This window comes from Amycolatopsis xylanica (assembly GCF_900107045.1).
GTDB classification, from domain to species: domain Bacteria; phylum Actinomycetota; class Actinomycetes; order Mycobacteriales; family Pseudonocardiaceae; genus Amycolatopsis; species Amycolatopsis xylanica.
On record NZ_FNON01000002.1, the window covers coordinates 567,143 to 1,014,631 of the forward strand.

General features: G+C 67.9%; 444 protein-coding genes, 2 tRNA genes and 2 pseudogenes (2 of these 448 only partly in view). 224 read left to right on the plus strand and 224 right to left on the minus strand.

Features of this window, described 5'->3' with window-relative positions:
* A protein-coding gene (locus BLV57_RS10400; RefSeq protein WP_091288424.1) for an SAM-dependent methyltransferase crosses the window boundary here: on the plus strand, positions 1-806 show its 3' portion. 16 nt of this gene lie to the left of the window's left edge; the window shows 806 of its 822 coding nt (coding positions 17-822); the start codon falls outside the window, past its left edge; it ends in the stop codon at positions 804-806.
* On the opposite strand, the gene BLV57_RS10405 is transcribed toward BLV57_RS10400, so the two are convergent.
* The 8 genes from BLV57_RS10405 to BLV57_RS10440 all read right to left on the minus strand — a co-directional run bounded on the left by BLV57_RS10405 (position 787) and on the right by BLV57_RS10440 (position 9,187).
* Positions 787-1,659, minus strand: a complete 873-nt coding sequence (locus BLV57_RS10405) for a UbiA family prenyltransferase (protein ID WP_176968561.1) — start codon at positions 1,657-1,659, stop codon at positions 787-789. The genes BLV57_RS10400 and BLV57_RS10405 overlap by 20 nt on opposite strands.
* Positions 1,647-2,825 carry a cytochrome P450 gene (locus BLV57_RS10410; protein WP_342741169.1) on the minus strand — a complete coding sequence of 393 codons (1,179 nt, stop codon included), beginning with the start codon at positions 2,823-2,825 and terminating at the stop codon, positions 1,647-1,649. The genes BLV57_RS10405 and BLV57_RS10410 overlap by 13 nt, the downstream gene beginning before the upstream one ends.
* Before the next feature lie 41 nt (positions 2,826-2,866).
* Positions 2,867-4,309, minus strand: coding sequence for a prenyltransferase/squalene oxidase repeat-containing protein (locus BLV57_RS10415; RefSeq protein ID WP_091288427.1), 1,443 nt, complete (start codon positions 4,307-4,309; stop codon positions 2,867-2,869).
* Positions 4,310-4,558: 249 nt separating this feature from the next.
* Entirely contained in the window at positions 4,559-4,861 is a 303-nt protein-coding gene (locus BLV57_RS10420; RefSeq protein WP_091288428.1) for a ribbon-helix-helix protein, CopG family, read from the minus strand.
* The gene (locus tag BLV57_RS10425; protein WP_091288429.1) at positions 4,858-5,163 is read right to left on the minus strand and encodes a hypothetical protein; all 306 of its coding nucleotides are present in this window, start codon (positions 5,161-5,163) and stop codon (positions 4,858-4,860) included. Before BLV57_RS10425 ends, BLV57_RS10420 begins: the two co-directional genes overlap by 4 nt.
* Positions 5,164-5,227: 64 nt before the next feature.
* Positions 5,228-8,008 carry a sensor domain-containing protein gene (locus BLV57_RS10430; RefSeq protein WP_091288430.1) on the minus strand — a complete coding sequence of 927 codons (2,781 nt, stop codon included), beginning with the start codon at positions 8,006-8,008 and terminating at the stop codon, positions 5,228-5,230.
* A 94-nt stretch (positions 8,009-8,102) separates the two neighbouring features.
* Positions 8,103-8,303, minus strand: coding sequence for a type II toxin-antitoxin system antitoxin (locus BLV57_RS10435; protein WP_091288431.1), 201 nt, complete (start codon positions 8,301-8,303; stop codon positions 8,103-8,105).
* Complete coding sequence (locus BLV57_RS10440; protein ID WP_091288432.1) at positions 8,300-9,187, minus strand: SPFH domain-containing protein; 888 nt, start codon at positions 9,185-9,187, stop codon at positions 8,300-8,302. Before BLV57_RS10440 ends, BLV57_RS10435 begins: the two co-directional genes overlap by 4 nt.
* A gap of 102 nt (positions 9,188-9,289) precedes the next feature.
* On the opposite strand from BLV57_RS10440, the gene BLV57_RS43195 reads away from it, so the two are divergent.
* The gene (locus tag BLV57_RS43195; protein WP_176968562.1) at positions 9,290-9,565 is read left to right on the plus strand and encodes a hypothetical protein; all 276 of its coding nucleotides are present in this window, start codon (positions 9,290-9,292) and stop codon (positions 9,563-9,565) included.
* A gap of 206 nt (positions 9,566-9,771) precedes the next feature.
* A complete protein-coding gene (locus tag BLV57_RS10450; RefSeq protein ID WP_091288433.1) occupies positions 9,772-10,281 on the plus strand; it encodes a hypothetical protein in 510 nt (169 codons plus the stop codon).
* Between the two features lie 65 nt (positions 10,282-10,346).
* Here the strand turns inward: BLV57_RS10450 and BLV57_RS10455 are convergent, their stop codons facing one another.
* The 4 genes from BLV57_RS10455 to lanKC form a co-directional block, all read right to left on the minus strand.
* On the minus strand, positions 10,347-12,089 hold the full coding sequence (locus BLV57_RS10455) for an ABC transporter ATP-binding protein (protein ID WP_091288434.1): 1,743 nt from the start codon (positions 12,087-12,089) through the stop codon (positions 10,347-10,349).
* Entirely contained in the window at positions 12,086-13,753 is a 1,668-nt protein-coding gene (locus tag BLV57_RS10460; protein ID WP_091288435.1) for an ABC transporter ATP-binding protein, read from the minus strand. The genes BLV57_RS10455 and BLV57_RS10460 overlap by 4 nt, the downstream gene beginning before the upstream one ends.
* A 110-nt stretch (positions 13,754-13,863) precedes the next feature.
* Complete coding sequence (locus BLV57_RS10465; RefSeq protein WP_091288436.1) at positions 13,864-14,013, minus strand: SapB/AmfS family lanthipeptide; 150 nt, start codon at positions 14,011-14,013, stop codon at positions 13,864-13,866.
* 37 nt (positions 14,014-14,050) lie between these two features.
* Entirely contained in the window at positions 14,051-16,606 is a 2,556-nt protein-coding gene (lanKC, locus tag BLV57_RS10470; RefSeq protein WP_091288437.1) for a class III lanthionine synthetase LanKC, read from the minus strand.
* A gap of 454 nt (positions 16,607-17,060) precedes the next feature.
* Here lanKC and BLV57_RS10475 point away from each other — a divergent pair, with 454 nt between their 5' ends.
* The 4 genes from BLV57_RS10475 (at position 17,061) to BLV57_RS10490 (ending at position 18,607) form a co-directional block, all read left to right on the plus strand.
* On the plus strand, positions 17,061-17,417 hold the full coding sequence (locus BLV57_RS10475) for a hypothetical protein (protein WP_091288438.1): 357 nt from the start codon (positions 17,061-17,063) through the stop codon (positions 17,415-17,417).
* Complete coding sequence (locus BLV57_RS10480; RefSeq protein WP_091288439.1) at positions 17,410-17,808, plus strand: hypothetical protein; 399 nt, start codon at positions 17,410-17,412, stop codon at positions 17,806-17,808. Before BLV57_RS10475 ends, BLV57_RS10480 begins: the two co-directional genes overlap by 8 nt.
* 23 nt (positions 17,809-17,831) lie before the next feature.
* A tRNA-Lys gene (locus BLV57_RS10485) sits at positions 17,832-17,904 on the plus strand.
* 274 nt (positions 17,905-18,178) lie between these two features.
* Positions 18,179-18,607: a hypothetical protein gene (locus BLV57_RS10490; protein WP_091288440.1), complete on the plus strand. Its 429-nt coding sequence runs from the start codon at positions 18,179-18,181 to the stop codon at positions 18,605-18,607.
* A gap of 7 nt (positions 18,608-18,614) precedes the next feature.
* Here BLV57_RS10490 and BLV57_RS10495 read toward each other — a convergent pair whose 3' ends face one another.
* Entirely contained in the window at positions 18,615-19,073 is a 459-nt protein-coding gene (locus BLV57_RS10495; RefSeq protein WP_091288441.1) for a MarR family winged helix-turn-helix transcriptional regulator, read from the minus strand.
* A 75-nt stretch (positions 19,074-19,148) separates the two neighbouring features.
* Between BLV57_RS10495 and BLV57_RS10500 the strand changes: the two genes are divergently transcribed.
* On the plus strand, positions 19,149-21,143 hold the full coding sequence (locus BLV57_RS10500) for an MMPL family transporter (RefSeq protein ID WP_245757250.1): 1,995 nt from the start codon (positions 19,149-19,151) through the stop codon (positions 21,141-21,143).
* Between the two features lie 32 nt (positions 21,144-21,175).
* On the opposite strand, the gene BLV57_RS10505 is transcribed toward BLV57_RS10500, so the two are convergent.
* Positions 21,176-21,748 (minus strand): erythromycin esterase family protein, encoded by a 573-nt coding sequence (locus tag BLV57_RS10505; protein ID WP_091288443.1) that lies wholly within the window; start codon positions 21,746-21,748, stop codon positions 21,176-21,178.
* An 88-nt stretch (positions 21,749-21,836) separates the two neighbouring features.
* On the opposite strand from BLV57_RS10505, the gene BLV57_RS10510 reads away from it, so the two are divergent.
* The gene (locus BLV57_RS10510) at positions 21,837-22,529 is read left to right on the plus strand and encodes a TioE family transcriptional regulator (RefSeq protein WP_245757251.1); all 693 of its coding nucleotides are present in this window, start codon (positions 21,837-21,839) and stop codon (positions 22,527-22,529) included.
* Here BLV57_RS10510 and pip read toward each other — a convergent pair.
* A complete protein-coding gene (pip, locus tag BLV57_RS10515; protein WP_091288444.1) occupies positions 22,516-23,457 on the minus strand; it encodes a prolyl aminopeptidase in 942 nt (313 codons plus the stop codon). The genes BLV57_RS10510 and pip overlap by 14 nt on opposite strands.
* Before the next feature lie 39 nt (positions 23,458-23,496).
* Positions 23,497-25,197 (minus strand): hypothetical protein, encoded by a 1,701-nt coding sequence (locus BLV57_RS10520; RefSeq protein ID WP_245757252.1) that lies wholly within the window; start codon positions 25,195-25,197, stop codon positions 23,497-23,499.
* Between the two features lie 213 nt (positions 25,198-25,410).
* Between BLV57_RS10520 and BLV57_RS10525 the strand changes: the two genes are divergently transcribed.
* The gene (locus BLV57_RS10525) at positions 25,411-26,103 is read left to right on the plus strand and encodes a hypothetical protein (RefSeq protein ID WP_091288446.1); all 693 of its coding nucleotides are present in this window, start codon (positions 25,411-25,413) and stop codon (positions 26,101-26,103) included.
* On the opposite strand, the gene BLV57_RS10530 is transcribed toward BLV57_RS10525, so the two are convergent.
* Positions 26,087-27,007, minus strand: coding sequence for a MerR family transcriptional regulator (locus BLV57_RS10530; protein ID WP_245757253.1), 921 nt, complete (start codon positions 27,005-27,007; stop codon positions 26,087-26,089). The genes BLV57_RS10525 and BLV57_RS10530 overlap by 17 nt on opposite strands.
* 62 nt (positions 27,008-27,069) lie before the next feature.
* Between BLV57_RS10530 and BLV57_RS10535 the strand changes: the two genes are divergently transcribed.
* The 3 genes from BLV57_RS10535 to BLV57_RS10545 all read left to right on the plus strand — a co-directional run bounded on the left by BLV57_RS10535 (position 27,070) and on the right by BLV57_RS10545 (position 29,276).
* A complete protein-coding gene (locus tag BLV57_RS10535; RefSeq protein ID WP_091288448.1) occupies positions 27,070-27,822 on the plus strand; it encodes a maleylpyruvate isomerase family mycothiol-dependent enzyme in 753 nt (250 codons plus the stop codon).
* A 196-nt stretch (positions 27,823-28,018) separates the two neighbouring features.
* Positions 28,019-28,339 (plus strand): Hsp20/alpha crystallin family protein, encoded by a 321-nt coding sequence (locus BLV57_RS10540; protein ID WP_245757254.1) that lies wholly within the window; start codon positions 28,019-28,021, stop codon positions 28,337-28,339.
* A 70-nt stretch (positions 28,340-28,409) separates the two neighbouring features.
* The gene (locus BLV57_RS10545) at positions 28,410-29,276 is read left to right on the plus strand and encodes an exodeoxyribonuclease III (protein WP_091288450.1); all 867 of its coding nucleotides are present in this window, start codon (positions 28,410-28,412) and stop codon (positions 29,274-29,276) included.
* A gap of 302 nt (positions 29,277-29,578) precedes the next feature.
* On the opposite strand, the gene BLV57_RS10550 is transcribed toward BLV57_RS10545, so the two are convergent.
* From BLV57_RS10550 to BLV57_RS10565, 4 genes are read right to left on the minus strand one after another with little or no spacing between them, the layout of a single operon-like run.
* Positions 29,579-30,544: a TAXI family TRAP transporter solute-binding subunit gene (locus BLV57_RS10550; protein ID WP_091288451.1), complete on the minus strand. Its 966-nt coding sequence runs from the start codon at positions 30,542-30,544 to the stop codon at positions 29,579-29,581.
* Entirely contained in the window at positions 30,465-32,516 is a 2,052-nt protein-coding gene (locus BLV57_RS10555) for a TRAP transporter permease (protein ID WP_091288452.1), read from the minus strand. The genes BLV57_RS10550 and BLV57_RS10555 overlap by 80 nt, the downstream gene beginning before the upstream one ends.
* Positions 32,517-32,553: 37 nt before the next feature.
* On the minus strand, positions 32,554-33,258 hold the full coding sequence (locus tag BLV57_RS10560) for a hypothetical protein (protein WP_091288453.1): 705 nt from the start codon (positions 33,256-33,258) through the stop codon (positions 32,554-32,556).
* Positions 33,255-33,761, minus strand: a complete 507-nt coding sequence (locus BLV57_RS10565; protein ID WP_091288454.1) for a SigE family RNA polymerase sigma factor — start codon at positions 33,759-33,761, stop codon at positions 33,255-33,257. The genes BLV57_RS10560 and BLV57_RS10565 overlap by 4 nt, the downstream gene beginning before the upstream one ends.
* 118 nt (positions 33,762-33,879) lie before the next feature.
* On the opposite strand from BLV57_RS10565, the gene BLV57_RS10570 reads away from it, so the two are divergent.
* The gene (locus tag BLV57_RS10570; protein ID WP_091288455.1) at positions 33,880-34,521 is read left to right on the plus strand and encodes a hypothetical protein; all 642 of its coding nucleotides are present in this window, start codon (positions 33,880-33,882) and stop codon (positions 34,519-34,521) included.
* Between the two features lie 29 nt (positions 34,522-34,550).
* Here BLV57_RS10570 and BLV57_RS10575 read toward each other — a convergent pair whose 3' ends face one another.
* A complete protein-coding gene (locus BLV57_RS10575) occupies positions 34,551-34,874 on the minus strand; it encodes an ester cyclase (RefSeq protein ID WP_218134719.1) in 324 nt (107 codons plus the stop codon).
* Positions 34,875-34,968: 94 nt separating this feature from the next.
* The gene (locus tag BLV57_RS10580) at positions 34,969-36,798 is read right to left on the minus strand and encodes a glycoside hydrolase family 9 protein (RefSeq protein ID WP_091288456.1); all 1,830 of its coding nucleotides are present in this window, start codon (positions 36,796-36,798) and stop codon (positions 34,969-34,971) included.
* 198 nt (positions 36,799-36,996) lie between these two features.
* On the opposite strand from BLV57_RS10580, the gene BLV57_RS10585 reads away from it, so the two are divergent.
* A complete protein-coding gene (locus tag BLV57_RS10585; protein WP_091288457.1) occupies positions 36,997-38,892 on the plus strand; it encodes an elongation factor G in 1,896 nt (631 codons plus the stop codon).
* Between the two features lie 17 nt (positions 38,893-38,909).
* Complete coding sequence (locus BLV57_RS10590) at positions 38,910-39,845, plus strand: LLM class flavin-dependent oxidoreductase (RefSeq protein WP_091288458.1); 936 nt, start codon at positions 38,910-38,912, stop codon at positions 39,843-39,845.
* A 71-nt stretch (positions 39,846-39,916) separates the two neighbouring features.
* Here the strand turns inward: BLV57_RS10590 and BLV57_RS10595 are convergent, their stop codons facing one another.
* From BLV57_RS10595 to BLV57_RS10605, 3 genes are all read right to left on the minus strand, one after another.
* Positions 39,917-40,342 carry a hypothetical protein gene (locus tag BLV57_RS10595; RefSeq protein WP_091288459.1) on the minus strand — a complete coding sequence of 142 codons (426 nt, stop codon included), beginning with the start codon at positions 40,340-40,342 and terminating at the stop codon, positions 39,917-39,919.
* Between the two features lie 68 nt (positions 40,343-40,410).
* Entirely contained in the window at positions 40,411-41,529 is a 1,119-nt protein-coding gene (locus BLV57_RS10600; protein WP_245757255.1) for a CU044_5270 family protein, read from the minus strand.
* The gene (locus BLV57_RS10605; protein ID WP_091288460.1) at positions 41,522-42,115 is read right to left on the minus strand and encodes an RNA polymerase sigma factor; all 594 of its coding nucleotides are present in this window, start codon (positions 42,113-42,115) and stop codon (positions 41,522-41,524) included. Before BLV57_RS10605 ends, BLV57_RS10600 begins: the two co-directional genes overlap by 8 nt.
* Positions 42,116-42,229: 114 nt before the next feature.
* Here BLV57_RS10605 and BLV57_RS10610 point away from each other — a divergent pair, with 114 nt between their 5' ends.
* Positions 42,230-43,132, plus strand: a complete 903-nt coding sequence (locus BLV57_RS10610) for a serine hydrolase (RefSeq protein ID WP_143047025.1) — start codon at positions 42,230-42,232, stop codon at positions 43,130-43,132.
* A gap of 69 nt (positions 43,133-43,201) precedes the next feature.
* On the plus strand, positions 43,202-44,395 hold the full coding sequence (locus BLV57_RS10615; protein WP_091288462.1) for an FAD-dependent monooxygenase: 1,194 nt from the start codon (positions 43,202-43,204) through the stop codon (positions 44,393-44,395).
* Here BLV57_RS10615 and BLV57_RS10620 read toward each other — a convergent pair.
* Positions 44,389-45,552, minus strand: coding sequence for an alpha/beta hydrolase (locus BLV57_RS10620; protein ID WP_245757302.1), 1,164 nt, complete (start codon positions 45,550-45,552; stop codon positions 44,389-44,391). The two genes, BLV57_RS10615 and BLV57_RS10620, sit on opposite strands and share 7 nt — an antisense overlap.
* 259 nt (positions 45,553-45,811) lie before the next feature.
* On the opposite strand from BLV57_RS10620, the gene BLV57_RS10625 reads away from it, so the two are divergent.
* Positions 45,812-46,657: an SAM-dependent methyltransferase gene (locus tag BLV57_RS10625; RefSeq protein WP_091288464.1), complete on the plus strand. Its 846-nt coding sequence runs from the start codon at positions 45,812-45,814 to the stop codon at positions 46,655-46,657.
* A 111-nt stretch (positions 46,658-46,768) separates the two neighbouring features.
* Here BLV57_RS10625 and BLV57_RS10630 read toward each other — a convergent pair whose 3' ends face one another.
* Positions 46,769-47,698 (minus strand): patatin-like phospholipase family protein, encoded by a 930-nt coding sequence (locus tag BLV57_RS10630; RefSeq protein ID WP_091288465.1) that lies wholly within the window; start codon positions 47,696-47,698, stop codon positions 46,769-46,771.
* Between the two features lie 71 nt (positions 47,699-47,769).
* On the opposite strand from BLV57_RS10630, the gene BLV57_RS10635 reads away from it, so the two are divergent.
* Both BLV57_RS10635 and BLV57_RS10640 read left to right on the plus strand, forming a co-directional pair.
* Positions 47,770-48,309 carry a PadR family transcriptional regulator gene (locus BLV57_RS10635; RefSeq protein ID WP_091288466.1) on the plus strand — a complete coding sequence of 180 codons (540 nt, stop codon included), beginning with the start codon at positions 47,770-47,772 and terminating at the stop codon, positions 48,307-48,309.
* Positions 48,306-50,324 carry an NADPH-dependent 2,4-dienoyl-CoA reductase gene (locus tag BLV57_RS10640; protein ID WP_091288467.1) on the plus strand — a complete coding sequence of 673 codons (2,019 nt, stop codon included), beginning with the start codon at positions 48,306-48,308 and terminating at the stop codon, positions 50,322-50,324. The genes BLV57_RS10635 and BLV57_RS10640 overlap by 4 nt, the downstream gene beginning before the upstream one ends.
* Here the strand turns inward: BLV57_RS10640 and BLV57_RS10645 are convergent.
* Positions 50,307-52,883, minus strand: a complete 2,577-nt coding sequence (locus BLV57_RS10645; RefSeq protein ID WP_091288468.1) for a tetratricopeptide repeat protein — start codon at positions 52,881-52,883, stop codon at positions 50,307-50,309. The genes BLV57_RS10640 and BLV57_RS10645 overlap by 18 nt on opposite strands.
* A 164-nt stretch (positions 52,884-53,047) precedes the next feature.
* Between BLV57_RS10645 and BLV57_RS10650 the strand changes: the two genes are divergently transcribed.
* A complete protein-coding gene (locus tag BLV57_RS10650; protein ID WP_091288469.1) occupies positions 53,048-53,422 on the plus strand; it encodes a VOC family protein in 375 nt (124 codons plus the stop codon).
* Positions 53,423-53,465: 43 nt separating this feature from the next.
* Positions 53,466-53,936, plus strand: a complete 471-nt coding sequence (locus BLV57_RS10655; protein WP_091288470.1) for a heme-degrading domain-containing protein — start codon at positions 53,466-53,468, stop codon at positions 53,934-53,936.
* Positions 53,937-54,014: 78 nt separating this feature from the next.
* On the opposite strand, the gene BLV57_RS10660 is transcribed toward BLV57_RS10655, so the two are convergent.
* The 5 genes from BLV57_RS10660 to BLV57_RS10680 all read right to left on the minus strand — a co-directional run bounded on the left by BLV57_RS10660 (position 54,015) and on the right by BLV57_RS10680 (position 59,118).
* Positions 54,015-54,980 (minus strand): YncE family protein, encoded by a 966-nt coding sequence (locus BLV57_RS10660; protein WP_143047026.1) that lies wholly within the window; start codon positions 54,978-54,980, stop codon positions 54,015-54,017.
* A gap of 105 nt (positions 54,981-55,085) precedes the next feature.
* A complete protein-coding gene (locus BLV57_RS10665; RefSeq protein WP_091288472.1) occupies positions 55,086-55,925 on the minus strand; it encodes an ABC transporter permease in 840 nt (279 codons plus the stop codon).
* Positions 55,922-56,830, minus strand: a complete 909-nt coding sequence (locus BLV57_RS10670) for an ABC transporter permease (protein WP_245757256.1) — start codon at positions 56,828-56,830, stop codon at positions 55,922-55,924. The genes BLV57_RS10665 and BLV57_RS10670 overlap by 4 nt, the downstream gene beginning before the upstream one ends.
* Entirely contained in the window at positions 56,827-57,885 is a 1,059-nt protein-coding gene (locus BLV57_RS10675; RefSeq protein ID WP_091288473.1) for an ABC transporter ATP-binding protein, read from the minus strand. The genes BLV57_RS10670 and BLV57_RS10675 overlap by 4 nt, the downstream gene beginning before the upstream one ends.
* A gap of 6 nt (positions 57,886-57,891) precedes the next feature.
* Positions 57,892-59,118 carry an extracellular solute-binding protein gene (locus tag BLV57_RS10680; protein ID WP_091288474.1) on the minus strand — a complete coding sequence of 409 codons (1,227 nt, stop codon included), beginning with the start codon at positions 59,116-59,118 and terminating at the stop codon, positions 57,892-57,894.
* Between the two features lie 61 nt (positions 59,119-59,179).
* Between BLV57_RS10680 and BLV57_RS10685 the strand changes: the two genes are divergently transcribed.
* Complete coding sequence (locus BLV57_RS10685) at positions 59,180-59,875, plus strand: GntR family transcriptional regulator (RefSeq protein WP_091288475.1); 696 nt, start codon at positions 59,180-59,182, stop codon at positions 59,873-59,875.
* Entirely contained in the window at positions 59,872-60,780 is a 909-nt protein-coding gene (locus tag BLV57_RS10690; protein WP_091288476.1) for a dihydrodipicolinate synthase family protein, read from the plus strand. The genes BLV57_RS10685 and BLV57_RS10690 overlap by 4 nt, the downstream gene beginning before the upstream one ends.
* On the opposite strand, the gene BLV57_RS10695 is transcribed toward BLV57_RS10690, so the two are convergent.
* From BLV57_RS10695 to BLV57_RS10705, 3 genes are all read right to left on the minus strand, one after another.
* Positions 60,760-61,695 carry an alpha/beta fold hydrolase gene (locus BLV57_RS10695; RefSeq protein ID WP_091288477.1) on the minus strand — a complete coding sequence of 312 codons (936 nt, stop codon included), beginning with the start codon at positions 61,693-61,695 and terminating at the stop codon, positions 60,760-60,762. The genes BLV57_RS10690 and BLV57_RS10695 overlap by 21 nt on opposite strands.
* A gap of 72 nt (positions 61,696-61,767) precedes the next feature.
* Positions 61,768-62,628, minus strand: a complete 861-nt coding sequence (locus tag BLV57_RS10700) for a 3-hydroxybutyryl-CoA dehydrogenase (RefSeq protein WP_091288478.1) — start codon at positions 62,626-62,628, stop codon at positions 61,768-61,770.
* Positions 62,629-62,716: 88 nt separating this feature from the next.
* Positions 62,717-62,908, minus strand: a complete 192-nt coding sequence (locus BLV57_RS10705) for a DUF3073 domain-containing protein (RefSeq protein WP_091288479.1) — start codon at positions 62,906-62,908, stop codon at positions 62,717-62,719.
* 209 nt (positions 62,909-63,117) lie between these two features.
* Between BLV57_RS10705 and BLV57_RS10710 the strand changes: the two genes are divergently transcribed.
* Positions 63,118-64,011, plus strand: coding sequence for a DUF8083 family protein (locus tag BLV57_RS10710; protein WP_091288480.1), 894 nt, complete (start codon positions 63,118-63,120; stop codon positions 64,009-64,011).
* A 108-nt stretch (positions 64,012-64,119) separates the two neighbouring features.
* Here the strand turns inward: BLV57_RS10710 and BLV57_RS10715 are convergent, their stop codons facing one another.
* Genes BLV57_RS10715 through ygfZ form a run of 3 tightly spaced genes read right to left on the minus strand, consistent with a single transcriptional unit; the run spans position 64,120 to position 66,817 of the window.
* Positions 64,120-65,091 (minus strand): asparaginase, encoded by a 972-nt coding sequence (locus BLV57_RS10715; RefSeq protein WP_091288481.1) that lies wholly within the window; start codon positions 65,089-65,091, stop codon positions 64,120-64,122.
* A complete protein-coding gene (locus BLV57_RS10720) occupies positions 65,091-65,663 on the minus strand; it encodes an RsiG family protein (RefSeq protein WP_091288482.1) in 573 nt (190 codons plus the stop codon). The genes BLV57_RS10715 and BLV57_RS10720 overlap by 1 nt, the downstream gene beginning before the upstream one ends.
* Positions 65,664-65,695: 32 nt before the next feature.
* A complete protein-coding gene (gene ygfZ / locus BLV57_RS10725) occupies positions 65,696-66,817 on the minus strand; it encodes a CAF17-like 4Fe-4S cluster assembly/insertion protein YgfZ (protein WP_091288483.1) in 1,122 nt (373 codons plus the stop codon).
* Between the two features lie 39 nt (positions 66,818-66,856).
* Here ygfZ and BLV57_RS10730 point away from each other — a divergent pair, with 39 nt between their 5' ends.
* Complete coding sequence (locus tag BLV57_RS10730; RefSeq protein WP_091288484.1) at positions 66,857-67,702, plus strand: aminodeoxychorismate lyase; 846 nt, start codon at positions 66,857-66,859, stop codon at positions 67,700-67,702.
* Here the strand turns inward: BLV57_RS10730 and BLV57_RS10735 are convergent.
* From BLV57_RS10735 to BLV57_RS10775, 9 genes are all read right to left on the minus strand, one after another.
* Complete coding sequence (locus BLV57_RS10735; protein WP_091289078.1) at positions 67,699-68,109, minus strand: hypothetical protein; 411 nt, start codon at positions 68,107-68,109, stop codon at positions 67,699-67,701. The two genes, BLV57_RS10730 and BLV57_RS10735, sit on opposite strands and share 4 nt — an antisense overlap.
* A 5-nt stretch (positions 68,110-68,114) precedes the next feature.
* Entirely contained in the window at positions 68,115-68,951 is an 837-nt protein-coding gene (locus tag BLV57_RS10740) for a 5-oxoprolinase subunit C family protein (protein WP_245757257.1), read from the minus strand.
* Entirely contained in the window at positions 68,948-69,553 is a 606-nt protein-coding gene (gene pxpB, locus BLV57_RS10745) for a 5-oxoprolinase subunit PxpB (RefSeq protein ID WP_091288485.1), read from the minus strand. Before pxpB ends, BLV57_RS10740 begins: the two co-directional genes overlap by 4 nt.
* Before the next feature lie 9 nt (positions 69,554-69,562).
* On the minus strand, positions 69,563-70,177 hold the full coding sequence (locus BLV57_RS10750; protein WP_091288486.1) for a heme-binding beta-barrel domain-containing protein: 615 nt from the start codon (positions 70,175-70,177) through the stop codon (positions 69,563-69,565).
* Between the two features lie 257 nt (positions 70,178-70,434).
* Entirely contained in the window at positions 70,435-70,743 is a 309-nt protein-coding gene (locus BLV57_RS10755; RefSeq protein ID WP_091288487.1) for a DUF1416 domain-containing protein, read from the minus strand.
* Positions 70,743-71,579 (minus strand): sulfurtransferase, encoded by an 837-nt coding sequence (locus BLV57_RS10760; RefSeq protein ID WP_091288488.1) that lies wholly within the window; start codon positions 71,577-71,579, stop codon positions 70,743-70,745. The genes BLV57_RS10755 and BLV57_RS10760 overlap by 1 nt, the downstream gene beginning before the upstream one ends.
* A 31-nt stretch (positions 71,580-71,610) precedes the next feature.
* Positions 71,611-72,045: a DUF4395 domain-containing protein gene (locus BLV57_RS10765; protein WP_091288489.1), complete on the minus strand. Its 435-nt coding sequence runs from the start codon at positions 72,043-72,045 to the stop codon at positions 71,611-71,613.
* Between the two features lie 197 nt (positions 72,046-72,242).
* Positions 72,243-72,683, minus strand: a complete 441-nt coding sequence (locus tag BLV57_RS10770) for a TlpA family protein disulfide reductase (protein ID WP_091288490.1) — start codon at positions 72,681-72,683, stop codon at positions 72,243-72,245.
* Positions 72,684-73,580 (minus strand): LmeA family phospholipid-binding protein, encoded by an 897-nt coding sequence (locus tag BLV57_RS10775; protein WP_091288491.1) that lies wholly within the window; start codon positions 73,578-73,580, stop codon positions 72,684-72,686. It lies immediately after the preceding gene.
* 162 nt (positions 73,581-73,742) lie between these two features.
* Between BLV57_RS10775 and BLV57_RS10780 the strand changes: the two genes are divergently transcribed.
* Complete coding sequence (locus BLV57_RS10780; protein ID WP_091288492.1) at positions 73,743-74,489, plus strand: winged helix-turn-helix transcriptional regulator; 747 nt, start codon at positions 73,743-73,745, stop codon at positions 74,487-74,489.
* A gap of 50 nt (positions 74,490-74,539) precedes the next feature.
* Here the strand turns inward: BLV57_RS10780 and BLV57_RS10785 are convergent, their stop codons facing one another.
* The gene (locus BLV57_RS10785; protein WP_091288493.1) at positions 74,540-74,932 is read right to left on the minus strand and encodes a hypothetical protein; all 393 of its coding nucleotides are present in this window, start codon (positions 74,930-74,932) and stop codon (positions 74,540-74,542) included.
* Positions 74,933-74,962: 30 nt separating this feature from the next.
* Here BLV57_RS10785 and mshD point away from each other — a divergent pair, with 30 nt between their 5' ends.
* The 5 genes from mshD (at position 74,963) to pstB (ending at position 79,964) form a co-directional block, all read left to right on the plus strand.
* Positions 74,963-75,829, plus strand: coding sequence for a mycothiol synthase (gene mshD / locus BLV57_RS10790; protein WP_091288494.1), 867 nt, complete (start codon positions 74,963-74,965; stop codon positions 75,827-75,829).
* Positions 75,830-76,047: 218 nt separating this feature from the next.
* The gene (gene pstS, locus BLV57_RS10795) at positions 76,048-77,178 is read left to right on the plus strand and encodes a phosphate ABC transporter substrate-binding protein PstS (RefSeq protein WP_091288495.1); all 1,131 of its coding nucleotides are present in this window, start codon (positions 76,048-76,050) and stop codon (positions 77,176-77,178) included.
* A 28-nt stretch (positions 77,179-77,206) separates the two neighbouring features.
* Positions 77,207-78,268: a phosphate ABC transporter permease subunit PstC gene (pstC, locus tag BLV57_RS10800; RefSeq protein ID WP_091288496.1), complete on the plus strand. Its 1,062-nt coding sequence runs from the start codon at positions 77,207-77,209 to the stop codon at positions 78,266-78,268.
* Position 78,269: 1 nt separating this feature from the next.
* Positions 78,270-79,184, plus strand: coding sequence for a phosphate ABC transporter permease PstA (pstA, locus tag BLV57_RS10805; protein ID WP_091288497.1), 915 nt, complete (start codon positions 78,270-78,272; stop codon positions 79,182-79,184).
* Between the two features lie 3 nt (positions 79,185-79,187).
* Positions 79,188-79,964 carry a phosphate ABC transporter ATP-binding protein PstB gene (gene pstB / locus BLV57_RS10810; RefSeq protein ID WP_091288498.1) on the plus strand — a complete coding sequence of 259 codons (777 nt, stop codon included), beginning with the start codon at positions 79,188-79,190 and terminating at the stop codon, positions 79,962-79,964.
* Between the two features lie 62 nt (positions 79,965-80,026).
* Here the strand turns inward: pstB and phoU are convergent, their stop codons facing one another.
* From phoU to dusB, 6 genes are all read right to left on the minus strand, one after another.
* Positions 80,027-80,692 (minus strand): phosphate signaling complex protein PhoU, encoded by a 666-nt coding sequence (gene phoU / locus BLV57_RS10815; protein ID WP_091288499.1) that lies wholly within the window; start codon positions 80,690-80,692, stop codon positions 80,027-80,029.
* A gap of 94 nt (positions 80,693-80,786) precedes the next feature.
* Positions 80,787-82,178 (minus strand): LCP family protein, encoded by a 1,392-nt coding sequence (locus BLV57_RS10820; RefSeq protein ID WP_245757303.1) that lies wholly within the window; start codon positions 82,176-82,178, stop codon positions 80,787-80,789.
* A 713-nt stretch (positions 82,179-82,891) separates the two neighbouring features.
* Positions 82,892-83,590, minus strand: a complete 699-nt coding sequence (locus tag BLV57_RS10825) for a GGDEF domain-containing protein (protein ID WP_245757259.1) — start codon at positions 83,588-83,590, stop codon at positions 82,892-82,894.
* A 110-nt stretch (positions 83,591-83,700) separates the two neighbouring features.
* Complete coding sequence (gene idi / locus BLV57_RS10830) at positions 83,701-84,255, minus strand: isopentenyl-diphosphate Delta-isomerase (RefSeq protein ID WP_091288502.1); 555 nt, start codon at positions 84,253-84,255, stop codon at positions 83,701-83,703.
* Between the two features lie 52 nt (positions 84,256-84,307).
* A complete protein-coding gene (locus BLV57_RS10835; RefSeq protein WP_091288503.1) occupies positions 84,308-84,622 on the minus strand; it encodes a hypothetical protein in 315 nt (104 codons plus the stop codon).
* Positions 84,623-84,705: 83 nt separating this feature from the next.
* The gene (gene dusB / locus BLV57_RS10840; RefSeq protein WP_091288504.1) at positions 84,706-85,851 is read right to left on the minus strand and encodes a tRNA dihydrouridine synthase DusB; all 1,146 of its coding nucleotides are present in this window, start codon (positions 85,849-85,851) and stop codon (positions 84,706-84,708) included.
* A gap of 143 nt (positions 85,852-85,994) precedes the next feature.
* Between dusB and BLV57_RS10845 the strand changes: the two genes are divergently transcribed.
* Both BLV57_RS10845 and BLV57_RS10850 read left to right on the plus strand, forming a co-directional pair.
* Entirely contained in the window at positions 85,995-86,396 is a 402-nt protein-coding gene (locus tag BLV57_RS10845) for a DUF6069 family protein (protein WP_143047027.1), read from the plus strand.
* 27 nt (positions 86,397-86,423) lie between these two features.
* Entirely contained in the window at positions 86,424-86,783 is a 360-nt protein-coding gene (locus BLV57_RS10850; protein ID WP_091288506.1) for a hypothetical protein, read from the plus strand.
* Positions 86,784-86,842: 59 nt separating this feature from the next.
* On the opposite strand, the gene BLV57_RS10855 is transcribed toward BLV57_RS10850, so the two are convergent.
* Positions 86,843-87,349: an O-acetyl-ADP-ribose deacetylase gene (locus tag BLV57_RS10855; RefSeq protein ID WP_091288507.1), complete on the minus strand. Its 507-nt coding sequence runs from the start codon at positions 87,347-87,349 to the stop codon at positions 86,843-86,845.
* Positions 87,350-87,526: 177 nt separating this feature from the next.
* Here BLV57_RS10855 and BLV57_RS10860 point away from each other — a divergent pair, with 177 nt between their 5' ends.
* From BLV57_RS10860 to BLV57_RS10880, 5 genes are all read left to right on the plus strand, one after another.
* Positions 87,527-87,847, plus strand: a complete 321-nt coding sequence (locus tag BLV57_RS10860) for a hypothetical protein (protein WP_091289079.1) — start codon at positions 87,527-87,529, stop codon at positions 87,845-87,847.
* Positions 87,844-88,236, plus strand: coding sequence for a PIN domain-containing protein (locus tag BLV57_RS10865; RefSeq protein WP_091288508.1), 393 nt, complete (start codon positions 87,844-87,846; stop codon positions 88,234-88,236). The genes BLV57_RS10860 and BLV57_RS10865 overlap by 4 nt, the downstream gene beginning before the upstream one ends.
* Positions 88,237-88,251: 15 nt before the next feature.
* Positions 88,252-88,827: a ferredoxin gene (locus BLV57_RS10870; protein WP_218134723.1), complete on the plus strand. Its 576-nt coding sequence runs from the start codon at positions 88,252-88,254 to the stop codon at positions 88,825-88,827.
* Between the two features lie 39 nt (positions 88,828-88,866).
* Positions 88,867-89,325 carry a hypothetical protein gene (locus BLV57_RS43200; RefSeq protein WP_091288509.1) on the plus strand — a complete coding sequence of 153 codons (459 nt, stop codon included), beginning with the start codon at positions 88,867-88,869 and terminating at the stop codon, positions 89,323-89,325.
* A 74-nt stretch (positions 89,326-89,399) separates the two neighbouring features.
* Entirely contained in the window at positions 89,400-91,238 is a 1,839-nt protein-coding gene (locus tag BLV57_RS10880) for a DUF2339 domain-containing protein (protein ID WP_091288510.1), read from the plus strand.
* A 50-nt stretch (positions 91,239-91,288) separates the two neighbouring features.
* On the opposite strand, the gene BLV57_RS10885 is transcribed toward BLV57_RS10880, so the two are convergent.
* Entirely contained in the window at positions 91,289-91,855 is a 567-nt protein-coding gene (locus BLV57_RS10885; protein WP_091288511.1) for a superoxide dismutase, read from the minus strand.
* A 75-nt stretch (positions 91,856-91,930) separates the two neighbouring features.
* Between BLV57_RS10885 and BLV57_RS10890 the strand changes: the two genes are divergently transcribed.
* The 3 genes from BLV57_RS10890 to BLV57_RS10900 are packed head-to-tail and all read left to right on the plus strand — an operon-like array spanning position 91,931 to position 95,124.
* Positions 91,931-92,833: a DMT family transporter gene (locus BLV57_RS10890; RefSeq protein ID WP_091288512.1), complete on the plus strand. Its 903-nt coding sequence runs from the start codon at positions 91,931-91,933 to the stop codon at positions 92,831-92,833.
* Entirely contained in the window at positions 92,830-93,279 is a 450-nt protein-coding gene (locus BLV57_RS10895; RefSeq protein ID WP_091288513.1) for a DUF6328 family protein, read from the plus strand. Before BLV57_RS10890 ends, BLV57_RS10895 begins: the two co-directional genes overlap by 4 nt.
* 51 nt (positions 93,280-93,330) lie before the next feature.
* A complete protein-coding gene (locus BLV57_RS10900) occupies positions 93,331-95,124 on the plus strand; it encodes a LamG-like jellyroll fold domain-containing protein (RefSeq protein ID WP_091288514.1) in 1,794 nt (597 codons plus the stop codon).
* A gap of 350 nt (positions 95,125-95,474) precedes the next feature.
* Here the strand turns inward: BLV57_RS10900 and BLV57_RS10905 are convergent, their stop codons facing one another.
* Complete coding sequence (locus tag BLV57_RS10905; RefSeq protein ID WP_091288515.1) at positions 95,475-97,076, minus strand: non-ribosomal peptide synthetase; 1,602 nt, start codon at positions 97,074-97,076, stop codon at positions 95,475-95,477.
* Positions 97,073-98,233 carry an NAD(P)/FAD-dependent oxidoreductase gene (locus tag BLV57_RS10910; RefSeq protein WP_091288516.1) on the minus strand — a complete coding sequence of 387 codons (1,161 nt, stop codon included), beginning with the start codon at positions 98,231-98,233 and terminating at the stop codon, positions 97,073-97,075. The genes BLV57_RS10905 and BLV57_RS10910 overlap by 4 nt, the downstream gene beginning before the upstream one ends.
* Positions 98,234-98,320: 87 nt before the next feature.
* Here BLV57_RS10910 and BLV57_RS10915 point away from each other — a divergent pair, with 87 nt between their 5' ends.
* Together BLV57_RS10915 and BLV57_RS10920 are read left to right on the plus strand one after the other, a co-directional pair.
* Complete coding sequence (locus BLV57_RS10915; protein WP_091288517.1) at positions 98,321-99,079, plus strand: hypothetical protein; 759 nt, start codon at positions 98,321-98,323, stop codon at positions 99,077-99,079.
* 74 nt (positions 99,080-99,153) lie between these two features.
* Positions 99,154-101,277: a helicase domain-containing protein gene (locus tag BLV57_RS10920; protein WP_091288518.1), complete on the plus strand. Its 2,124-nt coding sequence runs from the start codon at positions 99,154-99,156 to the stop codon at positions 101,275-101,277.
* A 61-nt stretch (positions 101,278-101,338) separates the two neighbouring features.
* On the opposite strand, the gene BLV57_RS10925 is transcribed toward BLV57_RS10920, so the two are convergent.
* On the minus strand, positions 101,339-101,827 hold the full coding sequence (locus BLV57_RS10925; RefSeq protein WP_091288519.1) for an Lrp/AsnC family transcriptional regulator: 489 nt from the start codon (positions 101,825-101,827) through the stop codon (positions 101,339-101,341).
* Positions 101,828-102,176: 349 nt separating this feature from the next.
* On the opposite strand from BLV57_RS10925, the gene BLV57_RS10930 reads away from it, so the two are divergent.
* The 3 genes from BLV57_RS10930 to BLV57_RS10940 all read left to right on the plus strand — a co-directional run bounded on the left by BLV57_RS10930 (position 102,177) and on the right by BLV57_RS10940 (position 106,682).
* On the plus strand, positions 102,177-103,625 hold the full coding sequence (locus tag BLV57_RS10930) for an NAD(P)/FAD-dependent oxidoreductase (RefSeq protein ID WP_091288520.1): 1,449 nt from the start codon (positions 102,177-102,179) through the stop codon (positions 103,623-103,625).
* Between the two features lie 98 nt (positions 103,626-103,723).
* Positions 103,724-105,148, plus strand: coding sequence for a gamma-aminobutyraldehyde dehydrogenase (locus BLV57_RS10935; protein ID WP_091288521.1), 1,425 nt, complete (start codon positions 103,724-103,726; stop codon positions 105,146-105,148).
* Positions 105,141-106,682, plus strand: a complete 1,542-nt coding sequence (locus BLV57_RS10940) for an APC family permease (RefSeq protein ID WP_091288522.1) — start codon at positions 105,141-105,143, stop codon at positions 106,680-106,682. Before BLV57_RS10935 ends, BLV57_RS10940 begins: the two co-directional genes overlap by 8 nt.
* Positions 106,683-106,725: 43 nt before the next feature.
* On the opposite strand, the gene BLV57_RS10945 is transcribed toward BLV57_RS10940, so the two are convergent.
* Entirely contained in the window at positions 106,726-108,294 is a 1,569-nt protein-coding gene (locus tag BLV57_RS10945; protein WP_091288523.1) for a GMC family oxidoreductase, read from the minus strand.
* 142 nt (positions 108,295-108,436) lie between these two features.
* On the opposite strand from BLV57_RS10945, the gene BLV57_RS10950 reads away from it, so the two are divergent.
* From BLV57_RS10950 to purQ, 3 genes are read left to right on the plus strand one after another with little or no spacing between them, the layout of a single operon-like run.
* Positions 108,437-108,832, plus strand: coding sequence for a L,D-transpeptidase (locus BLV57_RS10950; protein ID WP_245757260.1), 396 nt, complete (start codon positions 108,437-108,439; stop codon positions 108,830-108,832).
* The gene (gene purS, locus BLV57_RS10955) at positions 108,832-109,071 is read left to right on the plus strand and encodes a phosphoribosylformylglycinamidine synthase subunit PurS (RefSeq protein WP_091289081.1); all 240 of its coding nucleotides are present in this window, start codon (positions 108,832-108,834) and stop codon (positions 109,069-109,071) included. The genes BLV57_RS10950 and purS overlap by 1 nt, the downstream gene beginning before the upstream one ends.
* Positions 109,068-109,745 (plus strand): phosphoribosylformylglycinamidine synthase subunit PurQ, encoded by a 678-nt coding sequence (gene purQ, locus BLV57_RS10960; RefSeq protein WP_091288525.1) that lies wholly within the window; start codon positions 109,068-109,070, stop codon positions 109,743-109,745. The genes purS and purQ overlap by 4 nt, the downstream gene beginning before the upstream one ends.
* Here the strand turns inward: purQ and BLV57_RS10965 are convergent.
* Genes BLV57_RS10965 through BLV57_RS10975 form a run of 3 tightly spaced genes read right to left on the minus strand, consistent with a single transcriptional unit; the run spans position 109,712 to position 114,002 of the window.
* Positions 109,712-110,584 carry an alpha/beta fold hydrolase gene (locus BLV57_RS10965; RefSeq protein ID WP_091288526.1) on the minus strand — a complete coding sequence of 291 codons (873 nt, stop codon included), beginning with the start codon at positions 110,582-110,584 and terminating at the stop codon, positions 109,712-109,714. The genes purQ and BLV57_RS10965 overlap by 34 nt on opposite strands.
* Positions 110,585-110,643: 59 nt before the next feature.
* A complete protein-coding gene (locus BLV57_RS10970; protein WP_091288527.1) occupies positions 110,644-112,374 on the minus strand; it encodes an ABC transporter ATP-binding protein in 1,731 nt (576 codons plus the stop codon).
* Positions 112,371-114,002 carry an ABC transporter ATP-binding protein gene (locus BLV57_RS10975; protein WP_091288528.1) on the minus strand — a complete coding sequence of 544 codons (1,632 nt, stop codon included), beginning with the start codon at positions 114,000-114,002 and terminating at the stop codon, positions 112,371-112,373. Before BLV57_RS10975 ends, BLV57_RS10970 begins: the two co-directional genes overlap by 4 nt.
* Positions 114,003-114,072: 70 nt before the next feature.
* On the opposite strand from BLV57_RS10975, the gene purL reads away from it, so the two are divergent.
* Positions 114,073-116,283, plus strand: coding sequence for a phosphoribosylformylglycinamidine synthase subunit PurL (gene purL / locus BLV57_RS10980; RefSeq protein ID WP_091289082.1), 2,211 nt, complete (start codon positions 114,073-114,075; stop codon positions 116,281-116,283).
* 76 nt (positions 116,284-116,359) lie between these two features.
* On the opposite strand, the gene BLV57_RS10985 is transcribed toward purL, so the two are convergent.
* From BLV57_RS10985 to BLV57_RS11025, 9 genes are all read right to left on the minus strand, one after another.
* Complete coding sequence (locus BLV57_RS10985) at positions 116,360-117,469, minus strand: pentapeptide repeat-containing protein (protein ID WP_091289083.1); 1,110 nt, start codon at positions 117,467-117,469, stop codon at positions 116,360-116,362.
* 56 nt (positions 117,470-117,525) lie between these two features.
* Positions 117,526-118,227, minus strand: a complete 702-nt coding sequence (locus tag BLV57_RS10990; RefSeq protein ID WP_091288529.1) for a hypothetical protein — start codon at positions 118,225-118,227, stop codon at positions 117,526-117,528.
* A 54-nt stretch (positions 118,228-118,281) separates the two neighbouring features.
* Positions 118,282-119,070: a hypothetical protein gene (locus tag BLV57_RS10995; RefSeq protein WP_091288530.1), complete on the minus strand. Its 789-nt coding sequence runs from the start codon at positions 119,068-119,070 to the stop codon at positions 118,282-118,284.
* Positions 119,071-119,126: 56 nt separating this feature from the next.
* Positions 119,127-119,627, minus strand: coding sequence for a hypothetical protein (locus BLV57_RS11000; RefSeq protein WP_091288531.1), 501 nt, complete (start codon positions 119,625-119,627; stop codon positions 119,127-119,129).
* A gap of 30 nt (positions 119,628-119,657) precedes the next feature.
* Positions 119,658-120,689, minus strand: coding sequence for a hypothetical protein (locus BLV57_RS44230; protein WP_176968563.1), 1,032 nt, complete (start codon positions 120,687-120,689; stop codon positions 119,658-119,660).
* A 21-nt stretch (positions 120,690-120,710) separates the two neighbouring features.
* Positions 120,711-121,685 (minus strand): hypothetical protein, encoded by a 975-nt coding sequence (locus BLV57_RS11010; protein WP_091288532.1) that lies wholly within the window; start codon positions 121,683-121,685, stop codon positions 120,711-120,713.
* A 114-nt stretch (positions 121,686-121,799) separates the two neighbouring features.
* Positions 121,800-122,669 (minus strand): lysozyme, encoded by an 870-nt coding sequence (locus tag BLV57_RS11015; protein ID WP_091288533.1) that lies wholly within the window; start codon positions 122,667-122,669, stop codon positions 121,800-121,802.
* Positions 122,670-122,846: 177 nt separating this feature from the next.
* Positions 122,847-123,653 (minus strand): lysozyme, encoded by an 807-nt coding sequence (locus BLV57_RS11020; RefSeq protein WP_091288534.1) that lies wholly within the window; start codon positions 123,651-123,653, stop codon positions 122,847-122,849.
* A gap of 68 nt (positions 123,654-123,721) precedes the next feature.
* Complete coding sequence (locus BLV57_RS11025) at positions 123,722-124,324, minus strand: type VII secretion system-associated protein (RefSeq protein ID WP_091288535.1); 603 nt, start codon at positions 124,322-124,324, stop codon at positions 123,722-123,724.
* 63 nt (positions 124,325-124,387) lie between these two features.
* Here BLV57_RS11025 and BLV57_RS11030 point away from each other — a divergent pair, with 63 nt between their 5' ends.
* A complete protein-coding gene (locus BLV57_RS11030) occupies positions 124,388-124,774 on the plus strand; it encodes a sterol carrier family protein (RefSeq protein WP_091288536.1) in 387 nt (128 codons plus the stop codon).
* A gap of 89 nt (positions 124,775-124,863) precedes the next feature.
* On the opposite strand, the gene BLV57_RS11035 is transcribed toward BLV57_RS11030, so the two are convergent.
* Positions 124,864-125,700, minus strand: a complete 837-nt coding sequence (locus BLV57_RS11035) for an SAM-dependent methyltransferase (RefSeq protein WP_091288537.1) — start codon at positions 125,698-125,700, stop codon at positions 124,864-124,866.
* A gap of 165 nt (positions 125,701-125,865) precedes the next feature.
* Between BLV57_RS11035 and BLV57_RS11040 the strand changes: the two genes are divergently transcribed.
* The 7 genes from BLV57_RS11040 (at position 125,866) to arfB (ending at position 131,430) form a co-directional block, all read left to right on the plus strand.
* Positions 125,866-126,744, plus strand: a complete 879-nt coding sequence (locus BLV57_RS11040; RefSeq protein WP_091288538.1) for a helix-turn-helix domain-containing protein — start codon at positions 125,866-125,868, stop codon at positions 126,742-126,744.
* 229 nt (positions 126,745-126,973) lie between these two features.
* The gene (locus BLV57_RS11045; protein ID WP_091288539.1) at positions 126,974-127,207 is read left to right on the plus strand and encodes a DUF397 domain-containing protein; all 234 of its coding nucleotides are present in this window, start codon (positions 126,974-126,976) and stop codon (positions 127,205-127,207) included.
* Complete coding sequence (locus tag BLV57_RS11050; RefSeq protein WP_091288540.1) at positions 127,191-127,553, plus strand: hypothetical protein; 363 nt, start codon at positions 127,191-127,193, stop codon at positions 127,551-127,553. Before BLV57_RS11045 ends, BLV57_RS11050 begins: the two co-directional genes overlap by 17 nt.
* Positions 127,554-127,674: 121 nt before the next feature.
* The gene (gene purF, locus BLV57_RS11055; protein ID WP_091288541.1) at positions 127,675-129,213 is read left to right on the plus strand and encodes an amidophosphoribosyltransferase; all 1,539 of its coding nucleotides are present in this window, start codon (positions 127,675-127,677) and stop codon (positions 129,211-129,213) included.
* Between the two features lie 28 nt (positions 129,214-129,241).
* Positions 129,242-130,312 (plus strand): phosphoribosylformylglycinamidine cyclo-ligase, encoded by a 1,071-nt coding sequence (gene purM, locus BLV57_RS11060; protein WP_091288542.1) that lies wholly within the window; start codon positions 129,242-129,244, stop codon positions 130,310-130,312.
* Between the two features lie 37 nt (positions 130,313-130,349).
* The gene (locus tag BLV57_RS11065) at positions 130,350-130,988 is read left to right on the plus strand and encodes a hypothetical protein (RefSeq protein WP_091288543.1); all 639 of its coding nucleotides are present in this window, start codon (positions 130,350-130,352) and stop codon (positions 130,986-130,988) included.
* A 25-nt stretch (positions 130,989-131,013) separates the two neighbouring features.
* A complete protein-coding gene (arfB, locus tag BLV57_RS11070; protein ID WP_091288544.1) occupies positions 131,014-131,430 on the plus strand; it encodes an alternative ribosome rescue aminoacyl-tRNA hydrolase ArfB in 417 nt (138 codons plus the stop codon).
* A 206-nt stretch (positions 131,431-131,636) separates the two neighbouring features.
* Here the strand turns inward: arfB and infA are convergent, their stop codons facing one another.
* From infA to BLV57_RS11095, 5 genes are all read right to left on the minus strand, one after another.
* Positions 131,637-131,858: a translation initiation factor IF-1 gene (infA, locus tag BLV57_RS11075; RefSeq protein WP_091288545.1), complete on the minus strand. Its 222-nt coding sequence runs from the start codon at positions 131,856-131,858 to the stop codon at positions 131,637-131,639.
* A 183-nt stretch (positions 131,859-132,041) separates the two neighbouring features.
* Entirely contained in the window at positions 132,042-132,545 is a 504-nt protein-coding gene (locus BLV57_RS11080; protein WP_281244404.1) for a DinB family protein, read from the minus strand.
* Positions 132,546-132,606: 61 nt separating this feature from the next.
* Entirely contained in the window at positions 132,607-133,359 is a 753-nt protein-coding gene (locus tag BLV57_RS11085; protein WP_091288546.1) for a GNAT family N-acetyltransferase, read from the minus strand.
* A gap of 158 nt (positions 133,360-133,517) precedes the next feature.
* On the minus strand, positions 133,518-134,171 hold the full coding sequence (locus BLV57_RS11090) for a VanZ family protein (protein WP_091288547.1): 654 nt from the start codon (positions 134,169-134,171) through the stop codon (positions 133,518-133,520).
* 238 nt (positions 134,172-134,409) lie between these two features.
* Positions 134,410-135,303, minus strand: a complete 894-nt coding sequence (locus BLV57_RS11095) for a Gfo/Idh/MocA family protein (RefSeq protein ID WP_091288548.1) — start codon at positions 135,301-135,303, stop codon at positions 134,410-134,412.
* A 96-nt stretch (positions 135,304-135,399) separates the two neighbouring features.
* On the opposite strand from BLV57_RS11095, the gene BLV57_RS11100 reads away from it, so the two are divergent.
* From BLV57_RS11100 to lysA, 3 genes are all read left to right on the plus strand, one after another.
* Positions 135,400-136,725: a prenyltransferase/squalene oxidase repeat-containing protein gene (locus BLV57_RS11100; protein ID WP_091288549.1), complete on the plus strand. Its 1,326-nt coding sequence runs from the start codon at positions 135,400-135,402 to the stop codon at positions 136,723-136,725.
* Positions 136,722-137,447 (plus strand): LPXTG cell wall anchor domain-containing protein, encoded by a 726-nt coding sequence (locus BLV57_RS11105; protein ID WP_091288550.1) that lies wholly within the window; start codon positions 136,722-136,724, stop codon positions 137,445-137,447. The genes BLV57_RS11100 and BLV57_RS11105 overlap by 4 nt, the downstream gene beginning before the upstream one ends.
* A gap of 112 nt (positions 137,448-137,559) precedes the next feature.
* Positions 137,560-138,846 carry a diaminopimelate decarboxylase gene (gene lysA, locus BLV57_RS11110; protein WP_091288551.1) on the plus strand — a complete coding sequence of 429 codons (1,287 nt, stop codon included), beginning with the start codon at positions 137,560-137,562 and terminating at the stop codon, positions 138,844-138,846.
* A 1-nt stretch (position 138,847) separates the two neighbouring features.
* Here the strand turns inward: lysA and BLV57_RS11115 are convergent, their stop codons facing one another.
* Positions 138,848-140,347: an aldehyde dehydrogenase family protein gene (locus BLV57_RS11115; protein WP_091288552.1), complete on the minus strand. Its 1,500-nt coding sequence runs from the start codon at positions 140,345-140,347 to the stop codon at positions 138,848-138,850.
* Between the two features lie 33 nt (positions 140,348-140,380).
* Positions 140,381-141,508 (minus strand): MFS transporter, encoded by a 1,128-nt coding sequence (locus tag BLV57_RS11120; RefSeq protein WP_245757261.1) that lies wholly within the window; start codon positions 141,506-141,508, stop codon positions 140,381-140,383.
* A gap of 237 nt (positions 141,509-141,745) precedes the next feature.
* Here BLV57_RS11120 and BLV57_RS11125 point away from each other — a divergent pair, with 237 nt between their 5' ends.
* Positions 141,746-142,675, plus strand: coding sequence for an ArsR/SmtB family transcription factor (locus BLV57_RS11125; protein ID WP_091288553.1), 930 nt, complete (start codon positions 141,746-141,748; stop codon positions 142,673-142,675).
* Between the two features lie 21 nt (positions 142,676-142,696).
* A complete protein-coding gene (locus BLV57_RS11130; protein WP_091288554.1) occupies positions 142,697-143,332 on the plus strand; it encodes an MBL fold metallo-hydrolase in 636 nt (211 codons plus the stop codon).
* Here BLV57_RS11130 and BLV57_RS11135 read toward each other — a convergent pair.
* The 3 genes from BLV57_RS11135 to BLV57_RS11145 are packed head-to-tail and all read right to left on the minus strand — an operon-like array spanning position 143,304 to position 145,439.
* Positions 143,304-144,020 (minus strand): DUF2334 domain-containing protein, encoded by a 717-nt coding sequence (locus BLV57_RS11135; RefSeq protein ID WP_176968564.1) that lies wholly within the window; start codon positions 144,018-144,020, stop codon positions 143,304-143,306. The two genes, BLV57_RS11130 and BLV57_RS11135, sit on opposite strands and share 29 nt — an antisense overlap.
* A gap of 37 nt (positions 144,021-144,057) precedes the next feature.
* A complete protein-coding gene (locus BLV57_RS11140; protein WP_091288555.1) occupies positions 144,058-144,558 on the minus strand; it encodes an NADPH-dependent FMN reductase in 501 nt (166 codons plus the stop codon).
* Positions 144,555-145,439, minus strand: coding sequence for a phosphoribosylaminoimidazolesuccinocarboxamide synthase (locus tag BLV57_RS11145; protein WP_091288556.1), 885 nt, complete (start codon positions 145,437-145,439; stop codon positions 144,555-144,557). The genes BLV57_RS11140 and BLV57_RS11145 overlap by 4 nt, the downstream gene beginning before the upstream one ends.
* Positions 145,440-145,474: 35 nt before the next feature.
* Between BLV57_RS11145 and BLV57_RS11150 the strand changes: the two genes are divergently transcribed.
* Positions 145,475-146,272 carry an SAM hydrolase/SAM-dependent halogenase family protein gene (locus BLV57_RS11150; protein WP_281244406.1) on the plus strand — a complete coding sequence of 266 codons (798 nt, stop codon included), beginning with the start codon at positions 145,475-145,477 and terminating at the stop codon, positions 146,270-146,272.
* On the opposite strand, the gene BLV57_RS11155 is transcribed toward BLV57_RS11150, so the two are convergent.
* The 10 genes from BLV57_RS11155 to BLV57_RS11200 form a co-directional block, all read right to left on the minus strand.
* Entirely contained in the window at positions 146,155-147,042 is an 888-nt protein-coding gene (locus BLV57_RS11155; protein ID WP_176968565.1) for an MOSC domain-containing protein, read from the minus strand. The genes BLV57_RS11150 and BLV57_RS11155 overlap by 118 nt on opposite strands.
* A 57-nt stretch (positions 147,043-147,099) precedes the next feature.
* Positions 147,100-147,840 (minus strand): amino acid ABC transporter ATP-binding protein, encoded by a 741-nt coding sequence (locus BLV57_RS11160; protein ID WP_091288557.1) that lies wholly within the window; start codon positions 147,838-147,840, stop codon positions 147,100-147,102.
* Entirely contained in the window at positions 147,837-148,601 is a 765-nt protein-coding gene (locus tag BLV57_RS11165) for an amino acid ABC transporter permease (RefSeq protein ID WP_091288558.1), read from the minus strand. The genes BLV57_RS11160 and BLV57_RS11165 overlap by 4 nt, the downstream gene beginning before the upstream one ends.
* Positions 148,598-149,374, minus strand: coding sequence for an ABC transporter substrate-binding protein (locus BLV57_RS11170; protein ID WP_091288559.1), 777 nt, complete (start codon positions 149,372-149,374; stop codon positions 148,598-148,600). Before BLV57_RS11170 ends, BLV57_RS11165 begins: the two co-directional genes overlap by 4 nt.
* A gap of 9 nt (positions 149,375-149,383) precedes the next feature.
* Complete coding sequence (locus BLV57_RS11175) at positions 149,384-150,148, minus strand: ABC transporter substrate-binding protein (protein ID WP_091288560.1); 765 nt, start codon at positions 150,146-150,148, stop codon at positions 149,384-149,386.
* Between the two features lie 4 nt (positions 150,149-150,152).
* Entirely contained in the window at positions 150,153-150,965 is an 813-nt protein-coding gene (locus BLV57_RS11180) for a substrate-binding periplasmic protein (protein WP_091288561.1), read from the minus strand.
* 136 nt (positions 150,966-151,101) lie between these two features.
* Complete coding sequence (purB, locus tag BLV57_RS11185) at positions 151,102-152,526, minus strand: adenylosuccinate lyase (protein ID WP_091288562.1); 1,425 nt, start codon at positions 152,524-152,526, stop codon at positions 151,102-151,104.
* Positions 152,527-152,539: 13 nt separating this feature from the next.
* Positions 152,540-153,133: a TetR/AcrR family transcriptional regulator gene (locus tag BLV57_RS11190; protein WP_091288563.1), complete on the minus strand. Its 594-nt coding sequence runs from the start codon at positions 153,131-153,133 to the stop codon at positions 152,540-152,542.
* Positions 153,134-153,144: 11 nt separating this feature from the next.
* Positions 153,145-153,852 (minus strand): hypothetical protein, encoded by a 708-nt coding sequence (locus BLV57_RS42800; RefSeq protein WP_143047031.1) that lies wholly within the window; start codon positions 153,850-153,852, stop codon positions 153,145-153,147.
* Complete coding sequence (locus BLV57_RS11200; protein WP_091288565.1) at positions 153,845-154,354, minus strand: SigE family RNA polymerase sigma factor; 510 nt, start codon at positions 154,352-154,354, stop codon at positions 153,845-153,847. The genes BLV57_RS42800 and BLV57_RS11200 overlap by 8 nt, the downstream gene beginning before the upstream one ends.
* A 114-nt stretch (positions 154,355-154,468) precedes the next feature.
* Between BLV57_RS11200 and BLV57_RS11205 the strand changes: the two genes are divergently transcribed.
* From BLV57_RS11205 to BLV57_RS11215, 3 genes are all read left to right on the plus strand, one after another.
* Complete coding sequence (locus BLV57_RS11205; protein WP_091288566.1) at positions 154,469-155,500, plus strand: threonine aldolase family protein; 1,032 nt, start codon at positions 154,469-154,471, stop codon at positions 155,498-155,500.
* A complete protein-coding gene (locus tag BLV57_RS11210) occupies positions 155,497-156,075 on the plus strand; it encodes an HAD family hydrolase (protein ID WP_091288567.1) in 579 nt (192 codons plus the stop codon). The genes BLV57_RS11205 and BLV57_RS11210 overlap by 4 nt, the downstream gene beginning before the upstream one ends.
* A 102-nt stretch (positions 156,076-156,177) precedes the next feature.
* Positions 156,178-156,981 carry an SAM-dependent methyltransferase gene (locus BLV57_RS11215; RefSeq protein WP_425425979.1) on the plus strand — a complete coding sequence of 268 codons (804 nt, stop codon included), beginning with the start codon at positions 156,178-156,180 and terminating at the stop codon, positions 156,979-156,981.
* Here BLV57_RS11215 and BLV57_RS43205 read toward each other — a convergent pair.
* Together BLV57_RS43205 and BLV57_RS11220 are read right to left on the minus strand one after the other, a co-directional pair.
* Positions 156,978-157,151 (minus strand): hypothetical protein, encoded by a 174-nt coding sequence (locus tag BLV57_RS43205; protein ID WP_176968566.1) that lies wholly within the window; start codon positions 157,149-157,151, stop codon positions 156,978-156,980. The two genes, BLV57_RS11215 and BLV57_RS43205, sit on opposite strands and share 4 nt — an antisense overlap.
* 260 nt (positions 157,152-157,411) lie before the next feature.
* Positions 157,412-158,596 carry a pyridoxal phosphate-dependent aminotransferase gene (locus BLV57_RS11220; protein WP_091288569.1) on the minus strand — a complete coding sequence of 395 codons (1,185 nt, stop codon included), beginning with the start codon at positions 158,594-158,596 and terminating at the stop codon, positions 157,412-157,414.
* 46 nt (positions 158,597-158,642) lie between these two features.
* On the opposite strand from BLV57_RS11220, the gene BLV57_RS11225 reads away from it, so the two are divergent.
* A complete protein-coding gene (locus BLV57_RS11225; RefSeq protein WP_245757262.1) occupies positions 158,643-159,146 on the plus strand; it encodes a L,D-transpeptidase in 504 nt (167 codons plus the stop codon).
* A 271-nt stretch (positions 159,147-159,417) separates the two neighbouring features.
* On the opposite strand, the gene BLV57_RS11230 is transcribed toward BLV57_RS11225, so the two are convergent.
* From BLV57_RS11230 to purD, 7 genes are all read right to left on the minus strand, one after another.
* Positions 159,418-160,491 (minus strand): transglycosylase SLT domain-containing protein, encoded by a 1,074-nt coding sequence (locus tag BLV57_RS11230; protein WP_091288570.1) that lies wholly within the window; start codon positions 160,489-160,491, stop codon positions 159,418-159,420.
* A 39-nt stretch (positions 160,492-160,530) separates the two neighbouring features.
* Entirely contained in the window at positions 160,531-160,854 is a 324-nt protein-coding gene (locus tag BLV57_RS11235) for a hypothetical protein (RefSeq protein WP_091288571.1), read from the minus strand.
* Between the two features lie 143 nt (positions 160,855-160,997).
* On the minus strand, positions 160,998-161,771 hold the full coding sequence (locus tag BLV57_RS11240) for an ESX secretion-associated protein EspG (RefSeq protein ID WP_091288572.1): 774 nt from the start codon (positions 161,769-161,771) through the stop codon (positions 160,998-161,000).
* Positions 161,772-163,292 (minus strand): hypothetical protein, encoded by a 1,521-nt coding sequence (locus BLV57_RS11245; RefSeq protein ID WP_091288573.1) that lies wholly within the window; start codon positions 163,290-163,292, stop codon positions 161,772-161,774.
* Positions 163,292-163,840, minus strand: coding sequence for a DUF3558 domain-containing protein (locus BLV57_RS11250; protein WP_245757263.1), 549 nt, complete (start codon positions 163,838-163,840; stop codon positions 163,292-163,294). Before BLV57_RS11250 ends, BLV57_RS11245 begins: the two co-directional genes overlap by 1 nt.
* Positions 163,824-164,210, minus strand: a complete 387-nt coding sequence (locus BLV57_RS11255; protein WP_091288574.1) for a PE domain-containing protein — start codon at positions 164,208-164,210, stop codon at positions 163,824-163,826. The genes BLV57_RS11250 and BLV57_RS11255 overlap by 17 nt, the downstream gene beginning before the upstream one ends.
* An 83-nt stretch (positions 164,211-164,293) precedes the next feature.
* The gene (gene purD, locus BLV57_RS11260) at positions 164,294-165,556 is read right to left on the minus strand and encodes a phosphoribosylamine--glycine ligase (protein WP_091289090.1); all 1,263 of its coding nucleotides are present in this window, start codon (positions 165,554-165,556) and stop codon (positions 164,294-164,296) included.
* 146 nt (positions 165,557-165,702) lie between these two features.
* On the opposite strand from purD, the gene BLV57_RS11265 reads away from it, so the two are divergent.
* Positions 165,703-166,818, plus strand: coding sequence for a glycerophosphodiester phosphodiesterase (locus tag BLV57_RS11265; protein WP_091288575.1), 1,116 nt, complete (start codon positions 165,703-165,705; stop codon positions 166,816-166,818).
* Positions 166,819-166,837: 19 nt separating this feature from the next.
* The gene (locus BLV57_RS11270) at positions 166,838-167,794 is read left to right on the plus strand and encodes a serine hydrolase domain-containing protein (RefSeq protein ID WP_091288576.1); all 957 of its coding nucleotides are present in this window, start codon (positions 166,838-166,840) and stop codon (positions 167,792-167,794) included.
* A 12-nt stretch (positions 167,795-167,806) separates the two neighbouring features.
* Here the strand turns inward: BLV57_RS11270 and BLV57_RS11275 are convergent, their stop codons facing one another.
* Positions 167,807-168,307 carry a hypothetical protein gene (locus BLV57_RS11275; RefSeq protein ID WP_091288577.1) on the minus strand — a complete coding sequence of 167 codons (501 nt, stop codon included), beginning with the start codon at positions 168,305-168,307 and terminating at the stop codon, positions 167,807-167,809.
* Between the two features lie 203 nt (positions 168,308-168,510).
* On the opposite strand from BLV57_RS11275, the gene BLV57_RS11280 reads away from it, so the two are divergent.
* Positions 168,511-170,043, plus strand: a complete 1,533-nt coding sequence (locus BLV57_RS11280) for an amino acid permease (RefSeq protein WP_091288578.1) — start codon at positions 168,511-168,513, stop codon at positions 170,041-170,043.
* Complete coding sequence (locus BLV57_RS11285; RefSeq protein ID WP_091288579.1) at positions 170,040-171,230, plus strand: HAD family hydrolase; 1,191 nt, start codon at positions 170,040-170,042, stop codon at positions 171,228-171,230. Before BLV57_RS11280 ends, BLV57_RS11285 begins: the two co-directional genes overlap by 4 nt.
* A 22-nt stretch (positions 171,231-171,252) precedes the next feature.
* On the opposite strand, the gene BLV57_RS11290 is transcribed toward BLV57_RS11285, so the two are convergent.
* The 3 genes from BLV57_RS11290 to BLV57_RS11300 form a co-directional block, all read right to left on the minus strand.
* Positions 171,253-171,690, minus strand: coding sequence for a pyridoxamine 5'-phosphate oxidase family protein (locus BLV57_RS11290; RefSeq protein WP_091288580.1), 438 nt, complete (start codon positions 171,688-171,690; stop codon positions 171,253-171,255).
* A 77-nt stretch (positions 171,691-171,767) separates the two neighbouring features.
* Positions 171,768-172,427, minus strand: a complete 660-nt coding sequence (locus tag BLV57_RS11295) for a response regulator (protein WP_091288581.1) — start codon at positions 172,425-172,427, stop codon at positions 171,768-171,770.
* The gene (locus BLV57_RS11300) at positions 172,424-173,596 is read right to left on the minus strand and encodes a GAF domain-containing sensor histidine kinase (protein WP_176968567.1); all 1,173 of its coding nucleotides are present in this window, start codon (positions 173,594-173,596) and stop codon (positions 172,424-172,426) included. The genes BLV57_RS11295 and BLV57_RS11300 overlap by 4 nt, the downstream gene beginning before the upstream one ends.
* A 144-nt stretch (positions 173,597-173,740) precedes the next feature.
* Here BLV57_RS11300 and BLV57_RS11305 point away from each other — a divergent pair, with 144 nt between their 5' ends.
* Positions 173,741-174,118: a hypothetical protein gene (locus tag BLV57_RS11305; RefSeq protein ID WP_091288583.1), complete on the plus strand. Its 378-nt coding sequence runs from the start codon at positions 173,741-173,743 to the stop codon at positions 174,116-174,118.
* Between the two features lie 206 nt (positions 174,119-174,324).
* Here the strand turns inward: BLV57_RS11305 and BLV57_RS11310 are convergent, their stop codons facing one another.
* Entirely contained in the window at positions 174,325-175,524 is a 1,200-nt protein-coding gene (locus BLV57_RS11310) for an MFS transporter (RefSeq protein ID WP_091288584.1), read from the minus strand.
* A gap of 147 nt (positions 175,525-175,671) precedes the next feature.
* Here BLV57_RS11310 and BLV57_RS11315 point away from each other — a divergent pair, with 147 nt between their 5' ends.
* The 5 genes from BLV57_RS11315 to BLV57_RS11335 all read left to right on the plus strand — a co-directional run bounded on the left by BLV57_RS11315 (position 175,672) and on the right by BLV57_RS11335 (position 179,182).
* Entirely contained in the window at positions 175,672-177,288 is a 1,617-nt protein-coding gene (locus BLV57_RS11315; RefSeq protein WP_091288585.1) for a Na+/H+ antiporter, read from the plus strand.
* A 190-nt stretch (positions 177,289-177,478) separates the two neighbouring features.
* Positions 177,479-177,928, plus strand: a complete 450-nt coding sequence (locus BLV57_RS11320; protein WP_091288586.1) for an LEA/WHy family protein — start codon at positions 177,479-177,481, stop codon at positions 177,926-177,928.
* Positions 177,928-178,320 carry a hypothetical protein gene (locus BLV57_RS11325; RefSeq protein WP_091288587.1) on the plus strand — a complete coding sequence of 131 codons (393 nt, stop codon included), beginning with the start codon at positions 177,928-177,930 and terminating at the stop codon, positions 178,318-178,320. Before BLV57_RS11320 ends, BLV57_RS11325 begins: the two co-directional genes overlap by 1 nt.
* The gene (locus tag BLV57_RS11330) at positions 178,317-178,808 is read left to right on the plus strand and encodes a hypothetical protein (protein WP_245757264.1); all 492 of its coding nucleotides are present in this window, start codon (positions 178,317-178,319) and stop codon (positions 178,806-178,808) included. Before BLV57_RS11325 ends, BLV57_RS11330 begins: the two co-directional genes overlap by 4 nt.
* Complete coding sequence (locus BLV57_RS11335; protein WP_091288588.1) at positions 178,805-179,182, plus strand: hypothetical protein; 378 nt, start codon at positions 178,805-178,807, stop codon at positions 179,180-179,182. Before BLV57_RS11330 ends, BLV57_RS11335 begins: the two co-directional genes overlap by 4 nt.
* Here BLV57_RS11335 and BLV57_RS11340 read toward each other — a convergent pair.
* The 3 genes from BLV57_RS11340 to BLV57_RS11350 are packed head-to-tail and all read right to left on the minus strand — an operon-like array spanning position 179,169 to position 182,424.
* Positions 179,169-180,101 (minus strand): TIGR03564 family F420-dependent LLM class oxidoreductase, encoded by a 933-nt coding sequence (locus tag BLV57_RS11340; protein WP_091288589.1) that lies wholly within the window; start codon positions 180,099-180,101, stop codon positions 179,169-179,171. The genes BLV57_RS11335 and BLV57_RS11340 overlap by 14 nt on opposite strands.
* Positions 180,102-180,135: 34 nt before the next feature.
* Positions 180,136-181,077, minus strand: a complete 942-nt coding sequence (locus BLV57_RS11345; protein ID WP_091288590.1) for an LLM class F420-dependent oxidoreductase — start codon at positions 181,075-181,077, stop codon at positions 180,136-180,138.
* A 60-nt stretch (positions 181,078-181,137) separates the two neighbouring features.
* Positions 181,138-182,424: an adenylosuccinate synthase gene (locus tag BLV57_RS11350; RefSeq protein WP_091288591.1), complete on the minus strand. Its 1,287-nt coding sequence runs from the start codon at positions 182,422-182,424 to the stop codon at positions 181,138-181,140.
* Between the two features lie 49 nt (positions 182,425-182,473).
* Here BLV57_RS11350 and BLV57_RS11355 point away from each other — a divergent pair, with 49 nt between their 5' ends.
* The 4 genes from BLV57_RS11355 to BLV57_RS11370 all read left to right on the plus strand — a co-directional run bounded on the left by BLV57_RS11355 (position 182,474) and on the right by BLV57_RS11370 (position 185,122).
* Positions 182,474-183,154 carry a hypothetical protein gene (locus BLV57_RS11355; RefSeq protein ID WP_245757265.1) on the plus strand — a complete coding sequence of 227 codons (681 nt, stop codon included), beginning with the start codon at positions 182,474-182,476 and terminating at the stop codon, positions 183,152-183,154.
* 90 nt (positions 183,155-183,244) lie between these two features.
* Positions 183,245-183,883 (plus strand): HNH endonuclease family protein, encoded by a 639-nt coding sequence (locus BLV57_RS11360; RefSeq protein ID WP_091288592.1) that lies wholly within the window; start codon positions 183,245-183,247, stop codon positions 183,881-183,883.
* Positions 183,884-183,968: 85 nt separating this feature from the next.
* Complete coding sequence (locus BLV57_RS11365; protein ID WP_091288593.1) at positions 183,969-184,670, plus strand: helix-turn-helix transcriptional regulator; 702 nt, start codon at positions 183,969-183,971, stop codon at positions 184,668-184,670.
* Between the two features lie 74 nt (positions 184,671-184,744).
* Positions 184,745-185,122 carry a VOC family protein gene (locus tag BLV57_RS11370; RefSeq protein WP_091288594.1) on the plus strand — a complete coding sequence of 126 codons (378 nt, stop codon included), beginning with the start codon at positions 184,745-184,747 and terminating at the stop codon, positions 185,120-185,122.
* Here BLV57_RS11370 and BLV57_RS11375 read toward each other — a convergent pair.
* Positions 185,103-186,968 carry an FAD/NAD(P)-binding protein gene (locus BLV57_RS11375; RefSeq protein ID WP_245757266.1) on the minus strand — a complete coding sequence of 622 codons (1,866 nt, stop codon included), beginning with the start codon at positions 186,966-186,968 and terminating at the stop codon, positions 185,103-185,105. The two genes, BLV57_RS11370 and BLV57_RS11375, sit on opposite strands and share 20 nt — an antisense overlap.
* 96 nt (positions 186,969-187,064) lie before the next feature.
* Between BLV57_RS11375 and BLV57_RS11380 the strand changes: the two genes are divergently transcribed.
* Together BLV57_RS11380 and BLV57_RS11385 are read left to right on the plus strand one after the other, a co-directional pair.
* On the plus strand, positions 187,065-187,517 hold the full coding sequence (locus BLV57_RS11380; protein WP_218134724.1) for a GNAT family N-acetyltransferase: 453 nt from the start codon (positions 187,065-187,067) through the stop codon (positions 187,515-187,517).
* A gap of 7 nt (positions 187,518-187,524) precedes the next feature.
* Positions 187,525-188,289 (plus strand): hypothetical protein, encoded by a 765-nt coding sequence (locus BLV57_RS11385; protein ID WP_091288595.1) that lies wholly within the window; start codon positions 187,525-187,527, stop codon positions 188,287-188,289.
* Here BLV57_RS11385 and BLV57_RS11390 read toward each other — a convergent pair.
* On the minus strand, positions 188,270-188,908 hold the full coding sequence (locus BLV57_RS11390; RefSeq protein WP_091288596.1) for a TetR/AcrR family transcriptional regulator: 639 nt from the start codon (positions 188,906-188,908) through the stop codon (positions 188,270-188,272). The genes BLV57_RS11385 and BLV57_RS11390 overlap by 20 nt on opposite strands.
* Before the next feature lie 77 nt (positions 188,909-188,985).
* Between BLV57_RS11390 and BLV57_RS11395 the strand changes: the two genes are divergently transcribed.
* Positions 188,986-190,194, plus strand: a complete 1,209-nt coding sequence (locus tag BLV57_RS11395; protein ID WP_091288597.1) for an alpha/beta fold hydrolase — start codon at positions 188,986-188,988, stop codon at positions 190,192-190,194.
* A 117-nt stretch (positions 190,195-190,311) separates the two neighbouring features.
* Here the strand turns inward: BLV57_RS11395 and BLV57_RS11400 are convergent, their stop codons facing one another.
* On the minus strand, positions 190,312-190,722 hold the full coding sequence (locus BLV57_RS11400) for a DUF3151 domain-containing protein (protein ID WP_091288598.1): 411 nt from the start codon (positions 190,720-190,722) through the stop codon (positions 190,312-190,314).
* A 221-nt stretch (positions 190,723-190,943) separates the two neighbouring features.
* Between BLV57_RS11400 and BLV57_RS11405 the strand changes: the two genes are divergently transcribed.
* Entirely contained in the window at positions 190,944-192,131 is a 1,188-nt protein-coding gene (locus tag BLV57_RS11405; RefSeq protein ID WP_176968568.1) for a hypothetical protein, read from the plus strand.
* Between the two features lie 97 nt (positions 192,132-192,228).
* Here the strand turns inward: BLV57_RS11405 and fbaA are convergent, their stop codons facing one another.
* Entirely contained in the window at positions 192,229-193,254 is a 1,026-nt protein-coding gene (fbaA, locus tag BLV57_RS11410; protein WP_091288600.1) for a class II fructose-bisphosphate aldolase, read from the minus strand.
* 123 nt (positions 193,255-193,377) lie between these two features.
* Here fbaA and BLV57_RS11415 point away from each other — a divergent pair, with 123 nt between their 5' ends.
* Together BLV57_RS11415 and BLV57_RS11420 are read left to right on the plus strand one after the other, a co-directional pair.
* A complete protein-coding gene (locus BLV57_RS11415; protein ID WP_091289096.1) occupies positions 193,378-193,629 on the plus strand; it encodes a type II toxin-antitoxin system Phd/YefM family antitoxin in 252 nt (83 codons plus the stop codon).
* Positions 193,622-194,026, plus strand: a complete 405-nt coding sequence (locus tag BLV57_RS11420; RefSeq protein ID WP_342741172.1) for a type II toxin-antitoxin system VapC family toxin — start codon at positions 193,622-193,624, stop codon at positions 194,024-194,026. Before BLV57_RS11415 ends, BLV57_RS11420 begins: the two co-directional genes overlap by 8 nt.
* On the opposite strand, the gene BLV57_RS11425 is transcribed toward BLV57_RS11420, so the two are convergent.
* Entirely contained in the window at positions 194,013-194,843 is an 831-nt protein-coding gene (locus BLV57_RS11425) for an LLM class F420-dependent oxidoreductase (RefSeq protein WP_091288601.1), read from the minus strand. The genes BLV57_RS11420 and BLV57_RS11425 overlap by 14 nt on opposite strands.
* Before the next feature lie 50 nt (positions 194,844-194,893).
* On the opposite strand from BLV57_RS11425, the gene BLV57_RS11430 reads away from it, so the two are divergent.
* Positions 194,894-195,796 (plus strand): aldo/keto reductase, encoded by a 903-nt coding sequence (locus BLV57_RS11430; protein WP_091288602.1) that lies wholly within the window; start codon positions 194,894-194,896, stop codon positions 195,794-195,796.
* 66 nt (positions 195,797-195,862) lie between these two features.
* Positions 195,863-196,753, plus strand: a complete 891-nt coding sequence (locus tag BLV57_RS11435) for an SDR family oxidoreductase (protein WP_091288603.1) — start codon at positions 195,863-195,865, stop codon at positions 196,751-196,753.
* 13 nt (positions 196,754-196,766) lie between these two features.
* Here BLV57_RS11435 and BLV57_RS11440 read toward each other — a convergent pair whose 3' ends face one another.
* The gene (locus BLV57_RS11440) at positions 196,767-197,045 is read right to left on the minus strand and encodes a hypothetical protein (RefSeq protein ID WP_143047032.1); all 279 of its coding nucleotides are present in this window, start codon (positions 197,043-197,045) and stop codon (positions 196,767-196,769) included.
* 337 nt (positions 197,046-197,382) lie between these two features.
* On the opposite strand from BLV57_RS11440, the gene BLV57_RS11445 reads away from it, so the two are divergent.
* From BLV57_RS11445 to BLV57_RS11455, 3 genes are all read left to right on the plus strand, one after another.
* Complete coding sequence (locus BLV57_RS11445; protein WP_091288605.1) at positions 197,383-197,856, plus strand: pyridoxamine 5'-phosphate oxidase family protein; 474 nt, start codon at positions 197,383-197,385, stop codon at positions 197,854-197,856.
* A 64-nt stretch (positions 197,857-197,920) separates the two neighbouring features.
* Complete coding sequence (locus BLV57_RS11450) at positions 197,921-198,775, plus strand: metal-dependent hydrolase (protein ID WP_091288606.1); 855 nt, start codon at positions 197,921-197,923, stop codon at positions 198,773-198,775.
* Positions 198,775-199,752, plus strand: coding sequence for a PDR/VanB family oxidoreductase (locus BLV57_RS11455; RefSeq protein WP_091288607.1), 978 nt, complete (start codon positions 198,775-198,777; stop codon positions 199,750-199,752). Before BLV57_RS11450 ends, BLV57_RS11455 begins: the two co-directional genes overlap by 1 nt.
* On the opposite strand, the gene mftR is transcribed toward BLV57_RS11455, so the two are convergent.
* Complete coding sequence (gene mftR / locus BLV57_RS11460; RefSeq protein WP_245757268.1) at positions 199,749-200,354, minus strand: mycofactocin system transcriptional regulator; 606 nt, start codon at positions 200,352-200,354, stop codon at positions 199,749-199,751. The genes BLV57_RS11455 and mftR overlap by 4 nt on opposite strands.
* Before the next feature lie 82 nt (positions 200,355-200,436).
* Here mftR and mftA point away from each other — a divergent pair, with 82 nt between their 5' ends.
* Genes mftA through mftF form a run of 12 tightly spaced genes read left to right on the plus strand, consistent with a single transcriptional unit; the run spans position 200,437 to position 212,074 of the window.
* Complete coding sequence (mftA, locus tag BLV57_RS11465) at positions 200,437-200,532, plus strand: mycofactocin precursor MftA (protein WP_091288609.1); 96 nt, start codon at positions 200,437-200,439, stop codon at positions 200,530-200,532.
* An 8-nt stretch (positions 200,533-200,540) separates the two neighbouring features.
* On the plus strand, positions 200,541-200,804 hold the full coding sequence (gene mftB, locus BLV57_RS11470) for a mycofactocin biosynthesis chaperone MftB (protein WP_091288610.1): 264 nt from the start codon (positions 200,541-200,543) through the stop codon (positions 200,802-200,804).
* Positions 200,801-201,976 (plus strand): mycofactocin radical SAM maturase, encoded by a 1,176-nt coding sequence (gene mftC / locus BLV57_RS11475; protein ID WP_091288611.1) that lies wholly within the window; start codon positions 200,801-200,803, stop codon positions 201,974-201,976. The genes mftB and mftC overlap by 4 nt, the downstream gene beginning before the upstream one ends.
* Before the next feature lie 2 nt (positions 201,977-201,978).
* The gene (locus BLV57_RS11480) at positions 201,979-203,868 is read left to right on the plus strand and encodes a mycofactocin system FadH/OYE family oxidoreductase 1 (RefSeq protein WP_091288612.1); all 1,890 of its coding nucleotides are present in this window, start codon (positions 201,979-201,981) and stop codon (positions 203,866-203,868) included.
* Positions 203,865-205,826 carry a mycofactocin system FadH/OYE family oxidoreductase 2 gene (locus BLV57_RS11485; protein WP_091288613.1) on the plus strand — a complete coding sequence of 654 codons (1,962 nt, stop codon included), beginning with the start codon at positions 203,865-203,867 and terminating at the stop codon, positions 205,824-205,826. The genes BLV57_RS11480 and BLV57_RS11485 overlap by 4 nt, the downstream gene beginning before the upstream one ends.
* Positions 205,823-206,869 carry a mycofactocin-associated electron transfer flavoprotein alpha subunit gene (locus BLV57_RS11490; RefSeq protein ID WP_245757269.1) on the plus strand — a complete coding sequence of 349 codons (1,047 nt, stop codon included), beginning with the start codon at positions 205,823-205,825 and terminating at the stop codon, positions 206,867-206,869. The genes BLV57_RS11485 and BLV57_RS11490 overlap by 4 nt, the downstream gene beginning before the upstream one ends.
* Entirely contained in the window at positions 206,862-208,202 is a 1,341-nt protein-coding gene (locus tag BLV57_RS11495) for an FAD-dependent oxidoreductase (RefSeq protein WP_091288614.1), read from the plus strand. Before BLV57_RS11490 ends, BLV57_RS11495 begins: the two co-directional genes overlap by 8 nt.
* Before the next feature lie 8 nt (positions 208,203-208,210).
* Positions 208,211-208,501: a ferredoxin family protein gene (locus tag BLV57_RS11500; RefSeq protein WP_091288615.1), complete on the plus strand. Its 291-nt coding sequence runs from the start codon at positions 208,211-208,213 to the stop codon at positions 208,499-208,501.
* A gap of 3 nt (positions 208,502-208,504) precedes the next feature.
* Complete coding sequence (locus BLV57_RS11505; RefSeq protein WP_091288616.1) at positions 208,505-209,284, plus strand: mycofactocin-associated electron transfer flavoprotein beta subunit; 780 nt, start codon at positions 208,505-208,507, stop codon at positions 209,282-209,284.
* Positions 209,281-209,919: a mycofactocin biosynthesis peptidyl-dipeptidase MftE gene (mftE, locus tag BLV57_RS11510; RefSeq protein ID WP_091288617.1), complete on the plus strand. Its 639-nt coding sequence runs from the start codon at positions 209,281-209,283 to the stop codon at positions 209,917-209,919. Before BLV57_RS11505 ends, mftE begins: the two co-directional genes overlap by 4 nt.
* Positions 209,916-210,692: a mycofactocin-coupled SDR family oxidoreductase gene (locus BLV57_RS11515; protein WP_091288618.1), complete on the plus strand. Its 777-nt coding sequence runs from the start codon at positions 209,916-209,918 to the stop codon at positions 210,690-210,692. The genes mftE and BLV57_RS11515 overlap by 4 nt, the downstream gene beginning before the upstream one ends.
* Entirely contained in the window at positions 210,689-212,074 is a 1,386-nt protein-coding gene (mftF, locus tag BLV57_RS11520) for a mycofactocin biosynthesis glycosyltransferase MftF (protein ID WP_091288619.1), read from the plus strand. Before BLV57_RS11515 ends, mftF begins: the two co-directional genes overlap by 4 nt.
* Here mftF and BLV57_RS11525 read toward each other — a convergent pair.
* Complete coding sequence (locus tag BLV57_RS11525) at positions 212,040-212,318, minus strand: YciI family protein (RefSeq protein WP_091288620.1); 279 nt, start codon at positions 212,316-212,318, stop codon at positions 212,040-212,042. The two genes, mftF and BLV57_RS11525, sit on opposite strands and share 35 nt — an antisense overlap.
* 154 nt (positions 212,319-212,472) lie before the next feature.
* Here BLV57_RS11525 and BLV57_RS11530 point away from each other — a divergent pair, with 154 nt between their 5' ends.
* The 4 genes from BLV57_RS11530 (at position 212,473) to BLV57_RS11545 (ending at position 215,349) form a co-directional block, all read left to right on the plus strand.
* Entirely contained in the window at positions 212,473-213,051 is a 579-nt protein-coding gene (locus tag BLV57_RS11530) for a SigE family RNA polymerase sigma factor (RefSeq protein ID WP_176968569.1), read from the plus strand.
* 92 nt (positions 213,052-213,143) lie between these two features.
* On the plus strand, positions 213,144-214,295 hold the full coding sequence (gene nagA, locus BLV57_RS11535; RefSeq protein WP_091288622.1) for an N-acetylglucosamine-6-phosphate deacetylase: 1,152 nt from the start codon (positions 213,144-213,146) through the stop codon (positions 214,293-214,295).
* Entirely contained in the window at positions 214,292-214,615 is a 324-nt protein-coding gene (locus BLV57_RS11540; RefSeq protein WP_091288623.1) for a hypothetical protein, read from the plus strand. The genes nagA and BLV57_RS11540 overlap by 4 nt, the downstream gene beginning before the upstream one ends.
* Before the next feature lie 35 nt (positions 214,616-214,650).
* The gene (locus tag BLV57_RS11545) at positions 214,651-215,349 is read left to right on the plus strand and encodes a DedA family protein (RefSeq protein ID WP_091288624.1); all 699 of its coding nucleotides are present in this window, start codon (positions 214,651-214,653) and stop codon (positions 215,347-215,349) included.
* Between the two features lie 308 nt (positions 215,350-215,657).
* Here the strand turns inward: BLV57_RS11545 and BLV57_RS11550 are convergent, their stop codons facing one another.
* Positions 215,658-217,046, minus strand: a complete 1,389-nt coding sequence (locus BLV57_RS11550; RefSeq protein WP_091288625.1) for an FAD-binding oxidoreductase — start codon at positions 217,044-217,046, stop codon at positions 215,658-215,660.
* A 36-nt stretch (positions 217,047-217,082) separates the two neighbouring features.
* Between BLV57_RS11550 and BLV57_RS11555 the strand changes: the two genes are divergently transcribed.
* Together BLV57_RS11555 and BLV57_RS11560 are read left to right on the plus strand one after the other, a co-directional pair.
* Positions 217,083-218,126, plus strand: coding sequence for a glycosyltransferase family 2 protein (locus tag BLV57_RS11555; RefSeq protein WP_245757270.1), 1,044 nt, complete (start codon positions 217,083-217,085; stop codon positions 218,124-218,126).
* Positions 218,123-219,712, plus strand: coding sequence for an alkaline phosphatase family protein (locus tag BLV57_RS11560; RefSeq protein WP_091288627.1), 1,590 nt, complete (start codon positions 218,123-218,125; stop codon positions 219,710-219,712). Before BLV57_RS11555 ends, BLV57_RS11560 begins: the two co-directional genes overlap by 4 nt.
* Here the strand turns inward: BLV57_RS11560 and BLV57_RS11565 are convergent.
* On the minus strand, positions 219,675-220,100 hold the full coding sequence (locus BLV57_RS11565; RefSeq protein ID WP_091288628.1) for a PPOX class F420-dependent oxidoreductase: 426 nt from the start codon (positions 220,098-220,100) through the stop codon (positions 219,675-219,677). The genes BLV57_RS11560 and BLV57_RS11565 overlap by 38 nt on opposite strands.
* Positions 220,101-220,107: 7 nt before the next feature.
* Positions 220,108-220,269: a DUF397 domain-containing protein gene (locus BLV57_RS11570; RefSeq protein ID WP_091288629.1), complete on the minus strand. Its 162-nt coding sequence runs from the start codon at positions 220,267-220,269 to the stop codon at positions 220,108-220,110.
* Positions 220,270-220,471: 202 nt separating this feature from the next.
* On the opposite strand from BLV57_RS11570, the gene BLV57_RS11575 reads away from it, so the two are divergent.
* The 4 genes from BLV57_RS11575 to BLV57_RS11590 all read left to right on the plus strand — a co-directional run bounded on the left by BLV57_RS11575 (position 220,472) and on the right by BLV57_RS11590 (position 225,159).
* A complete protein-coding gene (locus BLV57_RS11575) occupies positions 220,472-220,969 on the plus strand; it encodes a MarR family winged helix-turn-helix transcriptional regulator (protein ID WP_091288630.1) in 498 nt (165 codons plus the stop codon).
* Positions 220,966-223,497, plus strand: coding sequence for an MFS transporter (locus BLV57_RS11580; protein WP_091288631.1), 2,532 nt, complete (start codon positions 220,966-220,968; stop codon positions 223,495-223,497). The genes BLV57_RS11575 and BLV57_RS11580 overlap by 4 nt, the downstream gene beginning before the upstream one ends.
* Complete coding sequence (locus tag BLV57_RS11585) at positions 223,494-224,321, plus strand: YceI family protein (RefSeq protein ID WP_091288632.1); 828 nt, start codon at positions 223,494-223,496, stop codon at positions 224,319-224,321. Before BLV57_RS11580 ends, BLV57_RS11585 begins: the two co-directional genes overlap by 4 nt.
* A gap of 172 nt (positions 224,322-224,493) precedes the next feature.
* Complete coding sequence (locus BLV57_RS11590) at positions 224,494-225,159, plus strand: DedA family protein (RefSeq protein WP_091288633.1); 666 nt, start codon at positions 224,494-224,496, stop codon at positions 225,157-225,159.
* On the opposite strand, the gene BLV57_RS11595 is transcribed toward BLV57_RS11590, so the two are convergent.
* From BLV57_RS11595 to BLV57_RS11630, 8 genes are all read right to left on the minus strand, one after another.
* A complete protein-coding gene (locus BLV57_RS11595; protein ID WP_091289098.1) occupies positions 225,156-225,569 on the minus strand; it encodes a VOC family protein in 414 nt (137 codons plus the stop codon). The genes BLV57_RS11590 and BLV57_RS11595 overlap by 4 nt on opposite strands.
* Positions 225,570-225,821: 252 nt before the next feature.
* Positions 225,822-226,865 carry an isopenicillin N synthase family dioxygenase gene (locus BLV57_RS11600; RefSeq protein WP_091288634.1) on the minus strand — a complete coding sequence of 348 codons (1,044 nt, stop codon included), beginning with the start codon at positions 226,863-226,865 and terminating at the stop codon, positions 225,822-225,824.
* 71 nt (positions 226,866-226,936) lie between these two features.
* On the minus strand, positions 226,937-227,683 hold the full coding sequence (locus tag BLV57_RS11605; RefSeq protein WP_091288635.1) for an SDR family oxidoreductase: 747 nt from the start codon (positions 227,681-227,683) through the stop codon (positions 226,937-226,939).
* Positions 227,680-228,315, minus strand: a complete 636-nt coding sequence (locus BLV57_RS11610) for a nucleoside/nucleotide kinase family protein (protein ID WP_091288636.1) — start codon at positions 228,313-228,315, stop codon at positions 227,680-227,682. The genes BLV57_RS11605 and BLV57_RS11610 overlap by 4 nt, the downstream gene beginning before the upstream one ends.
* Positions 228,312-229,154, minus strand: a complete 843-nt coding sequence (locus tag BLV57_RS11615; protein ID WP_091288637.1) for a PfkB family carbohydrate kinase — start codon at positions 229,152-229,154, stop codon at positions 228,312-228,314. Before BLV57_RS11615 ends, BLV57_RS11610 begins: the two co-directional genes overlap by 4 nt.
* Complete coding sequence (locus BLV57_RS11620; RefSeq protein WP_091288638.1) at positions 229,151-229,942, minus strand: ATP-binding cassette domain-containing protein; 792 nt, start codon at positions 229,940-229,942, stop codon at positions 229,151-229,153. The genes BLV57_RS11615 and BLV57_RS11620 overlap by 4 nt, the downstream gene beginning before the upstream one ends.
* Positions 229,939-230,910, minus strand: a complete 972-nt coding sequence (locus BLV57_RS11625; RefSeq protein ID WP_091288639.1) for an ABC transporter permease — start codon at positions 230,908-230,910, stop codon at positions 229,939-229,941. Before BLV57_RS11625 ends, BLV57_RS11620 begins: the two co-directional genes overlap by 4 nt.
* Positions 230,907-231,920 carry a substrate-binding domain-containing protein gene (locus BLV57_RS11630; protein WP_091288640.1) on the minus strand — a complete coding sequence of 338 codons (1,014 nt, stop codon included), beginning with the start codon at positions 231,918-231,920 and terminating at the stop codon, positions 230,907-230,909. The genes BLV57_RS11625 and BLV57_RS11630 overlap by 4 nt, the downstream gene beginning before the upstream one ends.
* Before the next feature lie 117 nt (positions 231,921-232,037).
* Between BLV57_RS11630 and BLV57_RS11635 the strand changes: the two genes are divergently transcribed.
* Both BLV57_RS11635 and BLV57_RS11640 read left to right on the plus strand, forming a co-directional pair.
* Entirely contained in the window at positions 232,038-233,072 is a 1,035-nt protein-coding gene (locus BLV57_RS11635) for a LacI family DNA-binding transcriptional regulator (RefSeq protein WP_091288641.1), read from the plus strand.
* Positions 233,073-233,160: 88 nt separating this feature from the next.
* Positions 233,161-234,027, plus strand: coding sequence for a LacI family DNA-binding transcriptional regulator (locus tag BLV57_RS11640; RefSeq protein ID WP_091288642.1), 867 nt, complete (start codon positions 233,161-233,163; stop codon positions 234,025-234,027).
* A 368-nt stretch (positions 234,028-234,395) separates the two neighbouring features.
* Here the strand turns inward: BLV57_RS11640 and BLV57_RS11645 are convergent, their stop codons facing one another.
* A complete protein-coding gene (locus BLV57_RS11645; protein WP_091288643.1) occupies positions 234,396-235,364 on the minus strand; it encodes a glycoside hydrolase family 76 protein in 969 nt (322 codons plus the stop codon).
* A 49-nt stretch (positions 235,365-235,413) separates the two neighbouring features.
* Between BLV57_RS11645 and BLV57_RS11650 the strand changes: the two genes are divergently transcribed.
* Positions 235,414-237,564, plus strand: a complete 2,151-nt coding sequence (locus BLV57_RS11650; RefSeq protein WP_091288644.1) for a molybdopterin oxidoreductase family protein — start codon at positions 235,414-235,416, stop codon at positions 237,562-237,564.
* Positions 237,565-237,630: 66 nt separating this feature from the next.
* Here the strand turns inward: BLV57_RS11650 and BLV57_RS11655 are convergent, their stop codons facing one another.
* The 6 genes from BLV57_RS11655 to BLV57_RS11680 form a co-directional block, all read right to left on the minus strand.
* Positions 237,631-238,290, minus strand: coding sequence for a TrmH family RNA methyltransferase (locus BLV57_RS11655; RefSeq protein ID WP_091288645.1), 660 nt, complete (start codon positions 238,288-238,290; stop codon positions 237,631-237,633).
* Positions 238,291-238,304: 14 nt separating this feature from the next.
* Positions 238,305-238,694: a DUF2784 domain-containing protein gene (locus BLV57_RS11660; RefSeq protein ID WP_091288646.1), complete on the minus strand. Its 390-nt coding sequence runs from the start codon at positions 238,692-238,694 to the stop codon at positions 238,305-238,307.
* A 399-nt stretch (positions 238,695-239,093) separates the two neighbouring features.
* Positions 239,094-239,654, minus strand: a complete 561-nt coding sequence (pyrE, locus tag BLV57_RS11665; protein ID WP_091288647.1) for an orotate phosphoribosyltransferase — start codon at positions 239,652-239,654, stop codon at positions 239,094-239,096.
* A gap of 25 nt (positions 239,655-239,679) precedes the next feature.
* Complete coding sequence (locus tag BLV57_RS11670) at positions 239,680-242,133, minus strand: ABC transporter permease (RefSeq protein WP_091288648.1); 2,454 nt, start codon at positions 242,131-242,133, stop codon at positions 239,680-239,682.
* Positions 242,133-242,867: an ABC transporter ATP-binding protein gene (locus BLV57_RS11675; protein WP_091288649.1), complete on the minus strand. Its 735-nt coding sequence runs from the start codon at positions 242,865-242,867 to the stop codon at positions 242,133-242,135. Before BLV57_RS11675 ends, BLV57_RS11670 begins: the two co-directional genes overlap by 1 nt.
* Positions 242,868-243,044: 177 nt before the next feature.
* Positions 243,045-243,809 (minus strand): SDR family NAD(P)-dependent oxidoreductase, encoded by a 765-nt coding sequence (locus BLV57_RS11680; protein ID WP_091288650.1) that lies wholly within the window; start codon positions 243,807-243,809, stop codon positions 243,045-243,047.
* A 66-nt stretch (positions 243,810-243,875) separates the two neighbouring features.
* On the opposite strand from BLV57_RS11680, the gene BLV57_RS11685 reads away from it, so the two are divergent.
* Positions 243,876-244,934 carry a hypothetical protein gene (locus BLV57_RS11685; RefSeq protein WP_091288651.1) on the plus strand — a complete coding sequence of 353 codons (1,059 nt, stop codon included), beginning with the start codon at positions 243,876-243,878 and terminating at the stop codon, positions 244,932-244,934.
* A 78-nt stretch (positions 244,935-245,012) separates the two neighbouring features.
* Here the strand turns inward: BLV57_RS11685 and BLV57_RS11690 are convergent, their stop codons facing one another.
* The 4 genes from BLV57_RS11690 to BLV57_RS11705 form a co-directional block, all read right to left on the minus strand.
* Positions 245,013-245,759, minus strand: a complete 747-nt coding sequence (locus BLV57_RS11690) for a type III secretion system chaperone family protein (RefSeq protein ID WP_091288652.1) — start codon at positions 245,757-245,759, stop codon at positions 245,013-245,015.
* A 70-nt stretch (positions 245,760-245,829) separates the two neighbouring features.
* A complete protein-coding gene (gene clpB / locus BLV57_RS11695; RefSeq protein ID WP_091288653.1) occupies positions 245,830-248,430 on the minus strand; it encodes an ATP-dependent chaperone ClpB in 2,601 nt (866 codons plus the stop codon).
* A gap of 64 nt (positions 248,431-248,494) precedes the next feature.
* Positions 248,495-249,667: an MFS transporter gene (locus tag BLV57_RS11700; RefSeq protein WP_091288654.1), complete on the minus strand. Its 1,173-nt coding sequence runs from the start codon at positions 249,665-249,667 to the stop codon at positions 248,495-248,497.
* Positions 249,668-249,715: 48 nt separating this feature from the next.
* Entirely contained in the window at positions 249,716-250,198 is a 483-nt protein-coding gene (locus BLV57_RS11705) for a MarR family winged helix-turn-helix transcriptional regulator (protein WP_091288655.1), read from the minus strand.
* 176 nt (positions 250,199-250,374) lie between these two features.
* On the opposite strand from BLV57_RS11705, the gene BLV57_RS11710 reads away from it, so the two are divergent.
* The 4 genes from BLV57_RS11710 to BLV57_RS11725 all read left to right on the plus strand — a co-directional run bounded on the left by BLV57_RS11710 (position 250,375) and on the right by BLV57_RS11725 (position 254,607).
* On the plus strand, positions 250,375-251,550 hold the full coding sequence (locus tag BLV57_RS11710; RefSeq protein ID WP_091288656.1) for a globin domain-containing protein: 1,176 nt from the start codon (positions 250,375-250,377) through the stop codon (positions 251,548-251,550).
* A 9-nt stretch (positions 251,551-251,559) separates the two neighbouring features.
* The gene (locus BLV57_RS11715) at positions 251,560-252,261 is read left to right on the plus strand and encodes a dienelactone hydrolase family protein (RefSeq protein ID WP_091288657.1); all 702 of its coding nucleotides are present in this window, start codon (positions 251,560-251,562) and stop codon (positions 252,259-252,261) included.
* Positions 252,262-252,766: 505 nt separating this feature from the next.
* Positions 252,767-253,897: a globin domain-containing protein gene (locus BLV57_RS11720; protein WP_091288658.1), complete on the plus strand. Its 1,131-nt coding sequence runs from the start codon at positions 252,767-252,769 to the stop codon at positions 253,895-253,897.
* Positions 253,898-253,926: 29 nt separating this feature from the next.
* Positions 253,927-254,607, plus strand: coding sequence for a dienelactone hydrolase family protein (locus tag BLV57_RS11725; RefSeq protein WP_091288659.1), 681 nt, complete (start codon positions 253,927-253,929; stop codon positions 254,605-254,607).
* Positions 254,608-254,674: 67 nt separating this feature from the next.
* On the opposite strand, the gene BLV57_RS11730 is transcribed toward BLV57_RS11725, so the two are convergent.
* From BLV57_RS11730 to BLV57_RS11760, 7 genes are all read right to left on the minus strand, one after another.
* On the minus strand, positions 254,675-255,100 hold the full coding sequence (locus BLV57_RS11730) for a heat shock protein transcriptional repressor HspR (protein ID WP_091288660.1): 426 nt from the start codon (positions 255,098-255,100) through the stop codon (positions 254,675-254,677).
* Positions 255,100-256,275 carry a molecular chaperone DnaJ gene (gene dnaJ, locus BLV57_RS11735; protein WP_091288661.1) on the minus strand — a complete coding sequence of 392 codons (1,176 nt, stop codon included), beginning with the start codon at positions 256,273-256,275 and terminating at the stop codon, positions 255,100-255,102. The genes BLV57_RS11730 and dnaJ overlap by 1 nt, the downstream gene beginning before the upstream one ends.
* A gap of 26 nt (positions 256,276-256,301) precedes the next feature.
* Positions 256,302-256,994: a nucleotide exchange factor GrpE gene (gene grpE, locus BLV57_RS11740; protein ID WP_091288662.1), complete on the minus strand. Its 693-nt coding sequence runs from the start codon at positions 256,992-256,994 to the stop codon at positions 256,302-256,304.
* Entirely contained in the window at positions 256,991-258,859 is a 1,869-nt protein-coding gene (dnaK, locus tag BLV57_RS11745; RefSeq protein ID WP_091288663.1) for a molecular chaperone DnaK, read from the minus strand. Before dnaK ends, grpE (BLV57_RS11740) begins: the two co-directional genes overlap by 4 nt.
* Before the next feature lie 161 nt (positions 258,860-259,020).
* Positions 259,021-260,397, minus strand: coding sequence for an alpha/beta hydrolase (locus tag BLV57_RS11750; protein WP_091288664.1), 1,377 nt, complete (start codon positions 260,395-260,397; stop codon positions 259,021-259,023).
* Positions 260,394-261,047, minus strand: a complete 654-nt coding sequence (locus tag BLV57_RS11755) for a DUF4097 family beta strand repeat-containing protein (RefSeq protein WP_143047033.1) — start codon at positions 261,045-261,047, stop codon at positions 260,394-260,396. The genes BLV57_RS11750 and BLV57_RS11755 overlap by 4 nt, the downstream gene beginning before the upstream one ends.
* Before the next feature lie 24 nt (positions 261,048-261,071).
* Positions 261,072-261,842 (minus strand): DUF4097 family beta strand repeat-containing protein, encoded by a 771-nt coding sequence (locus BLV57_RS11760; RefSeq protein WP_091288666.1) that lies wholly within the window; start codon positions 261,840-261,842, stop codon positions 261,072-261,074.
* 144 nt (positions 261,843-261,986) lie between these two features.
* On the opposite strand from BLV57_RS11760, the gene BLV57_RS11765 reads away from it, so the two are divergent.
* Both BLV57_RS11765 and BLV57_RS11770 read left to right on the plus strand, forming a co-directional pair.
* Positions 261,987-262,502, plus strand: coding sequence for a YbhB/YbcL family Raf kinase inhibitor-like protein (locus tag BLV57_RS11765; RefSeq protein WP_091288667.1), 516 nt, complete (start codon positions 261,987-261,989; stop codon positions 262,500-262,502).
* Between the two features lie 63 nt (positions 262,503-262,565).
* Complete coding sequence (locus BLV57_RS11770) at positions 262,566-263,369, plus strand: IclR family transcriptional regulator (protein WP_091288668.1); 804 nt, start codon at positions 262,566-262,568, stop codon at positions 263,367-263,369.
* On the opposite strand, the gene BLV57_RS11775 is transcribed toward BLV57_RS11770, so the two are convergent.
* The 3 genes from BLV57_RS11775 to BLV57_RS11785 are packed head-to-tail and all read right to left on the minus strand — an operon-like array spanning position 263,356 to position 264,689.
* Entirely contained in the window at positions 263,356-263,766 is a 411-nt protein-coding gene (locus BLV57_RS11775; RefSeq protein WP_091288669.1) for a GNAT family N-acetyltransferase, read from the minus strand. The two genes, BLV57_RS11770 and BLV57_RS11775, sit on opposite strands and share 14 nt — an antisense overlap.
* Before the next feature lie 42 nt (positions 263,767-263,808).
* Complete coding sequence (locus BLV57_RS11780; protein ID WP_091288670.1) at positions 263,809-264,369, minus strand: TetR/AcrR family transcriptional regulator; 561 nt, start codon at positions 264,367-264,369, stop codon at positions 263,809-263,811.
* A complete protein-coding gene (locus BLV57_RS11785) occupies positions 264,366-264,689 on the minus strand; it encodes a DMT family transporter (RefSeq protein WP_091289099.1) in 324 nt (107 codons plus the stop codon). The genes BLV57_RS11780 and BLV57_RS11785 overlap by 4 nt, the downstream gene beginning before the upstream one ends.
* 146 nt (positions 264,690-264,835) lie before the next feature.
* On the opposite strand from BLV57_RS11785, the gene BLV57_RS11790 reads away from it, so the two are divergent.
* The 4 genes from BLV57_RS11790 to BLV57_RS11805 all read left to right on the plus strand — a co-directional run bounded on the left by BLV57_RS11790 (position 264,836) and on the right by BLV57_RS11805 (position 270,583).
* Entirely contained in the window at positions 264,836-267,043 is a 2,208-nt protein-coding gene (locus BLV57_RS11790; protein ID WP_091288671.1) for a (Fe-S)-binding protein, read from the plus strand.
* 192 nt (positions 267,044-267,235) lie between these two features.
* Complete coding sequence (locus BLV57_RS11795) at positions 267,236-268,870, plus strand: NPCBM/NEW2 domain-containing protein (RefSeq protein ID WP_218134728.1); 1,635 nt, start codon at positions 267,236-267,238, stop codon at positions 268,868-268,870.
* A gap of 107 nt (positions 268,871-268,977) precedes the next feature.
* On the plus strand, positions 268,978-269,571 hold the full coding sequence (locus BLV57_RS11800; protein WP_245757273.1) for a DUF742 domain-containing protein: 594 nt from the start codon (positions 268,978-268,980) through the stop codon (positions 269,569-269,571).
* A gap of 16 nt (positions 269,572-269,587) precedes the next feature.
* On the plus strand, positions 269,588-270,583 hold the full coding sequence (locus BLV57_RS11805) for a cation diffusion facilitator family transporter (protein WP_091288673.1): 996 nt from the start codon (positions 269,588-269,590) through the stop codon (positions 270,581-270,583).
* On the opposite strand, the gene BLV57_RS11810 is transcribed toward BLV57_RS11805, so the two are convergent.
* Positions 270,577-271,338, minus strand: a complete 762-nt coding sequence (locus BLV57_RS11810) for a CAP domain-containing protein (protein WP_245757274.1) — start codon at positions 271,336-271,338, stop codon at positions 270,577-270,579. The two genes, BLV57_RS11805 and BLV57_RS11810, sit on opposite strands and share 7 nt — an antisense overlap.
* Positions 271,339-271,446: 108 nt before the next feature.
* Positions 271,447-271,938, minus strand: coding sequence for a MarR family winged helix-turn-helix transcriptional regulator (locus BLV57_RS11815; RefSeq protein WP_091288674.1), 492 nt, complete (start codon positions 271,936-271,938; stop codon positions 271,447-271,449).
* Between the two features lie 73 nt (positions 271,939-272,011).
* Between BLV57_RS11815 and BLV57_RS11820 the strand changes: the two genes are divergently transcribed.
* Together BLV57_RS11820 and BLV57_RS11825 are read left to right on the plus strand one after the other, a co-directional pair.
* Positions 272,012-273,196 carry an FAD-dependent oxidoreductase gene (locus tag BLV57_RS11820; RefSeq protein ID WP_091288675.1) on the plus strand — a complete coding sequence of 395 codons (1,185 nt, stop codon included), beginning with the start codon at positions 272,012-272,014 and terminating at the stop codon, positions 273,194-273,196.
* 70 nt (positions 273,197-273,266) lie between these two features.
* Positions 273,267-274,163: a CE1 family esterase gene (locus BLV57_RS11825; protein ID WP_091288676.1), complete on the plus strand. Its 897-nt coding sequence runs from the start codon at positions 273,267-273,269 to the stop codon at positions 274,161-274,163.
* Positions 274,164-274,176: 13 nt separating this feature from the next.
* Here BLV57_RS11825 and dcd read toward each other — a convergent pair whose 3' ends face one another.
* A complete protein-coding gene (gene dcd, locus BLV57_RS11830) occupies positions 274,177-274,758 on the minus strand; it encodes a dCTP deaminase (protein WP_091288677.1) in 582 nt (193 codons plus the stop codon).
* 14 nt (positions 274,759-274,772) lie between these two features.
* A complete protein-coding gene (locus BLV57_RS11835) occupies positions 274,773-275,972 on the minus strand; it encodes an oxygenase MpaB family protein (protein WP_091288678.1) in 1,200 nt (399 codons plus the stop codon).
* Between the two features lie 122 nt (positions 275,973-276,094).
* Here BLV57_RS11835 and BLV57_RS11840 point away from each other — a divergent pair.
* Positions 276,095-276,168, plus strand: a tRNA-Gly gene (locus BLV57_RS11840).
* An 861-nt stretch (positions 276,169-277,029) separates the two neighbouring features.
* Here the strand turns inward: BLV57_RS11840 and BLV57_RS43925 are convergent.
* The 4 genes and pseudogenes from BLV57_RS43925 to BLV57_RS11855 all read right to left on the minus strand — a co-directional run.
* Positions 277,030-277,577: pseudogene (locus tag BLV57_RS43925) on the minus strand (hypothetical protein); the annotation flags it as partial.
* Between the two features lie 205 nt (positions 277,578-277,782).
* A complete protein-coding gene (locus BLV57_RS42805) occupies positions 277,783-278,604 on the minus strand; it encodes a HEPN domain-containing protein (RefSeq protein ID WP_143047034.1) in 822 nt (273 codons plus the stop codon).
* Between the two features lie 231 nt (positions 278,605-278,835).
* Positions 278,836-280,092 (minus strand): DUF262 domain-containing protein, encoded by a 1,257-nt coding sequence (locus tag BLV57_RS11850; RefSeq protein ID WP_218134729.1) that lies wholly within the window; start codon positions 280,090-280,092, stop codon positions 278,836-278,838.
* Between the two features lie 112 nt (positions 280,093-280,204).
* Entirely contained in the window at positions 280,205-281,326 is a 1,122-nt protein-coding gene (locus BLV57_RS11855) for a DNA methyltransferase (protein WP_218134731.1), read from the minus strand.
* Positions 281,327-281,646: 320 nt separating this feature from the next.
* On the opposite strand from BLV57_RS11855, the gene BLV57_RS42810 reads away from it, so the two are divergent.
* Together BLV57_RS42810 and BLV57_RS11865 are read left to right on the plus strand one after the other, a co-directional pair.
* Positions 281,647-282,060, plus strand: a complete 414-nt coding sequence (locus BLV57_RS42810) for a hypothetical protein (RefSeq protein WP_143047035.1) — start codon at positions 281,647-281,649, stop codon at positions 282,058-282,060.
* Between the two features lie 40 nt (positions 282,061-282,100).
* Positions 282,101-282,895, plus strand: a complete 795-nt coding sequence (locus BLV57_RS11865) for an inositol monophosphatase family protein (protein ID WP_091288683.1) — start codon at positions 282,101-282,103, stop codon at positions 282,893-282,895.
* Positions 282,896-282,947: 52 nt separating this feature from the next.
* Here the strand turns inward: BLV57_RS11865 and BLV57_RS11870 are convergent, their stop codons facing one another.
* A complete protein-coding gene (locus BLV57_RS11870; RefSeq protein ID WP_245757276.1) occupies positions 282,948-283,541 on the minus strand; it encodes a dihydrofolate reductase family protein in 594 nt (197 codons plus the stop codon).
* A gap of 67 nt (positions 283,542-283,608) precedes the next feature.
* On the opposite strand from BLV57_RS11870, the gene BLV57_RS11875 reads away from it, so the two are divergent.
* The 4 genes from BLV57_RS11875 to BLV57_RS11890 all read left to right on the plus strand — a co-directional run bounded on the left by BLV57_RS11875 (position 283,609) and on the right by BLV57_RS11890 (position 286,348).
* The gene (locus tag BLV57_RS11875) at positions 283,609-284,178 is read left to right on the plus strand and encodes a TetR/AcrR family transcriptional regulator (RefSeq protein WP_091288684.1); all 570 of its coding nucleotides are present in this window, start codon (positions 283,609-283,611) and stop codon (positions 284,176-284,178) included.
* 33 nt (positions 284,179-284,211) lie between these two features.
* Entirely contained in the window at positions 284,212-284,985 is a 774-nt protein-coding gene (locus tag BLV57_RS11880) for an arylamine N-acetyltransferase family protein (protein ID WP_091288685.1), read from the plus strand.
* 165 nt (positions 284,986-285,150) lie between these two features.
* The gene (locus tag BLV57_RS11885) at positions 285,151-285,954 is read left to right on the plus strand and encodes an alpha/beta hydrolase family protein (protein ID WP_245757277.1); all 804 of its coding nucleotides are present in this window, start codon (positions 285,151-285,153) and stop codon (positions 285,952-285,954) included.
* 10 nt (positions 285,955-285,964) lie between these two features.
* Complete coding sequence (locus tag BLV57_RS11890; protein WP_091289103.1) at positions 285,965-286,348, plus strand: nitroreductase family deazaflavin-dependent oxidoreductase; 384 nt, start codon at positions 285,965-285,967, stop codon at positions 286,346-286,348.
* Between the two features lie 63 nt (positions 286,349-286,411).
* Here the strand turns inward: BLV57_RS11890 and BLV57_RS11895 are convergent, their stop codons facing one another.
* The 3 genes from BLV57_RS11895 to BLV57_RS11905 all read right to left on the minus strand — a co-directional run bounded on the left by BLV57_RS11895 (position 286,412) and on the right by BLV57_RS11905 (position 289,373).
* Positions 286,412-286,747 carry an MmcQ/YjbR family DNA-binding protein gene (locus BLV57_RS11895; protein ID WP_091288687.1) on the minus strand — a complete coding sequence of 112 codons (336 nt, stop codon included), beginning with the start codon at positions 286,745-286,747 and terminating at the stop codon, positions 286,412-286,414.
* Positions 286,748-286,785: 38 nt separating this feature from the next.
* Positions 286,786-288,483 carry a bifunctional metallophosphatase/5'-nucleotidase gene (locus BLV57_RS11900; protein WP_091288688.1) on the minus strand — a complete coding sequence of 566 codons (1,698 nt, stop codon included), beginning with the start codon at positions 288,481-288,483 and terminating at the stop codon, positions 286,786-286,788.
* A 104-nt stretch (positions 288,484-288,587) separates the two neighbouring features.
* Positions 288,588-289,373 (minus strand): alpha/beta fold hydrolase, encoded by a 786-nt coding sequence (locus tag BLV57_RS11905; protein ID WP_091288689.1) that lies wholly within the window; start codon positions 289,371-289,373, stop codon positions 288,588-288,590.
* Between the two features lie 154 nt (positions 289,374-289,527).
* Here BLV57_RS11905 and BLV57_RS11910 point away from each other — a divergent pair, with 154 nt between their 5' ends.
* From BLV57_RS11910 to BLV57_RS11935, 6 genes are all read left to right on the plus strand, one after another.
* Positions 289,528-290,172: a VanZ family protein gene (locus tag BLV57_RS11910; RefSeq protein ID WP_091288690.1), complete on the plus strand. Its 645-nt coding sequence runs from the start codon at positions 289,528-289,530 to the stop codon at positions 290,170-290,172.
* A 205-nt stretch (positions 290,173-290,377) separates the two neighbouring features.
* The gene (mug, locus tag BLV57_RS11915; RefSeq protein WP_091288691.1) at positions 290,378-290,923 is read left to right on the plus strand and encodes a G/U mismatch-specific DNA glycosylase; all 546 of its coding nucleotides are present in this window, start codon (positions 290,378-290,380) and stop codon (positions 290,921-290,923) included.
* Positions 290,924-291,160: 237 nt separating this feature from the next.
* The gene (locus tag BLV57_RS11920) at positions 291,161-291,916 is read left to right on the plus strand and encodes a response regulator transcription factor (RefSeq protein ID WP_091288692.1); all 756 of its coding nucleotides are present in this window, start codon (positions 291,161-291,163) and stop codon (positions 291,914-291,916) included.
* Between the two features lie 170 nt (positions 291,917-292,086).
* Complete coding sequence (locus BLV57_RS11925; RefSeq protein WP_091288693.1) at positions 292,087-293,931, plus strand: acyl-CoA dehydrogenase; 1,845 nt, start codon at positions 292,087-292,089, stop codon at positions 293,929-293,931.
* 121 nt (positions 293,932-294,052) lie between these two features.
* Positions 294,053-294,328: a GlsB/YeaQ/YmgE family stress response membrane protein gene (locus tag BLV57_RS11930; RefSeq protein WP_091288694.1), complete on the plus strand. Its 276-nt coding sequence runs from the start codon at positions 294,053-294,055 to the stop codon at positions 294,326-294,328.
* 224 nt (positions 294,329-294,552) lie between these two features.
* Entirely contained in the window at positions 294,553-294,843 is a 291-nt protein-coding gene (locus tag BLV57_RS11935; RefSeq protein ID WP_091288695.1) for a GlsB/YeaQ/YmgE family stress response membrane protein, read from the plus strand.
* Between the two features lie 65 nt (positions 294,844-294,908).
* Here the strand turns inward: BLV57_RS11935 and BLV57_RS11940 are convergent, their stop codons facing one another.
* The 5 genes from BLV57_RS11940 to BLV57_RS11960 all read right to left on the minus strand — a co-directional run bounded on the left by BLV57_RS11940 (position 294,909) and on the right by BLV57_RS11960 (position 299,967).
* Entirely contained in the window at positions 294,909-296,675 is a 1,767-nt protein-coding gene (locus BLV57_RS11940; protein WP_245757278.1) for a VanW family protein, read from the minus strand.
* A gap of 10 nt (positions 296,676-296,685) precedes the next feature.
* Positions 296,686-297,018 carry a GroES family chaperonin gene (locus tag BLV57_RS11945; protein WP_091288697.1) on the minus strand — a complete coding sequence of 111 codons (333 nt, stop codon included), beginning with the start codon at positions 297,016-297,018 and terminating at the stop codon, positions 296,686-296,688.
* Between the two features lie 9 nt (positions 297,019-297,027).
* A complete protein-coding gene (locus BLV57_RS11950; protein WP_091288698.1) occupies positions 297,028-298,851 on the minus strand; it encodes an NHL domain-containing thioredoxin family protein in 1,824 nt (607 codons plus the stop codon).
* 250 nt (positions 298,852-299,101) lie between these two features.
* Positions 299,102-299,434, minus strand: coding sequence for a hypothetical protein (locus BLV57_RS43210; RefSeq protein ID WP_176968570.1), 333 nt, complete (start codon positions 299,432-299,434; stop codon positions 299,102-299,104).
* A 71-nt stretch (positions 299,435-299,505) separates the two neighbouring features.
* Positions 299,506-299,967: an SRPBCC family protein gene (locus tag BLV57_RS11960; RefSeq protein WP_091288700.1), complete on the minus strand. Its 462-nt coding sequence runs from the start codon at positions 299,965-299,967 to the stop codon at positions 299,506-299,508.
* A gap of 149 nt (positions 299,968-300,116) precedes the next feature.
* On the opposite strand from BLV57_RS11960, the gene BLV57_RS11965 reads away from it, so the two are divergent.
* Positions 300,117-300,533, plus strand: coding sequence for a hypothetical protein (locus tag BLV57_RS11965; protein ID WP_091288701.1), 417 nt, complete (start codon positions 300,117-300,119; stop codon positions 300,531-300,533).
* Positions 300,534-300,576: 43 nt separating this feature from the next.
* Here BLV57_RS11965 and BLV57_RS11970 read toward each other — a convergent pair whose 3' ends face one another.
* From BLV57_RS11970 to BLV57_RS11985, 4 genes are read right to left on the minus strand one after another with little or no spacing between them, the layout of a single operon-like run.
* On the minus strand, positions 300,577-302,892 hold the full coding sequence (locus BLV57_RS11970) for an oxidoreductase (protein ID WP_091288702.1): 2,316 nt from the start codon (positions 302,890-302,892) through the stop codon (positions 300,577-300,579).
* Between the two features lie 55 nt (positions 302,893-302,947).
* Positions 302,948-303,724, minus strand: a complete 777-nt coding sequence (locus tag BLV57_RS11975) for an amino acid ABC transporter ATP-binding protein (protein ID WP_091288703.1) — start codon at positions 303,722-303,724, stop codon at positions 302,948-302,950.
* Positions 303,721-304,677: an amino acid ABC transporter permease gene (locus tag BLV57_RS11980; protein ID WP_091288704.1), complete on the minus strand. Its 957-nt coding sequence runs from the start codon at positions 304,675-304,677 to the stop codon at positions 303,721-303,723. Before BLV57_RS11980 ends, BLV57_RS11975 begins: the two co-directional genes overlap by 4 nt.
* Before the next feature lie 24 nt (positions 304,678-304,701).
* Positions 304,702-305,640 (minus strand): ABC transporter substrate-binding protein, encoded by a 939-nt coding sequence (locus BLV57_RS11985; RefSeq protein ID WP_245757279.1) that lies wholly within the window; start codon positions 305,638-305,640, stop codon positions 304,702-304,704.
* 156 nt (positions 305,641-305,796) lie between these two features.
* On the opposite strand from BLV57_RS11985, the gene BLV57_RS11990 reads away from it, so the two are divergent.
* Genes BLV57_RS11990 through BLV57_RS12000 form a run of 3 tightly spaced genes read left to right on the plus strand, consistent with a single transcriptional unit; the run spans position 305,797 to position 309,239 of the window.
* Positions 305,797-307,440 carry a circularly permuted type 2 ATP-grasp protein gene (locus BLV57_RS11990; protein WP_091288705.1) on the plus strand — a complete coding sequence of 548 codons (1,644 nt, stop codon included), beginning with the start codon at positions 305,797-305,799 and terminating at the stop codon, positions 307,438-307,440.
* Positions 307,441-307,452: 12 nt separating this feature from the next.
* Positions 307,453-308,400, plus strand: a complete 948-nt coding sequence (locus BLV57_RS11995) for an alpha-E domain-containing protein (protein ID WP_091288706.1) — start codon at positions 307,453-307,455, stop codon at positions 308,398-308,400.
* A complete protein-coding gene (locus BLV57_RS12000; RefSeq protein ID WP_091288707.1) occupies positions 308,397-309,239 on the plus strand; it encodes a transglutaminase family protein in 843 nt (280 codons plus the stop codon). Before BLV57_RS11995 ends, BLV57_RS12000 begins: the two co-directional genes overlap by 4 nt.
* A gap of 175 nt (positions 309,240-309,414) precedes the next feature.
* Here BLV57_RS12000 and BLV57_RS12005 read toward each other — a convergent pair whose 3' ends face one another.
* The 3 genes from BLV57_RS12005 to BLV57_RS12015 form a co-directional block, all read right to left on the minus strand.
* On the minus strand, positions 309,415-311,616 hold the full coding sequence (locus BLV57_RS12005; RefSeq protein ID WP_091288708.1) for a penicillin acylase family protein: 2,202 nt from the start codon (positions 311,614-311,616) through the stop codon (positions 309,415-309,417).
* 86 nt (positions 311,617-311,702) lie between these two features.
* Entirely contained in the window at positions 311,703-312,275 is a 573-nt protein-coding gene (locus BLV57_RS12010) for an ArsR/SmtB family transcription factor (RefSeq protein WP_091288709.1), read from the minus strand.
* Positions 312,276-312,333: 58 nt separating this feature from the next.
* Positions 312,334-313,752, minus strand: coding sequence for a M20/M25/M40 family metallo-hydrolase (locus BLV57_RS12015; protein WP_091288710.1), 1,419 nt, complete (start codon positions 313,750-313,752; stop codon positions 312,334-312,336).
* A gap of 350 nt (positions 313,753-314,102) precedes the next feature.
* Between BLV57_RS12015 and pdhA the strand changes: the two genes are divergently transcribed.
* The 5 genes from pdhA to BLV57_RS12040 all read left to right on the plus strand — a co-directional run bounded on the left by pdhA (position 314,103) and on the right by BLV57_RS12040 (position 320,347).
* On the plus strand, positions 314,103-315,311 hold the full coding sequence (gene pdhA / locus BLV57_RS12020; RefSeq protein WP_091288711.1) for a pyruvate dehydrogenase (acetyl-transferring) E1 component subunit alpha: 1,209 nt from the start codon (positions 314,103-314,105) through the stop codon (positions 315,309-315,311).
* Positions 315,311-316,309 carry an alpha-ketoacid dehydrogenase subunit beta gene (locus BLV57_RS12025; protein ID WP_091288712.1) on the plus strand — a complete coding sequence of 333 codons (999 nt, stop codon included), beginning with the start codon at positions 315,311-315,313 and terminating at the stop codon, positions 316,307-316,309. The genes pdhA and BLV57_RS12025 overlap by 1 nt, the downstream gene beginning before the upstream one ends.
* Before the next feature lie 4 nt (positions 316,310-316,313).
* The gene (locus BLV57_RS12030; protein ID WP_091288713.1) at positions 316,314-317,693 is read left to right on the plus strand and encodes a dihydrolipoamide acetyltransferase family protein; all 1,380 of its coding nucleotides are present in this window, start codon (positions 316,314-316,316) and stop codon (positions 317,691-317,693) included.
* Positions 317,694-317,822: 129 nt separating this feature from the next.
* Positions 317,823-318,383 carry a TetR/AcrR family transcriptional regulator gene (locus BLV57_RS12035; protein WP_091288714.1) on the plus strand — a complete coding sequence of 187 codons (561 nt, stop codon included), beginning with the start codon at positions 317,823-317,825 and terminating at the stop codon, positions 318,381-318,383.
* Positions 318,384-318,412: 29 nt separating this feature from the next.
* Positions 318,413-320,347: an ABC transporter ATP-binding protein gene (locus BLV57_RS12040; RefSeq protein WP_425425986.1), complete on the plus strand. Its 1,935-nt coding sequence runs from the start codon at positions 318,413-318,415 to the stop codon at positions 320,345-320,347.
* Here the strand turns inward: BLV57_RS12040 and BLV57_RS12045 are convergent.
* Positions 320,307-321,614, minus strand: a complete 1,308-nt coding sequence (locus BLV57_RS12045) for a hypothetical protein (protein WP_091288715.1) — start codon at positions 321,612-321,614, stop codon at positions 320,307-320,309. The two genes, BLV57_RS12040 and BLV57_RS12045, sit on opposite strands and share 41 nt — an antisense overlap.
* A 47-nt stretch (positions 321,615-321,661) precedes the next feature.
* Here BLV57_RS12045 and BLV57_RS12050 point away from each other — a divergent pair, with 47 nt between their 5' ends.
* The 3 genes from BLV57_RS12050 to BLV57_RS12060 are packed head-to-tail and all read left to right on the plus strand — an operon-like array spanning position 321,662 to position 323,547.
* Positions 321,662-322,552, plus strand: coding sequence for an MBL fold metallo-hydrolase (locus BLV57_RS12050; RefSeq protein WP_091288716.1), 891 nt, complete (start codon positions 321,662-321,664; stop codon positions 322,550-322,552).
* Positions 322,549-323,076, plus strand: coding sequence for a P-loop NTPase family protein (locus BLV57_RS12055; protein ID WP_245757280.1), 528 nt, complete (start codon positions 322,549-322,551; stop codon positions 323,074-323,076). Before BLV57_RS12050 ends, BLV57_RS12055 begins: the two co-directional genes overlap by 4 nt.
* Before the next feature lie 6 nt (positions 323,077-323,082).
* A complete protein-coding gene (locus BLV57_RS12060) occupies positions 323,083-323,547 on the plus strand; it encodes an FxsA family protein (RefSeq protein ID WP_091288718.1) in 465 nt (154 codons plus the stop codon).
* Here BLV57_RS12060 and BLV57_RS12065 read toward each other — a convergent pair.
* Positions 323,544-324,035: an SCP2 sterol-binding domain-containing protein gene (locus tag BLV57_RS12065; protein WP_245757305.1), complete on the minus strand. Its 492-nt coding sequence runs from the start codon at positions 324,033-324,035 to the stop codon at positions 323,544-323,546. The two genes, BLV57_RS12060 and BLV57_RS12065, sit on opposite strands and share 4 nt — an antisense overlap.
* Before the next feature lie 164 nt (positions 324,036-324,199).
* A pseudogene (locus BLV57_RS12070) lies at positions 324,200-324,535 on the minus strand (SCP2 sterol-binding domain-containing protein); the annotation flags it as partial.
* A gap of 158 nt (positions 324,536-324,693) precedes the next feature.
* On the opposite strand from BLV57_RS12070, the gene BLV57_RS12075 reads away from it, so the two are divergent.
* The gene (locus BLV57_RS12075; protein ID WP_091288720.1) at positions 324,694-325,359 is read left to right on the plus strand and encodes a TetR/AcrR family transcriptional regulator; all 666 of its coding nucleotides are present in this window, start codon (positions 324,694-324,696) and stop codon (positions 325,357-325,359) included.
* On the opposite strand, the gene BLV57_RS12080 is transcribed toward BLV57_RS12075, so the two are convergent.
* Entirely contained in the window at positions 325,342-326,184 is an 843-nt protein-coding gene (locus BLV57_RS12080; protein WP_091289107.1) for a MaoC/PaaZ C-terminal domain-containing protein, read from the minus strand. The two genes, BLV57_RS12075 and BLV57_RS12080, sit on opposite strands and share 18 nt — an antisense overlap.
* Positions 326,184-327,521 carry a 3-oxoacyl-ACP reductase gene (locus tag BLV57_RS12085; RefSeq protein WP_091288721.1) on the minus strand — a complete coding sequence of 446 codons (1,338 nt, stop codon included), beginning with the start codon at positions 327,519-327,521 and terminating at the stop codon, positions 326,184-326,186. Before BLV57_RS12085 ends, BLV57_RS12080 begins: the two co-directional genes overlap by 1 nt.
* A 93-nt stretch (positions 327,522-327,614) precedes the next feature.
* Between BLV57_RS12085 and BLV57_RS12090 the strand changes: the two genes are divergently transcribed.
* The 3 genes from BLV57_RS12090 to BLV57_RS12100 all read left to right on the plus strand — a co-directional run bounded on the left by BLV57_RS12090 (position 327,615) and on the right by BLV57_RS12100 (position 330,733).
* A complete protein-coding gene (locus BLV57_RS12090) occupies positions 327,615-328,904 on the plus strand; it encodes an acetyl-CoA C-acetyltransferase (protein WP_091289108.1) in 1,290 nt (429 codons plus the stop codon).
* 75 nt (positions 328,905-328,979) lie between these two features.
* Positions 328,980-329,933, plus strand: a complete 954-nt coding sequence (locus BLV57_RS12095) for an ATP-binding cassette domain-containing protein (protein WP_091288722.1) — start codon at positions 328,980-328,982, stop codon at positions 329,931-329,933.
* The gene (locus tag BLV57_RS12100) at positions 329,930-330,733 is read left to right on the plus strand and encodes an ABC transporter permease (protein ID WP_091288723.1); all 804 of its coding nucleotides are present in this window, start codon (positions 329,930-329,932) and stop codon (positions 330,731-330,733) included. The genes BLV57_RS12095 and BLV57_RS12100 overlap by 4 nt, the downstream gene beginning before the upstream one ends.
* 96 nt (positions 330,734-330,829) lie before the next feature.
* On the opposite strand, the gene BLV57_RS12105 is transcribed toward BLV57_RS12100, so the two are convergent.
* Together BLV57_RS12105 and BLV57_RS12110 are read right to left on the minus strand one after the other, a co-directional pair.
* Entirely contained in the window at positions 330,830-331,315 is a 486-nt protein-coding gene (locus BLV57_RS12105) for a DoxX family protein (protein WP_091288724.1), read from the minus strand.
* A 118-nt stretch (positions 331,316-331,433) separates the two neighbouring features.
* Positions 331,434-332,465, minus strand: coding sequence for a glycerophosphodiester phosphodiesterase family protein (locus BLV57_RS12110; protein ID WP_091288725.1), 1,032 nt, complete (start codon positions 332,463-332,465; stop codon positions 331,434-331,436).
* Between the two features lie 71 nt (positions 332,466-332,536).
* Between BLV57_RS12110 and BLV57_RS12115 the strand changes: the two genes are divergently transcribed.
* From BLV57_RS12115 to BLV57_RS12140, 7 genes are all read left to right on the plus strand, one after another.
* Positions 332,537-333,292, plus strand: a complete 756-nt coding sequence (locus BLV57_RS12115) for a MerR family transcriptional regulator (protein ID WP_091288726.1) — start codon at positions 332,537-332,539, stop codon at positions 333,290-333,292.
* A gap of 97 nt (positions 333,293-333,389) precedes the next feature.
* On the plus strand, positions 333,390-334,586 hold the full coding sequence (locus BLV57_RS12120) for an ATP-binding protein (protein ID WP_091288727.1): 1,197 nt from the start codon (positions 333,390-333,392) through the stop codon (positions 334,584-334,586).
* Between the two features lie 261 nt (positions 334,587-334,847).
* Complete coding sequence (locus BLV57_RS43215) at positions 334,848-334,997, plus strand: hypothetical protein (RefSeq protein ID WP_176968572.1); 150 nt, start codon at positions 334,848-334,850, stop codon at positions 334,995-334,997.
* Positions 334,998-335,223: 226 nt separating this feature from the next.
* The gene (locus tag BLV57_RS12125; protein ID WP_091288728.1) at positions 335,224-336,153 is read left to right on the plus strand and encodes a bifunctional helix-turn-helix transcriptional regulator/GNAT family N-acetyltransferase; all 930 of its coding nucleotides are present in this window, start codon (positions 335,224-335,226) and stop codon (positions 336,151-336,153) included.
* 3 nt (positions 336,154-336,156) lie between these two features.
* Positions 336,157-336,435 (plus strand): hypothetical protein, encoded by a 279-nt coding sequence (locus BLV57_RS12130; protein WP_091288729.1) that lies wholly within the window; start codon positions 336,157-336,159, stop codon positions 336,433-336,435.
* 122 nt (positions 336,436-336,557) lie between these two features.
* Entirely contained in the window at positions 336,558-336,914 is a 357-nt protein-coding gene (locus BLV57_RS12135) for a YciI family protein (RefSeq protein WP_091288730.1), read from the plus strand.
* Positions 336,915-336,918: 4 nt separating this feature from the next.
* Positions 336,919-338,097 (plus strand): RNA polymerase sigma factor, encoded by a 1,179-nt coding sequence (locus BLV57_RS12140; protein WP_091288731.1) that lies wholly within the window; start codon positions 336,919-336,921, stop codon positions 338,095-338,097.
* On the opposite strand, the gene mctP is transcribed toward BLV57_RS12140, so the two are convergent.
* Positions 338,094-339,737, minus strand: coding sequence for a monocarboxylate uptake permease MctP (gene mctP / locus BLV57_RS12145; protein ID WP_091288732.1), 1,644 nt, complete (start codon positions 339,735-339,737; stop codon positions 338,094-338,096). The genes BLV57_RS12140 and mctP overlap by 4 nt on opposite strands.
* Positions 339,734-340,009, minus strand: a complete 276-nt coding sequence (locus BLV57_RS12150; RefSeq protein WP_091288733.1) for a DUF3311 domain-containing protein — start codon at positions 340,007-340,009, stop codon at positions 339,734-339,736. The genes mctP and BLV57_RS12150 overlap by 4 nt, the downstream gene beginning before the upstream one ends.
* Before the next feature lie 218 nt (positions 340,010-340,227).
* Between BLV57_RS12150 and BLV57_RS12155 the strand changes: the two genes are divergently transcribed.
* Together BLV57_RS12155 and BLV57_RS12160 are read left to right on the plus strand one after the other, a co-directional pair.
* Positions 340,228-341,841: an alpha/beta hydrolase gene (locus BLV57_RS12155; protein WP_091288734.1), complete on the plus strand. Its 1,614-nt coding sequence runs from the start codon at positions 340,228-340,230 to the stop codon at positions 341,839-341,841.
* A gap of 126 nt (positions 341,842-341,967) precedes the next feature.
* Positions 341,968-342,246, plus strand: a complete 279-nt coding sequence (locus BLV57_RS12160) for a helix-turn-helix domain-containing protein (RefSeq protein WP_091288735.1) — start codon at positions 341,968-341,970, stop codon at positions 342,244-342,246.
* Positions 342,247-342,545: 299 nt separating this feature from the next.
* Here BLV57_RS12160 and BLV57_RS12165 read toward each other — a convergent pair whose 3' ends face one another.
* From BLV57_RS12165 to BLV57_RS12210, 10 genes are all read right to left on the minus strand, one after another.
* The gene (locus BLV57_RS12165; protein WP_091288736.1) at positions 342,546-343,136 is read right to left on the minus strand and encodes an EndoU domain-containing protein; all 591 of its coding nucleotides are present in this window, start codon (positions 343,134-343,136) and stop codon (positions 342,546-342,548) included.
* Between the two features lie 109 nt (positions 343,137-343,245).
* Entirely contained in the window at positions 343,246-344,526 is a 1,281-nt protein-coding gene (locus BLV57_RS12170) for a hypothetical protein (protein ID WP_091288737.1), read from the minus strand.
* Positions 344,523-345,128, minus strand: a complete 606-nt coding sequence (locus BLV57_RS12175) for an ABC transporter ATP-binding protein (RefSeq protein ID WP_091288738.1) — start codon at positions 345,126-345,128, stop codon at positions 344,523-344,525. The genes BLV57_RS12170 and BLV57_RS12175 overlap by 4 nt, the downstream gene beginning before the upstream one ends.
* Positions 345,125-345,997: an LLM class F420-dependent oxidoreductase gene (locus tag BLV57_RS12180; protein ID WP_091288739.1), complete on the minus strand. Its 873-nt coding sequence runs from the start codon at positions 345,995-345,997 to the stop codon at positions 345,125-345,127. The genes BLV57_RS12175 and BLV57_RS12180 overlap by 4 nt, the downstream gene beginning before the upstream one ends.
* Positions 345,998-346,072: 75 nt before the next feature.
* Complete coding sequence (locus BLV57_RS12185) at positions 346,073-347,896, minus strand: phosphoenolpyruvate carboxykinase (GTP) (RefSeq protein ID WP_091288740.1); 1,824 nt, start codon at positions 347,894-347,896, stop codon at positions 346,073-346,075.
* A gap of 318 nt (positions 347,897-348,214) precedes the next feature.
* Positions 348,215-348,907: a hypothetical protein gene (locus BLV57_RS12190; RefSeq protein ID WP_091288741.1), complete on the minus strand. Its 693-nt coding sequence runs from the start codon at positions 348,905-348,907 to the stop codon at positions 348,215-348,217.
* A 94-nt stretch (positions 348,908-349,001) separates the two neighbouring features.
* Positions 349,002-350,828 carry a dynamin family protein gene (locus BLV57_RS12195; protein ID WP_091288742.1) on the minus strand — a complete coding sequence of 609 codons (1,827 nt, stop codon included), beginning with the start codon at positions 350,826-350,828 and terminating at the stop codon, positions 349,002-349,004.
* Complete coding sequence (gene grpE, locus BLV57_RS12200) at positions 350,828-351,286, minus strand: nucleotide exchange factor GrpE (protein WP_091288743.1); 459 nt, start codon at positions 351,284-351,286, stop codon at positions 350,828-350,830. The genes BLV57_RS12195 and grpE (BLV57_RS12200) overlap by 1 nt, the downstream gene beginning before the upstream one ends.
* A gap of 50 nt (positions 351,287-351,336) precedes the next feature.
* On the minus strand, positions 351,337-351,909 hold the full coding sequence (locus BLV57_RS12205; RefSeq protein ID WP_091288744.1) for a hypothetical protein: 573 nt from the start codon (positions 351,907-351,909) through the stop codon (positions 351,337-351,339).
* 18 nt (positions 351,910-351,927) lie between these two features.
* Complete coding sequence (locus BLV57_RS12210) at positions 351,928-353,445, minus strand: dynamin family protein (RefSeq protein WP_245757306.1); 1,518 nt, start codon at positions 353,443-353,445, stop codon at positions 351,928-351,930.
* A 174-nt stretch (positions 353,446-353,619) separates the two neighbouring features.
* On the opposite strand from BLV57_RS12210, the gene BLV57_RS12215 reads away from it, so the two are divergent.
* From BLV57_RS12215 to BLV57_RS12230, 4 genes are all read left to right on the plus strand, one after another.
* Entirely contained in the window at positions 353,620-354,780 is a 1,161-nt protein-coding gene (locus tag BLV57_RS12215; protein ID WP_425425987.1) for a sensor histidine kinase, read from the plus strand.
* Complete coding sequence (locus BLV57_RS12220) at positions 354,777-355,433, plus strand: response regulator (protein ID WP_091288747.1); 657 nt, start codon at positions 354,777-354,779, stop codon at positions 355,431-355,433. The genes BLV57_RS12215 and BLV57_RS12220 overlap by 4 nt, the downstream gene beginning before the upstream one ends.
* A gap of 110 nt (positions 355,434-355,543) precedes the next feature.
* Entirely contained in the window at positions 355,544-356,647 is a 1,104-nt protein-coding gene (locus BLV57_RS12225; protein ID WP_143047037.1) for a hypothetical protein, read from the plus strand.
* 27 nt (positions 356,648-356,674) lie between these two features.
* Positions 356,675-357,526, plus strand: a complete 852-nt coding sequence (locus BLV57_RS12230; protein ID WP_091288749.1) for a hypothetical protein — start codon at positions 356,675-356,677, stop codon at positions 357,524-357,526.
* On the opposite strand, the gene BLV57_RS12235 is transcribed toward BLV57_RS12230, so the two are convergent.
* Positions 357,523-358,401, minus strand: a complete 879-nt coding sequence (locus BLV57_RS12235) for an SDR family NAD(P)-dependent oxidoreductase (protein ID WP_091288750.1) — start codon at positions 358,399-358,401, stop codon at positions 357,523-357,525. The two genes, BLV57_RS12230 and BLV57_RS12235, sit on opposite strands and share 4 nt — an antisense overlap.
* Positions 358,398-358,973 carry a TetR/AcrR family transcriptional regulator gene (locus BLV57_RS12240; RefSeq protein WP_091288751.1) on the minus strand — a complete coding sequence of 192 codons (576 nt, stop codon included), beginning with the start codon at positions 358,971-358,973 and terminating at the stop codon, positions 358,398-358,400. Before BLV57_RS12240 ends, BLV57_RS12235 begins: the two co-directional genes overlap by 4 nt.
* Before the next feature lie 247 nt (positions 358,974-359,220).
* Here BLV57_RS12240 and BLV57_RS12245 point away from each other — a divergent pair, with 247 nt between their 5' ends.
* The 6 genes from BLV57_RS12245 to trmB all read left to right on the plus strand — a co-directional run bounded on the left by BLV57_RS12245 (position 359,221) and on the right by trmB (position 364,152).
* Positions 359,221-360,135, plus strand: a complete 915-nt coding sequence (locus tag BLV57_RS12245) for an ABC transporter ATP-binding protein (RefSeq protein WP_091288752.1) — start codon at positions 359,221-359,223, stop codon at positions 360,133-360,135.
* Positions 360,136-360,151: 16 nt separating this feature from the next.
* Entirely contained in the window at positions 360,152-360,919 is a 768-nt protein-coding gene (locus tag BLV57_RS12250) for an ABC transporter permease (protein WP_091288753.1), read from the plus strand.
* 140 nt (positions 360,920-361,059) lie between these two features.
* Positions 361,060-361,971, plus strand: coding sequence for an ABC transporter ATP-binding protein (locus BLV57_RS12255; RefSeq protein WP_091288754.1), 912 nt, complete (start codon positions 361,060-361,062; stop codon positions 361,969-361,971).
* Complete coding sequence (locus BLV57_RS12260) at positions 361,968-362,714, plus strand: hypothetical protein (protein WP_091288755.1); 747 nt, start codon at positions 361,968-361,970, stop codon at positions 362,712-362,714. Before BLV57_RS12255 ends, BLV57_RS12260 begins: the two co-directional genes overlap by 4 nt.
* Before the next feature lie 215 nt (positions 362,715-362,929).
* Entirely contained in the window at positions 362,930-363,424 is a 495-nt protein-coding gene (locus BLV57_RS12265) for a hypothetical protein (RefSeq protein ID WP_176968573.1), read from the plus strand.
* Between the two features lie 20 nt (positions 363,425-363,444).
* Positions 363,445-364,152: a tRNA (guanosine(46)-N7)-methyltransferase TrmB gene (gene trmB, locus BLV57_RS12270; RefSeq protein WP_091288757.1), complete on the plus strand. Its 708-nt coding sequence runs from the start codon at positions 363,445-363,447 to the stop codon at positions 364,150-364,152.
* Positions 364,153-364,239: 87 nt separating this feature from the next.
* On the opposite strand, the gene BLV57_RS12275 is transcribed toward trmB, so the two are convergent.
* Together BLV57_RS12275 and BLV57_RS12280 are read right to left on the minus strand one after the other, a co-directional pair.
* Positions 364,240-366,477, minus strand: a complete 2,238-nt coding sequence (locus BLV57_RS12275) for an FtsX-like permease family protein (protein WP_091288758.1) — start codon at positions 366,475-366,477, stop codon at positions 364,240-364,242.
* Entirely contained in the window at positions 366,474-367,139 is a 666-nt protein-coding gene (locus BLV57_RS12280) for an ABC transporter ATP-binding protein (protein WP_425425983.1), read from the minus strand. Before BLV57_RS12280 ends, BLV57_RS12275 begins: the two co-directional genes overlap by 4 nt.
* A 213-nt stretch (positions 367,140-367,352) precedes the next feature.
* Between BLV57_RS12280 and BLV57_RS12285 the strand changes: the two genes are divergently transcribed.
* Genes BLV57_RS12285 through BLV57_RS12295 form a run of 3 tightly spaced genes read left to right on the plus strand, consistent with a single transcriptional unit; the run spans position 367,353 to position 371,106 of the window.
* Positions 367,353-369,128 (plus strand): sensor histidine kinase, encoded by a 1,776-nt coding sequence (locus tag BLV57_RS12285; protein WP_245757281.1) that lies wholly within the window; start codon positions 367,353-367,355, stop codon positions 369,126-369,128.
* The gene (locus BLV57_RS12290) at positions 369,125-369,778 is read left to right on the plus strand and encodes a response regulator (protein ID WP_091288760.1); all 654 of its coding nucleotides are present in this window, start codon (positions 369,125-369,127) and stop codon (positions 369,776-369,778) included. The genes BLV57_RS12285 and BLV57_RS12290 overlap by 4 nt, the downstream gene beginning before the upstream one ends.
* 14 nt (positions 369,779-369,792) lie before the next feature.
* Positions 369,793-371,106: an amidohydrolase family protein gene (locus BLV57_RS12295; RefSeq protein WP_091288761.1), complete on the plus strand. Its 1,314-nt coding sequence runs from the start codon at positions 369,793-369,795 to the stop codon at positions 371,104-371,106.
* 98 nt (positions 371,107-371,204) lie between these two features.
* On the opposite strand, the gene BLV57_RS12300 is transcribed toward BLV57_RS12295, so the two are convergent.
* The 6 genes from BLV57_RS12300 to BLV57_RS12350 all read right to left on the minus strand — a co-directional run bounded on the left by BLV57_RS12300 (position 371,205) and on the right by BLV57_RS12350 (position 383,170).
* Positions 371,205-371,891: an SDR family oxidoreductase gene (locus BLV57_RS12300; protein ID WP_091288762.1), complete on the minus strand. Its 687-nt coding sequence runs from the start codon at positions 371,889-371,891 to the stop codon at positions 371,205-371,207.
* 18 nt (positions 371,892-371,909) lie between these two features.
* Positions 371,910-373,646 (minus strand): arabinofuranosyltransferase AftB family protein, encoded by a 1,737-nt coding sequence (locus BLV57_RS12305; RefSeq protein ID WP_245757307.1) that lies wholly within the window; start codon positions 373,644-373,646, stop codon positions 371,910-371,912.
* Positions 373,647-373,682: 36 nt separating this feature from the next.
* Positions 373,683-374,255 carry a hypothetical protein gene (locus BLV57_RS12310; RefSeq protein WP_091288763.1) on the minus strand — a complete coding sequence of 191 codons (573 nt, stop codon included), beginning with the start codon at positions 374,253-374,255 and terminating at the stop codon, positions 373,683-373,685.
* A 35-nt stretch (positions 374,256-374,290) separates the two neighbouring features.
* Entirely contained in the window at positions 374,291-379,264 is a 4,974-nt protein-coding gene (locus tag BLV57_RS43930) for an SdrD B-like domain-containing protein (RefSeq protein ID WP_245757282.1), read from the minus strand.
* Positions 379,265-379,730: 466 nt separating this feature from the next.
* The gene (locus tag BLV57_RS12345; RefSeq protein WP_091288764.1) at positions 379,731-381,821 is read right to left on the minus strand and encodes a PhoX family protein; all 2,091 of its coding nucleotides are present in this window, start codon (positions 381,819-381,821) and stop codon (positions 379,731-379,733) included.
* Positions 381,822-381,952: 131 nt separating this feature from the next.
* Positions 381,953-383,170 (minus strand): MFS transporter, encoded by a 1,218-nt coding sequence (locus BLV57_RS12350; RefSeq protein ID WP_091288765.1) that lies wholly within the window; start codon positions 383,168-383,170, stop codon positions 381,953-381,955.
* 86 nt (positions 383,171-383,256) lie between these two features.
* Between BLV57_RS12350 and BLV57_RS12355 the strand changes: the two genes are divergently transcribed.
* Both BLV57_RS12355 and BLV57_RS12360 read left to right on the plus strand, forming a co-directional pair.
* A complete protein-coding gene (locus BLV57_RS12355; protein ID WP_091288766.1) occupies positions 383,257-383,892 on the plus strand; it encodes an HAD family hydrolase in 636 nt (211 codons plus the stop codon).
* Positions 383,889-384,242, plus strand: coding sequence for a cupin domain-containing protein (locus BLV57_RS12360; RefSeq protein WP_091288767.1), 354 nt, complete (start codon positions 383,889-383,891; stop codon positions 384,240-384,242). The genes BLV57_RS12355 and BLV57_RS12360 overlap by 4 nt, the downstream gene beginning before the upstream one ends.
* A gap of 51 nt (positions 384,243-384,293) precedes the next feature.
* Here the strand turns inward: BLV57_RS12360 and BLV57_RS12365 are convergent, their stop codons facing one another.
* Entirely contained in the window at positions 384,294-385,379 is a 1,086-nt protein-coding gene (locus tag BLV57_RS12365) for an inositol-3-phosphate synthase (protein WP_091288768.1), read from the minus strand.
* 57 nt (positions 385,380-385,436) lie between these two features.
* Complete coding sequence (locus BLV57_RS12370; protein WP_091288769.1) at positions 385,437-385,982, minus strand: PadR family transcriptional regulator; 546 nt, start codon at positions 385,980-385,982, stop codon at positions 385,437-385,439.
* Between the two features lie 253 nt (positions 385,983-386,235).
* On the opposite strand from BLV57_RS12370, the gene BLV57_RS12375 reads away from it, so the two are divergent.
* The 3 genes from BLV57_RS12375 to BLV57_RS12385 all read left to right on the plus strand — a co-directional run bounded on the left by BLV57_RS12375 (position 386,236) and on the right by BLV57_RS12385 (position 390,202).
* Positions 386,236-386,640, plus strand: coding sequence for a DUF5318 domain-containing protein (locus tag BLV57_RS12375; RefSeq protein ID WP_091288770.1), 405 nt, complete (start codon positions 386,236-386,238; stop codon positions 386,638-386,640).
* A gap of 265 nt (positions 386,641-386,905) precedes the next feature.
* Positions 386,906-389,416 carry a transglycosylase domain-containing protein gene (locus tag BLV57_RS12380; protein ID WP_091288771.1) on the plus strand — a complete coding sequence of 837 codons (2,511 nt, stop codon included), beginning with the start codon at positions 386,906-386,908 and terminating at the stop codon, positions 389,414-389,416.
* 219 nt (positions 389,417-389,635) lie between these two features.
* On the plus strand, positions 389,636-390,202 hold the full coding sequence (locus BLV57_RS12385; RefSeq protein ID WP_143047038.1) for a hypothetical protein: 567 nt from the start codon (positions 389,636-389,638) through the stop codon (positions 390,200-390,202).
* Between the two features lie 45 nt (positions 390,203-390,247).
* Here the strand turns inward: BLV57_RS12385 and BLV57_RS42825 are convergent, their stop codons facing one another.
* Together BLV57_RS42825 and BLV57_RS12390 are read right to left on the minus strand one after the other, a co-directional pair.
* The gene (locus tag BLV57_RS42825) at positions 390,248-390,715 is read right to left on the minus strand and encodes a hypothetical protein (protein ID WP_143047039.1); all 468 of its coding nucleotides are present in this window, start codon (positions 390,713-390,715) and stop codon (positions 390,248-390,250) included.
* Positions 390,716-390,724: 9 nt separating this feature from the next.
* Positions 390,725-394,519: an SGNH/GDSL hydrolase family protein gene (locus BLV57_RS12390; RefSeq protein ID WP_091288773.1), complete on the minus strand. Its 3,795-nt coding sequence runs from the start codon at positions 394,517-394,519 to the stop codon at positions 390,725-390,727.
* Between the two features lie 483 nt (positions 394,520-395,002).
* Here BLV57_RS12390 and BLV57_RS12395 point away from each other — a divergent pair, with 483 nt between their 5' ends.
* Both BLV57_RS12395 and BLV57_RS12400 read left to right on the plus strand, forming a co-directional pair.
* Entirely contained in the window at positions 395,003-398,269 is a 3,267-nt protein-coding gene (locus BLV57_RS12395) for a golvesin C-terminal-like domain-containing protein (RefSeq protein ID WP_176968575.1), read from the plus strand.
* A 56-nt stretch (positions 398,270-398,325) separates the two neighbouring features.
* Positions 398,326-399,285 carry a S8 family serine peptidase gene (locus BLV57_RS12400; RefSeq protein WP_091288775.1) on the plus strand — a complete coding sequence of 320 codons (960 nt, stop codon included), beginning with the start codon at positions 398,326-398,328 and terminating at the stop codon, positions 399,283-399,285.
* Here BLV57_RS12400 and BLV57_RS12405 read toward each other — a convergent pair.
* Together BLV57_RS12405 and BLV57_RS12410 are read right to left on the minus strand one after the other, a co-directional pair.
* Positions 399,245-400,729, minus strand: coding sequence for an amidohydrolase family protein (locus BLV57_RS12405; protein WP_143047041.1), 1,485 nt, complete (start codon positions 400,727-400,729; stop codon positions 399,245-399,247). The two genes, BLV57_RS12400 and BLV57_RS12405, sit on opposite strands and share 41 nt — an antisense overlap.
* Before the next feature lie 90 nt (positions 400,730-400,819).
* Positions 400,820-401,863, minus strand: a complete 1,044-nt coding sequence (locus BLV57_RS12410) for a Gfo/Idh/MocA family oxidoreductase (RefSeq protein WP_091288777.1) — start codon at positions 401,861-401,863, stop codon at positions 400,820-400,822.
* Between the two features lie 54 nt (positions 401,864-401,917).
* On the opposite strand from BLV57_RS12410, the gene BLV57_RS12415 reads away from it, so the two are divergent.
* Positions 401,918-402,988 (plus strand): ROK family transcriptional regulator, encoded by a 1,071-nt coding sequence (locus BLV57_RS12415; RefSeq protein WP_091288778.1) that lies wholly within the window; start codon positions 401,918-401,920, stop codon positions 402,986-402,988.
* Between the two features lie 35 nt (positions 402,989-403,023).
* Complete coding sequence (locus tag BLV57_RS12420) at positions 403,024-404,541, plus strand: glycosyltransferase family 87 protein (protein WP_091288779.1); 1,518 nt, start codon at positions 403,024-403,026, stop codon at positions 404,539-404,541.
* Here BLV57_RS12420 and BLV57_RS12425 read toward each other — a convergent pair.
* The gene (locus tag BLV57_RS12425) at positions 404,518-405,294 is read right to left on the minus strand and encodes a deoxyribonuclease IV (RefSeq protein ID WP_091288780.1); all 777 of its coding nucleotides are present in this window, start codon (positions 405,292-405,294) and stop codon (positions 404,518-404,520) included. The two genes, BLV57_RS12420 and BLV57_RS12425, sit on opposite strands and share 24 nt — an antisense overlap.
* Before the next feature lie 137 nt (positions 405,295-405,431).
* Here BLV57_RS12425 and BLV57_RS12430 point away from each other — a divergent pair, with 137 nt between their 5' ends.
* The 13 genes from BLV57_RS12430 to BLV57_RS12490 all read left to right on the plus strand — a co-directional run bounded on the left by BLV57_RS12430 (position 405,432) and on the right by BLV57_RS12490 (position 416,283).
* Positions 405,432-406,217, plus strand: coding sequence for a hypothetical protein (locus BLV57_RS12430; RefSeq protein WP_091288781.1), 786 nt, complete (start codon positions 405,432-405,434; stop codon positions 406,215-406,217).
* Positions 406,218-406,332: 115 nt separating this feature from the next.
* Positions 406,333-407,232, plus strand: coding sequence for a hypothetical protein (locus BLV57_RS12435; protein WP_176968576.1), 900 nt, complete (start codon positions 406,333-406,335; stop codon positions 407,230-407,232).
* Between the two features lie 85 nt (positions 407,233-407,317).
* Positions 407,318-408,190: a hypothetical protein gene (locus BLV57_RS12440; RefSeq protein WP_342741175.1), complete on the plus strand. Its 873-nt coding sequence runs from the start codon at positions 407,318-407,320 to the stop codon at positions 408,188-408,190.
* A 137-nt stretch (positions 408,191-408,327) separates the two neighbouring features.
* Positions 408,328-408,699: a 30S ribosomal protein S6 gene (rpsF, locus tag BLV57_RS12445; protein ID WP_176968577.1), complete on the plus strand. Its 372-nt coding sequence runs from the start codon at positions 408,328-408,330 to the stop codon at positions 408,697-408,699.
* Positions 408,700-408,717: 18 nt separating this feature from the next.
* Positions 408,718-409,224 carry a single-stranded DNA-binding protein gene (locus BLV57_RS12450; protein ID WP_091288783.1) on the plus strand — a complete coding sequence of 169 codons (507 nt, stop codon included), beginning with the start codon at positions 408,718-408,720 and terminating at the stop codon, positions 409,222-409,224.
* Between the two features lie 32 nt (positions 409,225-409,256).
* Positions 409,257-409,505, plus strand: coding sequence for a 30S ribosomal protein S18 (rpsR, locus tag BLV57_RS12455; protein WP_091288784.1), 249 nt, complete (start codon positions 409,257-409,259; stop codon positions 409,503-409,505).
* Between the two features lie 12 nt (positions 409,506-409,517).
* The gene (rplI, locus tag BLV57_RS12460) at positions 409,518-409,973 is read left to right on the plus strand and encodes a 50S ribosomal protein L9 (RefSeq protein WP_091288785.1); all 456 of its coding nucleotides are present in this window, start codon (positions 409,518-409,520) and stop codon (positions 409,971-409,973) included.
* A 138-nt stretch (positions 409,974-410,111) separates the two neighbouring features.
* Positions 410,112-410,540, plus strand: a complete 429-nt coding sequence (locus BLV57_RS12465; RefSeq protein ID WP_245757283.1) for a hypothetical protein — start codon at positions 410,112-410,114, stop codon at positions 410,538-410,540.
* On the plus strand, positions 410,537-411,136 hold the full coding sequence (locus tag BLV57_RS12470; RefSeq protein ID WP_091288786.1) for a DUF3558 domain-containing protein: 600 nt from the start codon (positions 410,537-410,539) through the stop codon (positions 411,134-411,136). Before BLV57_RS12465 ends, BLV57_RS12470 begins: the two co-directional genes overlap by 4 nt.
* Before the next feature lie 5 nt (positions 411,137-411,141).
* The gene (locus BLV57_RS12475; RefSeq protein ID WP_342741177.1) at positions 411,142-412,500 is read left to right on the plus strand and encodes a hypothetical protein; all 1,359 of its coding nucleotides are present in this window, start codon (positions 411,142-411,144) and stop codon (positions 412,498-412,500) included.
* A gap of 61 nt (positions 412,501-412,561) precedes the next feature.
* A complete protein-coding gene (locus tag BLV57_RS12480) occupies positions 412,562-413,359 on the plus strand; it encodes an ESX secretion-associated protein EspG (RefSeq protein ID WP_091288787.1) in 798 nt (265 codons plus the stop codon).
* A 453-nt stretch (positions 413,360-413,812) separates the two neighbouring features.
* A complete protein-coding gene (gene dnaB, locus BLV57_RS12485; RefSeq protein WP_091288788.1) occupies positions 413,813-415,237 on the plus strand; it encodes a replicative DNA helicase in 1,425 nt (474 codons plus the stop codon).
* 26 nt (positions 415,238-415,263) lie between these two features.
* Entirely contained in the window at positions 415,264-416,283 is a 1,020-nt protein-coding gene (locus BLV57_RS12490; protein WP_091288789.1) for an LLM class flavin-dependent oxidoreductase, read from the plus strand.
* On the opposite strand, the gene BLV57_RS12495 is transcribed toward BLV57_RS12490, so the two are convergent.
* Complete coding sequence (locus tag BLV57_RS12495) at positions 416,280-417,389, minus strand: FAD-dependent oxidoreductase (protein WP_091288790.1); 1,110 nt, start codon at positions 417,387-417,389, stop codon at positions 416,280-416,282. The two genes, BLV57_RS12490 and BLV57_RS12495, sit on opposite strands and share 4 nt — an antisense overlap.
* Positions 417,390-417,454: 65 nt before the next feature.
* Between BLV57_RS12495 and BLV57_RS12500 the strand changes: the two genes are divergently transcribed.
* A complete protein-coding gene (locus tag BLV57_RS12500) occupies positions 417,455-418,135 on the plus strand; it encodes a TetR/AcrR family transcriptional regulator (protein ID WP_091288791.1) in 681 nt (226 codons plus the stop codon).
* Between the two features lie 11 nt (positions 418,136-418,146).
* On the opposite strand, the gene BLV57_RS12505 is transcribed toward BLV57_RS12500, so the two are convergent.
* Positions 418,147-418,968, minus strand: coding sequence for a maleylpyruvate isomerase N-terminal domain-containing protein (locus tag BLV57_RS12505; protein WP_091288792.1), 822 nt, complete (start codon positions 418,966-418,968; stop codon positions 418,147-418,149).
* 67 nt (positions 418,969-419,035) lie between these two features.
* On the opposite strand from BLV57_RS12505, the gene BLV57_RS12510 reads away from it, so the two are divergent.
* Positions 419,036-419,635: a winged helix-turn-helix transcriptional regulator gene (locus BLV57_RS12510; protein ID WP_091288793.1), complete on the plus strand. Its 600-nt coding sequence runs from the start codon at positions 419,036-419,038 to the stop codon at positions 419,633-419,635.
* On the opposite strand, the gene BLV57_RS12515 is transcribed toward BLV57_RS12510, so the two are convergent.
* Positions 419,632-420,351, minus strand: coding sequence for a TetR/AcrR family transcriptional regulator (locus BLV57_RS12515; RefSeq protein WP_091288794.1), 720 nt, complete (start codon positions 420,349-420,351; stop codon positions 419,632-419,634). The genes BLV57_RS12510 and BLV57_RS12515 overlap by 4 nt on opposite strands.
* A gap of 93 nt (positions 420,352-420,444) precedes the next feature.
* Here BLV57_RS12515 and BLV57_RS12520 point away from each other — a divergent pair, with 93 nt between their 5' ends.
* Entirely contained in the window at positions 420,445-421,173 is a 729-nt protein-coding gene (locus tag BLV57_RS12520) for an SDR family NAD(P)-dependent oxidoreductase (protein WP_091288795.1), read from the plus strand.
* Between the two features lies 1 nt (position 421,174).
* Positions 421,175-422,596, plus strand: coding sequence for an MFS transporter (locus BLV57_RS12525; RefSeq protein ID WP_091288796.1), 1,422 nt, complete (start codon positions 421,175-421,177; stop codon positions 422,594-422,596).
* A 9-nt stretch (positions 422,597-422,605) separates the two neighbouring features.
* On the opposite strand, the gene BLV57_RS12530 is transcribed toward BLV57_RS12525, so the two are convergent.
* The gene (locus BLV57_RS12530; RefSeq protein ID WP_091288797.1) at positions 422,606-423,469 is read right to left on the minus strand and encodes an LLM class flavin-dependent oxidoreductase; all 864 of its coding nucleotides are present in this window, start codon (positions 423,467-423,469) and stop codon (positions 422,606-422,608) included.
* 142 nt (positions 423,470-423,611) lie between these two features.
* On the opposite strand from BLV57_RS12530, the gene BLV57_RS12535 reads away from it, so the two are divergent.
* From BLV57_RS12535 to BLV57_RS12570, 8 genes are all read left to right on the plus strand, one after another.
* Positions 423,612-424,145, plus strand: a complete 534-nt coding sequence (locus tag BLV57_RS12535) for a YlcI/YnfO family protein (protein WP_091288798.1) — start codon at positions 423,612-423,614, stop codon at positions 424,143-424,145.
* A 71-nt stretch (positions 424,146-424,216) separates the two neighbouring features.
* Positions 424,217-425,059 (plus strand): DUF4097 family beta strand repeat-containing protein, encoded by an 843-nt coding sequence (locus tag BLV57_RS12540; RefSeq protein WP_091288799.1) that lies wholly within the window; start codon positions 424,217-424,219, stop codon positions 425,057-425,059.
* Between the two features lie 12 nt (positions 425,060-425,071).
* Positions 425,072-426,022 (plus strand): ATP-binding cassette domain-containing protein, encoded by a 951-nt coding sequence (locus tag BLV57_RS12545; protein ID WP_091288800.1) that lies wholly within the window; start codon positions 425,072-425,074, stop codon positions 426,020-426,022.
* The gene (locus tag BLV57_RS12550) at positions 426,019-426,837 is read left to right on the plus strand and encodes an ABC transporter permease (RefSeq protein WP_091288801.1); all 819 of its coding nucleotides are present in this window, start codon (positions 426,019-426,021) and stop codon (positions 426,835-426,837) included. The genes BLV57_RS12545 and BLV57_RS12550 overlap by 4 nt, the downstream gene beginning before the upstream one ends.
* Before the next feature lie 31 nt (positions 426,838-426,868).
* Complete coding sequence (locus tag BLV57_RS12555) at positions 426,869-428,071, plus strand: cytochrome P450 (protein WP_091288802.1); 1,203 nt, start codon at positions 426,869-426,871, stop codon at positions 428,069-428,071.
* Positions 428,072-428,174: 103 nt separating this feature from the next.
* Positions 428,175-429,206: an alpha/beta hydrolase family protein gene (locus tag BLV57_RS12560; RefSeq protein ID WP_218134738.1), complete on the plus strand. Its 1,032-nt coding sequence runs from the start codon at positions 428,175-428,177 to the stop codon at positions 429,204-429,206.
* Between the two features lie 150 nt (positions 429,207-429,356).
* Positions 429,357-430,379: a serine hydrolase domain-containing protein gene (locus tag BLV57_RS12565; RefSeq protein WP_091289116.1), complete on the plus strand. Its 1,023-nt coding sequence runs from the start codon at positions 429,357-429,359 to the stop codon at positions 430,377-430,379.
* 23 nt (positions 430,380-430,402) lie between these two features.
* Complete coding sequence (locus BLV57_RS12570) at positions 430,403-431,911, plus strand: alpha/beta hydrolase (protein WP_091288804.1); 1,509 nt, start codon at positions 430,403-430,405, stop codon at positions 431,909-431,911.
* On the opposite strand, the gene BLV57_RS12575 is transcribed toward BLV57_RS12570, so the two are convergent.
* The gene (locus tag BLV57_RS12575; protein ID WP_091288805.1) at positions 431,892-432,359 is read right to left on the minus strand and encodes a MarR family winged helix-turn-helix transcriptional regulator; all 468 of its coding nucleotides are present in this window, start codon (positions 432,357-432,359) and stop codon (positions 431,892-431,894) included. The genes BLV57_RS12570 and BLV57_RS12575 overlap by 20 nt on opposite strands.
* A 70-nt stretch (positions 432,360-432,429) precedes the next feature.
* Here BLV57_RS12575 and BLV57_RS12580 point away from each other — a divergent pair, with 70 nt between their 5' ends.
* Positions 432,430-432,813, plus strand: a complete 384-nt coding sequence (locus BLV57_RS12580) for a MarR family winged helix-turn-helix transcriptional regulator (RefSeq protein WP_091288806.1) — start codon at positions 432,430-432,432, stop codon at positions 432,811-432,813.
* On the opposite strand, the gene BLV57_RS12585 is transcribed toward BLV57_RS12580, so the two are convergent.
* Complete coding sequence (locus BLV57_RS12585) at positions 432,800-433,561, minus strand: alpha/beta hydrolase (protein ID WP_091288807.1); 762 nt, start codon at positions 433,559-433,561, stop codon at positions 432,800-432,802. The two genes, BLV57_RS12580 and BLV57_RS12585, sit on opposite strands and share 14 nt — an antisense overlap.
* A 139-nt stretch (positions 433,562-433,700) precedes the next feature.
* Here BLV57_RS12585 and BLV57_RS12590 point away from each other — a divergent pair, with 139 nt between their 5' ends.
* Entirely contained in the window at positions 433,701-434,468 is a 768-nt protein-coding gene (locus BLV57_RS12590) for a dioxygenase family protein (RefSeq protein WP_091288808.1), read from the plus strand.
* A 93-nt stretch (positions 434,469-434,561) separates the two neighbouring features.
* Here BLV57_RS12590 and BLV57_RS12595 read toward each other — a convergent pair whose 3' ends face one another.
* Complete coding sequence (locus BLV57_RS12595; protein WP_245757285.1) at positions 434,562-437,462, minus strand: beta strand repeat-containing protein; 2,901 nt, start codon at positions 437,460-437,462, stop codon at positions 434,562-434,564.
* Positions 437,463-437,682: 220 nt separating this feature from the next.
* Positions 437,683-438,669 (minus strand): hypothetical protein, encoded by a 987-nt coding sequence (locus tag BLV57_RS12600; RefSeq protein ID WP_245757286.1) that lies wholly within the window; start codon positions 438,667-438,669, stop codon positions 437,683-437,685.
* Positions 438,670-438,955: 286 nt separating this feature from the next.
* Between BLV57_RS12600 and BLV57_RS12605 the strand changes: the two genes are divergently transcribed.
* From BLV57_RS12605 to BLV57_RS12620, 4 genes are all read left to right on the plus strand, one after another.
* On the plus strand, positions 438,956-440,140 hold the full coding sequence (locus tag BLV57_RS12605) for an AI-2E family transporter (RefSeq protein WP_091288811.1): 1,185 nt from the start codon (positions 438,956-438,958) through the stop codon (positions 440,138-440,140).
* A complete protein-coding gene (gene macS, locus BLV57_RS12610) occupies positions 440,137-441,279 on the plus strand; it encodes a MacS family sensor histidine kinase (protein ID WP_091288812.1) in 1,143 nt (380 codons plus the stop codon). Before BLV57_RS12605 ends, macS begins: the two co-directional genes overlap by 4 nt.
* Complete coding sequence (locus BLV57_RS12615) at positions 441,276-441,929, plus strand: response regulator (RefSeq protein ID WP_091288813.1); 654 nt, start codon at positions 441,276-441,278, stop codon at positions 441,927-441,929. The genes macS and BLV57_RS12615 overlap by 4 nt, the downstream gene beginning before the upstream one ends.
* Positions 441,930-441,992: 63 nt before the next feature.
* Positions 441,993-442,628, plus strand: coding sequence for a DUF1707 SHOCT-like domain-containing protein (locus BLV57_RS12620; RefSeq protein ID WP_091288814.1), 636 nt, complete (start codon positions 441,993-441,995; stop codon positions 442,626-442,628).
* A 66-nt stretch (positions 442,629-442,694) separates the two neighbouring features.
* On the opposite strand, the gene ptsP is transcribed toward BLV57_RS12620, so the two are convergent.
* The 4 genes from ptsP to BLV57_RS12640 form a co-directional block, all read right to left on the minus strand.
* Entirely contained in the window at positions 442,695-444,332 is a 1,638-nt protein-coding gene (gene ptsP, locus BLV57_RS12625; protein WP_091288815.1) for a phosphoenolpyruvate--protein phosphotransferase, read from the minus strand.
* A gap of 167 nt (positions 444,333-444,499) precedes the next feature.
* Positions 444,500-445,366 (minus strand): ribokinase, encoded by an 867-nt coding sequence (locus tag BLV57_RS12630; RefSeq protein WP_091288816.1) that lies wholly within the window; start codon positions 445,364-445,366, stop codon positions 444,500-444,502.
* A gap of 287 nt (positions 445,367-445,653) precedes the next feature.
* Positions 445,654-446,610: a DUF6346 domain-containing protein gene (locus tag BLV57_RS12635; protein ID WP_091288817.1), complete on the minus strand. Its 957-nt coding sequence runs from the start codon at positions 446,608-446,610 to the stop codon at positions 445,654-445,656.
* Positions 446,607-447,489: the 3' portion of a WXG100 family type VII secretion target gene (locus BLV57_RS12640; RefSeq protein WP_091288818.1), read on the minus strand. The gene runs 104 nt beyond the window's last position; the window shows 883 of its 987 coding nt (coding positions 105-987); its start codon lies beyond the right edge, outside the window — the gene reads right to left on this strand; it ends in the stop codon at positions 446,607-446,609. The genes BLV57_RS12635 and BLV57_RS12640 overlap by 4 nt, the downstream gene beginning before the upstream one ends.

Consider the following 447,489-nt stretch of genomic DNA (forward strand, 5'->3'; position numbering starts at 1 on the left):
CGGCTGCTGACGGCCACGCGCCCGAGCACCCGAGTATCGCGCGGATCAATGACTGCTGGCTGGAAGGCGACCACCATGGGGACGGGGATCTCCTGTTCGCCAACCACATCGCGGTGTGCGCGCCGCATGTTCCCTACCTGGTAAGGGAAGAACGAGCGCTGCTGGCGCGGATGGTGCGGTACCTCATCGGGCATGGGGTGCGGCAGTTCGTCGATCTCGGGTCGGGAGTGCCCGCGTCGGGGCATGTCCACGAGATCGCGCACGCGCTGGCGCCCGCGGCGCGGGTCGTCTACGTCGACTCGGATCCCGGTGTCGCCGCCGAGGGGCGGGAACTTCTGGCCGGCACAGAGAACGCCGCGTACCTGTGTGCCGACATCCGTGAGCCCGAAGCCGTCTTCGGGGCGGCCGAGTTCCAGCAGCTGATCGATCTGCGGGAACCCGTCGCCGTGCTGATGATCGAGATGCTCATCAACTTCCCCGACAGCGAAAACCCGCGCGGGCTCGTGTCTTCCTACGTCGAACCGCTGTGTCCCAAGAGCTACCTCGGGTTGTCGCACTTCGGGGACCATGAGGAGCTGGACAAGGGACTCAACATCTTCAGCCGGATGTTCGGGCAGCCGCCCGCGGTGACCTTGCGGGACCGCGAGCAGTTCGCGAAGTTCTTCACTGGACTGGACATTGTCGAACCCGGTGTCGTGCCTGTGCCGCTGTGGCGGCCGCTGGAAGACGAGGTCGGGCACAACCCGGATCGCGCGCACGTGCACGCCGGCCTCGGGCGGAAACGGGTCATGCGATCAGTGGGATGACCACGAGCGCGATGTCGCCGAGCATCACGATCGGCATGGTGTGCTTGAGCATGTGCCTCGGATAGACGCTGGACGTCATCCGCAGCAGGAAGATCACGTGCGCGGCCATGCCGACCGCCGCCCAGACGGGACCGTAGAGCCACCACAGCGACCAGCCGAGCAGCGCGGTGCCCACCAGCACCGTCAGGCTCGCCATCCGGAGCGCGCCCGCGCTGCCGAAGCGGACCGCCGGGGTGGTGAAGCCGGTCGCCGTGTCGACCGCGTGATCGGGCACCGACCACCAGATCGTCCGGCCGACGCTGAGTGAGCAGACACCGAGCAGGAACGGCCAGAGCGCGGGCGCGAAGTCCGCGCGGAACGCGCTGTACGCCAGCAGACAGGGCAGCGGGACCATCGCGGCGCCGAACACGAACGGCCCGGCCACCTTCCGCTTGAGCCGGAACGGATCGATGTTGTACAGCTGGTGCAGCAGTGCCGTGATCCCGGCGAACACCACCACCGGCCAGTGGTTCGCCCACACCGCGACCAGGCCGGCGAGCACCAGCGCGACCGTGGTTTCGGCGATCGACAGCTGCAGCACCCTCGTGCGGCCGAGCCGCAGCGTCGCGCCCGCGAGATAGTCCTTCCCGGCATGGCGCCGATCGGTTTCGAAGTCGACGGCGACGTTCAACGCCAAGCCGCCGACCATCAGCAGCAAATTCACGAGCACCGTCACGTAGACGAGCGGCTCGGCGAAGATCTCGATGTCACCCCGTGCGAGGCAGGCGCCCCACACGGCGTAACACAGGTAGCTGACCGGCAGCGGGAATTCGAGGCGGTGCACCACCAGTACCGCACCCGCTACGCGTGACACGCGACGACCTTCATCCGCAGTTTCGGCGACGGCGCCATCGCGTGGCCGCGCAATCTCGGCACGCCAGCCGCTGGATTGACACAGCGCAACTCGCGGCAACGCAGCACCGCGGCGACGATCATCCTGGCCTCCATCAGCCCGAGTTCACTACCCAGACAATGCCGGATACCGCCGCCGAAAGGGAAGAAGTCCTCCTGCGCCACCCTCCGATCGAGGAATCGACCCGGCTCGAACCGATACGGGTCGGGGAACCGGTCGCGGCGATGATGTGCCAGGTAGATGCTCGGCGTGAGCACCGTTCCCTGCCGCACGGCCCGCCCGCCGACCTCACCCGTTTCGGTGCACACCCGGTTCCCGGCCGCCGGAACCGGCGGAGTCAGCCGCAGTGCCTCCAGCACGGCCGCGTGCAGCAGTGGCACCGCGGCGGCCGACGCACCGTCCTCCATTGTGGACTCAAGTTCGTCCACAATGTCCTGACGCACCCGCGGATTTCGGTCGAGCCAGTACAACGTCCACGCGATCGCCGACGCCGTCGTCTCATGCCCCGCGAACAGCAGCGAAACGAGCTGATCGCGTAACTCGTCGTCGCCGAGCCTGCCCAGCGGCGGTTCGTCCGAGGTGAGCAGCGACGCCAGCGAACCCGAAGACCTTTTCGCACTGAGCACCAAAAGCCGATCGAGGTCCTCGCCGGAGGAGGGGAGACTTCCGCGCAGATAGCGGTAAGCGAGCGTTCGCCCGCGCGAACCGAGCGCCTTGTCCATCCAGGCGGTGAACGGCGCGAGCACCGCATCGCCGTCGCGCCCGACGGTGATGCCCGCCATCACCCGGAGCGCGACCGCGCGGGTCCAGTCCGCCAGCGCGATCACCCGGCCTTCGGTCAGCGCGCCGATCGACGACTGCACGATCTCCGCGATGAGTTCCCGATAGCCGGCCAGCCGTTTGCCTCGCAAGGCCGGGCCGAGCGCGCGGCGATAAGCGAGATGCCGTGCGCCTTCGGTCCACAGTAGGGACTTGTGGCCGAGCACCGACCGCATCGTCCGGCTGCCGGGATGCCCGAGCCGTTGATCGGCATGGAAGATCTCGTCGATGGCGCCTGGATTCCAGACCAACAGCCTGCCAGGGGCGAGTTCCAGCACGCCGTCCTCGTCGTCCGCGTGCGCGTTCAAGAAAGGCAGTGTGCGGAAGGCCAAGCGGAATTCGGCAGTGTTCATCTCGAGTACGCCAGCAGACGCGCGACCTCGGCATTGGCGAGCCCGAGATACATCGCCGCCAACCCCTCCGCTCGCACGATCCGCAATGGCGTGTAGAGATCCTTGTCGTGCCACAGTGGCGGATGCTCGGCGTCTTGGTTCTGGAAGAGGAAAGCGCAGCCACGCGCGGCCGCCTCCGGGATCGCTTCGTGCGAGACGTTGGTGCGCAACAAGATCTGCACCGCGTACGCCGTCTCCTCGAAGGTGCCCGCCCAGCGTCCCCACGAACCGTCCGGCCGCTGGTTCGCCAGCACCCAGCCGACGGCGTCCCGCACCGAACTCGCCGTGCACTCGTCGCCGTGCTCGGCGAGTGCGACCGCGCAGCAAACCGTTGCGTAATAAGGGGAAGCGTGCCATTTGTCTTGCCAGCTGCCGTCGCGTTCCTGGCGATCGCGCAGCCACAACGCGAGCTTGGACATGACCTCGCGATGGCCTTCCCGCGAGGCGCCGAGCGCTTGCAGGACGTGCGCGTTCGTGGTGGTCGACGGGGTCCGCTCGTCGGCGAAGGTGGCGAAATGGTCCTCGACCCGGTAGCCGCGCAACGTGTCCGTGGACCGTGGGCGGCCCAGCTTGGCGAGCGCGTGCAACGCGGCGGCCGTGTCGTCCGCGTCCGGCGGCAGCCCGACCCCGCCCGCGACCCCGGACTCGCCGAACTCGGCGGCCAGCCAATCGACGACATCTCCCGGCACCGTGCACGGAACGCCGACACCGGCCAATGTGGACAGTACCCAGGCGCGCTCGAACGTGGCGAGCGGAGCGGCCACCGGCACCGCGCGCGTTTCCGGATCCTGCACGGCCGCCAGATACGGATGCGCCTTGCCGTCGCCCAGCCAGCTCGCGGTGGCCGCGGGCGAACAGCCGACGCCGTACTCGGTCGGCTCGACGAAACCGGCGCCACGGGCGCTGGATCCGAAGGCTTCCAAGGAATGCAGCAGCTTGTCAGGCAACGCGAGACCGCGGTCCATCATCTCGCGCAGCTTCGCGAGCGTCTCGACGGTCATCCCACCCGGCACGGCCAGCGCCTTGCCGAGCTGGGCGTTGATCTCCTGCACGAGACCGGGAACGATGATCTCGACGGCGACGGTGTCGGGCACCATACCGTTGTCCACCAACGATTCCAGCCCACGCTGCGCGGCGATCCGCGCGTCTTCGCCCGGCTGTCTCAGCAAAGCCTCGACTGCGCTGAGGGTGGGCGCGAGCCCGTACAGGCCGGGGCCGCCCCAGCCGCCGTCCGGACGCTGCTGCCGTAGCAAGTAGCGGACGCGCTCGTCATGCCCGTCGAGCGACGGCATCAGCGAGACCACCCGCCCGGTCTCGTAAACCGACGCGGAAAAGCTGCCGAAAGGATCGCCTGTCATCTCCGCGACCAGCGCCGACGCCTGTTCCCGTACCCACGTCATCGTGCACGGACCCACGACGAGCCTCCCCTGAGTTCACCTTGACCATTCCGTAATCAGGCTAATACTCAAAGTAGTGCTTGAGGCAAACGTCGGAGCCTGATATGAGCCATTTGGAGCAGCAGATTCAGCCTTCTCGCGACCGTCGCGCGCGCACTCGACGAGTGGCGGCTCGACAACACAATTAGCCCACCCCGCGCGGACGTGGACTACTTCGGTGTTGCGGACTTGGCTCACCGCATCGAACGGCTTTCAGCCCTCTCGCAGCTCCCGGAAGACGCGACGGGCGATCATCTCGACGCGTTCCTCGGTCAGTGGCGGCTCTTCAAGGCGGGCGTGGACGGTCTTGGTGAGGATCTTGCGAACCAGCGCCGACGTGCCGATGTGCTCGGCGGCGGCTTGCTCCTTCAGTTCTTCGGCCAGCTGCTTGGGGATCCGCACAGACAACACGGTCTGCGCGTTCTCAAGAGCTTCGGCTTCGCCCGCTTCGGCTTCCTCTTCGGCGTATTCGGCGCGGATCGCCCTCCGGCGCGCCCGATCTGCTGCTTCGGTCATGCGCGGCCAACTCCTTCCTCGTACTCACGAAGATCGGCGCCCCGGGTCTTCCATGCGGTGATCCCCGCATGGTCGACCGCATCGAGGATCACGGTCAGAACGGCCCCGGCGGCAGCCGAAAACCCGATGAGCCGGATCGCGCCGTGCCTGCTTTTCGGATCGGGATCCCGAACAACACGGCACGGGTCATTCGCCGCCTCGACCGTCCACTCCGGCTCGATGTTCAACGCCCCGGGATAGCGGACGTCTCGAGTTCGAATGTGCTCCGCTTCTTCGTCAGGCCACCATAGTTCGTAGCTCATGTATACATCGTCGCACAGACACCTACAACCTACACACCTAGGGTAGCAACAATGCCACGCAGAGTTATGCCTTGTGACAGCGGAACGAGGCGACGTTCGGGAACAGGTCGTGCGCGGGCGAAGGCCTGCCCAGATAGAAGCCCTGCGCCTGGTCACAGCCGAGGTCGTGCAGGATCTCGAGCTGGTCCTGGGTCTCCACGCCCTCCGCGATGACCGTCAGGTCGACCGCGTGCGCCATCGCGATGATGCTGGTGACGATGGCTTCGGCGTCGCGTGAGGTGCCAATGCCGGTGATGAACGAGCGGTCGATCTTCAGCGTGTCCAGCGTCAGGCGCTGGAGCTGGGCCAAGGACGAGTAGCCCGTGCCGAAGTCGTCGATGGCCAAGCGGACGCCGACGTCGCGCAGCGAACTCAGTATCTCCGCGGCCGCGACGTGGTCGCGCATCAGCGCGCTCTCGGTCACTTCCAGGCACAACGCGTTCGCGGGCAGGCCGGTGGTGGCGAGTGCGTCTTGGACGACCGGGACCAGCTGGGGGTCGTCGAGCTGGCGGACCGAGAGGTTGACCTTGAGGTGGATGTCGATGTCGTGTTCGGCGCGGCGGGCCGCGAGTTCGCGGGTGGTGCTGCGGAGCATGTGGGTGCCGATGACGTTGATGAGGTCGCTTTCCTCGGCGAGCGAGATGAACTCGACCGGGGAGATCGCGCCGTGCTGGGGGTGGTTCCAGCGCATCAGGGCCTCGACCGCCACCATGCGGCCGGTCTGCAGGTCGACGACCGGCTGGTAGGCCGTCCACAGCTGCTCGTTGGGCAGCGCGTCGCGGAGGTCCTGTTCCAGGCGGAGACGGCGCTGCATGCGCTCGCGGAGCTCGACGTCGAAGAACTCGTGGCGGCCTCGGCCGAGGGTTTTCGCCTGGTACATGGCGACGTCGGCGTCGCGAAGCAGGTCCTCGGCGGTGCGGCCGTCGCAGGAGTCGGCCATCACGATGCCGATGCTGGCGTCGATGTGGAGCTGCCTGCCGTTGACCGTGATCGGCTCGGTCAGGTACTCGCGCAGGTGCTGGGCCAGCGCCCTGATCTCGGCCGGGTCGACGACGGTGTTGGTGACCACCACGAACTCGTCGCCACCCAGCCTGCCGACCAGGTCCTCGCGGTGGACGGCGCGGTGCAGCCGCTCGCCCGCGATTCGCAGCACCTTGTCTCCGACGCTGTGACCGAGCGAGTCGTTGATGACCTTGAACTTGTCCAGGTCGATGAACAGGACCGTGGTGATGTCGGCGCGCCCAGGCCGTCGCAGCGCCGCGCTGAGCCTGGACAGCACGAGCGTGCGGTTCGCGAGTTCGGTCAGCGGATCGTGGGTGGCTTCGTGTTCGAGGCGCTCGCCGATCGCGCGGCGCTCGGTGATGTCGGTGAACGAGGTGACGACCGAAGCCGGCGCCGTGTCACCGAAATCGAGCAGACGGGAGGTCAGCGACAGCCAGACGTTACGGCCGTCCGGGCGGCGCACGCGGACCACGCGGCGGCTGCGCGAGGTCATCTTGCACTGGGCTTCCTGCGCCGGATACGCCTCGGGCGGGATGCGCTGGCCGCGCTCGTCGTACAGCTCCAGCGAGGTCGACTCGATGCCGACGAGGTCGCTCTCGCGCATGCCGAAGATGCGCTGCGCCGCGGGATTGGCCGACTCGATGAGCCCGGTCGGGCCGACCACCACGACGCCTTCGTCGAGCGACGCGACGACCGTCTTGAAGTGCTCCTCCGCCCGCCTGCGCGCGGTCTCGTCCGCGCAGACGAGCACGTACCCGTCGTTCATCTCGGCCGCGGAGACCCGGATCGCGAGCGCCCTGCCGTCGACGTGCCGGTGCGTGGCCTGGATGACGCCGCCTGCCAGCAGCACCGCCAGCGGATCCAGCGCGGCGCCGACCACCTCGTCGACCCGGCGGCCGACCGCTTCGGCGGCGGAGCGGCCGTACACGGCTTCGGCGGCCGGGTTCCAGCTGGTCACGACGCCGTCGTCGCTGGTGGCGATGATCGCGTCGCTGACGTGGCTGACCAGCGCGGCCTGGTATCGGAGGGTGGCTTCCGCGGCGCGCTGCGCGCTGACGTCACGCATGATCACCTGGAAGGCGGGCCTGCCTTCCCAGGTGGTGCGCACGGACACCGTCTCGATGCTCAGCATGCCGCCGTCCAGCCGCTTCAGCACGGCCTGCGCCGGTTGCGTCATCGAACCCGGCGAGACCAGCGACTCGAGCCGCTTCAGGATGCCGGGGATCGACGCGCGGTCGACGATCTCGGTGATCTCCTTGCCCAGCAGCTCGGCCGCGGACGTGGCGCCGAGGAACCGGATGGCCGCGGAGTTGACGTACACCAGCCGCTTGGCCTCGTGCACGATGATCGCGTCAGGGCTGAGCTCGACCAGCAGGCGGTAGCGGTCGGTCAGGTCCGCCATCGCCTTCTTGTCCTCGTGCCGCGCGGTGGCGTCGGCCGCGATGCCGAGCAGGTTGTAGGTGCCGCCGGTGCGGACCGAGCGGGCGCGGAACCGGACCCAGCGGGTGGCGCCGCACGGGGTTTCGAAGCGCTGCTCCAGCTCGAGGTCCTGCTCGTCGTCCTGGGCGCGGGCGGCGCTGACCAGCGGCTCGATGAGCTCCAGCAGCCGGGCGCGGACCTCGTACTCGGACGAGCCCGCCATGCCGAGCACGAGCTCGAGGCCGGGCAGCCACGACACGGTCCCGTCGGTGAGGCCGAGCGACCAGATCACGGCCGACTCGGTGGACAGGGAGAGGTCCGCGACGATGCCGCGGCTGAGCCTGCTCCCGACGGCGAGCCGCCCGTCGGGGAAATCAGCCTCCATAGCCCATCCGATCCATTCACTTCGCCCAAGAGGTCCAGACCAGCGCCCGGCTCAAGGGTCCAGATTAGGGGTTCGGCATGAATCAGGACATCCTCTAGTCAGAATCCTTCGGCGGCCTGCCCGGACCTCGCATCTTTCCCACATCCTTCGGCAGCCTGCCCGCCTCCGCCAAAGCCCGGCGGAGGAGGAACTCGAGATGCGCGTTCGTGCTGCGCAGCTCGTCCCCCGCCCACCGGGCCAGAGCGTCGTGTACCGCCGGATCCAGGCGCAAGAGGATCTTCTTGCGCTCTGTCACTGGTACAAAGACCCCGCGTTGACGACGGGCTGCGTGGAGCGATCACCACACAACACCACCAGTAGGTTGCTGACCATCGCGGCTTTGCGCTCCTCGTCCAGCTCGACGACCTCCTGCTCGGAGAGGCGCTGCAGCGCCAGTTCGACCATACCGACCGCGCCTTCGACGATCTTCGTCCGCGCCGCGACGACCGCGCCGGCCTGCTGACGCTGCAGCATCACCTGGGCGATCTCCGGCGCGTACGCCAGCCGCGTGATGCGCGATTCGATGATCTTCACGCCCGCCGATTCGACCCTGGCCGCGATCTCGGCCGACATCTTCGCGGTGATCTCCTCGGCGTTGTCACGCAGCGAGAGCTTGTTCTCCTCGTGCGCGTCGTACGGGTAGCTGCCCGCGATGTGCCGCACGGCCGTCTCGGCTTGGATGGCGACGAACGCGCCGAAGCTGTCGACCTCGAACAGCGCCTTCGCGGTGTCCTCGACTTGCCAGACGACCACGGCCGCGACCTCGATCGGGTTGCCGTCGGCGTCGTTGACCTTGGCCTGCTCGGTCTCCAGGTTGCGGATCCTGGTCGAGATCGGCCGCCGCACGGTGAACGGGTTGACCCAGCGGAGCCCGTCGGCGCGGATGGTGCCCTGGTAGCGGCCGAACAGCTGCAGCACCTGCGCCTGCCCCGGCGCGACCATGGTCAGGCCTCTGGTGCAGAACAGCGCGACGCCCGCGATCACCCCGCCGATCACGGTCGTGACGACGTTGACCTGCGCGGCGATCAGCAGCACGCCGCCGGCCATGACGAGGATCGCCAGCCCCAGCGCGGGCAGGCCCGGCATCCCGGCCGCCTGACGTTCGTGGATCTGCGGGCGCGGCATCGAAACCTGGCTCATGTCTTCATCCCCTCAGTTGGTGATAGCAAAGTGATATCACTTTTTCGGGGAACGCGCGAGCCAGGGTCCGCAACAGAGGAGTCCGAAGAGTGCCGCGATGGCATGACCGGCCATCGTGATGATGGCTTCGGCAGCAAGTGCGCGCTGATCGCCCACATCACCGGCAGCTCGGTGAGCAACATGTCCCACGAAGAAGACGCCCGCCGTGCGGCGTGCCTTGAAACGCCGCTCGAGCGGCGCGACCAGCACTGTGAAGATCAAGAAATACGGCAGCCAAAGAAGGTGAACGGGGTGCCGCGCGGCGTCGGGACGAGCCTGGCGAGACGTGGGCGTTCCAGCTGGTCGAGCACCTGTTCAGCGTGGCCGCTTCCACTGTGAATCCACTGTGATGCCACCCAGCAGGAGGACGTTATCTGTGGGGCCTATCACGCACCGACAGAAGGAGTAGTTATTCTTCACCCGTCCGGGGGACCCTGGGATCTTGGTTAATTTTCTCCTAACTACTCCCAAGCACCGGTGTTTTTCGATAAAAAGGCGTATTGCGCCCGCAGCAGCGATGACCCGTCGGCTGGAAAGGACTCCGCGTGAAGCACGAGGTGTCGGTTTCCGAGTTGCTCGCGCGCGAAGGCTGGGCGCAGGTGCCACCGCCGCCGCCTTCGCGGTCACGCTGGCGGGTGATGGCCGTGATGGTCGCCGTCGTCATGGGCTGCGGCACGGCCGCCGTGCTGGTCGGCCTCGGCTCGGCCTCCGAGCAGGCCGACAGCAAAGAGCACATCACCATGGTCGAAATGCCGTCGAGAACCTCGGGTGTCGCCGGCGGCGACACCACCTCGACCACCGAGACCACCGTGACGGACGACAACCCGACCGGCGCCGGGCATGGCTCCGGCCCCAGCAGCACCCACTCCACGTCGTCGAGCAGCCCGGTCACCACGACTTCGACGCCGACGAGCGGCACGCCGACCACGGGCTCCACCAGCCCGCGCAGCGATGACCCGTCGACCACCGGCTCGACGACGCCCTCCTCGCCGAAGCCGCCGACGCCCACGACGACCACGTCCAAGCCCTGCATCCTCTGGCCGCTGTTCTGCTGAGACCGGGATAAAGCGGGCTTAACTCCACTGCGGGATAAAGCCCGCTTTATCCCGGGGTTGCCTGGTCAGCGGGCGAGCGGGATCCCGGTACGCGGCCGGGGGCTCGGGCTCGGCGCGGTCCACGCCTGCATCATCTCGGCGTAGCGCGGCGAATTCCGCAGCAGATCCTCATGACGGCCCAGCGCGGTTTCGCGGCCGTCCATCACCAGGACACGACGCGCGCGCAGCGCCGACGAAAGCCGGTGCGCGATGACCAGCAGCGCCCCGCCGCGTGCGGCGAAGGCCCGTTCGACCCGAGCCTCGGCCCGGGGGTCCAAATTGGACGTCGCCTCGTCGAGCAGCACGATCCGCGCGGGCGTCACGTAGACGCGAGCGAGTGCGAGCAATTGCGCTCCACCTGCGGAAACCCCTTCGCGGCCATGGCCGATCTCGCCGTCGAGCCCGCCGAGCCGGTCCACCAGATCACCGGCGCCGACGGCGTCCGCCGCGTCGAGCAGCTCGTCATCGGTCGCGTCGGGGGCGAACAGGGCGAGATTGTCGCGGACGGTCCCGGCGAAGACGTACGCCTCCTGCGGGATCAGCGCGATGAGCCGATGCCGCAGCTCGGCCGGGGTGTCACGCACCGGCGCTCCGCCGAGCAGCACGCGGCCCTCCTGCGGTTCGAGCATGCCGGTGATCAACCCGGCCAATGTCGATTTGCCAATACCGGACGGCCCGACGACCGCGAGGTGGTCACCGGGGGCCAGGTCGAGGTCGAGCCCGCGCACGATCGGCTCGGCGTGCTCGCCCCAGCCGAAGGTCAGCTCACGCACGCTGACCACGGCGTCGGCGGGCTCGTCGCGGCCGTCGACCGGCTCCGGGATCTCCGCGGTCTCGGCCAGCCGCCGCAAGGCCACCAGCAGTCTGAGCACGACGGTCGCGGCCGTCGCGGCGAGCCCGCGCAGCGCGGGCTGCATGGTCGTCGCCAGGTAGACGAGCGCGCCGAGCGCGGCGCCCGCGGTCAACGTCCCGGCGGCGACCATGCCGGGTGCGACCAGCAGAGCCAGCAGCAGCGGCAGGAAGCCGCCGATCGAGATCACGAGCGTCCGCAGCGCGCTGGACCTGGCTACCGCCATGGCCGCGGCCGCCTGCGCGTCGACCGTCTTGTGCAACGCCATCACCGCGGTCGATTCCGCGCCGCACGCGACGACGTCACGCATGCCGGCGAGCGTGGTGCCCGCGGTCTCGGCGGTGCGTTCGTCGGCCAGCGCGAGCGCGCGCTGACGACGGGCCAGCGAAGGCAGCAGGCAGGCGAAGATCACGATGGAGCCGAGCACCGGCGCCGCGACCAGCCAGGCGAGCCCGCCCGCGATGGTGAAGAGACCGGCGAGCGCCGCGAACGTCGTCACGACCATGCCGCGGGCCTGCACGAGCAGCCCGGCGGTGGCGTCGCGGACGACCTCGACGTGCTGGGTGATCCGGGCGACGCCGCTCGCGTCCGGCTGGTTGCGCGGCGGCGCCGGGTCGTGCAGCACCCCGCGCACCACGGCCTCGACCAGCGCGTCGCGCAGCGGCTCGACCACCTTGCCGAGCTGCTGCCACACCAGCCGCGAGCCGAGCGCGCCGAGCAGCGCGACCGCGCCGAACACGGCGAGCCAGGCCATACCGACCAGCGGCTCGCCGACGCCGAAACCGCGGTCGACGGCCAGTTCGACCAACCGGCCCGAGAAGAACGCGGGCACACCTTCGAGTACCGAGCAGCCGAGCAGGATCAGACCGCCGCGCCACTGCTTGCCGAGCGCGGAGCCGTAAAGCTGGTGAACGGTCACGAGTCGTCCTCCGTGAACACCGCGCGATACCCCGGTTCCCGCATCAGCGCCCGGTGCGGCGCGACCGCGCGCACCCGGCCGTCTTCCAGCCAGGCGACGAGATCGGCGCGGGCCGCGGTCGTCGCGCGGTGCGTGACCACGATGCGCGTCCGGCCGGGCAGCGCGCTCTCGATCGCCTGCTCGACGGCCGCTTCGGTGACCGTGTCGAGGCTGGCCGTGGCGTCGTCGAGGATGAGAACCCTGGGGTTGTGCACGATCGCGCGCGCGAGGCCGAGCCGCTGCGCTTCCCCGCCGGAGAGCGGGGTTTCGGTCAGCGGCGTGTGATAGCCGAGCGGGAGGCGGACGACGACGTCGTGCACCTGCGCGCGGCGGCAGGCGTCCTCGACCGCGCCGTCACCGGCCCATGAGCCGTAGCCGACGGCGTCGGCGACGGTGGTGCCGAGCAGCGCGGGCCGTTCGAAGGCGTAGCCGACGACCGCACGCAGTTCTTCGGTACGCAGCCGGCCAAGCTCGACGCCGTCGAGCAAGACCTGGCCGCGGTCGGGCGACCTGAGCCCGCCGATCACCTCGACGAGCACGGACTTGCCGGAACCGGACCGGCCGACCACCGCGAGGTAGGTCCCGCCGAGCACGGTCAAGTCGAGCTCTTCGAGCGCGCCGGCGACCGTGACCTGGTGCAGTTCGACGGTTCCCTGGCCGTTTTCCGGACGTTTCGTGCCGGGTTCCGGCACCGGGGAATCGAGCACCTCGGCGAGCCGCTCGCCGCACGAGCGGGCGCGCGCGAGGGTGGTGAGCAACGGGATCCGGGTGATCATGGCCATCCCGAGCGCCACGTAGCCGAGGGTGGCGAGCACGTCGCCGATGGTCAGTCTTCCTTGCAGCACCCCGAATCCGGCGGCCGCGAGCGCGCAGATCTCGACGGCGGGGATGAGCAGCGACGAGCGCCAGACCATGCGCGCCTGCGTGCGCCACATGCCGCGTCCGGCGCCGCTCAGCTCGGGCAGCGGGCGGAGCACGCGATCGGCCTCTCGGTCGGCGATACCGGCGGCGGCGATCGTGCGCAGTCCGCCGACCGCGTCGAGCAGCCTGGCGGCGATCTCGCCGGAGACCCGTTGGTAGGTAAGGACATCGTCGGCGGTGTGCTTGAGATGGGAGCGCGCGAGCACCAGCGCGAACGGGATGCTGCCGAGGAACACGGCGGCGAGCCGCCAGTCGAGCAGCGCGAGCAGCGTCACCGCGCCGCCGGAGATGAGCACGGCGGTGCAGAGCTGAATGACGATCGTGGCGATGGCGCCGGCGCCGGTGCAGTCACTCGTCAGCCTGCTGATGGCGTCGCCCTCGGCGAACGGGGAGCGGGTGCCGAGCGCGAACAGCCGATCGGTGAGCTTGCGGCGCAACCAGGCGGTCGCGGAGCTGGTGACCCGGATGGACCAGATGCCCCCGATCACGTCGGAAAGGATTTCGGCCGCGCCGAGGGTGAGCAACCAGAGGACTTCGGGCCAGCTGGGCCTGCCGGCGACGGCGGCGTCCACGGCGGCCGCGAGCGCGCCGGGCAACAGCAGCCCGGCCGCGGTGGCGACGAGTGAGGCGAAAACGATGAGGAAGAGGCGGGTCCGATCGAGCCAGGCGACCTCGGCGAGCAGCCGATCACCGGGTCTCGTCATCTGAGAACCTCTCAAGAAGGTGCCGTTACGCTTTTACTTAAAGCAGAATGAAGGCGCGGGAGCGGCGCACTTGGCCTGTGCCGCTCCCGCGCCGGTTACCTACACCAGGATCAGTGGCAGGTCAGCAGCGAGATGGTGCTGTTGGTGCAGGAGGCGAGCAGCGACAGGTTGCTGGGCTCGCCGCCACCGTGACCACTGTGACCCATGCCCTCGGACAGCTCGGGGGTCTCCAGAGCCTGCAGGTCGAGAACGAGTTCCATGGTGGTTCCCTTCGTTGATCCTTTTTTCCACCGGCCACTATTGGCCGGCAGTTCGGGGGGACGGGGTGCCGCTGAAGAACGGCAGCACGGGTTTCCCGTCCAATGTGGCCGCGAGCGCGAGAAGCACGCCCGCTCCACCGGTGTGGAGATCCATCGACAACCGGAGCAGCTGGTTGCCGGGGAAGGCCAGGCCGCCCTTGTACGGCAACGCGTACCAGGACAATCTGGACAAGTGCAGGTCGACGGCGTCGCGTGAGCCGCCGGTGGCGTCCATGGCCAGCGCCGTCATCAGGCCACACCGGCCGAGCACCAGCCCGGGGTGGATGACGAACTCGCCGCGGCAAGCCATCCGCAGGCCGGGCATGCTCTCGAGACTTTCCGACTCGGGCGCGTGCCTGGCCAATTGTTCGGCGACCATCAGAATGCCCGCACTGCCGACGCCGACATAAGGCAGCGTACGCCTTTCGCCGTCACGGACCTGAAGTGATCCGTCATCGGTCGTCGCGCATTCTTCGAGATCGCGTTTCAAAGCTTGATCGGCGAAAGCGAGCCAGGCCTTTTCGCCGGTCCGTTCGTACAGCCGGATGAACAGCAGAGCCGATCCGGACCAGCCGTTCATCAACCCGGCTCGACCGAATTTTCCTGGTGGCTCAGCGACTTCCAGTGCCTCGGCAAGCTTAACAGCCGTGTTGAGCGCCTGCCTGCCGAACTCGTTGTCGCCTCGCGTGGTCGCGAAGTGAAGCTGGGTGAGACCGATTCCCGCGAGCCCGCCTTCGAGCGCGTGGTCCTTGGTCTCGTCCACCATTTTCGCCGACCACGCCAGCAGTTCACTCGCCTGCTCGGTGTACCCGAAGTTTTCGAGCACAAACGCGATTCCGTGCGTTCCGTCATAGAAACCCGGACGATTCGGCGGTTCGCGGTTGAGCGACTCGATCAGCCATTTCTCGTGCTCGGGATACCGGCCGGCGCCGGCGGCGTCGAGCGCGTGGAGTACGCCCGCGGCGCCGTAGCCGAAGCACGCGCCACCGACGCGGAACTGCTCGATGTCACCGGGGAAGAGCCGGTCGTGCCGCTCCGGGGTCGCGCTGGCGAGAATGGCCGCGGCGATCCGCTTGCGCACGACGGTCCAGTCGGGTTCGGACTGGTCGAGCTCGTTGGCCACGCTGACCGACGGCTGGGCGTCATGCCTGGCGAGACCGTCGAGGATCACCTGGCCGTACTCGTCCGGGAGGTGGAAGCGCCGGAGCACGAAGTCGACCAGCGACGGAAGCTTCGCGGGCAGCAGTTCGAGCAAGGTGTTGATCGGCAGGAACATCCACAGCCGCAAGGCCGCGAGCGCGTGTCCGTCGATGTCGAAGCCAGAGCGGTCGGCGGGAGCGCGGAAACCGGGCGCGCCGAGCGCGGGCCGTCCGGAGCTCGCCACGTCGAAGGCCATCTCGAAGTCGATGAGCGAGATCGCGTCGTCGTGCTCGCCGTCGATCATGATGTTGAGCGGATGCAGGTCGCCGAAGACGATGCCACGCTCGTGGATGGCGCCGACCAGCGTCTCGACGGCGTTGATCACCTTGAGCGCGCGGTCGCGGTAGTCGAGCAGGTCCTGTTCGGACTTGTCCCGCCTGGTGAGCGGGTAGTTGCGGGCTAGCCAGTTGCCCAGCGAGTCGCCCACCACGTACTGCATGGCGAGGAAGTGGTGTTCCCAGACGGTGAAGTGCTCGTACACCTCGGGTATGCCTGGGATGCCGGCTAGTCGCTCGAGCACGTCCTTCTCGCGCCGTAGGCGGGTGACCGCGTCGATCAGGTCGCGGTCGAGGCCTGCGTGCGGGCGGGCCTCCTTGACGACGACCTCGAGCCCGTCCGACTTGCGATCGGCGACGTAGACCCCGCCGCCGTTCGAGAAGTGCATGGAGCTTTTCACCTGGTAGGGGAATTGCGAAGGATCGCCGCTCTTGCGAGCCTCCCAGTGCGGCACCAGGCAGGCAGGTAGCTCGACCCAATCGGGGAAGGAGAAGGTCGGCTCCCGCTTATCGGGAACCAATGTGCCATCCGGGCGCTGAATGGCGAGCACCCGGCCGCCATCCTTCTCGACCCACTGCTCGGTATAACCGCCGTAACGCACATAGAGTGGCCCCTCCGCGTAGCGAAGATCACTCAGGATATATGCGCCGTGCTCACCCTTGAGCTCCTGGGAAAGATCAACAAGAAGCCGTTCCAGCTCGTTGTTGTCCGCCGGATAAATAGTGATCAGCTTGCCGCTGCCCTCGCGCGGGGCGTATTTGGAATTCCGCGCGAGCAGGATGGCCTTGCTGCGCAGGTGCTTGAAGGCCACCTCGTGCTCGACGCAGTACGCGTGCACCTTCGTGAGCACCCGCTCCGCGTTGTCCAGACCAGCGGAAATGTGGATTTTCCAGCCCTGCGCTGGCAAAAACTTGGCGTCGGGGTCGAGCGTACGCCAGATGCCGCGGTCGTACGACGTCCACCCGGACGCAGGCAGCGGCAAGAGACCGGTGAAGTCCTCCTCCGGCATCCCGGATTCTCGCTGCTCGTCGAAGAACAACGGATCCGCGAAGCAAAACGCTTCGTACCGGAGATCCATACCAGCCCTTTCCCCGCCCCTTAGCCAAGCGGTCAGAGCCGCTCGATGACGAGGAATATTCCCGCACGGCGGAGGCTTCCCGGCCAATCCGCCAACTCGGGGGTTCAGTTGGGCTGATCAGGGTAGACAAGAATGCCCACTACCCATGAGTACATTGCACTCAGTAATAAATGACAGATCCACAACCACCCGGACGGGGTGTAACAAAACGAAATCAAAGGCCCATCAGGCCCATACGGTCATAAGGAATAACGGGATACCGAATTGACAGAACGCCATTAAGACCGGTTTGTGATTTATTTACAGCATAGCGCTCAACCTGCACGTTCAGTCTCCCGTGCCACTGCATGAGAAGACGCCCGCGCGAGGCGCCGGACACACCCGCCGGCGGTCGGCCACCGAAGGCCGTCCGGCCTAGTAGTACTTTGACCCCGAAGTGGCAAATGGAGGAACTGTGATTCCGGCTTTCGCGGTGACGGTCGCGCTCTGTGCAGCTCTCGTAGCTGTCTGGAGTTTCGTCCAGTCCGCCCGCAACAAGGCCCCCGACCGGGCACTACTCGGCGCGCTGGCGGTCGTCGAGGTACTGCTGCTCGCCCAGCTCGTGGTGGGCATCGTGTTACTCATCAACGGCCACCGCCCCGCAGGCCTGGCCACCTACCTGGCCTACCTGATCGGCTCCCTGCTGGTACTGCCCGTCGGCACCGTCTGGGCACTCGCCGAGCGCAGCCGGTCCAGCACGGCCGTGCTGGGCATCGCCTGCCTGGCCATCCCGGTGATGGTCCTCCGACTGAACGAGGTCTGGCATGCCTGAGCGAACCCGCGTCACCGGCGGCTCCCGAGTACTGGTCGCCGTCTACGCGATCTTCGCACTGGCCGCCACCTCCCGCGCCGCGGTCCAGATCACCACCAAGTACCACGAGGCACCCCTGGCCTACCTCCTTTCCGCCCTCGCGGCGGTCGTCTACGTGGTCGCCACGGTCGCACTCGCCCGAGCCTCCTGGTGGCGCGTGGCACTGGTCGCCTGCGCGGTCGAGCTGCTCGGCGTCCTGACCATCGGCACCCTCAGCATCTTCGACGCGGCGGCCTTCCCCCACGCCACGGTCTGGTCCGCCTACGGCCAGGGCTACCTCTTCATCCCGCTCGTCCTGCCGGTCATCGGCCTCTGGTGGCTCCGCCGCACCCACCGCACAGAACCCGTTTGACCGCCCGGTAGGCTTGAGCACACGGGTCGTTAGCTCAATTGGCAGAGCTGCGGACTTTTAATCCGTAGGTTGTGGGTTCGAGTCCCACACGACCCACTCACTCATTGGGCGGACTGTGTCCGCGGAGCGCGCGAACCCTTATTCGCTCGTCGTGTTCTGTGGGGGCCGAGCCCCCACACCCCCGCCGGGGGACTGCGTCCCCCGGACCCCCTCAGTTGTCGGGTTGCGCCAGCGTTTGTCAGGTACCCGTGCGATGTGCGCCTTGGTCGTTGGGGCGTGGGCGGTGTCTGGGCGGGGTCTGGGCAGGGGGTTGGTCATGCTGCCGCCAAGGTTCGCGGAACGCCGTGACTTGAGGCTTTGAGGTAGCGCGATGAAGAAGGCTAAAAGGATTGTTGGGGCGACGGTCGGGCTTTTGATGGCCGGGGTTGCGATGGCGGCGCCCGCGCAGGCCGGGGAACATCCCGGTGGGGGCGGCACGGGGTGTGCGGTCGTGACGACCGGGTACCAGAAGACGGCGTCGGTCGTGAATGTCAGGGTGCAGGGCTACGGGTGCGGACTCGGCGTGACGACTTGGCTGACCCTTGAGGTGCAGCGGGATGGGAAGACGCTGACTCGCAAGATCTACAAGTGCCTGATCGACAGCCATGTGCACAGCACTGATGCCTGTATGCGTGCCGGATTCACGGTGAGTGTCACCGACCCCGCCGGCAGCCAGCGGTTCGTCTGGATCGCCGAGGCGTTGAACCCGCACGTTCCCAGGCCCTCCATGGGCTGGGACAAGGGCGACGAAAGGTTCTGACCAGCGATCACGAGTCCTTGAGGCCGGCGCGCACGGATACCGTCGCTGTGATGCTGGCCGCGAGGAAACGGCCGATGACCGCCTTGTCCTCGTCGGTGAACTCCGACCATGCCGCCGTGAACGCCGCGTCGAGCGGGGTGAAGAACGCGCGGCCGAGTTCGAGCGCCTTGTCGTGGACGTGGAGCTCGACCTTGCGGCGGTCGTGGGCGCTGCGGGTGCGCTGGACGTGGCCGGATGCCTCGAGCCGATCCAACACCGAGGTGGTCGCGGACGCGCTCATGTGCATCGCCTCGGCGAGCCTGCCCGGTGACAGGGGTGCGCCGCTCCAGCGCGCGTCCATGATCAGGGCGAGAGCGTTGAGATCCGTGCGGTGCATCTGCTGCTTCTCGCCGAAGATCTCGGCGAAGCGGTCGGTTTCGACCGTCAGCTGCCGGAGCAGCCTGACCAAGGTCGAGTTGTCGACCATGCGCCCTCCCGGTTAGAGTTTCGACCGTCGAATCATTCGATGGTCGAACCATATGCCTGTGGAGGTCATTCTTCCGTGGAGACCACCCGCTCTCGCATCCGCTGGGTGTTGCCCGCGCTCATCGCGGTCGGCTGGCTCGCGCTCGGCGGCTTCTCCGGGCCGTTCGCGGGGAAGCTGAGCCAGGTCGCGGTCAACGACAGCACCGCGTTCCTGCCCGCGTCCGCCGAGGCGACGAAGGTGGCCGAACGGCTGCGGACGTTCGGCGGCGCCAAGGGCCTGCCCGCCGTCGTGGTGGTCGAGCGGACGTCCGGGCTCACCCAAGTTGACCGGGATTGGCTCGGGAGCCGGGAACTGGCGGGTGCGTCGCCGGTCATCCCGTCGCCGAGGGACGACCAGGCCGCTCAACGCGTCGTCGCCGTGACGGATCCGAGTAAGGCCGTCGAGGAGATCCGGGCGCGGCTGGCTTCGCCGCCTGCCGGGCTGACCGTGCTGGTCACCGGGCCCGCCGCGCAGATCGCGGACCTGAAGCAGGCGTTCGGCGGGATCGACGGGCTGCTGCTCCTGGTCGCGGGCGCGGTCGTGACGTTGATCCTGATCCTGGTCTACCGAAGTCCGCTGCTGCCGCTTTTGGTGCTGCTGTCCAGCGTTTTCGCGCTCGGTCTGGCGAGTCTCGCCGTCTATCTGCTGGCCGACGCCGGCGTGATCGATCTCAACGGCCAGAGCCAGGGCATCCTCTTCATCCTCGTCTTCGGCGCGGCCACCGACTACGCGTTGCTGCTCGTCTCGCGGTTCCGCGAGGAACTGCGAGACACCGAGGATCGCCATCAGGCCATGCGCACGGCTTGGCGCGCCACGATCGAACCGATCGCCGCGTCCGCGGGCACGGTGGTGCTCGGGGTGCTGTGCCTGCTGTTCAGCGACCTCAACTCCAACAAGGGACTCGGGCCGGTGGCGGCGATCGGGATCGGCGCGGCGTTCCTGACCTCGGTCACCTTCCTGCCCGCGGTGCTGGTGCTGCTGGGCCGCTCGTCGTTCTGGCCGCTGCGCCCGAAGTTCGGGTCCCCGCATCCGGCGGCGAGCGGGCTGTGGGCGCGGGTGGCCAGGCTGGTCGCGAACCGGCCGAGGGCGACCTGGGTGGTGACCACGTTCGTGCTGCTGATCGGCGTGGCTTTTGTCCCGCAGCTCAAGGCTTCCGGCACGGCGCAGTCCGACATCTTCCTCACCGACGTCGACTCCGTGGCCGGGCAGGAAGTCCTGTCACGACACTTCCCCGGTGGCAGTGGCTCCCCGGCCATCGTGCTGGCAGATGCCGCTCAGGCGCGGGCGGTCACCACGGCGGCCAAGGTCGACGGCGTCGCGGAAGTCCGCCAGGCCGGCGAGTCCGGCGGCCTGGTCAGGCTCGACGCGGTGCTCACCGACCCGGCGGACTCCGCGGCCGCGCTGGCCACCGTGCAACGGCTGCGCGACGCCGTGCACGGAGCGGGCGCCGAGGTCGGCGGGCCGACCGCGACGCTGCTCGACACGCGGGACACCTCCGAACGTGACCGGCTGCTCATCATCCCGATCGTGCTGCTGGTCATCTTTTTGGTGCTGGCACTGCTTTTGCGCGCGCTGCTGGTGCCTCTGCTGCTGATCGGCACCGTGGTGCTGTCGTTCGCGGCGACCATGGGCGTGTCAGCGCTGGTGTTCAACGGGGTGTTCGGCTTCCCCGGCGCCGACCCGGTCGTGCCGCTGTTCGGCTTCGTTTTCCTTGTGGCACTGGGGATCGACTACAACATCTTCCTGATGACACGAGTGCGCGAGGAAGCGAAGACGCTGGGCACGCGCGAGGGCATGTTGCGCGGGCTGACCGTGACCGGCGGGGTGATCACCTCGGCCGGGGTGGTGCTCGCGGCGACCTTCTCGGCGCTGGCGGTGCTGCCCATTCTCTTCCTCGCGCAGCTCGCGTTCATCGTCGCGTTCGGCGTGCTGCTGGACACGCTGATCGTGCGGTCACTGCTGGTGCCCGCGCTGAGCATGGACATCGGCCGCCGGATCTGGTGGCCGTCCTCGCTCGGAAAAAGCTCGTGAGTGTTCCGACCGGTTAGAACCGGCCGGAACACTCACGACCCGAATCGGCGGGTGAGCACCAGGGTGGGGCCGCGCCGCTCCTCGCGGGCCATGATCTGCTTGAGGTTGTCCGCGACCACGGCGTTGGCTTGATCGCGGAGCAAGCCGGCCGCCACCCGCGCACGCCAGCTCGCCCGCCACCACTGCTCGTACGAGGTCTCGGCGATCAGCCGCGCCGAATCGATGGCGACCAAGGCCAGAAGGTCGTCCGCGATCACCCGAAGTTTCGCCTCATTCGCGAACTTGATTTCGCTTACGTCCCAAGGTAAGCCGAGGTAGGCGTGCACTGCGGCCAGCACTGGACGCGGGTCTGCGGCGGGCGCGTCGAAGCCGTAGAACCTGAGTTTCTCGGTGTGACTTTCGTTGTACTCGCGCATCCAGTCGACGAGCTCACGGTTCGCGGCTGATTTCCCGAAACCGGGACTGAAGCCGGTTCGCGTCACCTCGATCAGCCAGCCCTCGCCGTCTTCGACGAAGGTGTTGACCTTCAATCCGGCCAGGCAGTCACTCTCACAGGCGATCGATCGATATCCCGCATACTCGACGAGGTATTGGAAAGCTCGCATCCCTCTACAGTATCGTTGAACCAGCCGTTGAGACTTGACTCGAATACGACTCGAATTTCGCTACTCAACCTTCAACCGGGAGGAGAAGGTGACCGGCAGCAGGCTGCGGCCAGTCGACCTCGCTCGCGAGCATCGACTGTCCACTCAGGCCATCCGGAACTACGAGGACGCGGGCATTCTGCCGCCTGCCGAGCGCACCGAGAGTGGCTACCGGATTTACCGCGAGCGGCACGCGCAAGCCCTTCGCGCCTTTCTCGCGCTGATTCCCGGCCACGGGCACGCGACCGCCACCGCGATCATGCGCGCCGCGCACCACGACGCCGAGAACGCGTTCGCGTTGATCGACGAAAGTCATGTGCAGCTGCGGGAAGACAGGCGGACACTGTCCGCAGTGGACAAAGCGCTGCGGAACCTCGTTCCCGACGAGCAGGCGCGGGGTGGCCCGATGTTCATCGGTCCGCTCGCGCGACGCCTCGGCGTGCGGCCTGCGACGCTCCGGAAATGGGAGGCGGCCGGGCTGGTTCGGCCACAACGGGACAAGCAGACGGGGTACCGCTACTACGACGCGGCCGACGTGCGTGACGCTCAGCTGGTGCATCAGTTGCGGCGCGGCGGTTACCTGCTGGAACAGATCGCGCCCGTGCTCGAGCAGGTGCGCGAGGCGGGCGGGGTGGCTCCGCTCGAAGCCACTCTCGCCGATTGGCGGGAGCGGCTCACCGCGCGCGGCCGGGCGATGCTGGCGGGCGCCGCCGCGCTCGACGTCTACCTCAAGGCGCTGTAAGGAAATCGTCGAGGGCGCGGCGGGTACGGGCGCGCATTTCGTCGCTTCCCGTGTGGCCGGAGTCTTCGATGACGGCCAGCTCGGCGTCCGGCCAGAGTTTGGCCAGTTCCCAAGCGGTTTGCAGTGGCCCGCTGATGTCGAGCCTGCCGTGGATCAAGACGGCCGGGATGCCCTTGAGCCGTGCGGCTTCGCGCAGCAGCACGCCGTCTTCGAGCCAGCAGTCGTTCGCGAAGTAGTGCGAGCAAATGCGGACGACGGCTTCGCGTTGTTTCGGCGGCATGCTGCCGAAAGGCTTGGGCACGCCGTTCGGCTCGAGCGACAGGACCGTGTCTTCCCAGGCGCACCAGGCTTCCGTGGCCTTGGCACGGACTTCGGGGTCCGGGTCGGCCATCAGGCGGACGTAGCCGTTGAGCACGTCGTCGGTGCCCGCGACGTCGCGGAATCGCTCCCATTCCTCCGGGAACAGCGCGCCCGCGCCGCGGTAGAGCCAGTCGAGCTCGGAACGGCGCGAGGTGGTGACGCCGCAGATGACCATTTCGGACACGCGTTCCGGATGACGCTCGGCGTACGCGAGGCCGAGCGTCGAACCCCACGAACCGCCGAACACCAGCCAGCGGCCGATGCCGAAGTGCTCGCGCAGGCGTTCCATGTCGGCGAGGAGATGCTCAGTCGTGTTCACGCTCAGATCGACGGTGTGGTCGCTCGCGTGCGGGGTGCTGCGGCCGGAACCGCGCTGGTCGAAGAGCAGCACGCGGTAGCGCTCCGGGTCGAAGTGCCGCCGCATTCCCGCCGAGCAGCCGGTGCCGGGACCGCCGTGCACGACGACGGCGGGCTTGCCGCCGGGGTTGCCGTACAGCTCCCAATAAACCTGGTTCCCGTCGCCGACGTCGAGCAGTCCCGAGTCGTACGGGTCGATGGGCGGATACACGGCTGTCCCCTCTCGACGAGATGCAACAGTGCTGTTATATCAGCTCTGCCACTTCCCGACGAAGTTTCCGCAGGTGATCGTCTCTCCCGCCAAAGCCGCCTTGACGTGGGCCGCGATGCCGAAGTAGTCGTAAATGGGCTGGTCAGGGCGTACTTCAGCGGGAACCGGGCCGCCGGCCATGAGCGTCTTCTGGTCGACGGTCTGGAACAGGACCAGGTACGAGCCGTGCCGGTTGAGATCGTGCGCGGCGGCGATCATGCGCTGCGGCGCGTCGGCGACCATCTCCAGCGGGAGCGGCCAGTCGACGGGGAACGGGTTGCGCAGGTCGAATGCCGCGTAGGCGAACGGGTTGTCGGCGAGCACGGCGACCTTGTCGGCGGGGAAGCGCTTGAGACAGTCCCGCAACTGCGCGAGGTAGGTGTACGTGCCCTCGTTGGTGCGAATGCCGTGCATCGACGGCGCCACGTCGCCGAGATCGCGGGTCAGCTCCGCGCGCGGGCGGTCCATGTACGTGAGGTCGTCGCGCAGGGAGACGGTGACCAGGCCGACGATGACAAAGACGGCCATGCACGCGGCGGTGCCCGTGCGCAGCAGGCCGTCCGGCGGGGTGACCAGGTCGGCCAGCAGGAAACACGTGGTCAGCGCCATGCTGCCGGCGAGCAGCGTCGGCGTGTCCTGGCCCCAGGAGAGGCTGATCAGGAAACCCAGTCCGAGCACGAGCAAGGCGCCCCACGGGATCGCGCGCCGCAGCAGGCCGTGCACCACGATGGCGACGGCCAAGATCCACCACAGCGCGTCCGTCCAGCGGTTCGGGCCGACGAAACCACCGTCGGCCACCACCCAGGCCACGGCCGTGATGCCGGTCAGCAGCAGTAGCCAAGACGACCAGGCGGTGCGTGCCACCAGCGCGACAGCCGCGATGGCGGCGAAGACGAACAGTGGCAGTGGTTTGATCGAGGTGGGCAGTTCGGTGAGCCAGAACCCGAGCAGCCCTTCGCCGTACGCTGGCGCGGCCGTCGTGAGCTGGTCGACCATCGCGCCGAAGCCGCCGTCGAGCGAGACGACCGTGACATAGGCCAGCGGGAACGCGCCCAGCCAGCAGAAGTCCGCGAACGACCGCTTGCCGCGCGGGCGCAGCAGCAGCCACAGGCCCGCGATGACCACGACCGGCGCGAAGCTCTGCTTCACCAGCGCGGCCACGCCGAACAGGAACAGCCCGAGCCGCCGCACGCGCACCGAATCGGAGCGCAACGCCCACACCCCGCACGCGGTCAGCGTGATGCCGTCGATCGTGTGCCAGGCCATCAGCGGGAAAGCGTTGAGATTCAGCACGGCCGCCGCGGCGACCAGCGCGGTGCGGCCGGGACCCCAGGTCAGCAGCGGTCGGTTCGTCACGATCACCGCGAGCGCGATGGTGCCCATGATGATCTCGGCCATGCTCAGCACGGCCGAGGCGAGGAAAAGCGGTCCCGGCAAAGCGAAATCAAGGATGTGAATGACCGCGGAACCGAGCGGGCGCGCGGAAATGATGTCCGAATGCGGAATCTCGCCGTTCAGGATCCGGCGGGCCTGGCCCAGGATAAAGCCCTGATCGGCGGGGAAGAATCCGAATCGGCCGGTGCCAGCGGTCACCGCGAGACTCAGCCCGATGACCCAGAGTGCGTGCAGTCCGATGCGGACGGCCCTGCGCCGTGCCGGCGCGAACTCTTCCGGCGCAGCGCGCAGTTCAGCGAAAGTCACCACAAGCAAAACTCACAAGGTCCAGACAACACGTCGCCCCCAGGCCGGTCTGGCAGCCAGGCTACCCAAGATCGCGGGCGCGTGTCGGGCCACCCGTAAGCGTGAGCGCCGATGACTTTCCGATTACGGACGAATTTCCTCGTAACGGGCATGCGGCCGGACGCGACCAGTTCTGCGTTCGCGCTCGCCAGTCCAGAGAGGAATCCCCAGCTCATGACCGCCATGCCACCACTCGCGCCCATGCCAGTCGCGCAGGCACGTCCCGTCAAATTCGGTGCTCTGGCGTGGACGGCGTTGATCTTGGGCATTGCCGGAATCGTCGGATCCCCGATTCTCATCTTCAACAATCTGACCGCCGTCGTCGCGGGCGTCGGATTCATTCTCGGCGTCATCGCGTTTTTCGGGACGAAGAAGACACTCGCCGCCGTCGGCGTCGCACTGTGCGTCGCGGCGATCGTGTTCACCGTCCTGGCGCAGAACGCGGCGGTGAAGGAACTCGACAAGATCACCGATCAGCTCACCGGTTCCGGGCCGGCGCAGACGCTCAGCGTCGGGGATACGTTCCACGGCAAGGACATCGACCTCACCGTCGCCAACCCGAAGGAATTCACCACCGGCAAGTACTCGATGCGGCCGAACGCCAAGGCGATGAGCTACGACGTGACCGTGGTCAACCACTCGGCCAAGCCGTGGACCGCGATGCTGCTGATCCAGGCCACCGCGGGCAACGCCGCGGCCGAGCAGGTCTTCGACACGGAGGCGGGCTTCAACGGCACGCCGAGCCAGGATGTCTTACCCGGCAAGGAACTCACGTTCAAGCTCGGCTTCGTCGACGGGCCCGGCGACATCACGGTGCAGGTCGGCACGTTCGGCGACGACAAGGCCTACTTCATCCACAAGCGCTGACGGAATCGCCGAGCGCGTCGATCAGCCAGCAGAGCAGCACGCCGACCGGGACCGCGGCCCCGGTCACCTCGCGGGAGAGCCGCCAGTAGCGGCCCAGCCGGGGATCGCGGTCGGCGTCGACGCTCAGCAGCAGCTCACGCCGGAATTCCGGGGTGTCGCGCACGCCGCGTGCGGACGCGTGCGCGTCGACGAAGAGATCGAGCGCCTTCCCGGGTTCCGGCGCCCGACCGGCCAGTATCAGCGGATAGGCGGCACTTCCGGCCTCGGCGAGCCCTTCCCACAGGCCTTCCTCGTCATGCACCTTCTCGACGTTCGCGCGTGACCGGGCGATCAGGCGTGCGCTGAGCGAACGATCGGCGACCAGCGTCGCCATCTCGGCGTACGCGACGACCTGGCTCGGCGTCGGCGGGACCGGCGGCTCCGGCGCGTTCGAGAAGATGAACTTCTCGGCCAGCGACTCACTGACCGGCGCCAGGATCAGGCTGCGCCAGAAGGCGACGATGGCGCCATGCGCGGCCCGCCCGTCGACGACCTTGGCGAGCAGGTCGACGCGCGCCGCCCGTTCGGCGGGACTCGCCTGCTCGATCGCGCTCAACGACGCACGCCGCCAGGCCAGCGCCTCGAACTCGACATCGAGCGCCGCGCGGGTGGCGGCGATGGCCTCGTCCATGGACCGTTCGCCGAGCAGCACGGCCGTGATCGCGGGCAGGTCGAGCCCCAGCCTGCGCAGCCGCCTGATGAGGTTCAGCTGCTCGACGACCACCGGGTCGAACCGGCGATGCCCGCCCGCGCTGCGCCGCGATTCGAGGATGCCCTCGTCGCAGTAGAAGCGGATCGTGCGCACCGAGACCCCGGTCAGCTCGGCCAGCTCACCGATGCCAAGTGTGTCCTGGGTCACAGTCACTAGAACCTCCACCCGACTGGAGTTCCTACGGTACGGGCAACACCAGGCGAAAGGGGAACCTCATGCTGGGACTGGACTTCGACCTGCTGGCCAAGCGCCTGCGCGAGCACACGGCCGGGCTGGCCGCCACCATCGACGGGCTCGACCCGGCCATGCCCGTGCCGACGTGCCCGGAATGGCAGGTCCGCGACCTGGTCGTGCACGTCGGCCACGCCCACCGCTGGGCGGCCGAGATCATCCGCACGGACCGCCGCGTCCCGCTGCCGGACCCGAGCGAAGCGACACCAGGCCCGCCCGCGAACTGGCCCGAATGGCTCCGCTTAGGGGCGACCTTGTTGATCGACGCGGTCCAGGCGGTCGGCCCGCAGGCCAAGGTCTGGATCGTCGCGGCCGAAGGACCGGCGATCTTCTGGCTGCGTCGGCTGTTGAACGACACCACCGTGCACCACGCGGACGCGGCGTTCACCGCGGGCGTCGACTACAAGCTCGATCCCGACCACGCGGCCGACGTCATCACCGAAGGCCTGCAGCTGATTTCCTACTCTGGCGCCGAAAAACTCAAGCCCGAGGTGGCCGAGCTGCGCGGAACGGGCCAGACCCTGTTGTGGCGGCCCGAGGAACCCGGCCTCGACGGCTGGCGCATCACCCGTACACCTGAGGGCGTGCGCTGGGAGCACTCGGCCGAGGACGCCGATGTCACCGTTTCCGGGCCGGTGCGGGATCTTCTGCTGATGTTCACGGGACGGCTGCCCGTCGGCGGGGTCACGGGTGATCGTGCGCTGCTCGACCATTGGGTCACCCACACGGCGTTCTGAATTGGTGACCTTTGTCCCCGGTTTTCGGGTAATCCGGCCGCATCGCGGGCGGGCCAGGTCGCGGTTTCATGGGGGGTGCAATGCACAACCGCGACGAAAGAGAGCTGGCATGACCTCGCTGTTTCCCAGTCCGCGGACGGCATTTCCCACCCTTGCCTCGTGGCTGGAGCACACTTGGCCGTTCGGTGATCCCAACATGGTACGAATCGAAGAGTCCACAGAGGACGGAAAGTATGTGGTGCGCGCGGAGCTGCCGGGCTTCGACGCCGACAAGCAGATCACGGTGACCTCGCACGGCGGGGTGCTGACCATCAACGCGCAGCGGGAGGCGCGTGCGGTCTCGAGCGGGCGCAGCGAGTTCCACTACGGCTCGTTCACGCGGAACGTCTCGCTGCCGCCGGGCGCGGACGCCTCACAGATCAGCGCCAGGTACGTCAAAGGCATCCTCGAGCTGTCGATGCCGTACACCGAGTCGCTGAAGGACAAGCAGATCGAAATCAAGGTCGAGCAGGACTGACCTTGCCCGGGTGGATGCGAGCCTCCCTCGCATCCACCCGCCGACCCGGCGGACGGGTTACCGTGGGCCGATGCGCGTAGCGACCTGGAACGTGAACTCGGTCAAGCAGCGGGTGCCCCGGCTCCTGCCGTGGCTGGACGAACGGCAGCCGGACGTCGTCTGCCTGCAGGAGACCAAGCTCGTCGACGACGCCTTCCTCGCGCTGCTCGGCGCCGAACTGGCCGAGCGCGGGTACGAGGTCGCGCTCAGCGGCGAGGTGCAGTGGAACGGGGTCGCGATCCTGTCCAAGGTCGGCCTCGAAGACGTCGTGACCGGCCTCGACGGCGCACCCGGGTTCCCGCATCAGGAGGCCCGCGCGGTGGCCGCGACCTGCGGCGGCATCCGCGTGCACTCGCTGTACGTGCCGAACGGGCGCGAGCCGGATTCCGAGCACTACCAGTACAAGCTCGCCTGGCTCGCCAAGCTGAACGAGGTGGTCGCCGCCGGTCCGGCCGACGCGCTCGTCTGCGGCGACATGAACATCGCGCCCGCCGACGCGGACGTCTTCGATCCCGCGGCCTATGTCGGTCAGACGCACGTGACCGAGCCTGAGCGCGCGGCGCTGGCGTCGCTGCTTTCGCTCGGGCTGCACGATGTCGTGCGTGATCGGTGGCCGGACAAGCGGATCTTCAGCTACTGGGACTACCGGGCGGGCATGTTCCATCAGGACCTGGGCATGCGGATCGACCTGGTACTCGCGTCGACGCCGGTCGCCGGGCGGGTCAGGGCCGCGTGGATCGACCGGCAGGCGCGCAAGGGCACCGGGCCGAGTGATCACGCTCCCGTCATGGTCGACCTCGACGAGGCGCCGGACGGCGACATCGGACCGGTCGTGCCGCCGCCGTCGGCCAAGCCGGGCAAGCGCCCGCGCAAGCTTCCGCAGGCCAAGGACTCGTGAGTGTTCCGGCCGGTTCTAACCGGTCATGCCACTCACGACCCCAGGCTTTGCCTGATCCTCGGGCTGGATGAAGGCTCCCCTCATCCAGCCTGGATTGTATGAAGGCTCCCTTCATACAACGCCGACCTAGGCGCGCTGTGCGGTGAGGGCCTCCCTCACCCAAATCGTCGGGTGAGGGAGGCCCTGACCCATATATCTGGGTGAGGGAGGCCCTCACCCACCCTGCCCGGGTGAGGGAGGCCCTCACCCGGGCTACGAGGAGGGTCGTGAGTGGCTAGGCCGGTTCTAACCGGCCGGAACACTCACGAGGCCAGGGCTTGCTGGGCGCCGGCGTGCAGGGGAACCGGGTCCGTCTGGCGGGCGGTCACCTTGTCGATCTGCTTCGCCGCGGGGTGGACCTTCTCGAGGTCGGCGCGCTTGTCGAAGATCAGCTTCGTGATCGCGCAAGCGTTCGCGGCGGGGAAGTCCTCGCGGACCAGGAGCATGTTCGGCACCACGAACGTCGGGACGTCCGCGCCGAGACCGTACGAGGCGGCCGGGATGATGCCGGGGCCGTAACCAGGGTTGACCTTCTTCAGCGGCTCGACCAGCGCGCTCAGGTCGAGCAGCTTGACCTTGCCCTTCATCGACGTCGTGATGTCCGTGATCTGCGCGGTCGGGAGGCCGCCGACCCACACGAGTGCGTCGAGCGTGCCGGACTTCATGCCGTCGGACGTCTTCGCGAGGTCGAGGCGCTGGGCCTGGACGTCGGTCTCCGGGTTGAGCCCGGCCGCCTGGAGCAGGCGGTTCGCGACGACCTCGGTGCCGGACTTCGGCGAGCCCGTCGAGACGCGCTTGCCGCGCAGGTCGGCGACCGTGTTGATGCCCGCGTCGGAGCGGACCAGCACGTGCGTCGAGTTGGGGTAGATGCGGGCGAGTGCCTGGATCTTCTGGGGTTTGCCCGCGAACGGGCCGGTGCCGTTGACCGCGTCGGTCGCCGTGTCGCCCTGGGAGAAGGCGATGTCGTAGTCCTTGTTGACCAGCTGTTGGATGTTCTGCACCGAGGCGCCGGTCTCGGCAGCCGTGGCTTTCAGCTTGGTGTTGCCGCTGATCAGCTGGGCGAGGCCGCCGCCGAGCACGTAGTAGACGCCGCCGCTGTTGCCGGTGGCGATGGTGATCCGGCCGTCTGCCGCCTCGCAGCCCGCTCCGTCACCCGCCCGCGTCGCCTGTTTCCCGCCGCAGCCCGCCACCGCCAGCATCGCGATCACCAGCAACGCACTCGCTCGCATCCGCTTCTCCTTCAGTCAGCCGGAAAAAGACCTGCAGAGCCACTCCCAGCAGGCAGAAACCAAGCCCCACGAACACCGGGACCGGCTCCAGATACAGCAGGCACAACGCGGCGGGCGCGAATACCGCGCGCACGGGCCAGCGCGCCGGCCCGAAGAACCAGCCGCCGGTCACCACGCCGAGCGCGCCGACCGCGAGTGCCGACACGGCCGTCACCCACAACACCGTCAACGGCTTGGCCTGCAACAGCAGCGCGGCGCCGTTTTCGGTCAGTACGAAGGCGATCGGCACCAGGAACGCGGGCAGCGTGTACTTCCAGCACTGCCACATCGTCTTGAGGATCGAGCCGCCGGTGATCGCGGCGCTCGCCACCGCCGCCAGCGCGGTCGGCGGCGTGACCTCGGACAGCACCGCGTAGTAGAAGATGAACATCGCGCGCTCGGGCCCGTCGACGCCGACGCCGGCCAGCGCCGGGCCGATCACCACCCAGGCGATGATGAACGAGGCCGTCACCGGCACCGCCAGCCCGAGCACGCCGACCGCGATCGCGGACAGCACCACGGTGAGCACCAGCACCGCGGTCGCGTTGTCGGTGACCGTGCGGGCGAGTTCGACCAGCGCGTTGGCCAGCTCCTGGCCGAGCCCGGTCTTGGTGATCGTCGACGTGATCACGCCCGCCGCGGCGCACACCGCGATCACCGGCAGCGCACCGCGCACGCCGGCGGACAACGCGTCGAGCATGTCCATGGCCCAGCTCTTCAGGCCTTCACCGGACGTCAGCCGCGCGATCAGGGTGAACACCGCCGCCACGCCGGTCGCGTAGACCACGGCGGCGAACGGCGGGATGTCCAGCGCGAGGAACACCACGATGATCCCGAGCGAGAGGAAGTGATAACCACCGCGCAGCAACAGTTTCCGCGCGTTCTCGGTCGGCAGGTCGACGGCCTTCGCGCCGAACCGCCGCGCGTCGGCCTCGACCGCGAAGACGATCCCGAGGTAGTACAGCAGCGTCGGGATCGTCGCCCAGATCAGCACCGTCAGGTACGAGGTCTGCAGGTACTCGGCGATGATGAACGCGGCGGCGCCGAGTGTCGGCGGCGAGAGGATCGCGCCGATCCCGGACGCGGCGAGCAGGCCGCCCGCGTTCTCCTTGGGGTAGCCCGCTTTACGAAGGATCGGCCAGGTGATCGCGCCGAGGCTGACCGCGGTCGCGGTGCCGGAACCCGAGACCGTGCCGAGCAGGAACCCGGACAGCACGGTCGTCCGGCCCGGCGCGGTGCGTGAGCGTTTGAAGGCGGCGAACGAGATGTCGACGAAGAACTTCCCGGCGCCGGACGCGTTCAGCACCGCGCCGTAGATGGTGAACAACACGATGTAACTCGCCGCGACGTCCAGCGGCGTGCCGAAGAACCCGGTCGCGTCGTTGTACAGCGCGTTGATGATCTGGCTGAAGTCGACGCCCGCGTGCGCGATTCCCCAGTTCTGCGGCAGGAAACCGCCGTAATACGCGTACGCGAGGAACCCCACGCAGACGATCGGCAGCACGATTCCCGTGGTACGCCGAGTCGCCTCCAGCACGAGCACCAGCAGCAGCGCACCCGCGATGATGTCCATTGTGGACAGCGTGCCCTGCCGGTTGAGGAACGCGTCGTAACCGCCGAGCACCGGATAGAGCCCGACGAACAACGCGGCGGCCGCGAGCACCCAGTCGAGATAGCCAGGATTGTCACCCGATTTGCGCAGCAGCGGCCGATAGCAGACGAACACCAGCGGCAGCGTGCAGCCGAGGAAGATCACCAGGTAGAACTGATTTCCCTTGCTGAACGGGAAGAACACCTGCTTGAGCACCAGCAGCGCGACGGCGAGCGCGACCAGCCACACGAACCGGTCGGTCCGGCCGGTCAGCCGCCTGGCAGGCCGTTCCTCGTCATGTTCGGCGACGATCTCCGCGGCGCGCACCTCGCTGAGCGACATCTGGCCACGTTAGTGTGTCCGCGCTCACACGAACAGCTCAACTGGACAGTTTGTTACCGGCGGCGTCGTAGGCGTACGGGGGGCTCAGCACGTTGTACGAGTCGACCAGCTGCGGATCGAACCAGAACACGGTGACCGTCGGGTCGACGCTCCACTTGGCCAGGCTCGCCTGGACCTCCTTGCCGTGCGCGGTCGTGACGATCTTCGCGACCGGCCCGACGAAGTAGCCGAACACCGGCACGAACTGCCCGTTGACCTGCTCGCCGCCGTCGAGCTCGCGGAAGCCGGGCTTACGGTCGGAGCCGCTGGTCCCGTTGACGATCATGAGATCCTTGAGCTTCCCGTCCGCCGAGCGGATGCCGGTCATCACGCCGAAGTGCGTATCGGGCAGCGCCTGCGGCTCGTCCACCCGCACCGCGTAATACACCAGCTCACCGCCCGCGACCTTCAAGCCGGTGGGGATGACGTCGCCGTAGGGCTCGCGGCCCTGCGGCGCGATGCTGAGGCTGGTCGACGGGGCCGCGATCGGCGCGTTGCCCGGCGGCGGGACGGCGCGGAGCATGCCGGAGCCGAGCACGACGGCGGCCACCGCGGCCGCGACACCGACCACGCCGGTGCCGTGGAGCAGCTGACGACGACGGCGCAAACGTTTGCCACTCGTGAGTACCGCGGCGGTGTCGAGCGCCAGGCCCTCCGGCGGCGCCTCGTTCAGCGCGGTGCGCAGTGCTTCGAGGTCGTTCATCGTCCTCCTCCCCCGATCAGCGTCGCCGGGTCGATCGATATCCGTAGCTTGGCCAGCGCCCGCGAGTTGGTGCTCTTCACCGTGCCGACCGAGACCTTGAGCTCGCGGGCGACCTCGGCCTCGGGCAGGTCGAAGTAGTGCCGGAGCACCACCACCGCGCGCTCGCGGGCGGTCAGCTCGTTGAGCTTCTCCATCAGCCATTCCCGCTGGACGATGGCCGAATCGACGTCGCCGCCGACGGCGCGTTCCGGCACCTCGTCGGCGGGATGCTCCCGCAGCGGACGGCGCCATTTGTCGATCACGTGATTGACAAGGATCGTCCGCGTGTACGCGTACGCGTCCTTGCGGCGCACCTTCGCCCAGGTCGCGTACGTCTTGGCCAGTGCTGTCTGCGCGGCGTCCTCTGCGGCGTGCCGGTTACCCGTGAGCAGGTACGCGGCGTGCAGCAGACGCGCTGAACACGCCTGCATGAACTCCACGAACTCGTCATCACTCCTGGCCATGATCATTAACGACGAGCGAGCGGCCCGAAAGGTTGCGCGCCGCGACGACAACTTTCGAGTGCGTCCCGGCCGTCTTTCCCTGCGGATGATCTTCAATCACCTACCCAGGGAGTGATCAATGCAGTCGAACACCCGCTTGACCCGCCGCATCCTGATGGCCGCCGGCGCGGTCGTCGCCTGCGGAGCCATCGCGGTCACCGGCGTTCTCTCGGCGAACGCGGCGGACCAGCCCGCCGGCGTGACCGGGACGGCGGCCACCGACGGCGGCACCGGCCAGAAGGTGTTCACCGGTGAGCAGGCAGCGACTCCGCAGGCGCCGGAGAACAAGCCGGTCGGTGACGTGATCTCGACCGGGATCAAGGACGCGAAGGGCGAGATCGTGTTCTACGCGGTCGCGGTGAACGAGCCGTCGCTGCCGAACACGCACTTCGGCATCATGCAGGGCCACCGCACCGCGGACGGCAAGGTCACCGCCGACATCGTGACCAACGAGTTCAGCGGCTCCGACAAGGCTCCTGGCTTCCACGGCGTCACCGTCGGCAACAACACGGGCGGCGGCAACCCCGCCTTCGGTTACTACGCGGGCCCCGCCGCGAAGATCATCGCCAAGGGCGCGCAGGCGCACACGGCCAAGTGGAGCGAGGACTCGGACATCGTCGTGTTCTGGTTCGACAAGGTCACCGAGCCGTCCGGCCTGAAGGCCTTCGACGCCGCGGGCAAGCAGCTGCCCGCAGGCAACACCCAGCCCGGCCGCGGCTGACACTCACCGGCTGGCGCCGGGCGTCGGCGTCAGCCGGTGAGCAGTCCCAGCTGCTCGAAGTAGGAAACGCGGTCGAAATAACGCCGCTCTCCCACGATACGGTCACCGCCCGCCTCGAAAACGAAACAGGCGGCCGACCGGACGGTGAAATTCCGGCCAGTCGCCGTTCCCAGCAAGTCGAATTCCGCGACCACCGAGTCTTCCGCGACATGGTAATGCACGTTTTCGGCGCGTTCATCGGGAAAGCCGGTACACCCTGGCCGATAACCTGCGGATTCCAGGTGCGCGCGGACAATGTCCAGCCGCTGTTTGGTGAGATTCTCCGCGGTTATCCGAGCATCGTTGCCTGACATCCGGGCTCCTCGAACCTGCGATAGCCGACAAAACAACATGCACGTTATTCGGCATGTTTGTCAATACCGGCATTCGCGGAACAATAGGAGTCTGTCAAATACGGGCGGTCACCGCGTGCAGATACCAGGTGGTGTGCGGCAGCCACTGCTCCAGCCAGCGCCAGTCGGTGTTCGGCCCGGTGGCCGCCCGGCCGGGATCCCACTGCAGCCCGCGCCCGTCCTCACTCTTGCCGGTGATCCCGTTGACGATGCCACCCGGCCAGCGCAGCCACCGCCACGACCCGGCCGGGTCGTTGTTCGCGTACTCCAGGTAGAGCGGCACGCTGCGCCCCGGCCCCTCGAGCATGCAGGTGGCGTACGGGTTGACGCCGAGGATCCAGTTGAGCTGATCCTGCGCGTAGGCACGCAGCCTGGCCGCGAAGGCGTCGTCGAAGTACCGGGCGGCGTGCCTGGCCGCGGACGCGAGCGACGCGATGCGGGCGTTCTCGCCCTGCCACCAGATGTCGTCTGACCGCGGCGCGATGTCGTGCGGCATGAAGAAGCCGGTGTAGCGGTTGCCCTCCCGGCCCTGGATCAGCTGCCGCGCGTACCCGAACGGGTTGGGCACCTCGGCCGTGACCGCGAGCTCGAACTCCAGCGACTTGCGCACCACCGAGAGCACCTTAGCCTTGACCGCGTCACTCGCGATGTCCACATAGGACAGCAGGCTGACCACCGGCAGCCCGGCGTCGGACGGGTGGAAGTACGGCCGGTCGACCGCGTCGGCCCGCCAGTAGTCGTGGTACTTCTGCCAGCCGGCGAGCCTGCTCGTCAGGCTCGCCGCGCGAGCATCGGCCACTTGCTGATACTGGGCGTCCTTGGTCGCCTTGAACAGCTCGGTCGCGGCGAGCAGCGCGTTGTAGTCGTCCTGGATGTTCTCTTTCTTGTCGTTGGTCATGTCGGTGTTGTTCGCCTGCAGGAACGCGAACGCGTCCTTCGCCGCGGCCAGGTACTCGGCCGGGGTGTACTCACCGCTGATGCCGTACGTGCTCGCCCGCGCCAGCGCGGCGATCGCGGCACCGCCGCCTTCGCGGTGGTTGACCTGCTTGGTGTTGAGCTTGCGCAGCGTCGGGTCGACGTCGAGATTGTCGTCCTCCGGCTGGGAAACGCCGCTGTAGAAGGACTTGCCGGGCACGTGCGTGCGCACGAGGTAGTCGGCGCCGAAGAACGCCTCGTCGAGCAGCCAGGTGGTGAGCGAGACGAAGTTCGTGTCCTTGCGCCGGTCCAGGTTGCCGTGCGCGGCGAACAGCACCCAGGCGGTCAGTGGGATCGACAGCGTGTTGAAGTACGAAAGCCCGGACAACTGGGTGAAGTGCTTGCCCCAGTCGGCGGCGGCGTCGTACCAGCCACCATGCGCGTCCCAGCGCTGACCGGTGGTCCCGACGGCGAGGCTGCGGTCGGCCTTGTCGAACTGGCCGGAACTGCGTGACTCCTTGAAGAAGTGGACGACGGCGGGCAGCGTGAACCGCTCCAGCAGGTTCTGGTCGATGCGGAACGGCCACGAGGCGGCGCCGGACTCGGCGATCACCACGTACTCACCCGGCTTGGTGACCGGCGAAAAGTCCCCGACCCGGTAGAAATCGGGCACCTCGGGGAACTGGTCCTTGCGCCAGTCCTCGACCGTGACCGCAGGCTTGGCTTGGCCGCGGAACATCACGGCGCCGGTCAGGTTGTCGACCACCCGGAACCCGCCAGGTCCAGACCACTGACTCTGGCTCGCGAAGATCACTCGCTTGGGGCCTACCGCCTCGTAGCCGACGGCGTTCGCCATCACCTGCGTGCCCGCGCCACCCTCCTCGGCGGCCGACGCGGTGCCGGGTAGCGCCGCCGCACCGGCGACTCCGGCCGAACCGAGCAGAAAACTCCTACGCCCCAAGTGGTTCATCCGACCGAGTAAAGAAGGAATCTTTACTAATGTCAATCCGCCAAGACGGCCATACCGATCACCGGGAAAATTCGGTTGCCCGCCGCCCGGTCACTCTGCTGTAGTCGGCCGCCAGGACTTTCGAAGGAGTCGTCATGCGCGGAACAGCCATGTCCAACCCAGTGGTGATCACCGTCTACCCAGAGGACATGACTCTTCGTGCACACCTTGAACTTAGGCATAGTGGCCCATGTCGACGCCGGTAAGACCAGCCTGACCGAGCGGCTACTGCACACCGCGGGCGTCATCGACGAGATCGGCAGCGTCGACGACGGCAGCACCCAGACCGATTCGCTCGCGCTGGAACGCAGGCGCGGCATCACCATCAAATCCGCCGTGGTCTCGTTCGTCGTCGACGAGGTCACGGTCAACCTGATCGACACACCCGGTCACCCGGATTTCATCGCCGAGGTGGAGCGGGTGCTCAGCGTGCTCGACGGAGCCGTGCTGGTGATCTCCGCGGTCGAGGGCGTGCAGGCGCAGACCCGCGTCCTGATGCGGACGCTACGGCGGCTGCGCATCCCCACGCTCGTCTTCGTGAACAAGACCGACCGCCGCGGCGCCGATCCCGAGCGCGTGACGCGCGAGATCGCCGCGAAACTCACCCCCGCCGCGATCCGGCACGATATGCCTTCAGCGGAAGTGCTGGCCGAGAACAGCGACACTTTCCTGGCCGCCTATCTCGGCGACGAAGTGTCAGAACACTTGCTGCACAAGGAATTCGAGACTCAAGCGAAACGGGCGCTCGTCCATCCGGTGTTCTTCGGATCGGCGATCACCGGCGCCGGAGTCACCGAGCTGATCACCGGGATCAAGCGTATGCTGCCCGGCTCCGAGTCCGATGTGGACGGACCGGTGTCCGGCACCGTGTTCAAGGTCGAGCGTGGACCGGCTGGCGAAAAGATCGCTTACGTCCGCATGTTCTCCGGGACGCTGCGGACCAGGGATCGCCTGCCTGCCGACCAGAAGGTCACCGCGATCAGCGTTTTCGAGAACGGCTCGGCCGTGCGGAGCGCGAGTGTGAGCGCCGGGCAGATCGGCAAGCTCTGGGGTCTCACCGAAGTGCGGATCGGCGACGCGATCGGCGAACCGCGCGCGGGCACCGGGCAGCACCACTTCGCGCCACCGACGCTGGAGACGGTCGTCGCCGGAGTGCGGCCGTCAGACAAGGCGGCACTACATCCCGCGCTGACCAGGCTGGCCGAGCAGGATCCGCTGATCGATCTCCGGCAAGACGAGATCAGGCAAGAGATCTCGGTTTCGCTCTACGGCGAAGTGCAGAAGGAGGTCATCCAGGCGACGCTGGCCGACGAGTTCGGCGTCGAGGTGACCTTCCGTGAGACGACCACGATCTGCGTCGAACGCCCACGCGGCTCCGGCGCGGCCTTCGAGATCATCGACAAGGAGCCGAATCCCTTCCTCGCGACCGTCGGCCTGCGTGTCGATCCGGCGCCGATCGGATCAGGCGTCGACTTCCGGCTGGAGGTCGAACTGGGCTCGATGCCGTACTCCTTCGTCAAGGCCGTCGAGGAGACGACCAAGGAGACGCTGCGGCAAGGATTACATGGCTGGCGGGTGACCGACTGCGTGGTCACGATGACGCATTCCGGTTACTGGGCGCGGCAAAGCCACTCGCACGGTACGTTCGACAAGACCATGTCGAGCACCGCCGGGGACTTCCGCAACCTCACCCCGCTGGTGCTGATGAACGCGTTGCGGGAGGCGGGGACCACGGTGTACGAGCCGATGCACCGGTTCCGCCTCGAACTGCCGCCGGACACCTTCGGCGTGGTCTCGTCGGCGCTCGCCAAGCTGCGCGCCATCCCGCTGACGCTCGGCGCGTCCGCGGTGCTGGAGGGCGAGATCCCGGCGGCCAAGGTGCACGAGCTGCAGCAGCGGCTGCCGTCGCTGACCCGGGGTGAAGGCGTGCTGGAGTCCGCGTTCGAGCGCTACCAGCCGGTGACCGGCGAGGTGCCCGAGCGGCCTCGGACCGACCACAATCCGCTCAACCGCAAGGAATACCTGCTGCAGGTGCTGCGCAGGGTAGGGGTATGACCCGAGGAGGAGACGACATGCGTGTCGGTACCAGGATCAACCGAGAAGTGGCGCCCGGCGAGGTCAAGGACCTGGCACGCCAAGCCGACGAGGCCGGGCTCGACGAGGTGTGGATCGTCGAGGACTGCTTCTACACCGGCGGCATCGCCACCGCGTCGACCGTGCTGGCGGTGACGGAAAGGATCACCGTCGGTATCGGCGTGCTGCCCACGGTCGCCCGCAACCCGGCGATCGCCGCGATGGAGATCGCCACGCTCGCCGAGCTCTACCCCGGCAGGCTCACCGTCGCGTTCGGACACGGCGTCCCGGCGTGGATGCGGCAGATCGGCGCGTACCCGAAGTCCCCGCTCGCCGCGCTGGAAGAGACGCTCGACGTGATCAAGCGGCTGCTGTCGGGCGAGCGTGTTTCGCTTGAGGGCAAGCATGTCCGGCTGGACGAGGTCGAGCTGGAGTACAAGCCTTCGGTGGTCCCGCCGCTGCTGGCGGGCGTGCGCGGGCCGAAGTCGCTCGCGGTGTCCGGCAAGAAGGCCGACGGAACGATCCTCGCGGAGCCGGCCGCGCCGGAGTACATCCGCGCGACCCGCGAGATCACCGGCAACGCGATCACCACGTACAACTGGTTCGCGCTCGACGAGGACCACGACCGCGCCCGCGAGCGCGTCCGCGCGGACGTGGCCGGCGCGCTCGGCGTGAACTCGGGACCGCACGTCCAGCCGATGCCGTTCGGCGAGGAACTGCTGGCCATCATGGAAAGCGGCGAGGACGTGGCGTCGCGGCTCCGTCCTGAGTGGATAGACCAGCTCAGCGTTTCGGGCCCGCTCGACGCTTGTGCCGAGCGAGTGCGGCAGCTGCACGAGGCCGGGAGCGAATCGGTGGTGCTGCTGCCCTTGGGCGGCGAGTCCCAAGCCGAGTCCATCGCCGCGGCCGGCAAGGTCAAGGCCCGGCTGGCCTAACGGGTCGTGAGTGGTATGGCCGGTTCTAACCGGCCATACCACTCACGACTCCATGTCTGACTTTTCGTGCGTTACGCGGTTCCGCCACCGCCGCTTTCCGGCGCTCCCTTCGGCTTCACCGCGACCTGTGGTTTCTTGATCTCAGTCACCTTGCCCGGCACGTGCAACGTGCCGGACATCTTCTTTCCCCGGCAGTCGACGGTGACCAGGTACGCGCCCGGCTTCACGTTCTTGACCGTGGCATCCCAAAACGCATATCCCGTGTACTCGTTCGTACCGGCGAATTCGACGCTGGTCAGCGCCTCGGATCTCGGCGCCCCACCGTGGTCATCGCCGATGACCACGCATTTTGGGAAGACCGAGATCAACTTTCCAGGACCGCGGGTCAGGCTGCCGCCCGGCAGCCCCAGGTCGGCGGTTTCGGCTTGGGCCGCCGGTGCGGATAGCAGAGCGACCGCACCGGCGACGAGTCCGGCGGCGATAGAGCGATGTTTCATTCCAGTCCCCTTTGGTGTCTCGCAACAGTTTTCACAGCTGGAGACGCCAAGGGGGAACACCAGTTGCGTCAGTTCCCCGGAGTCTGCCCGATAGTGCCGACGACGCCGGTGGTGACCGCGCTGAACTCGGTGACCGTGCCCGGCTTGATCCACGCCTCATACGGGTGCTCGCCAGCAACGCTCCGCGCGCCGATGAACGCGCCCGTCTTCGGGTCGATGATCAGGTCGCGGCGCTCGTGCTCGCCGTCGATGCCGAGCGCGATGCCAGTGCGGCCGTCGAGGTTCACCGCGTTCTCGACCACCTTGACGCCGTCGATCTTGGCCAGCGCGCGGTACCAGTTGCCACGCTGCTCGGCGGGCATCAAGCCGTCCTCCAGCACCTGGAGTCCGAAGTAGAACATCGCGGACGGCGTGGAACCCCGGCCCTTGGTCATTTCCTTGAGCCGCGCGAACATCTTGTCGGGATCGTTCGGCAGGTTCCGGTAGAAGGCGGGCTGGGCGGAGTCGGTCGCGTCGCCGCAGACCTTCTTCGGCTTGGCCTTCGGGAAGAAGTCGCCGCACGGGCCCTGGCGGTCGCCCTTGTCGGTGTCCATGATCGGCGGCGGTGTCGTCTCGGACTCCGGCGAGGTGCCCCCGAGCCACTTCAGCGGGCCGAGCACCTCGCGGCGCTCGAGCCACACCTGCTTCTCGTCGGCGGGGATCCAGGTCTGGTACCGCAGTTCGAGCAGATAGGTGCTGCCCTTGATCGTCTGGTCCGGCGCGTCGACGGAAACGCCCGTGCTCTGCCCTCGGGTATTCCAGACGTGCTTGTTGATGTAGCGGAACTGGCCGGGCCCGACCGGCTGGTCCACCGCGCCGACGGTCAGGTCGGCCGCCTTGTTCAGCACCTCGGCCGCTACGAGCGCCACCGGCGCCTCGGACGACGGCGCCTCCGACGACGGAGGCACCTGGGCCTGGGGAGCGGGTTCGCCGGAACGGACCTGGACGACGACGGCCGTCACGGCGAGCACCGCGGCGGCAGCGGCCGCGACAGGCAGCACCAGACGACGGCGCCGCGGCTTGAGCTGCGGGAGCGCGGCTTCGGCGTCGACGGCGGCCATCAGCTTGGCGCGGGCGTCCGAAAGCGAAGAGTAGGAGTCGCGGGCTTCGCGGTTCAGCTGGTCGAGAGCCTGGTCGAGCTCATTCACTGACGTTCTCCTCAAGAGTTTTGGCGGTCAAGAAAGCCTGGAGTTTGTGCCGCACGCGGTGCAGCCGGGAGCGCACGGTGCTGGCGGGGATGCCGAGTGCCTCGGCGACCTCGGCCGGTTCGAGCCCGGCCCACGAGGTCAGCAGGAGCACGTCGCGCTCGGTTTCGCTGAGCGCGGCCAGCTCACCGGCGAGCCTGCGCAGGCGGGTGGCGGCGTCGACCCGTTCGGCCACTCTGGCGTCGTGGCTCTCGGCCGGTGCTTCTTCGCCGACGACCTTGGCCGTGATCTGGTAGCCGCGCACCTCGTGCCGGACGTGGTTGCGGAGCAGATTGGTCGCGATCCCGTACAGCCAGCCGCGGATGGGCGCCTGCGTCGGGTCGTAGCTCGCGCGTCTTCGCAACGCGACCAGAAAGGTCTCCGCGACGAGATCGTCCGCCACGTGCTCGCCGACCCGGCCCGCGAGGTAGCCGCGTAACGGCCTCGCGTACTCGTCGAAGAGCCGCGCGAAGGACTCCTTCGGGTCCTCCGCGGCGAGGTCTGGCCGGTCACCCGGGGCATCAACCCTGCGCTCGATGATTCCTGTCACGGTACTGCTTGTCAGTTCCCGCCGCCGCGTCCCCGATTTCCGCTTGATCGAGATCCATCCCACAACCAGGCCGTTCGCGGCGAATACGGAGGCTCGCTCAGAACAACACCAGTCATGAGCAAGCGAACGGCAATGCTCCTTTCCGGACTGTGCGTCGGCGCGATCGTCGCGATGTTCGCGTTCATCTATTCGACGCGCGGGCCGGTGCAGGCGTCGGTGTCCATGCCGCTGGAAACCAGCGTCACGGGGGTCGCCCCATCGGAGCCCACGGAGGAGCCTGCTCCGGAGCCGGAACCGAGCCCGACGCCGTCACCGACACCGTCGAGCAAGGCCACTACCTCCTCCACGAAGCTTTCCGGCCAGGTGCCGGGCGGGCAGGTCGGCGCGATGGTCTACGACCGGGCGGAGAACAAGGCACTGCTCGCCGAGCACGCGGACACGGTCTTCACCACCGCGTCACTGGTGAAACTGCTGATCGCGTTCGACGCACTGGACAAGGGCACCTCGTCGAACGCGACCGTCACGCAGATGCTTTCGCGCAGCGACGACAACATCGCGAGCAGTCTGTGGGTGGCGAACGGCGGACAGTCCATCGTCACCCGCTGGGCGGCCAGAATGGGCCTCGCCCGCACGAAACCGCCGACGGATCCCGGTCACTGGGGCAGCACCCGCACCACCGCGTCCGACATGGTGAAGGTCTACCGATATCTGATGGAGAAGGCATCAGACGGCATCCGCTCGGTCGTCGTGACCGCGCTGCGGAAGGCGACCAAGGCGGGCGCGGACGGATTCGACCAGTATTTCGGCATCCCGAATGGGATCGACAAGCCGTGGGCGGTGAAGCAGGGCTGGTCCTGTTGCGATCCGACGCGCAATCTCCACACGACCGGCCTAGTGGGTGAAGAGGACCGCTACATCGTGGTCATTCTGACTTCACGACCCAGTTCGGTGTCGTGGGCGGCCGGATCGAGGCAGGTCACGGCCGCGGCCCAAGCGGTGGAAGAGTTGTTGAACTAGGTCCAACAACGGTACGCGCACATACGATCGTACTAAACGATCATATAGGACGTGTGTACACTCGCCAGAGTGGCGAAGAACATGAACGTACTCGTTTCGGGCGCGAGCATCGCCGGGCCCGCATTGGCTTACTGGCTCCACCGCTACGGCTTCGAAGCGACGGTCGTGGAGCAGGCTCCCGAGATCCGCGATGGCGGATACGCGGTCGATCTGCGGGGCACCGCGGTCGAGGTGACCAAGCGAATGGGCCTCTTCGACACCATCAAAGAACAGGGCACCGGCGTCGACGGCATCTCCTACGTCGACATCAACAACAAGGTGAAAGGCAGCCTGGGCAAGGACTTCCTCGGCGGATCCGGTGTGGTCGCCGAGGTCGAGATCCTGCACGGCGACCTCAGCCGCATCCTGTACGACGCCACGAAGGACTACACCGAATACGTTTTCGGCGACTCGATCACGTCGCTCACCGAAACCGCCGACGGTGTCGAGGTCACTTTCGAACGCGGCGAGCCACGCACCTTCGACTACGTGTTCGGCGCCGACGGGCTGCATTCCAACGTCCGCGCGCTGACCTTCGGCGACGAGTCGCGGTTCATTCACCACCTCGGCTACTACATGGCCATCTTCACCACGGAAAACCACCTGAACCTCGACCACTGGGAATGCTTCTACAACATGCCGGGCAAAGCCGCAGGCATGCAGAGCGCCCGTGGCAACTCCGAGGCGATGGCGATGTTCCACTGGAGCTCCGACCCGCTGTTCTACGACCGGCACGACATCGAGCAGCAGAAGAAGATCCTGCTCGACGTCTTCTCCGGCGAAGGCTGGGAAATCCCGAGGCTGCTGAAAGCGCTGCCCGACGCGCCCGATTTCTTCTTCGACTCGATCGCCCAGGTCAAGATGAACGACTGGGCGAAGGGCCGGATCGCGCTGGTCGGCGACGCCGCGCACAGCTCGTCCGTGCTGTCCGGAATGGCGACGAGCATGGCGCTGGTCGGCGCGTACATCGTCGTCGGCGAACTGCAGGCACATCTCGACGATCACCAGACGGCGTTCAAGAATTACCGCGAAGACATGCGTGAATACGTCGAGCTGAACCACAAGATCGGCGCCGGAAACGCGACCGGCCTGATGCCGAAGACGAATTTCGGGATCTGGCGGCGCAATTTCCTCGTCCGGATGATGCCTTACATTCCCGGCAAGGAGAAATTCCTCGGCGCTTACGAAAAAGCAGCGAACGCCGCGGTGCTCAAGGACTACTGATCGGTCGCCACGAGCGCGCCCTTCGCGCCCGTCTGCGGCAGCGGCCACGGCTTGACCTCGCCGCTGACCGTGACCTTGCGGGCGCCGGCGAAGCGCGGGGTCGCACTCTTGGACCCGATCCAGGTGAGCACGTCGGGCAGCTGCGACTTGAAGGTGTTCATGTTGTGCCCGGCGTCCGGGATGATCCAGGACGTGAACGTCGTCGGCGACAGCGCGGCCTTGTTCATCCGCTGGATCGAGGCGACCTCGTTGCCTTCCTTGTCGCCCGCGATCGCGAGCAGATCGACCGGTGACGGGTGCTTCGCGAGGTTGATCGAGACGTTGTTCGCGTCCGCGATGTCCTTGCGGCCCTTGAAGATGTCGGTGGTCTCGGCGTCGATCCACGCGGCGTCGTAGCCGCTGACGCTGGCCGCGATCCCGAACCACTGCGGGTGCCTGGTGACCAGGTTGAGCGCGCAGTAGCCGCCGGAGGACCAGCCAGCGATCGCCCAGGATTTGCGGTCGGGGTTGACCTTCAGCGTCTTGAGCGCCCAGGCGCGGATGTCGGCCGTGAGGTAGGTGTCGTTCGCGGCGCCGTTGACCTCGTCGACGCATTCGGTGTCGTGGCCGACCTTCGGCACGCCGGTCGGGTCGGGGATGATCACCACGCTCGGCGGCAGCAGCTTCTTGCCGATCGCGGCGTCGAGCTGCTCGAACAGCTTGTACCCGCTGCCCGCGACCTCGGGGCCGGACGGGTAGTTCGGGATCCACTCGATCACCGGGAAGGTGAAGCCCTCGTAGGCGGGGTCGTAGTACTGCGGCGGGATGTAGAGGTTCACGTCGCGCGTGAGACCGGTGCGCTCGCCGAGCACGGTGAGATGGAAGGTCGAGCCGAGCCCCTTGGCGCCGCGGTCGCGGTTGTAGTCCTTCATCTGCTCGAGGCCGCCGCCGTTGAGGCCACCCTCACCATTGGTGCCCTCGCCCGCCGGGTTCGAGGTGCCGATGAGCGCGCCGAGCGTCGGGAAGAAGCCGCCGATCATGTTGCCGCCGAGCGCCATCGAAAGAACGACGAGCAGGACGGCGGTGACTGTGGTCACGCTGCGGCCGGTGCGGCGCCATTTCCAGGAATCCCAGAACCAGGGCACGGCGATCACGGCGAGCAATGCCAGAACGGCCACCAAGATCAAACCGAACGTGGAGTCCAGTCTGATATCGCTCGCGTGCATTCCGATCCCTTCCGGGTTAGCCATCTTTCTTTTCGCCGTGCAAGAAGACGCGCGGGTACTTGATGATGTTGACAGCTTGTGATTCGAGTCACATTCCCAGTAGGCGGGGTGGTCCGCCTGGCGGCCACGATACCCGTCGGGTCTCCGGCGGCCGCCGCCCAGGCAGTTAACATGGCGCCAACTAGTTGAAAGCTGAAGCACGGAGATCGCGATGACGGATCACGACGAGGCGCTGCGAGCCATCGGGAGCAGCCTCGACCGGCCGTCCGCGGCCCGCATCTACGACTACTTCATCGGCGGCACCACCAACTACGCGATCGACCGCGAGTTCGCCGAGAAGGTACGCCGCCGTCTCCCGCTCATGGGCGACTACTGCATGACCAGCCGCCAGTTCCTCGGCCGCGCGGTCCGCCGCTGCGCCGAGCTCGGCATCCGCCAGTTCGTCGACATCGGCTCCGGCCTCCCGACCACCGGCAACGTCCACGAGGTCGCCGACGAGGCCCGCCCCGAGGAGGACACCCACGTCCTCTACATCGACAACGAGCCGATCGCGCTCGCCCACTCCCAGGTCCTGCTCGCCGACACGGCCGACCCCGACCGCCACCACGCGATCGCCGCCGACTTCCTCCAGCCAGAGGACCTCTGGGAACGCGTCCGCGAGTCCGAGATCATCAACCTCCGCGAGCCCGTCGCGCTGGTGATCAACGCGGTCATGCACTTCATCAAGGACTCCGAGGACCCCGACGCGGTCCTCGCCTACTACCGCCAGCGCCTCGCGCCCGGCTCCCTGCTGGTCCTCTCCCAGATGACCAACGAGAACCCGGTCAACGACGACGAGCGCCAGGCGTTGCTCGACCTCCTCGAGTACTACGAGACCACGACCAACCCCGGCGTCCTGCGCACGATGACCGAGTTCAGCCGCTTCTTCGGCGACTGGCCCCTCCTCCCACCCGGCCTCGTCTACGCCCCGGCCTGGCACCCCGACTCGGCCACCCTCTTCACCCGCTCCCCCTCGGAGTCCCGCGTAATCGGCGGCATAGCCCAAAAACCCGCCTGACCCAGCTCTCGAAAGCCCGAAAGTGGCTTTCGTCAGATCCAATCCCCCGAAAGCCACTTTTGTCAGATGCGACCTGACGAAAGTCACTTTCGGGCTTTTACGAGTGGCAGGTCAGGAGGCGGTGAGCAGGGGGGATAGGGCGGTCAGGACTGAGGTGCGGCCCAGGTCGACGGCTCGGCGGAGTACGGCGGGGTCGCGCTCGATCGGGCCGATGGTCGGGGCGTCCAGGGGTGGGCGGACCGAGAAGAGGCGGGGGTCGGAGGCGAGCGTCTGGGCGTCGGCGATGTCGCGGGCGTGCTGGGTGCGCCAGGCGGCCAAGGTGCCGGGGGCGTAGCGGCGGAGGAAGCGCGGGACCACCACGTCCTGGACGCGAGGCGGGGGCAGCGGGAGTTCGTCGGCACGGCGGGTGCGCAGGACCAAGACGTGGGTCGCGCCCTGGGACAAGGCCGTGCGGAACGGGATGGGCTCGGTGACGCCCGCGTCGACGAAGCGGCGGCCGCCGAGTGGGATCGGCGGGCCCGCGAGGACCGGCATGCATGAGGTCGCGGCGAGTGCGAGCTTGACCGTGTCGACGTCGACCACGAAGGGGTGCAGGTCGGTCGACTCGCCGGTGTCGGCGTCGGTCGCCAGCGGGTGGAACTCGACCGGGTTGGCCAGGATCGCCGGGAAGTCCATCGGCTCCAGCCTCGAGTAGACCTGGTGGACCAGGAAATCCAGGTCGATCACCGCACGTCCGCGCAAGGGGTGCAGCGGGTTCATGATCCGGCGCATCACGTCGGGGTTCCACCAGGAACGGACGCCGGTCACGGAGCGGCCGCACAGCAGCCAGGCGGCGTTCAACGCGCCGGCGGACGAGCCGTAGACGGCGTCGAACGCGGGCAGCAGGCCGAGTTCTTCGAGCGCGAGCACCATGCCGCTGGAGTACGTCCCGCGGCTGCTGCCACCCTCGATGGCCAGCGCAACACGGGCCGAATCGGCGCGCTGACCTGGGGTGCTGCGCGTCGCCAGCCGGGCAGCGAGCAGCCGAAGTACTTCGTGCATACAACTATTATGAACGATTTAGTGATAGGCGTCTCGTTGCAGTGCAACTAGTTGCATATCAGACTCGGACCATGGCGTTGGAGCACGCGATACTGGTGTCGCTGTCCGAGCGGTCCGGCTCGGGCTATGAGCTGACGCGCCGGTTCGAGAAGTCGATCGGGCTTTGGTGGAGCGCCACCCACCAGCAGATCTATCGCGTGCTCAAGCGCATGGAGGAAGCAGGCTGGATCGTCGTCGACCACGTCGAGCAGTCCGGCAAACCCGACAAGAAGGTCTACACCGTCAGCGAAGACGGCGCCGAGGTCATGAAGCGGTGGCTCGCCGAGCCTGATCCCGGCGCGGGCCCTCGCGAACTCGCCGTCAAGATCCGCGGCGCCGCGCTCGGCGACGTCGCCGCGGTCGCCGAAGAAGTCGCGCGCCACCGCGACACGCACGCCGAGCAGCTCGACGTCTACCGCCAGATCGAGAAGCGCGACTTCCCGGCGCCGGCTGACCTCAGTGGACAGTCATTGCACCAGTATCTGGTGCTGCGCGGGGGAATCCGCACCGAGTCCGGTTTCGTCGAGTGGCTTGACGAAGTTCTCGAAGCGCTCCGGAAGGGCACCTCATGAGCCAGTACCCGAACCTGCTCTCGCCACTCGACCTCGGCTTCACCAGCCTGCGCAACCGCGTGATCATGGGCTCGATGCACACCGGCCTCGAGGACAAGGAGAAGGACTTCCCGCGTCTCGCCGAGTACTACGCCGAACGCGCGCGCGGTGGCGTCGGGCTGATCATCACCGGCGGCTTCGCGCCGAACCGCACCGGCTGGCTGCTGCCGTTCGCCTCGAAGCTCAGCACGAAGTCGGAAGCCGGGGCGCACAGGCAGCTCACCGCTCCCGTGCACGAGGCAGGCGGCAAGATCGCGCTGCAGATCCTGCACGCCGGGCGCTACGCGTACAACCCGTTCAGCGTCTCCGCGTCGAGCATCAAGGCACCGATCAACCCGTTCAAGCCGCGCGCGCTGACCGGATACGGTGTGCGGCAACAGATCCGCGCGTTCGCCGACTGCGCCGCGCTCGCGAAGGAAGCGGGCTACGACGGCGTCGAGATCATGGGCTCCGAGGGCTACTTCATCAACCAGTTCCTCGCCGAACGCACCAACAAGCGCACCGACGAGTGGGGCGGCTCGCCCGAGAAGCGCCGCCGGATCGCCGTCGAGATCGTCCGCCGCACCCGTGAGAAGGTCGGCCCCGATTTCATCATCATCTACCGGCTCAGCATGCTCGACCTCGTCGAAGGCGGCCAGAGCTGGGAAGACGTCGTCGCGCTCGCGAAGGAAGTCGAAGCCGCGGGCGCGACGATCATCAACACCGGCATCGGCTGGCACGAGGCTCGCGTGCCGACGATCGTCACCTCGGTGCCGCGCGCCGCGTTCACCTGGGTCACCGGCAAGCTGAAGCCGCACGTCGGCATCCCGGTGGTCACCTCGAACCGGATCAACATGCCCGAGGTCGCCGAAGAGGCGCTGACCAGCGGCAACGCGGACCTCGTCTCGATGGCCCGCCCCTTCCTCGCCGACCCCGAGTGGATCCTCAAGGCAGGCAGCGGGCGCGAGGACGAGATCAACACCTGCATCGCCTGCAACCAGGCCTGCCTGGACCACGCCTTCAAGAAGAAGACCGTGTCCTGCCTGGTGAATCCCCGCGCCGGCCACGAGACCCTGCTGAAACTGACCCCGACCCGCCGCGTCAAGCGGGTGGCCGTCGTCGGCGCCGGGCCCGCCGGACTCGCCGCTGCGACGAGTCTCGGCGCACGCGGCCACGACGTCGAGCTGTTCGAGGCGGACAGCGAGATCGGCGGCCAGTTCGGCATCGCGCGCAAGATACCCGGCAAGGAAGAGTTCGCCGAGACGATCCGTTACTACGCCAGGCAAATCGAGCTTTCCGGCGTCAAACTGCACCTCAACACCCGGGTCACCGCGGCCGATCTGGTCGACGCCGGCTTCGACGAGGTCGTGCTCGCCACCGGCGTCACCCCGCGCATCCCGTCGATCCCCGGCGTGGACCACGCCAAGGTGCTGTCCTATGTGGACGTCGTCAAGCACGGCAAGCCGGTCGGCGACAAGGTCGCGGTCATCGGCGCGGGCGGGATCGGTGTCGACGTCAGCGAGTTCTTGACGCACAAGGATTCCCCGGCGCTCGACCTCGACGCCTGGATGACCGAATGGGGCGTCACCGACCCGGAGACCGCCATCGGCGGCCTCACCAAGCCGAAGCCGGAACCGTCACCGCGTCAGGTTTTCCTCCTGCAGCGCAAGACTTCCGGCATCGGCGCCGGACTCGGCAAGACCAGCGGCTGGGTGCACCGCGCCGCGCTGAAGGCCAAGCGGGTCGAGCAGATCAAGGGCGTCCGCTACGACAAGATCGACGACGATGGCCTGCACATCACCGCCGACGAGAAGTCGCGCGTGCTCGACGTGGACACGGTCGTGATCTGCGCCGGCCAGGAGCCGCAACGAGAACTCGCCGACGAGTTGCGTGCCGCCGGGCTCACCGTGCACCTGATCGGCGGCGCCGACGTGGCCGCCGAGCTGGACGCCAAGCGCGCGATCAACCAGGGCGTCCGGCTAGCCGCTGATCTCTAGGAAGTTCAGGCGCCGGGTTTCGGCGGACGTGCCGTCCGCCACCCGGTCGTCGAACCAGGCGGCCAGCGCACGCCAGTAGTCGGCGCGACGGCAGAAGTCCTCGGGCAGCGGGGTGCTGTCCAAGGACTTCACCGCGGCCACGAGCTGGTCGAGCCGGTGGTCGCAGCCCATGATGTACTCGGGCGCGACCTTGTTGCTGTTGATGGGTTTCTCCAGCGGGACGCCGAGGAGACCACGATGCTGCAACGCCAGCAGGTCCTCGGTGTACGCCGGGAACCCGGCCACCTTCCCGGCATAGCCCGACTCGACGGACCACCGCCGGTAGGCGCAGATGGCCTGGAATCGCGTGTACCAGTCCTGCCTGCTGACCGCCAGATCACGCAGTTGCCGCCAGACGTCACTGTCGATCGCGCGCCACTCGTCGACGGTCCGGTCGTCCGGGGCCGGGCCGTTGCCGCGTGCTTGGGTATGCCAGAACCGCGCCCGGCAGCTCGCGATGTCGAAGATCAGCTGCCGCAGGTAACTCGCCTGCTGCCACACATGCGCGCGGTGCGGGCGCAGCGGTGCTGGCCGATCCGGCGCGAACGTGACCATCTCGAACACGCGGAACAACTCGTGCCCGCGCAGCGCGACGAGGTCGGGATCCTCGTCCATCACCCAGGATCGGCGCCCGGCCAACCGTCCACTGTGGCTCACGGTCGCCGCGTGGTACAGCTCCCGCACGGCGCTGCGCGCGACCTGGTCTCGCGCGCTGCCTGCCAGATGCGGGTTGAGCGCCTTGCGCCGCATGTCCGCCTGCCCGCGCGGGCCGACCTTCATCAGCGCCACCGCGTAGACGCTGGCCGCGTTGTAGCACTCGGCCCAGGAACTGCGGTGCCCCGAACCCTGGACGACCTCGGTCAGCGCCTTGGGGTCCGGCGGCCAGGTGCCCGCCGGGAAAACGTTGGGCGGCAACAGTTTCGGCTTCGGTTCCGGGTAGACCTGCCGCGGTCGCGGGACCGCGCCGGTGAGCGGATCGACGTCGGCCATCGCACGCCGCAACACCACCCAGGCGAGACACAGCCGCAGCGCGCGGTTGGTCAGCAGCGACCAGCTGTGCCGATAGCGCCGCCAGAAATGGTGGTAATCCTCGATCAGCCGCTCGATCTCGTACTGCGACAACGCGCACAGGTACGACCGGAGTTCGGCGGCGCGATCGTCGTACAGCTTCTTTTCGGCCCTGGTCGCGGTCGGGACCACGAGTTCCTCGATCGGCGCGCGCAGCAGCCTGTCGTGCAGCGCTTTCCGTTCCGACCGCGAAATCCATTGTGGACAGGTACGGATGTCCAGCTCGACATACCGCTCGAACCGCAACCGCAGCGCGGCCCGCAGTTCCGCGCGCTGGCTGATCCTGGCGTCGTACATGGAATCGGCGCCACGACGCGGCTTGCGCACCCACCACGAGTTGGCGATCGAGTCACCATGCCCGAGCACCAGCGCGTGCCGGTATCTGGCCAACAGCAACGCGACCTCTTGATGCTTCGCCATTCCGCGCGGCTGCCGCTCGAAGTCACGGCCGATCCACCAGCGCGCGAGCTTCGGCCTGCCGCGGCTGCAGATGGTGATCACGTCGTCGTAGGTCGCCAGCGCGTCCAGGTGCAGGTCGAGTTGTTCTTGCAGCGACGCGATCTCAAGTCTGATGTAGACGTTCGACGGGTCGAGGGTGAGCGCGCGGTAGTACTCGGCGAGCGCCTCGTCGTACCGGTTGTGCTCGACGAAGTAGTTGGAGCGCTGGTAGGCGTCGAACAGCTCCCACGGGATCTTCGCGTCGCGCCAAGCCGCCCAGTGGATGTTCTTGCGGACGTAAGCACTGCGCGGGATGACCAGCGCGGCCACGGCGTTCGCGGCCTGGTGCAGCACCCGTGGCCAGTTGTCGTCCTCGATCACCAGCGGACTGGCCGCGAACCGCGGCATCCTCACCAGCTCGAGGATCAGCTGGTAGCGGCCGTTGACGTTGCCGGGCCGGACCGTGCCGCTGATCTGGAACGCGGCGGGCGGCTGCACGAGCTTGATGAGCTTCGTGACGACCTTCCACCAGCCGTCCGCGGACTCGCCGGCGGTCTCGACGATCTGGATGAAGTCGTACGAGCCGCCGACCCCCGGCACCGGCGTCGGGTCGTACAGCCGGGACTCGTTGAGGATGCGCTTGAACGCCGCGGTCAGCTCGACGGCCGAGTCGACCTCGCGGTCGTGACTGCCGTCGGGCCGCTCGTCGGCGAACACCTTGATGTCGATCTGGTTCGCCCGGTACGCGGCGCCTTCGAGCCTGGCCTTGCCGATGTAATAGAGCGTCAGCACCGCGGAGATGACCACGATCGCGGTCTGCAGGACGGCCCAGCTGATGACCGTGGGGACCTTCGTGTTCTTGACGAAGGCCGAGTTCTGGAACACGTCGAGATAGGGCACCACGGTGAACGTCGCCGCGATCAGCCCGGCCAGCACCGCCGCCAGCCACCACCGGATCCGGTGAGCCTTGGGCAGGTCGGCATGGTCGAAATCGGAATCCAGCCGTCTGCGCACGCGAGTTTCACCCCCTCGAACGGTCTACAGAGTACTCGCTCAGGGGAAGCGGTTTGTTACTCGTCGTGATTTAACCGGTACGACTCGGTTTCCCCGCCTTCACTGTTTTGCTTGCCGCGGCGCGGGGCATGCAAAGGAGTAACTTGTTCCAGCGAGGTGAAAACATGCTGAACTCCACCCGGCCGATCGGGTTCGTACCGGTGACAGACCTCTCGAAGGCGCGCGAGTTCTACGCCGGGACCTTGGGTTTCGACCTCGAGGACGAGAGCCCGTTCGCGGTCGTGGTGCGGTGCGGCACAACGATGATCCGCGCCACGAAGGTCGAAGAGTTCACCCCGCAGCCGTTCACCGTGCTGGGCTGGCAGGTCGACGACATCGACGAAGCGGTCGACACGCTCAGGGCGCAGGAGGTCGAATTCCTGTTCTTTTACGGGCTGGACCAGAGTTCGCACGGGGTGTGGACCACGCCGGAGGGCGATCGCGTCGCCTGGTTCAAGGACCCGTTCGGGAACACGCTCTCGCTGTCGCAGTTCGTCTGATCAGCGGCTTGGAATTACACAACGCTGTTGATTTAATGGCCTCATGACCGCTGAGCTACTGGCCGAACTGACCGCGCAGGAAGAGCGCCTGCGCTTCCGGCGGTTCGACAACGAAACCGCCATCGACCTGGGCCTTCACCTGCTGGCCGCCGCGAAAGCCGACAACCTGCCCCTGACGATCTCCGTCCGCCGCGGGCAGCAGCGCCTGTTCCACGCGTCGCTGCCCGGGACGTCCGCGGACAACGACGCGTGGATCGACCGCAAGAGCCGCGTGGTCGACCGCTACGGCCACAGCTCCTTCCACGTCGGCACCTCGTTCAGGTCCCGCGGCAAGACCTTCGAGGCGGACTCCCGGCTCGACCAGGACCTGTACGCCGCGCACGGCGGCGTCTTCCCGGTGATCGTCGAGAACGTCGGCATGGTCGGCACCGTGGGCGTTTCCGGCCTGCCACAGGCCGAAGACCACGCCTTCGTCGTCCGCGCGCTCGAAGAGTTCCTGGGCAAAACGGGATAAAGCGGGCTTTATCCCGGGTGCTTTTCCCGGGATAAAGCCCGCTTTATCCCGTTCCTAGAGTGAGCGTTGCGGCCGGTTCTAACCGGCCGCATCACTCACGACCACGACGGCCTGCGCGGCCGTCCCGTCGATGGTCAGCGAGGGCGCCAAAGTCGCCTCGGCCAGGTCCACGACCTGGATGGTCCCGTGGCCCGCGTGCGAGAGATAGAACCGGGTCCGGCCTGGGTCGGTCGTGCCCGCGGTGAACTCGCCGGTCAGATCGAGGGTCACGGCCTGCTTGCCCACCTCGGTGTCGAAGACGACCACCTTGCCGCGCCGGTCGAGCGAGTGCACGAACCGCCCGTCCGCGCCGACGGCCAGCGCGGTCGCACCGTCGCCGTGGTACTCGAGGTAGTCGACCGCGGTGAGCTTCTCGGTGCCGACGGGCACCAGGAAGTCGGCGTGCCCGGACTCGGTGGTGATGTTGCCGGTGACGAACAGCCGCCCGCCGTCCGGCGCGATCGCCAGCGCGTGGCTGAGGTGCAGCAGGTTCCCGCCCCTGCCGAAGGTCACCTGCGCGACGACCGCGCATTCGGCCGTGTCGATCGCGACGATCCGGCTGACCCCGGAGCACAGCACGTAAAGCGTCCCGCCATCCGGGCTGAACACCGCGCTGGTCGGGTTGAGCACGCCGGCGATGTCCGCGACGGCCTTCGTCCCGGTGTCGAGCAGGCTGACCGTCTGCCGCGTCGTGTGCAGGACGGCGACCAGCGAACCGGTCGCGTTCACCGCGAGCCCGCCGGACGGCTGCTTGGTGTCGCCCGCCTTCGACTCCGCGAGCGTCGAGGTGTTCAACTCGGCGACGACCCCGTCGAGCCCGAGCGCGAAAACCCGTTTGCCATCAGCGGAAACCGCCAGGTTCCCGGCGCCGCCGACCGGGCGGTGTGCGAGCTGGACCGGCCCGGACACCGTGGCACCACTGGAAAGTTCATGCACCGTCACCCCGGCACCGGCCTGCGACCACAGATGCGCGCCGGACGGAACCACCGAACTGGGGACCCCCACCTTGTACCTCCCGATCACGAGAAAGCCGTCGTCCTCTGACCTTTCAGCTCTAGTGACATCGGCACAACCCACCGACGGCTTGACGATCTCGGCAGGACAAGATCTTCACGATTCTTCGCGCACCCGCGTGACCAGCTGCGTCGGGTTGACGAACCGCAACGCGATCAGCAGCAGTACGAGCATCGACGCCGTGTAGATCGTCGCCATCGCGTCGACCTGCTGGTTCGCCCTGATGCCCGCGCCGAACACCGAGTTGTACAAGGCCACGACCAGCGTCGTCGAATCCGGCCCGGCCACCAGGAAAGTCAGCTCGAACATCCCGACCGTCCTGACCAGCACCAAGATCGCCGCGGCCAGGATCCCCGGCAGCAGCAACGGACCGAGGATCCGGGTGAACACCGAAAGCGTGCGTGCGCCGCTCATCCGCGCGGCCGCTTCGATCTTGGGGTCGATCTGCTCGATGAACGGCGTCATGGTCAGCACCACGAACGGGATCGACGGCACCAGGTTCGCCAGAACCACGCCGGTCATCGTGCCCGCGATGTGGAACTTGTAGAGCACGGTCGCCAGCGGGATGCCGTAGGTGATCGGCGGGATCAGGATCGGCAGCACGAACAGCAGCATCACCAGCTGCTTACCGAGGAACGACCGCCGCGCCAGCGCGTACGCCGCCGGAACGCCGACCAGCACCGAGATCACGATGACCGAGATCGCGACCGTGCCGGTGGTGAACAGCACCTGCGACAGCCCGAACTCGCGCCACGCGTCGCCGTACCAGTGCGTGGTGAACCCCTCCGGCAGCCAGGTGCCGAACCACTTGGTGCCGAACGAGTCGATCACCACCGACAGCACGAGGCCGATCAGGTTGACGAAGAAGAACGCCACGATGGCCCAGACGACCCAACGTCCAGGACGCGCGACCCAACCACTCTTGGCGGAACTCATCCCTTGCCTCCGGTCGCGCCGCGGTAGAGGGTGGTCCGCCAGATCAGCACCAGGCCGATGACCAGCAGCATGATCACCGCCATGATCATCGCGATGGTCGAGCCCATCGAGAAGTTGTACTCCTCGAAGGCGGCGTGATACGCGGCGATCGAGATCACCCGGGTGGTGCCGGACGGGTCACCGACCAGGTTCGCCGACGGGAACACCGAGAACGCCATCACGAACGAAAGGCAGAAGGTGATCGCCAGCCCCGGCGCGAGCAGCGGCATGGTGATCTTGCGGAACCGCTGCCCCCAGCTCGCGCCGAGCGTCGCCGCCGCGCGCTCCAGCGTCGGGTCGATGCCGGACAGGTAGGACAGCGTGAGCAGGAACGCGAACGGGAACCCGGTGATCACCAGCGACAGCAGCACGCCGGTGTAGTTGTGGATCAGCGGCAACGGCTCGTCGCTGATCCCGAGCGACGACAGCACCTTGTTCAGCCAGCCGGCTGGCCCGGTGTAGGTGATCAGGCCCTGCGCGGTGAGCACCGTGCCGAGCGTGATCGGCACGACCAGGATGGTGGTCAGCGTGCGCTTACCGCGCATCTTGCCGCGCATGACGTACGCGATCGGGATGCTCGCGAGCACGTTGATCAGCGTCGCGGGCAGCGCGATCCACAACGTCGTCCACATCGTGTTGCGCAGGTACGGGTCGCGGAAGAACTCGGCGTAGTTCGAGAACGGGCCGCCCTTCTTCGGTGTGAAGGAAAGCTGCAGCCCGTACAGGAACGGGTAGAGGAACAGCGCCACCGCGAAGACCACGCCCGGCACGAGCAGCAGGAGCACGCGGTCGATCCCGCGCTCAGCCAGCCGGTGCCGCAGCGACGGCTTCGCTGCCACAGCCGCCTCAGCCACGACGGCCGTCACGGCTCGAACACCAGCACCCGCTCGGCGGGCACGCTGATCTTCGCCGAGTCACCCGGCGCGAGCCGCTTGTCCGTGCGGAAGTACACCGGCTCCCCGCCGGGCAGCCGCGCGGACACCGAGAGCTCGCGCCCGTGGTACTCGACGATCTCGACCGTGACGTCGATGCTGTTCGCCGTGACGTCACCGACCACGAAGTCCTCTGGCCTGATGGCCGCGACGGCCTGCCCACTGGCCAGGCCGTCGCGGCTGGTGCCGGACAACCGCACCCCGTTGCCCTCGACCACCACCCCGGAGCCGCTCGCGCCGGTGATCTCCAGCGCGAGCATGTTGCGGTAACCCATGAACGAGGCGACATAACCGTTCACGGGCTGCGCGTACACCTCCTCCGGGGTGCCGATCTGCTGCACCTCGCCATCGCGAAGCACGACCAGCCTGTCGGCGAGCGACAAGGCCTCCTCCTGGTCGTGCGTCACGTACACCGTGGTCAGCCCCAGCGTCTGGTGCAGACGCCGGATCTCCATCCGCATCTCTAGCCGCAGCTTCGCGTCCAAATTGGACAGTGGCTCGTCCATCAGCACCACCGGCGGCTCCAGCACCACCGCGCGCGCGATCGCGACGCGCTGCTGCTGGCCGCCGGAGAGCTGACCGGGGAACTTCGACGCGTGGTCGGTGAGCTGCACCAGCCGCAGCGCCTCGTCGACGCGGCGGGTGATGTCGGCCTTGGCGACCTTGTGCATCTTGAGCCCGAACGCGATGTTCGCGCGCACCGACATATGCGGGAACAACGCGTAGTTCTGGAACACCATGCCGAACCCGCGCTGCTCCGGCGGCAGGCCGTCGATGCGCTTGTCGTCGATCCAGATACTGCCGCCGGTCAGCGGCATCAGCCCGGCGAGGCAGTTCAGCGCCGTCGACTTACCGCACCCGGACGGTCCGAGCAGGGCGACGAACTCCTGGCCGGAGATGGTCAGGTCGAGCCCCTTCAGCGCGTTGGCCGAGCCGAAGCTGCGGCTCACACCCTCGAGCCGGAGTTCGGAGAAACCCTTATCGGACATCAGGAATCACTTTCCGCCCTTGCCGGCGCCGACGAGCTTGTTCCACTTGTCGAAGGCCTTGACCTGCTGTGACGCGGGCAGCGAAGGCTGCTTCGGGTACTTCGCGATCCACTCTTCGTACTCGGGACGCCCGAACTGCTTGATGGTGTCCTGGCTCTTCTGCGGCGCCATCTCGATCTTGACGTCCTTGACGGCAGGGCCGGGGTAGAAGTAGCCGTCGTCGAACGCGATCGCCTGCTGGTCCGGCTGCAGCATCCACTTGACCAGCGCGAGGATCGCCGAGGTCTGGTCCGGCGAAAGTCCCTTGGGGATCAGCGCATACTGCGCGTCGGTCACCCAGGTCATCGGCTGCATGACGCCGGTCTTGACGGTGTTCGGGACGGTGCCGAGCTTGCGCGGGTTGATGTCCCAGCCGGTGGTCGACATGACCATGTCCACCGAGCCGGAGGCGAGGTTCTTCATGACCTCGGTGGTGCCGGACGGGTAGTACTTCACGTACTTGCCCAGCTCCTGCAGGAACGCCCAGGTCTTGTCCCAGCCCGCCTCGGGGTCCTTCGGGTCCTTGTCGCCGAGCAGGTACGGCAGGCCCATCAGGAAGGTGCGGCCGGGGCCGGAGTTGGCCGGGTTCGCGTACTGGAACTTCTCCGGGTGCGCCTTCGCCCAGGCCAGCAGCTCGTCAGGCGAAGCGGGCGAGGCAGGCACGGCGGCCGGGTTGAACTCCAGCAGCGGGCCGGACGGGTAGTAGACGACCTCGATGCCGTAGCCGTCGGCCAGCTCCTGCATCTTGGCCGCGGGCTCCTGGTAGTTCTGCATCAGGTTCGGGAACCGGCTCTCGAAGTCCGGCAGCACCTTGGCGAGCACGTTGTTCGAGATGCCTGCGGACAGCCCGTCGGTGCCGCTGAGCACGAGGTGCGTCTGCGCGACGCCGCCGTCCTGCTCGGCCTTGAGCTTGCCCGCCATCTGCGGCGCGGGCGCGGTCGTGTAGTTGACCTTGCTGATGATGTCCGGGTGCGCGGTCTTGAAGTTCTCGATCATCTGCTTGGTGAGCTGCAGATTGCCCGCGATGTCGAGGATGTTGAGTTCGACCGGCTTGCTCGGCTTGTCCGGGACCGCCTTCGAGTCGGCAGGCTGCGGCGCGTCCCCGCCGGGAGCGCCGCAAGCCGCCGTTAGGCCCGCGACCAGCCCTATCGCCACCAGCGCAGTCCGGATCCGCGAGCCACTGCGACGTTGCATGGCCACTCCCTTGTCCATGGTAATGTTGTATGTCGCATCGTATATCAGATCGGACATGCCAGTGGCGAGAACTTCTTCGTTCCGGAGGGCTTCTCCACCGATCTCACGCACCGACTTCGTCCGCGACGCCATCAAGGAATCGATCTTGAGCGGCGAGCTCGCCCCTGGCGAGACACTGGTGGAAAGCGAGATCGGCGCGCAGCTCGGAGTGTCGAAGACCCCGGTGCGCGAGGCGTTGCGGCTGCTGGCCGGTTCCGGACTGGTCACGATGAGCACGTACAAGGGGGCCTCCGTCCGCGTCATCGACGCCGAAGTCGCGTACGCCGTCTACGACCTGCGCGCGATGCTGGAGCCGGAAGCCGTGCGCCGCGCTGTCGAAAACGGCGCCGACTTCAGCGAGGCACGCCACGTACTCGGCGAGGTCGCCTCCGGCACCGGCGCGGCCGACCGCGCGCACGCCAGCCAGACCAACCGGCTGTTCCACCGCGCGCTGTACGCGGAGTGCGGAAACCCGCTGATGGTCGAGATCCTCGACGGCCTGCGCGACCAGGCCGCGCTGATCACGGTCACCGGCTGGGGCATCAGCCCCACCTGGAAGGGCGAGGCCGCCGAGCACCTCGCGATCCTCAACGCCGCCGAGCAGGGAAACGCGAAGCAGGCCGAGCACCTGCTGCGCAAGCACATAACGGATTTCATCGACCGGGTCGCCTTCGAGCTTCCGGGCGAGCGGGCTGGTGACGACAAGGGAGTGCGATGAGCTTCGCAGTGCAGATCAGGCGGCTTTCCGGCGTGGTCGCCATCCCGGTGACCCCCTTCGACGACCAAGGAGCGGTCGAGCCGGAGACCTACGCCAAGCTGGTGGACCGCCTGGTCGCAGGTGGCATCGAGGTGATCACGCCCAACGGCAACACCGGCGAGTTCTACGCGCTCGACGAGCAGGAAGCCCGGTCCTGCCTGGAGATCACCGTCAAGGCCGTCGACGGCAGGGCGTCCGTGCTCGCGGGCGTCGGCCATGACGTGACCACCGCGGTGCGCGCGGCCCAGCACGCGGCCTCCTGCGGCGCCGACATGATCATGATCCACCAGCCGGTGCACCCGTACGTCTCGGCCGACGGCTGGGTCGAGTACCACCGCGCGATCGCCGCCGCTGTCCCCGAGCTCGGCGTCGTGCTCTACGTCCGCAACCCGGCGACCACCGGCGCCCAGCTCGCGCGGCTCGGCGAGGTGGCGCCGAACGTCATCGGCATCAAGTACGCGGTGCCCGACGTGGTCCGCTTCGCCTCGGTCGCCCGCGACGCGGGCTTCGACCGCTTCGTCTGGGTGGCGGGCCTCGCCGAGCTCTACGCGCCGGGGTACTTCGCGGCCGGGGCGACCGGCTTCACTTCCGGGCTGGTCAACGTCGACCCGGAGATCTCACTGAGCATGCTCCGCTCGCTGCACTCCGGCGACTACCCGGCCGCGATGTCCGTCTGGGAGAAGATCCGCCGCTTCGAGGAGATGCGCGCGGCCAACGGGAACGCGAACAACGTCAGCGTCGTCAAGGACGCGCTCGCGCACCTCGGCCTGTGCCGCCCGGACGTCCGCCCGCCGAGCCGCCTGCTCACCGGCGACGAACGCGAGCAGCTGTTCGGCCTGCTGACCTCATGGGGTCTTTCGGCCTAGCCCGTCCAGGATGTCGAGGTACCTCGCCTGGCTCGCCGCGTTGGAGACGTGCCCGGTGTCGAGGTCGAACACGCGGAACCTGTTGCGCGGGGTCGCTTTGTCGGCCTCGCGGATCATCCGGTCCTGCAAGGGAAGCGGCACCAGCCGGTCCTTCAGGTGCCTGATGTAGACCCGCGGCACGCGGCCCCAGGTCGAGAGCCTGCCTCGCGCGTCCGTCGCGCCCTTGGTCAGCAGCTCGTCGGGGGCCACGCTGTTGAGGAACGCGAAGAACTCCGCGTCGGTGCCGTCCGCCATGAGCGCGCTCTTGAGGTCCGCGAGCTGCTTCGGGTCGGCGGTCCGCCAGTTCGAGCGCGAGGCACCGATCATGGCCGGGTCCCCGACGGCGATGCCCAAGAGCGCCAACGCCTCGGTCGTGGCGGCCTCCGGCGTGGCCATGTACTCGTCCGGGGTCGCCAGGTCGACGCAGCAGAACGCCGTGTCGTAGACGAGCAGGTCGATCAGGTGCGGCACCTCGTTCGCGATGAGGCTGATCGTCGCGCCGCCGATGCTCGCGCCGACCAGCACGACCGGCCCGAACCGCGCGGCACGCCGCACGACCTCGACGGTCGCGCGGATCTGATCGGCGTAGGTCACCCCGGCCAGCGGCGACCGCTCGGCCGCGAACGCCGCGAGGTCCTGCGGCGCCTGATACGAGAGCCGGAACTGGGCGTCCGTGGTCCGCTGCCCCGGCAGGTCGACGCCGACACAGCGATGCCCGCGCAGCACGAGTTCGTTCGGGATACCGGCCGAGCCGTTGGCGCCCGCGGCGAACACGAAGGTCGGCACGCGACGGTCAGGAGTGGCCTGCGCGGTGCCGGCGGCCGCCAGCGAAAGAGCCCCGGTCAGCAGCGCGGCACGTCGGGTGTGTTCGATCATGCGCCCAGTGAACCGGCGGGCGTGGTTGCGCCGACAGCCGCGAACGTTGCCGCGGCCGTCGACGAAAGTTGCTCAGGAGTACTGGTAGAACCCGCGACCGGTCTTCTTGCCGAGCAGCCCGGCGTCGACCATGCGCAGCAGCAGCGGCGGCGACGAGTACAGCGGCTCCTTGAACTCCGCGTACATCGAGTCCGCGATGGCCTTGACCGTGTCGAGGCCGATGAGGTCGGACAACCGCAGCGGGCCCATCGGGTGCGCGGTGCCGAGCTCCATGCCGCGGTCGATGTCCTCGGCGGACGCGAACCCGGACTCGATCATCCGGATCGCCGACAGCAGGTACGGCACGAGCAGCGAGTTCACGATGAACCCGGCCCGGTCCTGCGAGCGGATCACCGTCTTGCCGAGCGCGCCGGTCGCGTGGCCCTCGGCGCGCTTGATCGTGTCGTCGCCGGTGAGCAGCGACGGGACCAGCTCGACCAGCGGCAGCACCGGCACCGGGTTGAAGAAGTGGATGCCGACGACCTGCTGCGGACGGCTGGTGGCCATGCCGAGCTTCATGATCGGGATGGACGACGTGTTCGAGGCGAACACGGCGTCCTCGCGCTGGACGATCTTGTCGAGCTGGCGGAAGACGTCGACCTTGGCCTGCTCCTGCTCGAGGATGGCCTCGATGACCAGGTCACGATCGGCGAACGACTCCAGCTCGGTGGTGAAGTGCAGCCTGCCGAGCGCGGCTTCGGCGTCCTCGGCGGACACCTTGCCGTTCTTGACGCCGCGCTGCAGCGACTTTTCGATGCGAGCCCGCCCGGCGTCGAGCGCGGGCTGGCTCACCTCGGTGACGGTCACATCCAGACCGGCCTTGGCGTGCACCTCGGCGATGCCCGAGCCCATCAGGCCCGCGCCGATCACGCCTACCCGTTGGATGTCTGCCACGGTCTCTCCCTTGCCTTATGACGGCGAAGACGGACAGCACGAGACACGCGAGGGTCGGCCTGAGCCTGCCCTCGCGTGTTCAACGTGGTCAACGACGGTAGTCGTCGTACCCGTCGTCTGAGTACGGGTCGTCCTCGCCGTCTTGTTTGTCCTCGCGGTGGTCATCCGAGGAACTACTGGACAGCTCGCGCTGCAAAGCGTCGAAGTCGGTCTCATGGGAGCTGTACTTGAGCTCCCTAGCCACCTTCGTCTGCTTAGCCTTAGCCCGGCCGCGCCCCATGGCTCGACCCCCTCGCACAGGGGCGGGGCGGCCGGGGGAAATCGGCGGCCCCGCATCTCTCGACAACTATTTCCTGCGGACAACATACCGTGTCCCGGGGGTGCGATGCGACGTGGCTTCGTGTGCCGGACATGACACCTCCGGAGTGATTCACGCTCCACCGGCCGGTCGGTGCGGATCGTCGCAGGTGGGCGTGCCACGATTCACAGGTGCTGCGACCGTTCGTGTCCTACCTCAGGGTGTACGAACCGCTGTCCGCGTTCGGCGATCCGCCCGACAAGCTGCTGGTCCAAGCGGTGGAGGCGGCACAGCTGAGCCGATCGGCGGCCGGCGAGCGCGAGCAGTCGATGTGGCTTAGATCACAGATCACTTCGCCAAGTCGCCTGCTCCCGGCCGAGCTGGCCGACGGCCGCGCGGCCCCCAGCACGACCACCGACGTGCTGGTGCTCGACGAGGCCGAGGTGCCGTCCGGGCTCGGCTCCGAGCCGCTCGTCTGCCCGCTCGAACTCCGCGCCCGCTCGGCCGCGGCGCTCGTCAGCTTCATGTCCGACGCGCACCCCGCGCTGATGAACTCGGTGCTCGACTCGGGCGGTATGACCGCCGACCGCGTCCGCACCCGCGCGAAGGCCGCGCTGAGCGGCTCGCACCGCCCGGTGGTCCACGTGCTGTCGACGACCTGGACGGTCCCGCTACCGTGGTTCGCGCTGATCGAGCCGGACGAACGCCGCCTCACCCTCGGCACCGGCCGCCACGACCCCGCCCGCGAGCTGTCCTGGCGCACCACGATGGCCGAGGCCCGCGCCCGCGTCACCGAGGCGCACTCGCTGGTCGAGAACACCCTCGGCGACTCCGGCCCGGCCCGGATCCTCGCCGACACCAGCCGGTGGCTGGAGAGCTTCAACGCCAAGTCCGCGGTCGAGCTCGACTACGGCGGCATCGTCCAGATGATCGCCGACCCGATCCTCGAGACGGACACCACGGCCGATGAGGTCCACGGCATCCTCGAAGCCCTCCGCTCCGGCAACGTCGAAGAGCTCGCCGAACTCTTCACCGACCTGCGCGAGTACTGGGGCGAACTGGCCGCCCGCGAGCGCTTCAACTGACCCCACCCCGCCGCCAAAGCCCGAAAGCCACTTTCGTCAGGTTAGAAAGCCCGAAAGCCACTTTCGTCAGATAAGACCTGACGAAAGCCACTTTCGGGCTTTGACCGGCTAGAGGGGGGCCAGGACTGAGGCGGGGACGCGGAGTTCGCCTACTGGGCGGCCGCCGCCGAAGACCTCGCCGTGGCCGCGGCCCATGCGGTCGAGCGCGGCGTTGTCCGAGGGCAGTGCGCCGAGCGCGCGCAGGGCGGCGACCAGGAGCGGTGGGCGGGCGCGCTGGGCGCCGTCGTCGATCTTCAGCGCGACCGCGGTTCCGTCGGCCAGTGAGATCGCGTGGACGCCCTCGGCGCCGCCCTTGGCCAGCAGGCCGTCGACGGCCTGCATCAGGACCGTGTCCTCGCGGCCGGTGCCCGCGACCTGCCACGGGTGCGCGCGCATCGCGTCCGCGACGCGGCGCTCTTCCAGGTAGGGCGAGGTGACCAGGCGGCCGAAAGCGCGGGCCAGGCCGGTCAGCGAGAAGGCCGCGAGCGGCAGGCCGCAGCCGTCGACGCCGGTCGCCGCGACGGGCTCGCCCGTCACGTCCGGGAACGTCGCCGCGATGACCTTCTGCAAGTCGTGTTCGACGGTCTCGTAACCCTCGGTCGGCATGTCACGCTGAACGCAGGTCAGCAGCATCGCGGCGTGTTTGCCGGAGCAGTTCATGGCCGCCTTGCTCGCGCCCTTGCGCGCGAAGATGGCGGCGAGCTTGCTCGTCTCGTGCATCGGGTACGCCGACGGGCAGATCAGCGCGGACTGGTCGAGACCGGCCCGCTCCAGCAGCGCCAGCGTCCGCTCGACGTGCTTCGGCTCGCCGTTGTGCGAGCCCGCTGCGAACGCCAGGTCCTCGTCGTCGACGTCGAGACCGGCGCGCAGCATCCCGAGCGCCTGGAACGGCTTGTTCGACGAGCGCGGGTAGATCGGCCGCTCGACGTCGCCGACCGCCAGGCGGACCGAACCGTCGGGGTTCGTCACGACCAGCGCACCGCGATGAACGCTTTCCACGACCTCCGAGCGCACAACCTCCACCAGCACGGGATTGCTCACTACGCTCCTTCGTCGGTCCTGCCGCGCTCGCGGCTGATCAGCTCGTCCACCGAAGCAGTGCCGCTGCGGTACCGCGCGGCGATCTCGCCGTTGATCGTGTCCATCACCGACTGCACCTCGCGCCTGCGCAGCGACACCTGCGACTCGGCCTCGGTGTAGGTCTTCAGCGCGCCTTCGAGCCGCTCCTCGCTCAGCGAGCTGACGTCCGAGAGGTCGACGTCGCCGACCAGCGCCTCGGCGTGCCGCCGGTGCTCACCGGCCCGCGACGGCTCCAGCTGCTGGTGGCGGCCTTGCCGCGGCGACGAGGAGACAGCGTTGTCAGCGAGTATCGAAGCCAGCTGGTCGACGATGCTGGTTTCCCCGCCGGAACTGCGGCGCTGTTGTTCGGCACGCACGATGTCGATCCGGGCGTGCAGCAGTCTGCGCAGGTACGAGAGGTCGGTTTCCTCCTGTGCCGCTTCGTCTCTGCGCGCGCGCAATTCGGTCAGCGGCAACTCAGCGAGGTTGCGCACGTAGCCTTCGGCCAGTACGCGGTCGATCCGTCGGCGCCCACCGGGCCGGACTTCGATCACCTTGACATCCTGCTATACGTCGGTCTAATTCGCTAGCCCCGAAGCCTCTGGGCGGCTTCGCGGCCGGGTGCGGCGCCCTCCGCGGGCACCGAATCCGGGTCGATTGCAGCTTGCACTTGGCGATCTGCGGCCCCGGCGAGCAATTCCGAGCCGACCGTGGTGGACCGCTTGACCAACGCCAGCGCGATCGGGCCGAGCTCGTGATGCTGGACCACGCTGCCGACCCGGCCGACCGTGCGCTCGCCGAGCACCACGGGATCACCGGTCTCCGGCGCGATCTCCGGGGAACCGTCCAAATGCAGCAGCACCATGTTGCGCGGCGGCCTGCCGACGTTGTGCACCTTCGAAACGGTCTCCTGTCCCCGGTAACAGCCCTTCGCGACGTGCGCGGCCGAGCCGATCCAGTTGACCTCGTGGGGAATCGTGCGGTCATCGGTGTCGACACCGATCCTCGCGTGCAGCGACTCGACGCGCAGCGCGTCGAACGCCCAGCTGCCGACCGGGCGCGCGCCCGCGTCGGTCACCTTGCCCCACCAGTCGGCGAGTTCCGCACGCGGCACCACCAGGTCGACGCTGGACTTGCCGGGCCACGGCATCCGCCGCGCGAAGCCGCCTCCCGGCAGCGAGACCACATCTCGGGTGAGCTCAACATCCACAGTGGACAGCACACGCTCGGCTTCGGGGCCGAGCACGGTCAGCAGCGCGAAGTCCGCCGTGACATCGCGGATGTCTACTTTGGACCAGAACTTCATGGCCTCGAGGTACTGGAGCAGCGTCTGCTTGCCGCCGGAGGGCAGCGCGCTGGTGACCAGCGGGCCGGGGTCGGTGTCCAGCCACACGGTTTCGCCGTCGTACGCGACCGCCATGTGGGTCTCGACCCGGCCTTGCGAATCCAGCACCAGCGCCTCGGTGGCCGCGCCTGCCGGCAACTCGGTCATGTGCTGGGAGATGACCAGGTGCAGCCACGAAAGCCGCTCGTCGCCGGTGACCGCGATCAGCTCGCGGTGTGACCGGTCGACCACCGCGGCGCCGCGGCTGGCCGTGCGCTGCTCGGCGAACGGGTCACCCCAGTGCCACGGGACGCCTGCCTCCGGGTGGCCGTCGGGCGCGGCGATGGATCCCCGCAGTTCGAGCAGTGGTGACTGATAGGGCATACGTCCGATATTAGGGGTGACTGGGTAGCGTGGTGAGTTATGCGCGTGCTCGCCTTTCTCGATGGGACCCTTGCCGCACCCGACGCACCCCAGATTCGCGTCGACGACCTGGGGCTCCTGCGTGGTGACGGCGTGTTCGAAACCGTGCTGGTGACCGGCGGGAAACCGCGTGAGCTGGGTCCGCATCTGGACCGGCTGGCGCGCTCCGCGGCCATGCTGGACCTGCCGCCGATCGAGATCGCGGCCTGGGAAAGGCTCTGCGACCAGGTCATCGGCGAGTGGTCGGGCAGCCCCGAATTCGTGCTGAAACTGGTCTGCACCAGGGGAATCGAGGGTGACCCGAGCGCCACCCCGACCGCTTTCGCGCTCGCCAACGAGGTCGACCCGAAGGTGTTGCGCGCCCGCGCGGAGGGTGTGTCGGTCATCACCCTCGACCGCGGCATCGACCCCGGGCTCGCCGAGCGCGCGCCGTGGCTGCTGCTGGGCGCGAAGACGATGTCGTACAGCTTCAACATGGCGGCGATCCGCGAGGCGAAGCGCCGCGGCGCGGATGATGTGATTTTCACCGCCGCCGACGGTTCGATCTTCGAAGGCCCGACGTCGACGGTGGTGCTCGTGCGCGGCCGCACGCTTTACACGCCGCCGTCCGACATCGGCATCCTGCCGGGCACGACGCAGGCCGCGCTCTTCCGCAGCGCGGAGAAGGCGGGCTGGACGGTCAAGTACGAGCCGCTGCGCATCGAGGACCTTTACGAAGCCGAGGGCCTCTTCATGGCCTCGTCGGTCCGCAAGCTGACCCGGATCCACACGGTCGACGACCGCGCGCTGCCCGACTCCAAGGCCGTCTACGGCGAGCTGATGGCGGCTTACGAGGGCGAGTACTAGTTCACGACCAGGCGCACGGTCGTCGGCTGCGCGCCTTCCGCGCGGTACGCGGCGATCTTGTGGTGCCCGTCGACGATGAACACCTGGTCACCGGAGTGCAGCAGCACCGCGACCGGCTTGTGGTGGGTGCGGATCGCGGTCCGGTAGTACGTCACGCGTGCCTCGTCGGACGGCGGCCAGTCACCGGTCGGGACCAGGTCGACGCCGTCGGCGAGCGGCTCGGGTCCGTGCAGCTCGTAATCGCCGTCGGCGAGCAGGTCGAGCAGCGGGCGCAGGGTGGCGCTCAGCGGGCGCCGTAACTGGCCGGTCGCCAGTGCGATGCGCAGTGCTTGCTGAAGCTCCGGCCGGACGACCTTGCCGTCCGCGTTGATGGTGCCGCTGCCGCCGGAGACCGATACTCGTTCCACAATCATCAGGACGGACGGAACCGCACTGTGGTTCCAGGGCGTGCCTGCCCGAGAGCGCTCAGTGCGCCCCTGGCGGCCACCGCGACGACCGGATAGCCGCCCGTTGTCGGATGATCGGCGAGGAAAAGCACTGGTAGCCCGCTCGGGGGCACCTGGATGGCCCCGGTGAGGACCCCCTCACTGGGCAATTCGACGATTTCACCCGCTCGGCGCAACGATTTCCCCTCGAAACGGAGTCCGACCCGGTTCGACTCGGACGTCACCGTCCACGCCTTCGCGAGGCTCCCGGCGGGGTCGTCGAACCAGTCGTCGCGCGGCCCGAGCGTCACCGGGACGATCAGCTCCGGCGGAGCGACGGCGGGCCGGATCACGTCCCAGCCGCACGGGACGCCCGGCTCGCCGAGCGGCAGGACGTCGCCTGCCTTGAGCGGCTCGGGGCCGATGGCGGACAGGACGTCTCGCGACCGGCTGCCGAGCGCCGGTTCGACCGTCAGGCCGCCCGAGACGGCGAGGTAGCTGCGGAGCCCGGTCGCGGGCGTGCCGATGCTCAGCGTCTGTCCTGGCTTGAGGAACAGCGGCATGTGCGAGCAGCCTGGGCTCACGTCGACGGGCGGGCCGGTCACCGCGACCGTGCACGGAACGCGTGCCTTGAGCGTCAGCCCGCCGAGCAGGCATTCGACGCCGGCGGCCGACTCGTCGTTGCCGACCAGCCGGTTCGCCAGCCGCAGCGCGGGCGCGTCCAGCGCGCCGGACGGCGGCACGCCGAGGTGGGCGTGGCCGGGCCTGCCGAGGTCCTGGATCAACGCGTGCGGCCCGGGATCGAGGATTTCGATCCCCCTCACCGCACGCTCCGGAACCGCACGCGGTCGCCGGGCGCGAGCAACGACGGCCGCTCGGCGTGCTGGTCGAACAGGACCGTGTCGGACCGCCCGATCAACCGCCAGCCGCCCGGCGACTCGCGCGGATAGATCCCGGTGAATTCACCCGCGACCCCAACGGATCCGGCGGGCACACGCGTCCGCGAAGTGTCCAATCTGGACTGCTGGAGCGGCTCGGGAAGTCCGGTGAGGTAACCGAATCCCGGCGCGAAGCCGGTGAAGGCCACTGTGTACTCGGCGCCGGTGTGCAGCTCGACGACTTCTTGGGTGGAGATCCCGGCGTCGCGCGCGACGAGTTCGAGATCCTCGCCGTCGTAGACCACTTCGATGGTGATCTCACGGATTTCGGTGGCAGGCGGACGCGTCAGGTCTTCGACGAGCGCGCGTACCTCGTCGAGCGCTCGCGAACCGGGACGGGCTTCGACGAGTAGGGTCCGCGCGCCGGGCACGAGTTCGACCACATCGGACGGTCGGGCGGCCTCGACGGCCGCGCGCGCGGCCATCGCCTGCTCCAGCGACTCGCATTCGAGCAAAGCCCCGTGCTCGCCGCACCGTCGCCACCGCATGGCGACTATTTAACCGACAACCCGCTTCAGCAGTGCGGAGGCGTGCGGCTGCATCGGCTGGCCGACCATGGCGCGCTCCTCGACGTACCCGAGGTCGCCGTTGTTGACGATCCCGTACAGCCGCTGCGCGCCGGTGACCTCTTTGGCCGTCGAGCTCCGCACGACCGCGTCGGTGCCGAGCTCCCAGGAGGCCTGGCCGCGGGTGGCGCCGTAGAACAGCTCGAGGATGCCGGTGTTGTGCGCCAGCAGCAGCTCGATGGTGTCATCGGCCTGCGGACGCCAGAAGCCGCTCTCGCGGGCGGCCGGGCGGATGACGTTGCCGTCCTCGTCCAGCAGCCAGGACCGGGCTTCGTGGATCAGGAACGGCCTGCCGTCGTGCGAGATCGTGAGCTGCATCGCGAACCGGTACGGGCCCTCGATGGTCGGGTAGTCGATCTCACCCTCGCCGCGCCACACGCCGACGAGCGGCAGCAGCGCGAGGCACGCGTCGTTGAGGTTCGGTCCCTCGCGCAGGTTCGCGGTGTCCGCCGGGATGGGCAGATCGTCGAACTGGGGGACATTGCGCAGGCGGGTGGTCTCCGCGCGCTTCTCCGCGGCCTGAATGGCCTCGTCACCGCTGGACATAGGTCAGCGCTGGTCCGAGTACAGCCGGTAGACGACGTACACGGCGAACCAGGTGATCACCAGGCCGGCCAAGACGAGCAGGCTCGTAAACAGGATTTCCACGCTTCGCAGAATAGCCCGCCCCGCCCGCCCCGGCCCTGTGGGCTTGGGTACAGCACGTCGAGCCCCGAAAGCCACTTTCGTCAGGTCTGAAAGCCCGAAAGCCACTTTCGTCAGATGAGACCTGACGAAAGTGGCTTTCGGGCTTTTACGAGGTGCTAGGCGACTGCGATGGCGAGCTGGTGGACGCCGGGGCCGGAGGCGGTGACCGAGGCCTCGCCGTTGCCGCTGCGGTGCAGGGCGCGGACGGTCCAGTTGCCGGGCGCCGCGTAGAAGCGGAAGTCACCGTCGGCCGAGGAGACGACCTCGCCGGTGAAATCGCCGTTGCCGTCGAGCAGGCGGACGAAGGCTCCGCCCAGCGGCGCGTCCGAGGACGTCACCTTGCCCGCCAGCACGACCTGGCCCTTGGTGTCGTAGTCGGCCGGGGTGGCCGTCTGTGCCGGTGCGCCGCAGCTGTCGTCCGCCATTACTTCGCTCCCAACTCAACGGGCACGCCGACCAGCGAGCCGTATTCCGTCCATGAACCGTCGTAGTTCTTGACATCCGAGTAGCCGAGGAGCTCGTGCAGCGCGAACCACGCGATGGACGAGCGCTCCCCGATGCGGCAGTACGCGATCGTGGACTTCGACTCGTCGAGGCCCTCGTCCGAGTACAGCTCCTTGATCTCGTCCTCGGTCTTGAAGGTCCCGTCCTCGTTGGCGACCTTGGCCCACGGCACGTTCAGCGCGCCGGGGATGTGGCCGGGGACCTGGGACTGCTCCTGCGGCAGGTGCGCCGGGGCGAGCAGCTTGCCGGAGAACTCGTCCGGCGAGCGCACGTCGACGAAGTTGCTGGCGCCGATGGCAGCCACGACCTCGTCGCGGAAGGCACGAATGGAGAGGTCCTGCTCCTGCGCCTTGTAGTCGGTCGCGGCGCGCTTGACCTCGTCGGAGTTCAGCTCGCGGCCGTCGAGCTCCCACTTCTTGCGGCCGCCGTCGAGCAGCTGGACGTTCTCGTGGCCGTAGAGCTTGAAGTACCAGTACGCGTACGCGGCGAACCAGTTGTTGTTGCCGCCGTAGAGGATCACGCGGTCGTCGTTCGAGATGCCCTTCTCGGAGAGCAGCTTCTCGAAGCCTTCCTTGTTGACGAAGTCGCGGCGGACACCATCCTGCAGGTCCTTGCGCCAGTCGAACTTGACCGCGCCGCGGATGTGCCCGTTGTCGTAGGCGGTGGTGTCTTCGTCGACCTCGGCGAACACGACGCCGGGGGTGTCCAGATTCTCCTCGGCCCACTGGGTGGTGACCAGGACGTCTTCACGGCTCATGGAGCGGCTCTCTCTTTCTTGGGTGTGAGGTCTACGAAGCTGAGGTGGTGGGGCTGAACCGCTTGAGCAGCAGGTACATCTCGCACCCGAGGCAGAAGTTGAAAGCGGCGTTGAGGAAGGCTGCGAACAGGGCGAACGCCGTCGCCACGATGCCGAGCACGGTCAGTCCGGTGACGAACCCGATCGTGCCGACCAGCGCGAACACGAACCCGACGGACTGCGCGAACCGCAGCGGCGCCGCGTCCTCACGCTCGGCCGACGGCTTCAGTCTCGGCGCGACCAGCGTCCGGTAGATCAGCGCGTACGGAGACTGCTTGAGCCCGATGAAGGCGCCGATCGCGAAGACCACGGTCTGCGCCGCGAGCAGCGGCCACCACTGCGTGATGAGCACCACCGCGAGCACGATCGTCGTCAGAATCGCCTGGAACCTGGGCCCACGCGGGTCCACGGCCGGTCCTGCTGACATGTCATCTCCTGAATTGGACGTGCTTGTACACACCGAAAAACCAGGGATACGCGGGCGCGCTCTAGCGCTGTGCCCGCCAAGCCGGACACAGGCTGCTCCGCACGCGGCAGAGATCAACCGCGCGGCGTTGCGTCAAGAGGAGGCGCCTGTTCACGGCGTCGACCCTACCTAGTGCTCCCTCACTGTGGGAACAGCGTTCATTCCTTGGGATGCATCCCAGAATTCGAGAGATCGAGGTAGGGCTTGAGCGCTTCCAGCAGGTCAGCGGCTTTCGGAACACCACCGACACGAAGCAGCTCGTGGCCGTCAGAAGCCAACGCGAGGGTCGTCGGGGTTCGCAAAACAGACAAAGCGTGCGCGACCTCGGGCTGTTCGGTGACGTCGAGGTCGACGTGACGCAAGCCGGGAGTCTTCTCCGCGAGGTTCGACAGGATCACTCGCGTGTGACGGCAGGGCGCGCAGAAAGTGGTCGAGATCTGGACCAGGGTCACCGAGGCCGCCGGGTCCAGCGCCGCGGCGACCACCTCGGGAAGGTCATGGGTGCGGGCGGCACTGATCCGGCCGTTGCGGGCGCGCAGCACGAGACCGGCCACCGCGCCGAGCACCAGCGTGCCCAGCAGCACCCACACCCCGGTCACTTACTTCCCCTTCACCGGCAATCCCGCGAACGTCACGTCGCGCATCTCGCCCTTGATGGTCACCGAGCCCGGATTGACCTTCACCCCGGTCGGCTTGACCTGGAACGGCAGGTCGCCCGGCTTCACGGTCGCTTCGAACGACTTCAGGAACTTCGCCTGGACGATGTCCTCAACGACGGTGGTCTCCTTGTCATTCCCGTACTGCAGCCGCTTCGGCGCGAACGTGATCGCGCCGTCCTTCAGCTCGATCATCGCGAAGCAGAAGATCTCCACCTTCTGACCGGCGATCTGCAGCTCACCCGACATCCGGACGCCGGCCTTGGCGTCGTCGGTGACCTCGGAGCCATCGGCGTTGGTCGTGGTGGTGTCCTTCTTCTTGGTGTCGACGCCGGTCTCGACGTACTCCTCGCTGGACGGGTCGATCCGCAGGTTCTCGATCTTGTCCAGCGGCGCGATGCGCGCGATGTCGCTGGCCTTCAGCGTGACCTGGCCGTCGAGCTTGCCGATGGTGATCGACTTGGTGTTGCCGTTCAGCACGTCGCTCAGCGGCGCGATGACGTCGTAGAGCTCGGCGTTCAGTTCGACGTCACGCAGTTTGTCGTTCACCGGGACACCGGAGGCGTAGACGGAGATGTGACCGTAGTCACCGCCGAGCGCCTGGGTCAGGAACGGGAAGCCCTTGATGGACACCGACGGGTCGTCCGTCAGCTTGAGCTGCTCCCGCGCCTTCTGCGAGATCTCGTGCTCGGCGAACGCGGCCATGCCGAAGTCCGCGCCGACCAGAATCGCGGCCAGCACCACGAAAATGATGATCAGCCTGCGGGCGCGGCGCCCCTTGCGCCGCGGTGCCGGCTGCTCCATCGCGCGGTCCTGCTGGGCTACTGGCCTGCTCACCATTTAGTCCGATCTGCTCGCTTGCGACTGGCCTCCACGGTCTCACCAGGTGTGATGGACCCGGCAGGGGGGAGGTCTTTCTCGCGTTCACCCGCTATTCTCACTTAGCACCGACCCAGCGACGTGTTCGAGGCGACGTAACTGACGTGAAGGCGGTGTGGGCGCATGAGCCTGGATCTTCTGGTACTTACTCCCGAGGCGGATGCCACCTCGGTGCTGCCCGCTCTCGATCTGCTCCCGCACACCGTGCGTGTGCGCGCACCCGAGGTCACCGCGCTCCTCGACGCCGGTCACCGTGACGTCATCCTGTTGGACGCACGCAGCGACCTCGCCTCGGCCAAGAGCCTGTGCCGGTTGCTCAAGGGTACCGGTGACGACGACGGCTCGACGCCCATCATCGCGGTCGTCAGCGAAGGCGGCCTGGTCGCGGTCAGCGCCGAATGGCGCATGGACGACATTCTTCTTCCCACCGCCGGGCCCGCCGAGGTCGACGCCCGCCTGCGCCTGGCCACCACGCGCGACGGCGGAACGTCCCAGGTGGACGCGGAACTGCGGGTCGGCGAGCTGGTCATCGACGAGGCCACCTACACCGCGCGGCTGAAGAAGCGCACGCTCGAGCTGACGTACAAGGAGTTCGAGCTGCTCAAGTACCTCGCGCAGCACGCGGGCCGGGTGTTCACCCGCGCCCAGCTGCTGCAGGAGGTCTGGGGCTACGACTTCTTCGGTGGCACGCGCACGGTCGACGTCCACGTCCGGCGCCTGCGCGCGAAGCTCGGCCCCGAGCACGAGCAGATGATCGGCACCGTCCGCAACGTCGGCTACAAGTTCGAGCGCCCGTCCAAGAGCGGCGGCCCCGCGCCGAAGCTCCCGGTCCAGGCTCCCGCCGACACCTCGGAGCTGACCTCCCACTAGAGGGTCGTGAGTGGTACGGCCGGTTCTAACCGGCGAAAACACTCACGAGCTCAGAGGTCGGGCAGCGGGTCCGCGGGCAGGTCGCCTTCGACTTCGAGGTCGGCCGCGCGGATCACGGACACGTACTCCTCGTCGATTTCCAGCGCCAGCCCGCCGAAGCTGATGGTCGGGCCGAACGACGGGTGGATGTCGACCGGCCCGAGCCGGGTCGACCTCGGGTAGACCTCCCACACCGAGCTGGGCTTGTAGCGCCGCCAGTAACTGGACGCGATCACCACGATGCGCCGGTCGGTCACCACGACCAGGAAGTTGACGCCGCCGACGGACGAGACCGCCCGCTCACCGCCGAAGTCCGTCGAGCTCGCCGGGAAGAGATAGCGGATCTCGTCGCCCGTCGGCAGGAACGGCTTGCAGGCGTTCCGGATCTTGGCTTTCAACGGCATGCGCCCAGTGTGCCCCGGTAGGTTGGCCTCATGCTGAACGCGGTGTGGGTGAGTGAACTCGGCACGGACGAGGCGCGGGTGACCGACCTGCTCAAGGCCGTCGCCGACGTCGACGGCAAGCCGGAGATCGAGGACGGCTTCCCGTTCCAGGGTGGCAAGCACCTGCTGGCGAGCGTCGACGGCGAGCTCGTCGGCTACGCGCACCTCGACACCGCGGGCGACGCGTTCGGCAACCAGGTCGCCGAGCTGTTCGTGCACCCGGAGCACCGGCGCAAGGGCTACGGCGGCTCGCTCGTCCAGGCGCTGAGCGTGAAGGGACCGCTGCGCATCTGGGCACACGGCGACCACCCGGCCGCCGCCGCGATCGCCGCGCGCCAGGGCCTGGTCCGCGCGCGCGAGCTGCTCATCCTGCACACCGAGGTCAAGGACTGGCCGGAGCAGTCCATCAAGCTCCGGACCTTCGTGAAGGGCCAGGACGAGCAGGCCGTCATCGACGTCAACGCCCGCGCTTTCGACTGGCACCCCGAGCAGGGCAGCCTGACGGTCGACGAGCTGCGCGCCACCGAGGACAAGGCCTGGTTCGACCCCGACGGTTTCTTCCTCGCCGAGGACGCCGAGGGCAAGGTCGTCGGCTTCCACTGGACCAAGGTGCACGCGGCCGATCCGAAACGCTTCGGCGGCGAGCCGGTCGGCGAGGTGTACGTGGTCGGCGTCGACCCGTCGGCGCAGGGCGGCGGACTGGGCAAGGCACTCACCTTGGCAGGCTTGCGGTATCTGCGCGACCGCGGTCTCCGGCAGATCATTCTTTATGTCGAGGGTGACAATTCCCCGGCTTTGGCGGTTTATTCCAAACTTGGTTTCCAGCGCTTTTCGGTGGATGTTCAATACGCGGGTTAGCACACCGCAAGCACCCTGTCACTGAGGGCGTTCACGCAGGTCACGGGCAGGTGACGGCCATCTCTCGGTACGAGTAGCACTGCTCACATCGAAGCGGTGTTCACTTTCCGTTCACCTGGACAGGACCGTCTGTCCATTCCGGCTGCCTAATGTCCGGTTCCGGCGCGGCGAGACGTTCGCGCGGACCTGAGGAAAACTCTCCAGCTGGAGGAAATGCAGTGAAGATCATGCGGCCGTTGGGCGCGATCGGCATCGTGGCGAGCGCCGCCCTCGTGCTCGTGGCCTGTGGTTCCGACCCCGCGGCGAAGAACAGCGGCACCAGCTCGTCGGCTGCCGTGCCCGCCGGTGACGCCACGGCCCAGGTGGAGTGCGGCGGCAAGAGCCCGCTGTCCGCTGAAGGCTCGTCCGCGCAGAACAACGCGGTCGAGATCTTCAAGCAGAAGTACACCGCGAAGTGCGCCGGCCAGCAGGTGAACTACAACCCGACCGGTTCCGGCGCGGGTGTGAAGCAGTTCAACGCCAACCAGGTCGACTTCGCCGGTTCGGACTCACCGCTCTCGGGCGCCGACGCGGAGGCCGCCAAGACCCGCTGCGCCAGCGACGCGTGGAACCTCCCGCTGGTCGTCGGCCCGGTCGCGATCGCCTACAAGCTCCAGGGCGTCGACAAGCTGGTGCTGACCCCCGAGGTCACCGCGAAGATCTTCAATGGCGGCATCAAGACCTGGGACGACCCGGCCATCAAGGCCGTCAAGGGCAACGAGGCGCTGACCCTGCCGTCGAAGCCGATCCAGGTCGTCTCCCGCTCGGACGAGTCCGGCACCACGGACAACTTCCAGAAGTACCTGAAGGCCGCCTCCAAGGGCGCCTGGACCCAGGGTGACGGCAAGGCGTTCAAGGGCGGCGTCGGCAACGGCGCGGCCAAGTCGAACGGTGTCGTCGAGGCCGTCAAGGCCGCCGACGGTGCGATCACCTACGTCGAGGGCGCGTTCGCCAAGGACGGCGTGACCGCCGCCCAGCTCGACAGCGGTTCGGGTGCGGTCGAGCTCTCCGCCGCCAACGTCGCCAAGGCGCTCGACGCCGCGAAGTTCAAGAAGGAGGGCACGAACGACCTCGCCCTCGACCTGGACGGGATCTACGCCAGCAACACCCCGGGCGCCTACCCGCTGCTGCTGACCACCTATGAGATCGTCTGCTCGAAGTACGCTGACGCCAACGTCTCGAAGGCCGTCAAGGCGTTCCTGAACGTCGCCGCGACCGATGGTCAGAAGCCGCTGTCGGACAAGGGCTACGTCCCGATCCCGTCCTCGCTGCAGACGAAGGTCCTCGAGGCCGTCAAGGCCATCGCGTAACACACGACAGGCTGGACTGAAGAAGTCGATGACCGACTCAACTTCGACGCGAACGCCCACCGGGGACCCCGGTGGGCGTTCGCCGTCCTCTCGCATCCCCCCGGAGGCCCCGATTTCGGAGCAAGCACCGGCCTCGGCACCGAAACCGGGGTCCAAGGCCGCGGTGAAGCAGCGCCCCGGCGACCGCGTCTTCAAGAACCTGACCACCGGCGCCGGCGTCTTCGTCGTCGCACTGATCGGCTTGATCGGGCTGTTCCTGCTGGTGCAGGCGATCCCGGCGCTCAAGGCCGACAACGCGAACTTCCTGTTCTCCTCCGGCTGGTCGACCGGCGACCCGAACAACATGTCGTTCGGCATCCTGGACCTGCTCCAGGTCACGGTCGCCACCTCGCTGGTCGCGCTGATCATCGCCATGCCGGTCTCGCTGGGCATCGCGTTGTTCCTGACCCAGTACGCGCCCAAGCGCCTCGCCAGGGCGTTCGCCTACGTCATCGACCTGCTCGCCGCGGTGCCGTCGATCATCTTCGGCCTGTGGGGCATCCTCGTGCTGGCGCCTGCGATCGAGCCGTTCTCGCAGTGGATCAACGAGACGTTCTCGTGGATCCCGGTCTTCGCGCCCGGCAACGTGGCGCCGAGCGTGCGCGGCACGATCTTCACCGCGGGCGTCGTGCTCGCGGTGATGCTGCTGCCGATCATCTCCTCGCTGACCAGGGAGGTGTTCGAGCGGACGCCGACCCCGCACATCGAGGGCGCGCTGGCGCTGGGCGCCACGCGCTGGGAGGTCATCCGGACCACGGTCCTGCCGTTCGGCAAGGCGGGCTACATCGGCGCCTCGATGCTCGGCCTCGGCCGCGCGCTCGGCGAGACGATCGCGCTGGCGGTCATCCTGCTGATCCCGGTCGGCCGGAACTTCACCTGGAGCGTGTTCGACGGCGGCGCGACCTTCGCGTCCAAGATCGCCGCGAACTACAGCGAATTCAACAACGTGACCTCCGCGGGCGCGTACATCGCGGCGGGCCTCGTGCTCTTCCTGCTGACCTTCCTGGTCAACTTCGCGGCCAGGTCCATCATCGCCAAGAAGGTGGACTGAGATGACCACTTCGCTCGAAGCGCCCGCGTCGACGCCCGCGTTCCAGCAGGTCGGCCTGGCGCGCAAGGCCAAGAACGGCGTCGCGACCGTGCTCGTGTGGCTGTCGTTCCTGATCGCCGTCGTGCCGCTGATCTGGGTGCTGTACACGGTGATCGTCAACGGCATCACCCGGATCCCGTTCTCCAACTGGTGGGGCGAGGACTTCGGGAACGTGCTGTCCGACGAGGTCGGCGGCGGCGTGCTGCACGCGGTCATCGGCACCCTGCTGCAGGGCCTGGTCTGCGCGGTCATCGCCGTGCCGCTCGGCCTGTTCGTCGCGATCTACCTGGTCGAGTACGGCCGGGGCAAGCTCGCGAAGACCACCACGTTCATGGTCGACATCCTCTCCGGTGTCCCCTCGATCGTCGCCGCGCTGTTCATCTACGCACTGTGGATCACCACGTTCGGCCTGCCGCGCAGTGGTTTCGCCGTGTCGCTCGCCTTGGTACTGCTGATGATCCCGGTGGTCGTGCGGTCCTCGGAGGAGATGCTCCGGATCGTCCCCGACGACCTGCGCGAGGCGTCCTACGCGCTGGGCGTGCCCAAGTGGAAGACGATCGTGAAGATCGTGCTGCCGACGGCGCTGTCCGGCATCATCGGCGGCATCATGATGGCGCTCGCCCGTGTCATGGGTGAGACCGCGCCGCTGCTGGTGCTCGTCGGCTACTCCAGCTACGTCAACTGGAACATCTTCAGCGGTGAGCAGGCCTCACTGCCGCTGGTGATGAACAACGAGCGCGTCACCAACACGATGACCCCCGGCAGCGTCGGTTTCGAACGCATCTGGGGTGCCGCACTGACTCTGGTGCTCATCATCGCGGTGATCAACCTGCTCGCCACGCTGATCTCCCGCCTCGTCGCCCCGAAGAAGAAGTGAGTCATGGCCAAGCGAATCGACGTCAAAGACGTAGACATCTACTACGGCAAGTTCCACGCCGTGGACAGCGTCACGCTCTCGGTGCCGCCGCGTAACGTCACCGCGTTCATCGGCCCGTCCGGCTGTGGCAAGTCGACCGTGCTCCGCACCCTCAACCGCATGCACGAGGTCATCCCCGGCGCGCGCGTCGATGGCGAGGTGCTGCTCGACGGCGAGGACATCTATTCGTCCACTGTGGACCCCGTGCAGGTGCGCCGCACGATCGGCATGGTGTTCCAGCGCCCCAACCCGTTCCCCACGATGTCCATCAAGGACAACGTGGTCGCCGGCCTGAAGCTGGCCGGTACCAAGAACAAGAAGCGGCTCGACGAGATCGCCGAGCGCGCGCTGCGTGGCGCGAACCTCTGGAACGAGGTCAAGGACCGGCTGAACAAGCCGGGCGGCGGTCTCTCCGGTGGTCAGCAGCAGCGTCTGTGCATCGCGCGCGCGATCGCGGTGCAGCCGGACGTGCTGCTGATGGACGAGCCGTGTTCCGCGCTGGACCCGATCTCCACGCTGGCGATCGAGGACCTGATCGGTGAGCTGAAGAAGGAGTACACGATCGTCATCGTGACTCACAACATGCAGCAGGCCGCCCGGGTTTCGGACCAGACGGCGTTCTTCAACCTCGCGGGCGTCGGCCAGCCCGGCCGCCTGATCGAGCTGAACGACACGGAGAAGATCTTCTCCAACCCCAACGAAAAAGCGACCGAGGACTACATCTCCGGCCGCTTCGGCTGAGTCTCCCAACGCGATAAAGCGGGCTTTATCCCACTCCGGGATAAAGCCCGCTTTATCGCGTTTTACAGGTCTTCGGCGGAGCCGTAGCCCGGCATGCGACCGGTGACCACGAAGACCATGCGGCGCGCGACCGAGACGGCGTGGTCGGCGAAGCGTTCGTAGAACCGGCCCAGCAGCGTGACATCGACGGCCGCGGCGACGCCGTGCGGCCAGTTCTTGTCCATGATCACGGTGAACAGGTGCTTGTGGATGTCGTCGACCTGGTCGTCGTCGGCCTCGAGCGTGCGGGCCGCCTCGACGTCCTTGGTCTTGATGACGGTCTCGGCCTGCCTGGCCAGCTTGACCGCGACCTTGCCCATCTCGGTGAAGTAGGGCTTCACGTCATCCGGGAGCACGGCTTCCGGGTGACGGCGGCGCGCGGCCTTGGCGACGTGCAGGGCCAGGTCGCCCATCCGCTCCAGGCTCTCCGCCGCGTGGATGGCGGCCAGCACGGTCCGCAGGTCGGTCGCGACGGGTGCCTGGAGCGCCAGCAGCGCGTACGCCGCCTCCTCGCAGTCCGCCCGCGCGTCGTCGACCTTGGAGTCGCCGCTGATGACCTGCTCCGCCAGGCTGAGATCCGTCTCCAGTAGCGCCTTGGTCGCCAATTCCATGGCGTCCGCGACCTGAAGTGACATTGCAGCCAGCTTTACGGCCAGCTGTTCGAGTTCGACGTGGTAAGCCTCGCGCATGGTCTCACTTTACGTGCGGTGATTCGCGAATGCCGCATCGCAGGGTGAACCGGACGTGAACCCGGCTTAACGAATTCCCCGAGGTCACAGGGGGTTAGCCCGTGGTCGCGGATTTCTTGGAGCCGCCAGCGGACTTCGTGGGCGTGGACGGCGGGGCGGCTTCCTCGACCGGCTTGTTCGGGTCGGGCAGCGGCGCGTTCTCGATCAGTGCCTTGAACACCGCGGCCGCCTTGCCCTGCACCAGCACCTCGTTGCCGCGGCCGTTCGAGATGCCGGTCGTCGGCACGGTCATGAAATTGATCTTGGCGGGATCGACGCCCTTCATCGACTGCGCCAGCGTGAGCATCTGGTCGACGCCGATGTTGTCACCGAACGTGGCCTTCGCGAACGCGGTGACGAAGCCGGTCAGCCTGCCCGCGTCGAGCATCACGTCCTTGGACATGACCTTCTTGAGCAGCGCGCCGATGAACTCCTGCTGCCGCTTGATCCGGCCGTAGTCCGAGGTGACGTCGCCCTTGACGTGCCGGGCGCGCACGAAGTTCAGCGCCTGGTCGCCACTGATCGAGTGGTCGCCCGCCTCCGGGATGACCATGCCGAGCGTGGTGTCGTCGATCGGGATCTCGGTGTGCACGGTGACGCCCTGCACCGCGTCGACCATGTCCTTGAAGCCGTTGAAGTCGATGCCGACGAAGTGGGTCATCTTCATGCCGGTGATCTGCTGGATCACCTTGGTGACGCACTGCGGGCCGCCGACGGCGTACGCGGTGTTCAGCTTCGCGATCTTCTGCGCCGGCGACTTGTCCTCGCTGTACTTGGAGGTCGCGGGGTCGAAGCGGTTGCACTCCGGCCGTGAGATCTCGAGGTCGCGCGGGAAGGAGATCACCACGACCCGCTGCCGGTCGGCCGGGATGTGCGCGATCATCACCGAGTCGGAGCGCGCGCCCGGCGTGCCACTCGCGGTGCCGACGCCGTCCTCTTCGGACGCGCCGTCGCGTGAGTCCGAACCGACCATGAGGAAGTTCTCGTCGCCGGTCTGCCCGGCTGCGTTCTGGATGTCGGCGGAGTTCTCGTCGAGCGCGGAGACCGACTTGAACTGCTGGTCGAAGAACACCTTGGCGCCCCAGGCGGCGCCGGTGCCCGCGAACACGATCGCGGCCAGCGCGATCGCGACGATCCGGCCGATGAGGACGGACCGCTCGATCTTGCGCTCTTTCTTCTCCTGCAGGCGGGTTTGCGCGGGCTTCTCTTCGGCCTTTTCGGCTTTTTCGACCGGCTCGGCGGCCGAGGGCGCGACGACGCGCTGCAACGCGGTGCGCGTCTGCTCGAGCAGCGCGGCGGGGCGGGCGGCGCGCCGCTCACGGCGTTCCCGCTTGCGGTTCTCCTCCTGCTCCAACTCATCGTGCGCGGCGGAGAAGCGGGCGAGCGTGTGGTCGATCTTGCGGCGCTGCCTGGTCGGCTCGTCGATGGTGTCGAGCTCGTCGGTCATCAGCGTCTCGACCGGCGGGCGCGGCGCGGCCGGACGTCGCGGCCTGCGCACCGGCTGGGCGACTTGGGTGGCGTCCGGCTCGGGACGGCGCTGAGGTTTGACAGGAGCGGGCTTGGCAGGCGCGGGCTTGGCGATCTGGGTCGCCTCGGGTTCGGGGCGGCGCCGGGGCAGCGGTGGCTGCGCGGCAGGCGGCATGGCGGGGCGGGCGGGCGCTTCGCCGGTGCCGGGCACGCGGCGCTGCTGACGCGGCGCCCTGACGCCGGGCACCGGGTGGGCGCCGGACTGGCGTGGCTGCCGCGCGGGCGGCTCGGGGGTGACGGCGCGCCGGGGCGGTCGCGGCACGTCGGGAGCGGGCGGGGCGAACACCGGACGTTCACCCGTGTGCCGCGCGACCATGTCCGAGACACTGATGCCGCCGGAGGCCTCCATCGAACGGCGCCGATCGGCGCGCGGCCGTCTCGGAGGGTTCGCGCTAGAGCGTTGACCGGTGCCTTCGTTGCGCTCGTCGGGCACTCGGTCTCCTCTCGTAGCGGTCGTGAGTGGGGCCGCTGAGGCTTACTCAGCAGTACAGGCCTTTCGTTATCGTACGGATACCTGTTGTTCCTGACGACACCCTGGCCCTAATTTTTTCACCGTCAGTACGTCACCTGACGTTGATCACCACGTTCTGGTGAAGATCGTCGCGTTCTGCAGGGCGAATGTCGGGATTTTCGTTACTGAGGGTGTTTAACGATGTGGACAGACTCACAGTCCCGATAAGCGACCATATTGCGCCCGGCCCGTTTCGCGGCGTAAAGGAGCGTGTCCGCACGCACCAGCTGCCGTTCCGCCTCGAGTGCGCGCCCCTGCCCAGGCCCGCTTTCATGGGCCAGGCCGACGCTGATGGTGACGCTGAGCCCCGGCTGCAGCTTCGACCACTGGTGATCGGCCACGCGCGCCCGCGCCGCCTCGGCGACCCGTACCGCGGTCCGCGCGTCGATGTCCGGCATGACCAGCGCGAATTCCTCGCCGCCGTACCGCGCGCAGAACGCGCCGGGCGGCAGTCCCTCCTGCAACAGCCCGGCGACGCGGCGGAGCACCCGGTCGCCGACCAGGTGCCCGTAGGTGTCGTTGACCCGCTTGAACAGGTCGAGGTCGATCAGCGCGACGGCGATGCCGCCTTGCCGTTCGCGGAGCAGGCCGTGCAGGTGCTGATCGAGGTAGCGGCGGTTGTAACTGGAGGTCAGCGAGTCGCGCAGGCTGCCGGCGTGCGCCAGGTCGAGCGCCGAGCGCAGGTGCTCGTAGGCGCGGCGCCAGTCGCCCTGGTTGGCGAGCATCCCGGCGATGGACTCATGGAGTGCGAGCAGGTCGGTCCCGGCCGCGCCCGTCGCGAGCGCGGTCTCGTGGTCCGGCACGACTGTCACCTCCGTCACGCAATTCATGTCGACGTAAAGGAGGCGGCTCTTGAGATATCGGTACGGTAGAACGCGAATATCGCTCAAGTGGACGACATTCGTCGCTCGTTGTCACATTCGCCGGTTCGCTATTTCCCGGCGGAAAACTGCGGCAAGCCCTTGAGCAGCGGAAACTGGTCCTTCGCCCAGTAACTCACATTTGCATCGGGCTGATCCAGTAACTTCACGTAGTCATCCCAGGTGAGCCACCGGAAATCGTCGACTTCTTCCGGATTCGGCTTCGGATCCTCATCGACCACTGCCGTGAACACGGGACAGAACTCATGCTCGATCACACCGTCGAAAACCGGCGTCTTGTAGAGGTATTTCGGCAGCACGCAGGTGAGCTCGTCCAGCTGCGGCATCCCGAGTTCGTAAGCGGCACGGCGGCGCACGGCATCCTCGAGCGCCTCACCCGGCGCCGGATGCCCGCACACGCTGTTCGTCCACACGCTGGGCCAGACCTTCTTCGAGGCCGCGCGCTGGGTAATCAGGAACTTGCCGTCGGAGCGGCGGAAGACGTAGCACGAGAACGCCAGATGCAGCCGCGTGTGCTCGTGGTGGCTGGCCAGTTTCGGCCCGGTCTCCCCCGTCGGAGTCCCGTCCTCGGTGCAGAAGACGATCCGCTCTTCTTCGATGCTCACCGGTTCTACTGAACTACAAAGCCGCGACGGCGGCCACCACTTTCAGGGTGGCTTAAAACGTCAAATGTGACAGCGCGTAGGCGAGCACCGCGACGGACGCGGCCAAGGCCACCAGCCCCAGCACCCCGGCCCAGGCCAGCCCTGCCCCGAACTTCTTCCACTGCAGGGTCAATCCCATGAGCCCGATCCCGAGCGCGAGCACGCCGAGCCCGACCACGGCGAGCAATTCGAAGATCGACGACCCGACCACGCCAGCCGGGTCCACCCCGGCGATTTGGATCAGGATCGGGATCGCGAACGCGGTGAGGCCGACCAGTACGCCGACCGCTTTGCCAGGTGCCTTCCGCTGGGTTTCCGACTGCTCCACGGTGTCCTCCCTCGTCCAGCTAACGAGCGTGGCAGCAGTGCGCGCCAGTCCGCTTGAGTAGGACTACCCGGATCAGCCGATAGTTACCCGCCCGAGTGCATGTCCTCGGTTTCGGGGACGCAGTCGTCGTCCGGATCGTCGAGCCAGCCGTGCGGCAGGGTGACCTTTCCCGGCGAACCCTGCCGTCCGCGCGGCCCATCGGCGTTCTCGGGGAACGGCGCGTCGTGGTCGAGCTTGGCGATCAGGTCGTCGAGCTCGTCCAAGCTGGACACCATCGCGAACCCGCGGCGCAGCTCGGAGCCGACCGGGAAGCCCATGAAGTACCACGCCATGTGCTTGCGCAGGTCCCGCATCGCCTTGGTGTCCCCGTCATGCTCGACGAGCAGTTCGGCGTGCCTCCGCAGCACCCGCGCGACCTCACCCAGGTTCGGGCCTTGCGGAACCGGCCGCCCGGCGAACGCGGCCTCCAGCTCCCCGAACAGCCAAGGCCTGCCCAGGCACCCCCGCCCGACGACGACACCGTCGCACCCGGTCTCGGCCATCATCCGCAGCGCGTCGTCGGCGCAGAAGATGTCCCCGTTGCCCAGCACCGGAATGCTGGTCACGGCCTGCTTCAGCTCGGCGATCTTCGACCAGTCCGCCTGTCCCGAGTACCGCTGAGCGGCGGTCCGCGCGTGCAGGCTGACCGCGGCGGCGCCCTCGGCCTCGGCGATCCGCCCGGCATCGAGGAAGGTCCGGTGCTCGTCGTCGATCCCGACCCGGAACTTCACGGTGAACGGCACCCCGGCCTCGGCGGCCGCCTTCGCCGACTCCCGCACGATGTCCGCGAACAGCTTCCGCTTGAACGGCAGCGCGGCCCCGCCGCCCTTCCGCGTCACCTTGGCGACCGGGCACCCGAAGTTGGAGTCGATGTGGTCGGCCAGTCCTTCGCCGGTGATGATCTTGACGGCCTCGCGCATGGTTTTCGGGTCGACCCCGTAAAGCTGCATCGACCTGGGCTTTTCGTTCTCGCCGAAGGTCATCATGTGCATGGTGCCCGGGTGCCGTTCGACGACCGCGCGGGCGGTGATCATCTCGCAGACGTAGATCCCGGCGCCGTACTCCTGGCACAGCTGCCGGAACGCGACGTTCGTGATGCCCGCCATGGGTGCGAGCACGACTGGCGGATCGACCTCGTACTGGCCGATCTTCAGCGCGGGCTTGCTCAGGGTCTGGGTCACGCTCTCCATTGTCGCTTGTGGTGTCTCTCACACGCACCAGGGGCGGGTTCCAGCGGCCGCGAAATCAGGGTGCGGATGGGGGACTTCCCGGATCCTTCGCCGGACGCACCTCGCGAAACTGGGTCCCGCGCGAGCGGACGAAGGGGCGGCTCATGCCGGAAAGCATTGCCAGACAAGGATTGTTCGCGGTGGCCGTGGTCGTCGCGATGGACCTGATCGTCTTCGTCCTCAGCCGCGCCATCGGAGTCCCGTTCCGGGTCGGCCTGCGCGTGATCGACAACATGGGCGGCGTGACCTGGTACTTCGTCGCCGGGGTCGCCGCCATCGCCACGGCCGCGGCGATCGTCTTCGCCGCGTTTCTCCGCCGGAAGCTGACACTGAGCCGGGGTGCGCGGGTCTTCGGCTGGACGATCGGGGTGGCAACGGCCGCGTCGTGCGTGCTCTTGGTGGTTTTGGGACTGCGGTTCGACACGACGGTCGCGCTGATGCTGCTGCACCTCGTGTCCGGCGCGGCCGTCTCGGCGACCTTGCTCCCCCTTTTCCGCGGCGAGTGAAGCGCGATCTTCGCTAGGCTCCGCCTGATGAGCGAGCCGACCGACCTGGCCACAGTGCCCGGCGTGATCCCGTACGTCGACAACCACGACGGCCCGCGCAGGCTGCTCACCCTCGAGATTCCGCCGTTCTCGAGCAACGCGGTGAACTACTACGCGCCTTACGCCAGCATCGACGGCAGGCAGTACGTGGTCACCTGGGGCAGCGTGACGTTCGAGATCCCCGCCGACCGGAACGTGCACGTCAGCGTGCACCTGCTGACCAACTACAGCGGCGGGATGACGTCGACGCCGTTCGCCTCGACCATCCTGCCGCCGCACCCGGCGCCGATGCGCCTGGCGACCCAGTTCTCGTCCCGGCCACAAGGAGCACTCGTCCCGATCGGCTGACGATGGGAACGAACGTGGCTTTTGTGTCGCTCACCGTTGCGAACGTGGCTTTTGTGCGGTTAGCGCGACGCGGCCGCGGCTGACAGCAGATCGCGAGTGGACTCGTCGAAGGCGACCAGGCGGATCAGCTCGACCGCGGTCGGCGTCGAGCGGAGGGTGTCGAGCGCGATCCGAGCGGCTTGGTCAGCGGGAAATCCGTAGACACCAGTGGCAATCGCCGGGAAAGCGATGCTGCGAACGCCGAGTTCGTCGGCGACGGCGAGACTTCGGCGGTAGCAGGAGGCGAGCACCTCGGCCTCGCCGAACGCGCCGCCTTCCCAGATCGGGCCGACCGTGTGGATCACGTGCTTGATCGGCGCGTTCAGGTCGAAAGCCGGGGTCGCCATCGCGTCGCCCGGTTCGCATGGGCTGATCGCGCCACCGGCTTCGGCGAGCCTCGGTCCCGCCGCGCGATGGATGGCTCCGTCGACCCCGCCGCCGCCGAGCAGCGACTCGTTCGCCGCGGTCACCACGCAGTCGACCTGCTCGCGCGTGATGTCGCCGCGTACCACCTCGATCTTGGGCATGCCCCGATCATGGCCCCGGATGGCGGCAGGCGGGGTTTCGTTCTCGTATGGCGAACTCAAGGCGATCGGCCTCGCTACCTCGCAGCCATCGCCGAATTCGTAGGCGACAACCCAGCCGAAGCGGACTAGGCCACTTGGTGCTACCCTGGTAGTACTGGTTGACGTAGAGTGTCGACCATGGCCGTGGAGAAGCTCAGCGTGTCGTTGCCAGACATAGTCGCCGCTCGCGCTCGCCGAGCCGCCGAGCGCGCGGGGGTTCCGCTCTCGACCTGGCTGGCCGAAGCCGCCGAAGCCGCTGCCGACCTTGCCGAAGCACAAGCGGCCGCTGCCGAATACGTGGCTCGGTTCGGCGAACCGGATGCCGAGGAGGCGGCGGAGTTCCGGGCCAAGCTGGCCGAGGCGGGTGTCGGACAGCCGGAGTCCCTCGAAGAGGTCGCCGCACGCCGAGCGGCGTTGGCCAGGCTGCTCGGTTTTCCCGACAAACGGCGGACCGGATGATCGGCCGTGGCCTGATTCTCGACGCCGGCGCATTGATCGCGGTGGAACGGCAGCCACGTGGCCTGGTGTTCACGGCATGCCGCAATCTCGTCGCGACCGGCATGCGTCCGCTCTTACCTGCGGTCGTACTCGCTCAGGTCTGGCGGGCGAGCCCGCGACAGGCACAGCTCGCGACCGTGCGGCGGATGTGCGAATCCTTGCCGTTCACCGAAGATACCGCCGAGGCGGCCGGGAAACTGCTCGCCTTGGCCGGCACAGCGGACATCGTCGACGCGGCGGTGGTCGTCGCCGCGATCAGCACCGGCGGTGTGGTGCTGACCTCTGATCCAGGCGATCTCGCGAAACTCGCCGACGCGGCGGGGGTTTCGATTTCGCTGGTTCCTGTTTAGACGAGGGAGAAGCCATTGATCGGGTATTGGGATCCGGTTCCGGTGATCCGGGAGTCGGCGGGTGTGGTCGTTCCGGGTATCGCGGTCGCACTGCCCGAGCCGGGCGACTATCTCCACGGCAAGTGGGAAGAGCGGAACTGGCGGAACGTGCCCGGTCCGCTGTATGGGGCCGACACCGATACTTGTTGGTGCGGAAGGCTTCAAGCACCTGAGAGCGTCTGCTACGACGATGAGTACGGCCAAGAGTTCGTCTACCGGCAGCCGCGCTCGCGTGCGGAGACGTATCGGCTGTTGCAAGCTGCTTGGGCGGATCCGTTCAGCGGCTACGCGATGGATGGCGATGAGCACTGGACACCTGAGAGCGTCCGGGAGTGGTGGAGCGAGCGGGCCAAGCTGCGGGAATGGACCGCAAAGGCCGCTGCCACGTGGGCGACAAGCGAAAACAAGTACGAAATCGAGGCCGCGCAAGGGCTTCGGGATTTCCTGAGCTACCAGGACACCGAGCTGGAAGGCGACCTGCGGGTCTACCTGTTCTGGCTGTCGGAGCGACGCGCGCCCGGTGCCGAAGAGGCGCTGCCGACCTTGGCGTGACGGGACCGGTCCCGGGCGGTGTGGGCGACGATCCACCGCATGGGCTCAACGAAATGGAACATCGTCGCGGCGCTCGCCTCGGTCGCGTTGTCCGCCGGGTGCGGGCAGGAGGCCGAGCCCGCGAAACCCGCGCCGGCGCCGAGCACCAGCACAGCGACAACGACGGCGAGCGCCACGACCTCGTCCGCGAGTCCGAAGCCGACCGCGCCGCCCGCGGTGGCCGATGGGCGGAACCTCAAGGCTTGTTCGGACGGGGTTTGCGAGGTCGAGGTGAAGGCCGGGGACCTGATCCGGTTCGGCAAGCAGGTGAAGTCGACGCCGAAGCTCGACTACGTGGTCATCGTGAGCACCTCGGCCGATGGAATCTACTTCCAGCTGGGCTCCGGCTTCGGCGGGACGATCAACGGCACCGTCACACTCAACAACGACGCGCTCAGCATCGAGACGCTCTACTCCGACGCCGACCATGCCATGATCAGGATCTCGATCCCTGGCTGAACTACTCAAATCGCAACCTCGGATTGAGTAGTGCTACGGATCCGACCAGGTAGCGCACGCCTCATGCTGTGCGCATGCCTACTGATCGAGAGACACTCCTCAGGCTCGCCGGGGAGATCGACGACCTTGGGCGCCGGCTCTCGTTGGTCGGCGCCGAACTGCGGACCGTGCAGGCTGACCAGGCCGAACAGGCCCCGCAGCAGGCATCGGCACCCCAGCCGCAGGCCCCGCAAGAGGCTCCCCAGCCGCAGCCGTACGGCTACCCGGCCATGCCCGCCTACGGACAGCCGATGCCCGGCTACCAAGCGCCTCCGCAGCAGCAGTGGCAGCCCGCGCGTCCGCCCTTGGCCTCGATGCAATACCTGCCGCCGCCCGCCGTGCCGCGGCCGTCGCTCGTCGAGAAGCTGGGCAAGGAAGGCGCGGGCAGCCGGGTGCTGGCCTGGGTCGGTGGGGCCGTGACGCTGCTCGGTGTCGTCCTGCTGCTCGTGCTGGCGATTCAGCGTGGGTGGCTCGGGCCGATGCCGCGGGTGCTGGTCGGTGGTGCGTTCGGGCTCGGCATGATCGGGACCGGGCTTTGGCTGCACCGGAACCCGGCCGGGCGGACGGGTGCGTTCGCGCTGGCCGCCACCGGGATCGCGGTCCTCTACCTAGACGCGATCGCGGCGACGACGTTGTACGAATTCTTGCCGCAGCTGGCTGGGCTCGCGGTCGGGCTGGTGGTCGCCGTCGGCGGGTTGCTGTTGGCCGCGCGGTGGAACTCGGCGCTGCTCGGAACGGCTGTCGTGATCGGGTGCGCGGTGTGCGCTCCGGTGATCACCAAGGGGTTCCACCCGGAACTGGTCGCTTTCCTGTTGATGCTTCAGCTGGCGACCGCTCCGGTCCAGCTGCGCCGCGAGTGGACTCCGCTGGCCGTCGGCGCCGGGGTTCCGCCGCTGTTCGCCTCGCTGCTGAGCACCACGCTGCTCGGCGGGCCCGGCAGCACGGCGAACACCGCCGCCGCGCTGGGTTCGACCGTTGTCGGGATCGCTCTCGCGTTGGTCGTGGCCGTGAAGCGCCAGAACGACCCCGCCGCGCTGACGCTGCTCGCGGGTTCCGTCGTGCCGTCGCTGGCGGCGGCCGCGTTCCTGCCGAAGGCGCAGGCGGTCGCGGTCGCCGGTGCGACCGCCGTCGTGCTGCTGGCGATCTGGGCGACGCGGCGAGTGTGGACCGGGTTCGCGGGGGATGTCGCCGGGGTGGCGGGCATGGTGGCCGCGCTGCAGGCGACGTCCACCCAGTTCGACGGGACCGCGCAGGCGACGATCCTGCTTGGCGAGGGCGTCGTGCTCGCGCTGGTGGCTTGGCGCGCGAAGAGCAAGGTCGCGCTCTGGGGTTCGTTCGGGTTCGGGCTGATCGGCGCGATCGTGGCCATGTTCGGCGATTTCCGGCTCACCACGCTGATCGTGTTCTGGACGCGGCAGCCGGGCGAACTCGCCGGTGCGCTGCTGACGGCCGCGTTGATACTGGTGATCTCGGGTGCTTTGCCTTGGGTGGCTTACCAGCTCGGTGCGCTGCGCACGCCTTCGCAGAACGTGGCGCCGTGGGTGTTCGCCGGGCTCGGGGTGCTGACCGGCGCGGCCGGTGTGGTGCTGAACCTGGCGCTGCTGGTGATGCCGGACCGGACCGGGTTCACGGTCGGGCACGCGGTGATCACCGTGTCGTGGACGGTGGCCGCGCTGGTGCTGCTGGTCCGCGGGATCGACTCGGTCGTGCTGCGGGTGATCGGGCTGGTGCTGGTCGGGGCCGCCGTGCTCAAGCTGGTGCTGTTCGACCTGGGTGCGCTGGACGGGATGGCGCGCGTCGGCGCGTTCCTCTGCGCCGGGCTGATCCTGCTGGCCGCGGGCACCCGCTACGCACGCATGGTCGCCTCGCGCTGAGGTCGTGAGTGTTGCGGCCGGTTAGAACCGGCCGCAACACTCACGACCACTTAGAAGCCGACGTTCACACAGGCCAGCCGGGCTCCGGCGGTGCCTGCGTGGCCGGGGTCGGTGTGCGTGTGCATCTCGTGGATGACGACCGAACCGGGGTGGCGATCGGTGAAGCCCCAGTCCACATGGGACGAAGAGAAGCCGATGCCGAGCCTGCTCGTGGTGAAGTCGAGCCAGATCTCGTTGCGGGGGTTGGCATACGCCGGGTCGACGGACGGCTTCACCGGGTCCGGCTGGTTCTGGAAGTGCGGCCCGGCGGCGTCGCCGGTCGCTCCGCAGGCGTTCGTGTGCACGTGCGCGCCGTATTCGCGGTCCGGCAGCAGGCCGCTGACGGCGAGCACGGTCGTGGTGCCGATGCGGTTCCCGGTGAGCGCGAAGACGTGCGCGCGGGCGCCTGCCGGCACGAGTTCGGGTTTGTAGGTGATCGCCTTGGCGTCCGGGCTGTAGGCCTTGAAGGTGCCATGCGCGGTGACTAGGCGGGTCTCAGCGGCGGAAGCGGCGGTCGTACCACTCAGCACGAGCGCCGAAGCGAACAGGACGGAAATGGCCGTGGGGACGATACGCATAGTGCCTCTCTAGTCACTCAAGCAATCACCTGGCCATGGTGCTCACCCGAATGTGTTAACTCGTAGGCTGCGTAAATGACCAAGGACCGCACCTGGCTGGTAGCCATCGCCGCAGCTCTCTGGGGTACTGATGGCTTATTGAGGCTTCCGCTCGCTGAGAAGCTGCCTGCCGCGACCGTGGTCTTCTGGGAGCACGTTCTCGTGGTACTGGTACTCAGCCCGTTCATTCCGCGCGCCGTGCGCGCGCTGCGGAAATGCGGGCCGAAGGAATGGCTCGCCGTGCTCGTGATCGGTGGTGGTTCGTCGGCGCTGGCGACGGCGATGTTCACCGCCGCGTTCAAGCTCGGGGATCCGATCACCCCGCTGGTGCTGCAGAAACTGCAGCCGGTGTTCGCGGTGATCGCCGCGTTCTTCGTGCTCGGCGAACGCATTCGCCCCGGCTACGCGTTGTTCGCCGTGCCCGCGCTGATGGGCGCCTGGCTGCTCGCGTTCCGCGATCCGGTGCACATCCAGGTCGCCGCGGCCAAGGCGGCGCTGCTCGCCATCGGCGCCGCGGCGTTGTGGGCGGCGGGCACCGTGCTCGGAAGGCTTGTCTCGGCTCAGCTCGAGGCACGTGACGTGACCGTGCTGCGGTTCACGGTCGGGCTTCCGGTCGCCGCGCTCATCGTCGCGACGCAGGGCGCGGCCTTCGCCGTCGGCTGGGACAACGCGGTGGGGCTCGGGCTGCTCGCGCTCGTGCCGGGGCTGCTGGCGCTCAGCCTGTACTACGCGGGGCTGCGCTCGACGCCCGCGTCACGCGCCACGCTCGCCGAGCTGGCGTTCCCGGTGACCGCCGCCGTGCTCGGTGTGTCCTTTTTGGACGCGCACCTGGTCGTGACACAGTGGATCGGACTGACGATCGTCGTCGCCGCCGTGACGGCGCTGGGCTGGCATGAAAGGGTCGGTGGCAGGCCGATGGTCTTGGAACCCGCGTTATGACCGAGGAATCGGCGAACGGGCGGCTGTCGCGCAACGTCACCGATCTGCTCCAGGAGCTGCGGGTGGCGCAGGCCGGGGTGCAGATCCTGTTCGGCTTCCTGCTTTCGGTGGTCTTCACGTCGCAGTTCCGCGAGGCGAGCGGGTTCGAGAAGGCGACGCATCTGGTGGCGGTGCTGTTCGCGGTGACGTCGACCGTGCTGCTGACCGCGCCCGCGGCGTGGCACCGGCTGTTGTTCCGGACGGGACGCCGCGAAGAGATCGTCACCCATGGTAACCGGCTCGTCATCGCGGGACTCGGATGCCTCGCGGCGGCACTGACGGTGACTGTGGGGTTGATCGCGAAGGTGGTCTACGGGCCGGTCGCGATGGCCGTGGTGATGGTGCTGGTCACGGCGCTGTTCGCCGGGGTCTGGTTCGTGTTCCCCGTGCGGGTGCTCCGGCGCTGAAGTTCACTCGGCGTTCCACCGCCGTTGCCTCACGCCGCGTAGTTTGCGCCCGTGACTGACTCGAATCGCCGGACGTTCCTGCGTGGCGCCGGGCTGCTCGGCGCGGGCGCCGCCGTGTCCACCGTGCTCGGCTCGCCCGCCGCGGCGGCCACCGGCCACCACCGTCCCGACTCCGGCGGCAGGCGGTTCAGCATCGCCGTGCTGCCGGACACCCAGTACCTGTTCGACGCTGACCGCTGCGATCCGGCACCGCTCGACGCGACCCTGCGCTACGTGCTGGACGACGACAACGTTGTCTTCCTCGCCCACCTCGGCGATCTCACCGAGAACGGGCAGCCGGGCGAGATGGAGCAGATCAGCCGTTCGTTCCAGGCGCTCGACCGGCGGCGGTTCCCGTACAGCGTGCTGGCGGGCAATCACGACATCAAGTCGTCCACCGACGACCAGCGCGGCCGCACCCCGTACCTCGACGCGTTCGGCCCGCAGCGCTTCCGCACCTCGCCGACGTATCGCGGGTCCACAAAGGACGGCTACAACAGCTATCACGTGTTCCGCGCGGGCGGGCGCGAGTGGCTGGTGCTGGCGATGGACTGGCGGCCGTCTTCCGGCGGCCTCGCCTGGGCACGCGACGTGCTTGCGAAGAACCCGCATCTCCCGGCGATACTGACGATCCACGAGTTCGTCTCCGCGGACACCGGCGAGGCTCAGCTGTCCGACTTCGGCAAGCAGGTCTGGGAGCAGCTGGTCGCGGGCAACGACCAGATCTTCCTGACGCTCAACGGGCACTTCTGGCCACCCGGCCGGACGGTGCTGCGCAACGACTTCGGTCACGACGTGCACGCGCACATCACCAACTACCAGGACCGCTACTACGGCGGCAGCGCGATGATCCGGCTCTACGAGTTCGATTTGGATCGCGGCGTGATCGACGTCCGCACGTTCTCCCCGTGGCTGGCGGACAAGTCGCGGCTGAACGAGATGGAGAAGCAGGAGGTCGAACGCACCGGTACGGCCGACTACTTCAGCCTGGAGATCGACTTCGACAAGCGGTTCGCCGGATTCGCGCCGGTGCCGGTGCCGCCCGCGCGCCCGGCACGACAGGTCTTGCTCCCGGGGACGCTCGCGTACTGGCGTTTCGAAGGCGCGGACGGGGCCGCGGCGGAGTCGGTGCGCGATCTTTCGGGGCGTGGCAACGACTTGACGCGCGTGATCATGCCGGGGAGCGACGCGAAGGCGCTGACGTTCTCGAAGGAGTTCTGGGGACGCCAGCCCTCTCGCGCGAGCCTGCGGTTCGACGGCGGGAAGAACAAGGGCGCGTACCTGAAGACGGTCGACTCGGCGCCGCTGAACCGCGAGATGTTCTTGCGCGGGTACACCATCGAGGCCTTCGTGAAGATGCCCGCCGACTTCAAGAACGGCCAGCACGCGTGGGCGGGATTGTTCGGGCGGCTCGGGAGCGGTGCGAACGCGGGCAAGACCGGCGACGACCCGAGCGAGCCCGCGGCGACACTGTCCCTTTCGGACGGTGCTGGGTTGCAGTGGGCGGTGTTCCCGGTGAACCAGGCGGGGATTTCGACCAACTGGAGCCATGAGCTGGCTGTCGACAGGTGGTGGCATGTGGCGCTCGTGAACGACGGGTTCCGGACGACCATGTTCGTGGACGGGTGCCCGGTCGTGCGGAACCCGAAGACGCCGGCGATCGGGCTGGCGAGCCCCGGGAGCAGCTGGGTGCTCGGTGCGTACGCGTACAACCGGGTCGTCGAGCAGAGCTTCTACGGGTGGGTCGGCGATGTGCGGATCGTCGGTCGCCCACTGCGAGAACGCGACTTCATGCTCGGGTCGTGAGCGTTACGGGCGGTTCTAACCGCCCGCAACGCTCACGAGGCTAGGGCGGCTGAGTGAGGACCTACCTCACCAAGCTGCGTGGGCCGGGGGCGTGGGCGAGGGGATCCCCTGCTGCGTTCAATGCAGCAGGGGATCCCCTCGCTCCAGCCTGACAAGGCTTGCGCGAGTGGTACCTCTGCTCCGTTAGACGCAGCAGGGTTACCACTCGCGCGGACACAGTCCCCTGACCCGAGCTTGTCGCGCAGCGAGGGGACCCCCGAGTGCTTAGTACGCACTCAAGGGCACCCTCGCTTCACCGCTCGCCCAAGGCCGCAGCCACATCGAACTCGGCCTTCCCCTCACTAAAACAGTCACGAGGTGAGGGCGGTGGCGATGGCGGCGGGCGTGCGGTGGCGGAAGATCGTGGGCGCCGGTACCGCGCGGCCCGTCGACTGGGTGAGCGCATGCGCGAGCCGGATCGCCGTGACCGAGGTGGCACCCGCCGCGAAGATGTCGGTGTCCGCGTCGGCGGGCAGCTGGGCGATCTCGGTCAGCCAGCGCAGGATCTCGGCGACCAGGCCGGAGTCGTGCGACGGCGATGGCGCGGGCACGCCCTCGGTGAGGATCGCCGTCAGCCGGGCGTGGTCGAGTTTGCCGGTCTCCGTCACCGGCAGCTCGGCGAGCCGGACCACGCGGCCTGGCACGAAAGCCGAAGGCAACGCCTCCGCGACCGCTTGGCGTGCGGCGTTTTCGTCGGGGGCGTCGGCGGAAACCGTGGTGTAGAAGGCCGCCAGCCCGCCGTTGGCCGGGATGACGGCCACGCTGCCGACGCCGGGAAGATCGCTGATTACGCGTTCGATCTCGCTCGGCTCGACGCGGACGCCGGAGACCTTCAGCTGGCGGTCGCGCCGGCCGACGAACGTGTAACTGCCGTCGGGGTTCTGGGTGGCGATGTCGCCGGTCAGGTACACCCGGCCCTGCGGCAGCTCGCGGAACCGACGGGCGGTCTCGGCTTCGTCGTAGAGGTAGCCGGCCGCCAGGCCAGGGCCGCCGATGGCGATTTCGCCGGGCGTACCGTCCGGAACCGGGCGCAAAGCCTTGTCCAGCAAGAAGATCTCGGTCTCGGCGATGGGCCAGCCGATCGACAGCTCGGCGGGCACAGGGTGCGTGACACGGCCGAAGGTCGTGGCGATCGTGGCCTCGGCCGGGCCGTAGCCGTGCAGCAGGCGGATGTCCGGGTGGCGCTCGGCGACGGCGGCCCAGTGCTTGACCGAAGCGCGTTCGCCGCCTGACATCAGGACTTCGAGGCCGGTGAGTCCGTCGAGATCGTCTTCGGCGGCGAGGTTGAACAGCGAGGCGGTCAGGAAGACCGTGTTGACGCCGCGGGCGATGCCGTCGCGGAGCCAGGAGAGTTCGAACTGGGGGCCGTCGCCGAGCACGACCGTGCCGCCGTGCACGAGTGGCGCCCAGACCTCCATCGCGAAGATGTCCCAGGCTGTGGATGCCGCCTGGAGCATGGAAGTGCGGGCGCTGAACGCCAGCAGCGGGTCGAACGCGACGCGCAGGACACCCGCGTGGGTCGCGAGGACGGCTTTGGGGCGGCCGGTGCTGCCGGAGGTGAAGAAGACGCAGCAGCCGTCGGCCGGGTCGGCGGCGACCTCGCGCGGCTGGATCTCGGTGGTGACGAGGACGCGGGCTCTGGTCTGGTCGAGTACCTGGGCGGCGCGGGCGGGCGGCCAGTCCGGCGGGATGACGGTGTAGACGGCGTCCAATGAAAGGACCGCGAGCAGGGTGGCGATGAGATGGGGTGAGGCGGGCAGGCTGACGGCGACCACGTCGCCGGCCCGCACGGGTAGTCGGGCCGCGATCGCGTCGGCTTCGGCGAGTAGCTCGCGATAGGTGACGGTCTCGTCGCCTTGGCGGAGTGCGATGTTGTCCAGGGGCGCGGCCGCGACCAGCTCGTGGATCTTCATGAGGCCCGTTCCAAGGCGTAGAGCTCATTGACCGAGCAGATGCCGGCCACGGTGGAGAAGTAGCGGCGCGCGCCTGCCGGGGTGGCGGTCAGCGTGCGCAGCAGTTCGACGCGTTCGTGGTCGACGCTCAGCCGAGCGGTCACCAAGGTCGTCTGATAGATCTCGGCGAGCAGCCGGTCACGCTGCTTGCCGAACCACTCCAGCGCGCGGCGGGTTTCGCCGTCGTCGTACAGGTCCTCGCCGATCGCGGTGACCAGCAGCTCGGCCTGGGTGAAGGCGTCGCTGATGCCGCGCGCGGTGATGGAGTCCTTGTGGTGCCCCGCGTCGCCGACCAGCACCCAGCCGGGGCCCGCGGCCTGGCGGAAGTAGTTGCGCTGGTCGCCGGTGCCGCGCAGCCGCTCGACGCGCCGGCCCGCCGAGACACGCTCGAACAGCTCCGGCGACGTGCGGCGGATGTTCTCGAGGTAGGCGGACTCGGCGTCGGCGCGGACGCGGTCGAAGTCGGACTGCGGGAAGTAGGTCGCGACGAGGGTGGCGCCGTCGTTGGTCGGGATGGTGCCCGCCGCGCTGCCCTCGGCCTCGTAGACCTCGAACTTGGCCGGCACGTCGAGCCAGTAGGCGTAGTAGACGCAGGACAGTGTCGGGTCTTCGACGGTCAGCGGGGCTTTGACCAGGTCGGCGACGGTGGAGCGCATGCCGTCGGCGCCGACGACGAGCTGGGCGCTTTCGTCGTGGCCGCCGCAGCGGACGCCGGTCACGCGGTCGCCATCGGTGAGCAGGGCTTCGACGGAGGTGCCCTCGCGCAGCTCGGCGCCCGCTTCGACGGCGGCGCGCACGAGTATCTCGTCGAGGAGGTAGCGGCGGGGCGCGTACGCGGTCTCGATGCCGCCAGTTGGCTCGGCGCATCCCTCGACGCGCAGCGAGCCGACCTGGTAGACGGCTTGGTCGAGTGGTGGGCAGCCGGTGGCGGTGATGGCGTCGAGCAGGCCCCAGTCGCGGAGTTTCGCGATGGCGGGCTGATGCAGGTAGTGCGTGGACAGCGTGTCGCGCGGGAAGCGGGCGCGGTCGAGCAGCAGTACGCGATATCCGTTGCGCGCGAACAGAAGCGCGGTGATCGCCCCGGCACAGCGGGCCCCGACGACGATCACGTCGTACACGCTTCCCCCTTGCCCGCGTCGCTTAGCCTGGCCGAGTCGGGGGAATGGTGACGAAAGGGGATCCGGGTGTCAACGGAGGCTCATCAGGTGGGCAAGGTGGTCTTGACCACCGCGGTTACCGCTTATCGGGACGCGCTGGGCGACCGGCTCGTCTCGGCTTACGCGCTGGGGAGCCTGGCGCATGGCGGGTTCGCTCCGGCGGTCAGCGATGTCGATCTCGGACTGGTACTACGTGAACCGGATTCATCTATCGAAGGCGTCCGGGACGAGCTGAAGGCTTCGGGGATTCCTTTGGCCGAACGGCTTTCGGTGTTCTGGAGTTCGCTTGGCTCATTGCGGGCGGGGCGGCCGGATGGGCGGTTTCCAGCGCACGATCGGCTCGATCTGGCGGACTATGGGGCACTGCTGTTCGGCACGGAGGTGCGTGACTCGCTGCCGCGGCCAGGGCGTGCCGAGCTGGTCGAAGAGGGTGCGGCGTTCGCTCTGCGACTGCTGGGTTCTCCGGCAGGGATCGCTGATTGCCTTGCGCCGCAAGGATTGTCGCCGATCCGGCTGACGAAGCTGGTGCTGATGCCGGTGCGCTTGCTGTACACGGCCGCGACCGGGGAGCTCGGGCTCACGGATCCGGCGGTGGAGTACTACCTGGGGCTGCCCGACGCTCCCGCTCACGATCTGGTCCGGGCGGCGAACGCGCTTCGTCACGGGGGTTCACCGGGCACGCTGCCGCACGGCGAACTTCTCAAGCTACTTCGACATTACCTCAATTATCAGCAAAAAGCAATAGGAAGCCCGGCACTTGTTGCCGCATTGAAACAGTGGGAACGAAACTTGACAAGCCCCGCATAATAGAAAATCGGCGCGTCTCCGATTCCGGAAAACATCGCCGATTGCTCTATTAACATAGCAGCTGTGAGGGGAAATTGTCAAATCAGGGGTACGAGCAGGAATTACGTTCCGAGCGCGCACACTTGTCCTTCCTCTATACGCACCTGGAAGCGGCGAGGGAGGCGGCCGCCGGGCGGACGGCCGACGCCGTTTCCTTGTGGGAGCGCGATGTCGCGGTCACGTTCAACCAGCAGGAGGTGCAGCGCCTGAAGGTCGCGGACGACGGCCTGTGCTTCGGCAGGCTCGACGAGCGGGGTGGCGAGCGGCGGTACATCGGGCGAATCGGACTGTTCGAAGAGGACTACGAGCCAGTGCTGCTCGATTGGCGCGCGCCCGCCGCGCGGCCGTTCTATTGCGCGACCGGGGCCAATCCGGAGGGGATGCGCAGGCGGCGGCAGTTCCACACCATCGGCAGGCGGCTGGTCGAATTCACCGACGAGCTGCTCGAAGGGGAATCGAGCGTCGACGGCACCGCGTTGCTGGCCGCGCTCGACGCGCCGCGCGATGGCGTCATGCGAGATATCGTCGCGACCATCCAGGCCGAGCAGGACGAGATCATCCGGCTGGACCATCCCGGCGTCGTCGTGATCGAGGGCGGGCCGGGCACCGGGAAGACCGCGGTCGCGCTGCATCGCGTCGCGTATCTGCTGTACACCAAGCGAAAGCTGCTCTCGCGCAGCGGCGTGCTGGTGATCGGGCCGAACCCGCGCTTCCTCGGCTACATCGATCGCGTGCTGCCCTCGCTCGGCGAGACGGACGTGGTCTTCGCGACCCCGGCGGACCTGTTCCCCGGCCTGCGGCCCACCGCGGAGGAAACCCCGGAGGCCAGGGAGATCAAGGGGTCGGCGGCGATGGTCCACGTGCTGCGGGAGGCCATCGCGGATCGGCAGCGGCTGCCGGTGAAGCCGATCATGGTGAAACTCGACGACGTCACGGTGCCCGTCGACACCGAGCTCGTGGAGCCCGCGCTGAAACGCGCGCAGGCGACCGGCCTGCCGCACAACGAGGCCCGGAGCTACTTCTGGTCGCTGCTGGAAGAGGCGTTCGTCGAGCGGGCCGTCGACCTGATCGGCCAGGGCTGGCTGTTGCCCGGCGACCGGATGCTGCGTGCCGAGCTCGTCCAGGACGTCACGGCGGAGCTGGTCACGGGCAGGCTGCTCGAACGCGCCGTCGACGAGCTGTGGCCGAGGTTGTCGCCGTATCAGCTGCTCAGGGATCTGTTCACGTCGCCGGAGCGACTCGACGTGGCCGCCCCGTTCCTGCGTGACGCGCTGTACCGCGCCGACGGCGAGGCCTGGACCAGCTCGGACGTCGCGCTGCTCGACGAGGCGACCGAGCTGCTCGGCCAGCACACGACACGCGAGCTGAAGGAGGAGCGGGAGTTCGCCGAGGGTGTCCTGGAAATCCTGAACATGGAAGACGACGGGGAGACCCTGCGTGCCCAGGACGTCGTCACCGCCTCGCAGCTGGCGGAGCGCCATGTCGAACACGACACCCGTGCGCTCGCCGAGCGGGCGGCTTCGGATCGGGAGTGGACGTACGGGCACGTCGTCGTCGACGAGGCGCAGGAACTGTCCGAAATGGACTGGCGGATGCTGATGCGCCGGTGTCCGCGCCGCTCGTTCACCATCGTCGGCGACCTCGCCCAGCGCGAGTCGCCCGCGGGCGCGCGGGACTGGGAGGACATGCTCGCGCCGCATGTCCAGGACCGGTGGAAGTACCGGGCGCTGACGACGAACTACCGCACCCCCGCCGAGATCATGGAGGTCGCCGCCGCGGTGCTCGCGGAGGTCGACCCGGCGGCCCGGCCGCCGCGTTCGGTGCGGGCCAAGGGGATCCGGCCTTGGGCGCGGCACGTGGAGAATCTGACCGAGGCGGTCGCCCGCGCGGTGCGGGAAGCGTCCGGATCCGTGGCGGTCATCGCGCCGCCCGGGGTCGACGTCGGGCACCCGGCGATGACACCGAGGGAGTCGAAGGGACTGGAGTTCGACTCGGTGATCCTGGTAGAGCCCGGGCAGATCGGGTCGGCTTCGGACCTGTACGTCGCGCTCACGCGGGCGACGCAGCGGCTGGGCGTGCTGCACACGGAGCCGCTGCCCGCGACGCTGCGCTCGCTGGAGCCGCGCTACGACACGGTCCCTGGCTGCTGGGCCTGGTAATCCCCGTTGGGTCGTGAGTGTTCCGGCCGGTTAGAACCGGCCGGAACACTCACGACCACCATCAGCGGGTGAGGGCGCCCCAGGCGTAGGTCTGCTTGGCGAGCTTCAGGTAGACGAAGGTCTCGGTGCTGACGATGCCTTCGATGCCGCGGATGTCGTCATTGAGCACCTGGAGCAGGTGGTCGTCGTCGCGGCAGATGACCTCGATCAGGATGTCGAAGCCGCCGGCGCAGAGGACCACGTAGTGCACGTCGTCCAGCGCGGAGAGGCGCTCGGCGACGGCGTGGAGGTCGCCGCTGACCTTGATGCCGACCATGGCCTGGCGGGCGAGGTCGACGTCGAGCGGGTCGGTGACGGCGACTATCTGCATCGTGCCGTCGCGCAGGAGGCGCTGCACACGCTGGCGGACCGCGCCCTCGGAGAGGCCGACGGCCTTGGCCAACGCGGTGAACGAGGCCCGGCCGTCACGCTGGAGTAGTGAGATCAGCGTCCGGTCGGTCTCGTCGAGACCACGTGGCGTACGTGGTTCGCCGTCCCGTTCGTCGGCCATGCCGGCCCTCCCTACGCGAAAAGAGTTCGCCGCAGCGTAGCGAGTTGTCGGACAGGCGTGGGGCCGCCCGCCACATTGGCCCTTTTCGGTGTCCAACCAGCGTGACCAAGCGAAAATCGTAGCCAAACAGGTCGGTAGCAGCTGAATCATCACCCGAACGGGGCGAGATGTGATAGCCTGAGGGCGCGAATATCCATGGAGGTGGATCGCCGTGACCGGCTTGGGATGTCGCGATTGCGCACCAGGTGGGCTCGGCGTGCGCTGGTTCGCGCGCTGCGGCGGGGGTCGCCAGCTCGGCGGTTAAGGGTCGGAAGTCCCGCTTCCCGTACCCTCTCCCAAGGAATTCATCATGACCAGCTTTCTTCCTGCGCGCCGTCATATCCGCACGCCGAGCACCACCAAGACCCCGCATTTGGACGCGTTGAAAGACGCCGCGCCGCGACCGTTCTGGTTCGACAATCAACCGGCGCCCGAGCCTTGTTCCGCGCTGACCGCGGACACCACGGCGGACCTCGTCATCATCGGCGGCGGCTACACCGGACTCTGGGCCGCCTTGCAGGCCAAGGAAAACGACCCGACGCTGGACGTCGTGCTGATCGAAGCCGACACGTGCGGCTCGGCCGCGTCCGGCCGCAATGGCGGCTTCTGCGCGTCCAGTCTGACGCACGGAATCCTCAACGGCATCGACCGTTTCGAAAAGGAAATGCCCGAGCTGGAAAAGCAGGGGCTCGAGAATCTCGACGAAATCGAAGCGGCCGTCAAAAAGTACGGCATCGACTGCGATTTCCAGCGTTCCGGCGAGCTGGACGTCGCCACCGAGCCGTGGCAGCTCGACGAACTCGCCCGCTCGGCCATGCTCGCCGAGGCGCTCGGCCATGACGTCGCGCTGCTCGACGCCGCCGAGACCCGCGCGGAGGTCAACTCGCCGACCTACCTCGGCGCGCTCTACATGCCGCGCAGTGTCGCGATGCTCGATCCGGCCCGCCTCGCGTGGGGCCTGCGCGAAGCCTGCCTCGAGCTCGGCGTCCGGATCTACGAGTGGACCAAGGCGCTGGAACTCGACGAGGTCCGCAACGGGATCGAGGTCCGCACGCCGTACGGCAAGGTCCGCGCGGCCCGCGGAATCCTTGCCACGAACGGATTTCCGCCGCTGCTCAAGCGGCTCAAGAACTACATCGTGCCGGTGTACGACTACGTGCTCGTCACCGAGCCGCTCACCCAGGCGCAGCTCGACAGCATCGGCTGGAAGGCGAGACAGGGCGTCGGCGACTCGGCCAACCAGTTCCACTACTACCGCCTCACCGAGGACAACCGGATCCTCTGGGGCGGTTACGACGCGATCTACTACTACGGCGGCCCCGTCCGCAGCGAGCTGACGCTGCGCGCCGACACCTACGCCGTGCTCGCCGATCACTTCTTCGAGACGTTCCCGCAGCTCGCGGGCATCAAATTCACGCACAGGTGGGGTGGCGTGATCGACACCTGCAGCCGGTTCTGCCCGTTCGTCGGCACCGCGATGGGCGGACGGCTCGGCTACGCGCTCGGCTTCACCGGCCTCGGCGTCGGCGCGACGCGGTTCGCCGCCGGCGCGCTGCTCGACCAGCTCTACGGCCGCTACACCGACCGCTCGCGGCTGCACTTGATGAACTCGAAGCCGTTGCCGCTGCCGCCGGAGCCGTTCCGCTGGATCGGGATCCAGCTGACCAGGTGGTCGCTCAACCGGGCCGACGCCAACAGCGGCCGCCGCAACCTCTGGCTCCGGACACTCGACCGGTGCGGTCTCGGCTTCGATTCCTAGTCCAAGAAGGTCAAGCAACTACCGAATACGTAGTTTGACGAACTTAATTCAGCGGAAAAGCTTGTCTTGACCTTGTTCGGCTGTCACCATCGACGCCCATGGCCGAGTCTTTCGCGATCACCAACCCTGCCAGCGGAGAGCTGATCGAACAGATCCAGCTCGCCGAAGTCGCCGACGTCGACGTCGCGGTCCGGAAGGCCCGCGACGCGCAACGCGACTGGGCCCGTACCTCACCCGGCGAGCGCGCGGCGGTCCTGTTGAAGGTCGCGAACCTCCTGGAGGAGCGCGCCGACGAGTTCGCGCTGACCGAGACCAGGCAGTGCGGGAAGCCGATCAAGCTGTCGAAGGAATTCGACGTCCCCGGCACCATCGACAACGCCGCGTTCTTCGCGGGCGCGGTCCGCTCGCTCGAGGGCAAGGCGTCCGGCGAGTACTCGGCCGACCACACCTCGACGATCCGCCGCGAGGCGGTGGGCGTGATCGGCTCGATCGCGCCATGGAACTACCCGCTGAACATGGCGGGCTGGAAGGTCTTCCCGGCGCTCGCGGCGGGCAACGCGGTGGTCATCAAGCCCGCCGAAATCACCCCGCTGACCACGGTCATGCTGGCGCAAGCGTTTGCGGACGCCGGGCTGCCCGACGGGCTGCTCACCGTCCTCATCGGCCGGGGCCGCGACGTCGGCGAGGCGCTGGTGAGCCACGAGTACGTCGACATGGTCTCGTTCACCGGCTCGACCCCGGTCGGCAGGCGGATCGCCGAACTGGCCGCCCGCGCGCCGAAGCGGGTCCACCTCGAACTCGGCGGCAAGGCCCCGTTCCTGGTCTTCGACGACGCGAGCCTCGAAGCCGCGGTGCACGGCGCCGTCGCCGGAGCGCTGCTCAACGGCGGCCAGGACTGCACCGCCGCCACCCGCGCGTACGTCCAGCGGCCGCTGTTCGACGCCTTCGTCGAAGGTGTCGCCGAGGTGATGCGGTCGGTCAAGATGGGCAACCCCGAGGACCCCGCCACCGACCTGGGCTCGCTCGTGTCGGCCACGCAGGCCGAGCGGGTGCACGGTTTCGTCAGCCGCGCGCTCGACCAGGGCGCGAAGGCGGTCGTCGGTGGCGGCGCCCCGCGTGGCGCGTTCTACGAGCCGACGCTCATCGTCGGCGCCGCGCACGAGTCCGAGATCGTGCAGGACGAGGTGTTCGGGCCGGTGCTCGCCGCGGTGCCCTTCGATTCCGACGACCAGGGGCTCGCGCTGGCGAACGACACCCGATACGGTCTGGCGGCTTCCGCCTGGACCAGCGACGTGTTCCGCGCGGGGCGAGCCAGCAGGGAAATCGCCGCCGGGTGCGTCTGGATCAACGATCACATCCCGATCGTGAGCGAGATGCCGCACGGCGGGATGAAGGCGTCCGGGTACGGCAAGGACATGTCGTCCTACGCGTTGGAGGAGTACACCGTCGTGAAACACGTGATGAGCGAGAACACCGGCGTCGCGCGTAAGCCATGGCACCGGACGGTGTTCTCCCATGGCTGAGACGGTGCTGACCAAGGTCGAGGCGCCCGCGGGCAAGGGCCTGCGCACCGGCGCGCTGAACATGATGTCCTCGGTGGTCATCGGCATGTCGTCGACGGCGCCCGCCTACTCGATCGCCGCGACGCTCGGGCTGATCGTGCTGGCGGGCACGGGGTTCAAGGCGGCGTCGCTGGTGCTGCTCGCGTTCATCCCGGTGCTGTTCGTGGCGTTCGCGTTCCGCGAGCTGAATTCGGTCGAACCGGACTGCGGCACCAACTTCACCTGGGCGACGCGCGCGTTCGGCAGCCGCGTCGGCTGGCTGACCGGCTGGGTGGTGACGGTCGCGCAGCTGCTGGTGATGACCAGCCAGTCCGCCATCTCCGGCAAGTACACGCTGCTGCTGTTCGGCGCCGACGAGCTGGCCAACAACCGCGTGGTGACCACCGCGGTCGGCGTGCTCTGGCTGATCTTGCTGTGTTACCTGTGCTTCCGGGGCATCGAGATCTCCGCGCGGGTGCAGTGGGTGCTGCTGGCCGTGGAACTGGTGGTGCTGGCTGTGTTCTCGGTGGTCGCGCTGGTCCGCGTGTTCAGCGGGACGGCAGGTGACCAGGCGACGACGCCTTCGTGGAGCTGGCTGTGGCCGTCCGGCATCGGGTTCTCGTCGTTCGTCTCGGCGGTGCTGCTGGCCGTGTTCATCTACTGGGGCTGGGAAAGCTCGGTGTCGGTGAACGAGGAGTCGGCCGACCCGAAGCGCGGGCCCGGCAAGGCGGCGGTGCTGTCCACGGTGCTCTTGGTGGTCAACTACCTGCTGGTGACGATCGCCGCGCTGTCCTTCGCGGGGGTCGGCACGGACGGGATCGGCCTCGGCAACGAGAAGAACGCCGACGACGTGCTCGCCGGGCTCGGCGACGCCGTGTTCGGGTCGAACGGCTTCGGCGCGGTGATGGGCTTCCTGCTGGTCATCTCGGTGCTGACCAGCGCTGCGGCGGCCTCGCAGGCGACGGTGATGCCCGCCGCGCGCACGATGCTCTCGATGGCCAGCCATGGCGCGCTGCCCAGGTCGTTCGCGAAGGTGCACCCGCGCTTCCAGACGCCGTCGGTGTCGACTTGGGTGTTCGGGCTCGTGTCCTTTGTGCTCTATGTCGGCTTGTCGCTGTGGAGCGACAACATCCTGTCCGACTCGGTCGACGCGGTCGGGCTGACGATCGCCATCGAGTACACGGCGACGGCGCTCGCGTGCGTCTGGGTGTTCCGCAAGACGTTGTTCGCGAGCGTGCGCAACTTCTTCCTGCGCGGGGTCTTCCCGTTCGTCGGCGGGATCTTCTTCGCGGTGATCCTGGTGGCGGCGCTGATCGAGTACGCGAAGCCGGACGCGGGCGAGACGACGGTGTTCGGCATCGGCGGGCCCGCGGTGATCGGCGTGGTGGCGATCTTCCTCGGGGTGCCGCTGATGCTGGTGATCCACCGGGCCTGCCGCGACTTCTTCGCCGGACGGCGGCTGCCGCGCGGCTTCGTCCACGGCGACGAAGCCGCCATCACGCCGAGGGGGTCGTGAGTGTTTTGACCGGTTAGAACCGGCCATATCACTCACGAGTCCTTTAGCCGCGGATGAGGTCGGCGGCCTTCTCGGCGACCATGATCGTGGGGGCGTTGGTGTTGCCGCGCGGGACGACGGGCATCACCGACGCGTCCGCGACGCGCAGGCCGTCGACGCCGCGGACCCGCAGCGACGAGTCCACGACCGCGTTCTCGCTGGAGCCCATCGCGCAGGTGCCGACCGGGTGATAGAGGGTCTGCGTGTTCTCGCGGGTGTGCTCGGCGAGTTCGTCGTCGGTGAGGTCGTGGTGGTCCGGCAGGAACGGCTTGTCCAGGTAACGGGCGAGCGGGCCGGACTTGCCGATCTCGATCAGGTCGCGCAGGCCCTGGAGCATCGCGTCGAAGTCGGCGGATTCGGCGTAATAGGCCGGGTCCAGCAGCGGGCGCCACAACGGGTTCGCGGACTTCAGCCGGAGACGGCCTCGGCTCGCGACGTCGACCAGCGTCGCCGCGGACGTGAAGCCGGGCGTGGTCGGCTCGCGGAAACCGTTGTCGTAGAACAAGGTCGGGGCCACGTGGATCTGCATGTTCGGCGGCGCCGACTCCGACAGCGTCGAGTAGAACGCGCCCGCCTCGCCGATGTTGGACGACAGCGGGCCACGCTTGGTCAGCTTGTAGCGGATCATCCCGGCCGGGGTCGCGGAGTCGACGATGTCCGAAGTGTCCTTAGTGGACCAGATGATGCCGCAGGCCGGGTGATCGTGCAGGTTCTCGCCGACACCGGGCAGGCCGACGACGACGTCGATGCCATGCTCACGCAGGTGCTCGGCCGGGCCGATGCCGGACAGCATCAGCAGCTGCGGTGAGTTGATCGCGCCGCCGCACAGCACGACCTCGGCCGACGCGCGCACGTCGACCGAAACCCCGCCGGACAGGTACGAAACCCCGACCGCGCGGGTGCCCTCGAGCAGGACCCGGGTCGTCTGGGCGTTGGTGCGCACGGTTAGGTTCGGGCGCCCCAGCGCAGGCCGGAGGTAGGCGTCGGCCGTCGACCAGCGCTGCCCCTTCTTGCAGGTCACCTGATACTGCCCGGCGCCTTCCTGCGAGACGCCGTTGAAGTCGTCCGTGCGCTTCAGGCCCCAAGCGACCGCCGAGTCCACCCAGGCCTCGGAAAGCTCGTGCGTGAAACGCCGGTCTTCGACGTGCAGCGGGCCGTCCGTGCCGTGCAGCTCGCCGCCGAGGCGCTGGTTTCCCTCGGCGCGCTTGAAGTACGGGAGCACGTCGTCGAAGCCCCAGCCCGCACAGCCGTGCGCGTCGCGCCAGTTGTCGTAGTCCGCGCGGTTGCCGCGGATGTAGATCATCGCGTTGATCGAGGAGCAGCCGCCGAGCACCTTGCCGCGTGGCCAGTACGCGGTCTTGCCGGTGTGCTTCTGCTCGACCGTCTCGTAGTTCCAGTCCCACTGGGTCTTGAACAGCGCCGCGAAGGCCGCCGGGATGTGGATCTCGTCCGCGGTGTCCTCGCCACCCGCCTCGAGGAGCAGCACCTTCGCCGCCGGGTCCTCGCTCAGGCGGTTCGCCAGCACACAGCCCGCGCTGCCCGCACCGACGATGACGTAATCGAAGGACTCCACGTTGGCCTCCAGCTAGTTGGCGCTGTGTCAATAAACCACACCTCGCCCCGATTGAAAAGTGACGCTCCGGGGCACCCTGATTACACACCCAATCGGGAGGCAAGTCATGAAGTGGAGGACAGCAGCGACACTCGTAGCAGGCATGGCGGCTACGACGGCTCTCATCGCGACACCCGCGCAGGCGGCGGGCGCACCGTGTTCGGCGCAAGCCAAGGCCTGCTTACAGCTCCATACGAACACCGCGTGGCTGATGGACAACGGGGAAGTCACCTACGGCGGTGTCCCGGTCACCACCGGCCGTAAGGGCTACGCCACGCCGACCGGCACCTTCCATGTCCAGTACAAGGACATCGATCACTACAGCAAGCAGTTCAACGGCCCGATGCCGTACTCGGTCTTCTTCACCACCAACGGCATCGCGTTCCACCAGGGCAGCCTGAAGGTGAAGTCGCACGGGTGCGTGCACTTGTCCAAGCCCGCGGCTGTGACCTTCTTCAACACCCTCCAGCCAGGGGACATCGTCCAAGTAGTCTCCTGATCATGCGAGTTGTCGTGGACGTGATGCCCAAGCCGGAGATCTTGGACCCGCAGGGGCAGGCGGTAGCCGGGGCGCTCCCGCGCCTCGGCTTCCACGGCGTCACCGCGGTACGCCAGGGCAAGCACTTCGAGCTCGAGGTCGACGACACGGTCGACGACGAGACGCTGGCCAAGATCGCCGAGGGCTTCCTCGCGAACCCGGTCATCGAGCAGTGGACCGTCCGCCGGGTCGACGCGTGAGCGCGCGGATCGGCGTCATCACCTTTCCCGGCAGCCTCGACGATGGCGACGCCGCCCGCGCGGTGCGCTACGCCGACGCGGAGGCCGTGAGCCTCTGGCACGCCGACGCCGACCTCAAGGGTGTCGACGCGGTGATCATCCCCGGCGGCTTCTCCTATGGCGACTACCTGCGCGCCGGCGTCATCGCCCGGTTCGCGCCGGTCATGACCTCGGTGATCGAGGCCGCGCGCCGGGGGCTGCCGGTGCTCGGCATCTGCAACGGCTTCCAGATCCTGTGCGAGGCCGGGCTGCTGCCCGGCGCGATGGTCCGCAACGCGGGCCTGCACTTCATCTGCCGTGACCAGTGGCTGCGCGTCGAGAACACCGAGACCGCGTGGACCGGCCGGTACGAGCAGGGCGCCGAGATCCTCGTCCCGATGAAGAACATCGACGGCTGCTATGTGGCCGAGCAGTCCACTTTGGACGAGCTGGAGGCCGAAAACCGGGTGGTGGTCCGGTATGTCGACGGCAACCCGAACGGCTCACGCAACGACATCGCGGGCATCCGCAGCGAGAACGGCCGGGTGGTCGGCCTGATGCCGCACCCGGAGCACGCGATCGACGCGCTCACCGGCCCGTCCGACGACGGGCTCGGCATGTTCTATTCGGTGGTCGACACCCTGGTCAACGTCTGAGAGACGTGCGCGAGGATGGCCGGGACGGCGACGTCCCAGGCCGTGCGCGGCAGCTCGTGGCCGACCTTGTCCAGCATCACCAGCTCGGCGCCCGGGATCTTGCCAGCCAGGTAGATCCCGTGCTCCAGCGGGAAAAGCGGGTCCTCGGTGCCGTGCAGGACCAGCGTCGGCGCGGTGATCGCCGAGATGTCCCGCTTCGCGCCGGAGGTCTTGTCCATCACGTTGTGGTTGGTCATGCTCGACTCGTAGTTCGCCGTCCGCTCGAACATGCGCTCCACCCGCGCGCGCAACGCGGCGTCGTCGCGGGCGTGTGACCCGGCCAGCCGCCGGTCCAGCTCGACCCAGTAGTCGACTATCGACTCGCGGCTCGACCAGTCCGGCGTCGGCGCGTTCATGAAGTAGTCGAGCAGCTCTTCGGTCATCGGCGGCAGGTCGTCGCCGTACTCCGCGCTGGTGGTGGTCGAGATCAGCGTCAGCGACGCGACCCGCTCGGGGTGATCGGCGGCGACCAGCTGCGCGAGGCCGCCGCCCATCGAGATGCCGACGAAGTGCGCTTTGAACACGCCGAGCTCGTCGAGCAGCGCCAGCGCGTCCGCGGCCAGGTCGAGCCCGCCGTAGCCGGGTGCGCCGGGCGGATACCCGACCGAGCGGCCGGTGTCGCGGTAGTCGAAGCGGATGACGTACCTGCGGTCGGCCGCGAGCCGGGCGCAGAACTCGTCTTCCCAGACCAGCATCGAGCTGGACATACCCGCGAGCAGCAGTATCGCCGGGTCACCGGGCGCGCCGAAGGTCTCGACACAGAGCTCGACGCCGTTGGCGTGCACGATCCGTTCCGGCATACTTGCCCCCAAGCATGTTGTGTACGACGTCCACTTTGCCATGGACGCCGTACCCAAAGCTAGGCTGAAGCCGCATGTACGAGGCGTGCGTAAGGCCCGTCCGCGGCGAGTAACTCCGCATGGCTGCCGAGCTCGGTGATCCGGCCGCCCTCGATGACCGCGACCCGGTCCGCCGCGGCCGCGGTGTGCAGCCGGTGCGCGATCGCGATGACCGTGCGGCCCTCGAGCACGCCGTTCAGCGAACGCTCCAGCTCACGCGCCGAGCCCGTGTCCAGCAACGAGGTCGCCTCGTCGAGCACCAGCGTGTGCGGGTCGGCCAGCACCACCCGCGCGAGCGCGAGCTGCTGGGCCATCGCCGCGGGAACCGCCTGCTCGCCGGAGCCGAGCTTGGTGTCGAGCCCGTCCGGCAACGACTCCGCCCACTCGAGCGCGCCGACCGACGCCAACGCTGCCAGCAGCTCGGCGTCCGACCACGAACCCGCGGGCAGGCACAGGTTGTCCCGCAGCGTGCCCGCGAACACGTGATGCTCCTGCGTCAGCAGCAGCACCTCGCCGCGCAGCACGTCGTCGGTCAGCGAGGACACCTCGTCGTCGCCGATGCGCACCGAGCCCGCGGTCGGCGCCGCGATCCCGGCGAGCAGCCTGCCGAGCGTCGACTTGCCGGCACCGGACGGCCCGACGATCGCGAGCCGCTGGCCACGCGGGACGTGCAGGTCGATGCCGTGCAGCACCTCGCGCTCGTCGTTGTAGCCGAAGCGCACACCGGTGACCTCGATGTCGCGCCCGACCGGGACACGCGAGACCAGGCCGGTGCGCTCGACCGGCTTCACCCCGAGCACGCGGCGCAGCGCGGCCATCGCGACCTGCAGGTCCTCCAACCAGAACAGGGCCTCGTTCAGCGGCCCCGCCATCACCTGGACGTAGACGAGCATGGTGGCGATCGTGCCGAGCCCGGTCCAGCCGTTGCCGTAGGCGATCATGCCGAGCACGAGCATCGCGGCCAGCGGCAGCACGTAGCTGATCTCCAGCGCGGGCAGCCACCGCATCTGCAGCGCGCGCAGCCTGCGCTCGCCGTAAACAGCCTGGTCGAGCGCGGCGTGACCGGCTTCGACGCGGCGGGCACGCAGGCTCAGCGCGTCGACCGTCCGCGCGCCCTCGACCGACTCGTGCATGGTCGAGCTCAGGTCGGCCCAGCGTTCGAGCATCCACTGCATGACCGCAGGGACCCGCCGCTGGTACCAGACGTTGACGCAGACCAGCAGCGGCGCCGAGATCAGCATGGCCAGCGAGAGCAGCGGCGAGGTGAACACCATCGCGATCAGCGTGAACACCACGGAGATCACCGCGACGAGGATCTCCGGCGCGGCGTTGCGCACCGCGAAGTCGACCCGGCTGATGTCGGTGGTCGCCCGGCTGAGCAGGTCACCGGTGCCCGCCGCCTCGACCGTGCCGAGCGGCAGGGTCAGCGCGTTCGCCACGAACTGCTCGCGGTTGTGCGCCAGCACCTGCTCGCCGAACACGCGGCCGCGGTAGCGGGCGACGCGCTTGACCCAGGCCTGCGCCAGCAGCACGACCACGAAGATCCCGGCCAGCACGCTGACCCGGCCAGCCGTGGTGCCTTCCAGCACCGAGTCGACCAGCAGGCCCAGCAGCTGCGGGCCGGCCAGCCCGATCACGGTGGCCAGGCAGAACATCGACATCATGATCGTGAACTCACGCCGGTTGGCGGCCGCGGTGGCACGCACCCAGCCACGCACCTCACGCGGTGACGCGAGCGGAAGTCGTTTCATGCCGGTACCTTCAAGCTGATCACACGGTCCGCCACATGTGTCCACAAGGGACTTTGCGCGAACACGACGGTGGTCTTTCCCTGACGCAGATGGGCGATGCGTTCGGTGATGCGGGCCTCGGTGTGCGCGTCGACGGCCGAGGTCGGCTCGTCGAGCAGGAGCACGTCGGCGTCGGTGGCCAGCGCGCGGGCCAGGTTCAGCCGCTGCCGCTGCCCGCCGGAGACCTCGCGGCCACGCTCGCCGATCAGCTCGTCGACCCCGTTCGGCAGTGCCTCGACGATGTCCTCGGCGTCGGCCGCGAACAGCGCCGCCGCGACGCCGACCTCGCTCGGGTTCGGCGGCGTGACCTGCTCGCGCAGGATGCCGGAGAACCAGATGTCCTGGTTGTGCGCGAACACCACGCGCCGCCGCAGCTCGGTCAGCGTGACCCGGTCGGCCTCGATTCCGCCGATCAGCACCCGCTCACCCTCAGCCGCGTCGACGAACCTCGAAAGCCTTTCGGCCAGCGGTTCGCCCGCCGCGCCCGCGTCGATCACGGTCAGCCGCCCGGCCTCGATGGTGAGGCCCGACTCGGAGTCGAACAGGTCCAGTGCGCCTTCAGGGAGCTTCTCAGGCTGCGCGGGATCGACCAGTTTCGGCTCCAGTGCAAGGATTCCGCAGACCTTCTTCGCCGAGACGAGACCGCCACTGATCGAGCTCGCCGCCTCGGTCGCGGTCATCACCGGCACCACGAGGTACGCCGAAACGCCGTAGAACGCGACGAGCTCGCCGACGGTGATCGTGCCGTCGAGCGCGAGCTGCGCGCCGAGCCAGGTGATGGCGATGGTGACCAGGCCCGGCAGCGCGATCTCGGCCGCGGCCAGCAGGCTCTCGCTGCGTCCGACCTCGACACCCGCGCGCCGCACGCGCTGGCTGGCCTCGCGGAACCGGCCGAGGAACTGCCGTTCCCCGCCGACGCCGCGCAGGATCCGCAGGCCGGACACGATGTCGGCGCCGAGCGCGTTGACGTCGGTGAGGTCCTCACGCTGGGCGGCCTTGCGCTTCTGCAGCGGGGCCAGCAGCGGGCCGATGCCGAGCACCGCCAGCGGCACGCCGACCAGCGCGACCACGCCGAGCAGCACCGAGTTGGTCAGCAGTGCGATCCCGATCACCACGAACGCGATCACCGAGCCGAACACCCGGCCCATGACCTCGAACACATTGCCGATGTAGTTGATGTCGGACGAGGCGATCGCGACCACGTTCCCGGTGGTCGTCCGCTCACGCAGGCTCGCGCCGAGCTTCGCCGTGTGCTCGGTGACCAGGCGCTGGGTCGTGCAGGCGCCATGCAGCCAGTTGCCGTAGGAGATGAAGTGGGTGATCGTGCCGAACACCGTCTGGCCGACGCCGAGCAGCGCGGCGATGATCGCCCAGCGCCAGACGTCCGGCCAGCTCTTGGCGGTGATCGCCTCGATGCCCTTGCCGATCACCAGCGGCAGCACCGCGGCTGGCAGTGACCACAGCGCGGCCGCCAACGCCACCGCGACGGCTTCCTTCGCGCGTGCGCGCAGCAGCGCGAGCAGGTACCGCCCGGCGGTGAGGCGCGCGGGCAGCTTGATCGCGGGGAAGGAATACGTGGCGGAGAGCACGATCATCGACGTTAAGCGCACCGGCGGCCTCCGCGCGACCGATTTTTCCGGCTCCGACTACGCTCGGGTCGTGCAGCAGCCTTACCTCGAACTCGGCCTGACCGACGATGAGTACGCCCGCATCCGCGAGATCCTCGGCCGCTACCCGACCGATGCGGAACTCGCCATGTACTCGGTGATGTGGAGCGAGCACTGCTCGTACAAGTCGTCGAAAAAGCACTTGCGCTACTTTGCGCGCACGGCCACGCCGTCGATGCTCGCGGGCATCGGCGAGAACGCGGGCGTGGTCGACGCCGGCGACGGCTGGGCGGTCACGTTCAAGATCGAGAGCCACAACCATCCGTCCTATGTGGAGCCTTATCAGGGCGCGGCGACCGGTGTCGGCGGCATCGTGCGCGACATCATGGCGATGGGCGCGCGCCCGCTGGCGGTCGCCGACTCACTGCGCTTCGGCCCGGCCGACGCGCCCGACACCCGCCGCGTGCTGCCCGGCGCGGTCGCGGGCATCGGTGGTTACGGCAACAGCCTCGGCCTGCCCAACATCGGCGGCGAGCTGGTCTTCGACGAGTCGTACGCGGGTAACCCGCTGATCAACGCGCTGTGCGTGGGCGCGATGCGCGTCGAGGACCTGCACCTGGCGCACGCGTCGGGCGTCGGCAACCGGATCATCCTGTTCGGCGCGCGGACCGGGCTCGACGGCATCGGCGGCGTGTCCGTGCTCGCGAGCGACACGTTCGGCACGGACACCGGCCGCAAGAAGCTGCCCAGCGTGCAGGTCGGCGACCCCTTCACGGAGAAGGTGCTCATCGAGTGCTGCCTGGAGCTGTTCGCGGCCAAGCTGGTCGTCGGCATCCAGGACCTCGGCGGCGCGGGGCTGGCTTGCGCGACCTCGGAGCTGGCCGCGGCCGGTGACGGCGGTATGCGCATCGAACTCGACCGGGTTCCGTTGCGCGCACAGGGAATGACTGCGGCCGAGGTGCTCGCGAGCGAGTCGCAGGAACGCATGTGCGCGGTGGTCGCACCGTCCGATGTGGACGCCTTCATGAAGGTCTGCGAGAAGTGGGACGTGCTCGCCACCGACATCGGCGAGGTCACCGACGGCGAGCGCCTGGTGATCACCTGGCATGGTGAGACGGTCGTCGACGTGCCGCCGCGCACGGTCGCCCACGAGGGCCCGGTGTACGACCGCCCGATCGCCCGTCCGTCCACTCAGGACGCCGTGGTCGCCGACACCTCGGCGTCGCTGCCGCGTCCGTCGAGCGCCGCCGAGCTACGGGAAACGGTGCTGCGCTTGATCTCCGCGCCGAACCAGGCGTCGAAGGAATGGGTCACGCAGCAGTACGACCGGTACGTGCGCGGCAACACGGTGCTCGCGCAGCCGTCCGACTCCGGCATGATCCGCATCGACGAGTCGACCGGCCGCGGCGTCGCGGTCTCGACCGACTGCAACAGCCGTTTCGTCTACCTGGACCCGTATGCCGGCTCGCAACTGGCGCTGGCCGAGGCATACCGCAACGTGGCGGTCAGCGGCGCGACCCCGGTCGCGGTGTCGGACTGCCTCAACTTCGGCGCGCCGACCGACCCCGGCGTGATGTGGCAGTTCGAGCGGTCGGTGCACGGCATCGCCGACGGCTGCGTCGAACTCGGCATCCCGGTCACCGGCGGCAACGTCAGCTTCTTCAACCAGACCGGCTCGACCGCGATCCTGCCCACCCCGGTCGTCGGCGTGCTCGGCGTGATCGACGACGTCACCCGCCGCATCCCCACCGGCGTCGGCTCCGAGCCAGGCGAGATGCTGATCCTGCTCGGCGAGACCTTCGACGAACTCGACGGTTCGGCCTGGGCCCAGCTGCACGGCCACCTCGGCGGCGTTCCCCCGAAGGTCGACTTCGCCCGCGAGAAACTGCTCGCGGACGTGGTGCTCGCGGGCTCACGCGACGGCATGATCTCGGCCGCGCACGACCTGTCCGACGGCGGCCTGGCACAGGCTCTGGTCGAGATGGTCCTCATTGGACAGTGCGGCGCGCGTGCGTTCCTCGACGACCGCGCGGACCCGTTCGTACAGCTGTTCTCGGAGTCGTCAGGCCGGATTCTGGTCGCGGTGCCCCGATCGGAGGAGCTGCGCTTCACCGAGATGTGCAAGGCGCGCTACCTGCCGTGGCGCAAGACGGGCGTGGTCGACCCGGAGTCGGGAACCCTTGAGTTGCAAGGCATCACGGAGTTCACCCTCGACGAGCTCCGCGAAACCTGGGAAGCCACCCTCCCCAAGCTCTTCGCCTAAGCGGGATAAAGCGGGCTTTATCCCGGACGCTCTTCCCGGGATAAAGCCCGCTTTATCCCGGGCCCGACCCCGGGCCCTACGCGACCACGATGCGGGCCTTGCCGTCACGGAGTGGCTCGAGTTTCCATTCCGGCGGCAGCGCGATCTCCTGGTCGGGGTCGACCATGGTGTTGTACAGCTCCAGCGACTTCGGTGCCTGCTTGAAGGTCAGGTCCACGTGCCCGCCGAACCGCGTCTGGTGCAGGCTCAACCCGTTGGTGAACGTCACGTCCTTCAGGTCCGCGTCGCCCGCGAACACCGCGTACTTGAAGTTCGTCTCGCCAGCGAAGGTGGCGCCGCGGAAGTCGGCCTTCGCGCCGAAGATCGTGCCGCTGAACCAGGCGCGCTGCTGGAAAGTCGTGTCACGGCAACGGAAAGAGCCGATGAGCCTGCCCCTGGTCGACCCGGCGGCGGTGAAGTACGCCGGGCCCAGTATCCGGCAGCCGCTCAGGTTCGTGCTGCTGTGCAAACCCGCGTAGCGCAACAGGATCTTGCCGATCTTGCGCCCGGACAGATCGAGATACTCGACCGCCGCACCCGTCAGATCGAGGTCGTAGCCCGGCGCCTTGGCGTCGTCCGCCTCGGGCAGCAGGTCGACGATCAGGCGCTGGGCGGTCAGCCGCACCTGCAGTTCGAGTTCTTGCTCGGGCGTCCCGGTGACCCCGTCGCGATCATGAGGATCGGTGGCTGGCCCGGACTGCTCGTAACAAGCGTGTGTGTAGGGCCGCCGCAGGTACGAGCACAGCACGTCGAGCACCGTCTGCGTGTACTCGGGCCTGCTGCGCGCGACACCGGCGAGCGCGTGCATCGCGCCCACCCGCACCTGGTCGGCGTCGTTGCCCAGCAGCTCGACGGACTTCGCGAAGCGCTCGTCCGAGATGCGCTCGCGGTCCTGCTCGGTGCGCCGCATCTCGAGATCGTGGCGCTGCCGCTCGATTTCCTGCCGCCGCTCCTCGACACGGCGACGCCGGTCGTTGAGCCACAGCGCGTACAACGCGACGATCGCGCCGCCCGCGAGCCCGCCGGTCTTCAGCGCCTCGCTGCGGGTGGTGTTCGGATCCTTGAGCAGCCAGCCGCCGACGGCCACCAGCAGCAGCAACGACAACGCGAACGTGCCTGCCAGCGGGGACTTCACCAGAACGCGCAGTTTCGCCACGAGGCGTCACTTTAAAGGGTCGGCCTGCCAAGTCCAGCCGGAATTGCTCACTTGGCCGCCACCGGGGCGAACGCCGCGATGCAGTGCTGACCGACGTTGACGGTCGCCCGGTCGTGCACGGGCGCGTCCCCGAACGTCCCCTCGATGTCGACCGGCACCGACTTGCCGTCGCCGTCACCGACGTCGTTCGCCGAAACCGGCAGCCGCGCGGTGACCTTCCCGGTCTTACCGTCGGCGAAGTACTTGCCGAGGTTGCCGACCTCGGCGTCGGTCATCGCCTGGCAACGGTCGTACTTGCCGTCGCCCTCCTTGTTGATCGCGTCGACCAGCTTGGTCGCGATCGCCAGCGCGGCGTCGAGGTCTTCCTGCTGGTACTGCGCGCGCCGCCCGACGCTGTACACGCACGGCTGAGCCGCGGAGCTGTCGATGAGCGCGGAGAACCCGCGATACGGCTGACCTGCCGGGCTCATGTCGACCACGGCGCGCAGCAGCTTGCCGTCGGCCACGGAAGCGAGGTTGTTCTCGAGCGTGAACGGCGCGTCCTCGGTGGCGAGCTCCTTGGTGGTCTCGCGGCTCGGCGTGGTCGTCGACGGGCACAGCATGCCGTCGGCCTCGTCGCCCTTGTGCTCGCGCAACGCCGTCACGAAGCGCTCGGCGAGCTGCGCCTGCGCGGCCACCTGCGGCGCGGCGCTACTCGGCGGCGGCGCCGACGGCGTCGCCTTGGCGCACCCGGTCGCTACGACGGCCACTACCCCGGCCGCACACACGGCCTTTCCCCAGCTGAAAGTCCCCACAAACCCACTTTAGCCGCGCGCGACGGAGAACGAAGCCACGCAGTCCTGACCGTCACCAACCCGCACGGATGCCCGGTTCGTCACCGGCGCCCCGTCGTAGCTGCCGTCGACCGTGACCGGGATGGTCATCCCGACGGAATTGCCGCTGTCGTCGTACACGACGTCGCCGATGCCGGGCAGTGCCTTCGCCGCCAGCGCGGACTTGCCGTCCGCGTAGTGCATGACGGTGCCGACGTCGGCGTCCGAGAGCGCGCCGCATTTGACCGCGAGGGCCGATGAGCTGTCGCCGGCGTTGATCCCGTCGACCATCGGGGTGATCGCGACGACCGCCGCGTCGAGCTGGGCGGCGGTGTACTCGGCCTGGTGGCGCACACCGTCGACACACCAGTCCTCGCCGGAGCCCGCGAGCAGCGCCGAGAATCCCTCGAACGGCTGACCCTCGTCGTTGAACGTGACGGTCGCGTCGTAGTAGCGGTCGCCGAGCTGTTTGAGCGGCCGTACCAGGGTGAACGTCACCTGCTCTGCCACCAGCGCGTCGGCCGCGACCCGGTTCGGATAGGTCACCGCCGGGCACAGCAGCCCGGCCACCTCGGCGGAATCATGGGTTTGGAACGCGCCGACCACCTTCTCGGCGAACTGCTCCGGCCCGCTCAACGGCTGGCCACCGGTGCTCGCGCTTCCCGGCATGACGGCGGTGTCACGCTGGAGAAAGAAACCCGGCGTGACGAATCCGGTCACCGCGAAAGCGGCGACGAGCACCACGGCGAGGACCGCCGCGGTCTGGGCCCGCGCATTCACGGCGAACAGTTTACGCAGGTAGTGGCCTCAGAGCCAGAAGTTGACCAAGCTGTGTCTCAAGCGGACTTGGTCGTCGTCGGTGATCGCGGAGAGTCACTACTGTCGCCGTTGGAGATGTTCTTCCAGCACCAGTGCTCATTCTCGCTGACGATCGTGTTCACGAACGGGTTCGTGCTGCCCTGGCTGCTCACCTGCATGGTCGACCGGTACTCGGTCTCGCTGACCTTCACGACCGCGCCGTCCACCGACGCGGAGTCGACCTTGTCCACCGCCCTGACCGCCGAGTCGACGTTCGACACCGCGTCCGCGCATTTGAGACCGGTCAGCGAGGCCTTGTCCTGATGGTTGAGCCCGTCGACGATCTCCTGCGCGGTCTTCGACGGGCCGGCCGCCGGGTCGAGCTTGTTCTTGCCCAGGAAGAAACCCGGCGCGACGAACCCCGTGATCAGCAGTGCGAGCAGCACCGCCGCGGCGAACGTCAGACCTACCCATAACCCCGTCCGCTTCGGCTTCGGCGGTGGTGGCGGCGGCGCGTACTGCCAGCCTGGGTAGGTCATTGCCGGGTCCCCCTGTCGTCTTGGCAAGCCTTAGAAGACGCCGAACACCGAGATGCAGAACTTGCCGCTCGTGTTGTCACCCAGCATCAGGCCGGACGCGTCCTTGCCATTCAATTTGCCATGGATCGACCCGGTGACGAGGAAATCACCGCCACTCGCCTCGACCGTGAGCTCCGGCGAGGCCGCGATGGCCGAGTCGATGTCCTTCTCGATGTCCTTCGCGTCGGCGCACGCGAGCGCCATGGCACCCGCCTTGTCCTTGGCGTTGACCTTGTCGACGAACTCCTTCAGCGCCGCCGCGCCCGCGCCGCTGGCCGGCTTCGCCGAGGTCGAGGTCGGGGCCGAGGCGCTGGTCTTCGGCGCGCTCGTCGTCCCGCCAGCCACCTTGAGCCTGCTGATCAGCTTCCAGCACCACTTGTCGCCCGCCTTGACGATCGTGCCGGTGGCGGTGCCCGGCTTCGACTTGACGACCATCGACACGGCGGCGACGTATTCGGTCTCGCTCTTCTTGTCGAGCTTGTCCAGCTTGACGTTGCTGACCGTGTCGAGCGCGGCGAGCACCTCGTCGATGTCCTTCTCGGCGTCGGCGCACTTCAGCGCGGTCAGCGAGGCCTTGTCCTTGGCGTTGAGGCCGTTGACGATGGACTGCGCGGTGGCCTCCGGCCCTGCCGCCTCGGTGCTGTCCTTGCTCAGGAAGAACCCTGGCGCGACGAAACCGGTGATACCCAGCGCCACCAGCAGCACGACGACGATCCCGATGCCGATGAACAGCCCGGTCTTGCTCTTCTTCGGCGGCTCCGGCGGCCCGCCGAACGTCCCGTACTGCTGGGTGTTCGGGTCATAGGCGCCGTACGGCTGCTGTTGCTGCTGGCCCCACTGCTGCTGCGCGTTGGGGTCGTAGCCGGGTTGCGGCTGGCCCCACTGCTGCTGAGCGTTCGGGTCGAAACCCGGCTGCTGCTGGTAGCCGGGTTGCGGTTGCTGGTATCCGCCGCCCTGCTGCTGTCCGTACGGGTCCGGCTGCTGCCCGTATGGCTGACCGGGCTGCTGCGGCGGATAGGTCATCGGATGTGCCTTTCTGGTGATTCAGTTGACGAGCACGAGCATGTTCTGCACGCAGTAGGTACCGGTGCTGTTCGTGACCTGCACGGTCCCGCCGACGGTCTTCCCGTCCGAGGTGGTGCCAGTGAGTGTGAAGGACAGCGAGCCGCCGGGCCCGGGTTTTGCCGAACCCAGTGCGATCGCCGGGCTGTCACCCAGGCGGTTGATGCCCGCCTTGAGCATCGTCTCGGCGCGCTGGCAGCCGAAGCCGAGCGCGGTGCCCTGGTCCTTGGCGTTGACCGCGGCGACGAACTTCTGCGCGAGCTCCTGGCCCTGCGCCGGGTCCGCGGCGGGCGCCGAGCCCGCGGTCGGCGCCGTCGAAGTCTTCCCGCCGGTCGGGGAGCCGCCGTTGGCGCCCGGGTTCCTGGCGAAGACCAGCGTCATCTTCTGGACGCACCACTTGCCACCCTGGTTCGCGAGCTTGGCGTCGAACATGATCTTCTTGCCGGCGTTGTCCACGGTCAGCGCGGCCGTGTCGCCCGTGGGCGGCTGGTCGAGCGCGACCGTGAACTTCTTGTTGACGATGTCGACGCCGTACTGCCGCGACTTCGAGTCAGCGTCCGCGCAGTACAGCGCGCTGACCGCCTCCTGGTGGTGCCCGGTGAGCGCGGTGACGAACGACGAAGCGGTGTCGGCGGGCGAGCCGGTCGCGTTCGTGCTGCCCGCGTCGTCGCCGAGGAAGAACCCCGGCGCGACGAACCCGGTGATGCCGAGCGCCAGCAACACCACGACCCCGGCCGAGATGCCCACGATCAGGCCGGTCTTCTTCTTCGGCGGCGGCCCCGGCGGCGGATAGCCCTGCCCGGGGTACTGCTGCTGGGGTGGGTACTGCTGCTGACCGAACGACTGCTGCCCTTGATAGGGCTGACCTTGATAAGGCTGGCCCTGATACGGCTGGCCCTGCCCGAATTGCCCGGGCTGCTGCCCCGGCGGCGGCCCCTGCTGCGGCGGGTAGGTCATGGAGTTCCCCCTCCTGATGCTGGTCAACGGCATTCTGCCCGTTGGACGCAGCGCACGCGAAAACGGCTCCCGTCCGACGCCATTGTCGGACGGGAGCCGCTCATCTCATTCCGGTCAGCCGTTGGCCAGCGCCTGGAGCCGGTCGTAGGCACCGTTGAAGGTGTCCTGATCGAGCGGGCTCGAGGTGTACTGCCACACGGTGTGGAAGCCCCAGCCGTACGGCAGCGTCCCGACCGACGAGGAGTACCTCGCCACCCAGAGCGGCACCGTGCCACCGAAGTTCTGCGTCGACCCGACGCACTGGTTCCACCAGCTCGTCGAGGTGTAGATGACCGGCCAGCGCCCGGTGCGCGCGTAGTAGCGGTCGTGGAACGACCGGACCCACGCGCCCATCGCCGACTGGCTCAGCCCGTAACACGTTGCGCCGTAAGGGTTGTACTCCATGTCCAGCGCGCCGGGCAGTGTCTTGCCGTCACCGGACCAGCCACCGCCGTGCGCCAGGAAGTAGTCGGCCTGCGCGGCGCCGGTCGAGCCGTTCGGGATGGCGAAGTGATACGCGCCGCGGATGAAACCCTGGTTGTACGAACCGTTGTACTGCTGCGCGAAGTACGGGTTCGTGTAGTACGTGCCTTCGGTCGCCTTGGTCCAGACGAACCGCTTGCCCTGACCCCACCAGTAAGCCCAGTCGACGTTGCCCTGATAGCTGGCGACGTCGATGCCGGCGACCGTCGCCTGGATCTGGACGCCGTTCGCGTCCACCCCCTGCGGCTTCTGCGCCGCTTCCTTCGATTCAGGCGTGGACTGGTCTCCTTCGACCCGCCTGATCTGCGACCCCATGGTGGCGTTGAACGGTTCGGCCACCTGACCGTCGGGTCTCGGTTCGGCCGCCGCCTGGACCGCTACGCCTTGCAGGAGTGCGGCGGTCGAGACGGCGATGGCTGCTAGGGCGACGAGTCGCCTAGAGCCTCTTCGAGAAATGGACATGCACCCATCCCTTCACAAGTACCCTCGCTGAGAGTGACACTGCAGGTAGTCACTCGGGCGTTGATTGTGAGCGAAGATGGGACGTTTGTCACCGTTTTCCGTGAACTGCATCGGTCGTGTGGGTGATTTTCGGGTATATCAAGATCACTTGTTGTTAATCGTTTACACGGCAGAGCGCTACCCGTAACTCAGCGCCTGGACCCGGTCGAACGTGCCGTTGAACCAGTTCTGGTCGCCGGGCAGCGGGCCGGCGGCTTGGAACTGCCAGATCGTGTGGACGGTCCAGCTGGCGGGCAGCTCGCCGATGAAGGTGTTGTACCGGGCGATCCAGAGCGGGTTGAAGCGGAACTCGGCACTGTTGCCGGTGCAGCGCTTCCACCAGTTGGTGCTCGTGTAGATGGTCGGGTAGCGGCCGGTCCGGTTACGGTAAGTCTCCGAAAAGTCCTTGATCCACGCGACCATGTCCGGCCCGGACTTGTTGTAACAGGTCTCGCCGTACGGGTTGTACTCCGCGTCGAGCGCGCCCGGCAGCGTCTTGCCGTCGCCGGACCAGCCGCCGCCGTTGGCGATGAAGTAGTTCGCCTGCTCCGCCCCGCTCGAGACGTCCGGCCGCGCGAAGTGGTACGAGCCGCGGATCATGCCGTTCTGATAGGAGCCGTTGTACTGCTGGGCGAAGCGCGGGTTGCGGAACCCGGTGCCCTCGGTCGCCTTGATGTAGACGAAGCGGGCGCCGCCGCCGACGGCCGCGGGCCAGTCGACGTCACCCTGGTGCCCGCTCACGTCATGCCCGAGCACCTGGTCTTCGGCGACGTCGTAGTGCGGAACACCGTCGACGCCTTCGTGCAGTGCGATCTGCGAACCCGCGTAGTTGTCCTCCGCGCCTGCGTAAGGATCGAGCGTGGTCGCGGCGGCCGGGCTGGTCTGCCCCCAGAGCAGCATTCCGGCGCCCAGGATCGCGGTCAGTTTTCTCTTACACTCCACCATGGTTCGCCACGATGCCTCGGTGAAGCGCTTCCTGCGACTCGGTCGTCACTCGATGGTGTGACGCCGTTCTACCGCTCTTCGTCGGCGATCGCCCTGATCAGGTGCTCTGCCGGGACGACAGCGGTGACGAGATCGTGCGGGTTGATCGCGACCGGATGCCCGGCCAGCAGCTTCACGATGTCGCGCCCCACCACCGCGCGCGCGTGCGGCCATTCGCGCGGCACCATCGACTTCGAGGTGTACGCGGGCACGAGCACGCGGCCGTCGGGGTCGTGGAAGCCGATCACCGTGCGCTGGATCGGCGACATCGCGTAGACGAACAGCGTCGAGTCCAGGATGGCGGCTGGCAGGTCCTCGGCCGGGCGGTGCTTCGTGTACACGAGCTGCAGCAACCGCTCGAGGTCGCTGGACGGCTTCGGGAAACCCAGCGCCTGCGGCGAAGGCCGGTACCGGTCGTTGGGGTGGAAGTCCTCGACGATGTCGCCTGCGCCGTTCACCGGGTACGCGCCGACGACGGCCCAGCTCGGCACGGGCCCGTTGGGATCGAAGGCCTCGTCGATGACGTAGAGCCAGCTGTTGGGATTCGCCCTCGCGTTGGCGCGCATGTCTTCGGTGATCTCCGGCCGCTTCGCGGCTGTGGTCAACCGGTCTGCGTCGTCGCGTGGCGCCATGTGTGTCCCAACGTCGGCGAGTGCTGGATGTGCGTGTCTCGAGCGTCACTCTACTGTTTGCCCATGGCCTCTTCGCGTTCGGTTGACCCCGGTGAGTTACGCACCGCCGTGCAGGCGCTTTCGGCCTGGTTGAGCGGAGATGGGCCCGATCCGGCCCGTGCGGAACTGGCGCTGGCCGTCCGGCTGAGCCTGCGCACATTGGCGCAGGACGCGCCGGGGCGCAGCGTCGAAGTCCGGGTCCCGCCGTTCGCCGCGGTGCAATGCGTGGAGGGTCCGCGGCACACTCGGGGAACCCCGCCGAACGTGATCGAGACCGACCCGCGCACCTGGCTGGAACTGGCCACCGGCCGTCTCAAGTGGACGGACGCGGTGGAGACCGGGCGCGCGACCGCGTCGGGCACCCGTGCCGACCTCACCCACTGGCTCCCGATCGTCCGCTTGGACTCGTGAGCTGCGTAAACGCGGGCAAGATGCAGAAAGCAAAAGGCTCGTGAGCGCTCCGGGCAGGTCCGGAACGCTCAAGAGCCTTCGCGAAAGCCTTACGGCTTGCGGCCGATGCCACCCGAGATCGTGCGCTGGGCCGAGTTCAGCTCCTTGATCCGCGGGCCGTCCGGCCACCAGTCGGCGCACAGCACGACGCCGGGCTGGACCATCTCGAGGCCGGGGAACAGCTCCTCGATCTCGGTCTGGGTGCGGAAGGTGCCCGAGCCCATCGGGCTGTGCAGGAAGACGTCTTCCATCTTGCGGGCCAGCGCGCTCAGCTCGTCCTCCGGGTCGGAGAAGTGGCTGATCGCGACGAACGAGCCGGACGGCAGCGCCTCGACGTACTCGCGCATGATCTCGGCGGGCCGCTCACGGGGGCCGTTGTAGTGGTGCAGGGTGCCGAGCTGCAGCAGCGCGACCGGCTCGGTGAAGTCGATGTGCTTGCGCACCACCGCGTTCTCGATGACCTCGCGCGGGTTGAAGATGTCGGCGGCCACGAAGTGGGTGTTGTCGTTCTCTTCGAGCAGCGCGCGGCCGTGCGCGAGCACGACCGGGTCGTTGTCGACGTAGACGACGCGGATGTCCGGGTTGACGCGCTGGACGACCTGGTGCGTGTTCTCCGCCGTCGGCAGGCCGGAGCCGCAGTCGAGGAACTGCGTGATGCCGGTCTGGTTGGCGATGAAGCGGCAGGCCCTGATCAGGAAGTTGCGGTTCTCGACGGCGAGATCCTGGGCCTCCGGCGCGACGCTCTTGACGCGGCGGAAGGTCTCCCTGTCGATCTCGTAGTTGTCCTTGCCGCCCAGGAACGCGTCGTAGACACGAGCGATGCTCGCCCGGGTAGGGTCGACGCCGACGGGCGCTGGTCGGTCGGTGGGAGGAGCGGCTCCGGGCATTCTCGGCCTCACAAAACTGTGTCGAATATCGCGGACCACACGTACGGTAAGGGTACGCGCTCGCCGCGTAAACTTCGGCTGGACCTTGACGGTCATGCACAGGCGGGTACGCTGAGTAGTCGGGCTGTACCTGAATGCCGCACTGTTCGCACGAGAGGTCGGGTTATGAACGCGGTGAACGCGTCCGGTGGAGAACAGAACCTGGGCCCGACGGCCCGGCGGATGATCCTCGGCTCTCAGCTGCGACGACTACGCGAACAGGCCGCCATCACGAGGTCCGAAGCCGGCTACAACATCCGGGGTTCCGAGTCCAAGATCAGCAGGCTCGAGCTGGGCCGCGTCGGCTTCAAAGAGCGAGATGTCGCCGACCTCCTGACGATGTACGGGATCACCGAATCGAGTGAACGCGCGGCGTTCCTCGACATGGTCAAGGAGTCGAACCAGCCCGGCTGGTGGCGTCGCTACAACGACCTCATGCCGACCTGGTTCAACGACTACATCGGCCTCGAGGAGGCGGCGACCCGGATCCAGACCTGGGAGCCGCTGTACGTGCCGGGCCTGCTCCAGACCGAGGACTACGCGCGCGCCGTCGCGAGCTACGGACGGCCGGAGAGCGCGGACGACGCCGTCGAGCGCCGGGTCGCGCTGCGCATGCGGCGGCAGAAGCTGCTGCAGCGGCCGAACGCGCCGCGACTATGGGCGGTCGTCGACGAGTCGGTGCTCTACCGGCCGATCGGCGGCAGCAAGGCACTGCGCAAGCAGCTCGAGCACCTCATCGAAATCACCAGCACCTCGAACGTCTCCGTGCAGATCCTGCCGTTCCGGCTCAGCGGGTACGCCGCGCAGGGCGCGTTCGCACTGCTGCGGTTCGCCGAGCCGGAGCTGCCCAACATCGCCTACGTCGAGCACCTCACCGGCGCGCTCTATCTCGAGAAGCTGGACGAGATCGAGGCTTACAGCCGTTCACTCGACCGGCTGGCAGTCGACGCGGAAACGCCGGATCGCAGCAGGCAGATTCTCGCGAAACGCCTGGCCGAGATCTGAGCCAGCGCGGCTTGAAGCCTCTTGGCCAGACGCGAAAGTCCCTGTTCACCAGGCCTTTCGTCACCCATTAGTGTGAGTTGACCGAGCATGATCGCTACTCTGCGACTTCTTTGCAAGAAATTCTGCACGTGCATTTACCTGCGCATGCACACGTGCTAGCTTCAATTCACAGTCAGATGCACATGCAGATGCAAGCCCGAGAGATCGAAATCGAACGAGGGTGGACGTGATGGAGATTGTGAACGGCATTCAGGCCGATCTGCTGACCGACGCCAAGTGGCGCAAGAGCAAGCGCAGCGGACCCGTCGGCAACTGTGTCGAGGTGGCGACGCTGGGCAACGGTGACATCGCCATGCGCAACTCGCGTTTCCCGACCGGCCCGGCACTCGTCTACACGAAGGCGGAGATCGAAGCCTTCCTCGGCGGCGTGAAGGACGGGGAATTCGATGACGTCCTCGGCTGAGGCCGAAACCACCTGCGTCGACTTCGAGACCGGCCTGCGGCGGCTCGTCGCTCGCGGCTACCAGTTCATGCACCCGCGCAACTCGCGCGGCGAAGTGCTCGCGATCGTCGGGATCCGCGCCCACGACAACGTGGTCGACGTGGTCCGCTTGGACGACGAGGACGACGTGATCGCCATGCGCATGCCAGGTGACGAGGAAAACGTGCTCGAGCCGAGCAAGGTGCTGTGGCAGTCGGCCGGCACGGTCGCGACCGTGCTGACCGAGGTGCTCGCCCTGCCGGAAGACCACATTCCGGGGTCGCTGGTGCTGCCGGGCGACTCCCAGTGGCTGGCCGCTTCCGCCTAGTCACGCTAAAGACTTCAGGCCCCGCACGACAGTGTTCATCACCACGTCGCGCGGGGCCTGACTCATGTCAAGACCGTTTACACTTGACGCGGCCTGCCCTCTTCTTCCTGGGAGCACCTCGGTGGTTTCCGACCAGTCACACACTGGACAGCCCGCAATCGACGAACCCGACCCGGAGCCCCGTGAAGAATGCGGTGTGTTCGGTGTCTGGGCGCCTGGTGAAGAAGTCGCCAAGCTGACCTACTACGGCCTCTACGCCCTGCAACACCGCGGGCAGGAGGCAGCGGGCATCTCCGTCTCCGACGGCACGCAGATCGTGGTCTTCAAGGACCTCGGGCTGGTCAGCCAGGTGTTCGACGAGCAGATCCTGCAGTCGCTGCAGGGCCACATCGCCGTCGGCCACTGCCGCTACTCGACCACCGGCGCGACGATCTGGGAGAACGCCCAGCCGATCTTCCGCACCACGGCCACCGGCAGCGGACTGTCGTTCGCGCACAACGGGAACCTGGTCAACACGGCCGAGCTGCGCCAGCGCACGCTCGACGCGGGCATCAAGCCGCACGCCGGGCTCACCGGCTCGTCGAGTGACTCCGACCTGGTCTGCGGGCTGCTCGCCGCGGCCGCGGCGGACAAGGGCATCGAAGCCGCCGCGCTGGAGCTGCTGCCGACGCTGCGCGGCGCGTTCTGCCTGGTGTTCTCCGACGAGAACACGCTGTACGCGGCGCGCGACCCGCACGGGGTGCACCCGCTGGTGCTCGGCCGCCTCGAGCGTGGCTGGGTCGTCTCGAGCGAGACGGCGGGGCTCGACATCGTCGGCGCCTCGTTCGTGCGCGAGGTCGAGCCGGGCGAGCTGATCGCGATCGACGCCGAAGGCCTGCGCTCCACCCGCTTCGCGAACCCGGAGCCCAAGGGCTGCGTGTTCGAGTACGTCTACCTCGCCCGCCCCGACACCACGATCGCGGGCCGCAGCGTGCACGCCACGCGCGTCGAGATCGGCCGGAGGCTGGCAAAGGAGCACCCGTGCGACGGTGACCTGGTGATGCCGGTGCCGGAGTCGGGCACCCCGGCCGCCATCGGCTACGCGCAGGGCTCCGGCATTCCCTACGGCACCGGCCTGGTGAAGAACGCCTACGTCGGGCGCACCTTCATCCAGCCGTCGCAGACCATCCGCCAGCTGGGCATCCGGCTGAAGCTGAACCCGCTGCGCGACGTGATCCGCGGCAAGCGGCTGGTCGTGGTGGACGACTCGATCGTGCGCGGCAACACCCAGCGCGCGCTGGTGCGCATGCTGCGTGAAGCCGGCGCGCTCGAGGTCCACGTCCGCATCGCCTCGCCGCCCGTGCGCTGGCCGTGTTTCTACGGCATCGACTTCGCGTCGCGCGCCGAACTGGTGGCGAACGGCGTCGACCTCGACGGCATCCGCCGCTCGATCGGCGCGGACTCGCTCGGCTACGTCTCGCTCGAAGGCCTGGTCGCGGCGTCGGAGCAGCCCAAGTCGCGGCTGTGCACGGCGTGCTTCTCCGGCGAATACCCGATCGAGCTGCCCGAGGACGCCCTGATCGGCAAGCACCTCCTGGAAAGCCTCGACGCGGTCAATGGCGCGGCGAAGCCTGTCTCCCCTGCCGGGTACGGTGCTGAGGACGCAATTCGCCGTCCATGACCTCTTCTATGTTTGGAGTGCGCTTCCCGTGAGCGAGTCCACGAGCGCGACGTATGCCGCCGCCGGCGTCAGCATCGACGCCGGTGACCAAGCCGTTGAGCTGCTGAAACCGCATGCGGAGCGGGCCACCCGCCCCGAGGTGCTCGGCGGCGTCGGCGGTTTCGCCGGTCTGTTCTCGCTGAAGCTCGACCGCTGGAAGGAGCCGGTGCTCGCGTCGTCGACCGACGGCGTCGGCACCAAGATCGCGGTCGCGCAGGCGCTCGACAAGCACGACACGGTCGGCATCGACCTGGTCGCCATGGTGGTCGACGACCTCGTGGTGACCGGCGCCGAGCCGCTGTTCCTGCAGGACTACATCGCGGTCGGCAAGGTCGTCCCCGAGAAGATCGCCGCGCTGGTCGGCGGGATCGCCGAAGGCTGTGTCCAGGCGGGCTGCGCGCTGCTCGGCGGCGAGACGGCCGAGCACCCCGGCCTGATGGGCGAGCACGACTACGACCTGTCGGCGACCGGTGTCGGCGTGGTCGAGCAGTCGCAGCTGCTCGGGCCGGACAAGGTCCGCCCCGGCGACGTGGTGATCGCGCTCGGCTCGTCCGGCCTGCACTCCAACGGCTACTCGCTGGCCAGGCACGTGCTGCTGGAGATCGCGCGGATGCCGCTCGACGGGCACGTCGAGGAGTTCGGCCGCTCGCTGGGCGAGGAGCTGCTGGAGCCGACCAAGATCTACGCGAAGGACTGCCTGGCGCTGGCCGCCGAGGCCGAGGTCCGCACCTTCTCGCACATCACCGGCGGCGGCCTCGAAGCGAACCTCGCCCGCGTCATGCCGCGTGGCCTGGTCGCCGCGCTCGACCGCGGCACGTGGACGCCTGCGCCGGTGTTCGCGCTGATCGGCCACCGCGGCAAGGTCGAGCGTGCCGAGCTGGAGAAGACCTTCAACATGGGCGTCGGCATGGTCGCGATCGTCGCGCCCGAGGACGTCGACCGCGCGCTCGCGATGCTGACCGCGCGCCACATGCCAGCGTGGATCCTCGGCGACGTCCGTCCCGCCGAAGACCCCGACGGCCCGCGCGCGGTGCTGTCCGGGGACCACCCTCGGTTCTGATGACAACGGATCGCGGTCCTGCCTCGTACTAGAAGGCGTGGACCGCGACCTCAAGGCACTGCTCGACACCGCGGTCCGCGTCGAACCCTGGTTGCGGATCGACGCCGCCGCGGTGCTCGCCGAGGGCAGTGCCTTGAGGTCTCGGGGCAGGCGGCTGCTCACGATGGGCGGAGCTGCTCTTTCGGTCATCGCGGTGGCGGTTTCGGCCGTGCTCGTGGCAACGCGTGCGCCCGAGCAGGTCGTCGCGCAGAGCCCTCGCGAGCGACAGCTTTCGGAAGCCTTCAGGCTGGCCGACCACCTTCCGAGCGGTGTGGCCGCGAGCGGGCAGGACCGCTTCGTAAGGTCTGACAACGCTTATGAGCTGCACGCGAAGCTGACCGACCAGCTCGGCACGGCCATCCTCGACATCGGCGTCACGCTGCCGACGCCCTGGACCGCTAGCTGCGAGCAGTACCACCGCGCATACCGGTGCGAGACCATCCTGCTGCCGGATGGTTCGCATCTGGTCGCGTACCAAAGCGACGACGAGTTCCTCGTGGTCAGGCGGGTCGGCGACCACATCGTTTCGGTGCGGCTTTCGACGCGCGCGGTGGACGGCGTGGTGACCAGGCCGAGGCCGCCGCTCAGCATCGACCGGTTAATCGGCATCGCTTCTTCGCCGGCGCTGTCACAATGATCGGGTGGCAGCGTCTCCGTCTGATGTGGTGGTCGGTTCCCGGTTCGTCGTACCGGGCGCCGAGCTCAGCGAGCGCTTTTCCCGCTCATCCGGCCCCGGCGGGCAGGGCGTCAACACCACCGATTCCCGCGTCGAGCTGTCCTTCGACGTCGCCGCGTCCACCTCGATCCCGGAGAACCTGCGCGCCCGCATCGTCGAACGCCTCGGCGGCAGGCTCGTCGACGGCGTGCTGACGATCGCCGCCAGCGAGCACCGCTCCCAGCTGATGAACCGCGAGGCCGCCCGCGAACGGCTGGCCGTGATCCTCACCGAGGCCTCCTCACCACCGCCGCCGAAGCGGCGCCCCACCAAGCCGTCCCGTGGCTCGAAGGAACGCCGCCTCGCCTCGAAGAAACGCCGCAGCGACGTCAAAAAAGGCCGCGGCGGCCGCTACGACGACTAGCCCCCGTCGCGCTCGCTCGACGTGACAAGGGCGGCCCTTGTCACCTCTAGCGTGACAAGGGCCGCCCGTGTTTCATCGCCGACACCGGCAAAACGGATATAGCGGGACTTATTTCCGGTGAGCCGATGCGACCGCGCGAGCGAGTGGTACCTCTGCTGCATCCAACGCAGCAGAGGTACCACTCGCGCCTCACCTCTCGGCGGAAGCTAGTTGCGATAGCGGAACAGGATGCGGCCCCGGGTGAGGTCGTACGGGCTCAGCTCGACCAAGACGCGGTCGTACGGCACGATCTTGATGTAGTTCTTCCTGATCTTGCCGCTGACGTGGGCGAGCACGTGGTGCCCGTTCTGCAGCTCGACCTTGAACTTGGCGTCGCGAAGGCATTCGAGCACGGTTCCTTCGACTTCGATGCCGCCATTACCTGGCATGGTGGTCACCTTTCGGGAGTGCCTGATCGAGGCGCTCCCGGCAACCCCTACGTCAGTCGCCCGACCGTGACGACGAGGAGAGCACCCACATCGAAACAGCGTTCATGGGTCTCACCTCCCGGTGTCGAGTCACGGTCGCCGGAACCGTAGCGGCGCGGCCTGGCGGGCGTCCACCGAATTTGCTCAGGCGCCGGTGACGCCGTCGACACCTTCGCGCAGGAAGTCGGCGTGGCCGTTGTGGCGGGCGTACTCGTGGATCATGTGCAGCATCACGAACCGCAGCGAGACTTCCTCCTCCCACCTGGCGAAGTACTTGCTGACGTCGAGTGACTCGGCCTCCCGCTCGATGCGGCGCGCGTGCTCGACCTCGGTCTGCCACGCGGTGAAGGCCTCCTCGCGGGTGGAGTTCGAGGCGTCGTAGGCCGCCTGGAAGTCGCGGTTGTCCGACCAGACGTGCTCGATGTCCTCGGAGTTGAGGACGCGCCGAAACCAGTTCCGCTCGACCTCGGCCATGTGGCGCACCAGCCCGAGCAGGCTCAACGTCGACGGCGGCATCGACTGCTTGCGCAGGTCTTCGTCGCTGAGCCCCTCGCACTTCATCGCGAGCGTGGCGCGATGGAAGTCGAGGAACACGCGCAACGTCTCGCGCTCGTCACCCAGGCGCGGCGGATCGGGTCGTTCGGTCACGGCTCTCCCTTTCGAAGACGTGAGGGCCTCCCGGGTCGGGAGGCCCTCACGTCGGAATTCACTACTCGAGGCGCAGGTTCACGAAGCTACCCGCCGGCCGGAAGCCGACCTTCGCGTAGATCCGCTCCTCCGGGACCCCGGCCGGGGTCAGGAACACGGTGCGCGCTCCCTGTTCGTACGCCGCACGGGTGATGTACTCGGTCAGCGCGGCCGCGAGACCCTGCCGCCGGAACTTCGCGCGGACGCCGAAGCCGGCGACCTCGATGGTGCCGTCGGTCATCGGCGTCGCCAGGCCGCCGCCCGCGCCTTCCCCCGACTCGATGTGCCGGGCGAGCACGGCGAGGCCGCCGTCGGCGACCATCTTGCGGCGTCCGGCGAGCGACTCCGGTGTGATTGGGTCGGGGTCGTCGAAGGCCTCGCTCTGCGCACCCATCATGGCGAGGTATTCCTCGTCGGTTTCGGGGGTGAGCAGCTCGAAGCCCGCGGCGACCGGCTGCGCGACGAGCTCGTCACGCGGGCAGATCATCAACGGGACCCGCCGTTCGAGCTGGTAACCGGCGGCGAGCACGACCGGCTCGACCCGCGGCATCGACTCACCGAGGAACTCCAGGCGCGGGATCAGGCCCCGCTCGCGGTAGGCCTCGGTGAGCCCGTCCACGTCGGCGGGCGTGGGGACGGCGCCGTCATCGGGAATGGCGTAGTTCAGGAACGGATTGGCCGATTCCCTGGAGAAAGTGGCCAGAAACGGCCCGATCCGCTCGGTTTCGCGGGCGTTGGCCGCGGTGATACGCATGTAGGACTGAACAGCGGACATGATAAGTCTGGAAACCTTTCGGGCAGGAGGAAAGCTCAGGTCGACGTGGTGGCGTCGCGATGACGCCGCTAGGAGGCGTCAGGCATGAGGCATTCCCCTGTTGTCCGAAGGTGAGCCCATCATGTCATGCGGAGGCAAATGGTTTTATCGAGTGAGTTTCATAGCCGCGCCGGGCCATTGGCGAGCGGGTGCGCCTCGACGACGCGGAAGCACGTCGGCTCCCACACCGACCTCGGCACCCGCAGCTGGATCGGGGCCTCGCACACGCGCCGGGTCTGCACCGGGATGACCAGCCGCGGACGCAGCCACCACGGGCGGGCGATCGCGGCACCCATGGTCGCGCCGAGCGCGTTGAGGATGACGTCGTCCGTCGCGGTCACCCGGCCGGCGTGCAGGACGTACTGCATCGCCTCGACCAGCATGGACAGCACGAGCGCGGCTACTGCGATCCGCCCCACCGACCGCAGGAACCGCACCCGGAACGGCAGGATCATCCCCAGCGGGCTGAGCATCAGCAGATTGCCGCCCACCTGCCAGAACGAACCGCCATCGCCGAACGCGGTCGCCATGTCCGCGCCCGGGGTCAAATGCAAGGTGCTGGTGCGCGAGCCCGCGACGGGCATCATCACCAGCACGAGCACCAGCACGGAAACCAGGCAGATGGTGACGTCCATGGCCGCCGTGAGCTTCGCGTCGGGCTCTCTTTTCCGCCTCCGTGCCGCTGTCAAAAGTGGCCAGGCGATCAATGCGTATGGAACGGCGATGATCGTCAGCGGGATCATCGCCCCGAAATTTCGCAGCAAATCCCCCACGCGACCCCCTTTCCCAGGTTGCGTTTTCAAGATCAACCTTAGGCACGGCAAGATCAACTCTGCGCGTTGAACGAGCTCCACTATTCGGTGATTCTCGATTCGCGCGCGTGTCGCTGCCATGGTTCAGTGGGGCCGCTACCGTCCACAGTGGACGCTGTGGACAACCCTGTGGACAAGTTGCTGCCCGCAGGTGGAAACCCTTGTGCGTAAACGGTTTCCCGTTTGTGAGACCTGTGTACTACTCCGCGTTGGCGAGGGTTCGCGCTTGGTGAATGAGCCGCTGGATGTGCAGGCCGCGTCGCACGTCACAGGGGTGTTCCGTGGTTTGGCTAGCCGCCATCGCGGCGAAATCGTCGAGCAGCGCGACATACGATTCAAGCGCCGAGCCTGGCTTGCGTCCCAGCGAGCGGTACCCATGTTCGCCGTAGACGCTGAGCTCGACGATCGTCGGGTCGATGGGCAGGCGCAGGGAGAGCGTCGCCGTGCTGGTGGCCCCGCCGTCGTGCTCGAACAGGACCTGCCAAAGGTCGTCTTCGGTGACATGCGCGGCCAGCACACTGGTGATCTCGCCGAGCGCGGCGTCGAGCAGGTCGAACGCGTGCGGCCCGATGTCGGCGAGCGCGCCCTCGTCTGTCCGCCACTGAGAGCCCTCGTAAACACCGCCGAGCAGCGCGCCCGACAGCCAGCGCGCGGTCCCGCCCCGCCACTCACCCAATGCGGCGATGTCGGTGAGCCACTCACGGGTGATGGCGGCGAAACGCAACGTCAGCACCACCAGCGAGGCCACCCCCGCCTCGGCCACGGCGTCGGCGAGGCGCTCGGCGGAGGCCAGATCGGGCGCGATCGGCTTCTCCAGGATGAGGTGCTTCCCCGCCCGCGCGGCTTGGACGCCCAGCTCGGCCTGCACGGACGGCGGCACCGCGAACGCCACGGCGTCGACCTGGTCCAGCAGCTCATCGAAACTGCCGGCGGCCACCGCGCCGTAGTTGTCCGCGAGCTCCTTGGCAGGCTCCGGCCGTCGCGTCCAGACCGCGGCCAGCTTGGTGCCCGGATGATCGGCCAGGCCGGGGGCATGGATGAGCTTCGCCCAAGGTCCGGCACCGACAAGGCCAACGCGCAACGGGGTGTCCACGGCGGGGAGTCTATTTGCGGACCCGGCGGCCTTCCGCACCTCACCTGACTGGGTTACCGTCTGTGCGCTGAGTCAGGCACGCACAGTGGGGGTTTCATGACGACGGCCTTGCGCCGATCGCTCGTCGCGGCCGCGAGCGCATCGCTGGTCTTCACCGGTTCGGCCTTCGCCGCGGACGCGGAGCCGACGCCACACGGCAAGGAGATGTACGCGGCCACGCACTGGCTGGCTGGCCAGCTCGCCACGGCGGCCGACGTCGCCGCCTTCGACAAAGCGAATCCCAAGAAGCTGGGCGCGCTGGTCGAGAACACCCTGCCCGGCAAAGCAGGTGCGACCGACTGGGACGTCACCATCGACACGCTGCTCGCGTTCCGGGCGACCGGCACCGAGACCGAGGCCGTCGGCAAGATCGCCGCCGCGCTGCCCGCCGGGGTCAAGTCCTTCATCGGACCGGAGGACGCACGCGTCACGGGCGCGATCGCCAAGGCGCTGATCGCGGCCGACAAGCCCACGGAGTTCGGCGGTGTCGACCTGATCGCGGAACTCGACAAGCTGATGCTGACCGTTCCCAATGCCGAGGGCCCGAGCCTCGACGGCAAATACGGCAAGTCCAGCACCAACGCCGAGCAGGCGCTCGCGATCATCGGGCTCACCAAGGCCGAGCAGGTGCCCTCTCGCCGGGCGATCGAGTTCCTGCGGCGGCAGCAGTGCGCCGACGGAGGATTCCGGCTCGGCGGCGACGACAAGCCCGAATGCGGTCCGGACGAACACTCCGACGCGGCCACGACCGCACTGGCGACTCAGGCGCTGCACGAAGCCTTCAAGCCGGATGAGGTGGAGAAACCCGCCACGTACCTGCTGACCACGCAGGACGCGACCGGTGGTTTCAAGGACACCAAGGACCTGAACGCGGTCGCCACCGGCCTCGCAGGGCAGGCCTTGTGGGTCGCGGGCAAGGGCGAGGGCGCGGAGCGGGCGGCCGATTGGGTCGCCGGTATGCAGGTCACCAAGGACACCGCGAAGCTGTCCGGCGATCTCGGCGCGATCGCGTTCAACAAGGCCGCGTTCGACAGCGGCGTGGCGAACGCGCGAGACGGCGAGATCACCGCCGACGCACGCGCCGAGTGGCGTCAGTGGACCGCACGCGCCGTCCTCGCGCTGACCAAGACCGGGCTGGGGCACACCGCTCCGGCGCTCGTCCTCCCGGCGGAGCAGACAGAGACCACCACGTCGTCGCCGACCGAGACCACGTCCAGCACGACCACCACCAGCACGACGACCTCGACGGACACCTCGAGCACCGGCTCGCCGAACCTGGCCGACACCGGATTCTCCGCGCCGGCAGGCCTGCTCGTCGGGCTGGCGCTGCTCGGCTCCGGCACCGCGCTCGTCCTGCTCACCAGGAGGCGACTACCGCAATGAGGATCGCCCATCTGCTCGCCGCCGCCGGGGTGCTGTTCGCACTCGCCCCTGCGGCACCCGCGTCGGCGAGCACGGCCGGATACTGCAAGACCGACGACGGCGTGAGTGTCGTCGTCGACTTCCGCGACCTCGGCGGTGAGGTACTGGTCCGCTGCGCGCCGGGTGTGCAACGCAGCGGGCTGGCCGCGCTGCAGAACGCGGGCATCACCGTCGTCACGCTGGAGTCGGGCGTCTGCCGCCTGCAGGGCAAGCCGTCGACCTGCGAGGGCGGCCAGTGGTCGTATTGGAACGCCTACAACGGCGAAGCCTGGAACTTGAGCCAGCGCGGCCCGACCTCCTCGATGCCGCCGCTGGGCACCTTCGAAGGCTGGTCGTTCGGCAAGACGGCGCCGCGGTTCACGCCTTCGCGGCCTGTCCAGAACGGCAATCCGCCATCGACCGCGCGTTCGCAGGAGCACGGCCAGGGCAACGGCGTTCCGGTGCCGAAGCCGCAAGCCGGGCCCGCGGGTTCGGCGGCGCCGTCTCCGGGCGGCGTGCCGCCGTCGCCCTCCGCCTCCGAACCGGCGATCGGCGGGGATACGCCGAGCGGGTCACGGCAGGCGGAAGCCCAGGCCAAGCCCGCGGAGTCCGCCGACTTCCCGTGGGCCCTGGTCGCGGGCGCGGCCGTGCTCGGCGGCGCGGGCGCCTTCTTCGCCTGGCGACGCAAGCGCGTGCCGTACTGAGCGCGTGACGGGGGTTACTCGCGCGTAAAGGACGCGTCAGCGGGGGCCGCCGGGGCGTCAGCGAAACGTTGGCAAGACGGCCGGCGGGCGTTCCGCGCGCTGTGCTGGCTGCATGACGCTCAGCGAGCTATTGCCCAGTCTCGATTTCGGCCACGAAGAAGCCCAATTCGCGGGCGTGCCGATCAGTCACCTCGCGGCCCGGTTCGGCACGCCGCTCTATCTGATCGATGAGGAAGAAGTCCGGTCGCGGGCCCGTGCGTACCGCGCGGCGCTGCCCGACGCCGAAGTCGCGTTCGCCAGCAAGGCCCTGTGCACGCGGTCGGTGCTGCGCTGGGTCGCCGAAGAGGGGCTTTCGCTCGACACCTGTTCGGCGGGCGAGATCGCCGCGGCCAGGTCCGTCGGCTTCCCCGCCGAGCGCATCCTGTTGCACGGCAACGCGAAGACACCGGAAGACCTCAAGGCCGCACTCGAATACGGTGTCCGCCGGATCGTGCTCGACTCGCTCGACGAGATCGAGCAGCTCGGCGCGCTCGCGCACGGCCGCCAGCAGGTGATGATCCGCGTGACGCCCGGCGTCCAGGCCGACACGCACGCGGCCATCACCACCGGCACCGAGGGGCAGAAGTTCGGCTTCTCGTTGCTGGACGGCGTTCGCGACAACCTGGCCGCGGCGGTCAGCGCCGTGCTCGCGCAGCCCAGCCTTTCCTTGGTGGGCCTGCATTGCCACATCGGCTCGCAAGTGTCGCGTGTGGACAGATACGAGGAGGCGGCCCGCCGGATGGTCGACGTGCTCGCCGGTGTCCGCACGGCCTACGGCGTCACCCTGCGCGAGCTCGACCTCGGTGGCGGCCACGCCGTCCCGTACCTGCCTGGCGACACCGATTTCGACCTCGACGGCTACGCGCGGCGCCTGCGGGTCGCGCTCGCCTACGAGTGCTCGACGCGCGACTTTCCCTTGCCCCGCTTGACGATCGAGCCGGGGCGCGCGATCGTCGGCCCGGCCGGGATGACGGTCTACCGGGTGTGCGCGGTCAAGCGTGGCAGCAAGACGTTCGTCGCCGTCGACGGCGGCATGAGCGACAATCCCCGGCCTTCCTTGTACGGCGCGAAGTACACCGCGCGGCTCGTCGGCAGGCATTCGCGCGCACCGCGGCGGCCGATGAGCGTCGTCGGCCGACACTGCGAGTCGGGTGACGTGCTCGCCGACCTGCTGCTGCCGGACGACATCCACCCTGGTGACCTGCTGGCGGTCCCGTGCACCGGCGCCTATCACCACTCGCTGGCCTCGAACTACAACCTCGTCGGCCGCCCGCCGCTGGTCGGCGTCCGCGACGGTGTCGCGACCATGCTGGTGCGCCGCGAGACCGAAGAGGACCTGTTCGCCCGCGACCTCGGCTGACTCAGCGCTTGCCGTGCAGGATCGTGATCAGCTTCGCCACCAGCGCGTCCGTGGATTCCTTGCGGGAGAACGAAGTCAGCGTCATCGGGGCCTTGTACTTCTGGCGCGCGATGGCCTTCGAACGGGCGAACTCGCGCAGGCCCTCCGGGCCGTGGATCCGGCCGAAGCCCGAATCGCCGACGCCACCGAACGGCAGTGAGGCGATACCGGCGAACGAAAGCGGGGCGTTGATCGAGGTCATGCCGGAGCGCAGGCGACCGGCGAGTTCGAGGCCGCGCGCCTTCGAGAAGACCGTGGAGCCGAGGCCGTAGCGCGTGTTGTTGGCGCGGTCGACCGCCTCGTCCATGTCGCGGACCTTGGCGATGGTGACCGTCGGGCCGAAGGTCTCTTCTTGCACCGCTTCGGAATCCTCGGGCACGTCGACCAGCACGGTCGGCTGGACGTACCGGTCGCCGACCGATTCGACGCCGCCGAGCACCGCCTTGCCGCCGCGGGAAAGGGCGTCTTCGATGTGGCGCTTGATGACCGCGATCTGCGAGGGCATGGTGACCGGGCCGTACTTGGCCTCGACGTCCGAGCCGGCGCGGACGTCGCGGGACTTCTCGACGACCTTGGCGACGAACTCGTCGTGGACCTTTTCGTGGACGTAGACGCGTTCCACGCCGATGCAGGTCTGGCCGGAGTTCGAGAACGCGCCCCAGACGGTCGCGTCGGCGGCGGCGTCGAGGTCGGCGTCCGCGTCGACGAGCACCGGGTCCTTGCCGCCTGCCTCGATGATGACCGGGGTCAGCGTCGCGGCGGCCGCGGCCATGATCTTCTTGCCGGTCGCGGTCGAGCCGGTGAAGGCGATCTTGTCGACGCCCGCGCCGACGAGCGCCGCGCCGGTCTCGCCGAAGCCGGTGATCAGCTGGAGCACCGGGTGCTCGGGGACGACCTCGGCGAAGGCGTCGACCAGCCATTTGCCGACACCAGGCGTGTATTCGCTCGGCTTGAAGACGACGGCGTTGCCCGCGGCGAGCGCGTAGGCGATCGAGCCGAGCGGGGTGAAGACCGGGTAGTTCCACGGGCCGATCACGCCGACCACGCCCAGCGGCTGGTACTCGACGGTCGCGGCCTGGTTCGACATCAGCAGGCCTGCCGACCGGCGCTGCTTGCCGAGCACCTTGCGCGCGTGCTTGCCGGCCCAGGCGATGTGCTCGATGCCGAGCACGGCTTCGAGCTGGGCGTCCGCGAGCGGCTTGCCGGTCTCGTCGCGGACGACCTGGCACAGCTGGGGCAGCCTGCGGGTGATCACGCCCTTCCAGCGGCGCAGCCGTTCGGCGCGGCCGTCGAAGCCGAGCGAGGCCCACCAGGCCGCTGCCGCGCGCGCTCGCGCGATGGCGGCTTCGACCTCGGCGGCGGTGTGCACCGGATAGGTGCCGACCACCTCGTCGGTCGCGGGGCTGAGCGAGTCGAAGGTCTCACCGACGCTGCTGCTCGGCTTCGGCTGGACGGCGGTCATCGGCGTCTCCCGTGGTCTCGGCTGCCAACCAGGCTACGACGTTACTGACACTGTGCCAACTACTGCCCGTCGCGCCCGCCCCGCCAGCATTCCACAGGTCGCGGCCGCTGCCACCACGCCGAACAGGGGTGACATCCACAGCGGGAGCACACCGACGGCCAGCGAGCCGAGCCCGAATCCGGCGGCCTGGACGGTGAACGCGACCGAGAACCCTTCTGACCTCCTACTTTCCGGTAACAAGGCCTGGAGGTTCACCGAGGCGACGGTGGCCAACGGCCCGGTACACAGGCCGACCATCACGATGCCGACGATCAATCCGGCCCAGCCGAGATCCGCCGCGACGATCGCGCCGCCGGCCATGAATCCGGCAAGGAAGAGCCGGGCGTCCCCGGTCGTCCCCCGCCACGCGTAGGTCGCGTTCCCCGCGATGCTCGCCCCGCACAAGATGGCCATGACCAGCGCGGACATCCCGGCAGGCGCACCGAGCCGCTGCACGAGCGGCAGCGTCGCGACCTCGATCGTCGCCAGCAGCAGCCCGACGGTGAACATGCACCCCAGCCACGGGACGCAGGCTTTGAGAGGTACGTCACTCCGTTCGGCGTGCTTGGGCTTGACCCGGTGCCTGGGCACGAAGGCGGCGGCCAGCAGGCAGGCCAGCGACATCACGACCAGCGGCCAGAACGGCCCGCCGAGCACCGCGACCAGCGCGGGCCCGGCGATGAGCACGCTTTCGAGGATCATCACGTCGATCGAAATGGCCCTCGGCAGGTCTCCGGCTTCGACCGTGCCCGCCAGCAGCGCGCGGAACCCGCCGGACAGCCCGCCTCCCGCCGCACCGGGAATCACGACGGCGGCCAGCAACGCGGCCTCCGCGCCGGATCGCGCGAGCAGCGCCACGGCCGCGAACCCGGCCGAGACGATCACCAGCATCAGCACGAGTCCCCTGGCGACGCCGATCCGGTCGAGCAGCCGACCGGCCGGGATCGCACCGGCCAGCTCGGCGACCACGAACACCGACATCATCACCCCGCCGAGCCGATAGGACCCGGTGGTCGCCGTGGTCAGCATCGTGAACGCCAGCGGCGCCATCGCGTTCGGCAGCCGCATCAGCTGCACCCCCGCCGACCAGCGCCAATACCCACCATTCCGCAGCAATCCCATGCCTTCGAGGCTGCCGCCCCAGCCCGGATCCGCCATACTGATTCGGACATACCCAAATCTTGGCGCTCATGTCCCAAAAGTGACTTTGGGGCCCGCCGAAGCCCGAAAGTGGCTTTCGTCAGATGCGATACCCCGAAAGCCACTTTTGTCAGATGAGACCTGACGAAAGTCACTTTCGGGGTTTAGGACCTGACGAAAGCCACTTTCGGGCAAAAACTCGGGAGGGGGTGGGGAAGCGTGATCGAGCTGGTTTTCGATGTGAAGAGTGCGCAGCGGGTGCGGTTCGGGATCTCGCCGCTGGAGGAGGTGCTCGGTGCTGTGCAGACCGTGCTCGGGCTGCGTGGGCATCCCAGCCTGCCGGAGTGGCTGAGGCGGCCGCGTGAGCTGCCCGCGGAGCTCAGCCAGGTCTTGGGGGCGCGGCACTACCTCACCGATTTTCTGTGCCCGCCGCCCAGCGGGCCGGAGACGACCGCGCGGGCGCAGCTCGCGCGGGTGAGGGAGACGCCGCCCGAGCAGGTCGAGCAGGAGCTCGCCATGGTCGACGCCGATCTCAGCGGGCTGCCACGAGATCCGGCCGAGGCGCGTGATCTGCTGGCCGATCAGCTCGAGCAGGTGTGGACCGAGCTTGTCGAACCGCATTGGCCGCGGATGCATCGGCTGCTCGCCGCCGATATCGAGTACCGGTCGCGCAGGCTCGCCGAGCAGGGCACGACCGCGGTGTTCCAGGATCTGCATCCGAGGCTGCGGCTCGTCGGCGACACGTTGCTCATCGATATCAAGGATCGCAGCCGCGTCGAACTCGAGAGCCTGCTGCTCATTCCGGCCGTGTTCGCCTGGCCGAGTCTCGGCGTGATCACGCTGCCGCCGTGGCAACCCGCGATCCTCTATCCGGCGCGCGGGGTCGCGGAGCTTTGGGCGCAGAAGCCCAAGCCGAGTGACGCGCTCGCGAATGTCGTCGGGCGGACGAAGGCCGCGTTGCTCACGACGCTGGACGAACCGGCGAGCACACAAGCGCTTGCGATCAGGCTCGAACTCTCACCTGGCACGGTTTCCGAGCATCTCGGCGCGCTCAAAACGGCGGGGCTGCTCGACTCGGCCAGGCGCGGGCACGCGGTCCACTATCGGCGAACCGATCTTGGCGACGCGCTGCTGCGAGGCATAGTCTGAATGGCAGAAGGGAGCTTCCCCATGCGTATTGTCCATTTTGGACACTCTTGCGTACTGCTGGAGACCGAGTCCGCCCGTATCCTGCTCGACCCCGGCACCTTTTCCGAGGGGTTCGAGAACGAGCGTGAGCTGGACGCGATCCTGATCACGCACCAGCATTTCGATCACCTCGACGTGGCCAAGCTGCCCGCGCTGCTCAAGGCGAACCCCCACGCCCAGCTGATCATCGACCCCGGTTCGGTCACCGAGGTCGAGAAGCTCGGCGTCGAGTTCCGCGTCGCGCACCCCGGTGACGCGTTCGAGTTCGCGGGCGCGGTGGTCAACACGGTCGGCGGTGACCACGCGGTGATCCACCCGGACATCCCGGTCGTGCCGAACATCGGCTATCTCGTCGACCACGGCGCGTTCTATCACCCCGGCGACTCGTTCTTCGTGCCGGAGCAGAAGATCGACGTGCTCGGCCTGCCCACCGGCGCGCCGTGGCTCAAGGCGAGCGAGGCCGTCGACTTCTTCCGCGCGGTGAGCCCGCGCGCGGCGGTGCCGATCCACGAGAAGACGCTGGCCAACCCGGCGATGATCTATGGCCTGTTCACGAACCTCGCGCCGCAGGGCGCCGAAGTCCGCGTGCTCACGCCGGGAGAGCCGGAGAAACTTTGAGCTTCGCGTAGGTGGTGCCGAAGGCCCGGTTTTCCAAGGCGACGTCGACCGCGTCGAGCAGCGCCTGCCGAAGACCGGGCCGCGCCAAATCCGAGGCCTCGACGCCGAGCCGCACCAGCCCGCCACGCCGTGCCGCGCGGGCGGTGGCCAGGACCAAGGCGAAGCAGCGGATGGTCTCGGTGCGCTGCGACTGGCTCGCGAACTCCTGCACCCGCGCGCGGCGCACCTCGCCGGTCTTGAGGTCACGCACGCCGTGTTGATCGGCGCAGAGCTGGAAACCGTGCTCCCGCAACGCGTCCAGCGTGCCGGGCGACGCGAGCCAACGCGGCGGCGCGAAGCCGTGCGGGGTCAGGCCGGTGTTTTCCATGGCTGCCTTGGCCGCGATGAGCCGCAGCCGCGCCTCGTGCGCGCCGAGCGCGGCGAACTCGGCCTTCTTGGCCAGGCTCACCACCGGACGGTCGGTGGGCGGCACCCGGTGGTCATAGCCGTGCAGCAGCAGGCCGTCGCCGCGGCCGGTCCGCTCGCGGACCCACTCGGTGACCGGGCCTTCGCCGGTGCTGGCCGGGTAGAGCACGGACAACGGCACGTGACGGCGTTCGAGCTCCGCGGCGAGGTCGGCGCAGCGGTGAAGCGTCCGGGGCGTCACTCCGGCGAGGGAAACGACCAGTTCAGCGTCCACGTTCGCCATTAAGCACGCGTTCAGTGACAGCGACCTGACTCTGAGGTTAAGCGGGCACGAGCTTCGCGACTACATCTGCGATCCGGGCACGCAGGTCCGGATCGGTCACCCGGCCCTCGCTCATCGACTCGGGCGGGAGCGGAATGTGCGCGACGGCGTCCTCGACGATCCGGGTGCCCGCGTACCCGAGCACGGTGCGCAGCGACGCGTGCGCGCCCTCGGCGCCGCGCAGCGAGACGTTGATCCAGCCGACCGGCTTCTGGTAGATCTCGCCGCCGCCGATCGTCCAGTCCAGCAGGTTCTTGAACGAACCCGGCAGCGCGCCCGCGTACTCCGGCGTGCAGAACAGCACCGCGTCGGCCGAGGCGATCGCCGAGCGCAGCGCGACGACCGCGGGGTGCAGCGGCTCGGCGTCGTCGTCCGGGTTGAAGTGCGGCAACATCGCCAGGCCGTCGAAGAGCACGGAATCCGGGACGAGTTCGTGGACGGTACGCAGCGCGGCCGCGTTGGAGCCCGCGCGCAGACTTCCCGAAATCAGCAGGATCACGCAGGCCAGTCTGCCAGTGAACGCCCGGAAATCCGTTCGTACGCTTCGACATAACGCGCCCGCGTCGCCGCGACGACCTCGGCGGGCAGCGGCGGCGGCTGAGTGTTCGACTTGCGGTCCCAGCCGGATTCGGGGCTGGTCAGCCAATCACGCACGTACTGCTTGTCGAACGAGGGCTGCGACCGGCCGGGCTCGTAGCTGTCGGCAGGCCAATAGCGGGATGAATCCGGGGTGAGCACCTCGTCGCCGAGCACCAGCGCGCCGGTGGCGTCGCGGCCGAACTCGAACTTGGTGTCCGCCAGCAGAATGCCGCGCTCGGCGGCCAGCTGGGCGCCGCGCTCGTAGATGGCGAGCGTGGCCTCGCGGATCTCCTCGGCCTGCTTGAGCCCGATCTGCGCGGCGACGTCGTCGAAGGTGACGTTCTCGTCGTGCGCGCCGATCTCGGCCTTGGTGGCGGGCGTGAAGATCGGCGTCGGCAGCTTCGCGGACTCGGGCAGGCCTTCGGGGAGCAGCACCCCGCACACCGCGCCGGTACGCTGGTAGTCGGCGAAACCGGAGCCGGTGAGATAGCCGCGGGCGACGGCCTCGACGGGCTCCATGGTCAGCCTGCGCACGATCAGCGCGCGGCCGCGCACCTCGGCGGGAATGCGCGGGTCGTCGTAGGCGACGAGGTGATTGGGCAGCAGATCGGCCAGCTGCTCGAACCAGAACACGCTCATCGCGGTGAGCACACGGCCCTTGTCCGGGATCGGCGTGTCCAGGATGAAGTCATAAGCCGAGATACGGTCGGAGGCGACGAGCAGCAGGTGGTCGTCATCGACCGCGTACAGCTCTCGTACCTTTCCGGCTGCGATCTTCGGGTAGTCCGCGAGGGTGCTCACGCATGCACCCTAGCTGTCGGGAGGATGATGCCTTGATGGCGTATGACTGGATCTCCTTGACGACCGACTACGGCCTGTGCGACGGATTCGTGGCGGCCTGCCACGGCGTGATCGCGCGTATCGCACCCCCCATCCGGGTGATCGACGTCACCCACGCGGTGAACCCCCAGCAAATCCGGCCCGGCTCGACGGTGCTCGCGCAGACCGTGCCGTTCCTGCCGGAGGCGGTGCACGTGGCGGTGGTCGACCCCGGCGTCGGCACCGACCGCCGGGGTGTCGTGGTGGTGACCCCGCGCGGCCTGCTGGTCGGGCCGGACAACGGCCTGCTGCTACCGGCGGCCGAGGCGCTCGGCGGTGTGCGCGAGGCGTACGAGCTCACCAGCCCCGACTACCGCATGCCGCACGTCTCGGCGACCTTCCACGGCCGCGACATCTTCGCACCCGCTGCCGCGCATCTGGCGCTGGGCGTGGCGCCGGAGGCGTTCGGCAAGCCGGTCCACGACCTGGTCGTGCTCCCCGAGCCCCGGGTCGACGCGCAGCCGGGCAGGCTCACCTCGGAGGTGCTGACGGTCGACCACTTCGGCAACGTCCAGCTGGCCGCGACGCCGAACGACTTCGACAAGGCCGAACTCAACGGCCCGCTGTATGTCCATCGTGGACGCAAGACGCTACGCGTGGAGTTCGCGCGTACTTTCGCTGATGCTCCAACGGTTCTCTACGCCGACTCGGCAGGCAGGCTGGCCGTCGCCGTCAACGGGGGCTCGGCCGCTTCGGTGCTCGACGCCGTGCCTTCCCAGGAATGCACGATCACCTCGTCGCCCAGCGACAGCTGACCCGGCCGCAGCACCATCGCCTTCATCCCGAAGGTGACCCCGCCTTCGGGATGCCGCCGGTAGTCCGCGAGCGTGCGGATCGGCTCCGGGCCGCTCTTGCGCCCGGTCTCCTGATCGACCGTCGGCACCGCGCACCGCACGCACAGCTTGGCGTACCCGAATTCGGCCGTGCCCGCGCGCAGCACGCGGACCCGGTCCTCGGTGTGCGGCTCCGGCCACCCGGACACCACGATGTTGGGGCGGAACCGGTCCATCGGCACGGGTTCCGCGCCACGAGAGGAGATCCGCTCACTCAGTAAGTCCAAAGAGGACTCCGAGGTGACCAGGATGGCGTGCGCGTCGGCGAACCCAGCGGTGCCCGCGCGTTCGCCATTGGTCACGCGGTCGTGGTCGGGCGGCACACGCACGAGCACCGAATGCTCGCCGAGCACGGTGGAGAACCAGTCCGCGGCTTCGGCGCCCTGGTCGACGCCCTTGCCTTGCCAGGTGAAGGTGGCGGCCGGGTGCCGGGGCCCGTCGAACAGCACGTCGAGCTCGAAATCCTCGACACCGGGCGCGGACAGTTTCAGCTTGCGGCCGCCGTCGAGCACCTCTGGCTCGATCACGGCCATCATCGGGTGCCTGCGCTGGCTCCGGAACGCGCCGTCGGCGCCCATGGCCATGAAGACCCGGTCGTGCGCGAGCCCGGCGGGCGTCACCTCGGCCGAGCGCACGGAGGTACCCCGGCACCCCTTGACCGGGTAATACACCAGCTCCGCGATCTTCGCCATCTCCGCAGATTACCCGGCGGCCCCCGGGATAAAGCAGGCTTTATCCCGGGGTGCTCGTCACAGGACCTGGGAGAGGAAGCGCTGCAACCGAGGACTCTGCGGGTCGTCGAAGAGCGCCTCGGGCTTGCCGAGCTCGACGACCTTGCCGCGGTCCATGAACGCGACCTCGTCGGCGACGCTGCGCGCGAAGCCCATTTCGTGGGTGACCACGAGCAGGGTCAGCCCGCGCTCCGCGAGCCCGGCCATCAGGTCCAAGACCCCCTTGACCAGCTCGGGGTCCAGCGCGCTGGTGGCCTCGTCGAACAGCATCACGTCGGGGTCCATCGCCAGCGCCCTGGCGATGGCGACGCGCTGCTGCTGCCCGCCCGAAAGCGCGGCCGGTCGATAAGGCGCCTTGTCCGCCAGGCCGACGTCGGCGAGCCGGGCACGCGCGATCTCGGCCGCCTCCTCCTTGTCCAGCCCCTTCACGCTGCGCAGCGGCAGCGTGATGTTGTCCAGCACGGTCCGGTGGCCGAACAGGTTGAAGTGCTGGAACACCATCCCGACACGCTGGCGGAGCTTGTCGGGATCGGACTGGATGACGCTCTCGCCGTCCAGCAGCAGATCGCCGGAATCGGGCTCCTGCAAGCGGTTCACGCACCGCAGCAGCGTCGACTTGCCCGAACCGGACGGCCCGATCACGCAGGTCGTCTTGCCCTGCTCGACCTTGAGATCGACCCCGCGCAGCACCTCGAGGGTGCCGAACGAGACGTGGATGTCGCGCAGCTCGACGCTCGCCGAATGGATCGCCGTCGTCATGGCTGCACCTTCCCCGAAACCGTGAGCTCGTCGAGTTCGTCACCCGCGTCGGGGTCGCTCTCGACCTTGCGGCCGGTCCGCAGCCGCTTGTCGATGAAGTTGACCAGGTGCGTCAGCGGGACGGTGATCACCAGGAAGACGAACCCGGCCGCGACCAGCGACGACAGGTTCCCGGTGTTGGCCGCCATGTCCTGGCCGATCCGGAACAACTCACGCTGCTGGACCAGCAGGCCGAGCACGTAGACCAGGCTGGAGTCCTTGACCAGCGCGATGAACTGGTTCACCAGCGCGGGCAGCACCCGGCGCACCCCCTGCGGGATGACCACCAGCAGCATCGACTTGGTGTAGGTCATGCCGAGTGCGCGGCTGGCCTCGAGCTGCCCCTTTTCCACGCTCTGGATACCGGCGCGGAAGATCTCGCCGATGTACGCGGACGCGATCAGCGACAGCGCGAGGATGCCCAGCGGATACGGGTTGGTGCCGACGACGTCACGCGCGAGCGTGCCGAGACCCTGACCGATCAGCAGGATGGTCAGGATCGCGGGCAGCCCTCGGAAGATGTCGGTGTAGACCCGCGCAGGCCAGCGCAGCCAGCGTTTGGTCGACAGGCCCATGACCGCGAGGACCATGCCGACCACGGTGCCGATCAGCGCCGACGAGACGGACAGGATCAGCGTGTTCAGCAGCCCGGTGGTGAGCAGATCCGGGAACACCTTCCAGATGTATTCCCAGTTCAGGAAGGTGTTAAGGAAATCGTTCACTTGGCTTTGAACTCCGCCGGGATCGGAGCGTTCGGCTCGAACTGCTTGATCAGCTTTTCCCAGGTGCCGTCGGCGATGACCGCCTTAAGGCCTTCGTTGATCTTGTTGATCAGCTCGGTGTTGCCCTTCTTGAAGGCGAAACCGTGCGGCAGGTTGGTCACGATGGCCTTGGTGACCTTGAGCTTCGCATCGGCGTTCTTGGCCGCGTAGTCCTCGGCGGTCGCCTGGTCGAACACCGCGGCGTCGATGGCCGAGGTCTTCAGCGCGGCCAGCGCGGCCGCGTCGTTCGGGAAGCGGACGGCCTGGGCCTGCGGCGAGTTCTCACCGAGCCAGGTGTCCGAGACGGTGCCCTGCACGACACCGACCCGCTTACCCGCCAGCGACTTCTCGTCGGTGATCCCGGCGCCGTCCTTCGCCTCGATGCCGAGCGCCTGGTAGTTGTACGCGGCGGAGAAGTCGACGGTCTTCTTGCGCGGCTCGGTCTGCGAGATGCCCGCGCTGCCGATGTCGAACGTGCCTGCCGCGACCTGCCCCAGCAGTGCGGAGAACTCCGTGGCGGCGAACTCCAGCTTCAGGTTCTGCTTGGCCGCGATGGCCTTGAGCAGCTCGTTGTCGAAGCCGGTGAACTGGCCGTTCTCCTGGTAGGCGTTGGGCTTGGAGTCGCTCAGCGTGCCGACCCGCAGCGTCTTCTCGCCGCCGCTGTCGCTCCCACCGCAAGCCGTGAGCACGGCGAGCAGGGCCGCGGTTAACCCCGCGACCAGTGTCTTCTTCATCGAGACCCCTTAACCCTTGAACTCAGCCGGCACCGGCGCGGTCGGCAGGAACTGGTTGTGCAGCTTAAGCCAGGTGCCGTCCGCGATCACCTGTTTGAGGCCTTCATTGACCTTGTTCAGCAAGTCCGTGTTGCCCTTTTTCACCGCGAAGCCGTGCGGGATGTCCAGCGTGAACGACTTGACGACCTTGAGCTTGGCGTCCGGGTTCTCGGTGACGTTCTTCTCGGCGATGCTCTGGTCGAGGATGTACGCCTCGACCGAGCCCGACTTCAGCCCGGCCAGCGCCGCGGCGTAGTCGGGGAACCGGACGGCCTGCGCGGCAGGCACCTTTTCGGTCAGCCACTTGTCGCCGACCGTGCCCTGGATGACCGCGACGCGCTTGCCGCCGAGCGAGGCCTCGTCGGTGACCGGCGTGCCCTCCTTCGCCTGGATGCTCATCGTCTCGTAGTCGTACGGCGCCGAGAAGTCGACGGTCTTCTTGCGCTCGTCGGTCTGCGCGATGGCCGAGCTGCCGATGTCGAACCGGCCGTTGTTCACCTGGCCGAGCAGCGCGGAGAAGTCCGTCGCGGTGAACTCCAGCTTCAGATTCTGCTTCGCGGCGATGGCCCTGAGCAGCTCATTGTCGAAGCCGGTGAACTGACCGTCCTTGAGGAAGATGTTCGGCGGCGCGTCGCTGAGCGTGCCGACCTTGAGCGTCGTCTCCCCCGCCCCCGAGCCGCCGCCGCAGGCGGTCAGCGAGAGCAGGAGAGCGGCCGCGAGAAGTGCCTTGCGCATTGGTTCAGACCCCCGGGTTCTGGACGGGCAGGCCGGGGCCGCCCTGCTCGAGTTCCTTCGGCAGCGGCTCGGTCTTGAAGAATTGTGCGTGCAACCGCGCGACCGTGCCATCCGCGATCGCCTTGGCCAGCCCGTCGTTCAGCTTGGCCAGCAGGTCCTTGTCCTTCTTCGCGACGGCGAACGCGGACGGGGTGTCCTTGGTCTCGACCGTGTAGCCGAAGTCCAGCGGGACCGCCGGGTTCTGGTCGATGTACTTCTGCCCGATGTCCTTCGGCACCACCCATCCGTCGAGGGTGCCGTTCTTGAGCTGGGCGAAGCCCGCGTTGTAGTCGGGGAACCTGACCACCTCGGCGCCGCCGACCTTGGTCGCGAAGTCGTCCTGGACCGAGGCCTGCACGACCCCGAGCCGCTTGCCGGCGAAGGCGGGCAGCGCGGTCAGCCCGGCGCCCTTCTTCGTGATGATGGTGGTGAAACCGGTGCTGTAGCCGTTGCTGAACGCCACGGTCTTCTTGCGTGCCTCGGTGGTCGAGATCGTCGAGCTGCCGATGTCGAACTGGCCGTTCGCCACGTTCGCCAGCAGGCTGGCGAACTCGGTGCCGACGAACTGGACCTCGAAGCCCTCGCGCTTGGCGATGTCACGCAGCAGCTCGTTGTCGAACCCGGTGAACGTGCCGTTCTCCAGGTAGATCGACGGCGGCGCGTCCGTGAGCGTGCCGACCCGTAGCGTTTTGGCCCCGGAGTCGGTGGACGAACCGCAAGCGGTGAGAGCGAGCGCCGCGGTGGCGACGGCAAGGATTTTCGACAGCGTGGATCTCATGGGGCGAGAGTAGGAAGTTCACCCGTCCGAGTCGTATTCGTCCCACTCTGTGAACGTCCTGCCGTGACCTCGGCTACAGGAACGGGATAAAGCGGGCTTTACTCCAGACCGGGATAAAGCCCGCTTTATCCCGGTCTCACAGGATCGGCTGAGGCGCGTAGCCACGCGCCTCCGGGAAGCGCTCGAGCACCTCTTCGATGCGCTTGACCACGGCGTCGACCTGCCGGGGCGCGACGCCGGTGAACGAGATCCGGTCGGCCAGCAGCTTGTCGAGCTCGCCCCGGTCGAGCGGGATGCGCTCGTCGGCGGCCAGCCGGTCGAGCAGGTCGTTGTCGGCCAGGCCCTGCTCGCGCATGGCGAGCGCGGCGGCGACCGCGTTCTCCTTGATCGCCTCGTGCGCGGACTCGCGGCCGACGCCGGCGCGGATCGAGGCCATCAGCACCTTGGTGGTGGCCAGGAACGGCAGGTAGCGGTCGAGTTCGCGGGCGACGACCGCCGGGAACGCGCCGAACTCGTTGAGCACGGTCAGGAACGTCTCGAGCAGACCGTCGAGCGCGAAGAACGCGTCCGGCAGCGCGACGCGGCGGACCACGGAATCCGAGACGTCGCCCTCGTTCCACTGGTCGCCTGCCAGCTCACCGATCATCGACAGGTAGCCGCGCAGGATCACGGCGAGGCCGTTGACGCGCTCGCAGGACCGCGTGTTCATCTTGTGTGGCATGGCGGACGAGCCGACCTGGCCTGGCTTGAAGCCCTCGGTCACCAGCTCGTTGCCCGCCATCAGGCGGATCGTCTTGGCGAGGCTAGACGGGCCGGCCGCCAGCTGGACCACAGTGGACAGAACGTCGAAGTCGAGTGAGCGCGGGTAAACCTGGCCGACGCTGTCGAAGCGCTGGTTGAAACCGAGGTGCTGCATCACCCGGTCCTCCAGCTCGTCCAAAGTGGACTCGTCGCCGAGCAGGTCGAGCATGTCCTGCGCGGTGCCGACCGGGCCCTTGATCCCGCGCAGCGGGTAGCGCTCGATGAGGTTGTCCAGCCGCGAGAAGGCGACCAGCAGCTCGTCGGCCGCGGACGCGAAACGCTTGCCGAGCGTGGTGGCCTGCGCGGCGACGTTGTGCGAGCGCCCGGCCATCACCAGGTCGGTGTGCTCCAGCGCCAGCGCGCCGAGCCTGGCGAGCACGGCGGCGACGCGGCCGCGGATCAGTTCCAGTGAACGGAGCTGCTGCAGCTGCTCGACGTTCTCGGTTAGGTCACGCGAGGTCATGCCCTTGTGGATGTGCTCGTGCCCGGCGAGCTCGCTGAACTCCTCGATGCGGGCCTTCACGTCGTGACGCGTGACACGCTCGCGCGCGGCGATCGACTCGAGGTCGACGTTGTCCAGCACACGCTCGTAGTCCTCGACGACGCCTTCGCCGACCTCGACGCCCAGGTCCGCCTGCGCCCGCAGCACGGCGAGCCAGAGCCTGCGCTCCAGCTTGACCTTCTCCTCAGCCGACCACAGGGTCACCATCTCAGGCGAGGCATAACGGCTGGCCAGAACGTTCGCGATACGAGGCTTCACGACCCCAAGATACTCAAGCCAGTTCGGCGAGCAGCATCCGCTTCGCGACCCCGCGCGGATCGGGGTCGATCTCGATCAGCGCGTTGACCACGGCGCCGTCCACGAGCGCGACCAGGCGTTCCACCGCCGACGGCGGCATCGGGCGGCCCGCCCGCGAGAAGATCTCGCCGAGCTGGGCGTTGAACTCGACGGTGATCTTGCGCATGACCGGCCGCAGGTACTTGCGGCGGCCCGTGGCCACCAGGCGTTCGTAGCGCAGGACGACGGCTTCGTTGTCGGCCTCGGTGTCGCCGGTCTCGTCGCCGAGCAGCATGAAGAGGATGAGGTCGAGCAGTCCGTCGACGCCTTTCGCCGGGTCGGACTGGGCCTCGATGCGCTTGCGGCTTTCGGCCAGCTCGGTGAACGAGTAGTGCTCGACGGCAGCGATGACCAGCTCGTCGAGCGAGTCGAAGTAGTAGGTCGTGGACGCCAGCGGCAGGTCGGCGCGTTCGGCGACCGCGCGGTGGCGGATCGCGTCGAACCCGCCCTCACCGAGCAGCTGAGCAGCGGCTTCGACGAGCGCGGCGCGTCGTCGTTCACCCTTGGGCGTGCTGGCTGCTGCGGTCATGACGGACCAGTTTAGAACTTGGCGGCCAGCCGGTTCGCGGCGCGTGAGAGGTCGGCGGCGAACGGCGGCGTGGTATTTCCGGTGGTCGAGACGCTGCGGATGACCAGCGTGAGTCCGGTGGCGGTGGTCGCGGAGGCGGTCACCGAGTTCGGCTCCTGCGGGATGGCCGCGCCGGATGACACCAGCGCGATGCTGAGATCGCCGCCGTTCACCTGGAACCCGGCGGAGCGCGCGCCCGTCACACAGATGCGCCCGTAACTGGGGGCCGTCACGGGGACGGAGAGCTCGCCAGCGAGGGCTGTGGCGAGCTCTCCGTCCGCCGCTTCGCACCCGAAGGCGCTACCGGCCCGAGGGCCGTTCTTCCCTGACCCGTCACCCCCCTGCATGGGAGCCGTGCCGGGAAGGCTTTGTTTCCCCTCACCGTTAGGTGGACGCCCGGTGGTGTCCAGAGGTTGCGCCGATCCACCCGATTGGGTGTCAACGGCGGCATTCCCTGGTGCGCTTGCCGTCTCCGACATGCCGCCGATCGCGCCGGACAGCCGGATCGCGCCGAAACCGAACAGGACAAGTACGGCAAAAGTCCCAGCGACCCCGAGGGTCCTGCGCCGCCGGGCGGTGATCTTCTTCGACTCGCTGACGATATCGCCGTGGTCGAACGACGGAGGCGGTGGTTCCCCCGGCGCACCGGCGAACAGGCGTTCCAGTTCGCGGTCATCCATTGGTCTCCACCTCCTCACCGAGCACCTCGCGCAGGTTCGCGAGTCCTCGCGCCGTCTGGCTCTTCACATTGCCCTCGCTGCAGCCGAGCGCCTTCGCGGCCCCGCTGACGTCCATCCCCTCGAAAAAGCGCAGGACCAGCACCGCGCGCTGCCGAGGCGGCACCTGCCGCAGCGCGACGATCAAGTCCTGCCTGGTCGCCACCTGATCGTCGAGCCGATCAGCGACGACGTCCGGCTCGGGCAGGACCTCGGTGTCCCGTTCTCGGCGCCATGGCCGCCTCGACTCGTCGATCGAGACGCGCACCAGTGTCTTGCGGACGTAGGCGTCCGTCGCCGCGCGGTCCCGGATCTTCGTCCACCTCCGATGCAGAGCCACGAACGCCGTCTGCGCGAGATCGTCGGCCTTGTGCCAGTCGCCACAGAGCATGTACGCGGTTCGGCGCACGGAGTCGCGCTTCGCAGCGAAGTACTCCGCGAATTCCTGCTCGTCGCGCTGGTTCACGCGCCTGTGTTCTCCGCTCTTTCGCGTTCGAGGTGGTAGACGGAACCGAGGGCGTCCACGGTTGCACCACCGGAGCGTTTGCGAGTGCGTCGCAGTCTGTGATGTGATCGAACCGTGACCTTCACCGCAGCTCAGCTGGACTTTCGCTCCGACACCGTCACCCGCCCGGATGAAACGATGCGCTCCGCGATGGCGTCGGCGGAGGTCGCCGACAACGTGATCGACACCGACCCGACGGTCCGCGCGCTGGAGCAGCGGGCCGCGAAGGTGCTCGGCCAGGCCGACGCGCTGTGGACGCCGAGCGGCACCATGGCCAACCTGATCGCGCTGAGCCTGCACCTGAAACGGGGAGACCGCTTCCTCGCGACGCGCGGGGCGCACGTGCTGAACAACGAGCTCGGCTCGGCGGCCTGGCTGGCCGGTGGCATGCCGGAGCCGCTGGAGCACGACGCCGGGCCCGGCCGCCCGACCCCGGAAGCGGTCGAGATGGCGGCCGGTATGGCGGACGGGCCGTACTACACGCTGCGGACCACGTTGCTGTGCTTGGAGAACACGCACAACGCGGCGGGCGGCGCGGTCACCCCGCCGCATGAGCACGCGCAGCTCGTGGCCGCCGCGCGGGACAAGGGACTGAAGGTCCACCTCGACGGCGCGCGGCTGTGGCACGCGGCCGTCGCGCTCGGCGTGCCGCCCGCGGCGCTGACCGTCGGCGTCGACTCCGTTTCGGCGTGCTTCAGCAAGGGACTCGGCGCGCCGGTCGGCTCGGTCGTCGCGGGCAGCGCGGAGTTCGTGAAGCGCGCCAGGCGGATGCGGCAGATGCTGGGCGGCGGGGTGCGCCAGGGCGGGATCCTCGCGGCGGCCTGCCTGGTCGCGCTCGACCGCGTCAGCGACCTCGCCGAGACACACGAGGCGGCGCGGCGGCTCGCCGCCGGGCTCAACGAGTTCGGCTGGGAGGTCGAGACCCCGCAGACGAACATCGTGCTCGCCGGTGTCCCCGATCTGCGCATGGCGCTGGATCACTTGGGAACGCTGGGGATTCTCGCGCTCCCGATGTCGGGGAAGGTGCGGTTCGTACTGCACCGCGATCTCGCCTCGACCGCCGTCGAGGATGCTCTGCGCCGGATCAAGACGGGGAGTGCGGCATGAACTGGACGGTTTTCGACTACGGCGAGGTCATCGTCAAGCGGACTCAGGCGATCCCGAAACTAGCCGCGACCATGGGAGTCGCGGTGGAGGATTTCGAGCCGCGGTACTGGGATCTGCGTGATCCCTACGACCGTGGCTGCGCCGATCTCGAGTACTGGGGCGGAATCGGCGCCGCGCTGGGCGTCGGTGTCGATGCGGCGCTTTCGGAAGAGCTGACCCAGCTCGACATCGAGGGCTGGCTGGACGTCGAGCCGACGACGATCGAGTTGCTGGAGGCATTGGCCGAGGCGGGTGTCGCGCTCGCGCTGCTGTCGAACGCGCCGTCCAGCATGGGCAGGGTCGTGGAACGGCAGGACTGGGCCGCGCATTTCCGGACGCTGGTCTTCTCCGGCGACCTCGGTTTCGCCAAGCCGGACAAGCGGATCTACGACGTCGTCGCCGCGAAGCTGGACGCGCGACCCGCCGACTGCCTGTTCTTCGACGACCGGCAGGTCAACGTCGACGGCGCCATCGCCGCGGGCTGGAAGGCACACCGCTGGTTGGGCGCGGAGGAAGCGAAAAGCCAGGTGGGCTAGCCCAATGTGACGGAAGAGGGCCATCCGCTCACCCGTGGTGAGCATGATGGCCTACAGTGGACCCCGTCATATGCCGGACGCATGTCACGACGGGGTTTCCTCATGACGTCTCCCGCGGACTTCGACAGACCCAGTATCGCCAGGGTTTTCGACGCTCTGGTCGGCGGTCACGAACACCGTGAAGCCGACCGAGAGGTGCTGCGCCAAATACTGGAGCTGGCGCCGGAAGCGCTGGTGATGGCCAGGGAGCTGCGCCACTGGCTCAAGCGCGCGGTCCGGTTCCTCGCCGACCAGGTCGGCATCGAGCAGTTCATCGACCTCGGGTCCGGCTTCCCGACCTCGGAAAACACCCACACGATCGCGCACCGCTACAGCCCGCACGCGCAGGTCGTCTACGTGGACAACGATCCGGTGGTGCAGGAGCGCGGGCGGCAGCTGCTGGGCGAGAACGATTTCACGCACATCGCGGGCAACGACCTCACCCGTCCACAAGAGACACTCGACGATCCCGGCGTGACCGCCCACATCGACCTGAGACGGCCGGTCGGCCTGATCCTGTGCGCGATCATCCACCACATCGAAGATCTCGCGCAGGCACAGGAAATCGTGCGCACCTACGTCGACGCGCTCGCGCCGGGCTCGTATCTGGTGCTGGCGCATCAGTTCAATCCCGGCGACGGCAGTGAGTCGAGCGACGTCGCGCAGTCCTTGCAGGACCGCTTCACCGGCACCGGTCTCGACACGCTCTACCGCACGCGTGCCGAGATCGCCTCGTTCTTCGCTGGCCTGGAACTGGTGGAACCAGGCCTGGTCTACCCGCACGAGTGGTGGCCGGACGGGCCGCGGTTCATGCCGCTCTCGCCCTGCAACTTCACGACACTCGCGGGGGTAGGCCGCAAGCCTTAGTACTTGATGCGCTTGGGGTCGTTCTTGCCCTTGATGGCGCCGTACGCCGCGGTGCCCAGGAAGAGCACGCCGCCGATGATGGCCAGCCAGAACAGGCCCTTGATCACGAATCCGAGCACGGTGAACGCCAGCCAGATGACGATCAACGCACCGACGATCTTCCAGAACATGACATTCCTCCGCTGAGTTCCGGACCCCCTTGGCCCTTGACGTCAAGGCTGCCACGTCCAGCCAGGAAACACCCGTCTTCCAGCCAACGTTCAGGGAATGACCAGGGTTCCCCCTGACCTGGTCACTCAGGGCGTGTCCTGTGGATCTTGTGCGATGGGAGTCGTGATCCAGGTGGTCGCCGGCGGCGCCGCGGGATCAGCCTCGTACCGGGTTGTACTCGGGTGATTCCGCGGCGCCGTCGGCGGCCGCCTGGGCGCGGCTAGCGCGTGCAAGATCCACAGGACACGCCCTTAAGCCAAGCGCCGATTCGCCGCACGCCCTCTTCGACGTCAGCGCGGCTTCCCGCGAACGAAAGCCGGACGAACCGCCCACCGTCGACCGGGTCGAAGTCGACGCCAGGAGCGATGGCGACCCCGGTGTCCGCGAGCAGCCGTTGGCACCACGAAAGGCTGTCGGTGGTGTGCTCGGAAACGTCGACGTAGGCGTAGAAAGCGCCGTCAGCAGGCGCGACTTTGTCGAGTCCGATGCTCCGCAGCCCGTCGAACAGCAGGTCGCGGTTGGCCTGGTAGTGCTCGACGTGGCCATCGGCCTCGGCGTACGACTCGGGCGTGAACGCGGCGACGCAGGCGTGCTGCGCGATCGCCGGCGGGCAGATGGTGAAGTTCCCGGTCAGCACATCGACCGCGCGGTGCAGCCGTTGCGGCACCAGCATCCACCCGATCCGCCAGCCGGTCATGGCGAAGTACTTGGAGAACGACCCGAGCACCAGCGCCTCACGGCCGAACGCCCACGCGCAGTCGAGCTCCGCCCCGAACGAGATGCCGTGGTAGATCTCGTCGCTGATCAGCTGCACGCCCCGCGCCGCGCACCAGCCCGAGATCGCGGCGAGCTCACCGGGCGGCAGCACGGTGCCGGTCGGATTGCTCGGGCTGGCGACGATCAGCCCGTTGATCGGCCCGAGCCCGTCGAGCAGCTCGGTGGTCGGCTGGAAGCGGGTGCTCTCGTCGGTCGCGAACTCGACGACCTCGCAGCCCAGCACCCGGAGCAGGTTTCGGTACGCGGGGTAGCCGGGCCGCGCCATCGCGACCCGGTCACCCGGCTGGAACGCGCTGAGGAAGGCCAGCAGGAACCCGCCGGACGAGCCGGTGGTGACCACCACATCGGCCGGGCCGACGTCGAGCCCGTACCGCGTCTCGTAGTGCCCGGCGATGGCTTCCCGCAGGTCAGGGATGCCGAGTTGTTCGGTGTACCCGAGGTTCGCGGTCTGCAACGCCTTCTCCGCGGCCGCGCGCACCGGCGCGGGCGCACCGGCCGTCGGCTGGCCAGCGGCGAGGCTCACGAGGTCGCCATGACTGCGCTGCCTGGCGTTCGCGGCGGACAGCACGTCCATCACGTGGAAGGGCGGGACGTTGGACCTGGCGGCGGGACCGGGGAAGTCGACCATGGCCGTCACGCTAAACCTTTTGGGGTGCTCACTCGTAGAGGAGGTCATGAACAGGGGCTTGCTCGTCTTACTGCTCGCGGCGACGCTCACCGCGTGTTCCCAAGCCGTGTCCGCGCCACTCCCGACGCCGCCACCCACGGTGCGGCAGGTGGTGACCGCGCCGGCGACCACTGAGGCGCCACCGGCCCCGGCTCCGGCTCCGGTGATGCCTTGCAGCGCGACGGCGCGGGCGTGCGTGAGCCTCTCGCAACGCTTGGCCTGGCTGCTGGAGGACGGCAAGGTCGTCGAAGGGCCGGTGCCGACCATGCCGGGCGGCCCTGCCGACCCGACGCCGGTCGGGACCTGGCGGGTGGACCGGAAGAACAAGGTCTACCGGTCGCGGCAGTACGACATGCCGATGCCGAACTCGGTCTTCTTCTACCCGGGCATCGCCTTCCACGAGGGCAGTCTCACCGAGTACTCACACGGCTGCCTCCACCTGTCCAAAGAGGACTCAGAACGCTTTTACGCCGCGCTGCAACGAGGAGACGAAGTCCAGATCGTCGCCTAGCCGCGTGTTCCGGCCGGTTGGAACCGGCCGACAGAGGGAACAAGGGTGGCCCTTGTCACGCTAGAGGTGACAAGGGCCACCCTTGTCACGTCCAGCGCGACTCGGCGCGCCTGGCGAGGGAGGCCCGGGTCTTCGCGAAACCCGAGTTTGGGCCAGTAGATGGCCAAAACTCGGGTTTCGCGTGCTCACGCGTCGATTGACAACGCAAGCCAAGCCTTAACTGCCCGGCATTGGGTTAGAACCGGCCGCGCCACTCACGACCCCTGAGCTGTTAGTAGCCCTGGTAGCCGCCGCCGTGCGACATCGACTTCAGGCCCGGGTGGCCGTCGAAGCCGCCGTAGCGGCTGAAGGTGTAGCGGACACCGGCGATGATGTTGTCGACCGGGTTGTAGATGTTGTCGTGGCCGGGCAGCTTGTGCGCGTTGAACGTCGGGTCGATGCACTGCATCAGCCCCTTCGACGGGGTTCCCTTGGCGGCATTGGAATCCCAGTTGTTGATCGCGTTGGGATTGCCGCCGGACTCCTTCTCGATGATCGTCCAGATCTTGCTGATGTCCGCGTCGGTGACCGGGATCCCGTTGGCCTGCAGGATTTTGATGGCTTCCTGGATCCACTGCTGGACGTTGCCCGGCGGAGTCGTCGACGGCGGCGCGCCGCTCGGGCCGAGTCCGCCGCCACCCCCGCTGCTGCCTCCGCCGCCACCGTTGTGCGAAGCGCCGTTGCTGTGGATGCCGCCGGTCTGCTGGGGAAGGGTGCCGTCCTTGCCTGGCAAGGGAACCGAGGAATAGCCGCCCTCGATCTGGGTCTTCATCAGCTTCTGCGACTCGGCGATCTTCTGGTCGGCCGTCTGCAGCAGGGTGTTCATGGCCTCGGCCGCGGCGTGCGCGGTGTTGTGGTTCGCGGTACCGGCTGCCGTGATCACGCCCGACGCGGCCGCGGGGTCGTCCTTCACCATGGCCTCGGCCTTGGTCTTGGCCGCGGCATTGCGGGCGTTGATCTCCTTTTCGGCGTCCTGGGCCTTCGATGACACCTGGTTCTTGATGTCGCTGAGCTGGGTGGCCAGGTCGTCGAGGTCCTTGCTGACTTCCTTCAGGTGATCGCGGACCTTGTCGCCCGCCGTGGTGACCTGGTCGACGTAGGCGAAGAACCCGTTGGCCGCTTCACCTTCCCAGACACCGTTGCGCAGCGCTTTGACGGAGTTCGTCAGCGAGGTGTTGTGGTCGTCGGCGTTCTCCGAAGCCTTCGCGAATTGCTGTGACGCCGCGGAAATGGCCGGGACGTTGACCTGGTCGATGCGTTCGAGCTGTTTGGTGACTTCGCTCCAGTTGTCAGTATTGTCCGGCACGACGCCGCCCCCTTACCTCGCCGTTCCCCGTTACGGCGCTCACGCTTTCCGGGTCTTGTCTTCGTGCAGGGTGATGTTGTCCTTGGCGATCTCGTCGGCCTCCTGCATCAGCCGCATCGCGTTGCGCAGCGCGTTCGCGGTGCCCGCCATCACCGCGCCGCCCGCGTCGAACTCCTTGTGGACGCCCTTCTTGAACTCGTCGGTCGCGCCGTGCGCGTCGTCGGCGCCGGTCATGCCTTTGAAGGGGTTGTCCTTCTCGTCTTCGAAGCCGGTGACCTTCTTCTTCGACTCTTCGAAATCGTGCTGGAGCTTCTCCACCTGCCCAGCCGCGATTCGCATCGACTCCAGGTCGTACTTAGGCACGGTTTCGTCATCCCCTTCGCGAAGTCTGCGTCCGTCGGGTCAGACGCTGCGCTGACCAGGACGGTTCCCGCGCATACTGTAGGACTTCGGCTGCGCTCCGTGTGCGGATCCGCGTAACTCTCACCCGTTCCGATAGGACGGAGTCACAGCCGGTCGAGCAGATCCCAGACCTTGCCAGCCAGCAGCGCGTTGTCGGCCGGGGTGACCGTCGCCCAATCCCGCCCGTCGGTGTTGCGCGCGAGCTGGAACAGGTACCGCCCGGCGTCGGTGTCGAAGAACGACACCACCCGGTCGGCGCGGTGGGCGATGCCGTCACGGCCACGTCGCTCGACGCCGAACTGCCCGCGCGCTTCCTGGCCGAGCAGCATCCCGGCCAGCTCCTGGCTCTGCCACAGCGGCAAGCCGCGGTCCTCGAGGGCGGTGACCAAGGCCTTCGCCTCGCCGGCGGCCTCCGCGTCGGCGGCGACCAGCGACTCGTGGGGGACGCTGATCGACTGGCCGATGCCGGGCGCGAGGACGCCCGCGACCGAGACGGCGGCCTCGACCAGGGTGTCCGTGCGAGCCGGGATGAGCCAGAGCTCGCCGTTGTCGACCACGCCGAGCAGTGCGTCGCGGCCGACGCTGACCGCCTGGCCCTTGATCTCGCGGTCCGTCCAGACCCAGACGTCGATGGCGAGCTGGGGGTGGGCGAACAGGTTGAGCATGTCGATGAGCTCGCCGGAGGCCTTGTGGCCGCGTGCCAGGCCACGGTCGGCGAGTGACTCCCAGGCCTGCTCGACCAGTGACGCGCGCTCGGCGTGCGTCAGGCCCGGGGTGGGGACGTCGAGCGCCGGGTGGCGCTGCGGGAGGCGCTCGACCTCCCAGAGCATGTCGAATTCCAGCGCGGACAGCACCACGCTGTCGTTGTTCGATCGCATCTATGCGTCGCCGATGGTGTCGGGCGAGACCATGCGCTCGTCGGCGAAGAGATCCTTGTCGTCGACGCCGTAGCGGCGGACGTGCTCGGCGTCCTGCTCCTGCGGCGCGGCCTCGGACAGCAGGCCTGGCTTCTGCTTGCGCTGCTCGGTGTTGAGCTTGTCCGCGCCGCGTAGCTTGCGCTGCTCTTCTTCGGGCAGCTCCGCGAGCGGGACGTTGCCGGTGCGTGCCTGGCCGCGGGGGGTGCGGCGCTTCTCCGGCTCGCCGCTGACGGCCGCGCCGACGCCGCCCGCCGCGACCGCCGCCGCGCCGGAACCCATGTCGCCCGCCGACATGCCCGGCTTGGGCATCGGGGCGAACGGCTTGCCGCCGTCGGACTGCGGGAGCGGAGCCTGCGGGCCGGAGCCCATCAGCTTGCCCTTGCCGAGGTGCTGCTCGGCGCCGCTGGTCAGGCCGGGCAGCCCGGCCGATCCGCCGAGCCCGCCGCGGACCCCCGAGTTCGAGCCCTGGCCGCCGCTGGTCGGCAGGCCGTCGAACGTCGTCGAGCCGCCGAGCACGTCGTCGATCGGGCCGGAACCGCCGGTGACCGGCCTGGGGCCGCCACCCGCGATCGGCATGCCGGGAACACCCGGTACACCCGGAACGCCGGGTGTTCCCGGCATGACCGGCGGACGGGACGCCGCGGGCGCGGTGGCGTTCGACGCCGGCTTGGTCTCGTGGACAGTGGGCCTCGCGACCGGCTGGGGCGTGACGGGGTCGCAGTCCGGGGCCGGGACGCCGATCGGCGGCGTCGGGGCGCCAGGGGACGGCGCGGTGACCACCGGCGGCTTGTGGGTCGTGGAAATATGGGCGGCCTTGGTGCTCTCCTTGACCTCCGGGCCGGGGCCGACGTCGACGGCCGCGCCGCCGAGGTCCACCGGGCTGGGGCCGGTCGGGCCAGAGCCCATGCGCAGGCCTTCCGGCTCGGACAGCACCTGGGTGGTCGCGAGGTTGTCGCCGCTGGTCACCGAGTACGCGTTCATCGCCTCGACCGCCTGCGCACGCGCGTTGAGCGCGGCGGAGACGTCGCGGACGTGGTCGGTCTCGAAGCCGATGAGGCTGAGCAGGTTGTCCGTGAGCGTGAACCCGCCCGCGCCCTTGCGGATGACGTTCGAGTCCGGCAGCTTGTGCAGCGTCCGCACGAAGCCCTCGCCCTGCGAGAAGAGCTGCTCGGACGCGTGGTCGACCTTCGACTTGGCGTCGACGGAGAACCCGGCCTCCTTCGCGAAGACCTGGCCTGCCTGGCCACCGGCCTGGCTCTGCCATTCGACGCCGAGCTTGGCCAGCTCGTCACGCAACGTCTTGTCGGTGTCGGCGAGCGCGCCGCTGACGGCCTTGAGCGCGTCGACCGCGGAGCCGATGCTCTTGATGCCGGGGCCGCGGCGGAACTTGTCGATCTCGTCGGCGAGCGAGTTGTCGGTCATGCCGTCGAACCGGTTGCCGCGGATGGTCTCCGCCACCGCCGCGATGTCCGAGAAGTCCATCAGGGCCTCGCTTTCAGGGTCCGCAGCGCGAATTCCGCCGCCTGCTGGGACATGTCACAGAGCTGCTGCTGGCCGAAGCCGCCGCTCACCGGGAACGCCTGCACCACCAACGTCTGGCCTTTCGCGACGCCGACCAGGGTTTCGCAGTCGCTCGGATCGGCGCTCGCGCGGTAGTTGCGCAGCGCGGGAAAGCCGTCCACGTTCGCCGGCTCGATGGTCATGCTCGATTTGCGCCGGTCGCCGCTGATCCAGGCTTCGAGGTCTGCGGAGACGGGCGTCACGCCGTACGAGTAGTACGGCTTGGTCAGGTCGGCGTCGAAGGAGCAGCCTTCGGCCGTCTTGCGTGGCTTGCTGTTGACCTTGAGCTGGTCCAGCTGGGTGTCGGTGAGCAGCGAGCACGCGTCGACATCTTTCAGCGACAGCTCGCTCGGCCTGCTCATCGAGGCAGGGGACGCCACGGGCTCGGTCGTCGGCGCGACGACCGGGTCCGATCCGCAGGCGGCCAGCGCCAGCACGGCCACGACCACCCCGCTACGCGCGATGGACACCGCGGTCCCCGAACGCGGCGGTCTTCTCGTCCTCGTCGAGCTTGTACCGCTTCGCGGCCTCGCGTAGCTGTTCGACCAGGTCACGCAGGCCTTGGACGTATGAGCGCACCCGCTTGGCGTAGGACTGGTCGCCGTCGGAGACCAGCGAGTTCCACGCCTTGGTGGCGTAGGTGCTGATCGCGTCGTCGGACGGCGCGTCGATGTGCAGCTCGCCGAGGCGCTCGCGCAGCTTGTCCTGCAACGCGTTGGCCTGGTCCTCGACGATCTTGGCCACGGCGAGCAGTTTGTCGGGGTCGACCTGGATATCGGCCATTCCCGGCACCGTCGGCACGGTCGAACCGAGCTCGTGGACAGCGGTTGTTCCGGACATGTGCGCGCACCCCTCCTACGGACGGTAGCCGGCCGGTCTCGGATTCCGAGGCTACCAACCCCGATGTAGGCGCAGGCTAAGTTTCACGAAGCCGGGGTCGTGATCTCGCCCTTCGCCGCCAGCAGCGCGATGTCCGTGCGGTGGTGTGACCCGGCCAGATGCACCCGCTCGACCGTGGCGTACGCCTGCTTGCGCGCGGCCTTGAGGTTCTTGCCGGTGCCGACGACCGAGAGCACCCGGCCGCCGGCGGAGACCACGGCGCCGTCGTCGCGGCGACGGGTGCCCGCGTGCAGCACGCCCTCGATCTCACCACCGGAGATCACGTCTCCGGTGCGCGGCTTGCCGGGGTAGCCGTCGGCGGCGACCACGACGGTGACCGCGGCGCCCGGGTCCCACTCGAGCGGCGGCTGCTTGTGCAGCTTGCCGGTGGCGGTCGCCTTGAGCAGCCCGGCCAGCGGGGTGCGCAGCAGCGCCAGCACGACCTGGGTCTCCGGGTCGCCGAAGCGGCAGTTGAACTCGATGACCGACGGGCCTTCCGACGTCAGCGCGAGCCCGGCGTAGAGCAGGCCGCTGAACGAGGAGTCACGCTTGACCAGCTCGTTGACCACCGGCTGGACGATGTCGCGCACGACCTCGTCGACCAGGCCTTCCGGCGCCCACGGCAGCGGCGCGTAGGCGCCCATGCCACCGGTGTTGGGGCCCGCGTCGCCGTCGCCGACGCGCTTGAAGTCCTGCGCGGGCAGCAGCGGGACGACCGTCTTGCCGTCGACGAAGCAGAAGAGGGAGGCCTCTGGGCCATCCAAAAAGGACTCGAGGAGCACCGGGTGGCCGCCGTCGAGCAGCATCAGCGCGTGCTTGCGCGCGACGTCGATGTCGGGGGTGACGACCACGCCCTTGCCAGCGGCGAGGCCGTCGTCCTTGACCACCCAGGTCGGGCCGAAGCGGCCGAGCGCGGCGTCGAGCTTCGCCGGGTTGTCGACGATCTCACTGTGCGCGGTCGGCACGTTGGCCGCGGCCATCACGTCCTTGGCGAAGGCCTTCGAGCCCTCGATGCGGGCGGCGGCCGCCGAGGGGCCGAAGACGGCGATCCCGGCCTTGCGCACGGCGTCGGCGACGCCCGCGACCAGCGGGACCTCCGGGCCGATGACCACCAGGTCGGCCTTCCAGCTCTTGGCCAGCGCCGTGACGGCTTCCGGGTCGACGGCGTCGACACCGAGCTGCTCGGCCACACCGGCCGTTCCCGCGTTGCCTGGCGCGCAGGCCAGTGCGGTGACCGCTGGGTCCTGAGCGACAGCGAGGACGAGGGCATGCTCACGGGCCCCGGACCCGATTACCAGTACGCGCACGCAGAGCAGCGTAGTCGGCCTCCCGGCGTCCGCGAATTTCGGCACTCGGCGTTCACTCGCTGGTCAGCCCGGAGACCGTCGTTGGTCGCTTGCGCGAACAAGGGTGTCGCGGTAGGTCTCCAGTCTCCCTAAGGAAGAGGTCATTCATGATGCGCAGGCGACTGGGCGTGCTCGCCCTGACGGGACTGGCCGTCGTCGGGGTCGCGGGACTGGGTGCGGCGAACGCGGAGGAACAGGGCGTGGACGGATACGGGCAGCACCGCGACGGCGCGGTCGTCGTCGGGCACCGGGGCGCGCCCGGCTACCGCCCCGAGCACACGCTCGCCTCGTACGAGCTCGCGTTCCGCCAGGGCGTCGACTGGGTCGACGTCGACCTCGTGCCGACCAAGGACGGCCAGCTGGTCGCGCGGCACGAGCCGGAGATCGGCGGCACCACCGACGTCGCGAAGCACTCGGAGTTCATCGGCCGCAAGACGACCAAGATCGTCGACGGCGCGCCGCTGACCGGCTGGTTCACCGAGGACTTCACCCTCGCCGAGCTGAAGACGCTGCGCGCGACCGAGCGGATCCCGCAGTTCCGCCCGAACAACCAGCTCTACGACGGCCGCTACCAGATCGCGACGTACCAGGAGGTGCTCGACCTCACCAAGCGTCTCGGCCGCGAGCTGCACCGGACGCTGGGCACCTACCCCGAGGTCAAGCACTCGACCTACTTCCAGAAGCTCGGCAATCCGACCGAGCCGAAGCTGGTCGACATCCTCAAGCGCAACGGCCTCAACCGGCCGAACGCGCCGGTGATCATCCAATCGTTCGAGGTGAGCAACCTGATCGAGCTGCACCAGCAGCTCCGGGTGCCGCTGCTGCAGCTGACCTCGGCGACCGGCGCGCCCGCCGACTTCGTGGCGAAGGGCGACCCGCGCACGTACAAGGACCTGGTGACGCCTGCCGGTCTCAAGGAGATCGCGAAGTACGCGACCTACCTCGGCCCGGAGAAGGCGCAGATCATCCCGCTCGACGCGACCGGCAACCTCACCAAGCCGACCACGCTCGTGCGGGACGCGCACGCGGCGAAGCTGCAGGTGCAGCCGTACACCTTCCGCAACGAGAACAACTTCCTGCCGGCCGGCCTGCGCTCGTCGGCGGACCCGGCGCGCTACGGGAACGTCTTCGCGGAAGAAGAGGCGTACTTGAGGGCAGGCATCGACGGCTTTTTCGCCGACCAACCGGACACGGCTCTGGAAAGCGTTCGCGCTTTCCGCTGAAACCGTTGATCCTGGGTGAATGATCGAACCTCCCCAGGGCTTTTCCGGCGTGATCCGCGTCGATCGCGACGGTGAGACGGTGTTGGCGAAGGCCTACGGCTTAGCGCATCGCGGCCATGGCGTCGCCAACACCGTCGACACCCGCTTCGCGATCGCCAGCGGTACCAAGGGACTCACCGCCGTCACCGTGCTGAGCCTGATCGCGGACGGCAAGCTTTCGCTTTCGACGACTGCCCGTTCGGTACTCGGCGACGACCTGCCCCTGATCGCCGACGACGTCACCGTCGAGCATTTGGTGTCGAACCGTTCGGGTATCGGCGATTACTACGACGAAGAAGCCGAAGAAGAACCGGTCTTCAATGTCGCACTGCTCGACACGACCGAGAGTTACGTGCCGATACTCGACGGCTATCCGACGAAATTCGCCGCCGGCACCGATTTCTCTTATTGCAACGGCGGTTTCGTCGTGCTCGCGTTGATCGCCGAGCGCGTGAGCGGTGTGCCGTTCCACGATCTCGTGCGCGAGCGGGTGTGCGCGCCCGCCGGCATGCACGACACCGAATTCCTGCGCTCGGACGAGCCTTTGGGCCGGATGGCCACGGGTTACGTTTCCGAGAACCGCTCCAACCTCTTCGACCTGCCGGTGCGTGGCAGCGGCGACGGTGGCATCTACACCACGGTCGCCGACTTCCACGCGTTCTGGCAGGCGTTGTTCGCCGGGAAGCTGATCCCGGACGTGGCGGAGGTGATGCGGCCGCGCACGCCGGAGACCAAGCACGGCAAAGCCGGTTACGCACTCGGTTTCTGGCGCCACCGCGACGATGTGGTGATGCTTCAAGGCGGCGACCCCGGCGTCTCGTTCCGCAGCGTGCACGACCCCGCGCGCGGGATCACCCACACGGTCGTCTCGAACACCTACGAAGGCGCGTGGCCCACGGCCCGGCAGCTGGAAGAAGAGTTCGCCACCGGGCCGTGACCACTTCGCGGGTCAGAAACGCTGGACGAACTCGGGTGTGTCGAACGTCTGCGTCGTGTTGGTGCGGCGATCGGTGATCCTGATCCGGCCGAACACCTCGTCGACGCGGTCGAACGGGGTGTCGTCCTCGTCGAGGAAGGACGCCGGGACCACGCGGTCGAAATCGATGCTGAGGCCGGAGGCGTCGGAGGCGCCCGCGTCGGTCAGCGGCACGGTGAAGAGGTGATCGTCGGAGAACGCGTCGTCGCCGATCATCTCGGCCGTGAGCGGGCCGCCGCCGAGGATGATCGCCGCGGCGTCGGACTTGCTGATGTGCCAGTCGATGCCGAGGTGGACCGCGTACTCCCCGTTCGAGAGCCGGTCGATGGCCAGGCACACGTTGGCGACGGCCGCGCCGGTGCACTTCTGCGCGGCCATCGACGGCACCGCGGTCAGGACGAGTGCGCTCGCGCCGGCGGCGGTGAGGGCCGCCGCCCGCGCGATACGGCGCTTCCAGGGTCTGGAGGTGTTCATGCTGCTGCTCCTTGTGGACTGGCGACGGCCCGATGGCCGCGCCTTCACCCTCAAGGCGTTCCGCGGTCGTTCCATGGGTGTTCCACACCGGGTTGGGCAGCTGGAGAACGACTTCTTAACGGACTCTTGACACCTCTGAGCAGCGGGGTCTAACTTCGGCGGGTCTCAATGGTCTGTCCGTATACCTTTTAAGTGGGTGCCCCATGGACGTGTCAGACAAGCCGAGCGCCACCGACGACGATGCCGCCCTCCTCCACAAGCTCGGGTACGCCCAAGAGCTGAAACGCACGATGTCGGCGTTCTCCAACTTCGCCGTCTCGTTCACCATCATCTCGATCCTCTCCGGCTGCCTGACGCTCTACGGGTTCGGCATGAAGACCGGCGGACCGGCCGCGATGATCTGGGGCTGGCCGCTGGTCGGCGTGTTCGTCATCCTGGTCGGCCTCGGCATGGCGGAGGTCTGCTCGAGCTACCCGACCGCGGGCGGGCTGTACTACTGGGCCGCGAAACTGGCGCCGCGCAACGGCGCAGCGTGGTCGTGGTTCACCGGCTGGTTCAACCTGATCGGGCAGATCGCGGTCACCGCTGGCATCGACTTCGGCGCCGCGCTGTTCCTCAACGCGTTCCTCGACCTGCAGTTCGGGTACGCGGCAACGCCGGGGCACACCATCCTGCTGCTCGCGATCATCCTGGTCGTGCACGGCGCGCTGAACACCTTCGGCGTGAAGCTGGTGGCGTTGTTCAACGGGATCAGCGTGTGGTGGCACCTGCTCGGCGTGCTGGTGATCGTCGGCGTGCTGATCGTGGTGCCGGACAAGCACCAGAGCGCGTCGTTCGTGTTCGGCAGTTTCGTGAACAACACCGGCTGGGGTTCACCGGTCTACGTGTTCGCGCTCGGGCTGCTGCTCGCGCAGTACACGCTGACCGGGTACGACGCGTCCGCGCACATGACCGAAGAGACCAAGAACGCCGCGAAGGCGGGCCCGCGCGGCATCATCAACTCGATCCTCGTCTCGCTCGTCGCGGGCTGGATCCTGCTGATCGGGCTGACCTTCGCGATCCAGGACTACGACGGCGCGGTCGGCTCCGCCACCGGCGTGCCGCCGGCGCAGATCTTCATCGACGCGACCGGTGCGACCACCGGCAAGCTGCTGCTGCTCATCTGCATCGGCGCGCAGTTGTTCTGCGGCATGGCCTCGGTGACCGCGAACTCGCGGATGATCTACGCGTTCGCCCGCGACGGCGCGATCCCCGGCTCGAACATCTGGCACAAGATCAACAAGCGCACGCAGACCCCGACCAACGCGGTCTGGCTGGCCGCGGGCGGCGCGATGCTGCTGGCGCTGCCGTATCTGTGGAGCGCGACGGCGTACGCGGCGGTCACGTCGATCGCGGTCGTCGGGCTTTACGTCGCCTACGTGATTCCCGTGTTCCTGCGGGTCCGCAAGGGTGACGACTTCGAAAAGGGCCCGTGGAACCTCGGCAAGTGGGGCAAGCCGGTCGGCATCGTGGCGACCATCTGGGTCGCGCTGATCTTCGTGCTGTTCATGCTGCCGCAGGTCTCGCCGATCACCGTGGACAGCTTCAACTACACGCCGATCGCGTTCCTCGTGGTACTCGGCGGGGCGGCGCTGTGGTGGGTGCTGTCCGCGCGGAAGTGGTTCAAGGGCCCGAAGGTGCAGGGGTCCGAGGCCGAACTGGCCGCCGTCGAGCAGGAACTCAAGGAGCTGGGATGAAACTGGGTGGTGTGCTGGCGGCGGTCGCCGCGGTACTCGGGCTCGTGGCGCCGCCCGCGCAAGCGGCGCCGGCACGCCACCCGGCCTGCCCGCAGCTCAAGGCGGATCCGGCCTGGTACGGCCAGAACCGCGCCGAGCTGCAGAAGCTGATCTGCACCGAACGTGGCGTCGCGGTCTTCGACTGGGACAACACGGTGGTGCGTAACGACATCGGCGACGCGATGACGTTCTGGATGTTGCGCAACAACAAGATCGTGGCGCCGCGTGACTGGAAGTCCACTTCGGCTTTCCTGACCGACGACGCGGCCGCTTCGTTGTCGGCTTCGTGCGGCAGCGGTCCATTGTGGACAAGCGGGCCGGACACCCGGTGCGCCGACGAGATCCTGTCGATCTACTCGGACGGCAAGACTTCGGGCGGCAAGGCGGCTTTCTCCGGCTGGAATCACCGCAGGGTGGAGCCGCAGTACGCGTGGGCGGCACAGCTGCTCGCCGGACACACCCCGTGGGAGATCGCCGCGTTCACTTTGGCCGCCAGGCGGGAAAACCTCGCCGCGCCGATCGGGACGACCCAGCGGGTCGGCAGCAAGCAGGTCACCGGCTGGGTGCGGTACTACGACCAGCAGCGCGACCTGATCCGCACCTTGCAGCGCGCGCGTTTCGACGTGTGGATCGTGTCGGCGTCGGCCGACGTGGTCGCGAAGGTGTGGGCGGCAGGTGTCGGCATCGCACCCGACCACGTGATCGGGGTGCGCACGGAGATCTCGCGTGGCAAGCAGACCGCGCGGCTGGTGCCGTGCGGCGGTGACGGTGGCGCGATCACCTACATCGACGGCAAGCGGTGCTGGATCAACCAGGAGATCTTCGGCGTGCGCGGGCCAGCGGCGTGGACCACGCGCGGCCGTCAGGTGTTCGCGGCAGGCGACTCGACCACGGACGTCACGTTCACCGGCGACGCGCGCGGGCTCCGGCTGGTGATCAACCGGAACAAGGCCGAGCTGATGTGCCACGCGTTCGGGGACGGCGACGGGAAATGGCTGGTGAATCCGATGTTCATCCAGCCGCTGCCACCCAAGACCTCGCCGTACCCGTGCTCGACGACGGCCTACACGAACCCCGACGGCAGCGCCGGCCCCGTCCGGCGCCCCGACGGCTCGATCATCCCCGACCAGCTCGAAACCCCGGGATAAAGCGGGCTTTATCCCGGGTGCGCTACTGGGATAAAGCGGGCTTTATCCCGTTGCGCTCATCCGGGATGCGGCGGCCGGAGACGACCTCTATCGGGATGCGAAGGTAGAGGTCGTTCGGCGCGGGTGACCAGCCGGGCAGGGAAACGCCTTTGAGCGCGGCGAGTTCGAGTGGGCAGCGGATCTCGGTGGCCTGGCCGACCACCCGGACGCTCCAGCCGCTGGAGAGATCCTCCGAAAAGGACCCGGCCTCGAACGCGACCACGGCGTCGCGGGCGGCGGCGGAGAGCTTGCCGCCCGGGCTCGCACGGATGATCACGGCCTCTTCGTACACGGTGAACTGGACCGGCTGAATCGCGGGCATGGCGCGTTCGGTGTAGACGATCCGGCCGAGACCGACGCTGCCCAGCAGCTCCAGGCACGCGTGACGGTCCAACACCTCCGGACCGACTGAATCGAACATGTCCACTCCTGCATTCACCCACTACGGTGATCCCCACTTTCAGGGATGCCTGCCGGAGCAACCAGGGCCGAAGGACCCTACTCAGAAGTAGACGAGCCCTTGAGCCGGTTCCGTTCGGCGTAGACCGCGGCCTCCGTTCGCCTGGTCAGACCGAGTTTGTGCAGGACAGCGGACACGTAGTTCTTCACGGTCTTCTCCGCGAGATAAAGCCGCCTCGCGATCTCGCGGTTGGTCAGGCCGTCCGCGATCAGGGCCAGCACGCGCTGCTCCTGCGGGCTGAGTGAGGCGTAACGCGGATCGGTCGCGCCGGTCTCGCCGCGCAGCCTGCTCATGACGGTCGCGGTGACTTTGGCGTCGAGCAGCGAACCGCCGTCCGAGACGGTCCGGACGGCGGCGACGAGATCCATACCCGAGATCTGCTTGAGTAGGTACCCGGCGGCGCCCGCCATGATCGCGCCGAACAACGCCTCGTCGTCGGAGTACGAGGTGAGCATCAGGCAGGCGGGCGGCGGGTCGAGCAGCGAGCGGATCTCGCGGCAGACGGTGACGCCGTCGCCGTCCGGCAGCCGCACGTCGAGGATGGCGACCTGGGGCTTGGCGGCCGGTATCCGCACCAATGCCTCGGCCGCCGAACCCGCCTCCCCGACGACCTCCAGGTCACCCGCGTTTTCGAGCACGGTGCGCAGGCCCTGGCGGACCAGTTCGTGATCGTCGAGCAGGAACACGGAGATCGTCATACTCGGGCCTCCCGGGGTAGTTGCACGGTCCAGTTGAGTGCGGCGCCGCCGCCGGGCGCGGGCTTGAAGGTGAACGCGCCGCGCCAGCGTTCGGCCCGGCTGGCGAGGTTCGCGAGCCCGCTGCGCCTGCCCTGCTCGTCGGGCGGGCCGACGCCGTCGTCGGTGACCGACAGGACGAGTTCGGTGCCGTCGCGGTCGACGCGGACGTCGACGTCGACGGCCGAGGCCTTCGCGTGGCGCGCGGCGTTGGACAGCGCCTCGCGCAGCGTCGCGAGCAGGTCGGGCCGGACGACGTCGGGCACGAGCGAGTCGAGCGGGCCGTCGAAGGAGACCCTGGGCTCGAAGCCGAGCGCGGCCGTCACCTCGCGGACGCAGCGGAGCATTTCCGTGCGCAGGCTCGTTTGGCCGTCCGGCTCCTCCTGCAGCGAGAAGATCGTCCGGCGGATCTCGCGGATGGTCTCGTCGAGCTGCTTGGTGAACGCGGTCAGCCGGTCCGCGGTCTTCGGTTCCATCTGCATGCTGACGCCTTCGAGCCCGAGCCCGATGGCGAACAGCCGCTGGATGACCAGGTCGTGCAGATCGCGCGCGATCCGGTCGCGGTCCTCGAAGATCGCGAGCATCCGGCGCGCCTCAGCGGCGCGCCCGAACTGGATGGCGACCGCGGCGTGCGCGGCGAAACTCTCGGCGAGTTCGAGGTCGGCGTTGGTGAACTCGGGCTGCCCGTGGAACCGGGCCAGCAGCAGCACGCCGAGCACCTCGTCGGCGAAGGAAAGCGGAACGGCCACCGAGGAGTCGAGTTCGGTGACCCGATCGGGCAGTTCGTTTTCGGGGTCTTTCGACCTGGCACGAACCTTGTCGCCATATTGATTGAAAATCATTGACCGGCCACTGAGATAGACGTGTCCGGAGCCCGTTTCGGCGATCGGCACCGACAGGCCGTTCACTTTTTCCCCGCCCATGCCGACGCCGTCGACGACGTCGAAAACCAGGTTCGCTGCATTGTCCTCATCCGGCACGGCGATCACGGCGATCGGCGCGTTCGCGAGCAACCTCGCCCGCTCCGCGACCACGCGCAGCGCGGCACGCGGATCATCACCGGACAACAGGGCGCCCGTGATGTCCTGGGAGGCACGCAGCCATTGCTCTCGACGGTCGGAGTCACCGATCACGCGCAAGAGGTTACCGCCGGACGGCCGATTATCACCCGCCTGTACTGAAAACAAGAGGCTAACGGATCTTCCGCGCCAGGCCGTTGTCCCGCTGACGTCCGCTTATTCCTTCCCCAGACTGAGCAAGTGGGAAGGGGCTACCCCATGATTGTTTTCGGGCACCCGAAACTGGCGCGGCTGCCATCGGCGACCGCCTACTGCTGCACCGCGGCCTCCTCGTCCGGCGAAGACCTGGCCGACTTACGGGCGAGCTGCCGCCGCTTCGCGTTCGATCACGGCCTGAGGATCACCGCCTGGGCCGCCGAAGCGACCCCGGACGACCTGAACGAGCGCTGTACCTCCCTGCTGCGCTACGCGATCGAGTTCGCCAACGATCCCGAGACGGACCTGCTGCTGATCGCGGAGTCCCGCACGCTCATCCGCTCGTGGGGCGCCGCCGTCTTCCTCGCGCGATCGTTGAGCCCCGAGGACACCAAGATCCTCCAGGTCCCCTCCACCCGCCACCGCCGGCTGGGGTCGTGAGTGTTTTCGCCGGTTAGAACCGGCCGGAACACTCACGACCCCCATGCTGGTCGGCACGAACGGGGCCTGTGTCACGCTCAGCGGAACGAAAGTGACTTATGTGTGGTGGGCCGCGGCCTGGGTGACACGGGCGGCCCTTGTCACCCAGAGCGTTACAAAGGCGGCCCTTGTCACGTGCCCCTCGCCCGCGGCCTGGCCACGGGAGGTCAGGCCACGGCTGCGTGGGCGCGGGTTCGGACTAGGGCGATGCTGGCCGCGCCGAGGGCGCCGACGATGGCGAAGGCGTAGAAACCCCAGGGGTAGGCGATGCCCGCGTCGAGGAGGAAGCCGCCGAGGAGAGGGCCGGTGATGGCGCCGAGGCGGCCGACGCCCGCGGTCCAGCCGAGGCCGGTCGCGCGGATCTCGGCGCCGTAGGTGCGGGTGATGAAGGCGTAGACCAGCACCTGGGCGCTGAAGACGAACATGCCCGTGAGGAACACCGCGATGTACAAGCCGGCCGAGGGCAGTTTGACGCTCAACAGGGCCAGGAAGGCCGCCGCGGCGACGAACCAGGTGATCGTGGAGCGGCGGACGCCGACGCGGTCCGCGACGTAGCCCGCGATGAGCAGGCCGACGATGCCGCCCAGGTTCAGAGTGAGCAGGAGGCCGAGCGCGGCGCCGAGCGGGTAGCCCGCGACGCGCATGATCTGCGGGAGCCAGGTGTTGAGGCCGTAGACCAGCAGCAGGCCCATGAACGAGGTCACCCAGAACGCGATCGTCGACAGCAGCAGCCCGCCCTTGAACAGCTTGCCGACCACCTCGACGCCCGGCTTGGTCTCCTCTTGCTCGAAGGCCGCCGACTCCGGGAGATAGCGCAGCATCAACGGGACCAGCATCAGCGCGGGCAGCGCGCCGATGACGAACATCGCCTGCCAGCCGAAGGCCGGGATCACCGAGATGCCGAGCAGGGCCGTGAGCACCGCGCCGACGTGATACCCGGTCATCACCGTGGTCGCCGCGCTGTTGCCCTTCCCGCGCCGCGAATGCTCGGTGACCAGCGTGATCGCGGTCGGCAGGCAGCCACCGAGGCCCAGCCCGGCGAGGAACCGCAGCAGCCCGAACCAGAACGCCGACGGCGCGACCGCGCAGAGCGCGGTGAACACCGAGAACGAGGCCACCGCGATGATCAGCGCCTTGCGCCTGCCGATGACGTCGGTGATCGTGCCGATGGCCATCGCGCCGATGGTCATGCCGACCAGGCCGAACGTCGACACCACGGCGACCGAGCCCGCGGTCAGCCCCCACACCTTGCCCGCCAGCAGCACCGGGACGACCACGCCCAGCACCACCAGGTCGAAGCCGTCCAAGAGCACGGCGGCCCAGGCGAGTGGCACCACCCAAGGACTTCTCTCAGCTGTCTCCGGCATCGGGAACCTCCGTCACGACACTTGTTCTAAGTGCGCACGACTATTCGCATAGCGCACAGTGTAGTCCAGATTACTTCCACTGACCAGAAGAGAACCTTCCCGCGCGGCGGGACGGCGCGTCGGCGAAGATCACCGCAGGAGGTCCCCATGCAGCTGCTCACCCTGATGGCCGTGCTCGCGGGTTCGCTCGGCCTGACCGCGTTCGCCCGCCGCTTCAACCAGTCGGCGCCGCTGCTGATCGTGGTGGTCGCGCTCGGCGTCTCGTTCATTCCCGGAGTGCCCAGGGTCGAGCTGGATCCGGAGCTGGTGCTGACGGTCGTGCTGCCGCCGCTGCTCTACTCGACCTCGCTGGAGAGTTCGGTCGCGCACTTCAAGAGCAACCTGCGTCCGATCATCTCGCTCGGCGTGGCGCTGGTCGTGGTCACCGCGCTGGTGGTCGGCCTGGTCGTGCACCTGCTGCTGCCGGACCTGCCGTTCGCGTCGGCACTGGTGCTCGGCGCGGTGGTCGCCCCGCCGGACGCGGTGACCGCGGTCGCGATCGGCCGCAGGCTCGGCCTGCCGCGCCGGGTGATGGCCGTGCTGACCGGCGAGAGCCTGGTCAACGACGCCGCCGCGCTGACGCTGTACAAGATCGGCATCGCCGCGGCGCTCGGCACGGCCGGGTCGATCGGCGGCGGGGTGGTGGTGTTCGCCGTCGCGACGGTGGTCGGCATCGGGATCGGGCTGGTGATCGGCATGATCGTCGGCCTGATCCGGCACAAGCTCAACGATCCGCTGATCGAGTCGACCTTCGGCATCATCGTCCCGTTCGCCGCCTACGTCGCCGCCGAGCACGTGCACGGCTCCGGCGTGCTCGCGGTGGTCGCCGCCGGACTTTTCCTCGGCCACAAGTCCTTGCGCTACGGCAGTCCCGCGACGCGCATGCAGGACTCGTCGGTGTGGGCGTCGATCGACGTGCTGCTCGAAGCGCTGGTGTTCGCGCTGATGGGCCTGCAGCTGCCGTTCGTGCTCGAAAACGCGCACGCCGCGACGCGCGCGGACGGCACGCTCGCGTGGTGCGCGCTGGTCGTGCTGATGGTGACCATGCTCGTGCGGATACCGGCCGTGTTCGTCTCGAGTTATCTCCCGCAGACGGCGCGGCTGTTCGGCCGCGAACGCGCGGTGCCGTCGTGGCGGCATCTCGCGGTGGTCTCGTGGACCGGCATGCGGGGTGTCGTGACGCTGGCGGCCGCGACCGGTATCCCCGTCGACGTGCCGGGCCGCACCGAGATCCAGCTGTTCGCGTTCACCGTGGCGATCGGGACCCTGCTGATCCAAGGCCTCACGTTGCCAGGGTTGATCAGGAAGCTGAACGTGGCCGATCCCGACGAGGCGATCCGCGACGCCGAGGAGGAAATGGCCGCGCGCACGGTCGCGCAGGCAGCGGCCAAGGAACGGCTCGCGGAGATCATGCGCGAGCGGGTGTCCACTATGGACGTACCACCGGAGAAAGTGGAAAAGATCCGGCAACGCCTCGATACCCTTATCGAAAGCCGATATCGCCTCGCCGCCGCCGGAATCTCGCTTTCCGCGGAAGAACGCGTCGCCAGCCCGCAGGCGCAGTTCGCCAAGGCACGCCGCGAACTGCTGGTCATCCAGCGTGAGGCGATGATCGCCGAACGTGAAGCCGGCAGGCTCGACGACGACATCCTCCGCAAGGTCTTGCGGGAGCTGGATTTGGAGGAGCTCACGCTGACGTCGAGGTTCACCGCACGCGCCGGATGAAGCCGTTACATTGTTCGTGATCTCGCTTCGAATACATGCCGATCACGAGCGATCTCACGCATAACAGGCGCCGATTCGAATCACAAGGGACCTAGGGGCACGCGAATCCGGGCCGGTTTACCGCCGCGCCCGAATCGCGTTCCCCGCAGAATTCTCGGTATTCCCCAAGGAACTCACCGAGGAGCTCTTGATGCGCAAGTTCAGCAAGAAGACCGCGATCGCTCTCGGCGCCGCAGGCGCGCTGACCGTGGCGGGTGTCGCGTACGCCGCGTGGTCCAGCTCCGGCGCGGGCTCCGGTTCGGTCACCTCGACGAGCGCGATCAACTCCACGATCTCACCGACCGGCACTTCGGCCGCGCTCTACCCCGGCGCCACCCAGACCTTCACCATCAGCGTGACCAACCCGAACTCCTACCCCGTCAAGGTCACCTCGATCTCGTCGGGCAGCTCGGCGGCCGACGGCGGCTGCGGCGCGGGCTCGGTCACCAGTGACGCCGTCAGCAACCCGAGCGGCACGATCGCCGCGAACGGCTCGTCGACGTACACCCTCACCGCGCACATGACCGGCGACGCCGACGACGCCTGCCAGGGCAAGAACTTCTCGCTCACCCTGACGGCCACGCTGGCGTCCGCGGCCTGATGCGCACGGCCGTCTTGGCGGTGGCACTCGCGCTGACCGCGGCGTGCACCCCGCAGCAGCCACCCGGCAAGGCCGGCTTCACGGTGACCGACGTGCCCGGGCGCAGCACCGCGCTGTACCCGGGCGCCACCGGCGCACGGTGGGTGCGGATCGGGAACACCGAGAACTTCCCGATCAAGGTCACCACGCTGACCGCGACGGTCACCGCGACCTCGAACCCCGCGTGCCCACCCGACTTGGTCAGGGTCGACCCGCTCGCCAAGGCACTCGTGGTGCCGAAGCAGGGGTTCGCCGAGGTCGCGCTGACCACTCATCTGGCGGCCGCCGCGCCGGACGCCTGCAAGAACGTCACCTTCCCGCTGACCTACTCCGGAACGGCCACGAAATCATGACCTCGCACCGACGCGTCCCCCAGCGCAGGCTCCGGCCTCGGCACTACGTCATCACCGCCGGCGTCACGGCCGTCGCGCTCACCGGCGGAATCGCTTACGCCGCTTGGAGTTCCACCGGCTCCGGCACCGCGTCGGCGAAGGCGGGCTCCGCACAGGCGCCGACCACCGGCGTCACGGCGGTGACCGTCGGCGACCTGTACCCGGGCGGCAAGGGCACGGCCAAAGTGCTCGTCAACAACCCGAACCCGTATCCGGTCAAGGTCACCACGATCGCCGGAGCGGGCGCGGCGACCGCGAGCGGTGGCGCCGGGACCTGTTCGACCACCGGGGTTTCCTTCACCACCCAGACCCTGTCCAGCTCGGTGGCCGCAGGCGGCAGCGCGACGCTGACGCTGACCGACGCCGTGAGCATGTCGACGGCCTCGGACAACGGTTGCCAGAACGCCGCTTTCACCATCCCGGTGTCGGTCACGGTGGTGAGCGGATGACCAGGATCGCCGTTCTCGTGCTGGCGGCGGCACTGGTGCTCGCGGGCGAGGCCGGTGCGGCGTGGTCCACGTCGAACACCGGCTCCGCCTACGGCAAGGCGGGCTCGCTGGCCACGCCGGCGCTCACGGCCACCGCCAATGCCTGCAACGGAGCCAACAGCAACGCGAACCTCTCGTGGACCACGATCACCGGCGCGTCGGCATACGAGGTCTATCTCGACACCAAGGCGAACATGAGCAGCCCGCAGATCACCTCGACGACGGTGACCTCGCTGACGAACTTCCCCGTGGAGAACCAAAAGAGCTACCTCGCCGTCCGCGCGAAGGCGGGCAACTGGCGTGGCGCGCTCTCGGCGGTCGTCAGCGTTTGTTGAGTTCGCCCAGCAATTTCCACGTGCGCAGGCGGTCTTCGCTCGAACGGACACCCGCCTGGCTGATCACCACCTCGGTCGCGCCGGCGTCGAAGTACCTGCCGACGGCCGCCGCGATCGTCTGCTCGTCGCCGATCACCGCCAGCTCGGCGGCGCGCGAAACCCCTTCCGCGGCAAGGATTCGCTGATACGACGGAATCGTGTCGTACACCGCGAGCCGCTCGGCGAGCAGCTCGCGGGTCGCCTCGACCTCTCCGGTCACGACCGCCGGGAACACCGCGATGACCTTGGGCGCGGGGCGGCCCGCCGACTCGGCCGCCCGGCCGATCACCGGCACGACGCTCGTCGACAAAGCCTTTGGCCCGGCCAAATACGGCAACGTCCCGTCGGCGAGTTCACCGGCGACCGCCAGCGCGCGTGGTCCCATCGCGGCCACGACGATCGGCACCGGCTTGGCGCCGGGCACGGCCGTCGGCATCGACGGATGCAGGCTGACCGTTTCGCCGTCGAACTCGGTCTCCTCGCCGCTGACCAACGGCCGCAGCACCGTCAGGTACTCCCGCAAATGCTCGATCTGCGGCGGAAACGGCTGCCCGAACACCGGCTCCAGGAACGGCTTGGCGCCCAGCCCGAGCCCCAGCGTGAACCGCCCGCCGGTGGCCGCCTGCGCGGTCTGCGCGAGCGCGGACACCAGCAGCGGATGGCGCGGATAAAGCGGCACCACGCCGGTTCCGACCGAAATGCCGGGAATCTCCCGACCGGCCACCGCGGCCACCGTGACGGCGTCGTAGTCCAGCAACTGCGGAAACCAGACCGAGCTCAGCCCCGCGTCGGCGGCCTCCCTGGTCTGGACCACGAACTCGTCGACGAGATTGGCGGCCGCGTAGGTGTCGCTGGCCGGGATGGTCACCCCTATGGTCATGCGCCACGCTAAACCGGCTTATCGGCAACCTCGATCAATTAGTGCGCACCATTGTCTGGTCACCGGCCAGTCTCCAGGTGCGCAGCCGGTCTTCCGTCGAGTGGAGACCGGCCTGGGTGATGACGACCTCGGTGGCGCCCGCGTCGAAGTAGCGCCGGATCGCGGCGGCCACGGTCTCCTCGTCGCCGATCGCCGCCAGCTCGTGCGCGGCCGAAACGCCTTCCGTGGCAAGGATCTGCTGGTACGACGGGATCGAGTCGTAGAACGCGAGGTTCGCGGCGGCCTTCTCACGGGTGGCTTCGACATCACTGGTGACGATGGCCGGGAACGCCGCGACGATCTTCGGCTGGGGACGCCCGGCCGACTCGGCGGCCGCGTTGATGATCGGGACGATGCTCTCGGCGAGCGCACGCGGCCCGGCCAGGAACGGCAGCGTGCCGTCGGCCAGCTCGCCGGTCACCTTGAGCGCCTGCGGGCCCATCGCCGCGACCAGGATCGGGACCGGGTCAGAGCCGGGAACGGCCGTCGGGGCGAACGGGTGCGAGCTGAGCAGCTCGCCGTCGAACTCGGCCGCTTCGCCGTTCAGCAACGGCCGCAGCGCGGTCAGGTACTCGCGCAGGTGCCGGATCGGCGGCGGGTAGTCGACGCCGTACGCGGGCTTGAGCAGCTTCTCGGAGCCGAGGCCGATGCCGAGCGTGAACCGGCCCCCGGTGGCCGCCTGCGCGGTCTGGCCGAGTGCGGAAAGCAGCAGCGGGTGCCGGGGATAAATCGGCACGACCGAGCTGCCGACCGCGATCCCGGGCACCTCGCGCCCGGCGATCGCGGCCACGGTCACCGCGTCGTAGTTCTGCAGCTGCGAGAACCACACCGAGTCGATACCGGCGGCAGCCGCCTGCCTGGTCTGCTCGATGAGCTCTTCGACGAGATTGCTCGCGCCGTCCGTGTCCCCGGACGGAAGGGCTACCCCAATGGTCATGGCAGGGGCAACCCGGTCCGTCCGGGCTTATTCCTTGTCTCGCTGGATGAAACTGTCCCTTTAGATGAACTCGTGCCGCACGATCGTCTGCTCGCGGCCGGGTCCGACACCGATCGCGGAGATCCGCGCGCCCGAAAGCTCTTCGAGGTACTCGACGTACGCGCGGGCGTTCGCGGGCAGCTCCTCGAAGGTGCGGCAGCCCGAGATGTCCTCGAACCAGCCGGGCCGCTCTTCGTAGATCGGGGTGGCGTGGTGCACGTCGGTCTGGGTCATCGGCATGTCGTAGGTCTTGAAGCCGTCGACCTCGTAGCCGACGCACACCGGGACCTTCTCGAGCCCGGACAGCACGTCGAGCTTGGTGAGGAAGAAGTCGGTGATGCCGTTGACCCGCGCGGCGTACCGCGCGATGACCGCGTCGAACCAGCCGGTGCGCCGCGCGCGGCCGGTGGTCACGCCGACCTCGCCGCCGGTCTTGCGCAGGTACTCGCCGGACTCGTCGTGCAGCTCGGTCGGGAACGGGCCGGAGCCGACGCGCGTGGTGTACGCCTTGAGGATGCCGAGCACGGTGCCGATCCGGCCGGGGCCGATACCGGAACCGGCGCTGGCGCCGCCCGCGGTCGGGTTCGACGAGGTGACGAACGGGTACGTGCCGTGGTCGACGTCGAGCAAGGTGCCCTGCGAGCCCTCGAGCAGGATGGTCTCGCCGCGCTCGAGCGCCTGGTTGAGCTGCAGCCGCGAGTCGGCGATGCGGTGCGCGAACTTCTCGCCTGCCGCGAGCACCTCGTCGGCGACCTCGTCGGCGTCGAGCGCCTTGCGGTTGTAGACCTTGACCAGCACCTGGTTCTTGAACTCCAGCGCGGCCTCGACCTTCTGGCGGAAGATCTTCTCGTCGAGGAGGTCCTGCACGCGGACGCCGACGCGGGCGATCTTGTCCTGGTAGCAGGGCCCGATGCCGCGGCCGGTGGTGCCGATCTTGCGGCTACCGAGGTAACGCTCGGTGACCTTATCGATCGCCACGTGGTACGGCATGATCAAATGCGCGTCGGCGGAGATCAGCAGCTTGCTGGTGTCGACGTCGCGGGCCTCGAGCCCGGCGATCTCTTCGAGCAGCACACCGGGGTCGACGACGACACCGTTGCCGATCACGTTGGTCACGCCGGGGGTGAGGATGCCCGACGGGATGAGGTGCAGTGCGAAGTCCTGGCCGTTGGGGAGGACGACGGTGTGACCGGCGTTGTTGCCGCCCTGATAGCGGACGACCCACTGGACGCGGTCGCCGAGCAGGTCGGTGGCCTTGCCCTTACCTTCGTCGCCCCACTGGGCGCCGATGAGCACGATGGCCGGCATGTGACACTCCTGAGGTTCGACAGACAAGGGCGCAGGCGAATGCCGGTGCATGAGCGTAACGGAGGCGGCTGGCGTGCGGGGACTGGTGCTGGCTTGTGGACCCGATACGGAGAAAATTCCTGACGTCGACGAGGTCAGGACCGTGCGGCTGCCGTCGCGCCCCGGCAAGGCGGATGTGGACCCCTTGCTGGGGGAAAGCGATCGCTTGATCGTCGGCGGGTCGGACGCGGACCTCGCGGCCGTGGTACTGCGACTGTTACGAAAAGAACAGTTGGCGGGCGTGTCGGTCGGCTTCGTGCCGACCGATCCGGAGTCAGCGGTCGCCGAGATCTGGGGTCTGCCGACCGATCCGCTGCGTGCGCTCGCGCTCGCTGTCCGTGGTGATGTCGACCCGGTACCGCTCATCCGCGACGACGCGGGCGGCGTGCTGGTCGGCCGCGGGCAGATCCCGACCGTGCGCGGGGTGGCGTACTGCGACGAGAAGCTCGCACTGCGTGGTCCCGCCCGGTCGATCGAGGTCGAGCCGAGCGGCAGCGGGCCTGGCCTGGCGGTGCGCGTGGTGAAGGGCGCCTTCTTCAAGCGGCCGTCGGACTTCGAGTCGCGCGCGTTCCAGCTCGGGTGCATCCCGACGCGGCCGGTGTACGACGGCGTCGTGCACCCGCGCGCGCTTAACCGGTGGACGTGGTACCGGCACACCGAGGACCTGCGCCTGGTGCGCGGTGTTGGTTAGCAATTCACCAAATATCACCCACAAGTGTTGCCGTCGTCACCTCCGTGAGCCAGGGTTAGTCGTCCCTGCACTCGACTCGGAGGCAGCCCTATGCCAACGTTTCGCCTGGTTCGTCGCTCGTTGACCGCTTTGGGCATCAGCGCGGTGCTCACCGTCGGTATCGCCGGAGCGGCTGACGCCACCCCACCGGGAATCCCGTCAGCCGCCACCGCCAAGTCCAACCTCGCCACCCTCACCGTCGCACCCGACGGCACCCTCGACGGCTACAGCCGCGAGAAGTTCCCGCACTGGATCGACCAGGGCAACAGCTGCAACACCCGCGAGGTCGTGCTCAAACGCGACGGCATCGGCGTCACGACCGGCGCGGACTGCGCGCCGACCGGCGGCAAGTGGGTCAGCCCGTACGACGGCGCGACCTGGACGGCCGCCTCCGACATCGACATCGACCACGTCGTCCCGCTAGCCGACGCCTGGCGCACCGGGGCGGCGAAGTGGACGACCGCGCAGCGGCAGGCCTTCGCGAACGACCTGACCGGGCCGCAGCTGATCGCGGTCACCGACAACGTCAACCAGCAGAAGGGCGACAAGTCGCCCGACGCCTGGAAGCCGCCGCTGACCGGCTACTGGTGCACCTACGCCCGCATGTGGGTCGGCTCGAAGTACAAGTACAAGCTGACGATCAACTCGGCGGAGAAGACCGCGCTCACCTCCATGCTCGGCCGCTGCTAGGGGCTCGTGAGTGTTCCGGCCGGTTAGAACCGGCCGGAACACTCACGACCCGAAACTGTCGGTCCCCCTGGCTAGCGTCGGGGGCGTGAACCGAACCGACCGGCTTTACGCGATCGTCGAAGACTTGCGCGCGGTCGCGCCAGGAAGACGCAGCGCCCGCCAGCTCGCGGACCGCTACGAGGTCAGCGTGCGCACCATCGAGCGCGACCTCGACGCGCTCCAGCAGGCCGGGGTGCCGATCTACGCCGACGTCGGCCGCCGAGGCGGCTACACGCTCGACAAGACCAGGACGTTGCCGCCGCTCAACTTCACGCCAGCCGAGGCGGTGGCCGTCGCGGTCGCGCTGCGGGACGCGGACAGCTCGCCGTTCGCCCGCGCGGCCGAGAGCGCGCTGCGCAAGATCGTCGCGGCGATGCCCGTGCAGGAGGCGGCCGCCGCGACCGAGCTCGCCGATCGCGTCCGCTATCTCGCGCCCGTTTCGGCGCCCGCGCCGAGGCAGCCGGTGCCGTCGATCCTCGAAGAGGCGCTCGCCAAGCAGCGTGTGCTGCGGCTGCTCTACGCCGACAAGGACGGCACGCTGACCGAGCGCGACGTCGAGCCCGTGGTGTTCATGGCCGCGCCGAAGGGCTGGTACCTCGTCGGCTGGTGCCGGCTGCGCGACGACCTGCGGGTGTTCCGCGTCGACCGGATCCTGTCGGCGAACGATCTCGGCGAGCCGGTGCCGGAGCGCGTGCTGACCCTGCCCGAGGTGCCGGACCATGTGATCCAGGTCGCACGGTTCGGCTGAGAAACACCGACATAAGGCTGTCGCGAACGACGACGAAAGTGAGGTTCACCAGCAAGACAACAGGAGGAAATCCCATGACCGCACCGGCATTCGGCAGCGTCACCTGGTTCCAGATCGGCAGCGCGGACCCGGCAGCCACCAAGGGCTTCTACAGCGAGATGTTCGACTGGTCCTTCGAAGCCGATGACGACCTCGAGGGCCGCTACCAGCTCGCCACCACCCCCGGCGCTTCGCACCCCACCGGCGGGATCTTCGACACGCGCGGCGAATTCCCGAACCACGCGATCTTCTTCGTGCTCGTCGAAGACACCCACAAGGCGGTCGCCGAAGCCGAGAAGCTCGGCGCCAAGGTGCTCGTGCCGCCGACGACCTCGCCGAAGGGCCTGGTCTTCGCGGATCTGGAAGACCCGCAGGGCAACCACTTCGGCGTCTTCACTCCGCCCGCGTCGTAAGCGCGAGGATCTCGCGGGCGACCGCGTCGTTTTGCCGGAACGGAAGCGCGTTCGTGCGGGGGCGGGTGAACGCCGCCGCCGAACGCGCGCTCGTGTGCGGGCCGACCGCGAACAGGCGGGGATGCGCGTCGCCGCCGGAGTTGAGCAGGCGCGAGTCGCCGACCCTGGTGTGGATGCGGCCGGACGCCTCGCGTTCACCGGTCGCCACGTCGAGCACGGACTCTTCGACCAGATCGCCGGCATCGCGCAGAGTCTGGAGCAGCACGTCCGAAGCACGGCTCACGCTGGGCGCGGGCAGCCGCGCCTCGATCAGTGTCCGCGCCCGCACCTCACCGGGGAAGCTCTCGCTGCCGCCGACGAACATCCCGTCGGCGGCGGTGATCCGCATTTCCGCGCCCGCGAAGGAAACCAGGCCAGCCTGGTGCAACGCGAGCAGTTCTTCGAGACGGCGCGGCGGCGGCCCACTGGCGTAGTAGCTGAAGAAGCCGTGCCACCATCCGTCCATTTCGGACACTTGGGAGCGCGCGCTGATCCGCCCGCTGCCGACCAGCCCCGACAGCTGGTGGTACACCGAAAGCAGCGCCATGAACGCGCCGAGGTCCGCGCTGAACTCGGAGTCGGCGCGGCGCGCCAGGTCGTACTCGACGTACTCGCGGACGTGCTTCCCGAACTCCTCGCCCGTCGTGAAGCGCAGCCCGGCGAGCGGCCGGTCGAGCTGCTCCAAATCGAGCCGGTCCTCTTCCGCGGGCACCGACTTCTCGACCAGCGCGAGCATTTCCGGTGAGCCCCAAGCGATGTCGGCGAAGGCGTCCGCGAACACCGCGAAGTCCATCCGCACCCGCTCGGGGTGCCCGGTGAACAGCTCGCTGTAGTAGCCCCACGCGATCTCCTTGGCCATGTGCGGCCAGACGTCGCGCTTGAACTCGAGCCGCTCCGGCAGCTTCTCGAACGTGTAGGAGTCGAAGAACCTGGGCATCTGCAACGGTTTCCCGCGCAACCGGTAGCCGGTCTTCGCGTGATACGGCACGCCGCGCCGCGAGCCGACGTGCAGCACCGGCTCGCGTCCGCTGGGGTGATACCGGAGCCCGCCGCACGGCTGCTCCTCGAACCGGCCGCCGCGCCCCTCGGTCAGCAGCAGCATCAAGTCGACGAACGCGAGCCCGAAACCACGCACCAGCACGGGTTCGCCCGCCGGCACGTCGGCGTAGTCGACGTCGGCGGTGTACCCGGCCGGGTAGTACGCGAGGCTGTTGCGCGCGGCGTACTCGGCCAGCTCCAGCTCACGCTCGTCCGGCAGCGCGTCGAGATGGCCGACGGTCATGAGCACGGCGTCGACCCGCAGCGGCGCCGCCGAATCCTTGAGCCAGACGGCGTTTTCGGTGACGTTCACCGCGTGCGTGCGATGCTCGACCACCTCGATCCCGTCGGGCAAAGTGTCCAGGATGTGCTGATACACCCAGTCGAGGTAGGCGCTCTGCAAACGCCGAGTCGGGAAGGAAGTCGACTTCAGCGTGCGCAACTCGTCGTGCAGGTCATCGGGAACCGAGGCGGCCAGCTTGCCCGTCCGCACCTTCTTGGCCCACTCGGACAGCGACGGGCCGTGGCGCACCGGACCGGACATTTCGACCGTCTCGTCCGTGAACATGGTGACGTCTTCCGGCATCGAGTTCATCCGCAGCAGCGGTGACTGGTCATACCGCCAGACCCGGCCGGGGCCGGGTGGGAAAGGGTCGATCAGGTGCACCACCAGCCGGTCGCCGAGCAACTCGGGCGCGTTGGCGGAAAGCCGTTCCAGCACACAGATCCCGCGCGGGCCCGCACCTACGATCGCGAGTTCGAACGCCACAGGTTCGAAGCTACGCCTGGTTCCGGCGCCCACTACTCGAATTCCCACGTGGCGGACATCGTTGCCTTGCGGACTTTCACCCCCGATCATCGGCAGGTGAGCCTCGAAGTACGGCCGTACGCCGTGACCGATCCCGAGGTGCGGCCGTTGCTGGACGAGCTCGCCCACGAGTACCACAGCCGCTACGGCACCAACTCGGAACTGGAGCGCTACCCGCCCGAGGAGTTCGCACCCCCGCGCGGCGTGCTGCTGCTCGTGCGTGAGGACGAGGTCAGCGTCGCAGGCGGCGCGTTCCGGCACTACGACGACGAGACCGCCGAGGTCAAGCGGATGTGGACGGCGTCGGCGCATCGCCGCCGCGGGCTCGCCAGGCTGGTGCTGTCCGAGCTCGAAGCCGAGGCGAAGCGACGCGGTTACCGCCGGATCTTCCTCACCACCGGGCCGAAACAACCCGAGGCCGCGTCGCTGTATCTCACCACCGGATACCGCAGCGTCCCCGCGGATGATCCAGAGGGATTCGGACTGCTGGCGTTCACGAAGGACCTATAGTCCGCACGTGGATTACGCGGGACTGCGCACCGGATTGCTCGAACCGGCACTCGGCGACGTGGACCTGACCGCCGAGCCACGGCGCTTCTTCCGGCATGTCGTCCCGTGCCCGCGCTGCAACGGTTCCGGCACTCAGCGGGTCCTCTGGGACGACGAGTGGGAGGACGGCTGGAGCTGCGGCCACTGCCTGCCGTGGACCGGGCACACCAAGGACTCGCCGATCGACGCCGTGCCGGACGGCTCGCACGTGAAGGCGCTGGGTCCGTCCATCGTGGAGGCCGAGGCGCTCGCCTGGGAGACGGCCGCGCTGATCGAGCCGTGGGGCTCGCGGCCAGCCGAGCGGATCGTCTGGCGGGTCGGCACGACCGGCACCAAGAAGATCGGCGATCACTGCGTTCCGGTCGACATCGGCTTGCTGGTCAACGACATCTTCTTCATCCACCTGCGCGAGGAGCTCAAGGGCTGCGACGCGGGCATCGACATCTCGACACCGGGCTACGACCGGCCCGCGCCCTATCCGGACGTCGCGTTCCAGGCGCGCAAGCACGCCAACTGGGCGGCAGCGGCGGCGGCCGGACACCGCTTCCCGGAACGGATCCGGCACGCGAACGGCGTCAAGGAACTGGGTGATCATCCGCTGGCGGGCAAGTCGTTCGCGGAGCTGCCGAACTTCTACACGCAGGTGCTGGGGATCTGGCTGACCGGGTACGCGCTCGAGTCCATCAAGGACGGCACGATCTGCCTGTACGCGGCTAGCGCAGCCGATCGATGACGTCGACGTCCGGCTCCCGCAGCCGGGTGATGCCACCGACCGTGAACTCGGTGAGCAGGTCGATCAGCGCGTCGGCGTCGGGCGGCTGGCCGTCCCAGGTCATCTGGACGAGCGCCTCGGTCATCGCGAAGTAGAGCGTGACGAGCGCGTTGTCGGACCGGCCCGCGTCGACGCCGTGCTCGGCCCAGCGCTGCTTGGCGACCTCGGTGTAGACCCCGGCCAGCCGCTCCCTCAACCGGGTGAGTGCCGGATTGCCGAGCCGCTCGGCCTCGCGGAGCACCGGGAAGGCCTCGGGATTGGCCGCGACGAAGGCGAACATGTTCGCGTAGTTCATCCGTGCCCACGCGCGCAGGTTCGGCGTCTTCTCCCGTGCCAGCGCCACGATGCCGACGAACGAGCGCTCCTCGACATCGGCCACGACCTCGGTGAAGAGCGCCGCCCGGTCGCCGAAGCTCTCGTACACCGACTGTCGCGAGACGCCTGCCTGGCGGGCGATCTGCTCGATGGTGGCCTGCTCGCCGTGCAGCGCGTAGAGCGACGCGGCCGCGCGCAACACGCGTTCGCGCTGCTCACCGAGCGGGAGCTTGCGCGGGCGTCCGCGACGAGCGGGGGTTGACATGTGGGGCACCTCACCTCATTCTTTTTCGACACGAGTGTCGAAAACTCAGCACCCCGACTGCTCAATGAGGAGCAAGCGTGCGCACTTTCTCTCGTCTCGGCCTTGTCGCGGCCGTCGCCATCGCGTTACTGGGTACCCCCGCCCGAGCGGGCGCCACCACCTTCTACGACCCGCCTTCCCCGCTGCCGTCCGGAGCGAACGGCGACATCATTCGCCACGAGGTTTCGCAGTTCTACATCGATCCCGTAAAGCTCATCAGGGCGGACGCCAAGGTGCAACGGATCATGTATCGCAGTACGGACACGCATGACCGCCCGATGGCCGTCACCGGCACCGTCCTCACCCCCAATGTCCCCTGGATCGGCGCAGGTCAGCGCCCGATCATCAGCTACGCCGCCGGCACTCAGGGCATCGGCGACTCCTGCGCGCCGTCGAAGGCGCTGGCCGCCGGCTTCGAGTACGAGGGCCCGTTCATCGAGGGGCTGCTCGCCCGCGGATACGGCGTGGTCGTCACCGACTACGAAGGCCTCGGCACGCCAGGCGTCCACACGTACATGAACCGGCTTTCGCAGGGACACGCCGTGCTCGACGCGATCCGCGCCGCCCAGCGGCTGCCCGAGGCCGGACTGCCCGACGCCGGGCCGGTCGCCATCGCGGGTTACTCGCAGGGCGGCGGGGCCTCGGCGGCGGCCGCCGAACTCCAGCCTTCGTACGCGCCGGAGTTGAACCTGAAGGGCGCGTACGCGGGCGCCGTCCCGGCGGATCTGGCCGAGGTGGCGAAGGTGCTCGACGGGCACTACGCGGTCGGCTTCCTCGGGTTCGCGCTGGTCAGCATGGACGCGGCGTACCCGGAGCTGAACATCCCCTCGCTGCTGAACGCACGCGGCAAGCAGCTGTTCGAGCAGGTCAAGAACGAATGCACGGTCGAGGCGATCGCGGCGCACGCGTTCACCCAGTCGTCGACGCTGACGAACGACGGCCGGTCGCTGACCGCGTACCTCGGTGAGGAGCCGTACAAGTCCCGGGTCGGCCAGCAGCTGATCGGCAAGCTCAAGCCGACCGCGCCGGTGCTGATCGTGCACAGCGTGCTCGACGACATCGTCCCGTACGAGCAGGACCGCACGATGGCCCGCTCCTGGTGCTCGAAGGGCACGAAGGTCCAGTTCAGCAGCTCGCTGGTGCCGACCCACGTCGGCGGCTTCGTCCGCGCCTACCCCGAGGCCTACGCCTGGCTCGAAGGCCGCTTCGCCGCCTTCCCCGCCCCCACCAACTGCGGCTGGTTCTGACCCGGCGAAAAAAATCCCAATGTGGCTTTCGTCAGCTTCGGCCTGACGAAAGCCACATTGGCGGCCGGAAACCCGACCAATGCCACATTGGGATTTTTTTCCGGTTTTGACCTGGGATCAGGCGAGGCCCGTGGCTTCGGCGGCCGCCGGGTCGGAGTCGGTGATGAAGGTGCGGCAGCGGTCGTACTCTTCGGTCTCGCCGATCTTCCCGGCGGCCTTCGCGAGTACGGCGAGCGCGCGCAGGAAGCCCTGGTTGGGGCGGTGCGACCACGGCACCGGGCCGAAGCCCTTCCAGCCGGCGCGGCGCAGCTGGTCGAGTCCGCGGTGGTAGCCGGTGCGGGCGTAGGCGTACGCGGCGACGGTCTCACCGGCTTCGAAGGCGGTCTCGGCCAGCTGAGCCCAGGCGGCACTGAAGTACGGGTGCTCCGCCGCGACGCCGGCCGGGTCGACGCCCGCGTCGAGTGCGGCCTGCGCGACGGTGTGCTCTGGCAGCAAGGTCGGCTCCGGGCCGAGCAGGTTGTGCGTCATGAGCCCATTGTGCTCAGCTGAAGAACAGGGCTCCGACCACCCCGCCCGCGGCCAGCACGAGGCAGCCGACGAGGACAGCGGCGACAAAGCGTTTCGGCATCATGGCGGCAGAGGATGCCTCGACCACCACGCGGAAAGCAAACTCGTCACTCCTCAGGGTGAACCCTGGTTTTTCCCGGTCCGGTACCGATCGGTAAGTCGACTAAGCGATGATTAGCGGCATGACAAAGGCAGTGGACGTGTCTGGGGTCGTCGAGCCCGGCGCCATCCCCCGTAGCCCGATCGCCAAGACGCGGCTGTTCTTCAAGCTGCACTGGCACCGCGGCGCGCCGGGGCAGCCGACCCCGCAGTGGGCACTGAACTTCTGCTACTCGATGTGGCTGATCGCGTTCGCGTTCAAGATGCTCGGGTCGACCTGGGACATGTCGTGGCACTTCAAGTTCCTGCGTGACGACCTCGCGCCGCCGCACCTGATCAACACGGTCGGCACCGGCATACTGGTGGTGCTGGTCGCGATCCACAGCTACACCGGCCTCGGCTGCGACAAGCGTTCGCTGCGGCTGATGCAGGGCGGGATGATCCTGTTCCTGATCGCCGGGCCGCTCGACATCCTCAACCACCGGCTCAACGGACTCGACCTGACCGCGTGGAGCCCGTCGCACATGATGCTCTACCTGGGCACCGAGATCATGATCCTCGGCGTGATCGACGGCTGGATGAAGTTCTCCGCGCCCGGCCGCCTGCGTTCACTGGTCCTCACCGGACTCTGGGTCTTCTTGCTGGAGAACACGTTCTTCTCGAACGGCCAGCAGGAGTACGGCATCATCGGCCTGCGCGCCTGGGAACGCGGCGAGCCCGAGGCCGAGCACGAGCTGCTGAGCTTCGCCGCGAAGCAGATCGGCCACCCGGTCGACCTGGCCGCGGTCACCCACTTCACCATGCCGATCCCGTCGTGGGTCTACCCGCTGTGGGGCATCGGCGTCTCCGCGCTCGTGCTGGCGCTGGCCCGCAAGACGATCGGCAAGCAGTGGGCGGCCACCGCGGTGGCGGGCGCATACCTGGCGTATCGCCTGATCATGTGGCCGATCCTGCTCGGCATCGGCTTCCCGGTCCCGACGGTCCCGTTCTATCTGCTGGCCGTCGGCCTCGCGGTGGACCTGGCGTTCCGCATCGGCCGCGAGCACAAGCTCCTGACGGCGGGCGCCGGCGCGCTGCTGGTCACCGCCTTCGGCTACAGCACGCTGTGGGTCCAGTCCCAGCTGCGGCCCTGGTTCCTGGGCGACGCGCACACGGAGTCCGCACCCCCGGTCGCCTACTGGACGGTCCCGATCGCCCTGGTCGGCCTAGCGATCCTCTTCTGGCTGGGCCTGCGCTTCTTCACCCGCCGGACCCAGCCCGCCCAGGCTTAAAAAATCCCAATGTGGCATTGGTCAGGTTCCAGGCCGCCAATGTGGCTTTCGTCAGCTGAAAACTGACGAAAGCCACATTGGGATTTTTTAAGCTGGGTCAGAGCTTCTGGCCGGCGGAGCGGAGGTGCTCGGCCGCCTCGCGGACCCGGGTGGCCATGCCCTTTTCGGCGGCCTTGAGGTAGCTGCGCGGGTCGTAGACCTTCTTGTTGCCGACCTCGCCGTCGATCTTCAAGACACCGTCGTAGTTCTTGAAGAAGTGGTCAGCGATCGGACGGGTGAAGGCGTACTGGGTGTCGGTGTCGACGTTCATCTTCACGACGCCGTAGGACAGCGCGGCGTGGATGTCGGCGACCTCGGAGCCGGAGCCGCCGTGGAAGACGAAGTCGAACGGCTTCGCGTTGGTCAGGCCGAGCTTGGCCGCGACGACGTCCTGGCCACCCTTGAGCACGTCCGGGCGGAGCTTGACGTTGCCGGGCTTGTAGACGCCGTGCACGTTGCCGAAGGTCGCGGCGAGCAGGTAGCGGCCCTTCTCACCGGTGCCGAGCACCTCGGCGGTCTTCAGGAAGTCGCCCTCGGCGGTGTAGAGCTTCTCGTTGATCTCGGCCTCGACGCCGTCCTCTTCGCCGCCGACGACGCCGATCTCGACCTCGAGGATGATCTTCGCGGCGGCCGCCTTCTCGAGCAGCTCGGCCGCGATGGTCAGGTTCTCGTCGAGGTCGATCGCGGAGCCGTCCCACATGTGCGACTGGAACAGCGGGTTCTCGCCGCGCTTGACGCGCTCGGCCGAGATGTCGAGCAGCGGGCGGACGAAGCCGTCGAGCTTGTCCTTGGGGCAGTGGTCGGTGTGCAGCGCGACGTTGATCGGGTAGCGCTTGGCGACCACGTTCGCGTACTCGGCCAGCGCGGTCGCGCCGACGACCATGTCCTTGACGGCCTGGCCGGAGGCGAATTCCGCGCCGCCGGTGGAGAACTGGATGATGCCGTCGCTCTCCGCCTCGGCGAACCCGCGGATCGCGGCGTTCAGGGTTTCCGAAGACGTCACGTTGATGGCCGGGTAAGCGAATTCGTTCGCTTTCGCCCGGTCAAGCATCTCCGCGTAGACCTCGGGGGTGGCGATGGGCATCGTGGGTCCTCCTCGAACAGACTTGGTGCCTTCAGCCGCATCGTACGAGGTCGGCGGAACGGGCACACTGGTCGTATACGGAACGGGGTAGCACTTGGTGCTACGGCGGGCTACGCTGTGCGCATGGACGTCATCAGCCAGCGGGAGTTCCGTAACAACTCCGCCGCCATCATGGACGGGGTGGAGGCCGGAAAGACCTACTACGTCACGCGCAACGGCGTGGAGATCGCCGAGCTGCGCCCCATCCAGCGGCGCCGCGGGCTGACCTCCGAGGAACTCTGCGCCAAGCACCGCAAACTGCCTCGCGTCGATGCCGAACTGCTGCGTCAGGAAGCCGACGAGTTCTTCGGCTCAGAGGACCGCATCGGTGACTGAACGTCCCGAAAAAGGTGTGCTCGACACCTGCGTCTACATCGATCTCGGCGAACTGGACCCGGAGTCGCTGCCGAAGATCCCGTCGATCACCGCGGTCACCATGGCCGAGCTGCACCAGGGTGTCGCGATGGCGAAGACACCCGCCGTCCGCGCGGCGCGCAACGAGCAGCTCGGCGCGGCGATGGTCGACTTCGTCCCACTGCCGCTGGACGCGGCGGCCGCGGCCCGCTACGGCACCTTGGTGTCACTGGTGCTCGCGGCGGACCGCGCCCCGAAGCCGCGCCGGATGGACCTGATGATCGCGGCCATCGCCTCGTCGTCCGAGCTGCCGCTCTACACGCGCAACCCGGACGACTTCAAGGGCTTGGAGTCGATGGTCGAGATCATCGCGGTGTGACGGCCGCGATGATCGCCTCGTAGTCGAGGTTCTCGCCGAGCACCTGCACGGCCACGTGATCCGCACCCGCCTCCAGGTGCGCGGTGAGCCCGCGCGCGACAGTCTCCGCATCGCCCTGCACCACGAGCGCGTCGATGAGCCGGTCGCTGCCGCCGTCGGCGAGGTCCTCGTCGGTGAAGCCGAGATTGCGCAGCATGGTCGTGTAGTTGACCAGGCTGAGGTACGGGTTACGGACGGCCTCCCTGGCGATGGCCAGCGCGCGCTCACGCTCTTCGCCGAGCACGACCTTCTGTTCCGCGACCAGCAGCTTGTCCGCGCCGAGGATCTCGCGTGCCTGCCGGGTGTGCTCCGGGGTCGTGAGATACGGCAGCGCGCCGGCCGTGCGGTCGCCGGACAGCTTGATCACCTTGGGGCCGAGCGCGGCGAGCGCGCGGGATTCGACGGGAACGCCGGCCGCGTCGAGGCCGTCGAGGTAGTCGACCAGCGCTTGATAAGGCTTCTTGTACTCCTGCGTCGCCTCGGGGTGCCCGACGCCGATGCCGAGGATGAAGCGGCCGGGGTACTTGTCGGCGAGCCGGTGGTATCCCGCGCCGACGCTCGCGGGGTCATCCGCCCAGACGTTGGCGATGCTGGTGCCGACGACGAGCGTGGTGGTCGCGGCGAGCAGGCCTTCGAGCTGCCCGATTTCGCTGACCAGCGAGGGAGAACTGCCCACCCAGAGCGCGCCGTAGCCGAGGCCCTCCAGCTCGACGGCCAGTTTGTCGGTGGTGAGCTGCTTCGGGCGCCAGACGCCGATCTTGCCGATTTCGAAGGTCATGATCGGTCCAACCCGAGCGTCGCCGGGTTTCATTCCGCTAGCGTCGGATCATGGCGAAAATCGGGGAACTCGAAGTCTGCGAGCTCAATCTCGGCGGCAACGTCTTCGGCTGGACGGCCGACGAGGAGCAGTCGTTCGCGGTGCTGGACGCGTACGCGGAGGCGGGCGGCAACTTCATCGACACTGCCGACGTGTACTCGGGCGGCAAGTCGGAGGCGATCATCGGCAACTGGCTCACCCGCCGCGGCCGCCGCGACGACATGGTCATCGCGACCAAGGTGGGCAGCTGGGCCGAGCGGCCGGGACTGTCGGCGAAGAACATCGCCGCGGCGGCCGACGACTCGCTGCGACGGCTCGGCACCGATCACATCGACCTCTACTACGCGCACCGCGACTACGACGAGACCCCGCTCGAAGAGACCCTCAGCGCATTCGACGCACTGGTCAGGGCGGGCAAGGTGCGCCACATCGCGGCGTCGAACTACACCGCGGCACGACTGGCCGAAGCACTGTCCATTTCGGACCGTGCGGGCTACGCGCGCTACGTCGCGGTGCAGCCGCACTACAACCTGCTCGAGCGCGACTACGAGCAGGACCTGGCGCCGTTCATCGCCCGCGAAGGCCTGACGACGCTGCCGTATTTCGCGCTGGCCATGGGTTTCCTCGCCGGGAAGTACCGCTCGGCCGACACGCCGTCCGACAGCCCGCGCGCGCCGCGAGCCGCGGCCTACCTCAACGACCGGGGCGAACGCGTGCTCGCCGCGCTCGACGAGATCGCCCAGGCCCACTCGGTTCCGGTGGCCGCGGTGTCGCTGGCCTGGCTGCGCGCGCAGCCGACGGTCGCCGCGCCGATCGCGAGCGCACGCACGACCGAGCAGCTCGCCGATCTGCTGCCGTCGCTCACCCTCGAGCTGACCGCCGAAGAGGTCGAAGCGCTCACGTCAGCCTACTGACGGGTAGCTTACTTGGGGTAAGTTCGGGTAGCGTGCCTGGCCACGGGGGCTGAACTAGGAGGCGTCGTGGCCAGGAACACCGTCAAGGGCAAGGTCGTGCTGATCACCGGTGCCGCCCGCGGCATCGGGGCCGGGCTGGCGGAACGGCTGGCCGCGCAGGGCGCCAAGGTGGCGCTCGTCGGCATCGAGGCCGAAGAGCAGCGCAAGGTCGCCGAGACGATCGGCGCGGCCGCGAAGTCCTGGGAAGCCGACGTCACCGACTGGGCCGCGCTCGAAAAGGCGACCGAGGGCGTCGTCGAGCACTTCGGCGGGATCGACATCGTGATCGCCAACGCGGGTATCGCGTCGACCGGGTTCGTCCGCTCGGTCGACCCTGCCGCGTTCGAGAAGGTCATCGAGGTCGACCTGCTCGGCGTGTGGCGCACGTTCCGGGTCACCCTGCCGCATGTCATCGAGCGCAAGGGCTACCTGCTCGCGATCTCCTCGCTCGCCGCGATCACGCACGCGCCCGGCATGGCCAACTACGCGGCCGCGAAGGCAGGCGTCGAGGCGTTCGCCAACAGCCTGCGCGCCGAAGTCGCGCATCTCGGCGTCAAGGTCGGCGTCGCGCACCCGACCTGGATCCGCACCGACCTGGTCGAAAGCGCCGACGCGCACCCGGTCTTCGGCAAGCTGCGCAGCGGCATGCCCGGCCTGATCGGCAAGACGTATCCGCTGTCCACCGCGCTGGACTGCCTGGAAGACGGCATCATGCGGCGCGGCCGCACGATCCACGTGCCGCGCTGGGTCGGCGCGCTGAAGCTGATCCGCGCGTTCCTGCCGCCGATCATCGAGCTCGGCTCCCGCTCCCGCGTTCCCGCGGCCGACCGGGCCGCGCTCAAGGACATCGAAGAGCGCGGCGCGTACGAGGCTTCCGTCACCGGGCATGCCGGAAGGGCCGCCACCGGCAAGCGGTAGCGGCCCGATGGCGTCACGCGTTGTTCTTGCGACGGCGAAGCGCGAAGAACCCGAGCCCACCGGCCGCCGCGACACCGGCCCCGCCGAGTGCGATGGCGGCCACGGGCGACGACTCGCTCTCGGCGCCGCCACCGGTCTGCGGCGCGCCCTGGGGCTTCGTCTCGACCTGCGGCTTGGGCTGCGCCTTGGTGATGGTTCCCTTCACCGGGGCGCCGTCACAGAAGAAAGAAACGGGATAAGTGCCCGGCTTCGCGTCCTTTTTGATGGTCACCGCGAAATCGGTGTTGTACACGTTGTTCTCGTCGGGAGTCGAACTGATCGCCCGGTATTCGGCCGAGGCGATGACCGGAGACGTCGGGCTGCTGAACTTTTCCGTGTAATCACGGCTACGTTCGAGTTTGCATTTTCCCTCGACCGGCCGTGAGCATTCCACCGGCAATAAGGTTGATCTTCATTTCGATTTCCCCTCAGAAATCCCCAGTCCGCGTTATTCGCGGGAAGCTCTTGCGCTTTCGAAGACTAAGACGCCTGCCCCCGCCGGGGGTTGCGGTTCGCCAGGAAGGTCTTTTCCTGGCGAAGTGGCGGCGCTGCGGTAGCGTCGCTTCGAAGCTGTCCGACCAGGAGGTCTCATGTCCCGCCGTGACCAGATCCGCATGACGCCCGAAGAGATCAGTGCGTACTTCGACGAGCAGAAGGTCATCAACGTCGCGACCATGAGCCCGAACGGGCGGCCACATCTGGCGCCGCTTTGGTACTTCCCGCATGGCGACGGCGTCGCGACCTGGACGTACGGCAGCTCGCAGAAGGCGAAGAACCTGCGCCGCCTGCCCGAGGCGACCGTGCTGATCGAAGACGGCGACAGCTACGACAAGCTGCGCGGCGTCTCGCTCGAAGCCGACGTCGAGCTCGTCGAGGACACCGAGCGGGTCATCGAAATCGGCATCGCGCTGACGCAGCGGTACGCGGGTGGCAAGCCGGGCGATCCGGTGCCCGACGAGCTCAGGGCGTTCATCACCGCGCAGGCCGGCAAGCGGATCGGGTTGATCTTCAAGCCGACGAAGGTGATCAGCTGGGATCACGGCAAGCTCGGCGGTACCTACTAGAAAGTAGGTGTTACCTCAGGTAACATGTACCCGTCAGACCTGCTCAGAGCCTGCGGAGGTCACGGTGAACGAAGACGAGCACCTGGTGCTCCACGCCAGGAATGTCGCATTCGACTGGGCCTCGCTGCCCATGCACTGGGTCCCCGGCGAACCGCAGGTCACGCACACGATCAACGTCCTGCACATCGCGCTGCCCGAGGGTGAGCGCTGGTTCGTGGAGTTGTTCAAGCAGGCCGTCCCGCTGATCAAGGACGACCGGCTGCGCGAGGACGTGCTCGGTTTCATCGGCCAGGAGGCCATGCACGCCCAGGCGCACGACGGCGCCGCCGCGCATCTCGAAGCGGCGGGCGTCAACGTGCGGCCGTACATCGCGCAGATGGAGTGGATCTTCCGGCGGCTGCTCGGCGACCGGAATCTCACCGGCAAGGCGCGTGAGGAATGGATCGTCGAGCGGGTCGCGGTCGTCGCCGCGATCGAGCACTACACGGCGTTCCTCGGCCAGTGGGTGCTCGACGCGCCGCTGGACGGCGCCGATCCGACCATGCTCGACCTCCTGCGCTGGCATGGCGCCGAGGAGGTCGAGCATCGCTCGGTGGCGTACGACCTGTTCCAGCACCTCGACGGCCGGTACACACGGCGGGTGCGGAGCATGCTCGCGGTGACGCCGGTGCTGGCGTGGATCTTCTTGCGTGGCACGAGATTCTTGATGCGCAACGACCCGACGAACCCGGGCAAGGCACGGTGGCGCACGTACTTCAGGGCGTCCAAGCGCGGCCTGCTGCCGACCGGCCGTCAGCTGCTGCGTGAGATCACGCCGTACTTCCGGCGCTCGTACAACCCGGCCGACACCGGCAACACCGCACAGGCCGTGGCGTACCTCGCGAGCTCACCTGCCGCACGGGCGGCCGACGCAGCCTGATGACGATGACCTACCCCGAGCGGCTGGATGGCAGCGCCCGGCGCGATCGGCTGATGTCGACGCTGACCGGAGTCGTTGCCGCGTATACGAAAATGAGCACCTGGAGCGGGCGTCGCCGTCCGCCGGTGCGCGCGGTGGACCGGAAGCTGTACCTGACGGTCGAGGACGTCCGCGCCGAAGCGTCCGATGTGGTCAGTCTGCGACTCACCGGAACGCTTCCGCCTTGGCGCCCCGGCGCGCACATCGATCTGACGCTGCCTTCGGGCTTGGTCCGGCAATACTCGCTGTGCGGTGATCCGGCCGACCTGTCGCATTATCGGGTCGCGGTCAGGAAGATCGGCGCCGCGTCGTCCGAAGTGCACTCGCTCACGCCGGGAACCCGGGTGACCGCGCAAGGTCCGCGTACGGCCTTTCCGTTGCTGCCAGCCGAAAAGTACCTGTTCATCGCGGGCGGAATCGGTATCACGCCGATCCTGCCGATGGTCCGTCACGCCGACGCGATCGGCGCCGACTGGCGGCTGGTCTACGCCGGGCGCGACCGTGACTCGATGCCGTTCCTCGACGAACTGTCCGCTTTGGGCTCAGCGCGGATCTTCGTCAGGCCGGACTCCGAGTTCGGCATGCCGGTGTCCGGCGCCGAGCTACTGGAGAACGCGGCGCCGGGTGCGGCCATCTACTGCTGCGGACCGATTCCGATGATCACCGGCGTCCGGCAGGCGACCGAGGAGACCGTGTTCTACGAGCGGTTTTCCCCGCCGCCGATCGTGGCCGGGAAGCCGTTCCGGCTCACCTTGCGCAGCGGACGGACGCTCGAAGTGCCCGCCGATCGCTCGGCGCTGGACGTTCTCCGCGAGGCGATTCCCGGCGTCACGTACTCGTGCCGACAGGGCTTCTGCGGAACCTGCGCAATCCCCGACTCCGAAGGGACGCCGGTCCGCGTCTGCGTCGACCGCGAGCCGGTCACGCTCGACATCTAGACGTCCTTGAAGCCGGATGCCAAGTCCCGCAAGGCTTTGTCGAGCAGCGGGATGAGTTCCGAGCCCTCGTCGGACAGCCACTGCTCGTAGGCCGCGACGGCGACTCCGAGCACGGCGTGCGAGATCGCTTGCGGCTCAAGGGAATTCGCGGGCTGATTGAGCCGCTCGGCGACGAAGTCGGCGACCACGCGCCGCCAATCGGCGTACCGCAGCGTCGAATGCGCTTGCAGCGCGGGCACGTTCAAGATCAGCGAGAGCCGCCGCCGGTGCCAGGGCACCTCCTCCGGCTCGACGCTGTTGAAGCCGACGACGACCTCGCGGATCGCGTCCATGAGCGGCAGCTCGGGCGCGCAGGCGCGGAACCGGGCGTGCATGTGGACGAGCTGCTCGTCGAAGCTGCCCCAGGCGATGTCGTTCTTCGATGGGAAGTAGCGGAAGAACGTCCGGCGGCCGATGCCCGCGGCGGCCGCGATGTCGTCGATCGTGGTGTGATCGAAGCCGCGCTCGTCGAACAGCGCGAACGCGATGTGCTCCAGCTCGCCCTTCGAGGTGATCTTGCGGCGGCCACCGTGGCGAGCGCCGTCGGGGCTCTCAGCAGGCACGCGGACACTCACCCCTTCCATTCGGCACTGAGTGCCATTACCGTCGTTCTCGTCGATTAGAGCACGCACTGAGGAGCACACCATGCCCGAAGCAGAGCGCGAAGTCGAAGAGGCCCCCGCTGTCGAAGAGCTCCTCGTCGAAGAGGTCTCCATCGACGGTATGTGCGGCGTGTACTGAGCACGGGCATGGCACTCGACCTGGACAAGCCGTACCGCCTGAACCCCAGCGTGGCCTTGCGGCCCGAGCCGTTCGGGGCGCTCGCGTACCACTTCGGCAACCGCAAGCTGTCCTTCCTGAAGGCCCCTGACCTGGTCGAATTCGTCAAAAGCCTGGGCACGCACCCCAGCCTGCGGGTAGCGCTCACCGAGCTGCCCGACGGGCGCGCGCCGAGCTTTCTCAAAGCACTCGACTCCCTCGTCGCCACCGACATGATCGTGGAGGGCTCGTGACCGCCGTCGCCCCGCTGGTCGAGCAGTTCAAGTACGGGCTCGATGCGCCGATCTGCCTGACCTGGGAGTGGACGTACGCCTGCAATCTGGCCTGTGAGCACTGTCTTTCCTCGTCAGGGCGCCGCGATCCGAACGAGCTGTCGACCGACGAGATCAAGGCCGTGATCGACGAGCTCGAGCGCATGCAGGTGTTCTACGTGAACGTCGGCGGCGGTGAGCCCACCGTGCGGTCGGACTTCTGGGAGCTGCTGGATTACGCGATCGCGCACCACGTGGGCATCAAGTTCTCCACCAACGGCGTCAAGATCACCCCCGAGCGGGCCAGGCAGCTGGCCGCGACCGACTACGTGGACGTCCAGATTTCACTCGACGGGGCGACGCGCGAGGTCAACGACGCCGTCCGCGGGCCAGGCTCGTACGACATGGCTATGCGCGCGCTACGGAATCTGGCCGACGCGGGCATGAAGGACTTCAAGATCTCGGTCGTGATGACCCGACACAATGTGGGTCAACTTGACACATTCAAAGAAATCGCGGACGGCTTCGGAGCGCAGCTGAGGATCACCCGGCTGCGTCCCTCTGGCCGCGGCGCGGACGTGTGGGACGAGCTGCATCCGACCGCCGAGCAGCAGCTGGAGCTCTACAACTGGCTGGTCGCGAACGGCGAGAAGGTGCTCACCGGCGACTCGTTCTTCCACCTCAACGCGCTGGGCTCGTCGCCGCTGCCGGGGCTGAACCTGTGCGGCGCCGGCCGTGTCGTGTGCCTGATCGACCCGGTCGGCGACGTCTACGCGTGCCCGTTCGCGATCCATGACGTGTTCAAGGCCGGCAACGTCCGCGGCGCCGGTTTCGGGACCGTGTGGCGGGAATCGGCGCTGTTCCAGGACTTGCGGCGGCCGCAGACGGGCGGGGCGTGCAACTCCTGCTCGGCTTACGACAGCTGCCAGGGCGGCTGCATGGCGGCGAAGTTCTTCACGGGGCTGCCGCTGGACGGGCCGGATCCCGAGTGTGTCAAGGGACATGGCGAGCACGCACTGTCCACACGGGACGGTGACGCGCTGCCGAAGCCGAGCCAGGACCACTCACGACGCGTCTCGCTGGGCATCCCGTCCATTCGCGTCCGCGTGCCGGACCGCGCGTGCGACACGAGCCCGCTGGCAGGTTTGGCGTAGCGATGGCGAGTCTCACCGGCAGCGTCGAACTCGGCTCGCGAACGGCTCCCAGCCGGGTGCTGTTCGGGCCGCACGAGACCAATCTCGGGATAAAGCGGGCTTTATCCCCGCGCCACGCCGCGTACTACCAGGCGCGGGCCGAGGGCGGCGCCGGGGTGATCGTCACCGAGATCGCCTCGGTGCACGAGTCGGACTGGCCGTATGAGCGTGCGCCGCTGGCCGCGGACTGTGACTGGTCGGCGATCGTGCGAGCCTGCCGTCCACAGGGGACTCTCGTGCTCGCCGGGCTGGGGCATTCCGGTTCGCAGGGGTCGTCGGCTTACTCGCAGAACGCGCTGTGGGCGCCGTCGCGAGTGCCGGACGTCGCCAGCCGCGAGCTGCCGCTGGAGATGGACTCCGGGCAGATCCAAGCGCTGATCGACGGGTTCGCGCACGCGACCGGCATCGCCGTCCAGTCCGGTGTGGACGGTGTCGAGATCAATGCCGGGCAGTTCAGCCTGCTGCGGCAGTTCCTGTCCGGGTTGACGAACCAGCGTGGTGACGACTGGGGCGAGGACAAGGGCAAACTGCTGCGCGAGGTCCTCGCGGCCGTCAAAGGCGTGCTCGGGCCCGGAATTCTGGGACTGCGGCTGTCCTGCGACGAACTCGCGCCCTGGGCCGGGGTGACTCCCGAGCACGCGGTCGAGCTGGTGCGGTCGCTGGACGTCGACTACCTCGCCGTCGTCCGTGGGTCGGCGATGGGCGCGTCGGCGACCAGGCCGGATCTGCACACCGAGCCGGGATTCAACATCGAACTGTGCCGTCAGATCCGGGCGGTCGCGACTTTTCCCGTTGTGCTGCAAGGCAGTGTGGTCGACCCGGGTCAAGCCCAGTGGGCGCTGGACGACGGGGTCGCCGACCTGGTGGAGATGACGCGCGCGCAGATCGCCGATCCGGCACTCGTGTCGAAGGTCCGCGCCGGGCGCTCGATCCGGCCGTGTTCGCTGGACAACGCGAAATGCATGGTCCGCGACAACCGCAACCCCATCGTCACCTGCTCCGCCGAGCCCCGCAGCGGGCACGAGAGCACCGACCCCGGAATCGAGAGCGGCGCGGCCCATGATGGACACGCACTGGTGGTTGGCGGGGGCCCGGCCGGGCTCGAAGCAGCGAGAGTGCTCGCCCTGCGTGGTTATCAAGTCCGGCTCACGGAGCGGTCGGCGGAACTGGGCGGCGCACTCGCGCTCGCCGCGAAGGTCGGCGGACGTGGCCGTCTCCAGTCCTTTGTGGATTGGCTGATCGCGGAGGTCACCGCGCTCGGCGTGGACGTCCGGCTGAAGACCGAAAGCACTGCGGCCGATCTCGAGCAGGCTTCGCGGAATGGGGATTTGATCGTGTTGGCGACCGGGAGCAAGCCTGGTCGTCGTGCTTACTCGGTCGTCGGCGAGCCACATGTCGTTGGCTACCAAGAGTTCTATGAGGCGGGCGCGTTGGTCTCGGATGGTCCGGTCGTGGTATTCGACCCCGTCGGCGGGCCGATCGGCGTCGGCACCGCCGAGCTGGTGGCCGCGTCCGGCCGTGAAACCGCGTTGATCACACAGGACCAGGTCGTGGGCACGCTGCTGGCGATCACCGGTGACCTCGCCGACGCGAACCGGCGGGTGCAGCAGGCGGGCGTGACGCTGCACAAGTCGACGCTGCTGCGTGAGGTGCATCCGGCGCATCTGGTGGTCGAGGACCGCTTCACCGCGCGGCGCCGGGAAATCCCGTGTGCCACCTTGATCGACTGCGGGCATCGGCTGCCGGACGACTCGCTGACGCACCCGGACGCGATCCCGGCGGGCGACCGGGTCGCGCCGAGGACGGTGCACGAAGCCGTGCTCGAAGGACGGCGCGCGGCGGGTGTGCGATGAGCGGCGGGCAGTACAAGTACCTGTTCACCCCGCTCAAGCTGGGGCCGGTCACGGTGAAGAACCGGGTGGTGTTCTCCGCGCACCTGACCAACTACGCCGAGGACGGTCACCCGAGCGAGCAGCACGCGGCGTACTACGCGGCGCGCGCGGTCGGCGGGGCCGGGCTGATCATCACCGAGGAACACTCGACGCATCCGACGGACTGGCCGTACGAGAAGCTGATCCACGGTTTCAATCCGTCTGTGGTGCCTGGATACCGGCGGATCACCGAGGCGGTGCACGCGCACGGGGTGCCGATTTTCGCGCAGCTCAACCACAATGGCGGGCAGGCGTCGAGCATGTACTCGCGACTGCCGGTTTGGGCACCGAGCCCGGTGGCCGACCCGATGTTCCGCGAAGTCCCCAAGGCCGTCTCGCAGCGGGAGATCGCGGAGATCGTCCGCGGGTACGCGATCGTGGCCGAGCATTGTGCTCAGGGCGGCTTCGACGGGATCGAGTTGCAGTGCTCGCACTCGTCGATCGTGCGCGGTTTCCTCTCTCCCGCGACGAATATCCGGACCGACGACTACGGCGGCAGCCTGGAGAACCGGTCGCGGCTGCTGATCGAGATCGTCGAAGCGGTGCGCGCGGCGATCGGCCCCGGGCTGGCGCTCGGGGTGCGGATCTGCGGCGACGAGCTGATCGACGGCGGCACGACGATCGACGAGGCGGTGCGGATCGCGCAGCTCGTCGAGGCGACCGGCAAGGTCGACTACATCAACACCTCGATCGGCGTGGCGACCGCGACGCTGTACATGATCGAGGCGTCGATGCACATCCCGCCCGGCTACGCGATGTTCATCCCGAGCGCGATCAGGGACAAGGTGCGGATCCCGGTGGTCGGCGTCGGCCGGTTCAAGGACCCGGTGCAGGCGGACCGCGCGCTCGCCGAGGGGCATTGCGACCTGATCGGTGTCGTGCGCGGGCAGATCGCGGACCCGGATTTCGTGCGCAAGGCGCGGGCCGGGCATGCCACGGACATCCGGACTTGTCTTTCGTGCAACCAGGAATGCGTGGGGCGGATGGGCCTCAACCGCTGGCTCGGCTGCATCGAAAACCCGCGCACCGGCAAGGAAGCGACCCCGTTGCCGATGCCGTCCGTGCGTCCGCGGAACGTGCTGGTCATCGGCGGCGGCCCAGCTGGCCTGCAAGCCGCTTCGACGGCCGCGCAACGCGGGCATCGCGTCACGCTGGTCGAGAAGGCTTCGCAAACCGGCGGTCAAGTGGCTTTGGCCGCGAGCGTGCCCTCGCGAGCGGAGTTCCTGGACGTCACCCGGAACCTGCACGCCGAGTGCCGGCGCTACGGTGTCGAGATCCGCACGGGCGTCGACGCCGATCTGGACCTGGTGCGCCGAGAACGCCCCGACGCGGTGGTGCTGGCGACCGGCGCGCACGCGGACCGGCCGTGGTGGGCGGGCTCGCTGGAGCGGATCGTGGACGTGCGCGCCGTGCTCGACGGCTCGGTCAGTCCACAAGGGACTGTCGTGCTCGTCGACGACCTCGGCTTCCACCAGGCGACGTCGACCGCGGAACTGCTCGCCGACCGCGGCTGCTCGGTGCGCGTGATCACCTCGGGCATGGTCGTCGGCCAGGACCTCGGCATCACGCTCGACATGGAGACCTGGAACGTCCGCGCCGACGCCAAGGGCATCGGCCAGCAAACCGATCTGGTCGTGATGGGCGCCTCTGCGTCCGAGGACGGCGGCGTCACGCTGCAGGTGCTGCGGCACACCACGGGCGAGAACCTGGAGATGACGGCCGACTGGGTCGTGCTCGCCGTGCACGCGCGTCCCGCCGACGAGCTCTGGGCCGAACTGTCCACAATGGATCTCAAGTCCTATCGCGTCGGCGACTGCCTCACCCCGCGCCGAGCCCATGCCGCGGTCATCGAAGGCCACCGAGCGGGAGCGTCACTGTGATCGCCCTGATCCCGGTCCGCGACGGCACCCTCCCCGCCGGAGCCGACGAAGCCTGCGCCGAAGCGTCCGGCCACGCGCTCCTGATCGGCTCAGGCACCCACGCCGCGGCCGACGCCCTGACCTCCCTGCGCCACGCCATCCTGGCCGAAGCGGGCGACTACGCCCCCGCCGCCTGGGCAACCGCCCTGGCCTCCCATTTCCGCAGCTCAGAGCCCCCCTACGTAGTAAGTTCGCCCCCCGCCCACCCTGGGGGCCAGCCCTACAACAGTCTATCGGCCCCGACCCCCACCCCAGGCCCATCAACAGGAGTTGTCCACACCCCAGGCCAACTGTGGATAACCGACAAATCCCCAGGTCAGGGCCTCATTCTCCCCGCCTCTCCCGACGGTCGAGACCTCGCTCCACGGATTGCCTTCGCACTCGACATCCCCCTGCTCGCCGGCGCGATCGAGATCCACCGGACCGGCGCGAGGCTCGCGAGGTGGGGATCGAAAACCATGGTCGACGTCGAGGTCGACGGACCGTTCGTGGCCACGTTGGTCCCGGGCGTCCGCACAGTCGAAAGAGCCTCCGAAAACACACGCGAAAAACTCAACTGGCCGGAGCAGGACGCACAGGACGCCGAGGTGCTCGAAGTGCTTCCCCCGGACCCGAAGACGGCCGACCTCGCGGAGGCGCCTCGGATTCTCGGAGCCGGAGCGGGGCTTACGAAGAACAACGGCAAGGAAGCCATCGAGTTGCTTGAGAAGGTCGCGGACGCGCTGCAAGCGTCTGTCGGCGCGACGCGGGTGGTCACCGATGCCGGGCATGCGAGTTATCAGCGGCAGATCGGGACCACGGGGGTCGTCGTCGATCCCGAGTTGTACATCGCGTTCGGGATATCCGGGGCCGCGCAGCACATCGGCGGGCTCGGTGCGCCGAAGCACGTGGTCAGCGTCAACACCGATCCGAGCTGCCCGATGACCGCGATGGCCGATCTCGGCATCGTCACGGACGCGACCGCGTTGCTCGAGGAACTCGCCAAGGAGATCACGCATGAGTGAGCACGCGGGTCCGGCGACCAAGACCGCGACGCCCAGCACGAGCGCCGTGACCTTCGACGTCGTGGTCGTCGGCGCGGGCCCGGCCGGGTCGGCCGCCGCGCTGGAACTCGCCAGGCAGGGCCATCGGGTCGCGCTGGTCGAGCGCGGCGCGTTCCCCGGCGCGAAGAACGTCTACGGCGGCGTGATCTACGGCCGCATCCTCGACGAGCTGATCCCGAACTGGTGGGAAGAAGCGCCGATCGAACGCTGGGTGACCCGGCGCCAGACCATGCTGATGACGCCGACCCAGTCGCTCACGGTCGACTTCCGCACCGAGAACTGGGGCAAGCCGCCGTACAACGGCGCCACGGCGCACCGCGCCAAGTTCGACGCCTGGCTCGCGTCGAAGGCCGAGGAGGCCGGCGCCGAGCTGATCACGTCGACCGTGGTCACCGGCCTGCTCACCGAGAACGGCCGCGTCGTCGGCGTCCGCACGGACCGCCCGGAGGGCGACTTCAAAGCCCAGATCGTCATCGCGTGCGACGGCGTGAACTCGTTCCTCGCCAAGCAAGCGGGCATGTACCCGGACGGCCAGGTGCACCACACCACGCTCGGCGTCAAGGAAACCCTCGCACTGCCAAGGGAAACCATCGAAGAGCGGTTCGGCGTCAGCGGCACCGACGGCGTCGACATCGAACTCGTCGGCGGCACCAGGGGCATCGCGGGCGGCGGTTTCCTCTACACCAATCTCGACTCGATCAGCGTCGGCGTCGTGCTGAGCCTGACCGAACTCGGCAAGGCCAAGGTCCGCCCGGAGGAGCTCATCGCCGACCTCAAACGCCATCCGGCCATCGCGCCGCTGGTCAAGGGCGGCGAGCTGATCGAGTATGCCGCGCACCTCATCCCCGAGGGCGGCTACAAGACCATGCCGAAGCTGACCGGCGACGGCATCCTCGTCACCGGCGACGCCGCCGCGATGTGCCTGGCGGCCGGGATCTGGCTGGAGGGCGTCAACTTCGCCATCGGCTCCGGCATGTACGCGGGCCGCGCCGCAGCTGAGGCGCTGAGCAACAACACGACTGACCTGTCCGGTTACGAGCGCAGGCTGCACGAGTCGTTCGTGCTCGCCGACCATCGCAAGCTCAAGGGCGCGCCGGAGCTGCTCCTCGGCGACCGCGTGCAGAACAAGTACCCGGCGATGATCTGCGACCTGGTCGAGAACCTTTTCCAGGTCACGAATCCGGAGCCGAAACCCGGTCTGCGCAAGCTGCTGCGGCGTGGCACGAAACAACACGGCATCCGGCTGCGCGACCTGGCGAAGGACGCGATCACCGGGTTCCGGGCGTACGGATAGGCGGGCCGATGGACTACCCAGAGATCTCCTTCGAGGACCGGATGTCCACAGTGGACTTCCAGGTCTCGCAGCGTGCGCATATCGAGGTCGACTCCGAGATCTGCAACTCCTGCACCACCCGCGAGTGCGTGCACGCGTGCCCGGCGAACCTGTTCGTGCCCACCACCGACGGCGGCATCCTGTTCAACTACGAGCAGTGCTTCGAGTGCGGCACCTGCTACCTGCTCTGCAACAAGCAGGGCGCGATCAGCTGGACCTACCCCGACGGCGGCGACGGCGTCACCTTCCGGAAGGGGTGAGCCGTGCTGATCGTGGTCGCTCTGCGCTGGATCGAGTCGCTCACCAGCGGACTCGGCGCCGCCGACGAGTGCGCGCTCGAGCACGCGCTGAGGCTGGCCGAGCAGCTCGACGCCCAGACGCTGGCCGTCACCGCGGGCCCCGAACCCGCTGAGGCCGTACTGCGAACCGCGCTCGCCTCGGGCATCGGCGACGCGGTGCGCGTCGACCTCACCGAGGACGAGACCGACGACGGTTCCCGCGTCGCCAAGGCGCTGGCCGACGCCATCCCGGCGCCCGATCTCGTGCTCTGCGGCGATCACTCGGCCGACCGCGGCACCGGCGCCACCCCCGCGTTCCTCGCGGCGGCGCTCGGCGCGCGCCAAGCACTCGGCGCGCTCTCGCTTACCTGGGACGGAAAACTGCTGGTAGAGCGCCGTCTCGATGGCGGCCGACGTGAACGCCTCGCAGTCGGCCTGCCCGCGGTCTGCTCGGTCGAGCCCGCCGACGTGCGTCTGCGCCGCGCGTCGCTCCCCGGCCTGCTCGCCGCACGCAAGGCGGCTATCACCGTCCACAAAGCTCTGTCCACAAGAGACGATCGGATCACCGTCGAGCGCACGCGGCGGTTCAGCCCGCGCACCCGGCGCGTGCCGCCGCCGGAGGGCGCTGAGCCGCACACCCGGCTGCTCGCGCTGACCGGCGCGCTCGCCGAGCACGACCCACCCCGGCTCGTGCACCCGGCCGACGCCAAGGCCGGAGCCGCCGAACTGCTCGCCTACCTGCGGCAACACGGGTACCTGGAATGAGCGGGATCTTGCTCGTGCCGACCGGCTCGTGCGAGCAGCACGGGCCGCATCTGCCGTTCGACACCGACACCCGGATCGCGACCGCGGTCGCCTCGGCAGGCGGCGAACTGGTCGCGCCCGCGCTCGCCTACGGCTCGTCCGGCGAGCACGAGGAGTTCGACGGCACGGTGTCCATCGGGCACGAAGCGCTCCGGACGGTGCTGATCGAGTTCGGCCGATCGGCCTGCCGCTGGGCGGACAAGGTCGTGTTCGTCAACGCGCACGGCGGCAACGTGCCCGCGCTCGTCTCGGCGATCCGGCTGCTGCGGTACGAGCACCGCGAGACCGCCTGGTTCGCTTGTGCGCCAACGGAAGGCGACGCGCACGCCGGGCACACCGAGACCTCGCTGATGCTGGCGATCGCGCCGGAGACAGTCGACATGGGCAAAGCGGCGCCCGGCAACACAACGCCGCTCGAAGACCTGATGCCGTCGCTGCGCAAGGGAAAGCTGCGTGAGATCAGCCCGAACGGTGTGCTCGGCGACCCGACCGGAGCCACCGCCGAGCACGGCCGCGAACTGCTGGACGCGCTGGTCACCGGCCTGCGCACGGCGATCGAACGCTGGCAGCCCGACTCGCACGGACGGCTCCGATGACCGTCGCGATCGTCACCGGCGCGGCGCGCGGCATCGGCCACGCGACCGTCGAGAAGCTCGCGAAAGATGGCTGGGACGTCGTCGCCGTCGACCTCTGCGCCGATGACCCGCATGTCGGCTACCCACTCGCGACGCGCGCCGAGCTCTTCGCGCTCGCCGACGCCTGGCCCAACGTCCGCGGCGTCATTGCCGACGTCCGCGACGCCGACGCGCTGACCGGCGCGGTCCACGTCGCGCTCGACGAGTTCGGCCGGATCGACGCCGCGATCGCGGCCGCCGCCATCATCGCGGGCGGCCAGCCGTTGTGGGAGACCGAGGACAAGGACTGGGACGCGCTGTTCGACATCGGCGTCCGCGGCGTCGCGAACCTGGCACGCGCGGTCATCCCGGCGATGCTGACCAGCGAAGAGCCGCGGCACGGCCGGTTCGTCGCGCTCGCGTCGGCGGCCGGGCATCGCGGGCTGTGGCGCCTCGCCGCCTACAACGCGGCCAAGCACGCCGTCGTCGGGCTCGTCCGCGGGCTCGCGACCGATCTGCGCGGCACCGGGATCACCGCCGTCGCGGTCTCACCCGGTTCGACGGACACGCCGATGCTCGCCGCGTCCGCCGATCTCTACGGCCTCGAAGGCATCGGTGAGTTCGCCCAGCACCAGCTGATCGACCGGATACTGCACCCCGCCGAGATCGCCGAGGTCATCGCGTTCCTGTGCTCGCCGTCGGCGTCGTCGATCACCGGCACGGTCGTGCACACCGACGGCGGGTTCACCGCGTGAGGACCGTCCGGCTCGACGCCGGCGTCCGCTGGCTCGACGACGAAACCCTGCTCGGCGGCGCGCCCCCGCGACTGATGAAGCTCTCGAAAACCGCCCGTGAGCTGCTGAAAGACAACGAACTCACGGTCACGAACCCGGCCACGGCCAAACTGGCCGACCAGCTGCTCGCGGCGGGCGCCGCGCACCCGAAGAACCAGGCCACGAGCACGCGCCCGGTGTCCGTGGTCATCCCCGTCCACAACCGCGGCGCCGAGTTGCGCCGCCTGCTCGACGCGCTCGACCTGCCCGCGGGCTCCGAGGTCATCGTGGTCGACGACGCCTCCGACCGGGATAAAGCGGGCTTTATGCCACTCCGGGATAAAGCCCGCTTTATCCGGCATGAGGTCAACCGGGGGCCCGCGGCGGCGCGGAACACGGGGCTCAAGGCCGCGCGACACGAGATCGTCGCGTTCTTGGATTCGGACGTCGTGCCCGAGGCGGGCTGGCTGGAGACGTTGCTGGCGCACTTCGACGACCCGCGCGTCGCGCTCGCGGCGCCTCGGATAGTCGGTTTGCGCAAATCCGGTGAGAACGCGCTGACCAGGTACGAACACGCCAGATCATCGCTCGATCTGGGCCCGGACGAGGCGCTGATCGTCCCCAGGACCAGGGTCGCGTACGTGCCGAGCGCGGCGATGCTCGTCCGGGTGTCCGCGGTCGGCGGCGGGTTCGCCGAGGAGATGCGGGTGGCCGAGGACGTCGACCTCGTCTGCCGTCTGCACGCCGACGGGCACCGGCTCGTCTACGACCCGGCCGCCCGCGTCGCGCACGAGCATCGCGACACACTCGGCCCGTGGCTCGGCCGCAAGGCGTTCTACGGAACCGGCGCCGCGCAGCTCGCACTCCGACATCCCGGGACGGTCCCGCCGGTCAACCTCTCGGCGTGGGCCGCGGTCGTCTGCGTGCTCCTGACCAGCCAAAAGCGCTGGGCGACGGCGTTGGCGGCGATCATCACCGCGGTCAGCACCGCCCGTCTCGCCGGTGCACTCAAGATGGTGCGCGAGCCGCTGAAAACGGCCGTGCGGCTCAACGCGATGACGCTCACTGGCGCCGCCTGGCAGACCGCGGGCGCGTTGACCAGGCACTGGTGGCCGCTCGCGCTGGCAGGCGCGCTCTTCTCGCGCCGGATCCGGCGTGCGATCGCCGTCGCCGCGCTGGCCGAGGGTGTCGCCGATTGGTGGCAGCACCGGGGGGAACTCGACCCGGTCCGCTACCTCGTGTTCCACCGGATCGACGATCTCGCGTACGGCGGCGGGCTGTGGTGGGGCGCCGTACGGCACCGCACCACAGCACCGCTTCAGCCGAGGGTCACGCGGGGACCCAGGCGCCGATCACCGGATTGAAGCCGCGGATGGTCCGCTCGGCGACCGCGCCCTCGAGGTAGTACGGGTCCTGGTTGATGATGTCGAGCAACGCGGTCTCGTCCTCGGCCTGATACAGCGTCACGCCGCCGGTGCCGTCGGCGAGCGGGCCGGCGACCGCCACCACGCCGTCGTCGGCCAGCTTGGTGAGGAATTCACGGTGCCGTGGCCGGACATCGCCGTACTTCTCTTGCACATAACGGATTTCGACGAAGAACCAGGCCATGACATCTCCTCGACAGTGCGGGCGGTACGTTGAGACGCTACCGAGCCATGCCCAGCCCGTGAGCTGGGCGTCTCACAATTTGAACTGTGGCAATACCCGGGCGACCCGATAGGCTGAGCGGGCGGATATCCAGGGTCAACGACAGGCGGGGCACATGTTGGAGGGCAGCGCGGAGCGGAGTGTGGAAGCCACACTCGGACACCTTCGCATCATCGATGGGCCGGCACCCGCACGGGAGGCCGCCCCAGCACCGCTGACACTGGAAGACCTCTATCGCCAGCATCGCATGCGCCTGGTGCGGCTGGCGATCTTGCTCGTCGACGAGCCCGCGACGGCCGAGGACGTCGTACAGGAAGCGTTTACCGGTTTGCACCGTAACTGGGGAAACCTGCGCGACGCCGCCGCCGCGATCGGCTACCTGCGCACCGCCGTGGTCAACGGGTCACGCAGCGTGCTGCGCCGCCGCAAGACCGCGCGCGAGTACGTCCCGCCACACGCGGTGAACGCTCGATCGGCCGAAAGCCTCGCGATGCTGTCCACCGAGCACCAGGCGGTGGTCAGCGCGCTGTCCAAGCTTCCCCCACGTCAGCGCGAGGTTTTGGTGCTCCGCTACTACGGCGGGCTGAGCGAGGCCGAGATTTCGGAGGCCGCCGGTATTTCGAAGGGTACCGTTAAGTCAACCGCCAGCCGGGCGCTTGAAGCACTGCAAAAGGCCATGCAGACCTCCAACTGACCCGGTGATCCGTATCAAACCGCAAAGTTGTATCTGCCATGTCTGGTCCAGACCAATATATGCTGGGGTGCGTGAAGGGCGCCGGAGACTTTGTGATCACGGGCGGCCGGGTGGCAGGCCCGGACCGTCTACTGGACGATGGCTGGATTGCCGTCTCCGGAGGGCTGATCAAGCAGATTGGTAGCGGGACACCTCCCGACGGGCATCACGTGGACGTGGGCGGGGCACTGGTCGTGCCCGGTTTCATCGACACGCACTGCCACGGCGGCGGTGGCGGTTCGTTCTCCAGCGGGGATCCCGAGGAGATACTGACCGCGGTCCGCGCGCATCGGCGGCATGGCACGACCACGATGATGGCGAGCCTGGTGTCGGACCCGATCCGCCTGCTCTGCGACCAGATCGCCGCGCTGCGCGAGCTGCACGAGGACGGCGACATCGCCGGTATCCACCTCGAAGGCCCGTTCATCTCGAAGGCGCGCTGCGGGGCCCACGACCCGGACACGCTACTCGAACCGGACACGGCGACCATCAACGCGCTGCTGGCCAAGGGCCGCGGCGCGATTCGTATGGTCACCCTCGCGCCGGAGCTGCACGGCGGTGTCAAGGCCGTCCGCCAGCTCGCGGAGTCCGGCGTCATCGCCGCGCTCGGGCACACCGACGGCGTCGAGGAGCAGATCCGGCCCGCCATCGACGCGGGCGCGACCGTCGCGACGCATCTGTTCAACGGCATGCGCCCGCTGCACCACCGCGAGCCAGGCCCGATCGGCGCGCTGCTCGACGACGAGCGCATCACGGTCGAGCTCATCTGCGACCTCGTCCACATTCACCCGACCGTGTTACGCCTGGCCGCGGTGCACGCAGGGCTGAGCCGGACGGTGCTGATCACCGACGCGATGTCGGCGACCGACGCGGCCGACGGCAGCTACCGGCTCGGGCGCCTCGAGGTCGACGTCAGCGGCGGTGTCGCGACGCTCGCCGAGAACGGTTCGCTGGCCGGCAGCACGCTGACCATGGACACGGCGTTCCGCAACCTGGTCCATGGCGCGAAGCTCGGCCTGCTCAGCGCGGTCCGCGCGACGTCGGGCAAGCCGGCCGAGCTGCTGGGCATCGCCGACCGCACCGGTTCGCTGAAGCCGGGCCTGGCCGCGGACATCGTCGTGCTCGACGACGAGCTGCGTCCGTCGAAGGTCCTCCGCAAGGGTGAGTGGGTCGCCGAGGTCGGAACAGCTACCGTGGGGTCATGAGCGAGGGGAAGGACCCGGAACGGCTGCTGGCCGACGCGCTGCGCGCGCAGGCCGTCTTCGCGCCGTCCACCACACCGGTCGAGTCGACGACCGGCAGCATGCCGCCGTTGCAGTACGGGCTGCTGTCGGGCACCGGCGCGGACTCGCTCGAACGGGAGCGGGCCGCGCTCGATTCGTCGACCGAGGAGGTCACGCCACCGACCGTCCAGCAGCCGGTGGTGGCGACGCAGTCACCGTTGCCGGTGGTGTGGATCCTGGTGCTCGCGGTGCTGCTGGGATTGGCCGCAGGCTCGGTCGTCGGGCTGCTGACCCTGCTGTAGGGCCGCACTCAGGGTGACCCTGTACCGTTTTTGTCGTGATCCTCGCGCAGACCACGGTCCAGATGTCCCTCTTGCCCTCGTGGCTCGACCCGCAGCACCTGCTTTCGGGCCTGACCACGACGGTCATCGCCGTGCTGTGCCTGATCATCTTCATCGAGAGCAGCATCTTCCCGGTGCTGCCCGGTGACTCCCTGCTGTTCACCGCGGGGCTGTTCATCGCGAACGACACCATCAAGGCACCACTCTGGCTGGTCTGCGTGCTGGTCACGATCGCCGCGCTGCTGGGCAACGCGACCGGGTACTTCATCGGTTACAAGGCGGGCCCCGCGCTGTTCAAGCGCCCGGATTCCAAGTTCTTCAAGCAGGAATACGTCGACAAGACGCACGCGTTCCTCGAGAAGCACGGCCCGAAGGCCGTCGTGCTCGCGCGCTTCGTGCCGTTCGTCCGCACGTTCATCACCTGGATCGCCGGCATCGGCCGGATGGACCCGAAGCGCTACTTCACGTACACGGTCATCGGCGGCATCCTGTGGGCCGCGGGCATCACGGTGCTCGGCTACCTGCTGGGCGACATCGAGTTCATCAAGAACAACGTGGACGCGATCTTCATCGTGATCGTCCTGGTCTCCGTGGTCCCGATCGCGCTCGAGTGGCTCAAGGCGCGTCGCGAGAAGAACGCGCACCCCGAGGCCGACGCCGAGGTCACCCAGCGCATCCCCCGCATCGACGGCTAAGAGGCTCGTGAGTGTTGCGGGCGGTTAGAGCGAACCGGTATTCGATGACCTACCCGTGACGTGGCCTTGGCTGGCGCGCACGGACGGGGCGTTTCCCACTCACCCGGCCGCGGTCTGGGTGACAAGGGCGGCCCTTGTCACCCAGAGCGTGACAAGGGCGGCCCTTGTCACGTGCCACGGTGGACGAGCCGCGCGAGTGGAAGAATTTCTGCACCCAACGGAGCAAACCTTCCACTCGCACCGACACTCGGGCGACAGGTAGCCAAGTACCGGTCCGCTAGAACCGGCCGTACCACTCACGACCCCTTCTAGAGCGAGAACATCGAGCCCGGGTTGAAGAGGTTGCCCGGGTCCAGGGCTTGCTTGATCTGCCGGTGCACCTTCAGCCCGACCGGCCCGATCTCCTTGGCGAGCCACTCGCGCTTGATCTTGCCGATGCCGTGCTCACCGGTGACGGTCCCGCCCAGCGAAAGCCCGATCTCCAGGATCTCGTCGAAAGCCTGCTGAGCACGGGCGAACTCGTCCTCGGAGTCCGGCGAGTACACGATCGTCGGGTGCATGTTCCCGTCGCCCGCGTGCCCGACGACGGCGATCCGCAGATCGACTTTTTCGCTCACCCGCTGGCATCCGGCGATCAGCTCGGCGATGCGCGTGCGCGGGACGCAGACGTCGTCGGTCAGCCAGACGCCGTACATCTCCAGCGCGGTCAACACGACGCGGCGCGCCTGCAGGAGCATGTTGCCCTCGGCGATGTCGTCGGTGGCGTAGGCGAGGCTGGCGCCGCAGTCGACGCAGATCTGTTCCAGCGCGGCGAGTTCGCGCCGCGCGACCTCGCCGCCGGAGTCCGACTGGGCGAGCAGCAACGCCTGGCAGTCCGAGCCAGCGCCGAGATCGGTCTTGAGATACGTCTCGGCCGCCTTGATCGACGTCGCGTCCATGATCTCCAGCAGCGACGGCACCAGGCCCTCGCGCACGACCCTGGCGACCGCTTCGCCGGCGGCCTCGGTGCTGCTGAAGCCGGCGACGAGTGTCGAAGGTGCCTGCGGCAACGGCTTCAGCGCGACGGTCGCCTGGGTGATCACGCCCAGAGTTCCTTCGCTGCCAACGAAAAGCCGGGCGAGGTCGTAGCCGGCGACACCCTTCACCGTGCGGCGGCCGGTCTTCAGCAGTGAGCCGTCGGCGAGCACGACTTCCAGTCCCAGCACCGAATCCGTGGTGACGCCGTACTTGACGCAGCACAGCCCGCCCGCGTTGGTGGACAGGTTGCCGCCGATGGTGCACCAGTCGTAGCTGGAGGGGTCCGGCGGATAGAACAGGCCGTGTTTTTCAACGGCGTTGCGGAAATCGAGGTTCACCACGCCCGGCTGGACCACGGCGAGGCGGTTGCCCGCGTCGATCTCGACGATCTGGTCGAGCTTGGTCAGCACGAGCACCACGCAGCCGTCGATGGCGTTCGCCGCGCCCGAAAGCCCGCTGCCGGCACCGCGCGGCACGATCGGCACGCCCGCCTCGGCGCAAGCACGGACAGTCGCCTGGACACCCTCCACATCGACAGGCAGCACCACTGCCAGCGGTTTTCCGACGGGCGCGAGCGGCATCATGTCGCGCGCGTAACTGTCAGTGACATCGGCGTCGGTGAGCACGGCCGCGGTGCCGAGCTCCTCACGCAGCCGGGTGACGAGGGCGTCGTTGCTCATGCGTCAACGGTAACTCCATCGGCTATCGTCGCCCGGGTGGATCACCAGGCAATGGCCGAGGAGCTGGCCAGGCTGCGGACCGTCGTCGAAGAGCAGGCCCGCACGATCGAGGCGCTGGTCGCCTCACGCGAGCACATGACCCAGTGGCTGACCGACCATGGCAAAGCGATCGAGGATCACAGCCGCGGCCTCGGCGACCATGGCAAGGAGTTCTTCGGCATCAACGAGCGGATCTCCGCGCTCGAGCCGTTGAAAGAGGCGTTGCGGCACAACAACGACTGGCTGGCGGGGCACACGACCGCGTTGGAAGGCCTGCACATCCGGACCGACGGGCTGGAGAGCGCGGAGTCCGTGCACGTGTTCACCCAGTGGCTCGGCCAGCTCGAGCTGTCCACCGGCCCCAAGATCTCGGTCATCATGCCGACGCACAACCGGGCCGGGCTGCTGCCGCGCGCGGTCGCGTCCGTGCTCACGCAGGCGTATCCGAACCTGGAGCTGGTGATCGTCGACGACGCCAGCTCCGACGAGACCCCCGAGGTCATCGCCGGTTTCGACGATCCGCGAGTCCGATCGATCCGCACCGGGCACGGCGGCGTCTGCGCGGCGCGCAACGCGGGACTCGACGTGGCGACCGGCGAGGTCATCACCTACCTCGACGACGACAACACCATGCACCCGCTCTGGCTCAAGGCGCTGGCCTGGGCGTTCGGCAAGCATCCCGAGGTCGAGGCAGCGTACGGCGGCTTCGTCATCGACGACATCGAGCGGGTGCATCGCGGCGCCGGCGGCAGCCTGCCCCGGCTGATGCTGCGCCCGTACAGCCGCGAGGTGCTACTCAAGGAGAACCTGGCCGACATCAGCGCCGTCGGCCACCGCGCCGGGCTGCCCGCCGCGCGCTTCGACGAGTCGCTGCGCGAGATGGGCGACTGGGACCTGCTCTGCGCGCTGACCGCCGAGCGCGAGCCGATGGTCATCCCGGCGATCGCGTGCTTCTACTCGACGGACGCGCCGGATCGCCTCTCCCATGGGCCTACCTATGATGCGGACTTCGCCAAGGTCCGAGGAAAGCACGCACTATGACCAAGATCCTCGTCGTCGCCCTCGACGCCTGCGACCCCGACACCATCCGCGCCATGGCGGCGGACGGTGAGGTGCCCACGCTCGCCCGGCTGCTCGAGCGGAGCGCGTCGGCCACCACGCGCAATCCGTACGGACTGTTCGTCGGCTCGCTGTGGAGCAGCTTCTTCACCGCGCGCACGGCCGCGCGGACCGGTTTCCACTGCTGGGAAGAGGTCGACACCAAGACCTACGAGCGCAGGCTGACCAGTCCGCTGGAGATCCGCGGCACCCCGTTCTGGGAAACCTTGTCGGCCGCGGGCAAACGGGTGGCCGTGCTGGACGTGCCGCACTCGAAGGCGAAGCCGTTGAACGGCGTGATGGTCTGCGAATACGCCTGCCACGACCGGCATTTCGGCTTCCACACCTCGCCGCCCGCGCTGGCCAAGGAGATCGAGACCGAGATCGGCCTGACCCCGATCCTGACCGCCGAGCCGCATCTGGTCCGCGATTGGGCGCCGGACGACTACCTGCACCGCGAGGGCGACCACCGCACGGCCGACGAGGAACGCGCGCTGACGCACGGCCTCGTCGACGGCATCGAGCTGAAGACGCAGCTGTCGACCCAGCTGCTCGCGAAGGGCGACTGGGATCTTTTCCTGACGGTGTACGGGGAATCGCACAGCATCGGCCATCAGCAGTGGCACCTGCACGACCCTGAGCACCGCTCCTACGTGGCCGCCTTGGGCGAGGAGCTGGACCCGATCCGGTCGGTCTACCGCCAGCTCGACACCGCGATCGGCGAGCACCTGGCGTTGGCCGAGGAGGACACGACGGTGTTCGTGCTGCTCAGCCATGGCATGGGCCCGCGCTACGAAGGCAGTCACCTGCTGCACGAGCTGCTGCGGCTTCTCGACCAGGCCGCTTCCGAAGGCTTCCAAGGATCCTCGCTGAAGCAGTTCGCCAAGCGGAAGGTGTCGGGCATGCCGGCGCTGGCGTCGGGCGTGCTGCCGTTCCTGCGGCGGCGATTGGCGCGGAACCCGCTGCCCGCGGTGCCGAACTGGGCGACCCCCGAGCAGCGTGCCCGTCAGCGATACTTCTTGTCCCCCAACAACTTCGTGTTCGGCGGGGTGCGGATCAACCTCGAAGGCCGTGAGCCGTCCGGCGTCGTCAAGCGCGCCGACTACGAGGCCGTGTGCGACCAGCTGACCGAGGATCTGCTCGCGCTGGTCAACGTCGAGACGGGCGAACCCGTGGTCCGCGCGGTCTCGCGCACTTCAGACCACTACGACCGCGAAGCCGACGATTCACTGCCCGACCTGCTGATCGACTGGGGCCGCAGCGGGCCGATCGAGACGGTCTGGTCACCGAAGACCGGTGTCGTCCACGGCCCCGACACCCATTGGCGCACCGGCGACCACCGCCCCGACGGGCTGCTGCTGGCGAGCGGGCCCGGCTTCACACCGGGTACCGCGCTGCCGGACATGGACGTCGTGGACTTCGGGGCGAGCCTGTCGGCGATGCTCGGCGTGACGCTGGACGACGACACCGACGGCAAGCCCTTGGACTGGGCTACCGCGTCATCCCGTACACCCGCTCGATCCGAATAGTCAGCAGCACGCGCTCGTCCGACACCATCGCGGCGCGGTACTCGTCCCAGTCCGGGTGCTCGCCCTTGATACGGCGGTACAGGCCGACGAGCGCCTCGACCGTGGCGTCGTGCGGCTCCTTCGCGACGTCCGTGAGCTCGGCGGTGCCCTCGGCGACCGCGTAGGACCAGCCGTCGGGCAGTGTCACGTGGTAGCTGGCGCGCGGGTCGCGGCGGAGGTTCTTGGTCTTGGCACGCGGCTCCGTGATGGACACCAGGATCGTGCCGGCGTCGGCGTCGTAGAAGTGCGTGACGTTGGACAGCTGCGGCCTGCCGTCGCGCTTGAGTGTCGCGAGCACGCCGAGCTGGACCTCGCCGAAGAGCCTGCGGAGCGCTGTGTCGTCGGTCATAGTGCGGTCAACCCGGGAAACGGTCCTCGAATTCCCCCGGAGCAGCAGCCGCGACGACCAGCGCACCGGCCGCGGGTGACGACGGGTCCCTGACGGTGACCGCTGCGGATAACACAGCGACCTCGACACAGCCACCGACCGCTCCCCGTCCCTCGCTTGGCCTCCGAATAAGAGGCGTTTCAGCCTATCGGGCACTGCAAGTCACCGTCCCGAGTGAACAAATCGGTCAAAAAACCCAGGTGACGATGCTTGCATCGGCTAACTATGGTGTCGTCTGACACACAGTCAGTTATTTGACTTGCGCAACCAACCGCACGGGCACATCCTTGCTTGAGGCAACTAGTTGCAGCCGCCAAATAAGCAGGGGACCCATGGACACGACCAAAGCCGAGCTCGACCTCGCCGATGAGCTGGGTTACGAGCTCGTCCGCTTCGTCCGGCTCATCAACCGGGCGAAGTCGCAGGTGGCCAAGCAGGGACCGGACGGCGTCGAACGGGCCGCGTACGCGATCCTGTTCACGCTGATCCACGAAGGTCCGCAGCGCACCAGCAGGCTCGCCGAGTCCCTGCACTCCGAGATCTCCACGATCAGCCGCCAGAGCAGCTCGCTGGTCCAGCATGGACTGGTCGAGCGCCAGGCCGATCCCGAGGACGGCCGCGCCTGCCTGCTCGCGCCGACCGCCGAGGGGCACCGGGTGTTCGAGGAGAACCGCAAGGCGCGCAACGTCTGGCTGGCCGAAGTGCTGCACGACTGGTCCGAAGAGGACCGTCAGACGCTGAACACCCTGTTCGGCCGCCTGAACTCCGGCATCGAAAAGACCTCTCCACAACTAGCCGATCAACCCCAGGCCAAGGGGGCCTCCGCATGAGTTCCGCCGTCGCACCACCAGCCGTCGAAGGGCCCAAGCTCAGCCACCGGCAGATCGTCACGATCCTGTCCGGGCTGATGATGGGCATGTTCCTCGCGGCGCTCGACCAGACGATCGTCGGCACCTCGATCGTCAAGATCGCCAATGACCTGCACGGGTTCGACCTGCAGGCCTGGGCGACCACCGCTTACCTCATCACCTCGACGATCGCGACGCCGATCTACGGCAAGCTGTCCGACATCTACGGGCGCAAGCCGTTCTACCTGGCCGCGATCACGATCTTCGTGATCGGCTCGATCGCTTCGACGTTCGCGCAGTCGATGTACCAGCTCGCCGCCTTCCGCGCGGTGCAGGGCATCGGCGCCGGCGGCCTGATGTCGCTCGCGTTCACGATCATGGGCGACATCGTCCCGGCGCGGGAACGCTCGAAGTACCAGGGTTACTTCCTCGCGGTCTTCGGCACGTCGACCGTGCTCGGCCCACTGCTCGGCGGCTTCTTCGCCGGGCTGGACAGCCTGCTCGACATCGCGGGCTGGCGCTGGGTATTCCTGATCAACGTGCCGATCGGCATCATCGCGCTGGTCGTCGTCTCGTTCGTGCTGAACGTCCCGCACGCGCGCCACGACCACCGCATCGACTGGTGGGGCGCGATCACGCTGACCATCGGCGTCGTGCCGCTGCTCGTGGTCGCCGAGCAGGGCCAGAAGTGGGGCTGGGACTCGCGTAACTCCCTTATCTGCTACGGAATCGGCGTCGTCGGCATCATCGCCTTCATCCTCGTCGAGAAGCTGATGAAGGACGAGGCGCTCATTCCCTTGCGCCTGTTCAAGAACTCGACGTTCAGCGTCGCGATCATCGGCGGTGTCATCGTCGGTGTGGCGATGTTCGGCGCGATCACCATGATCCCGCAGTACATGCAGGTCGTGCAGGGTTACACGCCGACCGAGTCGGGTCTGCTGATGCTGCCGCTGATGCTGGGCATCATGTCCGGCTCCGTCCTTTCCGGACAGATCACCGGCAAGACCGGGCGGTACAAGTTCATCCCGGTGCTCGGCACGCTGCTGATCGCGGTCGGCGCGTTCCTGTTCTCGCAGGTCGAATGGAACAGTCCGCTGTGGATGCCGCTGGTCTTCGCCGCGATCATCGGGTTCGGCCTCGGTGGCTGTATGCAGACGCTGATCATCGCCGTGCAGAACGCGGGACCGCGGAGCGACATGGGCGTCTCGACCGCGTCGGCGACCTTCTTCCGGCAGATCGGTGGCACCGCGGGTGTCGCGGTGTTCCTGACGATCCTGTTCAACACGCTGCCGGGCAACATCTCGAAGGCGTTCGGCGGCAAGCTGCCGGAAGGCATGGGCAGCGGGCTCGGCGATCTGCAGGCCGACACGTCCAAGATCCAGAGCCTGCCGGACGCCGTGCGCATCCCGATCCTGACCGGGTTCACCGACTCGATCACGACCGTCTTCATGGTGGCCGCCGGCGTGGCGCTGCTGGCCACGATCGTGCTGCTGTTCATGAAGGAGATCCCGCTCGTCGACGGCCCGTCGCCCGCGGCCGCGATGGAGGGCGCCGAGTCACTGTTCGAGGAGGAGACTCCGGTCGAGCCGGTCGTCGAGCAGGAGCGCGAGCCGGTGCTCGTCGGCGCCGGAAAGCACGCCATCGCCAGTGGGAACGGGCATGGTGAGTACAAGCCGGACAGTGGCGCGCTGACGCTGCCATCCGCGGAGCTCAGCTCCGACTTCGGCGGCGGGCAGCCGGTCACCGGGCACATCCGGCGGCAGGACGGCACGCACGTCACCGGCGCGGCGCTGACGTTGATCGACCAGCGTGGCCGCCAGGTCGCGCGTGGCACCGGCGCCGCAGACGGCAGCTACTCGGTGACCACCCCGCTCAACGGCACCTACGTGCTGATCGTGTCCGCGCCAGGGCACCAGCCGCAGGCGTCGAGCGTGGTCGTCGGCAACGGGCCCGCGAAGCTGGACATCACGCTGACCGGCTCCGGTGGCGTCACCGGCGTCGTCCGCAAGGCGGGCGAAGGCTCGCCGGTGGGCGGCGCGACGGTCACCCTGACCGACGACCGCGGTGACGTGAGCGGCGCGTTCATCACGCTGGCCGACGGGGCGTTCACGTTCCAGGGCATCGGCGCCGGGCACTACACGCTGGTGGCGAGCGGCGAGCGGTTCCGGCCGGTCGCGCTGACGCTGACGGTGCCCGACAGCGGCACGATCGCGCACGACATCGAGCTGACCGGCGCGGTCCGGCTGACGGGCACGGCGACGACCGAGGAGGGCCGGATCGTGCCCGACGCGCGGATCACCGTGCTCGACAAGGACGGCAACGTGGCCGCGGTCGCCAGGACCGACGGCGAGGGCAAGTACCTGCTGACCGACCTGCCCGAGGGCGCGTACACGGTCGTCGCCAGCGGTTACCCGCCCGCGACCAGCGAGGTCACCCTGACCGGTGGCGCCGAGGCTCAGCACGACGTCCGCCTCGGCTACGACCAGGCCTTCGACGAGCTGCTCTCATGACAGGGCTGTCCGGGCAGATCCGCACGGCTGAAGGCTGGGCGGTCGAACACGCCGTGCTGACCGTGACGGACATGTCCGGACAGCAGGTGGCGCGGGTGGTGGCCAACTCGCAGGGTTCGGTGGCCACCCCCGCGCTCCCGCCCGGCGTGTACACGGCGGTGATCACCTCGTCCGGCTACAACCCGATCGCGAAGACCGCCCAGATCGGCTCGGACGGCACGGGCTCGATCGGTCACGTCTCACTGGTCCCGGTCGAAGGCGCACTGGAGCTGCCGCCGCCCGGCCCGTGGACGATCGACCCGGCGCACTCGTCGGTGGTCGCGACCGCCCGCCATCTCGGCATCGCGAGCATCAAGGCCCGCTTCCCCGAGCTGACCGGCACGATCATGGTCGGCAGGCCGGTCGAGCAGTCGTCGGTGCACGCGGAGATCACCGCGGCGGCCATCGACACCGGCATCAAAATGCGCGACGACCACCTGCGCTCGCCCGATTTCCTCGACGTCGACCGCTTCCCGACGATCGTGTTCGACAGCACGGGACTGCGGCAGCGCGGCAGCGACTCGTGGACGCTCTCGGGGCTTCTGCGGCTGCATGGGGAAGAGCGGTCGATCGACCTGGACCTGCGGTATGGCGGCTACTCGGCCGATCCGTGGGGCGGGGTGCGGGCGGCTTTTCACGCCGAGACCCAGCTGCATCGGAACGACTTCGCGATCAACTACAACGCGATCATCAGGGCCGGGGTGGCGGCTATCGGGACGAACGTGAAGATCGAGCTGGATATCGAGGCCGTGCAGGGCTCGGTTCTGCCTGACCTGGAGGTCTAGGGCGGGCCTGGCGTGGCCGGGTCGCGAACGTGACAAGGATGGCCCTTGTAACCCTGAGTGTGACAAGGGTGGCCCTTGTTTCGTCCGTCCATCCCAGGGACGGGCGCCTGGCCGGGGGCTGAATAGCTTGGTTGGGGGGCTGGGGGATGTGAAGACCACGTAGGCTTTTGCTGTGAGTGCCTTTTACGCGGAGGCGCCGGGTATTGGTGTGAGCTGGCTGGACACCGCCGGTCCGCTGCTGGTGTGGGTCATCGTGTTGAGCTTCGTGTTCGCGGAATGCGCGCTCATCGTGGGGCTCTTCCTGCCCGGTGACTCCCTGCTGTTCGCCGCCGGTGTCGTGCTGGCGCAGCACGGGTCGGACACGAACGCGTGGCTGCTGTCGGCGGCCGCGCTGGCCGTCGCCGTGCTCGGGAACCAGGTCGGCTACTACATCGGCAAGCACACCGGGACCAAGCTCATCGCGCGCCGGGGTGGCAAGGTGCTGAACCGCCACAACCTGGAGCGGGCGCAGCGGTTCCTCGACAGACGGGGTTTCTTCGCGATCGTCGCCGCGCGGTGGATCCCCTGGATCCGCACGCTGGCGCCGCTCATCGCGGGCGCGGCGCGGATGGATCCGCGCCGGTTCGCCGCCGCCACCGCGGTCGGCGGGCTGTTCTGGGTGCCGACGCTGGTGCTGCTCGGCTACTACGGCGCGGGCCTGCTCGACCAGATCCCCTGGGTCAAGACGGTCGCACTCTGGGCGAGCATCGCCTTCTTCATCGCCGGCACCGGCTATGGCGTGCTCCGGTACCGGCAGGAAATGCGCAAGCCGATCGACGAGACGGCTAACGCTTCTTAGGGCTCTGGGTCCGCCCAGACCTCTAGCTGGATGCCGTCGGGGTCGCGGAAGACGATCACCGCGGCACCCGGCAGAGTGCGAGACGACGACGCCGGCGTGTACGTCACGCCGTACTCGGTCAGCCGTCGCTCCCACTCCGCCAGGTCCGCGTGCGAAGACACCTTGAAGGCGACATGATCAAGCCCGGTCCGCCGTTCGTCGAACGAGCGACGCGCCTGCTCGGCGTGCTGGACCAGCATCACGGCGAATTCGTCACCTGGTGAACGGAGAACCACCTTGCGCAGCCCGGTTTCCGGGTCGTCGCGCCTGGCGGACTCCTCCAGCTCGAGGACACGGGCGTACCAGGGCACGCTCCGGTCCACGTCGGTCACGGTAAGTGCCAGGTGGTGCACAGACCTCAGCTTTGACATGTTCTTGTGGCCGTCCTTCTTTCCGACCCCCGTCGGCGCACTCCGTGGCATATCAAAGCGCCACACCGATGCCGGGCTATCCGGCCCCGGTGATCAAGGGGCGGCTCCGCCCGTGCTAGTAACTCTTGACCCTGAGTGCTCCATCAGCCTTACACAACTGTCATGAAAGCCAGGAAGACACGTAAAGGATTGTTACTAACCGGGGTCATCAACGGTGACAACACACCGCGTGCCCGGAAGACCACGGAAAACTCAGCCGCGCAGGTTCGCCTCGCGCAGGCCGGCCAGCGTCGACAGGCGATCTTCGGCCTCGATCCTGGCCGTGGTGACCCGATCGGGGTAACACCGGGTGAACATGTTCGTGAAGTGCGTGCCGTAGTGGATGTACTCGTCCTCGGTCGCCGAACCGGACAGCGGCCGGACACAGGCCTCGAAATTCGGCTCGTGGAAGTACGCCATGGTGAACCGCTCGCGCGTGTTCAGCCGGACCTTGTGCGGCGTCGACAGCAGCTCGCCGCCGGTCAGGAACTGCAGGATGTCGCCGGGGAAGACGGTGAACACGCTGGGCACCGGCTCGACGAAGTGCCACGGCTCCTCGTTCTCGTACATCCCGGCCATGCTCTCGTCTTCGAGCCAGTTGCGGTTGCGGTGCTCGCCCTCGACCGGCGGCCGGATGAACAGCCCGCCGACCTCGTCCTGCGCGGCGATCACCAACAGGCCGTAGTCGGTGTGCGCGCCGATGCCGCGTGAGGTCGCCGTCGACATCGGAGGGAAGCGCAGCACCCGCATGTGGTGCCAGCCGTCGACGGTGAGTTTCGTGAGCGCGTCGATCTCCAGGCCGAGCCCGAGCGCGACGAGTTTGAGCAGGTTCTCACCCATGGCGCCGAGTTCGTCCATGTACGACCGCATTGTCTTTTGATAAGCCTCGTCCGGCCACGGCACGGGCCCGTGGCACGGCCACCCGGCCTCGACCCTCGGGTCGTCCTCGGGAACGTCCTTGCAGACCGTGAAGATCTCCGAGTAGTCGGCCTCGCCCGCGGTGACCTCCTCGCCGGAGGCGATGTAACCGCTGTAGGTCAGATCACTGACGAACCCCGATTTGTGCGCCAAGGGCGATTCGAAGAATCTCTTGCTCGCCTGAAAAGCTTCCAGCGTCTTCTGATCTTGCTCGGGTTCGGCGACGACTTGAAAGATACCGTCTTCCTGCCACACCCTGATCATCTGCTTGCCGAGGATCTTTTCCGCATTTGTTCCGGTGACTGACACGGGTAGGCTGAAAGTCTGCAAGTCCGCCATGGGGATTCCTTTCGCAGGCCGTATTCGCTCAACATAAGCCACACGGAAGGAAAAGGAATCCGGTTCATGGCCTAGCGGCCACCACCCACTTGGAGTACTGATCCGGTCAGATAGGAGGCGGCGGGCGACAGTGCCCAGAGGATGGCTTCGGCGATTTCTTCCGGCTTACCGGCGCGTCCCATCGGGATGGTCGGCGCTATCCGGTCGAGCCTGTCCGGCAGTCCGGCCGCCGCGTGCAGTCCGGTGTCGACCATGCCGGGCGCGACCGCGTTGACCCGGATGCCTTCCTTGGCGACCTCTTGGGCCACACCGAAAGTCATAGTGTCCACAGCGGCCTTGGTCGCCGCGTAGTGCACCCACTCGCCCGCTGATCCGGTGCGCGCGGCCGTCGACGAGACGTTGACGATCGCGCCACCGGAGCCACCGTGGCGCGTGGACATCCGGCGGATTCCCTCCCGTACACAAAGGAAGACGCCGGTGACGTTCACGTCGACCACTCGTCGCACGGTTTCTACCGTTTGCTCGTCCAATCGGCCCGGAGTATTGCCGGTGATCGCCGCATTGTTCACCACGGCGGTGATCGGTCCGAAATTGGCGGCCGTTTCGAACAATTCGTGAACATCGCTCTCCGACGCGACGTCGCCGCGCACAGTGAGCGCGCGGCGACCGATTTGTTCGATATGGGCCGCGATTGTTTTGGCGGCTGATACGTCATTCGCGTAATTGATGACGACGTCGTAGCCTTTTTCGGCGGCGAGCACGGCGACGGCGGCGCCGATTCCCCGGCTGCCGCCGGTCACGATGAGAACTCCGGTCATATGGCGAAGTTAACCAACGGCAGGTTCTCCAGCACCAGGTCCGCGCGCGTACGCGTGGCGTCGATGAGGTCGGCGTTGCGCTGGTCGGAGCCGAGCGCGCGCCGCTTGGCCTCGACGAGCGAGCGCCCGTACCGCCGATGCCGCGAGACGAGCCGTTCGATGCGCTCCGGCTCGTCCGGCGCGAGGAACCACGCCTCGGTGAGCAGCGGTTTCACCGCGTTCCACGGTTCGGAGTCGAGCAGCAGGTAGTTGCCTTCGGTGATGACCAGCGGCACGTCGGCGGGCACCGCCACGGCGCCCGCGATGGGCTCCTCGATCTCACGGCGGAACTCGGGCGCGTACACGGTCTCCCCGCCGGCGGCGAGCCTGCGGACGAGGTTGACGTACCCATTGGCGTCGAAGGTGTCCGGCGCGCCCTTGCGCTCGGTGCGGTCGAGCCTGCGCAGCTCGACCTGCGCGAGGTGGAACCCGTCCATCCCGACCACCACGGCCCGCGAGCCGAGCGCGTTCGCGAGGCTCCACGCGAGCGTCGTCTTGCCGGACGCGGGCGAGCCCACGATGCCCAGCACGCTGCGCTGACCAGGCTTGGCCATCGCCTGTGCCCTGGTCAGGAGGTCCTCGAACGATGTCATTGCTTTCCCTTTCCCTGCACCGCGGTCACCCATGACCGCGGTCCCGCGTGCCGCACCCGTTCGGCGGCCACCTCGTTGGCGAACCCGATCAGCTCGGGCAGCTCGAACTTCCCCACGCCGTACGCCAGCGCGCCATGCCAGACGTCGCCAGCGCCGAGCGTGTCGCGCGCGGCCACCTCAGGCACGGGCACGGACCCTGAAGAGTTCACTGTGGACCAGCGAACGGGATCAGGTCCAGCGGTGGTGATCACCGTCGGCACGCCACGCTCGTGCAGCCCGGGTCCCGGCACGCGGAACTGCGCGGAACACGCGGCGATGTCCACGAACGGCAGCAGCTCGTCGAGCACCGGCTTCCAGCTGCCCGCGTCGAGCACCACCGGGATGCCACGCTCGCGCGCCCAGCGGACCGTGCGCAACGCCAGCGCCGGATGATGCCCGTCGACAAGCACCGCGGACGCCGGTTTCAGCGGGGTGAGCGCTGGTGCGGGCGTCAGCAGGGCGGCCGCGTTGCGTGAAACGACCGTGCGCTCGCCGTCGTGGTCGCGCACGGTCGCGGCGCTGACCGCGGGTGGATCCGGGTGCTCGGGCAGCAGGTCGACGACCTCGACGCCATGAGCTTCGAGGTCGGCGCGGGCGAGCGTGGCCAGCGGGTGTGCGCCGAGGACGGTCAGCAGGGTCGCCTCGCCGCCGAGCGCGGCCACCGTCACCGCGGCGTTCGTCGCAGGCCCCCCGGCCGCGACGTCCACCGCGAGCGACTGGACCTTCTCGCCGGGCGACGGCAGCTCGGCGACCCGCTGCACGACGTCGACGGTGCACAAACCCGCCAGCACGACACTCATAGCCCGGCTCTCACCGCCGCCTCGACCTCTTCGACCTCGCCGTTCTCACCGAGCCGCAGCGCACCGGTGAGCAGGCCGACCACCTGGTTCATCGTGTGCGTCTTCGGCGACACGACCGCCACGCGCTTGCCGAGCCGGTGCACGTGGATGCGGTCGGCGATGTCGAACACGTGCGGCATGTTGTGGCTGATCAGCACCACCGGCAGGCCACGCTCGCGGATCCGGTCGATCAGCGCGAGCACCTTGCCCGACTCGGCGACGCCCAGCGCGGCCGTCGGCTCGTCCATGATCACCGCCTTGGTGCCGAACGCGGCCGCCCGCGCCACCGCGACACCCTGGCGCTGCCCGCCGGACAGCGTCTCGACCAGCTGCGTGATCGACTTGACCTTGATGCCGAGCTCGTCGAGCACCTTCTGCGCCTGCGTGCGCATGGTGCCGGTGTCGAGCTTGCGGAACGGTCCTTTGCGGATCTCCCGGCCCAGGAACATGTTCGACGCGATGTCGAGCGCGGGCGCGACGGCCAGGTCTTGATAAACCGTCTCGATGCCGACATGCCGCGCGTCCAGCGGCGACTTGAAGTGCACGACCTCGCCGTCGACCTTGATCTCACCCTCGTCGGGGATGAGCGCGCCGGACAACGCCTTGATCAGGCTGGACTTCCCGGCGCCGTTGTCACCGACGACCGCGAGCACCTCGCCGGGGAAGAGGTCGAAGTCGGCGCCGTCGATCGCGGTGACCTGCCCGTAGCGCTTGACCAGGCCGCGTGCTTGCAGCGTTGGTTCGGTCATGCCTTCCTCCTGACGACCCGGTCCACGATCACGGCGACGACGAGCAGTGCGCCCGTCGCGACGTCCTGGTAAAGCGCGTCGACGCCCATCTGCGTCAGCCCGGACCGCAGCACGGCCACGACGAGCGCGCCGAACAGCGTGCCGAGCACCGAGCCACGGCCGCCGAACAGGCTTGTGCCGCCGAGTACGACCGCGGTGATCGAGTCGAGGTTGCCGAGCTGGAAGGCGTTCGGGTCGGCGTTGGGCACGCGGCCGATCGCCTGCCAGGCCGCGATGCCGAAGATGAACCCGGCGACCACGTACACCGACAGGATGGTCCGGTTGACCTTGATTCCGGAAAGCCGCGCGGACTCCGGCGCGTTGCCGACGGCGTAGACGTGCTTGCCCCACGCGGTCTTGGTCAGCGCGTACCAGATGACGAGGTACATCAGCAGCGCCAGCGTCATGCCGTAGGTGATCGGGATGCCGCCGAAGAGGTACCGGCGGGTGCCGAGCCAGCGCAGCACGCCGTCAGCGACCGGGATCGCCTGACCGCCTGCGAGCAGTTTCGCCGACGCGGTCAGCATGGTGAACACGCCGAGCGTGACGATGAACGCGGGCAGCTTGATCCGGGTGACCAGCGAGCCGATGACCGCGCCGATCGCGACCGTCACCAGCACGCCGACGAGCAGCGCGACGATGCCGCCGGAGCCGGCCAGCTTCGCCATGATCAGCGTCGCGACGACCATGGCCGACGCGTTGGACAGGTCGATGCCCGCGGTCAGGATGATCAGCGTCTGGCCGAGCGCGAGCGTGCCGACCACCAGCGACTGCTCGACGACCAGCGACAGGTTGTCGAGGTCGAGGAAGGTGGTCGTGGACAGGGAGAACACGATGATCGCGGCGACCAGCGCCAGCGCCGGGCCGACCGCGGGCGCGCGGAGCAGGAACTCGCCGACGGACGCGCGATCACGGGTGATGGTCGTCATTTCTGGCCTCCCCAGCAGTTCTCCAGGCCCCACGCGGTGTCGTGGCTTTCGATGCCGGGCAGCGGCTTGTCGGTGATGACCGCGGAGCCGGTGTTGATGAACCCGCTCGGCTTCTTGCCGGTCTTCGCGTACTCGACGGCCGCGAGCACGCCCTGTTCGGCCATCTTCTTCGGAAACTGCATGACGGTGGCCGCGTACTGGCCGTCCTTGACGTTTCGGACGCCTTCGCAGCCGCCGTCGATCGAGCCCATGACGACCTTGCTGACCAGCCCGCGTGCCTGCAGCGCCGCGTACGCGCCGCGGCCCATCGGCTCGTTCATCGAATAGACGGCGTTGATGTCGGTCGTGCGCTGCAGCAGGTTCTCCATGCCCTGCTGGGCCAGGCTCTGGTCACCGTTCGCCGGCGTGTGGCCCTTGATCTCGGGGCTCGCGTCGGTCAGCCCGATGCCCTTGAGGAAGCCGGTGTGGCGCGCGGTGTCGACCGTGCTGCCCGCGGTCCCGTCGACCATGAGCAGCTTGGGCGCGGCGCCCTGGAGCCCGGCCTTGACGTACGCGCCCTGCTGGCGGCCCGCCTCGAAGTTGTCCGTGGCGAAGGTGGCGTCGACGGCCGTGTCCGGGTCGGTCGCGGTGTCGAGCGCGATGACCAGCACGCCCTTCGCGCGGGCGCGGCCGATCGCGTCCAGCACGCCGGTGGACGAGCTCGGCGTGATGAGGATGGTGGTCGCGCCCTGCTGGAGCAGGTTCTCGATGGCGCGGACCTGGCCGTCGTTGTCACCGTCGAACTGGCCCGCCAGTGCGCTGAAGTCGGCGCCCTGCGCGGCCGCGGCGGCCTTGGCCGCGGCTCTCAGCTCGACGAAATAGGGATTGGTGTCGGTCTTGGTGACCAGCCCGACCTTGGCCTTGCCGCCTTCGCCCGCTGTGGTCTTGCCGCCCCACTGGCGCTCGACCGTGCAGGCGGAGGTCAACAGGAGCACGGCTGTCGCGGCGATCGCGAGACAACGATGTCTCATGGGTTGCCTACCTCCGAAATGATGATCGTGAGGCTCTCGATGCCCCCGGACCGTAGACAGGCCTATGCTGACTCGCAAGCGTTTGCGCAAACGCTTGCAATCGTCAGAAGGGTGCTCATGGCTCCGCCCCGCTCCTCCCGGCCGACCCAGCGCGACATCGCCGAAATGGCCGGCGTCTCCATCACCACCGTGTCGCACGTTGTCAACGGCACCCGCGCGGTCGCCGAAGAGACGAAGGCCGCGGTGCTGCGCGCGATCGAGACGACCGGGTACACCGGCGACGCCATCGCCCGCTCGCTGGTCACCGGCGGCACGCGCTCGCTGGGCGTCGCGATCTCCTTGCTGGCCAACCCGTACTTCGCCGTTTTGATGCAAGCGATCGAGCGCGAGGCCGCGAAAGCGGGCTACACGGTCCTGCTCGCCGACACGCACGACACCGCCGACACCGAGCGCGAAACGGTGCGGACACTGCGGTCCCGCCGCGTCGACGGCCTGCTGATCACGCCGTCGCCCGGCGACGGCTCGGTGATCAACGAGCTGGTCGCGCTGGACATGCCGACCGTGCTGGTCGACCGGGTGACGACGCGGACCGACGTCGACCAGGTCGGGTCGGAGAACATCCAGTCCACCTCGGCGTTGACCGCGCATCTGGCATCGCTGGGGCATCGCCGGATCGGCATGATCAGCGGCGCGGCCGGATTGACCACGAGCGACGAGCGGACGCTCGGCTACCGGCTCGGGCTCGGGCGCTCCGGGTTGACGTTCGCCGCGGAACTGGTGCAGTGCGGGCATTCCTCACGCGAGGGTGGGGCGCTGGCGTTCAACACGCTGCTCGCTTTGCCAGAGCCACCAACGGCTTTGGTCGTCGCCAACGACTCGATGATGGTCGGGGTGCTGCACGAAGCCCGCCGTCGCGGCCTGAAAATCGGCACCGACCTGCCGGTCGTGGTCTACGACGACGTCGAGTGGGCGGACCTGGTCGACCCGCCGCTGACGACCATGGCCCAGCCGATCGACGAGATCGGCACGCATGCGGTGAGGCTGTTGCTGGCAAGGATCCACGACCCCGGCCGCAAGCCGGAAACCGTACGCCTGTCACCGGTTTTACGTCACCGAGAGTCGTGCGGCTGCGGCCCCGTTCACCCACATTGATGGTTCTTCCAGCCCATCGGGTTCGCACGACCGGATGACACCCGATTAGCAGTTATGGTCGGCCTCAACGCGAGTAGGGGCTTGGTGAATGACTGCACTGTCACCGGAATTGCCGTTGTGGGACACCCATGTCACCCTCCGGTTCGGCGTCGCCATGGCGGTGCACGCCGACCCGTATTCGGGTGAGCTGCTGCAAGCCATCAAGAGCGCGGCCGCCGAGGCGGGCTGCACGATCCAGGTCGCCGACACCGGTGACAGCGTTTCCGAAGAGGCCGCGGTCATCCGCGCACTGCGCGCCGATCAGGTCGACGGCGTGCTGCTCATCCCCGCCATCGGCGACGACGCGGTGATCAACGGCCTGGTCCGCATGGGCGTGCCGACGGTACTCGTCGACCGCCTGGCCACCCGCACCGACGTCGACCAGGTCGGCACGGAAAACATCCAGTCGATGTCGACGCTCGTCAAGCATCTGGTCAACCAGCGGCACCGGCGCATCGGCCTGATCTCCGGCAACCCCGGCTCCAGCGTCACACTCGAGCGCGAGACCGGCTTCCGCAACGGCCTCGGCCGCGCGGGCCTGCGCTGGAGCAAGGACGTCGTCGTCTGCGGCGAGTCGACGCCCGGCGGCGCGGCCAAGGCGATGAAGAAGCTGCTCGACGGCTGGCCCGCGCCGACGGCCCTGGTCGTGGCCAACGAGGCCATGCTGATCGGCGTCCAGTACGAGGCGCATCGGCGCGGTATCAAGATCGGGACCGACCTCGCGGTCGTCGGCTACGGCGACGGCTTGTGGACGCGGAACGTGTGCTCACCGCTGACCACCATGTCGCAGCCGATCGCCGAGATCGGGCGGAAGGCCATGCACATGCTGCTCTCGCGGATCGCGGAGCCGGAACGGTCACCCGAGACCGTGCGGCTCGCGCCCAGCTTCCACCACCGCTCTTCCTGCGGCTGCTGACCCGCCGGGGTCGTGAGTGGTACGGCCGGTTCTAACCGGCCAGCTCACTCACGACCTATGCCTCCGCCTCGCCAGGCATCGCACGAAAGCCCCGTTCGTCACGCTCACGGTGACAAACGGGGCTTTCGTGCGGTGCTGCGCGGGGGTCGTGAGCGTTGCGGGCGGTTAGAACCGCCCGCAACGCTCACGACCCCTGACCTGGCGAAACGTCGGCCGCGCTGGCGCGCGGGGGTGGGCGAGGGGAACCCCTGCTGCATCTAACGCAGCAAACCTTCCACTCGCGCGGCCCACGAAACGTGGGCTCCTCTTGGCCACGCCGTGTGCCGGGAGTCGTGAGTGTTTTGGCCGGTTAGAACCGGCCGGAACACTCACGACGTCAGGGTTGCGGCGGCTTCGAGGAGCATCCAGGCGCCGAGCTGGATAGAGAGATCGCGTGATTCCGCGAGGGTCGCCGGGGTCGACCAGTCGGGGCCGTAGACCGGGCCGTCGGAGGTGTCGAGGGCGTTCGCGGTGCAAGCGGCGGCCGAGGTCAGGACCAAAGTCCTTGCGACAGAAGCGGATTCGCCCTCGAGGCGTTGAGCCGCCAAGGCGAGATAGCGGGCAGTGATCCCCGCGAAGAGACCGCCGTCGCCGCCGCCTTGGCCGCGAAGGACGCCGCCGGGCGCACAATGCGAGGCCACCGCGAAGATCGTGCGCGCGGCGGCCTCCACATTGGACACTTCGAGGCAGGCGCCGAGGTAAACCCCTTGGCAGTACGTGTAAATGTGCTTGACGAACTCGCCCGTGTCGGGGCGGAAGCCGTCCCAGACCAAGCCGGTCGAAGGGTCCACCAGCAGCGAGGACATCCAGTCGACGATCGCCTCGGCGCGGGACAGGTCGCCCGCGCGGGCGTGGAAGATCGCGGCCGGGCCGTTGGCGGGGGCGTTCTTGAACTGGTCGCCGCGACGCCACCAGATGCCGCCGCCCGCGTCGGAGGTCCAGCCTTCGTACAGCTGCGCGGAAATCGCCGCCAACGGCGAGGAGACCTCGAGGCCCGTGCGCTGGAGTGCGAGGCCGAGCCAGGCGATGTCGTCGTAGTAGTCGTTGGTCCAGCGGCCGAAGTTGCGCAGGCGCACCGAGCGGACGAACCGGGCGATCAGCGCGGCGCGGGCAGGCGACGGAGCGCGGAGCTGGGCGTCGATCAGGCAGTCGAGGAGGTGCGCCTGCCACCAGTAGTTCCAGTGCCAGTGGACGCGGTCGCCCGGCGACGGGGGCCAGTGGCTGCGGCCGAGTGCCGTGCCGGGGAGGGCCCAGAGCCGTCGCAGGTGCCTGCCGAGTACTGCCTCCTCCGCGTTCATGAGGTCATCCTTGCTTGTGCGAGGACATACCGCTCGGTATGTTCGGGTGATGACGACTGCCCATGTGACCTGTCCCCTGTGCGAGGCCACTTGCGGCCTGGATGTCACGTTCGACGAGAAACAGCTGATCAGCCGCATCACCGGCGACAAGGAAGACGTCTTCTCCGGCGGCTACATCTGCCCGAAGGGCGCGTCGCTCGGCGCGCTGCACGCTGACCCGGACCGGCTCACCAAGCCGCTGGTCAAGCGGGACGGGCAGTTCGTCGAGGTCGGCTGGGACGAGGCGTTCGCCGAGATCGACGCCCGGCTGACGCCGATCATCGAGCAGCACGGGCGCGACGCCGTCGCCGTCTACGCTGGCAATCCGTCGGTGCACAACATCGCGCAGACGCTGTACGGCCGGGTGTTCTACAAGGCGCTCGGCACCAAGAACTTCTACTCGGCGACCTCGGTCGATCAGCTGCCCAAGCACATGTCCTCGGGTTTCCTCTTCGGTGACCCGCTGGCGATCCCGGTCCCCGATGTCGACCGGACCCAGTACCTGCTGATCCTGGGCGCGAACCCGCTGGTGTCCAACGGCAGCCTGATGACCGCGCCGGACATGCGCGGCAGGCTCAAGGCGATCCGCAAGCGTGGCGGCAAGATCGTGGTCATCGACCCGCGGCGGACCCGCACGGCCGACGCCGCGGACGAGCATCACCCGATCGTCCCCGGCACCGACGCGCTGCTGCTGTTCGCCATGGTCAACACGGTGTTCGGCGAGGAGCTGGTGAAGCTCGGGCACTTGGCGGAGCACCTCGTCGGTGTCGACGAGGTGCGTGAGCTGGCCGCGCCGTTCACGCCCGAGGCCGTCGCGCCGAAGGTGGGCATCGCCGCCGACGAGATCCGGCGGATGACCCGTGAGCTGGCCGCGGCCGAGTCCGCTGCCGTCTATGGGCGGATCGGCACCACCACGCAAAGCTTCGGCACGGTCGCCAGCTGGCTGGTCGACGTGCTCAACGCGCTGACCGGCAACCTCGACCGCGCGGGCGGTGCGATGTTCCCGTTCCCCGCCGCGGGACGGCCGGTCGGGTCGGCGAAGAAGCGGCAGTTCCGGGTCGGCCGCTATCACTCGCGGGTGCGCGGCTACCCCGAGGTGTACGGCGAGATCCCGGCCGCGACGCTCGCCGACGAGATCGAGACGCCCGGCGAAGGCCAGGTCCGCGCACTGGTGACCGTCTGCGGCAACCCCGCGCTCAGCACGCCGAACTCCGGACGGCTCGAGGGCGCGCTCGCGCAGCTGGAGTTCGTCGTCTCGCTGGACGTCTACCTCAACGAAACCTCGCGCCACGCCGACGTGATCCTGCCTGGTCCGTCACCGCTGGCCAGGCCGCACTTCGACCTCGCGTTCTACCAGCTCTCCGTGCGCAACGTGGTGAACTGGACCCCGCCGACGTTCGAGACCGACGTGCCCGGCGAGTGGGAGACCCTGCTGCGGCTTACCTCGATCGTCACCGGGCAGGGCCCGAACCCGGACATCGCCGCGCTCGACGACTTCGTCGCGGCGACCGTCGCGAAGAGCCAGGGCGTCGACCCGGCGCTCGTGGCCGGCCGGACCGGACCCGCGCGGCTGGTCGACTTGATGCTGCGCGGCGGTCCCTATGACCTGACGCTCGCCGATCTCGAAGCCGCCCCGCACGGCATCGACCTCGGGCCGTTGACGCCGCGCATCCCGGACGTCCTCAGCACGGAGAGCGGCAAGGTCGAGCTCGCGCCCGCCGCGATCACGGCCGACGTGCCGCGCCTGCTGGCCGAGCTCGACGTCACCCGCGATGGCCTGCTGATGATCGGGCGACGTCATGTCAGCTCGAACAACTCGTGGATGCACAACGTGGAAGCGTTGGTACGCGGCGGAAATCGCTGCACCGTGCAGGTGCACCCCGACGACGCGACCCGGCTCGGGCTGACCGACGGCGGGCTCGCGCTGGTGAATTCGCGGGCGGGCAAGATCGAGGTGCCGGTCGAGGTCACCGACGAGATCCGGCCGGGCGTGGTCAGCATCCCGCACGGCTGGGGGCACGATCTCGACGGCACCCGCACCCGCGTCGCGACCGCGCACGCCGGCGTGAACTCGAACATCGTCGCCGACGAGACCTTGCTCGACGCGTTGAGCGGCAACGCGGTCTTCAACGGCATCCCCGTCGAAGTCGCTCCCGCGTAAGGACCCAAGACCGGGATAAAGCGGGCTTAACTCCGCAGCGGAGTAAAGCCCGCTTTATCCCGTTTCCTACCAGGCGTTCTTGAGGTCGGCGTGCTGGCGTATCCAGGTGTGCATCACGATGCCCGCCGCCACGCCGGCGTTGATCGAGCGCGTCGTGCCGAATTGCGCGATCGACACCACGAGCGAAGCCGAAGCTTGGGCGTCCTCGGACAGACCCGGTCCCTCCTGTCCAAAAAGGAGGATCGAATTCCTAGGCAGATCAACGGTTTCCACCGGCACTGAGCCCGGCGTGTTGTCGACGGCCACGATCGCGAGCCCGGAAGCCGAGGCGTAGGAAACGAGACCCGAGACGTCCGCGTGGTGCTCGAGATGCTGGTATCGGTCGGTGACCATGGCGCCGCGGCGGTTCCACCGGCGGCGGCCGACGATGTGCACGGCCGCGGCCGCGAAGGCGTTGGCGGTGCGGACGACCGTGCCGATGTTGTGATCGTGCTGGAGGTTCTCGATGGCCACGTGGAACGGGTGCCGACGGCTGTCCACATCGGACACGATCGCCGAGCGGCGCCAGTACCGATACGCGTCGACCACGTTGCGGCGGTCGCCGTTTTCGAGCAGCTCGGGGTCGTACCGCTCGTCGGACGGCCACTCGCCTTCCCACGGGCCGACGCCGACCTCTTCGCGGGCGACCCACTCGGTGGGCCCGGTCTCGTCCGGCTCAGCAGTCACGCACTGATTGTCGCTCAGCCCAGGCTGACGCGGTGCGCCGGTGCGTCGTCGAGGTGACGGTGGCGCCAGCGCTGGTAGGCGCCGACGTAGGAGATGACGACGACCGCCAGCGCGATGACCACGACCATCGGCAGCATCGGCCGCGGGAACACGGTGCCGTAGAGGTAGTAGGCGTTGAACCCGCCCGGCAGGTCACCGAGGCCCTGCTGGTGCCGGAAGTAGTTCTCGAGCGCGGTGAACGGGCAGGGGATCGGGAAGACGTTGACCAGCACGCCCCAGAGCACGGCGGCCATGTGCGCGAAGATGAGCTTCGGCCAGCGCCAGGCGAGGAACCCGCCGAAGCCGATCGCGAGCAGCGCGAGAATGTGCACAGCGACCGTTATGTCGGCTAGTACTCCGGCCATCGCTACCCCCTTTACGATCCCCGGTCACTTTCGACCGTACTCCGGGAACGCTGAGAATGCGTCGACATAACGACCTGCCGACACAGAGTTCAACCCAAAGCTTGAACTCGTTTACCCAGCGTGTGGGCTCGGCGGCGGATCTTCGGGGAATTGGGGGATGCGGCCGGGTGGAGGCGGCGGCGTCTCGCCGGGAGGGAAGTCCGGCTTCTTGCCCGGGTACTGAGTGGGCGGCTCATGAGGATATTGCTCCGGCGCGCCTGGCGGCTTTTCGCGGCGCGGGAACGGTTTCGGCTTGCCGGGCGGCTCCGGTGGGGTGCCCGGCGGAGGCGGGGTGTCCACGTACTCGACGTTACCCCCGCCTCACGCTGGGCGCAGGCTGATCCGCTACCGGCGAACGGGCTACAGGCCCAGGTCGTCCTTGCCGAGTAGGTAGCGGTACTCGAGGCCTTCCTTCTCGACAGCCTCGCGGGCGCCGGTGTCACGGTCGACGACCGTCGCGACGCCGACGACGACGGCGCCCGCCTCACGCAGCGCCTCGACGGCGGTCAGCACGCTGCCGCCGGTGGTCGAGGTGTCCTCGACGGCCAGCACGCGCTGGCCCAGCACCTCGACGCCTTCGATGCGCCGCTGCATGCCGTGCGTCTTGAGCGACTTGCGGACGACGAACGCGTCGAGCACCACGCCGTCGGACGCGGCCGAGTGCAGCATCGCGAGCGCGACCGGGTCCGCGCCGAGCGTCAGGCCACCGACCGAGCCGAAGTCCCAGTCCGCGGTGAGCTGACGGAGCAGCTTGCCGATCAGGGGCGCGGCCGCGTGATGCAGCGTCGCGCGCCGGAGGTCGATGTAGTAGTCGGCTTCCTTGCCAGAGGCCAAGGTCACTTTGCCGTGCACCACGGAAAGATCCGTGACCAGCCTCGCCAATTCGAACTTCGCCGCTTGATCCAATCCGGGGTACGCCACGGCTGGGATCCTCGCACACGCACTCTCAGTCATCTGCCAGAGCCGCCTCAGCGGGACGGCCGCGCGTGGCCGCCCAGGTCGGGACCAAAGTCGAGAACAACGCGAGCGCGAGTGCGATCCCGGCGATGCTCAGGTAGATCGACAGCGGGCCGGTCGGGAGCACCGAGCCGGACACCACCAGGCAGAACGGGACGATGGCGCCCGCCGAGACGATCGTCCCCAACGTCACCCCGACCACCGCGATCAGCACGCCTTCCATGCCCATCATGCGCAGCACCTGGCCGCGGGTGGCGCCGGTGAGCCGCTGCAGGCCGAACTCGCGGCGCCTGCGCATCGTGCCCATCACCAGCGTGTTGACCACGGAGATCACCGTGTACGCCATGATCATGCCGACCAGCAGGTAGTTGACCCACGCGCCGATCTCGCGGCCTTGGACGTGCGCGGCGAACAGCGCCTCGCGGCCCGCGACGGTCACGCCGGGTTGGGCCAGGTGTCCCAAGTCCGCGGACCCGCGCACCAAGATCTGCGGGGCGAGCCCGGTCGTGGTGTGCGGCGCGATGGTCTCGGCCGGCATGAGCAGGCTTTCGAAACCCGCGCGTGCCGGGAACACGGCCACCACCCGCACCTCGATGACGGCGCCGTCGCCGAGCATCACCGTGAGCCGGTCGCCGACCTTGTGCCCGAGCGACTCCGGCATCGCGACGGTGTCGCCGCGCAACGCGGACAGCGTCCCCGAAGACGGCACCGCGGCCGTGGTCTGCGCCGCGCCGTCCGCGGTCACGCCCAGCACGGGGATGCCGTCGTCGTCGGTCTCGCCGAACGGCTTGAGGATGAACACCTGGCTGGGCACGTACTCCGAAGCGGCCGTGACGCCCGGCGTGGCCTTGACCTTCTCAAGCATCGAGGAGTCGAGCCCGGTGGGTGAGCTGATCACCGAGTCGGCGCGCAGGTTCTCGGTGAACGCCTGGTCGGAGATGGCGGCCTGGGTGGTCTGCAGGTAGATGTTGGCGGTCGCGATACCGGTGGCCAGCATGATCGGGGTGACCGCGGCGGCGATGCGCACACCTCGGCCACGCGCGTTGAGCATCGCGAACCGGCCGCTCACGCCGGACAGCGCGCGCAACGGCCACTGCACGATCGCGATCAGCGTCTTCGTGACGCCGGGGCTGATCATCGCCAGCCCGATCGCCCACAGCATCACCGCCGGCCCGGCGGTGCTCGCCGCGACCGGCCCGGTCATCACCGCGACCGTCACGATCGCCAGCGCGCTCCCGCCGCCGAAGCACAGCACGGCGAAGATCACGCGCAGCGGCGTCAGCCAGTGCCGCTGGACGCCGGCTTCCCGGAGCGCCTCGGTCGGCTTGGTGCGTGCGGCCCGGTTGGCCGCGAGCAACGCGCCGAAGAACGCGGCCAGCGTCGCCGCGCCGGCGGCGGCCACCACCGGGATCCAGCCCTGGTGGAACTCGACGACCGGCGGGACCACGCCGTTTTCGACGAGCTGGTCGAACAGCCAGCGTCCCAGCAGCGAGCCGAGCAGGCCGGCGATCCCGGTGGCCAGCACCGAGACGAGCATCGCCTCGCCGAGCACCATCCGGCGCAGCTGCCTCGGCGTGGTGCCGATGGCGCGCAGCAGCGCCAGCTCACGCATGCGCTGCTGGACCGACAACGCGAGCGTGCTGCCCACCACGAACATAGCGACCATCACCGACAATCCGCCGGACACGGCCGCGAGCACGATCAGCGCCTCGCCGCTGGTGACGGCCTCGGGGAACTCGATGGTGCCGCGGTCATCGCCGGTCAGGGCCAGCGCGGAGGTGCCGCGAAGCGCGCCCGAAAGATCAGTGGTGACCGGCGCGAAGACGCCGATGACGTCGACGTATCCCGGATGTCCGGACAGCCGCGCGGCCTCGGCGTCCGAGAAGAACACCGAGGGCTTGCCGACCGAGTGCTGTGGTGCGGCGATGCCCGAGATCCGGAACGACTCGACCCGGCCGGGCACCGGCAGGTCGATGCTCGCGCCGACCGTGCCCGACTCGACGACGACCTCCCCATCGCCGGGCGCCGTGCCGGAGGTCAGCGTGTACGGGGTGAGCGCGGCGGACGACCAGCCGTGGCCGACCGCGTGCCCGGCCGGGAACGAGATGTCCGCGACGACCTGCTCGACCCCGGGCACCGCACGCAGCTTCGCGACCAGCGAAGCGTCGAGCCTGACCTTCTCCGGCAGGTTCGCCGTCTCGGTCTTGAGGTCCTTTTCGGGATCGCGCAGAGCCGGATCCTCTTTGGGGATCTCGAGCTGCTGCGCGCCCGCGACCACGATCGGCGCGCCCGCGAGCCGCTGGGGCTGCACGGCCGTGCGGATCCCGGTCTCCATCAGCCCGCCGCACGCCATCACGATCAGCGCGCCGAAGAACATCGCGACGAAGGTGGCGAGGAAACCACCTTTGCGCAGCCGGAGCGTGCGCAGTGCCATCCGCAGCATCAGACACCGACCAGTTCGCCGAGGTGGGTCATCCGCTCGGCGACGACCGCGGCGGTCGGCGCGTAGATCTCGTCGACCAGCCTGCCGTCCGCGAGGAACACGACGCGGTCGGCGTAGGACGCGGCGACCGGGTCGTGCGTGACCATGACGACGGTCTGCCGGGTGTCCTTGAGCAGCCCGAGCACGTCGGCGGCGGTGCGCGTGTCGAGCGCGCCGGTCGGCTCGTCGGCGAACACCACCGCGGGCTTCGCGATCAGCGCACGCGCGATCGCGACCCGCTGCTGCTGGCCGCCGGACAGTTCGGACGGCAGGTGCTTGCGGCGGTCGGCGAGCCCGACACTGGCGAGCACCTCGCGCACGAACGCCCGGTCGGCCTTACGCCCGGCCAGCATCTGCGGGACGGTGACGTTCTCTTCCACCGTCAGCGCCGGGAGCAGGTTGAACGCCTGGAAGATGAAGCCGACCCGGTCCCGCCGCAGCTTCGTCAGCTTGGTCTCGCTGAGCGTCGACAGGTCCTGGTCGTCGAGGATGACGCTGCCCGAGGTCGGCCGGTCGAGCCCGGCGGCGCAGTGCAGGAAGGTGCTCTTGCCAGAGCCGGAAGGCCCCATCACCGCGGTGAAGCCGCCGCGCGGGAAGCCGATGGTGACGCCCTTGAGCGCCGCGACGCCGGAGTCGCCCTTGCCGTAGACCTTGCGGACACCGTCGAGGCGGACCGCGTCATTCCCCAGTTTCATGGGGAAAACGCTAGGCATCCAGCACCCCGAACTCCCTGGGGCGCACGAGCGTCTTCGAGGTGGGGCTAGCCCTACATAGCCTTATCTAGCATTTTTGCAAGACTTAGCTAGAACCCGGGATAAAGCGGGCTTTATCCCGGGTGCTTTCCCCGGGATAAAGCCCGCTTTATCCCGGGCCTAGGTGCGGTTGCGACCACCGACGCGATTGCCGATGGCGCGCACCAGCGGGCGCGGGATCAGCTGGCCGAGTGTGACCACGGCCTTGTACTGGAAGCTCGGCACCGAGACCGTCTTGCCACGGCGCAGATCGGCCAATGCCTCGGTGACCACCTGCTCGGGCTTGAGCCAGAACTTCTGCGGCCCCGGCTTGTCGAGCCCCGCTCGCTCGTGGAACTCGGTCGTCGTGAAACCCGGGCAGAGCGCCATCACGCGCACGCCGGGCGGCAACGCGGCCGCGACGCCTTCCGAGAACGAGGTCACCCAGCTTTTGCTTGCCGTGTAAGTGGATCCGCGACCGCGGAAGAAGCCGGCGACCGAGCTGACGTTGATCACGTCCCCGCGCCCGCGCTCGATCATGCCGGGCAGCACCGCCCTGGTGAGCCGCAGCACCGCGGTCACGTTGACGTCCAGCTGCGCCTGCAGCTCGTCTTGCGAAACCGTCCAGAATTCACCGTTCAGGCCGAAACCCGCGTTGTTCACCAGCAGGTCGACGTCGTCAGCCAGCCGCTCTTCGACCAACGCCCGGCCCTCGACGGTGGACAAGTCGGCGGGCAACACTGAAGCCTCGATGGAGTGGTTTTCCGCAAGTTCGGCGGCGAGCGCGTTGAGCCGGTCGACATCACGGGCCACGAGCACGAGGTCGTGGCCCTCGGCGGCCAAGGTGCGCGCGAACTGGGCGCCGATGCCTGCGGTGGCGCCGGTGATCACTGCGGTGCGGGTCATTGCGCCACCGTAACGCGGTGAACCCCTGACATGCGACGATGCTTGTCGGGAAGTATCGTCCCGCGCATGGGTCGGCACAGCCTCCGTAAAGCCCGCTATCTTCCCAAGGTCGCCGCGGGCGCCGCACCACTCGCGTTCGTGCTCGCAGGCCAGGCGGCGTGGGCCGCGGATCTGCCGATCGAACACCGTCATTCCGGTTCGCTCGACCGCGGGCTCACCCAGGGCAGCACCGACCGCCCCGGCGAGAACAGCTCGTTCCTCACCGGTTTCCTCACCGCCAAGAGCACCGACGTCATCACCGGCAAGCTCCCGGACGGCAACACCATCACCGCGGGCACCACCAACGCGGGCCACGCGGATAGCTCGCTGAAGCGCCGCGAAGAATGGTCGCTCGACCCGGCGAACGCCGTCGCCGGGGTGCTTTCCGAGACCGACGCGCACCTCGCCACCGAGACCGAGCGCGAGGACGGCGTCCGCCTGCCGAACGGCGTCGACCTGCTCAGCCAGCACTCCGAAGCCCCCGAGCTGCACCTGACCAGGACCAACCTGATCAGCGCGCAGGGCGCGCACGCGCTGTCCGACCTCGGCGCCACGGCCGGGTTCACCAGGTCCTCCGGCCAGGCGGCCGACCTCGGCGACCTCGGCGCGGTCGGGACCAGCTCGGAGCAGTTCGCGCACGGCTCGTTCACCGGGCTGCTCGACCTGAGCCAGACCGGCGGCACGGTGACGAACGGGTTCGACGGCGCGTTCAACCAGGCGCACGCCGTCGGCGGTCACCTCGGCGGACTCTCGACTTCGATCGCGGGCGCGCAGTCGGGCAAGCTCGGCTACTTCGGCGCCTTCAAGGGCACGCTGCCCGGGGTGGTCGAAGGCAGCGAGACGGCGCTCGGCAACTCGTTCAACGGCGACCTCGGCCTCGAGCACGTCGCCGCGATCAACGCCAACACCGCGACCGACCTCACGGGCGCCGCGGCCGTCAGCCAGCCGCTGACCGGTGGTCCGTCGACCCAGCAGAACGCCAAGATCGCTCAGGAACTCGGCGGCAGCATCGGCGTGCTCGACCAGACTCCGCTCGCGGGCGGGCTGCGCATCACCGGCCTGCCGCTTGAGATTCAGCCTCAGTAACGGGGTCAGGGCCGGGATAAAGCGGGCTTTACTCCGCGTCGCGCTGCGCGCTCACGGAGTAAAGCCCGCTTTATCCCGTCAGTATGAGTCGTGCTGGTCGGGCGAGTGGACCTGCTCGGCTTCGCCCTGCCAGTGCTTGCCGGGCGCGGGGTCCGCGGCGGCGGTGGCGCCGCCGGTCTCACCGAACTCCTCGTCGAACGGGTCGACGATGTCGGCGATCTCGCCGAGGTCGCGCAGCAGGCGCTCCAGCCTGGACGGCCCGACGTTCGGCGCGGCGCTGGCCAGCACCCACTCGTTCTCGAGCCAGGCGACGCCGACGTCGCCGCCGAGCGAGTCGGCGGCGTCGACCAGGTCCTGGGTGATGATCAGGCGGGCGGCGTCGCCGTCGTCGGCGAAGGCGTAGCGCTGGCCGATCGGGCCGAGCATCTCGGGCATGCCGTCGCGCTGGAACGGGACGCTGGCCAGCCACATCTCCAGCAGCGTCTGGTGCACGCGGTTGCAGCGCACGGCGACGACGACCGCCGGGATCTGGCCGTTCGACTCGATGTCGAAGATGAACACCGGGCGCCGTCCGTCCGAGGTGAAGGTGGAGCCCGCGACGACGTTGACCGCCGCCTCGGCGCCGAAGTACCCGAGCGCGCCACCCTGCCACTGCTGGGGCAGCCGTTCGTCCTCTTCGACGAACTGCCACCCGCGCAGCTCGGCCCAGCGCATCCGCTCACGGTTGCGCGAGCCTTCACGCGCTCTGTCGGCAGCTAGCAGCCCGAGCCCCGCCACCAATGCGACAGCGGCGATGACAAACCAGATCCACGCCGGAATACCCACGTAGACAAGCGTATCCCCCGGCCACCTCCGAAGAGATCAGCCGGGGGAGTGTCGCACTGAATCATTTGGATTAGTCGACGCGTCCGACCACGAGCGAGTCGCTCGCCTCGAGCTCCGGAATGTCGACACGGACGGTGTCGCCGTCGCGGATCTCGCCGCCGAGCAGCGCCTTGGCCAGCTGGTCGCCGATGGCGGACTGGACCAATCGACGCAGCGGCCGCGCACCGTAGATCGGGTCGAAACCGTTCAGTGCCAGCCATTCGCGGGCACCCTCCGTGACGTCGAGGGTGAGCCTGCGCGCCGCGAGCCGCTTCGCGAGCCTGTCGATCTGAATGTCCACAATGGACGTCAACTGCTCGGTGCCGAGCGAGTGGAAGACCACAATGTCGTCAAGTCGATTCAGGAACTCGGGCTTGAAGTGGCGCTGCACCACCGACAGCACCGCGTCCCGGCGGCCACGCTCGTCGAGCTGGGCGTCCGCGAGGGACTGTGAGCCCAGGTTGGACGTGAGCACCAGGATGGTGTTGCGGAAGTCGACCGTGCGGCCCTGACCGTCGGTGAGCCGTCCGTCGTCGAGCACCTGCAGCAGCACGTCGAACACGTCCGGGTGCGCCTTCTCGACCTCGTCGAGCAGCACCACCGAGTACGGCCGCCTGCGCACCGCCTCGGTCAGCTGACCACCCTGGTCGTAGCCGACGTAGCCGGGCGGAGCGCCGACCAGGCGGGCCACCGAATGCTTCTCGGCGTACTCGCTCATGTCGATGCGCTGCATGGCGCGCTCGTCGTCGAACAGGAACTCCGCCAGCGCCTTGGCCAGCTCGGTCTTGCCGACACCGGTCGGGCCGAGGAACAGGAACGAGCCGGTCGGCCGGTCGGGGTCGGCGACACCGGCCCGCGCACGGCGCACCGCGTCGGACACCGCGGTGACCGCCTCCGGCTGCCCGATGACGCGGCGCTGGAGCTCCTCCTCCATCCGCAGCAGCTTGCCCGTCTCACCTTCGAGCAGGCGGCCTGCCGGAATGCCGGTCCACGCGCTGACCACATCGGCCACGTCGTCCGCGCCGACCTCTTCCTTGAGCATGACCTGCTGCTGGGCGACGGTCTCGCTGGCCGCGGTCGCCGCCTCGAGCTCCTTCTCCAATGCCGGGATACGGCCGTAACGCAGCTCGGCCGCGCGGCCGAGGTCGCCGTCGCGCTCGGCGCGCTCCGACTCGCCGCGCAGCTGCTCCAGCTGCTCCTTGAACTCGCGGACGCGCTCGATCGCGCCCTTCTCGTTCTGCCAGCGCGCGGTCAGCGCGGTGAGCTGCTCACGCCGCTCGGCCAGCTCGTGGCGCAGCGCGGCCAGCCGCTCCTTGGAGGCTGCATCGTCCTCTTTGGACAGTGCCATCTCCTCGATCTCCATCCGGCGCACCGCGCGCTCGACCTCGTCGATCTCGACGGGCCGGGAGTCGATCTCCATCCGCAGCCGCGAACCCGCCTCGTCGACCAGGTCGATCGCCTTGTCCGGCAGGAACCGGGCGGTGATGTACCGATCGGACAGGGTGGCGGCCGCGACCAGTGCGGCGTCCGTGATCCGGACACCGTGGTGCACCTCGTAGCGCTCCTTGAGCCCGCGCAGGATGCCGATGGTGTCCTCGATGGACGGTTCGCCGACCAGCACCTGCTGGAAGCGCCGCTCCAGCGCCGGGTCCTTCTCGATGTGCTGGCGGTACTCGTCGAGCGTGGTCGCGCCGACCATCCGCAGCTCACCGCGGGCGAGCATCGGCTTGATCATGTTGCCGGCGTCCATCGCGCCCTCACCGGTCGCGCCGGCGCCGACGATCGTGTGCAGCTCGTCGATGAACGTGATGACCTGGCCTGCCGAGTCGGTGATCTCCTTGAGCACGGCCTTGAGCCGCTCTTCGAACTCACCGCGGAACTTCGCACCGGCGACCATCGAGCCGAGGTCCAGCCCGATGACCCGCTTGCCACGCAACGACTCCGGCACGTCACCGGCGACGATCCGCTGCGCGAGCCCCTCGACGATGGCCGTCTTGCCGACGCCCGGCTCGCCGATGAGCACCGGGTTGTTCTTGGTGCGCCGCGAAAGCACCTGGACCACACGGCGGATCTCGGTGTCGCGCCCGATGACCGGGTCGAGCTCACCGGCGCGGGCGCGCTCGGTCAGGTCGACGCCGTACTTCTCCAGCGCCTTGAAGGTGCTCTCCGGATCGGGGCTGGTGATCCGCGCGGAGCCGCGGACCTTGGTGAACGCCTCGCGCAGCGCGTCCGGCGTCGCGCCGTGGCGGCGGAGCAGGTCGGCCACCGGGCCACCCTCGGTGGCGAGGCCGACGAGCAGGTGCTCGGTCGAGACGTACTCGTCGCCGAGTTCGGTCGCGAGCTTCTGGGCATGGGTCAGCGCCTTGACGGCGTGCGTGTCGAACTGCGGGCTCGACACGGTGGCGCCGGTCGCCGACGGCAGCGCCTGGATGATCGGCTCGAGTTCCTTGTGCACCTGCGCCGGATCGGCCCCGACCGCGGTCAGCAGCGGCGCGGTGAGGCCCTCGCCCTGCGCCAGCAGCGCGCCGAGCAGGTGCGCGGCGGCGACATAGGGGTTACCGGCCATGGTGGCGGCCTGCGCGGCCGACGAGATGGCCTGCTGGGTCTTCGTGGTCGGGTTGAAAGCGTCCATCCCTCACCTCTGTCGAAAGTACTGTTCGCTATCCCTAACGTCAGAAAAGTTGAGTCTGTTCCGCTCAACCCTGAATCGGTGTCACGGCGTTCTCGGGCAGCCGGGGCCCAAGCCACCCGAGCCCGGCGACGGCCAAGCAGGCGCAGGTCGCGACCAGCACCCACGGCACCCAGACTGCCAGCGAAAACAACCCCGCGACAGCCGGGGCAAGCACCGACGAGAAGGTGAACGCGTACTGGTACGCGGCCAGATAACGCCCCCGGGCCATCGGCGGTGCCGCCGCTTCGGCGAGCGCGCCGCCGCGCGGGCCGAAGACGAGTTCGCCCGCTGCCAGCACGAGCGTGACGGTCAGCAGGTAGAGCGGGAGCCCGTCGAGCGGCACGAAGATCGCCACGAAACTGAGCGCCGACCACGCCGCGAAGAGGCCGGAGCCGAGCCGCATCGCACCGATTCGGGTGAACCGCCGGGTGTGCCGGAGCGCGAGGGTGCCGCTCATGCTGAACGACAGCGTGAACACCGCCAGTATCGCGCCGGGCAGCCAGCTCGGGCCGTGCAGCTGGTCGAGCACGAACACCGGCATGCCGACGAGGAAGAAGTCGAGCGAGAGGCTGAAGAGGCCGCAGAAGAGGATCAGCGCCAGATACGGCCGGTTCTTCGACACGTTCGCCGGCACCTTCTCGAACCACGCGACCTTGTGCGGCGCGTCGACGAGCGCGACCACCACGCCCGCCGCGACCAGGAAGGTGACCACGTCGCCCACCAGCGCGACGCGGTAGCCGGACGGCACGAAGGCCGCGGCGAAGGCGCCCGCACCGAATGCGGCGGTCCGCACCATCGCGACCAGCGCGAACGGGCGCTCCTTCGGCACGTTGCCCGCGACGTCGGCGACGAGCACGTAGAGCGCGCAGTAGAACAGCTGCTGGCCGACGGCGACGATCATCGCCACCGCGACCACGGTGACCACCCCGTCGGCCACCAGGTACAGCGAAACCCCGGTCGCCTGCACGAGGAACGCCGTGATGACCACCCAGCGCGGGCCGATCCAGTCGACCAGGTGCCCGGCCACCGGCGGGACCGCGAACGCCACCAGCCCGCCGCCGGTGATCGCCATCCCGGCGACGCCGAGCGGCAGCCCGATCTCGCGGGTGACGTAGAGCAGGACGAGCGGCAGGAAGAGCCCCGTGCCGAAGTTGTCGATCCCGAGCGCGATGAGCAGCGCGGCCCGGCTTCTGGTCACATCCGGAAACCTAACCGGGAAAAAAGCACCGGCACAGACTCCGTAGGGTTACGAAACTTCGCACTTGACCTCGGTCGCAAGGGCTTTGCGTAGATCTTCGTTCATCGCCGCGAGACGTTGGGTCAGATCCGTCACCTGATCGGCGTCCCAGCCCGCCAGCGCGTGCGTCATGAAGTCCAGATAGCGCCCGCGCCACACCAGCAACTCCTCCTGGCCACGCGCGGAGACGCTGATGAGCGACGCCCTGCCGTCCTCCGGCGCGGGGCGGCGGTCGATCAGCCCGGCGGCGGACAGCTGGGCGATCTGCCTGCTGACGACCGAGATGTCGACCATCCGGCGTTTGGCGACATCCGACGGGCGCGACTCGCCGAACTTGGCGAGATCGGACAGCAGCATGGCGGCCGCCGGGTGCAGGCCGGGGTTCGACTGCCAGACCTGCATCAACCAGGCGTGCTGGAGCTGCGAAGAGGTCTTCAGCTCCCGCATGAGCTCGACGCGGGCGTCGTCCTCGCTCTCAGTGCCAGAGCTCATCTCGGGTCCTCCATAATGCTTGTATCATACAAGTTTAGGTAAACCAGTTGCACTGGGCAACCAGTCGCCGAGTGACGCTCGGTACACCCGGACGGAGCAACAATGCGGGCAAAGGGCTGGTCTCCGGCTACCCTGCGGACAGCCCGGAAACGCCGGTCGATCAACACATAGGACACATGACAGCCGACGCGGTTAGCCCACTTCCCCGATCTTCCACCCACCGGGAGGCCCCGCCCGCCGTCACGGCGATGGTAGGGCTCATCCGGGATGCGTGGGACAAGGCCGAACCGTTCCTGCCCGAGATCTCCCAGTTCTTCTACGGGATGCTCTTCACGCTCGCGCCCGCCACCCGCGACTTCTTCCCGATCAACATGGAAGTCCAGCGCGGCCGCCTGGTCCGCGCGCTGGTGCACATCGTGCAGATGGTCGACCGGCCGGACGACCTCGTCCCTTTTCTTAAGCAGCTCGGCCGTGACCACCGCAAGTTCGGCGTCATCCCCCGGCATTACGAGGCCGTGGGCACCGCGTTGCTCGCCTCGCTGAAGAACCACCTCGGCCCCGACTGGACGCCGGAGGTCGAGCGCGCGTGGGCGGAGGCGTTCACCATCGTCGCGCGCGCGATGCAGGACGCGGCCGCCGCCGACCAGAACCCGCCGTCGTGGAGCGCGACCGTCGTCGAGCACCGCAGGCTGACCTGGGACCTGGCGCTGGTGCGGCTGCAGCCGGAGCACCCGGTGCCGTATCTGCCGGGGCAGTACATGAGCGTCGAAGTCCCGCAGCGCCCCCGGTTGTGGCGGTATCTCTCGCCTGCCAACGCGCCGCGCGAGGACGGCGGCATGGAGTTCCACGTGCGCGCGGTCGACGGTGGCTGGGTGTCCCGCGCGATCGTCAGCCACACGCAGTCCGGTGACATCTGGCGGTTCGGCCCGCCGCTCGGGCGGATGCGGGTCGACCGCGAGGCCGGGCGCGACGTGCTGATGATCGCGGGCGGCACCGGGATCGCGCCGATCAGCTCGATCCTCGACGACCTCGCGCAGTGGGGCGAGAACCCCAAGGTGCGCGTGTTCTACGGCGGGCAGACCCGCGAAGACCTCTACGACCTCGAACAGCTGCGCGCGCTGGCGGCCACGAACCCGTGGCTGACCGTGGTGCCGGTGATCGAACGCGGTCCTGGCCTGGCAGGCGGTGAAAGCGGCACGCTCGCCGAGGCCGTCACCCGATACGGCGCCTGGCCCGGGCACGACGTGCTCGTGTCCGGCTCGCCCGCGATGATCAGGGCGACCGTCTCGCGGATGCTCGTGGCCGGTACCGCTTTGGATCAGGTGCAGTACGACCCGTTCACCATCGACTAAGGGGATTTCGTGCGGATTCCGGTTTCCGAGGGCACGATCGAGGGCTACCTGGCGGAACCGGAGGGCGACGGGCCCTTTCCCGGCGTCGTGGTCATCCACGACATCCTGGGGCACGGCGAGGACGCGCGGCGGATCACCGACCGGTTCGCGCAGGACGGCTATCTGGCGCTGAGCCCCAACATGTACTCGCGCGGCGGGGCGCTGCGCTGCATCAGGGGCGTGTTCCGGGACCAGTTCCGGGGCAGCGGCCAGGCCTTCGACGACATCGAGGCCGCGCGCAAGGTCCTCATCGACCGCCCGGATTGCACCGGAAAGGTGGGCATCGTCGGGTTCTGCATGGGTGGCGGGTTCGCGCTCGTCGCCGCGGCGGGCGAGTTCGACGCCTCCGCGCCCTACTACGGCTTCCTGCCCAAGAACCTGTCCGTGCTCGACGACGCCTGCCCGATCGTCGCGAGCTACGGCAAGAAGGACCTCGGGCTGCGCGGTGCGGCCGCGAAGCTCGAGAACGAGCTCAGCTCACGCGGGATCCCGCACGACGTCAAGGAATACCCCGACTGCGGGCACTCCTTCGCGAACCAGATGAAGCCGGGCATGATGACCACGCTCGCCAAGATCACCGGGATGAGCTATCACGAAGCGTCCGCGGAGGACGCGTGGAGCAGGGTGCTCGCCTTCTTCTCCGAGCACCTCTCGGAGCGGACTCCGAAGTAGTCACCGCGCTCGGCCGAAGCTTCGACGAGACGTGAAATGTGTTTGCGACAGCGGAGAAATCGATTAACAACAAGCTGACGTGCGGGCTCGGTGTCGCCCGCCGCGCCGGCGGTGGCGATGAACGCCATTTCCATGCGCCCGATGAATTCGATCATCTGAATTCGATCATCGCCGCATTCAAATGATCTATACGTTGCTCTCGGTAGAACCGCTCGGCCCGCGCGGTGCTGCCATAGGCGCATTGCAGGAGGTCTTCGGCCGTCATCAGAGCACTTTCGCACAGATACCTGCGAAAACACCGTTCGTGGCGGAAAAAGATGTTACTGCACGCGTGTGAACTACGCTGTGCTACTCCCTGTGAACACCTTGGTCCGTTCGAGCCTAAAGCGCTCACGATCGTGCAAGTGCACGTGAAACAGGTTTACAGTCGTCGACTCTCGGGGCCTGCACGACGATCAGGAGCATCTTGACTGCCAACGAGATCATTCCACAGACGGCAAGACCGATGCCATTCCCACGTGTGAGCGCGGATCGGACGGTACGGCTTGTTCGTGAAAGTTTCGCGGCCGTGGAATCGCAGGCGGCGGAGCTGTCCCAATACTTCTACGGGGTCCTGTTCAGCGTCGCTCCAGAGACCCGAGATCTTTTCCCGATTAACATGGCAATGCAGCGGAACCGGCTGCTGCACGCCTTGGTGCACATTGTCCAGATGGTCGACCAGCCCGCCGAATTGTTGCCATTCCTCAGGCAACTAGGTCGTGACCACCGGAAATTCGACGTGGTGTCGAAGCACTACGAAGCCGTCGGCATCGCGTTGATCGCAGCGCTGAAGCGTTTCCTCAAGGACAAGTGGACGTCCGATGTGGAACACGCGTGGACGAGCGCGTACGACACCATCTCCCGCGCCATGCGCGAAGCGGCGGCGGCCGACACCGGGCCGGCGTGGTGGCCGGCGACCGTGCTGGAGAACCGCAAACTCAACCGGGACCTGTCGATCATCAGGGTCCGACCTGACAAACCCTTGCCCTATCTCGCGGGCAATCACATCAGCGTCCAGGTGCCGCAACGGCCGCGGATGTGGCGGTACCTCTCACCCGCCAACGCGCCCCGCGACGACGGGACCCTGGAGTTCCACGTGCGAGCGGTGCGTAACGGGTGGGTGAGCCGCGCGATCTGTCATTACACCCGTGCGGGTGACATGTGGCAGCTCGGCCCGCCGCTCGGCAGCCTGGCCGTCCGCCGGGCGACAGGCCGGGAGCAACTGCTCATAGCAGGCGGAACGGGCATCGCCCCGCTGCGCGCGATCATCGAGGATTTGGCCCGGTGGAAGACAAATCCCGTGGTCCACCTGTTCTTCGGCGGACCGGATCCCGAATCGCTCTACTGCGTCGGCGAACTGCGCGCGCTCGCCGCGACGAGCCCGTGGCTGAAGCTGGTGCCCGTCACCGAGGAGGACGTGCTCACGGGAGGTGAACAAGGAACGTTGCCGGACGTGGTCGGCAGACGGGGTCCGTGGAAGCGCCATGACGTACTCGTTTCGGGGTCACCGTCGATGGTCCGGGCGACCGTCGCGCGGCTGACATCCGGTGGAACACCGCGAGAACGCATTACCTACGACCCGTTCACGGTCGACTGAGCGGCGCTGACGGCCGTACCCTTTCGCACATGGTGGAGATCCCGGTTGCGGACGGCAAGATCGACGGATATCTCGCGAAACCCGAAGGCGCGGGGCCCTACCCCGGTGTCGTGGTGCTCCACGACGCGATCGGCCTCGGCAAGGACATCAAAGGCATCGCCGACCGGTTCGCCGCGGCGGGTTATCTAGCGCTGGCGCCGGACCTGTTCTCCCGCGGTGGCAGGCTTTCGAGCAGCAAAGCCGTTTTCGAGAACATGCTGGAAGCACAGGGCCGCGCTTTCGAGGACATCGAAGCGGCGCGCCTGTTACTGGCCGACCAGGGCGCGAGCAAGGTCGGCGTGGCGGGCTTCGGCATGGGCGGCGGGCTGGCACTCGTCGCGGCGTCGCGCAAATTCGACGCGGCCGCGGCCTATTACGGCTTCCTGCCCAAGGACATGTCCCTTTTCGAGGGCGCCTGCCCGATCGTCGCGAGCTACGGCAAGAACGACATCACGTTGAAGGGCGCGGCTTCGCTGCTCGAACTGGACCTGCTCAACCGCGGCGTCACGGCCGACGTGAAGGAGTACCCCGAAGCGGGCCACGGCTTCGCGACCAAGCCCCGCCTCGGCGCGCTGAGCAAGGTCGTCAAGGCGGCACCCGGCCACCACGCCGAATCGGCCGAAGACGCCTGGCGCCGGGTCACGACCTTCTTCGGCCAGCATCTGCGCTGAGGTTGAGACCGGGTCGGGATAAAGCGGGCTTTATATCGGGGAAAAGCACCCCGATATAAAGCCCGCTTTATCCCCGCTTTTTGGGCTTCCAGACCACCAGGGCGGTCTGGGGCATGGGGACCAGGTCGCGGCGGTAGGACGCGTGGACCGAGGCCGCCGTGTTCTGGGCCGCGGCGTAGGCGGCGGCCAGTTCGTCGGTGAGCGCGGCCACGCGGTCGCGCAGCGCGTCGACCATGTTCTCCAGCTCGATGATGCGCTTGATGCCCGCGAGGTTCACACCGTCCTCTTGGGACAGTCGCTGGACCTCACGGAGCAACGCGATGTCGCGCATGGAGTAACGGCGGCCGCCGCCGCTCGTACGGCCGGGCGAGACGAGCCCGAGCCGGTCGTACGAGCGGAGTGTCTGCGCGTGCAGACCGGAAAGCTGAGCCGCGACCGAGATGACGAAGACGGGGGTGTCCTCGTCAGCCCCTGATGGCATTCCACCCAGCATCACGCACCTCGTTCCCGAAGCAGTTCGGTGATCTCCGGCCTTGGGTCGTGCTCGGCCATCGCCTTGGCGTACGCCTCGAGTGCCTCACGCGCCGCATCGTCCAATTTGGACGGCACGGACGCCTGCACGGTCACGAGCAGGTCGCCCTGGGCGCCGTCCCGCTTGGTGATGCCCTTGCCGCGGGCGCGGAAGGTGCGCCCGCTCGCCGTGCCGGACGGCACCTTGATCGAGACCCGGCCGTCCAGCGTCGGCACCGTGATGGTGCCACCGAGCGCGAGCTCGGTGAAAGCGACCGGGACGGTGATGGTCAGATCCAGCCCCTTGCGGCCGAACACCGGGTGATCCGCGACGTGCACGCGCACGTACAGATCGCCCGCCTGAGCGCCGCCCCGGCCCGGTTCGCCCTGGCCTGCCAGCCGGATGCGCTGGTCGTCGCTCACCCCTGGCGGGATGCGGACGGTCAGCGTGCGCGTCTTCGAGCTGATGCCCTCACCCGCGCATTCCGGGCAGGGGTCGTCGATGATCGTGCCGCGGCCACGGCAGTCGCGGCACGGCTCCGAGAACGCGAACGAACCCTGGCTGCGGCTCACCAGCCCCGACCCGGAACAGGTCGGGCAGGTGCGCGGCGTAGTGCCCGGCTTGGCGCCGTTGCCACCACAGGTCGAACACGTCGCAGGGCTCGAGAGCCGCAGCGGCAGCGTCGCGCCCTTGACCGCCTCGACGAAATCGATGCGGACATCGGTCTCGACATCGGCGCCACGCTGCGGCCGGTTCGCCGTCGCGCCCGCCGACCTGCCCCGGCCGAACAAGCCGCCGAGTATGTCGCCGAGCCCGCCGAAGCCGCCCTGCTGCTGGCCACCGGCGGCGCCACCGAAGATGTCGCCGACGTCGAAGCCGCCACTCTGGCCACCGCCGAACCCACCGAAACCGCCGGAGCCGAACAGGCGCTTGGCCTCGTCGTACTCCTTGCGCTTCGCCGGGTCGGACAGCACACCGTGCGCCTCGGAGACGGCCTTGAACTTCTTCTCGGCCTCGGCGTTGCCCGGGTTGGCGTCGGGGTGGTTCTCCTTCGCCAGCTTGCGGTACGCCTTCTTGATCTCGTCCGCGGTGGCGTCGGAGGAGACGCCCAACTCACGGTAGAAGTCCTTACTGATCCACTCCCGCGGGCTGCTCATGTCAGGCGTCTCCTCCTCTCTTGCTCTTAGCGGTTGTTCTCATCGACGAACTCGGCGTCGATCGGCAGCTGTCCCTCGACGGGCGCGTCCACCGGCGGCGCGGCGGCCGCGGGCTCGTGGTCGGTGACCGTGACCAGCGCCGCGCGCAGCACCCGCTCGCCGAACTTGTAGCCGCGGCGCATGACGATGGTGACCGTCGGGCCGTCGACGTCCGGGGACGTGTTGTGCTGCACGGCCTCGTGCACGCTCGGGTCGAAGGCCTCGCCCTCGGCGCCGAACGACTCGAGGCCCGCGCGCTGGAGCCCGGCGACCAGCTTGTCGCCGACCGCCTTGAACGCGCCGGTCAGGTCGCCGTGCTGGGCCGCCCGCTCGAGGTCGTCGAGCAGCGGGAGCAGGTCGTTCACGACCGAGGCCTTCGCGTTCGCGACGACCTGCTCGCGGTCCCTGTCGACCCGCTTGCGGTAGTTGGCGTACTCCGCCTGCAGGCGCTGCAGGTCGGCCGTGCGCTCGGCCAGCTCCTTCTCGACACCGGAGGTCGCGGACACCGCTTCGTCCACAATGGACTCACCGAGCGAGGGCCCGGCGTGTTCCACCGGGGCCTCGTGCTGCGGCTGGTGCTCGCGCACCTCGCCCGTCTCCGGGTCGATCCTGCGCCGGTCCCGCACCACGACGGGCTCCTCGGGACCCCTGTCTTCGGATTCCTCGTGGCGTCCGGTCACTTCTTCTCGGCCCCCGGCTTCTCGTCGTCGACGATCTCGGCGTCGACGACGTCGTCATCGGCCTTGGCGTCGGCCTTCGGCGCCTCGCCACCGGCGGCGGCGCCCTCGGCACCCGGGGCGGCCTGGGCGTTCGCGTACAGCGCGGTACCCAGCTCCTGCGAAGCGGTGTTCAGCTTCTCGATGGACTCGCGGATCTTGGCCGAGTCGGTGCCCTTGAGCGCCTCGTTCGCCTCGTCGATCGCGGACTTGACCTTGCCCTTGAGCTCCTCGGGCAGCTTGTCCTCGTTGTCCTTGACGAACTTCTCGGTCTGGTAGACCAGCGTCTCCGCCTGGTTGCGGGTCTCCGCCTCCTCGCGGCGCTTCTTGTCCTCCTCCGCGTGCTCCTCGGCGTCCTTGACCATCCGCTCGATGTCTTCCTTCGGCAGCGCGGAGCCGCCGGTGATCGTCATCGACTGCTCCTTGTTCGTGCCGAGGTCCTTGGCGAGGACGTGCACGATGCCGTTGGCGTCGATGTCGAAGGTGACCTCGATCTGCGGCACGCCACGCGGGGCAGGCGGCAGGCCGGTCAGCTCGAACATGCCGAGCTTCTTGTTCTGCGCGGCGATCTCACGCTCGCCCTGGAACACCTGGATCTGCACCGACGGCTGGTTGTCGTCCGCGGTGGAGAAGATCTCCGAGCGCTTGGTCGGGATCGTGGTGTTGCGCTCGATGAGCTTGGTGAAGACGCCGCCCTTGGTCTCGATGCCCAGCGACAGCGGGGTCACGTCGAGCAGCAGGACGTCCTTGACCTCACCCTTGAGCACACCGGCCTGCAGCGCGGCGCCGACGGCGACGACCTCGTCCGGGTTGACGCCCTTGTTCGGCTCGCGGCCACCGGTCAGCTCCTTGACCAGGTCGGACACGGCAGGCATGCGGGTGGAGCCACCGACGAGGACGACGTGGTCGATCTCGCCGACCGAGACGCCCGCGTCGCGGATGACGTCGTTGAACGGCTTGCGGGTGCGCTCCAGCAGGTCGTTGGTGATCTTCTGGAACTCGGCGCGGGAGAGCTGCTCGTCGAGGAACAGCGGGTTCTTGTCGGCGTCGACCGTGATGTACGGCAGGTTGATGCCGGCGCTGTTCGAGCTGGACAGCTCGATCTTCGCCTTCTCCGCGGCCTCGCGGATGCGCTGCAGCGCCATCTTGTCCTTGGTCAGGTCGATGCCGCTGGACGCCTTGAACTTGTCGACCAGCCAGGTGACGATGCGCTCGTCCCAGTCGTCGCCACCGAGGTGGTTGTCACCGGAGGTCGCGCGGACCTCGACGACGCCCTCACCGATCTCCAGCAGCGAGACGTCGAACGTGCCGCCACCGAGGTCGAAGACCAGGATGGTCTGTTCCTTCTCACCCTTGTCCAGGCCGTACGCCAGCGCGGCCGCGGTCGGCTCGTTGACGATGCGGAGCACGTTCAGGCCCGCGATCTGCCCGGCCTCCTTGGTGGCCTGGCGCTGCGCGTCCTCGAAGTACGCGGGGACGGTGATCACCGCGTCGGTGATCTCCTCGCCCAGGTACGCCTCGGCGTCACGCTTGAGCTTCATCAGCACACGGGCGGAGATCTCCTGCGAGGTGTAGGCCTTGCCGTCGATCTCGGTCTTCCAGTCGGTGCCGATGTGCCGCTTGACGGACCGGATGGTGCGGTCGACGTTCGTCACAGCCTGGTTCTTGGCGGGCTGCCCGGTCAGCACTTCGCCGTTCTTGGCGAAGGCGACGATGGACGGGGTGGTGCGGGAACCTTCGGAGTTGGCGATGACCGTCGGCTCGCCGCCCTCCAGGACGGCGACGACCGAGTTGGTCGTGCCGAGGTCGATGCCGACCGCTCGTGCCATTTTCCTACTCCTCCTGTGTACGACTGCTGGTGTGCATTGAGCGGCATACGCTCAAGTTTCCGAAGAGAGTCTGCCATGTCCGTCAAGCCAGACTTGAGTGGGCTGGACTCAACCTTCTTGCCGGGTCAACGAGCGGGTGCCGCCGGTTGTTCCCGAGCCGGTCAGCAACTCGTGCTGTGATCCGGGACAACCCCGCTGACCAGGTATTTCGCTTCCTGGACTCGCACGCAGGCCGAGTTGTAGAGGCCGGTGTGCCCATCGTCGGCGTAGGTCAGGAGGTGCCCTCCGGAGATCCGGGAGACCAGTCCGCGTGCCCACACGAGCGGGGTCGACGGGTCGTGCTCACCGCCGACGACCAAGATCGGCGGCACGTCGCGGATCCGCTCCGGCCGGGTCGGGTACTGGGCCTTGATCGGCCACCCCGCGCAGCCTGCGGACAGCTCCCACATCTCCGAGTAGTGCCAGGTGTGCGGCGCGAGTTTCCGCACAAGGCTCGCCGACGCACGCAGGTCGGCTGGGCCGGTGAACGGCGACGGGAAGTCGTGGCAGCCGATCACCCGGAAGGACGAGCTGTCCGCCTTGCCCAGCGACGAAAGCTCCAGGAACGGCTCCAGATCCGGCTGCTCGCCCGTGGCGGCCGCCAGCATCTTCGACAGTGGCGGCCAGGCCTGCTTGAGGATCAGCCCGCCATAGAAGCCGTTCGCGAGCCGCTCCGCCCGCGGGTCCCGCATGACCTGGTCATAGCGGGCGATGACGTCCTGGCCGCGCAGCGCGCACTCATCGGTGGTCTGGCACCAGGCCGCGAAGCGATGCAGCGAGTCCTCGCCGGCGATGGCCTCGTCGAGGATCGTCAGCCGCATCGAACGTGAGTGGTCGACGGCGCCGTCGAGCACCGCGGCGCGCACCCGTGACGGGTATTTCGCCGCGTAGGTCGCGCCGACCTCGCTGCCATACGAAACGCCCAGCCAGGAGATCTTCGCTTCGCCGAGCGCGCGGCGGATGGCGTCGATGTCGTCGGCGACGCTGACGGTGTCGACGTGCTCGGCGGCGGGCCCGGTGCGCGCGAGACATTCCTTGCCCCCGGCACGGTTCAGGTCGAGAAGCCGCTGGTAGGCGGCATTGTCGCCGGGGAACATGCCGATCGACGGGTCGTACAGCTTCGCCGGATCGCACTGGATCTTCGGCGTGCTCTCGCCGACGCCGCGCGGATCGAAGCCGATGAAGTCGAACCGTTTCCGCAGCTCGGCGAACTCGGGTGTCGTCGTGCCAAGCTCACCGCGGCCGATGGCCCCGGCGCCTTCGCCACCCGGTCCGCCGGGGTTCGTCAGCAGCGAGCCGATGCGGTCGCCAGAGGCGGGCAGCTTGGACACGCGGATCGAGATCTTCGCGCCGTCCGGCTTGGCCCAGTCGAGCGGCACCGGGACGTTCGCGCACACCAGCTGTGAGAACAGCGGGGTCGGGCAGGGCTGCCAGTCCAGCGCGGGCGCGGCCGCCGGCGCGACGGGGGCGAGCAGGGTCAGTGCGAGCGCACGGATCATGCCGGCTTCACCGTCACGGTGCCGGTGCTGGTGCGCACGTCGAGCTCGTTCGGCGAGCTCTGGTCGTCGGGCACGGTGATCTGGGTCTTGCCGACCTCGACGTTCGCCTTCAGCCGGTAGCCGCCGGACGGCACGGTGACCGTGACGTCGCCGACGTCGGCCAACGCCCACACGCCACCCGGCTTGCTGAGGCTCATGTCGATGTGACCGGTGTGCACGCGGGCCTTCAGCACCCCCGAGACGTGATAGGCCTTGATGTCGCCGACGTCGCTGCGGACGTCGACGTTCACCGCGCGATCGATCTGCACCTGACCGGTGCCGGTGACCCCGGTGATCGCCAGCTCGCGCGGCAGCACCACGTCGTAGACGATCCCGCAGTTCTCACCACAGCCGCCGAGCACCAGCGCGCCGTTCTCGACCCGGTAGGTCTGGCCGGGCCTGCTGACCTTGAAGGTGATCTTGCGGCGCACGCTGACCGGCGCGCCGTCCTCGACGCGGACGTGCACGTCGCCGACCGGCACGTCGAACCGGACCGAGTTCACCTGCTCGGCGATCGGACCCCCATCGTCGATCTTCTCGGTCGCCACGCCGCACCCCGAGAGCGCGAGCACCCCAGCAACGCCAGCCGCTGCGAAGAGCAGTTTCTTCACGATTTCCCCTCTTGATAAGGCTTATCAGGCAACGTGGACGGTGACGCTGCCGCTGTCCGTGTCGAGCTGCAGCGTCCGCGGAGCCGACGGGTCGTTGACCACGTCGATGTCACGCGAGCCGCTGTCGGTGCTGCCTTTGACCTGGTAACGGTCCTTCGGCACGGTGATCTTCACACTGCCGCTGTCCGTCCGCGCGGTGACGTCCTGCGCGGTGTCCAGGCTGAGCTTGATGCTGCCAGAGTCCGTCTTCGCCTCGGCCTTACCGCGCAGCCGGTCGCCGCTGATCGAGCCGGAGCTGGTCTTGACCTCGATGTCTTGGCCGATCCCGCTCAGGTCGATGTCACCGGAGTCGACGTTGACCTTGACCAGGCCAGCGACGTCGGTGATCTTGACGGAGCCAGAGTCCGCCTTGACATCGGCGCTCGCCACGCCGGTCAGCTCGATGCCGCCGGAGTCGACGTGGCCGGTGACGCTGGTGTTGAGCGGAACGGTCACGTCGTAGTCGACGGAGCAGTTCCAGCCGCACGAGCCGAGCACGAGCCGCTCGCCGTCGACCTTGTAGGCGTCGCCCGGCTTGCTCCACTGATAGGAGAAGCTCTGGCGGACCGTCGTCTGGGTGACGTTGGCCGCGTGCACCTTCACGGTGCCGTTGTCGTTGTCGATGCGGACCTCGCGGATCGGCGCGCCGACCTCGCCGCTCGCCTCGGCCGACGACGGCCACCACCACCCGAAGCCCATGACCACCCCGAGCCCGATCAGTGCGATTCCACCCAGTGCCAACGCGGGGCGTGCCATATTCTTCAGTCCCTCCAGTGCAGGTTCCCTCGCAGCAAGACGCTAAAGGGGTGACGCTGGTGCTCACATCCGGGTAACCCCCGTATTCGTCCCTGAGACGCTCCCCAGGGCTACCCTCGAAGTCCCGTGATCAGGAGGTAACTCATGCCGCAGGCGCCCAACCCGTACGACTTCCTGCCCCCCGTGCCGTCCTTCAGCTTGCGCAGCAACGACATCGCCGACGGCGAGACGCTGGCGAAGCCGCAGCTGAGCGGCATCTTCGGCGCGGGCGGTGAAGACGTGTCGCCGCATCTGGCATGGGCGGACTTCCCGGCGGAGACCAAGAGCTTCGCCATCACCTGCTTCGACCCCGACGCGCCGACCGCCAGCGGTTTCTGGCACTGGGCGGTGGCCAACATCCCCGTGTCCGTCACCGAGATCGCCACCGGCGGCGAGCCTCCCGAGGGTTCCGTCACGCTCAAGGGGGACGGCGGCGTCGCGCAGTACCTCGGCGCCGCGCCGCCTTCCGGCCACGGCCAGCACCGGTACTTCTTCGTCGTGCACGCCGTTGACGTGGAGAAACTGGACGTCGACGAGTCGGCGACGCCGGCGTTCCTCGGCTTCAACCTCTTCATGCATTCGCTCGGCCGCGCGACCATCATGGCGGTCTACGAGGCCTAGGTCCGTTGTGATGCCGACGGTTCTCACCGTCGGCATCACTCGCCAGCCCTGTACGGTTATTGAGTGCCGGACGGTCTCAGGGAACCAAGCGGACTCATCGGCTCGGCCCAACGTGCCTTGCGCGTGCTGGAGATCGTCGCCTCGGAAGGCGACGGGATCACCGCCAAGGCAGTGGCGCGCCGAGCCGGATACAAGCTTTCGACGACGTATCACTTGCTGAACACGTTGACGCACGAGGGATACCTCATCCGGCTCGGGCACGGACGTGGCTTCGGGCTCGGCTACAAGGTCGGCGGCCTGTACCAAAAGCTGTGCGAGGAGCTCGACGTCGGCGACAACCTGCGCGACGAGCTACGACTACTCCATCAGCGCACCCGCGCGGCCGCTTACTACAGCGTCTTCCGCGACACCCAGGTCGTCGTCGCCGCGGTCGCGGACTCCCCGGAGTTCCCCCGTGCCAAGCCACTCGACTTCGGCTTCCACGAGGCCGTCCACGCGACCGCCTTCGGCAAGGCCATGCTCGCCTCACTCGGCCAGCGCGAACGCCGCGAATACCTGGCTGGCGCCGGAATGGCGAAGCTGACCGAGCGCACCACGGTCCGCGTCCACGACCTCGACGCCGAGCTCGCGGAGGTCGCGCGGGTCGGCATGGCGATGGAGGTCGAGGAGTTCCGGCCCGAGATCGCCTGCGTGTCGGCCCCGGTATACGACACGGCCGGTCAGGTGGCCGGCGCGGTCGCGTTTTCGGTGCCCGCGCACGAGTTCCACAACCGCCGTCCCCTGCTGGAGCAGGCGGCGCGCGCGGGCGCGACCCGGATCTCGCTGCTGCTGGCCGCGAACGAGGAGCAGGACCTCAAGCTCGGCTAGAGGGCCGTTCGAGGTAGGTCTCGTCAGGCTTCGCGAAGCCGAACTGCGCGTACAGGCCGTGCGCGTCCTTGGTGTGCAGCATCCAGCGCATGGCCGCGCCTGGGCCTTCGTCGATCATCCGGCGTACCAAGGCTTTGGAAACGCCCTGGCCACGCGCGTGCTCGACGACGAACACGTCCGCGAGATAAGCCGTGGCTAGCCCGTCCGAGAACGCGCGCGCGAAGCCGATCATCTGGCCGTCCTGGAAAGCGGCGACGACTCGCCAGGCGTCGCGGACCTGCGTCTCGATCTGCTCGCGGGTACGCCACTGACCCCAGTACGCCTCGGTGGACATGAACTTCCACACGACGTCGAAGTCGACCCTGGTGCGGTCGTCGGTGATCTCGATGTTCCCCATGCCCGCGAACCTAACGCGGCCCTGTTGATCAGGGCGACGGATTTAGCGGGGCTTGAGGAGGTACTCGACGACCGGCTTGAGCTCGGCGGCCGACGGCGGCTCGTCGTCGATCAGGCCCTGCATCAGCAGGCCGTCGATCCCGGCGAGGAACGCGCGGAACGCGATCTCGTCGTCGTGGCGGACCATCGAGGTCAGCACGTCGAGCCAGCGCCGCGCGGCCGGGCGCAGCTCCGGGCGGCGCGCGGCCAGCAGGTACAGCTCGTACTCGGCCATCGTGCGGCCGCGGCGCGGGCCGAGCGCCTCGGCCAGCAGCCCGGCGACCTCGGACGCGCCGCCGCTGCCGCGGGAGCGTGCGCGGTCGATCATCCAGTAGACCTCGGTCGCCATGTCGCGCGCGCACGAGATCAGGGTCGCGATCAGCAGGTCGTCGAGGCTGGAGAAGTGGTACGTCGTCGACGTCGTCGGGACGCCGGCCTCGGCCGCGACCGTCCGATGGGTGACGCCCGCGACGCCGTCGCGCTCGATGACACGCAGCGCCGCCGCGATGAGCTCCTCACGCCGTTTCTCGCCGCGCACCTTGCGGCCGTCGAGCTGACTCCTCAATGCGCGCCCCCGACCTGCAGCAGCACCACACCGCCGATCACCAGCGCGAGCCCGGCGACCATGGTCGCGTTCATCGACTCGCGGAAGAACAACACGCCGATGATGGCCACCAGCGCCACCCCGGCGGCCGCCCAAATGGCGTAAGCGACCCCTATCGGGACCCCAGACTTCAAGACCTGTGCCAGCGCCAGGAAGGCAATGGCGTACCCAGCGACCACAATGATCGACGGACCCAGCTTGGAGAAGCCCTCCGACAGTTTCAGCGAGACCGTCGCGGACACCTCGGCCGCGATCGCCAGAGCCAGCAGTAAGTAACCCACACCGGTCAAACTACCTGAACGATCGTCCCAAAAGCGAGCGAGTCGTACACCACATCGGTGGGACTTAGGCGTCGCTAATCAGTTACTCATCGGTAAGCAGTACTACGCTCCCCCCACCACCACATCCGGACGAAAGGCACCCGATCATGGGCGCTGTACAACTGACGCTCGGCGGGATCGCGCTCGCGGTCAGCGTCGTCGCCTGGAGCATGTTCGTCATGACGATCATGCGGATGATCCGCACGATCCGTCTCGGCCAGCCGGACGCGACCCGCAACGGGCCGTTCGCGCCCCGGTTGAAAACGCTGATCAAGGAGTTCGCCGCGCATACGCGGATGGCGAAGGTCCGCCAGGTCGCGCCGTGGCACTGGCTCGTGATGTGGGGCTTCCTGATCGGCTCGCTCGCGCTGTTCGAGGCGTACGGCGAGGTGTTCGTGCCGACCTGGGGCTGGCCGATCCTCGAGGACTGGTCGCTGTGGAGCCTCCTGATGGAGATCCTCGGCGTCGGCACCATCGTCGGTGGCGTGGCGCTGGTGATCATCCGCCAGCTGAACCACCCGAGGCGCGCCGACCGGCTCTCCCGGTTCGCGGGCTCCGACTTCAAGGCCGCGTACTTCGTCGAGGCCGTCGTCATCATCGAAGGCCTCGGCATCATCGGCGTCCGCGCCGCGAAGTCCGCGATGGGTGTGCACGAGGGCCCGGTCTGGGCCGCGTTCGCGTCGGTGCCGCTCGGGCACCTGCTGCCGTCGAGCGCCGCGCTCGTTTCGGTGTTCGCGTTCGTCAAGCTGATGAGCGCCATGGTCTGGGTGTACGTCGTGTCGAAGAACATGACGATGGGTGTCGCGTGGCACCGGTTCAGCGCCTTCTTCAACATCTACTTCAAGCGCGAGGCCGACGGCGGCGTCGCGCTGGGCGCGCTCAAGCCGATGATGAGCGGCGGCAAGGTGCTCGACCTCGAGGAGGCCGACCCCGACGAGGACACCTTCGGCGTCGGCAAGATCGAGGACTTCACCTGGAAGGGCTGGCTGGACTTCTCGACCTGCACCGAGTGTGGCCGCTGCCAGTCGCAGTGCCCGGCGTGGAATACCGGCAAGCCGTTGTCGCCGAAGCTGGTCATCACGCAGCTGCGCGACCACGCGTACGCGAAGGCGCCGTACCTGCTCGCGGGCGGCAAGCGCGACATGGCCGGCGACGAGATCGGCCTGACCGGCGACAACCCGCACGCCGGCATCGACGTGCTGGCGCTGGCCGAGTCCGAGCGCCCGCTGATCGGCGGCGTCGAGGAGAACGGCGTCATCGACCCCGAGGTGCTGTGGTCGTGCACGTCCTGTGGCGCCTGCGTCGAGCAGTGCCCGGTGGACATCGAGCACGTCGACCACATCGTCGACATGCGCCGCTACCAGGTGATGATCGAGTCGTCGTTCCCGACCGAGCTCAACGGCATGTTCAAGAACCTGGAGAACAAGGGCAACCCGTGGGGCCAGAACGCCAAGGACCGCTTGGCGTGGACCGAGGACCTCGACTTCGAGGTGCCCGTGTTCGACGGCGAGCTCGGCGACGCCGAGTACCTGTTCTGGGTCGGCTGTGCCGGCGCGTTCGAGGACCGCGCGAAGAAGACCACCCGCGCGGTCGCGGAGCTGCTGCACATCGCGGGCGTCAAGTACACGGTGCTCGGCTCCGAGGAGACCTGCACCGGCGACCCGGCGCGGCGCGCGGGCAACGAGTTCCTCTTCCAGATGCTCGCGCAGCAGAACGTCGAGGTGCTGAACTCGGTCTTCGAGGGCCGCGAGCGCCAGGCCCGCAAGGTCGTCGTGACCTGTGCGCACTGCTTCAACACGCTCGCGAACGAGTACCCGGAGCTCGGCGGCCAGTTCGACGTCGTACACCACACCCAGCTGCTCAACCGCCTCGTGCGCGAGAAGCACCTGACCCCGGTGGCCCCGATCGCCGAGGACGTCACGTACCACGACCCGTGCTACCTCGGCCGCCACAACAAGGTCTACGACGCTCCGCGTGAGCTGGTCGAGTCCTCGGGCGCGACACTGCGCGAGATGCCGCGCCACGGCGACCGCTCGATGTGCTGTGGCGCCGGTGGCGCGCGCATGTGGATGGAAGAGAAGATCGGCAAGCGCATCAACATCGAGCGCGTGGACGAGGCACTCGGCACCGCCCCGACGAAGATCGCGACCGGCTGCCCGTTCTGCCGCGTCATGCTCACCGACGGCGTCACCTCACGCCAGAGCGACGGCCTCGCGAGCGAAAACGTCGAGGTCATCGACGTGGCCCAGCTCCTGCTCACCGCCGTCAAGCGCGGCGACCCCAAGCCCGCCTCCACCACCCCAGCGGAGGTCTAGCCCGCCCGCCGAAGCCCGAAAGCCACTTCCGGCAGGTCTTATAGCCCGAAAGCCACTTTCGTCAGATAACACCTGACGAAAGTGGCTTTCGGGCTTTCCTGGGTGGGGTCTGAGATATGATCATATAATTGGTCTAGGCCACCACCTGGTTGGCGGCTGGTCGCGGGTGGGTGGGCTGCTTACGTTCGGGGTATGTCACGGAAGTTCGTTGTCGCACTGTCCGTTGTGACCACCACGCTCGCGCTCGTGTCCACGCCGGCGCAGGCACTCGAGAATGATCTAGCGCTGACCCCGCCGATGGGGTTCAACAACTGGAACACGACGCACTGCCGCGCCGAGTTCAACGAGGCGATGGTGCTCGCCACCGCCGACACGTTCGTCAGCAAGGGCCTGAAGGACGCCGGGTACACCTACGTCAATCTCGACGACTGCTGGGCCAAGCCGCAGCGCAACGCCCAGGGTGACCTGGAGCCGGATCCAGTCAGGTTCCCGCGCGGCATCAAATATGTCGCCGACTACGTGCACAGCAAGGGCCTTAAATTCGGGATATATACGAGCGCCGGTACAAAAACGTGCGATACGCTGGGGTTCCCCGGCGGCTTGAACAATGAGCAACGCGATGCGAACCTGTTCGCTTCTTGGGGTGTCGACTATCTGAAGTACGACAATTGCAACAATCAAGGAGTAGACGCCGTCCAGCGTTACACGAAAATGCGGGACGCGCTCAAGGCCACCGGGCGGCCGATCGTGTTCTCGATCTGCGAGTGGGGCGAGAACAGCCCGTGGAACTGGGCGCAGAACGTCGGCAACTCCTGGCGCACCACGGGCGACATCTCGGACAACTGGTCGAGCATGCTCGGCATCTTCAAGCGCAACCTTTCCCTTGCGCCCTATGCGAAACCCGGCGCCTGGAACGACCCGGACATGCTCGAGGTCGGCAACGGCGGCATGACGACGGCCGAGTACCGCAGCCACTTCAGCCTCTGGTCGATGATGTCCGCGCCGCTGCTCATCGGCGCGAACCTGTCGAACATCTCCGCCGAGAACTTCCAGACGCTGCTCAACAAGGACGTGATCGCGCTCGACCAGGACCCGCGCGGCGTGCAGGGGCGCCAGGTCAAGGCCTCCGGCGGCACCTACGTGATCGCGAAGCCGCTGACGAACGGTGACGTCGCCGTCGCGCTGTTCAACGAGAACGGCTCCGCGGCGACGATCAGCACCACCACCGCGGAAATCGGGATCGGCGGCGCGTCGCAGTACGGGCTCAAGGACCTCTGGTCCAAGGCGACCAGCACGACGACGAGCGCGATCAGCGCCTCGGTTCCGGCGCACGGGACCGTCGTCTACCGCGTCAGCAAACAAGGCACGCTCAGCGTTCCGCCGAATGGCCGGACGTCTATTTCCGATCTTCCGACAGAAACGTGGTCCAACGGCTGGGGACCGATCGAAAAGGACCGCAGCAACGGCGAGCAGCCCGCAGGCGACGGCCGCACTCTCACCATCAACGGCACGACCTTCGGCAAGGGCATCGGCACGCACGCCCGCAGTGACCTGACGTACTACGTGGACGGTCGCTGCAGCCGGTTCGAAGCGACCGTCGGCGTCGACGACGAAAGTCCGTCAAATCGGGCAAGTGTCGTTTTCGAGGTGTACGCGGGTACCAGAAAAGTCGCCGACAGCGGAGTCCTCACGGGAGCTTCGGCCGGAAAACAACTCTCCGCTGATATTTCCGGCGCTCAGCGGTTACGTCTCGTGGTTTCCAACGCCGGTGACGGCATCGACTACGACCACGCGGACTGGGCCGACCCGATAATCACCTGTTCGTAGCAAGCGGAATCCATTTGGCGGAATCGACTTATCGCGTATCCTGAATTTTCCTCGTTGCCGGAGCCGCCTGCGAGGTCCGTTTTAAACGCGCGAAAAAGGCGGCGAAGATGGCGGATGATCACGAAGCGAAAATGCCCGACGGCGCGCTGGTCGGCGCGCGGTTCCCGTCGGACAAGCTTCGTGCCCGTTTCGCCGACGAGGAGCCGGTGAAGGTCGCCCACCATCGGCGGCGCGACGCCGTCGGCCGTGTCGGCGCGCGCTTCCCGGCCCAGCAGACGACGGACGAGCCGGTTCGAGCTCCCGTGCCCTCGGTACGCAAGCCCGAACCGGCTCCCCCGCCGGAGTACATCGAGCTGCCCGACTCCGGCCCGCGCGTCCGGCCGTACGTGCTCACCCGTGGCCGCACGAAACCCAAGCTCCACCTCGCGATCGAGGCGATGATCTCCACGCGCGTCGACGCGCCGTGGGCCGCGTCGCGCCTCAGCGGCGAGTTCCATTCGGTGCGCTCCATCTGCGAGCGGCCGCGGTCGGTTGCGGAGATCGCGGCGAACCTGGCCGTCCCGCTCGGGGTGGCCAGGGTGCTGCTGGGCGATATGGCCGAACTCGGCCTGGTCAACGTCCACGAAACGAGCACCACCGTCGAGGGCCGCCCCGCGCTCGCCATGATGGAACGCGTTCTGCGCGGCCTGCAGCGCCTCTGAGTCCTACGATCACCGTGTGAGTGACGAGAACGGCCCTGCCGGCGAAAGCACGCTGACCGTCGTGCTGGCGGGCGGCGTCAACCTGGCGATCGCCATCATGAAGTTCGTCGCGAGCCTGATCACCGGCTCCGGCGCGATGATGTCGGAGGCCGCGCACTCGGTCGCCGACACGATCACCGAGGTGCTGCTGCTGACGGCGTTGCGGCGCTCGGAGCGCCCACCGGACCGCATGCACCCCTTCGGCTACGGCAAGGAGCGCTACTTCTGGTCGCTGCTCGCGGCCGTCTCGATCTTCGCGTCCGGCGCGATGTTCTCGTTCTACGAAGGCTTCGCGACCATCTTCGGCCACGAGGAGGAGCAGGCGAGCCCGATCGTCGGCTACATCGTGCTCGCGCTCGCGTTCGCGATGGAGTCGGTCTCGTGGGTCCAGGCCGTGCGCCAGACCCGCGCGGACGCGGCCGAGGAGAACCGCTCGTTCGGCCAGCACCTGCGCATGGTCGACGACCCGACGTCGAAGACCGTGCTGTTCGAGGACTCGGCCGCGCTGATCGGCCTGCTGATCGCGTTCGCCGGGATCGGGCTGCACCAGCTCACCGGCTCGCAGGTGTGGGACGGCATCGCCTCGGTGTGCATCGGCGCGCTGCTCGCCGTGGTCGCGTACATCCTCGGCCGCACCAACCGCGGCCTGCTCATCGGCAGGCAGGCCGACCCGGTGATGGTGCGCGGCATCCGCGATCACCTCGCCGCCGCGCCGGAGATCGAGGCGGTCGTCGACCTGCAGACCATGTTGCTGGGCACCGACAGCGTGCTCGTCTGCACCCGCGTCGACTTCGACGACGCGCTGGGCGCCTCGGACGTCGAACACGCCTGCGTGCGTCTCGCGGCCGAGCTGCAGCTGCGGTTCTCGGACGTCACCGAGGTCTTCATCGAGCCGGTGCCGCGCACCGATCCGGACCTGCGCGCCAGCGTCCTGCGCCGCTACGGCGACCTGTCAGAGCGCTGGAATCAGTAACCGAAGTCCTGGGTCCAGAGCCAGCCGTCGGTGGCGACGCCGACGCCGAGCTTGGTCAGCGAGCAGTTGAGGATGTTCTGGCGGTGACCGCTGGAGTTCATCCACATCTGCATGGTCTGCTCGGGCGTGCGTGAGCCCTTCGCGATGTTCTCCGCACCCGGCCGCGAGTAGCCGGCGTTGCGGATGCGCTGGTCGAAGGTGACACCCTCGGGTGTGGTGTGCGAGAAGTAGTCACGGTCCGACATGTCGTCGCTGTGCCTCGACGCGGCGAGCGCGAGGTGGCTTTCGTTGCTGACAGCGCCGCAGCCCGCCTTCGCGCGCTCCTTGTTCACCAACGCGACGACCTGTCCCGCGAGCGAAGTGTCACCGTTCGAGGCAGGCGGCGGGTCGGCGGGCTTGGGCGGATCGGCCGGCTTCGGAGGCGGCGCCGGAGCTTCGGACGAACTCGGCGCCGGGGCCTCGGAGCTCGGCGTCGGTGTCGCGCTGCTGCTCGTGGTGGGCGTCGTGGTCGGCGAGGCGCTCTCGGACGACGGCGCGCCCGTTCCGGTGCCAGCCGGGTCCTGGGCGCCACCGCCCTGCGACTTCGCCAGCGCCGGGTCACCGGGACCCGTGTGCGGCACCTGCAGTCCGCTGTTCCCCACGTTCACGCCGGGCACGAGCCCCATGGCGATCGACCCGCCCGCGGCGGCCGCGCCACCGATCAGGAAGCTCAACGTGACGAGGAGTAGGCGCTTGCGCGCACCAATGGCTGACACGGGGCCGAAAACTATCACGAAAGAGTTACGACGACGAGGGCCTCGGTCACTCTTTTCTGATTGACGGGGCCTGGAGATAAATCTCCCCCAGCTCAACGCGGGTATTGATCATGGAAGATTTTTCCCACCGTCCTTTATGGACATAAGTGCCACCTGTTCCTTGGCACGGCGCGTGATCTCCGTCGACGCGACGACGAAGTCCGCGATCGTCTCCAGCTGCTCGACGCTGAGCCTTGCGAAGTATTCGACGCTCTCCGCGATCAGCCCAGCCCAGAACGGCGGCATGGTCTTCGCGTGCTCGGCGTTGAATTCGACCAGCACTTTGCGCCGGTCGCCGGGATGCGGCTTGCGCAGCACCAAGCCCTTCCGCTCCAGCCGATCGATCAGCGCGGTCACCGACGCGGGCGCGAGCCCGGAGTGCTTCGCGAGCTCTTTGGCCGTCAGCGGGCCCAGCCGCGCGATGTAGTCCATGGCCTTGGTGTCGGTCGCGGACAAGCCGGAGGTTTCGGCGATCGCGGTGTGGAACATGACCGTCTCCGTCGACCACACGCGCGCCAGCTCGAGCAGCCGCCGCGTGAGTTCCGCCTTGTCACTTGACACGCGACGGATCCTACCTCACTCTTTAGTTCGACAGAACGAATTAGTTTCTAAGAGACTTTGGTGGGGAGACATCATGACGAAGGCGCTGATCATCGGGGGCGGGATAGCGGGCACGGTGACCGCGATGGCACTGCACAAGGCCGGGCATGAGGCCGAGCTGTTCGAGGCGTACGACCGGACGGCGGAGGGTGTCGGCGCGTTCCTCACCCTGGCCGTCAACGGCATCGACACGCTGGGCGCACTGGACCTGAAAGACCTGGTCAAAGACATCGGATTCGCCACGCCGGGCATGGCGCTCAGCCTCGGCAACGGCCGCGAGCTGGCCAAGTTCCCGCTCGGCGTGGCGCTCGCGGACGGCACGGTCAGCCAGACCGTGAAGCGCTCGGACCTCTACGTCGCGCTGCGCGACGAGGCGGCCCGTCGCGGCATCGTCACGCACTACGGCAAGCGCCTGACCGACGCCGTGAACGTCGGCGACGGGGTCCGCGCGCGGTTCGAAGACGGCACCGAAGCCGAGGGTGACCTGCTGATCGGCGCGGACGGCCTGCGCTCGCGGGTGCGCGAGATCATCGACGCGAACGCGCCGAAGCCGCGCTACGTGCGGCTGCTCAACACCGGCGGCTACGCGGAAGGCGTGCGGGTCGACGACGAACCCGGCGTGATGCGCATGATCTTCGGCAAGCGCGTGTTCTTCGCCTATGTGCTGCACCCGAACGGCCAGATCTGGTGGTTCGCGAACCCGGCGCACCAGAACGAGCCGACCGCCGCCGAGCTGCGTGCGCTCGCGGGCGACTCCTGGCGCGCCGAGATGCTGCGCCTGGTCGAGGTCGACAACTCGCCGGCCACCGAAATCATCAACGCCACCTCGGAGATCTATCCGCCCTGGTCGACGCATGATTTCCCGACCGTGCCGACCTGGCACCGCGGCCGGATGCTGATCGTCGGCGACGCGGCGCACGCGACCTCGCCCGCCTCCGGCCAGGGCGCGTCGATGGCGATCGAGGACGCCGTCACGCTCGGCCGCTGCCTGCGCGACCTCGACGTCCCGTCGGCGCTGCGTGCTTACGAGTCGCTGCGGCGCGAGCGCGTCGAGGCGATCGTGGCGCAGGGCAAGCGCAACGGCGACGACAAGGCCGTCGGGCCGGTCGGCAGGCTCGTCCGCGACTTCTTCATCAAGCAGGCGTTCAAGAAGCCGGCGCCGGACCAGTCGTGGATGTGGAACCACCGCATCGAGTGGGAAGCACGCGTCGCCGTGTGAACACTATGACCATAAAAGTGACGGCCATCACCCCGCGTGGCACGGTCTGCCCAAACGTTTTGGAGGACCGATGAGACGCACGTTCGCCCTGCTCACCGCTGTGCTGGCAACGCTCGCTCTGGCACCAGTCGCCACCGCCGAGGCCGCGACGGCCGCGCGCACCGGCTGCGGCCGCCCCGCGCCGTACCGGACCGGCGCCTCGACCGACACCACGCTCCAGTCCGGCGGGCTGTCCCGCGAATACCGGGTCCACCTGCCCGCTTCGTACAACCGCTTCCGGCCGCTGCCGGTGGTCCTGTCGTTCCACGGGCACAAGCGGACGTCGGAGTACCAGGAACAGCTGACCGGGATGTCCGCGCTGAACGCGATCGTGGTCTACCCGCAGGGCCTGATCGGCACCGACGGCGAGTCGGCGTGGGAAGGCGCGCCCTACTCGGCGGCCGCGGACGACGTGCAGTTCACCCGCGACCTGATCTCGACGCTGGAGCGGCAGCTTTGCGTCGATTCGCGCCGGATCTACGCGGCGGGCAAGTCGAACGGCGGCGGTTTCGTCGGCGTTCTGGCCTGCCGGATGCCGGACCGGATCGCGGCGTTCGCGCCGGTCTCAGGGGCTTTCTACCCGCAGTCGGGCGCTTGCAACCCGCCGAAGCGGGCGCCAATCATCGACTTCCACGGCACCGCCGACACGACGATCCCGTACACCGGCAACCCGGCGAAGGGCCTGCCCGCGCTGCCGGATTGGCTGGCAGGCTGGGCTTCCCGTGACCGCTGCCGCGGGTCAGTGAGCTGGTCGGACGGTCCGGTGACGTATCAGCACTGGCTCGGCTGCTCGCTCGCGCACGTGAAGATCGACGGGCTCGGGCACGTCTGGCCGAGCACCAAGCCGAACAACGACTCGGCGACGCCGACGGTCATCGACGCGACGCCGATCATCTGGCAGTTCTTCCTCACGCACCCACTGCACTGACGCGACTGACGGGCTAGCGCCAGGTGTCGACCCGGTGGAAGTTCTTGTAGGCCCGGCTCGGAGTCGGCCCGCGCTGCCCCTGGTAGCGCGACCCGGCCTTCTCCGAGCCGTACGGGTGCTCGGCGGCGCTGGTCAGGCGGAACAGGCAGAGCTGGCCGATCTTCATGCCAGGCCACAGCGTGATCGGCAGGTTGGCCACATTGGACAGTTCCAGCGTGATGTGGCCGGAGAACCCGGGGTCGATGAACCCCGCGGTCGAGTGCGTGAGCAGCCCGAGCCGCCCGAGCGAGGACTTGCCCTCGAGGCGGCCCGCGAGGTCGTCGGGCAGCGTGACCATCTCGAACGTCGACCCCAGCACGAACTCGCCGGGGTGCAGGACGAACGGGTCCTCGCCCTCCTTCTCGACCAGCGACGTCAGCTCGTCCTGCTGTAGCTGCGGGTCGATGTGGGTGTACTTGGAGTTGTCGAACACCCGGAAGAAGCGATCGAGCCGGACGTCGATGCTCGACGGTTGGAGCATCGCGGCATCGAAGGGTTCGACCCCGAGACGTCCGTTCTCGAGCTCTTTGCGGAGGTCACGATCACTGAGCAGCACGCATGACAGCGTACTTAGGCTGCCCGCATGTGCTGGGCATAGGTGGTGTCGGGCGCGAAAACCTTCTCGAGCTGCCTGAGGTACGCCTCCCGGCCGGCCCGCCCGATCCGTTCCTGCAGCAACGTGGCGCCCGGGATCAGCTGCCGCAGCGTCTCGCCCGCGAAGTTGAGCCCAGCGGCCGCCACCACCACCGCCTGCGCGACCGGGTCGTTCGGCAGCTCGAGGAAGTCCGCGTTCACCTTCCCGAGCACGAGCCTGCTGATCGACGAGTGCACCCGCACGGCGACATGCGAGAGCACCTTCCCAGCGAACCCGCGCCCCTCACCGATCGCCTCGTGGGACTTGAGCAGCGCTTTCGCCAGCCGCTTCGAGTCGGCGTCCGGGATGAACTCGGTCTTGGCGAGCAGCCAGAGCATCCGCCAGGCGTCTTCCTCATTGGCGGGCAGCAACTCCTCGTCGACGCCCATGAGCCAGCCGACATACCGCCAGAGATGCAGGATGTCCGCCCGTTCCTTCTGGCTGTAGCGCACGCCGAGCAGCTGGGTCCCGAACACGAACACCAGCGAGAAGAGCAGCAGGGTCCCGGTGGTCTGCACCTGGTTGACGGGCTTGTCCCACGCCTCGTAGTCCCAGTCCGCGCGGCGGTTCATGGCGGCGCGGACGTGGGCATGGACCAGGCGGATCCGGATGGCCGAGATGTAGCCCTTCTCGCCCTTCGCAAGGCTGCCGGGCGTGGTGACGTCGATCCACCACGCAGCGGTCTCGACGAGTCTCTTTGTCGCCTTGTGCTCGATCTCGCCGGTCCCGACCAGCGCTTTCGTGGCCCTGGACGCGAGATATCCGCCCATGAGCGACATGTCACCGAGCGGGAAGAGCCCGAGCAACCCGGTCCTGAGGATGGCTTTGGCGCCACGTTCGAGTCGTTGCGTGTCCACCCAGAACGGCGTCGCCTCGACGCTTTCGAAGAACGCCTTCAGCGGAGGTGGCGTGTCCACGGTGACGCCATCGCGCAGGGTCTCCTCGAACTGCCGCTGCCCGGCCTGGCGCGGCTGGCTGTGCATCCACGCGACCACGGCGTCCGCTAGCGGATCCTCGGCCTGCGCGAACTCCCGAAGCCGCTTGACCTGCTGCTCGGTACCGCGGATGTCGCCCTCGATGAACAGCCTCGACGCCAGGCGGAACCCGCCTTGCCGGAACAGCTCGGGATCTTCCATCGTCGCCACCTCGCCTCGACACCCCGATGTCGACAACAAGTGTTGTCACTTCGACGGCCGAGCGTCAAGGTATGGAGGGGTTGCCGAGCGAGGATCGTTGCCATGTATGCTGGCGACACACTGCGGATGTAGTTCAATGGTAGAACATCAGCTTCCCAAGCTGAATACGCGGGTTCGATTCCCGTCATCCGCTCCAGCACGAAAGCCCCAGGTCAGTGGTTGTCCACTTTGGACCTGGGGCTTTCGTTTTGCCCGCCGGATTTCCTCGGCGTGCCATTAACATGCCATTAGCCGATCGGGACCAATGCGCCAGCCGCTCCGTCGTCCGGGTCGTCATCCCCGTCCGGCGTGACCTTGGTCCGGTGTTGATCGACGAGCTTGGACAGGCTGTCCACGATCTGCCGGTTGGGCCTCGTTCGCCGATCGCGTATGGACCACCGCCCTCCCTACAGCACGCTTCCTCACAGCGTGCTTAACGACTGCCACCAAGGCCGGGAAGACCCCCGCGTACTGTCCGTACGCTTCTTGACGAACTTGCCGCGGGACGTGTCGGCGTAGTCTGCTGAGGTGGCTCCTCAACGTAGACTTTCTGCGGCGGTGTCCCGCCCTCAGCAGACAGTGCCGGGGTTGCGGAGCTTGGACAGACCTCCACCGAATTCGGTAACTGATGCGAGTACAGCAACCCGGTTCGTCGGTTGGCGCGCGTGTGGACGCCACATTCGGGACAGCGCATGGGGACGGCGTCCAACCCACCCATCCCTCGTCGAACGTAAGGCGCATTTTCGTCCGCAGCCAGCACGGCAGTGTCCGAGGCCTGACACACGTCGTATGTACCTGGGCGCTTGTGACCATGGAGCACGCCGGTGCGACGATTCGCGCGGGTCTCAGCGCCACAATCAGGGCAGACGTAGCCTATGCTGTTCGGACCGTTCTTGTGTGAGGCCATACCTTCATAATCGACCACCGGTCAAGTGCTGAGCAGGCTTCGGATCTGCGACGGCACTGCTCGGATGCACAGATATCCGGGGCTACCGCCTCGTGACCATTCGAATGAAGTGGTTTTGAGTAGGGCGACAAGTTCGACGATCTGTTCGCGGGTCTTGGGGTCGATGTACTTAGTCAGGGGTTCGATCTCGGCGAACTCCAGCAGCTCCAGCAGCTCCAGCAGCTCCAGCAGCTCCAGCAGCTCCAGCAGCTCCAGCAGCTCCAGCAGCTCCAGCAGGATAGTCCCTCAAGAGGGGGATGGTGCGTACGTGCCCGACGAATTCCCCCTTGCGGATTCCTTCTCGTTCACCAGGTTGCCGAGGACCTCGACCGTGTCCTTCCCGGACACCGCGTAGCAGGAAAGCTCCCTGGCCGTAGGCGAGCGAGCTCCATATCCTTGGGGTCGATCCCGGACATACGCACCAGGCCCGAACGGATCGCCGGAGCCGCCGACCCGAGCGGACACCACATCAGGGAGTTCTTGCCCGCGCCCGAGGCACCGACGGTGTGGCAGTACACGCCAAAGCCGAGCAGTGGGACTAGCCACTCGTTTCCGTACTCGGTCCGACCGGCCCAGACCTTGCGGAGGTCTACCGCGGATTGCCCTTCGGGAACTGCGGGGAGTGCACGAGCGCGGCGGATCGGCCGGTTGTGCAGATCACGCAGACGTTTCGTGTAGCTAATCATTTTGACGCAGAGATGAACTCCCGTTGAGACTGCAGAAATTCTATTTCCGGCAGACCAATAGAAGCTACGCTATGCAATGGAGATTCGTCGACTCAACCCTTATTGTCAGGCCCACTTCCCTGAGCAAGGCTCTAATAATTCATTCACTTTGGGGGCCATACTTGCCAAAAATTCCTTGAGGTAACGCCATTAAGTCGGGATTTGACTCACCAATGATATGCAAATCGGCGTTTTTCCGAGTGGCGAACTCTAAGTGGATACTAACCTGCGCTCCGGCCTGTGCCTCACGGACGTGGTCTTCGCCTACCATCAATCCCAATAGTCGGCCCCATCGAGTAGATGCGTTATCTCCGCCTGCGACCAAAACATAGTCGTCGATTGCTATCGGCCTGTGCAGGGATTCTACCATGGCTACTCGATTGTTCTTGTAGAGTCTCTTGATCTTGCCCAGGAGTGTGCTCGCTGGATTCTTGCTTGACGGAACGAGGAGAATTCCGACTAGACTAGAGACGAGACCGAGGGAGACCGCCCTGATGTAGGCAACCTTATCGAGCAGGCGATCGTATGAGAGAATTTCATCGGGAATCGCTCTATGAGCCACCTCGTTGCGCCGCTCCACAAGGTCATCCAATTCTGACTTTAGAACCGCTGGAAGCGTGCTATTATTGATGTTACCCTTTACTGACATCCATTCTTTTACTGCATCCGAGTAACGAATCCTTTCGCCTAAATCTGGGACTGCCCAGCGAAATAGTCCACACAATGTGTCCCAGCGGATATTAGAGGTGTGATGGCCGATCACCTCAAGGCGCAGATCAACATTCGGACTCGTGTCGTCGAGGCATGAGGCGAGACTTTTGGCAACATCCAAATGAGAGATTCCTTCAAATCTTCCGGATCCGAGATCCTTGCCCAGTAGATTTGAGGCATTCTGCACGTAGCTTTTCCGCAACGTCTGCATCTGATCAGCTGATAATCTAGCGGGATCGGCGAGTAGTCTTTCGCTAAACCTGAATATCAGTCGTTCGGAGAAATTCTCAAAGGATGAATACAGTGCAGAAATACACGCAATGTACGCAAATCTTCTCTGGTCTAAAGTCTGCCTCTCATTGGAACCACTTTCGAGGAATCGGCGAACTCGATCGAGGTCGACCGCTAGATCGTTGTACTCGACTATCATCGTCGACTACCCCTATCTAGTCCTGGATGACTTCAACGCTGCATTAAGCGCGTCCATCGCGTGTTTATTGCGGCGGCGCGCGTCCGAGGTATTAGTCTTCCGTCCGCCAAAGTCGACGCCATGTTTGGCATACATATCTGTCAGCGCGAACCGCACGGACTCCCGACTGGAGAGCAACAGCTCTTTCTGGGCTTCAGTAAGTACTGAGCTTGCGTACATGAGAGCATCAAAAGCAATCTTACTGAACTGCCGATTACTGGCGCCTTTGAAGGCGTCGGCGCCACCTATTTTGTACCAAAATCGAAGATTAGAGAGGAATATCTCCTCGTAGCTTCTCAGCGTTCCAGCTGGAAACTTGTTCCCGCGAACCAAGAATTCGTCCAAAAATTCGGCTATCTTGTTCAGCCCCTGAGAGAATTTGTCAAGATGACGATAAGCGAAGAACCTTAAAACAAGCTCGACGTCTTCCATCGACTCGAACATCTTGCGCCCAGTCGGTGTGATCTTAACGCCCTCTGAATCCTCTCGGACTGACATAGCCTCCTGGTTGTCGTCGTCCTCAATGTCGCCTGCGGTTGACTCTTCCCGTGGCGGCAGGGACTCGAGGTCTCCTGGTGTTCCAAGCATTATGCGCAACTCCGGCGTCTGGGATAGACGCAGGCAAAGGTCGTTGAGTGGTCCATCGTACACGGCATTACGTGTTTCCTGACCACTGAGTCTCACACCGCCAGAATTCAGTCGTTCGAATACTAGCTTCTTCAAAAAGGCAGCCTGTTCCTCGGTAGCCGCCGTTTCGTTCAACAAGATTATCGACGACAAGTACCTGCGGTCAATGCCGTCGCGAATCGAATGTGGCAGCGTGGAGTATCTTCTGCCGTGAAGTTCCGGCCAATGTTGTAGCCCTGTGAGCTCAAATTTATTCTGGTAAAAATCCATTAGGGCCGTCAAACGCTGGCGTCCGTCCATCACTTCGAATCGAGCCAAGTCGTATTCATAAAGAAAAACAGGGGGAACGGGAACGTTCATCAGAAATGACTCAATGAGCCTGGACTTTCGAACGTTGTCCCACCGGTGGCGGCGCTGATATTCAGGGTCGCGCTTATACTTTGGTTCAGTATGCCCAGCATCCGTCTCGAACGTTTCCGTAAACATGCCAAGGATTTGACTTAAAGGATACCGAGCTTGCTCGACTACAATACGGACACCTTCGCGCACGTAGCGCTTATTTAGTTCAGCGTCTCCGGCAGGAGGGGTCTCTTCGTGCTTCAATTCATCAATAGTTTCCCCAGGAAGCAGAGGAACTTCGACGTCTGTTTGGACTTTTCTAGCGTTCACTAGAGTCCCCCTCCGTTGTCATAACAGGATGACCTCTGCACTGCAGCTATTGGTTGAGCTCGGCAATAACGTCAACTTCGTCGATTGCTGAGCCTGCTTTGCCAAATTGCTCCGCTTGACGGGCCTGTTTGGGCGATATGCCTGCGGGATGTACGTCTTTGACAAGCCAGCCAGAGCCCGATAGCTGAATGGAACTGAGTATCATTTCCTCTGGATCTGTTCGCGCTGAGGGCAGTGCGCCAAAGCGAATGGCAAGCCGGGCGCCTGGGTGACAACGGTCGGCAGTTGCAGTCCACACGTCGGCAAGCGCTTGAATGAATGCCTGCTGGTTAGGCTGTCGAGCGATCTGTCCAGCCGAGCCATAGGGAACCTCCGGTGGCCCGCCGAGAAACCATGATCGTAGCCACTGGTCTGATACGTAGGTTCGCATGCCGTAGTAAGGAGGGGAGGTGACCACCAAGTCAAACTTCTGGCGAAGACGTTGCAACGTATCAACAGAATCACCCAAGTAAACACGGCCACTTTTAGCGACTGGCGCAGCCTTTAACAGGCGTTCCGCCCGTCTCCTGATGACGTCGAGGGTCGGGATTCGAACCGGAAGCAGACCGCGAGTTTTCCAAAATTTTACTGCATAAGCTGGCTTGGATGCGTACGTTCTAGGCATCTGGTTCGAAAGGTAGGATGGCAGTCCCTTATTTTGTGGTCCGTGAAGAATGCCCAGCATCACGGCGCGCAGCATCGCAGCTGTGGGCGTATTCAGACCTTGGAGACTAGCACGCAGCGCGAGTAGCTCTTGCAGTGTCTCCTCTTCGTAGCACCATTGCCAGAATTCACCTTCGGGGGCGATATTGTCTGTGCTCGAACGAAGAATCTTGTTCGCTAGTTCTACTACCGACGCGGCTGTAACATACGTTAACTTAGCCTGCGCGATAGCTGCAGCTACAGGATTGATATCGATCCCGACGGACGACAGGCCTTTAAGTCGGGCAGCATATAACGTGGTCCCTCGACCACAGAAGGGATCTAGAACACGAGTTGCGTCCGGCTTCTCGGCGAGCTGCTGAAGCGGGAATTCCAGTGGAAACATCGTGTAGTACGGACAGATAGCATTAAGCCGTAGGACATCCTCCGGCCAAGATTGAGTACTAGCGTCCGCTGTTGCAGTCACGGTCGGCATTGTACAGGCGGCAATGCCCGACAGACAGGTAGCCGGGCTGCTCGCGGTGGCTTTGGACTCTGCCAGGCTCTCACGACGATAGTTAGTCTAGCAGTGTGGCGGCTCGCCCAGCTTGGCTCTATTGGGATCAAGTGCGCCAGCGGCGGCGACTACGTCACCACCCGTACGGCGGACCTCCCGATCGCGGCACGGAAGGCCTGCCGCTTCGGGCCGCCCCCACCGAATCGGCCGTCAGTGCTGCGACCCCCGCTCACGGCGATCAGCTCATCGGCCTAGTTACGTCGACCCTGCCAGCTGGCAGGGTCGACTTCGTGTCAACATCCGACCGCGCCTCAGCCGAGGCCCACACCGCTGACGCGCTCCTGACTATCGAACAGGGTAAGCGCGCCGAACTGAACGCCTCCGACCCGGGCAGCTTCGCCATCAGTGAAGCACTGTTGGCCGTCCTTCATCGGCACAAGGACATGCAAGACTCTGCGATCTCGCTCAATGACCTCCACAACGAGATGACCGCCCTGGGAAGCAAGGTCGCCGCAGGTCATGCCATCAACGTGCCATTCAGGCTGGCTAACCAAGGTCAACAGCAGACACCGCGAAACATCCCCGTCCGCAGGTCAGGGCCGCTTTCCAGCATGCTCACCCTGGTTCCCAAGCTGAATACGCGGGTTCGATTCCCGTCATCCGCTCTCTTGACAAAACCCCAGGTCAGCAGTTGTCCACTGTAGACCTGGGGTTTTTGTTTTCGAGACGCTGGAGGTGCACCGAGTGAAGGACTTGGCCGAGCTGCTCGCCATCGCACGCGAAGCCGTCGAGGTCGGCTACCGGCTCATCACCACGTCCGGCCCGGGCGTCGTCCGCGAGAAGGGCGACCGCGACCTGGTCACCGATCTGGATATCCAGGTGCAACAACACATCCGCGCCTACCTCGAGCAGGCAACACCTGACATCGAGTTCCTCGGCGAAGAGGACGGTGGCGGCGAACTCGACCAGACCGCCGAGCGGATCTGGGTGCTCGACCCGATCGACGGCACCTCGAACTTCGCGCACGGCCTGCCGATTTGCGCGGTGTCACTCGCATTGGTCGAGCGAGGCGAATCCGTCGTCGGCGTGATCGCGGCGCCATTCCTCGGACTCCGTTACCACGCCACGAAAGGCGGCGGGGCTTTCGTCAACGAGAAGCCGATGCGGGCCAGCTCGAACGACGACCTCGGGCGCGCGATCATCGCGATCGGCGACTACGCGGTCGGCGACGGCGCGGCCGAGAAGAACGACTACCGCCGGTCGGTCAGTACGGCACTGGTGGAGAACGTCGAGCGTGTCCGGATGATCGGTTCCGCGGCGATCGACCTGGTCTGGGTCGCGGAAGGACGCTTCGACGCGTGCGTGCTCTACTCCAACAAGCCATGGGACACGGCCGCCGGTGTCCTCATCGCCCGCGAAGCCGGCGCGATCGTGGCCGACACGGCCGGGGTTCCGCACGACTTCTCGTCCGGCACCACGGTCGCCGTCGCGCCGGGAATCGCTTCCGCGCTCTGGCCGCTGCTTCAAAAGAGGTCGTGAGTGTTTAGACCGGTTAGAACCGGCCGCATCACTCACGACCCCGAAGCAGTGTCTACTGTGGACTGGGACGGTATGTGGTGATCGTGCCGCCGTGGCTGAACACGCGGGTGTCGACCGGCGTGAAGGGGCGCGCCCCGAGTTCGCCAGCGAAGACCGGGATGCCCGCGCCCGCCACCACCGGGTAGGTCTTGAAGATCAGCTCGTCGATCTCCGGCAGCAACGTCCCCGCGAGCTTTCCCCCGCCGCACAGCCAGATGTCGCCTTGGTCGTCGGAGGCTTTGAGTTCGCGGACCGCTGCGACGGGGTCGCCGGAGATCAGCTCGACGCCTGGGTCGGCGATCTCGCCAAGGGACGTCGAGAACACGTACTGACGCAGGTGCGCGTACGGGCTCGCGATGCCCGCGTCGAGCGCGGGCTTGTAGGTGCCCCTGCCCATGAGGACGGCGGAGAAGCGCTTGTTCGGAACGCCCTCGAGGCCGATACCTGGGCGAATGTGGGTCGGCATGGTCTCGGGGAACTCGGCGCGGAGGTACTCGACCATGTCGGGCGCCTCCGGGTAGAAGTCGAACTCGCCGCCCGGGCCTGCGATCATGCCGTCGATCGAGACGGCGACGTAGTAGACGAGCTTGCGCATCCAGGCCCCCATGACCACTAAGGTTGTAGTACTTTAAGTACGCAGAACGGTATCACTACACCTGGAGTGGTTTCAACCGATGGTGCGACGCAATCCCGAACGCCGCGCGGCGCTGCTCGACGCCGCGATCGAAGTGCTGGCCAACGAGGGGGCGCGGGGCTTGACGTTCCGCGCGGTCGATCAGCAGGCCGGGGTGCCCGCGGGCACCGCTTCCAACTACTTCGCCAACCGCGACGAGATCATGATGAGTGTCGGCGCGCGGGTTTACGAGCGGCTCGAACCGGACGAGGCCGTGATGGCCGCCGTCGACGAAGGGCCGCGCACCCGGGCGCGGGTCACCGAGCTGATGCACGAGGTGGTCGAGCGGGTCGCCGCGTTCCCGACCGGGTTCCTGGCGCTGCTGGAACTGCGCCTCGAAGCGACGCGGCGGCCGGGGCTGCGCGAGGTGCTCACCGGGCGCGTTCGCGCGGATCTCGACTTCAACGTCGAGAACCACCTGAAGTCGGGGCTGCCCGGCGACGGGACGACCGTGACGCTGCTGTGGCTGGCGCTGAACTGGATGATCGTCGAACGGCTCACCTTGCCCGATCTGCTGACCCCGGAAGAACGGCATGGGCTCATCGACGCGCTCGTTGATCGATTGGCTTGACATCCAGCACGCTCGAGGTTGTTCACTGGGCACATGAACTTCGACCTCGACGCGTACCTGACGCGAATCGGGCACGCACGGGTGACGCCGTCGGCCGAGGCGTTGGAGTCGCTGCACGAAGCGCATGTGCGGTCCATCCCGTTCGAGAATCTCGACGTGGTCATGGGCACGCACGCCGGCATCGGGCTGGGCGTCATCCAGGACAAACTCGTGCGCAGGCAACGGGGTGGGTACTGCTACGAGCACGGGCTGCTGTTCGCGGCGGCGCTGGAGGCGCTCGGGTTCACCGTCGAGCGGCGGATGGCGCGGGTGCAGCCGGACCGGCCGGGGCCGTCGACGCACATGATGCTCGTGGTGCGGATCGGGGACGACGAATTCCTCGCCGATGTCGGGTTCGGCTGGGGACTGCTGCGGTCGATGCCGTTGCGTGATCAGGAAATCGTCGACCAGTCCGGCTGGAAGTATCGGCTGCTCCAGAATGGACCCTGGTGGCGGTTGCAAAGATTCGAAAGTGACTGGACGACACTGCACCAATTCGGGCCCGAAGTCCGCTACCAAGTCGACTATGAGGTCGGGCATCACTACGTCTCGACACATCCGAAGTCCCCGTTCTGGGAACAAATCGTGGTGATGCGCCTGGAACCGGGCTTGAGCAAGCGGTTCGTCGGCAACGAACTCATCCTCGAATACGCCGACGGGCGCGTCGAAAAATCAATCGTCACAAGGGAAACGCTCGACGAGACCCTGCGCGGTCTCGATGTGGTCGTTACTCCGAACGAGTTGGCGAAAATCGACACTTTGAGGTGACCACGCTCGCCGTTGGGCGCCGTCACAATGATCCGCGGTGCTTCTTGGGAAAGACCACATCGGCGATCGAGTTCGCCGCGAGGCACTCTGTGAGGTGATCTTTCAACGGCGAAAGGGGCAGGCGTGTTTTCACGGCTTCGGCGAGTGGGCGTGTTCATTGGCGCGGTGGCGTTGACAGTGGCCACGACAGGACAGGCGGTGGCCGCACCGGCCGCGGCGAGCTGCCCGTCGGTCGGACACAATTGGTCGGGGCCGGGACCGTTCACCGTGACCGAGCAGCAAAGCGGCGCCGGGCACACCATTTACCGGCCGGCCAATCTCGGCGGCTGCGGCAAACATCCGGTAATCCTTTGGGGCAATGGCACTTTCGCGACACCGTCGATCTACGCGACCTTGTTGCGACACTGGGCATCGCACGGCTTCATCGTCGCCGCGGCGAACACCACGCAGTCGGGCAGTGGCTCGGAAATGTTGGCGGGACTGGATTATCTGACCGCGCAGAATGCCAAGGCGGGCAGTGTCTTCTACGGCAAGGTCGACACGTCGAAGGTCGGCGCGAGCGGCCACTCGCAAGGCGGAGGCGGCACGATCAACGCGGGCGCGGACGCACGCGTGGACACCACGGTCCCGATCGAGCCGGGTCCGCAAGGCGTGATCGGACAGCTCAAGGGCCCGATGTTCATCCTCGGCGGCCAGCACGACACCGTCGTCGTACCGCTGCTGCTGGTGATCCCGCGCTACAACGCGGCGGGCCACATCCCGGCGATCTACGGTGAACTGGCGGGCGCGACCCACCTGACGCCCACCGGTGACGGCGGCGGATTCCGCGGCCCGATCACCGCGTGGTTCCGGTACTTCCTGATGAACGACCAGGCGGCCTACGGCGAGTTCTTCGGTCCCCAGTGCGGCAACTGCGGTTCGCCGATCTGGTCGGACTTCCGCCGCAACGCCAAGGCGCAAGCGCTGTAGCTTGGACCGCATGGTCCTTCCGAAGCGGCTTGCGCGATTCAACCGAGTGGCGACGAACAAGATCGCCCGGCACATCGCGGGCTGGCTGCCGTGGATGGGACTCGTCGAACACCAAGGCCGGAAGTCCGGGCGCACGTACCGGACTCCGGTCAACGTGTTCCGCGCGGAAGACGGGTTCGTGCTCGCGCTGACGTACGGGCCGGACACGGACTGGGTCAAGAACGTCCTCGTGAACGGCGGCGGTCAGCTGATCACGCGACGGAAGACCTACGCCGTCAGCGAGCCGCGCCTGGTGCGTGACGAGTCGCGCGGGGCCATGCCGTTTGGGGTTCGGCAGATTCTCAAAGCCGTTGACGTGGCTGACTTTATGTATTTGAAGGCGCGGCGTCACTAGCGTGGATGGACGACACGCGTACCTGGATGGACGACACGCGTGCACAGATGGACGACACGCGGATCAGGTGAGGGTGGCGCGGAGTTTGGGCGGGGATTTGAGGCGGTGCGACTCTGCGAGGAGTTCGTAGAGGTGGGGTGGGTCGACGTGGGCGAGGTCGACGATGATCGAGGCGTGGCCGTCGTAGTGCGGGGTCGTGTAGAAGGCCGGGTCGCCCGAGGCCAGTAAGGCGGCCTTTTCGTCGGGGGTGCACATGAGGACCAGGCCGCCCTCGGCTTCGGTGCGGAGGCGGGCGAAGCCTTTGCCCGCGACCTTCAGGGCCGGGGTGCGGTACCAGGTCGAGACCGTGACCTCGGGTAGTGAGAGCGCGCGGGTGACAACGTCTTCCCAGGTAGGCATGGGTCCATTGTCACCCGCGCGTCTTGGAAAAAGCGGAGCTAGCCGATCTTGGTGATGCGGTTGGGCACCGGCGGGGTGATGCCGGGGTTCGCCGCGAAGTAGGCGAGCAGCGCGTCCAGGTCGACCGGGCCGCCTGCCAGGTTGGTGCCCTTGGTGAGCTCGGTGAAGCCGTCACCACCCGCGGCGAGGAAGTTGTTCACCGAAACGCGCAGCGACGCCGCCGGGTCGATCGGGGTGCCGTTGAGCGTCAGGTTCGAGATGCGCGAACCGATCGGCTTGGACAGGTCGTACGAGTAGTGCAGCGAGTTCGAGATCTGCAGGATGCGGGTGATGCTGCCCTGCCACTGCTGCTCCAGCACGGCCTTCAGACCCGAGCCCGTCAGCGTGATCGTCTGCATGATGTTCGCGAACGGCTGGACGGTGAACGCCTCGCCGTAGGTGACCACGCCGTCGCCCTCACCGTTGGGCGAGGACTTGAACAGCAGGTCGGCGCGGATGCCGCCGGGGTTGGTCATCGCGATCTGCGCGCCGTTGGTCAGGGTGCCCGCCAGCTGCGCGTCGGCGAGGACGTCGCCGAGCAGCGACTCGCCCGTGGCGGTGCCCGCCGCGGGGAGGTCGGCGGTGATGGTGCCGACCTGGCGGTTGGCGATCGGGGCCGCCTTGGTCTTGGCCTCGGCGACCAGCGCCTGGACGTCGGCGTCCGGGGTGACGTCGCGGGTGACGATCTCGTTGTGCGCCTTGGTCTCCGAACGGACGACGTCGCGGCTGCGCAGGTTGATCTTCAGGTCGATGACCGACAGGAGACGGCCGAACGAGGAACCCTGGATCAGCGGACGCGGGTTGCCTGCCGGGTCGGTGACGACGCAGTTGTACTGCTGGTGGCTGTGGCCGGTGAAGAACGCGTCGACGCGCGGGGTCACGCTCTCGGCGATCACCTTGGCGGGGCCGGGGCGCAGCTTGCAGTCGTCGGGGCCTGCGGTCTCGGTGCCGTCGCCCTGGTGCATCAGCACGACCTGCGCCTTGATGCCGAACAGCTCGAGCAGCGCCGACGTGCGGTTGATCGCCTGCACCTCGTCGCCGAACTTGAGGCCCTTGATGGCCTCCGGCGTGACGACCGACGGCAGGTCCTTCAGCGTGGCGCCGATGACGCCGATCGGGACACCGCCGGAGAACTCGATGCTGAACGGCAGCACCGCGGGCAGGCCGCTCTTCTCGAAGGTGACGTTCGCGCCGAGGAACGGGAAGTTCGCACCCTGGAACGGGTCGTGGAACTGGCAGCCGTCGACCGGGTGGCAGCCGCCGAACTGCATGCGCTTGAGCTCGGCGTAACCCTCGTCGAACTCGTGGTTGCCGACGACCGACGCCTTGACGCCGAGCTTGTTCATGAACTCGATGGTCGGCTCGTCGTGGAACAGCGCCGAGATCACCGGCGACGCGCCGATGTTGTCGCCCGCCGAGAAGACCAGCGAATTGCGGACCTGGGCACGGAGCTGCTTCACGTGCGTCGCCAGGAAAGCGGCGCCGCCCGCGTCGACGGTCTTGCCATCCGACAGCACCACGCGGCCGGACGAGCCGGATGGCGGCTCGAGGTTGCCGTGCAGGTCGTTGAAGGCGATGAGCCGGACGTCAGTGGTCGGGCTGCCGTAGGCCGACGCCGGCGTGGCGACGAGCGCGCCCGCGGTGAGCGCGACCCCCAGCACCGCGACAGCGCGCTTCAGCCGGTTGGAAATAAGCATTCTTCCTCCGAATTCGGACGCCCCATGACCCGAATGGGCGTGCACCGGCGCAGGAGTCTGCCTTCCCGCTCAGTGATCCACCAGAGGAATTCGGCGGAATTTGCTCAAACGTCACTGCCGTCTAGCAGAACGCGAGTGACCAATTCCGGATCGTCACTCATCGGCACGTGTCCGCAACCGGGCAATACGAGCAACCGTGCCTGAGGGCACATCTTCCGCAATTCGGCCGCACGTGGCCGCGCCAGAATCCGGTCGCGTTGCGCCCACGCGATCGTCACCGGGACGTCAGGCACCGGGCCTTCGAACCGGAAGCCCCGGCCTTTGGTCAGCGCGACCGTCGGCAAAAACCCGGCGGCCGAGCCGAACGCGCGCATGTCGTCGAAGATCACCTCGGGGCTGACCCGCGCGGGCTTGTCGAAGATCATCCCGCTGACCACCGTCCGCCCCGCCGCGCTCGACGCCAGCCTGCGGCCGAACCGGTCGGGGATGCGCCGCGCCAGGTGATAGTGCGTGCGGAGCATGCCGATCGCGTAGCGCTGCTGCGCGTATGTCCACAGCCCGGCCGGGGAAAGCGCCGTGACACTGCGGACGAGGCCCGCCTGGCCGAGCGCCAGCGAGAGCAGGCCGCCGAGCGAGTTGCCCGCGACATGCGGCCGTCCGAGACCGAGGTCGGCGAAGAACTCGCGGAACAGCCGCAGCGCCGGTTCGACGCCGTACGCGTCGTCACGGGGCGGTGACTCGCCGAACCCCGGCAGGTCGACGGCGATCACGTCGCGGTGCTTCGCGAGCAGCGGCAGCACCGGGTCCCATGCCTGCCTGCGGTGGCCGACCCCATGGATCAGCACCAGCGGCTCGCCCTGGCCAGCGCGGGTGTAGACGACGTCGTCCATCAAATGAGCGTAACCGCTGGTAACAGGTAAAACCACCACCCTCGCGGGTGGCCGATCGGCCGTGGAGCACCTCGGCCGAATGGCCGATCACCGGCTCTGACCATGGACTATTCGACCGAAGATACGCAGGTCCAAGATCCATAAGTTCAGTGTCATGACGAACGCACAGGTCACTGCTCTCACCTACGGGCTGCTCATCTTCGCCGCGGTCTGGACGACGATCCTCGTCCCGCAGCTGATCGTGCACGTCTCCCGCTACGGCCGTCCGCAGGCCCTCCGGATCGCCAAGACGGCGATGGTCACGCTCTACGCGAGCATGGCGGTCGCGGTGGTCCTGCTGCCGCTGCCCGGCCCGCACAGCAAGCGGCTCGAGCAGACCGTGCAGCTGCACCCGTTCCAGTGGATCGAGGACATCCACACCGAACTGGTCAAGCACGGGCTCTCCGCCGCGCACTGGTTCACCACGCAGACCTTCCAGCAGGCGGCGATGAACGTCCTACTGTTCGTGCCGCTGGGCCTGTTCGCCAGGCTGATGTGGAAGCGCGGCTTCGTCGGCACGATGGCGATCGGTTTCACCGCTTCGCTGCTGATCGAGCTCACCCAGCTCAGCGCGAACTTCGGCACCGCGCCGTTCGTCTACCGGATCTTCGACGTCGACGACCTCATGACCAACACCTTCGGCGCCATGCTCGGCTGGGTGCTGGCCGCGATGCTGCTGGCCTTCCGCGCCACCAGCACTTCAACCGTCCACCCGCAGCCGGTGCGGCGCGAGCGGGTCCACCTCGCCCAGGCGCGCTAACCGGGCTTGCCGCCGCACGGCCTCGCGCCGTGCGGCGCGCTTGTCTTCCAAGGCCACGAAGGTGATGGCGACCGCGAAGATCAACCCGACGAGGCCGAGGATCAGTGCCAGCTGCAAGACGAACCCCCGTGTACGACGTTGTGCGCGGAATCACACAGCGTACGCACCGCGTGGGCGGTTGGCCACCCCCTGCCAAACTTGGTCAATGCCCAGCAAGGAAGAACTCGAAGCGGCCCGCGGCAAGCTGCTCGACGACCTCCTCGCCCCGGGCTTGGACGTGGTCTTCGCCGGGATCAACCCCGGCCTCTACTCGACGGCCATGGGCTTCCACTTCGCCAGGCCGGGCAATCGCTTCTGGCCCGCACTGCACGGCGGCGGATTCACCCCGCGCAAGTTCGACCCCGGCGAGCAGCACGAGCTGCTCGAACTGGGCATCGGCATCACCAACGTGGTCGCGCGGACCACCGCCCGCGCCGACGAGTTGAGCAAGCAGGAGCTGCGCGAAGGCGGCGAGCAGCTGGCCGCGAAGATGCGTGAATTCCGACCGAACTGGCTCGCTGTGGTGGGAATCACTGCCTACCGGACCGCTTTCAGCCGTCCGAGGGCCGTCGTCGGCCCACAAGACGAGCGAATCGGCGACACCCGGCTCTGGGTTTTGCCTAATCCAAGCGGACTCAACGCCCACTGGACCCCGGCCGGACTGGCCGAGGAGTTCGGCCGTCTGCGTACCGCGGTGATCAACTCTCAGTAGCATCCGCCGTCCACACAGGACGTTCCGATGACCGGGAACGGGCATTTCAGGGCCGATTTCTACGGAGAGTGGCGCAGGTTCGCCCGATGCAACTAAGTGCGCCAAACCCCGTCACAAGATGATCGAAGATGGGTCCTAACAAGCACGAGGTGTCATTCCTGACCGGTCCGCAGGGGGACCGGGCGAGCACTGGGGACGTGCGAGCACAGGGTGGCGGCGTGTGGAGACGGAGATCACATGGTCCAGCCGACGAACGTGCAATCAGTCCCGACCGTGCTCGGGCGCAGCCTCGGGGTGGCCGCCATCGATCCGGTCCCGATCTTCCGCGACGGCCTGGCAGGCCTCGTCCACCGGACGCACGGCATGCACTGGCTCGGCCAGGCGTCGAGCCAGCACGGCGCGATGCAGCTCGCCGAGCAGCTGCACCCGGATGTCGCGCTGCTCGACTCCGCGCTCGACCCGAACTGCCACCTGACGAGATTGCTCTGCGCGGGCGACCCGGCGCTGGTGGTCGTGCTGGTGGTCCGTGACAGCAACCGCGCGCCGCAGTACCTGGCGCAGGCCATCGCCGCTGGCGCGCACGCGCTGGTGCCGCGCGCGATCGACCCGAAACGGCTCAGTGAAGCCATCCGGCGAGCGCATGCCGACCGCCGCTACCTGGACCCGACGTTCGCCGCGCTGCTCGGCAGGCTCAAGCGCCCGTCGGCCGAGGGCCGCGTCCCGCTGCCCCGGATGCCGCTGTCGCGGCGCGAGTACCAGGTGCTGCAGCTCATCGCGGAGGGCCTGGAGAACTCCGGGATCGCGAAGCTGCTCTTTCTTTCGGTGGAGACCGTCCGCACACACGTCAAGAGCATCCTGCGCAAGCTTTCCGCGCGCGATCGCACGCACGCGGTGACCATCGCGTTCCGCAGCGGAATCCTCGTCACCGCGCCCGATGACGCACATAACGTCACCCCGCTTAACCAGGCCGTAACAGCACCAGCCCCTCGTTGACCCCTGGTCCACCCCCTATTGCGGGTCTCGATCGGGCGATCTGCGCAACACTGAAGAGGGTCGGGCTTGCCGCCGGTTACCGACAGGTAATATCCTGAAGTTACCGGCGAGTAAGGGTCTTCCCACGGCGAGGTTCCCGGCCGGCACTGATCCCTAAACGGAGAGACGCCATGGGCCACTACAAGAGCAACGTCCGCGATCTGGAGTTCAACCTCTTCGAGGTGCTGAACGTTCAAGACAAGCTGGGTAAAGGCGTACTGGAGGACTCCGACGAGGAGAGCGCCCGCGACCTGCTGGCGGAGCTGAACAAGCTGGCGACCGGCGCGCTGGCCGAGTCCTTCGCCGACGCCGACCGCAACCCGCCCGTCTACGACCCCAAGACGTTCTCGGCCAAGCTGCCCGAGTCGTTCAAGAAGAGCTACCAGGCCCTCTGGGAGGGTGAGTGGTGGCGTCTCGGCCTGAACAACGAGCTGGGCGGCCTCGGCATCCCGCCGACCGTCGTCTGGGCCGCGTCCGAGCTGATCCTGGGCGCGAACCCGCCGCTGTACATGTACATGGCGGGCCCCAGCTTCGCGATGATCGTGCACAACAACGGCACCGAAGAGCAGAAGCGCTGGGCGCAGCTCATGATCGACCGCGGCTGGGGCGCGACCATGGTGCTCACCGAGCCGGACGCCGGTTCGGACGTGGGCGCGGGCCGCACCAAGGCCACCCAGCAGGAGGACGGCTCCTGGCACATCGACGGCGTGAAGCGGTTCATCACGTCCGGCGACCAGGACCTGACCGAGAACATCATGCACCTGGTGCTGGCGCGCCCCGAGGGTCCCGGCATCGAGACCAAGCCGGGCACCAAGGGCCTGTCGCTGTTCCTCGTGCCGAAGTTCCACTTCGACTCCGAGTCCGGTGAGCTGGGCGAGCGCAACGGCGCCTTCGTCACCAACGTCGAGCACAAGATGGGCATCAAGGCGTCCACCACCTGTGAGGTCACCTTCGGCCAGCACGGCACGCCCGCCAAGGGCTGGCTGCTCGGCGAGGTGCACGACGGCATCGCGCAGATGTTCCAGGTCATCGAGTACGCCCGGATGATGGTCGGCACCAAGGCCATCGCCACGCTGTCCACCGGCTACCTGAACGCGCTGGAGTACGCCAAGGAGCGCGTGCAGGGCGCCGACCTGCCGAACATGCTGAACAAGGCCGCCCCGCGCGTCACGATCATGAAGCACCCGGACGTGCGCCGGTCGCTCATGCTGCAGAAGGCGTACGCCGAGGGCCTGCGCGCGGTGTACCTGTACACGGCGTCGTTCCAGGACCGCGTGTGGACGCAGGACGGTACGCCCGAGGAGATCAAGCTGGCCGAGCGGGTCAACGACCTGCTGCTGCCGATCGTCAAGGGTGTCGGCTCCGAGCGCGCCACCGAGCAGCTCGTGCAGTCGCTGCAGACCCTCGGCGGTTCGGGCTTCCTGCAGGATTACCCGATCGAGCAGTACATCCGCGACGCCAAGATCGACTCGCTGTACGAGGGCACCACGGCCATCCAGTCGCTGGACTTCTTCTTCCGCAAGATCGTCCGCGACCAGGGCCAGGCCGTCGCGTTCGTGGCCGGCGAGATCACGAAGTTCCTGGAGTCCGAGGCGGGCAACGGGCGTCTCAAGAGCGAGCGCGCGCTGCTGAAGCAGGCCGTCGAGGACACGCAGGGCATGCTCGGCTCGCTGATCGGCTACCTGACCGCCTCGCAGGAGGACCCGCAGAGCATCAACAAGGTCGGCCAGCACACGGTCCGCCTGCTGATGTCCTTCGGTGACCTGCTCGTCGGCTGGCAGCTTCTCAAGCAGTCCGAGGTCGCGCTGAAGAAGCTCGACGCGGGCGCCTCCGACAAGGACGTCGCGTTCTACAACGGGAAGATCGCCGTGGCGTCCTTCTTCGCGAAGAGCGTGCTGCCCGAGCTGACCGCGCGCCGCGCGATCGTCGAGAACGCCGACAACGAGCTCATGGACGTCGACGAGTCTTCTTACTGACACTGACGTAGCAGCGAAAACCCCTCACCCGGATCGGGTGAGGGGTTTTTCGTGTTTGGCGGGGATTCTTCTGGGTACCTGTGGTTTCGCACCCCAACGAGGGCCACTCAAAGGAGCTTCGATGACTATCACCGGCATCATCACCGCCATCGTGGTCGGCCTCATCATCGGACTGCTGGGCAGGCTGGCCGCACCCGGCAGGCAGGCCATCCCGCTTTGGCTGACGATCATCGTCGGTATCGTCGCCGCCTTCATCGGCACGGCGATCGCCCGCGGCCTCGGCTACGCGGACACCGACGGTTTCGACTGGCTCGAACTGTTCACCCAGATCGGCATCGCCGCTGTCGGCGTGATCCTGGTGGCGAACATGTACGGACGCCGAGGCGTCACACGCTGACTTCTCCAGGTACCTGGCCGGTCCGCCGAGAGGCGGGCCGGTCAGTGTTTTTTGTGCCCACCCCTCGGTTGCCCGAAGCCCGAAAGCCACTTTCGTCAGGTCTCATCTGACGAAAGTGGCTTTCGGGCTATCACCGGCGAGGGGCTCACCCGGTCGGGCGACTTCGGGGCGCGGTCTCGCCGGATCGGTGTCACCGTGGGGTTTTCCTTGACGAAGGAGTTGCCATGCTCGGTGGAATTTGGGGCATCATCACGACGATCGTGGTCGGCCTGATCCTGGGTGTCATCGGCCGGATGCTGGCGCCTGGCGACCAGAAGATCCCGATGTGGCTGACGATCGTGGTCGGCATCGTCGCGGCGTTCATCGGTAACTGGCTCGCCGGCGTCTTCGGCGTGCGGCACACCAACGGCATCGACTGGATCCGCCACGCGTTCCAGGTCGGCGCGGCCGTCATCGGCGTCATCGCCGCGGCAGGCGTCTACGCGGGCATCAAGGGCGGCCAGAAGACCTCCTGACCCCGCGATTTAGCGGGCTTTATCCCGGGCGCTTTTCCCGGGATAAAGCCCGCTAAATCCCGGTCCTACCCGCAAACCATGGCCGCGCGGGGCTGGTATCGGACCACCCTGGTCTCGCGGCGAACCTCTTGCCCTGTCCCGATCTCGCGCACCACCCGCGTGTCCGAGGTGGTGAACCCAGGTACTCCGGCGGACGGCTGGCAGCCGTCACCCGAGCCGTACTGGACCGGCGCTTCGATCACGTCGCTCTGCCCGCCCGCGCTGCCTTCGACGCGGAACCTCTTGGTACCCCAGAGCTTCACGGTCACCGACGACCCGCCCGCGTAAGCCTGGATCGCGACCCCGCTCGTCCCGTCGTTGCCGAACTTCAGGTCGGCGCCCGAGCCGTCGGCGTTCAGGATCTTGGCCTCGCGGCCCGCCGGGTACCGGTCGAGGTAGTAGTCGTGGGTGACGTGCGAAACGTCGGTCAGCCCCGCCAGATAAGCCGCGTTGTACAGCGTGCTCGCGAACTGGGAAACACCGCCGCCCACCACGATCGGCCCGGTGCCGTCCTCGTTCAGTGGCGCGTTGACATAGCCAGGCGATCCGAGCGCGCTCAGGCTGAACGTGTCGCCTGGCTTGACGATCATGCCGTTCACCTTCGCCGCCAGCGCGCCGATATTCGTCGCGGCAGGGCCGGAAAAGCCGCTCGTGGTGAACTCGCCGACGACCTCGCTGATGCCGAGCGCACCCGCCGCGTCGGTGGTGAGCGCGGCCGGGTTGGCGGCGTACACGGCGGTGAGCTCGCGGCCGTCGGCGCGTTTCATGACCTCGGCGAGCGGCTCGAAAGTCTTGGCCCAGTCCACTTTCCGGCCGTCCTCGGCCGGTTCGATCGCGGGCGCGCCGGTCCCGAACACGAATTGCGCGTCCTTGCCGGGTTTTTCGGTGACGGCGAGCTGCGGCTGCAACGTTTTTTCCAGCGAGGGCTGGTCGATCAGCACGTCGAGCGTGCCGCCCTCACGGGCTTCGAACTTCAGCGCGTGCGAGAGATCTGTTGGCATCAAAGGAAAATCTTGTCCATCGCCGTGCACGGTGATCGGCGACGCGAGCGCGGGTGTGACGATCTGGTCGAGCGCGCGGTGCACGCCTTCCGTCGTCGCCTTCACCGGTGACGGCTCGACGCCGAGCCGCACGCCGCCATGACCGAGCCACTCGTCCTTGACGACGCTGACGGCGCCGTCGATGTCCCTGAGCGCCTGGCCGGGGCGCGGCTCGATCGCGTACGCCTCGACCCGGTCGGGCGTCTCACGGAAGCCGATGCCGCCTTCGACGGGATCACGGGTGAACTGGGCCGCCAGCTTGGTGACCGACCGGGTCAGCAGATCCTGGTCGACCTTCGCGACGACGCCGACTTCGCGCTTGCGGAAGAACGCGAGCACGCGGTCGACCGGGTTCAGCGGCTGATGCCCTGCCTGCGCGAGCGTGCCGGGCCAGTCGATGCCGAGGCCGGACTTGGGCGGGTCGAGCGTGCCGCTCGCGTCGCCCGCGGTGATGGCCACCGGCTGGACGAGCCGGGGCTGGAGTTCCCTGCGCAGCTTGGCTTCCGCGTTCGCGTGGCCGAGCCCGCCGACCTCGACGCCCGCCACGGTGACCCCGCGCGGGACATCGCCGATGCTGGCCACCAGGTCCGCGATATAGGCGAGCACGAGCAGGCCGAGGATGCCGCCGGTGATCATGCAGATCCGGCCGATCCGGCGGCGGACCACCACCCGGTGCGTCGGCGGGAGCGGTACCGGCTCCGCCTTGAAGAGCTCGTCGACCAGCGCCAGATCGTCGACTGGCTCATCCCGCACCGGGACCTCCCTATAGATACAGCCCGGTGCCCTGTTCGGTGAGTTCGGTCGCGACGGCATGGATGTCCCGTTCGCGCATGACGAGGTGCCCCTCACCCCGGAGCTCGACCTCGAACTGGTCTTCCGGGTTGAAGAGCACGCGGTCGCCGACCTTCACGTTGCGCACGCTGTTGCCCACGCCCAGTACATCACCCCAAGCGAGCCTGCGCGCGACCTGAGCGGTCGCCGGGATCACGATCCCCCCGCTGCTCCGCCGTTCCCCCTCTTCGGGTGACAGCCGCACCAGTACGCGATCGTTCAGCATCTGAATTTCGAGCTTGGGTGTACTTGACACGCGGGTCATCGTACTGAGTCAGCGGGGCGTGCCCGCCATCACCAGCGTGAGGGCCTGTTCACCATCGGCGGCGAAACGCAGCGGGACGCCCCAGTCCTGCCTGGTCACGCGGCAGACGGGGTGCTCGGCGCCGCTGTCACAGCTCGCGGCCTGCGCGACGACCTGCAGCACACCCTCGGCGTGACCCTCCGCGAGCTTGATGCGGCGGACGAGGTCGGTGCCGGCGCCACCACCCTCGACGAGCAGCTCGGGCGGCGACGCGCTGATCTCCAGCCGGGTCGACGGGCCGTAGCGGTCGTCCAGCTTCTCGCCGGGCGGCGGGGTGAACACGACGGTGAACTCGAGCTCACCTGGCGCGAGCACGGTCGGCGGGCGGCGCACGGCGTGCGCGTCACCGGCGACGCTGGTCACCTCGGTGGCCACCGGGGTCAGCCGATGCCCGGCCGACTCGACCGCCAGCAGCGTGCCCTCGTGCAGGAGCAGGCCTTGCGGCTCGGCCAGGCCGGTCGCGAGCGTGGAGACCTCGCGGGTGAGCGGGTCGTACCGGCGGATCGCGCCGTTGTAGGTGTCGGCGATGGCGATCCGGCCGTCGTCGAGCACGGCCAGTCCGAGCGGGTGCTGCAGCAGCGCGCTTTCGGCGTCGCCGTCGACGTGGCCGAAGGAGAAGAGGTCGGTGCCGATGGCCGTGTGGACGTTGCCTTCGGTGTCGAGCCAGCGCAGCGCCGAGGTTTCGGCGTCGGCGAGCCAGAGCTTGTCCGGCGCGGCCGCGAACCCGGACGTCTGCGCGAAGAACGCCTCGCCGAGCTGGCCGTCCTTGAGCCCCTCGACGGTCGTGCCGCCGAACCGCTCGATACCGCCGCCGACCGGGTCGAACAGGCTCAGCGTGTGGTTACCGGCCATCGCGATCACGATGCCGCCCGCAGGCGCCCACCACGCGACGTCCCACGGGCTGGTGAGGTCGACCTCCAGCGCCTTGCCGCTGTCGGGGCCGTTGCGCCACTGCTTGCCGGTACCGGCCACAGTGGACACTTCACCGGTCCGCAGATCGATGCCCCGCAGCAGATGCCCGGCGGTGTCGGCGACGACCACGTGGTACCCGGCGCGCTCGGCGACGTCGTTGGGCAGCAGCGCGAGCCCGGCGGGTTCGGTGAAGCTCGCGAGATCGAACGGCCCGTCCTGCGCGCCGCGCTTACCGCTGCCGAACCGCCTGATCACGGTCTCGCCATCGGACGCGAACTCGACGATCGAGTGATTTCCGGTGTCCGCCACCAGAATCCGGCCCTCGGCGGTCGCCACCGCCTTGCTGGGGAAGCGAAGTTCGTGCTTCTGCTCCTCGGCGGGCACGTACGGGCTGCCGCCGCGGCGCAGCGTGCCCTTGGCCTCATGCTTGGCGACGAGGTCCTCGATGACCCGCTTCAGCGCCTCGGCATGCCCTTCACCCGCGGCGACGTGGACGACGTACCCCTCGGGGTCGACGATGACGAGCGTCGGCCAAGCCTTCACCGCGTACTGGGACCACGTGACCATCTCCGGGTCGTTGAGCACCGGGTGATGCACCTCGTACCGCCGCACGGCCGCCTCGATGGCCCGTGCCTCGCCCTCGTGCAGGAACTTCGGCGAGTGCACGCCGATGGTCACCAGCACGTCCGCGAACCGCTCCTCCAGCGGGCGTAGCTCGTCGAGAACGTGCAGGCAGTTCACGCAACCGCTGGTCCAGAAGTCCAGCAGGACAATGCGTCCGCGCAGCTCGGCCAGCTTGAGCTGCTTACCGCCGGTGTTCAGCCAGACATCACCGGTGAGTTCGGGGGCACGGACTCGGGACTGCGGTCGAGGGGTAGTCACGGACCAAGTGAACTACACCCGGTCGAGTGCTGTTCCGAGATCCACCGGTCGAGAGAAAAAGCTCACCCTGCGGGAGGAGACGGCAAATGGCGGTCTACTGAGGGTTGATCACGGTGTAGGCCCGTTTGTTCGGGTTCGGCGGTCTACACCTGGCCGGGGCGCAGTCTGGGTGACAAGGGTGGCCCTTGTAACCCAGAGCGTTGCAAGGGCGGCCCTTGTCACGTGCCAAGGTGCGTCGTCCGACCGAGGTTTAGCCTTCGCCGCCCGGGTAGTGGGGCTTGGTGGCCTCGGGCGGGTCGGGGAAGGGGGTCTCCTTGACCTGGCGCTCTTGGCGCTCCTTGGCTTCGCGGGTGATGCGCTCGGCTTCGGTCTCGGTGCGCTTGGCCGCCTTGGGCTTGGCCGTCGTGGTCTTGGTCGGGGACGGGGTCGGCTCGGCGGTGGGCGTCGGCTCAGCCGAAGCGGAGGCCGAGGTCGTAGGCGCGGCCGAGCTTGACGGGGCCGGGGGCGACTGAGGGGCGGGCGGCGGCTCGGATGAGCAGGCCGAGAGCGCTAGAGCGCAGGTCAGGATGGCAGTGGGCAGCAAGAGGCGCATGATGAAAGGTCTTTCCCCAGTGTGGTTTGTCGGACCTCTTATCGTTAGGCCATTCGTGTCCGTTACGCCCCTTCTGCGCGGTATTTCAAGCGGGCGAGGGTGGTCTCGATGTTGGCGCGGTTCTGCTCGGCGCGGCGCCAGACGCCGGTGGCGAGGGAGGTCGGGTAACGCCACCAGGCCGGGCGGCGGTCCCAGGTGCTTTCGGTGACCACGCAGCCTTCGCCGGTCGGCTCGATGTCGTATTGCCAGCGGGCGACGGGGAGGCCGAAGGAGGTGACCTCGAAGGCGAAGCGGTCCCGCGCGGCGTCCGTGATCGTGCTCAGGGTGCTCCACCTGCGGAAACCTCGGCGGTTGCTGCCGCGGAAGCGGGCGCCGACGGCCGGGGCGGACGCGCCGTCGAGCCAGCGGTGGCCCGCGTATTCCTCGGCGAGTGCCGCGAGCGCGGCCGGGTCGCTGACCAGTGCGTAGACACTTTCGGGAGCGGCGTTGACGGTGATGGTCCCAGTGGCATCCGGTGCTGACATACCGGCAGTATGCACGGCCGGCCCAAAATAAAGAATCTTGCCGAATTCGGCGATTTCAAGCCTGCCTGAAATGACTTTACGCCAAGCGGATGCACTGACACTGTCGATCTTCGTCAAGAGAAAACCAAGATCGGGGCGAGATAGTGAATATGAAACGCATTCTGCTTCTGCTTTCCGCGGTATTCATGCTGGGCGCGGGCGCCGTTCCGGCGAACGCCGCCGAAGGCCACTGGACCGAGGTCAACGTGATGGGCTGTGGTGGCGGCGGAGTGATTCCGATCGGGTTCGCCCAGGAACTGAAGAGCTCGACCAGCGTGATCGGCTTCAACGGCGCGAACATCAAGTACGAGGTCCAAAAGGTACAGGGTGACGCCATCGCGCTCGAGGTCTTCTACATCGACGGCGCGAACCAGGGGCAGTGGTTCAAGTCCATCCCGCTGACGAACAACACCCCGCACATCGGCATCACGCGGCCGTGGGGCAACAACCTCGCCAACCCGAAGATCCGAGTGCAGACGATGGGCACCCTCACCGGACAGGTGGACTTCAGCTGCGGCATCGTCTAGTCGAAACGTGAATGGGGCGCGGGTTCTCCCGCGCCCCATTTCGCTAATTGTTGCGTCTGAGCATGCGGCTCACACCCGCCGCGATCGTCGTCGCCAATATCCAGCCCATCGCGGTGATCCCGGCGGCGACCCATTTGTCGGCGCCATGCATGTACCAGCGGGACTTGTTGCCGAAATCGACGATCGGCACGATCAGGTCGGCGGTGTACCAGACCGGGTTCCATTCGAGGCCGGTGTCGTCGCGGTTGATCGCGCACCGCGGGCCGGAAACCGAATAGGTGTCCTTCGGCGCATGGACACAGTCATCCGAGCCGAGGCCGAACCACAGGCTCCCGATCGCGAGGATCGTCAGCAGCCAGCCGAGCGCGCGCACCGGCCGGTAGCCGTAGCCGACCATCGAGCGCTGCAGCCAGCTCCACAGCTTCACGCCGGGGCCGAAGATCTTGAAACCGCTGGCCAGCGCCTCGTAGCGGAACTGCTGCTTCTTGAGCGAGACCGTCGAGGCGTGCTCTTCGTTTCCGCTCGCGCGCAGTGTCGCGGACAGCTGGTCGTACGGGCCGGGGCGATACCCGTCGAGCGCGTGGCGCAGCAGGTGGATGCGGCGGTTCAACGCGTCGTCGTCATCGACCTTCGGGGAGACCTTGAGCGCGTCGTAGCGGAAGTCGTCGAGCTCGATGCCGCCGGTCGAGGCCCAGAAGTTCTCGTTGTCGCCCAAGGTGCCGCAGTGCGCGCGGCGCAGCAGGAACCGGCCGGCCGGCGGGGTCGCCGGGGTGAGCACGAACTCGTCGGCGCGCACGTCGGAGGCGTCGACCGCGATGCCGTCGCGGCTGAGCGAGCCGATCTCGGCGCCGCGCAGGTCGACGCGCCTGGCGACCGCGCAGCCGTCCATGTTCACGCCGCCCTCGGCGATGAACGGGCGGTCCTTGTTCTCGGTGAGCACCAGGTCGCGGCCGACGCGGGCGGTGCGGACGTCGACCGAGTAACTCGTCGTCGGGCGGACGCCGGGCTGGGTCACGCGGGTGCCGTAGAGGTTGATCGAGCCGCCGATGTCGGCGCCTTGCAGCCGCAGCGTGCCCTGGATGGTCGCGTCGGTCAGGTTGAAGTTGCCGGCGACCTTGGTGCGGCGCGCGGCGAACGCGTCACGTTCGGGGTGCAGGAACATCGCGTTCCAGGCCAGCACGCTGCCGCCGACCGTGACGTCGGAGAGCCGGACCTGGCCGACCGGCACGCGCAGGCTGGTCGCCTCGATGTCACCGTTGATCTGGCTGCCGTCGAGGTGGATCGCGCGGTCGTAGTACGGCACGCGCTTGCCGCGCGCGACCTTGACCTCCGCGCCCGCCAGCCGCAGCGAGCCGCCGATATGCGCGTTGACCATCCGCAACGTGCCGAGTGCCTGCAGGCCGTCGCTGAGTTCGAGATTGCCGTCGACGCGCAGCCGGTCAGCGACGAGCGCGGGCCGGGGGTCGAGGTACGGATCGTTCGACTTCCACTGGTCGACCACGATCGGGCCGTACTGGTTGACGCCGAGCTTGGCCTCGCGCAGCACGATGTCACTGCCGACCCGAGCGCTCGGCAGGTACAGGATCCCGTTGCAGGAGAAGCGTTTGCGCTGCGCGGCCGGCCCGTAGTTGTCGACCTCGCACAGCAGGCTTCCGCCGATCTGCACACCGTTGGCGTTGAGCGCGAAGCCGTCGGGATTGTTCAGCGAAGCGCCGGAGAAGTTGACGTTACCGCCGGTCTTCATGCCGGGTACGCGGACTTCGCCGTTCGCGACCATCCGGTACGCGAGCAGCGCGCCGTTGATGGTGAGCCGGTCGGCCTGGATCGCCTTGCCGTGCTGATGCGAGATCTCGGTGCGGGTGAGGACCATCGAGCCCTCGATGACCGCGTCGGTGAAGTTGACCGCCGCGTTGGGCATGCCGCGCTCACGGTCGTCACCGCGCTGGACGGTGGTCTCCTCGATCTCGCGGTCGTCACGATCGACCTCGACGCGGCTGCGGATCAGGCGCACGTCGTTGCGGCTGCGCAGGTTGCGCGCTTTGAGGCCGGGCAGCCAGCACTTGCGGAAGACCAGCCCGAGCAGTGTCGCCTCGCGGACGTCCGGCGGATGCTCGAAGCGGCAGCGCTCGAAGCGGAAGAGGTACTCGAGGTCGGCGGCGCGCAGGTCCAGCACGCCGGTGATGTAGGCGTCTTCGACCTGGACGATCGGGGCGTTGGTGGCCTGCTTGCGCCAGCGGAGGATGCCGCCGTTGCCCGGCTCGACGAACGGTTTGAGCAGATCGGTCGCCTTGACCTCGTACCGCCGGTCGGGTACGCCCGCGAAGGGGTCGAGCGGCGGCGACCCGTTGTCCGTCAGCACGCCGCCAGGCTAGCCGGGAAAAGCGGGACGGGTCCCGCTTTTCCCGAAGCCCGCGTCAGTTTTCGTTCGGATTGAGCACCCTGGCCAGGAAGGCCTTGGTGCGCTCGTGCTGCGGATTGCCGATGACCTGGGCCGCGGGCCCGGTTTCGACGGCGACCCCGCCGTCCATGAAGACCACCGTGTCGGCGACCTCCTTGGCGAACTGCATCTCGTGCGTGACCACGACCATGGTCATGCCGTCCTTGGCCAGCTGGCGCATGACCGCCAGCACGTCGCCGACGAGCTCCGGGTCCAATGCGGACGTCGGCTCGTCGAAGAGCATCAGCTTCGGCTCCATGGCCAGCGCCCGCGCGATGGCGACGCGCTGCTGCTGACCACCGGACAGCTGCGCCGGGTAGTTCTTCGCCTTGTCGGCGAGCCCGACCCGGTCGAGCAGTTCCATCGCACGCTGGCGCGCCTTCGCCTTCGGCTCCTTGCGCACCTGGATGGGCGCCTCGGTGACGTTCTCCAGCGCGGTCATGTGCGGGAAGAGGTTGAAGCGCTGGAACACCATGCCGATGTCCTTGCGCTGCTCGGCGACCTCGTTCTCGCGCAGCTCGTGCAGCTTGTCACCGCGCTGCCGGTAGCCGACGAGCACACCGTCGACGTACAGGCGGCCCGCGTCGATCTTCTCCAAGTGGTTGATACACCGGAGAAGCGTCGACTTGCCTGAGCCGGACGGGCCGATCAGGCAGAGCACCTCGCGCTCGTGGACCTCGAGGTCGATACCCTTGAGGACGTCGAGCCTGCCGAAGCTCTTGCAGATCTTTTGTGCCGAAACGACCGGGGTCACGAGGCACCACCCTTACCCGCGGAACCGAGCCGGAATCCGAGCATCCGCGTGGCCCATCGCTGTTTGTCATCGATCATCCGCGAGGTCCCTCGCGCGTAGTGCCGCTCGATCTGAACCTGGATGACCGTCAGGATCGAGGTCAGGAACAGGTACCAGATCGCCGCTGTGATGAGCAGTGGCACGGTCTGGAAGTTCTGCGCGTAGATGGTCTGCGCCGCCACCATCAGCTCGAAGTACCCGATGACCACGACCAATGACGTGGTCTTGAGCATCGCGATCGTCTCGTTGCCGGTCGGCGGGATGATCACGCGCATGGCCTGCGGCAGGATGATCCGCCGCAAGGTCGTCGTGCGCTTCATCCCGAGTGCGCTGGCCGCTTCCAGCTGACCACCGTCGACCGACTGGATGCCGCCTCGGACGATCTCGGCCATGTACGCGGCCTCGTTCAGTCCGAGCCCGAGCAGTGACGCGGAGAACTGCGTCATCAGCTGGTTGGTGTCCCAGCTGATGAACTCGGGACCGAAGGGGATACCGAGCCCGAGCCGGGGGTACGCGAACGCGAGGTAGTTCCACACCAGCAGCTGGGTGATCAGCGGCGTGCCGCGGAACAGCCAGATGTAGACGGCCGCCGCGCCGGAGGTCAGCGGGTTCGGCGAAAGCCGCATCACGGCCAGCAGCACACCACCGACGATGCCGATGATCATCGAGATCACCGTCAGCAGCAGCGTGTTCTGCAGACCGCGCAGGATCCGATCGTTGAACAGGTATTCGCCGACGATCGGCCAGTTCAGGTTCGAGTTGGTGACCACGCTCCTGATGACGATGAACGCCAGGAACACGATGACCACACCGGCGACCCACCGGCCGTAGTGCCGGACCGGAATGGCCTTGATGGGCTCGGCATCTGATGGCGGCGGGTCGGAAACCCCCGCCGCCCCGGACGTGCTTACCACGAGAAATTCGTCCTAACGTCAGGCTCAGGAGGCCGGGTTGATCTCCGACTTGGTAACGGCGCCCGCCTGCGACAGGCCCCACTTGTCGAGGATCTTCTTGTAGGTGCCGTCGTCGATCAGCGCCTGGACCGCACCCTGGACCGCCTTGGCGTAGTCGCCGTTGGCCTTCTTGAGCACGATGCCGTACGGCGCGGTGTCGTAGGGCGCGCCGACGGCTTCGAGCTGGCCGTTGGTCTGCTTGACCGCGTAGTCGATGACCGGGGAGTCGGCCAGTTCGCCCTGGACCTTCTTCGAGGTCAGCGCCAGGTTCACATCAGTCTGCGCCTGCAGCTGGGTCGGCTCGATCGCGGGCTTGCCGGCCTCGGTGCACTTCTTGGAGCGCGCGTCGAGGTCGTCGACCTGGACGGTGCCCTTCTGCACGGCGATCTTCTTGCCGCACAGGTCGTCGAGGTTGAGCTTGTCCGGGTTGCCCTTCAGCACGGCCAGCGAGGTGCCCGCCTTGTAGTACGACACCATGTCGACGGTCTCGAGCCGCTTGGCGTTGATGCTGAACGACGACAGTGCCAGCTCGTACTTACCGGCGCCGATACCGGGGATGATGCCGTCGAAAGCAGCGTTCTCGAACGTGATGTCGAGGCCGAGCTTCTTCGCGATCGCGGTGCCGAAGTCGACGTCGAACCCGGTGACCACGCCCTTGTCGTCGACGAACTCGTTGGGCGGGTAGCTCTGGTCCTGGCCGACCAGGATCTTGCCGTCCTTCTTGATGTCGTCCGGCACCAGCGCGGCGAGCTTGTCGTCCTTGGTGACGGTGCCCGCGTCAGCCGCGGCACTGGTGCCGGCGGGCGCGCTGGACTTGGGCGCCTCGCCCGCTCCTGATCCGCCAGCGCCACACGCCACGCTCATGCCGACGAGTGCGAACGCCGGAAGCAGGGCGAACGCTTTCAGATGGGTTGGACGCGCCACAGTGTCACTCCTAGTAGTTCTCACCAGCCGAGAGCACGCATACTGCCACTCATCGGACGGACAGCACAGCACCTCGACGTTACGGGCCAGTTTCAGCCGGGGCCTTTGGCAACTCTGGGTGTCGCGTCGACCCGGCCGGGTGAGGTAGAGATAACCATGAACAACACGACGCCTCGGCTGCCGCCAGGGGGACGCCGGGCCCGACCGGCGCGAGCGCGGCGCAATGGTCATCCCGGCGCCCAGTTCGACGGCTACTTAGCGCCGGATCGTCCGCACGCGGGCGCGTTCGACGAGATGTTCGCGCCGGACGGCACCGTGCGCACGCCGTATCGCGCGCTGTACGAGTCGATCTCCGGGCTGGACGCGAGTGATCTGTCCGCCCGCTCGACCGCGATCGACCGCGCCATGGTGGATCAGGGGATCACCTTCTCGCTGTCGGGGCAGGAGCGGCCGTTCCCGCTCGACCTGGTGCCCAGGGTGATCACGACGGCCGAGTGGACCAAGATCGAGCGGGGTGTCGCTCAGCGGGTACGCGCGCTGGAGGCGTTCCTCGCCGACATCCACGGCGACCGGCAGATCCTGCGTGACGGTGTGCTGCCGAGGCGGCTGATCACCTCGTGTGAGCACTTCCACCGCGAGGCGTTCGGCATCAATCCGCCCAACGGCGTACGCATCCACGTGTCCGGCGTCGACCTGGTGCGCGACGAGGAAGGCACATTCCGGGTATTGGAGGACAATCTCCGCAATCCGTCCGGTGTGTCCTACGTGATGGAGAACCGCCGGACGATGGCGCGGGTGTTCCCCGACCTGTTCGTGCAGCACCGGGTGCGCCCGGTCGGCGACTACGCGTCGCATCTGCTGCGCGCGCTGCGTGCGGCGGCCGCGCCGAACGTCGCGGACCCGATGGTCGTCGTGCTGACGCCGGGTGTGGCCAACTCGGCCTACTTCGAGCACTCGCTGCTGGCGCGGCTGATGGGCGTCGAGCTGGTCGAAGGCCGCGACATGTTCTGCCGTGACAATGTCGTCTACCTGCGCACGACCGAGGGCGAGCGGCCGGTCGACGTCATCTACCGGCGCATCGACGACGAGTTCCTCGACCCGGTGCATTTCCGGCCGGACTCGGTGCTCGGCGTCGCCGGGATCCTCAACGCGGCGCGGGCAGGCAACGTTGTCATCGCCAACGCGGTCGGCAACGGCGTCGGCGACGACAAGCTCGTCTACACCTACGTGCCGGAGATGGTGAAGTACTACCTCAACGAGAAGCCGCTGCTGCCCAATGTGGACACGTACCGGTGCTGGCTGCCCGACGAGTTCGACTACGTGATGGACCACCTCGACGAGCTGGTGATCAAGCCGGTCGAAGGGTCGGGCGGCTACGGGATCGTGTTCGGGCCGGAGGCCTCGGCGAGCGAGCTCGCCACGATCCGGCGCAAGGTCAAGGCGCACCGGCGCGGCTGGATCGCGCAGCCGGTGGTGCAGCTGTCGACCGTGCCGTCCAAAGTGGACGACAGGCTGGCGCCGAGGCACGTCGACCTGCGGCCGTTCGCGGTCAACGACGGCAAGGAGATCTTCGTGCTGCCCGGCGGCCTGACCAGGGTCGCGCTGCCGGAGGGCAGCCTGGTGGTCAACTCGTCGCAGGGCGGTGGCTCCAAGGACACCTGGGTGCTCGCGGCGCGGACGTCGACCGCGGAACGCGAACTGGAACAGCCGGCGCTCGGCGCTTCGGCCGTCGACGGCCTGACGGCCGAGCAGGGGCCAGAGCTGACCAGTTCCCAGCAACAGCAGCAGCAACAGCAGTAAGGAGGCGGGTTTGTGCTAGCACGTAACGCGGAATCGCTCTACTGGATCGGCCGGTATGTCGAACGAGCCGACGACACCTCCCGCATCCTCAACGTCTCGGTGCACCAGCTGCTCGAAGACGCGAGCGTCGACCCCGACCACGCCAGCCGTCAGCTACTGGCCGTGCTCGGTATCCAGACCGAGGGAACCGACTCACTCGATGTGTGGAAACTGACCGAACTCGTCGCCTACGCCAAGGACAATCCGGCGTCGATCGTGGGCTCGATCAACTCCGCGCGCGAGAACACGCGTGGCGCGCGCGAGGTCGTCTCGACCGAGCTGTGGGAATGCCTCAACGCCACGTGGAACGCGGTCCCCGACCGGCAGCGGTACGCCCGCAGGGCCGGGCCGCACTCGTTCCTGTCCTTTGTGGAGGAACGCGCCGCGATGTTCGCCGGGCTCGCCGACTCCACGATGAGCCGCGACGACGGCTGGCGGTTCATGGTGCTCGGCCGGTCCGTCGAACGCGCGGACATGGTCGTGCGGCTGCTGCTTTCGCGGGTGCAGGACCGCGCGTCCTCGCCGGGCTGGGTCACCGTGCTCCGGTCGGCGGGCGCGCAGGACACCTACCTGCGCACTTACCGTGGTGCGCTCGATGCGGGCCGGGTCGTGCAGTTCCTGTTGCGGGACACGCTTTTCCCGCGCTCGGTGTTCCACGCGCTGCGGCAGGCCGAGGAGTGCCTCGACGAGCTGGACACGGGCGTCCAAAGCCGCACCCACGAGAAGTCCGAGGCGCTGCGGCTGCTCGGCCGGGCCCGCAGTGAGCTGGAGTTCTTGAAGCCGTCCGACCTGCTGGAGGACCTGCCGAAACGGCTCGCCTCGCTGCAGACCACGATCAGAGACGTCGGCGAGGCCGTTTCGGTGCAGTACTTCCACTCGGCACCGTGGGTGGCCTGGAGCGGCGCGGAGGTTTCACTGTGAGCTGGCAGGTACGGGTGGTCCACAAGACGGGCTACCACTACGAGACCCCCGCGATGCAGTCGTACAACGAGGCGCGGCTCACCCCGCGCTCGGACCGGCGGCAGAACACGGTCGCGACCAGGATCGAGACGACGCCAGCGACCCGTGCGTACCGGTACACCGACTACTGGGGCACGGTCGTCACCTCCTTCGACCTCCACGCGCCGCACACCCAGTTCACCGTGCTCGGCACCTCGGTGGTCGAGACGGCGGACGAGGCGGAGCCGATCCGCACGGCGACCTGGAAGGACCTGCGGTCGGAGAACGTCATCGACCACCGGACCGAGTACCTCACCCCGACCGACTACACGCCCAACGACCGCGAACTCGCGGCCGTCGCCCGTGATCTACGCAAAGGCAAGGATCCGGCCGACGCGGTGCTCGCGGTGTCCGACTGGGTCCATTCGCAGCTGAAGTACCAGCCGGGCACGACCGGTGTGCACAGCACGGCGACGGACGCCTGGAAGGCTCGCGAGGGCGTCTGCCAGGACTACGCGCACGTCACGCTGGTGATGCTGCGGGCGATCGGCGTGCCGGCGCGGTACGTGTCCGGGTATCTGCACACCCGGCCGGAGGCGAAGCTCGGCGAGACCGTGCAGGGCGAGAGCCATGCCTGGGTCGACGTGTGGACCGGCGGCTGGTGGGCGCACGACCCGACGAACGCGATCCCGGTGGGGCCGCGGCACGTCTGGGTCGCCTATGGCCGTGACTACGCGGATGTCGCGCCACTGAAGGGGATCTTCACCGGCGGTGGAACGTCCAGTTTGGACGTTTCGGTGAGCCTGACCCGCCTGGCGTGAGCAGGCGGGATAAAGCGGGCTTTATCCCGGGTGCTTTTCCCGGGATAAAGCCCGCTTTATCCCGACCTTGTACCCTTCTCCCGGAGGTTCGTACCGTGAAGACGCGCCGCGAGGCGTGGTGTTGCGACTTCCGCACTGCCTGGGTGCCGAGTGGCCGCTCGGCACCCAGGCGCTTTCACCGGAGGATCTTCAGCTCGACCGTTCCGGCCGCGATGTCACGTTCGCTGAAGCGTTCCTTCACCCACTGCTTCTTCGAGTACAACTCGGTCTGGTCGCTGTAGTGCGGCGACCGCGGGTCCGCCGACTGCGAGTACGCGAGCACGGTGCTCGCTTCCGGACGACCGGGACCGGCGAACGTCACCACGTGCAGATAGGTCGCGCCGTGCACCATCTCGGTGTAGCCACGCTTGGGGTCCCAGGCGCCGCCGATCGAGTTGAACACGCCGAGCCTGGCCGTGCCGCCGCTCATCGGGATCCGCTTGCCGCCCCGGGTGACGTACTGTGTGTCGCCCCACTTCGCGTCCAGCGGGATGCCGCCCGCGTTCAGCTCGGCGACGCTGTCGATCAGCGCCTGCCTGATCTTGGGATCGCCGGTCTTGAGCGTGTTGGGCGTGTTGATCGGGTCCTTGGGGTCGAACGGCACCTGCCAGATATCGGCGTTGTCGGTGGCGCGGTCCCAGAACCGGTCGAACAGCAGCACGCCACGGCTGTCGACGTCGTTGCGCTTGTCCCAGGCCGCGAGCGCGTCGCAGGCCTTGCCGAGCGCGAGTTCGCGGCACATCTTCACCGTGTCGCCGGCGACCTGCTCGCCGATGTAGTTCCTGTTGGAGAACATCAGGTCGCGCATCGACTGGCCGGTGAACTTCGCCTTGGCGAGCTGGTCCGCGATCTCGGTGAAGCCGTCGCGGGTGCGGGCCTTGCGCTCGGTTTCGACCGGGCCGACGATGCGCGCGAAGCCGGTGAGCGGCTGTGCGGGGTTCATGATCCAGTAGCTGTCGTTGGAGTTCTCGAAGTAGTCATCCCGCTTGAGAACCGGCAGGTTGGCCGGGCCGAAGACACCCGGCCGCAGCGCGTCGCGATCGGTGCCCCACGCGCAGTCCGAGCGGGAACCGTCGAGCACGGCGAGCCCGTCACGCTGGAAGGACGCGCTGGTGTTGCACTGGGCCGCCTTGGCGTCCGTGACGTTCGGGGCCGAGTGCGTCTGCGTGTAGCCGAGCTTGCCGTGGTCGTCGGTGGCGAGGATGTTCATCCACGGCAGCCCCTGGGTCCGGCGGGTCGCTTCGATGATGGCGTCGGCCGTCTTTGCCTTGGCCAACGCGGCCAAGGTGTTGGTGAGCCTCAGGTTCTGCGCGTTGGCGTCGGCGAACGCGTACGCGAAGCCGTCCTCCCACCGCGTGACCGGACCGTAGCGCGTCGACCACTGCGGCTTGGTGACCTGCTTGAGCGAGCCGTCCGGCTGACGCGCCGAGACGGTCACGTCGTCGCGGCGCATCTGCTCGGGCCTGCCGTCGACAAGGTACGAAGTCGACGAAGCCAGCTTGACCTTGAACAGGGTGTACGTCCTGGTCGCGTCGGTGGCCGTGCCGCTCCACGCGGCGGTCTCGTTGTGGCCCATCCACAAGAACGGCTGGCCTGCCATGCCGACACCCATGACGTTGAGCTTGCCCGGAATCGTCAGCTGCGACTGCCACATCCGCATCGAACCGGCCTGCCACGGCAAATGCGGGTTGGCCAGCGAGATGCCGCGGCCGTTGGCGCTCGCCGCACCGCCGATCGCGATGGCGTTGCTGCCGATGGTGAAATCGGGGTCCACCGGCTCGGGCGCCTTGCCCGGCTGCGCGCCGGTGATCGCGTCGACCTCGCCGCCCTGGCCGAACGCCAGCGAAGTCGCGTATTGATGCCGGTAGATGTCGATCTCGGTGATCGGCCTGGCCCACGCCTTACAAGTGGGATCGGTGGCTTCCTTGAGGAACTTGTTGACACCATTGGCATAACCGCGAACCGCATCGCGGATGTCACCGTCTACTTGGGACAGAAGGCCGTCGACGACCTTGTTGTCGTTGAGGCGCTGGAAGTACAGGTCGCTCGAAAGGTTGGTCGACGCCCTGGTCAGCATGCCGATCGGCACCGCGTCCGGACCGTACTGGGCGGACCGGCTCGCGCTGGTGGTGAGCGCGGTTTCCTCGATGGCGCACAGGTTGTCGCGGGCGGCCGCGTAGCCCTGGCCGTAGCCGAGGCTTTCGTAGTCCTTCGCGACGATGTGCGGAATCCCGTATTCGGTGTATCGGATGACCGTCGGCGCCGGGCTCGCGGTCGCAGGCACGGCGCCGATCAGTCCTAACGCGACAGTCAGAATGAGGCTTTTTCGGAGCAGCACAGTGCTCCCCCTTCTGTGTGAGGTTCGTACCGTGAAGACGTGCTGCGGTGGATTCGCCGGGTGGCCGCCCGGCGAGCACCGTGGTGCTATTCCTCCCTGTCCGGCTTGGGAAAGGCGACCCAGCGGACGACGATCTCCCGCGCTTCCGGCGGGATCTCGTCGTCGGGTCGCCAATACGTTTTGAGCAGCTCGATGTACTCCTGCCAGAAGCGCACGAGTTCATCGGGCGTCAGGCGGACCCCGCCGCGTGAGAAGAGAAAATGATCGGCCCACTCGCCCATCGAGTCACGCTGGGCATGGAAAGCGGCCATTTCATCGAGATCCTCAGCGAACGCGCGCTGATAGGTCTCCTCGAAGACCGCGCGCATCTCGTCGCTTTGCCTGCTGAGAGGCGCCCAGCGGAGATCGCGCGGTTTGGCGCGCCACCAGCGTTGCTTGCCCTTGGCGAGCTCGGGCACGTCTTCGACGAAACCGTGCTTGGCGAGCTCACGCAGGTGATAGCTGGTGGCGCCGGTGTTCTCGCCGAGTGCTTTGGCGAGTGTGGTGGCCGTGGCCGGGCCGCCGCGGAGTTCGTCCAGGATGCGACGGCGCAACGGGTGCGTCATCGCCTTGAGCACACCGGGGTCGGTGATCTCTTCTGGCTGCGGCGGTCCGGTCACGACTCCAAGCTAACGCGTGCACAGAAACCTGTGCAAAGGTTTCTGTGCAAGTTCAGGGTCATCCCTGAGCGTGCGCGTCCAGCAGGTAGGCGACGGCCTCGGTGACCTGCTTCGCGAACTCGATGTTCAGCCACTCGTCGGGGACGTGGATGTTCGAGTCGGGCCCGCAGGCGCCGGTGACCAGGAACTGGGCTTCCGGGTAGAGCTCGCCCAGCAGGCCCATGAACGGGATCGAGCCGCCCATGCCCGCGCTGCCGTGCGGCTGCCCGAACACGTCGGCGCTGACCTGCTCCAGCGCCTTGGTCAGCCACGGCGCCTCGGCGGGCGCGTTCCAGCCGTTCTCGGCCTGGACGTCCTCCAGCGTGACCTTCGCGCCGTACGGCACGTCCTCGGTGAGGACCTTCTTCAACGCGGTCATGGCGGCTTGAGCGTCGGCCGTCGGCGGGAGACGGAAGCTCAGCGTCAACGTCGTCGAGTCGCGCAGCACGTTGCCGGCGTCGGCGGGCTCCGGCATTCCGGAGGCGCCGATGACCGACAGCGTCGGCCGCCAGGTGTTGTTGAGGATCAGCTCCAGGTCGTCGTCCGCAACCGGGCGCATGCCCTCGACCAGCGGGAAGATCGTCTTGATGCGGCCGGGCGCGATCGCCACCAGCCCCTCGGCCTCGGCGAGCCGGTTCGCCGGGATCTCGACGCTCAGCTCGCCGAGCTTGATCTCGCCGGTCGCGGAGTCTTCGATGCGGTCGAGCAGCTGCCGCAGGATCCGGAACGAGCTCGGCACGACACCGCTCGCCATGCCGGAGTGCTGGGCGGAGTCGAGCACGCGCACGGTGACCGACAGGTGCAGCATGCCGCGCAGCGCGGTGGTCAGCCAGAGCCGGTCGTAGTCGGAGCCACCCGCGTCGAGGCAGACGACCAGCGACACGTTGCCGAGCCGCTCGCTCAGGTGCTCCATGTACGCGGGCAGGTCAGGGCTGCCGGACTCCTCGGCGGTCTCCAGCAGGATGACCGAACGCGCGTGCGCGCCGCCACCAGCGTGCACGGCTTCCAGCGCGGTCGTCGCCGCGTAGCCGGAGTAGCCGTCGTCGACGGCGCCGCGGCCGTAGAGCCTGCCGTCGCGGATCACCGGCTTCCACGGGTCGAGCCCCTCGGACCAGCCACCGACCGGCGGCTGCTTGTCGAGGTGTCCATAAAGGAGCACCGTGCCCTTGTCTTCGGCGCCGGGGGTGGCCGGGACGTCGACGATCAGCACCGGGGTCCGCTCGCCGAGCTGGATGATGTCCAGCTTCGCGCCGGGCAGGTTCCGGGAGGTGATCCACTCCCGGACGTGTTCGATGGCGGCCATCAGCTTGCCGCTGGCCTGCCACGAAGCGTCGAACGCCGGCGACAGGGCAGGGATCTCCACCAGGCCGGACAGACTCGGCAACACCGCGTCCGTCCAGTTGGTCAGGACGGTTTCGCGTACGGTTTTCTGCTCCACGCCCGCCATCCTGCCACGGTGACGGAGGTCACGAACCCTTCAGGAGTCGTGAGTGACGATGCCCGTTCGCACGGTCATGAACGCTCACGACCGCAGGTGAGGTGACGAACCCTCGGCAGCCCCATGGTCGGGTGTCCGAGCATTTTCGCTGCTCAGCCCCGGTTTCTCAGCAACAAATCAGCATCCCTGGCTCACCAAAAGCGCCGTCGGCATGCCAGGATGTGCGCGTGAACCGTCAACGCCGACGGTGGCTCTAGCGCTTCAGGACCGAATGCGCAGGTCGCCGACGGTGAAGTCGTAGTGGCCGCCACAAGCGGCCGCGCGGCAACCGACATCAAGGAGACAAGCGCATGTCGTCCCCCGAACAGTGGACGCACCCGGAGCCTGGGGCCGGGCCGGCCGCCGAAGCCGCCCAACCATCCCCGGAGCAGGTGATAGCCGGTTTGCGAGCAACCAGCGAAGGTGGGGAAGAGCTCACTCAGCTGCTGACCCCCGAAGGCGAACGCGTCCACTCGTCGCAGTTCGACCCGTACATCGCGGACATCGACGACGAAGCGCTGCGCGGTCTCTACCGCGACATGGTGCTCGTCCGCCGCGCCGACCGTGAAGCCAACGCGATGCAGCGCCAGGGCCAGCTGGGCATCTGGGTCCCGCTGCTGGGCCAGGAGGCCGCGCAGATCGGCTCCGGGCGCGCGATGCGCAAGGGCGACATGGCGTTCCCCAGCTACCGCGAGCACGGCGTCGCGTACACCCGCGGTGTCGACCTCAAAGAGGTGCTCGGCATCTTCCGCTGCACCGATCACAGCAGCTGGGACTACAAGGAGCACGGCTTCCACCCGTACTGCATCGTGATCGGCAACCAGGTGCTCAACGCCACCGGGTACGCGATGGGCCAGAAGTTCGACGGCAAGGTCGGCGACGACAACGGCGAAGCGACGGTCACGTACTTCGGCGACGGCGCCACCAGCCAGGGCGACGTCCACGAGGGCTTCGTCTGGGCCGCGGTCTACGACGCGCCGCTCGTGTTCTTCTGCCAGAACAACCAGTGGGCCATCTCCGAGCCGACCGAGCGCCAGTCGCGCCTGCCGCTGTACCAGCGCGCCCGCGGCTACGGCTTCCCCGGCATCCGGGTCGACGGCAACGACGTGCTCGCCTGCCTCGCGGTCACCCGCTGGGCGCTCGAGGAGTGCAGGCACGGCAACGGCCCGGTGCTGATCGAGGCGTTCACCTACCGGATGGACGCGCACACCACCACCGACGACCCCACCCGCTACCGGCTCTCCGACGAGCTGGAGGAGTGGAAGCTCAAGGACCCGATCGAGCGCGTGCGGGCCTACCTCGCCCGCAACGGCGGCGCCGACCACGAGTTCTTCGACCAGGTGCAGGCCGACGCGGACGCGTTCGCCGCCGACCTGCGCGACTACTGCTTCAACATGCCGGAACCGCCGCCCGAGCGGATCTTCTCGAACGTCTACGCCGAGAACTCGCCGGTGCTGGACGCGCAGCGTGAAGAGTTCCTCTCCTACCTCGACGGCTTCGCAGCGGCGGGTGAGCACTGATGGCCAACGAAGACATTCAGAAACTGACCATCGGCAAGGCGATCAACCTCGGTCTTCGCCGCTCGATGGAGGCCAACAACCGGGTCATCGTCATGGGCGAGGACGTCGGCAAGCTCGGTGGCGTCTTCCGCATCACCGACGGCCTGCAGAAGGACTTCGGCGAGCAGCGCGTGCTGGACACGCCGCTGGCCGAGTCGGGCATCATCGGCACCGCGGTCGGCCTGGCCGTGCGCGGGTTCCGCCCGGTGTGCGAGATCCAGTTCGAGGGCTTCATCTTCCCCGGCTTCGACCAGATCGTCAGCCAGGTCGCGAAGCTGCACTACCGGACGCAGGGCAAGGTCAAGATGCCCATCGTGATCCGGGTGCCGTTCGGCGGCGGCATCGGCGCGGTCGAGCACCACTCCGAGTCCCCCGAATCGCTGTTCGCGCACGTCGCGGGCCTCAAGGTGGTCGCGGTCTCCAACGCGGTCGACGCGTACTGGGGCATCCAGCAGGCCATCGACTCCGACGACCCGATCCTGTTCTTCGAGCCGAAGCGGCTGTACCACTCGGGCGCCATGCGCACCGAGGTCGACACCACCGCCACGCCCGACCCGCTGTTCAAGTCCCGCGTCGTGCGGCCCGGCGACTCGGTGACCGTGGTCGCGTACGGCCCGTCGGTGAAGGTCGCGCTCGACGCGGCCACCGCCGCCGAGGAGGAGGGCAAGTCGCTCGAGGTCATCGACCTGCGCACGCTCTCGCCGCTGGACCTGGGCCCGGTGTTCGAGTCGGTGCGCAAGACCGGCCGTCTCATCGCGCTCAGCGAGGCGCCTTCGGAGTCCTCGCTGACCTCGGAGATCGCCGCGCGCGTGCAGCAGGAGTGCTTCTACTCGCTGGAAGCGCCCGTGCTGCGGGTGACCGGATTCGACACGCCGTACCCGCCCGCGAAGCTCGAGGAGCACTACCTCCCCGACCTCGACCGGGTGCTGCACGCCGTCGACCGTTCGCTGGGCTGGTGACGGAATGCCTACGTACAAGCAGTTCCCGCTGTCGGACACGGCCGAAGGCCTGACCGAGGCCGACATCCTCAACTGGCACGTCAAGCCGGGCGACGAGGTCAAGGTCAACCAGATCGTCGTCGAGATCGAGACCGCGAAGGCGGCCGTCGAGCTGCCGATCCCGTGGGCAGGCGTGATCACCGAGCTGCACGTCGAGCCGGGCCAGACGGTCGAGGTCGGCACGCCGATCCTGACCATGGACGTCGACCCCGGCGGCGCGGCGGCCCCCGCGGCCACGCCCACCCCCGCCGCCTCGCCCGCCGAAGAAGCCCCCGCCGAAGAGGAGATGAAGCCGCTGGTCGGCTACGGCTCCAAGGCGGTCGTCACCAAGCGCCGCGCTCGAAAAAGCCCGGAAGCCACTTCCGTCACGTCCGATACCCCGAAAGCCACTTCCGTCAGGTCTGATCTGACGAAAGCCACTTTCGGGCAATCACCGGTACCAGCCGCTCCGGCCGCGCCGGTCAAGGGTGGGTATGTGCCGCTGGCCAAGCCGCCGGTGCGCAAGCTCGCCAAGGACCTCGGCGTCGACCTCCACGCGCTGACCGGCACGGCGGCGGGTGGCGTGATCACCCGCGAGGACGTGCACCTGGCCGCCAACGGCTCGGCGGGCACGCTGCCGGTCGAGCAGTCCACTGTGGACCCGTCCAGCCGGGAACGCCGGGTGCCCGTCAAGGGTGTCCGCAAGGCGACCGCGGCCGCGATGGTGCAGAGCGCGTACACCGCACCGCACGTCACGGAGTTCCTGACCATCGACGTCACGCCGATGATGGAGTTCCGCGAGAAGCTGAAGAAGTCGCGCGAGTTCGCGGGCGTCAAGGTCACCCCGCTGACCTTCGCCGCGAAGGCGGTCTGCCTGGCCGCGAAGCGCACTCCGGACGTCAACGCGGTGTGGGACGAGGCCGCGCAGGAGATCGTCTACAAGGACTATGTGCACCTCGGGATCGCCGCGGCCACGCCGCGCGGGCTCATCGTGCCCAAGGTCCGCGACGCCGACGCGATGTCACTCAAGGAGCTCGCGGTCGCGCTGACGCAGCTCACCGAGACGGCCCGTGAAGGCAAGACGTCCCCTGCGGACATGGCGAACGGGACCATCACGATCACCAACGTCGGCGTCTTCGGCGTCGACACCGGCACCCCGATCATCAACCCCGGCGAGTCCGCGATCCTGTGCCTCGGCGCGATCAAGGACACCCCGTGGGTGGTCGACGGTGAGATCAAGGTCCGCAAGGTGCTCCAGCTCTCGCTGAGCTTCGACCACCGCGTGGTCGACGGCCAGCAGGGCTCCGAGTTCCTGGCCGACGTCGGCGCGCTCCTCGCCGACCCCGCGGTCGCCATCACCTACTAGAACCGGGACAAAGCGGGCTATATCCCCCGGGATGTGGCCCGCTTTGTTTTATCCATTTGACGGAGTGAGCGCTCACTCCGTAGCTTGGAGAGCATGAACGAAACCAGTACCCGGCGTAGAGCGCCGGGCATGAGTCCAGGGGACCGGCGGGACATGATCGTCCGCTCGGTCCTGCCACTGCTGATCGAACACGGCACCGCCATCACCACCAGCCAGATCGCGAAGGCGGCCTGCATCGGCGAAGGCACGATCTTCCGCGTCTTCAAGGACAAGGACGAACTCATCGACGCCTGCATGACCGAAGCACTCCGGCCGGACGCGGCGCTCAGCGTCATCGCCGAGATCCCGCTCGACCAGCCGCTCGAAACCCGGCTCGTCGAGGCGGCCGAGGTGATGTACGCGCATCTGCAGCGAATGGGCGCGGTCATGTCCGCGCTGTTCCACTCCGGCCGCCCGCACCATCGCGGCGAGCGCCCGCGCAAGAGTGCCCGCCAGGAGTCGACGGACGCCATGCGCGCCGCCATCGCCGAACTCTTCGAACCGGAGCGGGAGTCCCTGCGCGTCCCCGTCGACCAAGCGGCCGCGTTGTTCCTCTCCATGATGATGATGCAAGCGCGCTCGTTTCCCGACGGCCCGACGGCCAAGCAGCTCATCGACGTTTTCCTGCACGGCGCGCTGGAGGCTGAATGATCCCGGGCGGTGGCGGCGGTATCGAATTCATGCTCGGCAGGCGCGCTCGGCGTCGCCGCGTCTCGACGGTGCCGGACAGCGGGCTGACCGGCCCGGTCGACATCCCCGAGCCCAAACGGGACGACGAGCCCAAGGACCTGCGCTCCCGCTTCAAGCGCATGCGCGAATCCGTCACGGGCACGGTGCGCGGCCTGCCGAAGGTCGCGAAGCTGACGTGGCAGGCCAGCCCGGTGCTGACCATCACGATCGCGGTCATCACCATCGTCTCGGGCTTGACCCCGACGATCACCGCGTACGTCTCCAAGCTCCTGATCGACTCGGTCGTCGCGGCGATCCAGGGCAAGGGCACGACCGGCGCGATCGTCGGCGTCGCCGCGCTGGAGTTCGGTGTGCTCACGCTGACCGCGGTCTGCCAGGCGCTGACCCAGATCAGCCAATCACTGCTGCAGGAACGGATGACGCTGAGCATCCGGCACCAGGTGATGCGGCACGCGAGCGAGCTGCACCTGTCGTACTTCGAGGGGTCCGAGTCCTACGACATGCTGCGCCAGGCCGCCCAGGAAGCGCCGTCCCGCCCGCTGTCGATGATGAACTCCGCACTCGGCCTGGTCCGTACGACGATCACGTTCAGCAGCATGATCGCGCTGCTCGTCTCGGTCAGCCCGTTGCTCGCGCTGGTCGCGTTGCTGGCGCCGGTGCCCGCGTTCATCTCCCAGTCCAAGTACGGCTCACGCGCGTTCTGGCTGACCGTGATGATGTCGCCGTTGAAGCGGCGGATGGACTATCTGTCCACTTTGGTCACCACGGACACCTATGCCAAGGAGACCAAGCTCTTCGGGCTCGGCCCGTACTTCGTCGAGCGGTTCCGCCAGCTCGGTGCCGTTTCCTATGAACGCCAGCGCAAACTGACCCGCAACCGGAGCATCAGCTCAACGTCCTGGGGGTTGTTGAGCACCTTCGTCGGGTCGGCGATCGCGTTGTACATCGCGCTGGAGGCCGTCGGCGGGCGCCTGACACTCGGTGACCTGGCGTTGTACACGGCCGCGGCGACGTCCGTGCAGACCTCGGTCTCCGGCCTGTTCACCGCGTTCTCCGGAATGTACGAGAACAATCTCTACCTCGACACGCTGTACAGGTTCCTCGCCACTGAGCCGGAGATCGTCGCGCCACCGAAGCCGCAACGGCTGCCGTCCACGGTCGAGGGCCACATCGTCTTCGACGGGGTCTCGTTCAGCTATCCCGGCGCGGACGAACCCGCGCTGGACAACGTGAGTTTCGAGATCAAGCCAGGTGAGACGGTCGCCGTGGTCGGCAAGAACGGCGCAGGCAAGTCGACGTTGTTCAAGCTGCTGTGCCGGCTCTACGACCCGACCGGCGGCCGGATCCTGCTCGACGGCGTCGACATCCGCGAGTTCGACCCCGACGAACTGCGCGAGCGGATGAGCGCGATGTTCCAGGATTACGTGACCTACCAAGGCACCGCGGCCGAGAACATCGGCCTCGGCGACCTGAACCACCTGGAAGACCGCGAGCTGATCGAGGACTCCGCACGCCGTGCCGGCGCTTCGGACCGGATCGAACGCCTGCCCAGCGGCTACGACAGCCCGCTCGGCCGCTGGTTCGACCAAGGCGTCAGCCTGTCCGGCGGCGAGTGGCAGAAGATCGCACTGGCCAGGGCGTTCATCAGGAACGCGCCGATTCTCCTGCTCGACGAGCCGACCTCGGCGCTGGACGCCCAGGCCGAGCACGACCTGTTCGCGCGCTTGCGCGAGCTGGCCGCCGGCCGGACGACGCTCTACATCTCGCACCGGTTCTCGACGGTGCGTCAGGCGGAGAAGATCCTGTTGCTGGAGCTGGGCAAGCTGGCCGAATCGGGCACGCACGACGAGCTGATGGCGCAGGGCGGCGAGTACGCGAAGCTGTTCACCCTCCAGGCCGCGGCTTATCTGGAGGAGGCGAAGTAGCCCAAGGGGGCTCGGTGCCGATGACCTCGTTGTCCCGCCAATCGAACCACGGCGCCGAGCCCCTGATCTCCGTGTCGGCGAACCGGTTGTTCACCAGCCGCGCCAGCCGTGGCGGATCACCGACGTCGCTCAGATCCAGCAGCCCGCCGGTGAACCGGCAACCGTCGATCGCCAGCCTGCCGAACTTCTGCAGCACGACGGTGTTGAGCAGCGAGAGGTTGAGGTCGCTGCGCTCGAACTCGCACTGCTCGATGATCAGCCCGCCGGTCTCGATGTCCAGCCCCGAAAAGTCGATCTCGGTGTCGCGGAACCGCGACCGGTAGAAATAGATGCCGACGCCATCCAGTTCCATCCCGGACAAGTCGATCTTCGGCGACGTGAACTCGGCGCCGACGAACTCCATCCTGCTCCCGGTCACTCTGGTGAAATTCGTCTGCTTGGCAGCGAAAGTCGTTCCGTGGCAGCTCAGCTTCCCGGCGAATTCGGTGCGAGCGAATGAGGTCAGCTCGCCGGTGAAGGTCGCGCGATCGAAGGTCACGGTGCCTCCGAAGAGCAGCCCGCTCAGATCCAAGTCCTTGAACTCGATTCCGGTGAAGTCGAAGTCGGTCTCGAGCCAATCAGTGAATCCAAAGGTGCCTGGTGTCGTACGGTCGCGGATGGTTCGCATGATCGCGTCACTCACCATCTCTTCGCGTTCGTCGTCGTCATCCTGAGGCATCCGGAGATAGCCACAGAGGACATCGACGCACACCTGCCGTTTCACCTTCCAGTCGTCGGCGAGCCCGGCCATCGCGTAGACACCCGCCATCCGCACCGCGGCACTGGCGTGCGCGAGCTGCTCGGCCGCCGCGCCGAACCGTTCGTTGAAGCCCTGGGTGACCTCGCGATCAGCGCGTTCGATCGCGAGATCGTGTTCATCCTCGGCGACCCGCTGCTTACGGAAGTTGATCGCCAGCAGCACCACTCCGCCGAACCCGGCGACCACCGCGAGCCCGATCTTCAGCAGATCAAGGATCTCCGTCGTGCTGAAACTCGTGGAGGACGGGAACTTCGGCCACCCCAGCACCCAGAGCAGCCCGCCGACCGTCCCGGCCGCGACCGTGATCGAAAGAATCAGCCAGCCGAACACCGACCGCGCGATCCCCGCCGGCAACGAAACCGTCGGCAGCGGCAGCGGCACCCGATGCCGCTTGAGATGGCCGAACACCACAGCGGCCGCCGCGACGACCGCGAGGCCGAGCAGCAGATAACGGACCCAGTCAGACACGACCGAGACGGTAGCGGGACACCCGTCCACCCGGCAGGATCTTCACGATGAAGACCCCGTTCAGCCGTCCGGACCTCAGCCCGTACCCCCGCGAAAAGCCATCGGACGGCAGCCTGCGGGTGACCTTCCTCGGTGTGTCGACCCTGCTCTTCGACGACGGCGAAACGGCCATCATGACCGACGGCTTCTTCAGCCGTCCCGGCAAACTCAAGGCCCTGACCAGCAAGATCGGCCCGAACCGCGCGGTGGTCACCCGCTCGCTCGAGCGCGCGGGCGTCTCGGAGCTGGCCGCCGTGATCGCCGTCCACTCCCACTACGACCACGCGATGGACACGCCGCTGGTCGCGTCGCTGACCGGTGCCCAGGTCATCGGCTCGACCTCGACCGCGAACATCGCGCTCGGCCAAGGCCTCCCCGCGGACAGGATCCAGACCCCCGCGCACGGCGAACCGCTGAAGTTCGGCCGCTTCACCGTCACCCTCCTGCCGTCCGAACACAGCCCGAAACCGGTCGCGCCCGGAGTGATCTCGGAACCCCTGACGCCGCCGGCTCGGCTCGGCGCGTACGAGATGGGCGAGTGCTACACCGTCCACATCGGATACGACGATCGCGGCATCGTGGTCAACGGCAGCGCGGGCTGGGTGCCCGGCGCGCTCGACGGCTACGAAGCCGAGGTCGTCTACCTGGGCATCGGCGGCATGGGCAAGCAGTCGGACGAGTTCCGCTCGACGCTGTGGCGCGAGATCGTCGCCACGGTCGGCGCGCGCAAGGTGGTCCCGATCCATTGGGACGACTTCTTCCGCCCGCTCGACCGGCCACTCGTCCCGTTGCCGTACTTCGCCGACGACCTCACGAAGTCGATGGACTTCCTGCTCAGCCAAGAGGCCGACGTCGAACTTCCTGTCGCTTGGCAGATCACGTCCCCCTTCGGCCGATGATGCGCCGCGTAGCGGTGATCGGCGGCAGTGGTTCCGGCAAGACCACGTTCGCCGATCGGCTCGGCCAGGCCACCGGACTCCCGGTGACCCATCTCGACGAGCTGTACTGGCAACCGGGCTGGACCCAGCTGCCACTCCCGGAATTCCGCGCCCGCCAGGAAGAACTGGTCGCGCACGACCGCTGGATCATCGACGGCAACTACAGCAGCACCATGGACATCCGCCTGCCGCTAGCCGACACAGTTATCTTCTTGGACCTCCCACGCCGCATCCGGATGCGGCGAGTCCTGGTCCGCACGGCCCGCCGCTTCGGCAGAACAGGCCCGGCACCCGGCTGCGTCGAGCGCCTGGACCCCGAGTTCCTCCGCTGGGTGTGGCGCTGGGACCTCGATTCCCGTGAGCGGGTCACCGATGGCCTGCGGGAGCACGCGTCGCACGCCAGGCAACTGCTCGTCACCTCGCCTCGCGAGGCGAAACTGCTGCTCAGACGGCTTCGGGAGCAAAACGGGCACGCCGTGCGTTGAGTGAGTATGGCTGTCGCGTTCCTGCTCTATGTCCTCGCCGAAGTCGCCGCCGTCTGGGCGGTCGGCTCAGCCGTGGGTGTGCTCGGCACGATCGCACTCCTGCTGGCAGGCGCCTTCCTCGGCTCCTGGCTCGCCCGCCGCGAAGGCGGCAAGGCCGCCCGCGCCTTCATGGAGACCGCCCGCTCCGGCCGCTCGACCCACGCCGAGGTCACCGACGGCATGCTCATCGGCCTCGGCGGCCTGCTGATCATGCTGCCCGGTTTCGTCAGCGACGTCTTCGGCCTGCTCCTCCTGCTCCCGCCCACCCGCGCGGTCGCGCGCAAGATGTGGCTCAAGCGCATGGAGCGCCGCATGATGGCGCACGTCAACAGCCAGCGCGGCCCCGTGGTGATCGTCGACTCCGAGGTCGTGTCCGAGCCGAAGCCCGCCCAGTCGCACCCCGTCATCGAGGGCCGGATCGTCGAAGGCTAAACCGGCTTCGGGATGTCGAAGTAGCTGCTGAAGCGGACCGCGGGCGCGTACTCGCCCTTCACCTTCACCTTGCCGGTGACGAACATGGCCGCGACCGCCGCGTTGCCGGTGGCCATGCGGATGAAATCCTCGACGGAAAGCGTGATCGTGGTGTCGGGGGCGCGGCCGAGATCGACGCTGGAAACGCAGACGCCGTCCTCGATGACCGTCTGAAAACGATCGAAGCCGTCTTCGCCGGAACCGTCGAGAAATCTCCACGACACGACGAAGTTGACGTGCCTGGCTTTGTCCTCCATGAATTGGTCGGACATTCGGCGGAAAATCTCGTCGAGGAATACGCCGCGCAACTCGGGGTGATCGGCGATGGCCTTGATCTGCTCGCGGGAGGCGCGGCTGACGATGTCGACGAGCACCTCGGTGGACAGTGAGCTGAGCTCGACGCCGGAACCGGTACTTCCGAGCATGTGCAAGGTTTCCAGCACCTGCATGAACTGCTCCGGCGTCAGCTTGGCCAGGTCGATCTTCTGGGCGAAGGCGTTGACGGCGTGCTGGCCGCCGATGCGGGCCGCGGTAGCCCTCAGCGGGCGCGAAAAGCGCTGCCGCCAGGTCCTTACTTCTCCTCGGGAGGGCACGGGATCGGAGTCTAGGAGATTCATTCCGGTTTCGGAAGCTGGAAGAAACCGCTTAAACCGGCCGCGAAAGCCAGGTCACCTTTGACTTTGATCTTTCCGGTGACAAATAGCACAGCCGGGGTCGCTTGACGGGTGACCAGCTTGAGGAAATCGGACGGCGCGAGCGTGATGGTCACCCTCGGCCGCTCGCCCATCTCGCGGCGCACCTTGCAGGCGCCGTCCGCCAGCACGGTCTCGTAGCGGTCGTAGCCGCCTTCACCTGATCCGCCGGTGAGCCGCCAGCGGACTACCACGTCCAGCTCCCGCGCACGGTCACGGTCGAGGTGCGCGTCCATCCGGTCGAAGATCTCATCGAGTTCGGCACGGGTCACCTTGGCGTCGTCAGTCTTGCCCACCCTTACAACCTACTCACGCGTAAGGCTACGCGCGAGTAGGTAGGGACGGCAAGCGAGCCGGAGACCCATTCGGCATCGAATGACCGGTAGCTTTGTCCCTTGCATGAAGGAGGTCCCTGGTGTCCGAGGAAGTACAACGTCCACCCGAACGGGCGAGGCGCCTGCCGCGCGCGGTGCGTGAGCGGCAGATTCTGGACGCCGCCGTGCAGGTTTTCTCGCGCTACGGCTACCACTCCGCGTCGATGGACGAGATCTCCGAGGTCGCAGGCGTCTCCAAGCCGATGATCTACACCTACCTCGGCTCCAAGGAAGATCTCTTCGGCCAGTGCATCCGCCGCGAGGCGACGCGACTGCTCGAAGCCGTCCAGGCTGGCGTGCACCCCGATCTGCCGCCGGACATGCAGCTGTGGCACGGCCTGCGCGCGTTCTACCGGTTCGTCGCGGACTATCGCGAGTCGTGGACCGTGCTGCACCGCCAGGCGCTGACCGTCGGCGGCGCGTTCGCGGCCGAGGTCGTCGACATGCGCACGCGCGCGATCGAGCTCGTTGCGGCGCTGGTCGTTTCCGCTGGCACGCAGAAGGGGCTCGGGCAGCAGGCCGAGTTCTCCGGCGAAGGCCTCTCGGCCGCGCTGGTCGGCGGGGCCGAGTCGCTCGCCGACTGGGCACTCGATCACCCCGACGTCTCCGACGGCGTGCTCGCGTCCTGGTTGATGAACCTCGTCTGGCTCGGGTTCAACGACCTGGTCGAGGGTCAGGTCTGGAAGCCGTCAGAGACGGACAATTGAGCCTTCGAGGTGCGGCTTCGGCTTCCGGGCGTTCCACAGCTCGAAGGCCCAGCCTTCGTCGGTGTGCCATGAGGTGAACGCCGCCTTCGCGGGCAGCAGCACCGGCTGCTTGAAGCGCACGTCGATCGTGAACGCCTCCGGCAGCCTGCCTTCGAACGCCGCCAGGCTGTGCGCCTTGGTCCACATGCCGTGCGCGATGGCCGACGGGAAGCCGAACAGCTTCGCGGTGACCGCGTGCAGGTGGATCGGGTTGCGGTCGCCGGACACCTCGGCGTAGCGCCTGCCGATGTCGCCTGGCACCTGCCAGATCGCGTTCGGCGAAGGCGCCGCGAGCTGCTCACGCGGGCCGGACCCCGAGCCGCCGCCACGCCGCAGGTACGTGCTCACGTCCGTCCACACGGGACTGTCGTGCACCGTGAGCTCGCTGATCACGTCGAACTGGCGGCCTTTTTCGTGCGGGCGCAGGTTCTCCGCGCGCACGCGCAGTGTGAACGTCTCGTCGATACGCACCGGCCGATGCTGGGTGATCCGGTTCGCCACGTGCACCATGCCGAGCAGCCCGAACGGGAAGTCCCGCTCGGTCATCAGCGCCATCTGCAACGGGAACGCCAGAATGTGCGGGTAAGTCGCGGGTAACTCGTCGGTCAGCCGGAACCCGCAGACCTGGTTGTAGGCCGCGAGATGCGCTGGATCGACGACCACGCCGGTGCGCACGAACTCCGTACTGGGCAAGCGATCGCCCTCGGAACCGAACACGCTGCCGAGCAAGGCCTTCGGGTACAGCGACGAAAGCGACGGGGTGCTGTCGAGCTCCTTGACGCTCATCACGCCCCCAGCAGTGCCTGGCCGCAGACGCGGACCACGTTGCCGTTGACCGCGGCCGACGCCGGGTTCGCGTACCAGGCGATGGTTTCGGCCACGTCGACCGGCAGGCCGCCCTGGCCGAGGCTGGCCAGGCGCCGTCCGGCCTCGCGGATGAACAGCGGCACGGCCGCGGTCATCTTGGTCTCGATGAACCCGGGCGCGACGGCGTTGATCGTGCCGCCGTACTCGGCCAGCTCCGCGGCGCCGACGTTGACCATGCCGATCACACCGGCCTTGCTGGTGGCGTAGTTGGTCTGGCCGACGTTGCCCGCGATGCCCGCGATCGACGAGACGCCGATGATCCGGCCGTTGTCCTTGAGCACCTTGTCCGCGATGAGCTTGTCGTTGACCGCGAGCTGCGACGCCAGGTTGACGGCGATGACCGAGTCCCAGCCGCCCTCGTTCATGTTGCCGAGCGTCTTGTCCCTGGTGATGCCCGCGTTGTGCACGACGATGTCGACCCCGTCATGCCGCGTGGTCAGGTATTCGGCGAGCTTCTCGGGCGCGTCGGCGGCGGTGATGTCGAGCTGCAGCGAGGAGCCGCCGACCTTGTTGGCCACCTTCGACAGGTCCGCGCCCTGCGCGGGGATGTCCAGCGCGACGACGTGCGCGCCATCGCGGGCGAGCACCTCGGCGATGGCCGCGCCGATACCCCGCGACGCGCCGGTGACCAGCGCGACCTTGCCGTCCAACGGCTTTTCCCAGTTCGCGGGCGCCGTCGCGGTCTTGGTGTGCGTGCCGACGCGGATGACCTGCGCGTCCACGAACGCCGATTTCGCCGACAACAGGAAGCGCAGTGTCGACTCGGCCGCCTCTTCGGCGCCCTCGGCGACGTAGACGAGCTGGGCGGTCGCGCCGCGCTTGAGTTCCTTGCCGACCGAGCGCACGAAACCCTCGAGCGCGCGCTGAGCGATGCGCTCGCGGCCCTCGGCCAGCTCGGGCGGGGTGCCGAGGACGACGACCCGGCCGGACGCGCCGACGCTGCGGATCACCGGGTGGAAGAACTTGTAGACCTCGCGCAGCTGCTTCGGGTCCGTCACGCCGGTCGCGTCGAAGACAAGCGCGGCATGCTTTTCCTCTACCGGGTTACTGACGACCTCTATACCGGCGTCCGCGAGCTGGTCCTTCAGCGTCTTCTCAAGGCGTCCACCGGGCGCGGCGCCGAGAAGTGCGGGACCCTCTAGAGCGGGCTGGCCAGGCTTGTAGCGACGCAGGGTCGCTGGGTTCGGGAGGCCGAGCTTGGGCACCACGAAGCGCCCCACCGGGGTTTTCGTGAACTGCTGATACCTGTCAGCCATCAGTTGCCTCCCGTGCCGCGTGCGTCACTTCGCAGTCTAACCTACTCGGCAGTAGGTTACAGTGTGACCAGGACGACCAGAGAGGTGAACACGATGGCCACGAGGAAAGCTCCGGCGGTCCGCAAGGTCGCGATCATCGGTGGCAACCGGATCCCCTTCGCGCGCTCGAACGGGCCGTACGCGAAGGCGTCGAACCAGGACATGTTCACCGCGGCGCTCGACGGGCTGGTCAGCCGCTTCTCGCTGCAGGACGAGGTGATCGGCGAGGTCGCGGCCGGCGCTGTTCTCAAGCACTCCAAGGACTTCAACCTCGCGCGGGAGAGCGTGCTCGGCAGCCGCCTCAACCCGGCGACGCCCGCGTCCGACGTGCAGATGGCGTGCGGCACCGGCCTGCAGGCGATCATCAACGTGGCCAACAAGATCGCGCTCGGGCAGATCGACTCGGCCATCGCGGGCGGTGTCGACACCACGAGCGACGCGCCGCTGGCCGTCAACGACGACCTGCGCCAGATCCTGGTCCGGCTCAACGCGGCCAAGACGCTCGGCGACCGTTTGAAGCTGGTCGCGAAGCTGCGGCCGGGCCACATCGTGCCGGAGATCCCGCGTAACTCCGAGCCGCGTACCGGGCTTTCGATGGGCGAGCACGCCGCGCTGACCGCTAAGGTTTGGGAAATCACCCGCGAGGCGCAGGACGAGCTGGCCGCGACAAGCCACCAGAGGCTTGCTGCCGCTTACGACAACGGCTTCTTCGACGACCTGGTCACGCCGTTCCTTAAGCTCTCGCGCGACCAGAACCTGCGCGCGGACTCAACGGCCGAGAAGCTTGCCAAGCTCAAGCCCGCTTTCGGCGGCCCTGAAGGCACTATGACCGCGGGCAACTCGACGCCACTGTCAGACGGTGCTTCAGCTGTGCTGCTCGGCACCGATGAGTGGGCCAAGGCGCACAAGCTCCCGGTGCTCGCTTATCTGACGTTCTCGCAGACCGCGGCCGTCGACTACGTGCACGGCGACGAGGGGTTGCTGATGGCGCCCGCGTACGCCGTGCCGCGCATGCTCGCGCGTGCGGGATTGTCGTTGCAGGACTTCGACTTCTACGAGATCCACGAGGCGTTCGCGTCTCAGGTGCTCGCGACTCTGAAGGCTTGGGAAGACCCGGCTTTCGCCAAGGAGAAGCTTGACTTGGATTCGCCCCTTGGGTCAATCGATCGGGCGAAGTTGAACGTCAACGGGTCCTCGCTCGCGGCGGGGCACCCGTTCGCCGCGACGGGCGGCCGTATCGTCGCGACGCTCGCGAAGTTGTTGCACGAGAAGGGATCCGGCCGTGGCTTGATCTCCATCTGCGCCGCGGGCGGGCAGGGCGTCACGGCGATTCTGGAGCGATAAGGGAATTACCCTGAGAGCGAATCAGGGGAAAACCCGAGTGCGTTTTGTCGGGGTCGAGGTCTAGCGTGTCGGCCTATGGTGGCAGTGCGCGCGAAAGCGCTGGTCAAGACCTACGGGTCCACACGCGCGCTCGATGGGGTCGATCTGGAGATCCCCTCGGGCAAGGTGCTGGGGCTCCTCGGTCCCAACGGCGCCGGGAAGACGACGACCGTTCGCATCCTGACCACGCTGCTTCGCCCGGACTCGGGCGAAGCGGAGGTGGCCGGGCATGACGTGCTGGCCGATCCGGACTCCGTGCGGCGCGCGATCGGGCTATCCGGTCAGTACGCGGCGGTCGACGAGAACCTGACCGGGTTCGAGAACCTGTACATGGTCGGGCGGCTCTACGGCAGCAAGAAGCCCGCCGCCAAGGCCCGCGCGCGCGAGCTGCTCGCGCGGTTCCGGCTCGAGGACGCCGCCGACCGCCCGGCGAAGACGTACTCGGGCGGCATGCGCAGACGGCTCGACCTGGCGGGCGCGCTGGTCGCCGAGCCGACCGTGGTCGTACTGGACGAGCCGACCACCGGGCTCGACCCGCGCGGCCGGATAGATACGTGGGAAGTGATCAAGGAGCTGGTCGCCGACGGCACCACCGTGCTGCTCACCACCCAATACCTCGAAGAGGCCGATCAGCTCTGCGACTCGATCATCGTGATCGACAAGGGCAAGGTCATCGCGCGCGGCACGGCCGACGAGCTCAAGAACCAGATCGGCGGCGAGCGGCTCGAGCTCGTGGTCGCCTCGCCCGACGACATCCCGGCGACCGTCCAGGTGCTGACGGAGGTCGGCAGCGGCACGCCGTCGGCCGACTCGCACACCCGCAAGGTCGACGTGCTGGTCGAAGGCGGGCCGAAGGCGCTGATCGAAGCGCTGCGCCGGCTCGACGGCCAGGGCATCACCGTGCAGGACGTCGCGCTGCACCGGCCGACGCTCGACGACGTGTTCCTCTCGCTCACCGGACACGCGACCGACGAGGGGGACGCCCGATGAGCGCCGTGGCCAAGGCTTTCTCCGATGGCGGCGTCATCACCTGGCGCAACCTCAAGAACGTCCAGCGCAACCCGGACTGGCTGATGGCGGCGACGCTGCAGCCGATCATGTTCGTGCTGCTGTTCGCGTACGTCTTCGGCGACGCGATCGGCGGCTCCGCGGGTGGCGCGGCGTATCGCGAGTTCCTGATCGCGGGCATCTTCGCGCAGACGGTCGCCTTCAACTCCGCGTTCACCGTCATCGGGTTCGCTAACGACCTGCAGAAGGGCATCATCGACCGCTTCCGTTCGCTGCCGATCTCGCGACTGGCGGTGATCTTCGGCAGGACCACCTCGGACCTGGTGGTCAGCGTGGTCGCGCTGATCGTCATGTCGCTGTGCGGCCTGCTGGTCGGCTGGCGCATCCGCGGCAGCTTCCTCGACGCCGTCCTCGGCTACCTGGTGATGCTGATGTTCGCCTGGGCGCTGTCCTGGGTCGGCGCGTGGATCGGCCTGGTCGCGCGCAGCGTCGAGGTCGCCCAGAGCGCGGGCCTGATGTGGATGTTCCCGCTGAGCTTCATCTCGACGGCCTTCGTGCCCGCCGACAAACTGCCCGGCATCCTCAAGACGATCGCGGACTGGAACCCGTTCACCGCGGTCATCAACTCGGCCCGCGACCTCTTCGGCAACCAGTTCGGCGCCCCGCCAACCGGCTGGCCCGCCGAGCACGCCTCGCTCTACTCGATCCTGTCCTGCGTAGTGATCATCGCGATCTTCGCGCCACTGGCAACCGCCCGCTACAAAAAGGTCGCCTCCCGCTGACCCCGGTTCGAAAGCCCGAAAGCCACTTTCGTCAGGTGTTATCTGACGAAAGTGGCTTTCGGGCTATCAGACCTGCCGGAAGTGGCTTTCGGGCTTTTACTTGCTGAGGGCCTTTTCGGCGCGCTTCTCGGCTTTTTTGGCGGCGCGGCGGGCGCGCCAGCCGAGGGAGGGCTTGCCGGCGGTGTCGCCGACCGCGAGCAACAGGCCGCCAGCGAGGCTCGCGTTCTTGATGAACTGGACCTGCTGCTGGGAGCGCTCGGCCGGGTCCTTGATCTCCCAGAAGCGATGGGTGGCCAGCGTGGTCGGGACCAGGCTGCCGACCAGCGCGAACGCCGCCAGGCGCGGGGCCCTGCCGGTGGCGAGCGCGAGGCCCGCGCCGATCTTCACTGCGGCGTCGAGACGGACCAGCGTGGCCGGGTCGCGGGGGACCGACTCGGGGACGATGCCCTCGAGCTTGTCGAAGGTGTCGGTCAGGAACGGTTCCGCCGCCTTCGCGTGGCCCTGGGCGTCCCGGAGCGCGTTGATGCCGCCGAAGACGAAGATCGAAGCGAGCAGTGGACGTGCGACGCGACGGAGGATCACGGTCCTGCCTTTCTGCTGAGAGGTGTGCTCCCGAAGTTACGCCCAGAATGCCCACCCGTCCCGGACTCCAACCACGCTACCGTCGTATCAAGTTATCTAGCTTGAGAGCTATAAAACGCTAGCAAGCGGGATAGGCCCGCGGCAGCCGGAAGCCGCGGGCGGCCGCGATGTCGCGCAGCTGATCGGGATAGTCGGTGATGATGCCGTCGACACCGTCGTCGATGAGCTTGTTCGACGTGGCCACGTCGTCGATGGTCCACGGGATGACCTTGATCCCGGCGCGGTGCGCCTCGTCGACCAGCGCCTTCGTGGTGAACGGCCGGTAGTCCGGGTCGCCGGCGTGGCCGCCCTGCGGGTTGCCGTGCACGGGTGACAAAGCCGAGGCGCCGAACGACTTGACCGCGCGGACCGGGCTGCCGCCGAAGTCGTCGATGTCGAGCCCGCCGAGCCATGGCGACTTGCCTGGCTGGCCGACCTGGAGGAACTCGGGCTGGGTCAGCGCGACCGTCGGGAGCCACGGCGCCGCCTTGCGCACGAGCATGAGCGCGCCCCAGTCGAAGCTCTGGATGGTCACGTTGCGTGCGAAGCCCGAGCGCGAGATCTCCCGCACGGCCCGCTGGACGAACTGCTCGCGCGGCGCGGTCTCCTGCGGCGCGGCCGCCTCGACCTTCGTCTCGACGTTGAACTTCAGGCCCCAGGCGCGATGCTCGCGCGCGAGCTGGAAGAGCTCCGCGAGCGTCGGCATCTTGGCGCCGGGCGAGAGCGTCTGCTTGGGGAAGTTCGGCTGCCTGATCGAGCCGCAGTCGAGCGTGCGGACCTGCGCGAACGTCAGGTCTTTGACGTACTTGCCGACGTACGGGAACGCCGGGTCGCCGGGGAAGGCAGGCGCGGTGTCCTTGCACTTGGCCGCGGTCGTCTTGCGGTCGTGCGTGATCACCTCGCGGCCGTCCTGGGTGATCTGAAGGTCCAGCTCCAGCGTGGTGACGCCCAGCTCCATAGCCTTGCCGAAGGACGCGAGGGTGCTCTCCACGGTGAGCCCGATGCCGCCGCGGTGTGCCTGGATGTCGAACGGATGCCGCGGATGCGCGTCCGCGACACCGACCAACGTGGTCGTGAGCAGGCCGGTCAATGCCAGCACGAATGTCTTCATGACTGAACGGTGTCACCGCCGGGTGAATTCGGATTGACCTTGACGCTACGTCAACCTCTACCGTCGAAGACGTGCCGAACGAGAAGGAGTGGTCGATCCAGGACATCGCCCGCTCAGCCGGGACCACGAGCCGCACGCTGCGCCACTACGGCGACATCGGGCTGCTCGAACCCAGCCGGCTCGGTAGTAACGGCTACCGCTACTACGACCAGGAGGCGCTCATCCGACTGCAGCGAATCCTGCTCCTGCGCGAGCTGGGACTCGGACTGCCCGCGATCGCCGAGGTGCTCGAAGGGGAGCAGAACACCGCCGCGGCGTTGCGCGCGCATCTGGAGTGGCTGGAGGACGAGCGACGGCGGCTCGGACGGCAGATCGAGTCGGTCAAGACGACTCTGCGGAAAACGGAAGGAGGTGAACAACTGATGGCGGACGAGATGTTCGACGGCTTCGATCACACGAAGCACGAGAAGGAGGTCACCGAGCGCTGGGGCGCCGAGGCCTACCGCAAGGGCGACCAGTGGTGGAAGTCGCTGACCGCCGAGGAGAAGAAGGCGCACCAGCAGCTCCAGGTCGAGATCGCGGCCGACTTCGGCCAGGCGAAGCTCGACGGCCTGGCGATCGACAGCGCCGAGGTCCAGGTGATCGCCGGGCGGCTGCACGACTGGCTGCGCGGACCGGTCGGGACCGTGTCGAAGGAGTACTTCGCCGGGCTGGGCCAGCTCTACGTCGACGACCCGCGGTACGGGCAGTACGACGAGAAGCAAGGGCCGGGAACGGCCGAGTTCATGCGTGACGCGATGAAGGTCTACGCCGAGCGCAACCTCTAGGAAGGCCGGGGCTGCAGACCCGGCCTTTCACTCGACACGCCTAGCGTTCTCTCGCGGAATATCGGGCTGACGCTAGAAACCCCGATAGCTTGTCAGCGTGGATCCCATCCGCAACCCCTTCGCACCGGGCGCCGGTCAACGGCCGCCGGAGCTGGCAGGTCGCGAGCGCGAGCTCAAGGCGTTCGAAGTGGTTCTCGAACGCGTCGCGCGGGGACGTCCCGAACGAAGTCTCATGCTGACCGGGCTGCGCGGGGTGGGGAAGACCGTGCTGCTGGGTGAGCTGCGGTCGATGGCGATCAAGCACCGCTGGGGCGCTGGCAAGATCGAGGCCAGGCCGGACACCGAACTCCGCAGGCCACTGTCGGCGGCACTGCACCGCGCCATCCGCGACCTGGCCGTCCGGCATCGCGCGCCGGACCGGGTCGAAGAGGTGTTGGGCGTGTTGAAAGCGTTTGCGCTCAAGGCCAACAAGCCGGACGCGAAGCTGCGCGATCGCTGGCAGCCGGGCATCGACGTGCCTGCCGCCGTCGGCCGCGCGGACTCGGGCGACATCGAGATCGACCTGGTGGAGCTGTTCACCGAGGTCGCCGAGTTGGCCTCGGACGTCGGCACTGGCGTCGCGCTGCTCATCGACGAGATCCAGGACCTCATGCCGGACGACGTGTCCGCGCTGTGCGCCGCCTGCCATGAGCTTTCGCAGTCGAACGCGCCGTTCGTCGTGGTCGGCGCCGGGCTGCCGCACGTGCCCGCGGTGCTCTCGGCCTCGAAGTCGTACTCGGAGCGGCTGTTCCGCTACGCCCGGATCGACCGGCTCGAACGCGAGGACGCGGACCGCGCGGTGCTCGCGCCGATCGAGCGCGAAGACGCGGGCATCGAACTCGAGGCGCTCGACGCGCTCTTCGACGCTTCGGGCGGCTACCCGTACTTCATCCAGGCCTACGGCAAGGCGGCCTGGGACGCGGCGCCCGCCGATCCGATCACGGTCAAAGACGTGCAGATGGCCGCGCCGGAGGCCGAGTCGGAGCTCGCGGTCGGCTTCTTCGGCTCGCGCTACGAGCGGGCGACGCCTGCCGAGCGCGAGTACCTGCTCGCGATGGCGGAACTGACCCAAGGTCGCGACGAGTCGGCCGCCACCGCGGACGTGGCCGTCTACCTCGGGCGCAAGCCGTCGTCGCTGTCGCCGGCGCGGGATTCGCTCATGAAGAAGGGCCTCGTGTTCTCCGCCGAACGCGGGCACATCGCCTTCACCGTGCCGCATTTCGGCCACTACCTGCTCAAACGCGGCGACGAGTAGCGCCGAGACCGGGATAAAGCCTGCTTTATCCCGGTCGATACACGTACCTAGCGTTCTCTAGGAAATTTACTAGATAGATCGAGAGTTGCCTAGCGGTGACCCAGACCACGAATCCGTCCTGCCGAAACGCCTAGTTTGCCGATGATTCATCGGCAGGTGCGCCAGATCACCGGATAATCGTTGGACTCCTTGTGAAAAAAGGCGCATACTAGATGCACAAGCCACGAACACCAAGAGATCCTCGAAGGGGATGCAGAACCGATGAACAACATCGCCGCCAAGCTCCGTGCCCGCCGCGCAGAGGCTCGCACTCGCCGGGCGCTGAACCGGGCGATCGACACCGCGGCCACCGCGACCGTTCGTCAGGAGCTCATCGCGATCGCCCAGGCGCGCCAGACCTTCACTCGCTGATTCACTTTCGGGTGCGCCATCTTCACCCGAATGAGTGACCTAGAACACATAACGCATGGGGTGTAACGCCATTCACTGTGGCGTCGATACCCCAGATGACCCCGTGATGCTGGCGGACCCCCGACCTGGCAGCATCACGGGGTTTCCATTTGGCACAAAATCGGTTGCCACCAGCGCTAGTGCGGCGTAAAGCTTGACCATGTCAACGACTTAGTTGAGGTGGTCAGTGAACGACCAGCAGCTGGCCGAACGGGTCGCCACGGTCCGGGCCTTCAACCGTCTCTACACCGGCGTGATCGGCGTCCTGAACGAAGGACCGGCCGACGCCGAGTATTCGCTCAGTGAAGCGCGCGTCCTCTTCGAGCTGGCGCAGCGCCCGACCACTCGGGTCCCCGACCTGCGCAAACGCCTCGATCTCGACGCGGGCTACGCGAGCAGGCTGCTGGCGAGACTCGAAGCACGCGGCTTGCTGACCCGCGAACGCTGCGACGAGGACGCCCGGCGCCAGGTCGTCAAGCTCACCGCCGACGGACAGGCCGCGTTCCGCCTGCTCAACGAGCGGACCGTCGAGCAGATCGGTGGCCTGCTCAGCCGCTTCAGCGAGTTCGACCAGCGCAAGCTCCTCACCGCGATGGGCACCATCAGCGGCCTGGTCGGCGAGCGGCCGGCGAACCCCGCCCTCGTTCTTCGCCAGCCACGATCGGGGGACCTCGGCTGGGTGATAGAACGCCACGGCGCCGTCTACGCGCGTGAGTATGGCTGGAATGAGGGTTTCGAAGCGCTCGTGGCCAGGATCGCCGCGGACTACGTCGACGGTAAGGGCACCGCGCGCCAAGCAGGCTGGATCGCCGAGCTCGACGGCGAACGTGTCGGCAGCGTCTTCTGCATGCCGGGCCCGGACGTGAAAACGGCGCGGCTTCGCCTGCTGCTCGTCGAGCCGCATGCCCGCGGCTTCGGTTTGGGAAAGAGGCTCGTCGACGAGTGCGTCGCGTTCGCGCGCGCGAGCGGTTACTCGGCGATGACGCTGTGGACGGTCGACCTACTGGCCACGGCCAGGCACCTCTACCAGCGCGCCGGGTTCCGGCTCGACACGCAGGAGCGGGTGCACGAGTTCGGCCATGACCTGGTCGGTCAAACCTGGCGACTGGAGTGGTGAACCATGTTCGTGGTCTATTGCCCGGTCTGCGACCGGCGAACCCTGCTCGGCGTCGACGAGGTCGACTGGGTGGAGAACCTCCAGCCGGGGATGATCTCGGTCAGCGGCCACTGCCCGCGCGGGCACGACGTGGCACTGCTGACCGGCGACATGTTCAAGCCGAACGAGGACCCGCGCTACTACGGCCCCGCGCCCAAGCTCTGGCACAAGCCCGTCCGCAAGCTGGCCGCGCTGTTCGCCAAGCTCTTCCGCCGCCGCACCAACGCGGCGACCTGCCCCTGACCACGACGAGGGTCGTGAGTGTTTTGACCGGTTAGAACCGGCCGGAACACTCACGACCTCGGTGTCGATTTCTCGGCTGGTTGTTCGTCTAGGGACCATCGACCAACGGAAAGGACGGTCCCATGACCAACTTCATCGGGTTCCTTCGCAGCACGACGGCCACGGAAACCCAGCTCGCGCCGGGTGAGGGGCAGCGGGCGCTGGAGCAGTACATCGCCTGGAGCGAGGACCTCGGCAAGCAGGGCAAGATCATCACCGGCGGTGGGCTTTCGCGTCGCGGCCGCGTGATCAGGGCGACCGAGGGGGAGCTGACCTCGACCGACGGGCCGCATGCCGAAGCGGCCGAGATCGTCGGCGGGTACATCGTGATCGTCGCGAACGACCTCGACGAGGCCGAGAAGATCTTCAGCACGCATCCGCATTTGCAGTATGGGCCGATCGAGGTGCGCAAGGTCGGCGAGCGCGGCTGCGAGGACTGAGCCGATGAGCGTCGCGGACGGCGTGGTGGAGCATCTCTTCCGGCACAGTGCCGGGCGGATCACCGCCACGCTGCTCCGTGCGCTCGGGCCGGAGCGGCTCGACCTGGCCGAGGAGGCGGTCGCCGACGCGCTCGAGCTGGCGTTGCGCACGTGGCCGCAGACCGGGGTGCCGGACAATCCCGGCGGCTGGCTGTTCCGCGCGGCGCGGAATCGGGCGTTGGATGTCGTGCGGCGCGAGCGGACCTTGCGCGCGAAACTGCCGTTGCTGGCCGAACTCGGCTCTGTCGAGCAGGCCACGGGCGACGACGAACTCGCGCTGATGTTCCTGTGCTGTCATCCCGCGCTGCCGGTGGTTTCGCAGGTGGCGCTGACGTTGAAGACCGTCGGCGGGCTGGGGGTCACCGAGATCGCGTCGGCGCTGCTGACCAAACCGGCGACCATCGCGCAGCGGCTGACCAGGGCGAAGAAGTTCCTGCACGGCAAGCGGCTCGACCTGCCGTCGGATGACGCTCTGGAGTCGCGTGTGGACAGTGTGCTCGCGATTCTGTATCTGCTGTTCAACGAGGGGTACGACACCACGACCGGCGAGGTCGCGGTGCGTGGTGAGCTGTGCGGTGAGGCGATCCGGCTCGGCAGGCTGCTGCTCGCCGAGCCGCGCACCGATCTGCCGAAGGCGCGTGCGCTGGTCGCGTTGATGTTGTTGCAGGCCAGCAGGCTGCCGGCGCGGGTCGACGCCGATGGCGATCTGCTGCTGATGGACGAGCAGGATCAGTCCAAATGGGACGGATCGATGATCGTCGACGGCACCCGGCTGTTCGAAGCGGCGTGCGTCGGCGATGAGCTGTCGGCGTATCACGTGGAGGCCGCGATCGCGCTCTGCCACAGCACGCCGCCGACGGACTGGCGGCAGGTGCTCGGGCTGTACGACCAGCTGGTGGCGCTGCGGCCGTCACCGGTGGCGCGGCTGAACCGGGCGATCGCACTGTCCATGGTGGACGGTGCGGCCGCCGGGATCGCCGAGCTGGAACGGCTCGACCTGCCTGGTTACACCTTGCTCCCGGCCGTGCTCGGTGCGTTGTGGCTCAGGGCAGGCGACCCCGAGAAGGCCCGTACCTACTACGAAGCGGCGCTGGCGCTCCCGTGTTCGGAGCCCCAGCGCCGCTTCTTGGCACGCCGTCTTTAATGCGCGCCGACCGCGCGGAGGTCCTTGTCGCCCTCGTCGGCGTGGTAGTCCTCCGGGTTCGTGCTGTCGGTGCCGTTGAACACCTTCAGCCGCCGCGCGACCACCGTGAAGATCACCGCGACCAGCAGGTTCGCCACCAGCGCCACGAACCCGACGTAGATCTGCACCTGGGAGCCCGAGAACGGGTGCCAGCCGAAGATCGACAGGTTGCCCAGCGGCAGCGCCGAGCCGGCGAAGTGCTGCTTGCCGGTGGCGGGGTTCCCGATGCCGTACAGCATGATCAGGCCCCAGCCGAGCCCGACGACCCAGCCCGCGATGAGGCCCCAGCGGTGCAGCCAGCGCGTGTACAGCGAAATCGCCACCGCCGGCAGCGTCTGCAGGATCAGCACGCCGCCGATGAGCTGCAGGTCGATGGAGAACTGCGGGTCGATGAACAGGATGAACGCGACCGCGCCGAACTTCACGATCAGCGAGGCGAGCTTGGCCTGCTTCGCCTCCTGCGCGTGCGTGGCGTCCTTCTTGAGGAACTCCTTGTAGATGTTGCGGGTCCACAGGTTCGCCGCGGCGATCGACATGATCGCGGCGGGCACCAGCGCGCCGATGCCGATGGCGGCGAAGGCGATCCCGGCGAACCAGGCCGGGAACTGGCCGTCGAAGAGCACCGGGACGATCGTGTTCGTGTCGGGCTTTCCGGTGGCCGCGTTGTTGATCGGCTTGGCGCCCGCGCTGATCGCGAAGTAGCCGAGCAGGCCCAGCAGGCCGAGCAACAGCGAATACGCGGGCAGCGCGACCATGTTGCGCTTGATGACGCTGCGGCCACGCGAAGCGAGCACGCCGGTCAGCGAGTGCGGGTACAGGAACAGTGCCAGCGCCGAGCCCAAGGCCAGGGTGATGTACTGCAGCTGGTTGTTGCTGTTCAGGTAGATGCCGTCGGACTTGGCGGGCGTCGCGTCGAACTTGGCCTTCGCGGTGTCGAAGATGTGCGCCCAGCCGCCCAGCTTGCTCGGCAGGTAGACGATCGCCGCGATGATCACCACGTAGATCAGGATGTCCTTGACGAACGCGATCAGCGCGGGCGCGCGCAGGCCGGACTGGTAGGTGTAGACCGCCAGGATGATGAAGGCGACCAGCAGCGGCAGGTGCCCGACGATGCCGGAACCGTTGAGCCCCATCGTCCTCAGCACCGACTCGAGGCCGACGAGCTGCAGCGCGATGTACGGCATGGTCGCGACGATGCCGGTGATCGCGATCAGCAGCGCGAGCAGCGGCGAGCCGAACCGGCCGCGCACGAAGTCGGCAGGCGTCACGTAACCGCGTGAACGCGAAACCGACCACATCCGGAGCGCGGGCAGCAGCACCAGCGGATAGGTGATGATCGTGTACGGCAACGCGAAGAATCCCATCGCGCCCGCGCCGAAGATGAGAGCGGGTACCGCGACGAACGTGTATGCGGTGTAAAGATCACCACCGATCAAAAACCACGTGATCCATGAGCCGAATTTACGGCCGCCGAGTCCCCATTCGTCCAAATGGTCGAGCGAAGCCGCGGCCTTCCAGCGGGAGGCGAGGAAACCGAGCACCGTCACCAGCAGGAAGAGCACGGTGAAGATGATGAGTTCCGGCCACTGGATGTTGCTCACTTAGCCCCCTCGTCGAGGTCGTCGACGCTCAGTTTGTCCGTCCGCTCGACGGTCGGCTTGCCCTTGGTGCCCCAGTAGACGATGGCGGTGGAGATGACACCGACGAAGACGAATGCCAGCTGGAACCAGTAGAAGAACGGCATGCCGAACAACCTCGGGTTCTCGAAGTTGAACAGCGGCGTCACCAGGATCAGCAGTGGCACGAGCAGGAACAGGTTCCACGGGCTGAACTGAAACCCGCTCACCTTTCCGCTGGACTTACCAGACGACATCGGACCTCACCTAACACTCCCGTAACCAGCGGTTAGTGCCGCTGACCCTAGAACCTCCAGGCGATCTCGTCACGTCTGTCCTATATCGATTTGATCAGCAGGCAGTTGGAGCAACACTCCGCCCGACGAAGGGCGGTTGCTACTGACCGTTCGGACGGATATCAATAGCCCCAAGTCGCGGAGCACGTCTTCGCACGACGATTGAATAGGGGCATCGAATGAAGCGACTCCGCTATGCGGTGGTGATTCCGGCTCTCGCCGGCACCATGCTGGCCGGGTTCACTCCTGCTTTCGCAGGTCAAGAGGCCAAAGCGCAGCCTCTGAACTCCACGAACATCCCAGCCGAATACGCGAACCAGAAGCTCGACTGGCACAAGTGCGTCGTCGGCGCCGACCTGCCGACCCCGCCGCCCGCCGGCGCGGAGAACATCGAGTGCGCCGTCTTCAAGTCGCCGCGCAACTGGTACCGCACGAACGAGAAGATCGACCTCACGATCGCGGTCAGCAGGCTGAAGGCGACCGGGCCCGAGTCGACCGGCAGCGTGTTCACGAACCCGGGTGGCCCCGGTGCGCCTGGCCGTAACTTCCCGGCTCGGCTGCGTAACCAGACCCGGCTTCGCGCCGCGCAGGACATCATCGGCATCGACCCGCGCGGCACCGGCAAGAGCACCAACATCACCTGTGGTGGCGCGATCGGGACCGGCTCGGACCTCGACCCGCGTGACCGCGACCGCGACAACCTGAACCTGATCCTCGACGCGACCAAGTACGCGGCGCACTCGTGCCAGGTGAAGTCGGGCGAGCTCGGCCAGTACATCAACACCGACCAGACGGTCCGCGACCTCGACCTGCTGCGTGTGCTGCTCGGCCGCGACAAGATCAACTGGGTCGGCTACTCGGCTGGCACCTGGATGGGCGCGCACTACGCGCAGCAGTTCCCGACCCGCACCGGCCGGTTCATCCTCGACTCGGCGACCGAGTTCACCACCTCGTGGCACGACTCGTTCGACTGGCAGCCGCTCGGCTTCGAGCGCCGCTGGCGTCAGGACTTCCTGCCGTGGATCGCGAAGTACGACAACGTCTACCACTTCGGCACCACCGGTGAGGCCGCGCGCCAGACCTACGAGAAGGTCCGCTACGCGCTGACCCAGAACCCGGTCGAGGTCGACGGCTCGAACGTCTCGGCCAACGGGCTCGACTCGTTCATCGCCTCGCAGCTGTACGCCAAGCGTTCGTTCCCCGGTCTCGCCAGCTACCTGGTCAACGTGAAGACGCTGACCGAGGGTTCGGCTTCGCAGTCGCAGAAGGCCGCCGCGGCCCGTGAGGTCAAGGCGGAGAGCAAGGCCACCGAGGCGCTCGGCCCGCAGCCGCTGATGGTCCCGAGCGACGGTGACGCCTACGACGCCAGCTTCTGGACGATCCCCTGCAACGAGGGACCGTGGCCCGGCAACCGCAACAGCGTCATCCGCGACTCGCAGAAGCTGATCAACAAGGATCTGCCGCTGCTGGGTGCCGGCTGGCTGATCCAGCCGTGCATCTTCTGGAAGCGTCCCCCGGCCCCGCTGCCCGTGCTGAACGGCATCGGCGTGCCCCCGGTGGTCATCGTCCAGTCGGTGCACGACCCGGCGACCCCGATCGAGGGTGCGACCCGTGCGCACAAGGCGTTCGCGAACTCGCGGATGCTGACCATCACCGGAGAGGGTGACCACGGCATCTACGCGGGCGGCAACGCGGCTGTGGACAAGATCGTGGAGGACTACCTCGTCGACGGCAAGGTGCCGAACGACCAGAGCATCCCCGGGATCCCGCTTCCGGTGCCTCCTGGCGCCTGATACCCCCAGGTGTTGTGGGCCCCGTCGAGTTTCGGCTCGGCGGGGCCCTTTCCATGCGCCTGTGGGTACCTGTGCACAGAGTTGTCCACAGGTTGTGGACATGTGGATCGGTATTACTATTGGGGCATGGTTCGGGTCCCACTTACGGATGAAGAGCGCTCACGCGGTGAGCGCCTCGGCGCGATCCTGCGCGCCGCGCGTGCCGCGCGCAGCATGGTCGACGTCGCGCTCGAAGCAGGCATCTCGGTCGAGACGCTGCGCAAGATCGAGACCGGGCGGATTCCGACGCCCGCGTTCTTCACGGTGACCGCCATCGCGACCGCGGTCGGCCTGCCGCTCGAAACCCTGCAGTCGGCCATCGCCGCGGGCGAGCCCCCGGAGTCCGAGGTCCCCCAAGCCTCGTGAGTGGTACGGCCGGTTCTAACCGGCGAAAACACTCACGACCCCACGGAGCTGGGCTAATGCGCTGGCACGACGGTGGCCGCGGCTAATTCGAGATCATGGTGGAACAAGGGTGGCTCTTGTAACGCTGAGCGTGACAAGAGCCACCCTTGTGTCGTTTATCCAGCCGCTATGGCGGGGCAGGGCCAGGAAGCGGGATAAAGCGGGCTTTATCCCGCAGCGCCGCACGCGGACTATTTCCGCAGGTCAGGGGTCGTGAGTGGTACGGCCGGTTCTAACCGGCGAAAACACTCACGACCCCACTAGGCGCGGGCGGCGCGGGGGCGGAGCTGGGTCAGGATGTGGTCCCGGTCGTTCAGGAAGACGTAGCCCTCGAGCGGGAGTTCGTACGTGTTGAGGAGGCGCTCGAGGTCGGCGTACTCGTCGACCGTGAGGCGGACGTTCTCGGCGCAGAGGTGGGCGATCATCGTGTCGACCAGCTCGTCCCACTCGCCCGACCACAACAGGCCGCGGTAGTGGTCGAAATCCTCTTGGGGCAGGCGATTGGCCAGCTGGGCGAGCAGTACGTCGGCGAAGTAGCTGATGCGGCCCGCGGCGAGGTCGGCGACCGTGGGGTTGGCCGGGTCCTTCGCGGTGTCGGGGTTGCGGGTGACGCCGGGGCCCGCGATCGGGAAGGCCGTGTGGACCATGCCGTCTTCCTCGACGAGCACCACCACGTGCACGCCGTAACGCTCGCCGGCGCAACGCCAGCGGCCGTTGTACTGGCGGCGGCGAGGTTCGCCGGGGTCGTTGGCGACGTCCTTGATGACGGCGATGATCTGCTCGTTGGTCCAGCCGGGTGGGAACTCGCTGGTCGCCCTGCGTCCCGCACCCGGCGCATGTCCGCCACCCACCACGAGCTCCCTTCCGATCACTGGCGAGCCTAGCCTGCTAACGGCGTATCGGAATGGACCAAAAGCGGGTACGGCGGGAGCTATTTCGCCACAAAAGCTCGCATTTCAGTTACACACCGTCACTAATTCGGGTGAGGACGGCCAGCACGACCGTCGCGAAGATGAGTACGTCGGGACCGCGCAGCAGTTGGGCGAACAACCGCGTCGGGACCTGGCCGAGTACCCGCGAGGTGACGACGCCGAGATCGTCGAACGTGGTCGGCGGGCGGGTCGCGGTGCGGATCACCGCCAGCGCCACGATCGGGAGCACCACCACGGCCACCAGGCTCGGCATGAGGCCCAGCACCAGGCCGGCACCGGCGAGCACGACGCCCCACGCCACGGTCAGCGCCAGCATGACGAGCAGGTTGGCCAGCCAGAGTCCGCGGCCGGACGTGCCGAGCCAGCGGCGGCGGCCGTCGTTGCGCCACAGTTCGCCGACGCCGCCCGCGAACGGGATGAGTGCGCAATACGCGGTCAGCGCCACGAACACGACGTCCGGGATCGCGGGCGCCGCCGCCTTGGCCAGCACAGCGGCGATCGCCAGTGGCACCGCGGCGCCCCAGTAGCGGGCCCGGCCCGCGACGCCGAGCCAGGCGAACCGCAGCGCGGTCGGCCGCCGCAGGGAAAACCGCACCGGACGGGCAGCCGGGAGTAACGCCAGCGGGTCGAGGAAGGTCAGCGAGACCGTGCGGACGAGGCGTTCGTTCCAGCCGTCGACCAGCGCCTGACGGCCCGCGCGCGACACCGCGTCTCCGGTTCGCCACGACAGCGCACCCAGCAGGAACAGCGTCGCGGCCAGCACCTCCAGCGCGAACGGTGCGAGCTGTGCCTTGGCGACCACCAGGCCCAGCGCCGCGAGCAGCACCGGGCCGAACACCTCACCGCGGATGGGTGGGCGTCTGGCCGTCGAGACCGAAAGCGTCGCACTGCCCAGCAGCAACGCGGCCGCCGCTGGCCACCCATCGCCGCCGACACCGCCCGCGACGCCGGTCAACGCGCCGACGTAGACGAAGAGGCCGACACCGACGCACCACACCGCCCACATGCGGCGGCCGATGAGCCTGGCGCGGTCGGCGCCCGTGAAGTCGAACCAAGTCAGCATCGCGGGCTCGGCCCACACGAAACCCCGGCGCAGCAAGGCGCGCCACATCAGGGCACCGCAGGCGACGAGCAGGCCGAGAATCGCCGGAATGTCCGCTATGGACTGTCCGAAAAGGAATGAGCGCAGCGAGTGCACCCGGAAGAACGCCTGTATCGCGATACCGACCGCGAACAATCCCAGCAAGAAGGCCGAATCTCCAGGGCGCACGCCGCCGAACCGGGGGCGGCCCGGCACCCGCAGCGTCACACGAACTCCAGCACGCTGTCCGCGGCCTCCAGCAGCGGCGGGTGGTGCGTCGCGACGACGACAGCGGCGCCCGCCGCGGTCGACCGCGCGATCAGCGAGGTCAGCCACTCCTTGCCCGCGACGTCCAGCGCCCGTTCCGGCTCGTCGAGCAGCAGCACATCGTGTGGCCTGACCGTGGCGCCGAGCAGCATCAGCCGACGTCGCTGCCCTGCTGAGAAGGCGCCTGCCGCCAGGTTCGCGCGCTCGCCGAGACCGGCGTCTTCGAGCAACGCGCCGAAGTCGCCGAGCGTGATGCCGAAGGAACCGGCGAGCAACTCCAGGTGCTGGGTCGGGGTCAGCTCGGCGAAGAAGTCCGAGTCGTCCATCAGCACCGAAACCCGCCTGCGGAATGCGACATCCCGTTCGTCCGGCGACATTCCGGCCACCGTGATCGCGCCACTCGTCGGCTCTTGCGTGCCGTAGAGACAGCGCAGCAGCGTCGACTTGCCCGCGCCGTTCGGGCCGATGATCGCCGCGCATTCGCCGGGCTCGACGAGCAGATCGAGCTCGGAGAACAGCCAGTCGTCGGCGATCCGGACGCCGACACCGCTCGCCTTGATCACTTCAGCAGCTCGATGACCGGCGCGAAGCTCTCCAAGCTCCCTTCGAGCACGGTCACGTACGTGAAGCCGAAACGTTCGCGGTTCGCGCGGATCTGCTCGGCCATCTGCTCGTGGGTACCGCACAGGAGGGTCGGGATCTGGCCGACCTGCTCGGTCGTCAGCCCGTCCATCTGCTTCGCGGCCTCCTCGATCGCGCCTGCCCGGTCGTTCGTGACGACCACGCGGGGCGTGAGCACGTTGAACTCGACCTGGCGCCCGTTGAGCTTCCCTCGGACGAACTCGATCCGTTCCAAGATGCCCTCGGCGTGCTCGGCCCTGATCTGCGCGCCATCGGGGACCTTGGCCGCCCCGGGAAACCCGATGATGTCGGCGTGCTCGGCGGCGAGGGTGAGCAGGCGGTCGCCTCGACCGGCGATGAGCAACGGCGGTCCCGGCTTCTGCACCGGCGCCGGCTGGTGATCGGGATCGGCGTAGAGCCGCTTGAGCTCCTTGACCGTGTGCTCGAGATGGTCGACGCGCTTGCTCGCGGACGGCCACGGCATGCCGGTCGACTCGAACTCCTCCTTGATGTACCCGGCGCCGAGTCCGAGTTCGAGCCTGCCGTCGATGAACAGGTCGGTCCCGGTGACCTCGCGGGCCAGCAGCACCGGGTTGTAGAAGGCGGCGTTGAGCACGTAAGTGTTGAGCCGCACGCGTTCGGTCGCCTCGGCGGCGAGCACCAGCGCGGGGAACGGCGGCGCCATCCAGAGGTGGTCGGCCGCGCCGATCACGTCGAAGCCGAGGTCCTCGGCCTTGCGGCACTTCTCGGCCCATGCGGTACGCGATGCGGGCACGACCATGTTGACGCCGAACCTGAAATCCCCAGTCATGGTTCCAAACTACCCAAAACGAGGAAGGCCTCCCTCACCATTTTCGGTGAGAGAGGCCTTCCCCGGATATTCGCTTTAGCCCAGGCGCTGCTTGAGCGCGGCGAGCTCGTCACGAAGCGACGACGGGACCTTGTCGCCGATCTTGTCGAACCACTCTTCGATCAGCGGGATCTCCTTGCGCCACTCGTCGGCCTCGACGCCGAGCGCGGCCTGGATGTCCTCGATCGGCTCGGACAGGCCGTCGGTGTCGAGGTCCTCGGCGTTCGGCACGAAACCGATCGGCGTCTCGACGGCGTTGCCGCGACCCTCGACGCGCTCGATGACCCACTTGAGCACGCGCGAGTTCTCGCCGAAGCCCGGCCACAGGAACCGGCCGTCGTCGCCGCGGCGGAACCAGTTCACGTAGAAGATCTTCGGGAGCTTGTCCGCGTCGGCGTTCTTGCCCAGCGACAGCCAGTGCTTGAAGTAGTCGCCGGCGTGGTAGCCGAGGAACGGCAGCATGGCCATCGGGTCGCGGCGGACGTTGCCGACCGCGCCCGCGGCCGCGGCCGTGGTCTCCGACGACATGGTGGCGCCCATGAACACGCCGTGCTGCCAGTCGCGGGCCTCGTTGACCAGCGGGACCGTGGTCTTGCGGCGGCCACCGAACAGGATCGCCGAGATGGGCACGCCCTTCGGGTCGTCCCACTCCGGCGCCAAGATCGGGCACTGCGACATCGGCGTGCAGTAGCGCGAGTTCGGGTGGGCGGCCTTCTCGTCCGAGTCGGGCGTCCAGTCCTGCTTCTTCCAGGAGGTGGCGTGCTCGGGCGTGCCCTCCATGCCCTCCCACCAGATGTCGCCGTCGTCGGTCAGCGCGACGTTGGTGAACACCGTGTTGCCCTTGTCGATGGTGCGCATCGCGTTGGGGTTGGTGTGCCAGTCGGTGCCCGGCGCGACGCCGAAGAAGCCGAACTCGGGGTTGACCGCGTACAGGCGGCCGTCCTCGCCGAACCGCATCCACGCGATGTCGTCGCCGAGCGTCTCGGCACGCCAGCCGGGGATGGTCGGCTGCAGCATGGCCAGGTTGGTCTTGCCGCAGGCGGACGGGAACGCCGCCGCGACGTAGTGGACCTTGTTCTCCGGCGAGATGAGCTTGAGGATGAGCATGTGCTCGGCGAGCCAGCCCTCGTCACGGGCCATCACCGAGGCGATGCGCAGCGAGTAGCACTTCTTGCCCAGCAAGGAGTTTCCGCCGTAGCCGGAGCCGTAGCTCCAGATCGCGCGTTCCTCCGGGAAATGCGAAATGTACTTGGTTTCGTTGCAGGGCCAGGGAACGTCTTTCTGGCCCGGCTCGAGCGGCGCGCCGACCGAGTGCAGCGCCGGCACGAATTCACGCTCGGTGCCGTCTTCGGTGACGAATTTCTCGAGTGCCGCAGCGCCCGCACGCGTCATCACCCGCATTGACGCCACAACGTAAGCGAAATCGGTGATCTCGATACCCAGTTTGGGGTTTTCGTCCCCGAGCGGCCCCATACAGAACGGGATGACGTACATGGTGCGACCACGCATCGAGCCACGGAACAGCTCGGTCATCGTGGCTTTCATCTCGTCGGGGTGGGCCCAGTGGTTCGTGGGGCCGGCGTCCTCTTTGTCCAGTGAGCAGATGAAGGTGCGCTCTTCCACCCGCGCGACGTCGTTCGGGTCCGAAGCGGCCCAGAACGAGTTCGGGCGCGACTTGAGCTGCACGAACGTGCCGGCCTCGACCAGCTCCGCGTTGATCCGAGCGGACTCCTCCTCGGATCCGTCCACCCACACGACCCGGTCCGGGGTGGTCAGCTCCGCGACCTCCCGCACCCAGGACAGCACGCCACTGTGCGTCGTCGGCGCTGTATCCAGTCCGGGGATGGCGACTGCGGTCATCTCGTCTTCTCCTGACTCCGCGACGACAGATAACCCGCACGGAGAACGACGCTGTCCTCGTGCGGGCTGCATTGCCGGCGACCGAATGGCTTCGCGCACCGCCGGGAAGGCGGTGTGCTGGTTTGGGGATTCCACGAGGGTAGCCGGATGACCGCCAGGTAACCGAGAGCTGTCCTGTCGGTTCTCTCACAAGAACGATAAGGGAATCGATTCAGTATCACCGGAATGGGCCATCCGGCGAAAATCTTCCGGTGAGCCAAAACACAAGATCCCCGTATGCCGGGCGGCATACGGGGACCTGATTGTGACCTGGGTTACTTAATTGGGACTAATCCACTGCCCGGTGACGGAATCGATCTTCGCGACACCCTCGAGGGTTTCCGTGCCCGCGCCGCCCCAAGCCGCGTCCGCGGCCGGGTCGCCGGAGTCCATCAGGCCGCTGGCCTTCTCGGTCCATTCGCCCTTGCCGGTGTGCTCGAGCGTCGTCGAGTGCCCGCTGGAGTCGATCTGCACCGCGACGTCGGCCTCGCCGTCACCGTCCTTGTCGGTGAACGCGATCGTGCCGCCGTCCTTGGTGTGCACCACGGCGGTGTCGTTGACGCCGTCGTTGTTGGTGTCGACGGTGGCCGCGCCGACGTCGACCTCGCCCTTGTCGGGCAGGTCGGCGGTGATGTGGCCGCCCGATCCGGCCTGCTTGCCGGAGTCGTCGTCGCCACCGTGCGAGCCGCCCGCGTTGATCCAGTGGCCGGTGGAGTCGTCGTACACGGCCTTCTCGGTGACGTTGCCCTGGTCGTCGAGCCGGGCGAACTGGTCGGCGACACCGTCGTGGTTGGTGTCGATGAACGCCTGCGCCGTACCGTCGGGGTTCTCGACGATCGCCGTGTCGGCGACGCCGTCCTTGTCGAGGTCGTAGTTGACCTCGGCCGAGTAGTCCTGACCGTCGGCGTGGATCGTCATGCCTGCGGTGCTGTTGGCGTCAGCGTCCGTTCCGCCACTCTCGTCGACCCACACGGGACATGCCCCCTTTGAGCTGCCTGGATGTTTTCGCTAAGCCTATGACTCACGGTAGGCCTGTCCGGTTCCCGGCCACAACCGGATCACACGGTCAGGCCTTGTCGCGCAGCGTGCGCATGCGGGCGAGCAGCGCTTCGGCACGGTCGCGACCATCGGAAACACCGCTGAGCCGCTTCGCCACGATCGCGATCGTCTTGGCCCGCTCCTGCGCGCCCATCTTGATCGTCTTGTCGACTTCCTTCATCTCGGCTTCGATGGCGTCGATGCGCCTGCTGAGCGCCTCGTCGAGCGCCATGGTCAGCTGCTGCTCCGCCTCGATGAGCTGCTCGGCGACCAGCTGGTCCAATGTGGAACGCGCGTCGGCGATCGCCTCGACGAGCCACTGCTTCATGTGCTGCTTGTCGGCCGCGTGCTTGCGCGTGCGCGCCATCCACCAGCCGGCGCCGAGCCCGATGACGATCGTCGCGGGCAGGATCACCGGGTTCAGGATCGCGACGCCCGCGAGCGGCAGCGCGGCGACCTTCCCGGCGCCGAGACCGCCGGAGATCCCCATGAAGACGAGCAGTTTGTCCTCGGCGGTCGGCGGCTTCTTCTCCGGCGGCCGCAGCACGACCGGCGGGCCGCCCGCGCGGGCGAACTGGGCGCGGATGACGTCGAGTTCCTCTGGCGAGAACAACTCGGAGAGCGAGACGTTCGTGACCTGGTTCAGGCGCTGGGCGAGCAGCATCGACACGCGCTGCGACGTGGTCTGCAACGCGATGTCGACCTGCTGCGGCAGCGCCGCGAGGTCGTCGCGCTTGGCGGCCTCGATGACCTGGCGGAAGTGCGTCTGCGCGTCCCGCATCTGACGGCTGCTCTCGTGCCCGATCTCGACGCGGGTGCGCTGCACCTCGCCACGCAGTTTCAGCTGCCAGCCCCGCGTCGACGTGCGGCGCTCGGCCATGAGCTGCTCACGCCGCTCGCGCAGCTGCTCGGCCTCGGCCTCACCGGCGGACAACGCGCGGCTTTCGGCCTGGAGTTTGGCTTTCTGTTCGGCCAAGGCACTCGACAACGCGCGCATGGTGTTGGCTTCACCCAGCATCGCCGAACGCCCGACGAGCATTTCCTGCAGCGCGCCCTGCAAGGCGGCGATGCCGGACTTCTCGCGCAGCATCCCGGCGGCCTGCTCGTTCGGCGCCTTGCCCGCCATTTCGAACATGCGGGCCGAAACCGGATAGAACGTCGCGTCGGCGAACCTGGGCGCGTGCTCGGCCAGCAGCTGCTTGTCGGCTTCGAGCACCTCACGCCAGCCGCGGAAGGCGTCCGTTTTGGACAGTGCGAACAACACCGTCTCGACCCGGTCGCCGACCTTGCTCAGGAACTGCAGCTCGGTCGAGGTGAACGGGGCGGAGGCGTCGACCACGAACAGCAGCGCGGTCGCGCTCGACGCGGCCTCCATCGCCAGCTCACCGTGCATCGAGTCGAGCCCGCCGACCCCCGGAGTGTCCACAATCGACACCCGCTCCAGCAGCGGGATCGGCCCGCTGACCTCGACGTAACGCGGCGGCAGCTGGCCTTCAGGCAGTTCGTGCGCGGCGGAGACCCAGTTGATCAGCTGGTCGAGCCTGATCGGCACCGGCGCGAGCTGGCCGGGGTAGCACGCCTGGGCGCCCCACTCGGCCGCGTGCTCGAACACCAGATACGTCGCGGTCGCGACATCGGCGTCGACCGGGGACAGGCCCGGCGTCGCGAGCATGGCGTTGACCAGCGAACTCTTGCCGCGGTTCGTCTCGCCGACGACTACGACCGAAGGGCGCTTGGGCCTGGCCTTGCGTACTTCGTCGACCCACTTGGCGCCGTCGGGGTCGATCTCCCGCAGCAACGTCAGCAGCTGGTCGCGGGTCGCCTGTACCTGCTGCGGCAAACTCGGAGCGGTCACTATGGCCGTTTCGTGTAGACGGTGACGATCGGGGCGCGCAACAGCTTGTCATGGTCGGCGAACCCGACGACCTCGGTCTCGGCGACCGTGCCTGCCAGCGCCTCGTCGTCGGTCGGGGTCGCGCCACCGGCCTCGTGCAGCGCCGGGTCGAACCGGTCGCCGTCGGGACGCAGTGCGCGCACGCCGATCTCGGCGAGGCCGTGTTCGATGCGCTCGACCACGCCGCCACTGCGTGCGCGGTCCATCGCGTAGAGACAGAGCTGGATCAAGGAGCGCCGGTCGGCCAGGGCTTGCTCGAGGTCGGCAGGAGCGGCGGTCGCGATAACGGGCTGCACATCGGGTTCCGACGCGGTCTGCGCCGCGACGGTTCCGCCGGTGTCGGTTCCGTCAGCTTCGGCGATGATCTGCGCGATGCCTGCCGCGGCGATCTGCCCGGTGGGCACGTCGTCCGGATTCATGGCATCAGTGTGCTGGAACCCGCCGTCGCCGGGGTGCGAAACAGCCGAATTCAGACGAGTTCACCCAGCAGGCCACGCAATGCGACGTCGAGGGCGTCAGTGTCACGCGCGAACCTGGCCGAGACGAGAACATGGTTGTCCGCCAAGCGTTGCCAGACCAGACCGGCGACCGAAACCTCGGTCACGGTCATCGTGAACGGGCGCGCCTTGCGGCCGAACGAGGCCTCCAGCTCGCGCACCACCGGGCCGACGTTCGCGCCACGCGGCAGGTGGTTCATCCGGTGGCCGCGCAGGTGTTTCGCCGCGGGCTCGGTGAAGACCTCGACGGCGTGCATCAGCGCGGCCCGTTCGGTGGGCACCGGGGTCAGCGCGCGGCGTTTGCGCGGATCACGCTCGCCGCGCGCGGCGACGAACGCGAGCACATCGGTCCACCAGCCTGGCCATTCCCGTTGGACGGCCGCTCGGTCGACGCCTTCCGGCACGGAGACGGGGACGGGCGGGTCGACCGCGGGCAGGTCGTCGTCGATCGACAACGCCAGCGCGTCGCGCAGGTAGAGGGCGACGTCGACCGCGAGGTCGTCAACCCAGGTGAACCGCCACGACTCACTGCCTGCCACGTACACGCGAGCAGGATAGCGACTTCAGGCCTCGCGAAGTTGTTGCCAAATCAGGAAATATGCCCGGTGCACGACATGCGCGACCCGGCTCTGCGCCGGCGTCGCGCCGAACGAGGCGAACGAACGCCACCAGCCCGCGCGTTCCAGCGCGAACGGCGCGAGCTCCTGGCGTGAGCTGCCCGGCATGCCGAGCTGTGCGCCGATGTCGGCGTTGCTGCCGACGCGCAGCACCTCTTCGGACAGGTCTTCCGGCATGTCGACGGCGCCGGACGCGACCAGCGTCAGCGCTTCGAGCAGGCGCAGCTGGTGGGCTTCCGGCTTGGCGAGCAGCACCTCGATGGCGTCGTGCACGCGCTGGCGGTCGCCGGGGTCACCGGACGCGTGCGCGAGCGCGGTGACCGAGGCCAGCGCGGCGGCCGCCTTGATGCCGTCGGCGCGCGCGGCGAAGACCAGGTTGAGCCGGTGGCGGACGGCGGCGAGGCCGGAGGCGTCGAGCAGGCTGCGCCGCAACGCGCCCGCGGTGATCTCCGGTTCCTTGCGTATCGCCTCGACGGCGTGCCGGATGCCGAACAGGTCCAGCTTCTCCAGCAGCCGCAGCCGGGTGCCGGACGGGACGTCGCACTCCCAGCTGGTGAAGATGTCGGCCGAGATCAGCATGGTCTCGAGGATGTCGTCGTCCAGCGCGGAGAGCTGGCGCAGCGCTTCGGCGTCGGCGGAGGTGAAGCCGCCGGACTCGGCCGACTCGGCGAGCAGGCCGATCACCGGGAGCACGTCGGCGACGCGGGGCTTGAGCGTCGCGGCCTGCTTCTCCGCGAGCATGGTCGCGGCCTTCCAGACGTCGCCGTCGGCGCCGGAGACCGACTCGGGCGCGATGGTGTCGGCCTTGTTGAGCACCGCGATCGCGTTGACCGGACCGGCCTCTCGGCTCGCGGTGGCGGCGGTGAACGCGGCCAGCGCCTGCTGGTCGTCGGCGCGGACGCCCTGGGTCACCACGTACAGGACGGCCTCGGCGCCCGCGACCGCGTTGCGCGAGGTGTCGTCGAGGTCGTCCGAGCCTTCCTCGTCGTCATCGTCCTTGCGGTGCTTCGCGGCGCCGAGCAGCTCCTCGGTGCGCGAGACCGACGCGGCGTCGAGCGAGCCGAGACCCGGCGTGTCGATCACGGTCATGCCCTGGAGCACGGCGTTGGTCAGGTAGGCCTCGATATGCGAGACCTCCTCGATGTTGACGCCCAGCTCGGCGGGGATGGCGCCGTCGGCGGCGAACGGCAGCACCTGCTTGCGGCCGTCGGTGAAGACGACCTCGACCCGGTCGACCGTGCCGTACTGGAACCGGGTGACCAGCCGGGTGCACTCGCCGACGTCGGTCGGCGCGACCCGGCGCCCGATCAGCGCGTTGACCAGCGTGGACTTACCGGACTTGATGCGACCGGCGACGGCGACCTGCAGCGGCGCGCCGAGCCGCCGGAGCACTTCGGCGAAGCCGGCGGCGGTGCGCGCGGAGACTTGGGGCTGCAGCCGGTGGCAGAGGTTGGCGACAGACATCGACAGCGGTCCGGCCAGCCGCCCCTCCGGTGCCGTCACGATCCGCCCCCTACTTGTTCTGTTGGGGGAATCCTAGAGGTCATCCTGCGGTCGCACCGAGGGTGCTACCGGCGGGCGACGCGCGGGAGCCGGTCCGCGACCTACTGTGGTGGAGTGCGACGACTGAGCCTCTGGATGCGAGCTCGCCCGATGGTGGGCGACTCCTTGATCGCGGTGCTGCTCAGCGTCATGACGTTACCGATACTGGCCATCGACGTGACTTCGGAGGACCCGACGGTCCTGCACCCGTACCTGGCCGTACCGATGTCGATCATCGCGGTGGCCCCGCTGGTGTTCCGGCGCAAGTACCCGCTCGCCTCGGCGTACGCGGTGCTGCTGCTGAGCATCCCGGACTCGCTCATCGGGATCGGCATCGGCAGTTCGTTCGGCACGGGCATCGCCGTCTACTCGGTGCTGGTCTACACGGGGCGACGGCACGGCGCGCTGTACGTGGCGGCGGTCGTGCTGGTCAGCGGGGTGCAGCTGGCGCTGGAACCGATGCCGGACAAGGGCATCTGGGCCTTCGTGATCGCGGTCTGCCTGGCGCTGTGCTGGGTGCTCGGCGAGTTCGTCGGCGCGCGGCACGCCTACCAGCGAGAAGTGGAGGCTCGGTTGCATCTGCTGGAGAACGAACGAGACCAGGCGACCAAGCTGGCCGTCGGCGAGGAGCGCGGCCGTATCGCCCGCGAGCTGCACGACGTCGTCGCGCACGCGGTGAGCGTGATGGTCGTGCAGGCCGACGGCGCTTCGTACGCGATCAAGTCCAACCCCGAGCTGGCGGGCCGCGCGCTCGCCACGATCTCCGACACCGGCCGCGGCGCGCTCGCCGAGCTGCGGCGGCTGCTGGACGTGCTGCGCAACGAGGACGGCGACGCCGAACCCCGCGTCCCGCAGCCCAACGCCGAGGCGCTGGTCGAGCTGACCGAGCGCGTCCGCGCGTCCGGACTGCCGGTCGACATGGAGCTCGGTGAGCTCGGCGAACTGCCGGCGGGCATCTCGCTCGGGGTGTACCGCATCGTGCAGGAGTCATTGACCAACGCCTTGAAGCACGCCGGCCGTGGCGCACGGGCGTGCGTGAAGGTCGAACGAAAAGGAGACCTGGTGACGGTCGAAGTCACCGACGACGGCGCGGGCGTACTCGCGCCGGTCGGCGGACGGCCGGTGACCGGCGGCGGCAACGGCCTGATCGGCATGCGCGAGCGCGCCCACGTCTTCGGCGGCACCCTCGACGTCGGCCCGGCGCCGGGCGGTGGCTGGCGCGTGTTCGCCAAGCTGCCCGTTAGGTTGACGTCGTGATCAAGGTGGTGGTCGTCGACGACCAGGAACTGATGCGGGTCGGCTTCCGGATGGTGCTCGGCGCGCAGGAGGACATCGACGTCGTCGGCGAGGCCGGCGACGGCGCCCAGGCGATCAAGCTCGCCGAGCAGCTCCGGCCCGACGTGGTACTGATGGACGTCCGCATGCCGGTGCTCGACGGCGTCGAAGCGACCAAGGCGATCGTCGCAGCGGGCACGGCCCGCGTGCTCGTGATGACCACGTTCGACCTGGACGAGTACGTGTACTCGGCACTCCAGGGCGGCGCCAGCGGCTTCCTGCTCAAGGACACCCAGCCCTCACACCTCGTGTCGGCACTGCGCGCGGTCGCGGCGGGCGACGCGGTCGTCTCGCCGAGCGTGACCCGGCGCCTGCTGGACCGGTTCGTCGGCACGGCGAGCAGCGCGATGCGGGACGTGGCCGTGCTCGACGTGCTGACCGACCGCGAGCGCGAGGTCTTCGTGCTGATCGCGAAGGGCATGTCGAACGTGGAGATCGCGGAGTCGCTGTTCCTCTCGGAGGCGACCGTGAAGACCCACGTCGGGCGGATCCTCTCGAAGCTGGAACTGCGGGACCGGGTGCAGGCCGTCGTACTGGCCTACGAAACCGGCCTCGCGCGACCCGGCCTGACCTGACCGGCCTGCGGACTGGAATTTCCCGAAAATGATAGTTTCCCACTCGGGGAAATTAGCGTATTCGGGAAATTTTTCTTGTTGAGAGAACTTGCCTGTGTCACCATCGTCTGGTGGAGACTGGTGAGACCAAGGTGCTTGAGCAGGGCATTCACGCTCTGCAGCTACTGCTGGGCGAGCAGTGGACGCTAGAGCTGCCCTCCGTTACCGACATCAAAGCCGCTGACGACGCGTTCGATGCCCACGTCCGGATCGCGCCTCCCGGCAGCGGCGATCCGCGCGTCGAGCTGCTGGTCCAAGTACGGGAGAACCTCACTCCCCGCGACGCGCTCGCACACCTCGCACCCGTGGCAGGCGTTCTACGTCGAACACAGGCTCAGACACCACTGCTGGTGTTGTCGTCGTGGTTGAGCCCCCGAACTCGGCAGGTCTTGACCGACAAGGGAATCGGCTACCTCGATCTCACTGGCAACGCCGAGCTTTCGGTGTCGCGCCCGGCGATACGCCTTCTCACGCACGGCGCCGACAAGGCTCCGAACAAGCCGGTTACGCAGGCCAGAAACGTCACACTGAAGGGCTCGCGTGCGGGCCGGGTCGTGCGCTTTTTAGCCGACTTCGCACCGCCTTATCAGGGAAAACAGATAGCGGAAGCCGCGGCGGTAGGCGCTCCTTGGGTGTCGAAGCTGCTCGGCCAGCTGGAGAGCGAACTCCTCGTCCGACGTGACGGCCGGACTGTGGCCGAGGTCGACTGGCCCGAATTGCTCCGCGCACGGGCACGGAGCTACGACCTGCTGAAGCACAACGCGCCCACCGGATTGGTCGCGCCACAGGGCATCGACGCCGTGCTGGAGAAGATCCGGACCTCGTCGCGGCACCGCATCGCGATCACCGGTCCGTTCGCCGCGCGCGCGGTCGCACCGCTCACGACAGGCGGGCAGCTGATGGCCTACGTCGACGACGTGGACGCGTGGGTGGACGAACTCGGTTTGCTGCGGGTCGACGAGAACGCCGATGTTCTTCTCCTGCGCGCGCACGACGACGTGGTCTTCGAGCGAACAAGGGTGATCGACGGCATCACCCACGTCGCGTTGACGCAACTGGTTCTCGATGGGCTCGCCGGTCCCGGCCGTATGCCCGCCGAAGCGGAGGCAGTGCTTGAGCGGCTGGTCGAGAGCGAAGCGGAATGGCGGCGACCGTGGATGTCACCCGATCGATGACAGGCCTAGTCCACTAGGCTGTTCTGAGTGTCCAGAAGACCCGAAGGCATCGGCGCCGAACATCTGACGGTCGTCGCTCGGCGCGTGCTGCTCGATGGGCTCTGTGCACTCAAAGCCCATCTCGGCGCGATCACCGTGGTCGGCGCGCAAGCGGTTCACCTGCGTACGTCGCATATCGAACTCGCGTCTGGTGCGTACACCTCCGATGGCGACTTGGCGCTCGATCCCGAACGGCTGGTCGACGAGCCGTTGCTGGAAGAAGCGCTTCGCCTGGCCGGATTCGAACTCATCGCGGGCAACCAGCCGGGCCTGTGGTCACGACCGGAGATCGTCGATGGCATCGAGACTCGGGTCGAACTGGATCTGCTGGTCGGCAGCACGCTCGCCGCGGGCGGTCGCGGCGCCCGGCTCAGGCCTCACGACAAGATGAGCGCTCGAAAGGTGCCAGGACTGGAAACGGCCGTCGTCGACCGGTCCCCGCTGACGATCACCTCGCTCGAAACCGGGGATGACCGCTCGATGACCGTGCACGTAGCGGGTCCGGCCTCTCTCTTCGTAGCGAAAGCGCACAAGCTCAAAGATCGCTTCGATGATCAGGCGACCAGGCCCGATCGCCTTTCCGCGAAGGACGCGGGCGACGTCTACCGGCTGATGGCAGGCACCAAACCGGCGGACGTCGCCGCGAACTTCGGAACGCTGCTTGCCGATCCCCGAGTCGGCGACGTGACCGCGACCGGCCTTCAGTACCTGCGACGGCAGTTCGGCGGTACGAATACTCCGGGAGTCCGCTTGGCCGTCGAGGCTTTGGCGGGCACCGTGCCGGAGACGAGAATCCGCGCGCTGGTACCCGCATACATCGGGGTGCTGCCCCACGTCTAGAGGCGGGCTTGTTCCTTGCGGCCGGCGAGGACGGCGCCGAAGTCGGGGCGGGTGCCGTCGACGTCGGTGAAGCCGTATTCGTGCATCAGCGTCCACGAGGCGACCGTCTTGCCCGCGTACCGGGCGATGTCGGGGTCCTGGACGAGGGCGGCGACGCCGCGTCCGAGGTAGGTCGGGGTCTCGGACCACTCGAAGTCGGCGGGCGCGGTCTTGCCGGGGGCGTCGCGCCAGTTCTCTTCGGTGACCTGGAAATGGTCGAGCATGGCCTCCGAGCGGAGGAAGCCCGGCGTGACGGCCATGCCGACGCAACCCTGCTCGCCGAGCAGGACGCCGAGTGAACGGCCGAGTGCGCGGATTCCGCACTTGACCAGGTGATACGGGACGCCGGCTCCGACGTAGTCGTCGACGTCGCCGTCCGTGACCTCGATGACGATGCCGCCCTTCTTGCGCAGGATGAGGGGAAGCATGCGGTGCAGGGCGATCAGGTGGGTGTCGAGTGAGTTGTGCACCAGGTTGAGCGCCATGTCCAAATCGGACTCCCAGAACGGGGTCCACATCTGGGCCATGTGGTCGCCACCCCAGACGTCGTTCACCAGGATGTCGAGCTGACCGTCTACTTCGGACTCGATGCGCTCGCGCAGCGCGTCCACATCGGACACCGAGGTGAAGTCGCAGCGGACCGGGATGCCGCGGCCGCCTGCCGCGTCGACCAGGTCGGCCGTGTCTTCGATGGTTTCGGGCCGGTTGAGCGGGGATTTCTCGGTGCGGGTCGTGCGGCCGGTGACGAAGACCGTCATGCCGAGACGGCCGAGTTCGACGGCGATCGCGCGGCCGCAACCACGCGTCGAGCCGGTGACCAGTGCGACCTTGTTCATTTCATCCACCCCATCAGTACCGCGTCGATGTCCTGCTCCAACCGGTCGGCCAGCTTTCCCTTCGGCCGGATGGACCAGTCGATCGACACTCCGTTGATCACGTCCAGCAGCGTGCGCGCGGCCCGCGCGGGGCCGGGCGCGCCGGGTAGTTCCTTCAGCGCCAGGCGCACCAGGCGGCGCAGTTCGGTCTCGACCGCGGTGAAGTGCTCGCCGAGCAATGCGCGGCGGACCGGGTCGACGATGTCCATGCCCAGCAGGCCGAGGTGGTTCGCGGCCGTTTCCGCGTCGCCGAGACCGACGTAGACGCTCACCGCCGCCGCCCGTAGTCCATCCAAAGGACTACCCGCCCCGGCGCTCGCCGTGCGCATCGACTCGACCGCGCTGCGTGTCGCTTCGACGCACAACGCCTGGAGCAGACCGTCCTTCGAACCGAACCGTTTCGCCACCGAGCCGACCGCCACGCCGGCCTCCGCGGCGACCTGGGCCAGGGTGAATCCCGGCCCGTGCCGCCCGGTCACGGTCGACGCGGCGGTCAGCAGACGTTCGTCACTGATGCTGCGCGGCCGGACCATGCCGTTATTGAACCACGGTTCATTAACGGCGGCAACAAGGGTCTATTCAGGGTCGACTCAGGGTCATTCCCGATCGCGCCCGCCCGCGAACCCGGCCAAGCTACGTCTCAGGTCGGGTACGAGGTTCGGTCTCCAGGATGACGCGACGGGATGGCTCGGTCCGACAAACTGTTTTCAGTCGGGGGACGACGAGGGCGACGCGGGACTAACGCCTTTAAAGCGGTTCAGCCGCATCGGAGGAGAAGACATGATCGAGGCAGTGGGCCTCACCAAGCGATACGGCAAGACGCTGGCGGTCAACAACCTGTCGTTCAGCGTCCCGGCCGGTGAAGTGACCGGGTTTCTCGGCCCCAACGGCGCCGGGAAGTCGACCACCATGCGGATGATCCTGGGGCTGGACAACCCCACCTCGGGTCAGGTCCGCATCGGCGGCAAGCTCTACCACGAACTCAAGCACCCGCTGCGCTCGGTCGGCGCGCTGCTCGACGCGAAATGGGTGCACCCCAACCGCTCGGCGCGCGCCCACCTGATGTGGATGGCGAAGTCGAACAAGATCCCGGCCCGCCGCGTCGACGAGGTGCTCGAGACGGTCGGCCTCAGCGCGGTCGCGAACAAGCGCGCCGGCGGGTTCTCCCTCGGCATGTCGCAGCGGCTGGGGATCGCCGCGGCGCTGCTGGGCGACCCGGAGGTGCTGCTGTTCGACGAGCCGGTGAACGGCCTCGACCCGGAGGGCATCCTCTGGATCCGCAAGTTCATGCACCGCTTGGCGGACGAAGGCCGCACGGTCTTCGTTTCGAGCCACCTGCTCTCGGAGATGGCGCTGACCGCGTCTCAGCTGATCGTGATCGGCAAGGGGCAGCTGATCTCGCAGAGCTCGACCGAGGAATTCGTCGCCCGCGCGTCGGAGAACACCGTCAAGGTGCGCTCGCCGCAGCTCCCGCAGCTGCGCCAGGCGCTCGCAGGCGCCAGTGCGTCCATTGTGGACGAGCCGTCCGCGCTCATCGTGTCCGGTTTGGACAGTGCGAAGATCGGCGAGCTGGCCGCGAACAACGGACTCGTGCTGCACGAGCTGAGCCCGCAGACCGGCTCGCTGGAGCAGGCCTTCATGCAGATCACCGGTGACTCCGTCGAGTACCACACCGGCCTCGAAAACGTCGCGTGACGGGAAAGACGAACCCATGACTCTGCTCGCTGTAGAACGCATCAAACTGTTCACCACTCGCTCGCCGTGGTGGTGCGCGCTGGCCGCGCTGGCCGTCACCATCGGCTTCTCCGCGCTCATCACCGGCACCGCGGACACCGGTGAGCTCATCACCGTCTCCAGCGCCGAATTCGGCTACACCTTCGGCATGGCCGTGATCGTGGTGCTCGCCGCGCTGGCGGTCACCACCGAATACCGCTTCAACACGATCAAGACCACCTTCCAGGCGGTGCCGAACCGCGGCGCTGCACTGCTCGCCAAGGCCGGCGTGGTCGGCGGACTCGCCTTCGTCATCGGTGAGCTCGCCGGGTTCGGCTCCTGGGGACTGGCGAAGCTGCTCAAGCCGAGCGGCGACCTCGCGCTGAACAGCACGGCCGACTGGATCAACGTCGCGGGCATCGGCGTGGTGTACGCCATCGCCGCGGTGATCGCGCTGTCGGTCGGCATCCTGATCCGCCACAGTGCCGGCGCCATCTCGCTGGTGCTGATCTACAACCTCGCGGTGGAGCAGCTGGTCCCGCTGATCCCCAAGGTCGGCAACAAGATCCACGAGTGGATGCCGTTCAACGTGGCGCACAAGTTCCTCACCGGCACCGGTGAGTCGAACGGCAGCCGGGGTGGGGAAATGGGCCCGCCGCTGTCGGACTCGCCGCTGAGCCCCGGCTGGGCGCTGGCGTACTTCGCCGGGATCGCGCTGGTGCTGCTGACCATCTCGATCGTCGTCGCCAAGCGGCGCGACGCGTAAGACACCACAGGGGAAAACCCGGCATCGCACTTGGGGAAGTGCCGCCGGGGTGGGGTAGGGGAAAAGGTCCGGGTCGCCGATCGGGGGGCGACCCGGACCTTTCCCGTTTTCCGCTGGCAGTATGGAAGGCGGAGGTTCGGATGATCGAGGCGGCAAGGCTGACCAAGCGCTACGGCGACGTGCTCGCGGTGGACGACCTCTCGTTCACGGTGAGCCCCGGCCGGGTGACCGGCTTCCTGGGCCCGAACGGGGCAGGGAAGTCCACCACCATGCGGATGATCCTGGGGGTGGACGCCCCCAGCGAAGGCCACGTCGAGATCGACGGCAGGCCGTACCGCGAGCTCGACCATCCTTTGCGGACGGTCGGCGCCCTGCTCGACGCCTCGGCCAGGCATCCGGGGCGCACCGCGCGCGATCATCTGCGCTGGCTGGCCGCGACCAACGACTTGCCGGTCAAGCGGGTCGACGAGGTGCTCGCCATGGTCGGCCTCACCTCGGTCGCCAAGAAGCGGGCGGGCCAGTACTCGCTCGGCATGCTGCAACGCCTCGGCATCGCGGGCGCGCTGCTCGGCGACCCGCGTGTGCTGCTGTTCGACGAGCCGGTCAACGGGCTCGACCCCGAGGGCATCGCCTGGATCCGGCAGCTGATGCACGCGCTCGCCGCCGAGGGCCGCACGATCTTCGTCTCCAGCCACCTGCTGCCGGAGATGGCGCAGACCGCGCAGGACCTGGTCGTGATCGGCAAGGGCAAGCTGATCTACCAGGGCACCACCGAGGAGTTCATCGCACGCGCGACCGACAACGCCGTGCGCGTGCGCAGCCCGCACCTGCCGGAACTGCGCGAGGCGCTGACCGCGCGTGGCGCGAACTTCCGCGAGGAGGGCGGCGCGCTGCTGGTGTCCGATATGGACAGTGACGCGATCGGCGAGCTCGCGTTCCGCGCGGGCGCGACCCTGCACGAACTCAGCCCGGCACGCGGCTCGCTCGAGACGGCGTTCCTGCAACTGACCGGCGAAGCGGTCGAGTATCACGCCACGGAGGCCACCCGATGAGCGCGCTGACCGCGGAACGCATCAAGCTCACCAGCACCAGGGCGCCCTGGGTCTGCACCGGCATCGCGGTGGTCGCCGCGCTCGGCTTCTCTGTCGCGTTCTTCGGCCTCGGTGGCCCGGAGATCCAGGCGACGGTGTCGAACACGCAGGTCACCGCCTCCTTCGGGCGCACGGTCATGCTCGTGCTCGCGGTGATCGCGGCGGCGAGCGAGTACAACTGGGGCACCATGCGGCTGACCTTCCAAGCCGTGCCGAGCCGGACGCCGGCGCTGCTCGCCAAGGGCCTCGTCATCGCCATCTGGAGCGCCGTCGTCGGCCTGGTGGTCGGCTTCGGCTGCTGGCTGGTCGGCGTGCTGCTCAAGCCGGACGCCGACCTCGCGCTGCACACCGTGGCCGACTGGCGCGCCGTCGCGGGCCAGGCCCTGATCTTCGCGCTCACCGCGCTGCTCGGCGTCGGCGCCGGACTGCTGCTGCGCAACACGGCCGCCGCGCTCGCCGTGGTGCTGGTGTGGACCCAGCTGCTCGAAGGCCTGATCATGCTGATCCCGACCGTCGGGCCCGCCATCTACAAGTGGATGCCGTTCTTCGCCGCCCAGCAGTTCATCGGCGGTGACCTGACGAACTCGCAATTGCGTATTGGCAACTTGCCAATGAATGCAGTGGCCTACGGCGCTTATTTCGCCGCCATCTGCCTGGCGGTCTTCGCGGCCGGCGTGTTTTTGAACAAGCGAAAAGACGTCTGAAATAGATCAACTCGACACGCTGTGTCCTCTATCGCACCCTGATGGATTAAGACCACGTTAAAACCCTGTGCGATCAGTCACAGGGCGAGAAGTCAGGCGTTCTACCAGGCATTATTCAAAGTGTCCCGTCACAGTTTCCACTACGGAGGTGACCTTTGACGGTGGATGCCGGCCAAGGTGTTGAGAGAGCTGTTCCCGCCCCTCGCTTGGAGCCGATGCTCGGCCTCGAGTGGTCGCAAGCCATCGAACTTCCCCGCGTCGCGTCAACCGCGACGATGCCGTCGGAAATCCGGCGCGCCTGGGTGCACCGCGCACCCGAGGACCATGTGATCGCGCTTTTCCGCGCTTCGAGCCTCGGCCACGGCCCGGTGCCCGCGCCGTGGTGGTTGCGCGCGGTGGCCGAAGGCCGCCTGGAATCCCGCGAAATCGGGTTTCGCATCGAAGACCGCATCGCGCAGTTGCTGATGCGCAGGCCCGGCTGGGAATTCGTGCCGTGGGCCGCGGACGGTGAATCCGGTTATTGGGAATTCATGCCGTCCGAGAACGGCAAGTCGGGGCACACCGTGCCCACCACCGTGTTGAACACCGATCGGCACGACGGCTGGATCGACGTATTGCCCGCGCACAGCGGCAGTACCCCGCAACCGATCGCGGTACGAGGGCCCGGTGGCCTTCGCTCGCGGCTGGGGGAGTTCGAAGCAGTCCGCTGACCAGCCGTTAGGTTGGTCGGGTGAAGAACGAAGGGCAGCCACGCCTGCGCAGCGTGGTCAGCTATGTGCAGCGCGGCGGCCGGATGACCGTCGGGCAGCAGCGCGCATGGGAGCAGCACTGGCCGAAACTCGGCCGCAAGGTCCGTGACCTGGAACCGGGTCCCGTCGATTTCGACGCCTGGTTCGGTCGTCAAGCGCCAGTGCTGCTGGAGATCGGGTCCGGCATGGGCGAGACGACGTCTCAGCTCGCGGCCGCCGCTCCGGAACTCAACTACGTGGCCGCCGAGGTCTACGAAGCCGGTTTGGGCCAGCTGATGCTGCGCGCGGAGAACCTCGGCATCGAGAACCTCAGGCTGATCAACGGCGACGCCGTCGTGCTGCTGACGAACCACGTCGCCCCGGATTCGCTGTCCGGCGTGCGGATCTTCTTCCCCGACCCGTGGCCGAAGAAGAAGCACCACAAGCGCCGCCTGATCCAGCCCGAGTTCCTCGCGCTGGTGGCCTCGCGGCTCGAGCCGGGTGGCACCGTCCACATGGCGACCGACTGGGAGCACTACGCCGAGCAGATGCTCGAAGTGGCCAACGGCGAGCCCGCGCTGCGGAACCGGTACGCCGACGAGCCCGGCGGCTGGGCCCCGAGGCCCGAATGGCGCCCGATCACCAAGTTCGAGAACCGCGCCCACGACGAGGGCCGGGAGTGCCACGACTTGATCTTCGAAAAGAAATAGCGGGCTTTATCCCACCACCCAAGTGGGATAAAGCCCGCTATATCCCGGGGTTCACCCTCCCCCCGACGAGAAGGTGAACCCCGGCGGTTACTCGTCCGCCAGCGGTTCCGCGCGGACCCGCTTGAGCGCGGGCGTGCAGACCGAAGCGGCGAGCAGGGCGACCCCGACGCCCAGCACGATGGGTGCGGCGAGCCACGGGCTCAGCACCACCGGTCCCTCATTGGCCAGGCTGAACAGCCCGACCCCGACGAGCGTGCCGATCACCCCGGCGCCGATCGTCGCGACCATGGCAGGCAGCGCGGCCTCCATCCGCAGCGCCCTCGACAGGACACTGACGGGGGTGCCCGCCGCGATGAGCGCGCCGAAGGTGCGCCTGCGGTCCATCACCGAGCCGGCGGTGGCCACCGCGGCACTGGCACCGGCCAGCATCGCGGCCACGATCAGGCCGATCACGGTCACCCGGCGCAGGTCGTCGAGCTCGGTCTGCTGCCGGTCGAGCTTGCCCTCACGGCTGTCCACCTGCGTGCCACCAGCGGCGCCCGCCAGCGCCGTGCGGACGACCTCGCGGTTGCCCGTTCCCGGCACCGCGACCGTGACCTGCGAGTACTGACCGAGCGGCAGGTCCTTCGGCACGAGAGCCGGGTCGATGATCAGCGACTGCCACATGTTGGTGTCGGTGGCGGTCACCGTCTTGGCCGTCGCAGCTGCCGCGAACGGCACGCCCTGCTTCTCCGGGTCGCCCGAGACCTTGGCGTTCTCGACCTTCGCCGGATAAGTGCTGAACAGGCCCGCGGAACCGTCGCAGCCGCCCTGCACCTTGAACCGGGTGAGCTCCTCGATCCGGGCGCACTCGATCACGAGCGCGGACCGCTTCGTGCCGTCCGCGGTGGCCACGTAAACCAGCGGCACCGCGACCGCACGTTCGGACTGGCCGTATTTCACCAGCGCGGCGTTGGTCTTCTCGACGATCTGCGAGGCCTCGTCCGGGTTCACGTCGACGTAGAGCACCGAGTCCTGGAACGACCGCCCGCCGCCTGCCAGCGACTCGAAGCTCGGCAGCAGCGTCAGCGCCATCGATCCGGTGAACACGGCGAGCACCACCCCTGCGGATGCCCGATACGCGCCCTTCGGATCGTCACGCAGCCGCCGCCCGGCGAGCAGGCTCGACGGTTTGCGCCAGCCCCGCACGAACGTCCCGCCGACCCCGGAGGTGACCCATGGCCCGACCAGAGCCGCCGAGCCGACCAGCAAGGCCAGTCCGAGGAAGATGAACTCCGGGCCGCCCGCGTCCTTCGCCGTGATGATGGCGATCAGGAAGACCGCGCCCGCCGCGGGCAGCGCGAGCAAACGCCACCAGTGCAATGGTTTGCGAGCGTGTGAGGCGGCCGCGCCGATCGGTGTCGACAGCACCCGGCGCATGCTGATCACGGCGGCCAGCAGCACCAGCGAGACCAGGCCCGCGATCAAGGCCACGGTCACCCCGATCGGCAGGCTGAAGTCGCTCGCCTGCCAGGTTCCGCCATCCCAGGGCACGAAGGTCGCGAGTCCATGCAAGGCGGGACTGAGCAGCAGGCCGAGCGCGGCACCGCCGAGCGCGGACAACGCCATCTCGGCCGCGACGATCTTGGTGACCTGGCCCGGTGTGGCGCCAGCCAGCCGGAAGGCCGCGAGCCGCTGCTCACGCCTGGCCGCGGTCAGCCGGGTGGACGAACCGACCAGCACCAGGCTCGGCACCATCAGCACGATCACGCCGACACCGGCGAGCAGGGTCAGCATCGGGTCGGCCGACGCCGCGCCGTGCTTGAAACCCGCCACCGCGGTCGCCGACTTCGGCATGGTGTCCGGCGTGTGCCCGACCAGCGCGACGAGCTGTTCCGGGAAGCGCAGCGCCTCGTCGCCGAGCGCGCCGGCCAGCTGCGGGCCGAAGCGGTCACCCAGCTGGGACAGCGGCAGGTCGTGGATCAGCCTGCCCAGTCCCGGCGAAACGATCGTCTCGCCCGGCGCGGGGAACTTGGGCACACCTGGCGGAAGGTCGACAGTGGTCCAGCCGTCTTTGAGCGCTACGTCCACACGCACGAACTTCTTGCCGTTGACGTAGTCGACGCTCTTCGCGAACAGCAGGTGCCCCTCGGTCGTGCTCGCCGAGCCGTAGTCCTTCTCCTGCCAGACCGCACGGGTGTCGCGGGCCTTCGTCGCGAAAGGGAGGGCCACCAGCAGGAGCACCAGCGCCGTCGCGATGGCGACACCGACCGCGGTGAGGATCGCGGACGTCCTGGTGCGGCGGTCGACGCGCAGCACGCGCATCGCGAGTTGGAACGAATTCATGCCGGGACCCTCGTGGCGATCAGGCCGTCCCTGATGGCGACGGTGCGCGGCATCGACTCGGCGATCTCGCGGTCGTGCGTGACGACGATGACCGCGGCGCCCGAGTCGGCGGCGGCGACGAGCAGCGCGTCCATGGTGGCGCGGCCGGTGCGGGTGTCGAGCGCGCCGGTCGGCTCGTCGGCGAAGATCACCTTCGGCCGGTGCGTCAGCGCGCGGGCGATGGCGACGCGCTGCGCCTCGCCGCCGGAGAGCTCACCGGGGCGGCGGCCTTCCTTGCCGCGCAGCCCCAATCGGGTGAGCCATTCCCTGGCGCCGGAAATGGCCTCCTTGCGCGAGGTTCCGCCGAGCAGCCTCGGCAGCGCCACGTTCTCTTCGGCGGTCAGCTCGGAAACGAGCATGCCGGACTGGAAGACGAAGCCGAACTCACTGCGCCGCAATTCACTGCGCTTCTTCTCACCGAGCTGGTCGATCCGTTGGCCGGCAAGGTAGATCTCGCCCGCGTCGGCCTTGATGATGCCCGCGAGCACGTGCAGCAGAGAGGTCTTGCCCGAGCCGGACGGGCCGACGATGGCGACCGCGTCGCCCGGTGCGATGTCGATGTCGATACCGGCGAGCGCGTGCTGGTCGCCGTACCGCTTCACCAGCCCACGTCCGGAAAGCACCGGCGCACTGTCCGTCCGAAAAGGACTTTGTGGCTCCACCACGTTCTCCTCGCTTGGTGCGGAAACTGACTGGCGAAAGCCTCTCGAAGATCGGCACCTGTCCACTTCGGGCAGACGGCCAGGCCTCGGCCGCCGTAGATCGGCCGATCGGCCGAGTCAGAACGAGCCGTCCGGCCAAGGTGCGCGAATGGAGTAGTCGACTACCTTCACATCGTGCCGGCTGAAAAAGACCTGACCGTACGTGTGATCGACGCCGTGCGGTGGCTAGGGCTGCCCGGGGTCGTGCTGGTCGCGGCCCTGCTGACCGACCTCGCGATCATCCTGCCCGCGTCGTTCGACGACCTCGGACCACGCGGCGCCGATCTCTGGGCGCTGCCCGGCATTCTCGGGCTGACCGCGTGCGCGCTGTGGGCGCGGCTGCGGCCGGGACCCGCCGCGTTCACCGGCGCCGCGGTGCTGGTGATGTCGACCGTGCTCATCCGGTACAACCACGCCCCGCTCTACAACACGTTGCTGGCCAACATCTCGTTCGCCGAAACCGTCGCGGGCTGCGAGCTGGTGTTCTATTCGGTGCGGCGCCTCAAGCCCGGCCAGGCCTTCGCGATGGTCAGCTCGCTCGTGGTCGCCTGCCTGATGGCGGTCGCCGGACGCGACAGCAACCTGACACCCGGGCATCTCATGGAGTCGGCCGTGTTCGGCGCGCTGCTGCTCGGACTGTCCGTGGTCATCGGGTTCCAGGGCCGGACAGAGGAGCAGCCGACCAAGGCCTTGAAGCCCCGTGACCCGGATTCGGTCGCGTCGCTCGCCCGCGAGCACTGGCCGATCATCGGCATCCTGTCGCTGATGCTGTTCTTCGAGCTCGCGGCCGGGTTCGAGGGCGGCGGGGTGCGCACGCTGCCGGTGATCGTGTGCTCGATCGCGGCGGCACTGGCCGCGCTGTACTCGACGCGGTATCCGGTGCGCGCGTCGGTCGCGCTAGCGCTGGTGATGGCCGTTTCGGCCGTCGCGGCGCCGTTCCTTCGCCTCGGCACCGGCTACCCGATCCAGGTCGGGGTGCCGATCACCCAGATCGCCGCCGGGTTTATCGCGGTCGTCTTCCTGATCCGCTATGCCCAGCAGCGCGCCGCTTGGCTCTGCATAGGGCTGCTGAGCGTGGTCGTGGCGGGCGCGGTGCTCGTCAACGCCGACCCCTGGCGCAGGAGCTGGCGACGGCTGCTCGACCTGGATCGGCTCCAGCCGTACGTGGTCGTCGCGATGCTGACGCTCGGCATCGCGGTGGCCATCGGGTTGTTCCTGAAGTCACGGGACTCCGAGCGCAAGCAGGTGGTCAAGTCCGCGGTCACCGACGCGCAGACCTCCGAGCGGATGGCGCTGGCCCGCGAGCTGCACGACGTCGTCGCGCACCACGTGACCGGGATCGTCGTGCAGGCGCAGGCCGCGAAGATGGTCGGCGCGCAGAACCCGGAGGTCGCGCTGGAGACGCTGGATCGCATCGAGAACGCGGGCACCGAGGCGCTCGCGGCCATGCGGCGGCTCGTGCGCAGCATGCGCGGCGACACGCCGGCGGGCAGTACCGACTACACCGAGCAGGCCACCACCGATCTGGCCGCGGACCTGCGGAACCTGGTCGAGTCGTCCAATCACGGCGTGCCGACGCGGCTGGACCTGCGCATCGACCGGCAGCTGCCGCACGAGGTCGGGCGCTCGGCGCTGCGGCTGGTGCAGGAGTCGCTGACGAACGTCGGCAAGCACGCCACCGGCGCCGAGCTGGCGACCGTGGTGGCCGAGATCAACAACGGCAAGCTGTATCTGCGGATCACCGATGACGGACACGGCACCAACCAGCGGCCCGCGGGCGGTTCCGGGGGCTACGGTTTGATCGGCATGCGCGAGCGCGTCGAGCTGCTGCACGGCGAACTCGTCGCCGGGCCGGGGCCGCTCGGCGGCTGGAGCGTCGAAGTCTGGCTACCGCTTGAAGGAGAAGAGTGACCATCCGGGTGCTGATCGCGGACGATCAGGAAATGGTGCGGATGGGGTTCCGCATGATCCTGTCCGCCCAGGACGACATCGAGGTCGTCGCCGACGTGCCGGACGGCATCTCCGCCGTCGCCAAGGCCCGCGAGCTGCGGCCGGACGTGTGCCTGCTCGACATCCGCATGCCCGGTCTCGACGGGCTCGAGGTGACCAGGCAGCTGGCCGGGCCGGAGGTCACCGACCCGCTGAAGGTGGTCGTGGTGACCACCTTCGACCTCGACGAGTACGTCCACAAGGCGTTGCGCAACGGCGCGAGCGGCTTCCTGCTCAAGGACGCCGGGCCCGCGCTCCTGATCGAAGCCGTGCGCGCGGCCGAGCGCGGCGACGCGCTGGTGTCGCCCCAGGTCACCGTGCGGCTGCTCAAGCACTTCGACGGCGGGCAGGCCAAGCGCGACGTCGCGCCGCCGAGCGAGCCGCTGACCGCACGCGAACTCGATGTGGTGAAGGCCGCCGCGCGCGGGCTGACGAACACCGAGATCGGCGCCGAGCTGTTCATGTCGCTGTCCACGGTGAAGACGCACCTGGCCGCCGTGCAGGGCAAGATCAACGCTCGGAACCGGGTGGAGATCGCGGCTTGGGCGTGGCAGTCCGGGGTCATGGACTGACTAAGCTCGGGCTCATGTCACGTCGATTCCGAGCTCCTGTTGTCCTGCCCGCCGACCCGTCCTGTTCGCTCCTGCGCGATGCCGTGGTGGACGTGGACGACGACGGCCGGATCTCTTATGTCGGCACCGCCGCGGACGCACCCGATGCCGCGGGCGCCGAGGTCGTCCAGCTCAGCGGCATCCTCACGCCGGGCCTGATCAACACGCACGCGCACAGCCCGATGGCGCTGCTGCGCGGGATGGGCGGCGACCTGCCGCTGCTGCGCTGGCTGCAGGAGATCATCTGGCCGGTCGAGGCGAAGCTGGTGCCGTCGGACGTCCGGACCGGCATGCTGCTCGGCTCGGTCGAGATGCTGCGCCACGGTGTCACCACCAGCGCCGAGATGTACTTCGAGGGCGAGCAGATCGCCGACGCCGCGCTGACCACCGGCAGCCGCGTGCTGATCGGCCCGCCGGTGATGGACATCCCCGGCATGGACTGGCGCGCCCAGCTCGCCGGCATCGACGCCTGGATCGACGCCGACGGCCTCCGCTTCGGCGCCGGTGACCGCGTCGAGCTGACCTACGGCCCGCACTCGGCGTACACGCTGGGCGAAGAGGCGCTGCGGCTCACCGCCGAGTCGGCGAACGCGCGTGGCGCGTTGGTGCAGATCCACGTGGCCGAGGCGGCGAACGAGGACGAGCACGTCCGCAAGGAGCACGGCTCGGTGCCGCTGCTGCTCGAGAAGGTCGGCATGCTCGCGGGCCGCGTCGTCGCCGCGCACGCGATCCACCTGTCCGACGAGGACATCGCGCTGTTCGCCAAGTACGGCACCGGCGTCGGCCACTGCCCCGGCTCGAACGCGAAGCTCGCTTCCGGCTTCGCGCGGCTCGTCGACCTGCGCAACGCGGGCGTGGACGTCGGCCTCGGCACCGACGGCCCGGCGTCCAACGACGACCTCGACCTGTGGGAGGAGATGCAGCTCGCGCCGATGTTCCAGCGCCTGGTCAAGCAGGACTCGACCATCCTGACGGCGGCCGACTCGTTCCTGCTCGCCACCCGCGGCGGCGCGAACGCGCTCGGCCGCGACGACATCGGCGTGCTCGAGGCCGGTCGCTGGGCGGACATGGTGCACATCGGCATCGACGGCCCCGCGTTCTTCGCCGGCCTCGACGTGCCGGACGAGCAGCTGATCTCGAACCTGGTCTGGGCCTCGGGCTCGCGCAACGTCCGCGACGTCTGGGTCGCCGGTGACCAGGTCGTCGCCGACGGCGAGTCGACCCGCGTCGACCGGGCCAAGGTCCAGGCGGACGCCCGCGAGCTGTCGGCCCGCCTCCGCTCGGCCTAAAAAAATCCCAATGTGGCTTTCGTCAGGTTTGAGCTGACGAAAGCCACATTGGCGGCCTGAAAACTGACCAATGCCACATTGGGATTTTTTTAGCTGGGTCAGGCGGGGCCGGGGCGGAGGGTGAGGTCCGTCAGGTGGGCGTCGCGGGAGGCGGAGACGGCGGTCAGGACCGCGGTGGCGACCGAGTCGGGGCGCAGGTAGCGGGACGCGTCGTAGTCGAAGCCTTCGTCGGCGACGATGGCCTGCTGCATCTCGGTGTCGGTGCGGCCGGGGTAGATCGAGGTGACGCGGAGGGTTTCCTCTTCGGCGCGCAGGGCGTCGGCGAAGGCGCGGACCGCGAATTTGCTGGCCGCGTAGGGGGCCCAGCCCGCGCGGGCGTTGAGGCCGGCGCCCGAGTTGATGATGACCACGTGACCGCGGGCGGCGCGCAGGGCCGGCAGGAGCAGGCGGGTCAGTTCGACCACCGCGAGGGTGTTGACCTCGAAGTTCTTGCGCCAGGCCGAGACGCCAGCCGACTCGATGGTGCCCAGGTCGGCCACGCCCGCCGAGTGCACGAGTACGTCGAGCGAGGTGATTTCCGCGGCGCGGGTGGCCAGTGCGTTGAAGTCGGTGAGATCCACCTGCCATGGGGACGCTCCGGGGAGCCGCTCCGCGACGGCCGCGAGCGCGTTGGCGTCGCGGCCGCCGAGCAGGACGCGGTGGGTGGGTTCGAGCTGGTGGGCGACGGCCGCGCCGATGCCTCGGGAGGCGCCGGTGACCAGTGCGAGCGGGAGATCCGAAGTCATGGCCAGAAGTTACAGCGCTCAGTCCGGAATGGACCCGCACTTACGGGCTTGCACCGGGTCCCGGTCGAAGCGGATGCCGCCTCGGCTGAACGAGCCGGTCAGGTTCGTCATGAAGCGGTCGAACGTCAGCGGCGCGCGGACCGACTCGAGCAGCTCGGCGAGTTCCGGGCAGCGCAGCGCGTCGCGGGCCGCTTCGATCTGCGACGGGCTGAACGCGCTCGCCTGGCCTGAGCTGTCCAGCCCGCCGGACGCCGAATCACCCAGGTCCCACACCGACGGCAGCCGCTTCTCGTGGCCGCTGCGGCCCGAGTTGACCACCGACGAATGCGCGCCGAGCACCGAGGCGAGGCCGTACTCGTCGTGGATCCACACGTCGAGCGGGACGAGCAGGCCGAGCGCGCCCATCGAGTCGGGCGCGATCGTGGTGTGCGGCCGGAACGTCGGGTACCCGCGCCAGCCCGAGCCGGTGCGCACCAGCACCTCGGGGCCACGCGCTTCACGGAACGCCTGGAGCTGCGCCGGCATACCCGGGTAGGCCACGTAATCCTCGGCGAGCACGGGGTGTTCGACGCCGGTCGCCCAGGTCCAGTAGCCGCGCTCGTCGGTGATCGCGGTCGCGGCCGGGTGGTTGAAGTACGGCACGCGCAGCGAAGTGCCCGCGACGACGGCCCAGGCGAGCACGCCGATCAGCGGCGAGATCGTCCAGCGCGTCACCGGGAACACCATCACCGGCAGCAGCAGGCAGAACAACGCGGGCAGCAGCATCCGGCCGTGCATGAAGTCGCCGCCCACACGCGTGACGTACAGCGCGAGCCCGGCTGCGGCGAGCACCGGCACGGCGACCAGCACCGCGAACCGGCGGCCCGGCTTGGCGACCTTGCCGAGCAAGCCGAGGGTCAGCGTGGCCAGCAGCACCGGGACCCAGAGCGCATAAGGGCTGGTCAGGTCGAGAAAGTACGTCCAGCCACGGTCCCATTGGGCCGCGGATGCCTCCTTGGCGACAGCCGTATTCGGCGTCACGAGGCCGTAGTAACCCATCCGGAAGACCTGGTAGACCAGCGGCAACGCGCCCGCCGCCAGCAGCCAGCCACCGGTCGTCTTCCACCCGCGCCAGCACAGCACCAGCAGCGCGCCGAACGCCGCCGCGCTGAACAACGCCAGGTCGGGACGGACCAGCGGGCCGAGTCCGACGACCAGCGCGGCGGGCCACACCCGCAGCAGGTCGTCCCGGTCGTACCCCGCGCGCACGAGCAGCCACCAGCAGCCGCCCAGCCACAGCGAGATGAGCCCGGTTTCCAGCCCGGAGGTCGCGAAGTCGTGGAACGGCGGCAGCACCAGCACGACCAGCGCACCGGCGGGCGCCATCAGCGTGAACCCGGCCGGGCGGTAGAGCTTCCGCGCGCCGTCCATGGCCAGGAACAGGCCGGCCAGCGAGAAGACGAGGCCGGTGACGACCGAGATCCACTCCAGCCGAAAGGGCAGCAGGCCCACGACCGCGAGCACGGCCGTCCACAGTGGACTGGTGTTCGCCTCGACCCGCTCGCCGGCGTTGAAGACCGGCCCGTTGCCCTCCCAGAGCTGACGGACCGTGCGCAACACGATCAGCCCATCGTCGCTCATCCAGCGCTGGCGCCACGCGAAGATCGCGAACAGCGCGAGCACCAGAACGGTGCCGACCGCGGTCCACCAGTGGTGGTCCGGTGCCTCATCCGGCTCGGTCGGCACGACCGGCTCGACCGACGCGCTGGAGTGCATGGTCACGCATTGTCGTTCACCCGTGAGGCTGGTCCGCTAGGGGGCCAGTTGCCGCAACGCGTACTCGGTCGAAATCGAGACCGCGCTGTACGTCGGGAGGTACTCCTCGTCCGGCTCGGCCCAGGCGACCGCGACGGCGAGCCGGACGGACTCGCCCGGCTCGAGCCCAGGCAGACGCCAGATCAGCCGGGCGGGCTCCGCCATCTCGACGGGGAACTCGTCGAGTTCGCCCACCCACCGGCTCGGCAGATATTCGCCCAGCGCCGCGTCCTCGTGCACGCTCTCGAAGTCCGGACCACCGAGCGTGACAGCGACGTCGGCGGTCTCGAAGGTGAACGCGTCCAGTCGTTCGCCGGTGTCGTAGTCGCCGACGGCGTCGTCGGGGATGCCGGTCAACGCCGCCGTCAGCGTCACTTCGGGTACGGGGTCCCGCGCGACGACATGCCACACCGCGGCCCAGAGCGTCACCGGTGGATAGACCGCGGGAAGATCCGGCTCGATGGGCCCGATGCGCAGGTCCACCTTCGCCTTCCCACCTCCCAGGCGGCATGAGAAGCCGACCACGCCGAGCGGGGTCTCGATGACGTCGAAAAGCGGGCGTTCCTCCACGTGCCAAGTGTGGAGGAACGCCCGCTTCGTCGCCGTCAGCCGCGAGCGCGGCGCCGGATGCCGACGGTCAGCACGAGACCGCCGGCCAGCAGTAGCACGCCGATACCGGCCATGAAGCCGATCGGAGCGCCGGTCTTGGCCAGGTTCTTGCCTGGCGTGGTGCCCGGCTCGGAGTGGCCGCCGATCAAGCCCGCGTCGAGCGTCAGGTCTTCACGCTTGGCGACGCCCAGCTTCGTCACCGGCGTGCACTTGCTCGCCGGGTTCATCGCGGAGTCCTTGCCGTTGTGCCCGGCCGCGTCGGCCTTGGTCGGTGTGTAGCCCTTGTACTCGGCAGGCAGGCTCCCCAGGTCGAAGCAGACCTGGTACTCGCCATCCTTCAGGTTGTCGAACAGGTACCTGCCCTGCGGGTTGGTCGTCGTCGACGAGACGACCTTGCCGTCGGCGTCCTTCAAGACCACCTTGACGTCTTCGACGCCGGGCTCGCCCTGGTCCTGGATGCCGTTCTTGTTCGTGTCGTACCAGACGAAATCGCCGACCTTGTTCACCGGCGTCACCTTCGGCGCGACGATCCCGGCGTCGAGCGTCAGGTCCTCACGCTTGCCGGGGCCGAGCTTGGTGACCGGCGTGCACTTGGTCGCCGGGTCGGCCGCGGAGTCGGTGCCGTTGTGGCTCGCCGCGCCCGCCTTGGTCAGGGTGTAGCCCTTGAACTCGCCCGCGACCTCGAAGCACACCTGGTAGCCACCGTCCGGCAGGTCGCCGAACACGTACTTGCCGTCCTTGTCGGTGACGGCGGACTTGTCAGTGTCCTTGAGCGTGACCTTGACGCCGGGCGCGCCCTTCTCGCTCGGGTCCTGGATGCCGTTGGCGTTGGTGTCGATCCAGACGTAGTCGCCGAGGCGGTTGGCCGGTGCGACGATGCCCATGTCGAGCGTGAGGTCTTCGCGGTTGCCGGTACCGAGTTTGACCGGCTTCGCGCAGCCTGTCGACATGTCGGCATCGGAGTCCTTGGTCACGTCGCCCGCGCCCGGCTTGGTCACCTGGTAATCGGCGTACTGACCGGGCAAGCCCTTCAGGTCGAAGCAGACCGTGTACGTGCCGTCCGGCAGGTCACCGAACCCGTACTTGCCCTGCGCGTCGGTCACCGTCGACTTGTCGGTGTCCTTCAGCGTCACCTTTACGCCCTGCACCGGAGCCTCGCCGGAGTCCTGTAGCCCGTTCTTGTTCGCGTCGACCCAGACGAAGTCGCCGAGCTTGTTCACCGGCGCGATGAGACCGGCGTCCAGCGTCAGGTCCTCGCGCTTGGCCGCGCCGAGCGTCGTCGGCTTGGCGCACCCGGTCGCCGGGTCGGCGTCCGAGTCCTTGGCGACGTCACCGGCGCCGACCTTGGTCAGCGTGTAGTCCTTGACCTCGAAGCAGACCGTGTAGGTGCCGTCCTTGAGATTGTCGACGAGATACTTGCCGTCCTTATCCGTGGTCGCCGTGACATCGGTGCCCTGCAGGGTCACCTTCACGCCCTCGACGCCCGGCTCGCCGGAGTCCTGCAGGCCGTTCTTGTTCGCGTCGATCCACACGAAGTCGCCAAGCCGGTTGACCGGCTCGATGAGACCGGCATCGAGCGTGAGGTCTTCGCGCTTGGCCGCGCCGAGCGTGACCTGCGGGGTGCACCCGGTCGCGGTGTCGGCGTCCGAGTCCTTGGCCGGGTCGCCCGCGTTCGGCTTGGTCACCTGATATCCCGCGACCGCCTGCGGCAGCGCCTTGATGTCGAAGCAGACCTGGTATGTGCCGTCGCCCAGGTTGTCGAAGAGGTACTTGCCGTCGGGGCCGGTGGTCGTGGTGAGGTCGGTGCCCTTGAGGGTCACCTTCACACCCGGCACCGCCGGTTCGCCGGAGTCCTGCAAGCCGTTCTTGTTGGTGTCGACCCAGACGTAGTCGCCGAGTTTGTTCGGCGGCGAGACGAGACCGAGGTCGAGCGTGAGGTCTTCGTGCTTGGCGCTGCCGAGGGTGGTCGGCGCGGTGCAGCCGTCGGCGCCCGCGTCGGAGTCCTTGGCGTCGTCGCCCGCGTCCGGCTTGGTCACCTGGTAGCCGGTCACCGCGGCGGGCAGCTTCGCGACGTCGAAGCAGACCGTGTAGCTGCCGTCGTCGAGGTTGTCGAAGAGGTACTTACCGTCCTTGTCCGTGATCGCGGACTTATCGGTGCCTTTCAGCGTCGCCTGCACGCCCGGCACCGGGGGCTCGCCGGTGTCCTGCAAGCCGTTCTTGTTCGCGTCGATCCACACGAAGTCGCCGAGGCGGTTGACCGGCGCGATGAGACCGGCGTCCAGCGTGAGGTCTTCGCGTTTGGCCGAACCGAGCGTGGTGGCGGCGGTGCAGCCGGTCGCCGGGTCGGCGTCGGAGTCCTTCGCGACGTCGCCCGCGTTCTTCTTGGTGATCTGGTATCCGGCGACGTTCTGCGGCAACGCTTTCAGGTCGAAGCAGACCGTGTAGGCGCCGTCGTTGAGAGTGTCGAAGAGGTACTTGCCGTCCGGGCCGGTGGTCGTGCTGAGGTCGGTGCCCTGCAACGTCACCTTCACGCCCTGGACACCCGGCTCGCCCGCGTCTTGCAGGCCGTTCTTGTTCGTGTCGATCCAGACGAAGTCGCCAAGCTTGTTCGGCGGCGAGACGATGCCCGCGTCCAACGTGAGGTCTTCGCGCTTCGCGGCGCCCAAGGTGGCCGGCTTGGCACAGCCGGTCGCGGGGTCGGCGTCCGAGTCAGACGCGACGTCTCCGGCGTTGGCCTTGGTCGGCTTGTAGCCCGCGTACGGCGCGGGAAGATTGGTGGTCTCGAAGCAGACGGTGTACGCGCCGTCCGGCAGATCGGTGAAGAGGTATTTGCCGTCGGGACCGGTAGTCGTGGCGCGATCGGTGCCCTTGAGGGTCACCTTGACGCCGGGAACGCCGGGCTCGCCGGTGTCCTGCAGACCGTTCTTGTTCGTGTCCGCCCAGACGAAGTCGCCAAGCCGGTTCAGCGGCGGCACGATGCCGAGGTCCAGGGTGAGGTCTTCGCGCTTGCCGGGCCCGACGGTGGTGGCCGGTGTGCAGCCGGTCGCCGGGTCGGCGTCGGAGTCCTTCGTGTCGTCGCCACTGTCCTTTGTGGTCACTTGGTGGCCCGCGAAGTCGGCGGGCAGGTGCGCGACGTCGAAGCAGACTTTGTAGCTGCCGTCGTTCAGCTCGGGGAACAGGTACTTGCCGTCCGGACCGGTGGTCGTGGTGGTGACCAGCGTGCCACCGCCGTCCTGCAGGGTCACTTTGACGCCGGGCACGCCCGGTTCGCCGGGGTCCTGCAGGCCGTTGCGGTTGGTGTCGACCCAGACGAAGTCGCCGAGCTTGTCTCCGGGTGGCTGGATACCCGCGTCGAGCGTCAGGTCTTCGCGCTTGTTCGCGCCGAGTGTGGTGTTCGCGGTGCAGCCGTCCGGCCCGGCGTCGGAGTCCTTGGTGTCGTCGCCCGCGTCCTTCTTCGTCACCTTGTAGCCCGCGTACTGCGCGGGGAGGCCTGCCAGGTCGAAGCAGACCTGGTAGGTGCCGTCACCCAGGTTGTCGAAGAGGTACTTGCCGTCCGCGCCCGTGGTGGTCGTGGCGGTGGCGGCCCCTTTGAGCGTCGCTTTGATCCCCTGGACGCCGGGCTCACCGGCGTCCTGGAGGCCGTTCTTGTTGGTGTCCGCCCAGACGAAGTCGCCTAGCCGGTTCGTGGGCGGGGTGAGCCCGAGGTCGAGCGTCAGGTCCTCACGCTTGTCGGCGCCCAGCGTGGTCTTCGCCGTGCAACCGTCGGCTCCGGCGTCGGAGTCCTTAGTGTCGTCGCCCGCGTCCTTCTTCGTCGGCTTGTACTCGGCGACCGCCTTCGGGAGGTTCGCCACGTCGAAGCAGACGGTGTAGTCGCCGTCCGGCAGCTTGTCGAACAGATACTTACCCTGCGCGTCGGTCGTCTTGGCCGTGCCGACGTCCTTACCGGCGCCGTCCTTCAGCGCGACCTTGACACCGGGCACCCCGGCCTCGCCGGAGTCCTGCAGGCCGTTGCGGTTGGTGTCCACCCAGACGAAGTCGCCGACCTTGTCGATCGCGGGCGGTGTCTTGACGATGATCGTGGCGGTGGCCGTCTTGTCACCGAGCTTGTCGCCGTTCGCCGAGGTCACGCCGGAGACGGTGACCGTGTTGACGTGGCCGTCGTCGTCGATGGTGACGTTGGGGTGATCGCAGGTGAGCACCTGGTTCTTGCTGCCGTCCAGCGTCGCGATCGGCGCGGGCTGCGTCGCGCACCACGGGTCGGTGACCGTGAGGTTTTTGAGCTGGACGCTGCCCTCGTTGGTCACCGTGATGCGGTATTTGGCGGTCTGCCCGGCGGTGATGGTGGCTTTCGGGCCCCACGTGCCGGTGGCCGGGTCCTGCACTTCCTTTTTCACCGAGTAGGCGGCGAGCTGCAGGTAAACGCAGTCCCATTTGACCCAGTTGTAGTTTGTTTCGGCGAAGAACCGCACCGAGGTCGCCGCGGCGGGCGCGGTCGACGCCGGGAAATCCTGACGCGCGACCTTCTTGTCGGTGTTGACGTCGTGTGTGACTTTGAGCTTGTTTTCCAGCACGACCTTGTTCGCCGCGTCGTAGAAACGCAGACCGGTGAACTGGTTGTCACCGGCACGCGAGAGGTTTTCCGCGTGCGTCCCGGTGAAATCGGTCAGGGTGTAGATACCGCCCGGCACGAATTTCTGCGCCTGGTACGCGGTGCTGACCATCTTGTCCGGCGTCTGAATCAACGCATACGTCGCACCATCAGACGGATAGGTGCCATCGGTGTAGAGCTTGGGAACCTTGTTGTTCGGCGTGCCGTTCGGCACCGGCGCCGCACCAGTGAACGTGTAGCCGGTCGGCGCGCTCTTCGCCCCACCGACCACCTGCTCCACACTCGGGTTCGGCGCGATGCCACCGGCACAGCCTGCCGAGATCACCGGCGGCGCCGCGGTGGCCGCCGTGGCACCGGCCATGGCGGAACCGAGGACAAGCGCCCCGGCCGATAAGACGGCGAGTGCTCTTTTCACCTGGCTACTCCAAGCTCTAGAAAATCAGGCGGGAAACCAAGATGAAAGCTATTCCCCATTGCCGACACGCGGAATCGCTGAACGGAGTGCGCTGCCAGCACAGCGGTGGCCAATTCGACACCTGAAGATCAAATCGCTCAATCGTGCACACGGAACTCGGAGTGTCGACCATGCGCGGCTGCGCAAACAAGAATCACCGAAGGCTCGGACCCGAACTGGGTAACTCGGTCAGGGGACACCGAAAGTAACGGTGTCGCCCACCGAATTCACACACGACCCGAGGTTCCGATCCGCTTCGGCGGAGGGTGACGAAATGTCGAGTGACCCACTCGCCCGGGGGACACTCACCCGGGTAAAGCAAGCGCCGCCGAGGAACCTCCTCGGCGGCGCTCGGGCTGCTGACCAGGTGCGACTACCGCTCGCCGATCCGTCCGACGAGACCGAAGTGCCCCTTCTTCCATACCGCGACGATCGAGGCGCGTGGCTGCGAAGTGCCACCATCCGGCCAGTGCGACTGCGGCTCGGCCGAACTCGGGGCATCCTCACCGGGGTGCTGCACGGCCACCAGCACAAGGTTGTCCCGCACAACGGGACCACAGGTTTCCGCGCCTGCCGGAACGGTCAGGAACTGTTTGACGAAGCCACGTTCCGGGCCGGCGACCGGAACGGAGAACAGACCGTCGTTGTTGCCCGTGGCGTTTCCGTCGGTGGAGATCCACAAATTGCCGCGCGAGTCGAAGGTGACGTTGTCAGGGCAGGAGATCGGGCTGACCTTGTCCTTGGGATAGCCGCCGTAGTACGTGTCGGCCTCCTTCGGGTCACCACAGACCAGGAACAGCCGCCAGGTGAAGCGCGTCGCCGCACCGTCGCCGCAATTCTCTTCCAGCTCCAGCACTTGACCGTTCTTGTTGGCCTTACGCGGAGCCACCTCGCTGACACCGGGCTTGCCAGCCGCGCCACGGTCGCTGTTGTTGGTCAGCGCCGCGTAGATGCGGCCGTTGACCGGATTCGGCTCGACATCCTCCGGGCGATCCATCTTCGTGGCGCCGACCTTGTCGGCGGCCTGGCGAGTGAAGACGTAAACCTCTTCCGCGGTCATACCGTCCACAAAGGACTTGTCGCCAGCCGCGAGCGGGATCCACTCGCCGACACCGTCGAATTCACCGTCGGCGGGCAGCTTTCCGGTGCCGATCTCCTCTGCCGGGCTGTCGCCGGTGAACTTGGCTACGTACAACGTCCCGTCATCGAGCAGGGCGGAGTTGTGGCGGCGGATGTGCGCCCCGGTGCCCTTTTTGAACTTGCCCTTGGACACGTACTTGTAGAGATACTCGAAACGCTCATCGTCGCCGGTGTAGGCGGCCACTCGGCCGTCTTCGGTGATCTTGATGTTCGCGCCTTCGTGCTTCAGCCTGCCGAGCGCGGTGTGCTTGATCGGCGTGGAGTTCGGGTCGTTCGGGTCGATCTCCACGATCCAGCCGAACCGGTTCGACTCGTTGGGCTCCTTGGAAACATCCCAGCGCTTGTCGAAACGCTCCCACTTGCGGGTGCTCTCGCCCGCACCGATCGCATAGCGCTTGTACCGCGCGGCGGCGACCGGATCGGTCACAGTGGCCGAGTTGGCGAAGTACTGGTGGATGTTCTCCTCGCCGGAAAGCACCGTGCCCCAAGGAGTCACGCCGCCCGAGCAGTTGTTCTGCGTGCCGTGCACCCACCGGCCTTCCGGGTCCACCGAGGTCTTCAGGTACTTCGAACCGGCGGCCGGGCCACGCACCTCGAAGACGGTGTTGAGCGTGATGCGCCGGTTGTACTTGCTCGGCACCACTTTCAGGCCACCGCGCACCGGGTCACGCAAGGCCTGCACGACCGAAAGGCCGTGTGCCGCCCAGGCGATCTTGACCTGTTCCTCCGTCGGGTTCTTCGGGTCGTACTGATCGGCGGGGAACATGTGCAGCTCGGTGGTGTACTCGTGGTTGCACACCAGCAGATTGCGGATCCCCAGCGCGTCCTGCGGGATGAGCGCGGTGAAGTCGTTGTTGTAACCCCACTGCTTCTCTTGCGCCGCGGCGGTCTGGTTGCGGAAGTCGAACTTCGGCGCGCCCGCGACCACGGGGTCGCCCCAGCGGATCACCACGTTCTGGTCGTACCCCTGCGGGATGGTGACCGCGTCGAGCTTGTTCGGCGCGACCGGGTCGTAGTCGGTGCCGGGGATCGGCCGCTCCGGACGCCTGCCTGCGACGTCGGTGTCCGAAGTGGACGCCGCGGCCACCGTACCAGTCAGCGCGGTCAGCCCGCCCGCCGCGGCGGCCACGACCGCGCCCGCCTTGAACGCGCCGCGGCGCGAGATCGCCTCCTTGATGACGTCACCGAAGTATTCGTTGTCCGAGGTGTTCGGTTCAGGGTGCGCGCACGCGTTGCCACAGCGGTACTCGCAGGTGATCGGCGATCGACCACCCGGGTGGTGGGACGTGAACAAGGGCAACAGCCGCCCAGGCTCGAAGGACACAAGGCCTCCAGGGTCACTCAGTCGGGGAACAAAGCGACCCTAAGCCTCCCAAACGTGGCAACTCCGACATTTGGGTGAACGGACGGGATACAGGTCAGGTGGGCGCTGTCACCCAGCGCCCACCACGATCGTCAGAACTCCTCGCCGACCAAGATCGCTTCCTGGGGCAGAACGTGCTGGTCAGCCACCCGCTCCTTGATCGCGAGGAGCGCGCCGGCGATCACGCAGAGTACGGCCGCCACCACGAACGGGGCGTGCGGCGACTCGAACCACTCGGCGACGTGCCCCACCAGGGTGGCCGCGACCGCGCCACCGAGCCAGCGGCAGAAGTTGTAGCCCGCGCTCGCCACCGGACGCGGCGCGTCGCTGATCGACATCGCGGTCCCGGTGAACAGCGTGTTCAGCAGACCTGACACCAGCCCGCTCAGGATGATGCCGACGACCAGCACGGGCTTGCTCGGAATGGCCATGACCAGCAGCAACACGGCGTACCCGAACACCGCGACCGTGGTCGCGTGCCGCTCGCCGAGCCTGGCGGCCAGCTTCGGCGCGAGCGCCACACTGGCGAAGGCGACGCAGAGTCCCCAGCCGCAGAAGATCAGCCCGACGGCGACCGCGCTGAACCCGAGCACGAACGGCGACCAGGCCAGCACCGCGAAGAAGGCGGCCGTGTACAGCGCGGACCCGAGCGCGGTGCGCAGCAGACCGGGGTGCGCGAGCGCGCGGAACGGGTCGAGCAGCTTGACCGGCTGCCGCTTCTCACGGGCGTCGCTGGTCAGGAACACGGCGCACAGCACGAGCGCGCCCGCCATCAGGATCGACGTGCCGAGGAACGGCCCGCGCCACGAGATGCTGCCGAGCAGCGCGCCCAGCAGCGGCCCGACCGCGAGCCCGACGCCGAGCGCCGCCTCGTAAAGCAGGATCGCGCCTGCCTGTCCGCCGGTCGCCGCTCCGACGATCACCGAAAGCGCGGTCGCGATGAAGAAGGCGTTGCCGAGTCCCCAGACCGCACGCAGCCCGACCAGCTGCTCGATCGAGCCGGCCGCCGCGCACAGCGCCGTCGCGGCCACGACCAGCGTCAACCCGACCAGCACGGTCCGCTTGGCGCCGAACCGGGCACTCGCCGCGCCGGTGACCAGCATCGCGACGGCCTGGATGCCCAAATAAGAGGAAAACAGGAGCGTCACCTGGGAGGGCGTGGCATGCAGGCCCTTCGCTATCGACAAGAGGATCGGATCGACCAGCCCGATGCCCATGAACGCGATGACGGCGGCGAACGCGGTGATCCAGACTTGCCGGGGCTGACCTTTGACCGCGTCCAGCAGATTCGAGTGACCAGGTGTGCTCAACTTCGTTCTCCCTTCTTACTTAGCTATGCTAACTAATTTTAGTAAGCATAGCTAAGTAATTCGGATCACCCGGTACGGTGCGGATCATGGATGCGGTGGTTTTCGATCTCGACGGCGTGCTGGTCGACTCCGAGCGGATCTGGGACGAGGTGCGCCGGGGGTTCGTCGCCGAGCACGGCGGGACCTGGACCGACGAGGCGACGCGCGCGCAGCAGGGGATGAGCACGCCGGAATGGGCGCGGTACCTGGCGGGGCTGGGCGTGGACCTGCCGCCGGAGGAGATCGCCGAGCAGGTCATCAAGCGGATGGCCGCGCGCTATCAGAGCGGTCCGCCGGTGATCGCGGGCGGTCCCGAGGTGGTCCGCGCGGTGGCTTCGGCCTACCCGGTGGCGATCGCGAGCTCGTCGCCGCAGGTGCTGATCACGTCGTTCCTGGTGGCGACCGGGCTGGAAAATCTGGTGAAGGTCGCACTCTCCAGCGAAAAGGTCGCCAAGGGGAAACCGGCGCCCGACGTCTACCTGGAGGCCACGCGGCAGCTGGGTGTCGACCCTTCGCGATGCGCGGCCGTCGAAGACACGACCAATGGACTGAAGTCCGCTTTGGCCGCGGGGATGACCGTGTACGCGGTGCCGAACCCGCACTTCCCGCCGGATCCGGCGGTGCTGGAGCGGACGACCGTGCTCGGTGACCTGAGCGAATTGCCGGGCATCATGGGCTTATGAAGGTGAATCTCGACGAGAAGTTCGGCCTGTTCTCCGAGGTCTACGCGCCGAAACTGGTCGCGGGCCTCAACGACTACGACATCAAGATCGTGAAGATCAAGGGCGAGTTCGTCTGGCACACGCACGACGAAACGGACGAGCTCTTCCTGGTGCTGGACGGCAAACTCACGATCCAGCTGCGCGATGGCGACGTCGAACTCGGCCCGCGCGAGATGTACGTGGTGCCCCGGGGCGTCGAGCACTGCCCGATCGCCGACGAGGTGGCCTCGGTGATGCTCATCGAGCCACGCGGCACGGTGAACACGGGCGGCGCCGGTGGCGACATGACCAAGGCGCCCGAGGCGATTTAGGTCGTGCGCGTTGCGGGCGGTTCTAAGCGCCCGCAACGCGCACGAGCCCTTCTAGTCTTCGCCGCGGATGAACTTCTCGACCGCGTCACGCGCGGTGGAGTCGTCGTACTGCTCCGGCGGGGACTTCATGAAGTAGGACGAGGCCGAGAGGATCGGGCCGCCGATGCCGCGGTCCTTGGCGATCTTCGCGGCGCGGACGGCGTCGATGATGATGCCTGCCGAGTTGGGGGAGTCCCACACCTCGAGCTTGTACTCCATGTTGAGCGGCACGTCGCCGAACGCGCGGCCCTCGAGCCGGACGTAGGCCCACTTGCGGTCGTCGAGCCACTGCACGTAGTCGGACGGTCCGATGTGGACGTTGCCCTTACCGAGGTCGCGGTCGACCTGCGAGGTGACCGACTGGGTCTTCGAGATCTTCTTCGACTCGAGGCGCTCGAGCTCCTTCATGTTCAGGAAGTCCATGTTCCCGCCCACGTTGAGCTGCATCGTCCGGTCCAGCTGGACGCCGCGGTCCTCGAACAGCTTCGCCAGCACGCGGTGCGTGATGGTGGCGCCGACCTGGGACTTGATGTCGTCACCGACGATCGGCACACCGGCCTCGGTGAACTTGGCCGCCCACTCGGGGTCGGAGGCGATGAACACCGGCAGCGCGTTGACGAAGGCGACCTTCGCGTCGATGGCGGCCTGCGCGTAGAACTTGTCGGCGACCTCGGAGCCCACCGGGAGGTAGGACACCAGCACGTCGACCTCGGCTTCGCGCAGCGCGGCGACGATGTCGATGGGCGTCTCGTCGGACTCCTCGATGGTCTCGCGGTAGAACCGGCCGAGCCCGTCATGGGTGTGTCCACGCTGGACGGTCACCCCGAGCGGCGGCACGTCGGCGATCTTGATGGTGTTGTTCTCGCTCGCGACGATGGCTTCCGAGAGGTCGCGGCCGACCTTCTTCGCGTCCACGTCGAACGCGGCGACGAACTCGATGTCGCGGACGTGGTACTCGCCGAACTGCACATGCATCAAGCCGGGCACGCGGGAACCCGCGTCGGCGTCACGGTAGTACTGGACGCCCTGCACCAGCGACGCCGCGCAGTTGCCGACGCCAACGATGGCCACCCGAACACTGCGGCGGTGCTCGCCCATGCCGGATTCTCCTTAGCTCGTTTTACTGTGTTGTAGGTGCTCGGCCGAGCGAAGCGCTCAATCCTCCTGAGCGCGCTGCTCGGCTTGTTCGTGCGCGATCAGCTCGTTGAGCCAGCGCACTTCCCGCTCACTCGACTCCAGTCCGAGCCGGTGCAGCTCGCGGGTATAGCGGTCGATCTTCTCCTCGGCCCTGGCCATGGCGGCCCGGAGTCCTTCACGCCGCTCCTCGACGCGTCGGCGGCGGCCTTCCAATATCCGCATCCTGACGTCGGCCGGTGTCCGCGAGAAGAACGCGAGATGGACGCCGAACCCTTCGTCGTCCCAGGTCTGCGGCCCGGCGTCACCGAGCAGCTCGGCGAAGTGCTCCTTGCCCTCCGCCGTGAGCTTGTAGACCCGGCGGCCCCGCCTCGACCACGCCTTGTTCTCTTCCTCGTCCAGCTCCTCGGTGATGAAGCCGTCCCGGAGCAGCCGCCGCAGGGTCGGATAGAGCGACCCGTAGGAGAAGGTCCGGAACATCCCGAGCGTCTCGTGCAAACGTTTGCGCAGCACGTAGCCGTGCATGGGCGCCTCATGCAGCAGTCCCAAGATTGCGAACTCCAGCACACCGACACCCCCTTCGGGAACAAACGGCCTCCACCGGCGTTACCCCGGATGCTCGCTTGCCGCCTTTGGCAACCTACCGCCCGAGTATATCGCGCCGATACATCGAAGTGGCGCAGGTAACCCAACTGGCCGTATGCCCAAGTGGGCATTTTCACCAGAGAGTTACGAAAATTCCGGCGTGTCGAGCTTGGCCACCGCCGCGCTAGGACGAACGGCCCATGGTCCACACAGACTTAGCCCGTACTCTGTTGTCGTGCGAAACCAGCGGGAGGTCGTGGACTACGCCTTGCAGCGCCGTGCGCTGCTGGCGGGCGTCCACGCCGGACGAGTAGGCACCCACGACGTGTGCGATGCCAGCCCGTACCTGCTGCGAGCTGCGAAGTTCCACGGCGAGGCCGGCGAAAATCCGTGCCCGATCTGCCGGAAGGAGCAGCTCACGCTGGTCTCGTGGGTCTATGGCGACGAGCTCAAGCACGTCGCCGGTTCGGCACGTGCGTCCGACGAGCTGACCAGGATGGATGGACTCTTCTCGGAGTTCACCGTCTACGTCGTCGAAGTTTGCCGGACGTGTCACTGGAACCACCTGGTGCAGTCATACGTCCTGGGCACAGGAGACCCGCATACGCGGTCCCGTCCGCGGAGGACCGCGGGCCAGTGACGCCAGCAGAAGAAACCGCTGTAAACGCCAGTGGCGTACCCCGAAACGCCACTTCGGAGGCTCATTCGTGAACGACGATCGCAACCGCTCTTGGCCTGGTCAGGAGCCAGATGCCCCTCGCCGTGCCCAATGGCCGGGTGAAGAAGCACCGCAGTGGCCTGGCGACGAGGCCCCGAGACGTCCTCAGCGTCCCCAGCGCCCCGCGCCCCCGCGCGGGAACGGTGGTGGCGGCGCCCCTCAGTGGCCTTCGGGTGACGAAGGCAACATGGGCCGCCCGCAGCGTCCCGGCCCGCCGCCTAACGGTGGGGTACCCCGCCGTCAGGGCCCGCCGCCGCCAGGCGCAGGCCGCCCACCGGCCACGCCGCCCGGCGGTTACCGCCAGGGCGGACCGCAGCAGGCACGCAGGCGCCCGCCGGAGCCGCAGATCGAGCCCGACCTGATCACGCATCACGAGCACAACGGCACCGCGGACGACCTGGGCTACGACGACTACGACGAGGCCAGGTTCAACGACTACGGCACCGACGAGCCCGAAGACACCGGCGAAGGCCCCGAGCTCGACAAAAAGGGCAAGCCGATCCTCACCCCGGCGCAGAAGAAGAAGCGCCGCTGGAAGATCGTCCGCCGCTGCGCGTACGCGTTCGTCGCCATCTTCTTCGTCATCCCGGCGATCGCGTTCACGATCACGTACTTCCTGGTCGACGTCCCGTCGCAGGAAAGCGTCGCGGCCCGCCAGAGCCAGCCGATCAGCTTCACCTACGCCGACGGCAGCCCGATGGGCAAGATGCTGCCCCCGAAGGGCGGCGACCGGAAGATCGTCAAGCCCGAGGAGATCCCGGACACCGTCAAGCACGCGGTCTACGCCGCGGAGGACGCGACCTTCGAGACCAACTCCGGCTTCGACGTCACCGGCATCCTGCGCGCGGTCTTCAACCAGCTGACCGGCGGCAAGGGCGGTGGCTCGACCATCTCCCAGCAGTACATCAAGAAGGCCACCGAGAACGAGGCCCCGACGCTCACCCGTAAGTGGACCGAGCTGGTCAAGTCGTTCAAGATGACCAACCAGCAGGAGAAGCCGGACATCCTGGCCTCCTACCTCAACACGATCTTCTTCGGCCGCCGCGCCGACGGCATCGGCGCGGCCGCGAAGGCGTACTTCGGCAAGGACATCAAGGACCTCACCCAGGCCGAGGCCGCCTACCTCGCCGGCGCCATCCAGGGCCCGAGCCGCACCGGCAACGCGGAGTACATGACCAAGCGCTGGAACTTCGTGATGGACCAGCTGGTCGCCAACAAGTGGATGACCAAGGCCGACCGCGACGCGGCCCAGATGCCGACGCCGATCGCGCTCGACGACCTGAAGGACCAGTCGGAGGGCTCGCCGGACTACTTCATCAGCAAGAAGGTGCTCGCCGAGCTGAGCGAGCAGGGCTTCGACGAGGACAAGCTGTTCTCCGGCGGCTACAAGATCCAGACCACGATCGACCCCAAGGCGCAGGAATACGCCAAGCAGTCGGTCGACGAGGGCATGAAGGGGCAGACCGACGAGAACATGCTCAACGCGCTTGTCGCCGTCGATCCGAAGACCGGCGGGGTGATCGCCTACTACGGCGGCCCCGAGCAGGTGAAGGACGCCGACGGCAACACCAAGCTCGGTCAGGACTGGGCCTCCATCCCGCACAACCCCGGTTCCTCGATGAAGGCCTACGACCTGGCGGCCTTCCTCAAGATGAACAAGGGGCTCGGCGAGACCTTCGACGGAACGAACAACCGGAAGATCGGCGACCGGACGATCCGGAACGCGGGCGAGAGCAGCTCCTGTTCCGAGCAGTGCACGGTCAAGGAAGCGATGGCCATCTCGGCCAACACCGTCTTCTACGACATGGTCTACAAGATGGGCTACGACAAGGTCATCACCGCGGCCAAGGATGCCGGCATCAAGGACAAGCCGGATGGCCCTGCCGTGCTCGGTAAGGACAACAACATCTCGCTCGGTGGTGGTACGACCGTGGCCACCGCCGAGGACATGGCCGCGAGCTACGCCACCTTCGCCGGCGACGGCCTGCGCCGCGAGCGGCACTTCGTGCTGAAGCTGACGAACTCGGCGGACGAAGTCGCCTATGAGCCCAAGATCGAGGGTGTGCCCGCGTTCGCGAGCAACGATCCCGAGAAGAGCAAGCAGATCGCCGTCAACGTCACGGAGGCGTTGAAGGGGGTCATCACGAGCACGAAGACGCTCGGCAAGTGCCCGACCGGTCACGAGTGCGCGGGCAAGACCGGTACCCAGCAGTACGACTACACCAAGGGCAAGGACCCCGCGAACTACGCGGATCGCAACGCCCAAACATGGATGGTGGGCTACACGCCGTCGATCTCGACGGCGGTCTGGGTCGGCGGTGACGGAAACAAGGCACTGCACGGCAAGGACGGCAAGCCGATCTTCGGTTCGACGATCGCGGGCCCGATCTGGAAGAACTTCATGAACCTCTACCTGACCGGCAAGCCGGCGGAGAAGTTCCCGGCGTTCAAGCCGATCGGTAAGGACCCCGGCCAGGTCACCACCTCGTCGAAGAAGCCCGAGACGCCGACGACGACCACTCAGCCCGAGGACACGACGGAGAGCAACCCGCCGTCGGACACGACGGAGAGCAAGCCGACGTCGAGCTCGAAGACGCGTCCCGGCCCCGGCGGTGGCACCGGCGGGCCGATCTTCCCGCAGCCACCGGCAGGCGGAAACTCCGGTCGCGGTAATGGCGGTAACGGCTCGGAGCCGTAGCATCCCCGCACGACGCCGAAGAGGGCGATGTCCATTGTGGACATCGCCCTCTTTTTTTGTGACCGGTCATGGCGTACCGTTTGTCGATCACCCGATTGGAGCCTTGTTCGCCACTGAGTTCCAGTGATTCAGTAATGCTGCCAACTCTGGGGACCTTGTTCGGCAATTGCATCGAAATTGCCGAGCACTCACTTCGAGCATTCACAAATGGGGATGAGAATGACCACATCACGTATCGCCAAAGCGACGCTCGCTGGCGTCTTTTCACTGACTATCGCGGCTCTTCTGCCGGGCATTGCGGATGCCACCCCTGATTTCGCCGCACAGGCGCAGGCCAGCGGCCTGACTGCGGCCCAAGCCACTGAACTGCAGGCCAAGGCCGACGATTATCTCGCCAAACTGGGCGGCACCCAGATTGCGCCCAACAAGATCGATCTCGACGGCACCGCCCTTATTTCACTCGCCGTGCCCGGCGAGGACCACCCGAGAAATCTTTCCACCGCCGCCGAGCCCGACCCTTGCAACTATTACGAGCAGGTCGTCAAGGATGGGCATTTCTGTGCGTACAGCCGTCCCACGCACCTGGGCGACAGCATCGACATGTACCACTGCCAGAAGTATTCGCTGCCCGGCTGGAGCGGAGTCGGCTCCTGGATCAACGCCCAATCATCCGGCACTCGGGCCCGCTTCTACGGAAAGTCGGGCAATCTCCTTTACACGACTCCCGTTCCGAACAGCTTCGACGACTATAACTGGTCGCCGGTGTGGACCATCCGTCCCTGCTGATCGGTAGCGGAGATCGGGTGGCCCGCCGCGCCTGCACGCGGCGGGTCACCCGATCAAGGTGACATCCCGATCCACCGGCGTGCCATTCGTGGGACCAGGCAGACCCGCAGGACAGGATCGATCCATCATCCTTATCGAGCCAGGTCGTCCCAGTTCACCCACGTACGACACGCACAGACGGACAGCGACCTGGACATACTCGCCGGAGTAGCCATTTCCAGCGAGTGCCAGAAATGCGAAATCGGCATTGAAATAACCTGATTCGGGAATTTCTTTAACAAGAATCGTTGCTTGATCAGGATTATTTAAGAGGTTCTCGTCAGTGGCCCGCGTTATCGATTCACGCGTCGGTGTCGGACTCTCTTGAAATCGCCTGAGCGCCTTTTCCGCGATGTCCCTGACACCCGCGGTGGCCGCTGCACGTAGCTCGTCGACCGGATCGGCACAGGCTGTGCAGCACATCGCCACCGCGATCGCGCCGCACAGCCCGGCCCATCCTGCTCGTACCGTCATTATTCGAGGCTACATCCCGGCGATGGCGGCCGTCGCCACGTTCGAATACGTCTGCGCCCCTTGCACCTTGGGATGCAATGACTGCCCCGAGATGAACCCGGTGTCACCCATCCGGAATGAGGTGTCGTCACCTCTGGTTAGCGTGAGAACGAGTGCGTGAATCTGCTCGTTGTCACCGCAGGCACCCTTTCCGGCGAAGGCGGATCGCGGATCAGCGTACGTCGCCGCGACGCCGGCTGTCCGTGCGTTCGCGACAGCGTTCTTGAGCACCTCGTCGAGCCTGTTATTCATCTCGATGAGCCACGGCGCCTCACTGGTGCCGATACCCGGAATGCAACTTCCAGCACGTTCGAGGAGGATCGGATACCCCATCACCAGTATCCTGGCGTTCGGGGATCTGCCCTTCAGTAGATTCAGCACATTCTGCACGTCGATGCCGATCCGATCGATCCGTTTCGGCTCCGCCGCGGACAACGGCTCCGAGTCATTCTCGAAAACCTGGTCCTGGCACAGGGAAGCCGACAGCACGCACTGCTTGAAGATAGACGTGAACTTGGCATCGTTGCCGCCGACGGACAGCGTGATCAACGACGTGTACTGGTCGAGATAGCCCTGGTCCGGTTGCTGTTGCTCCTGATACTGCCCGCTCCCACCGGGTAGCAGGTTCCGCGTGGTCGCACCGGCGCAGGCGGACATGTGGTAGTTCAGCGTCGGATCGAACGCATCCGCTCTGGAGCCCACGGTCCGCGCCTGATTGTCCGGCAGATAGCTCTGCCTGGACCAGGAACTCGGTGAGCGGTGGCAGGCATCGCGCATCAGCGGATCGTCACCGTTCGCGTCGCGCCCGTCGTGATCGCTGGAGCGGTAGTAACTCCAGGCGCCATTGACCGGATCGCCACTGGCACCCTCGCCCGACGAGTACGAATCGCCGAGTGCCACGACCTGGTTGGCGGGCTTTCCGGACAGCGGCTGAAAAGCGACCGCGTCCCACGGCACGTCCCTGACGTCTTCCACCCAACGGTCATCAACGTTGTGCACGAGATTGTCCAGCGAAACACTCGGTGTGCCACTGAAGTTGAACGCGCCGAGCGACTCCCAGTGCCCAGGCGCCGGATTACGGCCATCGTCGAGGTAGTTTCCCTCGACCACGGTCCTGGTAGGCGAATTCGAGTCCGAACCGTGCACGGTATAGGTCGCTTGCGGGTTCCGCGCCCGGTGATCGGGGATGTACACCAGCACGCGCGCCCAGCCGTTGAGCTGGCGGTTCAGCGTCCAGGTGCCAGTCACCTTGTGCTTCGCGTTCTCCGGAATGTCCTTCCAGGCGTGCGCATTCCACATGTGTCCGCCGAATCCGCCATCGACCTGGTGAAAGTCGATCTTCGACGGATAGTGCCCCGCCTGGTCGACGCCGAACTTGAAGGTCAGCGATCCCTGGTTCGCCCAGTCCTTCGAACAACCGCGGTAGGTCGTCACGTCCCCGGGAACGTCGTCGATGATGAGTGAGCCTGCGGGCACCTGCGCGGCGCCGGTGCAGTCCGGCCGGTACAGCACCTTCGACGCGGCGAGCGCGGGCTCCGGCGTTCCTGGCGGATAGCGCACCTGCTCGGAACCACACGCCGTCGCGCATTGGGTCCAGCTGGCCGAGGCGTGCCACCAGCACTTCAAGTCGTCGCGCAGGCAGTGGCTGCCGGGGTCGGTCGGGAACTGGGCAGGCTTGTGGAGCTGGTTCATGTCGCAGCTGGTGGTCGCGTCGCAGAAGCTGCCGAGCGCCGGTCGCTGCGCGAAACCACCCGCCTGCCATGTCGCGGGCAGATAGCCGATCTTGTAGGTACCGGCCTTCCAGTCCAGCCGCATCAGCGGATGGCGGGCCCAGCCGACGACGCGTTCCGGATAGGACCAGTGGTTCGGGTACTTCGCGTCGCCATAACTCGCGTCGAGGTAACCGGCCCGGTCGGCCGCGTAGTCCTCGTTGGCCACATTGTTCGCCCAGCCGAGCCCATAGGCGCCGTTCGCGCCATTTTCACCGGGCGCGTGCCAGCCACTGTTGTACGCCCAGAGCGCGTACCACCAGTTCTCGATCTTGCTCGGGTCGCCGTTGTTGACGCCGATGCCGAGCTGCTTCATCTGATTCCACTTGTCGATCAGGATGTTGAGCCCGGCCGCGATGTTGGCCGCGTAGTCGACGGTGAGCGCGAGCTGCTGAGTGGGGCTGTACACGGAAGACCCGTCGGACACCCGCATTCCGGTGGTGACCTGCGAAGCGCCATAACCGCAGTCCGGGTCAGCGAAGTTGACCCGGTCGACGCCGACATTCTTGCCGTAGAAGCCACCCTGGTTGAAGTTGCCGCTCTCGCCGTCGGTGACGGTCGGGCTCGACTGCCAGATGTTGGACTCCTGCGCCATCACGCCGAGCAGCACCTGCGCGGGCACCTGGCCGCCACCGATCAGCTGATGCATCGGGAACAGGCCTTGTGGAGTGTAGGCGGGCAGCGTCGAACCGTTGTAGCCAGCGGGCCGCTGGACGAACAGCTGGTTCTTGACCGCGAGGTCGGCCGCCCATTCCCCCAGCTCGGGAGTGGGTTGCAGTGACTGGATCTTCGGGTCGTTACGCGGTACGGCGCACGCCCGATCCGGGTCCGTCGTCATGGTCGACGGATCGGCCGCGACGCCGGGGCGGGCAGGCGGTGCGGGCGCGGTGGTGACGGCCGGAGACGGCGTACTGCCCACTGCGGGCTTCAAAGCCGATGGCCGCACCGAGAACGACGGCTGCGCGCCGGTGGCCAGCACCTTTGTCGTGATGTCCACCGGGAGCGGACCGCCCGGCGCGCCAGTGGCCTGCTGGTCGCGCACGTTGGTGGCCGAGGTGATCGCCAAGGCGCCCGTAGTGGACAGCTGGGCGTCACCCGCGACGTCGGCCGCGTGCCAGGTTCCCGGCAACCGGGACCCGATCGTCTTGCCCTGTACGAAAACTTTGCCCGCGACCTGGTGCAGTTGCACCGAGTCGAGCGGTACCGCGGCGACCAGCGTGTCGACGGCGCCGGTGTAGCGGTGGATCTCGGTCTTGCCGGCCGACCGCACCTCGAAGCCGACGCCACCGTCCGCGTCGACACTGAGCCGGAACGGTGTGCTCGCCGCGTCGGCGACGTGCCTTAGCTTGCCGTCGGCTTCGACCGTCGCGAGCCCACGCCCGGTGGCCGCGACCGTGGTGTCACGCACCGGGACCGCCGAGGTGACCTGGCCGATGGCGTCGACTTGCCGGACCACGCCTGTCGTCGCCGCGTCAACTGTCATCAGACGGGATTTGTAGGTGTCGCCAACGGTGAGGTTTCTGGTGAAGACGACGCGCTCGTCAGCGCCGCAACCCGGGTTGTAGTAGGCGAGGTTCACGGTGAACGGGAGCTTCCGCACGTCACCGGAAGTGAGATCGACGATGGCGGCGAAACCGCCGCCGCGGAACTTTTCCTCGCGGTTCACCGCTTCTCGCGGCGCGTAGACCACGGCCGCGTACCGGCCGGAGGCGGTGACGCACTCCTGGCCGATCCACTGGCTGGTTTCCGCGCCGGTCTCGGCCAGTGTCGCCACCGTGCGCCAGGTGTAGCCGTCCTTGGCGTCGGCGGCGAGAACATGCAGGCCGGTCTGGTCGCCGACGATGGTCACCGCGCGGTCAGCGGAAGAGCGCCAGCCGGCCGGAAGGATCCGGTCCCGGTCCGCTTGCGGCACGGACGCGCTGTCGGGCTTCGCCGCGTCCGGTGGTGGTTTGCTCGCGGCGACCGCCGGAGTACCCAGGAACGCGGTGGTCAGCAACAGTGCCGCGCAAGTTTGCGCAGCTCTTCGGGCAGCACGAGAGCGATGCATTAGGTCTCCCCCAAGAGTTCCCAGTCGACGACCAAAGCTAACAGTGAAAAACTTAGCGATCATTAGTGCAGTTGGGTGAAAATTTACCAGACTATTCATGCCTTTCTATTACATATCGGACAAATGGCAGGAAAATATGGTCCGCAATTCACTTCGAAGCCACCACCCGAATGGCGGCTGGCGATCGTCAGTGACCCGGGCTTTGATGAGCGAAGCTGGGACTTTGCGCTGATGCCCCGATGATCGGACTGGGTGGACATCAGCGTCGCAATCTCTGGGGGGATTCGTGATGACTGGCTCATGCCGTCCTTCGCGCCGTATTCACGGCACCATTTCCGCCGAATAGTCCTTACCGCGCGCAATTCACTGTTTTTCGCGCGTCCGGCTCCAGTACCGGCAATTCGGTCGGGTCGGCGCGTGAGGGAGGAAAAGATGAGACGAAGCTGGAAGAGGGTCGCGTTGACCGCGCTGGCCTTCCTCACGCTGACCCCGTCGGTGACGGCCATGGCCGTCACCCCGGACAGCACGACCGAGGCGGCCGTACCGGCCCCGCCACCGACCGACCCGCCGACCGTCGACCCGAAGAAACGTGACGAACTGCTCGGCCAGGGCTGGCAGGCCTCCGGTGACCGCTTGTGGACGACCAGCGGTGACGCCGAAGGTTTCCACGTGCTGGTGGCCGAGGCGAAGACCGGCTACGCCTGGCGGACGGTCGCCGACCTCACCGTGCCCGGCCTCGAGACCGACCAATGGATCGGCCACGGCTGCGTCACCGGCTCCGGCCAGCGCGCCATCATCGTGTACGGTCCGCGAGGCTTCACCAACGACGACACCGAATTCAACCGCGGCGGGCTGACGGCGATCGTCGACCTCACCACCGGCGCGGTCACGAAACTCCCGATCCGCACCACCCTCGCCTACTACAACCCCGGCTGCGGCACCGGTGAAACGGCGACGCTGACCCAGGGCGGCGGTGAGTCGATCCCGCAGACCGGCGTCGTCACGGTCGACACCGCGACGGCGTCGCTCAGCAAGCGCGTCGAACTCGCCGGCCAGGTGACCTCGCCCGTCCCGGTCAACGGCGGCTTCGTCGTGGCCGACAGCCTCGGCCTGCTGAAGGTCGCCGACAACGGCGACAAGCACCGGGTCGTTCTCGGCACCGGCGGTGTCCCCGCCTATGTGCGGCCCGACGCCGAGGGCGGCCTGGTGTTCATGGACCAGGTCGACAACACCAGCCGGATCCGGCGCATGGCCCCGAACAGCCCGGATGCGAAGACCGCCGCGCCGGTGCTGGCCACCGGCCCCACCGGTTCGCTCGGCATCACCGCTGGCAAGGCAGGCAAGGTCTTCATCACCGGCACCGCGGCGAAGCTCGAGGCATTGCCCGCGGTCGTGGCGAAACTCGACGTGCCGGTGGATGCGGAAATCTCCTCCACCGGCGAGACCGCGGTCACCGAACTGCGTCTCGCCAGGCCTGAGCCCGGCTCGGCCGCGGCCAGCAACCCTGGCGGGGTGCAGCCAGTGCACATCGCGGGCAAGAGCCTGCGAACCGGAAAGTCGCTCGGCTTCACCGTCGATCCGGCCGCGACGCTCGCGCCGCGCTGGAACGACACGATCGACCCCGGTTACGTGTGCGCGGTGCCCAGGAACGACCCGGGCACGCAGGTCTACCAGCCGACTCCGCGTGAGGTCGAATGGCGTGCGGACAACCTCGTCCGCGGCACCGGTGTGCCCGCCCAGATCCTGCTCGGTGTGCTCGGCCAAGAGTCAAACCTCTGGCAGGCGGCCAGGAACATCTATCCCGGCGAGTACGGCAATCCGCTGATCGGCAGCTTCTACGGGCTCTCGAACACGGGCACCGTCGGGGACTGGGACATCAACTGGTCCAAGGCCGACTGTGGTTTCGGCGTTTCGCAGACCACGGACGGCATGCGCAAGGGTGACCCGAGCCGCACGCCACGAGAGCAACGGGACATCGCCACCGACTACATCTGGAACATGCAGGCAGGCCTCAACATCCTGGTCTCCAAGTGGAACCAGATGAAGGCCAAGGGGATGCTGGTCAACAACGGCGACATCACCAGCATCGAGAACTGGTTCTATGCCACCTGGGCGTACAACTCCGGTTTCCACGACGGGACCGCGCCCAAGGACGACGGCGTCGTCGGGCTGGGCTGGCTTAACAATCCGGTGAACCCGAATTACCCACCGAGTCGCACGGCGTTCGGCAAAAGCCCCGCTGATTTCGCCCACCCTTATCTGTGGTCGTACCCGGAGAAGGTTCTGGGGTTCGCCTCTTACCCACCTTCGGGCTATTCGGACCCGAACACCGTGGTCCCGTTCTTCCGAGCCGCCCAGTGGCTCACCGATGCTTTCCGGGAGACCGCACGACCGGATCCGAATCTCTTCTGCACCGCAGCCAATGTGTGCATTCCGGGCAACAACGTGAAGCCGACCGCCCCCGGGGTCGACGACCAACCTGCTGGGCCGTGTCACCACACGAACTCAGCAGGCCAGTTCGACCTGAAGTGCTGGGTGAAGTCCCCGGTCAGCTGGAAAGATTGCGCCAGGCAGTGCGGCTTCGAGAAGATCCGCTACGACCCCGGTGTACCCAGACCCACCCAGCCCAACAACAACGGCTTCGATGGCGTCAGTTATCCGCCGGTGTGCGACAACACCGGTGTCGAGGTCGCGGGTGTTGTCGATGATGTCACCACTGAGACTCCCGCAGCCCGTTTCTGCGTCGGCGCCGGCATCCACGCGAATATGCCGGGCAGCGACTTCTCGATGACCTTTGGCCCCTCCGGCAAGGTCGACCTGCACCAGGTGGGCGGTGGCTACGGCGCGCACTATTGGTACAGCCACACCAGGAGCAACACGGCGGAGGGCCAGAAGACCCGCGCCACGGGGACCTGGACCTTCCCCGATCTGGACGGGAACGCGAAGCTCAAGGTCTTCATCCCGGCGCATCTGGCCGACGCGGTCGCCGTCTATGTCATCGACACGGCGACGGGCCCGGCGCGCGTCACGGTCAACCAGGCACTGAACCACGGCAAGTGGGTCGACCTGGGTGTCTTCCCGTTCTACGGTCAGCCCAAGATCCATCTGGACACGATCACCGACGGGGCGAACGGCACGCTGGCGCTGGCGTTCGACGCGGCCGCCATCCAGGCGGTGCCCGACGATCCCAACACCGTGATGATCGTCAGCGACCACAAGCCGGACGGAAACTACTGCCTTCAGGTCAAGGGCAACAACATCGTGGCAGGTGCCACGGCCGAGTGGCGTACTTGCAGTAAGAGCTGGGGCTACGCGTACTGGGCGCTGCAGGGCACCAGTACGACGATCCCGCTCCCTGGCAAACCCAACGCACAGGGTTATCGGATCAAACCGAGGACCAACTCCAGCCTGTGTCTCGAAACCTTGGGCCGCAACGCGGGCGAGGGAGTGGCCGTGGTACTCGGGGTATGCGACGAAACCGACCTCAACCAGCTGTGGACCGCGCCGCCGCCCCCACAGCCGCTGCCGAGTGCCCCGGAACGGCAGTACATCGCCAACGCGTTGACCCACATGTGCATGACCGCCGGGGAACGCGGGGGAACCGGCGCGGCACCGGTGGTGTCCAACAGCTGTGAACCGGACGAGCCGCAACCGTGGCAGTACTGGCTCAGCTACAACCAATCCAATCCGCTGAACTAGCACAATCGGGGCGGCCAGGCCGACAGGTCCGGCCGCCCCGCTCATCGGAAAGACGTATGCGCAAACTCGTACTGCTCGGCCTCATGTCCTTGTTCGTCCTATCCGCGACGCCGGCGTACGCCACGGGCGGCTACTGGGTGGATCAGCTCGGACTGCGGCAGGCGTGGCAGCTGTCCAAGGGCGACGGCGTACGGGTGGGACTGATCGACACGGGCGTCACCAAGCAGTCCGAGCTTGTGAACGTGCTGCCCGGCGCGGACTTTCCCGATCTCGGTGCACCGCCTGGGGATGCCATCGGGCACGGCACGACGATGGCGTTGCTGATCGCCGGGGTCGCGCCGAAGGCCGGGATACTGCCCGCCAAGCTGACCGGTGGGGCGGCGGACGCGGTCGCCGCCGTTCGGTGGGCCGTCGACAGCGGCGCCACCGTCGTCAACATCTCGCTCGGCGCCGCTCCCGGGGAAACCGATTACGACGAAGCGATCACTTACGCGCGTGAGCATGATGTGGTCGTGGTCGCCGCCGCGGGCAACGCGCCGCGGGACACCAGGGTCACCAGCCCGGCCGATCGGCCTGGGGTGCTGGCCATTTCGGCCGTCGACCGGACTGGTCAATTCAGTGCTGACGTGAGTGTTTCCGGTACTGAGGTCAGCTTCGCCGCGCCTGGTGTCGACATCACGACGGCGCGGACGGGAGAGAAGGCGCCGACTTCCGGGACCAGTCAGGCGGCGGCGATCGTTTCCGGGGTGGTCGCGCTGGTGCGGTCGCGTTTTCCTGGCTTGACCGCCGGCCAGGTGACCGAGGTGCTCGCCAAGACGGCGAAGGACCTCGGTGCTCCTGGACGGGACCCCCTCTACGGTTTCGGGCTCGTCGACCCCGTCGCGGCGTTGAACGCGGACGTCGACGAGACGAACTGGCGGTCGATCGTGCTGTGGGTAAGTGCTGGGATTGTCTCGGCAGGACTAGGGATCTGGCTCAGTGGGCGCCTGCGTGGCAGGGGCAGAGTGAGACCGTGACCGCGTCGGCGGGCATTGTGGCCGCTGCTTTTTCGACGTCGTCGAGCAGTTTTTGGCGGGCCGCCGGGTCGTAGTACTTGCCGCGCAAGGAGACCGAGTGGAGCTTGCGGGTGTTGGCGATGTCCGCGAGCGGGTCGGCGTCGAGCAGTACCAGGTCGGCGAGTTTGCCGGGCGCGATGGAACCTGAATCCCGTTCTGTGCCAAGGAATTTCGCGGGCTCGATGGTCGCGGACTGGAGTGCGGCCAAGGGGGACAGGCCCGCTGTCACGAGGTGCTGGAGTTCTTCGTGCAGCGCGAAACCGGGGTAGATCTCGCCGGTTCCGACATCCGTTCCGGCGAGGATCTGGACGCCGGCGCGGTGCATTTCGCCGACCAGGCCGAGGCGGAGTTCCCAGAGTGCGGCCCATTCGGCGTCGGTTTGCGGGGTGCGGCCCTTGAGGTAGAACTCGCGCAGGACGAAATCGTTGAGGTCGAGCGCGGATTTCGGGAGGTATTTGCGCAGCGGGTCGTTTTCCGGGCGATAGGCGCTCGCGTGGTCGAGAACGTTGTGCAGCGCCAAGGTCGGCACCTGCCTGGCGCCGCGGGCGGCGAACTTCGCGAAGAGCGTGCGGGCCTTGACCGGGCTGTGCGTGTGGGCGGCCTCCCATTCGATGGGGTGCATCGCCGTGAACCAGCTGTTGTAGTCGCCGTCGCGGAAATCGAGGTCGCGCAGGCGTTCGACCAGCTCGGCCTCCTTGCGGGAAGTGCCGTAGAAGGTCCAGAAAAGGTGCTCGAAACTGCGCTGGCCGAGGTCGACCGCGGTTTCGATCGGCACGCTGTCCGGGCAGTGGCCGAGGAAGGGCAGGCCGAGCTTGCGTGATTCGTCGGCGATCGCGTTCAGCGACACCGGCGAGACGCGGGTGTAGACCTTGATGAATTCGGCGCCTTCGGATTTGGCCTGGCGGACCGCGGCACGGGCGTCGGCGTCGCCGGAAACCTTGACGATGTTGGCGAAATTGGGGTCCCACAACGATGGGATGCCGTCGATGATCCGGCTGCCGAGCACCCAGCGCGGGCCGAGCAGCGTGCCTGCCTCGACGCGGCGCCGCATTTCGAAATGGCGCGGCTCGGTGCTCATGTCGCGGATGGTGGTGACGCCGTTCGCCACGTGCAGCGGCAGGTCGATGACGTCGGCGCCGGTGTGGACGTGGAGGTCGCAGAGTCCCGGCAGGAGGAACTTGCCGGGCAGATCATGGATCAGCACGCCGGGCGGGACCCGGATGTCCTGGCTGCGGCCGACGGCGACGATCCGGTCGCCGATGACCACCACGGTCATGTCCGGCCGCAGCCGTCCGCTGATCACGTCGACGACCGTGACGTGCCGGAACGCGTATCCGATCTCGACATCGGCCGCCGCCGGTTTCGCGACCGCGACCGCCACCCCCGCCGCGATTCCGCCTGACAACGCACTACGCCTTGAGATTCCCCTAGTCATGGAAGGAATCCTGCCCGTGCCCGGCGGTGCGGTCACTCCGCGAACCGGCTGGTTGTCACCTCAGATCGTGACGACGCGGCCTTCCTTCGCCGACAGCTGCGCCGCCTCGATGACCCGCAACGCCTCGACGGCGCTCGCCGGGTCGACCGGGAACTCGCCGTTCCCGGTCAGCGCGGCACGGACCTGCGCGTAAAAGTCTTCGTAGCGACCGGTTTCGGTCGGCACACGCTCGACCTCGGCGCCGACACCGAGCAGGCCGGCGTCGGACTCGGGCTCGACGCCCCAGCCGTCGTCGCCGGGGCGCAGGCCGTCCTTGATCTGGGGTTCCTGCACGTCCAGGCCGAACTTGGTGAACGTGGCCTGCTTGCCCATCAGGCGGAAGCGCGGGTTGAGGGTGCCCGCCCACGCGGTGGCCCACAGGTGCGAGCGGACGCCGCTCGCGTGGTGCAGCGCGACGAACGCGTCGTCGTCGACCGCGCCGCCGTCACGGCGGATGTCGATCTCGGCGTAGACCTGAGTGACCGGGCCGAACAACTGCAGCGCCTGGTCGACGATGTGCGCGCCGAGGTCATAGAAGAGGCCACCGGCTTCGGCCGGGTCGCCGAGCTGACGCCAGTTGTCGCGGGGAGTCGGCACCCAGCGGTCATACCGGGACTCGAAGCGGACGATCTCGCCGAGCTTGCCGGAGTCGATGACCTTGCGGACCGTCAGGAAGTCCGAGTCGAGACGGCGGTTCTGGAAGACGGTGAGCCCGACGCCCGCCTTCGTCGCGGCCTCGAGCACCGAAGCCGCCTCGGCCGCGGTACGCGCGAACGGCTTGTCGACGACCACGGGCACGCCGTGCTCGATCGCCTTGAGCGCGAGTTCGGCGTGGGTGCGGTTGGGCGTCGTGACGACCACGAAGTCCAGGTCGAGCGCGAACAGCGCGTCGGCGTCCGGGACGACCGTGGCGTCCGGGTAGTCGGACTGGGCCTGCGCGGCGCGCTCCGGGTTGCCGGTGACGATCGCCGCGACGGTCAGACCAGGCGTCGAGTCGATGAGCGGGGCGTGGAAGACGCGCCCGCCGATGCCGTAACCGAGGATTCCCGCTCGCAAGTCAGCCATGCCTCTATTAAACAACAGTGTTGCGTAATTCGCCAGGCATGCGACGATCCTTACGTGACAGACACCGGGGTGAACCTCCGCGGCCTACGCCAGCACAACCGCGCGCTGCTGCTCACCGAGATCCGGCGCGCGGGCGGGCTGAGCCGGGTCGAACTCGCCGCGCGCAGCGGGCTCACCCAGCAGGCGGTCTCGAAAATCGTGCCCGAGCTGCTGGAAGCCGGTCTGCTCGACGAGCAGCGCCAGCCCGCGACCGGTGTCGGCAAGCCACGCACGCGGCTCGCCATCCGGCCGGACGCCCGGTACGCGCTCGGCGTGCAGCTCGACCGCGACGAGATGCAGGTCGTGCTCGTCGACCTGCTCGGCGACGAGGTCGCCGAGACCACCTCGCCGCTGCCGACCGGGTTCGGTCCCGAGGAGGCGATCGCGGCCATCACCGCGGGCGCGCGCCGGGTGTCCGCCGGACTCGACCGGGCGAAGCTGCTCGGCATGGGTGTCGGCGCGCTGGGCCCGCTCGACCACCGAACCGGCATCGTCCACCACGCGACCAACATGCCCGGTTGGCGCAAGGTCAGGCTGCGGGACCAGCTCGCCGAGAGCGTCGGGCTGCCGGTGATCGTCGACAAGGACACCAACGCCGCCGCGCTGGCGCACCAGTGGAGTGCGCGCGCCCCGGAGCCCGCGACGGCCGTGGTGCTGGTCGGCACCGGCATCGGCGTCGGGCTCCTCATCGACGGCAAGCTCTACCGCGGCCCGCGCACCAACGCGGGCGAGTTCGGGCACACCACGCTCGCCTACGACGGCCCACGCTGTCCGTGCGGCAGGCGCGGCTGCGTCGAAGTGCTGCACAACCAGGCGGGCAGCCAGGAGGAGGCCGCCGGTCTGCTCGGCATCGGCCTCGCCGACCTGGTCCAGGTGCTCGACCTGGAGCGCATCGTGCTGGCCGGGCGCGCGGTCCAGGCCGCGCCGGAGGTGTACGCGGCGGCCGTCGCAGCCAAGCTCGAGGAGCTGCTCCCGCTGCCGAACTGGCAGCGCACCCGGCTCGACGTGAGCATGCTCGGCGAGGACATCGTGGCCGTCGGGGCCGCCGCGGAGGTGCTGGACCGGTTCTACGCCGACCCTAAATGACGGCCCGTTCACCCCGTTGCCGATAGCATCCGCGCGTGCCAGACGATCAGACCACCGCGCCGGAGACGGGGGTGCCGCTCTCGCTCGGTCTCGACGAGCGGGTGGCGCCGAGCCGCACCGATCCGCTCGCGGCGGCGGCGACGAGACCGCTCGGCGGACCGCTCGGTGACCACGCCGCCATCGGCAGGCACTGGTTCTGGTCCCCGCAGCGTGTCGGGCTGCTGCTCGCCGTGCTGGCGCTGGTCGCGAGCTGGTTCGGCAAGTCGGCGTGCATCCAGTCCTACACCGACAGCGATGGCCACGCCGCGCTCGACTGGCGAGCGGGCCGCCCGTACGTCGCGATGTGCTACTCCGACCTCGTCCCGCTCTACACGGCCGAGAAGCTCAACCAGCCGGGCACGTTCCCGTACGCGACCTCGTGGAACGACGACACAGGCACGCAGGTCAGGTACATGGAGTACCCGGTGGTCACCGGGCTTTTCCAGTGGATCAACGCGAAGCTGACCGCGGGCATCCTCGCCATGTTCCCTGGCTCGCTGCCGGTGGCCATCTACTTCAACCTCTCGGCGTTGTGGCTGAGCCTGTTCTGGCTGCTGGCCGTCTGGGCGACCGGCCGATCCAACCGGCGACGGCCGTGGGACGCGGCGCTCGTCGCGATCTCGCCGCTGATGCTGGTGCACGCGTTCACGAACTTCGACACGATCGGCGCCGGGCTCACCGCGGCGGGCATCCTCGCGTGGGCGCGGAAGAAACCGGTGGCGGCCGGCGTGCTGCTCGGGCTGGCCGCGGCGGCGAAGCTCTATCCGCTGCTGCTGCTCGGACCGCTTTTCGTGCTGTGCCTGCGCGCGGGGAAGACCCGCGCGTGGCTGGTCACCGCGACGGCGACCGCGGCCACCTGGCTGGTGGTCAACGCGCCGTTCGCGCTGTTCACGCGCGACGGCTGGCAGGAGTTCTTCCGGCTCAGCGTGCTGCGGCCGATGGACCCCGACTCGATCTACAACGTGATCGCGTACCTCACCGGCTGGCACGGTTTCGACGGCATCCTCGCGAAGGGTGAGACGCCGAACGTCCTCAACGTGGTCATCGTCGTGGTGTTCATGGCGTGCTGCGCCGGCATCACGTACATGACGCTGACCGCGCCGCGACGGCCGCGCGTCGGGCAGCTGTTCTTCCTGGTGGTGGCCGCTTTCCTGCTCACCGGCAAGGTGTGGAACCCGCAGTACTCGCTCTGGCTGGTGCCGCTGGCCGTGCTCGCGATCCCGCGCTGGCGGCCGCTGCTCGCCTGGATGGTGCTCGACGCGCTCGTCTGGGCGCCGCGGATGTTCTATTACCTCGGCGCCGACAACAAGGGCCTGCCCGAGAGCTGGTTCCTGGGCACGGTCATGGTCCGCGACCTGGCGTTGATCGGGCTCTGCGTGCTGGTCGTCCGCGAGATCTACCGGCCGTCGACCGACCTCGTCCGGCTGCACGGCGACGACGACCCCGCCGGGGGCTTCCTCGACGGCGCCCCCGACAAGTTCGTCGTGCCGTCACGCCGCGAGGCGCTCGCGTAGGTAGGCGACGTCGGCGGCCTGGCCGTCGGCCGGTGTCTCCACGATCACCGGGCAGCCCGCCTCGGCGGCGACACCGGCGAGGACCTCCGGGTCGATCGTGCCCTCACCGTTGATGACATTGGCGTGGCGGTCGCGCGCGGAGTTGAACTCGTCGCGCGAGTTGTTGAGGTGCACCAGGTCGATCCGGCCGGTGATGGACTTGACCTTCTCGACGGCCTTCTCCAGGTCCCAGCCCGCGGCGAAGGCGTGGCAGGTGTCGAGGCAGAAACCGGCGCCGAACTCGCCGACCTGGTCCCAGAGCCTGGCGATGGTGTCGAGGTCGCGGGTCATCGCGTTGTCGCCGCCCGCGGTGTTCTCGATCAGGATCGGCACCGCGAAGCCACCGTCTTTCGCCTGCCGCTCGAACAGCTTGCGCCAGTTCTCCAGGCCCTGCTGGGGATCTTCGTCCTTGCGCACGTGCCCGCCGTGCACGATCAGGCCACGCGCGCCGACCAGCTTCGCGCCGTCCGCGTGCTGCTGGACGTTCTTGCGCGAGGGAATGCGGATGCGGTTGTTCAGCGAAGCCACGTTGATCAGGTACGGCGAGTGGATGAACACCGCGAGCCCCGACGCGGCGATCTCCTCGGCGGCGGGATGCGGCTTCGGCGCCCTCCAGCCCTGCGGATCGCTCAGGAAGAACTGCACGGCGTCGCCGCCACGCGCCTGAGCGGTGGTGACCGGATCGTCTTCGTGAACGTGGACCCCAATCTGCATGCGCCCACCGTACAAGGACCCCCTCGGCGAGGTGATGGTTACGCTAGTGGGGTAGTTTGTGCGCGTTCCGTGATCATTCTTAGGCCGAATGCAGTCAGCCGCTTGGACCAAGCGGCCCAATGGCAAAGGAAGACGCGATGCGCAACGCACCTCGGTTCACCGCACTGGGTTTGGTGTTCAGTGCTTCACTGGCGTTCCCGCTGACGGCGGCCGCGGACGAAACCCTCTCCGGCAGCTGCGCCACGACACTCCAAGGCGCCCGTGCGAACGGCCTCGTCCTCGACGCCGGCGCCCCGCTCAACCTCCCGGGCAAGCTGACGATCGCGCTCGACTCGCAGGCCACCGCGCGCCAGGAGCAGGCCTTGCTCTCGCTCCCGGTCGGCGACACCGTCCGCGCGCTGGGCATCGGCAACTCACCCCAGGTGCGCGGGCTGTGCACGGGCGCCCAGAACGCGGTCAACGCCGTCGGCGACACCACCCAGGGTGTGCTCGGCGGTGCCCAGCCCAAGCCGGGCAAGCCCGGGCCCGCGCCCGCCCCGGTCCCGCACGAGCCGGGCAAGCCGGAGCCGAAGCCGTCGGACCCCGGCGCCGAGACGCCGTCCACCGAGATCAACCCGGTCGTGCCGATCGACGGCGGCGGGCCGGGCGCGGTGGTCATCCCCGGGTTCTTCCTCAACCCGTACCCGCTGCCCGCCGACTTCAGCTCGGCCGCGCCGGTGATCGCGCTGGACGTGCCGTCCGGCAAGGCGCCGAGCCTGAGCGTCGACGACTACCCGGTGGTCGTCGCGGACCGGTCCGGTACCGCGCAAGCGCTGGTCGCCCCGCAGGCCCCGGCCCGGCTGCCGCTGTTGCTCGCCGTGCTCGCGGTTTCAGTCGTCGCCGCCGGTCTTCTACGCGCCTGGATGTACCGCAAGACCAGCTAGGTCACCCGGCGTAACACCGTTCCACCCGAATGCCGAGCTTTTTTCACTGGGCGGGCGTCACTGCTGTCCGTTAGCGTCGTTATCCCAGCAACAACGGCGATTGGGGTCAGCTGGCATGCGGTATCCGACACGCAGAGCGACGGCGATCGGTGCGACGGCTTTCGTCCTCGCGGGTTCCGCCGTGCTCGGCGCGCCCGGAACCGCTTCGGCCGAGACCAAGACGGTGCCCTGCGGCTCGACCATCACCGCCAAACCCGGTGACCACGTGGTCGCGACCACGCCACTGCTCGGGATCCCGCTGGACCTCGGGTTCGTCGGCCAGGCGTCCCAGATACTGACCGGCACCATCAACGCGGTGCTCGGCACGGTCTGCAAGGTCACCGTGACCGTGGTCAACACGGTCGTCTCACCGATACCCGTGGTCGGCCCGCCCGCCGCAGACGCCATCAACCAGGGCGTCTCGGACGGCACGAACAAACTCACCGACACGGTCAACAAGGTCGGCGGCGTCGGCCAGGCCCCGCAGAACCCCGGCGCGCCCGGGAACCCGCAGACACCCGGCGGGGACACCCCAGGGGCGCCAGGCGCTCCGGCGGGCGGACCCGCTCCCGGCATGACGATCCCCGACGCGAACAGCCCGGTGATCGGTGGCGGCGGTGCGCCCGAGTTCGGCGGACTGCCCGGCAACTTCTTCACCCCGACCGGCTGGGCCGCGATGCGCGACTACGGCGGCATCCCGGTGGCGGGCGCAGGCGCCTTCTCACCTTCACCCGCTTTGCGCTACGGCAACCAGATCCCGGGATACGCCCCGCAGTTCGGACTGCTCGGCTCGGACGGCAAGAAGAATTCGGGTGCCGGTATCCAGAATGCGGGACAGGCCGAGGCGCTGCCGTACTCCGGCGAATCGTCCGGCGAACCGGGTCTACCAGTGCTTATCGCCGTATTGGCACTCTCCGGAGTCAGTGCCTGGCTCGTTCGGACCTGGGTACTCCGCCGAATGGCCGCTACTGTTTAGTCCTACCGCGAAGTATCTTTCCGGTGCCCGGCTCGTTGTAGCTGTGTCGCCCTGAAATAAATTCGTCTTCTGGAGGACTGCGCCCGTGCGGAAGAACGCTGCCCCGATCACCCGCAAGGCGCTCACCCTCTCCACGATGGCTCTACTACTGGGCGCGGGCGCGTTCCTCGGCGGTGGCACGGCCTCCGCGAGCACCACGCTCGCCGACGCGTGCAGCGGCTCGGTCAGCTCGACCATCGGCAGCACGGTCGCCATCTCCGGCAGCTCGGTCAAGGAACTGGTCCGCAAGGGCGCGAACGAGGCCGGCACGCTCGCGGTCGGCGACTGGGCCGCCAACGACATCGCCAAGGTCGCCACGATCAACGTCGGCACCGTCCCGAACGCCGCTGGCGGCTCGGTCGACGGCGCGACCATCGGCAAGGCCGTGCGCGCGGCACTGAAGGCGACCGGCACCTGGGGACTGGGCTTCGACCAGGAGAAGACGCTCACCAGCGTGCAGAACAAGGTCGCGGGCGGCTGCGGGCTGACCGTGATCGCGGCGAACTACGTCGCGCCGAGCAGCGAGTCACCGCGTGACGACCAGCCGTCCAGCGGCGGCACCCAGCCCGGCTCGACCCCGGGCACCCCGAACTTCACGCCGAACGGCGGCACCGGCGGCCTGACCGTCCCGGCACGCGACTACGGCAACATCCCGGTCGCCGGCCAGCCCGGCTTCAGCCTCCCGCCCGGCGACAAGTACCCGACCGGCAACCCGGTGCCCGGCCAGGCGCCCCAGTTCGGCCTGCCCGGCGCCGCCAACGGCCAGGGCGCCGACATCCGCAACGCGGGCAACGCCGAGCAGATCGCCGCCCCGGCTGGCGACGGCGGCGTCGAACTTCCCATGCTCCTGGCCGTGATCCTGCTGGCCGGAGTGACCGCGGCGCTGGTCAGGACCTGGGTGCTGCGCAGGGTGTCGTAGCGTCCCGCCCGTCGCCCACCACCACCCTCAACGGAGGCGCTGCGCGCCACTGTTTTACTGGGACGTACACTTCCTCCTTGACAAACCCTCCTGCCATGGACTGTCCATGGCCGTGAGCCCACAGGAGGTGAGTGGTTGTGTCACGCCATTACGAGGTAATGGTCATCCTCGATCCCACGCTCGACGAGCGCACCGTCGCCCCGACGCTGGACACGTTCCTCAACGTGATCCGCACGTCCGGCGGCAGCGTTGAGAAGGTCGACGTCTGGGGCCGCAGGCGGCTCTCGTTCGAGATCAAGAAGCACGCCGAAGGCATCTACGCCCTGCTGGACCTCAACTCCACGCCGGACGCCGTCAAGGAGCTCGACCGGCAGCTGTCGCTGCAGGAGACCGTGCTCCGCACCAAGGTCATGCGTCGCGAGGTCCCCAAGGCCGGGTCCCGCCTGCTGCGCAAGCCGGCCGCGAAGCCCGTCAAGGCCGCTGCCGCGACTGCCGCCGCCAAGGCCTGAGGCTAAGGAGAAGTCCCGATGGCTGGAGACACCGTAATCACGGTGATCGGCAACCTGACCTCGGACCCGGAACTGCGGTTCACGCCTTCCGGTGCGGCGGTCGCGAACTTCACGGTCGCGTCCACCCCGCGCACGCTGGACAAGGCGTCCGGTGAGTGGAAGGACGGCGAGGCGCTGTTCCTGCGCTGCAACATCTGGCGCCAGGCCGCGGAGAACGTGGCCGAGTCGCTGACCCGCGGCGCGCGCGTCGTGGTGCAGGGCCGCCTGAAGCAGCGTTCCTTCGAGACCAAAGAGGGCGAGAAGCGCACTGTCGTCGAGCTCGAGGTCGACGAGATCGGGCCTTCTCTTCGCTACGCGACCGCCAAGGTGAACAAGGTGAGCCGCGGCGGCGGTGGCGGCGGCTTCGGCGGTGGCGCCCCGTCCGGTGGAGGCGGCGGCATGCCCGCCGACGACCCGTGGGGCTCGGCCCCCGCGGCGTCCTCCGGTGGTGGCGGCGGCGGTTTCGCCGACGAGCCCCCCTTCTAAACAACCACTTTTCTTTTTTCTAGGAGTCCACAGTGGCCAAGCCACCCATTCGCAAGCCCAAGAAGAAGGTTTGCGTGTTCTGCAAGGCCGCGAAGAAGGGCCGTCCCGAGTCGATCGACTACAAGGACACCAACCTGCTTCGCAAGTACATCTCGGACCGCGGCAAGATCCGCGCCCGTCGTGTCACCGGCAACTGCAGCCAGCACCAGCGTGACATCGCCATCGCGGTCAAGAACTCCCGCGAGATGGCGCTGCTGCCCTACACCTCGACCGCACGCTAAGGAGGCAAGTCAATGGCGAAGATCATTCTCACCACCGACGTTGCCAACCTCGGCGGCCCCGGCGACATCGTCGAGGTCAAGGACGGCTACGCGCGTAACTTCCTCTTCCCCCGCGGCTACGCGATGCCCGCCACCAAGGGCGCGGAGAAGAACGTCCAGACCATCCGCCGCGCGCAGGAGGGTCGCCGTATCCGCGACCTCGACCACGCCAAGGAGGTCAAGGCGACGCTCGAGGGCCTCGGCGCCATCGAGCTGTCCGCCAAGGCCGCCGAGGGCTCGAAGAAGCTCTTCGGTTCGGTCAGCAACAACGACATCGTGGCCGCCATCAAGGCCGCCGGTGGCCCGCTGCTCGACAAGCGCGTCATCGAGCTCAAGGACCACATCAAGACCGTGGGCAAGCACTCGGTGAGCGCTCGCCTGCACCCGGACGTGAAGGTCGACGTCCGCCTCGAGGTCAAGGCCAAGTAACACCCTGCTTCACCTGAAGGCGGGAACCTCCCCACGCGGAGGTTCCCGCCTTCTTTATGCTCGGGGACGGGAACGCCGGTGGAGACCGGCGCGTCCGAGTAGGAGACTGGAAACTCAGCGTTAGGGGGATCGACGACAATGGGTGACGCTCCGGACCCGATGACCCAGAACCCGAACAGCCGTCGGGTGATCACCATGCCCGCGCCTGCGGGCAACACGCCGACGCCCGGTGGCGGTGACCCTGGCAAGGGCGGCGGTTTCCAGTTCGACGCCGACAAGATCGACGGGGTCATCCAGCAGTGGCAGGACCTGCTGGCCGACCTCAAGGCCGACGAGCGTGACGCCGAAATGATGGCCAACGTCGAGGCGCCGGGGCGCGAGTTCGCCAGCGGCGACTGGGAAAAGCTCGCGAACCCGTCCGGCAAGGCGTTCTACGCGCAGAACCGCGCGATGCAGGACTACGTCACCCAGTACCTCGAGTCGCTGCAGCTCGCCAAGAAGCAGATCACCACGCAGGAGGCGGAAACCGAAGCCGCCATCTCCAAGACGGGAAACCGCGCGCAGTGAACCGTGCTCTCACGATCTCCGTCGCCGCTCTCGCGCTGGGCGCGGTGCTCACCGCGTGCAACAAGGGCAACACCTCAGGCCTGCCGATGAACACGCCCACCTCGGAGTCGAACTCGGTGGCCGATTCGGGGTCCGGCTCGGCGCCCAGGGTGCCCGCGCCGCTGAACACCGCGAGCCTGCTCTCCGACGCGTGCACCGGGCTGTCCTCGTCGGCGTTGAGCCAGTTGCAGCTCAAGGCCGGCTACCGCAAGACCAGCAATTCGGGTCCCACCTGCGCGTGGGACTCGTCGGTCTCGGAGTACGACACGGTGAGCATCTCGCCGATCCAGAGCAGCAAGGGTGGGCTCAGCACCATCTACGACCGCAAGGACAAGCAGGAGTACTTCGAGCCGACGACCATCGGCGGTTACCCCGCCGTCTTCGCCGACCCGGTCGACCGGCGCAAGGACGGCCGCTGCTCGCTCCACGTCGCGGTCACCGACGAGCTGGAGGTGCTGGTGTTCACCCAGTTCTCCAAGAGCAAGGCCGCGACCAATCCGTGCCCGGTGGCCGAAGACGTCGCCACCGCGATGATCGACACGCTGAAGGCAGGCTGATCGCCGTGTTGTTCCTGATTCCCATCGTCGCAGGGGCCGCCGCGTACGGCTGGCTCAGCCGGGACAAGTCCGGCAGCTACGCCGCCGGCGACGGCGACCGCAAGATCGACTGCTACCAGATCTGGTACCAGCTCAACCACGGTCCCGGCCCGCAGTCCATCAGCGACGGCCAGTCCTCGGCCGCGACGCTCAAAAGCGTTTACCAGCAACGCCTCACGACCATCGACAAGCTCGCCCGCGACATGGATGCCGCTTGGCAGGGTGGCGGCGTGCAGGCGGCGCAGGCTGCGGGCGCGCACCCGCTGAAGGCGTGGATGCTGGACTCCGGCAGGAAGCTCACCGAGAGCGACAAGTACCTCGGTGAGCAGCACGAGGCGTTCAACACGGTGATCTCCAAGGTCGTCCAGGTGCCGGAGAAGCCGCCGGAGAACAACTTCCTCAACTCGATCACGCCGTGGGAGACCGACACCGACCGCGCGATCAAGGACTACAACAAGAACGGCCAGGCGAACGTCGACGCCTTCAACGAGTACTTCAAGGCGAGCAACGCCAACGGCGAGAAGATGCCGACGTACAGCCAGATGTCCGGCGACGTCGACAAGGTCGGCGTCACCGGCGACGGTAAAGACGGCAACGGCAAGGACAAGGACAAGCCCGGCGGGGACGACGGCAAGGGCGTCGACGACGGCGGCAAGGGCCGCGGCAGCATCCCCGGCGGCGGAAGCGTGCCGGGCGGGGGAAGCATCCCTGGCGGCGGCAGCATGCCCGGCGGTCCCGGCAGCATCCCCGGGTACAAGCCCGGCCAGATCCCCGGCGCGCCCGGCGGGTACAAGCCGCCGAACATCCCCGGCTACCAGCCTGGCCAGGTGCCCGGTGGTCCCGGTTCGTACACCCCGCCGAAGTACCCGGGCTGGAACGACGACACCAGGGCGGCCGGTTACCAGCCTGGCTCGATCCCCGGCTTCGGCCCCGGCAGTGGCAGCGGAAGCATTCCGGGTGGTGGCAGCGGTTTCACGCCGGGTGGCGGCGGCTCGATCGACACCGGCGGCTTCGGCCCCGGCTCGGGCGGCGCCATCGGCACGGGCGGGTTCGGCCCGGGTTCCGGCACCGGCGCGGCACTTCCCGGCCAGGGCCTGGGCCCCGGCGCGGGCGCCGGTGGAGCCGGAGCGGCAGGCGCCGCCGGCGCGGCCGCAGCGGCGGGCAAGGGCGGAATGATGGGCGGCGGCATGGGCGGGATGGGCCACGGCGCCAAGGGTGGCGGCGCCGAGGACACCGAGCGCTCGTCCAAGTTCCTGCTCGGCGAGGACGGCAACGAGCTGTTCGGCACCGACGAGCTGACCGCGCCGCCTGTCATTGGCGAATAGGCCAGGACGCCGTGGCAAAATGGCACGGCTCAACGACGAACACAACTAGGGGGACGGCGCGGTGCTGGCCAACCAGGTCACGGTGGCGACGGCCACCCTGATCAACTTGATCAGGCGGCGCGACGGCGAGCCGCACACCGTGCTCGCCGAGACGCCGACGTTCTACGACCAGTCCGCGCAGCGCAAGGAAGACGACCGCGTCAACGCCGAACTCGCCCGCTATGGGCTGTTCGGCCCGCGCGGCCTCGACTCCGGGTTGAAGGCCACGCTCGAGGCCGTCGCCAGGCCGCAGCTCGAGTACTACGCGTGGATCGACGGCGGTTACGAGGGCAAGGCGCTGAAGTACACCCTGCTCGCGGGCAGTGCGGGCGGCGAGGGGTTCGTGCTCGCGCGCAACCCGGAGCACGAGGGTGTCGTGCTGGCCTCGGTGAAGCCGTCCGAGGTGCTGGAGAGCTTCATCGAGCAGATCCCGAAGCTGGCGCCGGGGCGCGGGCACCCGCTGGTGGTGCCCAAGAGCCAGGTGGCCGGGGTGTCGGCGGCCACCACCGCGCAGGACGACGGCTACTCGGTGCTGCGCAGCGGGCAGGCGAGCGCGGGCAGCCAGGAGGCCGGCGAGCTTCGCCGGATCCTCGGACTACGCCGAATGGGTGGCGGCAGCCTGTACGTCGCGGCCCGTGGCCGGACCGGGAACCGGCAGCGGATCGAACGCCCCGTGAACTACATCGATACGTCCGAAGGCCGGTGGCTGACCGAAGAGGTACCGGGCAGTGGCGAACCGGCGATCGCCTTCACCCCCGCCAACCAGCAATTACTCGCTGAGCGGTTACAGAGCGCACAGGGCAGGCTCTTCGCGTCCTAGCCACGAGGGCCATTCAGCCTATCGAGCAACCGGTCTACCCTCCGTAGCTTTCATCCACAGGCGGACGCCCGCGCGGCGCCGACACGGGCCCGCGACACGCCGAACAAGCAGTATCGCCCGACACGCCGAACGAGTTTTGACAAAGTTCTCCACAGCTTGCACACAGGCTCTGACCAGGGGATCTCCGAACTGTTCACGTTGTTGTCCCCAGGTTGTACACAGGCTGGGGCGCACCTGTGACTGGTTACCCCCATTCGTCCCCAGGTTGTCCACAGGTTGCTCCCCACCCGGATTTGTGCTGGTTCTTTCAGGGCATCTAGCGTGCCCTGACGGCCCGGTACGCACGGTGGCGATCGGGGGACACGCGGCCCGCCATGCGGAGCGGCCCCATCAAGCAGCCGCGTCAGGCATAATCGAACTTATGTTCGACAGAACGAGGAGGTGTTGAGAGCGGTGGCGCTCACCGACGACCGCGGTCCGATGTACGAGTCCGGCGACCCCGGCCCCGAGGATCCGGGTCCAGGAGGGGGAGGCGGCGGAGGTGGTGGTTTCGACCGCCAGCCGCCTCAGGACCTGGCAGCCGAGCAGTCCGTGCTCGGCGGGATGCTGCTGTCCAAGGACGCCGTCGCCGACGTCATCGAGGCGCTCGGCCCCGACGACTTCTACCGCCCGGCGCACCAGGCGATCTACGACTGCATCCTCGACCTCTACGGCCGAGGCGAGCCCGCCGACCCGATCACCGTCTCCGCCGAGCTGGAACGCCGAGGCGAACTCGGCCGCGTCGGCGGCGCCCCGTATCTCCACACGCTGATCGCCACCGTCCCCACCGCGGCCAACGCCGGCTACTACGCGGAGATCGTCTCCGAGAAGGCGGTGCTCCGGCGCCTCGTCGAGGCGGGCACCCGCATCGTCCAGTACGGCTACGGCGCGGCCGCCGCCGACGGCGCGAACATCGACGAGGTCGTCGACCGCGCGCAGGCCGCCATCTACGACGTCACCGAACGCCGCACCAGCGAGGACTACGTCGCGCTGGAAGAGCTGCTCCAGCCGACGATGGACGAGATCGACGCCATCGCCTCCCGCGGCGGCCAGTCGCAGGGCATCCCGACCGGCTTCACCGACTTCGACGAGCTGACCAACGGCCTGCACCCCGGCCAGATGATCATCGTCGCCGCACGCCCCGGCGTTGGCAAAAGCACACTGGGTTTGGATTTTGCCAGGTCAGCGTCCATCAAGCATGGTTTGACCAGTGTCATCTTCTCGCTGGAAATGAGCCGGACCGAGATCGTCATGCGCATGCTCTCGGCCGAGGCGAAGATCCGGCTCGCCGACATGCGCGGTGGCAAGATGTCCGACGACGACTGGACCCGCCTCGCCAGGCGGATGAGCGAGGTGTCCGAGGCGCCGCTGTTCGTCGACGACTCGCCGAACATGACGATGATGGAGATCCGGGCGAAGGCGCGCCGCCTGAAGCAGCGCAACGACCTGAAGCTCGTGGTGCTCGACTACCTCCAGCTGATGACGTCCGGCAAGCGCGTCGAGTCGCGGCAGCAGGAAGTCTCGGAGTTCTCGCGGCAGATGAAGCTGCTGGCGAAGGAGATCGAGGTCCCGGTGATCGCGATCAGCCAGCTGAACCGTGGTCCGGAACAGCGAACCGACAAGCGCCCGATGCTGTCCGACCTTCGTGAGTCCGGCTCGCTGGAGCAGGACGCCGACCTCGTCATCCTGGTCAACCGGCCGGACGCGTGGGAGCGGGACGACCCCCGTGCCGGTGAAGCCGACCTGATCATCGCGAAGCACCGTGCCGGGCCGACCGCGACGATCACCGTCGCGCACCAGCTGCACTACAGCCGGTTCGTCGACCTCTCGCACGACTGACGTCCGCTCGGCTCTCGGAGGTTGTGATGCGTGCAGGAGTCGTGGTCACCGCACAGCCTGGTGTGGAGGACCTCGCTGTGCGGGCCGAGGAGCTGGGCTTGCACAGCTTTTGGCTCAACGACACCCCGATGGTCCACGGCGACCCGTTCGTCGCCTTGAGCCTGTGCGCGAAGGCCACGCGTCGCATCAAGCTCGGCATGGGCGTGACCTCGCCGGCTTTGCGGTCGGCCCCGGCTGCCGCGAGCGGGTTCGCCAGCCTCAACGCTCTGGCGCCGGGCCGGATCATCTGCGGGGTCGGCACCGGGAACACCGCCAGGCGCACCCTGGGCATGCCGCCGACCACGGTGGCCACGCTGGAGAAGTTCACCGCCGCGCTGCAGGACCTGTGCGCCGGGCGTTCGACGGAATACCGCGAAGGCGAGCGGGTCCGTGACGTCCGGTTCCTGCACGCCGGGGCGCACGTGAACACTGCCGACCCGATCGAGTTCGTCGTGGCCGCGCTCGGGCCGAAAGTCGCCGCGGTCGCGGGCCGCCGCGGTGCCGGGCTCATCTCCTTCGGTCTGCTGGATCCCACCGCCTGGCAAGCGCTGCACGCCGCCCAAGGCACAGCCGGTGAGTCCTATGTGGTCACCGCGCTGCACGTACTCGGCGAGGACGAGGATCCTCACGGCGACGCGGCCAGGGACGCGACCGGTCACCTCGTCCTGTCGCTGCTGGCCTTCGCCGCCGACGAACCGGCCTTCGCCGAGCAACTCGGCCCTGCGGAACGTGAAGCGGTGCAACGACTTCTCGACGGGCGTGGCACCACCGCCACCGCGCCGGACCGGTACACCAAGCTCTATCCCAATTACCTCGGGCGCATCGCGCCGCAGGAGCGCGACCTGGTGCTGCCTTCGCTGATGAACACCCTCGCGCTGGTCGGCGCCCGCGACGACCTCCGCACCCGCATCGCCGCGCTGGAACAGGCGGGCGTCGACGAACTCCTCATCCAACCGGTCGTCGACCCGCCCGCCGAGATGGCCCGGCTCGCCGAACTCCTCGCTTAGCCGGGTTGGAAGAACGCGAGCAGTCGCTCACTCGCGTCCGGCGACATCAGCAGCTCCTGAATGTCGGCGGACATCCGGCCGGCGGCGCCGGTGCGTTCGAACATCTCGCGTTCGTATTCCCTGATGGCAGCAGGAAAATCGTCGGGGTGCCCGGCCAGTTCGATGCCGAGCAGGGCTCCGTCCAGCAGTGCCATGTTGGCGCCCTCGCCCACCGGCGGCATCAGGTGCGCGGCGTCGCCGACCAGCGTGACGTCCGGCGTCGACGGCCAGGTCAGGCCGATCGGGAGCGTGGTGATCGACCGGGGCACGATCGTGTCGTCGGCCGCCGCTATCAGCGCGGTGATCCTCGGGTCCCATTCGCCGAACATCTCGAGCAGCCGGACGCGGGCAGCGGCCGGGTCGTCGAACGGAATACCGCTGTCGGCGAACCAGTCTTCGCCGGTGTTGTAGAAGTTGAGGCCGATGCGGACGCGGCCGTCGCCATTGCGCTGTGCCGCCAGTGATCGTCCATCGCCGAACACCCAGTAGTTGCCGCGCCCGACCATCGCCGCGAGGTCGGGATGGGTGCGGTCGATGTCGGAAACGCAGAGCTCGATCATGTTCTGGCCGATGTGCTCCGGGCGGGCGTCGGTGAGCAGTGCCCTGACCCGGGAGTTCGCGCCGTCGGCGCCGACCAGCAGGCCGTAGGTCGCGGTGCGGCCGTCGGCGAAGCGCAGCACGCCGTCGCCTGCGGACTCGTACGCGTGTCCCCAGCGCACCGTGTGCTCGGGAAGCGAGTCCAGCAGCAGGTCACGCAGGTCGGCACGGTCCACCTCCGGCCGCAAGAGCGGGGCGTCATCGGGAGTGTCCTCCTGCAGCAGCAGGGTGCCGTCGGGCTTCAGTAGCCGCATGTCCTGGCCCTCACCACGGGCGATCTCGAAGAACTGGTCGAGCAGACCGGCCTCGCGCAGCGCACGCTGACCGGAGTGGATGTCGAGCATGCCGCCCTGACCGCGTGCGTCGCGCGACGACTCCCGTTCGTAGACGACGGCGTCGATGCCGTGCACGTGCAGCACTCTGGCCAGGGCCAAGCCACCCAAGCCCGCCCCGATGATCGCGATGGTCATGACGCCTCCGATACACTGTATTGACAAATACACCGTATCGCGGGCCACGCTGTATCGTCCTCGTCATGTTGGTGTGGGAGCGGCCGGAGCCGCCGGAGCGCCCGGCGCCCGCTCCGCTGAGCCGGGAGCGGATCGTCCAAGCGGCGATCCGGCTGGCCGATGTGGACGGCCTGGACGCGGTGTCGCTGCGCAAGGTCGCCGCGGCGCTGGACGTCGGGCCGATGCGGCTGTACGGCTACATCGACACGAAGGAGGAGCTGCTCGACCTGATGGTCGACGCGGTCTACGCCGAGATCCGGCCTTCCGGCGACAGTTGGCGAGAGGTGCTGCGCTCACTGGCCGAGAACCTCCGACGAGCCGCTCACCAGCACGAATGGCTCGCCGACCTGCTCGGCGGACGACCGCAGCTCGGCCCGAACACGCTGGCGGGCGGCGAGGCCATAGCGTCCGGAATGGGCGATATCGAGCTGGACACCGTCGTGCCCGCGATCGCCGCGGTCAACGCGTACGTGACCGGCGCGGTGCGCCGGGAGGTCACCGAGCGACGTGCCGAGCGAGCCTCTGGCATGGACCAGAGGCAGTGGCAGCACTCCTACGGGCCTTATCTAATGCGGACCTTCGCCACCGGCCGCTTCCCCGCGCTCGCCAAGATCGTGCACGACGGCCCGCACCTCGACGCCGAGCAGACCTTCCTGACCGGCCTCGACTTCCTCCTCGACGGCATCGAGGCCCGCATCTCAAGCTGACACGCTGGGCGCTACGGCGGGCTCAGCACGGTGAGCATGCGGGCAAGCTTCCAAGGCTGAAGCCCCCAGGCGGCCACCTTGCCGCCAAGGAGCTGTTCGACAATTCCCTGCCTGCCGATGAACAACAACATGAGCGCCCAGGGGTCGGCGGAGACGTAGGCGTCGACGAGCCGCACGCCCGCCGGTTCGAGCGTCAGCGAACCGCGATCGAAGACCATCACTGTCCGTCCACCTCCGCGCAGCCGCATTTCGAAGCGGCCTCGGAACGAAGCCGCCTTCTTCTCGTCCAGGAAAGCGGCGGACGGCAGCGCCGTGATGAGCGGAAGCACGCCACCCTCGACCGCGAGCAGGGCATGATCACGCCGCACCGGCCACGGCCGCCCGGTGGCTTCGGCGAGATCATGGCCGTGGATCAGGCATTCCTCGAGCAAGTGACACGCGACCGCCGAAGCAGGCAGGCGGGCCCCGTCCAGCCAATCGACGGTCTCCGCCCGTGAACGCGAGGCGATCTCGTCGAACTCGTCCGCGAGCATGCCGATGCGATCCGCGAGCGCGGCCGGGTCGCGCTCGCCGTCTTCGACCAGCATCTTCGTGTTGACCTCGGCCATCCCGGCCGGAGTCACCACGGCGTCCGGGACCGGTTTTCCGGCGATGGCGTCGGTGTCGAAGCGGAAGACGTGGGACAGATGAGCCGCGACATCACCCACCGTCCAGGCGCCGACCGACGCGGCGCCGGCGTCAGGCGCGCTGCGCAAGAGGTCGACGAGGCGAGGGACGACCTCGTGCAGCGCCGCGCGCGCTTGGGCCAACGTGTCGTCGACCGTCGTAGCCATGGTCACCCTCCTCACCAGTACACTTGATCTAGTCAGGCTCACTTGAGAATGTCAAGCAGGTGGAACCATGAGCCGTAGTTACGGCCAGTACTGCGGGCTCGCCAAGACGCTCGACGTCGTCGGCGACCGCTGGAATCTGCTCATCGTCCGCCAGCTGCTCGTGGCGCCCGCCCGCTACCGCGAGCTGCAGGACGGGCTGCCCGGCATCGCCACCAACCTGCTCGCCGACCGCCTCCGCGACCTCGAAACCGGCGGCGTGGTCGAGCGGCGCCTGGCCGGTGAGGGCAACGCCATCGAATACGTCCTCACCCCGTGGGGCGCCGAGCTACGGGAGCCGATCGAGGGACTCATCCGCTGGTCGACGCCGCTCATGACCAGCGGTCCCGGCAACGACCGCTTCCGGCCCGAGTGGCTTGTCGTCGCCCTCCCTGCCTTGCTCAGCGGGCGGGGGTCGGCGACGGTCGGGATCGCGGTCGACGGCCAGATGCTTCAGGTTTGCGGCGCCGAGGTGAGCCCGCACGACGGCCGCGACCTCGAGGCGATCGTGCGTGCCGACGCGGCGGTCGTGCTCGGGCTGGCCGCGGGCGCGCTCACCCTCGACGGCGCGCGAGGACTGGTTGAAATCGAAGGCGACGAAGCCGCCGTGCGAACCGTCTTCGATCGCTAGGACTTTCGGGCGAGGCTGTCGAGCATCAGGCCGAGGGTGAAGTCGAAGCGCTGATGGCCGGTGCCCGAAGTGAGTGCCGCCGCGTGGGTTCTGGTGTGGGGGAAGCGGTCGGCGGGCAGTGATTCGAGGCGGTGGACCAGTTCGTCGCGGTTGAGGACCCACGCTTGGTCCTCGTCGGTCTGCCGCGCGCGGACCATGGACAGCTCCAGCGCATAAGCGGCGACATAGAGGGACAGCGAGTCCATGCCCCAGGCCGCCGCCTGGGGCTCGATGCCGCCGGCGAGCAGGATCGCGAGGATCGCCTCGCCGACTCGGACGGTCTCGAGGTTGGTGGGGACGGCCGCGAGTGCCGCGCGGGAGATGCCGGGGTAGCGCAGGTACTGGTCGCGGATCTGGGCGTAGACGTCGCGGAGCTGGTCGCGCCAGTGGTCCGGGTCGGGCTCGGGGAGCACGAGCTGGGCGAAGAGGCGGCCGACGATCAAGTCGTCGATGTCGGCCTTGTTGACCACGTGCGCGTACAGCGAGGACGGGCTGGTGCCGAGTTCCGCGGTGATGGAGCGGACGGTCAACGCGTCGTAGCCCTGGGTCTCGACGACGTGCAGTGCCGCGTCGATGATGCGGTCGACCGTGAGCGGGGCGCGGCGTGGCTTCGGCTGGGCCGGGGCGTCGGGGTGCAGGTGGCGGGCCGCGCGGCGGGCCAGTGGGTCTGAAGCCATGAGATCAGCCTAGTTGACCTGAACTTAGTTCGCCATGTAGAACTTTGTTCATTGCTACTGAACTTAGTTCACCAATCTCCGAGAGGACCTTCCATGACCATCAAGACCGCATTGCTCACCGGCACCAGCCGATCGGCCGGACTGGGCTTCGCCGTGGCACGGCAGCTCGCCGAACTCGGCTATCACGTCATCCTGACCGCGCGTGACGTCAGCCGCGCCGAGCCGCTGGCCGAGCAGCTACGGCAAGAAGGGCACGCGGCCACCGCGCTTCGGCTCGACCTGACTGATCAGGCGAGCATGCGTGAAGCCGTCGACCACCTCGGCCGGACCTTCGGCCACCTCGACGTGTTGATCAACAATGCGAGCGGGATGCCTGATTTCCGGGTGCTTTCCGCGCTCGACGCCGACCTCGACGAGGTGCGGTCCGCGATGGAGGTCAACGTCCTCGGTCCGTGGGGGCTGGTCCAGTCGCTCCGGCCGCTGCTGGCCGCCGCACCCGCGGCGCGGATCGTGAACGTCTCCAGCCTTTCCGCCATGCAGATCGCCACCGGGCTCGATCTCGGTGCGAGCCTGCGCGCTCCCGCGCACTCGATGTCCAAGCACATGCTCAACGCCTTGACCACCGCGCTCGCCCGCGCCTTCGAGGACACTCCGATCCTGGTCAACGGCGTCGACCCCGGCGAGACCGCCACCTATCCCGAGCGTGCCGACGAGCGCGACCGGCCCGCCGCGGAAAGCGCGCGCGGTGTGGTCTGGGCCGCCACCCTGGCCGCCGACGGACCGACCGGTGGGTTGTTCCGCGACGGAAAGGCGTTGCTCTGACATGGCCGGATCGACCAAGACGGCCACCACCCGCCGCTGGTGGGTGCTGGCCGTGATCTGCCTGGCGCAGCTGATGGACGTCCTCGACGTCACGATCGTCAACATCGCGCTGCCCGGCGCGCAGCGGGAGCTCGGGTTCTCGATCGGCGACCGGCAGTGGATCGTGACCGCGTATTCGCTGACCTTCGGCAGCCTGTTGCTGCTGTCCGGTCGCGTTTCCGACCTGATCGGACGCCGGGTGATGTTCCTGGCAGGCCTGATCACTTTCGGCGCGGCCTCGGCGCTAGCCGGGGCGGCACCGAACTTCGAGGTGCTGGTGACCGGTCGCGCCGTGCAGGGCGTGGCGGGGGCGATGCTCGCACCGGCCGCGCTCGCGCTGCTGTCGACGACCTTCATCGGACCCAAGGAACGCGCCACCGCGTTCGCCGTGTTCGGCGGCGTCTCCGGCTCGGGGGCGGCGGTCGGCATGGTGCTCGGCGGTGTGCTCACCGAATATCTCGACTGGCGCTGGACGCTGTACGTCAACGTCGTCATCAGCATCGTCACGATCGTGGGCGCACTGAGCTTGATCCCGCGTCAGCCCGAGACCGGCGACCGGCCGCGCCTCGATCTGCCCGGCACGCTCATCGCCTCGGCAGGCCTGTTCTGCCTCGTCTACGGCTTCGCCAATGCCGAAGCGAACACCTGGATCTTTCTGACGGGCGGCGCGGTTTTCCTCGCGGTGTTCGGCTGGTGGCAGACGCACGCCGCGCATCCACTGCTGCCGTCGCGCGTCATCCTCGACCGCACGCGGGGCGGGGCCAACCTGGCGATCTTCCTCGGTGGCGCCGGTTTGTTCGGCGCGTTCCTGTTCCTGAACTACTACCTGCAGGAAATCCTGGGCTACTCGCCGATCATGACCGGCCTCGCGTTCCTGCCGATGGTCGCCACGCTGGTGCTCGCCGGCGGGGTGTGCACGACCCAGCTCTATCCGCGGCTCGGCGCGAGAATCCCCGTGGTGGCGGGAATGCTGATCGCGGCGGGCGGCATGGCGTGGCTCACCGGTATCGGGCGGCACAGCTCCTATGCCGCGGACATCCTCGGTCCGCTGATGCTTTTCGGAGCGGGCATCGGCGCGATCATCGCGCCGTCGATGGACGCCGGAACCTCCGGCGTCGAGCCACGCGACGCGGGCGTCGCCTCAGCCACCGTGACCATCGCGCAGCAGATCGGCGGGTCGATCGGCGTCGCGCTGCTCAACTCGTTCGCCGCTTCGGCCTTCACCCGCTACCTGGCCAGCAAGGACGCTGCCAGCCCGATCATCCAGGCTGACGCCGCGATCCACAGCTACACCACGGCTTTCTGGTGCTCGAGCGCGATCTTCGTCGCCGGCGCCGTGGCCTGCGGGTCCCTGTTGCGGGGTAAATCCCACGTGGGGTCGTGAGGCCGCTGGTCAGGCTCGGGGCGGGCCTTGGTCGATCCGGCGAAGCATCGGCTCGGCGCGCTCCAGGGTGTCGTCCCATGGCATGCATTCGTTCCACCAGGTCGCGCCGGCGTCGGCGAGTGGGGCGACCAGGTCGCGGCCCGGTGCCCCGGCCTGGCTCGCGCCGCCGATGACGATGTCGAACGGCTGGTCCGCGCGGCCGTTCTCCGCGCGGCGGTCGCGGAGGAAGCCGGCCAAGTCGCGGACCTCGTCGGCGGCGGGTGGTCGTGCGGCCACCATGCCGTCGAAGCCGGGGATGGCTCCGTCCCAGCGCGCGGCGCGGCGCATCGGCGGCTTGTTCGGCCATTGGCCGCCGACCCAGATCGGCACCCTCGGACGCTGGACCGGGGTCGGCTGAAAGGCCACGTCGTCCAGGCTGACCTGGTTGCCCCGGTAGCTGACCGGTTCGCCGGACCACAGCAAGTCGAGCGCGTGGAGGCTCTCGTCGAGACGCTCGGCGAGCACTCGCGGGTCGGCCGTGTCGCCGAAGCTCGCGTATTCGTCCTCCAGCGGCGCGCCAAGGCCGACGCCGAGGATCATCCGGCCGCCGGTCAGCCGGTCGAGCGTGGTCACCTCCCTGGCGAGCTTGCCGGGCCGTCGGCGCGCGACGGGCGTGATCATGGTGCCGAGGCGGATCTGGCTGGTGGCCAGCGCCGCGGCGGTGAGCAGGATCCAGGGATCCGCGATCCGTCGTCGCAGGTGCTTCTGCTCGACCAGGTGATCCCAGACGAACAGGCCGTCCCACCCCGCCGCCTCGGCACGGCGTGCCACCTCGGCGAAGGTCTCCGGCTCCGCGAACTCCCCGAAATTCGGAACATAGATCGAGTACCGCATGCCTGGCATCATGCCCGGCACCACCGACACTTTCTGACCAAAAGGTCATCTACCAGGGCTTTTGCCATGCTGGCACCATGTGGCACCACATCTGAGCCAACTTTTTCTTGTGGTGGTGCCACGCGTGTGCCATAGTGGTGCCATGGACTTGACCACGTATGTGAGCCACCTCGGCCGCGAATTCGCCACCCTCGCCGAAGCGGGCGGGGAAGAGTCCCGTGCGTTGGTCGAGCGCCTGACCGGCTCACTCGAGTCGGCGATCCGGATGACCTTGCTGGAGGCGCTGTCGGCCGCCGCCGACGAGATCACCAGTGACCTGGCTCCCGGTTCCGTGCAGGTGCGCCTGCAGGGCCGCGACCCGAACTTCGTCGTGACCGTGCCGGCCGCCGAGCCGGTCAAGGTCGTGGCCGAGGAGCCACCACCCGTGCCCGAAGCCGCCGCGGCGCCCGGCTTCGAGGACGGACCGAGTTCGCGGATCAACGTCCGCCTGCCGGAACAGCTCAAGGCCGCGGTCGAGGAGGCCGCCGCCGCCGAAGGGCGCTCGGTCAACGCCTGGCTGGTCCGCGCGGCCACCGTGGCAGTGCACCGCTCGCAGCAGCGCGCCGAACGTGACCAGGTGCCGGAAACCACCTTGAGCGCGCCCGCCAAACAGGGCTTCACCGGCTGGGTCCGCTAGCCACACCACTTTCCACACACCACGCCCCGACCTGCGGGGATGCTCCACCAACTCATGATCAGGGGACAACCATGCCTAAATTCGACACTCCCGAACCCATTTCCGTGACGCTCGAGTTCGGCGTCGGCAACGTGCGGATCGTCGCCGCGGACCGCGCCGACACGGTCGTCGACGTGCGGCCGAGCAACGAGTCCGACAGCTCGGACGTGCAGGCCGCCCAGCGGATCCGCGTCGACTACGCGAACGGCGTGCTCCAGGTGACCGGGCCGAAGCGCAGTTTCGACTTCTCCCGCAAGACCAAGTCGGTCGACGTGACCATCGAGCTGCCGAGCGGCTCGCGGCTGAACGGCGAGATCCAGGTCGGGAACCTCAGTGGCACCGGCAGGCTGGGGGACTGCCGGTTCAAGACCTCCGCCGGGAACGTCCGGCTGGAGCAGACCGGCGCGCTGCGCCTCGACACCAGCGCCGGGCACCTCACGGCCGACCACGTCACCGGCACGGCCGAGCTCCACACCGGCTCCGGAAAGGTCGACCTCGGCGAGGTCGACGGCTCCGTGGTCGTCAAGAACGCCAACGGCGAGACCACGATCGCCTCGGCGTCGGGCCATGTCCGGGTGCGTGCCGCGAACGGCGACATCACGGTCGACCGGGCGGGCGCCGGTGTCGAAGCGAAGTCGTCCAACGGCAACATCCGCCTCGGCGAGGTGGCCCGCGGCTCGGTCGAGCTCGGGACCGCGATGGGCGACCTGGAGGTCGGCATCGCCGAGGGCACCGCCGCCTGGCTCGAGGTGAACACCGGCTTCGGGCAGGTGCACAACCTGCTCGAGAGCACCACCAGTCCTGACGAGGCCGACGAGACCGTCAAGGTGCACGCGCGCACCTCGTTCGGCGGCATCACCATCCGACGTTCCTGAGGGGAAAGAACCATGACCATCGACCAAGCGATCGCCGTGACCGGCCTGCGCAAGTCGTACGGCGAGCACGTCGTACTCGACGGCATCGACCTGAATGTCCAGCGTGGCACGGTCTTCTCGCTGCTCGGCGCGAACGGCGCCGGCAAGACCACCACCGTCAAGATCCTGTCCACCCTGATCAACGCCAGCGGGGGCACCATCCGCGTCGCGGGCCACGACGTCGCGACCGAACCGGACGCGGTGCGTGCCGCGATCGGGGTCACCGGCCAGTTCTCGGCGGTCGACAACCTGCTCAACGGCAGGGAGAACCTGATGATGATGGCGGATCTGAACCACCTCAGCCGCGCCGACGGCCGCCGGCGCACCGCCCAGCTGCTCGAGCAGTTCGACCTGGTCGAGGCGGCAGGGAAGCCGGCTTCGACGTACTCCGGTGGCATGCGGCGGCGGCTCGACCTGGCGATGACGCTGGTCGGCAGCCCTCGGGTGATCTTCCTCGACGAGCCGACCACCGGGCTGGACCCGCGCAGCCGCCGGGAAATGTGGCAGATCGTCCGTGAGCTGGTCGCGGGCGGCGTCACGATTTTCCTGACCACGCAGTACCTGGACGAAGCCGACGAGCTGGCCGACCGGATCGCGGTGCTCGACCACGGCAAGGTGGTCGCCGAGGGCACCCCGGAGGAGCTGAAGCGCCAAATCCCGGGCGGCCATGTCCGGCTGCGGTTCGCGGACCCGCGTGGCCTCGATTCGGCCAAGCGGCTCCTGGGGCAGGCGACCGACGACACCGACGCACTCGCGCTGCGGGTGCCCAGCGACGGCAGCCTGCGCTCGCTGAAAACCCTGATCGACCAGCTCGACGACCAGGCCATCGAGGTCGACGAGCTGTCCGTGCACACCCCCGATCTCGACGACGTCTTCCTCGCCTTCACGGGCGACCCCGCCAAGGAGAAGGTGACCACCCGATGAGTACCCCGGCTCTCGCCGCACCGGCGAACCTCAAGTTCCACCCGCTGCGCGACTCGGCGACCATGTTGCGCCGCAACCTCAAGCGCATGCTGCGCTATCCGTCGATGACCGTGCAGCTCGTCGGGATGCCGATCATCTTCCTGCTGCTGTTCGTCTACGTGTTCGGCGGCACCATGGGCGCCGGGCTCGGCGGGGTGGGCGGCGGCCGCGCCGACTACGTCAACTACCTGGCGCCGGGCATCATCCTGATGACGGTGACGGCCACGGTCCAGGGCACGACGATCTCGGTCTGCATGGACATGACCGAAGGCATCATCGCCCGGTTCCGCACCATGCACATCGCCCGCGTCTCCGTGCTGACCGGGCACGTGATCGGCAGCGTCATCCAGGCGATGATCAGCCTGGCGCTGGTGATCGGCGTGGCGCTGCTGGTCGGCTTCCGGCCCGAGGCCGGTGTCGGCGCCTGGTTCGCCACGGCCGGTTTCCTGGTGGTGGTGTCGTTCGCGCTCGTCTGGCTGGCCGTCGCGCTCGGCCAGGTGAGCAAGACCGTCGAATCCGCGAGCAACGTGCTCATGCCGTTGATGCTGCTGCCGTTCATCGGCAGCGGGTTCGTCCCGACCGACTCGATGCCCGCCGGACTGCGCTGGTTCGCCGAGTACCAGCCGTTCACGCCGATCATCGAAACCCTGCGCGGCCTCCTGATGGACAAGCCGCTCGGCAACAACGCGTGGATCGCGCTCGGCTGGTGCGCGCTCATCGCGCTCGGCGGCTACCTCTGGTCCAAGCGCCTGTTCAACCGCGAATACGCCGGCTGACCCGCTTTCCCCACCACACAAGGAGTTCACGATGTCGATTCCGCAGGGCCTCCCGATGGAGCGCGACGCGGGTCCGTTCGCGCCGCCCACCGAGATCACCCGACTGCGCGAAACCCGCCCGGTCAGCCCGATGCACTTCCCCGACGGTCACGAAGGCTGGCTCGTCACCGGCTACGAAGCGGCCCGCCAGTTGCTGGCGGACACCCGATTCAGCTCACGCCAGGATCTCGGCATCATCCACGTGCCGTTCGAGACGCCGGGCATGCCCGCCCCGACCGAGCCGTCCCCGACGATGCCGGGTGTGTTCGTCGCGATGGACCCGCCGGATCACACCCGGTTGCGGCGCAAGCTCACCGGCACGTTCACCGTCAAGCGTATGAAGATGCTGGAAGAGCACATCATCGAGATCGTCGAGCGGCAGCTGGACGAGATGGCGAAGCTGCCCCAGCCGGTCGACCTGGTCACGGCGTTCGCGCTGCCGGTGCCTTCGCTGGTGATCTGCGAGATGCTCGGTGTTCCTTACGAGGACCGGGACAGCTTCCAGGCGAACTCGGCCAAGTTCCTTGCCAGGGATCAGGAACTGAGCGAGAAGATGGCCGCGTTGACCGCACTGACCACGTATCTCGGCGAACTGGTCATGAGCAAGCGCGCCAACCCCGGCGAGGACATCCTGTCCGACCTGGCGAGCCAAGAGGACCTCGGCGTCGAGGAACTGGTCGGCATCGCGTTCCTGCTTTTGCTCGCCGGGCACGAAACCACCGCGAACATGTTGGCGCTGGGCACGTTCGCACTGCTCGAGAACCCCGAGCAGCAGGCCGAACTACGGGCGGACCCGGAACTGCTGCCCAACGCGGTCGAGGAACTCCTGCGCTACCTGTCCATCGCCGACATCTTTTACCGCTACGCCACGGAAGACATCGAACTCGGGGGAGAGACGATCGGCGAGGGGTCGACCGTGGTCATCTCGCTGCTCGCCGCCAACCGCGACCCGAAGCGGTTCGAAAACCCCGACACGCTGGACATCCACCGCAAGGCGCGTGGTCACCTGTCCTTCGGCCACGGCATCCACCAATGCCTCGGCCAGCAGCTGGCCCGGATCGAGATGCGTGCCGGTTTCGAAGGACTGCTGCGCCGCTTCCCGGCCCTCAAGCTGGCGATTCCCGCCGAGGACGTGAAGCTCAAGACCGATATGAACATCTACGGCGTGCACGAGCTGCCGGTCACCTGGGGCTGACCGTTCGGGGGTTTTCCCCGTGTTCCGCGGCTGCCGTTCTCGGCACAGTTCAAGTATGCGAAAGCTTTCAGCCGTAGTCATCGCGCTTTGCCTGCTTGGTTCCATGCCCGCCGTATCGGCCGCCGAGGCCGATACGGCGGGCTTGTCGCTGCCCGCGCCCACCGGACGGGACGCGGTCGGACGCAGCACGCTCGCGCTCACCGACCGAAACCGGACCGACCCATGGGTGCCCGAGGCCGGGCCGAGACAGCTGATGGTCACGCTGTTCTACCCGGCGGTGCGCGGAACGGGCAGCCGAGCGTCCTATGTGGACGCCGATGAGGCGGCCGCGCTCGCGGCCCGCTTCCACACCGACCCTCCGGTGTTCACCGCCGAAAAGCTGGCAGGCACTCGTACCTGGTCTCGGGTCGGCGCGAACCCGTTGCCGGGCAAGCGTCCGCTCGTCCTGCTTTCACCTGGCTTCACCGTTCCCCGCCACACCCTCACCGCGCTGGCCGAGGATCTGGCCTCGCGTGGTTACGTCGCCGCGGCCGTCGACCACGCTTTCGAGTCCAGCGCGGCGAAATTCCCCGGCGGGGTGCTGCCGTGTGCGGCCTGCGGGTTACCCGAGAAGATCGGCCGTGCGGCGATCGCGCTCAGCCGAGGTAAAGATCTTTCCTTTGTCCTCGACGAACTCCGCGACAATCCGATGATCGACGAGCGCCAGGTCGCCGTGGTGGGACATTCCCTCGGTGGTGCGGCCGCGGCCACCGCGATGCGCGCCGATCGCCGCGTCGGCGCCGGGGTCAACCTCGACGGCCCGATGGAGCCGGTCGCACCGCTCGACCGGCCGTTCCTGCTGGTCGGCAGTCCCGAGATCCACGACCCGGCCGCCACCAAGGACCCGTCGTGGGACGCGGTGTGGCCGCTGATGACCGGCTGGAAACGGCGGCTGACCGTGGCGGGCGCCGATCATTACGCCTTCACCGACCTGGACCTGCTCGTCCAGCAGGCAGGTTTCGAGGAGCCGTTCCCGCTCGACCCGGCACTCGGCATCCGGCTCACCCGCGCGCACGTCGCCGCGTTCCTCGACCGGCAGCTGTGTGGTGGGGCTAGCCCCACCATGGGCCTGGGTGCTGCGGACATCGTGGGGTGAGTGCCGGAATCCCTAGCCTGGTGATCACCGGAAGCCGACGGGCGGGTTCCGAGCTCGCAGGGAGGGATTCCTTTGCTACCAAGGACTTGGGGACGAGTCGCGGTCGGGGCCGCCGTGGTGGGCACGGTGCTGGCAGGCACAGTGCCCGCGATGGCGGCCGTGTCGGTGCGGCACGAGGTCGGGCAGGCGCTGGACCAGCTCGTAGGGACGGGAGTGCCCGGCGCACAGGCCGTGGTCACGGAGCGCGGACGCAGCTGGGAGGCCGTGAGCGGGGTCGGTGACCGGCGCTCCGGGAAGGCGTTTCCGCACCGGTCGCACGTCCGGATCGGCAGTAACACCAAGACCTTCGTCGCGACGGTGATCCTGCAGCTGGTCGCCGAAGGCAAGGTGAAACTGGACGATCCGATCGACCGCTACCTGCCGGGTGTGGTGCGTGGCAACGGAAACGACGGCACGCGCATCACGGTCCGCCAGTTGTTGCAGCACACCAGCGGACTGCCGGACTATCTCGTGAAGCTCGACACGGACGGCACGCAGCACTTCGAGCCCGCCGAGCTCGTGCGGACCGCGTTGACGATGCGATCCCACTTCGAGCCTGGCACGAAATGGGAGTACTCCAACACGAACTACATCCTCGCGGGGATGCTGATCGAAAAGGTGACCGGGCGATCGACGGCCACGGAGATCACCAACCGGATCATCAAGCCGCTCGGCTTGACCGACACCTACTACCCGGCGCCTTACGAGACCGGCATCCGCGGTCCGCATCCCCGCGGCTACGACCAGGCCGACGGCAAGTGGGTGGACGTCACCGATCAGGATCCGTCCTGGGGTGGCGCCGCCGGCGCGATGGTGTCGACCGGGCAGGACGTGAACCGGTTCTTCACCGCGCTCTTGGGCGGACGGCTGCTGCCGCCGGCGCAGCTGGCCGAGATGAAACGCACCGTCCCGGCGGATGTCTTTCCCGGCGCGGAGTACGGGCTCGGGTTGATCCGGATCCCGGTTTCGTGCGGCAAGGAGCTGTGGGGCCACGGCGGCTCCATCCCCGGGTTCCGCACCCGAGGCGGCGTCGCCGCGGACGGGCGTTCGGTGAACGTGACCGTCAACCAGGTCACCGCGACCGGTTCCGCCGACGTGATGAAGGTCGTCGACACGGCCGTCTGTTCGAACTGACTTCTACTGTGAGGAAAGAGAAAATGCAACGTATGCGTGCGCTGGTCGCCACCACGGCGGCCGCGGCGAGCCTGCTGGCCGGATCCGGTATCGCACTCGCCGACCAGGAAACCACCCAGCACGGCGGCCTCGACCGCTTCTACCAGCAGAAGCTGGACTGGAAAGCCTGTAACCACAAGGAGTTGGACGCGGCGGGCGCCGAATGCGCCGACGTCAAGGTGCCGTTGAACTACGCCCAGCCGCGTGGCCGGACGATCACGGTCGCCATCTCCCGGCTGAAGGCCTCGGACAAGCAGAACCGGCGCGGCATCATGCTGTCCAATCCCGGCGGGCCCGGCGGCGCGGGCCTCGATCTGATGCTCGTCGTCCGGGAATCCATGACGCCGGAGGTGAAGTCCCGCTACGACCTCATCGGGATGGACCCCCGCGGCATCGGCCGCTCCACCCCGGTCGACTGCGGCTGGCCGGTCGGCTCCATGCTGCGCTCGGCGGGCGTCGACCGGACCGCGTTCGACGCGAACGCCCGGCTGGAGAAGGACTTGGTCACGCGGTGCATGGTCAAGGAAGGCCCGGACGTACGCCACTTCACCACCCGCAACACCGCGCGGGACATGGACGTGATCCGCGGCGCGCTCGGCGAGCAGAAGATCAACTACTTCGGCTGGTCGTACGGGACCTACCTCGGCGCGGTGTACACGCAGATGTTCCCGCAGCGCAGCGACCGGTTCGTGCTGGACAGCGCGGTCGACGCGAAGAAGTTCGGCGTGCCGATGATGCAGGACATGGGCAAGCCCAACGAGGCCGCGCTCGACGAGTGGGCGAACTGGACCGCGGCGCGCGACGGCGAGTACCACCTGGGCAAGACCGCCAAGCAGGTACGTTCCGTGGTGGAAGGCCTGATCAAGCAGTCGGCGCGCCAGCCGATCCGCGTCGGTGACTACCGGCTCGATCAGCACGTGCTGCCGATGATGCTGTTCGGCCCGCTCGCCGACCCTCGGAAGAACGCCGACCTCGCGGAAACCGTCCGGCTGCTCACCGACGCCGCCGAGGGCAAGCCGGTGCAGCCGAGTGAAGAGCTGGAGCGCGACCTGCGTTTCGTGTACAAGCCCACGGCGGAGGCACAGGGCTCGGGGCAGGCGGCCATCATGTGCGGCGACACCCACTCGCCGCGTGACCCGGAGTGGTACTGGCGCAACATCCAGCGCGACCGCGCGGCGGAGCCGGTCTTCGGCGCCTTCGCCAACAACCTCACCGCGTGCGCCTTCTGGCCCGAGCCGGTCGAAGAGCCGACCCAGGTGCACAACTCGGTGCCTTCGCTGATCGTGCAGGCCACCGGCGACACCCGCACGGCGTACCAAAGCGGCGTCGCGCTGCACAAGTCGATGACCGGGTCGAAGCTGGTGACCCTGCAGGACGTCCGGATCCACGCCGTGTTCGGCAACTACCCGAACAAGTGCGCGGAGAACACGATCAACACGTACTTCCGCGACGGCACGCTCCCGAAGACGGACATCACCTGCCGCGAAGACTGATTTCGCGATAGCGCCGGGTGAAATCGGTCAGCAGGCGGCCGAAGGTCTCTCTGTCCTCTGTGGACCATTCGGCCATCGTCTCGGCGAAGACGGCCTGCCGGAACGAATGCGTCTCGTCGACCAGGCCACGGCCCCGCTCGGTCAGCACCAAGACCGCGCGGCGGCCGTCGGCCTGGTCGGCTTCCCGGCGCAGAAGGCCTTCCTCGACGGCGCGGGCGACCAGGCGGCTCGCCCGCGGCTGATCGATCGACAACGCCGAAGCCAACGCGGTGACCGTGCCAGGGTCACCGCGTTCTTCGCATTCCTCGACGGCGTCGAGCACACCGAGCAGTGCGGGGTCGACAGCGGAGCCGGTGCGTTCGCGGGCGACCTTGGACAGCGTCCGGCGGGTCTGCGCTCGGCGGATGGCGATCATGGCGCGCTCGACGGCGACGACGGGGTCCGTCATGATTGCCACCTTCCCGAGTTACATGTACTTTTACATGTAGTTGTCATTCTACATGCACTAGGAGTGCACCGTGAAACCCATCGGCTACTGGTTCAGTCACCTGCATCAACTCCTCGAATCCTCCTTCGCCGACGCGCTTGCCGAAGACGGCCTCACCCGCAGGCACTGGCAGGTGCTCAACACGATCGCGTCCGGCGCGCGCACCTCCGAGGCGGTCGACGAGGCGCTCGCACCCTTCGGCTCGTCGATGAAACCGATCGTCGACGACCTCATCGAGCGCGGCTGGGTCGCGGACGGACAGCTCACCGAAGCCGGTCAAGCCGCGTTCGAGCGAGCCCGCGCGAAAATCCAGAAGCAGCGTGAGCTGGTCACCGAAGGCATCAGCGACGAGGACTACCGCACCACGCACGACGTCCTCGAACGCATGGCACGAAATCTGACTAAGACGCCTTGAGCAGCCCCTGCGGCACCGAATCCAGTGCCCACTCGGCCAGTTTCGGCTCCACGGCGGCATAAAACTCGGGATCGAAGCCCATTCCCGTGTGACTGCTGTGGATTTCGACGCACTCGGCGCTCGGGTCCTGACACAACCGCCACGGTGCGATGCGGTCGCCGCGCGAGTAGAACGCGACCGCGGGCATACCCGGCGGCAACGGCTTGGCCAGCGATTTCATGTTGGTCTCGTAGCAACTGCCCGACAGGCAGTCACCAGTCAGCAAACCCGGCAGGCCCAAAGTGGACAACCTCGCCAGGAACCGTGCGACGCGGACGACCTTCGGATGCGCGCCGAGTGGATCGAGGACCGGGCTGCCCAGCGTGACCAGCGCACGGACCAGGTCGGGACGTTCGATCGCGGCAAGGCGCGCGAGCCAGCCGCCGCGGCTTTGGCCGAGCAGGATCACCGGGCGGCCGGTGGTCTCGGCGTGCGCCGCCAACCGGCGGATGATGCGGTCAACGAGCTTGCTGGTGCAGCCGATGTTGACGCCGATGCGTGCGCCCGCCGGGCGGTACCCGCGCGCGGCGAGCCAGGTGGCGGCCACCTGGAGACTGCGGTCGCCGAAGCCGAAACCCGGTACGAGCAGGACGCCCTGCCCTTGTCCTCGCGTCGGATCCTCGGCTCGCCACACCGGGTGACGCAGGAGCCGGGGGACGCTCATCAGCGCGTCTACAACGCTCTCACCTGCCAAAACATCGCTAGCCATCCCCATCTCCTCCTTCGCCGCTGAAGCAGAAGTTCCCCGGAAACCGCCGCTCACACGCGGGACGTCCGAACGAGGGAATATCGCAGACAGCGCTTGCGTCTCACTATATAGTTGAAAGTTCAAACAACTGGAGGTCGAGATGACGCCGGTGCTGTACCTCAGTCATGGCGCGCCGCCGCTGGCCGACGACGCGGTCTGGACCCGTCAGCTCGCCGAGTGGTCGAGCAAGCTCAGCAAGCCCAAGGCGATCCTGGTCGTCTCCGCGCACTGGGAGGAAGCGCCGCTGACGCTCGGCGCGACCACGACCGTGCCGCTGGTGTACGACTTCTGGGGCTTTCCCGAGCACTACTACCAGGTGAAATACGGCGCACCCGGCGCCCCGGCGCTGGCTGACAAGGTGCGCAAGCTCCTGCATTCGACCGAGACGCCGGTGCACGACGCACCCGAGCGCGGGCTCGACCACGGCGCGTACGTGCCGCTGGTGGAGATGTTCCCCGAGGCCGACATCCCGGTGCTGCAGATCTCGATGCCCTCACTCGACCCGCAACAACTGTTCGAGCTGGGCCAGAAACTCGCGCCGCTGCGCGACGAAGGCGTGCTGATCATCGGAAGCGGGTTCTTCACGCACAACCTGAGCGCGATGCGCCAGGTCAGCGCCACCGACGGCACGCCGCCCGCCTGGTCGAGCGAATTCGACCACTGGGGCGATGAAGTGCTGCGGGCGGGTGACGTCGACGCGTTGCTCGACTTCCAGCACAAGGCGCCCGCCGCTCAGCTCGCGCATCCGCGGATCGAGCATTTCGCGCCGCTGTTCGTCTCGCTCGGCGCTGGCGGTGCGCAGAAACCCGAGACCGTGATCGACGGCTATTGGTACGGACTCGCCAAGCGGTCCGTGCAAATCGGCTGAGACACAAAAGAACCGGGCCCCACGAGCGGAGTTCGCTCGTGGGGCCCGGCCTGTTGGGTAGTGGCTCAGGGAATCACTTCACTGGCGGTGAAGTCACTTCTTGAAGGAGGAGAAGCCACCGGCGAGCTTGGAGAAGAACGCCGCGATCGGGTTGGCGTCCAGCGCGGCCATGGCCGGAACGGCGGGCAGCGTGCTCGCGTTCGGCATGGTCGCGGCACCCTGCAGCGCCTGCATGGTCTGGTCGACCGTGTTCAGCTTGATGCTCGGCGCCTTCAGCGAGGGCAGAGCGACCGTCTGGCCGAGGTTGCCCAGCGCGGGCAGCTGCACCGGAAGCGCGGGCAGAGCCGGGACGTCCTCGCGCGCGGCCTGGGCCGGGAGCGCGGGGAGCTCGGGCAGCGCCAGCGCGGGCAGCCCGGTCGCGTCCGGCAGCGCCGGCAGCTCGTCGGCGGCCATTTCGCTGCCGCACCAGTCGATCGGCACGAAGATCTGCGGCTCTTCGGTGATCGAGGTCGCGTCGGACCCGGTCGCGTTGGCGGTGCCGAACAGGCCGAGGTCGACGCAGAAGACCTGGACCAGCGCACCCAGCGGCTGCTGGATGTTGAAGCCGGACAGGCTGGACCCGTCGCCATCGGTCGTCGACTCGCCACCGGTCTTGCCGGTGGTCATGTTGTCGGCCTCGGCTTCGGCGGTGGCACCGACGGCCACCGCGTCGGCGAAGGCCTGAGCCACGGCCGCCAGCGGGATGTCGACGATGTTGCCGGAGATGCCGCCGTCGACACCCGAGGTGGTCACGTCGCCACCGGACTGCGCGTCGACCGTGTTGGTCGCGGTGCCCTTGGCCTTGGCGAGCCCGGCCACCGCGTCGCCGAAGGCCTGCACGATCGGCAGCGCCTGGGCGTCGATGATGTTGCCGGAGATCGAGCCGCGGTCACCGTTGGTCTCGGCCGAGCCACCGGCGACGGACTTGACGTCGCTGGTGCCGCTGCCGGTCCCGATGCCGGCGCCGGCGATGCCGTTGCCGAAGATCGAGCCGGTGCCGCCGACCGGAACCTGGATGATGTTGCCGGCGCCCGCGCCGTCCTGACCGTCGGTGGAGACGTCGCCGCCAGCCATCGAGTCGGTGATGTTCTCGCTGGCGCCCTTGCCGATGCCGCCGAGGACGACGCCGTCGCCGTGCACCTGGGTCGGGAACGAGACCGGCCCGTTGAGCAGGTTCCCGGCGAGCACACCGGCGGTTCCGGTGGCGCTCTCCTTGTCACCCGCCTTGGAGGTGGTGTCGGTCGAGCCCTTCGAGACGCCCTTGCCGATGAACGCGCCGCCCACGCCGACGACCTGGACCGGCAGCGAAACCGGGACCACGCCGAGGTTCGAGCTGATCACGCCGTCGTCGTCGTGCGTCGAGCCGCCGCCGCCACCCTGGACGACCTTGACCTCGTCGGCCGAGCCGGTGCCCGAACCGATGAAGGAGCCACCGACGCCGAGCAGTTCGGCCGGGACCGCGACCGGGACCTGGACCAGGTTGCCCGAGCCACCCGAGTTGTTGCCCTGGGTGCCGTCGTAGCCGCCGGCGGTGACGGTCTTCTCTTCCGTCGCCGTGCCGGTCGCGTTACCGATGTGCGAGCCACCGACACCGAAGACCTCGGGCGCGCCCGCGACCTGGGTGTTGGCGGTGTTGCCCGAGATCACGGCGCCGTTGCCGGAGGTGTACGAGCCGTTGCCCGCGTTCGCGTCGACGGTGTTGTCGTGCGCGGCGTTGGCGAGACCGATGTAGGTGCCACCGACACCGAAGACCTCGACGGGCAGAGCCACGGCCGGGTCGACGATGTTGGCCGAAGCGGCCGAGTCCTCACCGGTGGTGCTGACGAAGCCACCGGCGTCGACGGTGCTGGACGAGGTGCCCGGCGTCTCCTGCCCGGTGCCCGCGTTGCCGATCCACGACGCGGCCACACCGGCGACGTTCGCGATCGGGCCAGCCTGCGGGGTGATGATGTTGCCGTCGAGCAGCGAGTCGTCACCGCTGGTCTGGACGTAGGTCGGGGTGCCCGAGATGCCCTCGGTGGTGTCGCCCGCCTTGGCGTCGGCCGAGGTGTCGCAGGCGCCGGTGTTGGCCAGCGAGCCCCACGCGGCACCCGCGTTGCAGTTGAACTTGACCGGCAGCGCGATCGGCGCGCCGACGACGTTGCCGCTGCCGGCACCGCCGGGGCCCTCGGCGTCGCCGCCGGAGGACTTGACCCAGCCACCGGCGGTGGCCGCGCTGTCGTCGCTGAACTCGCTGTAGCCGTTGCCGAGGATCCAGGACGCGGCGTTGCCGCTCACCTGGACCGGGGTGGCGAGCTGGCCGGGCACGACGTTGCCGGAGAGGGCGGAGCCGTCACCACTGGTGGTCGTGTCGCCGGTCTCGGTGATGTCCTGCGTCGCGGAGCCGGTGGACTTGCCGTAGCCGCCCGCGAGACCGGCACCGGTGCCGTTGATCGCGATGGGGGCGGCCCAGTCGAGCGCGACCACGTTGCCGGCGAGCGCGTTCTCCGCACCGTCGGTCTCGATGTCCTGGTCGTGGTTCCAGGTCTGCGAGCAGTCAGCGGTCTCGGTGGCGTTGCCGATGACACCGATCGCGTTGCCGCAGATCTGGATCGCCGGGACGATGTCCGCGTTGACGCGGTTGCCCTTGAGGGTGGGGCCGTTGTCGACGAAACCACCGGAGTTGGTGAAGCCGCCTTCGATGGACTGGCGGGCGGGAGCCCCGGAGGCCTCTCCGGATCCGTCAGGCCAGGCGTTGCCGAGCGAGTCGACGTCACGAGCGACCTGGCGAACGGCTTCGCTGGCGGGCTCGGAGCTGACGGTGCCCTCGAACTCGGGAAGGTCGAGCTGGCCGATCGGCGTGCCGACGCCGTTGGCCTTCATTTCAAGCGGGATGTTGACGTTGAGGTCAAGCGGGCTGGGTGCCACATCCGGGTTGACGGTTTCGTCAGCCGATGCGATGCCCGTACCCAGCATCAACAATCCACCGGTAACAAGTGCGGTCTGGAGTCCGCGCTTTGCCCAGGACTGCATGGGGTATTTCTCCTTTTTTCGGGTTCCCTTGCGGGTACATGGAGGTGCCACGAAGTGGTGGTCACCAGAGGGGTTCGCCAGCGCGAAGAGCGCATGGCGACGTGGCGGGGATTTCAGGGAACGCGACGGAAAAGCGCGTTAAACCCTGCCCGCTTGAGGAAAATCAGTCAGGAGTGACACCGGGCTGCGAGCCCGGGGTGAGCGGCATGTACCGCACGCCCGTCAGCGCGTTGCTGACCGAGGCGTTGATCAAAGCGGCCGAAGCGCCGGGAATGAAGCCGAACGCGGGGCCATCGCAGTGACCACCCGGGGCAGTGCCGCCACCGGGAGCTGTGGGCGCGGACGGAGCGATCGGCAGCCGGTCCAACGGGAACGGCAGCTTCGAACCACTCTGGTCATCGCGCGAATCGGACTGGACGTCCGTGCTTTCTTCAGACGTCGCGCCGAAGGCCGCGGAGAACGCGGACTTGGCGGAGTCGGGGATCACGACCGTGACGAGCTGGAGCGCGGGCGCCTCGGTGGTGGCCGGAGCCGCCGCGGTGGGCAGGTCGTCGCGCTCGGGGAGCAGGCTCGTGATCGAGGGGAGAACGACGTCGGTGGCGTCGTTGTGGTTGAGCAGGTCCCAGACGCGCTGGCCGAGTTCGCCACCGTCAGCGGGCTGCAGCGTCTCGCCGAGCACCTGCTGCGCGTCCTCGGGCTTGCGCACGATGTGCTCGAAAGCGCCGAGTGTGCGGCTGACCGGGTGCACGACCGCGTCGCTCGCGAGGTCGGTGACGGCGTCGCTGACGCGGCTGGAGACCTCGTGCTCGACGCGGCCCTTGTGGTTGCGCTCGGCGTCGGTGCACCAGGCGGGCGACTGCTTGGCGGACTCGCCCGGCAGCGTCCACGCGGTGGCGTCCTGGTGGCAGACGGCGTCGCGGTATCCGGTGGTGGCGGCGCCGGCCGCGTCCCCCGCGAAACCGGAGACACCACGGGTCGCGTCGTTGAGGCCCGTGACGGTCGCGTCGGTGAGGGGGGTGAGTCCCGCGCTCGCGCCGGAGGGAGCGGCGGGCTCCTCGGCAGCGGAAGCGGAGGCGTCGGAGATCATCCACGCGGCGGCGGCGCCACCGAGGACGAAGAGCGCACGCGACACCCAGCGGCTGGAACGCACTGCGCCCCGCCCCTCGGTTGCCGACCCGTGCGCCACTGAATCTCCTTGCTCTCACAGTGAAATCTTTATGGGGTTCTTGGGTGTGTTCCCGGACAGGCCGGGATCGATGTCGCCCCCAGAGATAAGCAAATTGCAGATCGACTCCGCACCTTGAGAGCGACTTGATGCCACCATCGTGTGAAGAACACGGCGTGTATCCGATCATCACGTCAGGTAATCGACGCTGGCGGAACACGTTGTCGCTTAAAGGCATGCCGGATATGGGTAGACCGTTACTGTGAACCCCGTGAGCGAGAAGCACAGCCAGAACCCGTTCGTTTCCGAGACGGCCGACGTGACGGGCCTCGTGCCGCGCGGACTGCGCATCGGCGCCGCGCTGTCGTGGCGTTTCCTTACTGTCTGCGCCGCGTTGTACGTGGTCGTCTGGCTGGTCGGCTACCTGTCGGTGGTCGTCATCCCGATCGCGATCGCGTTGCTGCTGGCCGCGCTGATGGCGCCGGCGGTGTCGAAGCTGGTGGCGATCAAGGTGCCGCGCGGGCTGGCGGCCGCGATCGTCCTCATCGCCGGGCTGGCTTTACTGGGCGGACTGCTCACCTTCGTGATCGTGCAGTTCAGCTCCGGCTTGCCCTCACTGCAAAAACAGGTCACCGACAGCCTTCATCAGATCCAGAACTGGCTGATCGACGGACCGCTGCACCTGCGCCAGGAACAGATCCAGGACTTCATCAAGCAGGCCATCGGGTTCATCCAGGACAACCAGTCCTCGATCACCGCGGGCGCGCTGACCACCGCGGGCACGGTCGGCGAGATCCTCACCGGGTTCGCGCTGACGTTGTTCGTGCTGATCTTCTTCCTGACCGGCGGCGACCAGATCTGGACCTTCCTCACGCGCGCCGTGCCTTCGAACGTGCGAGTGCGCGTTGATGTCGCCGGGCGCCGCGGTTTCGCTTCGCTTGTCAGTTATGTACGGGCGACCGCGCTGGTGGCGGTCGTCGACGCGGTCGGCATCGGCATCGGACTGGCGATCATGCGCGTGCCGCTGGTGATCCCGCTGGCCACGCTGGTGTTCCTGGCCGCGTTCATCCCGGTCATCGGCGCGGTGATCGCGGGCACGGTCGCGGTGCTGGTCGCGCTGGTCACCAACGGGTTCATCGGCGCGATCATCGTGCTGGGCATCGTGATCCTGGTGATGCAGCTGGAAAGCCACATCCTGCAGCCGTGGCTGCTCGGCCGCGCGGTCCGGCTGCACCCGCTGGCGGTGATCCTGTCGATCACCGTCGGGCTGGTCGCCGCGGGCATCCCCGGCGCGCTGCTGGCCGTGCCGCTGCTGGCCGTGCTGAACGCGGGCATCAAATCGTTGCTGCACGAGGAGAACCCGGACCCGGCCGAGGTCGACGTGCTGGATGACAAGGCGTCGCAGCCGAACGCGACCTCGGACTCGCCAGCGCCCGCGCCCGCCAAGAAGAAATGACCAAGCCGCCCGCGCCGACCGGTGACCCGGCCACCCCGTTGTGGCTGGGCATCGTCGTGTTGCGGGTGCTCATGCTGCTGTTCGCGGCAGGCGCGGTCATCGTGCGGCACAACGAGTTCGCGCGGCCGTGGCTGGCGTGGACCGTGCTCGGCGTGATGGTCGTGTGGACGGTGGTCACCGACCTCTTCTACGCGGCCGAAGCCACCCGCTGGGGCTGGCTGACGCTGGTGGACCTCGCGTTCACCGGTGGCTTGCTCATGCTTTCGCCGTTCATCCTTTCCCCGCAGCAGTTCGCCGCGAACAGCCCGCTGATCACCACCGTGTGGGCCGCGGTGCCGCCGCTCGCGGTCAGTGCCAGGTACGGCGCGATCGCCGGCGCGCTGGGCGGGTTGTTCATCGCCGTGCTGAGCGGGCTGGCGACCAACCGGTTCGACCTCGATGTCGCCCGCGACGGCACGCTGCTGATCGCGAGCGGACTGCTGGTCGGCGTCGCCGCGGACACCGCGCGTACCGCGGCCGAGCGGCTCGCGCGCGCGTTGCGCACCGAGGCCGCGACGGCCGAGCGCGAACGGCTCGCCAGGTCGATCCACGACAGCGTGCTGCAGGTGCTCGCCAGGGTTCGCCGCCGTGGCGCGGAGTTCGGCGGCGAGGCGGCCGAACTCGCGAAGCTCGCCGGTGAGCAGGAAGTCGCGTTGCGCGCGCTCGTTACCACCGAGCCGATCAGTCCCGATGAGAACGGCACCACGGATCTGCGTGCCGCGTTGCAGCTGATGGCGACGCCGGACGTCCAGATCTCGACTCCGGCGGGCACCGTGCCGTTGCCAGCGCACACCACGGCCGAGCTGGTCGCGGTCACCAGGGAAGCACTGTCCAATGTGGAGAAACACGCGCCGGGCGCGAAGGCGTGGGTGCTGCTGGAGGACCTCGGCACCGAGGTGGTGGTGAGCGTCCGCGACGACGGCCCCGGCATCGAAGCCGGACGGCTGGAGAACGCGGAACGGCAAGGCAGGCTCGGCGTCGCGAAGTCCATCAAGGGCCGGGTGACCGATCTGGGCGGTACCTGCGTACTCGACTCCACACCGGGCGCCGGCACCGAATGGGAAGTCAGGATTCCGGTCAACGCGAGGGGAGAGCGATGAGCGAGGGTGTTTCGGTGATGGTGGTCGACGACCATCCGATCTGGCGCGAAGGCGTGGCACGTGACCTGACCGAGCACGGCTTCGACGTGCGCGCGACGGCGGCCGATGGCGACGCGGCGGTCCGCATCGCCCGCGCGGTCCGGCCCGATGTGGTGCTGATGGACCTGAATCTCGGCGAGACCTCAGGGGTGGACGCGACGCGGGAGATCACGGGCGCGCTGCCGTCGACCAAGGTGCTGGTGCTGTCCGCGAGCGGTGAGCACGAGGACGTGCTCGAAGCGGTGAAGGCGGGCGCGTCGGGTTACCTGGTGAAGTCGGCCTCGGCGCTGGAGCTGGTCGACGCGGTGCGGCGGACCGCCGACGGCGACCCGGTGTTCACGGCGGGACTGGCCGGGCTCGTGCTCGGCGAATACCGGCGGATGGCCGACACGCCGTCCGACGGCGCGCCACCGCCGCGGCTCACCGAACGGGAGACGGACGTGCTCCGGTTCGTCGCCAAGGGCATGACCGCGCGGCAGATCGCGGAGAAGCTCGTCCTTTCGCATCGCACGGTGGAGAACCACGTGCAGTCCACGCTGCGGAAACTTCAGCTGCACAACCGCGTCGAGCTGGCCCGCTACGCGATCGAGCACGGGCTGGACGAGCAATAACCAGGGGCGGCTCAGGGTTTTCCCCCGATTCCGGCCCCGGCTTCCGGGCCTAGCCTTTTCCGTATGGGTGAGGAGACCGAAACCAAGGCACCGAGCGACAGAGACCTGCGGGTGTCCGACGACGAACGGGAGCACGTGGTCGGCGTGCTGCAGAAGGCCATCGGGCGCGGTCTGCTGGACCTCGACGAGTTCACCGAGCGCACCGACGTCGCGCTCGCCGCGCGCACCCGAGGTGAACTGAACGCGGTGCTCACCGACCTGCCGGGGCTGGTGCACCGCGACATCCTGCGTCAGACGGTGGCGAACCCGTACGTGACCGGCCCGCAGGTGTTCGCGCCAGGTCAGCGCATCGAGCTCAACGCGAAGTACTCGGCGCTGCACCGCACGGGGGCGTGGCTGGTGCCGCAGGCGATGCTCGTGCGCAACAAGTACGGCGCGACCAAGCTCGACTTCAGCGCGGCCATCATCGAATTCCCGGTCGTGCACGTGGAGCTGGACATCCGCTGGGGGTCGGCGGAGATCATCATCCCGGACACGGCCTCGGTCGACCTGAACCAGATCACCGAGATCAAGTACGGCGGCATCGAGGACAAGACCCGGCCGAACGGGCTCGCGGGCAACCCGCGTTTCGTGCTCTCGGGCCGGGTCCACGGCGGCTCGCTGAGCGTCCGCAACCCACGCCACGGCTTCTTCGGCTGACGGGATAAAGCGGGCTTTATCCCGGGTGCTTTCCCCGGGATAAAGCCCGCTTTATCCCGTTTTCGACTAGAGCGCGGCCTTGACCGCCGCACGCGCGCTGGCCGGGTCGGCCGCGGCGAGTGCGGCCTGAGCCGCGGCTTCGCACTGCTTGTAGGTGACCGAAGCCAGGCTCGCGCCGACCGAACGCACCGCGGGCGCGTTCATCGACAGGCTGGTCAAGCCGAGACCGGCGAGCACCAGCGCGAGCTGCGGGTCGGCCGCGGCCTCACCACAGACGCCGGCGGGCTTGCCGGTGACCTTCGCCGCGCGGCCGATCAGGCCGATGAGCCGCAGCAACGCGGGCTGCCACGGGTCGTTGAGCTTCGCGACCGCACCGAGCTGCCGGTCGGCGGCGAAGGTGTACTGCGCGAGGTCGTTGGTGCCGATCGAGACGAAGTCGACGACGCCGAGAATCTCCTGTGCGACCAGCGCGGCGGCCGGAATCTCGATCATCACGCCCGCGCGCGGGATGCCGGCGGCACGCACGCGATCGGCGAACCAAGCGGCTTCCTCGGCGGTGGCGACCATCGGCGCCATCACCGAAACTTCGGCGCCGGAGTCCTCCGCCGCGCCCGCGATGGCCTCGAGCTGGCGGTCCAGCACGTCGGGCCGGTCGAAGGCGATCCGCAGGCCGCGGACGCCGAGTGCCGGGTTCGGCTCGGCGTCGGGGGAGAGGAACTGCAGCGGCTTGTCGGCGCCCGCGTCCAGCGTGCGGACGATGACCGGCTTGCCGCGGAACGGCTTGAGCACGGCCGTGTAGGAGGCCAGCTGCTCGGACACGGTCGGCTCGGCCGGCGCGTCGAGGTAGCAGAACTCGGTGCGGAACAGGCCGACACCTTCGGCGCCCGCGTCGGCGGCGGCCTTGGCGTCGGTGGCCGAACCGACATTGCCGAGCACCTTCACGCGGTGGCCGTCCGAGGTGTTGCCGGTGCCGTTCCATTCGATGGCCGTGCGCGCCTCGGCGGTGACCACGGGCGCGTCGGCCGCGACCGCGTTGACCTGACCGGTGTCGCCGTCGACGGCGAGCGCGGGCGCGTCGAGCGCGAGCAGCCCGCGCACCGCGACCACGGCCGGGATGCCGAGCGCGCGAGCGAGGATCGCGGTGTGGCTGGTCGGGCCGCCCTCTTCGGTGACCAGCGCGAGCACCTTGGCCGGGTCGAGCCCGGCGGTGTCGGCAGGCGCGAGGTCACGCGCGACCAGGACGCTCGGCGTGTGCAGCTCGGGCACACCGGGCGGCTCGACGCCGAGCAGCTCGGCGACGATCCGGTCACGCACGTCGCGGATGTCGCGGACGCGCTCGGCCATGTACCCACCGGCGGCGGCCAGCGCCTGCGCGAAGACCTCGGCGGACTGGAAGACCGCGCGGGCGGCAGGCAGGTGCTCCGCCTTGACCAGCTGCTCGGCCTGGCTGACCAGCGCGGGGTCCGCGGCCATGGCGGCCGTCGTGATCAGGATGGTGGCGGCCTCACCGGCCGCGGTCTCGGCAAGCTTCTCGAGGCGCGCGGCGACCAGCTGCGCGGCAGGCTCGATGCGGGCGGCCTCGGCGACCGGATCGGCGGGCGCCGGCGTGCTCGACGGCTCGCCGAGAGGCTCGGCGACACGGACGACCGGACCGCTCGCACGGCCAGGACTGACGGCGACCCCGGTGAGGAACTCAGACGGCATGGTCTAGACCATATCTCAAGACCTCGCCGAGGTCGCGAGGTGCGGGACACACTCCACCAGCCCGTAACCCGGCATTAGCCGACACGGCGGCCTCCTCTCACCACGTCACACGTCCAGTGGAACACGGGCGGCGGTCCGCCGCCGCACGGTTGATTCACCGATTCGGCCTAGACCTCGTCAGAAGTCGGATAGGAAGGTTGCGCACCACGACGGGTCACCGAGATCGCGGCGACCTTCACCGCGTGCTCGGCGGCCTCGACCAGGCTCTTACCGGCCGTCACCGCCGCGGCCAGCGCTCCGGCGAACGCGTCGCCCGCTCCAGTCGTGTCGACGGCCTCCACCTTCGGCGACGCGACTTCGACGGCCCCGTCCTCGGTCACGACCACCGCACCCCGCGCGCCGAGCGTGACCACGGCGGCTTTGGGACCGAGTTCGAGCAGCTGCCGGGGATCGTCCAGCTCGCCCCCGAGCAGCCACGCGGCTTCGTGTTCATTGACGAGCAGTACATCGAGCGCGGCCAGCGTCGCGTCGCTGATCTTCGCCGCCGGCGACAGGTTGAACAGCACCTTCACGCCGGCGTCGGCAGCGGCGGCGACCGCGCGCTCCACGGTCGGCAGCGGAATCTCCAGCGACAGCACCACGGTCTTCACCCCGTCGAAGATCCCTTCGACATCCGCGGGCTCGATGCTCCCGTTCGCGCCGGGCGAGACGAGGATCGAGTTCTCGCCATCAGGGGTGACTGTGATGTAGGCGATACCCGTCGGCCGCGAACTGGTCCGGACCAACCCGGTGTCGACACCGGAGCCCCGCAGCGAGTCGAGTAGCACTGAGCCATACGGGTCGTCCCCCACGGCGCCGACCAGCGCCACATCGGCGCCGAGCCGCGCGGCGGCCACCGCGGTGTTGGCCCCCTTCCCACCTGGAAGGATTTCGGTGTCCCCGCCCAGCACGGTTTCCCCGCCGCCAGGCCGCCGATCCGCGGAAACCACCAGGTCAGCGTTCGCCGAGCCGATCACGAGCAACTCATGGGTCATACCCAGAATTTATCCTGTACGCATATGTGAAGACTTTTGTAACTTATTCGGCCCCTGATGCGACAATCAGGCGTGCGCTTGCCGTGCGTCACTCGATCGGGGGATATGCATCCCCCAGGCGTCACTTCGAGAGAGGCAAGCGCTCTTCTCTGGCGTTGCCACGCTCGCGTGGCAGCGTTGCCCCATCCGGCACCCGCCGGGGCAGGGCATCGTGTCGCCGGTGTCGGTCACGTAGCCCCCCGAGTGATCGGCACCGGCGGCGCCCGCCTGAAAGGGCGCCGCCGGGCTCAGATCCCGGCGTTGATCTCCTCGAACTTCCCCGGCTGAACCCCGCGCAGAATGTCCCGCAGCTCCTCCGCCGGACGCTCTTTGAACGCCTCCGGCAGCCGATAAGCCCCCCGTGCGATCGGCAGCGTGGCATTGCCCAGCAGAGCACCGGACTCCCACAGCCCGCTCATCTCCACATCACGACGACGAAATTCCTTGCTCGGGAAAACGTCGACGACGCGGATGACCTCCCCGGCCGCATCGGTCACCGTGGTCAGCCTGACCTTGGCGATCTCCGCCCAGCCGATCTCGAACTTCGCGCGGCTGGAGCGGTACCACTCGATCCCGGACGACGAGACCCGCAACCAGGCCTGGCTCTTGGCCATCGGATCGGACCTCGGGTAGATCTTCGAGGACCGCTCGGCGAACCCCTCGACGATCGACGGCTGGGCAGGCAGCCGCACCTCGGACTTGTATTTCCGCACGACGACCCGCGGCGCCTTCGGGTGCTTACGCCGCCAAAGCCAGTACCCACCGCCGATCAGCACCACCACAGCGCCCGCCACGGACCATTCGACAGGCCCTTCATAGGGCCGTTCCGCGTGCCGCCAATAGCGCTTGCCGTACTTGTAGAAGGTGACCGGCTTGCCGATATCCGCCGGGGTCAACTCGTCGAGACCGAACACCACCGTCTTGACGTCGCCCTTGTACAGCCCGCCCTGCCAATGGGCCTCGGCGGTGCAAGCCCAGAAGAAGCCGATCCCGGCTTCGGTGAACGGGCCCTTCTCGACGCACGACTTCGCATAGGCCACTCCGAGCGGCTGATCGGTCTTTTCCGCACCATGGAACGACGCCGCGTGTCCTGCCGCGGTCCAGACGACGACCACTGCGGCTATGACGATCAGCGCGGCGCGGATGACCGTGGAGCGCTTGAGCTGGCCCTCCGACGGCATGCCTTCGTTGCCGCCGATGGTCATATCGACCCCGAAATGCGCTTGGTGCCAGGTTGGTCGAACAGCGGATCCGGATCTTCGATCTTGGTCTTGTCGCGGTCCTGCTGTCGCTTCTCGTGCGACTCACGGCCGACCGGCTCTTTGCCAAAGGCGATCTTGCCCAGCTGCTTCCCGACCTCTTTGCCGACCTCCATCCCGATGTTCTTCGGCATATCGGAGAGGACATCTCGGAAGACGTGGCCCAGCGGGAGATTCTTGAGGAAACGCGGCAGGTTGCCCACCATGTCAGCCAGCTTCTGCCCGGCCCGCACGAGGACGCGTTGTGCTTTCGCGGCCTCGCCCGCGATCTTCGTTCCCTCGCCGACCAGGAACGGGATGCCTTCAGCGCTCAGCCCGACCGGATAAGCCGGGGGTGGGTACTTGGCGAGGATCATTACCAGCTTGGCCAGCGCGTCGGAGATCATGTCGCGAATGAGCGTGCGGACGACGTTGAGGATCGTCTTGCAGATGTCGACAATGTCGCCGACCTGTTTGGCGTGGTCGGAGAGATCCCGGCACGCGTTCGCCTGCTTCTGGGCGAATTCGCGGTAAAGGTCGGCGGCCGGACCACGCCACTGTCCGCAGTTCTTGTTGACCGCCGAGGCGAGCTCTTCGCCCGTTTCCTGGAGGTGGCCACTGATCTGCTTCCACTTCTGGATCTCGAGATCGAGCGCGTCCTGGTCACCGGTGACCCAGTTCAGTGGCTCCTTCAGGAAGTCGACGTGTTCGATCAGCCAGCCGAATCCCATGCTGAGCAGCGACTCGAACGGGTCCTTGATGAAATCCTTGATGTCGAGAGCACCTGCCGCCAGATCCAGCAGGCCCTCGGTCCAATCGCCCTGTGCCAGCTTTTCGCCGCCACCG

What these genes read in the sequence shown, in the direction of transcription:
- BLV57_RS12140 (WP_091288731.1), top strand. Translation starts at nt 336,919, where the DNA reads ATGAGCGTCGCGGACGGCGTGGTGGAGCATCTCTTCCGGCACAGTGCC.
- BLV57_RS12255 (WP_091288754.1), top strand. Translation starts at nt 361,060, where the DNA reads ATGATCGAGGCGGCAAGGCTGACCAAGCGCTACGGCGACGTGCTCGCG.
- BLV57_RS10905 (WP_091288515.1), bottom strand. Translation starts at nt 97,076, where the DNA reads ATGAAGATCCACGAGCTGGTCGCGGCCGCGCCCCTGGACAACATCGCA.
- BLV57_RS11400 (WP_091288598.1), bottom strand. Translation starts at nt 190,722, where the DNA reads ATGACGCACAACCTGCTCGGCCCGGAGCCGACCTTGCTGCCAGAGCAC.
- BLV57_RS11600 (WP_091288634.1), bottom strand. Translation starts at nt 226,865, where the DNA reads ATGGCGGACTTGCAGACTTTCAGCCTACCCGTGTCAGTCACCGGAACA.
- BLV57_RS12565 (WP_091289116.1), top strand. Translation starts at nt 429,357, where the DNA reads ATGGCGGCCGTGTCGGTGCGGCACGAGGTCGGGCAGGCGCTGGACCAG.
- macS (WP_091288812.1), top strand. Translation starts at nt 440,137, where the DNA reads ATGACCAAGCCGCCCGCGCCGACCGGTGACCCGGCCACCCCGTTGTGG.
- BLV57_RS12520 (WP_091288795.1), top strand. Translation starts at nt 420,445, where the DNA reads ATGACCATCAAGACCGCATTGCTCACCGGCACCAGCCGATCGGCCGGA.
- BLV57_RS12490 (WP_091288789.1), top strand. Translation starts at nt 415,264, where the DNA reads ATGCGTGCAGGAGTCGTGGTCACCGCACAGCCTGGTGTGGAGGACCTC.
- BLV57_RS42805 (WP_143047034.1), bottom strand. Translation starts at nt 278,604, where the DNA reads ATGCAGACGTTGCGGAAAAGCTACGTGCAGAATGCCTCAAATCTACTG.
- BLV57_RS10505 (WP_091288443.1), bottom strand. Translation starts at nt 21,748, where the DNA reads ATGCGAGCTTTCCAATACCTCGTCGAGTATGCGGGATATCGATCGATC.
- BLV57_RS10655 (WP_091288470.1), top strand. Translation starts at nt 53,466, where the DNA reads ATGACCGCTGAGCTACTGGCCGAACTGACCGCGCAGGAAGAGCGCCTG.
- BLV57_RS11315 (WP_091288585.1), top strand. Translation starts at nt 175,672, where the DNA reads ATGCAGCTGCTCACCCTGATGGCCGTGCTCGCGGGTTCGCTCGGCCTG.
- BLV57_RS12090 (WP_091289108.1), top strand. Translation starts at nt 327,615, where the DNA reads ATGGCCACGAGGAAAGCTCCGGCGGTCCGCAAGGTCGCGATCATCGGT.
- BLV57_RS11305 (WP_091288583.1), top strand. Translation starts at nt 173,741, where the DNA reads ATGATTGTTTTCGGGCACCCGAAACTGGCGCGGCTGCCATCGGCGACC.
- BLV57_RS12160 (WP_091288735.1), top strand. Translation starts at nt 341,968, where the DNA reads ATGGTTCGGGTCCCACTTACGGATGAAGAGCGCTCACGCGGTGAGCGC.
- BLV57_RS10730 (WP_091288484.1), top strand. Translation starts at nt 66,857, where the DNA reads ATGCGCGTGCTCGCCTTTCTCGATGGGACCCTTGCCGCACCCGACGCA.
- phoU (WP_091288499.1), bottom strand. Translation starts at nt 80,692, where the DNA reads ATGCGCGAGGCTTACCACGTCGAACTCGAACAGCTGGCCGTAAAGCTG.
- BLV57_RS12180 (WP_091288739.1), bottom strand. Translation starts at nt 345,997, where the DNA reads ATGACTGGGGATTTCAGGTTCGGCGTCAACATGGTCGTGCCCGCATCG.
- mshD (WP_091288494.1), top strand. Translation starts at nt 74,963, where the DNA reads ATGCTGAACGCGGTGTGGGTGAGTGAACTCGGCACGGACGAGGCGCGG.
- BLV57_RS12555 (WP_091288802.1), top strand. Translation starts at nt 426,869, where the DNA reads ATGTCGATTCCGCAGGGCCTCCCGATGGAGCGCGACGCGGGTCCGTTC.
- BLV57_RS11895 (WP_091288687.1), bottom strand. Translation starts at nt 286,747, where the DNA reads ATGCCTACCTGGGAAGACGTTGTCACCCGCGCGCTCTCACTACCCGAG.
- BLV57_RS11485 (WP_091288613.1), top strand. Translation starts at nt 203,865, where the DNA reads ATGAGCGGCGGGCAGTACAAGTACCTGTTCACCCCGCTCAAGCTGGGG.
- BLV57_RS11240 (WP_091288572.1), bottom strand. Translation starts at nt 161,771, where the DNA reads ATGCGATCGAACAACGACAGCGTGGTGCTGTCCGCGCTGGAATTCGAC.
- lanKC (WP_091288437.1), bottom strand. Translation starts at nt 16,606, where the DNA reads ATGGATCTCCGGTACGAAGCGTTTTGCTTCGCGGATCCGTTGTTCTTC.
- BLV57_RS12240 (WP_091288751.1), bottom strand. Translation starts at nt 358,973, where the DNA reads ATGGTCCGGCCGCGCAGCATCAGTGACGAACGTCTGCTGACCGCCGCG.
- BLV57_RS11925 (WP_091288693.1), top strand. Translation starts at nt 292,087, where the DNA reads ATGGGCCACTACAAGAGCAACGTCCGCGATCTGGAGTTCAACCTCTTC.
- BLV57_RS10675 (WP_091288473.1), bottom strand. Translation starts at nt 57,885, where the DNA reads ATGTCCGATAAGGGTTTCTCCGAACTCCGGCTCGAGGGTGTGAGCCGC.
- BLV57_RS11415 (WP_091289096.1), top strand. Translation starts at nt 193,378, where the DNA reads ATGGACGTCATCAGCCAGCGGGAGTTCCGTAACAACTCCGCCGCCATC.
- BLV57_RS10630 (WP_091288465.1), bottom strand. Translation starts at nt 47,698, where the DNA reads ATGCACGAAGTACTTCGGCTGCTCGCTGCCCGGCTGGCGACGCGCAGC.
- BLV57_RS10640 (WP_091288467.1), top strand. Translation starts at nt 48,306, where the DNA reads ATGAGCCAGTACCCGAACCTGCTCTCGCCACTCGACCTCGGCTTCACC.
- BLV57_RS11480 (WP_091288612.1), top strand. Translation starts at nt 201,979, where the DNA reads ATGGCGAGTCTCACCGGCAGCGTCGAACTCGGCTCGCGAACGGCTCCC.
- BLV57_RS12300 (WP_091288762.1), bottom strand. Translation starts at nt 371,891, where the DNA reads ATGACTTCGGATCTCCCGCTCGCACTGGTCACCGGCGCCTCCCGAGGC.
- BLV57_RS12130 (WP_091288729.1), top strand. Translation starts at nt 336,157, where the DNA reads ATGTTCGTGGTCTATTGCCCGGTCTGCGACCGGCGAACCCTGCTCGGC.
- BLV57_RS11750 (WP_091288664.1), bottom strand. Translation starts at nt 260,397, where the DNA reads ATGATCCGTGCGCTCGCACTGACCCTGCTCGCCCCCGTCGCGCCGGCG.
- BLV57_RS11670 (WP_091288648.1), bottom strand. Translation starts at nt 242,133, where the DNA reads ATGCTGCGGATGGCACTGCGCACGCTCCGGCTGCGCAAAGGTGGTTTC.
- BLV57_RS10935 (WP_091288521.1), top strand. Translation starts at nt 103,724, where the DNA reads ATGGCCGAGTCTTTCGCGATCACCAACCCTGCCAGCGGAGAGCTGATC.
- BLV57_RS11595 (WP_091289098.1), bottom strand. Translation starts at nt 225,569, where the DNA reads ATGTCAAAGCTGAGGTCTGTGCACCACCTGGCACTTACCGTGACCGAC.
- BLV57_RS11015 (WP_091288533.1), bottom strand. Translation starts at nt 122,669, where the DNA reads ATGTCCATTTCTCGAAGAGGCTCTAGGCGACTCGTCGCCCTAGCAGCC.
- BLV57_RS10590 (WP_091288458.1), top strand. Translation starts at nt 38,910, where the DNA reads ATGCGTGTCGGTACCAGGATCAACCGAGAAGTGGCGCCCGGCGAGGTC.
- BLV57_RS11285 (WP_091288579.1), top strand. Translation starts at nt 170,040, where the DNA reads ATGAAACTGGGTGGTGTGCTGGCGGCGGTCGCCGCGGTACTCGGGCTC.
- BLV57_RS12245 (WP_091288752.1), top strand. Translation starts at nt 359,221, where the DNA reads ATGATCGAGGCAGTGGGCCTCACCAAGCGATACGGCAAGACGCTGGCG.
- BLV57_RS10465 (WP_091288436.1), bottom strand. Translation starts at nt 14,013, where the DNA reads ATGGAACTCGTTCTCGACCTGCAGGCTCTGGAGACCCCCGAGCTGTCC.
- BLV57_RS11430 (WP_091288602.1), top strand. Translation starts at nt 194,894, where the DNA reads ATGGCGAAAATCGGGGAACTCGAAGTCTGCGAGCTCAATCTCGGCGGC.
- BLV57_RS10845 (WP_143047027.1), top strand. Translation starts at nt 85,995, where the DNA reads ATGCCGGAAAGCATTGCCAGACAAGGATTGTTCGCGGTGGCCGTGGTC.
- BLV57_RS11680 (WP_091288650.1), bottom strand. Translation starts at nt 243,809, where the DNA reads ATGACCCGCACCGCAGTGATCACCGGCGCCACCGCAGGCATCGGCGCC.
- BLV57_RS12295 (WP_091288761.1), top strand. Translation starts at nt 369,793, where the DNA reads ATGTCACGTCGATTCCGAGCTCCTGTTGTCCTGCCCGCCGACCCGTCC.
- BLV57_RS10440 (WP_091288432.1), bottom strand. Translation starts at nt 9,187, where the DNA reads ATGAGCCAGGTTTCGATGCCGCGCCCGCAGATCCACGAACGTCAGGCG.
- BLV57_RS11020 (WP_091288534.1), bottom strand. Translation starts at nt 123,653, where the DNA reads ATGGTGGAGTGTAAGAGAAAACTGACCGCGATCCTGGGCGCCGGAATG.
- BLV57_RS11765 (WP_091288667.1), top strand. Translation starts at nt 261,987, where the DNA reads ATGCCGCAGGCGCCCAACCCGTACGACTTCCTGCCCCCCGTGCCGTCC.
- BLV57_RS43215 (WP_176968572.1), top strand. Translation starts at nt 334,848, where the DNA reads ATGAACAACATCGCCGCCAAGCTCCGTGCCCGCCGCGCAGAGGCTCGC.
- BLV57_RS11720 (WP_091288658.1), top strand. Translation starts at nt 252,767, where the DNA reads ATGCCATTCCCACGTGTGAGCGCGGATCGGACGGTACGGCTTGTTCGT.
- BLV57_RS11170 (WP_091288559.1), bottom strand. Translation starts at nt 149,374, where the DNA reads ATGAAGAAGACACTGGTCGCGGGGTTAACCGCGGCCCTGCTCGCCGTG.
- BLV57_RS11115 (WP_091288552.1), bottom strand. Translation starts at nt 140,347, where the DNA reads ATGACCGCCGTCCAGCCGAAGCCGAGCAGCAGCGTCGGTGAGACCTTC.
- BLV57_RS11295 (WP_091288581.1), bottom strand. Translation starts at nt 172,427, where the DNA reads ATGACGATCTCCGTGTTCCTGCTCGACGATCACGAACTGGTCCGCCAG.
- BLV57_RS12265 (WP_176968573.1), top strand. Translation starts at nt 362,930, where the DNA reads ATGCTCGGCCTCGAGTGGTCGCAAGCCATCGAACTTCCCCGCGTCGCG.
- BLV57_RS12065 (WP_245757305.1), bottom strand. Translation starts at nt 324,035, where the DNA reads ATGCAGGTGCTGGAAACCTTGCACATGCTCGGAAGTACCGGTTCCGGC.
- BLV57_RS10785 (WP_091288493.1), bottom strand. Translation starts at nt 74,932, where the DNA reads ATGCCGTTGAAAGCCAAGATCCGGAACGCCTGCAAGCCGTTCCTGCCG.
- BLV57_RS12530 (WP_091288797.1), bottom strand. Translation starts at nt 423,469, where the DNA reads ATGCGGTACTCGATCTATGTTCCGAATTTCGGGGAGTTCGCGGAGCCG.
- clpB (WP_091288653.1), bottom strand. Translation starts at nt 248,430, where the DNA reads ATGGACGCTTTCAACCCGACCACGAAGACCCAGCAGGCCATCTCGTCG.
- BLV57_RS11360 (WP_091288592.1), top strand. Translation starts at nt 183,245, where the DNA reads ATGCCAACGTTTCGCCTGGTTCGTCGCTCGTTGACCGCTTTGGGCATC.
- BLV57_RS11935 (WP_091288695.1), top strand. Translation starts at nt 294,553, where the DNA reads ATGCTCGGTGGAATTTGGGGCATCATCACGACGATCGTGGTCGGCCTG.
- BLV57_RS12525 (WP_091288796.1), top strand. Translation starts at nt 421,175, where the DNA reads ATGGCCGGATCGACCAAGACGGCCACCACCCGCCGCTGGTGGGTGCTG.
- BLV57_RS10480 (WP_091288439.1), top strand. Translation starts at nt 17,410, where the DNA reads ATGCCTGAGCGAACCCGCGTCACCGGCGGCTCCCGAGTACTGGTCGCC.
- BLV57_RS12150 (WP_091288733.1), bottom strand. Translation starts at nt 340,009, where the DNA reads ATGTCGTCTGGTAAGTCCAGCGGAAAGGTGAGCGGGTTTCAGTTCAGC.
- BLV57_RS11215 (WP_425425979.1), top strand. Translation starts at nt 156,178, where the DNA reads ATGACGTCTCCCGCGGACTTCGACAGACCCAGTATCGCCAGGGTTTTC.
- BLV57_RS10460 (WP_091288435.1), bottom strand. Translation starts at nt 13,753, where the DNA reads ATGACGAGACCCGGTGATCGGCTGCTCGCCGAGGTCGCCTGGCTCGAT.
- BLV57_RS11560 (WP_091288627.1), top strand. Translation starts at nt 218,123, where the DNA reads ATGACCAAGATCCTCGTCGTCGCCCTCGACGCCTGCGACCCCGACACC.
- BLV57_RS11100 (WP_091288549.1), top strand. Translation starts at nt 135,400, where the DNA reads ATGACGACGGCCTTGCGCCGATCGCTCGTCGCGGCCGCGAGCGCATCG.
- BLV57_RS11130 (WP_091288554.1), top strand. Translation starts at nt 142,697, where the DNA reads ATGCGTATTGTCCATTTTGGACACTCTTGCGTACTGCTGGAGACCGAG.
- BLV57_RS12560 (WP_218134738.1), top strand. Translation starts at nt 428,175, where the DNA reads ATGCCCGCCGTATCGGCCGCCGAGGCCGATACGGCGGGCTTGTCGCTG.
- BLV57_RS42825 (WP_143047039.1), bottom strand. Translation starts at nt 390,715, where the DNA reads ATGACGGTACGAGCAGGATGGGCCGGGCTGTGCGGCGCGATCGCGGTG.
- BLV57_RS12095 (WP_091288722.1), top strand. Translation starts at nt 328,980, where the DNA reads ATGGTGGCAGTGCGCGCGAAAGCGCTGGTCAAGACCTACGGGTCCACA.
- BLV57_RS11635 (WP_091288641.1), top strand. Translation starts at nt 232,038, where the DNA reads ATGGCTCCGCCCCGCTCCTCCCGGCCGACCCAGCGCGACATCGCCGAA.
- BLV57_RS12250 (WP_091288753.1), top strand. Translation starts at nt 360,152, where the DNA reads ATGACTCTGCTCGCTGTAGAACGCATCAAACTGTTCACCACTCGCTCG.
- rplI (WP_091288785.1), top strand. Translation starts at nt 409,518, where the DNA reads ATGGCGAAGATCATTCTCACCACCGACGTTGCCAACCTCGGCGGCCCC.
- BLV57_RS43200 (WP_091288509.1), top strand. Translation starts at nt 88,867, where the DNA reads ATGGGCTCAACGAAATGGAACATCGTCGCGGCGCTCGCCTCGGTCGCG.
- BLV57_RS11960 (WP_091288700.1), bottom strand. Translation starts at nt 299,967, where the DNA reads ATGTCAGCACCGGATGCCACTGGGACCATCACCGTCAACGCCGCTCCC.
- BLV57_RS10560 (WP_091288453.1), bottom strand. Translation starts at nt 33,258, where the DNA reads ATGAACGACCTCGAAGCACTGCGCACCGCGCTGAACGAGGCGCCGCCG.
- BLV57_RS11160 (WP_091288557.1), bottom strand. Translation starts at nt 147,840, where the DNA reads ATGACGACGGCGATCCATTCGGCGAGCGTCGAGCTGCGCGACATCCAC.
- BLV57_RS12630 (WP_091288816.1), bottom strand. Translation starts at nt 445,366, where the DNA reads ATGACCCATGAGTTGCTCGTGATCGGCTCGGCGAACGCTGACCTGGTG.
- BLV57_RS11820 (WP_091288675.1), top strand. Translation starts at nt 272,012, where the DNA reads ATGACGAAGGCGCTGATCATCGGGGGCGGGATAGCGGGCACGGTGACC.
- BLV57_RS11270 (WP_091288576.1), top strand. Translation starts at nt 166,838, where the DNA reads ATGATCGAACCTCCCCAGGGCTTTTCCGGCGTGATCCGCGTCGATCGC.
- BLV57_RS12135 (WP_091288730.1), top strand. Translation starts at nt 336,558, where the DNA reads ATGACCAACTTCATCGGGTTCCTTCGCAGCACGACGGCCACGGAAACC.
- BLV57_RS10930 (WP_091288520.1), top strand. Translation starts at nt 102,177, where the DNA reads ATGACCAGCTTTCTTCCTGCGCGCCGTCATATCCGCACGCCGAGCACC.
- BLV57_RS12155 (WP_091288734.1), top strand. Translation starts at nt 340,228, where the DNA reads ATGAAGCGACTCCGCTATGCGGTGGTGATTCCGGCTCTCGCCGGCACC.
- BLV57_RS10705 (WP_091288479.1), bottom strand. Translation starts at nt 62,908, where the DNA reads ATGGGGCGCGGCCGGGCTAAGGCTAAGCAGACGAAGGTGGCTAGGGAG.
- BLV57_RS10885 (WP_091288511.1), bottom strand. Translation starts at nt 91,855, where the DNA reads ATGCGTATCGTCCCCACGGCCATTTCCGTCCTGTTCGCTTCGGCGCTC.
- BLV57_RS11565 (WP_091288628.1), bottom strand. Translation starts at nt 220,100, where the DNA reads ATGACCGACGACACAGCGCTCCGCAGGCTCTTCGGCGAGGTCCAGCTC.
- BLV57_RS11345 (WP_091288590.1), bottom strand. Translation starts at nt 181,077, where the DNA reads ATGACCATTGGGGTAGCCCTTCCGTCCGGGGACACGGACGGCGCGAGC.
- BLV57_RS11030 (WP_091288536.1), top strand. Translation starts at nt 124,388, where the DNA reads ATGGCCTCTTCGCGTTCGGTTGACCCCGGTGAGTTACGCACCGCCGTG.
- BLV57_RS11355 (WP_245757265.1), top strand. Translation starts at nt 182,474, where the DNA reads ATGAGCGTAACGGAGGCGGCTGGCGTGCGGGGACTGGTGCTGGCTTGT.
- BLV57_RS11050 (WP_091288540.1), top strand. Translation starts at nt 127,191, where the DNA reads ATGACGTCCTCGGCTGAGGCCGAAACCACCTGCGTCGACTTCGAGACC.
- BLV57_RS11085 (WP_091288546.1), bottom strand. Translation starts at nt 133,359, where the DNA reads ATGTCCGCTGTTCAGTCCTACATGCGTATCACCGCGGCCAACGCCCGC.
- BLV57_RS12360 (WP_091288767.1), top strand. Translation starts at nt 383,889, where the DNA reads ATGAAGGTGAATCTCGACGAGAAGTTCGGCCTGTTCTCCGAGGTCTAC.
- BLV57_RS12260 (WP_091288755.1), top strand. Translation starts at nt 361,968, where the DNA reads ATGAGCGCGCTGACCGCGGAACGCATCAAGCTCACCAGCACCAGGGCG.
- BLV57_RS11120 (WP_245757261.1), bottom strand. Translation starts at nt 141,508, where the DNA reads ATGGGATTGCTGCGGAATGGTGGGTATTGGCGCTGGTCGGCGGGGGTG.
- BLV57_RS11010 (WP_091288532.1), bottom strand. Translation starts at nt 121,685, where the DNA reads ATGACCTACCCGCCGCAGCAGGGGCCGCCGCCGGGGCAGCAGCCCGGG.
- BLV57_RS11610 (WP_091288636.1), bottom strand. Translation starts at nt 228,315, where the DNA reads ATGACATCGTTCGAGGACCTCCTGACCAGGGCACAGGCGATGGCCAAG.
- BLV57_RS11800 (WP_245757273.1), top strand. Translation starts at nt 268,978, where the DNA reads ATGGCGGATGATCACGAAGCGAAAATGCCCGACGGCGCGCTGGTCGGC.
- BLV57_RS10755 (WP_091288487.1), bottom strand. Translation starts at nt 70,743, where the DNA reads ATGGCGGACGACAGCTGCGGCGCACCGGCACAGACGGCCACCCCGGCC.
- grpE (WP_091288743.1), bottom strand. Translation starts at nt 351,286, where the DNA reads ATGAATCCGGACGACGTGCCCACCGGGCAGATCGCCGCGGCAGGCATC.
- BLV57_RS11390 (WP_091288596.1), bottom strand. Translation starts at nt 188,908, where the DNA reads ATGTCAACCCCCGCTCGTCGCGGACGCCCGCGCAAGCTCCCGCTCGGT.
- BLV57_RS10625 (WP_091288464.1), top strand. Translation starts at nt 45,812, where the DNA reads ATGACGGATCACGACGAGGCGCTGCGAGCCATCGGGAGCAGCCTCGAC.
- BLV57_RS12410 (WP_091288777.1), bottom strand. Translation starts at nt 401,863, where the DNA reads ATGGCTGACTTGCGAGCGGGAATCCTCGGTTACGGCATCGGCGGGCGC.
- BLV57_RS10610 (WP_143047025.1), top strand. Translation starts at nt 42,230, where the DNA reads ATGAGCAAGCGAACGGCAATGCTCCTTTCCGGACTGTGCGTCGGCGCG.
- BLV57_RS11190 (WP_091288563.1), bottom strand. Translation starts at nt 153,133, where the DNA reads ATGACCGCAGCAGCCAGCACGCCCAAGGGTGAACGACGACGCGCCGCG.
- BLV57_RS10415 (WP_091288427.1), bottom strand. Translation starts at nt 4,309, where the DNA reads ATGACGTGGGTACGGGAACAGGCGTCGGCGCTGGTCGCGGAGATGACA.
- BLV57_RS10865 (WP_091288508.1), top strand. Translation starts at nt 87,844, where the DNA reads ATGATCGGCCGTGGCCTGATTCTCGACGCCGGCGCATTGATCGCGGTG.
- BLV57_RS10965 (WP_091288526.1), bottom strand. Translation starts at nt 110,584, where the DNA reads ATGCCGGAACGGATCGTGCACGCCAACGGCGTCGAGCTCTGTGTCGAG.
- BLV57_RS10665 (WP_091288472.1), bottom strand. Translation starts at nt 55,925, where the DNA reads ATGAGTTCCGCCAAGAGTGGTTGGGTCGCGCGTCCTGGACGTTGGGTC.
- BLV57_RS11445 (WP_091288605.1), top strand. Translation starts at nt 197,383, where the DNA reads ATGTCCCGCCGTGACCAGATCCGCATGACGCCCGAAGAGATCAGTGCG.
- BLV57_RS10765 (WP_091288489.1), bottom strand. Translation starts at nt 72,045, where the DNA reads ATGTCAGCAGGACCGGCCGTGGACCCGCGTGGGCCCAGGTTCCAGGCG.
- BLV57_RS10890 (WP_091288512.1), top strand. Translation starts at nt 91,931, where the DNA reads ATGACCAAGGACCGCACCTGGCTGGTAGCCATCGCCGCAGCTCTCTGG.
- BLV57_RS11335 (WP_091288588.1), top strand. Translation starts at nt 178,805, where the DNA reads ATGACCAGGATCGCCGTTCTCGTGCTGGCGGCGGCACTGGTGCTCGCG.
- mftA (WP_091288609.1), top strand. Translation starts at nt 200,437, where the DNA reads ATGCCCGAAGCAGAGCGCGAAGTCGAAGAGGCCCCCGCTGTCGAAGAG.
- BLV57_RS12080 (WP_091289107.1), bottom strand. Translation starts at nt 326,184, where the DNA reads ATGAGCGTCAAGGAGCTCGACAGCACCCCGTCGCTTTCGTCGCTGTAC.
- infA (WP_091288545.1), bottom strand. Translation starts at nt 131,858, where the DNA reads ATGCCAGGTAATGGCGGCATCGAAGTCGAAGGAACCGTGCTCGAATGC.
- BLV57_RS11790 (WP_091288671.1), top strand. Translation starts at nt 264,836, where the DNA reads ATGGGCGCTGTACAACTGACGCTCGGCGGGATCGCGCTCGCGGTCAGC.
- BLV57_RS11905 (WP_091288689.1), bottom strand. Translation starts at nt 289,373, where the DNA reads ATGGACGACGTCGTCTACACCCGCGCTGGCCAGGGCGAGCCGCTGGTG.
- BLV57_RS42800 (WP_143047031.1), bottom strand. Translation starts at nt 153,852, where the DNA reads ATGGATGACCGCGAACTGGAACGCCTGTTCGCCGGTGCGCCGGGGGAA.
- mug (WP_091288691.1), top strand. Translation starts at nt 290,378, where the DNA reads ATGCCCAGCAAGGAAGAACTCGAAGCGGCCCGCGGCAAGCTGCTCGAC.
- BLV57_RS12275 (WP_091288758.1), bottom strand. Translation starts at nt 366,477, where the DNA reads ATGAATTCGTTCCAACTCGCGATGCGCGTGCTGCGCGTCGACCGCCGC.
- BLV57_RS10555 (WP_091288452.1), bottom strand. Translation starts at nt 32,516, where the DNA reads ATGTCGCTCAGCGAGGTGCGCGCCGCGGAGATCGTCGCCGAACATGAC.
- BLV57_RS12355 (WP_091288766.1), top strand. Translation starts at nt 383,257, where the DNA reads ATGGATGCGGTGGTTTTCGATCTCGACGGCGTGCTGGTCGACTCCGAG.
- BLV57_RS10580 (WP_091288456.1), bottom strand. Translation starts at nt 36,798, where the DNA reads ATGAACCACTTGGGGCGTAGGAGTTTTCTGCTCGGTTCGGCCGGAGTC.
- BLV57_RS11105 (WP_091288550.1), top strand. Translation starts at nt 136,722, where the DNA reads ATGAGGATCGCCCATCTGCTCGCCGCCGCCGGGGTGCTGTTCGCACTC.
- BLV57_RS11180 (WP_091288561.1), bottom strand. Translation starts at nt 150,965, where the DNA reads ATGAGATCCACGCTGTCGAAAATCCTTGCCGTCGCCACCGCGGCGCTC.
- BLV57_RS11990 (WP_091288705.1), top strand. Translation starts at nt 305,797, where the DNA reads ATGAACAACACGACGCCTCGGCTGCCGCCAGGGGGACGCCGGGCCCGA.
- BLV57_RS11580 (WP_091288631.1), top strand. Translation starts at nt 220,966, where the DNA reads ATGAGTTCCGCCGTCGCACCACCAGCCGTCGAAGGGCCCAAGCTCAGC.
- BLV57_RS11920 (WP_091288692.1), top strand. Translation starts at nt 291,161, where the DNA reads ATGGTCCAGCCGACGAACGTGCAATCAGTCCCGACCGTGCTCGGGCGC.
- BLV57_RS10565 (WP_091288454.1), bottom strand. Translation starts at nt 33,761, where the DNA reads ATGGCCAGGAGTGATGACGAGTTCGTGGAGTTCATGCAGGCGTGTTCA.
- BLV57_RS10820 (WP_245757303.1), bottom strand. Translation starts at nt 82,178, where the DNA reads ATGACCGACGAGCTCGACACCATCGACGAGCCGACCAGGCAGCGCCGC.
- BLV57_RS11575 (WP_091288630.1), top strand. Translation starts at nt 220,472, where the DNA reads ATGGACACGACCAAAGCCGAGCTCGACCTCGCCGATGAGCTGGGTTAC.
- BLV57_RS12500 (WP_091288791.1), top strand. Translation starts at nt 417,455, where the DNA reads ATGTTGGTGTGGGAGCGGCCGGAGCCGCCGGAGCGCCCGGCGCCCGCT.
- BLV57_RS12585 (WP_091288807.1), bottom strand. Translation starts at nt 433,561, where the DNA reads ATGGCTAGCGATGTTTTGGCAGGTGAGAGCGTTGTAGACGCGCTGATG.
- BLV57_RS10650 (WP_091288469.1), top strand. Translation starts at nt 53,048, where the DNA reads ATGCTGAACTCCACCCGGCCGATCGGGTTCGTACCGGTGACAGACCTC.
- BLV57_RS11035 (WP_091288537.1), bottom strand. Translation starts at nt 125,700, where the DNA reads ATGCCCGGAGCCGCTCCTCCCACCGACCGACCAGCGCCCGTCGGCGTC.
- BLV57_RS11000 (WP_091288531.1), bottom strand. Translation starts at nt 119,627, where the DNA reads ATGACCTACCCAGGCTGGCAGTACGCGCCGCCGCCACCACCGCCGAAG.
- dusB (WP_091288504.1), bottom strand. Translation starts at nt 85,851, where the DNA reads ATGGAGAGCGTGACCCAGACCCTGAGCAAGCCCGCGCTGAAGATCGGC.
- BLV57_RS12575 (WP_091288805.1), bottom strand. Translation starts at nt 432,359, where the DNA reads ATGACGGACCCCGTCGTCGCCGTCGAGCGCGCCATGATCGCCATCCGC.
- BLV57_RS12210 (WP_245757306.1), bottom strand. Translation starts at nt 353,445, where the DNA reads ATGTCTGTCGCCAACCTCTGCCACCGGCTGCAGCCCCAAGTCTCCGCG.
- BLV57_RS12185 (WP_091288740.1), bottom strand. Translation starts at nt 347,896, where the DNA reads ATGACCGCAGTCGCCATCCCCGGACTGGATACAGCGCCGACGACGCAC.
- BLV57_RS11320 (WP_091288586.1), top strand. Translation starts at nt 177,479, where the DNA reads ATGCGCAAGTTCAGCAAGAAGACCGCGATCGCTCTCGGCGCCGCAGGC.
- BLV57_RS12465 (WP_245757283.1), top strand. Translation starts at nt 410,112, where the DNA reads ATGGGTGACGCTCCGGACCCGATGACCCAGAACCCGAACAGCCGTCGG.
- BLV57_RS12395 (WP_176968575.1), top strand. Translation starts at nt 395,003, where the DNA reads ATGAGACGAAGCTGGAAGAGGGTCGCGTTGACCGCGCTGGCCTTCCTC.
- BLV57_RS10940 (WP_091288522.1), top strand. Translation starts at nt 105,141, where the DNA reads ATGGCTGAGACGGTGCTGACCAAGGTCGAGGCGCCCGCGGGCAAGGGC.
- BLV57_RS12100 (WP_091288723.1), top strand. Translation starts at nt 329,930, where the DNA reads ATGAGCGCCGTGGCCAAGGCTTTCTCCGATGGCGGCGTCATCACCTGG.
- BLV57_RS10595 (WP_091288459.1), bottom strand. Translation starts at nt 40,342, where the DNA reads ATGAAACATCGCTCTATCGCCGCCGGACTCGTCGCCGGTGCGGTCGCT.
- BLV57_RS11210 (WP_091288567.1), top strand. Translation starts at nt 155,497, where the DNA reads ATGAACTGGACGGTTTTCGACTACGGCGAGGTCATCGTCAAGCGGACT.
- BLV57_RS11515 (WP_091288618.1), top strand. Translation starts at nt 209,916, where the DNA reads ATGACCGTCGCGATCGTCACCGGCGCGGCGCGCGGCATCGGCCACGCG.
- BLV57_RS11900 (WP_091288688.1), bottom strand. Translation starts at nt 288,483, where the DNA reads ATGCTTATTTCCAACCGGCTGAAGCGCGCTGTCGCGGTGCTGGGGGTC.
- BLV57_RS12305 (WP_245757307.1), bottom strand. Translation starts at nt 373,646, where the DNA reads ATGCACTCCAGCGCGTCGGTCGAGCCGGTCGTGCCGACCGAGCCGGAT.
- BLV57_RS11500 (WP_091288615.1), top strand. Translation starts at nt 208,211, where the DNA reads ATGGACTACCCAGAGATCTCCTTCGAGGACCGGATGTCCACAGTGGAC.
- BLV57_RS12450 (WP_091288783.1), top strand. Translation starts at nt 408,718, where the DNA reads ATGGCTGGAGACACCGTAATCACGGTGATCGGCAACCTGACCTCGGAC.
- BLV57_RS12615 (WP_091288813.1), top strand. Translation starts at nt 441,276, where the DNA reads ATGAGCGAGGGTGTTTCGGTGATGGTGGTCGACGACCATCCGATCTGG.
- BLV57_RS10570 (WP_091288455.1), top strand. Translation starts at nt 33,880, where the DNA reads ATGCAGTCGAACACCCGCTTGACCCGCCGCATCCTGATGGCCGCCGGC.
- pstA (WP_091288497.1), top strand. Translation starts at nt 78,270, where the DNA reads ATGACCACTTCGCTCGAAGCGCCCGCGTCGACGCCCGCGTTCCAGCAG.
- BLV57_RS11965 (WP_091288701.1), top strand. Translation starts at nt 300,117, where the DNA reads ATGAAACGCATTCTGCTTCTGCTTTCCGCGGTATTCATGCTGGGCGCG.
- pxpB (WP_091288485.1), bottom strand. Translation starts at nt 69,553, where the DNA reads ATGCGGTGGCGACGGTGCGGCGAGCACGGGGCTTTGCTCGAATGCGAG.
- BLV57_RS10420 (WP_091288428.1), bottom strand. Translation starts at nt 4,861, where the DNA reads ATGACCGAAGCAGCAGATCGGGCGCGCCGGAGGGCGATCCGCGCCGAA.
- BLV57_RS12515 (WP_091288794.1), bottom strand. Translation starts at nt 420,351, where the DNA reads ATGGCTTCAGACCCACTGGCCCGCCGCGCGGCCCGCCACCTGCACCCC.
- fbaA (WP_091288600.1), bottom strand. Translation starts at nt 193,254, where the DNA reads ATGCCCATCGCCACCCCCGAGGTCTACGCGGAGATGCTTGACCGGGCG.
- BLV57_RS10895 (WP_091288513.1), top strand. Translation starts at nt 92,830, where the DNA reads ATGACCGAGGAATCGGCGAACGGGCGGCTGTCGCGCAACGTCACCGAT.
- BLV57_RS11710 (WP_091288656.1), top strand. Translation starts at nt 250,375, where the DNA reads ATGACAGCCGACGCGGTTAGCCCACTTCCCCGATCTTCCACCCACCGG.
- BLV57_RS12570 (WP_091288804.1), top strand. Translation starts at nt 430,403, where the DNA reads ATGCAACGTATGCGTGCGCTGGTCGCCACCACGGCGGCCGCGGCGAGC.
- BLV57_RS11825 (WP_091288676.1), top strand. Translation starts at nt 273,267, where the DNA reads ATGAGACGCACGTTCGCCCTGCTCACCGCTGTGCTGGCAACGCTCGCT.
- BLV57_RS11025 (WP_091288535.1), bottom strand. Translation starts at nt 124,324, where the DNA reads ATGGCGCCACGCGACGACGCAGACCGGTTGACCACAGCCGCGAAGCGG.
- BLV57_RS11370 (WP_091288594.1), top strand. Translation starts at nt 184,745, where the DNA reads ATGACCGCACCGGCATTCGGCAGCGTCACCTGGTTCCAGATCGGCAGC.
- BLV57_RS12235 (WP_091288750.1), bottom strand. Translation starts at nt 358,401, where the DNA reads ATGAACAAGGTCGCACTGGTCACCGGCTCGACGCGTGGTTGCGGCCGC.
- BLV57_RS11930 (WP_091288694.1), top strand. Translation starts at nt 294,053, where the DNA reads ATGACTATCACCGGCATCATCACCGCCATCGTGGTCGGCCTCATCATC.
- BLV57_RS11650 (WP_091288644.1), top strand. Translation starts at nt 235,414, where the DNA reads ATGACGACTGCCCATGTGACCTGTCCCCTGTGCGAGGCCACTTGCGGC.
- dnaK (WP_091288663.1), bottom strand. Translation starts at nt 258,859, where the DNA reads ATGGCACGAGCGGTCGGCATCGACCTCGGCACGACCAACTCGGTCGTC.
- BLV57_RS11175 (WP_091288560.1), bottom strand. Translation starts at nt 150,148, where the DNA reads ATGCGCAAGGCACTTCTCGCGGCCGCTCTCCTGCTCTCGCTGACCGCC.
- BLV57_RS10545 (WP_091288450.1), top strand. Translation starts at nt 28,410, where the DNA reads ATGCGCGTAGCGACCTGGAACGTGAACTCGGTCAAGCAGCGGGTGCCC.
- BLV57_RS11455 (WP_091288607.1), top strand. Translation starts at nt 198,775, where the DNA reads ATGACGATGACCTACCCCGAGCGGCTGGATGGCAGCGCCCGGCGCGAT.
- BLV57_RS11880 (WP_091288685.1), top strand. Translation starts at nt 284,212, where the DNA reads ATGAACTTCGACCTCGACGCGTACCTGACGCGAATCGGGCACGCACGG.
- BLV57_RS11760 (WP_091288666.1), bottom strand. Translation starts at nt 261,842, where the DNA reads ATGGCACGCCCCGCGTTGGCACTGGGTGGAATCGCACTGATCGGGCTC.
- BLV57_RS10855 (WP_091288507.1), bottom strand. Translation starts at nt 87,349, where the DNA reads ATGCCCAAGATCGAGGTGGTACGCGGCGACATCACGCGCGAGCAGGTC.
- BLV57_RS11540 (WP_091288623.1), top strand. Translation starts at nt 214,292, where the DNA reads ATGAGCGAGGGGAAGGACCCGGAACGGCTGCTGGCCGACGCGCTGCGC.
- BLV57_RS11645 (WP_091288643.1), bottom strand. Translation starts at nt 235,364, where the DNA reads ATGAACGCGGAGGAGGCAGTACTCGGCAGGCACCTGCGACGGCTCTGG.
- mftE (WP_091288617.1), top strand. Translation starts at nt 209,281, where the DNA reads ATGAGCGGGATCTTGCTCGTGCCGACCGGCTCGTGCGAGCAGCACGGG.
- BLV57_RS11340 (WP_091288589.1), bottom strand. Translation starts at nt 180,101, where the DNA reads ATGACCATAGGGGTGACCATCCCGGCCAGCGACACCTACGCGGCCGCC.
- BLV57_RS11405 (WP_176968568.1), top strand. Translation starts at nt 190,944, where the DNA reads ATGACAAAGGCAGTGGACGTGTCTGGGGTCGTCGAGCCCGGCGCCATC.
- BLV57_RS10880 (WP_091288510.1), top strand. Translation starts at nt 89,400, where the DNA reads ATGCCTACTGATCGAGAGACACTCCTCAGGCTCGCCGGGGAGATCGAC.
- ygfZ (WP_091288483.1), bottom strand. Translation starts at nt 66,817, where the DNA reads ATGCCCTATCAGTCACCACTGCTCGAACTGCGGGGATCCATCGCCGCG.
- BLV57_RS11530 (WP_176968569.1), top strand. Translation starts at nt 212,473, where the DNA reads ATGTTGGAGGGCAGCGCGGAGCGGAGTGTGGAAGCCACACTCGGACAC.
- BLV57_RS11875 (WP_091288684.1), top strand. Translation starts at nt 283,609, where the DNA reads ATGGTGCGACGCAATCCCGAACGCCGCGCGGCGCTGCTCGACGCCGCG.
- BLV57_RS12495 (WP_091288790.1), bottom strand. Translation starts at nt 417,389, where the DNA reads ATGACCATCGCGATCATCGGGGCGGGCTTGGGTGGCTTGGCCCTGGCC.
- BLV57_RS10430 (WP_091288430.1), bottom strand. Translation starts at nt 8,008, where the DNA reads ATGGAGGCTGATTTCCCCGACGGGCGGCTCGCCGTCGGGAGCAGGCTC.
- BLV57_RS11155 (WP_176968565.1), bottom strand. Translation starts at nt 147,042, where the DNA reads ATGGCGAAGATCGCGGAGCTGGTGTATTACCCGGTCAAGGGGTGCCGG.
- BLV57_RS10780 (WP_091288492.1), top strand. Translation starts at nt 73,743, where the DNA reads ATGAGCCTGGATCTTCTGGTACTTACTCCCGAGGCGGATGCCACCTCG.
- BLV57_RS11275 (WP_091288577.1), bottom strand. Translation starts at nt 168,307, where the DNA reads ATGAACACCTCCAGACCCTGGAAGCGCCGTATCGCGCGGGCGGCGGCC.
- BLV57_RS12030 (WP_091288713.1), top strand. Translation starts at nt 316,314, where the DNA reads ATGCCTACGTACAAGCAGTTCCCGCTGTCGGACACGGCCGAAGGCCTG.
- BLV57_RS11620 (WP_091288638.1), bottom strand. Translation starts at nt 229,942, where the DNA reads ATGACCGAACCAACGCTGCAAGCACGCGGCCTGGTCAAGCGCTACGGG.
- BLV57_RS12215 (WP_425425987.1), top strand. Translation starts at nt 353,620, where the DNA reads ATGCGAGCTCGCCCGATGGTGGGCGACTCCTTGATCGCGGTGCTGCTC.
- BLV57_RS43205 (WP_176968566.1), bottom strand. Translation starts at nt 157,151, where the DNA reads ATGTTCTGGAAGATCGTCGGTGCGTTGATCGTCATCTGGCTGGCGTTC.
- BLV57_RS12060 (WP_091288718.1), top strand. Translation starts at nt 323,083, where the DNA reads ATGGCTGTCGCGTTCCTGCTCTATGTCCTCGCCGAAGTCGCCGCCGTC.
- BLV57_RS11615 (WP_091288637.1), bottom strand. Translation starts at nt 229,154, where the DNA reads ATGAGTGTCGTGCTGGCGGGTTTGTGCACCGTCGACGTCGTGCAGCGG.
- BLV57_RS12035 (WP_091288714.1), top strand. Translation starts at nt 317,823, where the DNA reads ATGAGTCCAGGGGACCGGCGGGACATGATCGTCCGCTCGGTCCTGCCA.
- BLV57_RS12055 (WP_245757280.1), top strand. Translation starts at nt 322,549, where the DNA reads ATGATGCGCCGCGTAGCGGTGATCGGCGGCAGTGGTTCCGGCAAGACC.
- BLV57_RS12040 (WP_425425986.1), top strand. Translation starts at nt 318,413, where the DNA reads ATGCTCGGCAGGCGCGCTCGGCGTCGCCGCGTCTCGACGGTGCCGGAC.
- BLV57_RS10425 (WP_091288429.1), bottom strand. Translation starts at nt 5,163, where the DNA reads ATGAGCTACGAACTATGGTGGCCTGACGAAGAAGCGGAGCACATTCGA.
- BLV57_RS11945 (WP_091288697.1), bottom strand. Translation starts at nt 297,018, where the DNA reads ATGACCCGCGTGTCAAGTACACCCAAGCTCGAAATTCAGATGCTGAAC.
- BLV57_RS11660 (WP_091288646.1), bottom strand. Translation starts at nt 238,694, where the DNA reads ATGGCCGGAGTACTAGCCGACATAACGGTCGCTGTGCACATTCTCGCG.
- BLV57_RS11725 (WP_091288659.1), top strand. Translation starts at nt 253,927, where the DNA reads ATGGTGGAGATCCCGGTTGCGGACGGCAAGATCGACGGATATCTCGCG.
- BLV57_RS10680 (WP_091288474.1), bottom strand. Translation starts at nt 59,118, where the DNA reads ATGCAACGTCGCAGTGGCTCGCGGATCCGGACTGCGCTGGTGGCGATA.
- BLV57_RS11630 (WP_091288640.1), bottom strand. Translation starts at nt 231,920, where the DNA reads ATGAGACATCGTTGTCTCGCGATCGCCGCGACAGCCGTGCTCCTGTTG.
- BLV57_RS12430 (WP_091288781.1), top strand. Translation starts at nt 405,432, where the DNA reads ATGCGCAACGCACCTCGGTTCACCGCACTGGGTTTGGTGTTCAGTGCT.
- BLV57_RS12400 (WP_091288775.1), top strand. Translation starts at nt 398,326, where the DNA reads ATGCGCAAACTCGTACTGCTCGGCCTCATGTCCTTGTTCGTCCTATCC.
- BLV57_RS11040 (WP_091288538.1), top strand. Translation starts at nt 125,866, where the DNA reads ATGAACGCGGTGAACGCGTCCGGTGGAGAACAGAACCTGGGCCCGACG.
- BLV57_RS12550 (WP_091288801.1), top strand. Translation starts at nt 426,019, where the DNA reads ATGAGTACCCCGGCTCTCGCCGCACCGGCGAACCTCAAGTTCCACCCG.
- BLV57_RS10760 (WP_091288488.1), bottom strand. Translation starts at nt 71,579, where the DNA reads ATGAGCCGTGAAGACGTCCTGGTCACCACCCAGTGGGCCGAGGAGAAT.
- BLV57_RS12505 (WP_091288792.1), bottom strand. Translation starts at nt 418,968, where the DNA reads ATGGCTACGACGGTCGACGACACGTTGGCCCAAGCGCGCGCGGCGCTG.
- BLV57_RS43195 (WP_176968562.1), top strand. Translation starts at nt 9,290, where the DNA reads ATGACCGGCCATCGTGATGATGGCTTCGGCAGCAAGTGCGCGCTGATC.
- BLV57_RS11425 (WP_091288601.1), bottom strand. Translation starts at nt 194,843, where the DNA reads ATGACCTTCGAAATCGGCAAGATCGGCGTCTGGCGCCCGAAGCAGCTC.
- BLV57_RS11255 (WP_091288574.1), bottom strand. Translation starts at nt 164,210, where the DNA reads ATGTCCGGAACAACCGCTGTCCACGAGCTCGGTTCGACCGTGCCGACG.
- BLV57_RS11280 (WP_091288578.1), top strand. Translation starts at nt 168,511, where the DNA reads ATGGACGTGTCAGACAAGCCGAGCGCCACCGACGACGATGCCGCCCTC.
- BLV57_RS12595 (WP_245757285.1), bottom strand. Translation starts at nt 437,462, where the DNA reads ATGCTGGGTACGGGCATCGCATCGGCTGACGAAACCGTCAACCCGGAT.
- BLV57_RS10635 (WP_091288466.1), top strand. Translation starts at nt 47,770, where the DNA reads ATGGCGTTGGAGCACGCGATACTGGTGTCGCTGTCCGAGCGGTCCGGC.
- BLV57_RS11325 (WP_091288587.1), top strand. Translation starts at nt 177,928, where the DNA reads ATGCGCACGGCCGTCTTGGCGGTGGCACTCGCGCTGACCGCGGCGTGC.
- BLV57_RS11220 (WP_091288569.1), bottom strand. Translation starts at nt 158,596, where the DNA reads ATGGTCGACTTCCCCGGTCCCGCCGCCAGGTCCAACGTCCCGCCCTTC.
- BLV57_RS12085 (WP_091288721.1), bottom strand. Translation starts at nt 327,521, where the DNA reads ATGGCTGACAGGTATCAGCAGTTCACGAAAACCCCGGTGGGGCGCTTC.
- BLV57_RS10925 (WP_091288519.1), bottom strand. Translation starts at nt 101,827, where the DNA reads ATGGCCGACGAACGGGACGGCGAACCACGTACGCCACGTGGTCTCGAC.
- pdhA (WP_091288711.1), top strand. Translation starts at nt 314,103, where the DNA reads ATGTCGTCCCCCGAACAGTGGACGCACCCGGAGCCTGGGGCCGGGCCG.
- BLV57_RS11685 (WP_091288651.1), top strand. Translation starts at nt 243,876, where the DNA reads ATGGGTCGGCACAGCCTCCGTAAAGCCCGCTATCTTCCCAAGGTCGCC.
- BLV57_RS44230 (WP_176968563.1), bottom strand. Translation starts at nt 120,689, where the DNA reads ATGACCTATCCGCCGCAGCAGCCCGGTCAGCCATACGGGCAGCAGCCG.
- BLV57_RS11265 (WP_091288575.1), top strand. Translation starts at nt 165,703, where the DNA reads ATGATGCGCAGGCGACTGGGCGTGCTCGCCCTGACGGGACTGGCCGTC.
- BLV57_RS12635 (WP_091288817.1), bottom strand. Translation starts at nt 446,610, where the DNA reads ATGACCATCGGCGGCAACGAAGGCATGCCGTCGGAGGGCCAGCTCAAG.
- BLV57_RS12050 (WP_091288716.1), top strand. Translation starts at nt 321,662, where the DNA reads ATGAAGACCCCGTTCAGCCGTCCGGACCTCAGCCCGTACCCCCGCGAA.
- BLV57_RS11835 (WP_091288678.1), bottom strand. Translation starts at nt 275,972, where the DNA reads ATGGAAGATCCCGAGCTGTTCCGGCAAGGCGGGTTCCGCCTGGCGTCG.
- BLV57_RS11795 (WP_218134728.1), top strand. Translation starts at nt 267,236, where the DNA reads ATGTCACGGAAGTTCGTTGTCGCACTGTCCGTTGTGACCACCACGCTC.
- BLV57_RS11350 (WP_091288591.1), bottom strand. Translation starts at nt 182,424, where the DNA reads ATGCCGGCCATCGTGCTCATCGGCGCCCAGTGGGGCGACGAAGGTAAG.
- BLV57_RS10695 (WP_091288477.1), bottom strand. Translation starts at nt 61,695, where the DNA reads ATGATCGAACACACCCGACGTGCCGCGCTGCTGACCGGGGCTCTTTCG.
- BLV57_RS10550 (WP_091288451.1), bottom strand. Translation starts at nt 30,544, where the DNA reads ATGCGAGCGAGTGCGTTGCTGGTGATCGCGATGCTGGCGGTGGCGGGC.
- ptsP (WP_091288815.1), bottom strand. Translation starts at nt 444,332, where the DNA reads ATGCCGTCTGAGTTCCTCACCGGGGTCGCCGTCAGTCCTGGCCGTGCG.
- BLV57_RS43930 (WP_245757282.1), bottom strand. Translation starts at nt 379,264, where the DNA reads ATGGCCGGTGCCACGGCGGCCACCGCGGCGCCGCCGGTGATCTCGGCA.
- BLV57_RS12510 (WP_091288793.1), top strand. Translation starts at nt 419,036, where the DNA reads ATGAGCCGTAGTTACGGCCAGTACTGCGGGCTCGCCAAGACGCTCGAC.
- BLV57_RS11150 (WP_281244406.1), top strand. Translation starts at nt 145,475, where the DNA reads ATGGCGTATGACTGGATCTCCTTGACGACCGACTACGGCCTGTGCGAC.
- BLV57_RS10950 (WP_245757260.1), top strand. Translation starts at nt 108,437, where the DNA reads ATGGCGGCTACGACGGCTCTCATCGCGACACCCGCGCAGGCGGCGGGC.
- BLV57_RS11225 (WP_245757262.1), top strand. Translation starts at nt 158,643, where the DNA reads ATGAACAGGGGCTTGCTCGTCTTACTGCTCGCGGCGACGCTCACCGCG.
- BLV57_RS12540 (WP_091288799.1), top strand. Translation starts at nt 424,217, where the DNA reads ATGCCTAAATTCGACACTCCCGAACCCATTTCCGTGACGCTCGAGTTC.
- BLV57_RS10540 (WP_245757254.1), top strand. Translation starts at nt 28,019, where the DNA reads ATGGTACGAATCGAAGAGTCCACAGAGGACGGAAAGTATGTGGTGCGC.
- BLV57_RS11330 (WP_245757264.1), top strand. Translation starts at nt 178,317, where the DNA reads ATGACCTCGCACCGACGCGTCCCCCAGCGCAGGCTCCGGCCTCGGCAC.
- BLV57_RS12110 (WP_091288725.1), bottom strand. Translation starts at nt 332,465, where the DNA reads ATGAAGACATTCGTGCTGGCATTGACCGGCCTGCTCACGACCACGTTG.
- BLV57_RS11605 (WP_091288635.1), bottom strand. Translation starts at nt 227,683, where the DNA reads ATGACCGGAGTTCTCATCGTGACCGGCGGCAGCCGGGGAATCGGCGCC.
- BLV57_RS11910 (WP_091288690.1), top strand. Translation starts at nt 289,528, where the DNA reads ATGACGAACGCACAGGTCACTGCTCTCACCTACGGGCTGCTCATCTTC.
- BLV57_RS10490 (WP_091288440.1), top strand. Translation starts at nt 18,179, where the DNA reads ATGAAGAAGGCTAAAAGGATTGTTGGGGCGACGGTCGGGCTTTTGATG.
- BLV57_RS11870 (WP_245757276.1), bottom strand. Translation starts at nt 283,541, where the DNA reads ATGGGGGCCTGGATGCGCAAGCTCGTCTACTACGTCGCCGTCTCGATC.
- BLV57_RS11495 (WP_091288614.1), top strand. Translation starts at nt 206,862, where the DNA reads ATGAGTGAGCACGCGGGTCCGGCGACCAAGACCGCGACGCCCAGCACG.
- BLV57_RS10970 (WP_091288527.1), bottom strand. Translation starts at nt 112,374, where the DNA reads ATGAAACGACTTCCGCTCGCGTCACCGCGTGAGGTGCGTGGCTGGGTG.
- dnaJ (WP_091288661.1), bottom strand. Translation starts at nt 256,275, where the DNA reads ATGAGCAGCCCGCGGGAGTGGATCAGTAAGGACTTCTACCGTGAGTTG.
- BLV57_RS12590 (WP_091288808.1), top strand. Translation starts at nt 433,701, where the DNA reads ATGACGCCGGTGCTGTACCTCAGTCATGGCGCGCCGCCGCTGGCCGAC.
- BLV57_RS10860 (WP_091289079.1), top strand. Translation starts at nt 87,527, where the DNA reads ATGGCCGTGGAGAAGCTCAGCGTGTCGTTGCCAGACATAGTCGCCGCT.
- BLV57_RS10495 (WP_091288441.1), bottom strand. Translation starts at nt 19,073, where the DNA reads ATGGTCGACAACTCGACCTTGGTCAGGCTGCTCCGGCAGCTGACGGTC.
- BLV57_RS11290 (WP_091288580.1), bottom strand. Translation starts at nt 171,690, where the DNA reads ATGTTCGATTCAGTCGGTCCGGAGGTGTTGGACCGTCACGCGTGCCTG.
- BLV57_RS11640 (WP_091288642.1), top strand. Translation starts at nt 233,161, where the DNA reads ATGACTGCACTGTCACCGGAATTGCCGTTGTGGGACACCCATGTCACC.
- BLV57_RS11775 (WP_091288669.1), bottom strand. Translation starts at nt 263,766, where the DNA reads ATGGGGAACATCGAGATCACCGACGACCGCACCAGGGTCGACTTCGAC.
- BLV57_RS12025 (WP_091288712.1), top strand. Translation starts at nt 315,311, where the DNA reads ATGGCCAACGAAGACATTCAGAAACTGACCATCGGCAAGGCGATCAAC.
- BLV57_RS12620 (WP_091288814.1), top strand. Translation starts at nt 441,993, where the DNA reads ATGGGTGAGGAGACCGAAACCAAGGCACCGAGCGACAGAGACCTGCGG.
- mftB (WP_091288610.1), top strand. Translation starts at nt 200,541, where the DNA reads ATGGCACTCGACCTGGACAAGCCGTACCGCCTGAACCCCAGCGTGGCC.
- BLV57_RS11525 (WP_091288620.1), bottom strand. Translation starts at nt 212,318, where the DNA reads ATGGCCTGGTTCTTCGTCGAAATCCGTTATGTGCAAGAGAAGTACGGC.
- BLV57_RS12425 (WP_091288780.1), bottom strand. Translation starts at nt 405,294, where the DNA reads ATGCAGATTGGGGTCCACGTTCACGAAGACGATCCGGTCACCACCGCT.
- BLV57_RS10535 (WP_091288448.1), top strand. Translation starts at nt 27,070, where the DNA reads ATGCTGGGACTGGACTTCGACCTGCTGGCCAAGCGCCTGCGCGAGCAC.
- BLV57_RS12385 (WP_143047038.1), top strand. Translation starts at nt 389,636, where the DNA reads ATGACCACATCACGTATCGCCAAAGCGACGCTCGCTGGCGTCTTTTCA.
- lysA (WP_091288551.1), top strand. Translation starts at nt 137,560, where the DNA reads ATGACGCTCAGCGAGCTATTGCCCAGTCTCGATTTCGGCCACGAAGAA.
- BLV57_RS10690 (WP_091288476.1), top strand. Translation starts at nt 59,872, where the DNA reads ATGAGCTTCGCAGTGCAGATCAGGCGGCTTTCCGGCGTGGTCGCCATC.
- BLV57_RS11135 (WP_176968564.1), bottom strand. Translation starts at nt 144,020, where the DNA reads ATGGCGAACGTGGACGCTGAACTGGTCGTTTCCCTCGCCGGAGTGACG.
- BLV57_RS10775 (WP_091288491.1), bottom strand. Translation starts at nt 73,580, where the DNA reads ATGGTGAGCAGGCCAGTAGCCCAGCAGGACCGCGCGATGGAGCAGCCG.
- BLV57_RS11730 (WP_091288660.1), bottom strand. Translation starts at nt 255,100, where the DNA reads ATGCTGGGTGGAATGCCATCAGGGGCTGACGAGGACACCCCCGTCTTC.
- BLV57_RS12380 (WP_091288771.1), top strand. Translation starts at nt 386,906, where the DNA reads ATGGGCCGCCCGCAGCGTCCCGGCCCGCCGCCTAACGGTGGGGTACCC.
- BLV57_RS11675 (WP_091288649.1), bottom strand. Translation starts at nt 242,867, where the DNA reads ATGAAACTGGGGAATGACGCGGTCCGCCTCGACGGTGTCCGCAAGGTC.
- pstC (WP_091288496.1), top strand. Translation starts at nt 77,207, where the DNA reads ATGACCGACTCAACTTCGACGCGAACGCCCACCGGGGACCCCGGTGGG.
- BLV57_RS10575 (WP_218134719.1), bottom strand. Translation starts at nt 34,874, where the DNA reads ATGTCAGGCAACGATGCTCGGATAACCGCGGAGAATCTCACCAAACAG.
- BLV57_RS12545 (WP_091288800.1), top strand. Translation starts at nt 425,072, where the DNA reads ATGACCATCGACCAAGCGATCGCCGTGACCGGCCTGCGCAAGTCGTAC.
- BLV57_RS11310 (WP_091288584.1), bottom strand. Translation starts at nt 175,524, where the DNA reads ATGCCGGAGACAGCTGAGAGAAGTCCTTGGGTGGTGCCACTCGCCTGG.
- BLV57_RS11625 (WP_091288639.1), bottom strand. Translation starts at nt 230,910, where the DNA reads ATGACGACCATCACCCGTGATCGCGCGTCCGTCGGCGAGTTCCTGCTC.
- BLV57_RS11245 (WP_091288573.1), bottom strand. Translation starts at nt 163,292, where the DNA reads ATGGACTTCTCGGACATCGCGGCGGTGGCGGAGACCATCCGCGGCAAC.
- BLV57_RS10525 (WP_091288446.1), top strand. Translation starts at nt 25,411, where the DNA reads ATGACCGCCATGCCACCACTCGCGCCCATGCCAGTCGCGCAGGCACGT.
- BLV57_RS11585 (WP_091288632.1), top strand. Translation starts at nt 223,494, where the DNA reads ATGACAGGGCTGTCCGGGCAGATCCGCACGGCTGAAGGCTGGGCGGTC.
- BLV57_RS11550 (WP_091288625.1), bottom strand. Translation starts at nt 217,046, where the DNA reads ATGAGCAACGACGCCCTCGTCACCCGGCTGCGTGAGGAGCTCGGCACC.
- BLV57_RS10750 (WP_091288486.1), bottom strand. Translation starts at nt 70,177, where the DNA reads ATGTCCAGCGGTGACGAGGCCATTCAGGCCGCGGAGAAGCGCGCGGAG.
- BLV57_RS12535 (WP_091288798.1), top strand. Translation starts at nt 423,612, where the DNA reads ATGGACTTGACCACGTATGTGAGCCACCTCGGCCGCGAATTCGCCACC.
- BLV57_RS12365 (WP_091288768.1), bottom strand. Translation starts at nt 385,379, where the DNA reads ATGGGCGAGCACCGCCGCAGTGTTCGGGTGGCCATCGTTGGCGTCGGC.
- BLV57_RS10850 (WP_091288506.1), top strand. Translation starts at nt 86,424, where the DNA reads ATGAGCGAGCCGACCGACCTGGCCACAGTGCCCGGCGTGATCCCGTAC.
- BLV57_RS11890 (WP_091289103.1), top strand. Translation starts at nt 285,965, where the DNA reads ATGGTCCTTCCGAAGCGGCTTGCGCGATTCAACCGAGTGGCGACGAAC.
- pstB (WP_091288498.1), top strand. Translation starts at nt 79,188, where the DNA reads ATGGCCAAGCGAATCGACGTCAAAGACGTAGACATCTACTACGGCAAG.
- BLV57_RS12435 (WP_176968576.1), top strand. Translation starts at nt 406,333, where the DNA reads ATGCGGTATCCGACACGCAGAGCGACGGCGATCGGTGCGACGGCTTTC.
- BLV57_RS11705 (WP_091288655.1), bottom strand. Translation starts at nt 250,198, where the DNA reads ATGAGCTCTGGCACTGAGAGCGAGGACGACGCCCGCGTCGAGCTCATG.
- BLV57_RS11045 (WP_091288539.1), top strand. Translation starts at nt 126,974, where the DNA reads ATGGAGATTGTGAACGGCATTCAGGCCGATCTGCTGACCGACGCCAAG.